The sequence below is a fragment of the Synechococcus sp. MIT2312 genome, from assembly GCF_059772315.1.
This window is the reverse complement of the sequence record NZ_CM186281.1, coordinates 1,308,299-1,759,124: the sequence shown is the minus strand read 5'-3', so window position 1 is coordinate 1,759,124 and position 450,826 is coordinate 1,308,299. Positions and strand designations below refer to the sequence as shown.

The 450,826-nt window shown below is 56.6% G+C and carries 441 protein-coding genes, 10 tRNA genes, 1 other RNA gene, 3 pseudogenes and 1 riboswitch (2 of these 456 cut by a window edge); of the genes and pseudogenes, 181 read left to right on the top strand and 274 right to left on the bottom strand.

Going from position 1 to position 450,826, the window contains the following annotated elements; all coding sequences use genetic code 11:
• On the bottom strand, positions 1-111 hold the 5' end (the start) of the coding sequence (locus AC6EI9_RS09925; protein ID WP_498470009.1) for a GNAT family N-acetyltransferase. The gene continues 345 nt to the left of window position 1, outside the view; only the first 111 of its 456 coding nucleotides appear in the window; it begins with the start codon at positions 109-111; its stop codon lies beyond the left edge, outside the window.
• A gap of 97 nt (positions 112-208) precedes the next feature.
• On the opposite strand from AC6EI9_RS09925, the gene AC6EI9_RS09920 reads away from it, so the two are divergent.
• The 3 genes from AC6EI9_RS09920 to AC6EI9_RS09910 are packed head-to-tail and all read left to right on the top strand — an operon-like array spanning position 209 to position 5,680.
• A complete protein-coding gene (locus AC6EI9_RS09920; RefSeq protein ID WP_498467620.1) occupies positions 209-1,420 on the top strand; it encodes a glycosyltransferase family 4 protein in 1,212 nt (403 codons plus the stop codon).
• An 11-nt stretch (positions 1,421-1,431) separates the two neighbouring features.
• Entirely contained in the window at positions 1,432-4,287 is a 2,856-nt protein-coding gene (gene secA / locus AC6EI9_RS09915) for a preprotein translocase subunit SecA (protein WP_498467619.1), read from the top strand.
• A gap of 43 nt (positions 4,288-4,330) precedes the next feature.
• Positions 4,331-5,680 carry a sugar transferase gene (locus AC6EI9_RS09910; protein ID WP_498467618.1) on the top strand — a complete coding sequence of 450 codons (1,350 nt, stop codon included), beginning with the start codon at positions 4,331-4,333 and terminating at the stop codon, positions 5,678-5,680.
• Here the strand turns inward: AC6EI9_RS09910 and AC6EI9_RS09905 are convergent.
• From AC6EI9_RS09905 to AC6EI9_RS09870, 8 genes are all read right to left on the bottom strand, one after another.
• Positions 5,677-6,345 (bottom strand): hypothetical protein, encoded by a 669-nt coding sequence (locus AC6EI9_RS09905; protein WP_498467617.1) that lies wholly within the window; start codon positions 6,343-6,345, stop codon positions 5,677-5,679. The two genes, AC6EI9_RS09910 and AC6EI9_RS09905, sit on opposite strands and share 4 nt — an antisense overlap.
• A gap of 227 nt (positions 6,346-6,572) precedes the next feature.
• Positions 6,573-7,787, bottom strand: coding sequence for a calcium-binding protein (locus AC6EI9_RS09900; RefSeq protein ID WP_498467616.1), 1,215 nt, complete (start codon positions 7,785-7,787; stop codon positions 6,573-6,575).
• Positions 7,788-7,895: 108 nt separating this feature from the next.
• The gene (locus AC6EI9_RS09895) at positions 7,896-9,131 is read right to left on the bottom strand and encodes an HlyD family secretion protein (protein ID WP_498467615.1); all 1,236 of its coding nucleotides are present in this window, start codon (positions 9,129-9,131) and stop codon (positions 7,896-7,898) included.
• Position 9,132: 1 nt separating this feature from the next.
• Positions 9,133-12,081, bottom strand: a complete 2,949-nt coding sequence (locus tag AC6EI9_RS09890) for a type I secretion system permease/ATPase (protein ID WP_498467614.1) — start codon at positions 12,079-12,081, stop codon at positions 9,133-9,135.
• Positions 12,082-12,104: 23 nt separating this feature from the next.
• A complete protein-coding gene (locus AC6EI9_RS09885; RefSeq protein ID WP_498467613.1) occupies positions 12,105-12,815 on the bottom strand; it encodes a peptidylprolyl isomerase in 711 nt (236 codons plus the stop codon).
• A 19-nt stretch (positions 12,816-12,834) separates the two neighbouring features.
• A complete protein-coding gene (locus tag AC6EI9_RS09880; RefSeq protein WP_498467612.1) occupies positions 12,835-14,199 on the bottom strand; it encodes an ABC transporter ATP-binding protein in 1,365 nt (454 codons plus the stop codon).
• A gap of 3 nt (positions 14,200-14,202) precedes the next feature.
• The gene (locus AC6EI9_RS09875) at positions 14,203-15,024 is read right to left on the bottom strand and encodes an ABC transporter permease (protein WP_498467611.1); all 822 of its coding nucleotides are present in this window, start codon (positions 15,022-15,024) and stop codon (positions 14,203-14,205) included.
• Positions 15,021-15,947 (bottom strand): hypothetical protein, encoded by a 927-nt coding sequence (locus AC6EI9_RS09870; RefSeq protein WP_498467610.1) that lies wholly within the window; start codon positions 15,945-15,947, stop codon positions 15,021-15,023. The genes AC6EI9_RS09875 and AC6EI9_RS09870 overlap by 4 nt, the downstream gene beginning before the upstream one ends.
• Between AC6EI9_RS09870 and rfbA the strand changes: the two genes are divergently transcribed.
• From rfbA to rfbD, 3 genes are read left to right on the top strand one after another with little or no spacing between them, the layout of a single operon-like run.
• On the top strand, positions 15,946-16,944 hold the full coding sequence (gene rfbA, locus AC6EI9_RS09865) for a glucose-1-phosphate thymidylyltransferase RfbA (protein WP_498467609.1): 999 nt from the start codon (positions 15,946-15,948) through the stop codon (positions 16,942-16,944). The genes AC6EI9_RS09870 and rfbA overlap by 2 nt on opposite strands.
• Positions 16,934-17,530 carry a dTDP-4-dehydrorhamnose 3,5-epimerase gene (gene rfbC, locus AC6EI9_RS09860; protein WP_498467608.1) on the top strand — a complete coding sequence of 199 codons (597 nt, stop codon included), beginning with the start codon at positions 16,934-16,936 and terminating at the stop codon, positions 17,528-17,530. The genes rfbA and rfbC overlap by 11 nt, the downstream gene beginning before the upstream one ends.
• The gene (gene rfbD / locus AC6EI9_RS09855; protein WP_498467607.1) at positions 17,518-18,393 is read left to right on the top strand and encodes a dTDP-4-dehydrorhamnose reductase; all 876 of its coding nucleotides are present in this window, start codon (positions 17,518-17,520) and stop codon (positions 18,391-18,393) included. The genes rfbC and rfbD overlap by 13 nt, the downstream gene beginning before the upstream one ends.
• Before the next feature lie 2 nt (positions 18,394-18,395).
• Here rfbD and AC6EI9_RS09850 read toward each other — a convergent pair whose 3' ends face one another.
• Positions 18,396-19,547, bottom strand: a complete 1,152-nt coding sequence (locus AC6EI9_RS09850) for a glycosyltransferase (RefSeq protein ID WP_498467606.1) — start codon at positions 19,545-19,547, stop codon at positions 18,396-18,398.
• A 199-nt stretch (positions 19,548-19,746) separates the two neighbouring features.
• Here AC6EI9_RS09850 and rfbB point away from each other — a divergent pair, with 199 nt between their 5' ends.
• Genes rfbB through AC6EI9_RS09830 form a run of 4 tightly spaced genes read left to right on the top strand, consistent with a single transcriptional unit; the run spans position 19,747 to position 24,526 of the window.
• Positions 19,747-20,862, top strand: a complete 1,116-nt coding sequence (rfbB, locus tag AC6EI9_RS09845) for a dTDP-glucose 4,6-dehydratase (RefSeq protein ID WP_498467605.1) — start codon at positions 19,747-19,749, stop codon at positions 20,860-20,862.
• Positions 20,863-20,883: 21 nt separating this feature from the next.
• Positions 20,884-21,699 carry a galactosyltransferase-related protein gene (locus tag AC6EI9_RS09840; protein WP_498467604.1) on the top strand — a complete coding sequence of 272 codons (816 nt, stop codon included), beginning with the start codon at positions 20,884-20,886 and terminating at the stop codon, positions 21,697-21,699.
• The gene (locus AC6EI9_RS09835) at positions 21,678-22,628 is read left to right on the top strand and encodes a glycosyltransferase family 2 protein (protein ID WP_498467603.1); all 951 of its coding nucleotides are present in this window, start codon (positions 21,678-21,680) and stop codon (positions 22,626-22,628) included. The genes AC6EI9_RS09840 and AC6EI9_RS09835 overlap by 22 nt, the downstream gene beginning before the upstream one ends.
• Positions 22,625-24,526: a glycosyltransferase family 2 protein gene (locus tag AC6EI9_RS09830; RefSeq protein WP_498467602.1), complete on the top strand. Its 1,902-nt coding sequence runs from the start codon at positions 22,625-22,627 to the stop codon at positions 24,524-24,526. The genes AC6EI9_RS09835 and AC6EI9_RS09830 overlap by 4 nt, the downstream gene beginning before the upstream one ends.
• Here AC6EI9_RS09830 and AC6EI9_RS09825 read toward each other — a convergent pair.
• The 9 genes from AC6EI9_RS09825 to miaA all read right to left on the bottom strand — a co-directional run bounded on the left by AC6EI9_RS09825 (position 24,523) and on the right by miaA (position 34,566).
• A complete protein-coding gene (locus AC6EI9_RS09825; protein ID WP_498467601.1) occupies positions 24,523-27,138 on the bottom strand; it encodes a glycosyltransferase in 2,616 nt (871 codons plus the stop codon). The genes AC6EI9_RS09830 and AC6EI9_RS09825 overlap by 4 nt on opposite strands.
• Entirely contained in the window at positions 27,135-28,247 is a 1,113-nt protein-coding gene (locus AC6EI9_RS09820; protein WP_498467600.1) for a hypothetical protein, read from the bottom strand. Before AC6EI9_RS09820 ends, AC6EI9_RS09825 begins: the two co-directional genes overlap by 4 nt.
• 10 nt (positions 28,248-28,257) lie before the next feature.
• Complete coding sequence (locus tag AC6EI9_RS09815; RefSeq protein ID WP_498467599.1) at positions 28,258-28,419, bottom strand: DUF5989 family protein; 162 nt, start codon at positions 28,417-28,419, stop codon at positions 28,258-28,260.
• Positions 28,420-28,436: 17 nt separating this feature from the next.
• The gene (locus tag AC6EI9_RS09810; RefSeq protein ID WP_498467598.1) at positions 28,437-28,838 is read right to left on the bottom strand and encodes an SxtJ family membrane protein; all 402 of its coding nucleotides are present in this window, start codon (positions 28,836-28,838) and stop codon (positions 28,437-28,439) included.
• The gene (locus AC6EI9_RS09805; protein WP_498467597.1) at positions 28,838-30,676 is read right to left on the bottom strand and encodes a carbamoyltransferase family protein; all 1,839 of its coding nucleotides are present in this window, start codon (positions 30,674-30,676) and stop codon (positions 28,838-28,840) included. Before AC6EI9_RS09805 ends, AC6EI9_RS09810 begins: the two co-directional genes overlap by 1 nt.
• Before the next feature lie 48 nt (positions 30,677-30,724).
• On the bottom strand, positions 30,725-31,462 hold the full coding sequence (cysE, locus tag AC6EI9_RS09800; protein WP_498467596.1) for a serine O-acetyltransferase: 738 nt from the start codon (positions 31,460-31,462) through the stop codon (positions 30,725-30,727).
• Between the two features lie 55 nt (positions 31,463-31,517).
• Positions 31,518-32,507 (bottom strand): GntR family transcriptional regulator, encoded by a 990-nt coding sequence (locus tag AC6EI9_RS09795; RefSeq protein WP_498467595.1) that lies wholly within the window; start codon positions 32,505-32,507, stop codon positions 31,518-31,520.
• A gap of 409 nt (positions 32,508-32,916) precedes the next feature.
• Positions 32,917-33,579 carry a translation initiation factor IF-3 gene (infC, locus tag AC6EI9_RS09790; RefSeq protein WP_067093377.1) on the bottom strand — a complete coding sequence of 221 codons (663 nt, stop codon included), beginning with the start codon at positions 33,577-33,579 and terminating at the stop codon, positions 32,917-32,919.
• A 54-nt stretch (positions 33,580-33,633) separates the two neighbouring features.
• Positions 33,634-34,566 carry a tRNA (adenosine(37)-N6)-dimethylallyltransferase MiaA gene (gene miaA, locus AC6EI9_RS09785; protein ID WP_498467594.1) on the bottom strand — a complete coding sequence of 311 codons (933 nt, stop codon included), beginning with the start codon at positions 34,564-34,566 and terminating at the stop codon, positions 33,634-33,636.
• Between the two features lie 116 nt (positions 34,567-34,682).
• Between miaA and gyrB the strand changes: the two genes are divergently transcribed.
• The 4 genes from gyrB to AC6EI9_RS09765 are packed head-to-tail and all read left to right on the top strand — an operon-like array spanning position 34,683 to position 37,765.
• The gene (gyrB, locus tag AC6EI9_RS09780; RefSeq protein WP_498467593.1) at positions 34,683-36,650 is read left to right on the top strand and encodes a DNA topoisomerase (ATP-hydrolyzing) subunit B; all 1,968 of its coding nucleotides are present in this window, start codon (positions 34,683-34,685) and stop codon (positions 36,648-36,650) included.
• Positions 36,651-36,989 (top strand): SH3 domain-containing protein, encoded by a 339-nt coding sequence (locus tag AC6EI9_RS09775; RefSeq protein WP_498467592.1) that lies wholly within the window; start codon positions 36,651-36,653, stop codon positions 36,987-36,989.
• A 22-nt stretch (positions 36,990-37,011) separates the two neighbouring features.
• Positions 37,012-37,383 carry a fluoride efflux transporter FluC gene (locus AC6EI9_RS09770; protein WP_498467591.1) on the top strand — a complete coding sequence of 124 codons (372 nt, stop codon included), beginning with the start codon at positions 37,012-37,014 and terminating at the stop codon, positions 37,381-37,383.
• Entirely contained in the window at positions 37,376-37,765 is a 390-nt protein-coding gene (locus AC6EI9_RS09765) for a fluoride efflux transporter FluC (protein ID WP_498467590.1), read from the top strand. The genes AC6EI9_RS09770 and AC6EI9_RS09765 overlap by 8 nt, the downstream gene beginning before the upstream one ends.
• Here AC6EI9_RS09765 and AC6EI9_RS09760 read toward each other — a convergent pair.
• A complete protein-coding gene (locus AC6EI9_RS09760; RefSeq protein ID WP_498467589.1) occupies positions 37,755-38,234 on the bottom strand; it encodes a glutathione peroxidase in 480 nt (159 codons plus the stop codon). The two genes, AC6EI9_RS09765 and AC6EI9_RS09760, sit on opposite strands and share 11 nt — an antisense overlap.
• A 114-nt stretch (positions 38,235-38,348) precedes the next feature.
• Between AC6EI9_RS09760 and AC6EI9_RS09755 the strand changes: the two genes are divergently transcribed.
• From AC6EI9_RS09755 to AC6EI9_RS09745, 3 genes are all read left to right on the top strand, one after another.
• Positions 38,349-39,422, top strand: a complete 1,074-nt coding sequence (locus AC6EI9_RS09755) for an acyltransferase family protein (protein WP_498467588.1) — start codon at positions 38,349-38,351, stop codon at positions 39,420-39,422.
• Positions 39,423-39,704: 282 nt separating this feature from the next.
• On the top strand, positions 39,705-41,069 hold the full coding sequence (gene mgtE, locus AC6EI9_RS09750) for a magnesium transporter (RefSeq protein WP_498470007.1): 1,365 nt from the start codon (positions 39,705-39,707) through the stop codon (positions 41,067-41,069).
• A gap of 52 nt (positions 41,070-41,121) precedes the next feature.
• Positions 41,122-42,180, top strand: a complete 1,059-nt coding sequence (locus AC6EI9_RS09745) for an RpoD/SigA family RNA polymerase sigma factor (protein ID WP_498467587.1) — start codon at positions 41,122-41,124, stop codon at positions 42,178-42,180.
• A 65-nt stretch (positions 42,181-42,245) separates the two neighbouring features.
• Here AC6EI9_RS09745 and AC6EI9_RS09740 read toward each other — a convergent pair whose 3' ends face one another.
• Genes AC6EI9_RS09740 through AC6EI9_RS09730 form a run of 3 tightly spaced genes read right to left on the bottom strand, consistent with a single transcriptional unit; the run spans position 42,246 to position 47,634 of the window.
• Positions 42,246-43,223 carry an alpha/beta fold hydrolase gene (locus AC6EI9_RS09740; RefSeq protein ID WP_498467586.1) on the bottom strand — a complete coding sequence of 326 codons (978 nt, stop codon included), beginning with the start codon at positions 43,221-43,223 and terminating at the stop codon, positions 42,246-42,248.
• Positions 43,186-46,479 (bottom strand): efflux RND transporter permease subunit, encoded by a 3,294-nt coding sequence (locus tag AC6EI9_RS09735; protein WP_498467585.1) that lies wholly within the window; start codon positions 46,477-46,479, stop codon positions 43,186-43,188. Before AC6EI9_RS09735 ends, AC6EI9_RS09740 begins: the two co-directional genes overlap by 38 nt.
• Before the next feature lie 6 nt (positions 46,480-46,485).
• A complete protein-coding gene (locus AC6EI9_RS09730; RefSeq protein ID WP_498467584.1) occupies positions 46,486-47,634 on the bottom strand; it encodes an efflux RND transporter periplasmic adaptor subunit in 1,149 nt (382 codons plus the stop codon).
• Between the two features lie 484 nt (positions 47,635-48,118).
• Here AC6EI9_RS09730 and AC6EI9_RS09725 point away from each other — a divergent pair, with 484 nt between their 5' ends.
• The 3 genes from AC6EI9_RS09725 (at position 48,119) to AC6EI9_RS09715 (ending at position 50,696) form a co-directional block, all read left to right on the top strand.
• Entirely contained in the window at positions 48,119-48,331 is a 213-nt protein-coding gene (locus AC6EI9_RS09725; RefSeq protein ID WP_498467583.1) for a DUF2811 domain-containing protein, read from the top strand.
• Positions 48,328-49,539, top strand: a complete 1,212-nt coding sequence (gene mutT / locus AC6EI9_RS09720; protein ID WP_498467582.1) for an 8-oxo-dGTP diphosphatase MutT — start codon at positions 48,328-48,330, stop codon at positions 49,537-49,539. The genes AC6EI9_RS09725 and mutT overlap by 4 nt, the downstream gene beginning before the upstream one ends.
• A gap of 122 nt (positions 49,540-49,661) precedes the next feature.
• Positions 49,662-50,696, top strand: a complete 1,035-nt coding sequence (locus AC6EI9_RS09715) for a carbohydrate kinase family protein (RefSeq protein ID WP_498467581.1) — start codon at positions 49,662-49,664, stop codon at positions 50,694-50,696.
• Here the strand turns inward: AC6EI9_RS09715 and tsaE are convergent.
• Positions 50,681-51,196: a tRNA (adenosine(37)-N6)-threonylcarbamoyltransferase complex ATPase subunit type 1 TsaE gene (gene tsaE, locus AC6EI9_RS09710; RefSeq protein WP_498467580.1), complete on the bottom strand. Its 516-nt coding sequence runs from the start codon at positions 51,194-51,196 to the stop codon at positions 50,681-50,683. The two genes, AC6EI9_RS09715 and tsaE, sit on opposite strands and share 16 nt — an antisense overlap.
• Before the next feature lie 30 nt (positions 51,197-51,226).
• Between tsaE and ahcY the strand changes: the two genes are divergently transcribed.
• Positions 51,227-52,657 carry an adenosylhomocysteinase gene (ahcY, locus tag AC6EI9_RS09705; RefSeq protein WP_498467579.1) on the top strand — a complete coding sequence of 477 codons (1,431 nt, stop codon included), beginning with the start codon at positions 51,227-51,229 and terminating at the stop codon, positions 52,655-52,657.
• Between the two features lie 160 nt (positions 52,658-52,817).
• Positions 52,818-53,477 (top strand): DedA family protein, encoded by a 660-nt coding sequence (locus tag AC6EI9_RS09700; protein WP_498467578.1) that lies wholly within the window; start codon positions 52,818-52,820, stop codon positions 53,475-53,477.
• A gap of 26 nt (positions 53,478-53,503) precedes the next feature.
• On the opposite strand, the gene AC6EI9_RS09695 is transcribed toward AC6EI9_RS09700, so the two are convergent.
• Positions 53,504-53,884: a single-stranded DNA-binding protein gene (locus AC6EI9_RS09695; protein ID WP_498467577.1), complete on the bottom strand. Its 381-nt coding sequence runs from the start codon at positions 53,882-53,884 to the stop codon at positions 53,504-53,506.
• Between the two features lie 152 nt (positions 53,885-54,036).
• Between AC6EI9_RS09695 and AC6EI9_RS09690 the strand changes: the two genes are divergently transcribed.
• The 7 genes from AC6EI9_RS09690 (at position 54,037) to AC6EI9_RS09660 (ending at position 60,467) form a co-directional block, all read left to right on the top strand.
• Entirely contained in the window at positions 54,037-55,089 is a 1,053-nt protein-coding gene (locus AC6EI9_RS09690; protein ID WP_498470006.1) for a rod shape-determining protein, read from the top strand.
• A gap of 5 nt (positions 55,090-55,094) precedes the next feature.
• The gene (gene mreC, locus AC6EI9_RS09685; protein WP_498467576.1) at positions 55,095-55,838 is read left to right on the top strand and encodes a rod shape-determining protein MreC; all 744 of its coding nucleotides are present in this window, start codon (positions 55,095-55,097) and stop codon (positions 55,836-55,838) included.
• Between the two features lie 3 nt (positions 55,839-55,841).
• The gene (locus AC6EI9_RS09680) at positions 55,842-56,345 is read left to right on the top strand and encodes a rod shape-determining protein MreD (RefSeq protein ID WP_498467575.1); all 504 of its coding nucleotides are present in this window, start codon (positions 55,842-55,844) and stop codon (positions 56,343-56,345) included.
• Entirely contained in the window at positions 56,342-57,649 is a 1,308-nt protein-coding gene (locus AC6EI9_RS09675) for an ABC transporter substrate-binding protein (RefSeq protein ID WP_498467574.1), read from the top strand. The genes AC6EI9_RS09680 and AC6EI9_RS09675 overlap by 4 nt, the downstream gene beginning before the upstream one ends.
• Before the next feature lie 122 nt (positions 57,650-57,771).
• Positions 57,772-58,581: a response regulator transcription factor RpaB gene (rpaB, locus tag AC6EI9_RS09670; protein ID WP_067093321.1), complete on the top strand. Its 810-nt coding sequence runs from the start codon at positions 57,772-57,774 to the stop codon at positions 58,579-58,581.
• An 85-nt stretch (positions 58,582-58,666) separates the two neighbouring features.
• Positions 58,667-60,136 (top strand): lysine--tRNA ligase, encoded by a 1,470-nt coding sequence (lysS, locus tag AC6EI9_RS09665; protein WP_498467573.1) that lies wholly within the window; start codon positions 58,667-58,669, stop codon positions 60,134-60,136.
• A 67-nt stretch (positions 60,137-60,203) separates the two neighbouring features.
• The gene (locus tag AC6EI9_RS09660) at positions 60,204-60,467 is read left to right on the top strand and encodes a DUF8660 family protein (RefSeq protein ID WP_006042532.1); all 264 of its coding nucleotides are present in this window, start codon (positions 60,204-60,206) and stop codon (positions 60,465-60,467) included.
• Positions 60,468-60,479: 12 nt separating this feature from the next.
• Here AC6EI9_RS09660 and AC6EI9_RS09655 read toward each other — a convergent pair whose 3' ends face one another.
• The 3 genes from AC6EI9_RS09655 to egtB form a co-directional block, all read right to left on the bottom strand.
• On the bottom strand, positions 60,480-60,965 hold the full coding sequence (locus AC6EI9_RS09655) for a hercynine metabolism protein (RefSeq protein ID WP_498467572.1): 486 nt from the start codon (positions 60,963-60,965) through the stop codon (positions 60,480-60,482).
• An 85-nt stretch (positions 60,966-61,050) separates the two neighbouring features.
• Positions 61,051-62,022, bottom strand: a complete 972-nt coding sequence (gene egtD, locus AC6EI9_RS09650) for an L-histidine N(alpha)-methyltransferase (protein ID WP_498467571.1) — start codon at positions 62,020-62,022, stop codon at positions 61,051-61,053.
• Positions 62,019-63,239, bottom strand: coding sequence for an ergothioneine biosynthesis protein EgtB (gene egtB, locus AC6EI9_RS09645; protein ID WP_498467570.1), 1,221 nt, complete (start codon positions 63,237-63,239; stop codon positions 62,019-62,021). The genes egtD and egtB overlap by 4 nt, the downstream gene beginning before the upstream one ends.
• A 105-nt stretch (positions 63,240-63,344) precedes the next feature.
• On the opposite strand from egtB, the gene AC6EI9_RS09640 reads away from it, so the two are divergent.
• Positions 63,345-65,399 (top strand): serine/threonine protein kinase, encoded by a 2,055-nt coding sequence (locus tag AC6EI9_RS09640; RefSeq protein ID WP_498470005.1) that lies wholly within the window; start codon positions 63,345-63,347, stop codon positions 65,397-65,399.
• Here AC6EI9_RS09640 and smpB read toward each other — a convergent pair.
• Positions 65,393-65,887, bottom strand: a complete 495-nt coding sequence (gene smpB / locus AC6EI9_RS09635) for an SsrA-binding protein SmpB (RefSeq protein WP_067093316.1) — start codon at positions 65,885-65,887, stop codon at positions 65,393-65,395. The two genes, AC6EI9_RS09640 and smpB, sit on opposite strands and share 7 nt — an antisense overlap.
• A gap of 64 nt (positions 65,888-65,951) precedes the next feature.
• Here smpB and ruvB point away from each other — a divergent pair, with 64 nt between their 5' ends.
• A complete protein-coding gene (gene ruvB, locus AC6EI9_RS09630) occupies positions 65,952-67,016 on the top strand; it encodes a Holliday junction branch migration DNA helicase RuvB (RefSeq protein ID WP_498467569.1) in 1,065 nt (354 codons plus the stop codon).
• A gap of 54 nt (positions 67,017-67,070) precedes the next feature.
• On the opposite strand, the gene AC6EI9_RS09625 is transcribed toward ruvB, so the two are convergent.
• Genes AC6EI9_RS09625 through AC6EI9_RS09610 form a run of 4 tightly spaced genes read right to left on the bottom strand, consistent with a single transcriptional unit; the run spans position 67,071 to position 74,143 of the window.
• Complete coding sequence (locus AC6EI9_RS09625; RefSeq protein ID WP_498467568.1) at positions 67,071-69,206, bottom strand: ATP-binding cassette domain-containing protein; 2,136 nt, start codon at positions 69,204-69,206, stop codon at positions 67,071-67,073.
• Complete coding sequence (locus tag AC6EI9_RS09620; protein WP_498467567.1) at positions 69,203-71,308, bottom strand: ATP-binding cassette domain-containing protein; 2,106 nt, start codon at positions 71,306-71,308, stop codon at positions 69,203-69,205. Before AC6EI9_RS09620 ends, AC6EI9_RS09625 begins: the two co-directional genes overlap by 4 nt.
• A gap of 10 nt (positions 71,309-71,318) precedes the next feature.
• Positions 71,319-72,677, bottom strand: coding sequence for a hypothetical protein (locus tag AC6EI9_RS09615; RefSeq protein ID WP_498467566.1), 1,359 nt, complete (start codon positions 72,675-72,677; stop codon positions 71,319-71,321).
• Positions 72,674-74,143: a TolC family protein gene (locus AC6EI9_RS09610; RefSeq protein WP_498467565.1), complete on the bottom strand. Its 1,470-nt coding sequence runs from the start codon at positions 74,141-74,143 to the stop codon at positions 72,674-72,676. Before AC6EI9_RS09610 ends, AC6EI9_RS09615 begins: the two co-directional genes overlap by 4 nt.
• A gap of 302 nt (positions 74,144-74,445) precedes the next feature.
• On the opposite strand from AC6EI9_RS09610, the gene AC6EI9_RS09605 reads away from it, so the two are divergent.
• The 5 genes from AC6EI9_RS09605 (at position 74,446) to thiC (ending at position 78,850) form a co-directional block, all read left to right on the top strand.
• Entirely contained in the window at positions 74,446-75,237 is a 792-nt protein-coding gene (locus AC6EI9_RS09605) for a tetratricopeptide repeat protein (RefSeq protein WP_498467564.1), read from the top strand.
• Complete coding sequence (locus AC6EI9_RS09600) at positions 75,234-76,406, top strand: amidohydrolase (protein ID WP_498467563.1); 1,173 nt, start codon at positions 75,234-75,236, stop codon at positions 76,404-76,406. Before AC6EI9_RS09605 ends, AC6EI9_RS09600 begins: the two co-directional genes overlap by 4 nt.
• Positions 76,403-76,633 (top strand): DUF3188 domain-containing protein, encoded by a 231-nt coding sequence (locus tag AC6EI9_RS09595; protein ID WP_115127010.1) that lies wholly within the window; start codon positions 76,403-76,405, stop codon positions 76,631-76,633. Before AC6EI9_RS09600 ends, AC6EI9_RS09595 begins: the two co-directional genes overlap by 4 nt.
• Positions 76,634-76,637: 4 nt before the next feature.
• Entirely contained in the window at positions 76,638-77,264 is a 627-nt protein-coding gene (locus AC6EI9_RS09590) for a HEAT repeat domain-containing protein (RefSeq protein WP_498467562.1), read from the top strand.
• Positions 77,265-77,295: 31 nt separating this feature from the next.
• Positions 77,296-77,404, top strand: a riboswitch (TPP riboswitch).
• 45 nt (positions 77,405-77,449) lie between these two features.
• Positions 77,450-78,850, top strand: a complete 1,401-nt coding sequence (thiC, locus tag AC6EI9_RS09585; RefSeq protein ID WP_115127009.1) for a phosphomethylpyrimidine synthase ThiC — start codon at positions 77,450-77,452, stop codon at positions 78,848-78,850.
• Between the two features lie 72 nt (positions 78,851-78,922).
• On the opposite strand, the gene AC6EI9_RS09580 is transcribed toward thiC, so the two are convergent.
• From AC6EI9_RS09580 to acpP, 4 genes are all read right to left on the bottom strand, one after another.
• A complete protein-coding gene (locus AC6EI9_RS09580) occupies positions 78,923-79,861 on the bottom strand; it encodes a UDP-glucuronic acid decarboxylase family protein (RefSeq protein ID WP_498467561.1) in 939 nt (312 codons plus the stop codon).
• A gap of 79 nt (positions 79,862-79,940) precedes the next feature.
• Positions 79,941-81,950 carry a transketolase gene (gene tkt, locus AC6EI9_RS09575; protein ID WP_498467560.1) on the bottom strand — a complete coding sequence of 670 codons (2,010 nt, stop codon included), beginning with the start codon at positions 81,948-81,950 and terminating at the stop codon, positions 79,941-79,943.
• Between the two features lie 85 nt (positions 81,951-82,035).
• Entirely contained in the window at positions 82,036-83,283 is a 1,248-nt protein-coding gene (gene fabF / locus AC6EI9_RS09570; RefSeq protein WP_498467559.1) for a beta-ketoacyl-ACP synthase II, read from the bottom strand.
• Between the two features lie 11 nt (positions 83,284-83,294).
• On the bottom strand, positions 83,295-83,537 hold the full coding sequence (acpP, locus tag AC6EI9_RS09565) for an acyl carrier protein (RefSeq protein ID WP_066910276.1): 243 nt from the start codon (positions 83,535-83,537) through the stop codon (positions 83,295-83,297).
• Between the two features lie 168 nt (positions 83,538-83,705).
• On the opposite strand from acpP, the gene psaC reads away from it, so the two are divergent.
• Complete coding sequence (gene psaC / locus AC6EI9_RS09560; RefSeq protein WP_006850103.1) at positions 83,706-83,951, top strand: photosystem I iron-sulfur center protein PsaC; 246 nt, start codon at positions 83,706-83,708, stop codon at positions 83,949-83,951.
• A gap of 65 nt (positions 83,952-84,016) precedes the next feature.
• Positions 84,017-85,921 carry a glutamine--fructose-6-phosphate transaminase (isomerizing) gene (gene glmS, locus AC6EI9_RS09555; protein ID WP_498467558.1) on the top strand — a complete coding sequence of 635 codons (1,905 nt, stop codon included), beginning with the start codon at positions 84,017-84,019 and terminating at the stop codon, positions 85,919-85,921.
• Here the strand turns inward: glmS and AC6EI9_RS09550 are convergent.
• Both AC6EI9_RS09550 and rimM read right to left on the bottom strand, forming a co-directional pair.
• Positions 85,908-87,380 carry a mannose-1-phosphate guanylyltransferase/mannose-6-phosphate isomerase gene (locus AC6EI9_RS09550; protein ID WP_498467557.1) on the bottom strand — a complete coding sequence of 491 codons (1,473 nt, stop codon included), beginning with the start codon at positions 87,378-87,380 and terminating at the stop codon, positions 85,908-85,910. The genes glmS and AC6EI9_RS09550 overlap by 14 nt on opposite strands.
• 64 nt (positions 87,381-87,444) lie before the next feature.
• Positions 87,445-87,987, bottom strand: coding sequence for a ribosome maturation factor RimM (rimM, locus tag AC6EI9_RS09545; protein WP_498470004.1), 543 nt, complete (start codon positions 87,985-87,987; stop codon positions 87,445-87,447).
• Between the two features lie 75 nt (positions 87,988-88,062).
• On the opposite strand from rimM, the gene AC6EI9_RS09540 reads away from it, so the two are divergent.
• Entirely contained in the window at positions 88,063-88,245 is a 183-nt protein-coding gene (locus AC6EI9_RS09540) for an NAD(P)H dehydrogenase subunit NdhS (protein ID WP_066910270.1), read from the top strand.
• Positions 88,246-88,250: 5 nt separating this feature from the next.
• Positions 88,251-89,078 (top strand): ion transporter, encoded by an 828-nt coding sequence (locus AC6EI9_RS09535; protein WP_498467556.1) that lies wholly within the window; start codon positions 88,251-88,253, stop codon positions 89,076-89,078.
• On the opposite strand, the gene rnc is transcribed toward AC6EI9_RS09535, so the two are convergent.
• Positions 89,060-89,761 carry a ribonuclease III gene (gene rnc, locus AC6EI9_RS09530; protein ID WP_498467555.1) on the bottom strand — a complete coding sequence of 234 codons (702 nt, stop codon included), beginning with the start codon at positions 89,759-89,761 and terminating at the stop codon, positions 89,060-89,062. The genes AC6EI9_RS09535 and rnc overlap by 19 nt on opposite strands.
• Positions 89,762-89,853: 92 nt before the next feature.
• On the opposite strand from rnc, the gene AC6EI9_RS09525 reads away from it, so the two are divergent.
• Positions 89,854-92,385, top strand: coding sequence for a M10 family metallopeptidase C-terminal domain-containing protein (locus tag AC6EI9_RS09525; protein WP_498467554.1), 2,532 nt, complete (start codon positions 89,854-89,856; stop codon positions 92,383-92,385).
• A 162-nt stretch (positions 92,386-92,547) separates the two neighbouring features.
• On the opposite strand, the gene rnpB is transcribed toward AC6EI9_RS09525, so the two are convergent.
• Positions 92,548-92,933, bottom strand: an RNA gene (gene rnpB, locus AC6EI9_RS09520) — RNase P RNA component class A.
• Between the two features lie 22 nt (positions 92,934-92,955).
• On the opposite strand from rnpB, the gene AC6EI9_RS09515 reads away from it, so the two are divergent.
• The 3 genes from AC6EI9_RS09515 (at position 92,956) to AC6EI9_RS09505 (ending at position 94,088) form a co-directional block, all read left to right on the top strand.
• Positions 92,956-93,029: transfer RNA gene (locus tag AC6EI9_RS09515), tRNA-Arg, on the top strand.
• Positions 93,030-93,238: 209 nt separating this feature from the next.
• Entirely contained in the window at positions 93,239-93,595 is a 357-nt protein-coding gene (locus AC6EI9_RS09510; RefSeq protein ID WP_186990039.1) for a DUF8670 family protein, read from the top strand.
• A 37-nt stretch (positions 93,596-93,632) separates the two neighbouring features.
• A complete protein-coding gene (locus tag AC6EI9_RS09505) occupies positions 93,633-94,088 on the top strand; it encodes a DUF8661 family protein (protein ID WP_498467553.1) in 456 nt (151 codons plus the stop codon).
• 82 nt (positions 94,089-94,170) lie between these two features.
• Here the strand turns inward: AC6EI9_RS09505 and AC6EI9_RS09500 are convergent, their stop codons facing one another.
• On the bottom strand, positions 94,171-96,693 hold the full coding sequence (locus tag AC6EI9_RS09500; protein ID WP_498467552.1) for a glycogen/starch/alpha-glucan phosphorylase: 2,523 nt from the start codon (positions 96,691-96,693) through the stop codon (positions 94,171-94,173).
• A 233-nt stretch (positions 96,694-96,926) separates the two neighbouring features.
• On the opposite strand from AC6EI9_RS09500, the gene AC6EI9_RS09495 reads away from it, so the two are divergent.
• On the top strand, positions 96,927-98,321 hold the full coding sequence (locus tag AC6EI9_RS09495) for a cation:proton antiporter (RefSeq protein WP_498467551.1): 1,395 nt from the start codon (positions 96,927-96,929) through the stop codon (positions 98,319-98,321).
• Positions 98,322-98,324: 3 nt separating this feature from the next.
• On the opposite strand, the gene AC6EI9_RS09490 is transcribed toward AC6EI9_RS09495, so the two are convergent.
• The gene (locus AC6EI9_RS09490; protein WP_498467550.1) at positions 98,325-98,633 is read right to left on the bottom strand and encodes a hypothetical protein; all 309 of its coding nucleotides are present in this window, start codon (positions 98,631-98,633) and stop codon (positions 98,325-98,327) included.
• Between the two features lie 70 nt (positions 98,634-98,703).
• Here AC6EI9_RS09490 and AC6EI9_RS09485 point away from each other — a divergent pair, with 70 nt between their 5' ends.
• The 3 genes from AC6EI9_RS09485 (at position 98,704) to AC6EI9_RS09475 (ending at position 102,062) form a co-directional block, all read left to right on the top strand.
• On the top strand, positions 98,704-99,630 hold the full coding sequence (locus tag AC6EI9_RS09485) for an alpha/beta fold hydrolase (RefSeq protein ID WP_498467549.1): 927 nt from the start codon (positions 98,704-98,706) through the stop codon (positions 99,628-99,630).
• A 36-nt stretch (positions 99,631-99,666) separates the two neighbouring features.
• Entirely contained in the window at positions 99,667-100,524 is an 858-nt protein-coding gene (locus AC6EI9_RS09480) for an aldose epimerase family protein (RefSeq protein WP_498467548.1), read from the top strand.
• Between the two features lie 62 nt (positions 100,525-100,586).
• On the top strand, positions 100,587-102,062 hold the full coding sequence (locus AC6EI9_RS09475) for a four-carbon acid sugar kinase family protein (protein WP_498470003.1): 1,476 nt from the start codon (positions 100,587-100,589) through the stop codon (positions 102,060-102,062).
• A 104-nt stretch (positions 102,063-102,166) separates the two neighbouring features.
• Here the strand turns inward: AC6EI9_RS09475 and AC6EI9_RS09470 are convergent, their stop codons facing one another.
• From AC6EI9_RS09470 to AC6EI9_RS09455, 4 genes are all read right to left on the bottom strand, one after another.
• Positions 102,167-103,342 (bottom strand): alpha-hydroxy acid oxidase, encoded by a 1,176-nt coding sequence (locus tag AC6EI9_RS09470; RefSeq protein ID WP_498467547.1) that lies wholly within the window; start codon positions 103,340-103,342, stop codon positions 102,167-102,169.
• 115 nt (positions 103,343-103,457) lie between these two features.
• A complete protein-coding gene (gene dld / locus AC6EI9_RS09465; protein WP_498467546.1) occupies positions 103,458-105,164 on the bottom strand; it encodes a D-lactate dehydrogenase in 1,707 nt (568 codons plus the stop codon).
• 427 nt (positions 105,165-105,591) lie between these two features.
• On the bottom strand, positions 105,592-107,370 hold the full coding sequence (locus AC6EI9_RS09460; RefSeq protein WP_498467545.1) for a hypothetical protein: 1,779 nt from the start codon (positions 107,368-107,370) through the stop codon (positions 105,592-105,594).
• 129 nt (positions 107,371-107,499) lie between these two features.
• Entirely contained in the window at positions 107,500-108,924 is a 1,425-nt protein-coding gene (locus tag AC6EI9_RS09455; protein WP_498467544.1) for an NADP-dependent isocitrate dehydrogenase, read from the bottom strand.
• 91 nt (positions 108,925-109,015) lie between these two features.
• Here AC6EI9_RS09455 and AC6EI9_RS09450 point away from each other — a divergent pair, with 91 nt between their 5' ends.
• A complete protein-coding gene (locus tag AC6EI9_RS09450) occupies positions 109,016-109,954 on the top strand; it encodes a glycosyltransferase family 2 protein (protein ID WP_498467543.1) in 939 nt (312 codons plus the stop codon).
• Here the strand turns inward: AC6EI9_RS09450 and AC6EI9_RS09445 are convergent.
• Positions 109,942-111,216, bottom strand: coding sequence for a ChbG/HpnK family deacetylase (locus AC6EI9_RS09445; protein WP_498467542.1), 1,275 nt, complete (start codon positions 111,214-111,216; stop codon positions 109,942-109,944). The genes AC6EI9_RS09450 and AC6EI9_RS09445 overlap by 13 nt on opposite strands.
• Before the next feature lie 71 nt (positions 111,217-111,287).
• Between AC6EI9_RS09445 and AC6EI9_RS09440 the strand changes: the two genes are divergently transcribed.
• From AC6EI9_RS09440 to AC6EI9_RS09400, 9 genes are all read left to right on the top strand, one after another.
• Positions 111,288-111,743 carry a Tery_1686 family protein gene (locus tag AC6EI9_RS09440; RefSeq protein WP_498470002.1) on the top strand — a complete coding sequence of 152 codons (456 nt, stop codon included), beginning with the start codon at positions 111,288-111,290 and terminating at the stop codon, positions 111,741-111,743.
• Between the two features lie 73 nt (positions 111,744-111,816).
• Entirely contained in the window at positions 111,817-112,530 is a 714-nt protein-coding gene (locus AC6EI9_RS09435) for a biliverdin-producing heme oxygenase (RefSeq protein WP_498467541.1), read from the top strand.
• Entirely contained in the window at positions 112,530-113,636 is a 1,107-nt protein-coding gene (locus AC6EI9_RS09430) for a glycosyltransferase (RefSeq protein ID WP_498467540.1), read from the top strand. The genes AC6EI9_RS09435 and AC6EI9_RS09430 overlap by 1 nt, the downstream gene beginning before the upstream one ends.
• 67 nt (positions 113,637-113,703) lie before the next feature.
• Positions 113,704-115,536: an ABC transporter ATP-binding protein gene (locus tag AC6EI9_RS09425; protein ID WP_498467539.1), complete on the top strand. Its 1,833-nt coding sequence runs from the start codon at positions 113,704-113,706 to the stop codon at positions 115,534-115,536.
• On the top strand, positions 115,529-117,754 hold the full coding sequence (locus AC6EI9_RS09420) for a glycosyltransferase (RefSeq protein WP_498467538.1): 2,226 nt from the start codon (positions 115,529-115,531) through the stop codon (positions 117,752-117,754). The genes AC6EI9_RS09425 and AC6EI9_RS09420 overlap by 8 nt, the downstream gene beginning before the upstream one ends.
• Positions 117,754-118,902, top strand: coding sequence for a glycosyltransferase (locus tag AC6EI9_RS09415; RefSeq protein WP_498467537.1), 1,149 nt, complete (start codon positions 117,754-117,756; stop codon positions 118,900-118,902). The genes AC6EI9_RS09420 and AC6EI9_RS09415 overlap by 1 nt, the downstream gene beginning before the upstream one ends.
• Positions 118,895-120,178 carry a glycosyltransferase gene (locus tag AC6EI9_RS09410; RefSeq protein ID WP_498467536.1) on the top strand — a complete coding sequence of 428 codons (1,284 nt, stop codon included), beginning with the start codon at positions 118,895-118,897 and terminating at the stop codon, positions 120,176-120,178. The genes AC6EI9_RS09415 and AC6EI9_RS09410 overlap by 8 nt, the downstream gene beginning before the upstream one ends.
• A 26-nt stretch (positions 120,179-120,204) precedes the next feature.
• On the top strand, positions 120,205-121,320 hold the full coding sequence (locus AC6EI9_RS09405; RefSeq protein WP_498470001.1) for a glycosyltransferase: 1,116 nt from the start codon (positions 120,205-120,207) through the stop codon (positions 121,318-121,320).
• On the top strand, positions 121,320-122,180 hold the full coding sequence (locus AC6EI9_RS09400; protein WP_498467535.1) for a sulfotransferase: 861 nt from the start codon (positions 121,320-121,322) through the stop codon (positions 122,178-122,180). Before AC6EI9_RS09405 ends, AC6EI9_RS09400 begins: the two co-directional genes overlap by 1 nt.
• Here AC6EI9_RS09400 and AC6EI9_RS09395 read toward each other — a convergent pair.
• The 3 genes from AC6EI9_RS09395 to kdsA are packed head-to-tail and all read right to left on the bottom strand — an operon-like array spanning position 122,153 to position 126,492.
• Entirely contained in the window at positions 122,153-124,015 is a 1,863-nt protein-coding gene (locus tag AC6EI9_RS09395; protein ID WP_498467534.1) for a hypothetical protein, read from the bottom strand. The two genes, AC6EI9_RS09400 and AC6EI9_RS09395, sit on opposite strands and share 28 nt — an antisense overlap.
• Positions 124,016-124,027: 12 nt before the next feature.
• Entirely contained in the window at positions 124,028-125,644 is a 1,617-nt protein-coding gene (locus AC6EI9_RS09390; RefSeq protein WP_498467533.1) for a hypothetical protein, read from the bottom strand.
• A complete protein-coding gene (kdsA, locus tag AC6EI9_RS09385; RefSeq protein ID WP_498467532.1) occupies positions 125,641-126,492 on the bottom strand; it encodes a 3-deoxy-8-phosphooctulonate synthase in 852 nt (283 codons plus the stop codon). Before kdsA ends, AC6EI9_RS09390 begins: the two co-directional genes overlap by 4 nt.
• A 77-nt stretch (positions 126,493-126,569) precedes the next feature.
• Between kdsA and AC6EI9_RS09380 the strand changes: the two genes are divergently transcribed.
• The 3 genes from AC6EI9_RS09380 to AC6EI9_RS09370 all read left to right on the top strand — a co-directional run bounded on the left by AC6EI9_RS09380 (position 126,570) and on the right by AC6EI9_RS09370 (position 129,591).
• Complete coding sequence (locus AC6EI9_RS09380; protein WP_498467531.1) at positions 126,570-127,286, top strand: hypothetical protein; 717 nt, start codon at positions 126,570-126,572, stop codon at positions 127,284-127,286.
• Entirely contained in the window at positions 127,286-128,104 is an 819-nt protein-coding gene (locus tag AC6EI9_RS09375; protein ID WP_498467530.1) for a 3-deoxy-manno-octulosonate cytidylyltransferase family protein, read from the top strand. Before AC6EI9_RS09380 ends, AC6EI9_RS09375 begins: the two co-directional genes overlap by 1 nt.
• Before the next feature lie 65 nt (positions 128,105-128,169).
• Entirely contained in the window at positions 128,170-129,591 is a 1,422-nt protein-coding gene (locus AC6EI9_RS09370; protein ID WP_498467529.1) for a hypothetical protein, read from the top strand.
• A gap of 2 nt (positions 129,592-129,593) precedes the next feature.
• Here AC6EI9_RS09370 and AC6EI9_RS09365 read toward each other — a convergent pair whose 3' ends face one another.
• The 5 genes from AC6EI9_RS09365 to AC6EI9_RS09345 form a co-directional block, all read right to left on the bottom strand.
• A complete protein-coding gene (locus AC6EI9_RS09365; RefSeq protein WP_498467528.1) occupies positions 129,594-130,475 on the bottom strand; it encodes a glycosyltransferase family 2 protein in 882 nt (293 codons plus the stop codon).
• A gap of 51 nt (positions 130,476-130,526) precedes the next feature.
• Positions 130,527-131,396: a sulfotransferase family protein gene (locus AC6EI9_RS09360; protein ID WP_498467527.1), complete on the bottom strand. Its 870-nt coding sequence runs from the start codon at positions 131,394-131,396 to the stop codon at positions 130,527-130,529.
• Positions 131,389-131,889, bottom strand: coding sequence for a KdsC family phosphatase (locus AC6EI9_RS09355; RefSeq protein ID WP_498467526.1), 501 nt, complete (start codon positions 131,887-131,889; stop codon positions 131,389-131,391). Before AC6EI9_RS09355 ends, AC6EI9_RS09360 begins: the two co-directional genes overlap by 8 nt.
• A gap of 130 nt (positions 131,890-132,019) precedes the next feature.
• A complete protein-coding gene (locus tag AC6EI9_RS09350; protein ID WP_498467525.1) occupies positions 132,020-133,144 on the bottom strand; it encodes a hypothetical protein in 1,125 nt (374 codons plus the stop codon).
• 37 nt (positions 133,145-133,181) lie between these two features.
• Positions 133,182-134,168: a KpsF/GutQ family sugar-phosphate isomerase gene (locus AC6EI9_RS09345; protein ID WP_498467524.1), complete on the bottom strand. Its 987-nt coding sequence runs from the start codon at positions 134,166-134,168 to the stop codon at positions 133,182-133,184.
• A 371-nt stretch (positions 134,169-134,539) separates the two neighbouring features.
• Between AC6EI9_RS09345 and AC6EI9_RS09340 the strand changes: the two genes are divergently transcribed.
• The 5 genes from AC6EI9_RS09340 to AC6EI9_RS09320 all read left to right on the top strand — a co-directional run bounded on the left by AC6EI9_RS09340 (position 134,540) and on the right by AC6EI9_RS09320 (position 142,077).
• The gene (locus AC6EI9_RS09340) at positions 134,540-135,634 is read left to right on the top strand and encodes a glycosyltransferase (RefSeq protein WP_498467523.1); all 1,095 of its coding nucleotides are present in this window, start codon (positions 134,540-134,542) and stop codon (positions 135,632-135,634) included.
• Positions 135,627-136,877 (top strand): tRNA nucleotidyltransferase/poly(A) polymerase family protein, encoded by a 1,251-nt coding sequence (locus AC6EI9_RS09335; RefSeq protein WP_498467522.1) that lies wholly within the window; start codon positions 135,627-135,629, stop codon positions 136,875-136,877. The genes AC6EI9_RS09340 and AC6EI9_RS09335 overlap by 8 nt, the downstream gene beginning before the upstream one ends.
• Positions 136,874-138,370, top strand: coding sequence for a hypothetical protein (locus AC6EI9_RS09330; protein WP_498467521.1), 1,497 nt, complete (start codon positions 136,874-136,876; stop codon positions 138,368-138,370). Before AC6EI9_RS09335 ends, AC6EI9_RS09330 begins: the two co-directional genes overlap by 4 nt.
• A gap of 102 nt (positions 138,371-138,472) precedes the next feature.
• The gene (locus tag AC6EI9_RS09325) at positions 138,473-139,687 is read left to right on the top strand and encodes an O-antigen ligase family protein (protein ID WP_498467520.1); all 1,215 of its coding nucleotides are present in this window, start codon (positions 138,473-138,475) and stop codon (positions 139,685-139,687) included.
• Positions 139,684-142,077, top strand: a complete 2,394-nt coding sequence (locus AC6EI9_RS09320; RefSeq protein WP_498467519.1) for a UvrD-helicase domain-containing protein — start codon at positions 139,684-139,686, stop codon at positions 142,075-142,077. The genes AC6EI9_RS09325 and AC6EI9_RS09320 overlap by 4 nt, the downstream gene beginning before the upstream one ends.
• A gap of 12 nt (positions 142,078-142,089) precedes the next feature.
• On the opposite strand, the gene selD is transcribed toward AC6EI9_RS09320, so the two are convergent.
• A complete protein-coding gene (gene selD, locus AC6EI9_RS09315) occupies positions 142,090-144,228 on the bottom strand; it encodes a selenide, water dikinase SelD (protein ID WP_498467518.1) in 2,139 nt (712 codons plus the stop codon).
• Positions 144,225-145,289 carry a UDP-glucose 4-epimerase GalE gene (gene galE, locus AC6EI9_RS09310; protein WP_498467517.1) on the bottom strand — a complete coding sequence of 355 codons (1,065 nt, stop codon included), beginning with the start codon at positions 145,287-145,289 and terminating at the stop codon, positions 144,225-144,227. The genes selD and galE overlap by 4 nt, the downstream gene beginning before the upstream one ends.
• A 136-nt stretch (positions 145,290-145,425) precedes the next feature.
• Between galE and AC6EI9_RS09305 the strand changes: the two genes are divergently transcribed.
• The 4 genes from AC6EI9_RS09305 (at position 145,426) to AC6EI9_RS09290 (ending at position 155,877) form a co-directional block, all read left to right on the top strand.
• Positions 145,426-146,544, top strand: a complete 1,119-nt coding sequence (locus AC6EI9_RS09305) for an MGDG synthase family glycosyltransferase (RefSeq protein ID WP_498467516.1) — start codon at positions 145,426-145,428, stop codon at positions 146,542-146,544.
• A 51-nt stretch (positions 146,545-146,595) separates the two neighbouring features.
• Positions 146,596-147,915: an MFS transporter gene (locus AC6EI9_RS09300; RefSeq protein WP_498467515.1), complete on the top strand. Its 1,320-nt coding sequence runs from the start codon at positions 146,596-146,598 to the stop codon at positions 147,913-147,915.
• 256 nt (positions 147,916-148,171) lie between these two features.
• A complete protein-coding gene (locus tag AC6EI9_RS09295; RefSeq protein ID WP_498467514.1) occupies positions 148,172-154,699 on the top strand; it encodes a thioester reductase domain-containing protein in 6,528 nt (2,175 codons plus the stop codon).
• The gene (locus AC6EI9_RS09290; protein ID WP_498467513.1) at positions 154,699-155,877 is read left to right on the top strand and encodes a glycosyltransferase family 2 protein; all 1,179 of its coding nucleotides are present in this window, start codon (positions 154,699-154,701) and stop codon (positions 155,875-155,877) included. Before AC6EI9_RS09295 ends, AC6EI9_RS09290 begins: the two co-directional genes overlap by 1 nt.
• Here AC6EI9_RS09290 and AC6EI9_RS09285 read toward each other — a convergent pair.
• The gene (locus AC6EI9_RS09285; RefSeq protein WP_498467512.1) at positions 155,874-156,431 is read right to left on the bottom strand and encodes an SRPBCC family protein; all 558 of its coding nucleotides are present in this window, start codon (positions 156,429-156,431) and stop codon (positions 155,874-155,876) included. The two genes, AC6EI9_RS09290 and AC6EI9_RS09285, sit on opposite strands and share 4 nt — an antisense overlap.
• On the opposite strand from AC6EI9_RS09285, the gene AC6EI9_RS09280 reads away from it, so the two are divergent.
• Together AC6EI9_RS09280 and AC6EI9_RS09275 are read left to right on the top strand one after the other, a co-directional pair.
• Entirely contained in the window at positions 156,430-157,542 is a 1,113-nt protein-coding gene (locus tag AC6EI9_RS09280; protein ID WP_498467511.1) for a hypothetical protein, read from the top strand. The genes AC6EI9_RS09285 and AC6EI9_RS09280 overlap by 2 nt on opposite strands.
• The gene (locus tag AC6EI9_RS09275; protein ID WP_498467510.1) at positions 157,542-158,984 is read left to right on the top strand and encodes a cytochrome P450; all 1,443 of its coding nucleotides are present in this window, start codon (positions 157,542-157,544) and stop codon (positions 158,982-158,984) included. The genes AC6EI9_RS09280 and AC6EI9_RS09275 overlap by 1 nt, the downstream gene beginning before the upstream one ends.
• Here AC6EI9_RS09275 and AC6EI9_RS09270 read toward each other — a convergent pair.
• The 3 genes from AC6EI9_RS09270 to AC6EI9_RS09260 all read right to left on the bottom strand — a co-directional run bounded on the left by AC6EI9_RS09270 (position 158,971) and on the right by AC6EI9_RS09260 (position 163,873).
• Positions 158,971-160,587, bottom strand: a complete 1,617-nt coding sequence (locus tag AC6EI9_RS09270) for a hypothetical protein (protein WP_498467509.1) — start codon at positions 160,585-160,587, stop codon at positions 158,971-158,973. The genes AC6EI9_RS09275 and AC6EI9_RS09270 overlap by 14 nt on opposite strands.
• A gap of 347 nt (positions 160,588-160,934) precedes the next feature.
• Positions 160,935-162,668 carry a GumC family protein gene (locus AC6EI9_RS09265; RefSeq protein WP_498467508.1) on the bottom strand — a complete coding sequence of 578 codons (1,734 nt, stop codon included), beginning with the start codon at positions 162,666-162,668 and terminating at the stop codon, positions 160,935-160,937.
• Positions 162,665-163,873, bottom strand: coding sequence for a polysaccharide biosynthesis/export family protein (locus tag AC6EI9_RS09260; RefSeq protein ID WP_498467507.1), 1,209 nt, complete (start codon positions 163,871-163,873; stop codon positions 162,665-162,667). The genes AC6EI9_RS09265 and AC6EI9_RS09260 overlap by 4 nt, the downstream gene beginning before the upstream one ends.
• 137 nt (positions 163,874-164,010) lie before the next feature.
• Between AC6EI9_RS09260 and hisS the strand changes: the two genes are divergently transcribed.
• Entirely contained in the window at positions 164,011-165,306 is a 1,296-nt protein-coding gene (gene hisS / locus AC6EI9_RS09255; RefSeq protein WP_498467506.1) for a histidine--tRNA ligase, read from the top strand.
• A 369-nt stretch (positions 165,307-165,675) separates the two neighbouring features.
• Here the strand turns inward: hisS and AC6EI9_RS09250 are convergent, their stop codons facing one another.
• The 28 genes from AC6EI9_RS09250 to AC6EI9_RS09115 all read right to left on the bottom strand — a co-directional run bounded on the left by AC6EI9_RS09250 (position 165,676) and on the right by AC6EI9_RS09115 (position 195,758).
• Positions 165,676-167,523, bottom strand: a complete 1,848-nt coding sequence (locus AC6EI9_RS09250; RefSeq protein WP_498469999.1) for a polysaccharide biosynthesis protein — start codon at positions 167,521-167,523, stop codon at positions 165,676-165,678.
• A 742-nt stretch (positions 167,524-168,265) separates the two neighbouring features.
• Positions 168,266-169,357 carry a DegT/DnrJ/EryC1/StrS family aminotransferase gene (locus tag AC6EI9_RS09245; protein WP_498467505.1) on the bottom strand — a complete coding sequence of 364 codons (1,092 nt, stop codon included), beginning with the start codon at positions 169,355-169,357 and terminating at the stop codon, positions 168,266-168,268.
• A 92-nt stretch (positions 169,358-169,449) separates the two neighbouring features.
• On the bottom strand, positions 169,450-170,094 hold the full coding sequence (locus AC6EI9_RS09240) for a NeuD/PglB/VioB family sugar acetyltransferase (protein WP_498467504.1): 645 nt from the start codon (positions 170,092-170,094) through the stop codon (positions 169,450-169,452).
• A complete protein-coding gene (locus tag AC6EI9_RS09235; RefSeq protein ID WP_498467503.1) occupies positions 170,091-170,711 on the bottom strand; it encodes a sugar transferase in 621 nt (206 codons plus the stop codon). Before AC6EI9_RS09235 ends, AC6EI9_RS09240 begins: the two co-directional genes overlap by 4 nt.
• Positions 170,708-171,850, bottom strand: coding sequence for a glycosyltransferase family 4 protein (locus tag AC6EI9_RS09230; protein ID WP_498467502.1), 1,143 nt, complete (start codon positions 171,848-171,850; stop codon positions 170,708-170,710). The genes AC6EI9_RS09235 and AC6EI9_RS09230 overlap by 4 nt, the downstream gene beginning before the upstream one ends.
• Positions 171,851-172,482: 632 nt before the next feature.
• Complete coding sequence (locus tag AC6EI9_RS09225) at positions 172,483-173,610, bottom strand: glycosyltransferase (protein ID WP_498467501.1); 1,128 nt, start codon at positions 173,608-173,610, stop codon at positions 172,483-172,485.
• Between the two features lie 49 nt (positions 173,611-173,659).
• The gene (locus AC6EI9_RS09220; RefSeq protein WP_498467500.1) at positions 173,660-174,496 is read right to left on the bottom strand and encodes an SDR family oxidoreductase; all 837 of its coding nucleotides are present in this window, start codon (positions 174,494-174,496) and stop codon (positions 173,660-173,662) included.
• Positions 174,497-174,498: 2 nt separating this feature from the next.
• Positions 174,499-174,939: a VOC family protein gene (locus tag AC6EI9_RS09215; protein WP_498467499.1), complete on the bottom strand. Its 441-nt coding sequence runs from the start codon at positions 174,937-174,939 to the stop codon at positions 174,499-174,501.
• A gap of 6 nt (positions 174,940-174,945) precedes the next feature.
• Entirely contained in the window at positions 174,946-175,647 is a 702-nt protein-coding gene (locus AC6EI9_RS09210; RefSeq protein WP_498467498.1) for a class I SAM-dependent methyltransferase, read from the bottom strand.
• Positions 175,640-177,028, bottom strand: a complete 1,389-nt coding sequence (locus AC6EI9_RS09205) for an aspartate aminotransferase family protein (RefSeq protein ID WP_498467497.1) — start codon at positions 177,026-177,028, stop codon at positions 175,640-175,642. Before AC6EI9_RS09205 ends, AC6EI9_RS09210 begins: the two co-directional genes overlap by 8 nt.
• A gap of 9 nt (positions 177,029-177,037) precedes the next feature.
• Positions 177,038-177,562 (bottom strand): GNAT family N-acetyltransferase, encoded by a 525-nt coding sequence (locus tag AC6EI9_RS09200; RefSeq protein WP_498467496.1) that lies wholly within the window; start codon positions 177,560-177,562, stop codon positions 177,038-177,040.
• The gene (locus AC6EI9_RS09195; protein WP_498467495.1) at positions 177,559-178,284 is read right to left on the bottom strand and encodes an acylneuraminate cytidylyltransferase family protein; all 726 of its coding nucleotides are present in this window, start codon (positions 178,282-178,284) and stop codon (positions 177,559-177,561) included. The genes AC6EI9_RS09200 and AC6EI9_RS09195 overlap by 4 nt, the downstream gene beginning before the upstream one ends.
• A gap of 2 nt (positions 178,285-178,286) precedes the next feature.
• Entirely contained in the window at positions 178,287-179,141 is an 855-nt protein-coding gene (locus AC6EI9_RS09190; protein WP_498467494.1) for an N-acetylneuraminate synthase family protein, read from the bottom strand.
• Positions 179,138-179,680 carry a KdsC family phosphatase gene (locus AC6EI9_RS09185; protein WP_498467493.1) on the bottom strand — a complete coding sequence of 181 codons (543 nt, stop codon included), beginning with the start codon at positions 179,678-179,680 and terminating at the stop codon, positions 179,138-179,140. The genes AC6EI9_RS09190 and AC6EI9_RS09185 overlap by 4 nt, the downstream gene beginning before the upstream one ends.
• On the bottom strand, positions 179,677-180,267 hold the full coding sequence (locus tag AC6EI9_RS09180; RefSeq protein ID WP_498467492.1) for a D-sedoheptulose-7-phosphate isomerase: 591 nt from the start codon (positions 180,265-180,267) through the stop codon (positions 179,677-179,679). Before AC6EI9_RS09180 ends, AC6EI9_RS09185 begins: the two co-directional genes overlap by 4 nt.
• Before the next feature lie 65 nt (positions 180,268-180,332).
• On the bottom strand, positions 180,333-181,520 hold the full coding sequence (locus AC6EI9_RS09175; protein WP_498467491.1) for an N-acetyl sugar amidotransferase: 1,188 nt from the start codon (positions 181,518-181,520) through the stop codon (positions 180,333-180,335).
• A gap of 26 nt (positions 181,521-181,546) precedes the next feature.
• Positions 181,547-182,182: an imidazole glycerol phosphate synthase subunit HisH gene (gene hisH / locus AC6EI9_RS09170; protein ID WP_498467490.1), complete on the bottom strand. Its 636-nt coding sequence runs from the start codon at positions 182,180-182,182 to the stop codon at positions 181,547-181,549.
• Positions 182,179-182,925, bottom strand: a complete 747-nt coding sequence (hisF, locus tag AC6EI9_RS09165; protein WP_498467489.1) for an imidazole glycerol phosphate synthase subunit HisF — start codon at positions 182,923-182,925, stop codon at positions 182,179-182,181. Before hisF ends, hisH begins: the two co-directional genes overlap by 4 nt.
• The gene (locus AC6EI9_RS09160) at positions 182,918-183,595 is read right to left on the bottom strand and encodes an acylneuraminate cytidylyltransferase family protein (RefSeq protein ID WP_498467488.1); all 678 of its coding nucleotides are present in this window, start codon (positions 183,593-183,595) and stop codon (positions 182,918-182,920) included. The genes hisF and AC6EI9_RS09160 overlap by 8 nt, the downstream gene beginning before the upstream one ends.
• Complete coding sequence (gene neuC / locus AC6EI9_RS09155; protein WP_498467487.1) at positions 183,595-184,734, bottom strand: UDP-N-acetylglucosamine 2-epimerase; 1,140 nt, start codon at positions 184,732-184,734, stop codon at positions 183,595-183,597. Before neuC ends, AC6EI9_RS09160 begins: the two co-directional genes overlap by 1 nt.
• Complete coding sequence (locus AC6EI9_RS09150; RefSeq protein ID WP_498467486.1) at positions 184,731-185,780, bottom strand: N-acetylneuraminate synthase family protein; 1,050 nt, start codon at positions 185,778-185,780, stop codon at positions 184,731-184,733. The genes neuC and AC6EI9_RS09150 overlap by 4 nt, the downstream gene beginning before the upstream one ends.
• Before the next feature lie 1,234 nt (positions 185,781-187,014).
• Complete coding sequence (locus AC6EI9_RS09145; RefSeq protein ID WP_498467485.1) at positions 187,015-187,845, bottom strand: class I SAM-dependent methyltransferase; 831 nt, start codon at positions 187,843-187,845, stop codon at positions 187,015-187,017.
• A gap of 11 nt (positions 187,846-187,856) precedes the next feature.
• Positions 187,857-188,744: a hypothetical protein gene (locus AC6EI9_RS09140; RefSeq protein ID WP_498467484.1), complete on the bottom strand. Its 888-nt coding sequence runs from the start codon at positions 188,742-188,744 to the stop codon at positions 187,857-187,859.
• Entirely contained in the window at positions 188,737-190,071 is a 1,335-nt protein-coding gene (locus AC6EI9_RS09135) for a glycosyltransferase family protein (protein ID WP_498467483.1), read from the bottom strand. The genes AC6EI9_RS09140 and AC6EI9_RS09135 overlap by 8 nt, the downstream gene beginning before the upstream one ends.
• 167 nt (positions 190,072-190,238) lie before the next feature.
• Positions 190,239-191,345, bottom strand: a complete 1,107-nt coding sequence (locus tag AC6EI9_RS09130) for a hypothetical protein (RefSeq protein WP_498467482.1) — start codon at positions 191,343-191,345, stop codon at positions 190,239-190,241.
• Positions 191,346-191,510: 165 nt separating this feature from the next.
• The gene (locus AC6EI9_RS09125) at positions 191,511-193,271 is read right to left on the bottom strand and encodes an ABC transporter ATP-binding protein (protein ID WP_498467481.1); all 1,761 of its coding nucleotides are present in this window, start codon (positions 193,269-193,271) and stop codon (positions 191,511-191,513) included.
• A 73-nt stretch (positions 193,272-193,344) separates the two neighbouring features.
• Positions 193,345-194,682 carry a nucleotide sugar dehydrogenase gene (locus tag AC6EI9_RS09120; protein ID WP_498467480.1) on the bottom strand — a complete coding sequence of 446 codons (1,338 nt, stop codon included), beginning with the start codon at positions 194,680-194,682 and terminating at the stop codon, positions 193,345-193,347.
• A 53-nt stretch (positions 194,683-194,735) separates the two neighbouring features.
• Positions 194,736-195,758 carry an NAD-dependent epimerase gene (locus AC6EI9_RS09115; RefSeq protein ID WP_498467479.1) on the bottom strand — a complete coding sequence of 341 codons (1,023 nt, stop codon included), beginning with the start codon at positions 195,756-195,758 and terminating at the stop codon, positions 194,736-194,738.
• 907 nt (positions 195,759-196,665) lie between these two features.
• Between AC6EI9_RS09115 and AC6EI9_RS09110 the strand changes: the two genes are divergently transcribed.
• Genes AC6EI9_RS09110 through AC6EI9_RS09100 form a run of 3 tightly spaced genes read left to right on the top strand, consistent with a single transcriptional unit; the run spans position 196,666 to position 199,862 of the window.
• Entirely contained in the window at positions 196,666-198,045 is a 1,380-nt protein-coding gene (locus tag AC6EI9_RS09110) for a nucleotide sugar dehydrogenase (protein ID WP_498467478.1), read from the top strand.
• Entirely contained in the window at positions 198,042-199,064 is a 1,023-nt protein-coding gene (locus tag AC6EI9_RS09105; RefSeq protein ID WP_498467477.1) for an NAD-dependent epimerase, read from the top strand. Before AC6EI9_RS09110 ends, AC6EI9_RS09105 begins: the two co-directional genes overlap by 4 nt.
• 54 nt (positions 199,065-199,118) lie before the next feature.
• On the top strand, positions 199,119-199,862 hold the full coding sequence (locus tag AC6EI9_RS09100; RefSeq protein ID WP_498467476.1) for a YdcF family protein: 744 nt from the start codon (positions 199,119-199,121) through the stop codon (positions 199,860-199,862).
• A gap of 272 nt (positions 199,863-200,134) precedes the next feature.
• On the opposite strand, the gene AC6EI9_RS09095 is transcribed toward AC6EI9_RS09100, so the two are convergent.
• The 6 genes from AC6EI9_RS09095 to AC6EI9_RS09070 all read right to left on the bottom strand — a co-directional run bounded on the left by AC6EI9_RS09095 (position 200,135) and on the right by AC6EI9_RS09070 (position 202,551).
• A complete protein-coding gene (locus tag AC6EI9_RS09095) occupies positions 200,135-200,335 on the bottom strand; it encodes a photosystem II reaction center protein J (RefSeq protein WP_498467475.1) in 201 nt (66 codons plus the stop codon).
• Positions 200,336-200,346: 11 nt separating this feature from the next.
• Entirely contained in the window at positions 200,347-200,466 is a 120-nt protein-coding gene (gene psbL / locus AC6EI9_RS09090; RefSeq protein ID WP_498467474.1) for a photosystem II reaction center protein PsbL, read from the bottom strand.
• A gap of 23 nt (positions 200,467-200,489) precedes the next feature.
• Positions 200,490-200,627 carry a cytochrome b559 subunit beta gene (psbF, locus tag AC6EI9_RS09085; protein WP_074160697.1) on the bottom strand — a complete coding sequence of 46 codons (138 nt, stop codon included), beginning with the start codon at positions 200,625-200,627 and terminating at the stop codon, positions 200,490-200,492.
• Between the two features lie 7 nt (positions 200,628-200,634).
• Positions 200,635-200,883: a cytochrome b559 subunit alpha gene (psbE, locus tag AC6EI9_RS09080; protein ID WP_498467473.1), complete on the bottom strand. Its 249-nt coding sequence runs from the start codon at positions 200,881-200,883 to the stop codon at positions 200,635-200,637.
• Between the two features lie 108 nt (positions 200,884-200,991).
• Positions 200,992-202,002, bottom strand: a complete 1,011-nt coding sequence (locus tag AC6EI9_RS09075; RefSeq protein ID WP_498467472.1) for a photosynthesis system II assembly factor Ycf48 — start codon at positions 202,000-202,002, stop codon at positions 200,992-200,994.
• Positions 202,003-202,080: 78 nt separating this feature from the next.
• Entirely contained in the window at positions 202,081-202,551 is a 471-nt protein-coding gene (locus AC6EI9_RS09070; RefSeq protein WP_498467471.1) for a rubredoxin, read from the bottom strand.
• A 99-nt stretch (positions 202,552-202,650) separates the two neighbouring features.
• Here AC6EI9_RS09070 and AC6EI9_RS09065 point away from each other — a divergent pair, with 99 nt between their 5' ends.
• Genes AC6EI9_RS09065 through AC6EI9_RS09055 form a run of 3 tightly spaced genes read left to right on the top strand, consistent with a single transcriptional unit; the run spans position 202,651 to position 204,336 of the window.
• Positions 202,651-203,013 (top strand): NAD(P)H-quinone oxidoreductase subunit 3, encoded by a 363-nt coding sequence (locus tag AC6EI9_RS09065; RefSeq protein WP_498467470.1) that lies wholly within the window; start codon positions 202,651-202,653, stop codon positions 203,011-203,013.
• 4 nt (positions 203,014-203,017) lie between these two features.
• The gene (gene nuoB, locus AC6EI9_RS09060; protein WP_498467469.1) at positions 203,018-203,791 is read left to right on the top strand and encodes an NADH-quinone oxidoreductase subunit NuoB; all 774 of its coding nucleotides are present in this window, start codon (positions 203,018-203,020) and stop codon (positions 203,789-203,791) included.
• Positions 203,788-204,336 (top strand): NAD(P)H-quinone oxidoreductase subunit J, encoded by a 549-nt coding sequence (locus AC6EI9_RS09055; RefSeq protein ID WP_498467468.1) that lies wholly within the window; start codon positions 203,788-203,790, stop codon positions 204,334-204,336. Before nuoB ends, AC6EI9_RS09055 begins: the two co-directional genes overlap by 4 nt.
• 53 nt (positions 204,337-204,389) lie before the next feature.
• Here the strand turns inward: AC6EI9_RS09055 and AC6EI9_RS09050 are convergent, their stop codons facing one another.
• Positions 204,390-205,751, bottom strand: a complete 1,362-nt coding sequence (locus AC6EI9_RS09050; RefSeq protein ID WP_498469998.1) for a gluconeogenesis factor YvcK family protein — start codon at positions 205,749-205,751, stop codon at positions 204,390-204,392.
• A 237-nt stretch (positions 205,752-205,988) separates the two neighbouring features.
• Here AC6EI9_RS09050 and AC6EI9_RS09045 point away from each other — a divergent pair, with 237 nt between their 5' ends.
• On the top strand, positions 205,989-206,732 hold the full coding sequence (locus AC6EI9_RS09045; RefSeq protein WP_498469997.1) for an ABC transporter ATP-binding protein: 744 nt from the start codon (positions 205,989-205,991) through the stop codon (positions 206,730-206,732).
• Between the two features lie 3 nt (positions 206,733-206,735).
• Positions 206,736-207,665: an MlaD family protein gene (locus AC6EI9_RS09040; protein WP_498467467.1), complete on the top strand. Its 930-nt coding sequence runs from the start codon at positions 206,736-206,738 to the stop codon at positions 207,663-207,665.
• Between the two features lie 10 nt (positions 207,666-207,675).
• On the opposite strand, the gene AC6EI9_RS09035 is transcribed toward AC6EI9_RS09040, so the two are convergent.
• Positions 207,676-209,850 carry a magnesium chelatase subunit D family protein gene (locus tag AC6EI9_RS09035; RefSeq protein ID WP_498467466.1) on the bottom strand — a complete coding sequence of 725 codons (2,175 nt, stop codon included), beginning with the start codon at positions 209,848-209,850 and terminating at the stop codon, positions 207,676-207,678.
• Between the two features lie 21 nt (positions 209,851-209,871).
• On the opposite strand from AC6EI9_RS09035, the gene folK reads away from it, so the two are divergent.
• Positions 209,872-210,399, top strand: a complete 528-nt coding sequence (folK, locus tag AC6EI9_RS09030) for a 2-amino-4-hydroxy-6-hydroxymethyldihydropteridine diphosphokinase (protein ID WP_498467465.1) — start codon at positions 209,872-209,874, stop codon at positions 210,397-210,399.
• Here folK and AC6EI9_RS09025 read toward each other — a convergent pair.
• Positions 210,382-212,172 (bottom strand): ATP-binding cassette domain-containing protein, encoded by a 1,791-nt coding sequence (locus tag AC6EI9_RS09025; protein WP_498467464.1) that lies wholly within the window; start codon positions 212,170-212,172, stop codon positions 210,382-210,384. The two genes, folK and AC6EI9_RS09025, sit on opposite strands and share 18 nt — an antisense overlap.
• Before the next feature lie 26 nt (positions 212,173-212,198).
• On the opposite strand from AC6EI9_RS09025, the gene AC6EI9_RS09020 reads away from it, so the two are divergent.
• Both AC6EI9_RS09020 and AC6EI9_RS09015 read left to right on the top strand, forming a co-directional pair.
• Entirely contained in the window at positions 212,199-212,759 is a 561-nt protein-coding gene (locus AC6EI9_RS09020) for an NUDIX hydrolase (RefSeq protein ID WP_498467463.1), read from the top strand.
• A 14-nt stretch (positions 212,760-212,773) separates the two neighbouring features.
• Complete coding sequence (locus AC6EI9_RS09015; RefSeq protein WP_498467462.1) at positions 212,774-214,252, top strand: FAD-binding domain-containing protein; 1,479 nt, start codon at positions 212,774-212,776, stop codon at positions 214,250-214,252.
• Between the two features lie 2 nt (positions 214,253-214,254).
• On the opposite strand, the gene AC6EI9_RS09010 is transcribed toward AC6EI9_RS09015, so the two are convergent.
• Together AC6EI9_RS09010 and AC6EI9_RS09005 are read right to left on the bottom strand one after the other, a co-directional pair.
• A complete protein-coding gene (locus AC6EI9_RS09010) occupies positions 214,255-215,466 on the bottom strand; it encodes a DegT/DnrJ/EryC1/StrS family aminotransferase (RefSeq protein ID WP_498467461.1) in 1,212 nt (403 codons plus the stop codon).
• 10 nt (positions 215,467-215,476) lie between these two features.
• On the bottom strand, positions 215,477-216,094 hold the full coding sequence (locus AC6EI9_RS09005) for a thioredoxin family protein (protein ID WP_498467460.1): 618 nt from the start codon (positions 216,092-216,094) through the stop codon (positions 215,477-215,479).
• A 72-nt stretch (positions 216,095-216,166) separates the two neighbouring features.
• Here AC6EI9_RS09005 and AC6EI9_RS09000 point away from each other — a divergent pair, with 72 nt between their 5' ends.
• Positions 216,167-216,724 carry a hypothetical protein gene (locus AC6EI9_RS09000; protein WP_498467459.1) on the top strand — a complete coding sequence of 186 codons (558 nt, stop codon included), beginning with the start codon at positions 216,167-216,169 and terminating at the stop codon, positions 216,722-216,724.
• Here the strand turns inward: AC6EI9_RS09000 and AC6EI9_RS08995 are convergent.
• Together AC6EI9_RS08995 and AC6EI9_RS08990 are read right to left on the bottom strand one after the other, a co-directional pair.
• Complete coding sequence (locus AC6EI9_RS08995; protein WP_498467458.1) at positions 216,682-217,110, bottom strand: hypothetical protein; 429 nt, start codon at positions 217,108-217,110, stop codon at positions 216,682-216,684. The genes AC6EI9_RS09000 and AC6EI9_RS08995 overlap by 43 nt on opposite strands.
• Before the next feature lie 3 nt (positions 217,111-217,113).
• Positions 217,114-218,055 (bottom strand): FAD-binding domain-containing protein, encoded by a 942-nt coding sequence (locus AC6EI9_RS08990; protein ID WP_498467457.1) that lies wholly within the window; start codon positions 218,053-218,055, stop codon positions 217,114-217,116.
• 118 nt (positions 218,056-218,173) lie between these two features.
• On the opposite strand from AC6EI9_RS08990, the gene fabI reads away from it, so the two are divergent.
• The 5 genes from fabI to AC6EI9_RS08965 all read left to right on the top strand — a co-directional run bounded on the left by fabI (position 218,174) and on the right by AC6EI9_RS08965 (position 223,309).
• Positions 218,174-218,956, top strand: coding sequence for an enoyl-ACP reductase FabI (gene fabI, locus AC6EI9_RS08985; protein WP_498469995.1), 783 nt, complete (start codon positions 218,174-218,176; stop codon positions 218,954-218,956).
• Positions 218,957-219,039: 83 nt separating this feature from the next.
• Positions 219,040-219,645 (top strand): imidazoleglycerol-phosphate dehydratase HisB, encoded by a 606-nt coding sequence (gene hisB, locus AC6EI9_RS08980; protein WP_498469994.1) that lies wholly within the window; start codon positions 219,040-219,042, stop codon positions 219,643-219,645.
• Between the two features lie 59 nt (positions 219,646-219,704).
• Positions 219,705-221,192, top strand: coding sequence for a carotenoid oxygenase family protein (locus AC6EI9_RS08975; RefSeq protein WP_498467456.1), 1,488 nt, complete (start codon positions 219,705-219,707; stop codon positions 221,190-221,192).
• 111 nt (positions 221,193-221,303) lie between these two features.
• Complete coding sequence (locus tag AC6EI9_RS08970) at positions 221,304-222,014, top strand: SIMPL domain-containing protein (RefSeq protein ID WP_498467455.1); 711 nt, start codon at positions 221,304-221,306, stop codon at positions 222,012-222,014.
• A gap of 41 nt (positions 222,015-222,055) precedes the next feature.
• Positions 222,056-223,309: an MFS transporter gene (locus AC6EI9_RS08965; RefSeq protein WP_498467454.1), complete on the top strand. Its 1,254-nt coding sequence runs from the start codon at positions 222,056-222,058 to the stop codon at positions 223,307-223,309.
• Here the strand turns inward: AC6EI9_RS08965 and AC6EI9_RS08960 are convergent.
• The 6 genes from AC6EI9_RS08960 to AC6EI9_RS08935 all read right to left on the bottom strand — a co-directional run bounded on the left by AC6EI9_RS08960 (position 223,224) and on the right by AC6EI9_RS08935 (position 230,231).
• Positions 223,224-224,798, bottom strand: a complete 1,575-nt coding sequence (locus AC6EI9_RS08960) for a BCCT family transporter (protein WP_498467453.1) — start codon at positions 224,796-224,798, stop codon at positions 223,224-223,226. The genes AC6EI9_RS08965 and AC6EI9_RS08960 overlap by 86 nt on opposite strands.
• Positions 224,799-224,823: 25 nt before the next feature.
• Positions 224,824-226,011 (bottom strand): FAD-dependent oxidoreductase, encoded by a 1,188-nt coding sequence (locus AC6EI9_RS08955; protein WP_498467452.1) that lies wholly within the window; start codon positions 226,009-226,011, stop codon positions 224,824-224,826.
• The gene (locus AC6EI9_RS08950) at positions 226,008-227,063 is read right to left on the bottom strand and encodes a Glu/Leu/Phe/Val dehydrogenase dimerization domain-containing protein (protein WP_498467451.1); all 1,056 of its coding nucleotides are present in this window, start codon (positions 227,061-227,063) and stop codon (positions 226,008-226,010) included. The genes AC6EI9_RS08955 and AC6EI9_RS08950 overlap by 4 nt, the downstream gene beginning before the upstream one ends.
• Complete coding sequence (locus tag AC6EI9_RS08945) at positions 227,063-228,100, bottom strand: class I SAM-dependent methyltransferase (RefSeq protein WP_498467450.1); 1,038 nt, start codon at positions 228,098-228,100, stop codon at positions 227,063-227,065. The genes AC6EI9_RS08950 and AC6EI9_RS08945 overlap by 1 nt, the downstream gene beginning before the upstream one ends.
• Positions 228,101-228,177: 77 nt before the next feature.
• Positions 228,178-228,765 carry an RdgB/HAM1 family non-canonical purine NTP pyrophosphatase gene (gene rdgB, locus AC6EI9_RS08940; RefSeq protein ID WP_498467449.1) on the bottom strand — a complete coding sequence of 196 codons (588 nt, stop codon included), beginning with the start codon at positions 228,763-228,765 and terminating at the stop codon, positions 228,178-228,180.
• Positions 228,766-228,767: 2 nt separating this feature from the next.
• Entirely contained in the window at positions 228,768-230,231 is a 1,464-nt protein-coding gene (locus tag AC6EI9_RS08935) for a phosphoglucomutase/phosphomannomutase family protein (protein ID WP_498467448.1), read from the bottom strand.
• Between the two features lie 53 nt (positions 230,232-230,284).
• On the opposite strand from AC6EI9_RS08935, the gene AC6EI9_RS08930 reads away from it, so the two are divergent.
• Entirely contained in the window at positions 230,285-231,850 is a 1,566-nt protein-coding gene (locus AC6EI9_RS08930; protein ID WP_498467447.1) for a TM0106 family RecB-like putative nuclease, read from the top strand.
• Here AC6EI9_RS08930 and ygfZ read toward each other — a convergent pair.
• Positions 231,751-232,605 carry a CAF17-like 4Fe-4S cluster assembly/insertion protein YgfZ gene (gene ygfZ, locus AC6EI9_RS08925; RefSeq protein ID WP_498467446.1) on the bottom strand — a complete coding sequence of 285 codons (855 nt, stop codon included), beginning with the start codon at positions 232,603-232,605 and terminating at the stop codon, positions 231,751-231,753. The genes AC6EI9_RS08930 and ygfZ overlap by 100 nt on opposite strands.
• Positions 232,605-233,186 (bottom strand): orotate phosphoribosyltransferase, encoded by a 582-nt coding sequence (pyrE, locus tag AC6EI9_RS08920; protein WP_498467445.1) that lies wholly within the window; start codon positions 233,184-233,186, stop codon positions 232,605-232,607. The genes ygfZ and pyrE overlap by 1 nt, the downstream gene beginning before the upstream one ends.
• A gap of 44 nt (positions 233,187-233,230) precedes the next feature.
• Here pyrE and AC6EI9_RS08915 point away from each other — a divergent pair, with 44 nt between their 5' ends.
• From AC6EI9_RS08915 to AC6EI9_RS08900, 4 genes are all read left to right on the top strand, one after another.
• A complete protein-coding gene (locus AC6EI9_RS08915; RefSeq protein WP_498467444.1) occupies positions 233,231-233,767 on the top strand; it encodes an occludin/ELL family protein in 537 nt (178 codons plus the stop codon).
• A gap of 14 nt (positions 233,768-233,781) precedes the next feature.
• Positions 233,782-233,854, top strand: a tRNA-Ile gene (locus AC6EI9_RS08910).
• Positions 233,855-233,867: 13 nt separating this feature from the next.
• On the top strand, positions 233,868-235,181 hold the full coding sequence (locus tag AC6EI9_RS08905; protein WP_498467443.1) for a hemolysin family protein: 1,314 nt from the start codon (positions 233,868-233,870) through the stop codon (positions 235,179-235,181).
• Between the two features lie 55 nt (positions 235,182-235,236).
• On the top strand, positions 235,237-236,241 hold the full coding sequence (locus tag AC6EI9_RS08900) for a Gfo/Idh/MocA family oxidoreductase (protein WP_498467442.1): 1,005 nt from the start codon (positions 235,237-235,239) through the stop codon (positions 236,239-236,241).
• Positions 236,242-236,247: 6 nt separating this feature from the next.
• On the opposite strand, the gene AC6EI9_RS08895 is transcribed toward AC6EI9_RS08900, so the two are convergent.
• Positions 236,248-239,436, bottom strand: a complete 3,189-nt coding sequence (locus AC6EI9_RS08895; RefSeq protein ID WP_498467441.1) for a glycoside hydrolase family 15 protein — start codon at positions 239,434-239,436, stop codon at positions 236,248-236,250.
• A 49-nt stretch (positions 239,437-239,485) separates the two neighbouring features.
• Between AC6EI9_RS08895 and AC6EI9_RS08890 the strand changes: the two genes are divergently transcribed.
• Positions 239,486-240,232, top strand: a complete 747-nt coding sequence (locus AC6EI9_RS08890) for a WecB/TagA/CpsF family glycosyltransferase (RefSeq protein WP_498467440.1) — start codon at positions 239,486-239,488, stop codon at positions 240,230-240,232.
• 5 nt (positions 240,233-240,237) lie between these two features.
• Here the strand turns inward: AC6EI9_RS08890 and AC6EI9_RS08885 are convergent, their stop codons facing one another.
• Complete coding sequence (locus tag AC6EI9_RS08885) at positions 240,238-240,381, bottom strand: photosystem II reaction center protein K (protein WP_066904771.1); 144 nt, start codon at positions 240,379-240,381, stop codon at positions 240,238-240,240.
• 29 nt (positions 240,382-240,410) lie between these two features.
• The gene (tgt, locus tag AC6EI9_RS08880; RefSeq protein ID WP_498469993.1) at positions 240,411-241,529 is read right to left on the bottom strand and encodes a tRNA guanosine(34) transglycosylase Tgt; all 1,119 of its coding nucleotides are present in this window, start codon (positions 241,527-241,529) and stop codon (positions 240,411-240,413) included.
• A 34-nt stretch (positions 241,530-241,563) separates the two neighbouring features.
• Between tgt and AC6EI9_RS08875 the strand changes: the two genes are divergently transcribed.
• Positions 241,564-242,379, top strand: a complete 816-nt coding sequence (locus AC6EI9_RS08875) for an adenosylcobinamide-GDP ribazoletransferase (protein ID WP_498467439.1) — start codon at positions 241,564-241,566, stop codon at positions 242,377-242,379.
• Here AC6EI9_RS08875 and AC6EI9_RS08870 read toward each other — a convergent pair.
• Both AC6EI9_RS08870 and AC6EI9_RS08865 read right to left on the bottom strand, forming a co-directional pair.
• Positions 242,327-243,472, bottom strand: a complete 1,146-nt coding sequence (locus AC6EI9_RS08870; RefSeq protein ID WP_498467438.1) for a sensor histidine kinase — start codon at positions 243,470-243,472, stop codon at positions 242,327-242,329. The genes AC6EI9_RS08875 and AC6EI9_RS08870 overlap by 53 nt on opposite strands.
• Positions 243,472-243,798, bottom strand: a complete 327-nt coding sequence (locus AC6EI9_RS08865; protein ID WP_498467437.1) for a hypothetical protein — start codon at positions 243,796-243,798, stop codon at positions 243,472-243,474. Before AC6EI9_RS08865 ends, AC6EI9_RS08870 begins: the two co-directional genes overlap by 1 nt.
• A gap of 66 nt (positions 243,799-243,864) precedes the next feature.
• Here AC6EI9_RS08865 and AC6EI9_RS08860 point away from each other — a divergent pair, with 66 nt between their 5' ends.
• Complete coding sequence (locus AC6EI9_RS08860; RefSeq protein WP_066905043.1) at positions 243,865-244,233, top strand: DUF3155 domain-containing protein; 369 nt, start codon at positions 243,865-243,867, stop codon at positions 244,231-244,233.
• A 25-nt stretch (positions 244,234-244,258) separates the two neighbouring features.
• Here AC6EI9_RS08860 and AC6EI9_RS08855 read toward each other — a convergent pair whose 3' ends face one another.
• On the bottom strand, positions 244,259-244,864 hold the full coding sequence (locus tag AC6EI9_RS08855; protein WP_498467436.1) for an alpha/beta hydrolase: 606 nt from the start codon (positions 244,862-244,864) through the stop codon (positions 244,259-244,261).
• Between the two features lie 59 nt (positions 244,865-244,923).
• Here AC6EI9_RS08855 and purH point away from each other — a divergent pair, with 59 nt between their 5' ends.
• Positions 244,924-246,510 (top strand): bifunctional phosphoribosylaminoimidazolecarboxamide formyltransferase/IMP cyclohydrolase, encoded by a 1,587-nt coding sequence (gene purH / locus AC6EI9_RS08850; RefSeq protein ID WP_498467435.1) that lies wholly within the window; start codon positions 244,924-244,926, stop codon positions 246,508-246,510.
• An 81-nt stretch (positions 246,511-246,591) separates the two neighbouring features.
• Positions 246,592-246,849: pseudogene (locus tag AC6EI9_RS08845) on the top strand (DUF4079 domain-containing protein); the annotation flags it as partial.
• Between the two features lie 1,172 nt (positions 246,850-248,021).
• Here AC6EI9_RS08845 and fldA read toward each other — a convergent pair.
• From fldA to sfsA, 8 genes are all read right to left on the bottom strand, one after another.
• Positions 248,022-248,585: a flavodoxin FldA gene (gene fldA, locus AC6EI9_RS08840; protein WP_498467434.1), complete on the bottom strand. Its 564-nt coding sequence runs from the start codon at positions 248,583-248,585 to the stop codon at positions 248,022-248,024.
• A gap of 59 nt (positions 248,586-248,644) precedes the next feature.
• Complete coding sequence (locus AC6EI9_RS08835) at positions 248,645-249,061, bottom strand: hypothetical protein (RefSeq protein ID WP_498467433.1); 417 nt, start codon at positions 249,059-249,061, stop codon at positions 248,645-248,647.
• A gap of 146 nt (positions 249,062-249,207) precedes the next feature.
• Complete coding sequence (locus AC6EI9_RS08830) at positions 249,208-249,531, bottom strand: hypothetical protein (RefSeq protein WP_498467432.1); 324 nt, start codon at positions 249,529-249,531, stop codon at positions 249,208-249,210.
• Positions 249,532-249,794: 263 nt separating this feature from the next.
• Positions 249,795-250,520 (bottom strand): hypothetical protein, encoded by a 726-nt coding sequence (locus AC6EI9_RS08825; RefSeq protein WP_498467431.1) that lies wholly within the window; start codon positions 250,518-250,520, stop codon positions 249,795-249,797.
• Between the two features lie 320 nt (positions 250,521-250,840).
• Positions 250,841-251,422, bottom strand: a complete 582-nt coding sequence (locus AC6EI9_RS08820) for a DUF1997 domain-containing protein (RefSeq protein ID WP_498467430.1) — start codon at positions 251,420-251,422, stop codon at positions 250,841-250,843.
• Positions 251,423-251,530: 108 nt separating this feature from the next.
• Positions 251,531-252,730, bottom strand: coding sequence for a 4-hydroxy-3-methylbut-2-enyl diphosphate reductase (locus tag AC6EI9_RS08815; RefSeq protein ID WP_498467429.1), 1,200 nt, complete (start codon positions 252,728-252,730; stop codon positions 251,531-251,533).
• Between the two features lie 131 nt (positions 252,731-252,861).
• Positions 252,862-254,379, bottom strand: coding sequence for an ammonium transporter (locus tag AC6EI9_RS08810; protein WP_498467428.1), 1,518 nt, complete (start codon positions 254,377-254,379; stop codon positions 252,862-252,864).
• Between the two features lie 95 nt (positions 254,380-254,474).
• Positions 254,475-255,239, bottom strand: coding sequence for a DNA/RNA nuclease SfsA (gene sfsA / locus AC6EI9_RS08805; protein ID WP_498467427.1), 765 nt, complete (start codon positions 255,237-255,239; stop codon positions 254,475-254,477).
• Between the two features lie 80 nt (positions 255,240-255,319).
• On the opposite strand from sfsA, the gene murJ reads away from it, so the two are divergent.
• A complete protein-coding gene (gene murJ, locus AC6EI9_RS08800; protein WP_498467426.1) occupies positions 255,320-256,927 on the top strand; it encodes a murein biosynthesis integral membrane protein MurJ in 1,608 nt (535 codons plus the stop codon).
• On the opposite strand, the gene AC6EI9_RS08795 is transcribed toward murJ, so the two are convergent.
• From AC6EI9_RS08795 to AC6EI9_RS08785, 3 genes are read right to left on the bottom strand one after another with little or no spacing between them, the layout of a single operon-like run.
• Complete coding sequence (locus tag AC6EI9_RS08795) at positions 256,914-257,177, bottom strand: cytochrome-c oxidase (protein WP_498469992.1); 264 nt, start codon at positions 257,175-257,177, stop codon at positions 256,914-256,916. The genes murJ and AC6EI9_RS08795 overlap by 14 nt on opposite strands.
• A gap of 25 nt (positions 257,178-257,202) precedes the next feature.
• Entirely contained in the window at positions 257,203-257,493 is a 291-nt protein-coding gene (locus AC6EI9_RS08790) for a DUF3181 family protein (RefSeq protein ID WP_498467425.1), read from the bottom strand.
• Positions 257,494-257,523: 30 nt separating this feature from the next.
• Entirely contained in the window at positions 257,524-257,778 is a 255-nt protein-coding gene (locus AC6EI9_RS08785; protein ID WP_498467424.1) for a hypothetical protein, read from the bottom strand.
• 91 nt (positions 257,779-257,869) lie between these two features.
• On the opposite strand from AC6EI9_RS08785, the gene AC6EI9_RS08780 reads away from it, so the two are divergent.
• The 7 genes from AC6EI9_RS08780 to AC6EI9_RS08750 all read left to right on the top strand — a co-directional run bounded on the left by AC6EI9_RS08780 (position 257,870) and on the right by AC6EI9_RS08750 (position 264,516).
• Positions 257,870-257,943, top strand: a tRNA-Arg gene (locus AC6EI9_RS08780).
• A gap of 104 nt (positions 257,944-258,047) precedes the next feature.
• The gene (gene glyA, locus AC6EI9_RS08775) at positions 258,048-259,337 is read left to right on the top strand and encodes a serine hydroxymethyltransferase (protein WP_498467423.1); all 1,290 of its coding nucleotides are present in this window, start codon (positions 258,048-258,050) and stop codon (positions 259,335-259,337) included.
• Between the two features lie 90 nt (positions 259,338-259,427).
• On the top strand, positions 259,428-260,573 hold the full coding sequence (locus AC6EI9_RS08770; protein ID WP_498467422.1) for an MraY family glycosyltransferase: 1,146 nt from the start codon (positions 259,428-259,430) through the stop codon (positions 260,571-260,573).
• Positions 260,566-261,837, top strand: coding sequence for a competence/damage-inducible protein A (locus AC6EI9_RS08765; protein WP_498467421.1), 1,272 nt, complete (start codon positions 260,566-260,568; stop codon positions 261,835-261,837). The genes AC6EI9_RS08770 and AC6EI9_RS08765 overlap by 8 nt, the downstream gene beginning before the upstream one ends.
• A gap of 43 nt (positions 261,838-261,880) precedes the next feature.
• Positions 261,881-263,284, top strand: a complete 1,404-nt coding sequence (leuC, locus tag AC6EI9_RS08760; RefSeq protein ID WP_498467420.1) for a 3-isopropylmalate dehydratase large subunit — start codon at positions 261,881-261,883, stop codon at positions 263,282-263,284.
• Positions 263,285-263,347: 63 nt separating this feature from the next.
• Complete coding sequence (locus tag AC6EI9_RS08755) at positions 263,348-263,962, top strand: 3-isopropylmalate dehydratase small subunit (RefSeq protein WP_498467419.1); 615 nt, start codon at positions 263,348-263,350, stop codon at positions 263,960-263,962.
• 80 nt (positions 263,963-264,042) lie between these two features.
• Positions 264,043-264,516, top strand: coding sequence for a pentapeptide repeat-containing protein (locus AC6EI9_RS08750; protein ID WP_498467418.1), 474 nt, complete (start codon positions 264,043-264,045; stop codon positions 264,514-264,516).
• Between the two features lie 12 nt (positions 264,517-264,528).
• Here AC6EI9_RS08750 and AC6EI9_RS08745 read toward each other — a convergent pair whose 3' ends face one another.
• Together AC6EI9_RS08745 and AC6EI9_RS08740 are read right to left on the bottom strand one after the other, a co-directional pair.
• Positions 264,529-267,714: a DUF3769 domain-containing protein gene (locus tag AC6EI9_RS08745; RefSeq protein WP_498467417.1), complete on the bottom strand. Its 3,186-nt coding sequence runs from the start codon at positions 267,712-267,714 to the stop codon at positions 264,529-264,531.
• Positions 267,715-267,871: 157 nt separating this feature from the next.
• Positions 267,872-267,991, bottom strand: a complete 120-nt coding sequence (locus AC6EI9_RS08740; RefSeq protein ID WP_006172424.1) for a photosystem II reaction center protein I — start codon at positions 267,989-267,991, stop codon at positions 267,872-267,874.
• Positions 267,992-268,052: 61 nt separating this feature from the next.
• Here AC6EI9_RS08740 and AC6EI9_RS08735 point away from each other — a divergent pair, with 61 nt between their 5' ends.
• On the top strand, positions 268,053-271,082 hold the full coding sequence (locus tag AC6EI9_RS08735) for an alpha-mannosidase (RefSeq protein WP_498467416.1): 3,030 nt from the start codon (positions 268,053-268,055) through the stop codon (positions 271,080-271,082).
• On the opposite strand, the gene psbN is transcribed toward AC6EI9_RS08735, so the two are convergent.
• A complete protein-coding gene (gene psbN / locus AC6EI9_RS08730) occupies positions 271,019-271,159 on the bottom strand; it encodes a photosystem II reaction center protein PsbN (RefSeq protein WP_498467415.1) in 141 nt (46 codons plus the stop codon). The genes AC6EI9_RS08735 and psbN overlap by 64 nt on opposite strands.
• 86 nt (positions 271,160-271,245) lie before the next feature.
• On the opposite strand from psbN, the gene psbH reads away from it, so the two are divergent.
• The 4 genes from psbH to AC6EI9_RS08710 are packed head-to-tail and all read left to right on the top strand — an operon-like array spanning position 271,246 to position 272,601.
• Positions 271,246-271,446, top strand: coding sequence for a photosystem II reaction center phosphoprotein PsbH (gene psbH / locus AC6EI9_RS08725; RefSeq protein WP_066904734.1), 201 nt, complete (start codon positions 271,246-271,248; stop codon positions 271,444-271,446).
• A 22-nt stretch (positions 271,447-271,468) separates the two neighbouring features.
• Positions 271,469-271,708 carry a TatA/E family twin arginine-targeting protein translocase gene (locus AC6EI9_RS08720; RefSeq protein WP_498467414.1) on the top strand — a complete coding sequence of 80 codons (240 nt, stop codon included), beginning with the start codon at positions 271,469-271,471 and terminating at the stop codon, positions 271,706-271,708.
• A 6-nt stretch (positions 271,709-271,714) separates the two neighbouring features.
• A complete protein-coding gene (pth, locus tag AC6EI9_RS08715; protein WP_498469991.1) occupies positions 271,715-272,344 on the top strand; it encodes an aminoacyl-tRNA hydrolase in 630 nt (209 codons plus the stop codon).
• Complete coding sequence (locus AC6EI9_RS08710; protein ID WP_114993496.1) at positions 272,344-272,601, top strand: DUF3146 family protein; 258 nt, start codon at positions 272,344-272,346, stop codon at positions 272,599-272,601. Before pth ends, AC6EI9_RS08710 begins: the two co-directional genes overlap by 1 nt.
• Here AC6EI9_RS08710 and AC6EI9_RS08705 read toward each other — a convergent pair.
• The 4 genes from AC6EI9_RS08705 to rph all read right to left on the bottom strand — a co-directional run bounded on the left by AC6EI9_RS08705 (position 272,579) and on the right by rph (position 275,818).
• A complete protein-coding gene (locus tag AC6EI9_RS08705) occupies positions 272,579-273,016 on the bottom strand; it encodes a RuvC family protein (protein WP_498467413.1) in 438 nt (145 codons plus the stop codon). The genes AC6EI9_RS08710 and AC6EI9_RS08705 overlap by 23 nt on opposite strands.
• A complete protein-coding gene (locus AC6EI9_RS08700) occupies positions 273,013-274,224 on the bottom strand; it encodes a DUF3084 family protein (protein WP_498467412.1) in 1,212 nt (403 codons plus the stop codon). The genes AC6EI9_RS08705 and AC6EI9_RS08700 overlap by 4 nt, the downstream gene beginning before the upstream one ends.
• 58 nt (positions 274,225-274,282) lie before the next feature.
• On the bottom strand, positions 274,283-275,017 hold the full coding sequence (gene ntcA / locus AC6EI9_RS08695; protein WP_067098506.1) for a global nitrogen regulator NtcA: 735 nt from the start codon (positions 275,015-275,017) through the stop codon (positions 274,283-274,285).
• Between the two features lie 75 nt (positions 275,018-275,092).
• Positions 275,093-275,818: a ribonuclease PH gene (rph, locus tag AC6EI9_RS08690; RefSeq protein WP_498467410.1), complete on the bottom strand. Its 726-nt coding sequence runs from the start codon at positions 275,816-275,818 to the stop codon at positions 275,093-275,095.
• A gap of 145 nt (positions 275,819-275,963) precedes the next feature.
• Between rph and AC6EI9_RS08685 the strand changes: the two genes are divergently transcribed.
• Both AC6EI9_RS08685 and dcd read left to right on the top strand, forming a co-directional pair.
• Entirely contained in the window at positions 275,964-276,572 is a 609-nt protein-coding gene (locus tag AC6EI9_RS08685; protein WP_498469990.1) for a cob(I)yrinic acid a,c-diamide adenosyltransferase, read from the top strand.
• Entirely contained in the window at positions 276,572-277,165 is a 594-nt protein-coding gene (gene dcd / locus AC6EI9_RS08680) for a dCTP deaminase (protein WP_498467408.1), read from the top strand. The genes AC6EI9_RS08685 and dcd overlap by 1 nt, the downstream gene beginning before the upstream one ends.
• A 72-nt stretch (positions 277,166-277,237) precedes the next feature.
• On the opposite strand, the gene thyX is transcribed toward dcd, so the two are convergent.
• Entirely contained in the window at positions 277,238-277,963 is a 726-nt protein-coding gene (thyX, locus tag AC6EI9_RS08675) for an FAD-dependent thymidylate synthase (protein WP_498467406.1), read from the bottom strand.
• Between the two features lie 68 nt (positions 277,964-278,031).
• Entirely contained in the window at positions 278,032-278,577 is a 546-nt protein-coding gene (locus AC6EI9_RS08670) for a thioredoxin domain-containing protein (protein ID WP_498467404.1), read from the bottom strand.
• Positions 278,578-278,698: 121 nt separating this feature from the next.
• Here AC6EI9_RS08670 and AC6EI9_RS08665 point away from each other — a divergent pair, with 121 nt between their 5' ends.
• Entirely contained in the window at positions 278,699-279,208 is a 510-nt protein-coding gene (locus AC6EI9_RS08665) for a hypothetical protein (RefSeq protein WP_498467402.1), read from the top strand.
• Here AC6EI9_RS08665 and AC6EI9_RS08660 read toward each other — a convergent pair.
• A complete protein-coding gene (locus tag AC6EI9_RS08660) occupies positions 279,170-281,251 on the bottom strand; it encodes a lytic transglycosylase domain-containing protein (protein ID WP_498467400.1) in 2,082 nt (693 codons plus the stop codon). The genes AC6EI9_RS08665 and AC6EI9_RS08660 overlap by 39 nt on opposite strands.
• A 25-nt stretch (positions 281,252-281,276) precedes the next feature.
• Between AC6EI9_RS08660 and AC6EI9_RS08655 the strand changes: the two genes are divergently transcribed.
• Both AC6EI9_RS08655 and glmM read left to right on the top strand, forming a co-directional pair.
• Positions 281,277-281,480: a hypothetical protein gene (locus AC6EI9_RS08655; protein WP_498467398.1), complete on the top strand. Its 204-nt coding sequence runs from the start codon at positions 281,277-281,279 to the stop codon at positions 281,478-281,480.
• 86 nt (positions 281,481-281,566) lie between these two features.
• A complete protein-coding gene (gene glmM / locus AC6EI9_RS08650) occupies positions 281,567-282,955 on the top strand; it encodes a phosphoglucosamine mutase (protein ID WP_498467396.1) in 1,389 nt (462 codons plus the stop codon).
• Here the strand turns inward: glmM and AC6EI9_RS08645 are convergent.
• The 4 genes from AC6EI9_RS08645 to AC6EI9_RS08630 are packed head-to-tail and all read right to left on the bottom strand — an operon-like array spanning position 282,942 to position 287,228.
• Positions 282,942-283,922: a BadF/BadG/BcrA/BcrD ATPase family protein gene (locus AC6EI9_RS08645; RefSeq protein WP_498467394.1), complete on the bottom strand. Its 981-nt coding sequence runs from the start codon at positions 283,920-283,922 to the stop codon at positions 282,942-282,944. The genes glmM and AC6EI9_RS08645 overlap by 14 nt on opposite strands.
• Entirely contained in the window at positions 283,919-285,217 is a 1,299-nt protein-coding gene (locus AC6EI9_RS08640; RefSeq protein ID WP_498467393.1) for an IctB family putative bicarbonate transporter, read from the bottom strand. Before AC6EI9_RS08640 ends, AC6EI9_RS08645 begins: the two co-directional genes overlap by 4 nt.
• Positions 285,217-285,924, bottom strand: a complete 708-nt coding sequence (gene trmB / locus AC6EI9_RS08635; RefSeq protein WP_498467391.1) for a tRNA (guanosine(46)-N7)-methyltransferase TrmB — start codon at positions 285,922-285,924, stop codon at positions 285,217-285,219. The genes AC6EI9_RS08640 and trmB overlap by 1 nt, the downstream gene beginning before the upstream one ends.
• On the bottom strand, positions 285,924-287,228 hold the full coding sequence (locus tag AC6EI9_RS08630; protein WP_498467389.1) for an FIST signal transduction protein: 1,305 nt from the start codon (positions 287,226-287,228) through the stop codon (positions 285,924-285,926). The genes trmB and AC6EI9_RS08630 overlap by 1 nt, the downstream gene beginning before the upstream one ends.
• A gap of 70 nt (positions 287,229-287,298) precedes the next feature.
• Between AC6EI9_RS08630 and AC6EI9_RS08625 the strand changes: the two genes are divergently transcribed.
• Positions 287,299-287,910, top strand: coding sequence for a DUF3177 family protein (locus tag AC6EI9_RS08625; RefSeq protein ID WP_498467387.1), 612 nt, complete (start codon positions 287,299-287,301; stop codon positions 287,908-287,910).
• Between the two features lie 2 nt (positions 287,911-287,912).
• Complete coding sequence (locus AC6EI9_RS08620; RefSeq protein ID WP_498467386.1) at positions 287,913-288,206, top strand: DUF7734 family protein; 294 nt, start codon at positions 287,913-287,915, stop codon at positions 288,204-288,206.
• Here the strand turns inward: AC6EI9_RS08620 and ileS are convergent, their stop codons facing one another.
• Positions 288,207-291,116 (bottom strand): isoleucine--tRNA ligase, encoded by a 2,910-nt coding sequence (gene ileS / locus AC6EI9_RS08615; RefSeq protein WP_498467385.1) that lies wholly within the window; start codon positions 291,114-291,116, stop codon positions 288,207-288,209.
• 22 nt (positions 291,117-291,138) lie between these two features.
• On the bottom strand, positions 291,139-291,675 hold the full coding sequence (locus AC6EI9_RS08610; RefSeq protein WP_498467384.1) for a Ycf66 family protein: 537 nt from the start codon (positions 291,673-291,675) through the stop codon (positions 291,139-291,141).
• 54 nt (positions 291,676-291,729) lie between these two features.
• Here AC6EI9_RS08610 and AC6EI9_RS08605 point away from each other — a divergent pair.
• Both AC6EI9_RS08605 and crtR read left to right on the top strand, forming a co-directional pair.
• Positions 291,730-291,811 (top strand) — tRNA-Leu (locus AC6EI9_RS08605).
• 54 nt (positions 291,812-291,865) lie between these two features.
• Positions 291,866-292,894 carry a beta-carotene hydroxylase gene (gene crtR / locus AC6EI9_RS08600; protein ID WP_498467382.1) on the top strand — a complete coding sequence of 343 codons (1,029 nt, stop codon included), beginning with the start codon at positions 291,866-291,868 and terminating at the stop codon, positions 292,892-292,894.
• A gap of 1 nt (position 292,895) precedes the next feature.
• On the opposite strand, the gene gatC is transcribed toward crtR, so the two are convergent.
• From gatC to AC6EI9_RS08580, 4 genes are read right to left on the bottom strand one after another with little or no spacing between them, the layout of a single operon-like run.
• Positions 292,896-293,189 (bottom strand): Asp-tRNA(Asn)/Glu-tRNA(Gln) amidotransferase subunit GatC, encoded by a 294-nt coding sequence (gatC, locus tag AC6EI9_RS08595; RefSeq protein ID WP_498467381.1) that lies wholly within the window; start codon positions 293,187-293,189, stop codon positions 292,896-292,898.
• Positions 293,186-293,974, bottom strand: coding sequence for a creatininase family protein (locus tag AC6EI9_RS08590; protein ID WP_498467379.1), 789 nt, complete (start codon positions 293,972-293,974; stop codon positions 293,186-293,188). Before AC6EI9_RS08590 ends, gatC begins: the two co-directional genes overlap by 4 nt.
• 44 nt (positions 293,975-294,018) lie before the next feature.
• Positions 294,019-294,162: a DUF8629 family protein gene (locus tag AC6EI9_RS08585; protein ID WP_498467377.1), complete on the bottom strand. Its 144-nt coding sequence runs from the start codon at positions 294,160-294,162 to the stop codon at positions 294,019-294,021.
• A gap of 4 nt (positions 294,163-294,166) precedes the next feature.
• Entirely contained in the window at positions 294,167-294,943 is a 777-nt protein-coding gene (locus AC6EI9_RS08580) for a queuosine precursor transporter (RefSeq protein WP_498467376.1), read from the bottom strand.
• 1,028 nt (positions 294,944-295,971) lie between these two features.
• Here AC6EI9_RS08580 and AC6EI9_RS08575 point away from each other — a divergent pair.
• Positions 295,972-297,165 (top strand): hypothetical protein, encoded by a 1,194-nt coding sequence (locus AC6EI9_RS08575; protein ID WP_498467375.1) that lies wholly within the window; start codon positions 295,972-295,974, stop codon positions 297,163-297,165.
• Positions 297,166-297,358: 193 nt separating this feature from the next.
• Here the strand turns inward: AC6EI9_RS08575 and AC6EI9_RS08570 are convergent, their stop codons facing one another.
• The gene (locus AC6EI9_RS08570; protein WP_498467373.1) at positions 297,359-297,595 is read right to left on the bottom strand and encodes a Nif11-like leader peptide family natural product precursor; all 237 of its coding nucleotides are present in this window, start codon (positions 297,593-297,595) and stop codon (positions 297,359-297,361) included.
• 61 nt (positions 297,596-297,656) lie between these two features.
• Here AC6EI9_RS08570 and AC6EI9_RS08565 point away from each other — a divergent pair, with 61 nt between their 5' ends.
• Together AC6EI9_RS08565 and AC6EI9_RS08560 are read left to right on the top strand one after the other, a co-directional pair.
• Positions 297,657-297,866 (top strand): hypothetical protein, encoded by a 210-nt coding sequence (locus AC6EI9_RS08565; protein WP_498470154.1) that lies wholly within the window; start codon positions 297,657-297,659, stop codon positions 297,864-297,866.
• A pseudogene (locus AC6EI9_RS08560) lies at positions 297,838-298,089 on the top strand (hypothetical protein); the annotation flags it as partial. The gene AC6EI9_RS08565 and the pseudogene AC6EI9_RS08560, both read left to right, overlap by 29 nt.
• 220 nt (positions 298,090-298,309) lie before the next feature.
• On the opposite strand, the gene AC6EI9_RS08555 reads toward AC6EI9_RS08560, so the two are convergent.
• From AC6EI9_RS08555 to AC6EI9_RS08535, 5 genes are all read right to left on the bottom strand, one after another.
• Entirely contained in the window at positions 298,310-298,570 is a 261-nt protein-coding gene (locus tag AC6EI9_RS08555) for a Nif11-like leader peptide family natural product precursor (protein WP_498467372.1), read from the bottom strand.
• 244 nt (positions 298,571-298,814) lie between these two features.
• The gene (locus tag AC6EI9_RS08550; protein ID WP_498467370.1) at positions 298,815-299,093 is read right to left on the bottom strand and encodes a Nif11-like leader peptide family natural product precursor; all 279 of its coding nucleotides are present in this window, start codon (positions 299,091-299,093) and stop codon (positions 298,815-298,817) included.
• 200 nt (positions 299,094-299,293) lie between these two features.
• On the bottom strand, positions 299,294-299,572 hold the full coding sequence (locus AC6EI9_RS08545) for a Nif11-like leader peptide family RiPP precursor (protein WP_498467368.1): 279 nt from the start codon (positions 299,570-299,572) through the stop codon (positions 299,294-299,296).
• 191 nt (positions 299,573-299,763) lie between these two features.
• Positions 299,764-300,033 (bottom strand): Nif11-like leader peptide family natural product precursor, encoded by a 270-nt coding sequence (locus AC6EI9_RS08540; protein ID WP_498467366.1) that lies wholly within the window; start codon positions 300,031-300,033, stop codon positions 299,764-299,766.
• Between the two features lie 182 nt (positions 300,034-300,215).
• Positions 300,216-300,476 (bottom strand): Nif11-like leader peptide family natural product precursor, encoded by a 261-nt coding sequence (locus tag AC6EI9_RS08535; RefSeq protein ID WP_498467364.1) that lies wholly within the window; start codon positions 300,474-300,476, stop codon positions 300,216-300,218.
• A 243-nt stretch (positions 300,477-300,719) separates the two neighbouring features.
• Here AC6EI9_RS08535 and AC6EI9_RS08530 point away from each other — a divergent pair.
• A pseudogene (locus AC6EI9_RS08530) lies at positions 300,720-300,971 on the top strand (hypothetical protein); the annotation flags it as partial.
• A 231-nt stretch (positions 300,972-301,202) separates the two neighbouring features.
• Here the strand turns inward: AC6EI9_RS08530 and AC6EI9_RS08525 are convergent.
• Positions 301,203-301,451: a Nif11-like leader peptide family natural product precursor gene (locus AC6EI9_RS08525; protein ID WP_498467362.1), complete on the bottom strand. Its 249-nt coding sequence runs from the start codon at positions 301,449-301,451 to the stop codon at positions 301,203-301,205.
• 92 nt (positions 301,452-301,543) lie between these two features.
• Between AC6EI9_RS08525 and AC6EI9_RS08520 the strand changes: the two genes are divergently transcribed.
• Both AC6EI9_RS08520 and AC6EI9_RS08515 read left to right on the top strand, forming a co-directional pair.
• Positions 301,544-302,179, top strand: coding sequence for a DNA-3-methyladenine glycosylase (locus tag AC6EI9_RS08520; protein ID WP_498469989.1), 636 nt, complete (start codon positions 301,544-301,546; stop codon positions 302,177-302,179).
• Between the two features lie 42 nt (positions 302,180-302,221).
• Positions 302,222-303,262, top strand: coding sequence for an aspartate carbamoyltransferase catalytic subunit (locus AC6EI9_RS08515; protein ID WP_498467361.1), 1,041 nt, complete (start codon positions 302,222-302,224; stop codon positions 303,260-303,262).
• On the opposite strand, the gene AC6EI9_RS08510 is transcribed toward AC6EI9_RS08515, so the two are convergent.
• The 6 genes from AC6EI9_RS08510 to AC6EI9_RS08485 all read right to left on the bottom strand — a co-directional run bounded on the left by AC6EI9_RS08510 (position 303,211) and on the right by AC6EI9_RS08485 (position 306,040).
• A complete protein-coding gene (locus AC6EI9_RS08510) occupies positions 303,211-304,716 on the bottom strand; it encodes an NAD(P)/FAD-dependent oxidoreductase (RefSeq protein ID WP_498467360.1) in 1,506 nt (501 codons plus the stop codon). The genes AC6EI9_RS08515 and AC6EI9_RS08510 overlap by 52 nt on opposite strands.
• Positions 304,717-304,794: 78 nt before the next feature.
• Entirely contained in the window at positions 304,795-305,136 is a 342-nt protein-coding gene (locus AC6EI9_RS08505; RefSeq protein WP_498467359.1) for a DUF565 domain-containing protein, read from the bottom strand.
• 226 nt (positions 305,137-305,362) lie between these two features.
• Entirely contained in the window at positions 305,363-305,563 is a 201-nt protein-coding gene (locus AC6EI9_RS08500) for a DUF8635 family protein (protein WP_006042295.1), read from the bottom strand.
• Between the two features lie 65 nt (positions 305,564-305,628).
• Positions 305,629-305,781 (bottom strand): hypothetical protein, encoded by a 153-nt coding sequence (locus AC6EI9_RS08495; protein WP_498467358.1) that lies wholly within the window; start codon positions 305,779-305,781, stop codon positions 305,629-305,631.
• Positions 305,782-305,784: 3 nt separating this feature from the next.
• Complete coding sequence (locus AC6EI9_RS08490) at positions 305,785-305,895, bottom strand: hypothetical protein (RefSeq protein ID WP_498469988.1); 111 nt, start codon at positions 305,893-305,895, stop codon at positions 305,785-305,787.
• Positions 305,896-305,967: 72 nt separating this feature from the next.
• Positions 305,968-306,040, bottom strand: a tRNA-Ala gene (locus AC6EI9_RS08485).
• A 71-nt stretch (positions 306,041-306,111) separates the two neighbouring features.
• On the opposite strand from AC6EI9_RS08485, the gene isiD reads away from it, so the two are divergent.
• Together isiD and coaBC are read left to right on the top strand one after the other, a co-directional pair.
• Positions 306,112-306,315, top strand: coding sequence for a protein IsiD (gene isiD, locus AC6EI9_RS08480; RefSeq protein WP_067098620.1), 204 nt, complete (start codon positions 306,112-306,114; stop codon positions 306,313-306,315).
• A gap of 4 nt (positions 306,316-306,319) precedes the next feature.
• Positions 306,320-307,582 carry a bifunctional phosphopantothenoylcysteine decarboxylase/phosphopantothenate--cysteine ligase CoaBC gene (coaBC, locus tag AC6EI9_RS08475; protein ID WP_498467357.1) on the top strand — a complete coding sequence of 421 codons (1,263 nt, stop codon included), beginning with the start codon at positions 306,320-306,322 and terminating at the stop codon, positions 307,580-307,582.
• Positions 307,583-307,616: 34 nt separating this feature from the next.
• Here coaBC and AC6EI9_RS08470 read toward each other — a convergent pair whose 3' ends face one another.
• A complete protein-coding gene (locus AC6EI9_RS08470; protein WP_498469987.1) occupies positions 307,617-307,922 on the bottom strand; it encodes a hypothetical protein in 306 nt (101 codons plus the stop codon).
• A 118-nt stretch (positions 307,923-308,040) separates the two neighbouring features.
• Here AC6EI9_RS08470 and psbO point away from each other — a divergent pair, with 118 nt between their 5' ends.
• From psbO to AC6EI9_RS08445, 5 genes are all read left to right on the top strand, one after another.
• Positions 308,041-308,862 carry a photosystem II manganese-stabilizing polypeptide gene (psbO, locus tag AC6EI9_RS08465; protein ID WP_498469986.1) on the top strand — a complete coding sequence of 274 codons (822 nt, stop codon included), beginning with the start codon at positions 308,041-308,043 and terminating at the stop codon, positions 308,860-308,862.
• A 127-nt stretch (positions 308,863-308,989) separates the two neighbouring features.
• Positions 308,990-310,156, top strand: a complete 1,167-nt coding sequence (gene sat, locus AC6EI9_RS08460) for a sulfate adenylyltransferase (RefSeq protein ID WP_498467355.1) — start codon at positions 308,990-308,992, stop codon at positions 310,154-310,156.
• Between the two features lie 46 nt (positions 310,157-310,202).
• Positions 310,203-312,056 carry an ATP-dependent zinc metalloprotease FtsH gene (gene ftsH / locus AC6EI9_RS08455; protein ID WP_498467353.1) on the top strand — a complete coding sequence of 618 codons (1,854 nt, stop codon included), beginning with the start codon at positions 310,203-310,205 and terminating at the stop codon, positions 312,054-312,056.
• On the top strand, positions 312,031-312,684 hold the full coding sequence (locus AC6EI9_RS08450) for a bifunctional 4-hydroxy-2-oxoglutarate aldolase/2-dehydro-3-deoxy-phosphogluconate aldolase (protein WP_498467352.1): 654 nt from the start codon (positions 312,031-312,033) through the stop codon (positions 312,682-312,684). The genes ftsH and AC6EI9_RS08450 overlap by 26 nt, the downstream gene beginning before the upstream one ends.
• Positions 312,685-312,736: 52 nt before the next feature.
• A complete protein-coding gene (locus AC6EI9_RS08445; protein WP_498467351.1) occupies positions 312,737-313,393 on the top strand; it encodes a hypothetical protein in 657 nt (218 codons plus the stop codon).
• 16 nt (positions 313,394-313,409) lie between these two features.
• Here the strand turns inward: AC6EI9_RS08445 and aroC are convergent, their stop codons facing one another.
• Genes aroC through bsmA form a run of 4 tightly spaced genes read right to left on the bottom strand, consistent with a single transcriptional unit; the run spans position 313,410 to position 316,739 of the window.
• The gene (gene aroC, locus AC6EI9_RS08440; protein ID WP_498467349.1) at positions 313,410-314,498 is read right to left on the bottom strand and encodes a chorismate synthase; all 1,089 of its coding nucleotides are present in this window, start codon (positions 314,496-314,498) and stop codon (positions 313,410-313,412) included.
• Positions 314,499-314,532: 34 nt separating this feature from the next.
• Positions 314,533-315,036, bottom strand: a complete 504-nt coding sequence (locus AC6EI9_RS08435; protein WP_498467347.1) for a cupin domain-containing protein — start codon at positions 315,034-315,036, stop codon at positions 314,533-314,535.
• A complete protein-coding gene (locus tag AC6EI9_RS08430) occupies positions 315,036-315,893 on the bottom strand; it encodes an SAM-dependent methyltransferase (protein ID WP_498467346.1) in 858 nt (285 codons plus the stop codon). Before AC6EI9_RS08430 ends, AC6EI9_RS08435 begins: the two co-directional genes overlap by 1 nt.
• 3 nt (positions 315,894-315,896) lie before the next feature.
• Entirely contained in the window at positions 315,897-316,739 is an 843-nt protein-coding gene (bsmA, locus tag AC6EI9_RS08425) for a glycine/sarcosine N-methyltransferase (protein WP_067098624.1), read from the bottom strand.
• Between the two features lie 226 nt (positions 316,740-316,965).
• Here bsmA and AC6EI9_RS08420 point away from each other — a divergent pair, with 226 nt between their 5' ends.
• The 4 genes from AC6EI9_RS08420 (at position 316,966) to AC6EI9_RS08405 (ending at position 321,020) form a co-directional block, all read left to right on the top strand.
• Positions 316,966-318,117, top strand: coding sequence for a quaternary amine ABC transporter ATP-binding protein (locus AC6EI9_RS08420; RefSeq protein WP_498467345.1), 1,152 nt, complete (start codon positions 316,966-316,968; stop codon positions 318,115-318,117).
• Positions 318,114-319,013 carry an ABC transporter permease gene (locus AC6EI9_RS08415; protein ID WP_498467344.1) on the top strand — a complete coding sequence of 300 codons (900 nt, stop codon included), beginning with the start codon at positions 318,114-318,116 and terminating at the stop codon, positions 319,011-319,013. Before AC6EI9_RS08420 ends, AC6EI9_RS08415 begins: the two co-directional genes overlap by 4 nt.
• On the top strand, positions 318,986-319,990 hold the full coding sequence (locus AC6EI9_RS08410) for a glycine betaine ABC transporter substrate-binding protein (RefSeq protein WP_498467342.1): 1,005 nt from the start codon (positions 318,986-318,988) through the stop codon (positions 319,988-319,990). Before AC6EI9_RS08415 ends, AC6EI9_RS08410 begins: the two co-directional genes overlap by 28 nt.
• A 271-nt stretch (positions 319,991-320,261) precedes the next feature.
• Positions 320,262-321,020, top strand: coding sequence for a Coq4 family protein (locus AC6EI9_RS08405; RefSeq protein ID WP_498467341.1), 759 nt, complete (start codon positions 320,262-320,264; stop codon positions 321,018-321,020).
• 163 nt (positions 321,021-321,183) lie between these two features.
• Here AC6EI9_RS08405 and psbA read toward each other — a convergent pair whose 3' ends face one another.
• Complete coding sequence (psbA, locus tag AC6EI9_RS08400) at positions 321,184-322,263, bottom strand: photosystem II q(b) protein (RefSeq protein WP_186490358.1); 1,080 nt, start codon at positions 322,261-322,263, stop codon at positions 321,184-321,186.
• A 174-nt stretch (positions 322,264-322,437) separates the two neighbouring features.
• Between psbA and AC6EI9_RS08395 the strand changes: the two genes are divergently transcribed.
• Entirely contained in the window at positions 322,438-324,054 is a 1,617-nt protein-coding gene (locus tag AC6EI9_RS08395; protein WP_498467340.1) for a photosystem II high light acclimation radical SAM protein, read from the top strand.
• On the opposite strand, the gene AC6EI9_RS08390 is transcribed toward AC6EI9_RS08395, so the two are convergent.
• From AC6EI9_RS08390 to AC6EI9_RS08380, 3 genes are all read right to left on the bottom strand, one after another.
• On the bottom strand, positions 324,018-324,773 hold the full coding sequence (locus AC6EI9_RS08390; protein WP_498469985.1) for a DUF8676 domain-containing protein: 756 nt from the start codon (positions 324,771-324,773) through the stop codon (positions 324,018-324,020). The two genes, AC6EI9_RS08395 and AC6EI9_RS08390, sit on opposite strands and share 37 nt — an antisense overlap.
• A 104-nt stretch (positions 324,774-324,877) precedes the next feature.
• Positions 324,878-325,198 (bottom strand): ATP-dependent Clp protease adapter ClpS, encoded by a 321-nt coding sequence (gene clpS, locus AC6EI9_RS08385; protein WP_498467339.1) that lies wholly within the window; start codon positions 325,196-325,198, stop codon positions 324,878-324,880.
• Between the two features lie 49 nt (positions 325,199-325,247).
• Positions 325,248-326,474, bottom strand: a complete 1,227-nt coding sequence (locus tag AC6EI9_RS08380) for an LL-diaminopimelate aminotransferase (protein WP_498469984.1) — start codon at positions 326,472-326,474, stop codon at positions 325,248-325,250.
• Positions 326,475-326,620: 146 nt separating this feature from the next.
• On the opposite strand from AC6EI9_RS08380, the gene AC6EI9_RS08375 reads away from it, so the two are divergent.
• The 3 genes from AC6EI9_RS08375 to AC6EI9_RS08365 all read left to right on the top strand — a co-directional run bounded on the left by AC6EI9_RS08375 (position 326,621) and on the right by AC6EI9_RS08365 (position 331,958).
• Positions 326,621-329,200 carry a TIGR03960 family B12-binding radical SAM protein gene (locus tag AC6EI9_RS08375; protein ID WP_498469982.1) on the top strand — a complete coding sequence of 860 codons (2,580 nt, stop codon included), beginning with the start codon at positions 326,621-326,623 and terminating at the stop codon, positions 329,198-329,200.
• Positions 329,201-329,463: 263 nt separating this feature from the next.
• On the top strand, positions 329,464-331,389 hold the full coding sequence (locus AC6EI9_RS08370; RefSeq protein ID WP_498467338.1) for an Rne/Rng family ribonuclease: 1,926 nt from the start codon (positions 329,464-329,466) through the stop codon (positions 331,387-331,389).
• Complete coding sequence (locus AC6EI9_RS08365; RefSeq protein WP_498467337.1) at positions 331,386-331,958, top strand: ribonuclease HII; 573 nt, start codon at positions 331,386-331,388, stop codon at positions 331,956-331,958. Before AC6EI9_RS08370 ends, AC6EI9_RS08365 begins: the two co-directional genes overlap by 4 nt.
• Here the strand turns inward: AC6EI9_RS08365 and AC6EI9_RS08360 are convergent.
• A complete protein-coding gene (locus tag AC6EI9_RS08360) occupies positions 331,899-332,501 on the bottom strand; it encodes a DUF1997 domain-containing protein (RefSeq protein WP_498467336.1) in 603 nt (200 codons plus the stop codon). The genes AC6EI9_RS08365 and AC6EI9_RS08360 overlap by 60 nt on opposite strands.
• Positions 332,502-332,551: 50 nt before the next feature.
• Here AC6EI9_RS08360 and pheA point away from each other — a divergent pair, with 50 nt between their 5' ends.
• Positions 332,552-333,391 (top strand): prephenate dehydratase, encoded by an 840-nt coding sequence (pheA, locus tag AC6EI9_RS08355; RefSeq protein WP_498469981.1) that lies wholly within the window; start codon positions 332,552-332,554, stop codon positions 333,389-333,391.
• Here pheA and AC6EI9_RS08350 read toward each other — a convergent pair.
• The 9 genes from AC6EI9_RS08350 to AC6EI9_RS08310 all read right to left on the bottom strand — a co-directional run bounded on the left by AC6EI9_RS08350 (position 333,388) and on the right by AC6EI9_RS08310 (position 341,986).
• Complete coding sequence (locus AC6EI9_RS08350) at positions 333,388-334,332, bottom strand: methyltransferase domain-containing protein (RefSeq protein ID WP_498467335.1); 945 nt, start codon at positions 334,330-334,332, stop codon at positions 333,388-333,390. The genes pheA and AC6EI9_RS08350 overlap by 4 nt on opposite strands.
• Positions 334,332-334,994 carry an LON peptidase substrate-binding domain-containing protein gene (locus tag AC6EI9_RS08345; protein ID WP_498467334.1) on the bottom strand — a complete coding sequence of 221 codons (663 nt, stop codon included), beginning with the start codon at positions 334,992-334,994 and terminating at the stop codon, positions 334,332-334,334. Before AC6EI9_RS08345 ends, AC6EI9_RS08350 begins: the two co-directional genes overlap by 1 nt.
• Positions 334,995-335,051: 57 nt before the next feature.
• Positions 335,052-335,372, bottom strand: coding sequence for a 30S ribosomal protein S10 (gene rpsJ / locus AC6EI9_RS08340; RefSeq protein ID WP_006042265.1), 321 nt, complete (start codon positions 335,370-335,372; stop codon positions 335,052-335,054).
• A 148-nt stretch (positions 335,373-335,520) separates the two neighbouring features.
• Positions 335,521-336,720 (bottom strand): elongation factor Tu, encoded by a 1,200-nt coding sequence (gene tuf, locus AC6EI9_RS08335; RefSeq protein WP_498467333.1) that lies wholly within the window; start codon positions 336,718-336,720, stop codon positions 335,521-335,523.
• A gap of 42 nt (positions 336,721-336,762) precedes the next feature.
• Complete coding sequence (fusA, locus tag AC6EI9_RS08330; protein ID WP_498467331.1) at positions 336,763-338,838, bottom strand: elongation factor G; 2,076 nt, start codon at positions 338,836-338,838, stop codon at positions 336,763-336,765.
• Between the two features lie 85 nt (positions 338,839-338,923).
• A complete protein-coding gene (gene rpsG, locus AC6EI9_RS08325; protein ID WP_066904590.1) occupies positions 338,924-339,394 on the bottom strand; it encodes a 30S ribosomal protein S7 in 471 nt (156 codons plus the stop codon).
• A 78-nt stretch (positions 339,395-339,472) separates the two neighbouring features.
• Positions 339,473-339,847 (bottom strand): 30S ribosomal protein S12, encoded by a 375-nt coding sequence (gene rpsL, locus AC6EI9_RS08320; protein WP_066904579.1) that lies wholly within the window; start codon positions 339,845-339,847, stop codon positions 339,473-339,475.
• A 76-nt stretch (positions 339,848-339,923) separates the two neighbouring features.
• Entirely contained in the window at positions 339,924-340,250 is a 327-nt protein-coding gene (locus AC6EI9_RS08315) for an AIR synthase (protein WP_498467329.1), read from the bottom strand.
• A gap of 41 nt (positions 340,251-340,291) precedes the next feature.
• A complete protein-coding gene (locus tag AC6EI9_RS08310; RefSeq protein WP_498467327.1) occupies positions 340,292-341,986 on the bottom strand; it encodes a phosphodiester glycosidase family protein in 1,695 nt (564 codons plus the stop codon).
• Positions 341,987-342,084: 98 nt separating this feature from the next.
• On the opposite strand from AC6EI9_RS08310, the gene gltB reads away from it, so the two are divergent.
• Positions 342,085-346,683, top strand: coding sequence for a glutamate synthase large subunit (gene gltB, locus AC6EI9_RS08305; RefSeq protein ID WP_498467326.1), 4,599 nt, complete (start codon positions 342,085-342,087; stop codon positions 346,681-346,683).
• A gap of 15 nt (positions 346,684-346,698) precedes the next feature.
• Complete coding sequence (locus tag AC6EI9_RS08300) at positions 346,699-347,004, top strand: YciI family protein (RefSeq protein ID WP_498467324.1); 306 nt, start codon at positions 346,699-346,701, stop codon at positions 347,002-347,004.
• A gap of 3 nt (positions 347,005-347,007) precedes the next feature.
• On the opposite strand, the gene lipA is transcribed toward AC6EI9_RS08300, so the two are convergent.
• Positions 347,008-347,886 (bottom strand): lipoyl synthase, encoded by an 879-nt coding sequence (gene lipA, locus AC6EI9_RS08295; RefSeq protein ID WP_498467322.1) that lies wholly within the window; start codon positions 347,884-347,886, stop codon positions 347,008-347,010.
• 18 nt (positions 347,887-347,904) lie between these two features.
• Here lipA and AC6EI9_RS08290 point away from each other — a divergent pair.
• Positions 347,905-347,978 (top strand) — tRNA-Pro (locus AC6EI9_RS08290).
• Between the two features lie 16 nt (positions 347,979-347,994).
• Here the strand turns inward: AC6EI9_RS08290 and cobJ are convergent.
• Complete coding sequence (gene cobJ, locus AC6EI9_RS08285) at positions 347,995-349,815, bottom strand: precorrin-3B C(17)-methyltransferase (RefSeq protein WP_498469980.1); 1,821 nt, start codon at positions 349,813-349,815, stop codon at positions 347,995-347,997.
• A 52-nt stretch (positions 349,816-349,867) separates the two neighbouring features.
• Complete coding sequence (locus AC6EI9_RS08280) at positions 349,868-351,295, bottom strand: hypothetical protein (protein WP_498467320.1); 1,428 nt, start codon at positions 351,293-351,295, stop codon at positions 349,868-349,870.
• Between the two features lie 390 nt (positions 351,296-351,685).
• On the opposite strand from AC6EI9_RS08280, the gene psaA reads away from it, so the two are divergent.
• Positions 351,686-353,992 carry a photosystem I core protein PsaA gene (gene psaA / locus AC6EI9_RS08275; RefSeq protein WP_498467318.1) on the top strand — a complete coding sequence of 769 codons (2,307 nt, stop codon included), beginning with the start codon at positions 351,686-351,688 and terminating at the stop codon, positions 353,990-353,992.
• 22 nt (positions 353,993-354,014) lie between these two features.
• The gene (psaB, locus tag AC6EI9_RS08270; RefSeq protein WP_067095224.1) at positions 354,015-356,222 is read left to right on the top strand and encodes a photosystem I core protein PsaB; all 2,208 of its coding nucleotides are present in this window, start codon (positions 354,015-354,017) and stop codon (positions 356,220-356,222) included.
• Between the two features lie 115 nt (positions 356,223-356,337).
• Here the strand turns inward: psaB and AC6EI9_RS08265 are convergent, their stop codons facing one another.
• Entirely contained in the window at positions 356,338-357,264 is a 927-nt protein-coding gene (locus AC6EI9_RS08265) for a cupin (protein WP_498469979.1), read from the bottom strand.
• Positions 357,265-357,418: 154 nt separating this feature from the next.
• On the opposite strand from AC6EI9_RS08265, the gene AC6EI9_RS08260 reads away from it, so the two are divergent.
• The gene (locus AC6EI9_RS08260; protein WP_498467316.1) at positions 357,419-357,709 is read left to right on the top strand and encodes a hypothetical protein; all 291 of its coding nucleotides are present in this window, start codon (positions 357,419-357,421) and stop codon (positions 357,707-357,709) included.
• A gap of 2 nt (positions 357,710-357,711) precedes the next feature.
• On the opposite strand, the gene AC6EI9_RS08255 is transcribed toward AC6EI9_RS08260, so the two are convergent.
• The 3 genes from AC6EI9_RS08255 to AC6EI9_RS08245 all read right to left on the bottom strand — a co-directional run bounded on the left by AC6EI9_RS08255 (position 357,712) and on the right by AC6EI9_RS08245 (position 361,647).
• Positions 357,712-360,849 carry an efflux RND transporter permease subunit gene (locus AC6EI9_RS08255; protein WP_498467314.1) on the bottom strand — a complete coding sequence of 1,046 codons (3,138 nt, stop codon included), beginning with the start codon at positions 360,847-360,849 and terminating at the stop codon, positions 357,712-357,714.
• A 128-nt stretch (positions 360,850-360,977) separates the two neighbouring features.
• Positions 360,978-361,469: a photosystem I reaction center subunit XI gene (locus AC6EI9_RS08250; RefSeq protein ID WP_498467313.1), complete on the bottom strand. Its 492-nt coding sequence runs from the start codon at positions 361,467-361,469 to the stop codon at positions 360,978-360,980.
• Positions 361,470-361,527: 58 nt separating this feature from the next.
• Positions 361,528-361,647: a photosystem I reaction center subunit VIII gene (locus AC6EI9_RS08245; RefSeq protein ID WP_067095236.1), complete on the bottom strand. Its 120-nt coding sequence runs from the start codon at positions 361,645-361,647 to the stop codon at positions 361,528-361,530.
• Between the two features lie 114 nt (positions 361,648-361,761).
• Between AC6EI9_RS08245 and AC6EI9_RS08240 the strand changes: the two genes are divergently transcribed.
• Positions 361,762-362,256, top strand: a complete 495-nt coding sequence (locus tag AC6EI9_RS08240; RefSeq protein ID WP_498467310.1) for a HEAT repeat domain-containing protein — start codon at positions 361,762-361,764, stop codon at positions 362,254-362,256.
• Here the strand turns inward: AC6EI9_RS08240 and AC6EI9_RS08235 are convergent.
• The 3 genes from AC6EI9_RS08235 to AC6EI9_RS08225 form a co-directional block, all read right to left on the bottom strand.
• Positions 362,214-363,176 carry a glycosyltransferase family 2 protein gene (locus AC6EI9_RS08235; RefSeq protein ID WP_498467308.1) on the bottom strand — a complete coding sequence of 321 codons (963 nt, stop codon included), beginning with the start codon at positions 363,174-363,176 and terminating at the stop codon, positions 362,214-362,216. The two genes, AC6EI9_RS08240 and AC6EI9_RS08235, sit on opposite strands and share 43 nt — an antisense overlap.
• Positions 363,177-363,269: 93 nt before the next feature.
• Positions 363,270-363,905: a hypothetical protein gene (locus AC6EI9_RS08230; RefSeq protein WP_498467307.1), complete on the bottom strand. Its 636-nt coding sequence runs from the start codon at positions 363,903-363,905 to the stop codon at positions 363,270-363,272.
• 47 nt (positions 363,906-363,952) lie between these two features.
• Positions 363,953-364,693: a C40 family peptidase gene (locus AC6EI9_RS08225; protein WP_498467305.1), complete on the bottom strand. Its 741-nt coding sequence runs from the start codon at positions 364,691-364,693 to the stop codon at positions 363,953-363,955.
• 17 nt (positions 364,694-364,710) lie between these two features.
• On the opposite strand from AC6EI9_RS08225, the gene AC6EI9_RS08220 reads away from it, so the two are divergent.
• A complete protein-coding gene (locus tag AC6EI9_RS08220; protein ID WP_498467304.1) occupies positions 364,711-365,607 on the top strand; it encodes a serine hydrolase in 897 nt (298 codons plus the stop codon).
• 20 nt (positions 365,608-365,627) lie between these two features.
• On the opposite strand, the gene AC6EI9_RS08215 is transcribed toward AC6EI9_RS08220, so the two are convergent.
• Positions 365,628-365,716 (bottom strand) — tRNA-Ser (locus tag AC6EI9_RS08215).
• 34 nt (positions 365,717-365,750) lie between these two features.
• Complete coding sequence (gene alr / locus AC6EI9_RS08210) at positions 365,751-366,932, bottom strand: alanine racemase (RefSeq protein WP_498467302.1); 1,182 nt, start codon at positions 366,930-366,932, stop codon at positions 365,751-365,753.
• A gap of 73 nt (positions 366,933-367,005) precedes the next feature.
• Between alr and AC6EI9_RS08205 the strand changes: the two genes are divergently transcribed.
• Positions 367,006-367,503: an HNH endonuclease gene (locus tag AC6EI9_RS08205; RefSeq protein WP_498467301.1), complete on the top strand. Its 498-nt coding sequence runs from the start codon at positions 367,006-367,008 to the stop codon at positions 367,501-367,503.
• A 10-nt stretch (positions 367,504-367,513) separates the two neighbouring features.
• Here the strand turns inward: AC6EI9_RS08205 and prfA are convergent, their stop codons facing one another.
• The 30 genes from prfA to rplC form a co-directional block, all read right to left on the bottom strand.
• Positions 367,514-368,611 (bottom strand): peptide chain release factor 1, encoded by a 1,098-nt coding sequence (prfA, locus tag AC6EI9_RS08200; RefSeq protein WP_498467299.1) that lies wholly within the window; start codon positions 368,609-368,611, stop codon positions 367,514-367,516.
• Between the two features lie 135 nt (positions 368,612-368,746).
• A complete protein-coding gene (gene rpmE / locus AC6EI9_RS08195; protein ID WP_498467298.1) occupies positions 368,747-369,016 on the bottom strand; it encodes a 50S ribosomal protein L31 in 270 nt (89 codons plus the stop codon).
• A gap of 8 nt (positions 369,017-369,024) precedes the next feature.
• The gene (gene rpsI, locus AC6EI9_RS08190; protein ID WP_066904513.1) at positions 369,025-369,429 is read right to left on the bottom strand and encodes a 30S ribosomal protein S9; all 405 of its coding nucleotides are present in this window, start codon (positions 369,427-369,429) and stop codon (positions 369,025-369,027) included.
• Positions 369,426-369,878: a 50S ribosomal protein L13 gene (rplM, locus tag AC6EI9_RS08185; protein WP_067095280.1), complete on the bottom strand. Its 453-nt coding sequence runs from the start codon at positions 369,876-369,878 to the stop codon at positions 369,426-369,428. The genes rpsI and rplM overlap by 4 nt, the downstream gene beginning before the upstream one ends.
• Positions 369,879-370,038: 160 nt before the next feature.
• A complete protein-coding gene (gene truA / locus AC6EI9_RS08180; RefSeq protein WP_498469978.1) occupies positions 370,039-370,926 on the bottom strand; it encodes a tRNA pseudouridine(38-40) synthase TruA in 888 nt (295 codons plus the stop codon).
• Between the two features lie 23 nt (positions 370,927-370,949).
• On the bottom strand, positions 370,950-371,300 hold the full coding sequence (gene rplQ / locus AC6EI9_RS08175) for a 50S ribosomal protein L17 (RefSeq protein ID WP_066904502.1): 351 nt from the start codon (positions 371,298-371,300) through the stop codon (positions 370,950-370,952).
• 35 nt (positions 371,301-371,335) lie between these two features.
• On the bottom strand, positions 371,336-372,274 hold the full coding sequence (locus tag AC6EI9_RS08170; protein WP_498467297.1) for a DNA-directed RNA polymerase subunit alpha: 939 nt from the start codon (positions 372,272-372,274) through the stop codon (positions 371,336-371,338).
• 45 nt (positions 372,275-372,319) lie between these two features.
• Positions 372,320-372,712: a 30S ribosomal protein S11 gene (gene rpsK / locus AC6EI9_RS08165; protein ID WP_066904496.1), complete on the bottom strand. Its 393-nt coding sequence runs from the start codon at positions 372,710-372,712 to the stop codon at positions 372,320-372,322.
• 57 nt (positions 372,713-372,769) lie between these two features.
• On the bottom strand, positions 372,770-373,135 hold the full coding sequence (gene rpsM, locus AC6EI9_RS08160; protein WP_498467296.1) for a 30S ribosomal protein S13: 366 nt from the start codon (positions 373,133-373,135) through the stop codon (positions 372,770-372,772).
• 101 nt (positions 373,136-373,236) lie between these two features.
• The gene (gene rpmJ / locus AC6EI9_RS08155; protein ID WP_066904998.1) at positions 373,237-373,353 is read right to left on the bottom strand and encodes a 50S ribosomal protein L36; all 117 of its coding nucleotides are present in this window, start codon (positions 373,351-373,353) and stop codon (positions 373,237-373,239) included.
• A gap of 47 nt (positions 373,354-373,400) precedes the next feature.
• Positions 373,401-373,952, bottom strand: coding sequence for an adenylate kinase (locus tag AC6EI9_RS08150; RefSeq protein WP_498467294.1), 552 nt, complete (start codon positions 373,950-373,952; stop codon positions 373,401-373,403).
• 93 nt (positions 373,953-374,045) lie between these two features.
• Complete coding sequence (secY, locus tag AC6EI9_RS08145) at positions 374,046-375,365, bottom strand: preprotein translocase subunit SecY (protein WP_066904995.1); 1,320 nt, start codon at positions 375,363-375,365, stop codon at positions 374,046-374,048.
• Positions 375,366-375,469: 104 nt separating this feature from the next.
• Positions 375,470-375,922, bottom strand: coding sequence for a 50S ribosomal protein L15 (gene rplO, locus AC6EI9_RS08140; RefSeq protein WP_066904488.1), 453 nt, complete (start codon positions 375,920-375,922; stop codon positions 375,470-375,472).
• Positions 375,923-375,928: 6 nt separating this feature from the next.
• The gene (gene rpsE, locus AC6EI9_RS08135; RefSeq protein WP_186990393.1) at positions 375,929-376,576 is read right to left on the bottom strand and encodes a 30S ribosomal protein S5; all 648 of its coding nucleotides are present in this window, start codon (positions 376,574-376,576) and stop codon (positions 375,929-375,931) included.
• A gap of 13 nt (positions 376,577-376,589) precedes the next feature.
• Positions 376,590-376,958: a 50S ribosomal protein L18 gene (gene rplR, locus AC6EI9_RS08130; protein ID WP_498467293.1), complete on the bottom strand. Its 369-nt coding sequence runs from the start codon at positions 376,956-376,958 to the stop codon at positions 376,590-376,592.
• A gap of 33 nt (positions 376,959-376,991) precedes the next feature.
• On the bottom strand, positions 376,992-377,531 hold the full coding sequence (gene rplF / locus AC6EI9_RS08125; RefSeq protein ID WP_066904479.1) for a 50S ribosomal protein L6: 540 nt from the start codon (positions 377,529-377,531) through the stop codon (positions 376,992-376,994).
• 15 nt (positions 377,532-377,546) lie between these two features.
• Entirely contained in the window at positions 377,547-377,948 is a 402-nt protein-coding gene (gene rpsH, locus AC6EI9_RS08120) for a 30S ribosomal protein S8 (protein WP_066904475.1), read from the bottom strand.
• 19 nt (positions 377,949-377,967) lie between these two features.
• Positions 377,968-378,507, bottom strand: coding sequence for a 50S ribosomal protein L5 (gene rplE / locus AC6EI9_RS08115; RefSeq protein WP_066904473.1), 540 nt, complete (start codon positions 378,505-378,507; stop codon positions 377,968-377,970).
• 49 nt (positions 378,508-378,556) lie between these two features.
• Positions 378,557-378,913, bottom strand: a complete 357-nt coding sequence (gene rplX / locus AC6EI9_RS08110) for a 50S ribosomal protein L24 (RefSeq protein ID WP_067095313.1) — start codon at positions 378,911-378,913, stop codon at positions 378,557-378,559.
• A 1-nt stretch (position 378,914) separates the two neighbouring features.
• Positions 378,915-379,280, bottom strand: coding sequence for a 50S ribosomal protein L14 (gene rplN, locus AC6EI9_RS08105; protein WP_066904467.1), 366 nt, complete (start codon positions 379,278-379,280; stop codon positions 378,915-378,917).
• The gene (rpsQ, locus tag AC6EI9_RS08100; RefSeq protein WP_498467292.1) at positions 379,277-379,543 is read right to left on the bottom strand and encodes a 30S ribosomal protein S17; all 267 of its coding nucleotides are present in this window, start codon (positions 379,541-379,543) and stop codon (positions 379,277-379,279) included. Before rpsQ ends, rplN begins: the two co-directional genes overlap by 4 nt.
• Positions 379,544-379,560: 17 nt before the next feature.
• Positions 379,561-379,770, bottom strand: coding sequence for a 50S ribosomal protein L29 (rpmC, locus tag AC6EI9_RS08095; protein ID WP_114993316.1), 210 nt, complete (start codon positions 379,768-379,770; stop codon positions 379,561-379,563).
• Between the two features lie 2 nt (positions 379,771-379,772).
• Entirely contained in the window at positions 379,773-380,246 is a 474-nt protein-coding gene (rplP, locus tag AC6EI9_RS08090) for a 50S ribosomal protein L16 (RefSeq protein WP_115124895.1), read from the bottom strand.
• A 16-nt stretch (positions 380,247-380,262) separates the two neighbouring features.
• Positions 380,263-380,994, bottom strand: coding sequence for a 30S ribosomal protein S3 (gene rpsC / locus AC6EI9_RS08085; protein ID WP_066904453.1), 732 nt, complete (start codon positions 380,992-380,994; stop codon positions 380,263-380,265).
• A 19-nt stretch (positions 380,995-381,013) separates the two neighbouring features.
• A complete protein-coding gene (gene rplV / locus AC6EI9_RS08080) occupies positions 381,014-381,379 on the bottom strand; it encodes a 50S ribosomal protein L22 (RefSeq protein ID WP_066904449.1) in 366 nt (121 codons plus the stop codon).
• A 4-nt stretch (positions 381,380-381,383) separates the two neighbouring features.
• A complete protein-coding gene (gene rpsS / locus AC6EI9_RS08075) occupies positions 381,384-381,659 on the bottom strand; it encodes a 30S ribosomal protein S19 (protein ID WP_006854824.1) in 276 nt (91 codons plus the stop codon).
• 35 nt (positions 381,660-381,694) lie between these two features.
• A complete protein-coding gene (gene rplB, locus AC6EI9_RS08070; RefSeq protein ID WP_498467290.1) occupies positions 381,695-382,558 on the bottom strand; it encodes a 50S ribosomal protein L2 in 864 nt (287 codons plus the stop codon).
• Between the two features lie 15 nt (positions 382,559-382,573).
• Entirely contained in the window at positions 382,574-382,876 is a 303-nt protein-coding gene (locus AC6EI9_RS08065) for a 50S ribosomal protein L23 (RefSeq protein ID WP_498467289.1), read from the bottom strand.
• Positions 382,869-383,504 (bottom strand): 50S ribosomal protein L4, encoded by a 636-nt coding sequence (gene rplD, locus AC6EI9_RS08060; protein ID WP_498467288.1) that lies wholly within the window; start codon positions 383,502-383,504, stop codon positions 382,869-382,871. The genes AC6EI9_RS08065 and rplD overlap by 8 nt, the downstream gene beginning before the upstream one ends.
• The gene (rplC, locus tag AC6EI9_RS08055) at positions 383,504-384,160 is read right to left on the bottom strand and encodes a 50S ribosomal protein L3 (protein ID WP_498467286.1); all 657 of its coding nucleotides are present in this window, start codon (positions 384,158-384,160) and stop codon (positions 383,504-383,506) included. The genes rplD and rplC overlap by 1 nt, the downstream gene beginning before the upstream one ends.
• 397 nt (positions 384,161-384,557) lie before the next feature.
• On the opposite strand from rplC, the gene AC6EI9_RS08050 reads away from it, so the two are divergent.
• The 6 genes from AC6EI9_RS08050 (at position 384,558) to recA (ending at position 390,022) form a co-directional block, all read left to right on the top strand.
• A complete protein-coding gene (locus tag AC6EI9_RS08050; RefSeq protein ID WP_498467285.1) occupies positions 384,558-385,019 on the top strand; it encodes an NAD(P)H-quinone oxidoreductase subunit N in 462 nt (153 codons plus the stop codon).
• A gap of 11 nt (positions 385,020-385,030) precedes the next feature.
• Positions 385,031-386,065: a Light dependent period protein LdpA domain-containing protein gene (locus AC6EI9_RS08045; protein ID WP_498469977.1), complete on the top strand. Its 1,035-nt coding sequence runs from the start codon at positions 385,031-385,033 to the stop codon at positions 386,063-386,065.
• A 69-nt stretch (positions 386,066-386,134) separates the two neighbouring features.
• Entirely contained in the window at positions 386,135-387,769 is a 1,635-nt protein-coding gene (locus AC6EI9_RS08040) for an AAA ATPase domain-containing protein (protein WP_498467283.1), read from the top strand.
• A 105-nt stretch (positions 387,770-387,874) separates the two neighbouring features.
• Positions 387,875-387,946, top strand: a tRNA-Gln gene (locus tag AC6EI9_RS08035).
• 16 nt (positions 387,947-387,962) lie between these two features.
• Positions 387,963-388,727: an HAD family hydrolase gene (locus AC6EI9_RS08030; protein WP_498467282.1), complete on the top strand. Its 765-nt coding sequence runs from the start codon at positions 387,963-387,965 to the stop codon at positions 388,725-388,727.
• A gap of 152 nt (positions 388,728-388,879) precedes the next feature.
• Positions 388,880-390,022, top strand: coding sequence for a recombinase RecA (recA, locus tag AC6EI9_RS08025; protein WP_498467280.1), 1,143 nt, complete (start codon positions 388,880-388,882; stop codon positions 390,020-390,022).
• On the opposite strand, the gene AC6EI9_RS08020 is transcribed toward recA, so the two are convergent.
• The 3 genes from AC6EI9_RS08020 to AC6EI9_RS08010 all read right to left on the bottom strand — a co-directional run bounded on the left by AC6EI9_RS08020 (position 390,023) and on the right by AC6EI9_RS08010 (position 392,167).
• A complete protein-coding gene (locus tag AC6EI9_RS08020) occupies positions 390,023-390,370 on the bottom strand; it encodes a DUF1815 family protein (RefSeq protein ID WP_498469976.1) in 348 nt (115 codons plus the stop codon).
• A gap of 74 nt (positions 390,371-390,444) precedes the next feature.
• The gene (locus AC6EI9_RS08015; protein WP_498467278.1) at positions 390,445-390,684 is read right to left on the bottom strand and encodes a DUF2839 domain-containing protein; all 240 of its coding nucleotides are present in this window, start codon (positions 390,682-390,684) and stop codon (positions 390,445-390,447) included.
• A gap of 40 nt (positions 390,685-390,724) precedes the next feature.
• Positions 390,725-392,167 (bottom strand): helicase, encoded by a 1,443-nt coding sequence (locus AC6EI9_RS08010; protein ID WP_498467276.1) that lies wholly within the window; start codon positions 392,165-392,167, stop codon positions 390,725-390,727.
• 100 nt (positions 392,168-392,267) lie between these two features.
• On the opposite strand from AC6EI9_RS08010, the gene AC6EI9_RS08005 reads away from it, so the two are divergent.
• Positions 392,268-393,173: a prephenate/arogenate dehydrogenase gene (locus AC6EI9_RS08005; protein WP_498467274.1), complete on the top strand. Its 906-nt coding sequence runs from the start codon at positions 392,268-392,270 to the stop codon at positions 393,171-393,173.
• On the opposite strand, the gene crtD is transcribed toward AC6EI9_RS08005, so the two are convergent.
• Positions 393,157-394,671, bottom strand: coding sequence for a C-3',4' desaturase CrtD (crtD, locus tag AC6EI9_RS08000; RefSeq protein ID WP_498467272.1), 1,515 nt, complete (start codon positions 394,669-394,671; stop codon positions 393,157-393,159). The two genes, AC6EI9_RS08005 and crtD, sit on opposite strands and share 17 nt — an antisense overlap.
• Positions 394,672-394,706: 35 nt before the next feature.
• Between crtD and AC6EI9_RS07995 the strand changes: the two genes are divergently transcribed.
• A complete protein-coding gene (locus AC6EI9_RS07995; protein ID WP_498467271.1) occupies positions 394,707-395,588 on the top strand; it encodes a fructosamine kinase family protein in 882 nt (293 codons plus the stop codon).
• 40 nt (positions 395,589-395,628) lie between these two features.
• Here the strand turns inward: AC6EI9_RS07995 and AC6EI9_RS07990 are convergent, their stop codons facing one another.
• Positions 395,629-395,985 (bottom strand): CAAD domain-containing protein, encoded by a 357-nt coding sequence (locus AC6EI9_RS07990; RefSeq protein WP_498467269.1) that lies wholly within the window; start codon positions 395,983-395,985, stop codon positions 395,629-395,631.
• Between the two features lie 53 nt (positions 395,986-396,038).
• Between AC6EI9_RS07990 and AC6EI9_RS07985 the strand changes: the two genes are divergently transcribed.
• A complete protein-coding gene (locus tag AC6EI9_RS07985) occupies positions 396,039-396,590 on the top strand; it encodes a M67 family metallopeptidase (RefSeq protein WP_498467268.1) in 552 nt (183 codons plus the stop codon).
• Positions 396,587-397,750 (top strand): molybdopterin-synthase adenylyltransferase MoeB, encoded by a 1,164-nt coding sequence (moeB, locus tag AC6EI9_RS07980; RefSeq protein ID WP_498467266.1) that lies wholly within the window; start codon positions 396,587-396,589, stop codon positions 397,748-397,750. The genes AC6EI9_RS07985 and moeB overlap by 4 nt, the downstream gene beginning before the upstream one ends.
• Before the next feature lie 15 nt (positions 397,751-397,765).
• On the opposite strand, the gene AC6EI9_RS07975 is transcribed toward moeB, so the two are convergent.
• Positions 397,766-398,962 (bottom strand): cob(I)yrinic acid a,c-diamide adenosyltransferase, encoded by a 1,197-nt coding sequence (locus AC6EI9_RS07975; RefSeq protein ID WP_066904398.1) that lies wholly within the window; start codon positions 398,960-398,962, stop codon positions 397,766-397,768.
• Positions 398,963-399,022: 60 nt separating this feature from the next.
• Between AC6EI9_RS07975 and larE the strand changes: the two genes are divergently transcribed.
• The gene (larE, locus tag AC6EI9_RS07970) at positions 399,023-399,871 is read left to right on the top strand and encodes an ATP-dependent sacrificial sulfur transferase LarE (protein WP_498467264.1); all 849 of its coding nucleotides are present in this window, start codon (positions 399,023-399,025) and stop codon (positions 399,869-399,871) included.
• 8 nt (positions 399,872-399,879) lie between these two features.
• Here larE and speD read toward each other — a convergent pair whose 3' ends face one another.
• Positions 399,880-400,362 (bottom strand): adenosylmethionine decarboxylase, encoded by a 483-nt coding sequence (gene speD, locus AC6EI9_RS07965; protein WP_498467262.1) that lies wholly within the window; start codon positions 400,360-400,362, stop codon positions 399,880-399,882.
• Positions 400,363-400,391: 29 nt separating this feature from the next.
• Positions 400,392-401,489 (bottom strand): DNA replication/repair protein RecF, encoded by a 1,098-nt coding sequence (gene recF / locus AC6EI9_RS07960; RefSeq protein ID WP_498469975.1) that lies wholly within the window; start codon positions 401,487-401,489, stop codon positions 400,392-400,394.
• Between the two features lie 83 nt (positions 401,490-401,572).
• Here recF and AC6EI9_RS07955 point away from each other — a divergent pair.
• Positions 401,573-401,646: transfer RNA gene (locus AC6EI9_RS07955), tRNA-Arg, on the top strand.
• 20 nt (positions 401,647-401,666) lie between these two features.
• On the opposite strand, the gene AC6EI9_RS07950 is transcribed toward AC6EI9_RS07955, so the two are convergent.
• From AC6EI9_RS07950 to AC6EI9_RS07915, 8 genes are all read right to left on the bottom strand, one after another.
• On the bottom strand, positions 401,667-402,128 hold the full coding sequence (locus AC6EI9_RS07950; RefSeq protein WP_498467260.1) for an N-acetyltransferase: 462 nt from the start codon (positions 402,126-402,128) through the stop codon (positions 401,667-401,669).
• 6 nt (positions 402,129-402,134) lie between these two features.
• Positions 402,135-405,146, bottom strand: a complete 3,012-nt coding sequence (ppc, locus tag AC6EI9_RS07945) for a phosphoenolpyruvate carboxylase (protein ID WP_498467258.1) — start codon at positions 405,144-405,146, stop codon at positions 402,135-402,137.
• Positions 405,143-406,291, bottom strand: coding sequence for a glutamate--cysteine ligase (gene gshA / locus AC6EI9_RS07940; protein WP_498467256.1), 1,149 nt, complete (start codon positions 406,289-406,291; stop codon positions 405,143-405,145). The genes ppc and gshA overlap by 4 nt, the downstream gene beginning before the upstream one ends.
• On the bottom strand, positions 406,288-407,820 hold the full coding sequence (locus tag AC6EI9_RS07935) for an anthranilate synthase component I family protein (protein ID WP_498467254.1): 1,533 nt from the start codon (positions 407,818-407,820) through the stop codon (positions 406,288-406,290). The genes gshA and AC6EI9_RS07935 overlap by 4 nt, the downstream gene beginning before the upstream one ends.
• A gap of 77 nt (positions 407,821-407,897) precedes the next feature.
• The gene (locus AC6EI9_RS07930; protein WP_067095390.1) at positions 407,898-408,329 is read right to left on the bottom strand and encodes a photosystem I reaction center subunit II PsaD; all 432 of its coding nucleotides are present in this window, start codon (positions 408,327-408,329) and stop codon (positions 407,898-407,900) included.
• Positions 408,330-408,422: 93 nt separating this feature from the next.
• Positions 408,423-409,793, bottom strand: coding sequence for a sensor histidine kinase (locus tag AC6EI9_RS07925; RefSeq protein WP_498469974.1), 1,371 nt, complete (start codon positions 409,791-409,793; stop codon positions 408,423-408,425).
• A 38-nt stretch (positions 409,794-409,831) separates the two neighbouring features.
• Positions 409,832-411,106 carry a rod shape-determining protein RodA gene (gene rodA / locus AC6EI9_RS07920; RefSeq protein ID WP_498467252.1) on the bottom strand — a complete coding sequence of 425 codons (1,275 nt, stop codon included), beginning with the start codon at positions 411,104-411,106 and terminating at the stop codon, positions 409,832-409,834.
• Between the two features lie 2 nt (positions 411,107-411,108).
• Positions 411,109-412,185, bottom strand: a complete 1,077-nt coding sequence (locus AC6EI9_RS07915; protein ID WP_498469973.1) for an Mrp/NBP35 family ATP-binding protein — start codon at positions 412,183-412,185, stop codon at positions 411,109-411,111.
• Positions 412,186-412,300: 115 nt separating this feature from the next.
• Here AC6EI9_RS07915 and hemF point away from each other — a divergent pair, with 115 nt between their 5' ends.
• A complete protein-coding gene (gene hemF, locus AC6EI9_RS07910; protein WP_498467250.1) occupies positions 412,301-413,398 on the top strand; it encodes an oxygen-dependent coproporphyrinogen oxidase in 1,098 nt (365 codons plus the stop codon).
• Here hemF and AC6EI9_RS07905 read toward each other — a convergent pair.
• Genes AC6EI9_RS07905 through AC6EI9_RS07895 form a run of 3 tightly spaced genes read right to left on the bottom strand, consistent with a single transcriptional unit; the run spans position 413,325 to position 415,160 of the window.
• Entirely contained in the window at positions 413,325-414,137 is an 813-nt protein-coding gene (locus tag AC6EI9_RS07905) for an N-acetylmuramoyl-L-alanine amidase (RefSeq protein ID WP_498467248.1), read from the bottom strand. The genes hemF and AC6EI9_RS07905 overlap by 74 nt on opposite strands.
• 37 nt (positions 414,138-414,174) lie before the next feature.
• On the bottom strand, positions 414,175-414,729 hold the full coding sequence (locus tag AC6EI9_RS07900) for a cofactor assembly of complex C subunit B (protein ID WP_498467246.1): 555 nt from the start codon (positions 414,727-414,729) through the stop codon (positions 414,175-414,177).
• Positions 414,730-414,776: 47 nt separating this feature from the next.
• Positions 414,777-415,160, bottom strand: a complete 384-nt coding sequence (locus tag AC6EI9_RS07895; protein ID WP_498467245.1) for a Pex protein — start codon at positions 415,158-415,160, stop codon at positions 414,777-414,779.
• A 126-nt stretch (positions 415,161-415,286) separates the two neighbouring features.
• Between AC6EI9_RS07895 and AC6EI9_RS07890 the strand changes: the two genes are divergently transcribed.
• Positions 415,287-415,931, top strand: coding sequence for a ribonuclease D (locus AC6EI9_RS07890; protein WP_498467243.1), 645 nt, complete (start codon positions 415,287-415,289; stop codon positions 415,929-415,931).
• Between the two features lie 6 nt (positions 415,932-415,937).
• Here the strand turns inward: AC6EI9_RS07890 and AC6EI9_RS07885 are convergent, their stop codons facing one another.
• Positions 415,938-416,201, bottom strand: coding sequence for a DUF8658 family protein (locus AC6EI9_RS07885; RefSeq protein WP_498467242.1), 264 nt, complete (start codon positions 416,199-416,201; stop codon positions 415,938-415,940).
• 43 nt (positions 416,202-416,244) lie between these two features.
• Positions 416,245-417,468 (bottom strand): lipid-A-disaccharide synthase-related protein, encoded by a 1,224-nt coding sequence (locus tag AC6EI9_RS07880; RefSeq protein WP_498469972.1) that lies wholly within the window; start codon positions 417,466-417,468, stop codon positions 416,245-416,247.
• 54 nt (positions 417,469-417,522) lie between these two features.
• On the opposite strand from AC6EI9_RS07880, the gene AC6EI9_RS07875 reads away from it, so the two are divergent.
• Positions 417,523-417,593, top strand: a tRNA-Cys gene (locus AC6EI9_RS07875).
• Positions 417,594-417,619: 26 nt separating this feature from the next.
• Here the strand turns inward: AC6EI9_RS07875 and AC6EI9_RS07870 are convergent.
• Both AC6EI9_RS07870 and AC6EI9_RS07865 read right to left on the bottom strand, forming a co-directional pair.
• Complete coding sequence (locus AC6EI9_RS07870; protein WP_498467241.1) at positions 417,620-418,132, bottom strand: hypothetical protein; 513 nt, start codon at positions 418,130-418,132, stop codon at positions 417,620-417,622.
• 4 nt (positions 418,133-418,136) lie between these two features.
• Complete coding sequence (locus AC6EI9_RS07865) at positions 418,137-418,304, bottom strand: DUF8639 family protein (protein ID WP_498467240.1); 168 nt, start codon at positions 418,302-418,304, stop codon at positions 418,137-418,139.
• Between the two features lie 49 nt (positions 418,305-418,353).
• Here AC6EI9_RS07865 and AC6EI9_RS07860 point away from each other — a divergent pair, with 49 nt between their 5' ends.
• Entirely contained in the window at positions 418,354-419,313 is a 960-nt protein-coding gene (locus tag AC6EI9_RS07860) for an aldo/keto reductase (RefSeq protein ID WP_498467239.1), read from the top strand.
• On the opposite strand, the gene AC6EI9_RS07855 is transcribed toward AC6EI9_RS07860, so the two are convergent.
• The gene (locus AC6EI9_RS07855; protein ID WP_498467238.1) at positions 419,301-419,918 is read right to left on the bottom strand and encodes a DUF8655 family protein; all 618 of its coding nucleotides are present in this window, start codon (positions 419,916-419,918) and stop codon (positions 419,301-419,303) included. The genes AC6EI9_RS07860 and AC6EI9_RS07855 overlap by 13 nt on opposite strands.
• Positions 419,919-420,052: 134 nt before the next feature.
• A complete protein-coding gene (gene purM, locus AC6EI9_RS07850; RefSeq protein ID WP_498469971.1) occupies positions 420,053-421,090 on the bottom strand; it encodes a phosphoribosylformylglycinamidine cyclo-ligase in 1,038 nt (345 codons plus the stop codon).
• A gap of 345 nt (positions 421,091-421,435) precedes the next feature.
• Here purM and AC6EI9_RS07845 point away from each other — a divergent pair, with 345 nt between their 5' ends.
• Positions 421,436-422,011, top strand: coding sequence for a septal ring lytic transglycosylase RlpA family protein (locus tag AC6EI9_RS07845; protein WP_498467236.1), 576 nt, complete (start codon positions 421,436-421,438; stop codon positions 422,009-422,011).
• 62 nt (positions 422,012-422,073) lie between these two features.
• On the top strand, positions 422,074-423,564 hold the full coding sequence (locus AC6EI9_RS07840) for a bifunctional pantoate--beta-alanine ligase/(d)CMP kinase (RefSeq protein ID WP_498469970.1): 1,491 nt from the start codon (positions 422,074-422,076) through the stop codon (positions 423,562-423,564).
• A gap of 7 nt (positions 423,565-423,571) precedes the next feature.
• On the opposite strand, the gene AC6EI9_RS07835 is transcribed toward AC6EI9_RS07840, so the two are convergent.
• From AC6EI9_RS07835 to AC6EI9_RS07795, 9 genes are all read right to left on the bottom strand, one after another.
• Complete coding sequence (locus AC6EI9_RS07835; protein ID WP_498467235.1) at positions 423,572-424,066, bottom strand: low molecular weight protein-tyrosine-phosphatase; 495 nt, start codon at positions 424,064-424,066, stop codon at positions 423,572-423,574.
• Positions 424,067-424,146: 80 nt separating this feature from the next.
• Complete coding sequence (locus AC6EI9_RS07830; protein ID WP_498469904.1) at positions 424,147-425,544, bottom strand: HEAT repeat domain-containing protein; 1,398 nt, start codon at positions 425,542-425,544, stop codon at positions 424,147-424,149.
• A gap of 15 nt (positions 425,545-425,559) precedes the next feature.
• Positions 425,560-426,207 carry a chromophore lyase CpcT/CpeT gene (locus AC6EI9_RS07825; protein ID WP_498469903.1) on the bottom strand — a complete coding sequence of 216 codons (648 nt, stop codon included), beginning with the start codon at positions 426,205-426,207 and terminating at the stop codon, positions 425,560-425,562.
• A gap of 65 nt (positions 426,208-426,272) precedes the next feature.
• On the bottom strand, positions 426,273-426,761 hold the full coding sequence (gene cpcA, locus AC6EI9_RS07820; protein WP_498469902.1) for a C-phycocyanin subunit alpha: 489 nt from the start codon (positions 426,759-426,761) through the stop codon (positions 426,273-426,275).
• A 39-nt stretch (positions 426,762-426,800) separates the two neighbouring features.
• Positions 426,801-427,319 carry a C-phycocyanin subunit beta gene (cpcB, locus tag AC6EI9_RS07815; protein WP_067095437.1) on the bottom strand — a complete coding sequence of 173 codons (519 nt, stop codon included), beginning with the start codon at positions 427,317-427,319 and terminating at the stop codon, positions 426,801-426,803.
• 181 nt (positions 427,320-427,500) lie between these two features.
• Positions 427,501-428,274, bottom strand: coding sequence for a phycoerythrobilin:ferredoxin oxidoreductase (locus AC6EI9_RS07810; RefSeq protein ID WP_498469900.1), 774 nt, complete (start codon positions 428,272-428,274; stop codon positions 427,501-427,503).
• Positions 428,271-428,978 (bottom strand): 15,16-dihydrobiliverdin:ferredoxin oxidoreductase, encoded by a 708-nt coding sequence (locus AC6EI9_RS07805; RefSeq protein ID WP_498469899.1) that lies wholly within the window; start codon positions 428,976-428,978, stop codon positions 428,271-428,273. Before AC6EI9_RS07805 ends, AC6EI9_RS07810 begins: the two co-directional genes overlap by 4 nt.
• 3 nt (positions 428,979-428,981) lie before the next feature.
• On the bottom strand, positions 428,982-429,572 hold the full coding sequence (locus AC6EI9_RS07800; protein ID WP_498469898.1) for a phycobiliprotein lyase: 591 nt from the start codon (positions 429,570-429,572) through the stop codon (positions 428,982-428,984).
• Positions 429,573-429,595: 23 nt separating this feature from the next.
• Positions 429,596-429,829, bottom strand: a complete 234-nt coding sequence (locus AC6EI9_RS07795) for a DUF8630 family protein (RefSeq protein WP_186990456.1) — start codon at positions 429,827-429,829, stop codon at positions 429,596-429,598.
• A gap of 374 nt (positions 429,830-430,203) precedes the next feature.
• Between AC6EI9_RS07795 and cpeB (AC6EI9_RS07790) the strand changes: the two genes are divergently transcribed.
• Positions 430,204-430,758: a phycoerythrin subunit beta gene (gene cpeB / locus AC6EI9_RS07790; protein ID WP_067095448.1), complete on the top strand. Its 555-nt coding sequence runs from the start codon at positions 430,204-430,206 to the stop codon at positions 430,756-430,758.
• 51 nt (positions 430,759-430,809) lie between these two features.
• Positions 430,810-431,304 carry a C-phycoerythrin subunit alpha gene (gene cpeA, locus AC6EI9_RS07785; RefSeq protein WP_066904317.1) on the top strand — a complete coding sequence of 165 codons (495 nt, stop codon included), beginning with the start codon at positions 430,810-430,812 and terminating at the stop codon, positions 431,302-431,304.
• 60 nt (positions 431,305-431,364) lie between these two features.
• Here the strand turns inward: cpeA (AC6EI9_RS07785) and AC6EI9_RS07780 are convergent, their stop codons facing one another.
• Positions 431,365-432,246 carry a HEAT repeat domain-containing protein gene (locus AC6EI9_RS07780; RefSeq protein ID WP_498469897.1) on the bottom strand — a complete coding sequence of 294 codons (882 nt, stop codon included), beginning with the start codon at positions 432,244-432,246 and terminating at the stop codon, positions 431,365-431,367.
• Positions 432,247-432,288: 42 nt separating this feature from the next.
• On the opposite strand from AC6EI9_RS07780, the gene AC6EI9_RS07775 reads away from it, so the two are divergent.
• Entirely contained in the window at positions 432,289-432,714 is a 426-nt protein-coding gene (locus AC6EI9_RS07775; RefSeq protein WP_498469896.1) for a DUF2656 family protein, read from the top strand.
• A gap of 21 nt (positions 432,715-432,735) precedes the next feature.
• Here the strand turns inward: AC6EI9_RS07775 and AC6EI9_RS07770 are convergent, their stop codons facing one another.
• Positions 432,736-433,020, bottom strand: a complete 285-nt coding sequence (locus AC6EI9_RS07770; RefSeq protein ID WP_498469895.1) for a hypothetical protein — start codon at positions 433,018-433,020, stop codon at positions 432,736-432,738.
• 204 nt (positions 433,021-433,224) lie between these two features.
• On the opposite strand from AC6EI9_RS07770, the gene AC6EI9_RS07765 reads away from it, so the two are divergent.
• Complete coding sequence (locus AC6EI9_RS07765; RefSeq protein WP_498469894.1) at positions 433,225-434,544, top strand: HEAT repeat domain-containing protein; 1,320 nt, start codon at positions 433,225-433,227, stop codon at positions 434,542-434,544.
• Between the two features lie 64 nt (positions 434,545-434,608).
• On the top strand, positions 434,609-435,238 hold the full coding sequence (locus AC6EI9_RS07760; RefSeq protein WP_498469893.1) for a HEAT repeat domain-containing protein: 630 nt from the start codon (positions 434,609-434,611) through the stop codon (positions 435,236-435,238).
• A gap of 8 nt (positions 435,239-435,246) precedes the next feature.
• Here the strand turns inward: AC6EI9_RS07760 and AC6EI9_RS07755 are convergent, their stop codons facing one another.
• The 4 genes from AC6EI9_RS07755 to cpeB (AC6EI9_RS07740) form a co-directional block, all read right to left on the bottom strand.
• Entirely contained in the window at positions 435,247-436,140 is an 894-nt protein-coding gene (locus AC6EI9_RS07755) for a HEAT repeat domain-containing protein (RefSeq protein ID WP_498469892.1), read from the bottom strand.
• 136 nt (positions 436,141-436,276) lie between these two features.
• Entirely contained in the window at positions 436,277-437,158 is an 882-nt protein-coding gene (locus AC6EI9_RS07750) for a phycobilisome rod-core linker polypeptide (protein WP_498469891.1), read from the bottom strand.
• Between the two features lie 313 nt (positions 437,159-437,471).
• Positions 437,472-437,969, bottom strand: coding sequence for a C-phycoerythrin subunit alpha (gene cpeA, locus AC6EI9_RS07745; protein ID WP_114993262.1), 498 nt, complete (start codon positions 437,967-437,969; stop codon positions 437,472-437,474).
• Positions 437,970-438,012: 43 nt separating this feature from the next.
• Positions 438,013-438,549, bottom strand: coding sequence for a phycoerythrin subunit beta (cpeB, locus tag AC6EI9_RS07740; protein WP_066904285.1), 537 nt, complete (start codon positions 438,547-438,549; stop codon positions 438,013-438,015).
• Positions 438,550-439,732: 1,183 nt separating this feature from the next.
• Here cpeB (AC6EI9_RS07740) and AC6EI9_RS07735 point away from each other — a divergent pair.
• From AC6EI9_RS07735 to AC6EI9_RS07725, 3 genes are read left to right on the top strand one after another with little or no spacing between them, the layout of a single operon-like run.
• Positions 439,733-440,173 carry a Nif11-like leader peptide family natural product precursor gene (locus tag AC6EI9_RS07735; protein WP_498469890.1) on the top strand — a complete coding sequence of 147 codons (441 nt, stop codon included), beginning with the start codon at positions 439,733-439,735 and terminating at the stop codon, positions 440,171-440,173.
• Positions 440,173-440,469 carry a Nif11-like leader peptide family natural product precursor gene (locus AC6EI9_RS07730; protein WP_498469889.1) on the top strand — a complete coding sequence of 99 codons (297 nt, stop codon included), beginning with the start codon at positions 440,173-440,175 and terminating at the stop codon, positions 440,467-440,469. Before AC6EI9_RS07735 ends, AC6EI9_RS07730 begins: the two co-directional genes overlap by 1 nt.
• Before the next feature lie 35 nt (positions 440,470-440,504).
• Positions 440,505-440,726, top strand: coding sequence for a Nif11-like leader peptide family natural product precursor (locus AC6EI9_RS07725; RefSeq protein WP_498469888.1), 222 nt, complete (start codon positions 440,505-440,507; stop codon positions 440,724-440,726).
• Positions 440,727-440,728: 2 nt separating this feature from the next.
• Here AC6EI9_RS07725 and AC6EI9_RS07720 read toward each other — a convergent pair whose 3' ends face one another.
• The 3 genes from AC6EI9_RS07720 to AC6EI9_RS07710 are packed head-to-tail and all read right to left on the bottom strand — an operon-like array spanning position 440,729 to position 442,211.
• Complete coding sequence (locus tag AC6EI9_RS07720) at positions 440,729-441,034, bottom strand: CpeR family transcriptional regulator (RefSeq protein ID WP_498469887.1); 306 nt, start codon at positions 441,032-441,034, stop codon at positions 440,729-440,731.
• On the bottom strand, positions 441,035-441,649 hold the full coding sequence (locus AC6EI9_RS07715; RefSeq protein WP_498469886.1) for a chromophore lyase CpcT/CpeT: 615 nt from the start codon (positions 441,647-441,649) through the stop codon (positions 441,035-441,037).
• 25 nt (positions 441,650-441,674) lie between these two features.
• Positions 441,675-442,211, bottom strand: a complete 537-nt coding sequence (locus tag AC6EI9_RS07710; RefSeq protein WP_498469884.1) for a phycobiliprotein lyase — start codon at positions 442,209-442,211, stop codon at positions 441,675-441,677.
• A 68-nt stretch (positions 442,212-442,279) separates the two neighbouring features.
• Here AC6EI9_RS07710 and AC6EI9_RS07705 point away from each other — a divergent pair, with 68 nt between their 5' ends.
• The gene (locus AC6EI9_RS07705; RefSeq protein WP_498469882.1) at positions 442,280-442,510 is read left to right on the top strand and encodes a hypothetical protein; all 231 of its coding nucleotides are present in this window, start codon (positions 442,280-442,282) and stop codon (positions 442,508-442,510) included.
• 4 nt (positions 442,511-442,514) lie between these two features.
• Here the strand turns inward: AC6EI9_RS07705 and AC6EI9_RS07700 are convergent, their stop codons facing one another.
• The 8 genes from AC6EI9_RS07700 to AC6EI9_RS07665 all read right to left on the bottom strand — a co-directional run bounded on the left by AC6EI9_RS07700 (position 442,515) and on the right by AC6EI9_RS07665 (position 450,090).
• On the bottom strand, positions 442,515-443,249 hold the full coding sequence (locus AC6EI9_RS07700) for a phycobilisome rod-core linker polypeptide (protein ID WP_498469881.1): 735 nt from the start codon (positions 443,247-443,249) through the stop codon (positions 442,515-442,517).
• Between the two features lie 83 nt (positions 443,250-443,332).
• A complete protein-coding gene (locus tag AC6EI9_RS07695) occupies positions 443,333-444,979 on the bottom strand; it encodes a phycobilisome rod-core linker polypeptide (protein WP_498469880.1) in 1,647 nt (548 codons plus the stop codon).
• 56 nt (positions 444,980-445,035) lie between these two features.
• Positions 445,036-445,920, bottom strand: coding sequence for a phycobilisome linker polypeptide (locus tag AC6EI9_RS07690; RefSeq protein WP_498469969.1), 885 nt, complete (start codon positions 445,918-445,920; stop codon positions 445,036-445,038).
• Between the two features lie 143 nt (positions 445,921-446,063).
• Entirely contained in the window at positions 446,064-446,780 is a 717-nt protein-coding gene (locus AC6EI9_RS07685) for a pentapeptide repeat-containing protein (RefSeq protein WP_498469968.1), read from the bottom strand.
• A 276-nt stretch (positions 446,781-447,056) separates the two neighbouring features.
• Positions 447,057-447,959, bottom strand: a complete 903-nt coding sequence (locus AC6EI9_RS07680) for a phycobilisome rod-core linker polypeptide (protein WP_498469879.1) — start codon at positions 447,957-447,959, stop codon at positions 447,057-447,059.
• Between the two features lie 312 nt (positions 447,960-448,271).
• Entirely contained in the window at positions 448,272-448,994 is a 723-nt protein-coding gene (locus AC6EI9_RS07675) for a phycobilisome rod-core linker polypeptide (RefSeq protein WP_498469878.1), read from the bottom strand.
• 26 nt (positions 448,995-449,020) lie between these two features.
• Entirely contained in the window at positions 449,021-449,647 is a 627-nt protein-coding gene (locus tag AC6EI9_RS07670) for a bilin-binding protein (protein WP_498469877.1), read from the bottom strand.
• Complete coding sequence (locus AC6EI9_RS07665; RefSeq protein ID WP_498469875.1) at positions 449,644-450,090, bottom strand: hypothetical protein; 447 nt, start codon at positions 450,088-450,090, stop codon at positions 449,644-449,646. Before AC6EI9_RS07665 ends, AC6EI9_RS07670 begins: the two co-directional genes overlap by 4 nt.
• A gap of 171 nt (positions 450,091-450,261) precedes the next feature.
• Here AC6EI9_RS07665 and AC6EI9_RS07660 point away from each other — a divergent pair, with 171 nt between their 5' ends.
• A complete protein-coding gene (locus AC6EI9_RS07660; protein WP_498469874.1) occupies positions 450,262-450,741 on the top strand; it encodes a hypothetical protein in 480 nt (159 codons plus the stop codon).
• Positions 450,742-450,770: 29 nt separating this feature from the next.
• On the opposite strand, the gene AC6EI9_RS07655 is transcribed toward AC6EI9_RS07660, so the two are convergent.
• Positions 450,771-450,826: the 3' end of a hypothetical protein gene (locus tag AC6EI9_RS07655; protein WP_498469872.1), read on the bottom strand. 121 nt of this gene lie beyond the right edge of the window; only the last 56 of its 177 coding nucleotides appear in the window; its start codon lies off the right edge, out of view — the gene reads right to left on this strand; it ends in the stop codon at positions 450,771-450,773.

Sequence of the window (450,826 nt, the reverse complement as noted above, 5' to 3'; positions counted from 1 at the left end):
CAAGAGCCGAAGTTTGAGCAGACCGCGCGTCGGGCGTAGGTTTGGCCCCAGCCCCATCAGGCGCAGGCCTGGGGCTCCTGGTGCATGTTCAACCAGATGGATGCGGGCCATGGTCATTTGATGCAGGCCTCATCATCCGTCTCCCTGTGTCCTCACTTGTTGTGTGCAACAAAATTCACTTGTTCCAAGGCTTTGATGCGCCGAGGTCATGACGTCAGTGCCTGGTGAACAGCGGCTGATTGAACAGCGGCCCCAACCCATCCAACAGCTGCTGCGCGAGTGGCCACCGGGGTATGGCGGGGTGGAACGGGTGGCTCACGAGTTGGCCATGGTCTGGGGGGGGGCGGTCTGGAGCTTGGATGCGCAGGACCGCAGCCTGAGCGAACAGGACGCAATCGCAGCCCACTACCCGCGCAAACGGCTTGCGCGGACTCCTCCCCTGGGGCGACTGGTTTTGCCGCTGCCGTCGGCGCAATTGTGGTCGTTGTTGCGCTCGCACCAGCCTCTGCATGGCCACCTGCCCTCCATCGGGGTGCTGTTGGTTCTGCTCTTCGCCCGTCTGGTCCGTCCTCGGCGTCGTGTAACGGCCCACTGGCACTTCTTTTTTGAACCTGCTTCAGGATTGAAGGGACGCTTTTTCGGCGTCTACCAATGGCTGGCGCTCAGGATTGTGTCCTGTCTCTCCGGGGTGATCACCACCTCGCCTTTGCTTCAAAAGGAATTGGTGCGTTGCGGTTGCCGGCCTGAACGAGTTGCGGTGCTGCCCTGCTGCCTCAGCCACGACCAGGAAGCTGCGGCACTGGTGGCGACGCATTCATCGGACCAGATGCACGCCAACCCGGTGATGCGGGTGCTGTTCATCGGTCGCCTTGGCAGCTACAAGCGTTTGGATTGGCTGTTGGAAAGCCTGGCGAGTGTTGAGAGCTCCTGGTTGCTGAATGTCGTCGGAGACGGGCCGCGGCGGGCTGACTTTGAAGCACTCAGCGATCAGCTGATGGCATCGTGCACTGCTGGCGTGGTGCGATTTCATGGTCGCTTGCCTGAGGCCGACAAATTGAGCCAGCTGCTGGCAGCTGATCTGCTGGTTCTGCCCTCGGAAAGTTCCAATGAGGCATTCGGCATCGTTCAGCTGGAGGCGATGGCTGCTGGTCTGCCGGCACTGGCTTTTCAGCGTTGGCGCTCTGGCATGGGATGGGTCTGTCAGCTGGCTGATCTCGACTGGTCGCAGACGCCGGAGGATTTGCCGCGCGTGCTGCAGAAGCTGGCTGATGATCCGGTTTTGCGACGCCATCTTGGCGTACAGGCACGGCTTCGTTATCAGCAGCTTTTCTGCCGCAGGATCTGGCTGGATCAGCTCAAAGGCTGGAGTAACCCCATGAATTGTTCCCAGACCCCGGTAGGCTTTCGGGCTCGAGGGTAGTTGTTAACACCATGCTCAAGCTCCTGCTGGGTGACCCCAATGCCCGCAAGCTGAAGCGGTATCAGCCGATTGTTTCCGACATCAATCTGCTCGAAGAGGGGATTGCGCCGCTCAGTGATGACGAGCTACGCGCCAAGACGACTGCGTTTCAGGAACGTCTGGCTGAGGCTGGAAGCCTTGAGAATCAACGCCCAATTCTTGATGAGATCCTGCCCGAGGCCTTCGCTGTGGTGCGAGAAGCCGCCAAGCGGGTGCTGGGCATGCGCCATTTCGATGTGCAGTTGATCGGCGGAATGGTTCTGCACGAGGGCCAGATCGGTGAAATGAAAACCGGTGAAGGCAAAACCCTCGTGGCCACGCTGCCCAGCTATCTGAATGCTTTAACGGGCCGTGGCGTTCACGTCGTGACTGTGAACGACTATCTGGCTCGCCGTGATGCTGAATGGATGGGCCAGGTGCACCGTTTCCTGGGCCTTTCAGTGGGTTTGATTCAGCAGGACATGGCTCCGGCAGAGCGCCGCATTAACTATGGCTGTGATATCACTTACGCCACCAATTCTGAGCTTGGTTTTGATTATCTGCGCGACAACATGGCTGCGGATATCAGTGAAGTGGTTCAACGCCAGTTTCAATATTGCGTGATCGACGAGGTCGATTCGATTCTGATTGATGAAGCTCGAACGCCTTTGATTATTTCCGGTCAGGTGGAGCGTCCGCAGGAAAAATATCAAAAGGCTGCCGAGGTAGCGACCGCCTTGGTGCGTGCTGCGGAGATGGGCAAAGACGGCATCGATCCTGAAGGTGATTACGAAGTGGATGAGAAGCAGCGCAGCTGCACTCTCACCGATGAAGGCTTTGCCAAGGCCGAGCAGATGACGGGAGTGAATGATCTGTATGACCCTCAGGATCCCTGGGCTCACTACATCACCAATGCCCTCAAGGCGAAAGATCTCTTCACGCGCGATGTGAATTACATCGTTCGCGATGGTGAAGCGGTGATTGTCGATGAGTTCACCGGTCGGGTGATGCCTGGTCGCCGTTGGAGTGACGGACAGCACCAGGCGATTGAAGCCAAGGAAGAACTGCAGATCCAGCCCGAAACCCAGACTCTGGCGTCGATCACCTATCAGAACTTCTTCCTGCTTTATCCGCGTTTGGCAGGAATGACCGGCACAGCCAAAACCGAGGAAACCGAGTTCGAGAAGACCTACAAGCTTGAGACCACGATCGTGCCCACCAACCGGGTGCGTGCTCGTCAGGACTGGGTGGATCAGGTGTACAAGACCGAAGAAGCCAAGTGGCGGGCAGTAGCTCAGGAGACGGCTGAGGTGCACCAGCAGGGCAGGCCGGTGTTGGTGGGGACCACCAGCGTGGAGAAGAGCGAGTTGCTCAGCTCCCTGCTGGCGGAACAAAACATTCCCCACAACTTGCTCAACGCCAAGCCGGAAAACGTGGAGCGGGAGGCTGAAATTGTGGCTCAGGCCGGCCGCTCCGGTGCCGTCACCATTGCCACCAACATGGCCGGTCGCGGTACCGACATCATTCTGGGCGGCAACAGCGACTACATGGCCCGTCTGAAGCTGCGGGAAGTGTTGTTGCCACGGCTGGTGCGTCCGGAAGAGGGCCATCGTCCGCCGGTGCCGTTGCAGCGCAGCACGGATGGTGGTGATGGCTTTGCCGCAAAAGCAGCGCCGGCTTCCGGGCCCCATGGCAGTGCCCCCAGCGAAGCCAGAGCCATCGGCAGCCTCTATCCCTGTCAGCTCACGGACAGCACGGACCAGGCTCTTGCTGATCTGGCCAGGGATCTGGTCAAGGCCTGGGGCGATCGTGCTCTCACGGTGATCGAACTGGAAGACCGTATTGCAACGGCGGCTGAGAAGGCTCCCACCGACGATGACCAGATTGCCGCTTTGCGTACCGCCATCGCCATGGTGAAGGGCGAATACGACGAAGTCGTGAAGCAGGAAGAGGGCCGGGTGAGAGAAACCGGAGGCTTGCATGTGATCGGCACCGAGCGCCATGAGTCGCGGCGCGTCGATAACCAGCTACGCGGCCGCGCCGGGCGTCAGGGCGATCCGGGATCCACCCGATTCTTCCTGTCGCTGGGCGACAACCTGCTGCGCATCTTTGGTGGTGAGCGCGTGGCCGGTCTGATGAATGCCTTCCGCGTTGAAGAAGACATGCCGATTGAATCCGGCATGCTCACCCGCTCTTTGGAGGGGGCTCAGAAAAAAGTGGAGACCTACTACTACGACATTCGTAAGCAGGTGTTCGAGTACGACGAGGTGATGAACAATCAGCGCAAGGCGGTCTATTCCGAACGGCGCCGTGTGCTTGATGGCCGCGAGCTCAAGAAGCAGGTGGTGGGTTATGGCGAGCGCACCATGAATGAGATCGTGGAGGCCTATGTGAATCCCGATCTCCCGCCCGAGGAATGGGATGTGGCGGAGCTGGTGAGCAAGGTGCAGGAATTCGTGTACCTGCTTGAGGATCTCAAAGCTGATCAGCTGCAGGGACTGTCGATGGAGGAGCTCAAGGCGTTCCTGCAGGAACAGCTGCGCAATGCCTACGACCTCAAGGAGGGACAGATCGAACAGCAGCGGCCTGGCCTGATGCGCGAAGCCGAGCGCTTCTTCATCCTTCAGCAGATCGACACGCTTTGGCGTGAACATCTGCAGGCCATGGACGCCCTGCGTGAGTCAGTCGGTCTGCGCGGCTACGGCCAGAAAGACCCTCTGATCGAATACAAGAACGAGGGCTATGACATGTTCCTGGACATGATGACCAACATGCGTCGCAACGTGATCTATTCCATGTTCATGTTCCAGCCGGCACCGCCTGAAGCGCAGAGGAGCACAGTCGCTTGAGGCTGAGCTTGATGCAAAGCTTGCGAAAGCCTCGCTGACCTGAATGCCCGATCACCGGTCGCTGCTGTTGCGCGCCCTGATGTTCGACTGTGTCGGGCAACTGCTGATCCTGGCTCTGTTTGTGCTGTTTCCCACCCTGACGGGTCTGCCGACTGGTGATTTCGCTCTGAGCGACCAGGGGGGATGGTTGCTGTTCATGCTGGTGCTGTACCCAGCCCTGGGCTGGTTGTTTGGCAGCTACACGGTGTTGCGTTGGCGCCAGTTGCCGTTGGTTGTGCTGCTGCAGCGCCTTCTGCTCACAGCGGTTGCAACTCTGGTGGTGGTGGCCATTGCTCGCTGGCTGTTCAACCCAGGCGTTGAGGTGTGGTTGGTGCATCGCAGAGTCCAGCTGCTCTGGATGGCAGGGGTCATGGTCTGGGCTCTGTCGGTGCGGCTTGGCTTGCGTCGAGGAGTGTTATCACCAGAATCACCGCGGTTGCTGTTGTTGGCCAAGTCCGACGAAGTGACCTCGATCATGCGGGCCTGGAAACGTGTTCCGGGGCGTCAGCGGTTGAAATCCATCCAGCCTGTGGCCCTGTTGGCACGGATGCAGCACTCTCAGGATTCCTTGCTGGTTGCGATCACTCCGGCATTGCGCCAGGCCCCTGAGCTACGTCCGCTGCTGGATCGTTCTGAGGTCAGTGATCCCCGGCAGCTGCGGGTGTTGTCGTTGATCAGCCTGTTTGACCAGCAACAGGAGCGCCTCCCTCCTGCATTCATTGCAGAGGATGGCCTGGCGTATGACGACCTCCCCTGGGCGGCCACGTTCAGTGTGCAGGCCCAGCTCAAACGTCTTGCTGATTTGCTTGTGGCAGCAGCATTGCTGTTGATCACTGCGCCTTTTGTGTTGGTGTCCGCAGTGTTGATCTGGTTCGATGATCGAGGCCCGATTTTTTATGCACAGCAGCGCAGCGGCTGGTTGGGGAAGCCTTTTCAGGTGCTGAAGTTACGCACGATGAAAGTCCAGCCAAGCGACGCGCCGGCTATTTGGACCACACCTGGCGACCACCGGATCACTCCAGTGGGTGGATTATTGAGGCGGTTTCGCATTGATGAGTTACCGCAGCTGCTCAACGTGCTCAAAGGCGAGATGAGCTTGATTGGCCCAAGGCCTGAGCGTCCGGAACTGGAGCAGAACCTTGAACATCAAATTCCTCATTACCGAAAGCGTCATTGGATGCGACCGGGCTTGAGTGGTTGGGCTCAGGTTTGTGCGCCCTATGCCAGCAGCGTGGAAGATTCTGATCTCAAATTGTCGTACGATTTGTATTACCTAAGGCACTTCAGTACCTGGCTAGATCTAGTGATTTTGTTTCGTACGATAAAAACAGTTCTGAAGGCAAGCGGACGCTAGTTTGAATTCTTTAAGTTATTGATCTTTGCTTTTAATCTCTCTATTTGATTGACACTATTTAGAGAGCCATAGACTTTGTTTTCCCAGTCTGCCCAGGCCGGATTGTTTTGATAAATACGTTCTAGATCTTTACCTCCAAAGAAGCTTTCAATCTTATGACTGTACTCATTGGTGTTGACACGAGGGAATTGCAATGGCTTGGTTCCCTTAGGTAAGAGAGGTAATACAAAGCGATTGCTGTCTTCCTGTAAATGTTCCAATCGCACCACATCAGTGCATGATCTCGCATTGAAATAGTGGATCCAATAATCGGCAGCAATCCAAGTTCCGCCAAGGCGCAAAGAGTAAAAGAGACCGCTTTTTACTGGTTCAAATGGAATATTAAGTCCCATTTTTTTAGTTTTATGGTGCCAATCACTTAATAACCAGCCTGCCAGACGACGTATTGTGATTATTGTTTTTTTGTCATGAGCGTAGTTGACATCACTTAGTCGAGTTTCAATTGATTCGTGCTTGGCATCGATGTCATCGGGATCCACGCTAATGCCAGGGATGTTCAATTCTCTGAAAAGTTTTGCTGTGCTGGTTCCACCAGTTTTAGGTAAGTGCAGCCAGATAAAACGGTTTGAAATAAGCAAAAAGGCCTCCCTCAAGGATGGTTGCATCAAGATCAGTAATTATAATTACATACTGAAAAGCGACGATTTTTAGGCAATAATTGACTTAAGTCAGGCAAAGTATTTCCCCTTATAGAATTGATGCTATTGATTTTAAATGTTCGCCATTTCACTAATTTGCCATTCATTTAAAAAATAAATCATTCTTTCGTGGTATTTGCCAATAAAAAACCCCTCCCAAAGGAGGGGCTAAGATGTTCACTTTGTGAACTAAATCATGCAACGAACGTGTAGTTGGCAGCAGTCAGATCTGCGATCGATCCGTTGTTGGAGATGTCAGCAAAATCCCAAGTATCAATCTTGGTACCAGTAACGGCAGTAGCCTCACCAATTGCGAGTTTTTGGACTCCTGCAGCAGTGTTGTACTGGAATACAAACTGGTCGCCAACTGCTGCAGCACCAGTCAAATTGAACGCAACAGCTGAGACTGCCGTATCCAATGCGGCCGCGTCAGCGGCACCAGCGGTTGCAGTCCAGTTGATGACGTTAACTTTCGCAGTAATCGTAGTGGCCCCAGACACCGCCTGAACCACCGCTGCATCCCCGGCAGCTACAGCATCGCCATTTCCATTAGTGAAAGTACCGCTGGTGGCTGCGTTGAGTGCAGAAATGTCCATCGAAGCGATGTCATCAGCAACTGTGAAATCTTTCACAGTATCGGCTGTTGCGGTCGCGGTGAAGACGACAGTGTCCTTGCCAAGTCCAAGTGTGATGGTGTCTGCACCAGCGCCACCAGTGATGGTGTCTGCGCCACCACCACCGAAAAGCTTGTCGCCAGCGGAACTACCAAGCACTTTGTCAGCACCATCATCTCCGTAGAGAGAAATGCCTGTCGCTGAGTCAGAAGCGTCGATGGTGTCTGCCTGAGAACCACCACGAACTGTGGTGTCTGAGCCGTTTTCAGCAATATCGATTTTGTCTGAACCGACTTGGCCATTGACAAAGTTCAACTGGCCCAGTGTCAGGGTTTTGGTTGCACTGCCAATGACGTCGTTTTCGCTTCCGCCAACGATTGTGGTCAGAAGACCAGTTGTACCTGAGAAAATGTCTGCACCCTGTCCGCCAGCGTAGCGAGACCGAGTTGTGCGGGTCGCTGAAGCTCCGGTGAGAGTGAAGGTGTCAGCGCCGCCTTGGCCGCCAACAGTAATACTGGCATCGTCACCAACTGAAACGAATGTATCGGCAGAATCACCCAAGGTGATGTTGGTCTTTTTAAGTGTGCCGCCAGCATTGACATCCACTTTGTCTTTGCCGCCGCCCATACCAATATTTCCTGAAGAAATAGAAGTAGTTACGTTGACAATGTCAGCTTCTTGAAGCGAGGAAACCTGAATGTCTTTGGTGATACCCGTTGTCGCCGTGAGGGTATCAGCTTTTGCGGTTCCGACCAGAGTCGCGGAACCACCTGATGTTGTAGATGTGTAAGCCAAGGCCTTTGCAAAGATAAGGGCTACCGAGAGAGCATATTAACAAATCCCTTGCGTCGCAACTGATTAAGACACTTTTGCGAGTGGTTTGTGCTGAGTCGCTGACAGGGGTCAAAGCTGTCGTAGCGAATCGACTTTGTCCTGAAATGTGCCTAGCAAAAGTTGTAAATAGCTGACTTTCCTCAACTTGATATTGGAGGTGAGGCTCATACCAACTTGGAGTGGGAGCTGCTTCCCATCTTTGAGTTTTAGCTGTTGGCGATCAAGTTGAATCGTTGCCGGGTAGCGGTATTCAGGCCGATTGTCTTGTTGGCTTGGGGGTAGTGCATCTGAACCCACGCTTTTGACTTGCCCTTCAAGAACCCCGAAATCAGTTGCAGGAAATGAATCGATACTCATGTCTGCCTCCATTCCTGCCTTGACAAAGCCGATCTGGCTGCTTGGAATCTCAACTCTTGCTTCGAGAGTGTCATAGGGCACGATTTTCATTACGGTCTCAGTACCTTGGGCCACGTAGCCTTCACCCCTTGGCTTGAGATCGAAAACGATGCCGTCGACAGGCGACCTCAAGAGCTGGTAGCGCAAATTCACGGATGTCTCAGTAATCCGAGCCTGCAACTCCTGGAGTTCCGACTTGAGTTGTTGAATTTGTTGATCTTGCAAGGCTTTTTCACGGAGGCGATTGACACGGGTTTGTCTCAACCTTCCGTCTGTTTCGGCAACCTTATTGAGTTGCTCGAGGTATTGAAGTTCACCCGTCGCGCCTTCTTGGTTGAGCATTTCGTAGCGACTTAACACTTCTTTGTTGAGTTCAAGATTACGCGTGAGAGTTCTTATTTCTTCGTCGTTCAGTAACAGATATTGTTTAAGTTCTGTTTGCTTCAGGGAGAGCTGTTTAGTTTTTAGCTTTTGGCTTTCTTTCAATGAATCCAGCTGTTGCTGTGTAGTTTCTGCATCCAGTTTCATCACGATTTGTCCTTTTTTCACTTCGTCGCCGTCTTTCACTAGGATCTCCGAAGCAATGCCGCCCACGGGCATTTGGATTTCTTTGACTGAACCCAATGGTTCCAATTTTCCGCTCACCGTGACCACCTCATCGGTTTTGGCGAGGGCTAGCCAGCCCACAGCGAATGCGGCAGTTCCAATTAATCCCCAGGTTGTTGCTCGCATCCAGCGTGGCGATTGCTGAATTGCTTCACCTTCGGTGTCGCGTTCTTTGAAAAACCCCTCCACAGCATCTTGGGCCGATTTCATGGGGTTGAAGACTTGTTTGGGTCTAAAACTTTTTCGGTTGGTTGCAGAATTTTTTTCGATTGATGCCTTGATTGGGTCTGGAGATTTAGCCATCTCAGCCTGCCTCCTGTTGTCGCAGCAGAGCGTAGTAGCGGCCTTGAAGAGCCATCAATTCTTCATGTGTTCCTACTTCAACAATGGCGCCTTGGTGCATCATGACAATTTTGTCTGCATTTCGAATTGTCGAAAGTCGATGGGTCACAAAAAAGACAGTGCATCCTTGTAGTGATTCACGCAGGTTCTGGCAGACACGACGTTCGGTGTCGTAGTCGAGTGCACTGGTGGCTTCATCCATCACCAGCAACTTTGGATTCGCTAGCAAAGTTCGAGCGATGGCCAGTCGTTGGCGTTGCCCTCCGGAGAGGCTTGCGCCCCTTTCGCCTAGTTCAGTGCTGTAGCCGGAAGACAAATCCATGATGAATTCATGGGCGCAAGCAACCTGTGCAGCTTTGGCAATGTCTTCTCCGCTGGCATTGGGATCAGTGAGTGCGATGTTGTCGCTCACGCTTCCCGAAAATAAGAGTGGATCCTGAGGAACGATGCCGATCTGTCGTCGTAAGGAATACAGCTCCACTTTGTCGATGTCATAGTCGTCGATCAGAATTCGCCCTTCTTCCGGTGAATACAGGCGAGGCAGAAGTTTCATCAAGGTGCTTTTACCGCTGCCGCTTTGGCCCACCACCCCTACAAACGTTCCTGCTGGAATCTCGAGGTTGATGTTTTTCAGCACTTGCGGTTTGCCAGCTCCGAATCGGAATTGAAGATCCTCAAAGGTCACCCTTCCACTGATCGGAGGCAGTGGGATCTTGCCTTGATCCAATTCTGTGGATTCTTCAGGAGTGTCGACAATGTCGGCCAGCCGTTCGAAGCTCACTCTCAGCTCCTGGATCCGCTGCCAGATCGTGGACAAACGCAGTAGAGGTTGCGTCACATAACCACTGATGATTCGGAAAGCAATCAGCTGGCCAAGCGTCAATTGACCGTCTAAGACCAGGCTTGCTCCCACCCAGAGCACCATCAACTGAGACAGCTTTTGCAGCACCTGACCGGTTTGGTTGAGAGCGGTTCCGGTGATCGTTTTTTCATAGGTGCGGTCGATGTACTTTGCGTAACGTTCCTGCCACTTCCAGCGGCTCACCATTTCAACGTTCTGTGCCTTCACCGTCTGGATGCCGGTGAGCACTTCCACGAGGTGAGATTGGGTTCGTGCGTTTTCTTCAGCCGATTGGCGGAATTGCCTGCGGAACAGGGGAGCTCCAATCAGGGTGATGGCAACTTGGATCGGCACCACAATCAGCGCGATCAAGGTGAGCACCCAGCTGTAAAGAGCCATCACGGCGATGTAGATCACCGAGAAGGCGGCATCAATCACCGTGGTGAGTGCTTCACCAGTGAGGAAGTTGCGAATTTTCTCCAGTTCTGCAATCCGAGTACCCAATTCACCCACCGGGCGACGATCGAAATAACCAACGGGTAGTCGCAACAGATGGTCGATCACTTCGGCACCGAGGCGCATGTCGATCCGGTTGGTGGTGTCCGCAAACATGAAGGTGCGCAGGCTGCCCAGCAGGCCTTCAAAAATGGTGACGGCAACCAAAGCGATTCCCAGGACTTGCAGGGTGTCGAGGCTGCGCTGAGCAATCACCTTGTCGATGATCACCTGGATCAGTAGTGGATTGGCCAGGGTGAATAACTGCACCACAAAGGATGAACCCAGCACCAGTAACAGGGTGGAGCGGTAGCGCTGAATAGCAGGAAGGAACCAGCCGAAGTTGAACTTCGCGTCTGGCGTGGCGCTGGTGCGATCTACCAAGATCACATCGAATCCTTCAGGGGCAGCTTCTGCCACCATTTCAGGACTGAGTTCCAGCCAGCCAAACCGGGGATGGGCCATCAGCAATCCCTTGGCATCGCTGCGCACCACAACTCCGAAGCCATCACTCCAGCTGATTAGGCAGGGCACATTCATGCGGGTGCAAAGTGCCGCCGGCACTTTTGCACCAGAGGCGTGCAGACCCATGCCGGCCATAAGTTGACCCATCATCGGCAAACTCGGTTGTTTGCCTCGTCTGAGCGATTCGCGGATGGTTTTTTCCAGTGCGTCGCGCCGGAACGGCAGGCCCATGATCTGGGCGAGCATCCGAAAACAGGCCATGCTTTCTCGCAATGGTCCTTCGGCTCTGATCAGTGCGACGGAGTCGCGGGGATCCGAGCCACTGAGATCCAGGCTGGATCGAGACTGCAGTTGAGCGAGCGGGTTTTCTTCGGTTTCCTTGCTGGCAGTGTGCTCTGGTTCGGAATCGTTGGCCTCGCTGCGTCCAGCCAGGATCTGATCCACCATCGACCGAGGCAGCGTCAGGAGTCGCAGGCTGAATTGGCCCTGGCTAACTGGAAGTTTGCTTTGAGAATCAATCCTGCTGTTCAGGCTTGCCGTTGTGTTGGCACTTCCAACGAACACCTGATCATCTGGATCCAGGTTGTTGAGCGCATCGTCTGAGCCGGCCAAGGCTTGAGCTTTCGGTAAAACGTGCCGAAGAACATCAAGCAGTCCGTAGGGCGAGCGCTCACTTTGATTCACCAACGTTTCAACCAGCTTGGCCAGTTCAGCTGGGAAGACAGTGGTGTTGCACCAAGTCCGGAAGCTGACGTCGCTGCTGTAAATCTCAGCAATCAGCCCATCGGGTAATTCCAGTGCTTCCAAAGTTGTTGAAGCGCTGACTTCTTCGCAGCCCTCAGCTCGCAAAAGGGAAGGTAGACCCACAAGGTTTCCGGGTCCAAGCAGCGCAAGCGTGTTGAGCTGGCCGTTGTGCTGACCCAGCAACCGAGCTTTACCGTTCAAAATCAGCAGTACCCGGTCAGGAATGATTCCCGAGCTGCTCAGGGCCTGTCCGATCCCGAACCGAACAACGTTGCCATTTTCAGTAAGACGATCAAATGTCGACTCAGAGCATCCCTGAAACGCAGGAATTTGTTGAAGTGCGTTGGTGATTGCGGAAACGGTCATGCAGCTGCGATTCCGCTAGCCAATCAAAGTCGCGCCAGCATACAGAGAACTTCTTCATTGATCCACTCCTGGAACAGTTCCATCGTCATCTGTTGTGCTGTGTCCTCGTCGAAGCGGGCTGCTTCATAGCGTTCCAGCCGTGCCACCAACCACCACTGCTCAATGTTGAACGGTTCCAGCAGTTGCCCAGGCTGGCTGGTGCGAAGCCGTTCACTGAGAGCTGGGTGAGCCTGCCTCATTGGCACCGGGCCCACGATGCCTTTGGTTTTGGCTTCTGGCCCTTGGCTGTGTTCAGCGGCTAAATCAGCGAAATTGGCCTCTGAACCTGCGATGCGCAGATAGAGCTCCCTTGCTAGAAAACCGTCGTTAACCCGCAAAAGGCTGTACACCACGCGATCGAGCTGTTCTTTACGGGCCAGAAAGCGTGCTTCGGCTTTGTGCTGAAAGTGCTCCTGGCTGTATTGGCGTACGCGTTCCGGTAACTCCAGTTGCCAGCGCAGACCGTCGGCTGACAAGCCCCGCGTCTGCAGGTGCTTGTTCAGTGCAGCGTCATCCTCGATGTTCTGTTTGTTGAGGTAAGCGTTCCAAAGCTGTTCACATTCGTCCTGCGGCACAGCAATTGATTCCACCGCCTTCGCCGTCACGTCGGCGCGGACCAAAGCTCCTAGGAGGTTGTGCCACCGCAAAAGAGCCAACGTTTCCTGGGAGAGATCGTGAAAGGAGGGCTCGCTCATCCGGCTTGAAATCTGTTCATCAATCTATGGCGCGCTTTTGCTCGCTCGATGCTGTGTGGATGAGTTCTGGTGCGGTGCTGGAGAGATCCACCAGTCCGAATCCGAAGCTGGCCTTGCGCGGAAGCAGAATCCGAATGGCGCATCCATCCACGATTCGATGTAAATAAATTTTTTCTGGGCAGTTCCACGCGCCTGCATTAAGGAAATACAGCCCCGGCTGCAGGCAACCATCGAACTTGAAGCGACAGGAAAAGCTCGTACCAGCGCTCAGGGGGGGCAGGCTCTTGCCCAGTTCAGGGAAGCGCTGGCCCGTGATCAACTGTCCAGATTTATCGGTGATGCTGCAGGCTAGCTCTACATTCTCGACAGCCTCATCAGCGTGGTACTCCAAAGCCACGTGAAACTCGTCGCCCTGGTGCAGCACGTTGCTGGGGTTCCCTTTGGCATCGAGGATTTGAATCGTTTCGATTGTTAGACCGCGGCTGGGATAAGCCATCGTGCTTTCTGGTTTCAGGTTCGGGTCGAAACCGCTGCAGTCCGACTCCGGCGAAGATCCAGCCTTTGCTTCACGGGCTGGATCCGGCAGGTCTTCATCGGCTTCGAGTTGATCGAACAAACTCTGGGCCTGAGTTCGCCAGCCCTCTTCACCGCTGTTGTTCAGACGTTGGTAAATCGTGGTGATGCTTTTGGGATGACCGATGAATTCCAGTTGTCCTCGGTGCAACAGCATCGCCTGATCGCAGTGCTGCAGGATCTGTCCGCAGTTGTGCGTAACCAGCAGAATTGATGTTCCTTTGTCCTTGAGTGCTTCCAGGTGTTTGAAGCACTTGCGTTGGAAGAATTCATCGCCAACGGCCAGAGCTTCATCCACCACGAGCACGTCGGGCTTGATGTTGGCCTGCACTGCAAAGGCCAGCCGCAGGGCCATGCCACTTGAGTACGTCTTGACCGGCTGGTGAACGAAGTCGCCGATGTCGGCGAAGGCGAGAATCGAATCCAGATTTGAGTCGGTTTCCTCCTTGGTGAGACCCAGCAGAGCCGCATTCAGGTAGATGTTTTCCAGGCCTGTGAACTCGGGGTTGAAGCCGCTGCCCAGTTCCAGCAGTGCAGCCACGCGCCCTTCGATCGTCATAGTGCCGCTGCTGGGTGTCAGTGTTCCGCAGAGCATTTGAAGCAGGGTGCTCTTGCCGGATCCGTTGCGCCCCACCACACCCATGGTCTGGCCGGCTTCAAGCTGAAAGCTCACATCCCTGAGTGCCCAGAAGGGCTCATAAAACGTGCGGCTTCCAAGCCAAAGCCCCTGGGCGAGGCGGGCTCTTGGTGAGGAAAACACCCGATAGCACTTGCTCAGCTGCTCAACTTGAATCCTGATTGGGTTAGCCATCGTTCACATCACGTCAGCGAACCCACGCCGGGCCTTCTGGAACATCCTGAAGCAAAGTTCACACAGCACAACGCTGAGCGGCAGGCCCAGGCAGAGATAGAGCGTGGATGGCTGCTGTCCGCTGACCAGCACGGCCCGGGTCTGTTCGATCACGATCACCAGCGGATTGAGGTTCAAGACCGGTTGCCAGCGCTCCGGCAGGGCTGAAACCGGATAAAAGATCGCGCTGAGAAACATCAGCGTGGTGAGGCCCACATTCACCAACTGGGGCAAATCTCGTAGATACACCCCCAGTGCTGATAGCAACCAGCACAGCCCAAGAGATCCCAGCAACAGCGGTAACCACACCAGTGGAAGCCAGAGCGCAGTGAGTGGGATTGCCCCTTGGGCGATCAGTTCAAACAGACCCAGCACCACCAGGCTTGTGCAGGCGTGGAAGGCTGCTGCACCCACTGCCACAGCGCTCAATAGCTCAAGTGGAAAGATCACTTTTTTCACGTAGCTCGGCTGACCCAGCACCAGAGTCGGCGCTTTGCTGATGCACTCGGCAAACAGGCTGTACACAATCAGCCCGGCGAACAGGTTGATGGCAAACCCGATCGGACCGGCCTCCTGCAGGTCGGGCCAACGCGCCTTGAACACAGTGGAGAACACAAAGGTGTAAACCGCCAACATCAGCAGCGGGTTGAGCAGGGTCCAGCTCCAACCCAGCAGTGATCCCCGGTAGCGCAATGCAACCTCTCTCTCGGTCAACCGCCAGAGAATGCTGGGGTTGCGGGTCAGAGCGTCGTAGGCCTGTAGCGATCTCTGGATCGAGAAGGTCATGCTTTGTTCAGCGCTTGTTCAGCTGTCTGCTGTTGAGCGATAGGCAGGGATTGATGGGGGAATGACCCCAGATAGCCGCGAAAAGAAGGGTGGCCGTGTTCCAGCTGCAGGAACTGCCAGTTCTCCAAGTTGGGTTTCATCACGGGATAACGATGCAGCACCGTGAGAGTTGCAGCAGTTTCCAGGGGGCCGACGAATCCCTCCCTGGGCAGTTCGTGTTGGCTGAGTTCCTCAGCCTGTTGAGCGCTGATCACAAAACAGCCGGAATGGGGGTTGCTGGTGAGGTCAAAATGCACCTTTTGATGCCCGCCGTAGAGGCCTTGGGCGGCATCGAGCTGGGGTTGCATGAAGCGCCCGATGAACTGGGGTGAGAGGGGGCCATCCACCAGCAACTGGTTGATCGCTCCTTGATGCACCGGTTCGTAGCGATGCGGCATCAGGCAGAAGCGGTGGTCGGTTTTCTCAAGAAACCAGCGCTGCTTATCGAAGAAGGCGGGATCATGGATCACCAGATCATCTTCCAGATACATCATCAGGTCGGCCCCGGAACGGTTGCTGATCAGATGATCTCTGCAGGCCAGTGGCAGCAGGCGGGGATCATCGGGTTGCAGCTCAACTCTCTCAACCTGCGGACTGAACAGATCGAGCACCTCATTCAGCTGGTGCTGGCCGTCGGTGCAGACGCTGATTTTCAACTCAAGCGGTGAATGGTTGGCTGGAAAGTGATCGATGCACTTTTTGTCGATATTCAGCACGGTCATCTCCGCTTGTCGCTGCAGGCCCAACAGGCCGTGCAGGCAGCGACTCAGAGCCAGGGAGCGTTGAAACTGAGAGCCGGCCCGAAGTGATCCGTAGCCATGGGGATTAGCGGCATCATTGGCCTCCTCCCGGGCGTAATGGGGAATACAGATGTGAACGCGCATGGATCGTTCGAGGGCTGAACTGGCGTTCCTGCGGGCCAGATTACCTGTGTTGTCAGGGCTGTTTCATTGCGAGTCGCATGCGAGCATCTGCCCAGTGCCGATCAGACGCGTGCAGCAGCGCAAGGGGATCATTCTCGCCGGTGGTAGCGGAACTCGACTGCACCCGATCACGCTGGCGGTGAGCAAGCAGCTGCTGCCGGTGTTTGACAAGCCGATGATCTATTACCCGCTCAGCACTTTGATGCTGGCGGGTATCCGCGAGGTGCTGATCATCACCACGCCCCATGATCGTGATGCGTTTGAGCGACTTCTGGGAGATGGTCGTTCCTGGGGGATGGAGATCACCTACGCCGTTCAGCCCAGCCCCGACGGCCTTGCTCAGGCTTTTGTGATCGGAGCAGAGTTTCTGGCTAATGCTCCTGCGGCCCTGGTGCTGGGCGACAACCTCTTCCATGGTGGTGAGCTGGTGCCCCAATTACTGCAGAGCAACCAGGCCAGCCAGGGAGCAACGGTGTTTGCATACCCGGTGCGCGATCCCGAGCGTTACGGAGTGGTGGAGTTCGCCTCCGATGGCCAGGTGATCAGCATCGAAGAAAAGCCGGAGCGGCCAAAGTCGCGCTATGCGGTGACGGGTCTCTATTTCTACGACGACTCTGTGGTGGAGCGTGCCCGGCAGGTGAAGCCCTCAGCACGCGGTGAACTGGAGATCACTGATCTCAACCGTCAGTACCTCGATGAAGGCCTGTTGCAGGTGCAATTGATGGGGCGCGGCATGGCCTGGCTGGATACGGGCACTTGTGATTCCCTGCAGGAGGCCGGCAGTTATATCCGTACCCTGGAGCACCGCCAGAGTCTCAAGGTGGGTTGCCCTGAAGAGGTGGCCTGGAGGCAGGGCTGGATCAGCGGCGAACAGTTGAAAAAGCTTGCGGAACCGCTACGCAAGAGTGGCTATGGCGATTACCTGCTCCAACTGATGGAGTATCCCGATGCAAGCTGAACGGCTCACCGCATCCTCGGGCTCGGTCCTTGGCGGACCGTTGTTGATCACTCCAAAGGTGTTCGGTGATGGCCGGGGATTTTTCTTTGAGAGCTGGAATCAGTTGGCGTTTGCTGCAGCCATGGAAGCGGATGGTCAGCCTGTGCCTGACTTTGTTCAGGACAACCATTCCCGCTCCAGTTGTGGTGTCCTGCGTGGTCTTCACTATCAGGTGGCCCCCCATCCCCAGGGCAAACTCGTGCGCTGCGTGCTGGGCGCGATCTTTGATGTGGCAGTGGATCTGCGCCGCAGTTCAGCGACGTTTGGTCAGTGGGTGGGCGCTCGGCTGACGGCTGACAACCATCAGCAGCTGTGGGTGCCGGCCGGTTTCGGCCATGGCTTCCTCACCCTCAGTGATCACGCTGAGGTGCTTTACAAAACCACGGACTTCTGGAGCCGCGAGTGCGAGCAGGCGGTGCGATGGGATGATCCCGATCTCGCCATTGCCTGGCCTGCTCTTGAGGGTGCTGTAGCTGGGAGCTCTCCTTTGCTGTCTGAGAAAGACGCAGACGCTCCCTTGTTGAAGGATCAGCCATGCGTGTTCTGATCACCGGTGCAGCCGGCCAGCTCGGCCAGGAACTGCAGCACACCTGCCCGCCCTCGCTGGAGTTGCTGGCCTTGGGTCGTGAGCAGCTTGATCTTGCGGATCCTGTTGCTTGTCGTGAGGCTGTGGAAAAGCATCAGCCGGATTGGTTGATCAATGCCGGGGCCTACACAGCCGTGGATCGCGCTGAAAGTGAGCCTGAGCTGGCTGATCGGGTGAATGCGCAAGCGCCGGGAGCGTTCGCTGCTGCTTTGCAGCAAACCGGTGGTTCCTTGCTGCAGGTGAGCACTGATTTTGTCTTTAACGGACAGCAGGGACACCCCTATCGGCCTGATCAGCCCTGCGATCCCATCGGCGTCTACGGCCGCACCAAGGCAGCTGGTGAGAAAGCTGCTGCTGAGGTTTTGGCCCCAGAGCGATTGGCGATTCTGCGCACCAGTTGGGTGTACGGCCCAGTTGGGCGAAATTTCCTGCTCACCATGCTGCGGTTGCATGCGATCAAGGCAGAGGCTGGTGATTCCCTCAGGGTCGTGGCGGATCAGGTGGGCTGTCCTACAAGCACCACCACCCTCGCTCAGGCCTGCTGGGCGTTGATCGAACGCGCTGCCAATGGCATGCACCACTGCAGTGACTCTGGAGCTGCCAGTTGGTACGACTTTGCAGTGGCCATCGGTGAACTTGGCGTTGCGGCAGGTCGGTTGAGCTCGGCTGCTTGTGTTGAGCCGATTACGACTGCTGAGTACCCCACACCTGCTCAACGGCCGGGCTACTCACTGCTGGATTGCAATGCCACGCGTTCGTTGCTGGGTTTGCCAGCCCGCTATTGGCGGGATGCACTGGCTGAAGTGATCGGCCGAATTCCCTGAATTCAGTGGCCAATCGCTCTTGATGCCACAAGATCGATCAGATTGAGCTGTCGTGGCAGACAGCGCTCGAGGCTGTAGTGCTCCACAGCATCGCGGTGAGCCTGATGGCCCAGTTGTTTGGCCAGGCTGCGATCTCTCAGCAGCCGGTCCACCTGTTCGGCAATGTCCTTTGGACTAAAAAAGTCCACCAGTAGCCCGTTGTGCTCGTGATCAAGCACCTCCATCACAGGTGCCGTCGCTGAACCCACGATGGCGCAGCCGATGCTCATGGCTTCCAGCATGCTCCAGCTCAGCACAAATGGATAGGTGAGATACACATGGGCTTTGCTCAGTTGCAGCAAAGTGAGAAAGCGTTCGTAGTTGATGCGTCCCACGAAATGAACCCTTGAGGGGTCGTACTGACCTTCGATCTCCGCGAGGAAACGATCGCACCATTCGCCTTCATCACAGACTTTTCCATAGCTAATTCCCTTTCTTTCACCAACCACAACGATCTGGGCCTCAGGTTGTAGTTCCTGAATCTTGGGGATGGCTCGAATGAAGGAGTGACAACCGCGATAGGGCTCGATGTGGCGGTTCACGAATGTGATCAATTTGTCAGCGCTGCTGAGTGTGAGTTCGTCATTAATTTCAAACGACAACTTGTTGGATTTTTTGGCTGGCCTGGCTTCATTGGAAATACCATCGTGGATCACCGAAAAGCGATGGTGAAAGCGCTCTGGATACGAGCTTTTCTGGAACGATGTGGGTGTGATATTCCAGGTGGCGTGATCAAGATTCAGCAGGGTATTGGCATTTTTCATGTGAATTCGACCTGAATTGATCCAGTCGTTGTCGTCAGGCTGTAACTCACGATCAAACGCACAATCAAAACCGTTCACGTTGTAGCAGAACTCCTGATACATCAGGATTGGAATGCCAGGCCAGATGTAGGGAAGGAAAAGCAATTCGCCCCAGCCGGGATGTCCGCAGATGATGTCTGGCGTGAAGCCTTTGCGTTTGAGTTCCGAGCAGAGTTCTGCGCAGGCTTCGGCGCGGATGACCTTGGTTTCTGAGTCGATAATTAAGGGGTGAATGTCTGCACCGTTTCCACGCTTGGGCTGGTAGATGTAATGGTGATAACCCTTCACTTTCGCAATGCTGCTTTCGTTCATGCTGACCGACACCACGGTATTGCCACTTTGACTTAAAAATTGCCGGCAGATATGCACATATTGGCCTGGAAAGTTCTGATGAACGAAGAGAATATTCATGTCTGGTTCAGTGAGATGACGATGGTTTTGTCAGCTGTCTGCTGCGACAAGGGTGCTGGTTCTGACTCTGGATTAATGTCAATCAGATTAATTTTCGACTATGTCCGAGATTCTGTTGCCCCCTGGCACACGCGTGCTGGTAACAGGTGGCGCGGGATTCATCGGCAGCTGCGTGGTGAGGCGTTTGCTCAGCTGGCCTGGCATTGAGGTGACCACGCTCGACAAGATCGGTTACGCGAGTGATCTCACCAGTATCGATCAGGTGCTTGATGGTTTGGCACCTTCGGATCCCCAGCGCCATCAGTTGTTGAAGGTTGATCTGGTTGATGCAGTTGCAACCGATCAGGCCATTCGGCAAGCGGATCCAGACCTCGTGATGCATCTGGCTGCTGAAAGCCACGTCGACCGTTCGATCGATGGCCCTGGCGCCTTCATCGAGAGCAATGTCACGGGCACCTTCAACCTGCTTCAGGCCGCTCGCCGTCATTGGCAGGAGCTGCCCACAGAGCGCCAGGAGCGTTTTCGTTTTCATCACATCAGCACCGATGAGGTGTTCGGTTCCCTGGGCGAGTCAGGCCGTTTTTCAGAAACCACGGCCTATGACCCGCGAAGCCCCTATTCCGCCAGCAAAGCGGCCAGTGATCACCTGGTCAGCGCCTGGCATCACACCTTCGGGTTGCCTGTGGTTCTCACCAACTGCTCGAACAATTACGGACCTTGGCAGTTCCCCGAAAAACTTATCCCAGTGGTGATTCTCAAGGCGGTGGTCGGTGAACCCATTCCTCTCTATGGCGATGGCGCCAATGTGCGCGATTGGTTGTATGTGGAGGATCACGTTGAGGCCTTGCTGCTGGCCGCTACTCGTGGCCGGTTGGGAGATAGCTATTGCGTGGGAGGGGCTGGTGACCATGGCTCGCCCAGTGAGCGCACCAATCGGGATGTTGTGGAAACGATCTGTTCCCTGATGGATCAGCTACGGCCAGACGGTGCGCCCCACGCACGCCTGATTACGCGTGTGGGCGATCGTCCTGGCCATGACAGGCGCTATGCCATCGACGCCGCCAAGATCACCAGGGAATTGGGCTGGACGCCCCGCCACAGTTTTGAGCAAGGCCTTGAGGCCACCGTGCGCTGGTATCTCGATCATCTCTCTTGGTGCACAACGGTGCGTGAGCAGGCCGATTACAGCGGTGAGCGCATTGGCGCCAAGGTATGACTGGGTCGCGGCTCCAATGTCATGGATAGGGATCAACCCGAAACTGTTGGTGCGCCAAAGCGACAGCTTCAACTTCTGTTCGTGGCTTATCACCCCTCGCAAGGGGAAGTCGAGCAGCTTCAGGCTTGCCTGGCTGAGCTGCCTCCGCATTTCGGTTACGCGGTGGTGGTGAACGACCACCGTCCTGGTGAGCCGGTGGAGCAGTTGCAGTCAGAGGCTGATTGTTTCTTGGTCAATCGTGACAACCCTGGTTATGGGCGCGCAGTGAACCGTTTGGTGGAGCGTCTCGGCGTATTAGCCCCTCATATCGGTGTGCTGAACACCGATCTTTCTTGGCAGCAGGGCACTTTCGAGCAGCTTCTTGGTTGGCTGCAGCAGCATCCCAAGGTGAGCCTGGCGGTGCCTCAGATCCTCGATGAAATAGGCGAGCCCCAGCAGCTTTGCAAGCAACACCCCACAGTGCTGGGCCTGTTCAGTCGGCGCTTCTTGCCCAACTGGCTGAAGCCCAGATGGCTCAAGCGTTATGACCGCTGGTATGTGATGGCGGAACAGAACTACCAAGAGGTGTTTGAGGTGCCTTATCTCAGCGGGTGTTGCATGTTGATCCGCAGTGAAGCCTTCCGCCGTGTTGGCGGCTTCGATGAGCGTTATTTCCTCTATCTCGAGGACGCAGATCTCACGCGCAGGCTCGCTCGTGATGGCCAGTGTGTGCACCTGCCGATCACCGCTGTGGTGCATGGCTGGGGCCGTGGCAACTATCGCAACCTGGGCCTGATGGTGGTGAATCTCACCAGTGCCTGGAAGTACTTCTGCAAGTGGGGTTTGGCGCTCTGGTGATCGAGGTTGTGCTTCCCACCTACAACGGCGCTGCCTTTCTCAGGCAGCAGATCATTTCGATCGATCAGCAGACGCTGCGGCCCCAGCGACTGCTGCTACGTGATGACGGTTCCACTGATGGAACTCCGGAGTTGTTGCTTTCTCTCAAGCGTGAATACGGCGACTGGCTGGAGCTGTTGCCTGCCGACGGCAACCTTGGCTGCACTGCCAACGTGAACCGCCTGCTGGAAGCTACCCAGGCTCCTTACGTGGCGCTTGCTGATCAGGACGACGTTTGGCTGCCCCACAAATTGGAAGCCTCTCTGGCCTTGCTGCAGAACATGGAGCACCGCCATGGGGCCGAGATGCCTCTGTTGGTGCACAGCGATCTTGAGTTGGTCGATGGTGAAGCGACGTTGCTGGGATGCACCTATCTGCAGCGTCAGCAACTGGATCCCCTGCGCACGGCTCCAGAGCATCTGGTGCTCACCAACGTCGTGACCGGTTGCACTGTGCTGCTCAATCGCGCGCTCTTGCACAAGGCTCTGCCGATTCCTGCTGAGGCGCTGATGCACGATTGGTGGTTGGCTCTGGTGGCCAGTGGTCTGGGCGAGATTGCTTTCCTTTCCGAGCCAACGGTCCTGTATCGCCAGCACGGGAGCAATGTGCTCGGAGCCCAGGGCCTCGGTTTGAGCTATTGGATGCGCAGGCTGAGGAATCTGTTCTCGGATCCCTCGGCTGGCGGCCACACCAGGGCTGCTTTGCGACAGGCGGAGGTGTTCGAGCACTGCTATGGCCAAGCGCTCTCAGCTTTGCCCGAACTGTTGCAGCTGCCGCGCAGGCGACGTTGGCGAGCGTTGCTGGAGCTTTCTGCCGAAGAGCGACCCAGTAAACATGGTCCTTTGCGTTCATTGGGGTTATACGGTCTGCTGGCTTGGCTGCCGCGATGAAAATCCGCTCCTTGATCCGTCGATTGCGCACCTCCGCGCTGGTGATGCGGACTGATCCTGCGATTTTGCTGCGTACGCCGCGGTTTGTCTGGCAGGCCCTGAAGGATGGGCCACGAGCAAGTCTTGATCGTTTGCGGCGTCTCAGTGATCCGCTGCAATTCGCCCCGGATTACGCGGAGTGGATGTCGGAATTCAGCACGACTGAGTCTGAAAGAAAGGCCATGAAGATCTGGGCCGCGTCAGTGCAGGCACCGGTGCAGATTGCCGTGCTGATGCCGGTGTTCAACCCCAGGCCTGAGTGGTTGCAGGCGGCAATTGACTCTGTGAAGTCGCAGTTGTATCCCCACTGGCAGCTCTGCATCGCAGACGATTGCTCCACGGATCTACGGATTCGTCCGTTGCTGGAAGCCGCAATGGCAGCTGATTCCAGGATCCAGGTGGTGTTCCGAGAGTGCAATGGTCATATCTGCGCCAGTTCAAACAGCGCCTTGGAGTTGGTCAAAGCGCCTTGGCTGGCATTGCTGGATCACGATGATCTTCTTCCGGACGACGCATTGATCTGGGTCGCGCATGCCATTCAGGCCTGCCCGGACGCGCGGCTGTTCTATTCCGATGAAGACAAGATCAGTTCCGACGGCAGGTTCTTTGACCCTTACTTCAAAGGTGACTGGAATCCTCTGTTGATGGAGGCCCAGAACATGTTTTCCCATCTCGGTGTCTACAGCACGGAACTGGTGCGGCGATTGGGCGGGTTCCGACAGGGTCTGGAGGGGTCTCAGGATCATGACCTTGTTCTCAGATGCAGTGAGCAGCTACAGCGCAATCAGATCGTGCACATCCCCCGGGTGCTTTACCACTGGCGAGTTCACCCTGAGAGCACGGCAGGTGGTGCGAAAGCCAAGCCCTACACCGTGAAGGCGGCCGAGCGGGCAATCACGCAGCATCTGCAACGGCGCAACCTGCCCTTACGCCAGTTGAGCTGGAGTCCTGTGGGTTTCCAAGCAGATCTGGCATTACCAGACCCAGCCCCACGAGTGAGTGTGATCATTCCTACCCGGAATGCACTCAAGGTGCTCGAGCCCTGTCTCACCAGCCTGCTTGAGCTCACGCGCTACCCCGATCTGGAGGTGCTGGTGGTGGATAACGGCTCCGACGATCCAGCCACGCTTGAGTTCCTCGCCAAGCTCGAGCAGCGGGAGATGATCGGGGTTCTGCGCGATTCCAGTCCGTTCAATTATTCAGCGCTTAACAACAAGGCTGTCCTGGAGGCTAGTGGGGAGGTCATTTGTCTCCTCAACAACGACATTGAGGTGATTGAACCCAACTGGCTTGAGGCGCTTGTCGTTCAGGTTCTCCGGCCTGGTGTGGGTGCTGCGGGTGCGCGCCTGCTGTATCCCAATCAGACCCTGCAGCATGCGGGAGTGTTGCTGGGTGTGGGTGGGGTCGCCAATCATGCTCACCTCGGCTGGCCCGCTGAACATCCCGGCTATTTCTCAAGAGCCCAACTGACTCAGGAAATGGCCGCAGTCACCGCCGCATGTCTGGTCGTTCGCCGGGATCACTACCAGCAAGTGGGTGGTTTGGATGAAGACAACCTGAAAGTGGCGTTCAACGACGTGGATTTCTGCCTGAAACTGCGGGAAATCGGGCTGCAAAACGTCTACGTGCCCGCTGCAAAGCTCATCCACCATGAGTCGGTCAGCCGTGGCCAAGATCTCAGTCCTGAGAAGGCGGCCCGTTTTGCGTCTGAGGTGGCTTGGATGAAACAGCGCTGGGGCGATCAGCTGGATCGAGATCCTGCCTACAACCCCAATCTGTCTTTAATTGGTGAGTCTTTTCGTCTGGCCAGGCCGCCGCGTCTACAGCGCTGGCCTGTTGGAGACGACGATCAGACCTAGGCCTTGGAGTGGGGCCAGATCGCCTGGTCATGGCACTGCGGCAAATCGAGCCATGAATGGCGCGCCTGTAATAGACGACTGAGGCGACGTTCCTGAATGGTTGTGCTTTTGGCTCGCATCGAGCTGTCATGACTGGTGTAGGTGGCCAGGACCTGGGGGCACAGAACGCCGTGCCAGCCAGCATCAATAAGGCAGCACCAGAAATCGAAATCCTCCCAGCCTCCGGGAATGTGGGTATATCCCCCAATGGCCTTCCAGGCCTCGCGTCTGACCAGAGCCATCGCATCGATGTAGTTGCCGCTGCGGAACAGCTGCTGTTGCCAGGGAGCATCGCTCACCAGCACTCTCGGGTCATCACTTCCCTTTTCAGGCTTCACGCGCACCAGGCTGTGGATCACTGCACAGTGAGCATCTGCCTGCCTAGCGAGATGCCCACAACATGCAAGTGCTTCGCAATCGAGCTGGTTATCGGCATCCAGCACGAAGCACCAGCGACTGGTGGCGGCTCGAAAAGCGGTGTTGCGAGCAGCAGCAAGCCCGCCGTTTTCAGTGTGTTGAAGAAGTAAGCAGCGCCCCAGCTGTCGATGATGATCGCTCATCCATGTCTCCACCACAGCAGGGCTGTTGTCGCTTGAGGCATCGTCAACCACGATCAGCTCGACTGTGCCGGCATCGCTCTGCATCAACACGCTGTTCAGGGCATCGAGAACGCGTGAGCCATAGTTGTAGAGGCTGATGCAAACGCAGATCGTCTCGACCAACTGCGCTTCATCGCTCTCATACAGCACGTTGGAATCTGGCTCAGGGGTGTGACAGGGCGAAGGGGTTGGGCAGCCTTGGCGATACCAGCGCAGCTCCTCAAGCAGTTCTTGGGCGCTGATCGGCTCGTTCAGGATCAGCACTGGTGCTGTCTGTTTGTGAGTGAGTTGCACTAGAGCTTGCCAACCGTGCTTTTGCTCTTCTTCTGGCGTCTGTTGTTGACGCACGATCTCCAGCCCGGAATGCAGGCAGCTCTGCAGCCATTGCGCCATTAGCCGAGCGGTGTCTGGATTGCTGGAGGCAAGGCCGTTGAAACCAGGGATGCCGAGCAGCGGGGATATCATTTCGCGGTTCAAACCAGGGTTGTTGCTGCCCAGGCACAACGTGGATCCCAGCTCTGCCAAATGCCTTGGTTCAGCAAGTCCGAGCGAGGCTGCGCAGGCATCCCATGTTTGGTCGGATGGATTCAAGTAGTCATTCACATCAGCAGTTGGCGCGATCCAGGAGGCATTGATCCCGAATTGACGCAACAGCCTGACCTGTTTGCGATTGGGATCCCAGACCCGCTCCAGCTCAGCCAGCTTCAACAGCTCAATCGCACCATCGTGGCCGCTGGAGACCTCGACCAGGTTGAGAGCGATCGGGCTCGCCTCCAGGCTGCCTAGAGGCCTCGCCTCAAAGCTGCTCATTCCTTTGGTTTCGACCGGACAGTGCTGAATCCAGGCGTGCACAGGCCATTGGTTCAGGTCTGCTCCGCGAACCTGAATTGTGATGTTGCCATGGTCTGAGCTCCAGTGTTCAGCCTCAGGAACAGGTCCAGCCAGATCAGCAATGTGCTCCAGTTCGACATCGGTGAAACCCTCCAGCTGCCAAATTTGCAGCTGAAGCTTCGCGGCCTGTCCCCGTCTGCCATACAGCACAGTCGCCAGGGCGCTCCAGGGGTGTGCGGCCATCGCAGTTTTTGGTAGTTGCCCCCTTCGCAAGATCTTGATGATGCGCTTGAGCTGACTGCGCCGTCGTGCTGGAGCAAAAGCCGGAAGCTCGGGCTGCTGGAGTAACCATCGCTCCAGGCTTTGTCGTTGATTCGGTTGACGCGCCAACGTTTCCAGACGCCTGTAAAACGCTTTCACAGGGACTGCCAAAGCCGCAGGTAGTTCGTTCTGGCGGCTACGACGGTGTTCAGGTTTGATGGCAGCTAAGGCTTGACGTTGTTGTTCCCTGGAACTCCATGGAGCCAGTTTGCGTACTTGTTTCAGGGCTCGGTGCGGATCAAACCAGTGGCTGTAACTCACCACTTGCAGCGGGAGATCAGCTCCGTCACGCAGTACCTGCGCGTTGTGATGCCACCAGAGGCGCTGTGCTCTCCAGCCATCCATTCCAGTGACCGCCTGATCTCGCTTGACCAGCGACACCATCACTTCGGCGGGATCCCGAACTGCCAGCAGCAGCTGCAGGGGGATTTTCAGGTTTCGGCATGCTTGTTTCCAAAGTGGCAACAGCAGACTCGAGCGCGGATCCTTAATGGCCCATGGGCCTTCCTGGCAGGCAGCCTCAGGCCTGAGTAATTCCATCAGATCGTGTAAGGCCCGCTGGCCTCGAGCACTGTCAAGCCATCCTTGAGGCAGTGGTTGCATTCCTCTCGACGAGGGCCACCAGCGCTCCAGATCGATCAGCAGCTCTTCCTGGAGAGCGGTCACGTCGGCGTGCTCGAAGTAGCCCTCGGGGTTGTGATCATCACCGTGCAGCAACGGTCCGGGCATTGCAATGCCACAGGCAGGCAGCAACGACCCCAGCAGTGACGTTCCGCTGCGATGCATGCCCACAACAAGAGTGAGAGGTGCTCGCTGGTTCATTGTGCTCTCAGCTTTGCAGCGACCAATGCGGCCCAATGGCTTGTGCTGAGAGGCCCGGGATGGTTGTCGAACGGTTCGAGATTGTCGCGGGTCCAGAGGCCATTGCCGCCGCGCAGATCCAGAACGGCCACACCCTTCTGCTGGTAGTGGTTGATCACAGCACTGTTGTTGTCACCCTGTAGCCAGAGCACTGTGGGAGTGGCCTTCAGAACTGCGATTTCCTGGAGGATTGCATCAATCAGTGCCGTGGTGACCCTGATCTGTTGCTCGCGTCCTGGATCCTCTCCGCGATGGTCCTTGAACAAGGGGATCTGGCTGACGGTGAGTGAACCGTTAATCAGAGATGCTCTGGGGTGTGTGTAGGCCTCGGCAAGGGCAGGCTGACGTTTCAACTGTTGTTGAAAGGTTCCGCACTTGGGGTTGAAGGTTCTCAGCCGAGACGGTGCTGCCACGTTGCGCTTGAGGTAGTAGTCCGCGTGGCCCAGCAGAACGTGTCCTCCCTGCAGTTGCTTTTGCAGGTCTTTCGGGATCAGCGTTTGGGCGTTGTTGGCATCACGCAGCATCAGCCACTGATGCACCGTGCCGAATCCACCACCGGCGTAGTTGGCGACGGGTTGATCCGGCAAAAGGCTTTGCAGCTGCCAGGCCAGTGAGGCGTTATCCGAGAGGCCAGCTCCCAACACGAAGCTGTCGCCAAGCACCAACACTGCGGGCGCTGTTCTGGCGGGAGAGTTTGCAGGTCTGCTGAGACGTTCACCTTGTCTGCCTGTGCTCAGCGTCCATTGATATCGGTCCACTGTTCCAGTGATGCCCACACGTTGAACTTCTTCGGGCAGCTGAATCGTGGCGGTGCTGATGCTGTTGGTTTTGTACCAGTAGCCGAGTATTGGCTCTGGCACGTAGGGGGATTCCGGATCCCATGAAGTTTTGCGCTCACAGGCGTCGGCTGCGGTAGGCGGCTCGATCGTGCTGCCGCTTTTGAGTTGGCGGGCCAGTCTTACCAGCGCAAGGGGCTCGCCTTGCTGTTGAACGATCAATGCTGCAATCACTTCAGCGATGGCCAGCAGGCTGGCCAGGATCAGCAGGTTGACGACCAGAAGTTTGCGCATCTGAGTCGCGTCAGAACAGGCTGTAAATGAAGGGAGCCACAACTGTGCCCTGGGTGAACACCAGCAGGGCACCCATCAGCACGAGCGTGACAATCAGAGGCACAAGCCAGTACTTTCTGCGCGCTGCCATGAAGGCCCACAGATCTCCGAGCAGATCGAGCAATGCGGCCATGGCCTGTGGAGTCCTGCTCAGAAGGGTTGCCTGAGATTAGTCCGCCTTCCCTGGATCTCTTCGCGATAACTGTCGCTGGATGCATCCCAACGCTTGCGCAGCGGGTCGTGGCCGAGGCATCGCATGATCAGAGCAATCGGTTGCAGCACGAGCACGAACACAACTCCAAGGATCAGGTGACTGTTGATAAAGCCAAGAATGTGTCCAAGAGCCATCCAGCCTCGATAGGCAAGGTTGAGTCGTTGCGGTGCAAGCACACCCAGCAAGATCAGGATCACGCCGATGCCCACTGGCCACAGTGGTGCTGAATGGCTGTGTAATGCAGGCAGCAGCACGCAGAAGAACAGAGGAATCAGGAATCCCAGCAGTAATCCGAATTGGCGCAGTTGCTTTCGGTTCGGGGTTGATGTCGATGCCATCAATCGAGTTCGAACTCCGTCATCCAGCTGTGATCACCCGTTTGTTCGGGTTGGTCTTGTTTCAGCAGCAGCTGATTCTCGAGCACCAGCACATCCATTTCTGTGCGCATGAAGCAGCGATAGGCATCTTCGGGTGTGCAGACGATCGGCTCCCCGCGGACGTTGAAACTGGTGTTCACGAGCGTGGGACATCCCGTGCGGCGATGAAAGGCGGAAAGTAACCCGTGGAAGCGTGGATTGGTTTCGGCATGAACGGTTTGCACACGGGCGGAATAGTCAACATGCGTTACTGCCGGTAATGAAGAGCGCGGCACATTCAGCTTGTCGATGCCGAACAATTGATTTTGTTGTTCAGTCATCGGAATACAGAGTTTGTTGTTCACCGGAGCAACAATCAGCATGTAGGGACTGGCCTGATCCAGTTCGAATTGATCATTTACGTGATCGGCCAGAACCGATGGGGCAAAAGGGCGAAAGCTTTCGCGGTATTTGATTTTCAGATTCATCACGCTTTGCATTGCCTGACTGCGTGGATCTCCAAGAATCGAACGGGCACCAAGCGATCGTGGACCGAATTCCATACGTCCGTTCAGCCAACCCACAACCTTGCCCTGTTCGAGCAGGCCAGCGACGGTTTCGAACAGTGGGCCGTCCTCGTAGGAGTTGAACGGAGCCTTCTGACTGTTCAGATAGCTGCAGATCTCGTCATTGCTGAAGCAAGGACCCAGGTAGGCGCCCTGCATCGCGTCACCTCCTGTGCAATGGCGTGGCTGATGGCAATGCTGATGCCAGGCCACAAGCGCGGCGCCAAGGGCCGATCCCGCATCACCACTGGCGGGTTGTATCCAGATGTTGTCAAAGGGTCCTTCACGCAGCAAGCGGCCGTTGGCGACGCAATTCAGTGCCACTCCACCTGCAAGGCACAGATTCCTGGCCCCGGTTTCCTTGTGAAGGCTGGTTGCCAGAGCCAGCACTATTTCTTCAGTGACCACCTGAATCGAAGCGGCCATGTCCATGTGAAATGGCGTCAACTCACTTTCCGCTTTGCGCGGTGGTTGACCAAACAACGCATGGAACCGGCTGCTTGTCATGCGGAATCCACGGTGAAATTTGAAAAAATCGAGATTCAGCCTGAAGGTTCCGTCGTCTTTGACATCAATCAGGTTGTCGTAAATGACATCGACATATTTCGGAGTTCCATAAGGGGCTAAACCCATCAATTTGTATTCCCCTGAATTCACCTTGAAGCCGCAGTAGGAGGTGAATGCCGAATAGAGCAGGCCCAGAGAGTGTGGGAAGGAAATTTCCCAGAGGGGATTCAATTGGTCGTCTTCTCCCAACCAGGCAGAAGTGGTCGCCCACTCGCCCACTCCGTCCATGCACAGAACAGCTGACGATTCAAATGGGCTGGGGAAAAATGCGGCCGCGGCGTGCGAAAGATGGTGTTCGGAGAAAAGAAGTGGAGGAATCGTTGCGTCCTCCCCTGCAATGGCTTGCAGGTTTTTTTTCATGATCTGCTTCAGGAAGAGCTTTTCATGAAGCCATGTCTGCATGGCTGCCACGAAAGAGCGCCCTCCCCGGGGAGAGGCTCCGATATAGGTCTCAAGCAGCCGCTCAAACGTCAGCAGCGGTTTCTCGTAATACGTCACTGCCTCTAGCTGGCTGATGCTGAGTCCGGCCTGATCCAGGCAGTAGCGAATCGCCTGGTCTGGAAAGCGTGCGTCGTGTTTGCGTCGACTGAAGCGTTCTTCCTGAGCTGCACAGATCACCTGTCCATCGATCAGCAGAGCCGCTGCGCTGTCGTGGAAATAAGCGGAGATCCCCAGGATGGCCTTCATGACGATCGCAGCAGGATCTTGAGACGTTGCGGCACCTTACCGCTCAGATCACTCTCCGAGAAACTCAAGAATTTCCCTGTCTTTCAAGTTCTGTGAAGCCCCGGCGCAGACTTCGCTGATCGGTTGCCCAGCAGCGATGGCTCGCAGACAAGTCTGCAAGGTGCCCACCTGGTTTTCCAGTTGATCAATCCGTTCCATCAGATTGCGGATCACGTTGGCTTCAGCATCAGGCAGAGCTGAGTGGGCCAAGGGATTGATCCGCACACCGCTCTGATGGATCACACGACCAGGGATGCCGACGACGGTGCAGTCGGCACTGACATCACGCACCACGACGGAGCCGGCGCCGATTCGGGTGTTGGTTCCGATTTTCAGAGCACCCAGCACTTTGGCGCCAGCACCCACCACCACGTTGTCGGCCAGGGTTGGATGGCGTTTGCCGCTTTTTTTGCCGGTGCCGCCGAGCGTGACGCCTTGATACAGCAAGCAGTTGTCACCTATTTCCGCCGTTTCACCGATCACCACACCCATGCCATGGTCGATGAAGACGCCTCTGCCGATGCGTGCTCCAGGGTGGATCTCAATGCCTGTGAGTCCACGGCCCAGCTGACTCAGCAATCTGGACGGAAGTTTGAGCGGCAGCCGTGAGAGCCACATGCGGTGGCTGAGACGGTGCAGGGTGAGGGCCTGAAATCCTGGATAGCAGAGCAGGATCTCCAGCGGTCCGCGGGCTGCTGGGTCACGTTCGCGGATGATCGCCAGGTCGGCTCGGATGTGATTGAACATGCCTTAGAGCCGCGCCCTCAGCGCTTGAAGGCGTCATTTTGACAGTTGGCAGTCTTCAGTCGCTTTGCAGGCCAATCTCCTTGCGCAGCAATTCGATTGTGTCTCCACTGAGGTAGCTCTGGGAGCAATGCACCTGGGGCATGCGCATCAACTGGGATCGGTTTTGGCGCAGGCTCTGCTCCACAAGAGGCAGGCTGGGGCGATCGCAGAGAACATGGCTTGAGGCCCTGAGCAGGGCCAGAAGACGACTTCCGATATCGGGCGTGGCTGTCATCAGCAGCAGTTCGTTGCCGCGCATGCTGTGAAGGATCACTTCCGCAGCGCGCAGGATGCCTGGGCTGATGCTCACAAGGCCCACACAACTACCCTGACGCAGCTCCTTGAGCATGGCGAGCTCCTCTCTGAAGTCGTTGAGATCCACGGCCACAGCGCGGACGCCATGGCGCTTCGCCAGCTCTTCCACCGGTTGCAGGAAATAACGACTGGTCACAACGGTGCCGTTGCTGGCGCTTTCCAGAATGCTTTCCAGCTCTTCCATCGGCACCACTTCCACCGGGACATCGAGGCAGGGTTCCAGTTCCTCGGCGATCAGCATCGAAGCTCCGATGTCTTCCCTCGGCGTGCTCACCAGGACCCTGGCACCGCAGCGCAGACGCCAGTCAATCTCCCGGGTCAGCAGATCTCGGGTCTGCTGCAGGGTGCAGCCCGCATTCAGCAGACCATCGACGCACTTGCGAACCTCGCGGTCCACATCCGTGACGCCGCGATTGCGGGGATTGGTCGGGGTGCGCATTTCCCTTGGCTTCTGCTGGTCCCGCACGTAAATGCCAGAACCGGCCATGGCTTCGACCACGCCGTCGGTCTCAAGCTGGCGATACACCTTGCTGATGGTGTTGCGGTGCAGGCCTGTCTGCATCGCCAGTTGACGCGTGCTGGGTAGACGGTGACCCGGTGGGTAGTGCCGAGCAGCGATTGCGAAGCAAATCTGGTTGTAAAGCTGGGTCGACGCCGGGATGTCGCTTTCCTGTTGGATGTGGAATCGCACGCCGGTGGGCCAGATCAAGATGCGGCCACCTTAAGGAGTGAACGGCTCGGTGACAATTCCTTGTTTGGTCTGTGACCTTGTGCCGATTGCTGCGAGTGCTCCGGTTTCAGTTGCAGCCTGCTGAGATCCAGGCCTGAAGATTTGGACGACAAGGTGTGTTTGTGTCGCTGGCTGGTGTTGATTGCGTTAGGTCTTTAGCTCGCCATGAGAACGTTCTCTCTGGATTTTTTGCGTTGCTCAGCTCTCTGTGAGGCCATCGAAGCAGCGAGTGTGCTGACTATGTTTTGTTGAAGCCAATCCATCACAGAGCAACCAGTTCATTTGCGACGAGCTGTAAGTGACGTAATTGATCGTCCACCAATTGCGAAAAGGGTGGATGCCGAATTGCACTGATTGTTGATTGGATCGGTCAGCCGTTCCCAGCAGGCTTGCTGATCTGCCTGGCTGCTGCTGCGCGCGGAGGAGCTGTGATTGTGCGCACAGCTTTGTTGGCAGCTTCTTCTTTTTCGTCTTGCTTGGCCAGGGGGGTTTTGCGCGGTGTGAGGAACATGATCATGTTGCGGCCCTCCCGTTTGGGAGGCTGCTGAATCTCTGCAGGCTCCTCGAGATCCTTAGCCATGCGTCTCAGCAGAACCTCAGCCAGAGCAGTGTGTTGGATCTCGCGGCCGCGGAAAATCACGGTGCATTTGACTTTGTCGCCAGCCTTGAGAAAACGCTGGGCCTGGCCGATCCGAACGTCGTAATCGTGCTGATCAATTTTGTATCGCATCTTGACCTCTTTAACTTCGGTCTGATGCGATTTTTTCTTGGCTTCCTTGGCTTTTTTCTCTTGTTCGAATTTGTATTTGCCGTAATCCATGATCCGGCAAACCGGCGGATCAGCCTTTTCGCTCACCAGAACAAGATCCAATTCCCGTTCTTTGGCCACGGATAACGCTTCTTCCCGATCAATCACTCCAAGTTGAGTGCCGTCTGCATCCACCACACGAAGCTGTGGATAGTTGATGCGATCATTGATGTTGGGGAGCTCCCTGACAGGAGCACGGCGGTCAAAACGGGGACGTGGTGGCATTCAGTGATGAAGAGGCGGCCGGAGAACAATCTGGGCCCGGCTGGGTTTCACGACTCACCCTAGACCGGCTTCGATCTGCTGACTGGCATCGTTCAAGGGATCGGTATCACTGAGCCAGTGGGGCTGATGTTGACGTCTGAACCAGGTGCGTTGGCGCTTGGCGAACTGTTGCGTGCGCTTGGTCGTTTGTGCGATGGCGCTGGTTCGATCGAGATGCCCTCCTAGCACCTGCAATGCTTCGCCGTAGCCAATGGTTTGCAGAAGTGGCAGGTCAGCTCCGTAGCGCTGCTGAAGTTGCTGGGTTTCTTCCATTAGCCCCTGGTCATACAGCTGTTCAGTGCGTTGACTGATCCGCTGGCGCAGGTTGGTTGGATTGAGGCCGAGTTCGAGAACGCGCCAGGGAGGCGGGCTGGCACTGGACTGAGAGCTCATCGGCCTGCCAGTGGCATAAAGCACTTCCAGGGCGCGTTGGGTGCGGACTGCGTCCGCCGAGGCGATTCGTTGGCCTGCCGCAGGGTCTGCATCTTTCAGGAGTTGATGACAGGCTTCCTGGCCCAGTTGCGCAAGTTGCTGACGCAGTGCCTGTTGAGGTGCGACCGAAGGTGGCTTCAGCCCAGCGGTGAGCGCTTTGAGATACAGACCACTTCCCCCCACCAGGAAAGCAGCCCCTCTTTGTTTCAGGCTGTTGTTCACCGCTGCAAGGGCTTCGTCTTGAAATTCGCGCAAGGTGATCGGTTGGTCAGGTCGGCGCAGGTCGAGCAGGTGATGGGTCACCCTTTCTCTTTGCTCGGCGGTGGGTTTGGCGGTGCCCACATTCATCTCTTTGTAAAGCTGGCGCGAATCAATATTCAGAATTTCCAGTTCAAAGAGTTCTGCCAGCTCGAGAGCCAGTGCCGTTTTACCGCTGGCAGTGGGTCCCAGCAGTACCACCACCAGTGGTGTGACTTGCGCTGATCCTGACGCTGCTGGTGGGCTGGGGTCGGACATGACGAGGAACGGGGGTGGAACCCCAGAAAAAATGATGCCTCAGAGGCCTCTGCAAGCGCCTCTGGCACGCCGGTGGTAGATTCAGCCTGACAGGAAGCCTGGCCGACCTAGATCGCATGAGCGAAGCCGCGAAAGTTCAGGCGGCCTACGGCGCCGAACAAATTCAGGTGCTGGAGGGTCTTGAACCCGTCCGTAAGCGCCCCGGGATGTACATCGGCACGACCGGGCCGAGGGGATTGCATCACCTTGTTTATGAGGTGGTAGACAATTCGGTCGATGAAGCCCTGGCCGGCCACTGCACTGAGATTCAGGTGGTGCTGGGCGAGGACGGGTCCGCTTGCATCACCGACAACGGTCGCGGCATCCCCACCGACGTTCACCCTCGCACTGGCAAGAGTGCGCTTGAAACAGTTCTCACCGTTCTGCACGCCGGAGGCAAGTTCGGCGCCGGTGGGTACAAGGTTTCCGGCGGCCTTCACGGTGTTGGCGTGTCGGTTGTCAACGCCCTGAGTGAATGGGTGGAAGTCACTGTTCGTCGACAGGCCAAGGTGCATCGTCAGCGCTTTGAGCGCGGTGCGCCTATCGGCAGCCTGAAGTCTGAAGATCAGCCTTCCTCTGAGAACGGTCTGACTGGCACCAGTGTTCGCTTTAAGCCCGATATTGAGATTTTCACTGTCGGAATCGAGTTTGATTACGCGACACTTTCGGCCCGTTTGCGCGAACTCGCTTACCTCAATGGAGGAGTGCGGATTGTCTTCCGTGATGAGCGAGAGACTGCTCGCGATGCCGAAGGCAACCCCCACGAAGAAATTTATTTCTACGAGGGTGGCATCAAGGAATATGTCGCCTACATGAATGCTGAAAAAGATGCATTGCATCCTGAAATCATTTATGTGAATGCCGAAAAGGATGGTGTTTCGATTGAAGCAGCTCTGCAGTGGTGCGTTGATGCTTATTCCGACAGCATTCTGGGATTTGCAAATAACATCCGCACTGTCGATGGCGGTACCCATATCGAGGGTCTGAAGACCGTTCTTACGCGAACACTCAATACCTTTGCTCGTAAGCGTGGCAAGCGCAAAGAGGCCGACAGCAATCTCGCCGGAGAAAATATTCGTGAGGGTCTAACTGCGGTGTTGTCGGTCAAGGTGCCCGAGCCTGAATTCGAGGGCCAGACCAAAACCAAGCTGGGTAATACGGAAGTACGTGGCATTGTCGATAATCTTGTTGGTGAGGCTCTCAGTCAGTACCTGGAATTCAATCCGGGAGTGATCGATATGATCCTTGAGAAGGCTATTCAGGCCTTTAATGCTGCAGAAGCTGCTCGCCGCGCTCGCGAGTTGGTGCGGCGCAAGAGCGTGTTGGAAAGTTCAACACTGCCAGGCAAGTTGGCAGATTGCAGTTCTCGCGATCCTGCTGAATCCGAGATCTACATTGTTGAGGGAGATTCTGCTGGCGGCTCCGCCAAGCAGGGTCGTGATCGTCGTTTCCAGGCAATCCTGCCTTTGAGAGGCAAAATCCTCAATATTGAGAAGACTGATGATGCCAAGATTTATAAAAACACTGAAATCCAGGCCCTGATTACTGCGCTTGGCTTGGGTATCAAAGGGGAAGATTTTGATGCCAAGAATCTGCGTTATCACCGGGTCGTGATCATGACCGACGCTGATGTGGATGGAGCCCATATTCGTACCTTGATTTTGACATTCTTCTATCGGTATCAGAAGGAGTTAGTGGAAGGTGGATATATTTATATTGCCTGTCCGCCTCTGTACAAGGTTGAGCGCGGCAAAAAGCATTCTTACTGTTACAACGAACAGCAACTGCAAAAGACCTTGGATGGTTTTGGCGAAAAAGCCAACTACAACATTCAGCGGTTCAAGGGTCTTGGTGAAATGATGCCCCAGCAGCTCTGGGAAACAACGATGGACCCCTCGACTCGCACAATGAAGCGCGTTGAAGTTGAAGATGCGTTGGAAGCAGATCGCATCTTCACAATCCTCATGGGAGACAAAGTCGCGCCACGTCGCGAATTCATTGAAACCCACAGTGCTGAGCTCGATATGTCAGCACTCGACATCTGAATGAACCACTCCGCAACGATGATGCTGCGTTGGAGCTGGTTGCTCGGCGTGTCGTTGTTCGGGCCTGTGGCTTTGCCGGCAGGTGGGGCTGAGCGTCGCTTGCCACAGGTTCGTCGTCAGCAGGGCAACGGTCCTCTGCTCAGTGGCAGCGACTGTGTGCTCCAATCCAGTCCGCTTGTGGCAGCTCCTGCTTTGCGGCGACTTGAGATCGGAACACCGTTGCAGTTGTTGCGACGCTGGCGCAGTGAAGACGGCAGTGACTGGATTCAGGTGAAGGTCAGCTCCGGCCCTGCGCTCGCTGATTCCGTCGAGCGGCAGCGAGGTTGGATTCATCACTGAGTTCAGTCCCTATCAGGCGTTGATGGTTGGGTTGGGTGCCATCCCAGGGGCCTGGCTGCGCCTAAGAGTGGTGAACCACTTTGAACCGTTAGTTCCGCGCAAGCACTGGGGAACCTTTGTGGTGAACCTTGTGGCTGCCTTTGCCTTGGGTCTGGTGCTCGGCCTTGAGCGCACCGGTCGTTGCGACCAGCCCGCCGGTGCATCTCCACTGATTTTGCTGGTTGGTACAGGCTTTTTTGGCAGCCTGAGCACCTTTTCTACGTTTTCCGTGGAGGTTCTCGCCACGTTGCGTGAACGCCGCTGGGGCGAAGCCGCTTTGCTCACTGCGGGCTCGGTGATCGCTGGTCTTCTGGTTGCTGCAGCAGGTTTAAGTCTCGGGCTCGCCAATGCCTGAACAGTCGCCTTCTCTGGGAACGGAGCTTCAGGAGCTGCTGTTGGTTGCCGTGGGTGCGGTCCCTGGAGCCTTGTTGCGCTGGCAGTTCGTTGTGGTGTTTCAAGACCGAGATGTGTTGGTCAACGTGCTCGGTTCTCTGATTTTGGGTTTGTTGCTGGGCTTGCCCTATCGGCCCCGGATTCAGTTGCTGGTCGGAATTGGATTCTGTGGTTCATTGACCACATTCAGCAGCTGGATGGTCAACAGCGTGGATCTGCTTGTTTCGGGCCAACAGCTCGCAGCCCTTGGGTTGATTGGCATGACCCTTGGGCTGGGCCTTGGTGGCGCAGCCCTGGGTTTATGGATTGGCCGCAGGTTTGATGCGTTGATGATCAAGCCTTAAGAGCCGCCTCAATAGCGCTGCTGAGCTCAGCATCTTCAGGAGCCACTCCGCTTTTGTAGCGATTGAGAACGGTGCCGTCTTTGCCCACGAGGAATTTTTCAAAATTCCAGGCCACATCTCCAGCAGGTTCTGTCTGGTTGAGCGTGGTGTACGGCTCGGTGGTGCTGCCTGTGGCATGCACCTTGTCGAACAGTTCGAAGTTGGCGCCGTAGGTGGTTGAGCAGAAGCTCTTGATTTCATCGAGGCTGCCAGGCTCCTGGGCTCCAAAGTCGTTACAAGGAAACCCCAGAACGCAAAGGCCCTGTGCGCCGTATTTGTCTTGCAAAGCCTGGAGGCCGGCGTATTGCTTGGTGAAGCCGCAGCGGCTGGCCACGTTCACGATCAACAGCACCTTGCCGGCGTAAGCACTCAGAGACTGCTCAGAGCCTGTGGCGCTTTTCACCACAACCTTGGAAATGTTGACTGACATGCGCGATTCAGAGCTTCGCCAGGACCTTAGCCACGTCGTACTCTCCCTTGAACGAACGTTGAACCCCTGGATCAGTCACCATCCCGTGGCGTTTTCTACGAAGGGATCGATCTGTTGCGTGCAGGTGCAGTTTTTCTTGTGCTTTGGTCGCATGCCGGGCCTTTGCTTCCTGAATCCTGGCGGCATCTTCTCTATGCCAACTGGTTTCGACCTGGTTTCTGGGGGGTGACCATTTTTTTCGCGATCAGTGGCTTTCTGATCATCGGGCAGTTGTTGGATGTGGTGACGGGTCGCCGCCAGGAAACCGTGAAGGTGTTTGTTCTGCGTCGCTGGTTTCGAACAGTTCCAACCTATTGGATTTTATTGCTCGCTCTCTGCGGCACTGGGGTTGTGATTTGGCTTGGTTGGCGCACGTTGATCTTGAATGCTTTTTTTGTACAGGGGCAGTTCATTGGTGTTCCTGCATTGTTGCCAGTTTCGTGGAGCCTGGTCATTGAGGAGTGGAGCTATTTATTCTTTGCAATTTTTGCAGCGCTGCTGCTGTTCTGTCGACGGCGATATCAATTGGCGGCTGGCTTGTTAGAGCGATTGTTTTTTGTTTTGCTATTGATTTTGCCATTGCTAACTGGCGTGTTGCGTTGGATCGCTCTCGATCAGGGTGCGTCTGTGCAGATGCTCAAGCAGGGTCTTTTTCTGCAGCTGGATGCACTTTCTTATGGTGGATTATTGGCGTGGTGGCTGCGTCGATCTCCCGACCATTTTCACCGCTTTGCACGTTCTGGGGCCGTGATCATACCTCTGTTGATTGGTGTGACTTTCCTTGTCTCCGCAACGGTTCCGGATTTGTTTCGCAATGTCATGAATCCTTTGCCGGAGGCATCAAGATTGTGGGTCGCCTTTGGCTTTTATCCGACGGTTGGTTTATTGGCTTCAGCCTCAATAGCAGCAAGCTGGAGGTTCAGGTATTCCCTGCTCCCAATCACGTTTCAAAGAGCTTTTCGGGAGCTTAGCCGTTGCAGTTATTCGGTGTATTTGTTGCATATGCCATTTGTGAGCTTGCTCTTGCGATTCTCGATGCCAATCGTCTTGCGCTTGTTCCTCTATCTGTTTGGCTCGATTGTGATTGGTAGTCTCAGTTGGCGATATCTTGAGCGACCTTTCATGCGAATTCGCTCTAGGGTATGTTGAAGTAACGTTTGGCAGAATTTGCGAATTTAGCTTTCGGCTGTGCGAACAAATTGCAGCATTGTTTCATGCTGACATGGATTGATTCAGTGCATCATATGCATACTTTTTGGTTGGTTTTGAGCCAGATCATTTTACTCGGCATTTGAATTGAGTTCTTGGGTGACCTGATTACACTCGTGAGAGTGCGTTGTTGCGGCATCGATGACGGAAAAGCCCGCAGCGCCTGTTAACACTCGGCTCGATTCGGACGCGTTGCTGCTTGAGCTCCAGGGTTTGTTGGAGATGGGGAACTATGACGCTGTCAAACCCTTGTTGTCTCCTTTGCAAGAAGTGGATATCGCTGAGGTGATTGGTGGTTTGCCTCGGACGCTTCAGGCCCTTGCATTCCGTTTATTGAGCAAAGATGAGGCGATTGAGGTGTATGAGTACCTTGAGCCTCCTATTCAGCAGGGCTTGCTGGAGCTGCTGCGCTCAGGTGAGGTGCTTGAGCTTGTGGAGGAGATGTCGCCCGATGATCGGGTGCGTCTGTTTGATGAACTGCCAGCGAAGGTTGTGCGCCGTCTGCTTTCGCAGCTGAGCCCCGTGGAGCGTCGTGTCACAGCACAGCTGCTTGGTTACGCCAGCGAGACGGCCGGACGTCTGATGACCACTGAGTTCATCGACCTGAAGGAGTTCCACAGTGCCACTCAGGCGCTCACGATTGTGCGCCGTCGTGCTCGGGACACTGAAACGATTTACAGCCTCTATGTCACCGATGCTGAGCGTCATCTCACCGGAATCCTGTCGCTGCGCGATCTCGTCACGGCTGATCCTGAAAATCGCATCGGTGATGTGATGACCAGGGAGGTGGTGAGCGTCAACACCGATACGGATCAGGAGGAGGTGGCTCGGGCGATTCAGCGTTACGACTTTCTGGCTTTGCCGGTCGTCGACCGGGAGCAGCGTCTGGTGGGCATCGTCACCGTGGATGACGTGATTGACGTGATCGAGCAGGAGGCCACGCGCGATCTTTACGCCGCAGGTGCGGTTGAAGCTGGTGATGAGGACGATTACTTCCAGAGCAATCTGTTCACCGTCGCTCGACGCCGGGTGGTGTGGCTGTCGGTGTTGGTTTTGGCCAGTTTCGTTACCTCAGAGGTGATCGCTCTCAATGAAGAGGTGCTCAAAGAAGTGGTTCTACTCGCTGCTTTCATTCCGCTGTTGGCAGGAACCGGCGGCAACGTGGGTGCCCAAAGTTCCACTGTGGTCATCCGTGGTTTAAGCACGCAAAGCATCACCTCCCTTGGCCAGTTCAGGGCTGTCGCTCGTGAAGCGACTGCCGGGCTGCTGCTTGGCCTGTTGATGATGCTGCTGGTGGTTCCTTTTGCCTGGTGGCGTGGTCAAAGCCCGCTGGTTGGTCTGTCGGTGGGCACCAGTCTGTTGGCAATCACCACTTTGGCTGCAACGGCCGGGGCGGCGTTCCCCCTGATGTTCAACCGTCTGGGGTGGGATCCGGCGCTGATGTCCACACCATTCATCACCACCTGCACGGATGTGGTGGGGACTCTTATCTATTTGAAAACGGCGCAGTGGCTGCTGTTGAACATGCCGCAGCTGCTCGCCAGCGCAGGTATTTCTACCCAATTACTCGCTGCCGTCCATTTCTGAGAGGACGTTTACGTTTCTTAGGAGTACGCTTTACACAACTCAATGAAGCGTCATGGCTCTTGCTATCGCCGCTGCGCCCGTAGCGACTCCTCTCAAATCCGTACCCTCGAAAGCAGCCCCTTCCAAGGGTTCTGTCGGTAAGACAGTTGCTGTCCGTTCAACAGGTGCTGACGTTGACCTGGTGCGTTCCTACCTGCGTGACATCGGCCGTGTGCCGCTGCTGAGCCATCAGCAGGAGATCACGCTGGGTCGTCAGGTGCAGGAGCTGATGGAGCTGGAGGCCCAAGAAGCAGAGCTGAGTGATCAGCGTGGCGGCGAGATCGTGCCCCCTGCAGAGCTGGCCAAGGCAGCAGGACTGAGTGCAGCGCAACTGAAGCGCAAGCTGCAGGCGGGTCGCCGCGCCAAGGAGCGGATGGTGGCCGCGAATCTGCGCCTGGTGGTGAGTGTCGCCAAGAAGTACACCAAGCGGAATATGGAACTGCTGGATCTGATCCAGGAGGGAACAATCGGTCTGGTGCGGGGTGTGGAGAAGTTCGACCCGACGCGGGGCTACAAATTCAGCACCTATGCGTACTGGTGGATCCGTCAGGGGATCACGCGCGCGATTGCGGAGAAGAGCCGGACGATCCGGTTGCCGATCCACATCACGGAGATGCTGAACAAGCTGAAGAAAGGTCAGCGTGAACTGAGCCAGGAGCTGGGACGGACACCGTCGGTGACGGAACTGGCGGGCTTTGTGGAGCTGCCGGAAGAGGAGGTGAAGGAACTGATGTGCCGTGCGCGCCAGCCCGTGAGCCTGGAGATGAAGGTGGGCGATGGTGATGACACCGAGCTGCTGGATCTGCTGGCCGGTGATGGTGAACTGCCGAGCGAGCAGGTGGAAGGCGAGTGCTTGAAGGGAGATCTGCGCGATCTGCTGGGTCAGCTGCCTGAATTGCAGGAGCGTGTGCTGCGGATGCGCTACGGGATGGACGGGGAAGATCCGATGAGCCTGACGGGCATCGGCCGAGTGATCGGAATCAGTCGCGATCGTGTTCGTAATCTGGAGCGTGATGGCTTGGCTGGACTGCGTCGCCTCAGTGATCAGGTTCAGGCTTACGTCGCTTGCTGAGCTCTTTCAGTAGCTTACAAGTTCTAATTTAGTTGAGAACAATAGAAGATACTTTTATGCCCAAATTAATATATTTTGAGTATGTTGAGTAATTGAGCATTGACCTCGTTTGGGCTCTCGTCATGAGGGCAGTGACCTGCATTGTCCAATACTTTTAGTGATCGAATGCAGCTAAAACGTTGTTCCCACTCCTGGGCTTCGGCCAGAGGTTCCCAGGGATCTCTCTTGCCCCAAATCAGATCCACGGGCTGTTGAAGATTGTCCAGTAAATCCGGCGCTAGGTGGTCATTAAACAAATTGATGAAGCCGCGAAATGCTTCTGCTGCTCCAGGTCGTTGTGTTGGCTTGTAGAGAAGTTCCACTAGCTGATCATCAATGTTGTTGCCACTGGGGTAAGCCTGTTTCAAAACGCTTTTGATCACCCTTGGTCGTGCGGCATTGCGGAACAAAGCTGTACTCAGCCAGCGCTGGCTGACCAATGTCTTTAAGAGCGGCCTGATCCAGGCCATCCAGGCTGGTTGGGTCTCCAGTTGCTTGTCGTCCATCAGCCGTTGAGCGCAGTCGATCAGCACCACTCCTTTGCAATGGTCTTCAAGCAGCTGCGCGGCGCGTAACGCCACGACTCCGCCGATCGAGTTGCCGACCAGAACCACCGGACCTTGCACCACTGCTTTGCAGAAGTCGGCAACCTGCTGGCCCCAGAGATCGAAGCTATAGACGAGGGATTGACTGCGATCTGCCTGGCCTGAAGCAGGATGCTCGCCTGTCAGCAGTGCCTGAGGCTGGCTGCTGCCGCCAAAGCCGATCAGGTCGAGGGCATACGTCTGGGTTCGTTTCCCCAGAACAGGCAGATTGTGGCGCCAGTGGTTGCCGCTGGCACCGAAGCCATGCACCAGGACGACGGCGGGAACACGGCTGTTTTGGCCTTGCTCCTGAGTGTCTGCATGGCATTGCCAGGCGACCTCAAGATTGCTGCCATCGGCTTGTTTCCAGGTCCAGATTGAGTCAGCTGGCACCAGCGATTGATCCATCGTCTCTGCCATCCTGCTGCTTTTGGTTGAACAACCGCGCCTCTAGACCTTTGATCACGACATAGAAAGGTGGCACAACACCTAAAGAAAGCACTGTGGCAACCAAAAGCCCACCGAAAATCACAGTTCCCAGCGACTGCTGACTGTGAGCCCCGGCTCCGTTGGCTACGACCAGTGGAAGAAAACCGGCGAGGGCCGCGATTGCTGTCATCAGGATCGGACGAAGCCGCGATTCAGCAGATTCGATGACCGCTTCCGCAGCAGACTTGCCTTGTTGTAGGCGTTGCTCGGCGACCTCAACGATCAAAATTCCGTTTTTGGCGGCCAGACCGATCAGGGTCACAAGCCCGACCTGAGCGTAAATATTGAGATCAATCGAGCGCAGACCCAGGAAGGCCAGCGCGCCGAGCATCGCTAAAGGAACCGTCGCCAGGATGATGACAGGTGTCACGTAGCTTTCGTACTGGGCTGACAGCACCAGATAAACGATCAGCAGGCCGAGTCCGAACACCACCAGGCTGGCGTTGCCGGCGGAGAGTTGCAGCGCTGCAAGACCTGTAAAAGCAGAACCGATGTTGGTGAAATTCTCCTTTCTGAAGATCTGCTGCATGGCGTCCAGTGCCTGACCGCTGCTCTTGCCGGCGGCTTCAGCACCCTGGATCAAAATCGATCGGTACAGGTTGTAGTGATTGATCACAGGGGGTGCGCTGCTGAGATCAACGCTTGCGAACTGGGACACCTGGACCAGCTCACCATCTCTATCGCGAACGTAGATATCAAGGATGTCGTCAAAGTTCTCCCGTTGCTCCGGAGTTCCCTGCACATAGATGTTGCGAACCTGGCCGCTTTCGTAGGTGAGCCCCGAGTAGTTGCCACCCGTCACGATTGCGATGGTGTCCATTGCTTCCTGGTAATCGACGTTGAGGGCACCCATCACATCGCGATCAATCGACAGACCGACGGCTGGAGAGCTGGGATTGAACTGGGTGTAGACACTGGAGAAATCACCGCTGGCATTGGCGGTCTTGATCAGCTTTCCGGCCATCTCCGAAAACTCGTTGAAGCCGTAGCTGCCGTTGCTGAGATCGTTGAACTGGAAATAGAACCCACCTGAAGGAGAAAATCCCGGAACTGCCGGTGGACCGATGGCAATGGCAAGCCCACTGCTGAGTTCAATCAGCTGTGCATTCAGCCGTTTAATAATTGCGTCTGCACTGTCTTGGGCACTTCTGCGTTCCGAGAGCGGTTTGAACCCATAGAAAAACAGACCTTGGTCAGGGCTTGAGCCATTGAAGCCAGCGCCGTTGATCACGGAAGCGTTTTCGATGTCATCTTCTTTGCTGAGAATTTCAGCAATCTGAATCCCCACCTTTTGGGTCTCGACCAGGGAGGCACCGTTCTGCAGCTGGAAAATACCCATCCCGTAGCCCTGGTCTTCCTCAGGAATGAACGCCGCTGGGATGGCTGTGAAGGCCAGCAGGGTGAGCACCATGCCGGCCACCAGTCCTGTCATCACCAGCTTTCTTGCTTTGATCAGCCGTTGAAGCAGAGAGGTGTAGGCCTTCTGAAGCCGATCAAAGCCTGCATTGAAGCTTTCGAAAATCTTGGTCAGATTGGCACCGGCGAAGCCACCCACCAACACACCGGCGACGTAGGTCCAGCTCCCGAAGGAGTTGGCGCTGAATTTTCCGAAGGCGAGTCCCACGATCACTCCGGCAACGATCCAGCCCCAGCCCTTGGGTTGTCTCGGCTGCTCCTTGGGCAGGATTAGCCCTGAAAGCATTGGTGAAAAGGTGAGGGCGTTGAACGCAGAGATGGCGATGGAAAAAGCGATCGTTAATGCGAATTGCTTGTAAATAATGCCGATGCTGCCTGGGTAGAAGGCCACAGGCACGAACACGGCCATCAGCACCAGGGCTGTTGCCACCAGAGCACCAAACAGCTCTCCCATGCACTCAAGCGCTGCCTGTCTGGGCCGCATTCCCTTCTCGATGTTGGTGGAGACCGCCTCGATCACAACGATGGCGTCGTCCACAACCAGGCCTGTGGCCAGTACCAGGCCCAGCAGCGTCAATTGATTGATCGAAAAGCCGAAGGCCTTCAGAAAGCCAAAAGCGCCCACCAGCGAGATCGGGATGGCGAGGCTGGGAACGATGGTGGCCCTCCAGTTCTGAAGGAACAGGAACAGGATCACCAGCACCAGGATGATGGCCAGGCCGAGCGCATCGATCACACCTTCAACGGAGGATTCAATGAACTGGCCGACGTCATAGATCTGATCGACCTGCACGCCCGGGGGAGCAGTCGCGGCGAATTGATTCATCTGTGCAACGACCGCCTTGGAGACGTCCAGTGCATTGCTCGTTGGCGTCTGAAAAACAGCGACAGTCAAAGATGGTTGACTCCGTTTGTCGGTGGACTGAACGGTGTAAGTGTTGGTCCCATAGCGCACTTCTCCGACATCACGGAGCTTGAGAAGGTTTCCTGTCTCTGTTCTGCTGATGATCAGATTCTCGAACTGTTCGAGCGTGATCAGATTGCCGTTGTCCTCAACCAGGATTGGATAAGTGAATGTTTGATCGCCTGAGGCTGGCGGTCCTCCGATGAGGCCGCCGATCGCCACGCTGTTTTGTGCTTTAACAGCAGAAATCACATCTTCGGAAGTCAGCCCATTGGCGGCCAATTTGTCTGGATCGACAAACAGCCAGAAGGCTGGAGTGGCTCCGCCATAGACGGTCACTGTGGCGACACCTTCGACCCTCGAAAGTGGGTAATAAAGCTGCTCGTAGATCAGGCCATTGAGATAACTAATGTCGAACTGACCTTCGCTTGAGCCCACCTGGTAGGCCAACAGGATTGAAGGTGTGCTCTGCTTGACTGATACCCCTGTGTCAGACACTTGTCCGGGAAGCTGGGGCATCGCCAGGTTCACCCTGTTCTGCACATTGACCTGATCGATATCGATATCTGTTGTTTCATCGAAATAGACACTGATCGAGCTGTTTCCCTCCATGTCGCTGTTGGAGGTGATGTAACTGACTCCTGGTGTGCCGTTGATCTGTTGCTCCAGGGGATTGGTCACTGCCTGCTCGGTCACCTCCGCATTGGCACCGCTATATCCAGAGGTGACCTGAATCACCGGATTGGCGATGTTTGGAAGATTGGCGATCGGAAGCGTAGGAATGCTGATGACACCCACCAGCACGATCAGAATGCTGCAGACCGTTGTCAGAACCGGCCTTTTAATGAACTTGTCTGAGAAGGACATCGCTGCTTAGTCCTTCGTTGTTTTCTTCGGCAGGGCTCGCTGCGATGAGCTCGCAGGTGCCACTTTCACCGGCATACCGCTGCGCAGTTGACTGGTGTTGCTCACCGCCACTGTGTCTGCTCGGTTGAGCCCTGATTGAACGGGGTAGAAATTGTTTTGCAGTTGTCCCAGCTCCACCTTGGTTTGCACCACAATCGGTGTTGCGGGGGGCAGCTTCTCAAGTGTTTTCTTTGTTGCTTCTGGAACGTTTGCTGAAGCTTTGATCCCAGGCAGGGCTCTGCTCAGAGGAATCAACTTGTAAACGAAAGGTTGTTCGGCCTGCATCATCACGGCCTGCACGGGCACAGCGAGAGTCTGTTTGCGTCCGGTGATGATTGCGCTTTTCACGAATTGTCCGGTTTTCAACTTTCCGGTGAGATTCGGGAATTCCGCTTTCACCAGCACGGTGTTGGGCGCACTGGAATGACTGCTCGTCCCGAAGTAGGGGGAGATGAAGACGACCGAACCCTCTCCCTGCACAGGGGGATTCCCTTGGGATGCAACCTTCACGGTCTGGCCGATTGCTACGTCTCCGGCATGAGTGGCTGGGATCTCCATCAAAGTCCAGAGGGTTGAGTTATTCACGATCCCGGTAATTTCTTGACCGGTTTGGATGTAATCGCCGAGCTTCACTGTGTCGAGGTTGCCGATCACGCCATCGATCGGTGAGCGCACGAATTTGTATCCGAGGTTTGCCGCTGCGGTGCGTGCCTGATCACGGGACGTGATCGCCTGGGTGGCGTACTGGTCACGCAGTTCGGCTGAGGTGGCTCCGTTTTTGAAGAGGAACTCGTACCGCTCGGCATTGAGCTTGTCGGTGAGGGCCTGAGCCTTGGCAGCATCCAATGCAGCGCTTTCCTGCACGTTGTCGAGCACCAGAATCGGCTGATTGGCACTGACCTTCTGGCCATCCTTGACCAGTACCTGCACCACCCGACCATCGGTTTCCGGCATCAGCGACACGGTGGTGGTGGACTCCAGCAGGCTGATGGCCTGGATGTTGGGTTCAAAGGTGGCGTCGGTGATCGTTGCCGCCTGCACTGTCAGCATTGATCGCGCAGCCTGTTTGGGTTTGCCGCAGCCGGTGAGCAGTCCCACGGCGACAAGAGCGCACAACACGGATCGCCGCACTGAATCCCACGCAGATGCGTCGGACGTTACCGGTTTTTTTCAAACCGCACCGCATCAGAGAGCATGCGTGCACATTTCTGTTGGACGGTTATCGAGACTGCAGCAATTGATGATTCTGGTGAGCCGATCTGGATTGATCAGCAGCCGTGAACAACGATTGTTTTCGGGCTGGACCGAGGGGTTTTGCACAGTTTTTCCACAACACTGTTTGGGCAGATCTCAGCTGCGGGAGTGGCTTTTGGTTGCGGCAGGGGAAAAGCCCCTAACCCCTTGACGGAAGGTGCAATGGCCGCTCCTGCCAGTGAAATGTTGCTTTTGAAAGCAGGCAAAAGCCCCTTCACCACTCGCTTCTCGCGATCAGTGGTTTTTTGCTTGCCGAGAATTTGCTGTTTTGACAGCTAGTCGGTTGGCATGGCCTGATGGATGGGTTGACAGCCAACGGCCTGAGTTGCACGAGACCCCGGATGCGATGCCTGCACACGTCAGTGTGGAAAATCAGTTAACGGAGGATCTGCATCGCGCCATGGGGATCTTTATTGAAGAGCATCCCCAGTGGGATCAATATCGATTGGTGCAGGCAGCCATTGCTGGCTTCCTGTTTCAGCAGGGTTGCAAGGACCCTTCGGTGCTGCGTCACTATCTCGGCGGGTTGTTCTGTCGGGAGGAGTCCTGCACGCTGTGAACGATCGATCCACAGCCCTGCTGGAGCGGTGCAGGGAACCATTGTTGTCTCCAGCAAATTCGGAATGGGCAGCGCGGTCTTTGTTGAGTTGGTGGCAGCAGCACGGTCGCTGCGATCCAAAGCAGAAGCCCTGGATGTTCAGGGCAGATGGTCGGTGGCCTGCTGCTGAGGAGGGCCTTGATCCTTACCCGATCTGGATTGCGGAGGTGATGCTGCAGCAAACCCAGTTGCAGGTGGTGCTGCCTTACTGGCAGCGATGGATGCAGGCTTTCCCAAGGCTTGAGGTGCTTGCCGCGGCGTCGGAGCAGCAGGTGTTGTTGCTTTGGCAGGGCCTTGGTTACTACTCACGCGCCCGCCGTTTGCACGCCACATCTCGGTTGCTGCTCACTGAATTGCAGCGCCATCAAGGGGATGTGAACGATCCGGTGACTGGCAGTGATTGGCCTTTCGACCTGGAGACCTGGCTGGCATTGCCCGGTATCGGCCGCAGCACAGCCGGTGGCATCCTGTCGTCGGCCTTCAATAGCCCTCTGGCCATCCTCGACGGCAATGTGCGTCGGGTGCTGGCCAGGTTGCATGCCCATCCAGAGCCTCCAATGCGAGCGCAGGCTCAGTTTTGGGTTTGGAGTGAGGAGTTCATTGATGCCGTTCCCCGTCTGAGCCGTGATCTCAATCAGGCACTGATGGATCTTGGTGCCACGGTCTGTACTCCCCGTCGTCCTTCCTGTGAGCTTTGTCCCTGGGATGCGCACTGTGCTGCTTACGCTTCCGGTTCTCCTCAGCAGTACCCCGTGAAAGAGGCACCACGTGACATCCCTTTCCAGGTGATTGGTGTGGGTGTGGTTCTGAATGACGCAGCTGAGGTTCTGATCGATCAGCGCCTCAATGAGGGACTGTTGGGCGGTCTCTGGGAATTTCCAGGGGGCAAGCAGGAGCCTGATGAAGTCATCACAGACACCGTCCGCCGTGAGTTGCGCGAGGAGTTGGCAATTGAAGTCAGAGTTGACCACAAGCTGATCACGGTGGATCACGCCTACAGCCACAAAAAGCTGCGTTTTGAGGTCTATCTCTGTCGATGGCTTTCAGGAGATCCCCAACCTCTGGCCAGTCAGCAGGTGCGCTGGGTGAAGCCGTCCGACCTCGCTGATTACCCCTTCCCTGCCGCGAATGGGCGCATCATCACCGCATTGCTCGAGCACCTTGCTTGAAGCTGTTGATTGCACGTTCTGTCTTGATGGATCACTGAACGAGCCTTGAAGCTGAACAGCGATTGCGCTGCCTGACGTCTGTGGAATTTCTGGCCACGCTGCTGATAGCCGCAGCAGGTCTGATGTCTGATTCCGCTCCGCAGGTGCTGTGTCTCGGTGAAGCCCTCGTGGATCGACTCGGACCACTGGGTTGTGACCCTGCTTTGGCTGCTCCACTGGATTGTGACGACCGTCTTGGCGGCGCTCCTGCCAATGTTGCTTGTGCGTTGGCCCGGCTTGGGACACCGGTCGCCTTTATCGGTCGGCTGGGTTCCGATGCCATCGGTAACAACTTTCAGGAATTGCTTGGTAATCGAGGTGTTGATCTTCGCGGCCTCCAGATTGATTCTCAACGACCCAGCCGCGTGGTGCTTGTGCGCCGTAATTCTTCTGGAGAGCGTGTCTTTCAGGGATTCTCAGGTGATCGCGGCGAGGGCTTCGCCGATCAGGCTTTGAATCAGACCAGTCTTGATCCGATCTGGTGTGCCCTGGCAGCGGAAGCACGCTGGCTGTTGATCGGCACCATTCCTCTAGCCACAGAGGCTTCTGCAGCAACTTTGCGCTCCGCGGTCAGTCAGGCCGAGCGGGATGGAGTGCGGATTGCCCTCGATGTGAACTGGCGCCCCACGTTCTGGGATCCGTCAGCGGACCCGGTGGCAGGTCCTCCCCCGCAGGCTCTGGCTCTGATGCAACCTTTTCTCGAGAAAGCCGGATTGATCAAACTGGCCAGGGAAGAGGCGGAGTGGCTGTTCAGCTGCAGTGACCCCGCAGAGATCAGTGCCTCGTTGCCTCAGCAGCCCGATGTTCTGGTGACTGACGGCGGTCACCCCGTGAAGTGGTTCATGGCCGGCCACAAGGGTTCGATGACGGTTCTGGCGCCTGCTCAGATCGTTGACACCACTGGTGCTGGAGACGCTTTTACAGCTGGACTGCTGCATCAACTGGTGACACTGACCCCGTCCATTGGCCAGCCACTTCAGCTCAGTGCAGCGGTGGTGGAGCAGGTTGTTCGCTATGCGGCCGCATGCGGGGCGCTGGTCTGTTCCGGTGCCGGGGCAATCGATCCACAACCTTTGCCCAGCATGGTTGTGGAGTTTCTCGATCAACTCGACTCCTGATTGGTCTGGGTTCTGATCTGATCGCTTTTGTACAGAGTTGCCAGCCTGCCTCCCTCGCTTCGGTGAGTCAGCTTCACTCTCCAGGCTTCCGGAAGGGCAAGGCTGAGTCGTTCCGACCATTCCACAACCAGGATGGCTCCCATCCCAATCGCTTCTTCCTCTTCCTGAAGGAACAGGTCATCCGCAGCTGCTGGTAACTCCAGCCGGTAGAGATCCAGATGAACCAGTGGTGGTTGCCCCTGGGGGTAGTGCTGAGCAAGGGCAAAGGTTGGGCTGGTAATCGGTTCGTCGATGCCCACAGCTGAGGCGATGCCTTGCACCAGTGAGGTCTTTCCTGCACCGAGGGTGCCCTCGAGCAGCAGGAGTGATGGACGTTCAGGCTGTTGCACCAGATACCCGCCCAGGGCTCGTGTGGCCTCCAGATCCTTCAGGATCCAGCTCCAATCAGTAGATTGCTTGATCAGCGAGCCCGAAGCCTCGGCGTCTCCGCAGATATTCAACTCCACACTCTTTTAGGGAGCACACAAACCATGGTGGCAGCGCCCACGTCCGCGGCTGAGCTGAAGCTTGGCGTCGATTGCGTCATTGCTGATATCAACCAGGCTGATTTCGGCCGCAAGGAACTCGATATCGCCGAGACCGAGATGCCTGGCCTGATGGCATTGCGCAAAAAATATGGCAGCGAAAAGCCCCTCAAGGGCGCCCGCATCGCCGGGTCATTGCACATGACGATCCAGACCGCTGTTCTGATTGAAACGCTGGTTGAGCTTGGCGCCGACGTGCGTTGGGCCTCCTGCAACATTTTCTCGACTCAGGACCACGCTGCAGCTGCAATCGCAGCCAAGGGAATCCCCGTGTTTGCAGTGAAGGGCGAAACTCTCGAGGAATACTGGGAGTACACCCACCGCATCCTCGAGTGGGGCGATGGTGGCTCACCCAACATGATTCTCGACGACGGTGGCGATGCCACCGGTCTGGTGATGCTGGGAAGCAAGGCCGAGCAGGACATCACAGTTCTCGACAACCCTTCGAATGAGGAAGAGACCTACCTCTTTGCCTCCATCAAGAAGAAACTTGCTCAGGATTCCAGTTTCTACAGCCGCACAAAAGCGCAGATTCAGGGCGTCACTGAGGAAACCACCACGGGTGTGGCTCGTCTCTACAAGATGCAGAAGAGCGGCGAATTGCCCTTCCCTGCAATCAACGTCAACGACTCGGTCACCAAGAGCAAATTCGACAACCTCTACGGTTGCCGCGAGTCACTGGTTGACAGCATCAAGCGTGCCACCGACGTGATGGTTGCCGGCAAGCAGGCGCTGGTGATCGGCTATGGCGATGTGGGCAAGGGTTCCGCTCAGTCCCTGCGTGGACTGGGTGCAACCGTCTGCATTGCTGAGGTGGATCCCATCTGTGCCTTGCAGGCAGCCATGGAGGGCTATCGCGTCGTCCGTCTGGAGGATGTTGTTGAAGACATGGACATCTTCGTGACGGCCACCGGCAACTACCAGGTGATCCGCAATGAGCACCTGGTGAAGATGAAGGATGAGGCGATCGTCTGCAACATCGGTCATTTCGATAATGAAATTGATGTTGCTTCACTCAAAGATTATGAGTGGGAAAACATCAAGCCTCAGGTCGATCACATCACTCTTCCCAGTGGCAACAAGATCATCCTGCTGGCAGAAGGTCGTCTGGTGAATCTGGGCTGCGCCACAGGTCATCCCAGCTTCGTGATGAGTAACTCTTTCACCAACCAGGTGTTGGCTCAGATTGAGATCTTCACCAAGGGCAAAGAGTATGGAAAGGAGGTCTACGTGCTGCCGAAACATCTCGACGAGATGGTGGCTCGATTACACCTTGGCCGTATCGGTGCCCAGCTCACCGAGCTCAGCAAGGATCAGGCCGATTACATCAACGTGCCGGTTTCAGGCCCCTACAAGCCTGACCATTACCGCTACTGATTGTTTGTCGCACAAGCTTTCTCGCTTGTTTTCTTCAGCCAGGTCACTGTTGTGATCTGGCTTTTTTATTGGATCAAGACTTCAACTGAAGTTCTGATGGTCTCAATCTGCGCTTTCAGGGTTGCTTCATGGAAGACTTGCCACGACTTCAGCATGCTCCATGGGGCTCACCGAATTTGTTACCCAATTGCCCGATTGGATCGGCCAGGCCGTGGAGGCCAATCCCTGGGCGGGTTACGCCGCAATTTTCGCGGCCATGTTCCTGGAGAATCTGTTTCCGCCGATTCCTTCCGAGCTGATCATGCCGCTCGGAGGTTTTTATGTGCAGCAGGGTCAGCTGCAGTTGATTCCCGTGGTGATTGCGGGTTTGCTGGGGACTGTCCTTGGCGCTTTGCCCTGGTATGGGATTGGCCGCCTGATCAATGAAGAACGCATTGAGCAGTGGCTCAGTCGTCATGGTCGCTGGATCGGCATCAGTCCGGAGGAGTTGTCTCGAAGTCGCCGCTGGTTCAGCCGCTACGGAACTGCCCTGGTGTTTTGGGGGCGACTGGTGCCAGGCATTCGCACTTTGATTTCAGTGCCAGCTGGGATCGAGTTGATGCCGATCACGCCTTTCCTGATCTGGACGACTGCCGGCAGTTTGATCTGGACCTTGTTGCTGACTGTCGCCGGCATGGTCCTTGGTGAGGGCTACAGCAACGTGGAGGCCTGGATCGATCCGGTTAGCAAGGTGATCAAGGTGTTGCTGGTGGTCGCCGTGCTCGCTGGTGGGATCTGGTTGGGTCTCAGGATTTGGAGGCGTCGCCAGTCCGCCGATTGATGGCGGACTGAGCAATCAGGCCAACATCAGAAGGGCACTTCTTCGTCGCTGGGGCTTCCGCCGCCAAAACTGCCGCCTGCTTCCTGGTTGTCTCGCTTCGAGCCCAGAAGTTCCAGTCGATCAACCCGAACCACGGGTTTGCTGCGCTCTTCACCACTGTTCCGGTCGTTCCAGCGGTCCAGCTTGAAGCTGCCGATGATGCCGAGCAGAGAACCCTTCTTCACGTAGTCGGCTGCCACCTGAGCCTGTTTTCCCCAGATTTCCAGGTTGAACCAGTCGGGCTCGTCATCGCGGCTGCGGCGGTTCACGGCGATGGTGAGGTTCGCCACCATGCTGCCTGATTCGAAATACCTGACTTCTGGATCACGGCCGGCACGGCCGACCAAAGTCACGGAGTTGACACCCATTGAATCTCTCCTGTTTGTGGGTCAATGATGCGCCACGGTTGTCAAAACTGACGGTTGTCGTGGCTGCCTTCTAGAAGTTCCACCTTCGATCGAATCTGTAACAGATAGGGCCTGAGACTGCCCCTATGATTCGCCGAAATGTGTTCTCGCCAGTGCTGTTCCGCCGTTTCCAGCTGTCCCGCGATATCGGCATCGACCTGGGCACTGCCAACACCCTGATTTACGTCTCGGGCAAGGGGATCGTGTTGCAGGAGCCCTCTGTGGTGGCCCTTGATCTCGAACGCGGCGTGACCATGGCCGTTGGAGACGAGGCCAAGCTGATGCTGGGCCGCACGCCCGGAAATATTCGTGCTGTTCGCCCCCTTCGCGATGGTGTAATTGCCGATTTCGACGCGGCTGAGCAGATGCTGAAAACCTTCATTCAGAAAGGCAATGAAGGCCGCGGCATCGTGGCCCCTCGCCTGGTTGTGGGGATTCCTAGTGGTGTCACCGGCGTGGAGCGGCGCGCGGTGCGGGAGGCCGGTCTTGCTGGAGCACGGGAGGTTCATCTCATTGATGAGCCTGTCGCTGCTGCAATCGGCGCCGGTCTGCCGGTCACGGAGCCTGTTGGCACGATGATTGTCGACATCGGCGGCGGCACCACGGAAGTTGCGGTGCTCAGCCTTGGTGGCACCGTGCTCAGTGAATCTGTGCGGGTTGCCGGAGATGAGATCAGTGATTCCATCGGCGTCTACCTGAAGAAAGTGCACAACCTCGTCGTGGGTGAGCGCACTGCAGAAGAGATCAAGATCCGCATCGGTTCCGCATTCCCCGATGACGAGTTCGATCAGACGGTGATGGATGTGCGCGGCCTGCACCTGTTGTCTGGACTGCCGCGCACCATTCAGCTGCAGGCCGGAGATCTGCGTGAGGCCATCGCTGAACCTTTGAACGTGATTGTGGAGGCTGTGAAGCGGACCCTCGAGCGCACTCCGCCCGAGCTTGCTGCCGACATCGTCGATCGCGGAATCATGCTGGCCGGTGGCGGTGCGTTGGTGCGCGGCATCAGTGATCTGATCAGCCATGAAACGGGGATCTTCACCCACATTGCAGAGGAGCCACTTCTCTGTGTTGTCAAGGGTTGTGGTCAGGTTCTTGAGGATTACAAGCGTCTGCAGAGGGTGCTCGATACACCTGAATTTGTGCGCTCCGCTGCCGCTATCTGATCGCCATGGGTTCCTCCCAGAGGCCCCAGGGGGCAAGGCTGCGATCCATTCAGCGGCTATGGCCATGGTTGTTGTTGTTGCTGGCTCTTGGTCTGGTGCGTCTGAGCAAAGGGGCTGGCTTTGCTGATGCCTTCGCCTTGTTGAGCCGACCCTTCTGGCCGGGTGCTGCTCAGAGCGAGTGGATTGAGACTGCCAAACAGCAGGAGCAGCTGTCCCGCCTCGAACTTCTGGAGCAAGACAACGCACGCCTGAGGGGGCTGTTGGCGCTGGATCAGCAGTCGTCGGGAGACTGGCTTCAGGCTGCGGTAATTTCCCGCACAGCATCAGGCTGGTGGCAACAGTTGCTGCTGGGCAAAGGCTCGATTGAAGGTGTGGGGAAAGATGATGCAGTGATCGGTCCTGGAGGCTTGGTCGGCAGGGTTCAGAGCGTCACACCAGCCACCAGCAATGTTCGTCTGCTGACGGCCCCTGGCAGTCGCATCGGCGTCTGGTTGCCGCGCACCCAGCAGCATGGGCTTCTGGTCGGCCTTGGAACAGCCCGGCCACAGTTGCAATTTCTCGATAAGGACATCCAGGTCCGTCCAGGTGATCTGGTCAGTACTTCTCCGGCGAGCACTTTGCTGCCCCCTAATTTGCCTGTGGCAGTGGTGCAGTCGCTCAATGCCAGGTCGGTCCCTGCTCCAACCGCTCTTGTGCAGCTGATCGCCCCGCCTGATGCCATTGATTGGGTCCAGGTCAAGGTGCGCTGACGGATGACGCGTCTGCATCGACAACCCATCTGTGTGGCTTCTGCCCTCTTGGTGCCGGTCCTGCAGATGGCAGCACCGTCCTGGATCAATCTGGATGGTGTTCCGCCCAGCTGGGCGATCCTTTGGTTGCTGCCCTGGTCACTGGTGGATGGTCCGCTGGCCGGTGCGATCGCAGGAGCAGCGATTGGGCTTGTGCTTGATGGTCTGAGCCTCGGGGATGTCAGTCAGGTGCCCGCTCTGGTCTTGATGGGTTGGTGGTGGGGCCGTCTGGGACGCCGCGGCCCGCCGATTCAGCGCAGCCTCAATCTGGGATTGCTTGCCTGGATCGGCTCGCTGGTCTTGGGTTTGTCCCTGTGGCTCCAGTGGCTGGTGCTGGGATTGTCCGATGGTCTGATCCAGTCGTGGGCGCTGCACACCACGCTTGCCCAGGCTCTGATCACTGGACTGCTGGCGCCGTTGGTTGGATCCTGGCAGCTGCTTTTGTGGCGACGGCGAGCACCCGCATGATTGTGTCTTTGCGACGGCGCCGGTTTCTGACCGGCCTGGCTCTCTCCGGTTTGGCAGTGTCCATCTGGGGGTGTCGTCCGGGTTCGCTCCCGGAGGGAACTCTCCAGCTTTGGACGCTGCAGCTGGCCCCAAAGTTCAATCCTTATATGGATGACGTGCTTGGGTCCTGGGACAAGCTCCATCCAGAGGCACAAGTGCGATGGACAGATCTCCCCTGGGGATCGGTGGAGCGCAAGCTGTTAGCGGCTGTGTTTGCACGCACCGCTCCGGATGTGGTGAACCTCAATCCACCTTTCGCTGCCAATCTGGCCAGCAAGGGTGGCCTCACTGATCTCACAGCTCTTTTGCCGCCTGGTGCAGAGCAGAACTACCTGCCATCGGTCTGGGAGGCAGCCAGGGATCCTGAGGCGGGTCAGATCGCCATTCCCTGGTATCTGACTGTCCGTCTGAGCCTGGTGAACGGAGACCTTCTGCGTGAGGCGGGTCTTTCCAGGGCTCCTCGTCGATGGGATGAAGTGCCTGCTTATGCCCGCAGCATCCGCGAGCAAACGGGTCGTTACGGTCTTTTTGTCACTGTGGTTCCCGACGACTCCGCAGAGCTTTTGGAGTCGCTCGTGCAGATGGGCGTGAATCTTCTGGATGCACGTCAGAGAGCCGCATTCAACACGCCGGCAGGTCGCAAGGCCTTCGCGTTCTGGACTGATCTGTATCGCGAAGGTTTGTTGCCCCGCGAAGTGGTGAGTCAGGGACAGCGGCGGGCCATTGAGCTTTACCAGAGTGGTGAGCTTGCATTGCTTGCCAGCGGCGCTGAGTTTCTGCGCAGTATCCAGACCAATGCCCCCGGTGTGGCTGCGGTGACCTCGCCTCAGCCACCTCTGACTGGCTCGGACGGTACGGCCAATGTTGCCTTGATGACGTTGGCCGTGCCCCGGCAGAGTCAGCAGGCTCGCGATGCTGTTGAGCTGGCCCTGTTCCTGACCAACGGAACCAATCAAGCTCGTTTCGCTCGCGAGGCGAGAGTGCTTCCCTCTTCTCTTGAAGCGCTTGCTGCGATTCGTGCAGAGCTTGTTGCTGAGCAGCCATCCAACCCTGCCGAAGCTCAGATCCGTGATGCACGTCTGATGTCGGCCGAGACCTTGAACAGTGCCCGGGTGCTTGTGCCTGCGACTCCGGGTGTGAAGCGCTTGCAGAGCATCATCTACACCCAGTTGCAGCGGGCGATGTTGGGTCAGATCAGCAGTGATCAGGCCGTGCTTGAAGCAGAGCAGCAATGGAACCGTTATGCCAGTGCCCGTTGGCCCTGAAACCCTTGTTCGCTGACTGCTTCAATTCTTAAAAGAAGCCAAAACCTGTTCCCGGTTTGGATCGCGGAGCTCGATCCGTTCGCGTCGAACGGTAGGGTTGCAATTCTTACCCGATGGAGTGTATGCCCGAAGGCCCATCCCACCAACTTGATGGCGATGGGTCTCTCCAGGGAGCTCCAGAGTCTGTCAAGGCCACATTGTTAGTCGTTGACGACGAGCCTGCAGTTCGTCGTGTCCTGGTGATGCGACTTCAGTTAGCTGGCTACCGCGTTGTCTGTGCGGAAGATGGCGAGGAGGCCCTTGAGGTGTTCCATCGCGAATCGCCCGACCTCGTCGTTCTCGACGTGATGCTGCCGAAGTTGGATGGTTTCGCTGTTTGTCGGCGTCTGCGGGCTGAATCCTGCGTGCCGATCATTTTCCTGTCGGCCCTTGAAGCCATTTCTGAACGAGTGGCAGGTCTTGATCTCGGTGCAGATGACTACCTGCCCAAACCGTTCAGTCCCAAAGAACTGGAAGCCAGAATTGCCACGATTCTGCGTCGCGTGGGTCGAGGATCAGCCACAGCTGAGCCTCGTGAGCTGCCGACAGGCCAGGGTGTCGTTCGCGTTGGTGACCTTGTGGTGGACACCAATCGTCGCCAGGTGACACGCGGCAGTGAGCGCATTTCGCTGACCTATACCGAATTCAGCCTGCTGGAGCTCCTGTTCAGGGAACCCGGGCGGGTCGTTCCGCGTGCGGAAATTCTTGAGCAGCTCTGGGGTTACCCGCCTCGCCGTGCAGCGGACCTGCGAGTGGTTGATGTTTACGTCGCGCGATTGCGCGGCAAACTTGAGCCGGATCCGCGAAATCCTGAACTGATTCTCACAGTGCGCGGTATCGGTTATTCCTCCCAGCGCATGGGCGATAACGCTCCCGCCGCAGTGGCCAGTTGAGATTGTCCTGCTGACGCTCTGACGCCGATTTCTCGCTTGTGGGGACCATCGACCGGCAGGATGGCGCCCAAGTGCATTCTTTGTCGTGTCTGAACTGCGAGAGACCCGTTTGGAGAAGGCGAATGCACTCAGGGAGCAGGGTGTAGAGCCGTATGCCCTCCATTTCGATCCAACCGATCGGATGGCTCAGTTGCAGGCTGCCCATACTGATTTACCCAACGGGGAGGAGCGGGATCTCAACGTGGCCGTCGCCGGTCGGGTGATGACGCGACGGGTGATGGGCAAACTTGCTTTCTTCACCCTCTCTGATGAGACGGGCACGATCCAGCTGTTTCTGGAGAAATCGACTCTGGGGGAGTCGTTTGCTCAGATCACGTCGCTTGTGGATGCAGGCGACCTCATAGGTGTGCGCGGCATCCTGCGCCGAACGGATCGCGGTGAGCTCTCGGTGAAAGTGGCGGAGTGGACCATGCTCACCAAGGCCTTGCAGCCGTTGCCTGATAAGTGGCATGGTCTCGCCGATGTGGAAAAACGCTACCGACAGCGCTACCTCGACCTGATCGTGACCCCTCAGTCGCGGGAAACGTTCCGGCGGCGTGCGCTAACAGTGAGCTCAATCCGGCGCTGGTTGGATGATCGCGACTTCCTGGAGATCGAGACACCCGTTCTCCAGAGCCAGCCGGGGGGTGCTGATGCTCGGCCCTTTGAAACGCATCACAACGCTCTGGACCTGCCGCTGACGTTGCGAATCGCCACGGAATTGCACCTCAAGAGACTGGTTGTGGGGGGCTTCGAGCGTGTGTACGAGCTGGGCAGGATCTTCCGCAACGAGGGCATCAGCACTCGACATAACCCTGAATTCACTTCTGTGGAGGTGTACCAGGCCTACTCCGATTACCTGGGGATGATGGAGCTCACTGAGCAGATGATCAGTTCTGTCTGCCAGGAGGTCTGCGGTGGTCAGACCATCACCTATCAAGGCACCGAGATTGATCTGACCCCTCCCTGGAGGCGGGCAACCATGCATGAGCTGGTCCAGGACGCAACCGGCCTGGACTTTCATGCATTCAGCACTCGAGAGGAAGCCGCAGCGGCCATGGCGGCCAAGGGGCTGCACGTTCCTGCATTGGCCGATTCCCTGGGACGGCTTCTGAATGAAGCGTTTGAACAGGCTGTGGAGTCCACTCTGATCCAGCCCACGTTTGTGATGGACTATCCCCTGGACATTTCGCCCCTGGCTCGTCCGCATCGCAGCAAGCCCGGTTTGGTTGAACGGTTTGAACTGTTCATCGTTGGCAGAGAGCACGCCAATGCGTTCAGTGAGCTCACTGATCCTGTCGACCAGCGTCAGCGCCTGGAAACACAGCAGGAGCGCAAAGCCGCTGGCGATCTGGAAGCGCAGGGTTTGGATGAGGATTTCGTCAATGCTCTGGAGGTGGGCATGCCTCCCACAGGTGGCCTCGGCATCGGCATCGATCGATTGGTGATGCTGCTCACGGACAGCCCCTCCATCCGTGACGTGATTGCCTTCCCGTTGCTTCGCCCCGAGGTTTGAGTGTGTTGGGAGGTTGCCTTGTGCCCTCAGGGTGGATAATGGAACACAGTGGCATGGTCCCTTTCCAATGAGTGGTGAGCGCGTAGGTTTCCGCTTCAAGCACGCCGATGCGGTGGTCAAGCGCAATCCCCAGGGGCGCTCCCGCCGCGGCTGGGTGATGGAGCCCGTTGAGCAGACCACCAGCCGAGGCACCAAGATGCCCGCCTATCGGATTCGCTGGCGCGACAGCGAGCGTCCTGAGATTGTGCTTCAGCACATGCTGATTGCCGATCCTGATCCGACCCCACCGCCCGAGAACGTCAGCCTCGAGCCTCCTGCTCCCAAGGCCTGATTACTTCAGGAATCAGCTGAGCCCCTGGCGACGCCTGAGGTCTTCTAGCTCTTGGTGAGCTTCAAACAAGGCCCAGTCCTCATCAAGGCTGCGATGTCCTCGTTGTTGTGAGGCCTTCTGATTGAGACGGGAAATCTGTTGGTCCAGATCTCGGAAATTCCGACCCAGTTCATCCAGTTCATTCCAGAGATCTCTGCCCTGATCCATCAGGCTGTTGACATGCTTTTCAGCACGCAATGCCAGGTCATCGGCTCCGGCATCGCGTGCTTTGTTGGTTCGTTCTCCCCAGGCCTGCACTTGCTCTGCGAGTGACAGCAGCTGCCGACGCAGGTCTCGGGCTTGGATCTGCATCAGATCGCGGCGGCTGCTGAGATCGCGCTGTCGGTCCTGCAGATGCTGCTCCTGCAGCAGGCGGTCTTGATCGGGATTGGAGTGCAGAAAGGCATCCAGCCGCTCTTCCAGGTTCTGTTCCAGCTGATCCAGCCAACTCGGCGACATCACCCAGCCCTGCCAGCGTTGCTCATGCTCATGCTCATGCTCATGCTCATGCTCATGATCAAATCAGGGCTGAATGTGTCTTTGTTTAGTCTGCCGCTTCCAGCCAGTGCAGGGAGAGATCGTCAGCAGGATCATGCCAGCGCTGGCACCAGCGCCAGCCTGCGTCCTTGGCCAGCTCACGGGCCATCTCCACGGAGTATTTGACGCTGTATTCGGTCACAAGCGGTTGCCCAGCGCTGAAGGTCCATGGTTCACCAGCCACCGACACCGTTTGATCGCCTTCGCTGATCAGGGCCATGCGCACCCGGCTCTCTGCTTCCTGCCAGATTGCCTCATAACGGAACTTGTCTGGGATGAAGTTTGCGCCCAGATCCTTGTTCAGTCGTTGCAGCAGGTTATGGGCGAAGGCGGCGGAGATGCCTGCCGCATCGTTGTAGGCGGCCTCCAGTCTCGATTTTGATTTGGGCTGGTCAAGTCCCAGCAACAGCGGACCTCCATCGAGCAGGTCCCGGAATCTGCGCAGCAGCGCAATGGCTTCGTTGCGAGTGAAGTTGCCGAGGGAACTGCCAGGAAAGAACCCAACACGCCTTGTCCCACGGATCAACGGATGGTCTGGAAGCAGATCAAGCTGACTGTGATCGCAGCAGATTCCCAGCATTGGCACCCCTGGATGTTGGGTCTGAAGTGCCGCCGTTGACTGGCGGAGGTGCTCGGCGCTGATGTCGAGGGCCACATAGGCGGCAGGGCGCATCGCCTCCAGAAGCGGCCCCACCTTGCGGGCACTGCCTGCGCCAAATTCAACGATCACCCCTGATCCAATGGCACGGGCCATGTCGGTTGCTGCTGATTCCAACAGGGCGATTTCCGTTCGGGTGAGGCTGTACTCGGGTTGCTGGCAGATCAGATCAAACAGGTGCGACCCCTCGCTGTCGTAGAGGAACCACGCCGGCAGCTGACGCGGCTCGCGTTGCAGACCGTCCTGCACCAGTCGACGCATGTCAGCGCTGGGCGGATGCAGATCGATCAGTTGAGGACGCGCAGGCGTTTGGGTTGTCATCGGGCCAGGCGTAGACCTGCCGCCATCCAGCGGCTGGCCGGGGTGAAAAAGTTCCGGTAAGTGTCGCGGGAATGGCCTCTGGGTGTGAGCTGGCTGCTGCCGCGCAGTACGAACTGGGAGGTCATGAATTTGCCGTTGTATTCGCCCACAGCTCCCGCCGCTGGTTGAAATCCCGGGTAAGGGCGATAGGGACTTGAGGTCCATTGCCACAGCTGGCCATGGCTTTGTTCAAGTGATGAGCCGTGCTCATGGCTGGCTAACTCCCATTCCGCTTCGCTGGGCAGTCGGGCGCCGGCCCAGCGCGCATAGGCATCCGCCTCGAACCAACTGAGGTGACGAACCGGCAGCTGATCGTCCAGCGGGCAGCGGCCAGCGAGGGTGAACTCCCAACGCCAGGGACCTCGGTTATCGGGATCATGTCGCCAGTAGCGGGGTGCTTCCCAGTTGCGCTGACTGCGCTCAGCCCAGCCCTCGCTCATCCAGAGCTCAGGGCGTTGGTAACCGTCATCGTCGATGAAGCACCGGTAATCAGCATTGCTCACCAGGCGAGTCGCAATGCTGAAGGGCTCCAGCCAGGTTCGATGCCGTGGGCCTTCGTTATCGAAGTGGAAGGCATCACCGCTGTGGCCCACTTCCACAAGGCCCCCACGGCAATCGAGCCAGCTTCCGTTCCGTTTGGAACTTGTCGTTTTGCCGGTTGGGCCGGGCTGATCATCAAACGGTTCAGTCCAGTCGCTGCGATAGGCCGGTTCGAGCGGCTGACGGCTGAATCCATCCAGCAGGTCCATCAGCATCAGCTCCTGATGCTGTTGCTCATGGTGAAGGCCCAGTTCCACCAGGCCCAGCCACGGTGCCTCGGGATGGCGCTCCAGAAGCTCTTCCAGAGCAAGATTCACCCGCTTCCGCCAGGCTGAGACTTCCTCCATCGGCGGTCGGCTGAGCAGTCCTCGCTGAGGTCGCGGTTGGCGTGGGCCAACAGCGTCGTAATAGGAGTTGAACAGGTAACTCCAACGGGGGTCCGCGGGGACGTAGTCCGGATGGTTGGGCTTCAGCACAAAGGTTTCGAAGAACCAGGTGGTGTGAGCCAGGTGCCACTTGGGTGGGCTGGCATCGGCCATGCCCTGGAGGTTGAGGTCTTCGCTGTTGAGGGGCTCAATGAGCGCCTCACTGGTACGACGCACCTCCATCAGTCGATTCAGGAGTGAGCCGGAGGCCATGGGGGGAATCATGCTGGCGGTGACGTTAGTGGGATCCCCGCCAGGTGTCAGCGCAAGACTGCCCCTACCATCGGCCCAAATCGCCTCTCCCTTGTGATCGGCACGTTGTTGGCCGACCGGTATCGCCTGGACCGCTGTCTGTCATCTGATCCAGACCATCCCCAGGGGATTCTCTGGCGAGCCGCTGATCAGATGGCGGGCGATGCACCCGTTGCGTTGCGGCAACTCGACAATCAGGCGACTCAGGATCGCTTTCGCAGTCTGTGGCCGTCGATGCAGTCATTGCTGCATCCCCAGATTCCACGCTTCGGAGGCCTGCTTGAGCAACAGGGCAGTCTCTGGCTGGTGCGTGAGTGGCAGGAGGGTTCAATTCTGGGTCAGATCCAGACTCAACGCCTTCAGCGTCAGTTGGTGTTCGGCCCTGGTGAGGTGTTGCTGCTGATGAGGCAGTTGTTGCCACCTCTTGCTGTGCTGCACGGTCAGGAGCTGGTTCATGGCGATCTCAATCCCCGCAATCTGCTGCGGCGCGATCAGGATTGCCTGCCTGTGCTGTTGGATTTCGGGTTGCTGCAGCGCTGCGGTCAGCAGCCTCTCATCGCAGCCTCACCGGCTTTTGCACCTCGCTCTCAGGTCCGGCAGGACCCTGCAGCTGCGTGGATGGATCTGCATGGTCTCGGTGTGTCGGCTCTGACCCTGCTTACCGGTCGTCCCCCTGCGCAGTTGTTGCAGGCTGATGCAGAGGGTTGGTTGCTGCCCGACGATCTCGATTTGGAACCTGCCTACCGGCAGGTGTTGGAACGGTTGCTCTCCGAGCAGCCTGAACGCCGTTTTGAGCTGGCGTCTGATGCCCTTCAGGCTTTGCAGGCTGTGTCGATGCCTGAAACAACAGGTCCTCAGGCGCGGGCTGAGCGCACCCTGGTTCTGGCTCCGGCTGTTTCGGATGACTCACCGCCTGTGGCGAGTGAGTCTCCGGATTTGCCGTCGTTCAATACATCTCGCACTACAGCTCGTGAGCAGGCACGGCGCCGACCTTCCGCGGAAGAGCGACAGCTTGCGGCGGAAGGCCGTCTATGGCCCGTTGTCGGTGCCCTGTTGGTCTCGGCTCTGGTGGGAACAGCCATCGGTTGGTTTCTGCTCACTCGCGGCAATCCCCCCGCTGGTGCCCCCTCCACGGATCGCGATGTGATCGGCCGTTCCCCTTCCGCAAGCCTTCCGCCTGCGGAGGTTGATCAACGTCAGCAGCTGCTCAGTCGTCTGCGAGCTCTGCAGGTTGATCGCAGTTGGTTTCTGCAGTTGGTGGATGCAAGCCTGATGGCCCGTTTCCCTGAGCGTGGCGGTCGTCTGCCCAGCGATTCCCTGGAAGACGCCCCTTTGAGGAGTGTCTGGAACGAACTCGCCGAGGAGTGGTTGGCCAGGGTGGAGCAACTGCCGCCGGCGCTGCGCAGTCGTCTGGGACAGCTCAAGCCTGCCGACTGGCAAAGGCAACGCCAGGCCCTTGTGTCGCAGGGTGTGAACAACAAGGTGGTGGAGCAGCTTGTCAGCGCTTCGGCTCAGGCGTTGCTTCCCGGTGTTCCGGCAGGGGTGAAGCCGCCTGAGCCTTTCCGTCAGCTGTGGATCGCTGCCGCAGTGCGCAGTCTTGAGGATGTGCGGATTGAACAGGTCAAAGCGCGTGCGCAGGCGCCCACGGTTCTGTCCAGCCGGGTCTCCGCTGGTGGTGCCCGCCTGATCTCGATCTCGGTGCCCGCTGGTCGTCGCCTGGTGCTGGGCATCAACGGCACCCCTTTGATGCAGATGACTGTCTATGGCTCCGATGGGGAGGTGGCTGCCGATCGTGGACCGCTGCGTGTTGTGACCCTGCCTGTGGAGGCAGGTTCGCCTGTGCAGGTGCTGGTCACCAACGACGGCGTCTCGTCCGGTTTGTTGACGCTTTCCTGCCGCGCCGATGCGCCAGCACCGAAGCCGTTGCCGGAGATTGATCTCAACCCGATTCCCGATCCGGCCACTGGGGCTGAGGGCCCTGTCGAGGCGCTTCCGGAACCCCCCGGTCCCCGGCCTGCAGGTGCTGAGGATCCTCCTGTTGAAGAGGCCGATGCTCCTAATCGAATCACCACTGAATCCACCACTGATTCCACTGCAGGACCAAATGAGAACAGTCAGTAGCGGGCAATGGCAGCCCGGGTCTCTTTCTTGATCTGTTTGTCCTTTTCGGCAGCGCGCTTGTCATGCAACTTGCGGCCTTTGCCGAGACCGATGGTGAGTTTGATCCAGGATCCCTGCAGATGCATGTTGAGTGGGATCAGCGTCAGCCCTTTCTGATCGAGCTGTCCCCGCAGTTTGTCGATTTCGCGTCGGTGGGCCAGCAACCTGCGCACGCGCAGGGGGTCGTGGTTGTAGTACCCGCTTGCATGGGTGTGGGGTGAGATGTGCACGTTGTGCAGCTGCATTTCACCCTTGCGGATCAGGCAGAAACCATCCCGGAGATTGGCCTGGCCGGCTCGAATGGATTTCACTTCGGTGCCCACCAGTTCAATGCCGGTTTCGAGCGTTTCCAGGATGTCGTATTGATGTCTGGCCAGCCTGTTGTCGGCCAGTAAGCGATTGGCCGCTGCCCGAGCTGCCGCGTTTTTCTTGCCTCCACCTTTGGCCATAGCCTGTTTGGCCTTTCGGCCGCTTGATGCTCCGACCCTATCCAGGTCTCGGTACTCTTCCCACATGGCCATTGTTTCCTCAAGCGCAGGATCCCCACGTCCACGCAAGGAGCGTGAGCCCAATCGGGTGGTCGACGCAGCCCGGCAGCCAGGAGACGATCTCAATCCAGCGGCGCTGGCCTCTCGCGACGACGGCTTAAGGCCCAAGTGTCTGAAGGATTACATCGGTCAGCGTGAGCTCAAGCAGGTGCTTGGCATTGCGGTGCAAGCCGCGCTGGGCCGCGGCGATGCTCTCGATCATGTGTTGCTCTACGGCCCGCCGGGTCTTGGCAAAACGACCATGGCCATGGTGCTGGCTGAGGAGCTGGGAGTGAAATGCCGCATCACCAGTGCCCCGGCGCTTGAGCGCCCCCGCGACATCGTTGGTCTTTTAGTGAATCTGCAGCCACGGGAGCTGCTGTTCATTGATGAGATTCATCGACTCAGTCGGGTGGCCGAGGAGCTGCTCTACCCGGCCATGGAGGATCGTCGACTCGACCTCACCGTGGGCAAGGGAAGCACCGCACGAACCCGTGCACTGGACTTACCGCCGTTCACGTTGGTCGGTGCCACAACCCGTGCAGGTGCATTGAGTTCACCGTTGCGCGACCGCTTCGGCTTGATTCAGCGTCTTGAGTTCTACGGCCTGGAGGACTTGCAGTCGATTGTCGAGCGGGCCGCCGGTTTGCTCGACCTCGATCTCACGGCTGATGCCTGCGCTGAGATTGCACTTCGCTGCAGGGGGACGCCTCGCATCGCCAACCGACTGTTGCGTCGGGTGCGAGATGTCGCGTGTGTCCGTGACTGCTCCGGAGCAATCGACAGAGTGTTGGTCGATGAAGCCCTCACCTTGCATCGGGTGGATGGCCGCGGTCTGGATGCCAGTGATCGCAGGCTGCTGGAGCTGTTGCTCCAATCCCATGGAGGCGGTCCCGCCGGACTGGATACTCTCGCGGCGGCTCTAGGAGAAGATCCCACCACCTTGGAGTCTGTGGTGGAACCGTATCTGCTTCAGCTCGGCTTCCTGCAGCGCACTCCGCGTGGTCGGGTGGTGACGGCTGCGGGCCGCGACCATCTCGCTGCTGCTTGATCGCTTCTGTTCAGTCGCGCAGACCGACCTGAGCCATTCAACAAGCGCTCTTTCTCAATCAAGGTCAAAAACGTTGTGCTCCAGCCCCGGAGATCCGAGCTTGCCCTGACATCGGATCGTTCCGTTCTCAAGCAACACAATCGTGTTGGCGATCTTTAATTCACTCTGATGGCTCGCCACCAGCACAGTCGTGCATTCCTGGCTTTGGATCAGCGCGAGCAGATCAGCATGCGCCTCCTCGGCAACACCGACCAGAAATTCATCCAGCAGCAGAGCTGATGGCTGCCTCAGCAGAGCCCTGGCCAGTGCCAGCAGCTTGCGTTCCGCACCGTTGAGTGGCTCTCCCTCACCCTCGAGTTGGGTATTCAGCTGCTGAGGGAGAGACCGGATGCGCTCGTTCAGTCCCACATCCCCGAGCATCGCCCAGAGTTTGTCATCGCTGTCATCACGATTCTCACGAAGCAGGTCTCGAATGCAGAGGCTCTCCAGAACGACCTCCTGAGGTAGATAGCCAACCTGTCGCCGCAAGCCTCGGATCGCAAGTTTGCTGATCGGAATGGAGTCGATCAGCACTTCGCCGAGGTCGGGAGTTGTCATGCCGATCATGGTTTTCAACAGCAATGATTTTCCGGAGGCTCTTTCCCCTGCGATTGCAAGAATCTTGCCGCTGTCGGCTGTCAGGCTGATTTTGTTGAGCAGTGGTGAGCGCAGCCCTGATGGCTGGAGGCGAATGTCTCTGAGACTGATTTCGCCTTCAAAAACATGGTTAACGGCTTCAACTCGCCAGCCATCTTCAATCGGTTCATCCAGGATCGTTCTGGCTTTTTTCCAGAGAACCGAAACCGTGGCAAAGACCGTGGTGAGGTTGGAAGCGGCTCCTGCGATTGATCCTGTGAATGCGGTGAAGGCGGAATAAAAGGCGATGAAGCTACCCACAAGCCGTGGGTCTCCTGTCGATTGGGGTGAATTGAGGACCTGTAAGACCGCCACCGCGAATAGAACGACGGAACCCAGTGGAGACAGGAAGAGCAAAATGACATCGATGGCCTGCTCCAAGGCATCCAGCTTGAGCGAGGTGTTGGCCATCGTCGTGTAGCGCTGCATCCAGCGCCGCAGCATCGGCACCTCCGATGACATCGACCGAATGGCCAGAGCATTGAAGCTGAGCTCATTGCTCATGGTGTTGAGCTCTGCCTTGAGTTCAAACACCTCCTCATTGAGCTCAATGGACTGCCTGGCGATTTGGAACACCACCACCAGCGCCGCCATGACGACGAGAACCATCCAGACGGCAAGGCCTGGGCTGTATTTGATCATCAGCGCCAGGAAGGCGAAGGAAAACAATGCGGAGAGTGCCGAAGTCAGGGCGCCCGCTCCGATGTAACGACGGATCTTGGAGATGGCGCTGAGCCCGACGTAGATCTCCCCTTTGCTGTGATCAGCTGTAAAGCCAGATGGAAGCTTGAGGAAATGCTCCCAGAGTCCGATCTGCAGGCGTTGGTTGCCGATGGTTTCCAGCCTCAGGATCATCAGCCCTTGCAGGTATTGGCTGGTGATGGAAGCCACAACAACCATGGCGACCACCAGCAGGCTTTCGGCCAGCCACCCGAGATCGCTCTGCGGAAGCACCGAGGAGACCAGTGTGTTGGTGAGGATGGGAATCGAGAGGCTGAATCCCAGCACGATCAGGGAGATCAGTAGTAGTAGGCCAATGGCACCTAAATCCGGCTGGTAAGCGAGACGGGCAATCTCAGTGACTCCGTCAATCCGGTCGCGAAAGCTGCGATGCAGCTCGTGTGCGGTGTCAGCGAAGACGGGCCATGATGTCTGCGGGATCTGAATCGTGCGGCCGTTACGGATGGTGATCAGGCTGTTTTTCTGTCCATCTCTGTAAAGCAAGTAAGGCTTGAGATCGTCAGCTTGATGAATTAGTAAGAGGGGGTATTCACCCTTTTCAAGATCCCCTGGGAGGGAAACAGTTCTGTAGTAAACGTTGTTGAAATCCAGGCAGGTAAGGATGTCGCCTTCGACCCGATCCAGACGTTTGTTAGTCAGATTGAGCAGGCGTAGAGCAGCGCTGATCAACAGCACTGAGTCACCGGCAGTTCGTGATTCTTCTGTCTGTCTGGGACGCAGGGAATAAATCTGCCGATCAAGCCTGTTGAGATAACCTCCGTCGCTTTTGCTCATTTCACGTCTCTCCCTTCAAGCGTCATCACGCGGTCGTAGCTTTTGGCATCCCCCCGTTCAGAAAGACTCACAAGGGTGATGCCTTCTTCACGGCAATGAGCGTGAATCCGTTGCTCATCCTGTTTGCGCAGTTTGCTGGTGTCGACATCCAGAAGAAGCACCCTTGGACGCCCGCAAAGGGCTCTGGCAATCGCAAACTGAATTTTCTGGCTGCTGCAGAGAATCTGATCAGCATTATCAAGATGATGCTCGAAACCTGCTTCGAAGCGTTCGATCCAATCGGTTAATCCAACAACATCGGTGGAGCGTGTTGCATCACTTCGCTTGCAATCTGTTCGCCATGCGGTGATGTTTTCAAGTAAATTTGCTGAAAATAATTTTGGATTGTCATCGACATAACTCACTTTGCTGTGCCACTGCCGGCTGTCCATTGATGTGATGGATCGTCCGTTCATCAGCAACTCTCCTTCGGTGTGTGCAAGCAGTCCGCTAAGGATTCGCAGTAAGACTGTTTTGCCTGATCCACTGTCGCCACGCAGCAAGATCTGCTCACCTTGGCTGATGTGATCGCTGAAATTGTTCAGGACGGGTTCGTCGAATTGGCTGAAACGGCAGCCAAGATCCTTCATGGTGATCTCCAGGCTGTTCATCTCATCGGATGTTTGTTCGCTTGCGCTGCCATGATCAGCACGATCGAGACCGCGATGCCAGGTATCCCGTTCTCCCTGGCAAAGGTCGTCGTAGAGCAGCAGCAAGCCCTGAAGTGACTGCCAGCCATTGCTGATGGCTGGGATGGATTGCATCGAGTCACTGATCTGCCCTTGAATAAAGACGAAGGCAAGCAGACTGCCCAGCGATACGCTGCCCTGAATGATCAGCAGGCCGCCAACTCCGAGCAGCAAGACTTGTGTCGCGAAGATGGTTCCATTGATGGTCACATTGCGGTTGACCTTTTGCTTGCCAATGATCTGATTCTGGTTAACACCTTCTGCAAAAAAACCTTGCCACTTCTGCAGCATGCTGAACTCAGTTCCGCTGCCTTTGAAGGAGTGAAGGTGATTAATCAGTTGAAATGCAATTGCATAGCGTGAGTTGTTGGCTTTTTGGCGGATGGTCAGGTTGTCAGCAGTGTTGCTCGTTACGACGTAGGAAGCCCTCAGAACCACTGCAAAACCCAGCAGGAGCAGCAAAAACAAAGGAAACGAAATAAAAGCTGAAAAGATCACAATCAGCAGGGCAGTCCATAATCCAAGGATTGGAGAGAGGAATGAAAAAATCCCAGTGCCGGGTATGTAATAGGGATACATCAACCGTGAAGCCAGATCCCCAGGATCGCGCAGAGTTAGGAAGCCATAGCTACGGGTGAAAAGAGTCTCGAAGACTTCATCGGCCATCCGTCTTTCAAGCACGAAGGCCATCCTTCTCAGCAGCAAGTTGGAGAGCAGAGCCATGCAGACACTCAACGACAGCGCGATCAGTGCCAGCCAAACAATGGGGATTCCGAACGAAAGACGGTTTTGTTGTAGAAACTGATCGATGAACTGCGAAGAGCAGGCCGCAATCATCAAGGTCGGAACAACCGATCCTGTTGCCAGGAGAAACAACGCCAGCACAGACCGGCGTAGTGGATTCAATGATTTGAGACTGCTTTGCCAGAACGGCGTTCGCTGGCTCCTCTTGAAACTTTCCGTTGTTGTCAACGGCAGAAGCTGGGTCCCTCTGAAGTTCTTGAGACCTTGTTGTTGTCTGCCCTTGGCAGTGTTGTAGATCTCTGCAGAGTCTTGGTGGCTCGAGAGGATGAGGCAATAACAATTGCGGCTGTCAAGGCTGATGGCCGGTTCTTTCAAGCTTTGGATCCGTTTGTCGCTGGTTTCGTCGTTGCTCAGACGTTCCCATTTGCCGCTCAGTCCAAAGGATTCGGCGGCCTTCACCAGCTTTTCTGGTGTGGTGCCATCTCGGGTGATGCAAGAGGCTGAGCTCAGCTCGCGAAGAGTGCAAGTTTTCCCATGGCAAGCCAGAGCAATGCCAAGAGCAACAGCTCCGGATTCGGCCTCCACACTTTGCAGAAGTTGGGGCAATTTGTACCGAGGCTTTTCTGGCATCGTTTCAGCGTTAAGTTGCGCCGCCGCGCTGAGGAGTGAGCATCGGTGCACTGGTTCCGCTGAATTGTCTGAGCCACGGAATCAGCAAACTGATTGGCCGTACTGTTTGCGTGGTGATCTGCAGACTCAGCAGATCACCCTCGCGGACCGGATAGGGGATACGTCCTGCTGAGGACCACTTCAGGCCCTCCTTGTTGGTGTCCTTGTTCGTTGGATCTTCTTCAAGTTGGATCGTGATCAGAATGGGTTGTGGGATCAGGTTGGAGATTTCGTTGGCCTCTCCTTCACTACCAAGGCTCTGCCTGATTTCAGTCAGAGAGGCCGGTAACACTTCCACGTTCTTCACCTTGGCTACCAGCCCTCCGTACTGAGCCTGGCTCATGCCTGTGGGGGTCGCTAGAACCTTCATGCCTGGTCGGACCTGTTGAGCAGCCGCCTGCGACAGAAATCCTGGAATTTGTTCAGGCATTCTGCTGAGAGCTTGTCTTGAGACCCTGAGTACCGCGTCGTTTTGTCGCACCTCACTCAGGTGCGGTGCCAGGACATCGGTGATGAATAAATCGTGTTTGGCAAAGATCAGGCTGACGTCGGCATAGGTTCGAAGTGCTTTGACGAGTTTTGTTTCCGCTGAATCCACCGCGACCCTGGACTGCAGCAATTGCGCCTGGTTCGCAGCCAGGCGCTCCTGATGCGACAACACCTCGCTGCGGATGGCATCCACGCGAGTTTGCTGGCTGAGATACTTCGCCCGGCTTGCATAGCCACGCGTATTCAGTTGACGAATGGTTTCTAAGAATTCAGTCTGAGTTACAACTTCGTTCTTCAGCAGGTTGATTTTTTTCTTCAATGCGAGGTCGATCGCTGTGAGTTCCTGTTCCGTTAAGCGCAGGGTTTTTTCACTGAGTCGATAGGCATCCAGGCTGTCTTTCAAGACAGCCCATTGAGCTGGTGATTCCACCCAGCTGAGTAAGGACCCTCGTGCGATTTTTTCCTTGCTCAAAGTGCCGTTTCGATTGAGCTTCGGGGCGGCAGTCAGTGCCAGGACTTGCTCAGCCAGCTCAGCTGTTTGGGCAGCGGTTTTGTTGATTCCAAGCTCGCTGAACTCAAACAGCTCTCGGTTGCGCTCACGGGCCTGTACGCCACCGGCGTTGAAATTGTGGTGGAGTTCTCCTTCAGTGAGGCTGAGCAACCGGCGGTTATTGCCTCTGAGGATCATCAGGCCAAATCCGTTCACGTAGATCGGAACTTTCGCAAAACAGGCCCAAAGTAGTCCTCCAGTGCTGATCAACAGCGTGATGATGATCGCCGCCCTTAAAGGCGAGGAGATCAGACGGACCGAGGTGTATTCGCTGGTGGCGGGTTTGTTCATGGATCAGTTGTCTTTGACTTCATCAGGGCATTGATCTGTGGTTGAAATGGTTTGGGCCACTGTGCCGAGTAGCGGTAGAGCTCTGCGATTGCATTGCGATAGATCAGACGCAAGGATTTGTTCTGTTCAGCAGCGTGGCCAAGCAGTTCTGTGGCCTGCACCACGGTGGTGATGTCACCAACACCGGCTGCATAACGCGCTGATGCGACATTGACTGCCTGCTTTGCTGTCTCCATAGCCTCCTGCGACTGAGGCAGAGCAAGTTTGGATGTCAGATAAGCGGAATAACTTCGACGAATCTGGTTACCCACCAGGTCGCGATCCTGTTGGGCTCTTTGTCTCTGTGCCTTCGCCAAGCTGCGATTGGCTGCAGCCCGTGCTGTCTGTACGCCACCATCGAAGAAGTTCCAGTTGAAGCCGAGGCCAATCGCCAGATCAGTGTCGGTTGAGTTGCCACTGTCACCGGAGTTGCTGCTCCCAATGGTGCCATCGATGATTCCTTCCGAATAGATCGCGTATCCGTTCGCTGAGAGAGACAGCACTGGCAGGTAGACGTTTAAAAGTCGCCTGGCCTCCCAATCATCAGCTTCAGCTTCAGCCAGAGAGACGCGGATCTCCTCTCGAAGTGCTAAGCCCTCAGCGATTGTTTGTGGCAAAGAGAGTTCCCAGCTGGCGAAATCGTTGCTGCTCAGCTCTGCCGGAATCACGGAACTTCCTGGTGGTCGACCCATAATCCGTGCCAGGTCGGATGCGATCTGCAGCTGCAACCTGTAAAAACCGTCGAGAGTGGTGAGCTGGCTGAGCAGTAGTGTCTTCTGCTGAGAAACATCTCCAATGTGGAGCAGACCACCTCTGAATTGCTCCTCAATAATGTTGAGCTGTCTAAGATTCTGCTGGTAAATATTCTCGTAAATCTTGATTAATCGTTGATTTTCTTGCAATTCATAATAGCTGATCTGGGTGTCAAGAACAATGCTCCTGGCAATTACGTCGAAAGTGAACTGTTCTGCCTCCAGTAAAGAGTTAGAGCGATTGATCGCTGGCTGGCGAGTGGGTTCTAAAAAGTTCCAATCCACTTTCAGGCCAAGTGACCCTAGGGCGTAATTATTGAATTCATAGGAGGAGCTTTCATCGCTATCTTTCGGATAGGAAATGATATCAGTCTCAAAATATTGACCCAGCAGTGGGCTTGAATCGCTGTAGGTGAAGAAGCCTGCTGTGGGCAACCAGCGGCGTTTTTCAGAGGCAAGCAGAGAGCGGCGAGCTCTGATCGTTTCCACAGCTGCCAAGAGTTGTGGGTTGTTGCGCAGAGTTGCCTCGATCGCATCGGCAAGATTGATCTGCTCTGATTGATTCAAGAGCTCCCGTGCAGGCTGTAATTCTGATGGCACTGGCGGTTGCGAATAACCGAGTCCCAGAACCGCCGCACTGACTCCAAGACACAATCTCAAGACTGCTGTTTTCATCAGCGAAGTGAGGATTGTCTTCTGCACAATGACCGGAACTTAATGGTTGCTTTATGCGCTGGCAAGACTCTCTATGAGCCTTGTTTCAGCCTCGTGACTCTCGTCAAGTCGATCGTCATGATCAGTCGACTCGCTTTCAGTCAACTGATCTCGATACGCTGGCTCAGCTTCAGAAGCACCTGTCACCAGTGGTTACTCCTCTGTCGGCCAGCTTGATCGTCTGAAGCGTACTTTTGCAGAGAGGCGGTCTTGATGTCGGCACTTGATTTTCAACACTTTTTGGATGCACAGGAGCCGATGAGATGAGGTGGAAGCGGGGTCTGTTCGGCTGGTTGGCATCACTGCTGGTTCTGCTCATCCCTATCTCGGCGGAAGCGTCTGAGTTGGATTCGCTGCCTCAGTTGTTCGATCGTGCTCTCGCTCTCAGCCGTGCCGGCGACCCCCAGCAGGCACTGCCGGCCTGGAATCAGGTGCTTGATCTTGCTCCTAACGATGCGGCAGCTTGGAGCAATCGCGGCAATGTACGCCTGATGCTGGGTGATCCGGAGGGTGCCATTGCTGATCAAACTCGCTCCATGGAGCTAGCTCCCAACGACGCCGATCCCCATCTCAATCGTGGTACCGCTGAAGAGGCTTTGCAGCGCTGGTCTGCAGCAGCAGCCGATTATGACTGGATCCTGGAACGAGATCCGAGTGATGCTTCAGCTCTCTACAACCTCGGCAATGTGCGTGGATCAGAGGGAGAATGGCAGGAGGCTCAGCGTCTTTATCGCTTAGCTGCTGATTCAAGGCCAGGTTTCGCGATGGCCAGATCCAGTGATGCTCTGGCTCTCTACCAACTCAACGATCTGAAAGAAGCAGAACGAAACCTGCGCAATCTGATCCGGCGCTATCCATTGTTCGCCGATGCGAGAGCGGCTTTGAGTGCTCTGCTCTGGAGTGAAGGTTCGCGTGGTGAAGCGGAAAGTCATTGGGCTGCTGCCTCAGGTCTTGATCCCAGTTATCGCGATGCCGCCTGGCTGGCCGAGGTGCGTCGCTGGCCGCCACGGCCGATTGCCGATCTCGAGCGCTTTCTTGCTCTGGAGGTGTCATGAACCTCACTGCCACCTGGGCTGAGCGTCTGGATGCTCTTTTGCCGGAGCTGATTGAGTTTCGCCGTCATCTGCACGCCCATCCTGAGCTCAGTGGGGAGGAGCACCAAACTGCAGCGCTGATCGCCGGTGACCTGCGGGAGCTCGGTTGGCGGGTTCGTGAAGGTGTTGGTCGCACGGGTGTGGTTGCGGATCTTGGGCCTGAGCAAGGGCCAAAACTTGGTCTGCGGGTGGACATGGATGCCCTACCCATCGAGGAGAAAACAGATTTGCCCTTCGTCTCCCTACGGCAGGGAGTGATGCATGCCTGTGGTCATGACCTGCACAGCACCGTTGGGTTGGGGGTGGCCCGATTGCTGGCAGCTGAGCCTCAGCTACCCGTTGGTATGCGTTTGTTGTTTCAACCTGCTGAAGAGATTGCTCAGGGTGCTCGCTGGATGCGCGAGGCAGGAGCTACAGAGGGGCTTGACGCTCTGTTCGGTCTGCACGTTTTTCCCTCCTTGCCGGTGGGAACTGTGGGTTTGCGCAGCGGCAGCCTGACGGCCGCGGCAGGCGAGCTGGAGATTGAGATCAACGGCCAGGCTGGCCACGGTGCCAGACCCCATCAGTCGGTGGATGCGATCTGGATCGCTTCGAGGGTGGTCACCGGCCTACAGGAAGCCATCAGTCGCAGGCTTGATGCCCTGCAGCCAGTGGTGGTGAGCTTCGGGCGCATCGAAGGAGGCAAGGCGTTCAACGTGATTGCCGATCAGGTCACCCTGCTGGGAACGGTGCGCTGTCTCTCCAATGAGCTTCACGATCATCTGCCCCATTGGATCGAAGAAACCGTGCGAGCTCTTTGTGAGGGTTTCGGTGCAACAGCAACGGTTCGCTATCGCTGTATTGCTCCGCCGGTTGACAACGACATCAGACTCACTGCACTGCTGGAGCGCTGTGCCATCGAGCAGCTTGGCCCGGATCAGGTCTTGCGTTTGGAACAGCCATCCTTAGGCGCTGAAGATTTCGCAGAGTTGATCAGGGATGTGCCGGGCATGATGTTTCGTCTCGGTGTGGCAGGCCCTGAGGGATGTGCGCCGCTTCACAACGGACACTTTCTGCCTGATGAACGCTGCCTAGGGATCGGAATCCGGGTGCTCACAGCAACGATGCTGGCCTGGGAACCGACGACATGAATCGTCCGCCTCGCACTCGTTTGCATGTTTTGTTGTCTTTGGCTGCACCCTTGCTGGTGTGCCTGGGCGTCTTAGCGCTTGTTCAGCGGGAGGGCACCGAGCGTTGGCAGTCTGTTCCTGCCATCCTGGTCGGCTCTGGCTTGGTGATCCATGCAGTAGTGGGTCGTCGCCGACGGCGGCACAAGCTGCTGGTGGCCTTGCGAAGCAGTCGTTTTCAGGAGGATTGAATTGATGGCGTCCACACCGCAGCAGCCTCAGGGCGGTGAACCTGATCTGAAAGCCCTGAAAGAGGCGATCGGTTCTGGTGATCCATTGCGAGCCATGCCGGCTCTCACTCAGTTGCGATTCTGCAGTGATGAAGATGCTGTTCCTCTGTTGGTGCTGGGCAGTGAGCAGGAGGCTTTTCTCGTGCGCTCCTTGAGCTGCAGCGGTTTGGGCTACAAGCGCACCGAGCAGGGTTGGACCGTGTTGGAGCGGCTGCTGCGCAGTGATAGCGATGCGAATGTGCGTGCCGAAGCTGCCAATGCCCTGGCCAGCTATGGCGTTGCTCGAGCCTGGCCCTTACTCAAGGCTGCATTCGATGCCGACAGTGCATGGCTTGTGCGCTGCAGCATTCTTTCGGCTCTGGCGGAACAGCCTGAGATCGATTTCGGTTGGCTGCTCGATCTGGCCAGTGCAGCGATCACCGATGACGACGGAACGGTTCGAGTCAGCGGAGCCGAAATTCTGGGCCGGATTGTTCGTGAAAGGGCTGAGCAACCCATTGGTGAGCAAGCCAGAGCGCTGCTGATACCACTGCAGCAAGACAGTGACCACCGGGTTGTGGCAGCTGCACTGAACGGATTGCAGCTGCGTTGACGGTGTGTTCTCAACGGCGTTGCTAGTAATTGGGCACCACTAGGGGTGCCTTGGATCGTTCGCGATCCACCTGGCTGAGATCACACCCTCTGAACCTGATCCGGGTCATTCCGGCGATAGGGAAGTGACCAATGTGATCTTCGGTTAGCTGGCTGGCCCCTGGCAGTTCCTTCGCTGAATGGATCATGCGTGCTTCCTGGGTTCAGTCCCGTCGCGGACAGTCCAACGTTTCCCAGATGCATTTCGCCCGTCAGGGCGTGGTGACCGAGGAGATGGTCTACGTGGCCAGGAGGGAAAACCTTCCTGAAACCTTGGTGATGGAGGAGGTGGCACGGGGCCGCATGGTCATCCCCGCCAACATCAACCATGAAAATCTTGAGCCAATGGCGATTGGGATCGCCAGCAAGTGCAAGGTGAATGCAAATATCGGCGCATCTCCCAATGCCTCGGACGCCGAGGAAGAGGTCAAGAAGCTGAATCTGGCGGTGAAATACGGTGCCGACACCGTGATGGATCTGTCCACCGGCGGCGTGAATCTTGATGATGTTCGCACCGCGATTATCAAGGCTTCACCCGTGCCAATCGGCACCGTTCCTGTGTATCAGGCGCTGGAAAGTGTGCATGGTTCGATCGAACGTCTCTCGGAGGATGATTTTCTCCACATCATCGAGAAGCACTGTCAGCAAGGAGTCGATTACCAGACGATTCACGCTGGCCTGCTGATCGAACATCTGGTCAAGGTGAAAGGCCGTATCACCGGGATCGTCAGCCGTGGCGGCGGCATCCTCGCCCAGTGGATGCTTTACCACCATCGTCAGAACCCTCTTTACACCCGTTTCGACGACATCTGCGAAATTTTCAAGCGCTACGACTGCACGTTTTCACTGGGTGATTCCTTGCGGCCTGGTTGTCAGCACGATGCTTCGGATGCGGCGCAACTGGCTGAGCTGCACACGCTTGGTGAGCTGACACGTCGAGCCTGGGAGAAAGACATTCAGGTGATGGTTGAGGGTCCAGGCCATGTGCCGATGGATCAGATCGAGTTCAACGTCAAGAAGCAGATGGAGGAGTGCAACGAGGCGCCTTTCTATGTTCTGGGCCCTCTGGTGACGGATATCGCTCCTGGTTATGACCACATCACCTCAGCGATCGGTGCGGCCATGGCTGGCTGGCATGGCACGGCAATGCTTTGCTACGTGACACCAAAAGAGCATCTGGGGCTTCCCAATGCCGACGATGTGCGTGAGGGCTTGATTGCTTACAAGATCGCAGCGCATGCAGCTGATATCGCTCGGCATCGCCCCGGTGCGCGTGATCGAGATGATGAGCTCAGCCGGGCTCGCTATGCCTTTGATTGGAACAAGCAGTTTGCGTTGTCTTTAGATCCTGAGCGAGCCAAGCAGTATCACGATGAAACTCTGCCTGCCGATATCTATAAGCAGGCTGAATTCTGTTCGATGTGTGGCCCCAAGCACTGTCCGATGCAGACCAAGATCACCGATGAGGATCTTGAAGGCTTGGAGAAGGTGCTGGAAGTGAAAGGTGGTGCTGAATTATCCGGGGTGAAGATGGATAAGGCTGAATGATTGAGCTTTGCTCTGAATCACTGCCAAGAGCAAAATTGATTGCTTTTGGTGGTGATTCATTGGGCTGGTGATTTATTCGGCTTTCTTTTCGAGTGCTTTGCGGAACCAGTCAATGGTTGGTTTGAGCCCTTCTGCGAGCGGAATCTTGGGCTCCCAGCCCAATTCCCGCCTGGCCAGATCAATCACGGGTTGACGTTGGAGTGGGTCATCCTGCGGCAGGGGCTTGCTGATCAGTTCCAGGTTGGGATTGATCTGATCGCGTACGAGCTCGGCTAACTGTCGGATCGTGAATTCATTGGGATTGCCAATGTTGACCGGGCCAGTTTTGTCCCCATTCATCAGTCGAATCATGCCTTCAATCAGGTCATCCACGTAGCAAAACGATCGGGTTTGATTGCCATCTCCATACAGCGTCAGCGGTTTTCCCTGCAGAGCTTGAACGATGAAGTTGCTGACAACCCGTCCATCATTCGGAAGCATGCGCGGGCCATAGGTGTTGAAGATGCGCATCACCCGGATCTCTGTAGCGTGCATGCGCTGGTAGTCGAAACAGAGGGTTTCGGCGATGCGTTTTCCTTCGTCGTAACAGCTGCGGATCCCGATTGTATTCACACAGCCTCGATACTCCTCCGGTTGGGGATGAACTTCTGGATCTCCATAAACTTCGCTAGTGCTAGCAAGTAAGAATCGTGCGCCAACGCGTCTTGCAAGCCCAAGCATGTTGTAAGTGCCCAGGAAGCTTGTCTTGGCTGTTTTGATTGGGTTGAATTGATAGTGAATTGGAGAGGCTGGGCAGGCTAAATGCCAGATCCGATCAACTTCTAATTTGATTGGTTCTGTGACATCGTGGCGAATCAATTCAAAGCTGGGATGTCCTATCCAATTGCTGATGTTTGCTTTTCTTCCGGTGAAATAGTTGTCCAGGCAGATCACTTCTTCGCCGGCTTCCATGAGGCGATCAGTTAAGTGGGAGCCAAGGAACCCTGCGCCGCCAGTAATGAGATTGCGCATTTGATCGAAACGTCAATGGTGCTGATCAAAAAAAAGCGGAGGAATGCATCCTCCGCTTTTGCATTTGCCTAAACCGTGCTTAGCCCAGCAACGCTTTGGATTTAGCGACCACATTCTCCACGGTGAAGCCGAACTTCTCCATGCAGGTGCCTCCGGGAGCGGATGCACCAAAGCGGTTCATCGTGACGCTGTCGCCATCGAGGCCGATGAAACGGTGCCAGCCAAAGGATTCTGCGGCTTCCACGACGATGCGTTTGCGAACAGAGCCGGGAAGAACTTCTTCCTTGTAGGAATCACTTTGTTCGTCAAACAGTTCGACGCAGGGCATGGAGACCACGCGCACTTTGTTGCCATCGGCGCTGAGCTGTTTGGCGGCTTGTACGCAGAGGTCAAGTTCGGTGCCGGTACCGATCAGGATCAGATCGGGCGTTCCATCACAGTCTTCGAGGATGTAACCACCCAGGGCCACTTTCTCAATAGAGGAATTGGCTTGATTGACCATGCCTTGCCGGCTGAGGCACAGCGCACTGGGACGGTGACGGTTGCCGATTGCGAGTTTGTAAGCGCCGCTTGTTTCGTTGCCGTCGCCGGGTCGGAACACCAGCAGACCTGGCATGGCCCTCAATGAAGGGATGGTCTCAATCGGTTGGTGGGTAGGTCCGTCTTCGCCAACACCAATTGAATCGTGGGTGAGCACGTAAATCACACCCAGTTCACTCAGAGCCGAGAGGCGCATCGAGCCGCGCATGTAGTCGGCGAACACGAGGAAGGTGCCGCCGTAGGGGATCAAACCACTGTTGTGATAGGCGATCCCGTTGAGCACAGCTGCCATGGCGTGCTCTCTCACGCCAAAATGCAGATACCGCTTCTCGGGGGTCTCTGGCTGGTAGGAACCTGTTTCGCCCTTGATGTCGGTGTAATTGGAGTGGGTGAGGTCGGCAGATCCACCAATCAGCTCCGGCAGATTGGGGCCCAAAGCACCCAGACAGATCTGGGAATGCTTTCGTGTGGCAAGTCCCTTGTCGTCTGGTGTGTAAGTGGGCAGATCCTTGTCCCAACCTTGAGGGAGTTCGCCGCGCAGCATGCGCTCAAATTCGGCTGATTCCGTCGGGTACTTGGAGCGGTAAGTCGCCAGGGTTTGATTCCACTCGGCCTCCAGGCTGGCGCCGCGATCGATGGCCTGACGGAACTGGTCGTAGGCGTCTTGAGGTACTTCAAACGGACCGTAGTTCCAGCCCAGTTGCTTGCGGGTCAGTTCCGTTTCTTCGTCACCGAGGGGAGCACCGTGCACACCCGCTGTGTCGCTCTTGTTGGGTGAGCCGAATCCGATTGTGGTTGTGATCTTGATGATCGAGGGCCTGTCGGTGACGGCTTTGGCTGCTTCGATGGCCTTGGCGATGGCATCGACATCCGTGTTGCCATCAGCCACATGCTGAACATGCCAGCCGTAGGCCTCGTAGCGCTTGAGCACGTCCTCGGTGAAGGACACGTTTGTGCGCCCATCAATGGTGATGTGGTTGTCGTCGTAGAGGGCAATGAGCTTGCCCAGCTTCAGGTGGCCAGCTAAGGAGGCTGCTTCGGAGGACACACCCTCCTGGTTGCAGCCGTCACCCATGATCACGTAGGTGAAATGATCAACAACAGTGGCGTCAGGCTTGTTGAATTTCGCCGCAAGGTGAGATTCGGCGATGGCCAGACCAACTGCGTTGGAAATACCGGCACCAAGGGGGCCTGTGGTCACCTCAATGCCGGGAGTTTCGAATGTTTCAGGGTGTCCAGGAGTTTTGGAGCCCCATTGCCGGAACTGTTTGATGTCATCGATCGACACGGAGTCGTAACCGGTGAGATGCAGCAGTGCGTACTGCAACATGCAGCCGTGACCGGCCGACAGCACAAAGCGATCTCGGTTGAACCACTTGGGGTTCTTCGGGTTGTGGTGCAGGAACTTGTCCCAGAGCGTGTACCCCATCGGGGCACAACCCATGGGCAGACCTGGGTGGCCGCTCTTGGACTTGTTGATCGCATCAACGGCCAGCATGCGAATGCTGTTGATGCAGAGGGTGTCGAGAGATGCGGGCGCGGCGACCATGGCGTGAGATTCGAGAAGCAGTAAGGAGTTGGATCAGTCTGAAACAGCACGGTCAGCGTCACCGAGGTGAACCTGACCTCAGGATTCAGTTCATGCGCTGAAAGGCAAGGCAGACGTTGTGGCCGCCAAAACCGAACGAGTTGGATAACACTGTTCCCAGTGTGTGCTCGCGGGCGGCGTTGGGCACCACATTCAGATCACAGTCGGGATCGGGATTGGTGTAGTTGATGGTGGGAGGGACAACATTGTGCTGCAGAGCAAGCACACAGGCCACGGCTTCGATGCCGCCGGAGCCACCCAGGAGATGTCCGGTCATTGATTTTGTGGAGCTCACAGGAATCTTCTGGGCGCGTTGGCCGAGAGCACTCTTGATCGCTGCGGTTTCGTTGCTGTCGTTTGCCGGGGTGCTGGTGCCGTGGGCATTGACGTAGTCGATGCTGTCAGCACTCAGGTTTCCGTCCTCCAGGGCGAGGCGCATGGCGGCTGCCCCGCCGACACCACCGGGGGTTGGTGAAGTGATGTGGTGCGCATCACAGGTGGTTCCGTAGCCAACGATTTCGGCCAGGATCGTGGCGCCGCGGGCCTGGGCGTGACTGAGGGTTTCAAGCACCAAAATGCCTGATCCTTCACCAATCACAAAGCCGTCGCGTTCTTTGTCAAATGGTCGGCTGGCGGTGGCTGGATCATCGTTGCGGAATGACAGTGCCTTGGCACTGGCGAATCCAGCCACTCCCAGAGGAGTAATGGCCGACTCTGCCCCACCGCAGATCATGGCGTCGGCCTTGCCCATTTGCAGCAGACGGAAGGCATCGCCGATGGCATTGGACCCCGCGGCACAGGCCGTGGCGACAGCTGAGCTTGGCCCCTTGGCTCCGAGCGCGATCGCTGCCAGGCCCGTGGCCATGTTCGGGATCATCATCGGCACCGTGAAGGGGCTGACTCGCCCTGGCCCTTTGCCCTCGAGAACGTGGGCTTGGGTTTCCATCGTGAGCAGTCCGCCCACTCCTGAGCCGATGCTGACACCGATCCGCTCGGCGTTGGCTTCGGTGATCTCCAGCCCTGCATCGGCAAGAGCCTGTTTGGCCGCAACAACTCCGAATTTGCAGTACCGGTCCCAGCGCTTGGCTTCCTTGGGCTCAATGAATCCTGTTGGATCGAAATTTTTCACTTCCGCCGCAAATCGGCAGGCGTGCCGAGAGGCGTCAAACAATGAAATTGATGCCACCCCATTCCTGCCGGAGGTGAGACCGGACCAATAGTCGGAAACGCTGTTGCCGATCGGTGTCACCGCGCCGAGGCCGGTGACCACGACGCGTTGGAGACCCTCCACCATGCTGCCGATCCTCAGGCCTGCTTGTCTTCGATGTACTTAACGGCGTCGCCAACTGTGGCGATGCCTTCAGCGGCTTCGTCGGGGATTTCGATGTCAAAGGCTTCTTCCAGTGCCATCACCAGCTCGACGGTGTCGAGTGAGTCGGCGCCGAGATCATTCTGGAAATTCGATTCGGGCTTGACTTCGCCGGCATCGACGCTGAGCTGCTCAGCCACGATCGAACGGACTTTTTCGAGGATCGCTTCCTGGGACATGGCCGTGAAGACGGGACGCCGCATCTTACGGGCTGGCCTCTGTCTTTCCAATTTTGGGCTCGAAGAACTGCCTGGCGTTAACAACGGTGACGGCCGGGCGCGCGCTCGGCCTCAGTGTCGCCAAGGCCCAGTACGTTATTGCCAAGTCACCTGCTCTCAGAGGGATTCATGTCCCACGCCGTCAAGATTTACGACACCTGCATCGGTTGTACCCAGTGTGTTCGTGCCTGTCCTCTGGACGTGCTCGAAATGGTGCCGTGGGATGGCTGCAAGGCTGGTCAGATCGCGTCCTCTCCCCGCACAGAAGATTGCGTTGGTTGCAAGCGCTGTGAAACCGCATGCCCAACGGATTTCCTCAGCATCCGCGTCTACCTCGGTGATGAGACCACCCGAAGCATGGGCCTGGCCTACTGAACGTCTCGTTCGTTTTCTCGTTCAATTACCCATAAGCTCGGCCCGGCATTGCCGGGCTGTTTTGTATGTGCGGAATCGTTGCGGTGATCGGCTCCAGAGAGGCAGCACCGCTCCTGCTTGAAGGGCTGCGACAACTGGAATATCGCGGTTACGACTCCGCTGGCATCGCCACGATTGAAACGTCGGCAAACGATGCGAATGCCAAGTTGCACTGCATTCGAGCTAAGGGCAAGCTCGTCAATCTCACCGCAAGGGTGGAACAGGAGGGTGCGCCAGGTTTTTGTGGAATCGGCCATACCCGCTGGGCGACGCACGGCAAGCCGGAGGTGCACAACGCCCATCCCCATTGCGATGGTGCTGGTGATGTGGCCGTGGTGCAGAACGGCATCATCGAAAACCATCGGGCCCTGCGTGACGAGCTCACGAACGCTGGGGTCAGCTTCCGCTCAGACACTGATACCGAGGTGATCCCGCATCTGGTCTTCGCGGAGCTGCAGCGTCTGTGTGCTGCTGGCCAGCCTGCTGAGGGCAACACGCTGTTACGGGCCGTGCAGGTCGTGTTGCCAAGGCTTCAAGGCGCCTACGCCCTGGCGGTGTTGTGGGCAGAGGTCCCCGGTGCTGTTGTGGTGGCTCGCAAGGCGGCACCATTGCTGATCGGTTTGGGCGAGGGCGAATTCATCTGTGCCAGCGATACGCCTGCGCTGGCTGGCTTCACCCGCACCGTCCTGCCGATGGAGGACGGTGAGGTGGCGTTGCTCAGTCCGCTTGGCATTGAGCTCTACAACGATGTTGGTGAGCGTCAGCAGCGCAGTCCGTCGCTGCTCAGCGGCCAGGAGCATGTGGCCGACAAGCGCCAGTTCCGCCATTTCATGCTCAAGGAGATTCATGAGCAGCCGGAGACCGCACGCCTGTGGGTCGAGAGGCATCTGCCGTTGAATCTGCAGGCTGCCAATCCCGTGGCCTTGCCTTTCGACGATGCCTTTTATGCCGACATTGAGCGCATCCAGATCCTGGCTTGTGGAACGAGCCGGCACGCGGCGCTTGTGGGAGCCCATCTGCTGGAACAGTTTGCGGGGGTGCCAGCCAGTGTTCATTACGCCAGTGAGTTCCGTTACGCGCCCCCGCCGCTGGCTGCCTACACGCTCACGGTCGGCGTCACCCAATCCGGTGAAACGGCCGACACCCTGGCTGCTCTGGCCATGGATGCTGACCGGCGGCGGGTCCATGACGATCCTGCCTATGCCCCACGTCAGTTAGGTGTGACCAACCGGGTGGAGAGTTCTCTGGCACGTCAGGTGCCCTACATCCTTGACATCGGTGCAGGCATCGAAGTGGGGGTTGCAGCCACCAAGACCTTCCTTGGCCAGCTTTTAGCGTTCTACGCGCTGGCCCTGGCCTTTGCGGCGCGCCGCGGCACCCGAAGCGAAGCCGAGATCGCTGCCCTGGTCAATGAGCTGCGCGGTTTGCCTGATCAGCTCAGTGCGCTGGTGAAGCAGCATGATCAGTGTTCTGAGGCGATGGCCCATCGTTTCGCTGAAACCCAGGATGTGATCTTCCTGGGGCGTGGCATCAACTACCCGATTGCATTGGAAGGCGCTCTCAAGCTCAAAGAAATCAGTTATATCCACGCGGAGGGTTACCCCGCAGGTGAGATGAAACATGGCCCGATCGCCTTGCTCGACACGCATGTGCCGGTGATCTCGATTGCCGTACCAGGCGTGGTGTTCGAAAAAGTGCTCAGTAATGCCCAGGAGGCCAAGGCCCGCGATGCCCAGTTGATCGGTGTTGCCCCCATTTGCGCTGACACGGAATTGTTCGATGAATTGCTGCCGGTGCCTGAGGTGAGCGAATGGATCAGTCCTTTGCTCACGGTGGTGCCGATGCAATTGCTCAGCTATCACATTGCGGCCCATCGAGGCTTGGATGTTGATCAGCCACGCAACTTGGCCAAGAGCGTCACTGTGGAGTGATTGCCGCCCGCGCTGCTGCTTCCACATCGCTGCGGCCGTAGACATCGTCGAAGCGCACGATGTCGTCTTCTCCCAGATAAGCGCCGCTCTGCACCTCGATCAGCTCCATGGGGATGCGCCCAGGATTGGTCAGTCGATGTTTGCAGCCCAGTGGGATGTAGGTGCTCTGGTTCTCACCAACCAGCTCAGTCGTCCCGTCGCGTTCCACCAAGGCCGCTCCACTGACCACGATCCAGTGCTCAGCGCGGTGGTGATGCATCTGTAGGGAGAGGCTGGCTCCTGGCTTCACTGAGATGCGTTTCACCTGCCAGCGGCTGTCTTCCACCACGCCTGTGTAGTGCCCCCAGGGGCGATAGATCTTGCGATGTGCCTTGCCTTCTGGGCTGCCATCAGCCTCCAGCTGCTTCACGATCGTCTTCACATTCTGTGCCTGGTTGCGTTCCGCGATCAGCACGGCGTCGTCGGTTTCAACCACCACAAGATTTTCCACACCGAGGCCCACCACCAGACGGTGTTCGCTGCGCAGGTAGCAGTTGCGGCTTCCCTCACTGATGACTCTGCCGCGCAGCACGTTGCCGTCGTCATCGCGGTCGGCGGTTTCCCAGAGGGCACTCCAGCTGCCCACATCACTCCAGCCTGCGGCTAAGGGCATCACTGACCCGAGCTTGGTCTGTTCCATCACAGCCACATCAATGGCCACGTTGGGACATTTGGCGAAGGCTTCACGCTCCAGTCGCAGGAAGTCGAGGTCTGCCACATCCTGCTCAAGGGCGGCCCTGCAGCAGCTCACCACTTCCGGTGCCAGGCGTTCCAGCTCCGAGAGCATGGCGCTCGCTCTGAACAGAAACATGCCGCTGTTCCAGGTGAAGCGTCCGCTGGCCAGGAACTGTTCGGCAGTCGCCTGGTCTGGCTTTTCCACAAAGCGGGCGATTGGTACCGGTGTGAGGGTGTCTGTCTGCAGCGATTCAGCGGCCTCGATATAGCCATAGCCTGTTTCCGGAGCCGTTGGCACGATTCCGAAGGTCACCAGACGGCCTGCCTCAGCGGTCCTGCGACCGGCTTCGATGGCGCTGCGGAAGTGTTCGGCGTCACGAATGACATGGTCAGCTGATAACACCAGCAGAAGGGGGTCCTCTCCGTCGGCTGTGGCTTGCAGAGCTGCAATCGCCACCGCTGGAGCCGTGTTGCGTCCCATCGGTTCCAGCAGGATGGCACCTGGCTGGATGCCGATCTGGCGCATCTGTTCGGCCACGATGAAACGGTGGTCGTCGTTGCAGATCAGCAGAGGATCGCCCAGCGCTTCGATCCCTTCCAGACGTTGCTGGGTCTGCTGCAGCAGGGTTTCATCACCGTTGCCGCCGAGTGCCCAGTACTGCTTCGGGTAACTGGCTCGGGAGAGGGGCCAGAGGCGCGTTCCTGTGCCACCACAGAGGATCACCGGAATCAGAGGGGTGGTCACGGCACACGCTTGGTGTTTGGCGCCATTGTTGCGCAGCTTTTTCGCTGTTGTCACCCTGCAGGCGTCAGAGGTCCAGCAGTCCCGGCGGCGGGGTGATCAGCAGCCAACCCTCTGTTTGATGCACCTCAGGAACAATCTGCTCCACAAAGGGAATCAACAGCTTGCGCCCATCCGCTCGGGTGATCTCCAGCAGGTCATTGCCTCCGCTGATCAGATCGCTCACGGTGCCGACCACAGCGCTGTCGTTCGCATTGAGACGGGCTTCCAGACCTACAAGGTCGAGCAGGTGGAACTCTCCCTCCTCAAGTTCGGGCCTGTCGTTGGAACTCACCAAGAGCGTCTGACCCACAAGAGCTTCTGCAGCGCTGCGGCTGTCGACCTCCTTGAAGCGCACGATGAACAGACTTCTCCCCGGCAGTTGCCGACCGCTGGTCAGCGTCATTTCCTGTGCAGCGGCGCCTTTGCGCTGAAGCCAACGAGGCCCTGGCTTGGTGAAGCGTTCAGGGAAATCACTGGCCGGGTTCACGCGGAGCTCGCCGTTTAAGCCCTGCGCAGCCACCACCGTGCCAACGGCCAGCCATTCTTCGCCCGCTGATGCTGTCTGGATATCGGAGTCTGAGGCCACGGATGACAGCTCTGGAGGCACTTGTCGATAATGGCTCCACGACCGACCTGCGATTTCATGGCTTCCGCTGCTCCGATCCTGCCCGGTGCCACGGTGACGGTGGTGGATCAGCGCTCCATCTACAACGGATACACCGGTTTCGTGCAGCGCATCAGTGGGGATCGGGCCGCCGTGTTGTTTGAAGGTGGCAACTGGGACAAGCTCGTCACCCTGCGCCTCAAAGATCTCAGCGCCGACTGACGCCGATGGAGGTCGCTCTGCGCCAGAGGCTCCGGCGAGTCGTTCTTGATTCCGATACCCGTCCAGGCAGGATTTACAACCTGGTGATTTTCGGGACGATCCTGCTCAGCGTGGCAGGCCTGCTGGTTGAACCGCACCCGATGCGTGTTGCGACCCCTGGTGAAATTCCGTCTTGGGTGGAGGGGCTGGAGCGCCTCTGCCTTCTGGTGTTCATGGCGGATTATTTGCTGCATCTGTGGGTGTCACCGAAGCCCTTGGCCTATGCGCGCAGCTTCTACGGACTGATTGATCTGTCAGCCGTCCTGTTTTTTTTCGTGCCGCAGATTCGCAGCGGCCTTGTTTTGTGGGTCTTCAAGTTCGCCCGCGTGTTGCGTGTGTTCAAGCTGCTGCGTTTTCTGGATGAGGCGCAGATGTTGGGCCGTGCACTGCGCGCCAGCGCACGCCGCATTGGCGTGTTTCTGTTTTTTGTGGTGATGGCGCAGGTGGTGCTGGGGTATCTGATGGTGTTAATCGAGAGCGGTCATCCCGACACCCAGTTCCAGACCGTTGGTCAGGGCGTGTACTGGGCCATCGTCACGATGACCACGGTGGGCTACGGCGATTTTGTGCCCCAGACCGTGCTCGGCCGAATGCTGGCGGCCGTGGTGATGTTGCTGGGTTTCGGGATCATCGCCATCCCCACAGGCATCGTCACGGTGGAATCGATTCAGCAGGCCCGTCTGGACAGGCGTGCCTGCAGCAGTTGCGGTTATCGCGACCATCGCAGCGAGGCCAGCCATTGCGATCAGTGCGGAGCTGAGCTTGAGGGCGCTGCTCAGCTGCCAGTCAGCTGATCCAGCGCAGCGCGAGCAGCCTGTTGCTCGGCCTCACGCCGTGAGCGGCCCCATCCTTCTGCTGCCAGCTGCTGCGGCAGGGTCACCCTGCAGCAAAAGCGGCGCGGGTCACCATGGCGTTGGCTGATTTCTTCGCTGCTGTAGACGGGCAGGCCCAGGCCCTCTCCCTGACTCCATTCCTGCAGGGCGGATTTGCAGTTGCCGCGGTGCGGGTCGGAGAGAACGGCCTCAGCGCTGCGTTGCCAGTGAGGCGTCAGCCATTGCTGCACGGCGGCCAGCCCGTTGATTCGGTAAAGCGCACCGATCAGCGCTTCGCTGAGTTCTGCGCGGATGGTGGCTGCTGCAGTGGCGTCGCCACTGGCTTTGGGGCCGATCTGCCACCAGCATTCGATCTCGATGTTGGCGCCCAGCTCCGCCAACCAGCGGTCGCTTACCAGTTGGGCCCTGAGGCTGGAGCGTTCGCCCACGGGCATGTGGGGATAGGCGGAGGCGATGAATTCACTAGCGGTGAGACGCAGCACCGCATCGCCGAGAAATTCCAGCTGCTCGTGATGAGGGTTGAGACCACTGGAGGTATGGGTGAGAGCCTCCTGCAACAGGGCAAGGTCGGCCGGTTCAAGGTTTTTGCTGGGCTGGTTGAGCGCGTCCCAGAGCTGCTGCAGTGGCCGTGTTGTTTGGCTCATGTGGCTAGGACATTCCCCTTGCAGCAATACACAAAATCGCCACTGTCAGATTTCAGAACTACCTTGAAAAAGGTTGCTGGTTAAGGAGTCGTTTGGACGGAACCATTGACTCATTAGATGAGCCGATCCGGCTTTTTGGGGATGTCCCTGAAACTTTGGGAGATTCTGCTGCATCGCCTCAAGCAGCTGATCTCGGATTGGACGCTGATGGTGGCAATGACTTTTTCAGTGGTGCGGATTCGGGATTCGATGCAGCCGAACCAACAGCTGCCAGTGAATCATCAGGCCTTGCAACAATTGAAGCCTCTGCAGGTGCAAGCTCTGATCTGAACAAGGCTCCCGTTCATGAGCCTGTGCTGCATGCGGCTGGATGTGCCTGTGCGGCCTGCCGTGGTGGACCTGCAGATTCACAGCTGGGTTCCGGTGCAGGGTCTGGTGATGACCTGTCAGCCGCCTCATTGGGAACACTGGACCAGCTGTCTAACTATCTGGAAACGCAGTTTTGGAGCGACTTCGGGACAAGTAACCGTAATTTCAATCTTTCAGATACTGGTACTTACGCCAAAGATGGAGATCTCACTTACAACACCAGCGGTAATTCTCAGGATTCCGATGGTTTGAGCTCAGGTCGTGCGGACCTAGTGGATGAAGCTTTCAAATTATTCGAAGCCATCCTTGGTGTTGACTTCCAGACAACAACAGCCAGTGGAGCTGATTTTCGTTTCGGTGATAGCGACAGTGGTGCTTATGCATCTGCCACGCGTAGTGGAACTACTACCCAATATGCCAGTATTAATGTTGCTTCCAGTTGGCATTACGGCAGTACTGATCTCGGTGATTACGCATTCCAGACCATCCTGCACGAAATTGGTCATGGACTTGGTTTAGGCCATCAAGGCCTTTACAACGGATCAGGAAGTTATTCGACGGATGCTGACTTCACGAATGATTCGTGGCAGGCATCGATAATGTCGTATTTTTCGCAAACTGAGAATACATCGATTGATGCCAGTTATGCCTTTTTAAGTACACCCATGGTGGTGGACTGGATCGCTCTCGATGATCTTTATAGCGCTGATGGATATGGCATCAGTAATGCTTTTACTGATGACACAACCTACGGTTTTAATACGACAATTTCGGCGAGCACCAGCAAAGTTTTCAATGAACTGAAGGATTGGATTCCCTCCACCGCCTTCACTGTGGTCGATAGTGGTGGTGCTGACACGCTCGATTTCAGTGGTTTCTCTTCCACCCAGCTGATTGATCTTCGGCCGTCGGATGAGTCTGCAACCAATGTGTATGCCTCCAATATTGGTGGCAAGACGGGCAACCTCACATTTGCACCTGGCACTCTGATTGAGACTGCGATCGGTGGTTCAGGTTCAGACACGTTTCGGGGGAATAGTGCCAATAACAGCTTCGATGGTGGCGGCGGCACTGACGCAGTTCTGTATAGCGGTTCGCTCAGTGATTACAGATTGTCGCTGTCAGGCAGCAGCCTGCAGATCACTGATCTGCGTAGCGGTAGTCCGGATGGCACTGACACACTTGCCGATATTGAATCCGTTGATTTCAACGGGGATACGCGCAGCTGGGCAGCTTTGCTTGGTCTTGTTGACACCACGGCTCCTTCGATCAGTGGACCATCGGGGAGTGCTGGAGATTCCACATCATCGGTATCGGTGAATGAAAACACCACATCAGTGACGACATTCAGCGCGAATGAAAGTGTGACTTGGAGTCTGTCTGGAGGAGCTGATCAGGCGCGATTCAGCATCAATAGCTCTAGTGGTGCGCTGGTATTTGCGAGTGCTCCTGATTACGAATCACCGCAAGATTCTGGCAGTGATAACAGCTATGTGGTGATGGTTCGTGCGACGGATGCCTCGAATAATGCGTCGGATCAGACGGTCACGGTGAGTGTGCAGGATGTGAATGAATCTTCCGGCGGCGGTGGCGGCGGTGGCGGCGGCGGTGGCGGCGGCGGAGGCGGTGGCGGCGGCGGTGGCGGTAGTAGTACCCGTAGCGGTGGTGGTACCACCAATGTCGTGCAGTCCATTGAAAACACTGTCATCAACGGACGACGATATTTCACCAATGGAGTCGAAGTTTTGGGTGGTCAGTCAGCGATCAATTACGGCATGTTGGGCGGAAATGATTTTCTTGAAGTCGTCGGTGGTAAGAATAACTTTGCTAATGGAAATAATGGTGACGACCATATCGTTTTGCGAGGCGGAAAGGGCCGGTACTTGGGTGGCGAAGATAATGACAGGATTGAGGTATTCAGCTCAAAGTCTGGATCCTGGGTGAATGGAAATAATGGGGCTGATGTCGTGATTGGTTCTGTCGATGGCATGGTTTACAGGGGAGGAGCCCATAATGATCAACTTTTGGTGAGTGCTGGATTGGTGTGGGGTGATAAAGCCGCGGATACGTTCCACGCTGTAGCGGGCGCAGGAGTAGCGCAAGTTCAGGATTACACGGTTGGAGAAGATGTGATCAAGGGTGTGGCAGGAGGCGTTTTCATTCAGACTGATCAGGGGTTGTCTTATGGCGCTGGGGGTGATCAGATGTTACTGCTTTTGGGGGTCTTCAATCCCTCTCAGGTTACTGTGATTTAATCCAATTCCGATTACAACAGTAGGCTGTTATCTGATGAAATTTAAATTTTGATTCACTGGATGCCAGCCCTCGAGTTAATGAGCTGGGTTTTAAAAAATCAGCTTAAGTCTTGAATAATGAATCCTTCTAATGTGCTTGATCGCATCTTTCTTTATCCAAAAGTGTGAAAGCAGGTCATAAGCCGGGTTCTGTTCTCCTTCCCAAAGAAAGGGGGTGATCATCTATCTGGGACCGTCGTCTCCGGCGGCCTCTAGCGGCTCACTTGTCGGAACGGGACAGATGGCCAGTCGTCGTTCCTTGGCCTTGCTCCCAGCCGGGGTTTACCTAGCCAGCACCTCTCGATGCTGCTGGTGCGCTCTTACCGCACCCTTGCACCCTTGCCTGTGCCGGCGAACCAGCCATCGGCGGTGTGTTTCTGTGGCACTCTCCTCACGGTCACCCGCACTGGGCGTTACCCAGCAAGCCTGGCCATCGGGGAGCCCGGACTTTCCTCAACCGGATCTCAGCACTGGGCTGGAATTCGGTTGCGATCACCTCTCCTGCTTTCAAACCCCATAATGACCCTTGAGGGGGCTGTAGCTCAGCTGGATAGAGCGACGGTTTCCTAAACCGTAGGTCGTGGGTTCGAGTCCCGCCAGCCCCGTGATTCAGTCCTGTTTTGAGGCACTTTCGCAAGATTTCAGCGGCTGTTCTCCAGGCATTGAGTTGTTTGTCGCTCTGGTCTTCGAGCTCTGATGCTTGTCGGGCGCTACACCTGGGTTCGCGTGAACGTGTAGCGGTAGTTAGCACTACATTTAGTGGGGTAGCCAGGCTCGACGCCCTCGCTAGCGTTGTAGTAGTGAATCCGGCTCCATGACCCAGCTTCACGATTTACGGCTTCAGCTTCTGGTGCAACAGGAAAGCGAGCGCATCGCCGACTCGCAGCCCACCGAACTCGATCTGTCTGTGGTCCAGGCGCGTTGCCTCTGTTGGTTGGCTTTGCTGGCTGAAGCGCACGATGATCAAGCCAGTGACGCAGAACGTCGCGGTGATACAGAGCAAGCCATGGGTTGGTTTGCCGATTCCATGCGCTTGAGAGATGTGATCCAAGTGGTGACCTCGATCGAAATCCCTTTGCCAGGTCTTGCTGAAGGAGATGCTGACAACCGTTTTGATGGAGGTGGCGATAGCGACGGTGGGTTTTCGTCTGAGCCTCCTCTTGCAGCCTGATCAGATGTCATGATGGTTCTCGAGCTTCGGGTTCCACGTGCCAGAAGAACCCTGCCAATGCCCCGACTGTCAACGCTTCTACAGAGAGCACGACAGGTTGATCCGCGAGAATCCCACCCTCCGTCAGCAGCAGGAATTGAGCTGGGCAGCTCTTCAAGCCTTCCGCACACTCTCAGGCCGTGTGCTGGAAGACCTTCAGAAGCAGCACGGTCCTCGCTCCAGTGATGGCCAGGTGCATGCCACTCCTGTTGGCAGTGCTGATGAGCCCACGGATGCTCTTCAGCAGGCTATGGCTGATATGGAGAACATCAACGCGCATCTTTTCTCGATTGAGGCGTTAATGGAACGGATCTTTGATGTCCGCGTTCCTGAGGATATTGAGCAGAAATTCCGTGAATTGGCTGGCGAGCTGGCGCCTGATCCACTCAATGCTGATCGGCTGCGGTTAAACCGGCTTCTCCACCAAACCCCAGATTTGCCTGATCACAACTGAGAATCTGAACAAGACGAATCTGAATAAAACACCCTTGAAGGCCCTGGTTGTTGATCAGGGCCTTTTTGTTTTATGAGAGACCTCAGCGGATGTCGCAGGTGATGTCCACAGGCATCGGCTCCACGTTCCAGATTTCACGGCAGTAATCGCGGATGGAGCGATCCGAGGAGAAGAAACCTGTGCGAGCCACGTTCAGCACACTCATCCGGTTCCAGTGCATGCGATCCGTCCAGGCGCGGCTGACCGCATCCTGAGCTCTCAGATAGGCCGCGAAGTCGGCCATCACGAAGAACGGGTCGTTGCCGGTGAGATTGTCCAGCAGTGGTCTGAACAGTTCACCGTCGCCATTACTGAAGTGACCCATCTCAATCAGGCGGATGGCTTCTGCCAGCTCGGGAATCGCTCCGATCACCTCGCGAGGGCGGTAGCCGCTCTTTTTGAGCGCAGCGATCTCTTCCACTGTCTTGCCGAACAGGAAGAAGTTCTCTGAGCCCACACGATCGCGGATCTCCACATTGGCCCCATCGAGGGTGCCGATGGTGAGCGCCCCGTTCATGGCGAATTTCATGTTGCCGGTGCCGGAGGCTTCCTTGCCAGCCGTGGAGATCTGTTCGGAGAGATCAGAGGCTGGATAGACCTGCTCACCCAGCTTGACGTTGTAGTCCGGCAGGAAGACCACACGCAGGCGGCCGTCCATATCGGGATCGGCGTTGATCGTTTCGGCGATGCCGTTGATGAAGCGGATGATCAGCTTGGCCATGTAGTAACCAGGCGCTGCTTTGCCGCCGAAGATCACTGTGCGTGGAGCCAATCCATCGGCCTGGCCGTTCTTGATGCGCAGGTACTGGGTAATGATCTGCAGCGCATTCAGGTGCTGGCGCTTGTATTCGTGGATGCGCTTGACCTGCACATCAAACAGGCTGGAGGGATCCACCAGAACACCGGTGTTGCGGTGGATGTAGCTGGAGAGCTTGCGCTTCACCGAGAGCTTGGTGTCGCCCCATTGCTCGAGAAATCCATGGTCGTGCTGACGTTCTTCGAGGCAGCGCAACCGATCCATGTCGGTGACCCACTCCGGTCCCACGTGTTCATCGAGCAGCGCCGAGAGCTCGGGGTTGGAGAGGGCCACCCAGCGACGAGGCGTGACGCCATTGGTCACGTTTGTGAATTTTTCGGGCCACAGCGCGGCGAATTCCGGCATCAACTGCTGTTTGACCAGGTCGGAGTGCAGAGCTGCAACGCCATTCACATGATGTGCGCCGATGGTGGCCAGGTGGGCCATGCGCACGGCCTTGCCGCCATCCTCATCAATGATCGAAAGTTTGCGTTGAATGGCATCGTTTCCTGGATAGCGGAGGCGCACCTGCTGCAGGAAGCGACGGTTGATCTCGTAGATCAGCTCGAGGTGGCGTGGCAGCAGGCTGCTGAACAGGTCCAAATCCCACTTCTCCAGCGCTTCAGGCAGGAGAGTGTGGTTGGTGTAGGCCACCGAGCGGCTGGTGATGTCCCAGGCTTTGTCCCACTCCAGGTGGCGGTCGTCGATCAACAGACGCATCAGCTCGGCCACAGCGATGGCGGGGTGCGTGTCGTTCAGCTGAACGGTCCAGTGCAGGGGGAAGTCCTCCACGGGCAACCCGCGGCTGTCGAGGCTGCGCAGCATGTCCTGCAGGGAGCAGGACACAAAGAAGTGCTGCTGTTTCAGGCGCAGGCGACGTCCCTCATCGGTGCCGTCGTTGGGGTATAGCACCTTGGAGAGGGTTTCGCTTCCCACCTTTTCCTCCACGGCGCCGTAGTAATCGCCGATGTTGAAGGCATAGAAGTCGAAGCTTTCGGTGGCATCCGCTCGCCAGAGACGCAGGCGATCGCAGGTATTCACGCGATAACCGAGCACCGGCACATCGTGAGGAACGCCGATCGCATGTTCCGAGGGGATCCAGCGCGAGCGGTAGTTGCCCTTGTCGTCGATGTAGCTCTCCGTGCGGCCGCCGAAGCCCACGAAGCAGGCTTCATCGGGTTGGGGCAACTCCCAGGGCCAGCCACCCTTCAGCCACTTGTCGGTGACCTCCACCTGCCAACCGTCGCGGATCAGTTGGTCGAAGATGCCGAACTCGTAGCGAATGCCATAGCCGGTGGCAGGAATTTCAAGGCTGGCCAGCGATTCCATGTAGCAGGCCGCCAGACGGCCGAGCCCGCCGTTGCCAAGGCCGGGTTCCTCTTCGACTTCAAGAATCGGTTGCAGCGATTCGATCCCGAAGCGTTTAAGCGCCTCTTCCGCTTCCTTTTGGATGCCCAGGTTGAGCAAATTGTTGGCCAGCTGTGGACCGATCAGAAACTCAGCCGAGAGATAGGCCACGGTTTTCTGGGGTCTGGCGCGGATCGCTTCCTTGCTGGCCAGAAAGCGCGTCATCAAGCGGTCGCGCACTGCGTAGCTCAGCGCCATGTAGAGGTCATGGGGGCTGGCCGATGGTGCGAGTTTGCCGAGCGTGAAGAACAAGTGCTCGGTCATTCCATCGAACACGGAATCGGCATCGAGCCCAGCTCGTTCCGGATCCACGGAACATCCCGGAGTCGGTAATCGCAGGTCGAGGGGCTCGGAGGTGCTCATCGCTTCTCGGGATATCTCTTGAGGTTGGCTCGGATCGCACCCTTAATGCAGGAAATTCAGGGTTTCCAGTCAGACCATCTATCTCTTTTGGTGCAAGTTTGTAGATCGTTAGCTCTGTGCAGCTGCACTCTCAGGATCAGTTCAGGGCGTGATGCTCTCGCTGAAGCGGCAGCTTGAGCATTGCGGAAACCCGTTTAGGGATAAGGTCCCACCGAGAGGAATCAACATTTCTGATGCTCGCTGCTGCGATGCCGCCCTTACTCACGCCATTGCTGGCTGAGATTTCGCCTCATGATCTGGAGATGGCGGAAACCCTGATCGGGGTGGCCCGATTTGTGCTGATCTTCGTGGCAGCCCGCGTTCTTGCCGAAGTGTTGGTGCGTCTACAGTTGCCCACGATCCTCGGTGAGCTGCTGGCCGGTGTGCTGATCGGTGCTTCCGGACTGCATCTGCTGGTGCCGCCGGAAACCCAGGTGGAGCTCAGTCAAGGGTTGGTGGGGCTGGTCAGCGGACTGGTCAATGTCCCCCCGGAAGTGGTTCCGGAGATCTACAGCGAAAGTTTCCCTTCGCTGGAGTCGGTGGCTGAGCTGGGTCTCTATGCCTTGTTGTTTCTCACCGGTCTGGAGAGTGAGCTGGAGGAACTGATTGCTGTCGGCGCCCAGGCCTTCACCGTGGCTGTCGCTGGTGTGGTGCTGCCCTTCGCCTTTGGCACCTGGGGCCTGATGGCGATTTTTCACGTGGATGCGATTCCGGCAATTTTTGCCGGTGCCTCGATGACGGCCACCAGCATCGGCATTACCGCCAGCGTGTTTGGTGAGCTGGGATATCTCAAAACCCGTGAAGGTCAGATCGTGATCGGCGCTGCCGTTCTCGATGACATCCTCGGCATCGTGATCCTGGCCATCGTGGTGGCCCTGGCTGGCGGGGGCTCCCTGGAGATCGGCCCGATCGTGAAGCTGGTGGCTGCTGCTGCCGTGTTCGTTGTGGCGGCCATTGGCCTCAGCCGTACTGCCGCACCGGCATTTGACTGGTTGATCGACAAGCTCAAGGCCCCTGGCGAGGTGCTGGTGGCCTCCTTTGTGATCCTGGCCATCAGTTGTTTCGCAGCGACGGCGATCGGTCTGGAGGCTGCTCTGGGCGCTTTTGCTGCCGGTCTGATTCTCAGCAGCTCGAAGCACAACCGCGCCATTCAGGAGGCGGTTCTGCCGATCGTGACGCTGTTCGCCACGGTGTTTTTCGTACTGGTCGGCGCGGGGATGGATCTCTCTGTGATCAATCCATCCGATCCCTCCAGCAAGACAGCTCTGATCGTTGCCGGCTTTCTGCTGGTGGTGTCGATCATCGGCAAGATTGCCTCGGGCTGGGCCTTTGTCAGCAAGCAACCCACCCGGCGCCTGGTTGTGGGCCTGGGCATGATGCCCCGAGGTGAAGTCGGCCTGATCTTCCTGGGTCTTGGCACCAGCGCCAAGCTGCTGTCTCCCTCTCTCGAGGCGGCCATCCTGTTGATGGTGATCGGCACAACCTTCCTGGCTCCCGTGCTTCTGCGTCTGGTGATCGGCGACGACAAACCCGACGATGACGACAAGGTTGATGACGAGGTGGCCGCTGATCCTGTGGGTCTCCTCTGAACCTCATTCCTTCCGCGCCAGGGACAGAAACAGACTCCAGCCGATGGTGATCAGCGCCAGGCTTGACGCCCAGCCAGGACCCAGAGCCCAACCCAACAGCAGTTGGATCACCACGCCAACGGTGAGTGCCAGCAGCAAGCTGCTGATCACCAAGGCGACCTGCCGCCATTCTGCGCTGAGCGGACCGCTCTCGAGGCTCGCTTCAAAGCGGCTCAGTGGTGCGCTCAGTGGCAGATAGACGGCAATGGCCCAGAACAGGCCACCGCTGAGTGTGCTGCTCTGCAGAAGCATGCCTGTGGTCTGATCGAGCATCGCGGCGATATCGGCCCGGCAGGTCGATGGCGAAAAAGGATGCTTAGCATCGCCGCCCGAAGCAAAAGTTGTGGTGAGCGAGGCCCAGCAGCCCTGGTGGCAGTTCCAAGGTCATGCCGTGCATGGTCTCTGTGTTGGGCCTGATCCAGAGTCGGACCATCGCGAGCGTCCTGCTGTGTTGCTTGTGCATGGTTTTGGCGCTTCCACCGATCATTGGCGCCACAACATCCCAGTGCTGGCAAGCACGTATGAGGTTCATGCCATCGATCTGCTCGGTTTTGGTCGCAGTGCCAAGCCTGAAGGTCTGGCCTATGGCGGTGCTCTCTGGCGTGATCAGTTGGTGGCCTACGTGCGTGAACGCATTGGCCGCCCCACAGTGATCGCAGGCAATTCACTGGGTGGTTTTGCTGCTCTTGCCGCTGGAGCTGAGTTGGGGGATGAAGCGGCCGGTGTTGTCTTGCTGAACGCGGCTGGCCCTTTCAGCGATGAGCAGTCGGCGAAACCCAAAGGCTGGTGGCCGAGTGCACGGCGCTCGATCAGCTCAGCACTTCTGAAGAATCCTGTCCTGCAGCGGCTGCTGTTTGAGAACCTCAGGCGACCCGCCACGATTCGCCGCACCCTCAATCAGGTGTACATCGATAAGACCAACGTTGATGACTGGTTGGTCGAGGCCATTCGTCGCCCTTCTCTCGATACCGGTGCTTTCGGAGTGTTCCGCACCGTGTTCGATATCCCCCGCGGACAGCCGTTGGATGAGTTGTTCGCTTGTCTGAAGTCTCCCTTGTTGTTGCTGTGGGGTATCCGCGATCCCTGGATCAACGCTGCAGGCCGTCGGGCCAGCTTCCAACGCCATGCTCCTGCCGCCACCACCGAGGTGGTGCTTGAAGCCGGTCATTGTCCGCATGATGAGGTGCCGGATCAGGTGAATGCGGCATTGCTGGAGTGGTTGTCGACCCTTGCCGGGGAAAACAAGCATGATCTGCAGCCTTCCCGGTAGTTTCTGGCCAATCTTGGGTGTCCCGGTCCTGTGGCCATGACCTTTCGCCAACAGTCCGCTCCCTACGCCCACTGGGAGTTTGTGCATCCCAGCAGTGGCGATCGCTTGCGGGTGGTGCCCGAACGTGGTGGCCTGGTCACGGAATGGCTCTGCAACGGCCGCGAGATGCTCTATTTCGACCAGGAGCGCTACGCCGATCCAGCCAAGAGCATCAGGGGTGGCATTCCGGTGCTGTTTCCAATCTGCGGCAATCTGCCGAATGATTGCCTGCCGCTCGCCAGTGGAGACTTCACCCTCAAGCAGCACGGTTTTGCCCGTGACCTGCCCTGGCAGATCGCGTTGTTGGCTGATCAGAGTGGCGTGATGCTTTCCCTCGAGGACTCTGCAGACACCCGCAAGGCCTATCCCTTTGGATTCAGGATCCAGATGGAGATCAGGCCGCTCAATGCTGCTCTCGAGATCTCCATCAGCATCAGCAACAGCTCCGAGGCTGAGACCGAGCCGATGCCCTTCAGCTTTGGACTTCATCCTTATTTCAATGTGAGTGATCTCTCCCGCAGTGCAGTGGAAGGTCTGCCGGGCCGTTGTTTCAATCATCTGGAGATGGCTGAAGCCGAGACTGCCGCTCAGTTGAGACGCCTGGCTGAGGGGGTTGACTTCCTCGCGCACGCCACTGGACCGGTGACGCTGGTGGATGAACAGGCAGGCACCCGGTTGCAGCTCCAGCATCACGAGCCCATGGATCTCACGGTGGTTTGGACCGAGCCTCCTCGATCGATGGTTTGCCTTGAGCCCTGGACAGGCCCGCGGCAGGCGCTGATCAGCGGTGATCGAAGGCTGCAGCTGGGCGTTGGCGAGAGCACCACGCTCTCCTGCCGCTACAGCGTCAGCTGACGCATGCTCATGCACAGGAACAGGCATTGGCGAAGCCCAAGGGCCGCTGGCGGACCGCTGCCGTGAGCAGGGTCGAAACTGCAGCGGCCGAGGCTGCCTGGAAGATTGTGGTGATCGACGACGATCCCACCGGATCCCAAACGGTGCATAGCTGTCCCTTGCTGCTGCGCTGGGATATACAGACCCTGCGCCAGGGACTGCGGCACCCTTCTCCGTTGCTGTTCGTGTTGGCGAACACCCGTGCTCTGGTGCCGGAGGCAGCCGCTGCACGCAATCGTGAGATTGTTGCTTCGCTTGCGCAAGCTCTTGCAGCGGAGGGGATCGCTGACCAGCAATTGCTGCTGGTCAGCAGGGGGGACTCCACCCTGCGTGGTCATGGGGTGCTTGAGCCCGCTGTGCTGGCGGCGGAGCTGGCTGATCGCTTCGGTGCGGTGCAGGCCACGCTGCATGTGCCTGCGTTTCTGCCCGGTGGACGCACCACCGTGAATGGGGTGCACCTGCTCCATGGTCAACCGGTCCATACGACCCCCTTCGCACGCGACCGCAGCTTCGGTTTCAGCACCAGTTGTCTGGATGCATGGCTGGAGGAAAAGAGTGGCGGCGCTATCGCAGCTGCTTCGGTGCTGCGCTTGCAGGGGCAGCAGCTCGACGATGCTGCTGCTCAAAGGAAGGGCGATCCCTGCACTGATCGCTCGAACGGATTCACAGCGCTGGTGAGCTGGCTTGAGGCGCTGGATGGCAATTGTTCAGTGATCGTGGATGCCGAGAGGCAAGAGCAACTGGATGCACTTGGGGCGGCAGTGCACCATTTGCGGGGCAGACGCAGATTCCTGTTTCGTTCAGCGGCCAGCCTGATCAATGGGCTGGTAGACGGGGGCAGACAGCCACTCGGTCCGCAGCCTCTCAAGGTCGATGATCTGGTGAAGCTGCGTCGTTGTGGTTCAGAGGGCACGTTGCTTCCTGGGCTCGTCGTGGTGGGCTCCCATGTGCCTCTGGCAGACCAGCAGCTGGAGGTTTTGCTTGGCGAATCAGGGTGCACTGGCCTTGAGCTGCCGGTGGTCCGGATCGCCAGGGTGCTTGAAGGGGGTACCCCAGATCTGTTGCTGGCTGATCTGGAGCTGGAATGGCTGGACTGGATTCGGGTGGTTCTGGATCGGCAACAAACACCTGTGCTCTACACCAGTCGTGGGGAGTTGCAGTTCGGTGAGGGGCCGGCCGCCGACCGTCGTCGTTTGCGCTTTGGCATGGCTCTTGCTCAGCTCACAGCACGGCTGGTAGCGGCGATCGCTCCACAGCTGGGCTATCTGATCAGCAAGGGAGGGATCACCACAGGCAGCGTGCTCGCTGATGGGCTGGGCCTGGGAACAGTGCTGCTGGAGGGTCAGTTAATGCCGGGGCTTTCGATGGTGCGGCCGATGCCTGAAGACGGCATCGCTGGTGTGAGTGGTCTGCCTGTGATCACATTTCCCGGCAATCTCGGTGATGGTCAAACACTTGTGAAGGCCTGGAGATTGATGGAACAACTTGAAGCTGGCTAATGGCAATCGATTGTTCAGACCAGGTCAAGTTGTCGTATTAATAATTCGGTAGAGCTGAAATCACGAATGGTCGTTGCCAGGATCTTTGGCCTGATGCTGCTTGTTCAGCATCCCCAGGATTGAGGGGTTTGAATGTATGAATGGTCAAGTTTGTGAACTGAATCACAGCCCAGCAATTTCATCGTTCTGACGATGTCTGTTCTCAAGATTTCGATGGCACGTGCAACGCCAGGGCCACCTCCAGCAGCAAGCCCGTAGGCATATGCTCTGCCAATCAGCACGCCTTTGGCTCCCAGGCAATAAGCCTTTACGACGTCACTGCCTCGTCGGATGCCACCATCCATCAAGACATCGATCTCTCCGTTCACGGCCTTAACAATTTCAGGCAGAACACGAATCGTTGGTGCAACGCTGTCCAGTTGTCGAGCACCATGATTGGATACAACCACAGCGTCGACTCCAAGGTCGACGGCTTTGCGAGCATCGTCACCAATATGAACTCCTTTGATGATTAATTTGCCTCCCCAGGCCTCGCGGATCCATTTGAGATCGTCCCAAGTGACAACAGATTGCTCCAGTGCTGGTCCGATTTCGGTGTATCCCATCGGTCCATTCTCAAGGACCACATTGGGGAAATTCATTAACCCTCCATCTCCGAACCACTGACTCAGCCAGCAAGGCTTTGCCAACATCTGCGGCAGAAATGGCAGCATCGTCAGAGGATTCTGAGACAGCAGTTCTTTGGTTCCGTTGCGAACATCGAGCTCACGCAAGCCAGAGACAGGCGTATCGATGGTGAGCACGATCGCTGAAAATCCAGCTGATTTTGCACGTTCAATCGTTTTAAGAGCGACGTCTCGACCTCCAAGCAGGTAAAGCTGATACCAGGCAGGACAATCAGTCGCCTGTTTCACATCTTCCAGTCGGCATCCTGAAAGTGTCGAGAGGGTATATCCAGTGCCTGCTTTACCTGCTTCTCTTGCAGCAATAACTTCTCCTTGAGGATAAAACATTCTGCTGCTGCCAACAGGACCAAGCAGGAACGGAAGTTCAAACTGTTGACCCAGGACTGAAATCTTTAATTCAACATCAGGGGTCGCAACAGCACAACGTGGCCTGAATAGGATTTCATTGTAGGCGCTGCAATTCTGCGAAAGAGTCTGCTCCCTGTCGGCACCACTGTCAATATAGCCAAAAACCATTTTTGGCAAACGTTTCTTGGCAAGATCACGGAGGTCCGAGACATTGACCACGCGTGGGGCGGAAACGTTTTGATTCATCCCAGGCAGTGGATAACATTCAGTCTGATGAGTTTACCCCTTAATGACGAATCAGAGGTTTTCTGATGAAGTTCTGCATATCAGCTCTTTTCTCGAATTATCCTGGAGTCAAGCGTTACTGATAGTCCTTTGACTTTGACATCTTGCCGATTCCGGGGTTGAAGCTGTTGGTTGGATCTATTTTTTTATAAAAATTGGAGAGATCTGTTTCGGCTTTGTACAAGTGACCAACGTTGTGTTCAGCAGGATATTTAGCACCTGATTGATCAAGCAGATCTAAAATTTGCTTTTTTAATTTGGCTGTATCGATCCCTTTCTTTACTACAAAGTCCCAGTGAAAGACCATGCAGAGGAAATGTGCCATCTGGAACGATTCGGCCATCTGCGAGAGAATTTCTTCAGGAAGAATCTCGTGCCATGTTTCGCAGTTGCGGGGCAAGGCAACATCAAGCGGTAGCAGTTCGCCAGAAGCTTCTTGGTTTAAGATCTGATAGCGCGCTGGTGCGTTTCCAGCGACATAGCGATGCAATAATGCAGCTTTGCCTTCTGTTTCACTGCATTCAAAATAGGCACGATTTTCATTATTTTTCCAATTTTTTTCGAGAAATTCTAGAGTTTCTTTGATTGATTGGTCGCTTGCAAGAATAATCATATGGTGTTCATATTGGTTGCGAAATGATCTCATTCTTGCTGGAAGATGATCAGGTGTGAGTCGAGAGATGCATTGCAGCGTTCTGTCGGAAAAATGATCTTGAAACAGTGTTGTTGGCCATTGGGAAACGATTCGATCGACGTTTCGCTTGATTCCGAATAGCTTAGGAATGAATCCAGTGCCAAAATATTTTATTGCTAGATAAGCATCTTTGCAATAAAGATCAGCGCCGTCAAAATAACTGCGATGAAGATATTCACCCATGTCCGGCAGAACTTTGAAGTTGGTAAGGATCTGTTTGCGTAGTTCGGTTAGGTCTTTAGGCTGATTGGTTCCCAGGTAAAAGACTTTTTCTTGTTTGGGTTTGGGAAATGTATCGAGACGGACCGCAAAGACTGCCAGTTTTCCTGCGCAACCGCTGGCTTCACGTAAGCGCCTGCTGTCAGCATTGAATCGTGCAGGAACTGACGATGTGATCTCTCGGACCCGCTTCTGGTACTCATGGTCAGATGCCAGTCGCTCGCAATCTGCTAACTCTTCTGTGTTGAAATCAGCTTGTTGAAGAGTGGTCAGAATTTCTTCGGGGGTTATTCCAAGTTCGATGCCGAGATGATTCACCAACTCGAGATCACCCTTGCGATTGAGTTGGGCGAAGAGTGAGTATTCAGTGTATGCGGGGCCTCGATTTACAAGATTTCCGCCCGAGTTATTGCAGATCCCCCCGACGACGGACGCGCCAATGCACGATGAACCAATGACTGAGTGAGGGCCTCGACCGAGGGGGGAGAGCTCTTCTTCCAGTTGATATAAACTAGAGCCAGCAAATGCAACAACCTGAGTTCCACCTCTGAGTAATATTAATTGATTCAGATTTAATGTGTTGATGATCACGATATCCCTGTCATAGTTATTCCCGTCGGGAGTTGATCCACCGGTTAGGCCAGTGTTCGCAGCCTGAAGAATGATGATCTTGTCGAGCTTCACGCATAGTTCCAGTGTTTGCCACAGCTGCAACAGAGTCTTCGGGATCACCACTGCACAGGCATTCCCCTGGCCAACGCGAATTCCAGTTCGATAGGGTTTGGTTTGTTCGGGGCTGGTGAGAACCTGCTGTCGCCCGACGAGAGCAATCAAGCCATTCTCCAGTTCCTGTAATCGGTCCTGTCTCATCGTGGTGCGGTTCGATCCGCATCTTGAGCCTGTATTGAAGAATCTATTCGATCAGCTCCAGTTTGTTTGGCGTTGCTGTATCGATTAACCACTTTCTTCAGACTTCAGCTGATTCAGTTTTTGAGGCTTGATGCGTCATTGATGTCTGTGGATGTTGTGCGTCTTCACCAGCATCCTGAATTTTTCCGTTGAATCGTTTTTTGTTTGAGCATGCTCTGAGGATGCTGTGAAGCTCTCTTGTCTTTTTGCCTGGGCCCCTGTTCTTCTTCAGCTGATTTCTTCGATGTGTGAATGATTTAGTCCTTGTGGTTTGGATTCAATTGGTGGTCGCTTGGACTTAATCTTATTGATGTATCGATTCAGGCTCTAGAATCTTCTTTGTATTGGATGTTCGGCTTTTGATTGAATAGCTTAAGGGGATTCTGCTTTAAGAATTGATTTCAGTGATTCTGAGAATCAGGCCGCTTCGCTGGGTTGGGTTGTGGCGATAAATTATTTTAGTTTCCATATTTTTCAAGATTGGCTTGAGTACGTCGATGTCTCTATCGAGGTTGGCTATAAGATCTCCTTTTTTTGGTGTGTAGATCTTTCCTTTTCCAGCTCCATCCTTAACGATGAACTCAGCACGTACAGGTTCGTATTCAATCAGTGATTTGTAGGGAATTCGATTCAAGTGGCGCTCAGAAGACAGTCTTGAGTCTTGATGGATGATGATGTTCACATCATCTCCTGTTTCGCGAATTTTTAAGCTGACTTTGTACAGCTTTTCGTAAGTTGTTTGTACAGTGGCTTGTTCAAGCTTTTGCTCCGATAGCTTGTTTGAAAAAGTATTTGCCGTGGTTGTATGGTCAATTCCCAGGATCAGGACTGATGTCAGTGCGGCTCCACTGAGATTGATCATGGGCTTGTTTTTAAGGCGATTGTTCCGTTCGATTGCCTGAATCCAGAGCCATCCAATGTTGATGGTTGCGATGAGTTGAAATGGAAGGGCAAGGTAGCTGGTGGCGTTAAATTTGTAAGTCAATCCGAGTGCTGTGGCATAAGCAAATCCGGCAACATTAATTCCGTCTAAAAGATTGAAACGTGTTTTGTCTTTTTGAATGAGTGCAACGCGCGTTAGCGCAATCATCGCAAAGACGTAAACACGGAAATCAAGGATGATTTTGTGCGTAGTGTCTTCGTTGTATGCGCCTTCTACCGCGTAGCCGCTTGGTATTAATGCCAAATAGATGTAGCTAGTTGTGAATATGAGGATTAGGCTTATAAGCCATTGTTCAAGCTTGTTGTCTTGTGGAACTTCTTTTCGAGAGACTATCGTTTGATCATCTTTATGCTTATAGATTTTATCCGCCAGCCAGAGGGAGCCTGCAGGAATGATAAAGAGCACAATGGCAATATCTTTGATATAGATTCCTAGTAATGCCCATAGAATAGTTAGGAACTTCGACGACGATTTTCTCGTGTTGCGATAGTCAAGATAGGACGTGATGTAGAGCATGAAGATTAGACAAAGCAACCGCTCGCAATAGATCACATGAAAGAATGCGGTTCCTGTGGAAGGGTGAATGAGGAATAGACAGGTGATAAGAAGAATCGCGGACTGTTGAGCTGGTTTCCCGGCTTGTAGGCCATTGAGGAATTTGATGGTTAGCGCAACGATGCCGATTAACTCAGCAGCACTCAATAACATCCAGGTTTTGATGTGGATGGTGAACCAGCTCAGAATATGAAGGTCCTGATGAGCAAGTGGAAAGAAGCGGTAGTCGCTTCTGCGCATGGTTTCATCGACGAAGCTCTGTCGGATGGAGAAGTTTTCTAGAAAATGGCCCTTCACCAAGTCTGGGTACCAACCTGTCATGTCTTTGTACAGGTAGGTTGTGCCTGAAATCATCCCTATGGTGTAAACCATGATCAGGATTGTGGTGATCGGATTTTTTTTGACAAATTGCAGAATATTGCCAACAGTTTGACTGTTTTTATCTCGCTTGCTGAGTTGTTCTTTGTGCTTGTTCTTGTAGATCTGGTAAATCAGGTAACCCATTGCAAGGAGCAGAAGGATTAGCCAGATTTCATGTGTGATTTGTTGGTATTGGCGTAGAAGTGTTCGACCTTGTTTCGAGTCTGGTGGAGGTAGTGCATCTTGGTGTTGCTGAATCCATTGCCAGAGTCCAATTCCGATTGCACTGAGAGCAGTCAGTGCAGCCACAAGCTTGATCAGCATGTGGGTACTGCAACTGTCACTTTTGGCGCAAACTCGTCCACTCATGAAATTGTGATGATTGGTGAGCTTGATCGGTGATTCACGCCGGGATTACTCGTTCAGTTCACGCACTTCTCAGAAGTGTTGAATCACCGCATCAGCAAAACCACTGCAGCTCACAGGTTCGACCGGCGGGTCCATCAGTCGGGCCAGGTCATAGGTGACCTGCTGGTCAGCGATGGCTGCACTGAGGCCTTTGGTGACCAGATCGGCGGCTTTCTGCCATCCGAGAAACTCCAGCATCATTACTCCGCTCAGGATGACTGAGCCAGGGTTGATGCGGTCGAGTCCGGCATGTTTTGGTGCCGTGCCGTGTGTTGCCTCAAAGATTGCTGCTGTTTCACCGATGTTTGCGCCCGGGGCCATCCCCAGGCCACCCACCATTGCGGCGGCTGCATCGGAGATGTAATCACCATTGAGATTGAGGGTGGCCAGGATCGAATATTCCTGAGGTCGTGTCTGGATCTGCTGGAAGATGCTGTCGGCGATGCGGTCATCGACCATCACCATCTTCTTCCATTTGCCGCCTCCATGACTCGCCCCGATTGTGTCGATCACGCTTTGAACTTCTGAGTCGATTTCAGCCTTCTTTTCGGGTGTGAGGCTGTCGTAGCCGGGCTCGATCATGCGCGCGTTGGATTGCGCACTCAAGCCAGGATCTTGATCCAGGTTCCCGAGGATCCAGCTTTCCCGCTCGGTGATGCAAACGTTGCGAAATTCAGTTGTTGCCAGCTCGTAACCCCAGTCGCGGAATGCACCTTCGGTGAACTTCATGATGTTGCCCTTGTGCACCAAGGTGACGTGGCGTTTGTCGCCTTCCAGGCGCAGGGCGTGTTGAATCGCTTTGCGGATGTGACGTTGGCTGCCGTGCTTGCTCACCGGCTTGATGCCGATCCCTGAGCCTTCAGGAATCTGGCGCTTGCCGAGTTTGCCATTGGCAGGAATCACCACTTCATTCAGGTGCTTGCGAAGCTCCTGACCCACAACGTCATTGGCTTCCCACTCCACACCCATGTAGATGTCTTCGGTGTTTTCCCGATAGACGATCACATCAAGATCCTGCGGTCGTTTGTGCGGACTTGGTGTGCCCTCGTAGTAACGACAGGGACGCACGCAGGAGTACAGGTCAAAGATTTGGCGGAGCGCCACATTCAGTGATCGGATGCCTCCGCCAACAGGGGTGGTGAGGGGGCCTTTGATGGCAACGCCGTAGGTGCGGATCGCTTCGAGGGTGTCTTCGGGCAGGTATTGATAGGTGCCGTAGCGATCACAGGCCTCATCACCGGCGTAGACCTTGAACCATTCGATGGTTTTGTTGCCTGAGTAGGCCTTGGCTACGGCAGCATCCAGCACTTTCTGCGTCGCCGGCCAGATGTCAACGCCCGTTCCATCTCCACGGATGAAGGGAATGATCGGGTTGTCGCTCACGACCGGCTGTCCATTCTCGAAGCGAATCGGCGTTCCCTCTGTGGGGGCTGTGAGCTTCTCGAACTGAGCCATGGCTGGGTTGCCGCCGGGCGACATCACGTTGTCGCGAGCCTATGACTTGAAGGGTGATCCCTAAAGTCACTTTCGATCCGACCTTCATCCCATGCCGAAGTCAGAGGGTGTCTGGGTCGTGGCGGCTTGTTTCAACGAACAGACGGTGATCACGCGTTTTGTGGAGCGCGTGTTGGCAGTGCCTGGTGTGGATCAGTTGGTGCTGATTGACGATGGATCGTCCGACGCAACCGTTGAATGCATCCGCGCCTGGATTCAGGATCATGCGGGTTCGCCAGTGACCTTGCTGGAACTCACCCGTAATTTCGGCAAGGAAGCAGCGATGCTCGCAGGCCTTGACCATGTCAATGGCCGCTGCGGCGCAGCCGTGTTGATTGACTCAGACCTTCAGCATCCCCCCGAGCTGATTGAACAGATGGTGCGCGAATGGCGTGCCGGAGCTGAAGTGGTCACGGCGGTGCGTGATGACCAGGATCAGGAATCTCGCCTCAAGGTCGCCAGCGCGCACTGGTTTTATCGAGTGTTCAACAAAGTGGTGGATTCGATTGAGCTCCAGGAGGGAGCCGGTGATTACCGCCTGCTGGATGCAGCTGTTCTTGACGCAGTCACCCAGTTGCGCGAGTCCAGTCGTTTTTCCAAAGGCCTTCTTCCCTGGACGGGCTATTCGAGCGTGGAGCTGCCTTATCAGAGGGTTGGCCGGCAGGGAGGGCAGACCTCCTGGAGTCCGCTCAAGTTGTTTGGCTACGCGTTCGATGGGATCTTTTCGTTCTCTGTTCTGCCTCTGAAAATGTGGACAGGGATCGGCGTTTTGGTCTCCTCCCTCAGTCTGTTCTATGCCTTGGTGATCATCCTGCGTACGGCCCTGTTTGGTGTGGATGTCGAGGGTTATGCATCCTTGATGGTGGCGGTGCTGTTCATCGGGGGGATTCAGCTGATCGGCATCGGGGTGCTTGGTGAATATGTCGGCCGCATCTATGTGGAAGCGAAGTCACGCCCGCACTACTTCATCCGCCGGGTTCACAAGTCCTGAAGAGCCTGCCATTCGCGCTGTCGCCAGATTGAAGCGGCGAATGTCTGGGATACGGAGAATCCTGCTTTCACCAGATCGAGCTTGAGTGGCGCCCCGGGGTGTGCCAGCAGCAGCGGCGGAGTGGCTCCAGGTTGTGGTTCCACACTGCTGAGCTCCCTCCAGGCAGCAAGGATTGGAGCTCCTGCCATCTGGCCGGTGAACAGCACGCCGGCGAAGCTCTGATTGCTGACAAGCCCGCAGCGCCGGATGGCGGGCCGAGCTCTGCGGCTGAGCAGCTGGAGTATGAGCCACTTCAGCAGTCCTGACTGACGGATGGCTTCTCTCCAATAGCGCAAGGGCAGACCAGTGGGCAGTGGCTCCTCCGTCAGGCGCATCCAGGTGATGCCGTTGTCGCCAGCCCTGGCCAGAGCGGCTTTCAGCACGATCGGCACCAAGTGAATGTGTTGATGGCCATCCAGATGAATGGGTGCATCACCGCAGAAGCTGCGGAAGCTTTTGATTTGGGCGTCTAATTCCAGTCCCAGTTGAGCTTCGATCCGACGGCGGGAGGGATGTCGGCGCGGTAGCAGCGACAGCAACAACCATTGTCCGAACGTTCGCTTCAGATGGCCGTGTGAATCCACAAGGTCAGGCAGCAAAGCGGGGTCAGCGCTCGAGGGTCCTTCGGTCAGGCAGAGGTGCAGACAGATCTGCAGCTGAGGATCGGTCTGTGTCAGCTTCTGCCAAGCGTGAAAGCCGTCGGCTGCGACAGGGCCATTGACCAGCAGGCTGCTGCTGTCCAGCCTTCCTTGACTGGCGAGTTCGAGAATGGCCTGGTTGGTGGCAGGACTGAGTCCGAGATCATCGGCATGGCGTCGTGGCGTGACGAGGCAATCCCTCCGCCGCTTGCTGAACCGTGCCGCCCGTGACCAGATCAGGGCATTCAGCGCAGTGGGTGTGAACACCAGGATGGCAACACGCACTGGCTCGCCCAGCGCGTTGGGCAGGGCGAGAGGCAAGACGCCGCTCACCGTGAGGTTGACCACGTATTGAATGATCAGCCAGCGTCGAGCGAAACGCTGGCCACCTGTTTCCGGGCGGAAGGTGAATCGTGCGTGCCCCAGATAGCCGGCCAGCGATGCTGCAAGAAAGGCCAGGGGATTCGCCAGCCACAGGGGCATGAACAGGCCCAGGCCCAACAACACAAGGGCATGCACGGCTGCGGCCACCACGCCCACCAGTCCATAGAGGCTGAGTCGGGAGCTGAGAGTGCGCGGAATCATGGTCGCAACCGTAACGGTCACTGGCGCTTCGGGTCAGCAGCCTTCAACCTGTGGTCATCGACGATGAACTGGTGAACGCAGGAGAAGCGGTCGACAGCGTGCAGCTCGCCCAGGCTTTGGCTTCGGCCGTGACCCTGGTGAGAAATCGTTTCCCAGCCGCGACTGTCAATCTCAATCCCTGGCGGGATGATCCCCAGACGCGCCGCTGGCAGGAGGATCAGACTCTTGACCTGGCCTTTCACTTTCCCGGTTGGAGTCCTCGTCTTGAGTGCCGCAGTCTGCTTCTCCAATTAAGGCTTCAGCAGAAGTCTGATTCGGCTGGATCTCCGGCCGCTCCGGATCTGCTTGGGGTGTTGATGCGTGGCATGACCTACGACGGAGAACGCTGGCGTCTGGTGACGATGGGTGATTGGCAGCCTGAGGGCTCGCACCTGCCTCAGCCCGAGCAGGTTCAGCAGCTGCGTGGAATCTGTCGGGACTTGTTTGATTTGTTCGCCAATCCGGCAGCGACGGGCACAGCGGCGTAACCCTTCGCAACCCTTCGGTCTCTCAGACGAAGATCGAATTTATGGTTGCCTACACCGATCAAGTGTCCATCCCATGTCCGTAGCTCTGGCTGCTCAGCTCCGTGAAGGCACCAAGAAAGCTCACACGATGGCCGAGAACACCGGTTTCGTTAGCTGCTTCCTCAAGGGTGTCGTCGATAAATCCAGCTATCGCAAGCTTGTTGCTGACCTCTACTTCGTTTACTCCGCCATGGAGGAAGAAGTGGGTCAACTCAAAGACCACCCTGTGGTGGGCCCGGTGGGGATGGAACAGCTGAACCGACGTGAGTCCCTTGAGAAGGATCTTGTCTATTACTTCGGTGAAAACTGGAGCGAGGAGATCCAGCCCTCACCTTCCGCAGTGGCTTATGTCGAGCGGATTCGTGCAGTGGCGAAGGAGTCACCGGAACTGCTTGTCGGTCATCACTACACCCGTTACATGGGTGACCTCTCTGGTGGTCAGATCCTGAAAAACATCGCTCAGAAAGCGATGAACATGGATGGAGATGACGGTCTGCGTTTCTACGTGTTCGATGAGATCGCCGACGAGAAGGCCTTCAAAACGACCTATCGCGCCACCATGGACGAGCTGCCGATCGATCAGGACACCGCTGATCGCATCGTTGAGGAAGCGAACAACGCTTTTCACATGAACATGCACATGTTCAAGGAGCTTGAAGGAAATTTGGTGGCGGCCATCGGCAAGGTGCTCTTCGGCTTCCTGACCCGCCGTCAGCGCAGTGGCAGCACTGAAACCGCCGCTGCTTGATGTCATCCACTGAGCCTTCGCCTGGAGGGTTCAACTCCATTCGGGTTCTGGTGCCTGGCACCGGAACCCGTTTTCGTTGTGGCGGATTGAGTGTGGCGTTGCAGACCGCACGTCTGCTTTCCACTCTGCGTCCAACAGAGGTGGTCACCTACAGGGAACGCAGTGACGGCCATCCCTACCTGGATGACGTCTTGCAGGCAGAACCGTCTCCCGGCCGATCTCTTTGGATTGTGAGTTGGGGTTTTGATGTGCCTCGTTCTCTCGCTCGTCTGCAGGGACGACCAGTCGTCTACCAGGCGCACAGCAGTGGATACGGTTTTGGTCTGCCCCCGGGGGTTCCTGTGGTGGCGGTGAGTCGCAATACCCTCGGTTACTGGGGCGACCGTGCTCCACGAAACCCGTTGTTCTGGGTGCCCAACGCACTGGAGCCACAGTGGCTGGAGCGGGGTGCTCGCCCCTCGTTATCCGACAGGGATGAAGTCACCGAGCGGCCGATCGACGTCTTGGTGCAGAAGCGTAAGAGCAGTCCTTATGTGTTGGAACAGTTGGTTCCCGCTCTTCAGGCCAAGGGGCTGAGAGTGGAAGTTCAGAGCGGCTGGGTCGATGATCTGGTTGACCTGTTCAACCGATCCAAAATCTATCTGTACGACTCGGCTGAGTACTGGCGTGGCCGGGGAGTGAGTGAAGGTTTCGGGCTCCCTCCCTTGGAGGCACTGGCGTGTGGTTGTGTGCTGTTCAGCAGTTTCAACCATGCTCTCGCCGATACCCTCACGCCTGGCGTTACCGCCCATCAGATCGGGCAGGGAACCTTGGACAATGATTTGGCGCGGATCGTCGCCGCTGCTCAGTGCCCGCACTCATGGCTCCCAGGGGCAGAATCGCTCGAGTCGCTGCTTGTCGAGTCCAGTGAGGCCCGATGGTGTGAGCGCTGGAATGAAATCCTGGCTCAATTGAACGACCTTGCTCGCCATGGAGCGATGAGCCAGATGTCTGAGCTGGTTTTGCGCTCGCCCTCGACTCGGCGTCTGCGCTGGTCCCAGCGCCAGGATCGACTGCGGGGCAAGGTGGTCAATCGGTTCTCCGGCTGGCCTTGGCGTGCAAGCTGATTGCTGGCTGCGCTCTAACGTTTCAAAATCGTGGATTTCTCCTTGAGCGTTCAAGGTTGACCAGCTGATGGCGTTATTGCCGCTTCAAAGCCAGACCTGGAACAACCTGAGCAAGCTGCTTGCTTATTTGCCTCCCCAGCGCAATCGTCAGCTGGTTGTGGTCATGTTGGCTGCTTTCTTTCAAGGGGTGATGGATATTGCCCTGGTCGCTCTTTTGGCGCGCCTGGTTGGATTGCTGGCAGGGAACAATCTTCAAGACAAGATCCCTGGTATCAAGGTTTTTGGCGGTGTTCTTCTTGATCAGGCGGGCTGGATTATTGGCCTTCTGATCTTGTTCTTTTGGCTTGCCTCTGGTGTGCGGTTTGGTGTTGCGTTGATGCAGAGCCTTCTCAGTGCTGAGATTTGGAATGATCTCGTCAATCGTGTTTATTTGTCGTTAATGCGCCAAAATTACGACTTTTTTGTTGGCGGTAAATCAAGAGAGATAGCACTACAGTTTAATAGAATTTTCAGCAATGTTTCCACTGGTGTCATAGCTCCTTTGATTGCAAGCGCGGGAAGCTTGGTGTCTATTCTTTCTTTGATTACGGGAATTGTTCTTATTCTTGGGGTCAAGGCATTCGTCATATTTTCTTTGATGGTGTTTTGCTATTTATTAGCCTCTAAGTTGATAACTCCTTACTTGAGATTGGCTACAAAACAGCGAATTCGTTATAGGAAAAGAATTTCAATGATTCTCAGCGAATCAATAGGCTCAATGCGGGAGGTTCAGCTGTATGGTGCTGAAAAATATTTTTCATCGAGATTTTCCAGGGATGGTGGAATCGCTAAGCGCTATGACCGTATTAGCAGGCTTCTGCCAGATATTCCTCGATTGGTTATTGAACCAGCAGGGATAACGATTCTTTTTGTCGTTTTCGTTGGTCCGGCATTATTGCGTGGAGATATGAATTCTTTCCAAGAAACGATTCCTGAAATTTCGGCAATTTTAATCGCTTTGCTCAGAGTATCTGGCCCATTGCAATCATTATTCCGCAGCGTCAATCGTCTGCGTGGAGGCCTGCCTCAGATTCAGGAAGCTTTGGAATTATTGGAACTAAATCCTGATCGTCTTCTTCTCGATTCTCCTGGAGTGCCTTCGGCTAGTGGCTTGATTCCTCAGAGATTCATTCAATTGAAATCGGTCAGCTTCCGTTTCCGTCAGCCTGAGGTTGATGTGATTCATGGGATTGATCTCACTATTCCTAGTGGTTCACGGATAGCTTTTGTCGGAAAGACCGGTAGTGGTAAAACCACTCTTGCTCATCTAATTCTTGGTCTTTATCACCCTTCGGCTGGCGCATTGTGTATTGATGGAATACCTGTTACTTCTCAAGAGCTTCCAGCTTGGCAGGCGAATTGTTCGTTTGTGCCTCAGAACGTCAAACTGACGAATGGAAGCGTCCGTGACAATGTTGCCTTCGGCCAGGAGTCTGATTCCATCGACGATGACAGAGTTTGGGCCTCTTTAGAAGCAGCGCAATTTGACGATGTTGTCGCTGGCATGACTTACGGTCTTTACACCTTGGTTGGTGACGATGGGGCCAAGCTTTCCGGCGGACAGAGGCAGCGTTTGGCGCTTGCGAGAGCCTTTTACCGCGATGCCAGAGTGCTTGTTTTAGACGAAGCGACAAGCGCCTTGGATAATAAAACCGAGCATGATGTCATGCAGGCCCTGGATATTATTGGTCGGCGCTGCACGACAATTGTGATTGCTCACCGTCTTTCGACGGTCAAAAAATGTGATCGCATCTATGAAATCGATCGCGGTCGAATCGTTGCGAGTGGCAGCTTTTCCGAGCTTTGTGAGAGGTCTGAAAGTTTCCGGGCGATGACATTGCTAGACATCACGAATGGCTGATGTCGTGCTGTTGTCCACGGCGGACTGGGATCACCCCCTTTGGACCAATAAGCAGCACCAGGCGTTGTCACTAGCAGCTCTGGGCCATCGCGTTTTGTACGTCGATTCATTGGGTGTGCGGGGCCCGAGACCGGATCGTTCAGATTCGCGTCGGATTTGGCGTCGTCTCCGTCGGGGGCTGAGAGGGCCTCGACAGGTTTCCGCAAACCTTTGGGTGGTGTCGCCACTGGTCATTCCTGGCCAGACACGAGGTTTCTGGGGTTCAGTTAATCGCTGGAGTTTGGCTCTTTCACTCCTTGTTTCTGATTGGTTCTTAGATTTTCGACGACCATTGCTGTGGACATTTAATCCGCAGACCAGGTCTTACTTGAGTCTGAAGAAATTTCATTCCACGATTTATCACTGTGTTGATCGCATCCAGGCACAGCCTGGAATGCCAATCACTGCAATTGAAATGGCCGAGGTCGATTTGTGTGGCGCCACCAATGCAGTCTTCACAACCTCGCCGGAGTTGCAGCGTTCCTTATCTCCTCGCAATGCCGGTACTCACTATTTCGGCAACGTTGCTGATGCCGCGCATTTTGCTCAAGCACTCGATCCGAGTCTCGCTACGCCTCCGGACTGTTCAAAGAGATTGTTCAGTGGACCACTGTTGATGTTCATTGGCGCAATTGATGCTTACAAGCTTCACTTACACCTCTTGGAAGTGTTGGCAAAGCGCCATCCTCATTGGACCTTTTGTTTGATTGGTCCTGTTGGGGAGGCAGATCCAACAACTGATGTGTCTGCATTGGCTCGGTTGAGCAATGTGCATTTGTTGGGCCCGAGACCTTATCGAGACTTGCCCGCCTATCTCTCTCAAGCGGATGTGGCTTTGTTGCCGCTTCAACTCAATGACTACACGCGCAATATGTACCCGATGAAATTTTTCGAGTACCTCGCGGCTGGTTGTTCTGTGGTGGCTACAGAGATTCCGTCCCTTCAAGATCAAGCGGATGTGGCCTTGTTATGCCCTCCTGAGATCGAGGCTTTCGAATCGGCCATTGAGCATGTTCTGTCTGGCAATTCCCCACTGCAGTCCAGACGCCTGGAGCGAGCTTCTTGCCACACCTATCACCAGCGCACTCAGGCGATGCTGGAGTTGCTCGGGCAGCACGGACTACTGCCTGATGAGCCGCTCCCCCCTCAGGCTCCCCCATACCACCAGTTGAGAGCGCAGTGTCGATGGTCTTGGTTGTGGGGTCAGTGGACGCTCTTGATCGTGCGCAGCCTCGAACGTCTGGGAGCGACAGGTTGGGCCGAGCATTGGCTGCGACGAGTTTTGCGGGTGCATCCCAGCAACATCGTCCTGCTGGGTGGTTTGACGCAGCGGCGTTTACAGGCGGGTGACTACGGCGAGGGGTGTCGCCTGATCGAACGGATCTGGCTTGAGGATGGAGAGGCGGAACTGTTGCATCAGCTGTTGTTTCGACGCGGTTCGCGGCCTGGCAGCAGGATCGACCAGCTGGCCATGTTCGACGCATTGGCTGCCAGTGCGGTCCTGCCGTTTCGCTACACGGGTTACTGCCGAGTGGTGCGGACTTATCGCGCCATTGATGCGAAGGATGAGGTCGCTTTACGGCAAGGGGTTGAGGGTCTGTCGGACCTCGTGCACCAACTTGAGCAGGACCCTGATACCTATCGCTGTCTCAAGCCCAATCGCGAAAACAGGGCCAAGTTGCTCATTTCTGCGCAACTCACTCGACTGCGGGCCCTCATGGCTCTGAATGACACCCGAGGCCTTGAGCAAGCTTCGCTGGATTTGATCGACAGCGCGCAGCGCTATGACCCCTTTGCCATCGATCGCAAGACGGCTGTGCGAATGACGCGCAACATCTTGCGCAGTCTCACGGTGGCGGCGGTGATGGCTTGGCATGCCAAGGATGCAGAACGCTATGACCGGGTGATCAGTGAGGTGTCTCGTTTGCGGGATGCTTGTTTTCACGAGCGCTTTGAACCGATCATTCACAGCACGCAGGAAGATCACCGGGCTTTCGCCGATTCACTCTTGAGCTTTCTCAGTGACGCGCGCTGGCCAAAGGATGCCCCGGAGCAACGACCGGATCTTGAGCAGCTTGTCGACCCGGTGCTGCTGGTGTATTTCCCCGATTTGCGCCGTCAGCGTGCTGAAAAGGCTCGACGCTTTCTGCAGTCGTTGGATCCAATCCCAGAGAGCTGATGCGTTCGGTGCGGATTGCCTTCAGCATCGATTCCCTCAAGTTGGGTGGGGCCGAGCGCGTGCTGTTGCGTTGGGCCAGCTGGTGTCAGCAGGCCGGTTGGGAGGTGGTCGTGATTACCCGCCAGTCTGCTCAGCGTGATGTTTATCCCTTGCCTCCAGGGATCAGGCGTTGCCAGGAGCCCTCATTGCCGTGGCCTTGGGAAGGACTGGGCTGGTTTGCCTTTCCCATGAGGGTGATGAAATTGCGCCAGCTCCTGCATCAGGAAGGTTTCTGTCTGGCGGTGGGTGTCACCACGCTTCCTGCAGTCAAGTTGTTGCTGGCTTGTCTGGGCTTGCCGCTCCGCTGCGTTGTCTCGGAACGCAATTACCCGCCTGCCAAACCTCCGCTCCTGCCCTGGCGCTGTCTGCGGCGCATCACCTATCCCTGGGCTGATTTGCATCTGGTGCAAACACAGATCACCGGCAATTGGCTGCGTCGCCATTGCGGGGCGCGTCGTCAGCTGCTGTTACCCAATCCGGTGACCTGGCCTTTGATCGATCGTGAGCCCTTTGTGGACCCGAACGACTGGTTACCTGAGGATGTGCCCTTGCTCCTTGGGGCTGGAACCAAAGCACAACAGAAAGGGTTTGACCGTCTGATGCCGGTGTTTTCAGCTCTCGGCTCCAGATATGCCGATTTACATCTGGCCCTTGTTGGTCTGCCTCAGACCCCCTATCAGTGCCTGGATCAGCAGGCTTGGTTGCGAGCCACTCTGGGGAACGACGCTGATCTGCAGCAGCGACTGTTGTTGCCAGGGATGGTGGGTTCCATGGCCTCCTGGTATGCACGGGCAGACGTGTTTGTGCTGCCTTCCCGCTACGAAGGTTTTCCCAATGTGTTGCTGGAGGCGATGGCCGCAGGCTGTGCCTGCGTTGCCAGCGACTGCCTGACCGGTCCTGCCGAGTTAATTGAGGATGATGTCAATGGTGTGCTGATGCCGGAGGATGCTTCCAGCGAAGACTGGGTGCTGGCGATTGAACAGCTTCTGCTCGAGCCTGAGCGCCGTCGTCGCTTGGCCCGTGAGGCGATGGAGGTGCGTCAGCGATTTGCACCTGAGCGGCTCCGCCATGATTTTCTTGAGGCACTGCGACCACTGAGCGATGGATGATCTCTGGGTCGTGCTGCCCCATCTCGGGGCTGGTGGCGCACAAAAAGTCGGTCTGCTTGCCGCTGAGCATTTTGCGTCTCAGGGTTTGCGCGTGAGGGTGCTGTCCCTCAGGCATGGCCACCCGATCAAGCATGCGCTTCCCGCCGAGGTGGACGTGTTCGATTTAGGTCCGGATGAGGCCGCGTTGCACCCTTGGCTGTGTGATGTCGCCAACCGATCGTTGCTGGCCCGTTCCCGTCGCTTCAGCTTGGCTCAATTGATCAAGTTGCAACGTCTGTTGCTGCGAATCGCCATCGCGCTTTGTTGGCCGTTGATCGAGCGGCAGATGCATCCTGAGCAAAGCACCTGGGCGACGCGTTTGTTGCAGCGTGGGATGCCCCGTCTGGCCGGCTTCCGCTATGCGCGTCTTCGCCAGCTGATTGTGGAGCAGCGTCCCAGACGCATCCTGGCTCTGCTGACCAAAACCAACATTCTCTGTTGTGCAGCTGCGTGGGATTTGCCTCTGCATGTGGTGGTGTCGGAACGCAATGATCCTCACCGGCAGCTCCTGGAGCCGCTTTGGAGCCGTTTGCGTTCTGTTTATTACCGCCGGGCTGATGTGGTCACTGCCAACACGCAAGGGGTGATTGATGCCTTGCAGGTCATGGGCTCATGGCCTCGCTTGGAATTGTTGCCCAACCCTCTTCCGGCTGGTCTGGCTCGCGTGGATCAACAATCTCCTGTTGTTCGCGAGCGCGTGGTGCTGGCGGTCGCCCGACTGGTTCCTCAAAAAGGATTGGATGTTCTCCTCCAGGCTTTCGCGGCCCTGCCAATGACCTGCCGTGGTGGCTGGAGGCTGATCCTGGTCGGTGATGGCCCTGAGCGCCAGGCTCTCGAGCAGCAGGCTCAGCAGTTGGAAATCTCTGCTTCCGTCAGCTTCGCGGGCTTCCGATCGGATCCGCTCACCTTTATGCAGAAGGCCGCCATCTTCGCTCTTCCCTCACGCTTTGAAGGCATGCCCAATGCGCTGCTGGAAGCGATGGCTGCCGGATTGCCGTCAGTGGTGAGTGATGCATCTCCCGGTCCACTGGAAATGGTGCACGACGGCGTGCATGGTTGTGTTGTGCCTCGCGAAGACTGGCGTGCCTTCTCAAAAGCCCTAGAAAAGTTGATGCTGGATGAGGGGTTGCGAAAACGCCTTGGGGCGGCAGCTCGCCAAAAGTTGCGTTCCCTTGACTGGGAGATCGTTGAACCACACTGGCGCTCAGTGCTGGCGCTCCCGACGCAAGGATCGTGAGCACTTCACTGGAGAGATTCCGCTTGATGGTGCTCGCACCCAGCCGTCGCGCAGCCAGTGAAACTTTTGTGCGGGCGAATCTTGAAGGTTTGCCCTTCGCCGTGACTGCTTTTTTCGGTGATGAATTTCCCCTGAACGAGCCTTGGCGCCTGGCTTACGGACTGGCCATCCTGCTGAGCAAGGTGCTGACCAGGCTCCGGCTGTTGCGTCTTGCGGCCTGGCCGGCGTCGTGCATCACCTGGGTGCTGATGCGTCGCCATCAACCCGACGTGGTGATGGTGGAGTTTGGTTTTGAAGCGGTCCGGGTGATGGAAGCCTGTGGCTGGAGCCAAGTGCCCCTGGTGGTGCATTTCCGTGGCTCCGACGCCTCAGCCCGTCATCGACTGGAACTGTTGAGGGGGCGCTATCGCCGTCTGATGCGTCTGGCTTCCGGCGTGATTGCCAAATCACAGCCGATGGCCGAAACCCTCCTGGCCCTGGGTGCTCCTGCGGAACGCTTGCTGATCAGTCCATCGGGTGCCAACAGTGCTTTGTTTGGTGGCAGTCGTCCGGCTGAGGTTGGTCCGGTGTTGCTGGCGGTGGGTCGTTTTGTGGAAAAGAAGGGGCCCTTGTTCACCATTCGTGCCTTTGCTCAGCTCAGCCAGCAAGTTGGCGTTGGGCATGATCAGCCGCAGCTGTGGATGGTGGGTGATGGCCCGCTACTCGAGCAGGCCAGGATCCTGATCAACTCGCTTGAGCTCAGCGAACGGGTGCATCTGCTTGGCGTGCGCTCCCAGAACGAGGTGGCTGAATTGATGCGTGCAGCCCGGGTGTTTGTTCAGCATTCCCTGGTCGCCCGCGATGGTGATAGTGAGGGCAGTCCCGTGGCGGTGATGGAGGCACAGCTGAGTGGTTTGCCGGTCGTGGCAACACGTCATGCCGGAATCCCTGAGGTGGTGATTGATGGCGAGAGCGGTTTTCTGGTGGATGAGCAGGATGTGGTCGGCATGGCCGCGGCGATGGCCCAGCTTGTGGCCCAGCCCCAGCTCGCCGCACGTCTGGGAGAGTGCGGACGCCGTCGGGTTCAGGAGAGCTTCACGATCGACCATCATCTCCGCCAAGTTTCGGCGCTCCTGCTTGAGGTGATTGAGGGCTCGCAGTGATGAAGAAGCTTCTGTTGATCCGCGGTCTCGGTCACAGCGGCACCACGATTCTGGATCTGGCGCTTGGTGCGCATCCGCGCATGGTGGGCCTTGGGGAGGCCGCGCGCATTCTTGAACGGCCATCAATCTCTGAGCGGGATCGAGGCCCAGCCCGTTTACGCGGTGATCTGCGCTTCGAACGCCGCTGCACCTGCGGCGAAATCGCCGCTGACTGTCCGGTCTGGGGCCCTGTTCTGGCCTGGCTGCCCGAGCACGATCATTGGCCGCTTGCCGCAAAGATGCAGTTTTTGCTTGAGGCGATCGAGGCTGCCCGTGATGCGCAGCAACCCGCACCGGCCTGGGTGGTGGACTCCTATCAGGGGGATTTTGAGCTTCCGTTTGAGCAGGACCCTGAGCTGGAGATCCGCATCGTGCATCTCACACGGGATGTGCGTTCCTGGGTGCATTCCCGTGCGCGCCACGGCCGTGAACGGGGGCAGTGGATGCCAGGTCTGAAGCCGCTGTTGCGGTGGTGTCGGGTTAATTCCCGCCACGATCGCTTGTTGCAACGCAGTCCCCACCCTGTGTTGCGCCTGGGCTATGAGGAACTGGCTCTCCAGCCTGAAGTCACGCTTCGCCGGATTTGCAGCTGGTTGGACGTGGAGATGTCGGATCAGATGCTTCAGCCGGGCTGCTTCAGTCGCAGCCACCTGCTGGCGGGCAATCGCATGCGTTTTGACGCGAAGCGCAGTGCTGCCATCCGCTACGACGGTTCTTGGATGTCGGTTCCAGCCAGTGTGGCTCAACTGGCTCTGTGCATCCCCTGGGTTGCGGCCCTGAATCGCCGCCTGGTTTACTCCAGCGTTGCGGGGTCTCGGTAGCGGTAGATCTTGCCATTGCGGACGCTCTCGCTGTAGCGGAACACCTGTTGAAAGTTGTTTAGCGCGTCACCGAGAAATCCCAACCCGCCTTTGTCGATGTTGATCAGTAGATCTCCGTTTTGAGGTTTGTAGTCAGCACCTTTGTTGATGCCATCAACGATGCTGTACTCACCACTTTTGGGATCGAGATAGATCAGACGGTCGTAATGGAATCGGTCGAGATGGCGTTTACGGCGAAACCAGGATTTGGTGAAGATCAAGTTGACTTCAGAGCCATTGCGTTTGGTGGTCAAGGTGATCTCATTGATCTTCTCCATGGTCTTCAGCCATGAGATTTGTCTGGTTTTCAGGGTGGACACGCGTTTGAAAAAGTTGTCCTCCCACTGATGTTCGAGAGCGATGGCGCCGGTGCAGCCGATAACGCCCAGCGCTGCCACAGCACTGGCGTTGCCCAGGGATCGAGAAAGTCGAGGGGCGACCCAGTTGGTCCAGGCAAAGGCAAGATCGAGTACGGCGACTACTTGAACGGGTAGGGCCATATAGCTGCCGCCCTCGTATCCCACCAGGGCATAGAGCGCTCCTCCATACAGCAGCGCCGCCGCATTGAGCCCATCGAGCAGTTGCACTCTGTTCTTCTGCAGAAACACGCTGGCTGCACGAATCATCAGGTATGCCAGGGGAATCCAAAGGCGTGGATCGGCGTCCAGTTGGAAGGCGTCGTTGGATCCGTAGGCCTCCTTGCCGTGATAGATGCTCGGCAGATAGCTGAGGTAGACGTAAGCCAAGGCAACCACCACCAGCAAGCTGCTGATCCAGAGTTCAAGCTGATAAGCCTGCAACCAGCGTTGGAGATGGGCGGTTTGTTCGAGTTTTGTCCTTCCTTGAAGTCGCAGGGCTGGCAATCCTTTAAACCGTCCTGCAGCCCCGGCAACCAGTGTCACCAGAGCTGGTGCGACAAACAACAGCACGGCAATTTCCTTGAAGAACAGGCCAAGAAGGGCAAACACCAGGGTGAGTGCCTTTGAGCGACGGTTTCCTGTCTGCAGCGCGTCAAGATAGCTGGTGCTGAAGGCGATGAAGCAGAGCGTCAGCATCCGCTCGGCGTAGATCAACTGGAAGAAGGCGAAGCCTGTTGCTGGGGCTGAAAGCATCAGCAGGCTGATCATCAGCAGTAGTCCCTTGGCCGGGGGAGCAGGGCTCAGCCGCTGGATCAAGCGGTAGGCCAACAGCACGATCGCGATCAACTCGGCCGCGCTGACCAGCATCCAGATTTTCACGTAGGCCGTGAACCAGCTCAGAACATGCAGGTCCTGGTGGGCTAATGGAAAAAAGCGATAGTCGTTGCGCAGCATCGTTTCAGCGATGAATTCGAAGCGAACGCTGAAGTTGTCGAGCAGCTGGTGATCGATGATCCCGTCGTACCAACCCACCAGCTCCGGGTAGAGCCAGTTGGTGCCATTCACCATGCTCACGCTGTAGGCAATGAACAGCAGCAGCACCAGCGGGTGTTCGCGGCCGAAGCTGATCAGCTGCTGGTTCCAGGGTTTGGTTGCACGACGGTTGCTCTCGCCTGAATCGCTTTTGCGCTGATCAGCGCGGCTGAACCAGAGCAACCCCAGAATCGTGAGCCCCAATAAGGCCAGAAACAGATCGTGTGAGCTGCGGTTGTATTGATACAGAAGCAGTTTTCCGCTCTCGCTTCGCGGTGATGGCAGGCTGCTCAGCGACTGTTGCAGCCAAATCCACGCCACCAGTGCTGTGCAGCTCAGGGCAGCGCAAAGCATGAGCATCCAGAGCCAGGGCTGGCGGAACCTTTGAACAAGCCCCTGAAACATGTGTGAGAACGGTCAACGGTGGCGGAAAATTCGTCCGCCGCGTTTGCTGTTGCCGTGGCGGGCGATCTCTTCAAAAGCTTCACCACTCTGCCCGAGGTCTTGGCGCTGGCGCTTATCAATGATCAGCAGGAAGTCACCGCTTTGGGGCTGATAAGCCTTTCCCTTGTGTCGGCCTTCGACCACCTTGAATGTCTCTCGCTGGCGGTGGTATTCGATCAGGCGATCCGCTTTCAGGCTTTGAAGGGTGTGCTGGTTGAAATAGGAGCGCATGAAGATCACATTGACGGCTTCGCCTCGTTCACGCGTTTGCCGAACCAGGTCCGTCATGGTCGTGAAGGTCTGTTCCCAGCGCGATTGGGTCGCTTTGATCCTGCTTACCCGCTCGATGAAGCTGTCGGGAGCGCGATGCTCGAGACCCAGCAGCATCAGACTGCTGGCTGCGCCAACTCCTGTGACCGTTGCAGCGCCCCATCGCTTGCCCAGATGGGGTGCGATTCCACGGCACCAGATGAAGCCGAGATCCATCACCGTGACCAGCTGAACTGGAAGTGTCCAGAAGCTGGCGTAGGGGTAGCCGACGCTGGCCCAAAGGGCCAAGGCGTAAAGGATTGATGCCAGATTCAGCCCATCCAGCAGGGTGGATCGCTGGCGACGGCGAATGATGGCCTCAAGCCTGAAAGCACTGAATCCCACCAAGGTCAGCAGGCGCCAGTCGGCTTCAACGGTCCACTGTCCGTCGCTGCTGAATGGCGTGGCCTCGGCGATCACGCTGGGCACAAAACTGAGGATGCCATAGGCGACTGCCACCAGCGGTAGCAGGGCGATCAGTCCTGTTTCAACGCTGCGCCAGCGTCGGGTCTCAGCCACGGTGATCCATCGGAGCAAGGCCGGGGTCACAATCAGCAGCACAGCGATGTCTTTCACGAACACCGCCACCAGACCGAAGGCGAGGGCGAGGGCCCCGTGGCGTCGCCGGCCAGTCCGCTGATAGCTCAGAAAGAAGTAGGCGTAGCCGGTTAGCAAAAACGTGAGCAGACGCTCGCAATAAATCAACTGAAAAAATCCCCACCCTGTCGCTGGAATGAACAGGAACATCAGCGCCATCAACAGCAGCAGTCCGGGGCGTTCTGGTGGACCCGCCAACGTCTGCACGATTCGTGTGCTGAGCACAACGATCGTGATCAGCTGTGCCGCACTCACCAGCATCCACACCTTCACGTAAGGGGTGAACCAGCTCAGGGCATGCAGATCCTGATGGGCGAGAGGAAAGAACCGGAAGCTGTTGCGCTGCATCGTTTCGGCGATGAAGCGCTCGTGCAGCTGAAAATTATCGATCAAGGGGCTGTTGATGATGCCTTGATACAGGTCTGGGAATTCCGGGTAGAACCAGCTGGTGCCGTGCAGCATCGCCAGCGTGTAGGCGGCGAACAGCGCAGTCACGACAGGGTGCTGACGCATTCCCAGCCAGAGTCGCCGCTGCAGGGGTATGGCGTTGGGGCCTTCGGGGGCAGGATCGCGACAGGCCACCACCATGAGCCAGGCCAACATCAACCCGACCAGAGAGAGCACGGCCGCATGGCTGATCTGGTTGTAGGCCAGAAGCCATTGCTTGCTGGCCGCGCCGGTCATTCGATGCTCAGGGTTGGTAGGGATTTCACGAGGTCATCAATGGCTTTCACTTGCGTCAGAAATGCTTCCAGTTGTTCCAGGGGAAGGGCGCTGGGTCCGTCGCAACGGGCCTGATCCGGATCGGGATGGGATTCCAGAAACAGTCCTGCCAGGCCAACTGCCATGCCTGCCCGTGCAAGATCGACGACCTGGCTGCGACGACCGCCGGAGGCGGCGCCACCGGGATCACGGCACTGCAGTGCGTGGGTCACATCGAAGATCAGCGGCAGCCCATCGCAGCAGCGTTTCATCACCCCGAAGCCAAGGATGTCCACCACGAGGTTGTCGTAGCCGAAGTTGCTGCCCCGCTCGCAGATCAGCAGTTGCTCATTGCCGCATTCCCGGAACTTATCCACCACGTTGGTCATCTGAGATGGGCTCAGAAACTGCGGCTTTTTGATGTTGATCACTGCGCCGGTGCGTGCCATCGCTTCGACAAGGTCCGTTTGCCGCGCAAGAAATGCGGGCAGTTGGATGATGTCGCAGACCGCGGCAGCCGCTGCAGCTTGCTCCGGGCTGTGGACGTCGGTGATCACCGGGATCCCGTAGCCGCTTTTCACGGCGTTGAGGATGGCAAGGCCTTCCTCCAGCCCTGGACCTCGGTAGGAGTGAATCGAGGAACGGTTGGCTTTGTCGAAGGAGGCCTTAAACACCAAAGGGATATCCAACCCGCGGCAAACCTCTGCGTAGTGACCGGCAACCTGCAGGGCGAAGTCCTGCGACTCCAGCACGTTCACTCCACCGATCAGGACGAACGGGGCATCGTTGGCGATGGTGATCGATCCAACACGGACCCGCTGCGCTGCCATGGTTCTGTTCGCTGAATCGAAAGATTAGGCCTCATGCCGAAGCGGGCCGTAATCTGCGCCATAGATCAAGACCGCCGGTGACGACACCCGCTCCGATTCCAATCTTCATTGGGTATGACCCGCGAGAGAGGGCTGCCACGAATGTGTTGATCGACAGCCTTTATCAGTTCAGTTCCACTCCTCTGGCCATCACGCCGTTGGTGACTCCCCAGTTGGAGGCCCAGGGCTTGTTCAGGCGTGAACGCGATCCCAAGCAGAGCACCGCCTTTTCCTTTACCCGCTTTCTGGTACCCCATCTGATGGGATACGAAGGCTGGGCTCTTTTCATGGATTGCGACATGCTCTGCCGTGCCGATATCCGAGCGCTCTGGGACCAGCGTGATGACCGTTATGGGGTGATGTGTGTGCAGCATGAGCACGTCCCAGGGGAGACGGTCAAGTTCCTGGGGGAGGTGCAGAGCGCTTATCCCAAGAAAAACTGGAGCTCTCTGATGCTGCTCAATTGCAGCCGTTGCACCAAGCTCAGTGTTGACTACGTCAATACGGCCAGCGGCCTGGAGTTGCATCGCTTTCATTGGCTTGAGGGCGACCATGAGATCGGAGCTCTTGACTCCGGCTGGAACCATCTGGTGGATGTGCAGGATGCACCCACAGCTGCGGCAGAGGAAGGCGGCCCGCAGCTTTTGCACTGGACCCTGGGTGGTCCCTGGTTCCAGGCTCAGCGAAGCATGGGTGGCGTTCTGGCAGCCGAGTGGTTCGGAGCTCGGGATGACGCCATGAAGCTGTGGGATTGATGGCGATCCAGCGGTCTGTCGTGGCGGTGCCTGCTCGGCTGGCTTCATCTCGACTACCCGACAAGGTGCTTGCAGAGATCGGCGGTCAGCCGATGATTCAGCGGGTGCTTGAGCAATGCGCTAAGGCCAGTGGCCCCGCAGTTGTGATGCTTTGTACTGACAGCCCGCGCCTGCAGCAGCTGTCTGAGGGCTGGGGGTTTCCCGTGCTGATGACATCCCAGGACTGCAGTTCCGGGAGTGAACGGATCGCATCCGTGGCCGATCAGTTGGTGGCCCGCGCCTGGGGTGAGCCTGCGGATGCCTGGGATTCCGGCTTGCGCGCCCAGCGGCTTGCCAGTACGGCGGTGATCAATGTGCAGGGAGATCAGCCTTTTCTCGACCCGGATGTGGTCACCGCGATGGTCGAGGAATTCGGCCGGCGTGAACCTGTTCCAGCGGTGGTGACGCCGGTCTATCGGCTCAAGCCCGACACCGTTCACAACCCTGCGGTGGTGAAGACGCTGCTGGCCCATGACGGAAGGGCGCTGTATTTCTCTCGCTCCGCGATTCCCCACGTGCGCGACGTGGACCCGGCTGAATGGCATCAGCACACGGATTACTGGGGCCATGTGGGCATGTATGGCTTTCGCGGTGATGTGCTGGCGTCCTGGGATCAGCTCCCCACCTCACCTCTGGAGGATCTCGAGCGTCTGGAGCAGTTGCGTTTGATCGAAGCGGGCCACACGATCGCCACGTTCCAGGTGGAAGGGACTTCGCTGTCGGTCGACACGGCTGAGCAGCTCGCGCAGGCCCGCTGGATGGCGAATCAGTCGGCATGAAGGCTCAGCTTTCGAGGTTGAGTTCCATTCAGTTAGCTCACTGGCTTCGAGGTGGATTCATTGTCTTGGTCGTCGCCCTGATCGTTCAGATTCTTACGAAGGACTGGTTGCTGATTGATGGGGAGCGTCTTGGAAGTGACGCAACTCAGAATTTAAATTCTGCGGTTAATTATGTACTTCACGGGATCTACAGTGAGCAGACTGTTTCTGCTGATATAGAGCCCGGATTTCGCAGAGAACCTTTCCCTAATTTGGTTTTGGCATTGATTCTGGGAATCGTCAAAAATCTATTTCCAGAGTATCTCGATTTGGAAGCGCAGCCCTTTCGCTCTGACCTGTTGATCTTTGCCAAGAGCTTGAATCTTTTCTACGCTGGAATTCTCTTCTTTGGCTTGTGGGCCTGTCTTTTGTTGGTTTTGAAGCCCGCATGGCTTGCCTGCGGTGCCTCTCTATTTGTGATTTCGGCATCGAACCACTTTTTTGTGAAGCCTCAGCTCAATAATCTCAATACAGAATTGGTTGCGGGCGTTCTGCTGGTTTGGATCTCAGTGGTTTTACTGAAAGCACAAGAGAGTCGTCTGGGTCGGTGGGCTGTTCTTGGTGGAATTCTCATTGGATTCATCGCACTGGTTAAGGCAATTGGTGCATATTCAGCATTGTTTTTATTGCCAGTGCTGGCATTGTTGCTAACGCGAGTTGGCAAGCGCTTTTGGGCTTCTTTCTTTGCGCTGACGCTTGGTTTTCTGATTGTGGTGATGCCTTGGGTGGCTCGTAATTATTATCAGTTCGGAAGCACTGCTATTGCAGAGGGTGCTGGTGATGTGTTGTTAATACGATCGGTTTATAACGAGATGGATCGCCAGCAGCTTGCTCATTCATTTTTTGCTTTTTCGCCAGTATTTTTCCAGGAAGCTGAAATTTTTTCGGCATTTGGCATCAGCGAAAGCGATCTTAAGTGCGGTGGTTCGCTGCATGTTTTTGCACGATCTCTGGACTGTGATAACGAAGCGATTGCCCAATCGCGGTATGCAGATGTTCGATCATTTTATCAACGTGGGAAACGAGCATTGCCACGATTGCTGGGGTTGACGCGCGAAGAAAAGAAAGACTTTGCGATCCAAAGGATCGTGAATAATCCCCTGCGACATCTGATGGCAACGCCTTCCTTTGGATGGAGGGGTTTATGGCCTTTTGAAATTAATCACTGGGGAGACGCGTTTTTAAATTTTTCAGCTTTTGCCTGTTTGTTTGCTGCTCCTCTGATCGGTTGGTGCGAAAAACGTATCGGTTGGATTCTTGTGAGTGCTGTGCCGTTGAGTTATTTTTGGATGTATGCAATCACAAGCCATTTTATCCCGCGCTATTCAAGACCACTCATTCCGATAGCTCTTGTGTGCATGGTCATGGTTGCTGTCGATTGCTTCTCACGTTTGATTGATCGCGAACAAGCGGGACATCAATCTCTTGTTGGTTTGCGCTGTCGTTGAGATTAATTGCTTCGCTTGTCAATCATGTCTGCGAGCAGAGCAAACATGGAAACATTCAGGCCTGCGAACCCCAGGAGGATTGTTTTGTCGGTCAAGTTGTTCAAAGCTAAAACGTCGTAAAAAGCGCTGATGATGAAAAGAGCGGTAAGAGCAACAATGAGTGGCGAGAGAAGTCGGATTGGCGCGAAATACATCCCTGTGCGCAGGATCAGTTGGCTGAACCTTAATGTGTCTTTAAAAGGCTTGATATGGCTTTTCCCGATCCGCTTCGAATATCGGATTGGTGTGAATTGAACGGAATATTTATTCCTTAGCAGGCAGATGGTGATTGTTGTTGTGAAGCTGAAGCCGTCTGGAAGCAGGCTCATGTAGCGCAGTGCCAAGGGTCGCCTGAAGACTCGAAGCCCTGAATTCATGTCCGGCACGTCGGTTCCGCACAGAAATGAGACCCATGGCACGAGAATTGCCTTGGGGATTGACCGGATTTTTGAGTAGTCCACGTCGGGGCCGACTCTTGCGCCTACGAGCATGTCTAAGTCGTTAGACGTTGCCTCTCGGATCAGTTCCGGAACTCTCTCATTTGGATAGGTGCCATCGGCATCGGTGATGCAAATGTAGTCGGCTTGGCTACGGCGAATTCCTGATTTTAATGCAGCTCCATACCCCTGATTGCGCCTGTGGTGAAGAACAGTCAATCCCTGTGATTTGTACTCATCCTGAAGTGCGTTGAGGACTTGCTGGGAACCATCTGTCGAACCATCATTGACAGTGATGATGTCTACATCTTGAAGATTTGACTCGTGAATGGTGCCAATCAGTTGTTCAATAGTGTCCCTGATTGCCTCTCTTTCGTTGTAGCAAGGGATGACGATTGACGTGCTCATAAATTGCCTTGCTAGTGAGAAGTTGGAGTCGGGCTGCCTGATGGTGATCGCTCAGGACTGAGACCAGCGGCTGGTGGTTGGCCACAGCCGCTGGACGTCCAGGTCGGGTAGTGCCTGCTGTGCCCGTTCGAGGTCCTCGGCGTGTTGGCGGCCCATGTCCGCCAGCAGGTCATCGGGTATCACAGTTGCTGTTGCGCTGACATTGACTTTCTCTCCCCAGGCGGGTTCCAGATAAGGGATCTCCAGAAAGCGGCAGAGCTCGGCATAGGTGGTTTCGGTGAACAGGGTTTCGAACAGGCCGATGAAGCAGTGGTCCAAGCCAAAGGCGTTGTCGAGGGCGTCGAGGGTCTGCCCGTAGTTGCTGCGAAGCCCACGCCCTTTGGCCACCCGTTTGCGCAGAGTTGCCACTTCTGTTGCAGCATCTCGCAGACCTTGCTTGCGCAGTTTCATGCGTTGGCTGGAGATCAGTCGTTCGATCGGATCACGCATCAGAAACACTGGTTTCACTGGGATGTCGCGCTCTTGGAAGTTGGTGTTGATCTCCTTCAGAGTGCCTGCACTCAGCAGGGCATAGGAGGGGGTGATGTCTCCGGTGAGTCTGATCTGCGCCCCCCGCAGTCGAGGCCTCTTGAGCAGCCAGTTGAAATACTCCGCGTAGTGACTCGGGTGATGGATGAACCACTGGCGCAGCCAACTGCGGGGCTGAACCCAGGAGCGCGGTCGCAGAGGTTTGTACTGGAGCTGACGGAATCGCTTCAACTCGGCAATGCTGCGGGCATCGTGAACGTGATATTCCTTCAGGCAGCCGAAATCGGCGTCAGGGCGGCTGTTCAGCTGCTGATGCAGCCAGGATGTGCCTGCTTTCTGGGCACCCACCCCCAGCAGGAACACGCCGGGATTGTCGGAGCTGAGATCAGTCATTGCGGTCTCTCCAGCCGTTGCGACTCAGATCACTCCAAAGGCCTCGGGCTTTAAGGATGTGTTCGGCTAGTTCGCGCACGGCGCCATGACCACCTCGCCGAAGCAGCACCCCGTCGGCCTGCCGTTGTAAGGCAGGGCAAGCATCGGCTGGTGTGATCAGCAGTCCAACCTGATGGCGCACGGCCAGGTCGTTGAGGTCGTCACCGATGAAAGCGGTTGTGGCTTTTGTGACACCTAATTGTTGTTGCAGCTTTTGCAGGGCGGCAGGTTTGTCCTTGATGCCCACGAGGCAGTATTCGATGCCCAGTTGCCGGGCTCTCACCTCGGTGGCGCCACCTTTGCCGCCGCTCAGAAAAGCCAGTTGCAGGCCCGCCTGTTGCAGTAAGCGGATACCAAGGCCATCACGCACATCAAAGCGTTTCTGCAGCAACCCATTGGGGTCGAACCAGAGGCCCCCATCGGTGAGCACTCCATCGACGTCAAGCACCAACAAGTGAGTGCGGCGAAGGGATTTCTTCAGGAAAAACCATTGACATCGTCTTGGGAGGTATCGCGCCAGGTTTGGGTGTATGTCAGCGATGCGCACAGCAGATGAAGTCGGTGAATCGTTGGGGTCGTTGAGTTCAGATTTTCACGAAAAACTTACTCCTGTATAGCCAATACAATAGGCTGAGGGTGGCAATCATGGTGATCAAAATTTCTGGAATTGCGCTGTCAATTTCGAAAATTCTTGATAACTGAGCACCTAAGTCATTCGTGAATTGCTCATAGTCAAAAAAACGGAGTGAAATGTATGCAATAAGCGAATTGGCTCCGATCACTTTGAACATAAAAAATGGCTTTTTAAAGTCTTTGATGTCAGTGATGTAATAAATTAAGAGGTAGAAAAGGATGCTAATGCCGCCTGTCAATGCTGCGAATGGTACGGTCCAGATGTTTTTGACAATGGGGTAGACGTTATCAGCCAAGAGGCTAGCGGCAATGAGTGATATTCCGAGAATTATCGCTTTTAAGACAGGACTTTTAAGGCCCTTTCTCTTTCTATTTTGTGCGGCGAGTTGGCTAGAGGTCCAGGCGCCCAGGAGGCATACAGAAGAAGCGGAAATCCAGTTTAAAGGCCCCTCTGGGTCAAAGCTCTTGTTGAGTAGCCGGCCAGGAATGAATGTCGAATCAATCCAGCTATTGATGTTATTTTTGGGATTAATGTTTTTATCGAGCGATGCTTTTGCTGGCAGCAGTTGAAGCGTGGCGATGAGGAGCCAGATCGCGCCGATTGATGCCAGAAGCCCCTTGCTCCTGCGGTTGGCAATGTAGATGCAGGTGCAAATAAAATAGCTGGCACCAATTTGACCTAAAACACTGCAAAGCCTTGGATTTAAAAATTGGTGTCCGTGCCATTCGTTGTAGATGACGCCAATGATCATGAGAATTATTGTGCGCTTCAGGGCAATTCCAGCAATCTGAAAATTGGGTATTTTCTTGTCTTTGAGTCGGGCGATCGAGAACGGTATTGTCGCGCCTGAGGTGAAGATGAAGAGGGGAAAGATGAGGTCATAAAATCTCAACCCTTGCCATCCGGCGTGTCTCATTTGCACAGCCATGCCTAGGGCTGATGGGTTGTGGACGGCGATTTCTTTGATCAGTGCTGCACCACCGATCAGCCAAAACATGCTGAAGCCACGCATCACGTCGAGCGAGTCGATTCGTGGTTTTTGAGCTGGATTGGGTTTGCTTTGTTGTGGATTCACTGGTTGGTTGGCCCGTGGTGCTCCTCGAGCTGCAGCATCACGTCAGCCCTGCCTGGACCAAGTCATGGAGCCGCAGCAGGCCTTCCAGTTCTCCGGCAGCATTCACCACAGGCAGCACGGAAATGGGTTTGCGCCGGTTGTGTTCCATGCGTTGGATGGCGTCCACAGCCATGAGCTCTGCTGTCACGGTGATGGGATCGGCCGTCATCAGATCGCTGGCTCTCAGCTTCGACCAGGTGTCACTGCTGTGGTCTCGCAGTGCCCGTCGCAGATCACCGTCAGTGATGAGCCCGATCAACTGTCCTGCATGGTTGGGATCTTCCACCCAGCCACTACCGATTGCTCCCTGAGTGAGTCGGCTGATGACCTCAGGCATAGGAGTGCCTGGGTCGAGGGCTGGTAGCTGCTCGGCAGGCACCATCAGATCGGCCACGGTCATGGTGAGTTGTTTGCCCAGTGAGCCGGCTGGGTGATTGATGGCGAAATCGGCAGGAGAGATGCCCCGTCTCTCCATCCACACCGCTGCCAGGGCATCCCCAATGGCCATGGCCACGGCTGTGCTTGCTGTGGGGGCGAGATTGAGTGGGCACGCTTCGCGATCGACTGAGGCTTCCAGCACAACATCGCTGCCTTGGGCCAGGGATGATGCTGCCCGCCCCACCAGGGCAATGCGTGCTGTGCCTCGCCGTCTGAGGTGGGGGAGCACCTGCAAGAGCTCGCTGGTTTCACCGCTGTTGGAGAGCAATAGGCAAACGTCATCGGGGGCCACAACACCGAGATCCCCGTGCAAGGCATCAAGGGGATTGAGGTAAAGGGCCATGAGGCCGATGGAGGAGAAGGTCGCGGCGATCTTGCGGGCCACGATGCCGCTTTTACCCACTCCAGTGATCACGAGCTTGGCCTTGAGGTCTGCGCAGCGTTCCAGCAGAGCTAAGGCCCCTTCCACCTGATCGGCACTGAGACGGTCAGCCGCGGCAGCGATGGCAGCTGCTTCCTCCTGCAGGCAGCGGGTGAGTGCAGACAAATCAGATGGCGTTTGCGTGAATCAATTCTGAGCCCTCGTGCTGCTCTTGGCCTTTTGCTGGTCACCGGCACAGCAGTGCCGTTGTGACTCCAGCGGGATGTTCCTTGTTTCAGGCCCTGCCTGGGCCTCTGAGGGGTGTGATTGCGCAGCGCCTGAATCGGCCAGCCACTGTGATGGCTAAGCGATGGAGCAAATGTGCGCTGAACAGGCTCCGGATCAGGTTTGCCATGACAATGCGCTGCTGCGGCACATGGATAGTTCGATATTTCGCTGGTCGCTGTTCAGTGGTAAGCGTTTGGTTGATGACGCCGGCAACGATCTCGCTTATGAAGCGCTCCAGCACCCATTGGAAGGAGCAGGCCTGCAGCTGAATGGGAGTTCGCGCTTGGTTCCGTTTCGGTCTTGGGCTTCCGGCCCCAAAGCGTTGGCCGCCACCGGTGCGTTGTTCGGCGCAGGGGCCTCACCGTCTGATCGCCTATCTCACCGAGGGTTCCCAGGGCTGGATCCTCGAGTTCCTCTGGCGGGATCTCATCGCGACATCAGTCTGGGGTGTAGACCATGCCCCCGAATTGCATGTGGCGTCCGATCGCGACAGCCTTGCTGAAGCGATGGAGGGGGCCAATGCCTTGGTGGTGGTGATGTTCCAGGGCCATCTGCAGCGTTTGTTGCGCGATGGGATTCCGGCGGAGCGAGTGATCCTTTACCTCAGTCATGTCCGCATCGGAGTGGCGCTGCCTGATCTCAACAGGCTGCATGCCGTACTGGCGCTGAATGGTCAGGAAGAGGCTTTACTGCGCATCGCGGGGGTGGAGCCAAAGCGGTTGCACCGCTTCCCTGCGGGCTACAACCCAGGTCAGTTTTTTCCTGGCCCACCTCTGGACCAGCGTCCATTCGAGGTGTTGTTGGTGGGGCGTTATGTGCCCAAGACCAACACCGGTTATCACGAGCGCAAGCGTTTTGCCCTGCTGTGCGAGTTGGTGGGATTGCTGCATCAGCAGGGTCTTCGGGTGGTGCTTCTGGGTAGCGGTTGGCAGGCCTGTGAGTATCCCCTCCCCTCAGCTGTTGAACTGATGGATCTGCCGCATGGAGCTTCTGGGGCGATCTACCGCCAGGCCCGGCTGGTTTGCTCGGTGTCGGCGCAGGAGGGTGGGCCAGTGTCGTTTCTAGAAGCACTGGCCAGTGGTTGCTTGATGCTGTCGGTTCCCACAGGGTTTGCGGCCGACTTTCAATCTGGTGTGGAGGGCGTCTGGCATCTGCCCTTGTCGGCATCGGCCACTCAGTGGTGCCTGCAGATTCAACACTGCTTACAAATTGCTCAGGCGGATGCTGTGTTGTCGGCAGGTGGCGGTTCCCCACTCCGGCAGGCCTATCTCCAACGCGCTCAGTTCGAGCAGTTGGCCTTGCAATTGCGCCAACTCTGTGATCAACCGGTGGCAGACGGCAGCATGGAGGCATCCCATGGCTGATCAGCTGTCTGTGGACCTGCCTGGTGTTCCTGAGAGTGTGCTGGTGGCGTTGCGGGAGCAGGCGCGTCTGCAGGGTTGTTTGCGGCTGGCTCTGGTCGGTGGTGCAGTGCGCGATGCCCTTCTTCATCACAGCCACCGGGCTGCCTGGCGTGACCTCCCGGATCTGGATTTTGTGGTCGAGGGCAGCACCGAAGCCCTGGCCAACGGGTTACGCCAACGGCTTGGTGCTGAGCGGGTCCCGGAGCTGCGGGTGCATGGCAGTTTCGGCACGGTGGAGATGGTGCTCGATGGTGTGCTGCTGGACCTGGCGCAGTCTCGCCAGGAGCTTTACCCCGCGCCTGGCTTCAATCCTGTGGTGGAGCCAGGTCTGCTCATCAACGATCTGGCGAGGCGCGACTTCACGGTCAATGCCATGGCGCTGGTGCTGGGTGGTGAAGGCACTGAGCAAGAGCTTCTGGATCTTCACGGGGGTCAGAGCGATCTCGCTGCCCGTCAGCTGAACTTCCTGCACGAGGGAAGTGTGCAGGACGATCCCACCCGCGTGGTGCGGGGGGCGCGTTATGCCGCCCGGCTTGGGTTTGGCCTTGGGCTCCAGGCCCTGCGACAGGTCCAAGTCACCGTGGCGGCTTGGCCGTGGCATTGGCGCCCAGGTGATGCGCTGGATGGGGTGCCCCCCGCCCTGGGCACCCGCTTACGAATGGAGCTGGAGTTGTTGTTTGATCAGGAGCCCTGGCAGCAAGCCATCAGTCACTTAAAGGACTGGGGTGCTCTGCCCCTGCTTGACCGAAAGCTCCAGAACGACCGATTGCTTGTGCTTCGTCTGCGGTGGGCCGAGCGGTTGGGCGTGCCCCTGATTTGTGCCCTGGTGGCGGCCTCCGCTGCCCCCTTGGCTCTGGCCCAGCGACTGCAATTGCCATTGCAGCAGCAGCGCTGGATCGATCAACACCTGGCTTTTCAAGCCTGGTTGGCCGAGCAGGTGTTGCCTTCTCCCTGGCATGGCTGGTCTGCAGCCCGTTGGAGCGAGGCCTTGGAAGTCAGGCCCTGGAGTGCCGAGGTGGTGGCGCTGGAGGTGGCCTTGATGAGTCCCTGCTGGAGGCCGTTGTTGCGATGGTGGGGGCGTTGGCGTCATGTGCAACCAGCGCAGACGGCGCGTGAGTTGATCGCTGCAGGACTCCAACCCGGCCCCCAGCTCGGGGAGGCGTTGCGCCGATCTCGGCTGCAACGCCTGGAGACGATGCGATGAGCGGCGAGATGGCGGCCTGGCGAAGCCGTTGGGTCATGGCTGTGGTGGTGTTCGTCTGCAGTGCGTTTGCCCTTCGGGCTTTGGCCCTGATCGATGCCACAGATCTCTGGAGCGATGAGCTCTACACCGTGGGCAAGAGTTTTCAGCCCAGTTACAACGCCCTGCTGGCGATGTTGCGGCTCGATACCCATCCGCCTTTTTATTACTCATTGGTGTGGATCTGGGGCCAGCTGCTGCCCGCCTCTGCGGTCACGCTGCGTCTGCTGTCCTGGCTGGCTTACCTGGCGGGGGGCCTTCTCATCACCGCCCAGGCTCGAGCTCTTGCCAGCCAGCTTGCGTTAGCTAGGCCGCGGCTTGCAGTGGCCGCCGCCGCTCTGATGGCTTTTTGCTCGCCCTACCCCGTGCGCTTTTCGATTGAGGGCAAGGGCTATGCCCTTTTGGTGCTGTTGGTGGCTTTGGCCTGGTGGTGGCGCCGGAGCCATCAGTGGCTGGGTTATGGCCTCAGCGTCATGTTGGCGGCACTCACGCACTACTACGGACTTTTCTTGTTTGCTGCCACCGCTGTCTGGGATGGCTGGCGAGGCCGGCGCGTCTCTTTAATTGCTGCCGCTGGGCTTCTCCCCGCTTTGCTTTGGATGGCGTATGCCTCGGCCTATCTCCTGCGCAGTGGCACAGGTGCCTGGATCGGTCGGCCCGATTTCGCTCTGCTGGAGGACACCCTGGCCCGGGCTCTGGGCCTTTGGCCTCTGCCAAAGCTGGGCGTGTTGCTGCTTGTGGCTGCTGCCATTGCGAGCAGTGGTTTGAACGCAGGCAGGGCTGAGCGCAGGGCCTCTGCACGTTCCCCGCTCGCTTTGACAGACGACAGCGGTCTTGGCCCCAGCTTGCTGATGGTGGTCGGTGTGGTGACGATCTCGTTTTGGAAGCCGCTGGTGTTCAGTCGCTATTTCGTTGTGCTGCTCCCTGCCATGATTCCCTGGTTGTCGGTGCGGCTGGCGCTTTTGCCGTTGACACAGCTGGGTCGTTGGTTGGTGGCCCTCACTGCTGCGGCGCTCGTGATCAGTTGGTGGTGGCACAGCTTCCGCGATTTAGATCCGATGGTGGGTGGCCACAGTGCTCGGGGAGCAGACCAGTTTCAGTTGGTCAGCCGTGCTTTGGCCGCAGAGCCCCTTCGCTTTTCCCGGCGAGAGCGTCTGTTCAACCTCAGTGACCGCATGGAGGTGGCGGCTGGTCGGATGGCCCAGCCAGCGCGCTCCTGGGGTGGGGCTTCAGATCTGGATCAATTGCTGGCCTCTGAGGCTTTACCAGACCATCTCTGGCTGGCAGACAGCGGTTCTGCCGAGGCTGTGTGGCCGCGGTTGGAGGATTTGCGAGCCAGGGCTCACTCGGCTGGCTACGTCTGCGCAGTGGCCGAGATCCAAGAGCTTGATGTCGCCCCCTATGCCCACGTGCAGCAGTGCTTGCTGGAGGCACCCGTCGATTCAGAGGCCCATTGACCATGCCAAGACCGACCCTGCCCCTGCGATGACAGCCTCTTTGTCTTGAAGACTTCTGCTTCCCAGGTCTGGCAATCTGAAGGGCCACAAGACCCGTCTCTCTTGCCAGGACTGACCGACCGTCTGGCCTCTCCCTGGCTGGACCTGTTGCTTCCTCTCTCGCTCTTGGGCCTTGTCTGGGAACGCAGCGGGAATCCTGCCGGAATGATCTGGATCCTGGCGATCTGGTGTGGTCTCAAATTTCTGCGTTGGCTGCCTGCGCAACCGTTGTATGGCGTATTGGTCGGCGTACTCGTTGTCAGCCTCAGTGCTGTTGTTCATCCGATCAGCGGCTCGGCCCCCACCGATCTCATCCTGGTGTTGCTGGCCTTCGCAGCGGGTCTGCAGCAGTCAAAAGAGCAATGGAGAGGAGGCCTTTGGTTGGTTCTGGCCACGGTGGTCGTTGCGTTGTTCTTTGTTGAATTTGATCGATACAACAGCAACCTCGACGCCATCCCCTGGTCTGTTGTGCGTGATGTTCTGCCACAGGAAGCGGTTCGCATTCAGAAGATCACCATTAATCGCTCTGGATATCTCTTCGGGCTTTTCGCCTTGGTTGGGTATGGACTGTCTCGTGCCGAAGTGCGCCCCTGGCTGTCTCGTCTGGCTGCGGTCGTGGGGGTGCTCAGTTTTGTTCTGGCTTTGGGGGCGGCATCGCGCGCAGCAGTTCTGTTTCCCATTGCAGCGTTGATCGTGACCGAACTGTGCTGGCGAAATCGTCAGTGGGTGGCCAGGCGCTCCAAGTCACTGGCAGCAACGGTGTTGATCCTTGCTGTGCTGTTCAACCTGGCTCTGTATTGGCCTGGCAGTCCATTCGTCGCTGAGGAGGTCAGCGACGTTGGCCGCGCACAGGTGGCCCAGTGTTTTGTGAGCCGCTCCCTCCGATCGCTGCCCGAGTTTTTGCTGGGACAGGGCTACGACCGGGTCTCCGACCACTGTGCAAGCAGGGTGTTTCTTCCCGGTCGAACCGAGGGAATTCCGCATGCTCACAATGTGTTCCTGCATGCGCTGGCAGACCAGGGTCTAGCGACCTTGGTCATGATGCTGATCGCCCTGGGATTGGTCTTTCAGCGTCTGTTTTTGGGCCTCGCAGGTGAGGCCGGATCGCTCTGCAGGACTGGCCTGGCCTGTGCTTTGTTCATTTTGGCTTCCTCCTTAGTGGAGTCCACGCTGCTCAAAACTTCGCTGCAGCAGATGATCAGCGGCTACTTGCTTGCCATCGCCTGGGTGACTCCGAACGCCTCGAAGCAGGAGAACTTCCGTACCATCAGCTCATGAGTTTTCTTGCCGGTCTCAACGACGCCCAGCGCCGGGCAGTGGATCATCACGAAGGCCCTCTGTTGGTGGTGGCAGGAGCCGGCAGTGGCAAGACCCGGGCACTAACGCATCGCATTGCCCATCTGATCGGTGAACACGGAGCCGATCCATCCCAGATCCTTGCGGTGACCTTCACCAATAAGGCGGCCCGGGAGATGAAGGAGCGGCTGGAGCTGTTGCTGGCTCAGCGTCTGGCGCAGAGTCAGTTCGGGCAGCCCTGGAGCACTCTGCCGCCGGTGGAGCAGCGTCAGCTGCGTACGTGCATTTACCGCGAGGTCACTAAGGAGCTTTGGATCGGCACCTTCCATGCCTTGTTCGCGCGCATGCTGCGCTACGACATCGACAAGTTCAAAGACAAGGAGGGGCTCACCTGGACCAAGCAGTTCTCGATCTACGACGAGGCTGATGCTCAGAGCCTTGTCAAGGAGATCGTGACCCAGGAGCTGCAGCTTGATCCCAAGCGCTTCGAGCCCAAAAAGGTGCGCTGGGCGATCAGCAATGCCAAAAACCAGGGCTGGCTGCCGGATCAGATGGAGGCCAATTCCGAAGGGCAGCGGGGCAAGCTTGCAGCGGATGTCTACCGCCGCTACCGCAAGGCGCTGGCTGCCAATAACGCTCTCGACTTCGATGACCTGCTGCTGCTTCCTGTTCAGCTGCTGCAGCAGAACGAGCAGGTGCGCAGCTACTGGCATCGCCGCTTTGCACACGTGCTGGTGGATGAATATCAGGACACCAACCGCACCCAGTACGACCTGATCAAGCTGCTGGTGACCGACGGTAAGGATCCCCAGGGTTACGACAACTGGTCGGGGCGGTCGGTGTTTGTGGTGGGAGATGCCGACCAGAGCATCTACAGCTTCCGCGCTGCCGACTTCACGATCCTGATGGGCTTTCAGGACGACTTCGGCGACCAGGCCCCGGACGACGCCACCCGCACGATGGTGAAGCTGGAGGAGAACTACCGCTCCACCGCCACGATTCTGGAGGCGGCGAACGCTTTGATCGCCAATAACAGCGAGCGCATCGACAAGGTGTTGCGTCCCACCCGAGGTGAGGGCGAACTGATCTCGCTCACCCGCTGTGATGACGAGATTGCAGAGGCCGAGGCCGTGGTGCATCGGCTGCGCATGATGGAAGCTGCCAACCCTGAGCTGAGCTGGGGTGACATGGCCTGTCTGTATCGCACCAACGCCCAGTCGCGAGCACTGGAGGAATCGCTGGTGCGCTGGCGGATCCCCTACGTGGTGGTGGGTGGTCTGCGCTTTTACGACAGGCGTGAGATCAAGGATGTGCTGGGCTATCTGCGCCTGATGATCAACCCGGCTGACACCGTCAGCCTGCTGCGGGTGATCAATGTGCCCAAGCGGGGCATTGGTAAAACAACGATTCAGCGGCTCACGGACGCGGCCAACCAACTGGGAATCCCGCTCTGGGATGTGGTGAGTGACCCTGAAGCGGTGCGCTCCTTGGGAGGCCGTTCTGCTAAAGGGCTATTGCAGTTCTGCGAACTGATCAACGGTCTGCGCGAGCGCGTTCACAACACGGCGCCCTCTGAACTGATTCAGCAGGTGATGGAGCAGAGCGGCTATGTGAGCGAGCTGATCACTGAGGCCACCGATGAAGCCGAAGAACGGCGGCGCAACCTGCAGGAGCTGGTCAATGCCGGTTTGCAGTACCAGGAAGAGAACGATGAAGGCGATCTCGAAGGCTTCCTCGCTTCGGCTGCCCTGGCCAGCGATGCCGACAGCAAAGACACGGCAGCTGATCGGGTCACGTTGATGACCCTGCACAGCAGCAAGGGCTTGGAGTTTCCTGTGGTGTGCCTGGTGGGGATGGAGCAGGGACTTTTCCCCAGCTATCGATCGCTGGATGATCCCGCCTCCTTGGAAGAGGAACGACGCCTTTGCTATGTGGGTCTCACTCGAGCCAAGGAACGGCTGTTCCTGTCCCATGCCAGCGAGCGGCGTCTCTGGGGCGGGATGCGTGAACCTGCGGTGCCCAGTGTGTTTCTGTCCGAGCTGCCGGAAACTTTGGTCCAGGGTGAAATTCCTCGGTCTGGCGGAGCTGCAATCCGCCGTGAACAGCGTTTGGATCGGCTCACCCGCGTCGATCGCGACAAGCCCAGCAGCAGCAGTGCCCCGGCCAACGCCGTGCGTCGTCGTCAGGCGGGACCAGCACCCGGCAAAAGCTGGAGTGTGGGCGATTGGGTGATGCACAGCAGCTTCGGGGAAGGCGAAGTCACGCACACCTTCGGGAGTGGCGAGAAGGTCTCGATTGCGGTGAAATTCAAAGGGATGGGGCCCAAGATCCTCGATCCGCGTCTGGCGCCGATTGAAGCTCTCGAGAGCTGATGCCGGTCTGAATCAGCGCTTTTGCACGCTGCCGATGTCTGTCCAGGCGGTGTTGGGTTGAGACGTCAGCTGTTGGGCGATGTCGGCCTGAACGCTGATTAAGAGAGGCCCGCAGGTCTGGGGATCCACCAGCAGTTGAAGCAGGGCTTGATGCTGCTTGCTGGTTGGATCTATGCCGTCCAGGTGCAGATCCACGGATTCGTTGTCCAGCAAGCTCCAGGCGCGTCGGTTGGCGGGGGCCAGGCTGCTTGCGTAGCCCTTGGCCAGTAGTGAGAGAGCTCCTGGGAACGCTGGGATCTTGGGGCCGTTGAGCACTACTTTCAGCGTCGGATTGCGCAGCATTTCGCCTAGATGCCCCAGCAGCCCGAAGCCGGTGATGTCTGTCGCTGCATGGATGGCATTTAGATGCTTGGCTTGCAGATCCAGAAGCTCTTCCAGCAAACAGTGCTGGCTCGTGCCCATTTGTTGGAGGGCTAAATCCAAATCTGGAGCTGGAGTTGCACCTGCCATGGCCGCGGCGAATAGCACTCCTGTCCCCAGCGGCCTGCTCAGCAGCAGTCGGTCTCCATCTTGAAGTCCCGCTTTGGGCCAGACCGTCGATTCGGGTTGTCCGCTGACGCTCAGCACCACCTGCACCGCTCGGCTCAGCGGCGGTTGGGCGAGGCCATCGCGTGCCTCCAAAGTGTGACCACCGATCAGCTGGGCGCCCTGAGGATCAAGGGCGGAGCGAATCCCTGCCAGCGTCTGGGCTAGCAGGGTCTCTTGGATTGGTTCGCTTGTTTGGGGCAGCGTGACCACGGCTTGGGCAGCCAGCACCTGCGCGCCGCAGGCCCAGAGGTCGGAGCAGGCATGTAGGGCCGTGAGTCGTCCATTCAGCCAGGGGTCACTGACCACGGCTGGAAAACCATCCACGCTTTGCAGTACTGGAGCGCTGCCCGCAGCGGGACGTAATGGCAGCACTGCAGCATCTTCAGGATCTGTTCCCAGCGCTGCGATGCCGGCTTGCTGCAGAGCACCCTCCAGGGGGCCAGCAGGAAGCTTGGCGGCGCAGCCCCTGCAGGCCATGGCTTCGGCGCTCTCCATGGATCCGCTGCGCTGAAACATCGCCATGAACCGCGCATCAATCGCTCTTTTCCAGAGCCAGAGCAGGGGATGAGGGCCAACCAGGCTTGATCCTCGGAGTGCCCAGGCTGTGGGGTGCCCATTGTTGAACCCGCCCAGCAGTTGCAGCGCCTGGCGTTGGGGGCGCCAGCGTCGTAAAGGTCGACCTTCGCAAGCTGCTTCCAGGTTGCGGACCAATGGCGCGGCGGCCCGCACGGCCCAGACTCCTGATGGCGCGCGGGGCTGCGCATCGATCACAGCGCAGTCGCCTGCGGCGAAGAGCTTTGGCTGTCCAATCGCCTGGAGGCTGGCTTCGGTGTGGACCCGACCGCTGTTGGGGCAGCAGGGAAGCCCGCTCTCTGCCAGCCATTGGGGTGCTCGGCTGCCGGTGCAAAGCAGCCCTGCAGCGGTTTCAAGCTGATTGGTTTGATCGAGGTTGCGTGTTTCAGTGAGCTGGATGGATGCCTCTTTCAGGGCCCGTTTCAGTGTTGGTTTCAGCTGTGCCGTGTGGATGCGCAGCACGAGAGGTCGCCTGGGCCAGCGCTGCCTAAGTGCAAAGACTGTCTCCACTGCGGCCAGGCCGCTGCCGATCACCTGAAACGGCGAGTTTGCAACAGCCGGTTTGCTCATCTGTTCGTCTTGGTCGGCCAGAAAGGCCAGTGCTGGTTCCAGCGGTTTGATCGGCACTAGTCCTGGAGTTGGCGCTGGGCTGCTTGACGTCACGGCGCCCAGGTTGAGGCTGAGGTGCTCGTAGGGCAGTGCTGGGCGTTGATCCAGTTGCAGTTGCTGGTTTTGAAGGTCCAGACCGGTGATCTCGGCCACCACCAGCGCCACGCCGGCCTGATCGGCCAGGTCGCGCAGGTCAACTGCCGCCTGGTCGCGTTGATAGACCCCTGCAATCAGCCCAGGCACCATGCCTGAATACAAAGCGGTGCTCGTGCGGCTCACCAGCGTGATCAGTTGATTGGGGCGCTTGCTTGGCTTCATGGCCCAGCGTCGCAAGACCAGTGCGTGACTGTGCCCGCCACCAGCCAGCACAAGACCGCTCATTCTTGATCGCTGTAGCCCGATGGATTGGCCGACTGCCAGGCCCAGCCGTCACGGCAGATCTCATCAAGGCCTCGCTTTGTTTGCCAACCAAGCCGTTGAAAAGCCTTTGCGGGATCGGCAACCGTGATGGCTGCATCTCCATCGCGACGGGCCACCACGTCGTAGGGCACTGGGCGACCGCTAGCGCGTTCAAAGGCACGCACCACCTCCAGCACCGAGGCACCCTGGCCACTGCCCAGATTGAGGGTGAGCAGTTGTGCTGGTTCAGCGAGCATGCAGTCGAGAGCAGCTCGGTGGCCTTCCGCCAGATCCATCACGTGGATGTAATCACGAACACCGGTGCCATCGCTGGTGGGCCAGTCGCCTCCGAACACCTGGAGAGATTTGCGCCTGCCCACGGCCACCTGACTCACGAAGGGGAACAGGTTGTTGGGAGTACCCAGCGGATCTTCTCCGATCTTGCCGCTGGGGTGCGCTCCTACGGGATTGAAATAACGCAGGCAGGCAATGCGCCATTGGTTGGGAGCACTGGCGGCCAGATCGTGTAAGAGCTGTTCAACCGCTGCTTTGGAGTGGCCGTAGGGGTTGATCGGCTGAATGGGCGCTGATTCTGGGATCGGGATGTCTTTTGGGTAGCCGTAGAGCGTGGCGCTGCTGCTGAACACCAAGGTGCGGCAGTGATGGACGCTCATGGCAGCCAGCAGACATTGGCTGCCAGTCAGATTCACGTCCCAATAACGCAGCGGTTCACGCACCGATTCACCAACGGCTTTCAGCCCGGCGAAATGAATGACAGCCTCAACGGGAGCGCCCTCTGATTTGGCTTGAGAAAAAAGGGCTTCGAGGCACAGCGGATCGCGAATGTCCCCTTGCCAGACCTTTAAACGCGTCTTGGATGCGTTGTGATCGAGCTGGTCGAGTGCACAAACCCTCTCAAGGGCTATCGGAGAACTGTTGCTGTAGTCATCCAGAACGATCAGGTCATGACCTGACTTCAGCAGAACCAGACAGGTATGGCTGCCGATGAAGCCAGCCCCGCCTGTGACCAGCAGCCGCGCCATGGATCGTGCTTATCAATCGGTCAAATCTATTGGCCAAGGATCGATCGGGCTTTTGCTGCTCCTTGATCGCGGATTTTGGTAGTTTCCGCTCTTGGATTAGGCGTAACAGGCGTGAGAACCTTGCTTGATGCGGGTCTTGATTTTCACGTCCAGTGGCGGCACAGCCCATGACGCCGCCGCCTACGCCCTGCAGGCCTGGATCAAGCGCTGGGATCCAACCGGTGAGGTGTGGGTTGAGCACGTGCTGGAAAATGCCAGCGTTTTTACTCGTGCGGGAGTTGCTCTCTACAACTGGATTCAGCGCCATGGGCCCTGGATGCATCAGATCTATTGGCGGGTTGTGGAGTGGGAAGACGTCACCAAGCCAGGAACGCTGCTCGCCGGACGTTTTTATGTGATCCGTTTACTGCGGCGACTGCAGCCGGATCTGTTGATCTCTACGCACCCCCATATCAACCGCGGCCATTTCGATCTGGCTCGGAGGGTTCTTCCAGGTCTGCGCTGCATCACTTGTTGCACGGAGTTGGAGGGTGGCTTTGGCTTCAGTCGCAACTGGCTAACGCGTCGGGCTGAGGCGTTCTGGACCCTCTCTCAGGAAGTCAGCGATGACGTTCGCCGACGTGGCTACCGCTCCTTGCCTTCTCCGGCGCTTGGTCCGTTGTTCGATCCCGCGTTTGAGGAGGAGCTGGAGCGAGAGATTCCGGAGAGTGACGTCGAGCAGCTGCCACTCCTGGTGCTGGGAGCTGGGGCCAATGGTGCCAACAACCACATTCGTTTGCTGGAGACGTTGCTGCCCTTGGCGGGGAGGATCAGAGTTAGCGCCCTCTGTGGTCGTCGTCAGGCTGCATTTCGGCAGGTGCAGGACTGGGCGGTGCAGCATCCACAGCTGACCGTTGAGCCGTTGGCTTTTCAAGGCCCAGCAGCGATGGCGCGGCTCTATCGAACAGCCTGGGCCATGGTGGCGCGGCCAGGGGCACGAACATCCACTGAAGCTCTGGCCACTGGTTGTGTGCTCATTTTCAATGGCTTTGGAACAACGATGCCTCAGGAATTATTGGCTCGCCGCTATTTTAAGGCTCGCAAGATCGATCGTTGTATCCGTCAGCCCAAAGATCTTGTGGCGCTGTGTGGGGCATGGCTTGAGCAGCCGCACCAGTACCAACAGTTGAAGGCACGCATGCAGCGTTACCGACTCAGCGTTGATCGTTTGGCGATTCGTCAGCTTCTTTTTGATGGTCCGCAGGCACTGGCCTGATGTGGGTTCAGTCTTCTTCGTTGCTTCTCTCATTGTTGCTAGATCTTTCCAGTGGCTAAAAGATCCAGCCGCCTGTTTCGCTACCTCTGGGGCGGCCAGCTGATTTCCAATCTGGGAACTCAGACAAGCCTCTATGGAATCGGGCTTTGGTTGTTTGCCCAGTCGGGCCAACTCCTTGACTTTGGCTTGGTGGCGATGGTGGTGCAGGCGGCACGCTTGCTCGCGTTGCCACTGTTTTTGCGTGTTTTTTCGGCTTGGCGTCCTGGTCGATTGATGGTGCTCTGCCATGCGACGGGTGCTGTGTGCACGGCTTTGTTGGCTTTTTTGTTGCTCCTCTCTTCAGGGGATGCTCCACCCCCTTTGCTCGGAGTTCTAGCGATTCAAGCCTTGGCTGCTGTGGCTGAAGCCCTTCTGGTGGTGCGTCTTTCCAGCCTGATTCCGCTGTTGATTTCCGATCAAGAGCGCTTACAGCGTGCCAATGGATTGTTCGCCACGGTGGATGGTTTGGTGATCACCATGGCTCCTTTCCTTGGCAGCTGGCTTGTGGCCAGTCAGGGCCTGGGTGGAGTCTTGCTGGTCGATGGCATCAGTTTTGTGTTGGCCCTGTTGAGCGTTGTTGTGGCGCCTTGGTCGCGGGACGCCCGGCGCCTTGATCCGGTGACTGCAGCGGCGCCTGATCAGTTCATTGCTGCTGGCACGTTGCACCGATTGTTGGCGCTCTGGCAGCGCTCGTTGCAAGCGCGATCAGCTCTTGTTTTGACGGCGCTGACGGCCTTTGTCTATGCATCCCTCGAAGTGCTTTTTCCTGCCTGGGTGTCACTGGCCTATTCGCCTGAGTGGATGGGTTGGGTTCTCATCACAGGAGCCTTGGGATATTTGACTGGGTTCGCATGCTGGCGATGGCTGCTGGGAATGCGCTGGCGAACCGTCTTGCCTTGGGCCCTCGTGGTTCAGGCATTGATTTTGATGGGCGCTGGCTTGCAAGCCTTTGCGCATCGAACCGCGTTTTGGTTTGGAGCCGTCCTGGTCTTCAGTGCTGCTTTGCCCGTTGTGATGGCAGCTCTTCACCAAGCCTGGGTGACCCTGGCTCCTCGGGAGTCACTGCCTCGCTACTTCTCACTGCGGTATGGGTGCGAGTGGGCCACCCGGTTCTGTGCATTTCTGGCTGTGCCCCTGCTCGTTGACCGTGGCTTGCGGCCAGCACTGGGTTGGCCGGTGTGGCCGTCTTGGTTGCTGGAGACGCTGGGAACGGATCAGGGTCGTGTGATGGCCATCGCCATTGGAGCTCTGGGGTGGGTGATCGTCGGTGGCTTATGCGCCAGACGCCTCGCTTTGGTTACCAGCCCGTCTGTTAGTGCTGCCGGTCCTTGAGTTGATGCAGGTTCGGCTACGGAAAGTGCCTCAAGAGTGGGCTTCCGGGCCGGGGCTGTGTTGGTTTTGAATGGTTTGTGATCCAATCAGGTCCAACAGCTTTGGTTCTTCAGTTCTTGCTGGTTAATTGGATCGCTTGCCGCATTGAAAATGTCGAAGAACCGTCACGGTTCTGGCCTCGCTGGCTCGACCCACTGAATGGTTTCCGTGAGGGTGTTTATCCCATGCGCCTGAACGGACAGCAAGTCCCGGGCGCATGAATCAGCAGATCCGTCCGGTTTCACCAACGCAAGAGCCCATTGCCGTTTTGGGGATGGGTTGCAGACTCCCTGGCGGGGTCGAGAGTCCTGAACAGTTCTGGCAACTGCTGGCGGAAGGTCGTGAGGGGATTGACGAGATTCCCGTAGATCGATGGGATCTCCAGCGTCACCATGATCCCGATCCGCGCACGCCGCTGCACCAGCATGTGCGCCGAGCAGGGTTGGTGGATGGGATTGATCAGTTTGATCCAGCGTTGTTTGGCATCAGTGGCAGGGAAGCCCAATGCATGGATCCTCAGCAGCGCATGTTGCTTGAAGTGTGCTGGAGGGCGATGGAGGCGGGTGCCCAGCCCCTGGAGCAGTTACGTGGACGCTCAGTGGGGGTGTTCATGGGCATTTCCAGCGCTGATTACAGCGCCTTGCTCTGGGCTTCGGAAAATCAATACCTCACACCTGATAACGAACCCTTCATCCTCACCGGCAACACCGGTTGCATCGCGGCCAACCGCATTTCCTATGCGTTTGACCTCAAAGGGCCCAGTTTCACCGTTGATACGGCTTGTTCCTCGTCTTTGGTGGCGTTGCATTTGGCCTGCGAGAGCTTGAGGCGGGGTGAGTCGGAGTTGGCCTTTGCGGGTGGCGTTCAAGCTCTGATTCACCCAGGCATTCAGATGAGTTTCTGCAAAGCCGGTTTGCTGTCGCCCGAGGGGCGTTGCCGCAGCTTTGATGCTGCTGCTGATGGTTATGTGCGTTCCGAAGGCGCGGGGGCTGTGTTGCTCAAGCCCTTAGCGGCGGCGATGCGCGATGGAGATCCGATTGAAGCTGTGATTCGTGGCACAGCTGTGAATTCCGATGGGCGTAGCCAAGGCCTGGCTGCGCCTAGCCAAAAAGCTCAGATCGCTTGTGTGCAAGCCGCCTATGAAGGCTCTGGCTTGTCCCCGGCTTCAGCGCAATTGGTTGAAGCCCATGGCACCGGCACACGCCAAGGGGACCCCATTGAACTCAGGGCCCTTGGAGCGGTGCTGGGTCAGGGGCGGCTAAGCAATGACCCCTGTTTGCTGGGCTCGGTGAAAACCAATGTGGGTCATTCGGAAACCGCTGCAGGCATTACGGGTTTCATCAAAGCTGTGTTGTGTCTCAGGCAGCGCATGGTGCCTGCCAGCCTCCATTATTCGCAACCCAATCCCAGTGTGGATCTGCCTGCTCTGGGCTTAAAGGTTTCGACAACGCTGCAACCTTTCCCAAAACCTGAGCAGGAGCTGGTGGTCAGTGTCAGCTCGTTTGGATTCGGTGGCACCAATGCTCATGCGGTTCTAAGCAGTGCACCTCTTGAGCTTTCTCAACCCACGTCAACGCTGTTATCAGAGCCTTCATGGCATCTGCTCTGGTTAAGCGCGCGTAACGAGGAAGCTCTTGATTTGCTTCGTACACAAACAGCGGATTGGCTTCAGGCTCATGCAGCGGTCAGCTTGCAGGACCTCTGCGCCAGCATTCATCTGCGACGCTCCCCATGTCCCCATGCGCTGGGGGTGATTGCGAGCAGTGTTCAAGACCTGGTCCGCCAGTTGCGCGGGCAAGAGCCTGCGGCGTGGACCGGTGTCGTTGCTGCGCGTGGACCTGGGGGACTGCCAGAGACTTTGAGAGACCTGAAACAGGTGACTCTTTCTGAGGGTGCCGTTGGTTTTGAGCAGCTCCAGAAGCTTGTCCAGGCTTTGGCTCAAGGAGCCTCGATGGATTGGTTGGCATGGCATCAAGGTGCCTCATGGCATCAGCTGCGGCCTCCAGGTCATCCTTTTCTGCGTTCACGTTTTTGGTGGACGCCACGGGATCAGGGTCGGGACCAAGGCAAAGCGAGCCTTTGGTTGGATCACGTCGGCTTTGCCAGCAGTGTCACTGCTGAGCAGTCAGGTCTGGCTTTGCAGAAGTTGGACCTTCCAGGAACGTCAGAGCATTGGCAGACCGTGTTGGATCCGGCTGAGGCTCGCGACCTTCCTGACCATGCGTTGTGCGGCTATCCCCTGTTTGCGGCAGCGGGTTATCTCGCCCTTCTCCTGGATTGGTTGAACGATCAACAACAGCCACTTCAATGTGCTGATCTCAATCTCGATCGTCCGCTGTGGTTCAACCCCGGTTCGGTACAGCTGCAGGCTGTACGCAACGGTGATGCGTTCAGCTTCCATGCCCGCTCCCCGCAGGCCGAAGACGGCGGCAGCTGGCAGCTCCACGGCCAGCTTCGGCTAACAACAGCTGCTGAGCAACCCATTCAGTCCCTGCAGGCTTTGGACTCTGACCCTGATGCTGGCCTTGATGTTGCCAGTTTCTACCGCTCCCTGAAGAGTCTTGGGCTGGATTACGGCAGCTGCTACCGGCCGCTTGTTGCTTTGCACGCGAACGCCACAGTGGCCGAAGCACTGCTGCATCGTCCCGAGGCGGCGCCTGATCGCTGCCTGATCGATGGTTGTTTTCAACTGGTGGCTGCGGTTCTGGCTCAAACGCACGCCGATGGCCAATTGCTACTCCCTGTGGGAGTGGAGCAGATGCAGATGTTGCGATGGCCATTGCCTGACCAGCTGCGGTGTCGCTTACAACTTCGTCAGGATGATCTCAGCCAGGGAGATGACGGAAGTCGTGCGCATGTGACCGCTGACTTGGATGTTCTTGATCTCTCCGGGGACCTGATCGGTGCGATCCGTGGCCTGCAGTTCCGGCGTCTGACGCGAACGTTGCTGGAGTTGATGCTGCCTGAGGACCCTTCCAGACCTGCCGCACAACTGCTGGAGGAGATCTGGCAACCCCTTGCGGCTCATGCACTCAGCGACTGGAGCCCAAGAGCGGCTGAGCCCATCAGCCTGATCGCGATTGGGTCATTGCCAGATGCCGTTAGGGAATGGAGCGAGCAGCAGGCGATCACGCCTTTTGAACTGGAATTACAGGCGGATCCACAATCGGTGACCGCAGAGCTGGTGCAACAACTCCAGGCGCTTCCTCTCACTCAGCCGCGCCAGGTGCTGTTGTGGATTCCTGCTTTGGCTACACCTGCTGCTAAGGCGGTCCAGGCGGCAGTGCGTTCCCTGGCCCAGGACTGTTCCGCATGGCGTTGCAGCACGATCACAGCGTCCCCTTCTGCCCTGGCTGCAGGGCTGTCATCCGCTGAGTGGCACCAGCTTTTGGCTGCTACCGCCGGTGATGCTGAGGTCCGCTGGTGTGGTCCTGATCGCATTGAAACCCGCAGTTTTCAGCCGATTGATCAAGAGCGTTTTCGCATGCTCTCCGATGGAACGGGTCGACTTGAGGGGCTGCTGAAGGCGCCCTTGCCGCTAGCGCGTCTGCAGCCAGGAGAGCTGGAGTTGGCAGTGGAGGCCACGGGGCTGAACTTTCGCGATGTTCTCAACGCTTTGGGGCTTTTGCAAAGTCACAATCAATCCCTCGGGTTGAGAGCCAATGCTCAATTGCCGTTCGGTGGCGAAGCCGTCGGGCGGGTGGTCGCTGTCGGTCCCGGGGTGGATTCCTCGTTGGTGGGCCAGCGGATGCTTGCTGCGCTCACCCTGGGAAGCCTGGCAAGCCACGTAACTTGCAGAGCCGTCCTCTGCGTGCCCTGGCCGGAAGAGTTGGATCCCGTGCTGGGGGCAAGCCTTTCAACGGCCTATCTCACGGCAGAGCATGGGCTCGAGCAGCTGGCCCGGCTTCAAGCTGGGGAAACGGTGTTGATTCATGCGGCTGCCGGTGGCGTTGGGCAGGCAGCTGTGCAGGTGGCCTTGCGCTGCGGTGCTCGCATCCTGGCCACCGCCAGTGAGGCCAAACAGGCTGGATTGTTGGAGCAAGGCGTGGAAGCGGTCTTCGATTCCCGCTCCACGGATTTCGGTGAACAGGTGCTCAGGCACACCGAAGGCCGCGGCGTTGATGTGGTGCTGAACAGCCTGAAAGGTGAGTGGGTGGATGCCAGTTTCCAGGCGCTTGCTTCTGGCGGGCGCTTTGTGGAGCTTGGCAAGCTGGAGATCTGGAGCGACCAGCAGGTGCGCGAGCGAAGGCCTGATGTGGGCTATTTCCGCTTTGACCTGCTGGAAGTGGCCGCTCGCGATCCACAGCCCTTAAGGCAGCGATTGCTACGGTTGCTGAGGGCTGCCCAGGACCAAGCCCTGCCGGCTTTGCCGGTCTCAGCCTTTGCTGTGGAGCAGTGCAAGGACGCCTTCCGGCGTATGGCGCAGGGCAAGCATGTGGGCAAGTTGGTGATCACCCTGCCCAGCCAAGCCCCTCCTCGTTCCATTCGCACCGACGGCACTTATTTGGTGGTGGGCGCGTTTGGAGGGATCGGGCAACGTCTGCAGTCCTGGTTGCTGGATCAGGGTGCGCGCTCGTTGTTGTTGGTGGGTCGACGTCTGCCAGCACCAGGCTCGGACACGGCCGATTGGTTGAACCGCCTCCGTTCTCAGGGTGTGCAGGTTGAGGCGCTCTGCTGGGACGATCTTCCTCAAGCACTCACTGAATTGCCTCAGGACCTGCCACTGCGGGGCGTCTTTCATGCTGCTGGAGCGCTGAAAGATCAGCGCGTTGGTGAAATTGAACTCACCAGTCTCAATGCGGTGTTTGAGGCCAAGTTTGGCCCCCAGCAGCAACTGGACAAGCTTCAAAAGCTGCAGCCAGCAGCTTTTCAACACCTCGACTTCCAGGTGATGTTTTCGTCAATTGCCGCGGCACTGGGTTCACCTGGCCAGTTGGTCTATGGCGCTGCTAATGGGGCTGTTGAATCCAGCTGCCGCAATGCGGACTCTGAAGGTCCTGTTCAGCTGGCGATTCAGTGGGGGCCCTGGGCTGGCTCGGGCATGGCTGAAGGATTGGAGCGCCGCTTTGAATCCGTAGGCCTGCACTTACTGGCTGAAGACGAAGCGTTGTCGGCTCTGGAGTCATTGCTGCAACGAGGTCGCAGCGGAGTGGTGACGGTGATGGCAGCCGATTGGCCGCGGCTCGCTGGTCAGGCCTTGCCGCGTCAGGCGGCTTGGTTCCGGTCCCTGATCCATGACGTTCCGGGCCGATCAGAAGCCCAGGTTCGCGCTCAGTTGCAGGCCTTGGCAGCGGATCAGCGCGGGCCATGGCTGCTGTCGACGCTTCAACAACTTCTGGCCGCAGTGATGGAAGAACCGGAAGCTCAGCTCGATGCACAAGCCAGCCTGTTTGATTTAGGGCTCGATTCGTTGATGGCGGCAGAGTTTGCTGCCGAAGTGCAGCAAGCCTTGGGCTGGCGCCTCGATCTGGCTGCGTTCAGCGACGCCCCCTGCCTGGATGACCTGGCCAGCATGGCTCTCGAGCGCTTGTTGCCAGATGGCTCGGCAGCGGCACCGGAAGGATTGGACCTCAATCAAGAGGCTCAGCTGGAGGAGAGTTGGTCATTGCCGGAGGTCCCCCCCGTGGAGGCTCCTGGAGAACGCGTCCTGCTCACTGGCGCGAGTGGCTTCCTGGGCGCCTATCTCCTGGCGGGGCAACTCCGCCAATGGCCGGATTTGCGGGTGCGCTGTTTGGTGCGGGCAGCCTCTGAGCAGCAAGGCATGGAGCGATTGGAGCAGAACCTGCGCCGTTATGGGCTTTGGCAGCAGGCCTGGCAAGAGCGGTTGGAGGTGGTTCTTGGTGATCTGGCCCAGCTTCGGTTGGGCTTGGATGCCGATCAGTTTGCTGCACTTGGCATGGGCATTGGCGGCATCCTCCACAACGGTGCTCAGTTGAGTCAGATGGCGAGCTATGCCCAATTGGCGGCCACCAATGTGAGCGGAACGCGCGAGCTTCTGCGATTAGCAGCTGCGGATTCACCCAAACGCTTCGCCTTGATTTCCAGCGTGGCGGTGTTTGAAGCGGATGCCTGCCGTGATCAGTTGATTCTGGAAGACGATCCGCTTGAGGATTGGCGAGGCATCCAGCTCGGCTACTCCCAAACCAAATGGGTCACGGACCGGATGGTGCGCCGGGCTTCAGCAGCCGGATTGCCTGTTTCGATCTACCGGCCCCCGTTGATTGCAGGTCCATCCTGTGGAAGTGCCTGGCACCAGGGAGACTTGCTGCAGCGCTTGCTGCAGGGCTGCTTGGCGTTAGCTGCTTCGCCTGATTTGGCCTGGGAATTGGATGTGGTGCCTGTTGATTACGTCGCTGATGCGGTGTCGGCTTTGGCCTGGAGTGATGAAGCACAAGGCCGTGCGTTCCATCTCCAGCATCCTGAACCGCTCCTGCTCACCACTCTGTTAAGGCAACTCACCGATGGCATGGATGGTTGGCGCGTTTTGCCGATGCAGGAATGGATTATTGAGATTGAGCGGAGCCCAGGAAATCCTCTCCAGCCTTTGCTGCCCTTCCTTCAGCAGAGCTGGGGCGACGACGGGTTGACCTATCCCGAGCGCAACTGCGTGGGTCAGCGGGCTCGCCCCAGTTGTGCCCGCACGGCCCAGGTGTTGGAGGCCCATGGTGTGCGCTGCCCCCCCTGGCATCAGTTGATTGGGCCCTGGGCTTCAGTGCTGCTGCTTCAGGAGCAACTGGCTCGCTGATGCCGGCCTCGCTGTTGTTGTTGGCCCTATGGCTTGGGCAAGCCCTGCTTGTCTTTGCGTTCAGCCAACGTTTGCGGGTTTTGCGTCGCTCCTCAGATCCAGCATCTCTTTCTGAAGGTTCTTGGCCTTCCTTGGAAGTGGTGTTGTGTTTGCGGGGTGCTGATGCCTGCCTGCCGCGGTTGCTGGAGGCATTGGCTGATCAGACCTATCCCGCTCCCTGGCGGTTGCAGGTGGTGGTGGACAGTGATCAGGACCCAGCCTGGGCCATGCTGAAGCCCTGGCGAGCCCGTGAAGATGCGGCCTGGGCTGAGTTGCGCTGCTCCACCCTGCTTGAGCGCCCAGGCCAGGGTTCGTTGAAATGTGCGGCACTACTCCAGGCGTTTTCTCAGCTTCACCCCAGCAGCGCTTTGGTTGTGCTTTTGGATGCCGATATTCGTTTCCCAGCCAACGGCTTGGAACGTTGTGCACGCTCTTGCCTGCAACCAGGGGTGGGTGCCATCTCGGGGAATCGCTGGTTTCGGCCCCCTGCCCCCAGTTTGGGCGCTCTTCATTGGAGCAGCTGGACGCGAGCCGTTTGGAATGCAGGGGCCGTGGTGCTGATGACGTTGCTGCAGATTCCCTGGGGCGGCACCCTTTGCGTTCGCCGTGAGCTGGTGGAGGCCGGTGATTGGAGCGAGCTTTTAAGGCGTGGTTTGTGCGAAGACACGGGTTTGCTCGGTCCATTACGGCAGTTGGGGTTGGGCTACCGCTTTGAACCAAGCCTGCTGATGGTCGATCCCGATCCAGCCCAGCCCATGCTGCCGTTGGGCCGCTGGATCACCCGTCAACTGCTCACAGCTCGCCTGCACCACCCCGCTTGGCCACTGGTGGCACTCCATGGTCTTGGCAGCGTGCTGCTGTTGGCGTTTGCTTTGTTTCAAAGAGCCTGGTTGGCAGTGCTGTTTTATGAGCTGGGATGTGTGTCCCTGCTCTGCTGGATCCAAGTTCTGCTGCGCCCACAGGACTCTGTTCGGGTTTGGGGCTGGCTTGTGGGACTTCTCCCTGGGCAATTGGTGGATGGACTGGCCACCTTGTCGGCCTTGTTCACGCGCCATGTCTCATGGCGTGGCATCGACTACGCCGTTCATTTCAGACCATCTCGCGTGTTTTTTTGCAGGGACCGGGGTGTTGAGGTTTAGTTGTTGGCCTGCATCAGCCCACTCAGGCGTTGCATCGATTCACGCAAGCTGTTGCGAGTGAGTTCAGCGAAGACCGGTTGCAGCATGCCTGGCAGCTCTGGAACCAGGGTGATGGTGTGGCGCAGACGAGTTCCCGTTGGTGTTGGCGTGATCGTCCAGCTGCCATTGAGCTTGCGAATGCGATCGCCTTGAAGCATCTGAAAGCTGATCGCTGTTTTTGGGCTTTCTTGTACGGCCAGGGTTGCGCTGATTTTCAAGCCGAAGGTGTACGGCGCTTGATAGGTCTGGCGCATGCGAATCAGGTTGCCTTGACGGCTTAGCAGTTGGACCTTGCTGATGTCAGGCATCGCCTCTCCCGTGGCCACATAGTTCGTGAGCACTGACCAGGCATGCGCTTGTGACACGGGCAGCGTCATCTCAGCTGTACGAGTGTTGCCTGATTGTTGGATCTGGATCGACGTTGCTTGCGCAGCGTCCGCTGGCGTTGCTGGTAGATGTGTCAGCACGATCCCCAGCCCGAGCAATGCAGATCGCAGGTGAAGCTGGATGGACATGGCTGTGAATCGAGCAGACGAGTTGAAGACGACCGGGTCATCGTGCAGGCGACGCACGTACTTCCTCAGCGGGTTTGACCCCCGAGGTGTGGCGCATTATCAGCGCTTATTTGCGCGGCTGCTGAAACAGCGTGGTTGGCGTTTGGGGTCTCGTCAGGAAGGTGAAAGGATCACCCGTTGGCCCTTGTTGGATCCAGAGGTTGATCAACACTATGAGCTTGCTTTTTTGCATTGGGATGACATCGCCCGTGCGAACTGGCCAAAGCACCCCTGGCCGTTGCTGACCCAGTTGCTTGGATTTGCGCGGGCCTATCTGCTGCAGGGGGGAGTTGTGCGCACGGCGCGGTTGTGCCCTGGTGTGGCGCTTTGTGGGCTTTACCCCGTCATGGTTTTGGTGTTGGTCACGCTTACAGCGACTTCCGCCGGAGTCTTGGCTGCCTTGCTTTGGCTTCCGTTGATGCCGTTGGTGGTGGCTGTTGTGCTCTGGCAAGGCTGGCGGCTGGCGGATCGTTTGGGTGTGGTTTGGCTCTGCCGGTCCATCTTGTTCACCCATCGCCTGGGCAGCCTGAGAGACACGATGTTGCGCGAGCGGGTGCAGGAGTTGGTCGAGGCATTGCTGGCCTTGGAAGACAACAATCCCGCTGATGAAATTCTGTTAGTGGGTCATAGTTCCGGATCGTTTGTGTTGGCGATGGTGGCAGCTGAACTGCGACGCCATCCCAATTCGATGGCCATTACGCCCAGGCTGCGTTTGCTGAGCCTGGGGCAGAACCTGGCCAATCTGGGCTTGTATCCAGGTGCGGAGGCTTTTCGAGATGATCTCAAGACGTTGGCGCTTGAGCCCTGTTTGCCCTGGCTGGATGTCACCTCCTTCGATGATTTGTTGTGTTTTGCGGGAGTGAATCCCTACCAAGCCTGTGGTTTGCCTGTGCCAACGAGTGACGGCAGTGACTACCCGCGGATGCAGTTGCTGAATCTTCGACAAGCCAACGGTTTAGCGCGCAAGCGGCAATGGCTGGCCCAGCTGTTTGACCTCCATTTCGACTATTTGACCAACTCAGCCACGGGCCTGGATCTCTGTGGACTGATGACTGGTGAGAGCGCGAGCTGATGGCCATCACACCCCCTTGGCCAAAGCCCTTGCCCTACACCGCCAACGTGCTGCGTCGCTTGATGCGGGGATGGAGCAGTTGGTTTGGTTTGCTCAACGAATGGGACTTCCGCATCGCTTTAGGTGAGCTCAATCTGCTGGGCCTGAGGGTGTTTTTGGTGAATGATCGAACACTGCTGAGGCGCGTTCTTGTGCAGGAGGTGGAGGCCTTTCCAAAGCACCCCTACACGCTGTGGATTCTTGAACCTCTGATTGGCCGAGCCATCTTTTCTGTCAATGGAGACGAATGGGCACGCCAGAGGCGTTTGGTTGATCAGGCGTTTCAGGTGGCCCAGTTGGAGCAGGTGTTTCCTGCGATGGAGGCTGCAAAAGAGGCCATGTTGGAGCGGCTTGCACTACAGCTTTCCGAGCAAGGTGAATCCAGCGAACAAGGCGCTGAAATCGATATCGAGGCTGCGATGACCTGGGTCACCGCTGATGTGATCGTGCGCACGATCCTCAGCAGACCGGTGCAGGAGGGAGAGGCGCGCGAGGTGTTTGAAGCCTTTGGGCGCTATCAACGCAAGGCTGCCCGGGCACTGATCTTGCGCTTTGCGCGTTTGCCACGGCGTTGGGTGCAGCGCTCGCTGACACGCGATGCGCTGGTGATTCGTCAGTGGATCCAAGGCGTGATCGAGGAGCGGCTCGCGCAGCCTGAGTCTGGTGGGAAGGATCTGCTGGGTGCCCTGCTTGCCGCTGAGGATCCACAAACCGGTACTTCTTTCACGGCTGAGGAATTGGTGGATCAGATTTGCTTTCTGTTTCTGGCCGGTCATGAAACCTCAGCCAGTTCCTTGAGCAGTGCCTGTTGGCTGTTGGCTCTGGATCAAGAGGCTCAGGGCCAGTTGCATGCCGAGGTGGCATCTCTGCCTGAGGTGGTGACGCACCAAAGCTTGAGGCAGCTGCGCTATGGGGCTGCGGTGTTTCAGGAAACCTTGCGCCTCTATCCGCCGGTGAGTTTCTTCATCCGTGAACGCGTCAATGAAGACACCGACCTCTCGGTTCCATCGATGGAATGCCCGCAGCAAGCTCCAGCGATCAGCCGATGTCCGGTTGGCTCATTGTTGACGTTTTCGCCTTGGGTGATTCATCGTCATGACGACTACTGGCCGGAACCTCATCAATTCCGCCCGGAGCGATTCCTTGACAGCAGCGCGACGGAGCAGGAGATCCTTTGCCGAAAAGAAGCTTGGCTTCCCTATGGCCTAGGCCCGCGCAAATGCCCCGGAGCTGCGTTTGCCCAGCAGGAGGCGCTATTGGTGCTGGCTGAACTGATCAAGCACTTTCAGCTCTTTCCTGGTGATGACAGCCTTGGCCCTGAATGGACCGGGCGTCTCACGTTGCGCAGTTCTGCGGGTGTTGCGTTGAGGCTCGTCCCGAGATCATCGGTTAGAAACCGATAAGTAATCGTCCGCCCCAGCGCACCTGTTCGGCATTGATCAACTGACCAATGTCCAGAAGTGAGGCGGCAGTACTTCCATAGGCTTCGAGCGCAATGCTGTCCGTGGCGTGCCAACGAAGCCCCAGGGTGCCGTTGCTTTGGGACAGTTGATTGATCACGACATTGCCTTCAGGCACCAGCTCCCAGCCTGGGAAGAGTTGCAGATTGGAGCTGATCCCTAATCCCCAGAGGTTGCCTGCTCCGCTCAAGGCCACTTTGGGGTTGAAGTTGATCGCCAATCCCCTGGTGGCTTCCCAGGTCGCCATGGTTTCTGCGAACACATAGCCCTGGCCACTGCTGCTCTCCTGATTACTTCTTCCCAGGGTGATCCGCCCACCTCCCCAGAAGGGAGCACCACGAAGAGGGCTGAAGGCCACAGCTTTTCCGCCAATACGCCAGTTCCAGGCCCCATCGTTGGCATAGAGCCGTGCCTGGGGAGTGGTTTGGGGCACGTTGTTGTAGAGCCCCCCACTGAAGAGAGTCAGCTGGAAGATGTTGGAGAGGGAATAGCCAACGAAACCGTTGACGTTCCCGCCGCTATCAGCATTGATCCAAGCCTCTGTTTTGGTGTCCGGTGGTACCAGGGCGGTGTTGACTGTGAGCCCCCCTTTGGCGAGTGATTGCTGCCTTGGTGTGAGCGGCGCTTGCGGTGTGTCTGCAGTGCCAGGGGTGAACACGAAGCTGGCTGAGTAGCCAAGCCGGTTGTCCGAGGGCAAAGCGAGCAATGCCGTGGCTGGTGTTGCTCCGAAGCCATTGGTGATCAAGCCTTTGAGCCCGATGCGCGGATTGAGATCCCAGTTGATGCCTGCGGACAGGATGGGAACGCGAGAAAACACCAGATCTGCATCGAAGCTGTTGGTGCCGCTGCCGATTGGTTGGGCGATGCTGGCGGTGAAGCCCAGCTCCGGGAAAGGTTGGAACAGCACTCCGCCGCTGACGTAGGGGTTGATGCCATAGAACGTTCCAGCTCCACCCTGGCCAGCGCCTTGCGTTGCAGGCAGGAAGCTCACACCAGGGGCAAAGCTGAATTGCCACTGTTCACTGGCTTGCCAGGTCGCCGGAAGGCTGAGGGATCCGACGAAGTTACGGGTGAAGACTCGGCTGCCTGAGTCATTGAAAATGTTGGGGCTGGCATTGTCGCCTGAGTCGGAGAAGGAGTCGTCTCCGCCACTGCCTACTTCCCAGGCTTCAAGTGAGCCATTGATGGCCAGCTTCCAGTTGTTTTGGTTGAGAATTTGCCACTGGGCCGCGGCACCGTAGCTCTGCCAAAAATTGCCCGGTTGTACTGCGAAACCGGTGAGCGGGGCATTGAGCGGATCATCGGCCTGACTGATAAAGAATGACAGCATCAGGCTGTCGTTCAAGCCAACATCAAGGTTGATCGAATAATTCTGATTGCCAGTACCGCTTGCACTCTCAAAGGGCGAAATGGTCCCAAACGAGATGCGCCACTGATCAGCGGGCAAGTTTTCTGCTGTGGGGACTGAAGGTGAAAGCCTCAGCAGTGGTAGGTAATCGCTGGGTTTCAGAGGGATGGTGCTGAGCAGCGCTTCAGCTTCTTCCACGCTGGCGGGTGGATTGATCTCAGTTGTCGACGCAGTCTCCGAAGTTGGGAGATTGGTTGCATCATCTGCATCAAGCAATTCCCAAGCCACAACCGTCGATGGTTGATCTTGTTCCTTCGTTCCAGGCACAATTTGCCAAGAAACAGCCGTCAGTGACGGATCTCGCTCGTCTGAGTCAGAGACGGGCTCCCAGACCACAGGTGGGGGGGGTGCCACAGGCGAGTCGATCGGCTCCCAGACCACCTGCGCGTGTGTTGCTTGAGTCCCAAATCCACTGAGCCCGATTGTTAGACAGGAGCTCGAGATCAGAAGTCTTCGCACTCTTTTTGAGAGAGGAGGTTTGTTTGTCACCCCACATCCAGCTCAGGATCAAGTAGCACCCAACCGGCAAGGGGAGCTCCCTGAAGAGCAAGTTTTTGGCTGAATTGCGACAACTGTGTGCGAGTCACAACTCCTGGTGCCGCGAGAAGCAGTTGGGTGGAGCACTCGCTTGTTTTACGCAAATCGATACTCACAAGCAGCTTGCGTCCCTTAAGGGCGCGACGCAGTTCTGTACTGAAGGCTTCGAGCTGATCGCTCGGCATGTTGCCCAAGGGGATCAGTGCGATGTCAGTGTTTCCACCGGTTTCTGCCAAGGGGCCCGAGGCGAGCAGGTCTGCTGCATCGGTCCAAGTGTCTTCGGCCATGGCTGGCAAGTGCTTAAGAAGCGGACATGGCAGCAGGCTTTGCAGTTCATCGGTGCTGAACACAAGGCCCGTACGGCGATCCACCACTAGTGCAGCACCACTTCCAGCGACCAAGCCCGCCAGCAATCCGAGCGCCATGATCCGTGTTTTGCGAGGGGCTACTGGTGTGTCCAGCAGTGTGGGAGTTGAAATCAGCTCCCAGGGTTCTCCTTGACGAGCTTGTTCAAGCTGCATGACCTGAAGCTGACCTTCTAATTCGGCAATGGTTTTTTCGTCCTGGAGAGCCGTGCGTACCAATTCACGGTGCTTCAGGATTACATCATGGGGGCGATTGAGGGAGGCCAGTTGAGCTTGGGCTGTTTGTAGCTCTCCAGTCAACAGGCCTATAGTTTGTTGATTAATCACAGAAGTAAGCGATTGGCGTTGTCGCTTTAGAGCGCGAATGCTCGGATCGTTAGGTAAAAACAGGGATGACTTTTCTTGTAGTTTGGCTTCTATTGATTGGAGTTGTGCATATAGATCCTCATTTGCTGCAAGTTGTGGCGCAACATAAACACGATTTCCGCCGCTGGCTTTCGCTTCATTCAGTTGCTGCTGCAAAGCGTTCACTTTATTTTTAACCTGATTGCGAATGTTCTCGACCGACCCGCTCGGAATAATCCCAGTCGATGCGCTGGATGTTGTTGTGCCTGCTCCGACTCCTAAACCATCTTTCACTCCAAGATCATTGGCCAGGCCGAATTTTTGTGCTGCACGCATTGAAGTATTAGCTTCAACCTTGAGCTTCTGAATTTGTTCTTCGAGATAAGTTACGGCTTGGTTGAGGCCCCGAGTTCGATCACGGTTGGAGTAAACCTGGTAAGCCTTAGAAATGCGTTTAATTACTGGGAGAATCAAGTTTTCTTGGGTATCCCTATAAGCAATCTCAAGGACTGATGTTCCTTTTGCGAGTTCAATTGTTAAATTATTTCCGACCCAATCTGAATAGCTCCATCCGCTGACATCTTCTCCTTCTTTGACTCTGCTGGCCTTCACATAATCGTATACAGGTTTTAGTACCGAAGGGCTTTCGAGGATTTTTACTTCAGTTTCAAGTTGGCTTTCTCCGGCATTTATGCCGACTAAATTTGCGAGTCCTGGATTGCTCTGAATGAGTGCGGCAGCTCTGCTAGTGGGTTGATTGTTGTTTTGAAGCACAATCTGAAAATGACCTTCCCACACAGGCTTTCGAGTGAAGGCGTAAAGTGTAGATATAACAAGAGCTGATCCGGTAATAGCAGCGATTAGGCGCTTGTGGCGAAGCAGAGCCCCGCCAACTTGCCTAAGATCAATTTCATCGTCAGCTTGCGCGCTTGCAACATTCACTGTTTGGTTTGAGGAAGGATTCTTTGTCATTGGCCAACCTCGTTGAAAAGTGAATAAACGGAGTAGAGTCCAACAAATGGTCCGGTCAATTCATTCAAGACACCGACTGCTCCGCTTAAGAGAGAATCTTGGATGCGAATTAAATCACCAGCTGCCAAAACTGGATTGTTGGTTGCGTCAGCAGCTGCACCGGGTTGATAGGCGAATATTCTCCTGTCGATCGTGCCTTCTCGGTTGAAACGCACAAACTCCACCTTGCCCTTAATGATTTTCACTCCTCCTGCCAAGGAGATAGCCTGGTTGAGAGAGCTGCCTTGAGGAACTTGCACGCCACCGGGAATGTTGACGCGTCCGGTGACAAAAACTTCAAGGAACTGGGGGCTGAGATTCGATTGCCCAGCTTTTAAAAGCTGATCTTTCAGCACAACAGAACTCTTGCCGACGCTCAGCACATCACCATCAAAGAGACGGATGTTTTGAGACTCGTTGCCTTCGGTGATCAGAGAAAGGAAGTCGAGATTGGTGCGGATGCGACCGCCACCTAAGCCTTCAGCGCGCCTGCGCGTAACTTGCACTTCGGCGAGTTTTGAATAGGGGGTGATTCCTTGCGCCGCTCGGATTGCATCAAAGACGGTAGGGAACACTGCCCCAAACGTGCTTAAACCATTTGCTCCAGGGCTCGGGGAGGCACCGCCAGGCAACTGGCGCATTACGCTGCGGGCAATTTCGGTTGCATTACCTCTCTTCAGAATGTTGGTTTCTGCTGATTCGGAGATGCGAGTTAGATCGTTCGCCCCACTCAAGGTGTAGTAGCCAGGTCGCCTGACCTCTCCGCCTACGTAAACGCGGATCGGTCGGTATTTGACGGGGCGCACGTACACCTGAGGTTCACGCACATAAGTACGAAATTGTTGAGTGAGGAAATAGCGAAGTTCCTCGACGGTGAGTCCCTCCACATAGAGAGCACGCAGGCGAGGTAAGTAAAGGGTCCCGTCGGGACCAATCGAAAACGTTCCGCTGAGTTCTGGCAGATCAAGCAACTCAATCTGAAGCCCATCACCTGGGCCAAGAATGTAGGCGTCGTAGGAGATCTGAGCTCGCTGTTCTAAAGGGAGGGGTTGTTGCCTCGTCGTTGTCTCCTCTATTTCAATGAGCTGCTGAGCATTCACTGCGACTGGCTGTAGCGCCAGCAAGGCTCCTGAGGCGAACGCTGATAGGAAACGGGCTTTCAGCAATGCTGAACCGATCGGGATTTTGGGAACTTATGGCATTCCGCTCCTAGATGAAAGCGGGCTGTAGCCAGGGTTGGAATTGGGTCTAGTAAGGGCGGCGATGCGGCCGGGCAAAATGGTCTCACCCAAGCAACAACGGTGTGAGTCAGCTGCAGAGCCTTCGTGGCATGGTCGATCTTCTGCCCGATCAGACCCGGCGTTGGCAAGCGGTGGAGGCTGTGGCACGTTCCCATTTCCTGCGCTCAGGAGTCGAGGAGATTCGAACGCCTTTGCTTGAGGTGACTGATCTCTTCGCTCGGGGGATTGGTGAAGCCACTGATGTGGTGGGCAAGGAGATGTACTCCTTTTTGGACCGCGGCGATCGCTCTTGCACGCTTCGACCTGAGGGCACCGCCTCGGTTGTGCGCGCAGCAGTGCAACACGGCCTATTGAGTCAGGGAGCTCAGAAGCTTTGGTATTCCGGGCCCATGTTTCGCTATGAGCGTCCTCAGGCCGGACGCCAACGCCAGTTTCATCAGATCGGCGTTGAATTTCTTGGAGTGAATAGCGCCCGCAGTGATGTTGAGGTGATCGCTTTGGCGTGGGATTTGCTTAGTGACCTGGGTGTATCCGGACTGGAACTACAGATCAACAGCCTTGGCACCCTGGAGGATCGTCAAAACTATCGCCTGCAGTTAGTCAACTGGCTAGAAGCTCGAGTCGATCAGTTGGATGCCGATTCTCAGCAGCGATTGACCACTAACCCTTTGCGCATCCTCGACAGCAAAAATCAATCGACTCAGGCACTGCTCGCAAATGCCCCTACATTGCTGGATGCACTCAACGAAGAAAGTTCACAGCGTTTTGAGGCTGTACAGCGTTTGCTAAGTCAGTTAGCCATTCCGTTTCAGCTCAACCCCCGGCTTGTTCGTGGGCTCGATTACTACTGCCATACAGCTTTTGAAATTACTAGCAATCAGCTTGGCGCTCAGGCCACAGTGTGCGGAGGTGGTCGATATGACGGATTAGTCCAACAGCTGGGCGGCCCTCCCACGCCTGCAGTGGGTTGGGCACTTGGGATAGAGAGACTCATGCTCGTGCTGGAAGCGGCAGCATCAGCAGACGCCGATGGAGCTGCCGCCAGGCTCACATCCGAAAAAGCTCCGGACATTTATCTGGTGAACCGCGGCGAGCAAGCTGAGGCCGTCGCTTTGAGGTTGGCCAGGCAGTTGCGTGCTGCTGGTTTGTTCGTTGAACTCGATGGCTCTGCCGCTGCCTTTGGAAAGCAATTTAAGCGCGCAGATCGCAGTGGTGCTGATTGGGCTTTGGTGATTGGTGATGAGGAAGCAAAAGCCGGCGAACTACTGCTGAAACCATTGCTTGTGAACGGCGAAGAGCGGCGTTTCACGCTGGATGATCCTGATGCATTGGTGGCCCACATGATGACTGCCACTTAAGTGCTTTTTCACTGATTTATCCGAGCGGGTTTTAAATAAACACCCATTTTCTCGAGATTGGTTCAGAGCCTAGGTAAAACTGATTCTCAGCTTGTAAGCATTGCCAATCGTTTTGATGTTCCCGGCGAGTTGGCTTTTGTGTGGACTGGTGTCTCCTGACCCTGACGACTTTTGTGGTGACCAAACCCGTTACCAGCTCTAATCCGAATGCGCGTTAATCACGAGAGTAATTCTTATATCTTGAACTGCTGTAGATTAATGACCGAGAACATCACCAATTCATTGAGAAATTTTTGTGATGGAAATGGTTTAAAGTCATTGTTCATTATGAACAGCAGGTCTTCAAAAACTCTGTTTTCAGCTGCCAAATCACGAAGCAGAAGCCCTCTGCCACTCTGGCACCAATTCAGACAATATTTCTAGAGCAGATTCAACTTCCTGCTGAGCTATTGCCGACTCCAGTTCTTCTAGCTGTGGCCAAAGCTGTTGTGGTGGGATGGCTCGCTCCTTAGCTCGGTAAATCAGCGGGTGGTCCGTGGGAAGAGATTCGGCTTCGATCAGCAGCTCTTCGTATAGCTTCTCACCAGTTCGTAAACCAGTACAAACAATTTCAATATCACCGCTTTTGTTCGTGATGTCCCGCAAAGAGAGACCACTGAGCCGCACCATCTGCTCGGCCAAAGTTTTGATTCGTATAGGTTCACCCATGTCCAGCAAGAACACATCACCACCTTTGGTCATCACTGTTGATTGCAACACAAGTGATGCTGCCTCTGGAATAGTCATGAAGTAGCGGATGATTTCTGGATGAGTGAGGGTGATCGGACCACCTGCTGCAATCTGACGGCGGAACAGGGGCACCACCGAACCGGAAGAGCCGAGGACATTTCCAAAGCGCACCATTGCAAAGCGGGTACCGCTTGTTTCAGATGCATGAGCCTGCACCACCAATTCCGCTAATCGCTTTGATGCCCCCATCACATTGGTGGGGCGGACTGCCTTGTCGGTGGAGATCAACACCACCTGGCTCACTTCAGTAGCTAAGGCAGCACGACAGACCTGATGGGTTGAACCAACGTTGTTGGCTAGACCTGCCAATGGATTGGTTTCCACTAGGGGAACATGTTTATAAGCAGCAGCATGAAACACGACCTCTACAGCCTGTTCGGCAAACAAGTGCTGTAGCAGTTGTGGATCAGTCGCACTGCCCAACACCGCCTGAAGAGAGTTCACATCTGGAGAGAGCGAACGAAGCTCTTGCTCGATGCCATAAAGAGAGGGTTCACTGTGCTCCAGTAAAATCAGTTTTTTGGGTTTTAAGGCAAAGATTTGGCGACATAGTTCGGAGCCGATCGATCCGCCAGCACCGGTGACGCAGACGACAGCATCACGAATGCCGGGTCCTAGCAACTTGGGATCGGCCGGCACCACATCACGGCCGAGCAGATCTTCAATCGCGATCGGTCTTAGGGCATCTATATTTGCTCGGCCAGAGGTCAGGTCATCTACCGAGGGAACCTGTAGGACGTCGATGTTGCGTCGCTGGAGGTCATCGACGATGCGGCGTCGTTCGCAGCGAGGCAAGGAAGGAATCGCCAGCAGTACCTGGTCAATCGATTCATCAAGAGCAGCCAATGCTTGGGGAGGTTGAATTGATACTCCGTTAATCGTTCGAGTCCAGTACGCGGGGTTGTCATCGAGAAAAGTTACGATTTTGTGGTTACCAGCTAGGCGTAAGGCTGCAGCTAACTGGGCGCCGGCTTCTCCAGCGCCATAAATGGCGACGCGAAATTGTTGCTTGTACTGAGTGCAACGCAAGTTGTGCAAAGCATCGCGCAGAGCAAAGCGCACAGCCCCTGTAAAACCAGTGAGCAGCAACCACAGCAGAATCCAACTGCTACGGGGCGGCATTGGCTGCCGCAGCATCACACCGGTGCCTATTAGCAACATCACTAGGAGACCGTTACGACCGGTGAGGCGGTAAAGCGCGGCACTTCCGACATAGCGTGTGAGGCCTTTGTATTGCCCCGTGATGGCGTAAAGGGGAAGACCGATGAAGAGCACGGCTAACACCAACCAACTTCCAGCGGTGGTGAAGCTGGGATGGAAGGGATGCGCTAACCGCAGCCAGTAACTAAGCCACACCGCCAGCGGCAGCAGTAATGCATCGACGGCGATCAGCAGCTGGCGACGTTGCCTTGGAGGTAGCCGCAACATCCGATTGGTGGCAGCGCCGAGGGGGTTCAAAAATGCTTCTGCCAAAACAGCGTTAAAAATTATGCCTGCATCCCAAAGCGTCTGCACCAAGTGGCGCGCAAATTGCCAAAAGCTGTACTGCTACAGAGCGCGAAGCAATCACTTGATATTAATGGAGTTTAGTGAGAGCTTTGAAACATAGTGACTTTTGGAGGTAGTGGCCGCAGCCTGCGAGCCGGTCAACTGAAATTTACAATCATTCATCAGAGAACCACGGTAGACGATAGTCTTTAGAAGCAATATTTTTGCCATGATCTCCGCGTAACCAGCAATTCACTACATTTAGCAATGCACTTTTATTCTAAAGGCGCATGGCTTTGGGCCTAGAGGGTAGAGAGGTTGGACAGTTATTAATCAGGGGAATGGACTGACGTTAGTGGTGCCGGTTCATGAGGAGATTGCTGCCGGTGATGAGCATCGTGGGAGCGTTAATGACTTCGTTCATTCTCATAAGTCTGGCATCGGCCAAGCAAGCAGGTATGTTTCTTTGATGCTGTAATAAAGTCGCGCACGGCCTTGAATTTGTCTTGCATTACTAATGGCAATTACTCCACACCGCCTTCGAGGAATTCCAACGCCACTGTTGGGTTAAAGCATTAGTTAGCTAGCAGAAATTAGGTTTTGGTCACCAAGCGTTCTCTGCTGAGTATGGCTAGCAATGCTTAGAAAGCTACTCCAGATTCTGGGTCGAAACCAAAACGTATTAACGGCAGGCTTGTTTCACCACAAAATGAACAACTTCGGCGTAGGCCGCCATTTGTTCGGGGGTGATTGTGGGGTGCACCAGGAACATCAGACTTGTCTCGCCAAGCTGCCTGGCGACAGGCAGCCTTATAGCCGGAGTAAGCCCAGCGTCTTGAAAGCACTTTTCTAAATATATTTCACTACAGCTTCCAGAAAGAGCTGGATAACCGAGGGCCGCGATCTCTGAAAGGATGCGATCACGGGACCAGCCATCTGCCAAACATTCGGCCCGCACGAACGCGTAGAACTTGTACCAGGCGTGGGTAATGCTCTTTTGGGGCAGGGGTACACGGACCGCAGAGCAACCGGCCAAGGCATCAGAGAGTAAGGTGGCATTACGGGCGCGGGTGGCGGTCCAGTTGGGCAGGCGCTGGAGCTGAATGCGTCCAATTGAGCTCTGGAGCTCGGTGAGGCGAAAGTTGGAGCCGAAGCGTTCGTGCAGCCAGCGAAAACCAGTCGGATGCTCGCGACCGAAGACCGCTTCGTGGGTTTTGCCGTGGTCCTTGAAGGCCCACATGGCATCCCAGATTTCGGGGCATGAGGTGGTCACCATTCCGCCCTCCCCGGCTGTTGTGAGGATCTTGTCCTGGCAGAAGCTCCAGGCGGACACATCCCCGAAGCTGCCCACTGATTGACCGTGAATGCGGGCGCCGTGGGCCTGTGCACAGTCCTCGATGACAGCGATGCCGTGGGCGCGGGCGAGATCACAGATGGGAAGCATGTCTGCTGGCCAACCACCTAGGTGCACCACGGTAATGGCCTTGGTGCTAGGGGTGATCAGGGGGGCGATGGTGTCTGCGGTGATCGCACCGGAATCAGGATCCACATCGGCAAATACTGGCTTAGCTCCGAGCAACACAGCGCTGGAAGCAGTAGCGATGAAGGTCCTCGGTGTAGTGATCAACTCATCGCCTTGGCCCAAGCCAATAGCCAAATATGCAGCTGAAAGGGCCAAGGATCCATTGGCCATAGCGATTGCATGACTATTGCCGCTCCACTCGGCAAAGTCGTGCTCAAATGACTTCGTTTCCTTACCTGTCCAAGTATTCACCTTGCCTGAGGCAAGCACACGGCTGACTGCCTCGATCTGCTGGGCATCAAATTGTGGCCAAGAACTAAGAGTCACTTTCGCAAGTAGTTAATTCAGTGTGAGTACAACGGCCGTGCAGGAACACCTACGGCAGTCACACCATCCGAAAGATCGCTTACCACCGCAGCTCCAGCACCGACTGTGACATCAGAGCCGATGCACACCTGCTGGATGACGGAAGCACCCAAGCCAATGCAACTGCGATTACCGACTTGCACCCCACCGGCCAAGTGAGCACCAGGGCAGATGTGGACACCATCAGCAAGCTTGGCATCATGATCAACACTGCAAGAAGTGTTCAGAATTGCGCCAATGCCGATTTCCGCCTGGGCTTGAACAGCCGCTTGGGCAAACACCACTGATGCAGAGCCGATCCTCGCTGAGTGCGATATGTAAGCAGTGGGATGAATCAAGGATGGGAGGTCGTAAGAGGCTGTTTGAAGCTTCTCTATGCAAAGCAGGCGAGTGACGGCATCGCCAATAGCCACAACAGCCGCGTCAAACTGATTTTTAGTGTCCGTCTGTAGGGAGAAAGCCAGAGGACCTATAACAGGCCAACCAAGAACAGGTGGACAGGAACCAGAATCAGTAAAGGAGTCATCCAGGAAGCTAACCCTGGTGGCAACGCCACTAGCTATTGCGGTCTCAGCGATAACTTTTGCATGACCACCTGCACCGAGTATGAGTAATGGTTTCATCGGTTCACATGATTGCCTGTAAAGGGTGCCGCTGTGGCTTCACCATTTGCGCTTACACCCTCGCGTCGAATCACCTTCCATATCGTGACCAGAAAAATTCGAAGGTCTAACCAAAAACTCTGGTGGTTGACGTACCACACATCCAAACGGAATTTTTCATCCCATGAGATGGCATTGCGACCATTAATCTGAGCCCAACCGCTAAAGCCAGGCTTGACATCGTGGCGGCGAGCCTGCTCAGAGGAATATAAGGGTAAATATTGCATCAGTAGAGGCCGGGGTCCAATGAAACTCATATCGCCGCGTAGAATGTTCACCAGTTCAGGTAGCTCATCAATTGAGGTTGTGCGTAATAATCTGCCTAAGGGAGTGATCCTCTGGGAATCTGTAAGCAAATTACCACTGGAGTCTCGCGAAGTAGTCATTGTGCGGAACTTGATAAGGTAAAAAGGTCTTTTGCGATACCCTGGCCGCTGCTGACGAAACAAAACAGGTGATTTCATTTCAATATAAATGAGTAAACTTACTAACAGAAGTAACGGCGACAAAAGAATGAGTGCTAAGAGCGCGCAAATACGGTCAACAGTCTCCTTAAAAAATGGATAACAGTTTTTCATAATTTAAGTGCTTCAATCATAGTAGTGTTTACCTTACGAACGTCATATCTTTCTCGAACTAGTGCCAGGCTGGCTTGAGCCATCCGTTCAGTTTCATTCTCAGCTTGTTCAATCAATAAAAACATAGCTTCAGCAAGAGCCTCTATGTCACGTGGTGGTATCAAATAACCATTTAAGCCATGAATGACTGTTTCTCGACAACCTGGGGCATCAGTTGTAATTATTGGCCTGGCTGTTGCCATAGCTTCTAATACAGAACGTGGCGTACCTTCTCTATAAAACGATGGAAGAACATAATATCTACATTTTTTAAGAGCTTTGTCAACCTGTTCGAGTTCACCAAGATACTCAATCTGCTTATTAGCAATCCAAGAATCTAATTCTTTCTCGCTAATTCCAGATGGATTTGGATCTCTTGGACCTGCAAGCTGAAATAGAGCCTTAGGATAACGATCTTTGACAATTTCTGCTGCTTGAACGTATTCACGCACACCTTTATCAACTATCAATCTAGCCACCATCAGAAAAACGTGATCTTTTGGAATAGGACAGGGAGGGAACTGATTAAGATCGACCCCTGATCCCCATAACCGCATTGATTTAGCTAATTTTGGTATGAGCCCTGATTTCTGAAAAAGAATTTGATCGTCAGGATTCTGAAAGAAAACAAGCTCTGTTCCCTTCAACCCCTCACGATAAAGAAACTTTAAAATCCGTAGCAATAAAGATCTTTTCCAATGGTTCTTTTCATCTATTTCAACAAACGCATAGCCAAGTCCGGTAATTAAAGCAGCGTTACGAATAAATAAACGATGGAAGGTAAGAAATCGGAATAATCGAATGGCTAAGCCTACATAAATAACGGGCTTGGATGTATAAGAAATGATATAATCAGGCCTGATTATCGTCAAAAGGTAAATTACACGAATTAGAGACCATAAGTCAGAAAAAGGGTTAAGACCAGCCCTTGAAAATGGAACGGTACGATAATGAACACCAATATAATTTAAACGCTTTATAATAGCATCTATGCGTAGACATTTTGGCGCTATAGCAAAAACACAATGATCACGTAAAACCAATGATTTTAGCAATTCACCACGAAAATTAATTAGAGAAGGCGCATAGCCTCCTACCACAAAGACCTTCACCTAACTAAGACCTACATACTCAATCAATCTTAGTGCTTTGAGCAATAAAATGTCAAAGTTAACAAGACTATTTTCTTAGTTCAGGCAGACCGCTTCAAAGGGTACGATTGATGCAAATATCAAAAATATGGCGTAGCTAGCGAATCCCAGAAGGTAATAAAGCATTTATCAACCTTACCAGTTCAAAAGCCCAAGACTAACGAGACTTGCCGAAGAATCGCATCAAAATAAATAGGATTCAATGTGAATTTGAAGCTTAATCATGATTTCTCACGACTCAATTGGTTGTATTGAAAAAAGGCTTTATATAAGCCTAAAAAGACCTAGCGATAGGCAAAGAGCAGATGATTAATGTTGCGCTTGTGTCTTTTAGGAAAGACGTCACTTGTTTGTTTCCGTTTTGAATAGTCTCAAAGGCACCTTCTATGAGTCGCATGGCCGAATTGTCGTCGGATTCATTAAAATATATTTAATGTAAGCACAAATTGATGTACTAAATATTTAGCGGATTCGTAAGATTATATTAAAATATTAGCCGGAAATAATCAAGCCTCTAAGTACTCGAAAGAAAAATATTTGATTAGCTAATTAAACCAATTAATTGTACACCATAAGCTATATCACACAAGATTCGACCAAAGTCTAGAATAAGAAGAAACCATTGTAGATAATGAAAACAAAGAACTAACACGATCTATGCAGTCAGAAGATTTTTCTAAATAATAATGTGAATTGTGAATAGCAAGCGCGGAGTTGATAGCTTTAGCGAGGGAAGAGGGAGAAGAAGGTGGACATAGCCAGCCTGTGTCAGACACGATTGTTCTTGAATCACCTACATCAGTTACTATGCAAGGAGTGCCGCATGCCATTGCTTCGGAAACTACGTTTGGAAATCCCTCAGTAAAACTAGATGAAACTAAAAAGTCTATTGCATTCATAATGAGTGGAATATCGTCAAAAGAATCTATAAGGGTGATATTATCAAGTAATTCATATGAATGCAAAAGTTTCATGAATTTGGTATTGGCAGTTGAAATGCCTGAACCTACTAACAAAAGATGGAAAGGTATTGGAGATTTACGACAAATATTAATCGAAGAAAATAAGTTAGGATGGTCCTTTGAGGGATGAAAACGCCCTACGTGCCCAATTAAAGGCAAAGACGAACTTATATTATATCTCTTTCGAAAGGAATAGTAAAGCGAGCTATCCGGATAAAAGCGGGAAATATCTACACCGTTAGGTATGTAATACATATTATGTTTAGAGTATCCTAGGTTAACATGAAAATCAATTCCAGATAACGAACAGGCGACAACTTTTGCGGGAATAACATAAGAGAATGCTGCTAAGATACGTACTAATAAATACGTGAGCTTAGATACGTCCGAAGCACTTATAGATGAACGCCTTAGATTCCAAACTACAGGTCGAGAAATTGATGAAAGCTTAGAAGCGAGGCCACCAAAAAATGCGGCATGATACATCCAAGTTTGGACAATATCAGGTCTTTGTCTAGTTAAAAAGCGTACAAGAAAAGCAAATTTAAAGAAAAAATTTAAGAGTGTTATGTTTAAGCAGTAAACAGGAAAGCCAGAAGATCGGAGAGGTGAAGCATATTTTCCTTCGCCAGTTAAAGAGATTACAATATGATCAAATTCAGGTGTATCAACACATAGTCTGTAAAGGACAGATTCGGCGCCACCATCATTTAGCCCAATGATTATGTGGATGACTTTTGTTTTCAAATCAAACAATCACAAAAAGAGATAAAAATTCGAATTCAACGGCAAAAAACTACCATATAGATCTACCTCCATCTACAATAAGGTTGTGGCCATTCATATAGGAAGATGCATCACTACATAAAAACTGAATAGCAGAACGGTATTCATCAACATCTGCCATTCGCCCCATAGGAATAAGATTTGACAGATTTGAGACAAATTGTTCGGATTGAGTGGTAAAAACACCTCCAGGTGAAAGAGCATTGCAACGTACGCCATTGTTAGCCCAGTAAGTAGCAATGTATTTTGTTAAGCCAATAAGTCCATGTTTAATAACGGAATAAGTAACCGGTTTGACAGATTGTTGCTCAATAAGTAAATCAGGTGAAGAGTATATACGCTGATCTGGAGCAATAACAGACAAGTCAGAAGCAATATTAAGTATCACCCCTCTCTTATTAGATTGAGCCATGGCTAAACCAAATATTTGCGAGCACAAATAAGCACCTGTAAGTCCAATAGAAATCTGAAAATTCCAATCTTCTAGTGGAAAATATTCTAACCTAGAAGAAGAAATTAATTGACTTGATTGCGTTACCTTTGGGTCAATTGCTGCATTATTTATTAATATTTCAGGCAAAAATGAGTCTGATTTTAGTAAATTAAATACCCTTGAAATTGATTCTTTGGAAGATACGTCCATGACGTAAGAGCGTATGTCAGAATCAGGAAATAATCCATGAAGAAAAGAATATTGTTCTGATAACTTAACTTCAGAAATGTCAGTCAAAATCAAATCGGAACCAACTTCAAGCAATGCTTGAGCATGTTGGTAACCAAGCAACCCACAAGATCCGGTAATTAATGAACGTCTGGAAGAAAGTTGATAACGGTTAGGGAATTCCACGTTTATGAAATCATTTCAACAAATTCAACTCTAACATTATCAGGGTCCAAACAAAAGAAAACTTTGGCAAAACCTTCGGAGGACAAAATGGGCTCACTTAATGGTGTAATACCATGACTAAGAAGATGATTATAGGCCTTAATCGCTGATTCTACATGTATAGCAATATGTAAAATGCCGACATTCAAAATTCCAAGTTCATGCCTAGATGTAGGATGAGTTGGATATTGTAAAAGTTCGAGAGTATATCCGTCATTTGCTCTTAACTTGATAAAATCTACACTTCCATTAGTGATTTGAGTGATTGTATTTATATATTCACTATTATCTGAAAACTTTTGAATTACTTGGAGCCCTAATATTGACTCATAAAAGAAAAGCGATTTAGCCATATCAGAAACAATAATTCCGGTATGACGGAAGCCTAAGACATTAAGAGCCATAATTGTTTAAAAAGGTTTTGTGGCAAATGATAAAAGCATTATTTCTTTTGAAAATCTAACCCATTTGTATTTTTTGGATAAAGATATAGGGGCAAGCATACGAGTTATCTCGGACAAAGGATAGAACAGTAATGAGTATTTTCCCCATAGAATAGGTAATTGTCTGAAAAAATTAACTGAAACATTGCTAAAGCCATGGATGCGGTGAATATCGTTAAGAGATTGCATCATAAAGGGCGTTCTATGTGTATAATCTTCAAAATAGTTGCGGAAACAATACTCCCATGATGGTACCAACGTAATAACAACTCCTCCAGGCTTAAGAATTCGATTTATTTCGGAAAAAAGTTTGTCGGGGGAATAGAAATGTTCTATTACACTCTTTGAAAATACTATATCAAAAGAATTGGGAGGAAATGGAAGCGGATCCGACTCTAAATCGGAACATACAAATGGAATATTTGGGAATGTGGAAGTTATGAGGTCAGAAGCATCTACACCAGTACAATAAAATCCGCGAAGCGAAAATTCATTAACAAAGTCACCTCTCCCGCAACCGACGTCTAGCAAAGATGATGATGGAGAGAGGTTAAATCTATTTATTAAGTGCTTAATAAGCTTGGATGGGTAATAAGTTATTGGTCGTTCAGAAAAACCATAAATTGTTTCTGTATATCGAGATGAAATATTGTTAATTTTATTAGGCATTGGAAATTTGTGAAATTGCTGATTGAATTGAGTCTTCAAATACGTCTAAAGCTTCGTACAGAGCTTCAAATGGAATGGTTAAAGGTGGACCAATTTTAATCGACTCCCTACCTGTATGAGTGACTAACAATCCTTTCTGCATACAAATCTGAGCAACACGACTTGCGAAGGATGGAAATGGAAGGTCTGTTAGTGGTTCTTTAAATAATACAGCAAAAATCATCCCTCTACCTAACACATAAGAAATATATTCTGGAAACTTATCTTGAATGTCTTTAAGTCTTTTCTTGAAGTGAATTCCTTTATTTAAAGACGTGCTTACAAGATCCTTGGTTTCGATTTCATCTAGTACTGCAAGTGCAGCTGAACATGAAAGTGGGTTTGCCGAATGCGTGCTGCTCATATTTCCAACCGAAGGTAAATCCATTAGTTCAGAACGACCAATTACGCCTGAAATAGGGACCCCTCCACCCATAGCCTTGCCACAAGCAACAAGATCAGGGAGAACTTCGTAATGCTCAAAACCAAAATTTTTGCCCGTTCGACCGAAGCCTGCTTGCATTTCATCAAAGGCAAGGAGAATATTATGGTCTTTACAAAATTCTTTAAAGGTCTTTACAAAAGATTTGGGATAAAAGACTGCTCCCCAGCCTTGGAATGTCTCTAGCATAACACCACATAAATCTGTGGATGGATCTAAGGAGTGGGATGTTATTAGTTTAGAAATATGTGTTTGAAAAAAGCTAGAGCCTTCCTCCTCACTAACCAACCATGGATATGGAAACGGTATATAGTAAATATCTGGATCTTGAAAACCTATCCATTCTTTTTGATTTATATTGCTACTCATCATTTGAGCACCCATAGTCCGCCCATGCCAATTCCCCTCAATACATATTATGCCCAATTTACGTTTCTTTGATTTCTGTCCATACATACGCATAAGTTTCAGGACTGCTTCAGTTGACTCCGTACCAGCTGAAAGTAAAAATGCCTTATCTAAACCATTTCCAGCAAACTTGACAAGCCGCTCAAGATATTCCGATCTGACTTGATTAGCATATACATAACAACTATATAAATTAAAATCTAGACATTTCTGCATTGATGAAGTTACCGCAGGGTTAGAATGCCCCACATTGGCAATAAAAATACTTGAAGTAAAGTCAATATATTTGTTGCCTGCTATATCGAATATGTTGAAATCAATGGCTCTATCCCAAACTATTGGAAGCTGGCCATGCATAGATCTTGATTCATTTTTATATAAACTTTCGAGCACTTGAATAGTTCCAGGTGCTGGTATCTGAGTATGGATCTTTCTATGCTTAGAAGAAACCGTTGGGACATCTTGAGGCTCTACAAAAAAATCGAAGGACATGTGTGTTAGTTAATGGGGAGGAAATGGTCGATCAATTCGAAAGAGTTTGACAGTGGTTGAATACTGGGTAGTATAACCATCAAATATGAAGGAGTGCTTTGTCAAAAGCTTTTCAGATGCAATATTATCAGGAAATACGGTTGCTACAACTGAGGTTATATGTGGCAAATTTTTGAGAAATTGAAACCACGAACGCACAATTTCAGAACCCAGACCTTTTCTCCAGTATGATGAATTTAATCGGAATCCTATATCAAGGGAATCAGAGACATTATCAATACAATATAATCCAGCATCTCCTATATACTCACCTGTTTCCTTGTGAATAACAAGCCATTTACTGAAGCCGTGAAAGTCATTGTGTCTGACATATCTGTTAATTCGTTTTTTCAAACTTTCATTATCGTCTACACCGCCAAATGTTTTATTCATCACATTTGGATCAAAAAACCATAGCATTTCTGATAAATTGTCAGTCAATGCGAAAGGTCTCATTGATAAGCGGGAAGATTCTAATGAAACTGGAAGGTTCATTTGAAAATATTAAGGTATTCTGGACGCGATGCTACCAGAAAATCAAGGAACTGAAAGTCTGATTCATTATCAATTTCATGAACATAATTAGTTATAAAGGGTAAAACATTATTGCCATGAAGCGTGCCGGTGCTTATAAGATGCTTTACTGAAATAATATCAATGCAACCATTGGCAACATAGGTTTCGGGAAATGATTGTCTTGCATCATTGCTCTTATCCAAGTCAAAATCATTGTCAAATATTGTTGTAAGCATACCTGAATCAGATAATTCAAAACATTTATAAGCACTTTCCGACATCTTGTGAACTGAACGTGATGATGTATATGAATTAGTGTTAGCAAAAGCATGAATTGCTCGGTCTAAATCAGAAGGAAATCTTAGTGGTGACGTAGGTCTGACATGAGCAATAAAATCTGGAAATATATTGTTTTCGTGGAACCATGAGATAGCGTGTGATATAAACTCGTAGTCTTTAGAAGAATCACCTGAAATAGATGACGGCCTAAGAAAAGGAACTTTAGCTCCAGCTGCAAGGGCTATTTCTGCATAGTGTTGAGAATCAGTTGAAACGTATACATCTGAGATCAGATCACTTTTTCTAGAAACAGTAATTGCCCAATTTAAAAGTGAAAATCCCCCAACTTCTCTGATATTTTTATCTGGAACTGACTTCGAGCCAGACCTTGCTGGTACGATCGCAACAACAAGAGGATTCATCTTTAACTGTTGATATCCCAAGACAAGTGTCCACGGAGTTTTTGTGCTATCGGAATTTCAGCTTCTGTTATAGATTTTGAACCATCACCCATAGCTGCATTAATCTTGCGTACGCCACCTACTAATTGACGAAGTCCAGATGGCTCTAAGGAGGCTGATTGATCAGAACCATACATCGCTCTACTCAGGGTGATATGCCGTTCAAGAGATGTTATGCCCAAAGCTGATGCTGCATAGGATATTGCTAATCCGACCTCATGTCCACTGTAACCAACATTACATTGATATCGTTCACGCAGTGTCGCTATTGCATTTAAATTCGCATCTTCATCATTCATTGGATAGGTAGACACAGCATGCATCAATTCAAAGGGACAATCGTATTCTTTGAATATATCAACGGCACGGTCAATATCCTCAAAAGTAGACATCCCAGTGGAGATGAACGTATGTTTTTGTTCACTGGCTATTTCTCGTAATAGTTCAATATTCACAATCATAGGAGATGCTACTTTGTTATATTTTGAGTTGAATTGACGCAAGAATAGTTGACTCTTTACATCCCAGGCTGATGCGAACCATATGATGCCCTTTGATTCACAATAATGATCAATTTCTAGATAGTCATTTTTATTAAATTCAAGTCCAGCTTTTTGGTCACGTTGGGTTTTTCCCCAAGGACTTTCTCGATGACTTGATAGAAACTCTGAGGTATAGACGCTATCAATATCGCGCTTTTGAAATTTAACGGCATTACATCCTGCATCACAGGCTAGATCAATTAGATCTTTGCATACATCAAGACGTCCATTGTGGTTAATGCCAATTTCGGCTATTATGAAGATTTCAGTAGTCATTTTGAATCAAATTCCAAGAGTTGAAAAAGTTCTGTAGATGACAAATTTTCGATATTACAAAGAAGTTCAATGAATCCTCGTACAAATCCATACCCTCCATTGAACTTTAACACACAACTGGCCTTCGAGAGAACTAAGGGATGTGCATCATACGGTGCGACAAAAAAGCAATTTAATTTAGTGATAGGAAGATCATTTAAATCATTGCCTAAATAAACAACACCAGAAGGATCAAGATTCTTATTTTTTAAATAATTTTGCAAGAAAGAGAGCTTATTTCCAACATTTTGGTGTGACTTGAGTTTGAGCTTTTTAGCACGTGCGCTTACTACATCATTCGATTCGGTTGACAAAATGAATATTTCAGGATCCCATGCATTCTTAAGCATGAATTTGCGTAGTATATCAAGCGCTAAGCCATCAGACCTGTCACACATAACAGACTCTCGACCAAACTGATCAACATAAACTTTATTATCAGTAAATACTCCATCAAAATCGAAGATGATTGTATGTATAATTGACCAGTTTAAGTTCATATAGTAGGAATTTCAGAGAAATCTTGGTCTATTATACCGCATAGCATATGCCCGATCATAATATGCATTTCTTGAATACTGGCAGTATTGGATGATGGAATTATCAATGGTAGGTCAACTACTTTGCCAACTAAACCACCGTCATAGCCGAGTAATCCAATAGTTGAAATATTTTTTTTCTTCATTAACAATGAAGCTTCAAGTATATTTTGGCTATTTCCAGATGTACTGATAAATATAACTACATCATTTTGCTCAGCCAATGCATCTAGTTGACGTGAAAAAATAGACTCAAAAGAAAAATCGTTCGAAATGCACGTTAACACGGAAGTATCTGTGTTTAATGATAATGACTTTAGGGGCTTACGATTATACTTATATCTACCTATCAATTCGGCTGCAAGGTGCTGACCATCTGAGGCACTTCCTCCATTGCCACACCAAAATATAGTTCCGTTATCTGTAATTGATGAATGAATTAATTCATATGCTTTAATGATTTGCCCACTTAAAGCGTAGTCAATACTTGACAGTGCTTCTTTATGTGAGTTTAAATGTTCCTTGATAAAATCGGAAGGATGTTTCATTTACTGCTCTTTAGATGACTATTCAAGGAAGTATGGAATCAATTTTTGATTTAATAATAAGTGGTTTAGTCATATACAGTGTGTTTTAGTCTCCAGTCATTTTTTGCATCTTTAGTCCATATATGCGGTGATCTGAATGAGTCTACTATTCTCCAGAATTCTTCCTCATCAATCTGAATATACTCAAGAAAGTCTTTGAAGTGCTTATCTGGAAATTCATTATCATATTTTCTTACAAGATGAGATGCCTCCTCTCTAGTAATTTTGCCGTTCCTGACTTCTTGCGAAGCATCATACGTAGCACGACCAATTCCAAATTTTATCAGCGTTGTGAAATAATGAAAACTATCTATTTTATCGTCAATACTTGAATATTTTGAATAACTACCTTGTGTTCGTGATGTGTTAGCTTTAAAGCCAGTATTCTCCGTTGCATAGTAATAGCATTCTTGGGGATCCCACGGCAAATAATACCCAAGGTAGTGAACTTTTACATTTGCTTCGTCTAGGCTCTCTGCAGAAGGTGGTATGTATGGCTGAAAGTCATTTAAACTAAAATGCGTAGAATCAATTATTTCACCAATAGACGCACCGCCTAAAACAATAGATAGTGAATTTATATTAGTAAAGAATTTTGGATCCATTGTTGGAACATAATTTTCATTAATGTTGTTTCCATACTCGGCTTGATTTTCGCCATACATAACTAGTTTTATGCCATGCTTCTGTGCGATTGAAGGCCCAATAATTCTTTGACCAATAATAAAAGGCTGAAAAGGATGGAGTAAATTTTGAAATGCTAACTTGGTGAGATGGCGGTGAAGTTTACCATTAGGAGTGAAAAGTATATTATCGTGGCCTCCAACATGTGTCCAGTTTGTAAAATTTTGCCAACCAATTGGAGTATATAAATGTGGAGCCCATGTCACGGTAAGAGGATTCATCCCATATTTATATTTCAGGACGTGAGATGTAAAAGCACTATCTTTACCGCCACTACCTGGGACAACTACGTCGTACGAACCGTCAGTGCTTCGATATTCATCCAGTAATTCTAAGAGTTTTGTTTCTCTATCAGCCCATGAAATCTCGGAAGACTTCATCTCATGGTACTTGCAAGCATCACATATTCCATCTTCATCAAATCCAATCGTTGCTTTTTTTTCTTTTTTTGAATGTTTGAATTCGACTGTTGACTGTGGCCTTTGATTTGATATTACACATTTCTTGCAGAAGTTTACAGTTTCAGGCAATCCGAAATAGGCGTTGTCCGATATACTCATAGTTTGTGAAATTTTGAGAAATTTAAAATCAGCCTGAGCCCTTGAGGACCGCTTTTTTCGGGATGAAATTGAGTACCTATTATACCACCACACCCAATTACAGATGTAAATGAGTTGTTTTCATAAGAAGATATGCCAACAGTATGGCACGCATTAGGTTCGATGCAATATGAGTGAATAAAGTAAAACTTTGCTTCATTTTCAATACCTTCAAATAACCAGTCATATTCAGCGTTGACTCGTTTCACTTTCGTCCATCCAACATGAGGTAATCGCAGATTTTTTTTCCCTGATGAAATAATATTTGCAGTACCATCTAAAAGATTGAGACCTGGTGTTAGCTCAAATTCTGTGCCTTTATTTGATAGCATTTGCATCCCTAAGCAAATACCAAGTATTGGTTTTTTGGATGCTGCATACTTCTTGATGAATTTATCTAGTCCTTGTGACTGCAATAATTTTATACCGTGAGAAAAAGCTCCAACACCGGGCAAAATCAAATGTGATGTTGTCTCTAACACTTTTTCGTCATTTGATAAAATATATTTAATACCTAGCGAAGCTAAAGCATTGGAAATACTGCGAATGTTGCCAATACCATAGTCAACAATACCGATACAAGTTGAATTCATGGCCGTGCAAGATTAATTTCTGAAACAATAGACTTGATACTATTAATCGTATCTTTTTTATAATGCAAGCAGCTTGCTATTGCGATGGCTGATACTTCAACTTTTTCAAGTAGTGATTTTAGGTGGTTTGCCTCACCATACCCACCTGATATTGTTATGGGGCAACTTACAGCATTATTTATTTCTGAGGCTAATTTAATATCAAATCCAGATTGTGTACCTTCCTTGTCGATAGAAGTAACAATTATTTCACCACAGCCCGATTCTGCTAGTTTTTTTGCCCAATCGATAACATCAATTCCAGTATCTTCTCGGCCATTATCAAAATATGCTAACCAACCGCAATCGGTTTCTTTGGCCTCAATAGAACCTACGATGCACTGAGATCCGAAAGTCTCTGATGCTCTTTCGATTATCGTCAAATCATGTACAGCGGCAGTATTAATAGCCACTTTATCAGCTCCGCTATGTAGTGCTTTTGAGATGTCGTTGAGTGTTCTGATTCCACCACCCAAGCATATCGGTATAAATACATCACGCGATGCTTTTTCGATAATATCAAATAAATTATTTCTATCATAAAGGCTTGCTACGGCATCCATAAAAAGCAACTCATCTGCTCCAGCTTCATAATATGAGCTTGCGAGCTCTGCTGGTGAACCAACTTTTCGAAGTCCTTCTAGATGGACACCCTTAATAACAAATTCATTTTTAATATCTAAACGTGCAATTGTTCTAGTCATTATCTGAAATAATTAATGATTGAGATGCTAATATGAAATCATTATAACAGTCAATGTCAATGGAACGTGAACAGGGCATTGTAATTGTACCTATATTAGATGATGGGAATCCATTGTTTCTTAAAAAGGTTTCGCTATTAAATATATAAACCGCACCATTTGGTTTGTAAACTTCAGGCAGTTGTTGTGTGTTGGAAAAACAATACTCAGGAGATGCTATAGGTATAAATTTTTCTTGTTTTAGTATGCCATATTTCAGACATGAATTGTCGACAGTTGAGACTGAGATGACTAATTCGTATGATCTTTTTTTATATAAATTTATTGCTGCATAGATATCCGAGTCTTGTCGTAATGGCGAAGTTGGTTGCAGTAATGCCAAATCCTGTTCTGAAAGTTTTAGTGTTGTTAGCATTTCCATGATCACTTCCGATGAAGTTATAGTGTCTCCCCCAAGGCTTGTAGGTCGTTCGTATAGATATACATTTTTAGGAAGGTTTAATTCAGTGGAGGGAATATCCGTATTTAATATTACATTGCCACATGTTCGTATGCCTTGGTTTACTGCATGTAAGTACAAAGGAAAATTATTAATACATAATTTGTTCTTTCCTGGTAAACGCTTAGATCCATTTCGTGCAAGAACAATTGCAGTATAATCGGTAGGCATTAGGTTAATGTATCGACAAAGTATTTTTGGAATGATTGCCGCCAAAAACTTTCATCTTGAATTATACTAAGAAATAAATCTGAAGACTGACCAATGCCAAAAGCCGAATTACGTGGGAATTTAACGTTCCAATACTCGTCAATAAATTTTGTTATTGATGAATCATCGAAGGCTGTAGCTTGTACCACTGATTCAGATACTGCTCTATTGGTTTGACGTGTGCCAATATTAAGAGATGGAATTCCTAGAAATGGCGCTTCCCTAACTCCAACACTTGAATTTCCAATAATACATGATGAATTACGCAAAAGTTCAGAAAAATACAGAAACCTCATTGACGGTAATACTCTAAATTGAGACTTAGGGAGCCTACTTATTATTTCGATCAATCCTTCAGTTCCAGGATCATTATTAGGTAGTATGACAACAAATGGCTTCTCTGATCGCTCTAGTGCTGAATAAAGTGAATTAGCTTGATCCCTCAAAGTTTCTATTTCTGATGTGACTGGGTGGAAGATACATATACCAAATTTATCAAATGATATGTCATATCTGGTTTTCACCTCAGATAGAGGTAAGCCAGTTGGTAAGCCATGTATATCAAGTTCTGGAGATCCTATGTTATAAATTCGGTCTGGATGTTCACCTAGTCTACAAACACGATTTTTTGCTAAGTCTGAACTTACTAAGTGTGTCCAAGCTAACTTGGTATTACAATGACGAAATATCTCATCTATTGTTCCAGAAACTTCACCGCCCTCAACATGCGCACATTTAATATAGTTTGTTGCGCATACTAGTGAAATAGCCAATGACTCGATACGGTCACCATGTACTACGACCATATCTGGTGTTTCTTGTTGTATATAATCAGAAAAACCTAAAATAGTTTTAGCCAAGATTATGTCTAATGGATCCCCTGGTCTTTGATTAATAAATTCCGTTACCAGAAATTCTTTTCTTGCATGAACCTCACATTTGGTAAGCCCATATTGGTCAAACATGTGCATTCCGGTTACAAAAAATGTTACCGTGAATCCATTTTTGTGAGCAGTTAGAGCTAAGGGTTCAAGTTTTCCATAATCCGCTCGAGTACCCGTAATGAATAGTAGTTTTTTTGGTGAAATAGTATCGGTCATAAATGAAAATCGGACCAATTAAGCTGCTTGTTTCTTTTAATTTCTTTATTAGTTCGTCTACCTACTATATCATAAAAAGATGACACTGATATTTCCCCTGAACCAGGCCGACGTGCCCATATATCATTTTCAGTTATTATATGGTTAGACGGAATATCTCTATCAGCGACAATAGAGGATCGAGCAAATAGGTAAACACTTTCCTCTGGGTTTGTTCGTCGCTTTGGATTGTGAAGTGCAGTATGAATTTCCCTTGAGCGGTTAATTAAGAATGTTAATTCAGCCGGATCCATTGAACAAATAATATCTGGACCCTTCCTGTAACGTGTATCTGTAAAGTGTCTTTCAATAATTGACGCTCCTAACGCAACAGATGCGAGTGCAATTGATGGACCGATACTATGATCAGAAAAACCAACCACAGCATTTGGAAAGTGTTTTTTTAGTTCTGTAATTCCCGAAAGGCTAACAATTTCGGGCGGTGAAGGATATAAATTTGTACATTCAAGAAGTGCATAGGGAATTGAGTTTTCTTCAAGTACTTTAACAGACGGTTTTATATTTTTTATATTTTGCATTCCTGTGCTCATTATAATTGGTTTCCCATATGAACAGATATGTTTTATTAGCGGTAGATGGTTGCATTCTCCTGACCCAATTTTAAATGCAGGAACTTTTATTTCAGCAAGAAAATCTGCAGCTAATCGTGAGAATGGTGTCGATATATAAATCATCCCAAGATCTTCAGTGTATTGCTTGAGAGCAATTTCTTCGTCTTGTGACAATGATGACGATTCCATTACTTCCCATATCGAACAATCAGCGTTTGGAGGGAATATCTCTTTCGCATCAGGTGTCATTTCATCATGGACAAAGTGTGTCTGATGCTTGATCATCTCACAGCCTGCACTGAAGGCTCTTAGAACCATACTCTTTGCTGTTGTCAAGCACCCTCCATGGTTTATACCTATTTCAGCTATCACTAACGGTGGCTCCAAATCACCTATTTCCCTCGATGAGATTGTAATATTATTGGTTGAAGGCACTGGGTTGCTATTTGTTTATTCCATATCATACAAGACTATTGAGTTATAAACATACTTGATATCCGTTTTGTCCTTCCAAGCTTAATCAGTGCACTTTTGAAGTCCTAAAAAATCTTTGTAGACGTTTATGTTTGTTTATCATTCTGTCATGCCTCCTGTCGTACAGAAAGCTTATTTGCTTCTTAAGTCTATACTTCATTCTCTAATTGACCTGATTCGTGTCATTAATATCCCTTCTCATAGTATCTATAATTCATTGAAATGTTTACCTGTGTCTGCTACGAAATGATCTTGATTAGGGTTATTTCATTTCTTTATGAAAGAACAACCCTTAATCATGCTCTTTCGTATACACTACATTATAATGTGCAAGGAGAAATTTCATGAATTAGGTTACAAGTGCTTCTATAAAGCTAAGTTTATGCAACAGTTTTAAGTTGGAGCAAATTCTTAAATATTTTTTGCGAATCATACCAAATTTTTTATGTTCTAGGTCATGTGAAAGCATATACGGTATTGTAATATCTTGTTCCCAGAGACAGTCTTATTACAACATGAATCGGTTTTACTTATAATCGTATCAAACCTTTTTTAAGAAATTACTTTAGCTGTATTAGTGGACTTCATTCATTAGAAGCACTCAGTATCAGCAAACCGCTTGGTTTAAGTAAGTAATCTGCTGTTGATGCAAAATTTTCCCATGCTCTATATGATGATATGCCTATTCTATCCATATTATATCAAATGACTCTTTATACTTTGAAAGACTAGGATCAAAAAATCCAGATTCTTCGAACTCACTCTTTAGATTAGTATCGTGATATGAGCTGATAAATTTCAGTCTTGCATTTGTAACCTTTAATCTTTCTTGTTTAATATCTAATCCTATTACATCACCACCGGGTAAAGAAAAATACAACGATTCAGTTCTGCAACCACAACCTACCTTAAGGATTATGTGTACTGCCCCATCTTGTAGTTTGATATGTTTAATGATTTCATGCGTTTGTCTTGAATAATGTCTTTCAATATATCCCGGAAAATTATTAGCATATGATTAATAATATGCCTTCAAGGTTTTTACTCTCTGCATTCGTTAATATCTCTGAATGCCTTAGCGAAAACTTTAAAATTAGGCTATAGACTGAAATTGATTATTAATAATTTTTTTCAGTGTCGAGTTGAAAATAGTAAATGATTAATTTATCTGACAGTTGCTGTTCATCAATAATACCTATCTCTCATAATAATTTTTTTTAACAAATACCTCTACAATTTTTCTCCTCTCAAACCCTCCTAATTCAAAAGGGATTGCAATTTGCTTTACATTAAAGTCGTTTATGTAATTATTGTTTCGTAAATGGTTTTCAACGAGGATGTACCCGTCCATAGAATCCCATCCAGCGGCATGAAAGGCCCTCAACCAATCCTTATGTCTGTATTCATGTTCACCATTGTCTTTTCTTGAAAAAACAAGGTCAGTTGGCAGACCGTTGGCTTCTAGAAATGTAGTAGGGTAAAAAATATTTTCCATCCTATCTAACTCTTCTTGAGGAGTATCATTATTGTGAGCACGGTCAACCAAAATAAAATAGCCTCCCGGCTTTGTAATCCGATTAGCTTCTGTTAGTGTCTTTACTAATGAGTTTGAATGATGCATTGAGTCCCATGCTATGCAAAAATCGTAGATATTATCTTTTGATCCTGTTTCATCAAAACTCCCCTGCATTAAATTTACTCTTGCTGTTATATTTGATGAAAAATATTTTTCAACTATAGGTTTTGATAGAGTAATGATTTCTTCTACTATTTCTAGAGAATCAATGAAAATATTGGAGTATAAGGATGCTAGTGAATGTGCAATCAGACCAGGTCCTCCACCCAGGTCAATCCCGCGTCCTTTGAAAATATTTATTTTATTAGGAATGAACGACAAACATTCTATTATTTGTTCTGGCAAAATATGTGTGTATTGTTTCGCTAAATACTCAAATGTTCCATTTTTTGCACATTTTTCTGCTATTAACTTATTTAAATTGTATTCACTAAAAGATGCTTTTACCATATTAAATTCAATTATATATATTCTTCGATTTTAGCACATGATTTGTCGAAGCTCCTATGCCGCAAGCCTTTCTGATAAAAAATAGAATTTTCCTTTTTGAAGCGTCTGCGTGTAAGTATCCTCATTGAATCATAGTAATTGTAAGCATCTTCATTCAGACTATAGTTCATTGGCCCAATCTGACCAAATGGATTGAATAACTGATTGCTAAATTCAAATTGCATAATCAACCGGTTCTTATCAGCTTTATTATAAGCACCTCTATGTAAACCATTCGTATCAAAAATATAGTTCATCCCATATGAAACTGTTATTTGCGCTTCTTTTGCGGTATTAATAACGTTATCGCTCATTCTTTTTCCGCCAGAACCAGGAATATTATCATAGCTTTTCCATTTATAATGGTTAGTTCCTTCTAGATAACTGGTAGGAAATGGAATATTTCCAAATGAATTTAAAGGTACGAAAAATTTTAGGCGATGACCTACAGAATCATGATGATACTGTGAGGATGTGTTATGAGTTACGGTTAAATCAGACGATGAATTAAAATAGCCTAAGTAGACTCCATCGAGTTTGGAAAATGGTCCGAGGTATGCGCGAATATCGCATACAATTCTTTCATCAATTGCATAACGGAGACCAGGATAATATGCCAGGACATCAGTGAAATGAATTACGTAGCCGTTTGGTTGCTTTGCAAATAAATCTTTTATTATCCTATTGTTCGCAAGAAAATCTAACAATTTCAATCGATCATTTTCAAATTCATCACAGCTTATGGAATCATAAACTAAATAACCTTTTTTAGATATTGGCCCCTTCTTGGGTGGCAAATAATCCCAGGTTCTAAAATACAAGTCTTTAATAATCTTTTTGATATGCTTTGACTTAATCATTTTTATATACCTCATAAAGAGAGTTATTATAGCTTTTGACTTTTACTTTTAGTGTTTTTGAATAGCCTCCAATAAAGTCACTATCTGTTACCTTTGATTTGTAAAAAGTGTATCTATGCGATTTATTTAGATAGGTATGTGTCGCTACGTTTATTAGAGTGTCTATGAGTACATAAATATATTTAAAGTACTTAATCCACAATATATTTGCAAAATTCTTTGGTAGCGGCTTTATCTCTTCAAAGCAGTTTAGCGCGGTCTCGAAATTATGTTTATTCATGTTTAAATGTTTTGTGACATGTTCTTTGTTGATTTCCCCCATATTGTTTCGGTTATCATCTGTTACATGCTTATACGCGTCCTCTATTGATAATATATTATTAGTCAATTTATAAAGTATATGTTTTCGATAAAATGCTGTAAATGGTGAATCAGAATTTACTAATAAGCAACTCGGCCTTTTCTTCAGAAGTGATGTTTCAAAAATTGATGTAGAGCAGCTACCAATAAATATCTTATCTGCATCCATGATTTCTAATGCCAATGGTCGCTCCCTAGTTATTTCAATGTTGTCAATTCCCGCAAATAATTTTGTGTATAAATCAGAATTTTCTGAAGGATGTGGCCTGATGGTTATTATGTATTTATTTGGATTACATTTTATGATTTTTGATATTACTCCAATAAATGCAAGCAAATCTACATGTGAATCATAAGCCCATTTTTCTATCTTCCGTACGTTTTCCTGATTCATTCCCTCCTTTTCCAGAGACTTGATCATATCTTGATAACTATATAACCAATGGAAATGTATTGAAGTTGCGGATGTTACGTATAAAATCTTTGTCTTTTTACTTTTCGGTTTGCGTTCTTGGCATAATCTTATAAATCGTGGATCTAAATAGTGATACAATCTTAATGGTCCTGAAATTATTGTTTTACAGTTGTTTTTCTCCTTAATTGCTCTTTCTTCGTTTTGAGTTGAACATAAGATCGTATTCATTATTCGTAGCGTCGAACATGATTTCATGAATAAGTCATATTCTCGTTCGTCATCAAAGGTTGCTAGTGCTTCGATATCTTGAAGAAATAGTGTAAACTTTTTTTTGGATAGTTTAAGTGCGAATGGTAATACATATCTTTGAGCACTTTTAAATAACCATCCACCTGGTTTCAACACATTCCAGCGTACTGCAGATCGTAGTGTTCTTGACTTTCCTATATAGACCCTATTAACGATACCCTTATTCACTAAATGCTCGGATATGTGTAATAGGCCTATCAGCTCCCTTGAACTAATTTCATATGGAATATAAAGTATTTTCATTTTATAGTTTTCTTGAATTGGTGAACTGGAAAATCCTTAGATAAAACTGTTTCTTTTTTTAATACCGTGAAGTTTAATAAGTTTTTCATTTGTTTAAAGCAGTGTGGTACTATCGTATGAACCATATATATGTTCTTTTAAGCAAAATATTTTTCATTATTTGATATTCAAATTCCATTCTTGGTTTTCAGCTGTAATTGATATTGTTGCCCATTTTTCTTTAATACTATGGTTGACATATATACCGGCAATAATGATAAGAATAAAGGGTAGCCCAGTCTTGGTCCGTGCACCTTTACACCCCCTCCTATTAACCCCATAACAATAACACAGATTATAATTGTCTTAATCATATCCTTAAGCAAGACGATTTGACTTATCAGATTCCATCTTATCGTAATTAACAGTCCAAGTCCTAGTGATATAAAAAACCTTATAAAAAACCAACTCGGTGCATATGATGCGTCTGAATTAAGCGACCCATTCATTACTTTGCTTATATTCCAAGGGGCTGGTGAAAGAAAGTATCTATACATGGTGTTTAAAACATTATAGTTACTCAAATTAATTGATGACAGGAAGTACCATGTTTCATATCTGAAAAATAAAATCATAGTGGTAATTATCAAAGTTGTAAATATTACACTCTTCCGGTTTAGTTTCCATGATCTATAATTTACTTTTCCAATGATATATGCCATTGTAAACAGTAGTGGCAATTGTGGCCTTGTTGTTATTAATGTAATCAGTGAAATAATTATTGAATAGTTAAGCAATATTGTACTTCTTCTGTAATTTATTGCTGATATGATCGCTACTGTAAAAAGGCAAAATGAATAGCTTATTAAATCGTCTCTTAGCATGTTTTTCGATATACTATATAGAAAGGGATCTATAGTTAATGCGATAGCACAAATCAATGCAATATTTCGACCCATCCGTGTCAATGAGATTACCTTGTAGTACATAATAATTAGTGCACCACTTATTAATTGTTTTAATGCAACATAGACCCCTAGATCTGTTCCCAGCCACCGCGAACTAAAGCTTGAAACTTTAATGAGAATAGAATTTAATATGTATTTGTTTGCTATCAAATTTATTACTGTTTGGGACTGGTTGAAGAATGTTAGTTCGTCACTTCCATATTTATTTGCATATTGTTCAAGTGAAAGCTGGTGTGTTGTTACTTCGAGATAAGCCAGAGCTGCTCTTATGCACAACAAGGTTATCAAAATTAGTTCGTTTCTTCCTAAAGTTGATTTTATTCTCATTTAATAACTTCTATTCTCTTGATACTATTTCTTATCGCGCTGTTTTCGCAATATGTTGTCATATACTTAAATCATTGTCAACGACTATCCCGCTCTGAATTTATTTATTATTTGATATTTTTTTACGCTGCTTTGTGTTTTCAATCCACAATAATCCAATATCCGTCATCTTTCTTGCTCATACAGGTTCTCTTTCAGATTTATACACCCATTTTTTATCTCATATACTCTATCGCAAAACGATAGAGTACTTAGTCTATGAGCGATGATAATAACAGTCAGTTTCTCAGATGCATTAGCTATTGAATTCATCACCATTTTTTCTGTCTGAATATCAAGTGCACTTGTCGCTTCATCAAGTACCAAGATTTTTTTCGAACGGTACATAGCTCTTGCGATGCCTATTCTTTGGCGTTGTCCGCCACTTAGTCTTATACCCCTCTCCCCCACGAATGTTGAATACCCAAGTGGCAATGACTCAATAAATGCCGATATTTGTGCTTGCTTCGCTACTTCACGCACTCTTGTCATATCAATTAATTCTACATTCTCCCCAAAAGCTATGTTTTCGGCTATTGAGTTATCTGTTAAGTATATACTTTGCGGTACATGCGCTATTAAGGATCTCCATGAATATGTTATCGATTGTGTTTTGGAGCCAAATAAATTTACGTTGTCGACATAATATACTCCTAAAGTTGGCTCTAGCAATCCCATTATTAAGTCAACAGCTGTGCTTTTTCCACTACCCGTACTACCTATGATCCCAATTCGCTCTCCAGCTTTAATTTCTAAATTAACGTTTTTTAGAATATATGGGCTGTCTAAGGTATATCGGAAGTATAAATTTTCTAATTTAATTGACTTCTCAAAATTATAGTTCTCAATTATTTCCATGTCTTGCGGGACATCTTGTCCAATGAGTTTGATTACAGCACTCATTGCCCCGTTATAACCTTTTAGCGAAGCCCAACTCCCATATACTTGTTGTAAGGCAGGTAGAAGCCGTTGTGCTCCCAGCGCTAAAGCACCTAATATCGCTATCACGTTTATTTTTTCACCGCTTTGAAGAATTAGATATCCACCTAGCAGCGATATGCACACCATTCCAAGAGCCTCCAATGCAAATCTAGGAAAAGACCTTAAAAAGTTGTTCTTTGCTTGAAGCTTCCTTTGAGGTCGATCAGCTGTTTGGTAAATCTCTAGATATGTTTTTTGTGTATTCTCAAGTAATACATCACGGATTGCGCCTAGCCCCTCCTGTAGAGCTTTAAGTAGTTGATTTGACGCTTCGGTAATCTTTAAACCATTTGTAAATAGTTTTCTGCGAACGTTTACCGCTAGAAGCCAATACGCGCTTCCGAATAATGATATCGCTAAAAATGCTATACTTGCATCTATTAGGAATAGTCCAGTAAATATTCCTGCCGCAACTATTAGAGAGGTTATTAGTTGCAAAAAAGCATTAATTGCTGCCACTGTTAGGTCAATTTGACTTGTTGTAACTGCTATTATTTCGCTTGAATTTCGACTTACATGTACTTTGTACGGTTGATATAGCGTTCTTCTGTACGCCTCGCAGCTTAGGTCCGATCCGATTGAAGCCGCAAGTTGTCCGTTTAGCCATAAATTTGCAAGTCTTACTATTGCTGCGAAGACTGCCGATACCTGAAATAAGATTATAGAAGGTATCAATAATTGCTTGCTTGTAGTGATTCCCGCTCTTATTGAAAATTCCTGTATATATGGTATTTTCCAGATTTGATCGGGGTTGCTGAGGACTGCTAAAAACGGAAGCACTGAGCCAATAGTCACAAGTTCCGCCACACCACTTATCAGCATTACTATTACGAGCAAGCCAATTTGTTTGCGTCGCTTAGTTGTTAAATGCCTCAAGAGGGCCATCAGTAAATTTTTTGTGCTCACTTTTGCTCATCTACAGACAGGAACTGAAGTTTAACAGTCATCATCTTTTTGGGTTTATTGGGTTGTTAGTTTTTCATAGGCGTAGGGGCTCTAAATTGCGAGGTACGATCCCTTTAAGGTCTAGAATTACACCAGATGGAAGTAGTAGTTCCTTCCAATCATTTTCCCTTAATTCGGTAAATTGTCTATGTCCAACAGCCGCCGCAACAGCTCCGTAGCAACTATTTTTGGGTATTTTGTTTAGTACATTTAGGTTGTATTCTTTATTAGCATCTTCTTTGTTTATCCACGGGTCTACAACTACTACTTTTATTCCATAGCGCTCGAGACCTTGTATAAGATCTACTACCTTGGTATTTCTTAAATCCGGGCAATTTTCCTTGAAGGCTAGACCCAGTACAAGTACTTCAGTTCCAACGATATTTGTGCGGCGACGCGCTAGTTCGAGTACCAGTTGTTCTGCCAACCAACGTCCCATACCGTCATTGATTCGTCTTCCGGCTAGAACTACTTGTGGGTGATATCCAAGTTCTTCAGCTTTGTGTGTTAAGTAGTACGGGTCAACTCCAATGCAATGGCCTCCCACAAGTCCTGGTCTAAATGGTAAGAAGTTCCACTTTGTTCCTGCTGCTTCGAGTACATCGAGTGTATCGATTCCCATCTGTCGAAAGATGATTGCCAGTTCGTTTACTAGAGCAATATTTAAATCCCTTTGTGTGTTCTCTATTACCTTTGCTGCTTCTGCCACTCTTATATTTGGAGTCATGTGTGTTCCAGCCTGGATGATTGAGTTGTATAGGTTGTCCACCCAGACAGCTGCTTCATTTGTGCTTCCACTTGTGACTTTTGTTATTGAAGTGAGCTTATGTATGTTGTCGCCAGGGTTGATTCGCTCTGGGCTGTAGCCGCAACAAAACCCATCGTTGAAAATCAGACCAGATTCGTTCTCTAGGATCGGAACGCAAACTTCCTCTGTTGCCCCGGGGTATACCGTACTTTCGTAGATTACTACAGGTTTGTAGTTAGATCTGTTTTCCTTCAGGGCACGTCCTACTAGTGAACTCGCTTTCTCCAGTGGCTTTAAGTCTGGTCTTTTTGCTTTGTCTATCGGTGTGGGTACCGTCACCACGTATACATCTGCTTTTGTTAGATCTGCAGGGTTATTTGTGAATTCCAAAAAACCTGCTTCCAGTTCTTTGGCACTTGTCTCATTCGTGCGGTCTATTCCCAGTCTTAGCTCTCCTAGCCGTTCGGTGTTGATGTCAAAGCCGATTACAGTTCTTTGCAGCAAGGCACCTGTCCGACTACAAATTCGCTCTTTGGCGAATTCCACAGCCAGTGGCAGGCCTACATAGCCAAGGCCTATTACCGCTATGTTGCAGTTATTAAGAGGGGGCAGGTCTGTTGTCATAAAAGAGCTCCCGGTGAATTGAGGAGAGCAGATGTTGTTGCTGGTTGAATTTTTCAGACTTGGTAGTATTTTCTATACCACCTCACAAATCGAGCTACGCCAATATTTACAGGTGTGTTCGGCTTAAAACCTGTCCAGGTTTCTAGCGATGTTGTGTCGGCAGCGGTGGCAGGTACATCGCCGGGCTGCATCGGTAGGAACAATTTTTTGGCTGTGATGCCCAGCGCTTCTTCAATCGCTTCGATGTACTCCATGAGTGGCGTCGGATTAGAATTACCAATATTGAATATTCTGTGTGGAGCCCAGCTTGTTGCGGGATTTGATTGACTTGTGTCAAAGGTCGGATCTGGAGCTGCGGGTTTGTCGAGCAGCCTCATCATGCTCTCGATGATGTCGTCGACATAGGTGAAGTCGCGCACCATTTGGCCGTTGTTGAATACTTGGATCGGCTCCCCGGCAAGCATTGCCTTGGTGAATAAGAACAAAGCCATGTCAGGCCTTCCCCAAGGGCCATATACTGTAAAGAACCTCAAGCCGGTGACTGGCAATTTGAATAAATGGCTGTAGCTATGTGCCATTAGTTCGTTGGCTTTCTTGCTCGCTGCGTAGAGGCTCACCGGGTGATCTACCCCTTGATGTTCTGAAAAGGGCATGTTGGTATTACCCCCATACACCGAACTGCTGGATGCATATATAAGGTTCTCGATGCTGTGTTTTCGGCAACTTTCAAGAATGTGGCCAAAACCTACTAGGTTGCTCTTTATGTAGGCTGCTGGGTTTTCGATTGAGTAGCGCACTCCAGCTTGGGCCGCCAAGTTCACCACCTTCTTGGGTTTGTGGCTCTCGAACGCTGCCTCTACCGCTTGATTGTCTTCTAGATCAGCCTCGATCAGTTTAAAGCTCGTGTTCGTTCGTTGCGCTGTTAACTGCAGTTGAGCAATCCGCGAACGCTTCAAAGCAGGGTCATAGTAGGGATTAACATTGTCGAATCCCACTACCGGCTTTCCAAGCTCAAGCAACCGTGTACTCAGATGGAAGCCAATGAAACCTGCTGCGCCTGTGACTAAAACGGTCATGTAGTCCTTGAGAGATACAAAAGAAAAAAGACTTAGAGTTCACTTGCTACAATTGGCGATCGATCCTTGTGGTGTTGATGCTGTCAGCCTGGCACTTGGTCACAATTACCAATAGCCCTACTCCAGTTTGAATTGACGTGTTTTGTGGCCATTTTGCCGGGTGATTCGCTCTCTTAGGGGGTTTTTTGCGAGGGTGGTAGCGGAAGTGGGCATTGAATTTTGGAGACATTCAGCAAACTCACCAACTCTGTCTTCCGTCACAGAGGACGGGAGCAGGGCTCAGCCGTCTAGGCGGTGACGTGTTGACGAAGAGCTTGCCACAGCGTTCATCCAGATCTGATTCACTTTTTGTTGTAAAACAATCTTCATATTGTTTCTGAAGCCTCCTATGCGTCAATAAATGGGTCAAATGCCATCGTCACTCAGATTTCTTTGTCAAGCCAGATGCACTCTTAAAATTTCACCCCCAATGAAGCATGGCTATGTACCAATACTTTAGTGGCACATTTTTGCGGAATCTCAGTTGGACAAAGCTATTCGGCCCTTCCATCCTCCTGATACATTTGCATTGGAGCCGTTTGTCAAACTCTTTCATTGTGTTAGTCCGCGAGGCTTAATTACCTGCTTTAAGTTCTGTGTTTATTAGGTTTTTCATTTCTTGATAGGATTCTAAGCAATGTTGAGTTGGGAATCGGGTTTTCTAGTACATTAGTAGGCCCCCTGGACGTTAGACCTTGGTTCGGCGGGTGAGAGAAGAAGGCAATCAGCAAATCACCATACAATTTTTATCATTCTAAGCATCAGCGATATCATTAATTAACCCAAGCCTTATCACCACAACTTAATGCTTGATGCCTCAATCCATTCCATCTGCTGCATCGGTGCCGGTTACGTGGGTGGTCCGACCATGGCAGTCATAGCTGATCGCTGTCCTGAGGTTCAGGTCACAGTCGTTGATGTCAATCAGTCCCGCATCGATGCCTGGAATCACAGCGATTTGAGCAAGTTGCCGGTGTATGAACCAGGCCTGGATGCCGTGGTGGGGCGTGCGCGAGGCCGCAACCTGCATTTTTCAACGGCTGTGGATGAGGCGATCGCCGCAGCAGACTTGGTTTTCATCTCCGTGAACACACCCACCAAAACCAAAGGGCTTGGCGCTGGTCAGGCCAGCGATTTGCGCTGGGTGGAAGCCTGTGCTCGTCAGGTGGCTAAATCGGCCACCGGACACACGATTGTTGTGGAGAAGAGCACGCTGCCGGTGCGTACCGCTGAGGCTGTGAAGGCCATTCTTTCTGCTGCAGAGCAATCCTCTGATGGCTCAAAAGCCACCTTTGCAGTGCTTTCCAACCCTGAATTTTTGGCGGAAGGTACTGCGATATCAGATCTTGTCTCGCCTGACAGGGTGCTGATCGGCGGCGAAGACCCTGAGGCCATCGATGCTTTGGCATCGGTGTATGGCCATTGGGTGCCTCAGGAGCGCATTCTGCGCACAAACCTCTGGAGCAGCGAGCTCTCAAAGCTCACGGCAAATGCGTTTCTAGCTCAGAGGATCAGCTCGATCAATTCTGTCGCGGCCCTCTGTGAAGCGACTGGCGCTGATGTGCGTGAGGTGGCCCGGGCGATCGGCAGCGACAGCCGCATTGGTTCGAAATTTCTTCAGGCCGGTCCGGGCTTTGGTGGAAGTTGCTTTCAGAAAGACATCCTTAACCTTGTGTATCTCTGCAGGCATTTCGGGCTGCCCGATGTTGCCGATTACTGGGAATCGGTGGTGCAGCTGAACAGCTGGCAGCAGCACCGCATTGCTCGCACGGTGGTACAGAAACTGTTCGGCACCGTCACAGGCAAACGTTTGGCCATCCTTGGTTTTGCCTTTAAGGCCGACACCAACGATACCCGTGAAGCTCCGGCTATACGCATTGCCAATGATCTGCTGGAAGAGGGTGCTCAGCTCGCCATTCATGATCCCAAGGTTGCTGCCGATCAAATTGCCCGTGATTTGAACTTGCCGGCTAGTACAGCGCCGGATGCCGAGTCCGGACCTACGCGTGCCGCACTCAGCGGCGAGGGCACCTGGTGGCCCAGTCATGACATTGCCTCGGCGTTGAAGGGAGCTGATGCCGTACTCATACTCACCGAATGGAGTCAATACCAAGAGCTCGATTGGTCAGCATTGGCTTCATTGATGCGTCAACCGGCTTGGGTGTTTGATGCTCGATCGGTGGTCACACCTGCTGAGGTTCAGGCAGCTGGGCTGAACCTTTGGCGTGTGGGAGAGGGCCAGCCATGACAGGCCCTGTTCTGGTTACTGGTGCTGCTGGCTTCATTGGAGCAGCCCTCAGCCTGCGTTTGTTGGAACGCGGCGAACGGGTGGTTGGTATCGACAACCTCAACAGCTACTACGATCCCCAGCTCAAACGTGCGCGCCTTGCCAGGATTGAGGGAGCAGCTCCTGCAAATTCCTGGCGTTTTGAGCAGCTGGCGCTGGAGGATGGGGAAGATTTGATGGCTCTGTTCGCGGCAGAGCAACCAAGGGTGGTGGTCAACCTGGCAGCACAAGCTGGTGTTCGTTATTCACTGGAGAATCCAGCGGCCTACATCCAGAGCAATTTGGTGGGTTTTGGGCACATTCTTGAAGGTTGCCGCCATCACGGAGTGGAGAACCTGGTCTACGCCTCCAGTAGTTCGGTGTATGGCGGCAATCGCAACCTGCCGTTTCATGAACAGCAGCCGGTGAATCACCCGGTGAGCCTCTACGCGGCCAGCAAAAAGGCCAACGAGCTGATGGCTCACACCTACAGCCATCTCTATGGCTTGCCTTCCACAGGTTTGCGTTTCTTTACCGTGTATGGCCCCTGGGGCCGGCCGGATATGGCGCCGATGCTCTTTGCTAAAGCCATCCTTGCCGGTGAGCCGATCAAGGTGTTTAACCATGGCAAGATGCAGCGTGATTTCACCTACATCGACGACATTGTTGAAGGGGTGGCGCGCTGCTGCGATAAACCAGCAACCAGCAATCCCGATTTCGATTCGCTGCAGCCTGATCCGGCAACAGCAGCAGCGCCTCATCGGGTGTTCAACATCGGCAACAGCCAGCCCACCGAACTGCTGTGCTTCATCGAGGTCATGGAGCAGGCGCTGGGCAAAGAAGCGATCAAGGATTTCCAGCCAATGCAGCCTGGTGATGTGGTGGCGACTGCTGCGGATACCCAGGCTCTTGAGGAGTGGGCGAGTTTCCGTCCCAGCACCCCGATCGAAGAAGGTGTGGATCGCTTTGCACGTTGGTACCGGGGGTTTTACGGCGTCTGAGTCTCACAGCCACGGGGTTGAACGTTTTCTATGGCTTTTTGGCTGAGCAAAATCATGCCTCTTTTTGTGTTGCCCCTTGGACTCAGTCTGATTCTGCTCTTAGTTGGGTTGATCGGTCGTTGGCGCTGGCCAGTGATCACTGCGGTGGTGTTGCTTTGGCTGTGTTCTCTGGGGCTGGTGAGTCAGACCCTCTGGCGCTGGTTGGAGAACCCTTGGCAACGTCAACCTGCAGCCAAGGCTGCGCTTGCTGATGCGATCGTTGTGCTCAGTGGTGGGCGTCATCCTGCCCCAGGTACTGCCAAGGTCAGCGAGTGGCATGACCCCGATCGATTCCTGGCAGGGCTTGATCTGTATCGGCATGGCAAAGCACCGCGCTTGCTATTTACCGGTGGTGCCAGTCCGTTTCGCCCCGGCCAGTCACCGGAGGGGCAGCGGTACTTCGAGGAAGCTCAGCAGCTGGGCATCCCTGCTGCGGCGATGCAAAGTACGCCGCCCGTGGTCAATACAGCGCAGGAAGCCATCGCAATTCGCAAGCTGTTGCAGGGATCTGTTCGTGAAGTCATCAGCCCACGCATTCTTTTGGTCACCAGCGCGTTCCACATGCGCAGAGCCCAACGCTTGTTCGAACGCCAGGGGCTGAAAGTAGTTCCGTTCCCGGTTGATTTCCAGGCTCGTGGCCAATGGGCAGGGCCGATTTGGTGTGATCCCACCCAGTGGCTTCCGACCGCTGCGGCTCTTGATGGCAGCTCACGGGCCTTGCGTGAGTTGCTTGGGAGACTGGTTTATCGGGCCTGGTAGCTCTTCGCTTCAGCGCCTGGAGTGGATGGCTAATGAGCTGGCTCATGAGCTCTTCGCGGCGAGCGCCCTCAATGGAGACCTAGCCAGTCTCTGAGAGCCAGCTTCAGCTAGTCCATCACGTTTGTCTCCAGGTAGCCAATCGAGCCGCCGATGTCGCCGATTGGAACCGTGAAGAGCTTGTCCACCATCAACTGGGATCAGTGCGCAAGAAAGGCACAAAAAAACCGGGCATGAACCCGGAGAATTTGTTTGTAATTCCAATACCAAGCAAGTCAGGCGGAACCCACACCTGTGTAAGAACCGTAGAAGAAGAGTCCAACCACAAAGATTGCAGCCATCCCTCCTGCTGTGGCAATCAGCCACAGAGGCAATGTTCCTTCAGTCCAGCGTGAGCGCCACTTAACAGCAGGGGTGCCGTCAGGAAGTCGGTCGGGTATGCGACCGTCTGGAAGACCGGATTTCTTACCGCTCATCGTTTAAATCCTCAGTTGAAGAAGTAGCTGGAAAACAGAATGCCTGTGACGAACACAACCAGCAGACCCAGATAAAGGCTGGTCCGGTTTAGTTCAACCGGCAACGAATTGGGATTTTTGTTGCGCTCCATGATGTCTCAGAACGATTGGGGGATCAGCGACGAATGAATTGCATGGCGGCCAAAGCGCCAATGAAGAACACCGCGGGGACTCCCAGGGTGTGCAAAGCAAGCCAGCGCACCGTGAAGATCGGATAAACGCGTGGCTTGGAAGAGGTGGGTGTTTGAGTCATGTGATTTTTATTTCAGCCGTGAGTCGAGGCTCGACTTGCCTTCGAATCGCTGACCAACCACGGGAGCTTTGCTCTCGCTGACTTGGTAATACGAGTCAGGGCGAGGAGTTCCAAAGGCGTCATAGGCAAGGCCTGTGGACACAAACAGGAATCCGGCCAGGAAAATCGAAGGAAGTGTGATCGCGTGTATCACCCAGTAGCGGATGCTGGTGATGATCTCGAAAAACGGGCGTTCCCCCGTTGAGCCGCCGGCCATGACTTCGGGTGTAATTGCCTGAAGATCCTAAAGGCAGGGGTCCGGCGACTGCGCCGGGACCTGCCAGTTGGTAACAGAGCGTTGTTCGCCACTGGGTCTCAGCAGCTGTTAAGTGAGGGCTGACCAGCGAAGCATCAGTCCTCTCTCGCCCAATAGGAATGCATGCTGTTGGCGATCTGTGTCGTCGAACACAAATCGCGTGAAGTTGGTTGGAGCCTGCACACTTTCAGGATCGCGCTCCCAGCTGTTGCCCTCATCTCGGCTCACCAACAAGGTGCCGTTGCCACCGCTGGCCCAGATCGCTCCGTCGTCGGACCAGGCCATGTCCAGATAGCCATAGCCATTGGTGATGGGAATAATCGGCTTGCTCCAGTTTTCGTTGTCGCTGGCGTCTTCGTTGAAGCGAATCTGAGCTCCTCGAGCCACCATCCAGAGCCGGCCATCGGGCTGATAGCCAATGCTTTGAAGTCGTTGGCTGCTCACGCGTTGGTGAACCTGCCAGACCGGTTGTCCGGGATCCCAGGTGGCGTAAAAGTTGCCCAGGCTGCTCACGCTCACGTAAGCGCCATCAGGGCTGCGGCGCAGGTCACGGGTTGCACCCGCTGCATCGCTCACCTCGGCATCCCAGCTGCCACCACCGTCGCTGGTTCGGTACACAGCTCCCACGTTGGTCGCTAGTTCTGCACTGTTCGGTCCCAGTGCCGTGATCAGGTAGGGCTCTCCAGGAAGCTTGGTGTCAAGGAACAGGCGTGTCCAGTTCTGGCCCCCGTCGGTGGTGTGCATCAGCAGGCCGGGCTGACCGGCGATCCAGCCGTCATCACCATCAAAGGCGATACTGATCAGCCGGAAATTCTCTTCCTCTGGCAAATCCAGGCTGCGCTCGTTCCAGCTCGCGCCACCATCATTGGTTTCCAGAATCAGGCGGTTGCTACCAACCAGAAATCCATGTTCGGCGCTGGTAAAGGCGATATCCAGAGGATTGGCCTGAGTGTTGAGATCGATCACCTGCCAGGGGCTGGCAGTGGCGGTTGGCACTTTGGTGGTGACGCACCCGCCAAGACCGAAGCCGATGCAGACCACGAGTGCCAATTGGGCCAGGGATTTGATCAGGGAATTCATGCCGGGTTGAAAATGAAGGCAGGCTTGGAGCAATGCTGATAGTTCAGCGCAATAGGCTTGCGCAAATGTTTTCAGTGGTTAGCGCAGGGAATACAACGAGAGGAAGAAGGCGAAGCCAAGGGCCAAGCTGCCGAAGATCAACACATTCTTCTGCCCTGGGGTTAAACGGTTGACGCCCAAGCCGAAATCAAGATTCTCTTCGAAACCACTGGCCTTTGCACGTGGTCCGATGTCGCGAAAAGCTCCAACCCTGCTGCGACAGACTGGGCAACGGAACGCCAAAGCATCAAGTTGCTGAAACGCAGTACCTGACTCGATGCGCAATTTTTTGACGCCTTCTTCAGGGTCATAAACAAATCCGCAGCTTCTGCACTCGAAACGGTGCGTGAGTGGATCGCTCGCTTGTTCCGCCAGAGTCTTTTCCGGGGCACGAACTTTGACCTCGTCGGAGGCCTCCTCTAAGAGATCAGTCTCGCCAACCGGCTGTGCCTTCATATCAGTTGCGATGTCATTCGCAGGGTCCTGCGGTGGTTGTGTTTCGTCGCTCACCGCTGATTGACCGGGTATGGACACTCTATCGACGTCTCCTGGCCAAACGTCAGCCAGAGGCTGCAAATGCCAGACTGCACCCTATTCCGTTCAGCCCAGATGTTTGTCCTCCCGGGGTATGACGCCTTCCTCGGCTTCCTGTTGATCGCCGGGGCCGTGCCTGTGCTCGCCCTGGTGACGAACAAGCTTGTGTCGCCTCGGAGTCAGTTCGGTGAGCGCGAACTCACCTACGAATCGGGTATGGAGCCGATTGGCGGAGCCTGGATCCAGTTCAACATCCGCTACTACATGTTTGCGCTGGTCTTCGTGATCTTCGATGTGGAGACGGTTTTCCTCTATCCCTGGGCCGTCGCATTCCATCGACTAGGTATTTTGGCTTTCATAGAAGCGCTGGTGTTCATCGCCATCCTCGTGGTGGCTTTGGCGTATGCCTGGCGCAAGGGCGCCCTGGAGTGGAGCTGATCCCATGACCTCATCGATCGAACGAGCTGCAACAACTGGAGAAGCCCCCTCGATTCAGGCGGTCCGTGATCTGAGGGAGTCCAGCTGCGGCCCGGTGGCTGGCGCGGCTGATGGTGTGCCGACCGTCACCCAGGACCTGAGTGAAAACATCATCCTCACCAGTCTGGATGATCTGCACAACTGGGCTCGACTGAGCAGTCTCTGGCCACTTCTCTACGGAACGGCTTGCTGTTTCATTGAATTCGCCGCCTTGCTGGGCTCTCGTTTCGATTTCGACCGATTTGGTCTAGTGCCACGCAGTTCACCGCGCCAGGCAGATCTCTTGCTCGTCGCCGGCACGGTGACCATGAAAATGGCCCCTGCATTGGTGCGTCTGTATGAGCAGATGCCTGAGCCCAAATATGTGATTGCCATGGGTGCCTGCACCATCACCGGGGGCATGTTCAGCTCAGACTCAACTACTGCTGTTCGTGGTGTGGACAAGCTGATTCCCGTTGACCTCTACTTGCCAGGCTGTCCTCCCAGGCCAGAAGCAATTTTTGATGCGGTGATCAAGCTGCGCAAGAAGGTGGCCAATGAATCCGTGGCCGACCGTCGCTTGTTGATCCAGACCCATCGCTACTGCACGGTTGAGCATGCGATGACCCAGGTTGAGCCGATCGTCACCGGTGCTTACCTGCGTGCTGAAACCCAGGTTGCCGCACTGAAGCCTGGTGCCGGTCTGCCGATGCCTGCATTGGAGACATCCGAGCCCGTCACGATCCCTGAGGAGTCATGAGCCAAACCCCTGAGAAAGACACCAAAGCGGATTCTCCAGTTGCGACCGGTCCAGAGCCAGGCCCGGTCAGTCAATGGCTCAGTGAGCAAGGCTTTGACCACGCAGTGCTGGATACCGACCATGTCGGGGTCGAGCAGATCGGTGTTGAGGCGCTGTTTCTCCCCGTGATTGCAGCGGCTCTCAAAAGCCATGGATTTGATCATCTGCAGTGCCAGGGTGGTTACGACGAAGGCCCAGGCCAACAACTTGTTAGTTTCTATCACTTCATCGCGCTGGCAGAAGTTGCTGATGGGCGTGTTGATCAGTTGCGCGAAGTCCGTCTGAAAGTGTTCCTGTCCAGAGAGGGACAGCCCAGTATCCCAAGTCTCTACGGCCTGTTCCGAGGTGCCGACTGGCAGGAACGGGAGACATTCGACATGTTCGGGATCAATTTTGAAGGTCACCCCCATCCCAAGCGGTTGCTGATGCCTGAAGATTGGACTGGTTGGCCCTTGCGGAAGGACTATGTCCAGCCTGATTTCTATGAAATGCAGGATGCTTATTAAGCGTGAATCAAAAAGAATCTTGCGCTTGAATGTAGATATATTTTTGCCGTGAATTAGCTCGCAATCGAAGGTTTCTCTGTTTTGTGCTTTCTGTAAAAGCGCATCACTCCCAGTGCCAGGCTGCGGGGATCGTGACGCAGGGTTGCGGTGGGCCGACTGCCTTGTAGTGGTGCTTCCATCACGTCGTATCCCTCAACCTCCAGTTCGCGGCGGTTGCAGGTCACAGGTTCAGCTCCGCGTGATCGGTAGTGCTTAATCAGTGGTGACTCCCTGATGGGCTCTTGAGCGAGCACAGCGTCAAACAGTCGATTGCTGATGCCGAGAGAGGCCAGTTGCGCTTCGATGGCCCTGAGGTGTCCGCTGACATCCAGCCCATCCGTTTCTCCTGGCTGCGTCATCAAATTGCAGATGTAAAGCCTGGGAGCGCGGCTGCGCTGAATTGCGCTCACCAGTTCAGGGACCAGCAGATTGGGCAGCAAGGAGGTGTAAAGGCTGCCTGGGCCCAGCAGAATCAGATCCGCTTGTGCAATCGCTTCCAAAGCTCTTGGCAGGGCTGGAGGTCGTTCTGGCAGGCAGCCCAGACGAACGATCGGGCTCGGTGCTTGTCCGATCGCCGATTCGCCTTCAATGCGGCGACCGTCCTCCAGTTCCGCCCACAGCCGAACATCCACATTGGTTGCGGGCACCACCTGACCCTGCACCGCCAGTACCCGGCTGGAGGCGGTGATTGCCGTTTCCAGGCTGCCTGTGATGGCGGTGAGCGCCGAAAGAAACAGATTTCCGAAGCTGTGACCCTCAAGGCCTCCTCCGGCAGAGAAGCGGTACTGGAACAAACGGGTCAGCAGTGGTTCTTCGGTGGATAACGCGGCCAGGCAGTTGCGGATGTCGCCGGGTGGCTGGACGCCCAGTTCCCTGCGCAGCACGCCGCTGCTGCCACCGTCGTCAGCCACGGTGACAATGGCCGTGATGTGGCTGCTGTAACGCTTGAGGCCGCTCAGCAGCGTGGACAGCCCGGTGCCGCCGCCGATGGCGACGATGTTCGGCCCACGGTTGAGGCGGCTTTTGGCGCGTAGCGCATCCACCAGAACGGTGTCTTTTTCTGGGGCCAGGGCCTGCTGGATGGAGCCGAAGCTGCGGCTTTGCCCCCAAAGCAGCAGGCCGACGCCGACCAGCAGCACCAAAGGCCCGGTAATACCCCTCGGCAACACGCGAGTGATCCAGCTCAGGGATTCCTGGATGGCCCAGAGCATCCAGTAGATCGGCTGTAAGTCGGCCCAGACGGCAGCGCCCAGCAGCGCCAGCATCAGTCCGATCCCTGAGGTGAGCAGCCAGCGCTTCACCACCAGACCTGGCTGCAGCCAACGCACCGCCCGGCGGGAGCGCAGCATCAGATCGCGCTGCCGTGCTGCCTGCATGGCCCGGATGCGTTGACGGCGTCCGCGGTGGATGGGGCTGGTCAAGTGCAATCCGGGGCCAGGGTCGTCGCTTCCCTTGCGATGAGGGAACTGTACGGAAGTTGTTCCTGATGGCCATCCCCATTGGAGCAAACGAGGCAAGATGGGCGCGTAACGCGCAAAAGCCCCGTGCAGACCAGGCTGGACCCGACATCTCCAGCAACCCAGACTCCAGTGGTGGAGATGCGTGACCTCACGATGCAGTGGGGGTCTAGGCCCGTCCTGGACAAGGTGTCGCTCTGCATGCAGCCGGGAGAGCGCATTGCCGTGGTTGGGCCTTCAGGAGCGGGTAAGTCCACGGTCCTGCGCTTGTTGGCTGGTTTGCAGGTGCCTACAGCCGGTGAACTGCGCCTGTTCGGTGAACCACAGGACTACCTTCGACTTGATCAGCGCCGTCCGCCGGATGTGCGTTTGGTGTTTCAGAACCCTGCATTGCTGGCCTCACTCACGGTTGAGGAAAATGTCGGCTTTCTGTTGATGCGCCTCGGGCGCATGAGCCCTGCCCAGATCCGTGAGCGGGTTCAGCAGTGTCTCGAGGCGGTTGGGCTGAATGATGTGGCCGATAAATATCCCGGCCAGCTCAGTGGCGGCATGCAGAAACGGGTGAGTTTTGCCAGGGCTCTCATTGATGATCCCGATCGCGAAGAAGGTGCAATGCCCTTGCTGCTTTACGACGAGCCGACGGCAGGGCTTGACCCTGTTGCATCAACCCGCATCGAGGATCTGATTGTGAAGACCACCACCGTGGCCCGCGGCTGCTCAGTGGTGGTGAGTCATGTGCACAGCACCATCGAGCGTTCTGCGGAACGGATTGTGATGCTCTACGGAGGCCGTTTTCAGTGGGACGGCTCGGTCGATCAGTATCGCTCCACCGACAACCCATACGTCGTGCAGTTCAGGACGGGTAACCTGCGCGGACCGATGCAGCCCTCCGATCAATGAGCCATGCGCCGTAGTGTCCGTGAAGCCCTGGTCGGGTTTTCGATCGTTGGAGCGATCGCAGGATTTGCCGGCACCATGCTGTGGCTCAGAGGTGTCCGTCTGGGGTCCGAGACCTGGACTGTGACTGCCGACTTCGCCAATGCTGGAGGACTGGCAGCTCGCTCGCCCGTCACCTTCCGGGGAATCATGGTCGGCACGGTTCGATCCATCGACGTCACTCCGATGGCGGTGAAGGCAACGTTGGAGATCCACGCCGATGATCTGCAGCTGCCTTTGCCCGTGAAGGCTTCGGTCTCTTCGGCCTCACTTCTTGGCGGTGATGCACAGGTTGAACTGGTCACAACCGGTTCACCGCTGCCCAAGAATGCTCCAAAGCCGAAAGCAGGCCGTTGTCGCAACAGCGGACTTCTCTGCAACGGAGCAACCATCCAGGGAGAGTCAGCGGCGAGTCTTTCGACCGTGACAGCCACTCTGGAGCAGCTGCTCAATGAAGCTCAGAAGTCGAACCTGATCCCTGAACTTGTGGAGTCCACCAAGCAGTTCGGGATCACCAGTCAGGACGCTTCGAAGTTTCTCAACACGGCTGATGTGGCGGCTGAAAATGTCGACACGCTGGTCCACCAGTTGCGAGCTGAAGTGGCCAGAGCCCAGCCCACTATTGAAAATCTGAACAGGGCCACGGCTGAGGCTGCCGATGCTGCTGCCCATATCAACAACCTGGCAGGAGCGATCGACAACCCAGAAACAGTCAGTGATCTGAAGCAGACAGTGACCAACGCCCGTGAGCTCACGGCACGCATCGATCAGGTTGGTGGTGATATCGAACAGCTCACTGACGACCCACGCTTCATGAAGGGTCTTCGCAGCGTGATGATCGGGCTCGGCACCTTGTTCGAGGAGGTCTATCCCGCACAAACGGGTGGATCGAAGTAGCTCTCCAGAATCAGGTCACTGCATTGATGGCATCCATGGCAATGGCCGCGATGGCCTGATCGCTGGCCTTGGGCAGTTGCACGTATTTGCCTCCCGCGGCTTCGGCGAGGTCTTTGCCCATGCCACTGCCGATGAATTTGCGCTCGGTGTCGATCACCAGCAGCTTGAGGCCCAGCATCCGGTAACGCGTCGCCACATCCAGCACTTCCTGTTTGAGATCTGGCTTTTCTTCGCCCTCCAGTTCCGGTTGGCCCAGGGATGTGCTCAGCGGCACGTTGCCGCGCCCATCGGTGATCGCCACCACCACCACCTGGCCTAGATCCCCTGTGGCTAGTGCATTGGCGCCGACGCGTGCGGCCTGCGTCAGCCCATGGGCCAGCGGTGATCCGCCGCCGCAGGGCATTGATTCAAGCCGCCGGCGCGCTGCGGTGATCGAGCGTGTGGGCGGTAGCAGCACCTCGGCCTGATCGCCTCGAAAGGGAATCAGCGCCACTTCGTCGCGGTTTTCATAAGCCTCGGTGAGCAGTCGGATCACAGCACCTTTGGCGCTCTGCATGCGGTTCAGGGCCATGGAGCCGCTGGCATCCACCAGGAAAATCACCAGAGCTCCGGCCTGGCGCTGCAACAGCTTGGCGCGCAGATCCGCTTCCTCAACAATCACGCTGCGCCCAGGCTGGCGTTCGCGCCTTGCTTTCTGATATGGCGCCGCTGCCCGCAGCGTGGCATCCACGGCGATGCGCCGCACGGGTCCTCTGGGCAGCATCGGTTTCACGTAGCGGCCGCGGCTGTCGCTGAGCACCACCGAACGACTGCCGCTGCTGCCGCTTTTGCTCTTGGCGGCGTTGAACAGCAACAGGTCGGGGTCGATGGAGATTGCCTCCGGATCGAGCATGAACTCCTCGGGGACCGAAGGCGGTGCCTCGTCCTGATCCGACTCGTCATCGTCGCTGTTGTCGTCGTCGCGGTTTTCGTCTTCGTCGTTGTCGTTGAAGTCCTCGTCTGGCGGGTCGTTCTGATCCTGATCTGAGCCTTCGGGCGGTGGTGGTTGATTCTCAGGCTCCTGCTCGCCCGCCTCCGGCGGTGGTGGGGTCTGATCTTGAGGGGGTTCAGGCGGCGGCGGTGGCTCCATCTGCTGATCCGGTGGTGGCAGTTGCGATGCACGCGGCGCGATCACCAGGGCCACAGCCACCTGCAGGTCGTCTGCTTCGACCTGTTCACGGCCACTGAGAGCTGCATGGGCTTTGGCGACGCGCACGGCGTAAAGCTCGGATCGGTGCCCCTCCACGCCGCCGCGAAGTGCTTCGATCACGAGGTACTCGATCTGCTCTCGACTGATGCGCACGTCCGGCAGCCACTGACGTGCCAGCAGAAGCTGGGTAGCCAGAGCATCGGTTTCTTCTTTCCAGCGCTCGGAGAAGCTGCGGCTGCACTGGCCGTGGCTCAGCACTGCATTGGTGATTTCCACGCGTTCCTCGGTGCTCACCAACTGATTGGCTGAGAGAGCGATCGCAAAACGGTCGAGCAGGTGGTCGCGGACGTTGCCCTCTTCGGGGTTGTAGGTGGCGATCAGCAGCGGCCTGCAGGGGTGGCTGAGGCTGAGGCCTTCCCGTTCCACCTGGTTTTCGCCGGCGCCCACCGCGGCCAGCAGAAGATTAATGATCCCGTCATCGAGCAGGTTGAGCTCATCGACGTACAGCACTCCGCGGTGAGCTTCTGCCAGCAACCCCGGTTGAAACACGGGGCTGCCGCTGGCCAGTGATGCGGCCACGTCCACGGCACCCACCAGTCGGTCTTCGGTGATGCCGAGGGGCACCTGCACGAAGGGAGCGGGAATCACCTTGGAGGGTGGTTCGTTGCTCAGCCGCTCTCGCGAGCTCTCATCCCATTCCTCAGGTCGGGTTGGGTCGAGGTTGAGGCCTGGTCCTGCAGGCCCATCTGCGCTGTCTTGATCCAGTACCTCGATCGGTGGCAGCAGGGCGTGCAGACCTCTTGCCAGAACCGACTTGCCGGTGCCTCGGCCGCCGGCGATGATCACGCCCCCCAGGCCAGGGTCCACCGCTGCCAGCATCAGCGACAGTTTCAGCGTTCCATGGCCTGTGATGGCTGCCAGTGGGAAGGCACGGCTCGCCTGTTCCCGAGCAGCTGTGCTGGCCAGTCCGCTAGCGACCCCTCCACCTGAAACCATGAATGTTTGCCAGCCCTGCGCGTGAGCGCCAGTCTCGCTGATCAGGCTCACTCTCTTGCCATCGCTCTCGGGGCGAACCTGCCCAGTGCCGCGGGTGCGCCTCGCCAGACGCTGATCACGGTGCGTCCGCAACTGGAGCGGCTCGTGATCCCCTGGGCCAGGGCTGCATCGGGAGAGATGCGCTGCTCCTGGTCGCCATTGCTCCAGACGGCTCCAGTGGGCGGGCCATCAGGTCAGCCGCTGTACTGCAATGCCGTGGTGCTTTTCGCAGGTGTGCAGCGCTCCGCCTCCGAGGCTGCGGCGCTGGAGCTGCTCATGGAGTTGCATCAGCTTGAGCGACGTTTCGGTCGAGATCGAGACCACGAGCTGCCATGGGGTCCGCGCACTCTCGATCTGGATCTTCTCTTCTGGGGGGAATGGCGTCTGCAGCATCCGCGCCTGGTGTTGCCTCACCCTCGTCTGCATCTGCGCCAATTTGTGCTGGAGCCCTTGCTGGCAGCCATGCAGCGATCAGTCGACTGGTGTCCTGATTCAGACCTTGAGCAATGAAGCGGTCAGTTCGATCACCCCATCAGCCTGTTGGATCAGAGCCGGGTCGTGGCTGCTGATCAGCACCAGTCGCTCTCGTGATCGTTCAGCGATCACGTCTCGCACCAGCTGGCTGGCGCTGGCATCAAGAAATGCTGTGGGCTCATCCAGCACTTCCACCGGTCGGCTGCGCAGCCAGGCTCGCAACAAGCCGAGGCGATGGATCTCACCGCCGGAGAAGGGGGTCTGGGCGAGTGACATGCGGACATCCATTCCTTGCCGTCTGTCAATCAGGTGGCTGAGACCCAGACGATGCAGCCATTCCTCAACGGTCTGGTCGGGAAGATCAGCGCCCAGCAGCAGGTTGTCGCGCAGGCTGGCTTCAAACAGCACGGCATGTTGTGGTGCGCAGGCCATCAGGCGGCGTAGCTGCCGAGCAGCCGACAGCCCCGACAGCTGAAAGGTTGTGTCTTGGCAGTGAATCGTCCAACAGCTGCTCTCTTCATCTCGGAGTCCGCTGATGCGATCCAGAAGATTGGTCTTGCCGCAGCCTGAAGGCCCTGTGATCACGACCAGTCGGTTGGATTGAAGGCTGATTGATGTGGGCGTCGCTGCGCCAGAGTCTGTGCTTTGCCAGTGAAGCTGGATCCAGCGAGCCAAGCCGAGCCTGGGCAGCGAGTGTTCGCTTAAAGCCGTACCACTGGTCTGTGAAGGATTGGACCGCAGTTGTTTGCGTCGCTCAAGCAGAGCCTCGAATCCAGGCAGGCAGCCAAGGCACAGGCGTCGGGCCTGTACCACAGCGCTGAGGGATGTACCGGCTCGGTAGGCCAGCACCAGTGTTGTGGCCAGCACTTCAGCGGTGAGAGTGTCCCCCTGCATCAGCATCCAGAGACCAGCAATGGCGACCACCAGGGTGTCGCGCCAGGCGTTGTAGCCCGCGCGTCTGCGCACTCGTTCCTTCAGCAGCCAGCGGCCTTTGGCGGTCTCCTCTGCAAAGCGGTTCAGCAGCCAGTCCTCAGCAGCAGCGGCACGCAAGGCGGCGAGTCCATGCAGGCCATCCCCCACGGTGCGTTGCAGGGCTGCATTCAGGCGGCTCTGGATCCGGCCCAGCCCCCAGCTGCCGGAACGTTTCAACAGGGCCGCGCCGGCGGTTGCAGCCAGTGCCAGCAGCAGCGGCCAGGTAGCAGTGCGGCCCACCAACAGCACGCTGATGAGATAGATCAGCATGGCCAGCAGCGCCTGAACCATGCGCAAGGCCTGATCCAGGCTCATGGCAGAGCGAGTGATGTCGGCCATCAGCAACGCCAGCAGATCCCCCCGGCCAAGCTGATCCAGTTGCCTCGAGGAGGCTGAGAACACCTCCTGAAGCAACTGCTGCCGAAGCCGGTCGGTGAAGCCGGAGCGCAGCCATTCCCTGCTCACGGCCACTCGGGTCTGAATCAGCCCCCGAGCCAGGATCAGGCTCACCAGCAGAGCGAGGCTGGACGACAGGGGCAGCCCTTTGAGCAGATCCGGCGATGTGGCGGAATGTGTCCCCGAGTTCAGCAAGAGGCTGACGGCCAGCCCAAGTCCAGCAATGTCCAGCAGGCTGCTGAGCACGCTCAGCAAGGTCTGCAAGGCGAGATGTCGCCAGCCCGCTTCCCGCGCCAAGGCCTTCAGAAGCTGCAGCTGCTGCAGCCGTGGAAGCACTTTGGGTGGCGAAGACTGCAATGGTTGATCAGTCAGTGCTTGATCAGTCAGCGCGATGCGGAAGGAAGGGAAGGTCGTCCGTCGATCCTGACGCCCACCCGCCATGCTGGTGCCCGATGTCTTGAAAAGCCATGGCTCCGCTGCCGGCTCCAGAGCCTTATGAGCTGCTGGAGACCATCGATGCCCTGGATGCGCGCAAAGTGCGCTTCGAGCGCAATCGCATCAGGTTGCCCATGGGGGTGGAGGGCAGCTTCGGGATCATTCGGCATCCGGGTGCATCCCTTGCTGTGCCGATCACGAACGAGGGTCAGGTTGTGGTGCTGCGTCAGTATCGCTTTGCTGTTCAGGCCAGGCTTCTGGAGTTCCCGGCAGGCACGCTGGAGGACGGAGAAGATCCGCTGGAGTCGATGAAGCGGGAGCTCGGGGAAGAAGCGGGCTACAGCGCCGCGCGCTGGGATGCCCTCGGTCCCATGCTGCCCTGCCCTGGGTACTCCGATGAGGTGATCCACTGCTTCCTGGCCAGGGATCTCACAGCGCTGGAGAATCCCCCCGCGGGTGACGACGATGAGGATCTGGAGGTCCTGCAGATGAGTCCTGCCGAACTGGATGCTCGTCTGAGCTCAGGTGAAGAGTGGCTCGATGGCAAAAGTGTGACGGCTTGGTATCGGGCCAAGCAGTTGCTCGGTTTCTGAATTCGCGACAAACGATGAGTACCCCTCGCACGCTGTTCTGGCACCGCCGCGATCTGCGCCTGGCGGACAATTCAGGTCTCCAGGCGGCTGTCGCTCTAGGCCCGGCTGTGACCGGTGTTTATGTGCTCGATCCTGCTCTGGTCACGCCGCCACCCCAGCTGCCGCCGATGGCACCAGCCCGGTTGTGGTTTCTGGTGGAGAGCCTGGTCGAACTGCAACAGCGCTGGCGTCAGGCCGGCAGTCGTCTGTTGGTGCTAGCCGGTGATCCGGTTGTGCTGCTGCCGCAGCTGGCGGCCCTTCTGGACGCGCCCACCATGGTCTGGAGTCGCGATGTTGAGCCCTATGCCCGCGAGCGCGACCGTCAGGTCGCCAAGGCCCTGCAAGCCGATGGGCGCAAGCTCCTTGTCGACTGGGACCAGCTGCTGTTGGCGCCGGAGTCACTCAAAACCGGCGGCGGTGACCCTTACCGCGTGTATGGACCGTTTCTGCGCAACTGGCGCGGTCAGGTCGAACGGCTCGCCCCACGCACCACAGCAGCTCCAGAAAGCCTGCAGGATCTGACCCAGTCCCAGCTTCAGCAGATCAGCTCTGCAGAAGGCGATCTTGGTCAGCTCTGCTCCCAGGGACAGTCCGAGCTGGAGCGTCTGCGCAGCAGCCATGGCTTCGCCGGCACCGACATCTGCCCTTGCCGCCCTGGAGAAACCGCTGCAGCCGACCAGTTGGCAACGTTTGCTGACGGGCCTCTGCTTGGCTACGAGCCTGACCGTAATTTCCCTGGGCAGCAGGGGACCTCATCGTTGAGTGCGGCTTTGAGTGTCGGCACGATCAGTCCCAGGCAGGCTTGGTGTGCTGCCCAGAGCGCCAAAGAGATCGTGCGCAGTGATGAACAGCAGCATGCGGTCACGGTGTGGGAGCAGGAGCTGGGCTGGCGTGAGTTTTACCAACAGGCGTTGTTCCATTTCCCCGAATTGGCCGATGGTCCCTACCGCGAGCAGTGGCGACGCTTCCCCTGGGAGAACAACGAAGAGTGGTTTGGCTTCTGGAGAGAGGGCCAAACGGGAATGCCGATCATCGATGCAGCGATGCGTCAGCTCAATCAGAGCGGTTGGATGCACAACCGCTGTCGAATGATCGTCGCTTCTTTTCTGGTGAAAGACCTGATCTGCGACTGGCGCTGGGGCGAGCGGGCGTTCATGGAGCTGGAGGTGGATGGTGATCTTGCGGCCAACAACGGTGGCTGGCAGTGGAGTGCCAGCAGTGGGATGGATCCAAAGCCCTTGCGAATTTTCAATCCGGCGACGCAGGCATCAAAGTTCGATGCCGATGGCGATTACATCCGTCAGTGGTTGCCGGAGCTTCGCCATGTGAACACCAAGGATCTGCTCAGTGGTGACATCGGTGCACTGGAGCGTCGCGGATATCCCGAGCTTCTGATCGATCACAAGAAACAGCAGGCCCACTTCAAGGCGTTGTACGCCACGATCCGCTCCTGAGTTCAGGCCGCCACGCTGCAGGTTTGCGAATCCAGTGGGGCCGTTTGAATGAGCAGCGAGCGAAGCACGGAAATCACCTGTTCCTGCTGTTCGCTGGAGAGCTCAGGGAAGATCGGCAAACTCAGCACTTCGCTACACAGCTGTTCGGTCACCGGTAAACGGGTGCCTTGATGCTGATCGGCGTAAGCCGGTTGGCAATGGATGGGAATGGGGTAATAGATGATCGTGCTCACACCTCTCTCCTGCAGGCTCTGCTTCAACCAGTCGCGGCAATGACTGCTGGGCAGTCCGAACTCACTCGGGCGATGGCTCGCACTGGAGGAGATGTCAGTCGGGCAGACCGTGACACGCACCACAAACTGATTCCAGCCATGGCCGTTGCCTGCGGATGCCTCGGGGAGCAGCAGGCCTGGCACGTCCTGAAGCGCTTCGCGGTAGCGCTGGGCGATCTGCCGGCGACGCTCAATCCACTGGTTGAGCCGCGGCAGTTTCACGTTGAGCACAGCGGCCTGCATGGCATCCAGTCGGCTGTTGTATCCGAGCTCCGTGTGCAGGTAGCGGCGGGGCATGCCGTGCACCGCGAGCTCGCGCATGCGTTGAGCAAGAGCTGCGTCGTGGCAGGTGATGGCTCCGGCATCACCTGCTGCTCCAAGGTTTTTGGTGGGGAAAAAGCTGAAGCAGCCCATGTCGCCCCAGCTGCCGACGGGTCGCCCATTCCAGCTGGCACCGGTGGCCTGAGCACAGTCTTCAATAACAGCAAGCTTGTAATCGTTGGCGATTGCCATCAACCGCGTCATGTCGACAGGCCGCCCAAACAAATGAACCGGGATCAGGGCTTTGGTTGCGGGCGTGATCGCAGCAGCGATCTGATTGAGATCAATCAGGTATGTGCGTGGATCCACATCCACAAACACGGGCGTCGCACCCACAGCGCTGATGGCTTCGGCTGTGGCGAAGAAGCTGAAGGAGGCTGTGATCACCTCATCACCGGTTCCGATGCCAAGGGCTCTCAAGGCCAGGATCAGGGCATCGGTGCCGCTGTTGCAGCCGACGGCGTGGGCAGTGCCGACCACTGCGGCAAAGGCTGTCTCAAACGATTGGATTTCGGTGCCACCGATGTATTGCCCACTGCGCAACACACGCAGCGCGGCTTCATCGAGTTCCGGCCCCAGGTCGGCGAGCTGCTGACTGAGGCTGAAGGGAGGCACCTGCATGGAGGGCACCTTAAGCCGATGCCCCGAACCACGGTGGCTCTTGTCCGGGATGCCACTTGATGTTGCAGCCAACGGATGGTTGCTGGTCTTGGTTGACAGGCTGGCCACTCAGGACCGCATCCAGTGCCCTGCGCAGATCGCGGCCATCCAATGGCACCTCGTTTCCTGGGCGGCTGCCGTCGAGCTGGCCTCGATAGCGCAGGATCTGAAGGCCCGCATCATCGGGGCTGAACAGATAAAACTCCGGCGTGCAGGCACCCTTGAGAGCTTTGGCCAGGTTCTGCTGCTCATCGAGCAGATAGGGAAAACTCCACTGCTGTTGTTCTGCCTGACGACGCAGGCCTTCGGGACCATCCTGTGGATGGGTGGTGAGGCTGTTGCTGGAGAAAGCCAGCAGGGTCACGGCTGAGCCGTACTGCGCGGCGAGCCTGCTCAGCTCGGGCTCCACATGCTTCACAAACGGACAGTGTGCGCAGATCAGCATCAGCAGCAGCGGCTGTGCGGGCAGCTCGCAGTTGCTGAGAGTTGCTACGGCAGTGCCCTCCCTCAAGCTTCCGCTCACTACGGGCAACTGGAAGGCAGGCAGCGCTTCGCCGAGGGGCAGCATGGTCGAGGGAGTGAGAGCCATGGCGAACGAGCAACAAATGGTGCGTCAGCTTTCATCCTGGTTCAGACTCCGGCCCTCCGGTGCAGAGAACGCGTGCTCAGGCGTGCCCAGGCAGGTGGGATTTCAGGCATCACCCTTGTTCTGCTGCTGACGGCCTGTTCGGGACCGCAGAGCACCAGTTGGAAAGTGTTTCCGCTGTCGCGGCGGATGCCCCATGACGGCCTTGCGGTTGTGAGTCAGCCCGACGGCTTCGGTCTCCATTTCTTTCTGGAAACCGACACGGACGATCCTGCGGAATGCTCGCCTCGCTGGTTCCCCGATGCTGCGCGTCTGTTCAACGGCAACGGCACAGCGCCCTTCAGTGCAGGGCTGGCGCCGCGTGAGGAATTCTTCGCTGCTGTGCGTCGCAGCGATGTGCGCCGTGCGTTGCAAACAGAGTTGAAGGCTCTCTGCCAGCAGCGTGCGCCCGAGGCTCGCTGGCAGTGGACGCCCCCACCCACGGATGCCTCAGAGCTCATGCCAGTGCAGCTCCCTGCTTATAGGCGGCGGGATCTGCTGAGGGATCCCGCCGCAGAAAAGCGGCTTGAGGACGACCTGCTGGGTGACAGTCAGAAGCCTTCCCAGACCACAGGTTCGGCCTCACGCCAATAGCGACTGAAGCGTCCAAGCCGCGGGGGTCGCGGCATGGTCACGAACGGTTCTGGTTCCAGCAGGTCCAGTGGATAGTGCGATTCGATCGAGGCGGCGATGCGTTCTAAACGGGGGTCGACGGGCAGGCTGCTCAAGACGCCATCGGCGTCGTGACGCTCGGCGAAGGCGATCACTTCCTTGACCACATCGCCCTTACGCAGGGTGATGGGTAGATCCAGGGCGCTTTCGTACAAAAAGCCAAGCCGCTTGCGGCTGATACGGGCTTCCTGAATCCAGCGGGTATCAAAGACAAAGAGGGCTGGACTGTTCGGCCGTTCCAGCAGTGCTGGGTTGCTGGAACCGAGTGCTTCCTCGTGCACCCAGATGACAGGTCGTTGAAGAGACATGGCTTATCGCTTCGGTCGGGCCATGGCCGCCTGGCCGCTTCCCTTCAGGCCCTGCTGTCGGCCTGAGCGTTGTTGTTGGTTGCGGCTGCGTCTGGGGGCAACGTCTCGAATGGCACCCTGGCTGGCGAACAGCTGACTTTCCAGCTGTTCGTAACTGCCCTCGAATGGACAGCGCTCACTGCTGGAACAACTTCTGCAGAAATGTCCATCGCTGAACCGCTCCAGATTGCCTTTATTGAAAAAGTAGGGCTTGTGGCTGAAGCTGCTGGCGACCCACTGCCAACTCAGATGGTTGCTGGAAGGATCTCCATCGAGAAGATGCTCCAGAAACCAATCTGCGCCTGCCTTCCAGTGCACTTTGCGCCAATGCACCACGTAAGCCGCCATCCACATGCGGGCGTGATTGTGCAGCCAGCCACGGGTGGTGAGTTCGCTTTGAAATCCATCCATGCAGGCCAGGCCTGTTCGTCCTGCGCGGATGTCCTCAGGCAGCTCCCGGGAATAGGAGGCGGGATCATGCCCGGTTTTCAGCTCTTCCTGGCTGTCGTGGATGCCATCGCCGAGGTCGCGCCACATCCGCTGCCAGAAGTCGCGCCAGCCCAGCTCGTTGATCAACTTGCTGCCCTCGTCGCGGCTGCGAATGCGCTGGAACACGGCGTCACGCACTTCCGCCAGGCTGAGCACACCGTGGCGGATGTAGGGGGACAAGCCGGTCACCGCGCCTTTGAGGTGATTGCGGCTTTTGGTGTATCGCCGGGGGTCGATCCGACTGAGTGTTGTCTCCGCGGCGTCTCGACCTCCGCGCAAAGTGCTGAGCCTTCCGCCAGCTTCCGGAAACTGCTCAGCCAACAGGCGATCGAGGGCTCTGCGGTCCGCAAGGTTTCTGGGAAGATCTCCAGGCCGTTCAGACCATGACAGAGAAGTTGGGCTGGGTTGCGGGGGCACCGGACGATCGATTTCTGGGCCTCATCCTGTCGATCCAATGGCTCAAACGCGACCACTCCCGGGAGTTCGGGTCGGGGATGGTGGAGAATCCCCCCACAGTTCAGCCAAGACCGGTCCGATGCTTCTCGATCTCACGGGCAAGAAGATCCTCGTTACCGGCATTGCCAACAATCGATCGATTGCCTGGGGTATTGCTCAGCAGCTCAAAGCTGCGGGTGCCGAGTTGGGCATCACCTATCTCCCCGACGACAAAGGTCGTTTTGAGACCAAGGTTCGTGAGCTCACCGCACCGCTTGAACCCTCCTTGTTCCTGCCGCTGAATGTTCAGGATGCGGTTCAGATGGAGACGGTTTTCGCGGAAATCAAGCAGAAGTGGGGCGTCCTCGATGGATTAGTACATTGCCTTGCTTTCGCGGGCAAGGAAGAGCTGATCGGTGACTACAGCGCCACCAGCTCCGAGGGTTTTGCCCGTGCACTCGAGATCAGTGCCTATTCCCTGGCTCCCCTCTGTCGTCATGCCAAGCCGTTGTTCAGTGAGAAAGCCGGGGTGGTCACCCTGACTTATCTGGGTGCTGAACGCGCCATCCCTAATTACAACGTGATGGGTGTGGCCAAGGCCGCTCTGGAAGCGTCTGTTCGCTATCTCTCCGCAGAACTGGGTCCCGACAAGCAGGTTCGGGTGAACGCCATCAGTGCAGGCCCGATCCGCACCCTGGCCAGCTCTGCCATCGGCGGCATCCTCGACATGATTCACAACGTGGAGGAGAAAGCGCCGCTGCGCCGCACCGTCACACAGACGGAAGTGGGCAACACCGCTGCATTCCTGCTGAGCGAGTTGTCGAGCGGTATTTCCGGCCAAACCATCTATGTGGATGCCGGCTACTGCGTTAACGGCATGTGACTCTGCGCTGAAGGGCCTTGGTCTGCGCCGTCTGTTTCGGCATGATCGGAACAGCGAAGTCGCCGCCTCCGGAGCTGAACAGCATGCGTACGGGTGAGATCCATCGAGTCACCGGTGAAACCGATGTGAATGTGTGCCTGGATCTGGACGGCAGTGGCAAGTGCCAAGCCAGCACCGGCGTGCCCTTCCTGGATCACATGCTGCATCAGATCAGCAGCCATGGCCTGATCGATCTGGAGATCAATGCGGTGGGTGACACCCATATTGATGATCACCACTCCAATGAAGATGTGGGAATTGCTGTCGGACAGGCCCTGGCACAGGCTTTAGGTGATCGCCGCGGCATCGTGCGTTTCGGTCACTTCGTCGCGCCGTTGGATGAAGCACTGGTGCAGGTCGTGCTCGATTGTTCGGGACGACCGCATCTCTCGTACAACCTCACGATTCCGAAAGAGAAGATTGGTCGCTACGACACCGAGCTCGTCAAGGAATTTTTCGTTGCGGTGGTCAACAACAGCGGCCTCACCCTCCACATCCGTCAGCTGGATGGAACCAATTCCCATCACATTGTTGAAGCCTGTTTCAAGGCCTTCGCAAGGGCTTTGCGCATGGCGACGGAGATCGACCCCCGGCGCGCTGGCGCGGTTCCCAGCAGCAAGGGTGTGCTCGAGCAGGCTGGAGCGAGCTGACTCGTCGCCGCGCTTCACAGTCCGTTACGAGAGGATGGTGGCCGCAGCAGTTGTTCTCCGTGACCGTCGCTCCCGCCGCTGAACGCTTCAACCGATCGGAATGGGCCAGCGCCTTCCGCAATGTGGAGCAGGAGCTCACCGAGGTTGCGCTGCAGCCGGCGAGGGGCAAGGTGCCCTCCGAGCTGCTGGGAACCCTCTATCGCAATGGCCCTGGGCTGCTGGAGCGTGACGGTCAGCGCGTTCACCATCCCTTTGATGGTGACGGCATGATCACCGCGATTCAGTTCAATGCGGAGGGGGTTTCGCTCACCAATCGGTTTGTGCGCACTGCCGGTTGGCAGGCCGAGGAAGCGGCCGGCAAGGTGCTGTATCGAGGGGTGTTCGGAAGTCAGAAACCCGGAGGTCCGCTTGCCAATGCCTTTGATCTGAGGCTGAAAAACATTGCCAACACCGGCGTAGTGCAGCTTGGCGACCAACTGCTCGCGCTCTGGGAAGCGGCCGAGCCCCATTCGCTCGACCCGCAAACCCTCGAGACCCACGGCATCAGCCTTTTGGGTGGTGTTCTCAAGAAAGGCGAGGCTTTCAGTGCCCACCCTCGATTCGATCCTGGCCATCACGATCGGCCGCGCATGGTCACCTTCGGCGTCAACACTGGCCCGCGAAGCACCATCCGTTTGATGGAGTTCGCCACCGAAGATGATTCCGCCGCCGGGATCAAAGCCGGAGACCTCCTCAGTGACCGTCGTGACAGCTTCAACGGCTTTGCTTTTCTGCACGATTTCGCCATCACGCCCAACTGGGCGGTGTTCCTTCAGAACGCGATCGACTTCAACCCTCTGCCTTTTGTGCTCGGTAGAAAGGGTGCGGCCCAATGTCTGCAGTCCAAGCCTGATGGTCAGGCCAAGTTCTGGTTGATTCCACGGGACAGTGGCGCCCATGCAGGAGAGGCCCCGCGAATTGTGGATGCACCCGAGGGCTTTGTGTTTCATCACCTCAACGCCTGGGAGCAGGAGGGCGATGTGGTCGTGGAGAGCATCTACTACAGCGATTTCCCCTCGATCGGTCCGGATGTCGACTTTGCGGCTGTTGACTTCGATCTGATCCCTGAGGGGCTGCTTGAGCAGTGCCGCATCAACCTGCGGAACGCCACGGTGCAGACCACGCGTCTGAGTGAACGCTGCTGTGAGTTCGCGATGGTGAACCCCGAGAAGGAAGGTCTGCCCTGTCGCTTTGCCTGGATGGCGGCCGCAGCGCGTGAGCAGGGCAATGATCCGCTTCAGGTGGTCAAGAAGCTTGACCTTGTCAGTGGCGAGCGCCAGATCTGGAGCGCAGTCCCCCACGGTTTTGTCAGTGAGCCCCTGATGGTTCCCAGGCCTGGTGCCAGCGCTGAAGACGATGGCTGGGTGCTGGAACTGGTCTGGAACGGTGATCGGGAAGGTTCCGACCTGGTGATTCTTGACGCTTCTGACCTGCGCGAGCTGGCGGTGTTCGAGCTGCCGTTGGCAATCCCTCACGGCCTGCATGGCAGCTGGGTTGATGCCCGCTGAAGCAGTCGGATTTGGTGGTGCATGAAGCGGCGTCGGTCATGGTTCTGAAAGGCTCTGAGGCGGCGCCTGTCTTAGACAGCGGTTCAAGGTCCTGACTCTGTTGAACCTTTGATGCCATCAGCCCTCCACCCCTCAGTGAAGTCGCTTGTGTCCGTTCTGCTGTTGCTTCCGACAGCGTCGATACAGCCGAGCAGCGCCCAGGCTCAGATTCAGGGCCCTGCTTGCCGGGGAACTCTTTTGCAGCTGACGCTGCGTGAGAGCGGTGAAAGCCGCACGGACCGATTTCGGTTCAACCTGCGCCTCGAAGCGCAAGCCTCGACCAGCGCCGCCGCGCTGGAACAGCTCGGTGGGCGACTGGCCGGGCTGCGCAAGGAGTTGGAGCCTCTGGTCATCGGTCGGCTTGTGATCCCTGCTCCGAGAACGTATGCCACGGCCGGTTCTGCGCAGTTGAAGGGCTATCGGGCTTCAACAAGCATCAGTGGAACGGTGAGCCGCAGCAACTACGACACCCTGATTCAGCGTGCAGGCCGCTTGCCTGGAGTTCGACTTCAGGAGATGACGTCCCTGCCATCCGCTGAAGGGCAGGATCGTCTGCAGGACCAACTGCTTGAGAAAGCTCTGCAGCGCGGTCGCAGTCAGGCAGAGCGAACAGCATCCGCCCTGGGGCTACGTCGCGTTGCGTTGCTGCGCATCGATCAACGCAGTCATGCCAGTGCACGTCCGTCTGCGATGGGGGTCAGTGCCTCGCCTCGGTTCAGACCCGAGGAAGCGCCGCTGCCCAAAGCCAGCATCAGTCTTGCGTTGGATTACTGCCTCAACTGAGCCATTCCCCCACACTGACTTTGAGCTGGCGGCAGTGAGGCATGGAAGCAAGACGAAGCGATCGACTGCTCTGGGTCACGAGCCTGTTGTTCGTGGTCTGGCTGGTCTGGGTGGAAACCAGCTTTCAGTATTTCGAGGGTTCCCTGGGGTCGGATCTGCGTCTGGATGCGGCGGGGGTGGCGCTGGTGGCCGGCAGCTTTCTGTTGCCCTATGGCCTGGTGCAAGTGCCCGTTGGTCGCCTGATTGATCGAGGCAGGGTCGAGCTCTGGCTGCTGCTGGCAGCGTTGGCCGCTGCCTGCTGCAGTCTGGTGTTCGCCAGCAGCAACAGCCTGCAGGGGCTGCTGTTGTCTCGTATCGGCACCGGTATGGCCTGTGCCGTGGCATTCCCGGCATCAGCGTTGCTGGCACGACGCAGCCTGCCCGCAGATCGCTTCGCTTTGGCGATGGGCTTCACCGATGGTCTGTTGGGCGTCGGCGCCGCCCTGGCGGCCGTGGTGCCCCTGCTACTGGGTCGCTCCGGATGGCGTGATCTGGTGTTGCTGCAGGGGCTCTCACTGGCCCTAATGGTGGCTTTGCCGATGCTTCTGCTCGGAGGCAGACGGCGCGCGCAGGCCCAGCTGTCAGCGGCAGAGCAGGACATTCGTGTGCAGCGCTGGACCAGGGCTGGAGTGAATCGCCTGATTCAGTGCTGCTTGCTCTACGCGTGGGGGCTTGGCTTCGTGTTCGGGCTGGCGCAGTACGGCCTCCTCTCCAGCCTGAGGGGCTGGCCCAGTTCGTTGATGGAAGGTCTCACCCTGATCATGTCGATCGGCCTGGTGGTGGGGATGGTGGCCAGCGGGGCTCTCGGCGGACGCCCTCAGCAACGTGGTGGTCTGCTTCTTGCTGGAACCGTGATCACGTTGCTGTCGTTGTTGCTGCTGATCATGCCCTCGCTGCCGCGTGGGGTTCTGATGCTGCCCGCTTTCAGCTTGGGTGTCGGCATCGGTACGTCCGTGCTGGCGTTCCCGATCGCGGAAGCTTCTGCGCCTCCAGGACAGACGGCGATGACCGTTTCGATCGTCAACACCTCAGGCACGGTGATGGGTGGGTTGATGACGATCGTGTCGGGGCTGATTCTTCAGGCCTCTCCGCAGGGAGACCTGTCGCTGGTGCTGCTGATCTATGGCGCGCTAGGTCTGTTTGGTGTTGCGATGGCCAGTTGGATCAGTTTCAGCCCTGAGCCGGTTGCCGTTGGCGCCATTCCTTCCAGGCCAGACGCGGTGCCGTCCAGAGACTCAGCAGAACAAGGGGAGTGACCGGTACGGCAGTGATCACAATGAAGGCCTGCAGAGCGTTGATCGAGGTGTTGTCGCCCAGGCTGGTGCCGATGCGCAGCAACACCAGGGTGAGGCTGCCGATCATCAGAGCCCAGAACAAACGCAGCAGCGTTGGTGGTGTGCTCTTGGCACTCACCACCATGGCTGCGGCGTAACTCATCGAGTCGGCACTGGTGGCCATGAACAGCACCACCAGCACAAGTCCGACCGGAATCAGCAGCCAGGACAGGGGAAGCTGGCCGAGAATCGCCAGCAGTGCGCCCGACTCCCCGCTGGCTGTGAGCGGGCCGCTGATGGAGCCTGGGTTGGCGAGTTCCAGCTGCATGCCGGAGCCGCCCAGCAATGTGAACCAGATGTTGGTCACGATCGGGCAGAGGATGGCCACCGCCAGCACCAGCTCGCGCAGAGTGCGGCCGCGGCTCACCCCTGCAGTGAACAGACCCATCAGCGGTGCATAGCCGAGGAACCAGCCCCAATAGAACACGGTCCAGCTATTCACCCAGTTGCCTGGACTGCTGTTGGTGGCAAGCGCCATGCGCGGCAGGTTGGTGAGATAAAGCCCGAATGCGCTGATAAAGTGCTGAATCAGCCAGAGGCCTGGGCCCAGCAGCAGCAACGCGGCGGCAAGACCAAGGGTCAGCCAGACGTTCAGCTCAGACAGCCACTTGATGCCTCGCTGGATTCCACTCACGGTGGAGGTGGCGAACACCGCAGTGAGCAGGACCACCACCAGAGACTGGAGCCCGGCGCTGTCTGTGAAAGCAGGAAGCATTCCTGCGGCGTTGCTCAATTGAAGAGAAAGGAACCCCAGCGGTCCCACGGTTCCTGCGATGGCCGCCACCACGGAGAGGCCATCCGCGAGGTCTCCCAGGGGACCTTCCACCCAGCGGCTGGGAAGAATGCCCACCAGCAGCGTGCGGGGTCGCAGAGGCTCACCTCGTTGCTCCTGGATCGAGAGCGTGATCGTCACCGTTGTTGCCACCAGAGCCCAGGCCAGGAATCCCCAGTGCAGGAAGCTCACGGCCAGAGATGGATCAACCGCAGCTGCGGTTGATCCATCAACTCCAACGAAATAGGGCGCTGGATCCCGGAAGTGAAACAACGGTTCCGCTGCCGACCAGAACACCCCCCCGCCGGCCAGCAGCGTGCAAATCAGCACGGCACACCAGTCGAAGAATTTCAAGCTTGGTTTGGCGTCAGCTCCTCCCAGACGCAAGCTCCCGATCGGGCTGATGGCCAGCACGATGGCAATCACAAACAGCAGCAGCACCATCCACTGCCAGAGGCCGCCGAGAGCGTTGCTCACAATGGCCTTGCCTGAGCTGGTGAAATGCTGCGCCAGTTTGAGGTCAACGGCTGCGACCACCAGAAAGACCAGCAATGGGCCTGCGCCGATCCATAGGGGCTTGCGTTGCCACCATGTGCTGGTGTCAGTCGCACCGTCCTGGAGGTTTGATGGGTCGGGCAAGGGAGATGTGTGGGCGAGAGGGGCTTTAGGCGCTGACGGCTTCGCGCTGGTGACTCCAGCAGGAAAGATCCACAGCAGGGGTTTCACCGCTGGCCAGTCGTGCCAGCGAGTCGCCGATCAGGGGCGCGAATTTGAAGGCTTGGCCTGAGCCACCGGCAAACAGGCTCAGCTTGGGGCTCAGACGGTCCAGCACGAAATTGACGTCGCTGGCCATCGAGTAAGGACTGATCACTGTTTCGACCCGTTCCTGAACGCCTTCGACTTCGTTGAACAGGAACGTATCGAGAAGTTCGACCAGTCTCGCCGGTGGCTCGGTGGTCATGGCATTGGGTTCTGCGACACGAAGCTCTTTGGGGGCCCAGTCGATTCCCGCCTTGATGCGTGGCCGGCCGTCGCTGGTGTGGCTGAGCACCGGGAAGCCGTAATACAGACCTCCGTCATCGCCGCGTTCTTTCTGGAAGCAGAACCACTGCGGATAACGATCCGCTAACGCAGGGTCCACGGTGTAATGAGCCCAGAGCATGGGCCATACCTCGAGTTTCGGCGCGAGTCCCAGCGGAGCCAGCATCAACTGGCTCCAGATGCCACAGGCCACGACCAGCTGCCCGGCGGCGATGTGATGGCCATTTTCAAGCGTGACACCACCGCCGTCGCCATCCAGGTTCGCCACCGGGCAGTGTTCGACCAGTTGCTGGCCGGCATCACGGGCCGTGCTGATCCAGTGAGCAACCACCTTGTCGCTGCGCACTGCTCCTGCGGTTGGCTCAAACAGTCCGGTGAAATCGCTTTTCGGTTTCAGAGGAAAGCGGGTTGAAATCTGATCGGCATTCAGTGCCTCATACGGGATGCCCTGTTCGTCCATCACCAGACGAGCCCCTGGGATCGACCCTTCGATCGTTTCCTCATCCCAGCTTTCGCCGTAAAACAGCAAGCCATGGGTTTCGCGCAGCTGTTCTCCTGCGTGGATCTCCTCCTCACGCCAGAGCCTGTTGGCCTCCTGAGCCAGACGGCAGAGCACGGGATCGGAGTACATCTCCCGGAACATCCGGGTTTCGCCGTAACTGCTGGCCTTGGCGTGCGCCAGGGTTTTGGCCTCGAGCAGCACCACGTCGGTGATGCCCCGACGAGCCAGGGACGCCGCACAGCTGAGACCAGCCATGCCTCCGCCGACAATCACCACGGCGGCGTTGGAAGGAAGAGTGGCCGAGCTCATGCCACGTCTCCAAAGCTGAGGCCGATCGGATCGGTCTCCCGTTCGGCGGTGACTTCCACGAGAGCTGCTCCAACCGAGAGTCCCTGATCACGCTGGTTGAGATAGTCGGTGGCTCTTTGGCGCACCTCGCTGCGCACGAAGGCGTAGACATCCTCCGCGCCTGCACCTTTCCAGGCGTCAGGCGAGAAGCGCTCGATCGAGTCAGCGATCACGGCACCGGCATTCACCAATGGATCCGGCAGCACACGGATGCCACGGCGTCGCAGGTCGTCGGCGAGCTGAGTGCTCTGGAACGGAGCATTGGCTGCTGGGACCACCGATTTGACCCTCAGGGCCGAGGCGATTTCAGCATTGATCAGGCCTGAGATCGAGCAGGGCAGCAGCAGATCCAGCTTCAGCTCCCACCAGGGACAGTCCTGAGGCAGAGGAGTGGCACCAGGGAAGCCGGCACGTTCTGGACTGAGATCCACGGTGAACACAGTCCAGCCATGCTGAACCAACACGCGAGCCACGGTGCCGCCGACGGCGCCACATCCATGCACCAGAGCGCGTCCGGGTTTCGCGTCGGCAAGGGTCGACTCGAGTACGGCTTCAACGGCTCCAAGGGTGCCATGAGCCGTGGCTGCGCTGGCATCAACAGGACTGCCGACGGCTGCCAGCACGTGGGGAGTGAGCTCCGTCAGGCGCTCCATATCCTCCAGGCTGGTATTGAGATCACAGCCGGTGATCATGGCTCCGTCGAGAGATTCCAGAAGCCCAGCGGTAATGCTGATCAGTTCGTCCTTCACCGCCTCCGGTTCGGCGGCGCGTGCCACGATCTTGCCGCCGGCAAAACCGGTGCCATAGAGGTCGTGCTTGTGGGTCATCAGCCCCGCAAGTCGCTGTCCATCGGCAATGCAGGCCTCATCGCTGGGGTAATTGAGCAGACGCAGGCCGCCGTTGGCAGGGCGGCGCGCATCGGTGTTCTCGGCCACCACGAACACCGACAGATGGTCGGAGACATGTTCAGCTAGCACCGAAACATCCGGCGCGGGTCGGGTTGTTGTTGTCATCAGGCCACTTTCTCCATCATTTGGTGGTGCTCCACGTAATCCAGGCTCCACTCGGAAGGGGCTTCCGCGATGCGTTGCTCAAGGCGGCGGTAGACCTCGTCCGCAGCGGCGTCTCCAGCAGTGCTGGCGAAGCTGTGTCGGCTCCAGCTGCGGATCGTGGCCATCAGTCCAGCCGCGAACGCTGCCGTGTCGCCGTTCTCCTCCCAGCGGCGGCGGTAAGGGCACTTGACATACACCGTGCGCTCATCCACCAGACGCAGCCCATTGCGATAAGGCGCCGAGCTCTGATCCTTCAGCGGCGCCATGAACTCCTCGGGTGACTTGTAGAAGTTCAGCACCGTTCCCTTGCGGTACTGCTCATCAGAGATCACGCCTTCGTCGGCAAGGCTCTTCCAGATCTGATGCAGCTGGTCGTGCACGTTGCGGGTTTCACCGCCGTTGTGGCCGAGGTAACGCCCCTCTCCATCGCGAGACAGGTTCACCGTCAGCAGACGACCACCCACCTTCAGCTCTTTGCTGCGCAATTCCAGTACGTAAGTCCAGTCCCTGAGCGCCTGCGCCGTGAAACGTTGCAGAGCTTCGGCATCACCGGATGCCAGCACGTGGGTATGGGTATTCAGCGGACCTGGCGATTCGCTCAGCCAGTGCATGGCGGTGGCCGAAAAGCCAAAACTCACCGTGTTGGGACCCACAGATGGCTCATAGAAACTGCGGGCGCTCACCAGAACGGTGGGTTTCGGAGTGCGCGGAATCTGCAGTGCCAGGTTTTCAGCCAGGGCAACGTTGTCGTTGCTGGGCAGATCATTGCCGATCAGGGTGAGGTGGGCCTGAGGCTGGTTGGCGTGCAGGCGATCCAGCACCTGATGCCACAGACCCACGGCCGTGCCGCCATCGGCAGCTCCGTAGTCGATCAGCACATGGCTGTCAGCGGCAGCAAGTTGGTCAACACAAGTCAGACCCCAGTCCGAGGCAGCTTCGATGCAAAGCAGAGCGCCTTCAGTCTGTGCGCTGTAACCGGTGGTCATGGCGATGGCCATCGACCTCGTCAGCGACAGATCACACCGTACAAGAACTGTTTGTCAGCACCTCGTCACAATCCGTGCATTCGCGGGTCTCACTGCTGAGAAAGCAGTTGTCGCAGGCGTGGTTCCAGCAAGGTGAATGCACGACCTCGATGACCGTGAGCTTTTTTCTCCTTCAGAGACATTTCCGCGAACGTTCTTTGTGTGCCTTCAACTTCAAAAATCGGGTCATAACCGAAACCCTGATCTCCCCTTGGTGATCGCGTAATCCATCCCTTGCACTGGCCCTCCACTTCGAGCAGCAGCGTGCCGTCCGGTGCCGCCACACAGAGGGCTGCACAGAACTGGGCCGTGCGGTTGTCCTCAGACTCAAGCGCTTGCAGCAATCGTGCGATCCGTTCTGCATCGCTTGGTGCGTAGCGGGCGGAATGAACACCTGGTGCTCCATCCAGAGCATCCACGCTCAGACCGGAGTCGTCTGCGAGAGCCCACTCCCCGGTTTCTGCAGCCACGGCCAGCGCTTTGATGCGGGCGTTGGCGGTGAAGGTGCTGCCGGTTTCCTCAACGTCCAACCCTTCAGGTTGTGCTTTCACAATCAGCGGTAGTCCGCTGAGCAGACCCTCAAATTCCCGCACCTTGCCGGAGTTGCTGCTGGCGATCACCAGGGTTTGCGTCTCCATGCTCAAGCGCTCTCCGCAAAGTTGCGGGCCCAGGTGAGCACGGCCTCCACCCGATCGCTGTCGGGTGCTTCGCAATACAGCCGAAGCAGGGGTTCAGTCCCGGAGAAGCGCAGCATCAGCCAGTGGCTGGGTCCAAGTCTCAGTTTCACACCGTCCGTCGTGATCACCTCCAACACGGTCTGTTCTGCGACTTCCTGCGGAGGCTGGGTTGACAGCAGATGCTCAAGGCGTCGGCGGGACTCCATGTCGGCCAGACGCAGATCAAGCCTGTCGTAATGGCTCGAGCCTCCGCAGCGCAGACGCAGAGCCTGCATTCGGGCTCCCAGTGGCATGCCTCCCTGAACGAGAGCCTCCAGCACGAGCATGGCGGCGAACAGTGCATCGCGTTCTGGCAGGTGCATGCCGAAGCCGACGCCTCCAGACTCCTCCCCGCCGATCAGCACCTCACCCGCCAGCATCTCTGCGGCGATGTACTTGAAGCCCACAGGAAGCTCCAGCACTTCCCGGCCATGGTCCTCCGCCACCAGACGCATCAGGTCGGAGCCACTGACGGTCTTCACCACAGTGCCGGGCAACTGCCTTGCTCCGGCGAGGTGATCGATCAGCAGAGGCATCAGTTGCTGGGTGCTGCAGAAACAACCGTGCTCATCGACTGCCGCGATGCGGTCGCCATCACCGTCAAAGACAAGACCCACTGCTGGCTGCCCGTTGCGACCGGAGGTCTGAACGGCTGCGATCAGATCCTGCAGGTGAGAAGCGAGCGGTTCCGGAGGGCAGCCCCCGAAGAGAGGATCACGCTGGCTGCGGATCTCGCAAACGAGACCCTCGGCATCATTTCCGAGCAAATCAGACACACAACCTGCCGCAGAGCCATGCATCGGGTCCACGATCACCCGCAGGCCCATGGCCTTCAGCCCAGAGCTGATGGCGCCCAGATTCAGCTTGGTTCGCAGCCCCTCAAGGTGTTCGCTGCGGGCGTCAAAGCGTGGCAGCTCCCCCGCAACCGGCACGTTGACACTGCCTGCAGCCAATCGTCGCTCCACCGCGGCAGTGAACGTGCCGTCCACAGATCCGCCGAACGGTCCCTTGATCTTTAAACCTAACCATTCAGGCGGGTTGTGACTGGCCGTGATCACAAGGGCTCCCAGCGCCCGGCGCTGCACCACGGTCCAGCTGCATGCCGGAGTGGGAACGGCAGTGCTTGTGAGTAGGGGTTCCAGGCCAACTCCACGCACGGAGGAAGCGATCGCCTCAGCAAGTTCCGGTGCCAGGAAACGGCGGTCGTAGCCGATCACCACCGTTTTGCTGTTGAGCTGATCAGGTGCTTGATGAGCGAGTTCCTGGGCCGCCGCCGCCGCCACCGGCAGCAACCGCTCCACGGTGATGTCCACCCCGAGGATTCCCCGCCATCCATCGGTGCCGAAACGGATCGGAGCTGCGCACAGAGGGAGGGGAGCCGACGCCATGGCATGCCTGTAGTCCATCTGGATTTAGCAGTTGGCCGCCTTAACCTCGAGCCATGGGTGACACCCCTTCTGCTGACAAGCCACTCACCGACCGACTGCTGCGCAGCTGGTCCCGCTGCCGGCGCCGGGCCTGGCTCGATCGTCATGGTGATCAGGGCAAGAGGGTGTACACCGCCCATCGCACCCTGCAGCTTGATGATCAGCAACGCAGTTTTGTTGCGTTACTACCGCACAAGCCCGGACATGGGCTCGCCGCCTGCGAACGGGGTGAAGTCGGTGTGGTGGGACTGAGGTTGCGTGGACGCACCGCAGACGGATACAGCATTGAGGCGCATCCAGCTCTGCTACAGCGCCAGCCCGGCCGCAGTCGCTGGGGCGATTACATCTATCGACCTGTCTTGGCCAGGCAGGGGCGACGACTCACCAGGGAGCATCGACTTCAGCTGGCGTTGTCAGCCCGTCTGCTCGAACTGTTTCAGGACGCTCCTGTCAAGGACGGGCTGGCTCTGGCGGGAGCAGGCCGCTACCTCGAGAAGGACACGGTTGCTCTTGGTGACTCCCTGCAGCGTCAGCTGGATGAGGCACTGCGCAAATTGGCATCTGATCTGGAGCGGACCGATCCACCTCCGCTCGCCTCAGACCGGCGTAAGTGCTCATTGTGCAGCTGGCGAGGTGTGTGCAACGCCGAGGCCCGTCGGGTTGGACATCTCAGTGAGGTCAGCGGTATTGGCGCCAAGCGCCGGGAGATGCTCCTCGAGCTGGGAATTGATGGCCTGAACGCACTTGCCGATGCTGATCCCCATCGTCTGGCGGAGCAGCTGCAGCGATTTGGAGAGCAGCATGGAGCTGTGGCGGCTCCTCTCGTGGCTCAGGCTCGAGCCCAGCGGGATGGGCAGGCGCAGGCGCTGGTCGAGTCCCTGGCTTTGCCGGAACTGACGAATGCACCTGGGGTGCTGCTCTATGACATCGAATCAGACCCGGATGCCCGTGATGACTTTCTGCATGGATTTGTCTGTCTGCCCCGGGCTCCCGACGGCCGCTGGGCTCTTGAGCGGGCCAGCTATCACCCTCTGCTGATGCTTCAGGAGCATGGTGAGGGGCGTTGCTGGCAACGAATCCAACGATTCCTGAATCGTTATGAGGGCTGGCCCGTCCTCCACTACGGCGAGACGGAGTCACTGGCTTTGTGCAAGATGGCTGAACGTCAGGGCGTCAGTAATTTGGATCGGCAGGCCCTGCGCTGCCGGCTGGTCGATGTGCATGCCCGGTTACGCAGTCACTGGCGACTTCCCCTCAGTGGTTATGGGCTGAAGAAAGTGGCCAATTGGCTTGGATTCAGCTGGAGTCAGGCTGGGGTGGATGGTGCAAGGGCCCTGCTCTGGTGGAGGCAGTGGCGTGGTACCGGACCGCAGGACCGTGGTCATGTCCAGGCCCTGCGCTGGATCTTCACGTACAACCGTGATGACGGTTTGGCTACCTGGGCGGTGGCTGCATGGATGCTCGCTGCCGACAGTCGCTCTCAACCTCGAGCGGGCGGGTCGCAGAATGCACTAGGTCGTGCGATGGAGACCTCGACATCACTGTCTCCCACTTGCAGTGTTTCCGCGTCGAGCGCCTGACGTCTGACCAGGGCGAGGCCAAAACTGCTCCCGGTTGCCTTGTCTGTGGACACGCTGGTGATGATCCCGGCCCGTGAGTCGTTCAGCTTGAGCTGTTCGCCGCTTCCCAAACTCTTTTGAGTTTGAGAGGTGCTGTGCCAGCAACGCAGCTGCTGTTTCACACCACCGCGGGACGCCAGCTTGGCCACGGTTTCCTGTCCGAGATAACAGCCTTTGTTCAGCTCGACCCAATCGGATAAACCCAGTTCAAAGGGATTGGTGTCACCCGTGAGCTCCTGATCTCCCAGCGGCCAGCCCTGTTGGTTCCGCCAGCATTCCAGTTCTGTGGCGTTGCAGGCTGTGAGATCTGCCCAGCAGCTCGGTGTCTCGCCGCCTTCACTCAGCCAGATCACCTGGGTGAAGTCGGGCGCCTTTCCAGCTTCCAGGCGTTGCATCCGGCGCTGCTGGCGCTGCTCCCCCAGCCGCACTTGGTCTGCAGGAAAGATCACCCGATCAAATCCGACAGCGACGCTGTTGCTGTCTCCGTTGAGCACGAGCACGTCGGCGCCAGTGGAATCCAGGCGAATTTCAAGCAGGGCCTGCACGCGGCCTGTGGCATTGAGCCAACAGGCCTGGATCAGATCGCCATGGGGGCAGCCATCCACTTTTGCGCTGGTCTGGCCATGCAGAAAGCTGCTGCATCCTTGGCCCTCCAGACGGATGAGCGGGAATCGCGCATCCCAGATCAATGCTTTGACGTCCTGACCCCTGCTCATCACTGTTCAAGCTCCTTGGCTCTGGCAGCCACCTCGCTCAATCGAAACAGGCTGACCAGTTCCAAGCCCGCTTCATCCATAGCCTCCTGACCACCTTCCTCACGATCCACGATGGTGATCACGCGCCGAACGACATATCCGGCTTCTTTCAGCTGGTTAACAGCCTGGATCGAAGACCCACCGGTGGTGACGACGTCCTCCAGCACCGTCACGAGGGCACCGACCTCAGGCAGTGGGCCTTCCAGCCAGGCACCGGTGCCATGGCCTTTGGCCTGTTTTCGCACAATCAGTGCATTCAGATCACGGCCCTGCTGCGCCGCTGCCATGGCCACACCGCTCACCAGGGGATCGGCTCCAAGAGTGAGACCTCCAACGGCGGCGGCATTGTTATCTACTAGCGCCAACATGGCGGGACTGAGCAGCGCCAGGCCGCTGCCACTGAGGGCCACCGGTTTGCAATTCACATAGTGATTGCTGCTGCGACCGGATGCGAGGGTGAACTGCCCGTGCCGATAAGCCTCCAGGGCCAGTCGGTCCAGCAAGGCCTGGCGATCCATGGATGGGTCGGAAATGACGGGCATGGGGCTGGTGCTTCGCGGATCCTCTGCCTAGTTTGCGCGCAGTGGTGCCTCCTCTCTTGGACAGGCTTCGATTCAGCACTTCGCTTCTGCTTCTGTCACTGAGTTCGTTTCAGGCAGCTGCAGTGGCTCGACCGGTGGTCTGCTCCACCACCTTGGAGGCCCCTTCGACTGCAATCTCTGCAGGAGATGTGACTCCATCACCGGTTGAGGTCACCCGTTGCGGGCCGGTGCAGAGCACTTCAGCCCTGATGGAAGAGCGCTTCTATGGCTGGACAGCTCCCTATGCCAGCGGTGTGGATCTCCTGCATCAGGTCACGGACCTGCTGGGCATTGCCGTTGCCGGTCCTCAGGGCAACCGCTTCATGGGATTCGGTTTCCCTGACCAGACGATCATTTGGGACGGAACTGCTGTCGAGAACACCTACACGATGCTGCTTGAGGATCAGAGTGATCCGATTCCCTGGCGCACAGTTGACATTCCCAATGGCTTCAGTGGCAGTCTTGCCGAGGACATTGGCAGTCCACCCCCTGATGTCATTCAGGACGAGGAAGCCTTTCAGCCGGTGCGTGCCCTGTGGTAAATCCACGGATCAGGGGGGGTCTAGCAATCTGGTGAATGCAGCGAACTCATAATTCGCCTAAGGCGGGTTCGATCCCCGCGACCCCCATTGTTTGGTTCCAATGCGCACCCTGCTGCTGATCGCGCTGCTGGTTCTTCCGGCTCTGTTTTCAGCTGCTGAGGTGGCTCTCCTCCGGCTGAGGCCAAGTCAGGTGCAGGCTTTGAGTGAGGAAGGCCGCCCCGGTGCCCAGTCGGTGCAGCGACTACAGCGGCATCTGCGCATCGCTCTGCTGATGACACAGTTCGGGGCTTGCCTGTCGCTGGTAGCCCTGGGCTGGATCGGTCGTGGATTCGGTCAGCGCTGGTGGCCACTGGAGATGCCCTCTGGACGCTGGTGGGATCTCGCCTGGTTTTTGTTGCTAGTTGTGCTGGCCACCCTGGTCGCCGGTCTGCTCCCACGGGCCTGGGTGCTCAGCCGTCCCGAGTTCGCCGCCTTGCAGCTTGGTCCTGTTCTCGAGGGCGCGATCCGGGTGCTGAGTCCCCTGCTGTCGGCTCTTGACAGCCTGGCTTCACTGTTGCTGCGATTCGTAGGGCTTACCCAGCGCTGGGATGCCCCGGTTCCTGCCCTCACGGCCGGCGAGCTGGAAACTCTGATCGAGAGTGGCGCGGTGACCGGTCTCAAACCGGATGAACGCAACATCCTCGAGGGTGTGTTCGCCCTTCACGACACCCAAGTCCGTGAGGTGATGGTGCCGCGATCCGGCATGGTCACCCTTCCCGTTGAGGTGCGTTTCGCGGAACTGATGGAGGCGGTGCATCGCACCCGCCATGCGCGCTTCCCCGTGATCGGTCAATCGTTGGACGATGTGCGGGGAGTTCTTGATCTGCGGCGTCTCGCCGAGCCGATCGCTCGAGGGGAGCTGCGCGAAGACTCCTGGCTTGAGCCCTACCTGATGCCTGCGCAGACGGTTCCGGAGACCAGCAACCTTGCTGATCTGCTGGCCATCATCCGCTCAGGCAACCCCCTGCTGCTGGTGGTCGATGAACATGGCGGAACAGAGGGCCTTGTGACCGCAGCAGACCTCACCGGAGAAATCGTTGGTGATGAACCTGACGATGAAACCGATGAACCGGACCTGGTGCCCATGGAGGGCCAGCCGGGAACATGGCTTGTGGCCGGAGATCTGGAGATTGTTGAGCTGAATCGCCAGCTGCAGCTGGATCTACCGGAAGCCAGTGACCATCACACCCTGGCCGGTTTTCTGCTGGAACGGCTTCAGCACATCCCTTCACCGGGCGAGGCATTGCGCCATCACAACATCCAGTTCGAGATCGTTGCCATGGCCGGTCCCCGCATTGTGAGGGTGCTTTTGGTCCTGATTGAGGAGCCGGATTCGCCGATCGATCCCGACAATCCGGACCAGGGATTGATGTAATTCACTCCCCATTGCACTGATCACCGATAATCAGCCGGTTCGTGCAGTCCCGCTGATGACCGACGCCATGGTTCCGGTGAAGGTCGGCGTGATCGGGATCGGCAACATGGGTTGGCATCACGCGCGCGTGCTCAGCCTGCTCAAGGACGCGGATCTGGTTGGTGTTGCCGACCCTGACGCTCAACGCGGAGCTCTGGCCACCGAGCAGTTCGGATGTCGCTGGTTCTCTGATTACCGAACCATGCTCGAGGAGGTTGAGGCCGTCTGCATCGCGGTGCCGACCCTCCTGCATCACTCCGTCGGTCTGGCTTGCCTGGAGGCTGGTTCCCATGTGCTGATCGAAAAGCCGATCGCCGCCAGCCAGGAGGAAGCCGCTGCTCTGATTGATGCCGCCAGTCGAGTGGGCCGCTTGCTTCAGGTGGGCCATATCGAACGCTTCAATCCCGCGTTCCGTGAGCTCACCAAGGTGGTGGCCAACGAAGAGGTGGTGGTGCTCGAAGCCCGTCGTCACAGCCCCCATGCCGATCGCGCCAACGATGTGTCCGTGGTGCTTGATTTGATGATTCACGATCTGGATCTGGTGCTTGAGCTGGCCAGTTCCTCTGTGGTGCAACTGGCGGCGGCGGGTGGTCGCAGCTCGGAGGGCCCGATCGATTACGTCAACGCCACGCTGGGGTTTGAAAACGGCGTGGTGGCCAGTCTCACGGCCAGCAAGATGAGTCATCGCAAGATCCGGACGCTCAGCGCGCATTGCCGGGCCAGCCTTGTGGAAACCGACTTCCTCAACCACAACCTGCACATTCACCGCCGGGCCCATGAGTGGTACTCCGCGGATCACGGGGAGCTGCTCTATCGCAATGATGGCTTCATTGAGGAGGTGAGCACCACCTCGATCGAGCCTCTGTATGCCGAGCTCGAACACTTTCTGCAATGTGTTCGCGGACGTGAGACCCCAGCAGTGGACGGTCAGCAGGCTTCAAGAGCCCTGCGTCTGGCTGATCTGATTGAACAGGCTGTGGAGCAGCCCGGGGTTGGTGTTCCGATCGAGACACCGATCTGATCGGAATCAGCGCAGTCCTTGCTGATCCGCGAGTTCCCTCAGGGCTTCGATCTGCCACTGCCTGCATTCGGCCGGAGATGACCGGTAGAACTGATCCCAGGCAGCAGCTTTGTGCTGTGAATAGTCCTCGGTGTTCTGCTCCGGATGGCGATTTCTCCAGCCCACTCTCACGGCATGGCCGATGACCACATCAAGGGCGATGTCGTCGTCGAAACGCATGTCGGGATTCGCGGTTGCAAAGGCCATCAGCGAAAGCAGGCTTTCCGTGCAGAGCTGCCGGTATTCCGGAGCTCCAATGCGACTGAGCAGATGCTCCACCTGGATGGCGAAGTTGCGTTCACCCGGGGTTTTCTCGCGCACCAGGGCGCTGGTGAGACGGTTGCGGCGCTCCAGTTTGTCGCCGATCACCAGCCCACGGCAGTGGTGCAGCAGTGACCAGATCCCCGCATAAAACTCTCTGGGTACCTGCTGCAGTGAGCCCAAACGGATCCGGTGCTGCAGCCAGTCGCTACCGCTGGGGCTCTCATCAAGGGGTTCGGGGATGTTCCACTGCACCTTGCCGCTTAGGTGCAGCAGTTCCCGACGTTGCAGGGCGGCTCTGGCATGGTCAACGTCGGCCAGCACCGTGCGCAGGCGCAGGCTGATGCGGTGAGGAGGTTCATCGCACAGGGCCTCGAAGGCTTCGTCTTGACTGCACTGCTGCTCCGGAGCCAGCTCTGAGGTCAGCAGCAGCAGCAGCTGCCCGAGTTGGAAGGTCAGAGAGCCTCTGATCATGCCCGGTTCGCGTCTGGCGATCCCGTCCAGTGCCAACAACAATTCCTGCTGGAGCATCCGTTCACGTCCGTCACTGCCGCAGGTCCTGTCGATCAGTGCTGCGATCGACTGGCTGGAGACAGGACTGGTCAGTCGGGATTCGCTGCTGTAGTTGCGGCCGATCACGACCTGTTTCTGGCGGCTCAGCAGGTCCGTGAGTGCATCCTCCAGCTGGGGATGAACCAGGCCCATGGCCCCGGCGCAGCGCCGGGCCACGTTCCAGTCCTCCTGGCTGAGGCCGCGGCGGTAGATCTCCTGCAGCAGGGTGGACAGCTCAACCGGAGTTCCCTTGGGTCCGCTGAGGATGGCCTGCTGACCGAGGCGTTGCGTCAACAGCTCCAGGACTTCCGCTTGTTCACGTAGCGAATGGCTGCTCCACAGCCTCTGACGCAGCTCTTCCAGGGGAATGTCGTCCAGTTCCTGCTCCTGGGCAGCGGTGAGGTCACTCAGGTCTGTGGAGGCCTGCAGCAGTTCAGCTGCTTCTTTCGCCTTGTCAGGTTCTTTGGTGTTCTGGCACTGATCCGGGAGAGTTAACCACTGGGCTTTGCTGGCCAGGGTCCGAAGATCAGCGAAATCCACAGCAACGTCTTCGATGCTGCCGCTCTGGAGTCGTTGGGTGAGTTCCAGCAGAAGCGTTTCGTGTCTTTCCAGCAGAGCCGGTTGCACGGGGATCAGCAGCAGGGGTGCTCCCTGGCCCTGCCAATGCCGTTGGAGCAGATGCAGTTCATTAACGATGCTCTCGACCAGCTGTTGCGGGTCATGGCTGAGAAAGAACGTGCCCTCCTCCAGCACTGCCGGCAGAAAAGCCAGCTGTTGTTCGCCTTGGCGATAGAGGCGAGCTGTGACCGCTGTCTCCGGTCGCAGGGGTGGATGGCCGCTGAGACCAAGAGCGTCGTCGGCACCAACGTTGCCTAACCGTTCTCGTAGAGCCTCAGATGGCAGCACCGGTAGGTCAGCGGCTTCAGGATCGCTGACCGGCAACCCGAGCTTCTGCAGTTGTTGCGCGACGGCATCAGTTGCGGGAACCAGCGACACCAACACTGTGTCGGCCCCCAGCGTCGCGGGCAGTCGCCGTCCGCAGGGGTCAAGATCCTCCGCCTTGATCAATCCATCCAGCAGCATCTCTCCAATCCAGGCGAGGCTCTGTGTCCAGAGCAACGGAACGTTCTCGTTGGCGATGCGGCGCTGACTCCCGGGTGCACGCCGTTCCAGCTCCAGCTGTTTGGCGGGCACGAGGTAGAGCTCTGGGAACAGTCGTTCTCCATCACGTTCCACCTGCAGTGCCTGCAGACGTTCACGCCAGAGGTTGGCCTCGTCCCAGCGCTGCTCGAAGCAGGCGGTCACCAATTCGTAGGCGAGGAACAGTGGCCATTCCGATTCGATTCCTTCAAAGGTGGCCAGTTCCTCACGCTCGTAGTGCAGCCGGGTGATGTCTTCCACCACCGTCTGATGACCATCCCTGCGAAAGCGTTTGTAGCCGTAGGGACCTCCCAGCTCGCGCCTGATCCGCCTGTTGGTGCGCTCCACCAGCGCCCGGTCCTCCACCGCCCAGGCGGGGTAGCCGATCACCGAGAGGCAGGCGCTGTCGACTTCTTTGCTGGCTGATTCACGCGGCAGCAGCCCCGTCAGGGCTCGCCTCAGGCGCACCACAGCACCGTGGGGAATCAGCACCTGCATGCTTCCGTCTCCGTGGGACGCGCAGAGGTCAACTCCGTCCAGTGCTTCCAGTGCGGCTTTGGCCATGCCGATCGAACTGGCGTTGCGTTCCGGCAGGCCGTGATTGCCCTTGTCGCCCCGCTCCCAGATGCCGTAATCGGCAACGCGGTAGGCCCTGGCCACGTAGTACACCAGGTTCTGGATAAAGGAGGCTTCGTGGCGGTTATGGATGACAGCCAGACCGCTGGAGCTCAGCTGGGCCAGCTGCAAGAGGAACAGTGATGTGGCATCCAGCTGCAGATGACCCCATCCATCATCAGGAACGACCGGGGATCCGCTGGCACTGTCGTATTTCGCATGCAGAGCATCCAGTGGATCGAGGCTGCTTTTAAAGCGCTCGACTTTTTTGGCCTGACGCATCATGGCGTTCAGCAATCCGCGCATCAGGTCGATGACGCGTTGTTCGAGCTCCCAGCAACGTTGACAGCTGCCGTTTTGGCGCCGGTGGGCGATCGCCAGACCCCAGACGCACTGAATCGAATAAATGCAGTCGCGAACCCAGGCGTCACCGTAATTGCCATGCACGGTGTGGGCCGTGCTGGCAGGCAGCAGCCCACTGATCGGGTTCTGTCGTTGCAGCACCACCCGCTCGATGGAACGGTCGAGCTGTGTCAGTCGTTGCGCCCGCAGCTGATCCTCTTCGCGGGTCGGGTGCGACAGAACCATGGTGGCTAACGCGACCGGATCTAGATTCTCTCGTGCAACGGACACGCGGATGGAAGCACTGACAACGGGTCCGCGCGATCAACGTCGTTGCCACGTTCTCGATATCCCCGTTGATGCCTGCAGGGATGTCACTGCCGCAGCCATCGGCCTGCATGCGGAGGGTGGAGGTCAGATCGTCACGCTGAATGCGGAGATGACGATGCTTGCGCGCCGCACCACCGATCTGGGTGCAGTGATCCGAGCCGCGGATCTTGTGGTTCCTGATGGGGCAGGGGTGGTCTGGGCTCTCGCTCGTCAGGGCGTCAAGGTGAAACGCAGTCCAGGAATCGAGCTGGCCTGGTCGTTGCTCAATTACGCCGAAGCCCATGGTTGGCGCGTTGCACTGGTTGGCGCGTCGCCTGAAGTGATGGACAAACTGTGTGATCGCCTTGCACAGCAGAGTCCAGAACTGCAGCTGGTCTTCGCAGAACACGGATATCAGGACGCCGGAGCCTGGCCGGAGCTTGAAACAAGGTTGCGGCGACTCAGCCCTGATCTAGTGCTTGTGGCTCTTGGGGTGCCCCTGCAGGAGATCTGGATCCAGAGAATGCGAGACAAGCTGCCTGGTCTTTGGATGGGCGTCGGCGGCAGCTTTGATGTCTGGTCAGGTTTGAAACAACGAGCCCCAGGCTGGACCAGCCGTTTGCAACTGGAATGGCTTTACAGGCTGTTGCAGGAGCCAAGCCGCTGGAAGCGCTATCTCGCACTGCCTCAATTCGCCTGGTTGGTGTTATGTCGCGGCAAGCGACAGCGCTGAACGCTTCAGCGGAAACCCACGGAGGCCTGCCAGACGAAGGCCAGCAACAGGAAAAACAGAGGAATGATCGGGAGGATGTCGATCAGCGGACCGAAAGCCTGATAAGCCTCTGGAAGTTGGGCCAGCAGATCAAGTGAGAAAGCAGCCATCCCGGCGGAAAACGGTCAGTGAGCGGACGCTACCACGTGTGATGAGCCGGGGAGTGCTCTTCCCAGGGAGCGAAATCCTCTGAAAAGCAGCTGTCCTTGATCGCCTGGCCCATGGCGGTGGTGAAGCGGATCAGATGCGTGAGGTTGTGCAGGCTGAGCAGGGTTAGCCCCAGAAGCTCATCACTGCGGATCAGATGGTGCAGATAGGAACGGCTGTGCTGACGGCAGGCCTGGCAGGGGCAGCTCGGGTCCAGCGGGGTGTGGTCGTGGCGGAAACGGGCGTTGCGCAGATTCCAGCGTTCTCCACCCACCAGAGCTGTGCCGTGCCGGCCAAGCCGCGTCGGCAAGACGCAGTCGAACAGATCGATCCCGTTGGCGACGGCAACGCTCATTTCCCTCAGAGTTCCGATCCCCATCAGATAACGAGGGCGATCATCCGGTAGCAGAGGAGTGACCTGGCGCACGATCCGATGCATGTCGTCCACCGGCTCGCCCACGCTGACTCCGCCGATGGCAATTCCCGGCAGATCGAAGCCGGCGACCGCCCGGGCGCTGGCGTCACGCAGGTGTGGGAAGCATCCTCCTTGCACGATGCCGAAAAGCGCCTGATCGCTTTTTTGATGGGCGCTTACACAGCGTTCCAGCCAGCCGTGGGTTCGACGACTGGCCTCCTCCACATCATTCTCGGTTGCCGGATAAGGGGGGCATTGATCGAAGGCCATGGCCACGTCCGCCCCGAGTGCCATTTGGATCTCCATCGATCGCTCCGGGGTAAGCAGGATGCGGCTGCCGTTGCGTGGATTGCGAAAATCCACTCCCTGGTCATCGATGCGATTGAGATCGCCAAGGCTGAAGACCTGAAATCCGCCGGAATCCGTGAGCATCGGTCCGTTCCAGCCCATGAACCGATGCAGTCCGCCTGCGGCCTCCACAACCGCCTCGCCCGGTTGCAGATGCAGGTGGTAAGTGTTCGACAGCACCATCTGGGCACCGGTGGTTGCCAACTGGTCCGCGCTGACCCCCTTCACGGTGGCGAGGGTCCCCACCGGCATGAATCGCGGCGTCTCGACGACTCCGTGCGGGGTTGAGAACGTTGCACAGCGCGCATCGGTGCGCGAACAGTGAGCGCTGATCTTGAAGTCGAACACGCGCACCTCCGCCCGACCTCTGACCCTACGGTGAGTGAACTCCGTGATCTGCGCTGCTCTGCGGTCTGCCTCTCCCCCTTGGTTGCTTGATCTGGCCGGTGCCTGGGTGTTTTATTCCGTGCTCCCCGGCTGGCCAGGGCCTGAACCCCGTTTCGAGCGCATTGCCCGTTTTGCGCCCTGGATCGGAGCCGTGATCGGTGGGCTGATGGCAGCCCTCTGGTTGCTGCTCAGTGCTCTGAACTGGTCATCTGTGGCGATCGCTCCTGCGGTATTGGCTCTTGGTCTCTGGCTTACCGGTGGACTCCATCTGGACGGACTGATGGACACGGCCGACGGTTTGGCCGCAGGCAGCAGTCGTTGTCTCGAGGCCATGGATGACAGCCGTGTCGGGGCCAGTGGGGTTCAAGCGGCGTTCATCGTGCTGCTGCTCCAGTTTTCAGCTCTGGTCCAGCTGGGTGGGTTCGCCCCGGCGGCCCTGGTGGTGTCCGCGATCTTCGCGAGGGTCTCGCCGCTGTGGGCCATGGGCCGCTTCTCTTACCTACGCCAGCAGGACACGGGGACTGCGGCATTCCATCGCAGCAACTGGTGTGGATGGCGTGAAGGCAACCCGACCCTGTTGCTGTTGCTGATTTCAGGCCTGTTGGTGTGGGGTCTAGAGCCTCGGCTGCTGATTGCATGGACCGGTGTTGCCTTGCTTGGGGCCTCTGCAGCTCTGCTTCCGGCGGAGTGGCTGGGCCGGCGTCTGGGGGGGCATACCGGCGATAGCTATGGCGCCACGTTGATGATCTGCGAAACGCTCACGCTGATGGGCTTTGCGTTGCTTGTTCCTGCTCTGTTGCCGGCAGCTTGAGCAGAAAGGCATTGCCCTGCGCAGGCAGATCTGCATCCAGCGTCTTGGGTTCGGTGTGGAGGTTCAATGAGCCTCCGCGGTTTTCCGCCAGGCGACGGGCCAGCGCAAGACCCAATCCAGAGCCAGGACGATCGGTGCTGCTGCTGCCACGTTCACCTTGCTGGAAAATGCGCTCGTGCTCAATGGAGGGAATGCTGGGGCCTGCGTCCCAGACGCAGATTGCATGATTCAGAAGCTTGAGGCCCAGTGCGCATCCGGGCGGGCTGTATCGGAAGGCATTTTCCAGCAGGTTGGCCACGATTTCAGCCATCACGGCATCGGCGGCCGGGCGAGCGGCATGGGTCCAGGCAGTCCACTGATCGGGGCCATGCCAGGTCCTGTTTTGCAGGGTTGCTGTGGCAGAAGCCCTCTGGATCAGAGGATTGAGCAGATCAGCCACGGTCAGGTCAGGCGCATCCACGGGAACGGGTGGCAGCAGCAGAGGTGTAGACGCATCCGCCTCCAACCTGAGCTCGCCCCGGCCGATCCGGTCCAGGGACTGGAGATAACGGTCCAGTTGATCCTGTTCCTGAATCAGGCTTTCCACCAATGAGCGCTGCTGATCGTCTGGGCCGATGCGACGCAGCAGAAGCTGGGCGTAAGTGCGCAGAGCCGTTAAGGGGTTGCGCAGCTGATGCACCACCAGGTTCAGTTGCTGGCGTTGCTCGTCCAGCTGGTGATGCAGCTTGCGACGATCTTGTTCCAGCCCGAGAATGCAAGCGAGCGTTTCAGCGCAGATCTGCAGGCGAGGGTCATGGTCGACGGGCCTGCCTGGCAGCGGTTGTTGCTCTGCACGCAGCACGCCCAGAAGCATGTTCTCGTGACGCAAGGGGTACCAGCGACGTTCCTGGGCCACGCTGCGCAGGCTGGGGTCTTCGGCAATGGCTGGTGGCAGTGCTGAGTCGAGAGGCCATTGGGCCACAAGTGTCAGGGTCGGCGTGGAGCCCTGCTCACGGTCGGTGACGTAAAGGGCAAGACGCGCCATGGCCGTTTCGACCGCCAGAGACTGCAGCTGCTGCTGCGCCAGATCTAGGAACCGATCGGACAGTTGCATCAGCCGAACTGCATCACGGAATACAGGCGGTCGTGCGGTACAGCATCTGGACTGCTTGCCAAATTGGGAAAAAGTCTTAAGATCGGAGATGCGACCAACAGCATGGCCCCTGGAAGGCCTTGCTTCTTCGTTGCTCCGATTGAGGTTGCACTTTCCGTGCCACCAAGGTTACAGCAGAGGTTGATGAATCCCCTGTTGACGTCGACATTCGTCGTTGTGAGCAATGGAGTGTGTCTTAATTGCGAGCCGGCCTTCTCCGGATTTCCGCAGTCCGAACGCTGATGACCTGAGTTCTCCGCTTGCGGATCGATCAGGACATTGCTCAACCAACGGCTCAGCCCAACAGCTCCCTTCAGTCCACCTCTCAGCTCCCGTCTGCGGGAGACAACCTTATGTCTAAGAAGCGCAAGCGGATTAGCCGCCGCCGTCTTGCCGGCCAGCGTGTTCTGGCCCACGTGCCCACGTTCCATCTGGAAACCGGTGAACACAAGCCCGTGACAGCGGCCCGCCGCTTTATCGCTGAAGGCTGTCTTGTTCCTCCAGCGTTGTTGAATGTGAGGCGCAACGAGCACACCACCGACCGTTTTTTCTGGGGTGAGAAGGGCTTGTTCAGTGCTCAGTATGCGGAGGAAAATCACTTTCTCTTCCCTTCGCTGCGCACCATCGTCGATCGCGTCGGCGAAGAGGTGATCTTTGAAGGCCTGGAGCTTTCTTCCGACGACTGGGAAGAGATGGAAGAGTACGAATACGCCTTCGTTTGAATCAGACGATCGCGTCCTGGCTGGGTTATTGCAGCCAGGACGCGATCGCGCCAGTCATGGCTTCCTGAGCTTCCAGGGGAATGGTGTGTCCACCGGCGAAGATTTTCAGGCTGCATTCATCGGACCCCGGCTTCAGGAGTTCAAGCAGCTTCTCGGCTGCCGCAACCGGTACAACCTCGTCATTCCGACCGTGTAGCAGCAATACAGGTGGGCGGGTTGATGGAGGTTGCCATCCCGGATGGGGGTAGCCACTGCAACTGATCACTCCTGCCAGTGGCAGGTTGCAGCCCACATGCAGGGCCATGGCACCTCCCTGGGAGAAACCGATCAGAACCGTTTGAGAGAGCGGAATGGTCTTCAGGTCGAGTGCTTCGATGCGATGGCGCAACTGTTGCGTGGCTGACGGCACGGCCTGCCAGTCCGACGGGAACAGTCCATACCACTGGCGCCCCTGACCGCCTGGGTGAGGTTCGGGTGCCTGCAGTCCAATGCATTCCGCAGGAACCGTTGCTGCTGCTGCCAGACCATCGCCGAGGGGCAGTAAATCCTCGGCATCTGCCCCCCAGCCATGCAAAAGCACGAGGCGAATGCGTCCCGGTTCCCGACCGGCATGAATCACTGAATCAGGCATTAGCTGGTTGACCTGCTGCTGCGTAGGTTGGCCCAAGGTCTTATCCCTGTCCTGCTGCCATGGCTCCCACTGCGCTGCTGAGCGTGTCCGATAAGCGCGGACTGGTGCCTCTCGCTGAGGCTTTGCATCACCGCTATGGCTACCAGTTGCTGTCCAGCGGTGGCACAGCAAAGGTTCTCATGGAGGCTGGTCTGCCTGTCACCCCTGTGGCGGACCACACCGGCGCGCCGGAGATTCTCGGCGGACGTGTGAAGACGCTGCATCCCCGCATTCATGGCGGCATCCTTGCCCGGCGTGGCGATCCCAGCCATGAAGCCGATCTGATCGCTCAGGAGATTGCTCCGATCGATGTTGTTGTCGTCAATCTGTATCCGTTCCGGGAGACGGTTGCTGATCCAGCGGTGAGCTGGGACACCGCAATCGAGAACATCGACATTGGTGGTCCGACGATGGTGCGATCCGCTGCCAAGAATCACGCGCATGTCGCTGTGCTCACTGCCCCGGATCAGTACGACCGCTTTTTGGCAGCGCTGGATGCTTCAGGTGGGGCACTCACGGATGCTGTTCGTCGTCAGCTTGCCGTCGAGGCTTTCGCGCATACGGCGGCTTACGACGCTGCAATCACCCGATGGATGCAGGTCAGGCCGGAGTTGAACGGTTCCGGCGATCCAGCTGCGGCAGAGCTCCCCTGGCTGGAGGCTTTGCCATTGCGTCAACGCCTGCGATACGGAGAAAACCCCCATCAACACGCCAGCTGGTACAGCGCTGCCAAGACGGGCTGGGGCGGAGCGATTCAACTGCAAGGCAAAGAACTCAGCACCAACAACCTGCTGGATCTGGAGGCTGCTCTGGCTACGGTCCGAGAGTTCGGCTATGGCACCACTGGTAGCCACCCTGCCACTGGCGCTGCAGCTGTTGTGGTGAAGCACACCAACCCTTGCGGAGTGGCGGTTGGTGACGGCGCTGCAGCCGCACTCAGGCGGGCTTTGGATGCGGATCGGGTCAGCGCCTTTGGAGGCATCGTGGCCTTGAACGGTTGTGTTGATGCAACGGCTGCCCGTGAACTCACGGGCCTTTTCCTGGAATGTGTTGTGGCGCCGGCGTTTGCACCCGAAGCGCGGGAGATCCTCGCTGCCAAAGCCAATCTGCGCCTGCTTGAACTCTCCCCAGACTCGATTGATTCCGCCGGCCACGACCATGTGCGCAGCATTCTGGGTGGAGTCCTTGTGCAGGATCTTGATGATCAGCCTGTGAGTCCGGATGATTGGACCGTGGCAACTGAGCGAGTGCCCACCGCAAGGGAACGCGAAGATCTCTGTTTCGCCTGGCGATTAGTCCGCCACGTTCGCTCCAATGCGATCGTTGTCGCCAGGGAAGGTCAGAGCCTCGGAGTGGGAGCCGGTCAGATGAACAGGGTGGGCTCGGCGCAGATTGCCCTTCAAGCCGCCGGTGAGCGCAGCCGGGGAGCGGTGTTGGCCAGTGATGGTTTTTTCCCCTTCGACGACACGGTCCGTCTGGCTGCTGAACATGGAATTACGGCTGTCATCCATCCAGGTGGCAGTAAGCGTGATGGAGATTCAGTCCAGGCCTGCAATGAACTCGGTTTGTCGATGCTTCTGACAGGGCGTCGTCACTTCCTGCACTGATGACCTGAACTGAAGGGAGATTGAGGCAGTCCAAGACCTGAGCGTTGCAGTTTTAGCCTTCGGTGAGTCCTGTGATTTTTGATGCCTCAGTCGCTGTCTTTTGGTCTCAACCTGGTTCACCCGCTGATGATGTGGCTGTTGCTGGCGGCAGGAGGCTACGCCATGTACCTGGGAATGAAGGCCAAGAAGGTACGCACGGGGACATCCGAGCAGCGCAAGGCTCTAATTAAAGGAAAATTCGCTCAGAGACATTATCTCTGGGGCAGCGTTCTGATGGCCGTGATGGTCTTCGGAACTCTGAGTGGAATGGCGGTGACCTATCTGAACAATGGCAAGCTGTTAGCGGTATGCAAATTATGAACAGAATTTGGATCAACCGATGAGCATATTGATCGATATTGAAGGGATCAACGATAAAAATCTTCTCGGGTGAGAGGAGTTTTTCTGTCGTTATTTCTGACGTAAAAGAAGACGGTTGTAGCAACGGCCAGAAGGGGAACTGCAGTTAATAGAAGAATTGCAATTGCCGTATAATCTTGATACATCGAAGCTTTGCGCTGATTTGTGGATTATACAGTAACTTGGGCGAGTAGCTTATGGAATTAATCTAAGTTATTTGAGTTGCAATGGCTGTTGAGCCTTGGGTTGCGTGATTATCAACTAAAGATGGTTTTGACGTGTGGCTGGTGATCAGAGTTACTTCTGTCGAGCTTGTTGCCGACCTTCTCGAAACGCATCGAGATCACGCTTGGCTGACCAATAAACGCTGAGCTGTTCGCAGGTTTTGGCTTCCATCCAGTTGGCTTCCGCTGCAACAACCCGTGCGTGCAGTGCTCTCTCAGTTTTTGTTTCAAACCGTATGGTCCCATGGTCCAATGGAGCGTTAATGAAATAGTCCCAATTCGGCTCAACCATTGGCAAATTAAAACTAATTTATTTTTGCGGGTTCTTCGCTCCAAAGTCGTCCATTCTTTATGGGTAAAGGAGTAATCTGCTGCTTCAATCTCTGCAAAGTGATTGAGCCAAAAGCTCTTTTGATTGATGGTTGGGTGTCGTTAGGGTTGGTTTGTTAAAGTTAATTTTTGCCTCTGCTGTCGAAGTCGAATTCAGCTGAGCCATGCATCCGGTTCTGGCCATTTGCGATACCGGGTGGGGATTGGAGGCAGCTCGCACTCTTTCTCGGGTGACATAGAATCGAATGCAATTGAAATAATGTTCAGGTGCTGAAGCCTTTTTTAATATCTCTGTTGTATGTGAGCAGCTGCGTACTTGCTCTGCTTCAGGCAACGCGCGAATCAACGCCGCAACCAATCGGACTACTGATCGTGGCCATGGTGATGTCACCTGTCTTGGTCAGCATCATTGCCGGACTTCCTGTGAATTGCATGTCTTTTCAGAGCAAGCAAATCGATTGATTTCTATAGACTTCGTGATGGATTCGTTGTTGTGTCTTGAAGTTTAAGTTTGCTGGTATCAGTGACAATCTTTTGTAAAAATCTATATGTGAAATGTTATTGATTTGATTCTTCTAGAATTGTCTTACACCAAGATTCTAGGCGATCTTGTGTTTTTTCTGATTCATTATCTTCGTCAATCGGAAGCCCGCAGAACATTCCGTTGATCATGCTTTTTGAATCATCAAAAATATAGTCTTCGCCTGACACATGGCCAATCGACTTGCCGCCAGCTTTCTGGAACGCTGTATAAAGCTCTTCCATTGCATCACAGAAAAATTTGCTGAATGCTGCTGAATCTCCAAGGCCAACGATAGCCACAGGTTTCCCAGAGCAATTGAGGGCAGGGATCTGTTCAATATGTTCGTCCCATGCCGTTCCTGATCGTTTGACATCTGAGCCGGTGTTCCAGGTTGGAGTACAGCAAATCAGTGCCTCACAGGCTTCAATATCCTTGATATCCTGAAAATCACTGAGCTCTTTTAGCTCGGAATCTGGGAGGAGCTGGTCGAGCCTCTCAGCGATGTCTTCTGTGTGACCGGTCGCTGATGCAAAGACAATCGTAAATTTCATAGAGAAACCTATCAACACTATTTTTTCTCGCCCTGAGGCATTGATCAAATAGTATTTAACAATCTATTGTTACTTACTATACAGCCAACTTGCTGGCGGCCTCCCGCTCAATCAGCCTCTAGTCCGTTGAATAATTCTTTGTGAACTGCAAATGTATGATAAAGAGACGTTGCATTTTCGGGTTGTAATTTAGTGCCGTCGCATGTATACGCGATTGCACAAACTAAATTTCCTTGCCAGGCGATGTTGTCATCGCTTTGCTCTTCTGACCAAGTCATCATCGTTTTGAATTGATCAGGCAGTTGGTGGCCAATCTTCTCGCATGCTTTGCACAATCGATATAAGGCAGGTGGCTTGGATGGCATCGACAATGCCTTCTTCAGACTGAGTTCATTGAAGACCCCGATATACCGTATGTATTCAATGATTTCGCTTTCGGTTTCGCTGAGATCCGCTTTGCTGATGGCTTGATCGATCTCCTCTGGATTGAGCGTTGGCCTCACGTTTGCTTTTGCGATGTTCATTGATCGACAGGCATCGGTTCATTAGGTTTGATCAGTGTTATCCAAGACCGTAATAAGAACTGATTCCTCTTTTACTATGTTTTTGCTTAATTGAAAGCCACTGTGATCATTGAGTCCTGTTTGCTTAATCAAGCATGAGAATGGGATCAGTTGCTGATCTTTGACAAAAAGCTTGGCTTTAGGCTTGTTTGATAGTTGATGTCTTCGATCATTTTTTGAGGGCTTGTGTGGACGACGACACTGATGTCTTGAGTCGTGTCATGAATTTTCCAGAGGCCAATTCGAATTTCTGATCTTGCGCAGGTCACTTGCCATGCATCGGGCGTCGGCGAGCCGACCTGCTTCACAGTGATCTTTGTCCAGTAATAGTCTCGTCGGTGTCCAGTATTCAACGTATAAGAGGTCGAACCATCTTCCTTTTTTTCTGCTTGGAAATTCAGCTTCAGAAGCTGCTGACTCCAGTCACTCATGATTGTGCATCATTGCACTCCAATCTTAGTCGCCAATGAATTCATTCATGCATCTTTTTTGTCTTTTGCATGATCCAATGATCACGGCTAGACCGCGAACGGTTGAATCGGTGGCGGAGATAAATGAGTGAAAATTGCCGTGAATTAATGGCGATTTAAGCCTCGGTTTCGAAGGATTTGTTTTGAATGTGATCACTTGGTCTAAGCCTGCATCTTTAAACGACGCTGCATTGATAGCCCAAGAAGAATTGCCTGAATGGCCTTTATTCCTCTGTTGAATCAGCTTTTGTGTCAACGGGGGGAGCGGCTTTTGTGTCAGCGGCGGGAGCAGCTTTTTGATCAGCAGCAGGTGCGGCTTTTGTGTCAGCGGCGGGAGCAGCTTTCTTGTCAGCAGCAGGTGGGGCTTTTGTGTCAGTGGCGGGAGCAGCTTTCTTATCAGCAGCAGGTGCGGCTTTCTTATCAGTGGCGGGAGCAGCTTTCTTATCAGCAGCAGGTGCGGCTTTTGTGTCAGCGGCGGGAGCAGCTTTCTTATCAGCAGCAGGTGGGGCTTTTGTGTCAGTGGCGGGAGCAGCTTTCTTATCAGCAGCAGGTGCGGCTTTCTTATCAGTGGCGGGAGCAGCTTTCTTATCAGCAGCAGGTGCGGCTTTCTTATCAGTGGCGGGAGCAGCTTTCTTATCAGCAGCAGGTGCAGCTTTCTTATCAGCAGCAGGTGCGGCTTTCTTATCAGTGGCGGGAGCAGCTTTCTTATCAGCAGCAGGTGCAGCTTTCTTATCAGCGGCGGGAGCAGCTTTCTTCCCAGCAGCAGGTGCGGCTTTCTTGTCAGCGGCGGGAGCAGCTTTCTTGTCGGCAGCTGCTGGTTTCTTGGGTTTTAGCTTGGATGTATCGAGGTTTTTTTCGCCAAAAGCTTTGTATCCAAGGAAAACCAAGCCGCCTAACACTGGAATGGAGGCGATGCCTCCTACGGCAATCTCAAACCCTGACAATGCCATGCTGATTGGTCGAGAAGTAAAAAAGATAACACAGAGGCGTTTTCACATTTTGCAACAAATCAGCTCGTCTTGCCCAGGTTTTTTGGCATCGAGCTGAAGGATTGTTGAGTGCGCTTTTGGGGGCGATTCAAGCCTTCATGCTTGATCAATTCCGCACAGTAGTGAAGACGATTGCTCATTTTTAGAATCAATGATATTCAGTGAAGTCGTGCAGCGGTAAACTTTTGGCTTAGGTTCTGGCGATAATAGGTCAACATTTAATCAACAAAGTTTGTTGTTGAATCGGTTGATAACTGCAGCTGATTCTGATGGATCAACTGTCAGAAAGCAGCTCTTCGTCGTGGAGGGCATGCCAGTGCATGAGTGGCGTGGAAATCCTCCTGAACTTTCCAGGTCAGTCGACGTGAGATCTGGCGCACGATCTGGCGCAGCAGGTGGTCGCCACTGGACTGAACTAGGCCATTGGGAAGCATGGTGATCACTCTGGGAAGTGCAATCCAGACGGTGAGATCAAGAGACCAGTTCACCCATGTTTGATCATGCTCAAAGTCGTTTTCAGACTGGTCAACCAGGTTCAGATTGGCCTGAAAGTCAACGTCGTACAGCTTCGCCAGAGCTGGATCGTGATCGGGAAGAACAACGGTTTCGATCGCGTAGCTTCTTTCTTGGCGCGGCAGCAGTCTTAGGCCGATGGTCGGCTCCACTTCGAAGCCGAAGTTCCCATAACGTCCGAGAGTCAGCGCGTAAGCCTGGGGATCGACAGCTTCGACCTCCATGGGCGATGCACACCTGCGGAACCAACCCTGGTGTTGATCGAGATACGTCGCAATCGTGTCCGGATTCGCCCGCATTTCCATGCGGTCACTGAAGTGACTGCGATAGCAACGGACCTGTGGATCCACGTCTACGTGGTGACGCAGAGCTTCGTCGGATGGTCTTGATAAGAGCAGGACGGACGAGCCCCGATCAGGGCAATTGCTGTGGTGAATCAATGTAAAGCTTCGCTGCAATCAATCTGCGTCGCTGATGGCGATCATGCGTTGAATCACGTGCTCCACCACCCGATCTGGTGTTGAAGCTCCGGACGTGATGCCAACCGTGATCGGTCCACTCGGCAAAAAGTCCGTGTCACGGGTTAAGTCTTCGCCGAGAGGTTTGTGCTCGATGCTGTTGTCCTCACTGATTCGCTCCGGTGTGTCGATGTGGAATGAACGGATGCCACGACTGATGGCAATTTCCTGAAGGTGGGTGGTGTTGGAGGAGTTGTATCCGCCGATCACGACCATGAGATCCAGGGGTTCGTCGACGAGGGAGAACATCGCGTCTTGTCTCTCCTGGGTTGCGTCGCAGATGGTGTTGAAGGCCAGAAAGTGTTCGTTCAGCTGCATGGGACCGAACTTGCTGAGCATCGTGCGTTCGAACAGCCTGCCGATCTCTTCTGTTTCGCTTTTCAGCATGGTGGTCTGGTTTGCGACACCGACACGCTGCAGGTCTCGGTCCGGGTCGAAGCCTGGAGAACAGGCATTGGCAAAACGGGCCATGAAGCTGTTTCGATCATTTTTTCCGAGGATGTAATCAGCGACGAACTGAGCTTCCTCCAGATCCAGAAGCACGAGATACGTCCCTGCAAAGGAGCTGGTGGCGAGCGTTTCTTCGTGTTTGACCTTCCCGTGAATAATCGAGGTGAACACGTGCTTCTTGTGCTTCTCCACAGTGTTCCAAACCTTGGACACCCATGGGCAGGTGGTGTCAACGATGTGGCATCCACGATCATTGAGCAGCTGCATTTCCTGCACGGTGGCCCCGAAAGCAGGAAGAATCACCACGTCGCCATATTCCACACCTGAGAAGTCCTTCACTCCCTGGTCGACCGGGATGAAATGGACATTCATCTTGCGTAGATGATCATTCACCGACGGGTTGTGGATGATCTCATTGGTGATCCATAGCCGCTCACTGGGATAGTGCTTGCGCGTCTCGTAAGCCATGGCAACGGCGCGCTCTACTCCCCAGCAAAAGCCAAAGGCTTCTGCCAGTCGAACGTTCAGTCGTCCATGGCTGAGTTGATAGCCATTTTCACGGATGGATCCGATCAGGCTGCTCTGGTAGGCCTGTTCCAGGCTCCCAGCCACTTCTTCAGCGCGCCCGAAGCCACGACGGTTGTAGCGGTCGGAATTATGAAGAGAGCGCTTGAAGGCGTGGGTATCCATGGCCGCTGCGGCAGTGCGATGACTCTATGGGCTGTGGGCGGGAGCTGTCTTTTGCTGGTGGCCGTACTGAACTAAACCAAGAAAAAACCCCGGTCACTGTGGACCGAGGTTCAATGACCAGGATTGGGCCTTCAGTTGCCCGCAGAGGCGAAATCGGGATACGCCTCCATGCCGTGTTCTCCGATGTCGAGGCCATTGATTTCCTCTTCCTCGGTCACGCGGATGCCGCCGAACAAGGCGCCGATGATGCTCCAGGCGATCCAGCAAGTCACTAGAGCCCAGATGGCGTAAGCACCTGCTCCAAGTGCCTGGATGCCCAGTTGTGAGAAACCGCCGCCATTGAAAAGACCAATCCCCATTTGGAATTCCTCTGGCGACAAGCCTTTGACGCCCCAGAGTCCGACCACAACGGTGCCCCACACGCCACAAACGCCGTGAACTGAGAATGCACCGACCGGATCGTCAATTCCAGCTGCATCAAGAGCTGCAACGGAAAACACCACGATGATGCCGCCGATCAGGCCGGCGATCCAGGAACCGACCATGGTCATGTTGCCGCAACCGGCCGTAATGCTCACCAGGCCGGCGAGGATGCCGTTGATGATCATGGTGAGGTCAGGTTTGCCTGATGTCAGTGTCGAGGTCACGGTTGCCCCGATCGCTCCCCCTGCGGCAGCCAATGTTGTGGTGACTGCCACGTAGGCCACGTATTGATTCATCGCCAACTCAGATCCTGGGTTGAATCCGTACCAGCCGATCCAAAGCACGAGCGCGCCGAGAGTTGCAATGGCCATGTTGTGACCAGGCATGGCTTGCGTTCTGCCATTCACGTATTTGCCAATACGAGGTCCGAGCAACATCGCCCCGACCAGGCCTGCCCAGGCGCCCACGGAATGAACAATGGATGAGCCGGCAAAATCAATGAAACCCAGATTGGCGAGCCAACCATCATCGTTCCACTGCCAGGAGCCGGAGATTGGGTAAATGACGGCAGTGAGCACGAGAGCGAAGAGGACGAACTCGCCGAACTTCACGCGCTCGGCAACAAGGCCGGAAACGATTGTTGCTGCGGTTCCGGCGAACGCTGCCTGAAAGAGAAAGTCAACTGCTGGTACAAGTTGGCTGCAGTCGTTGGCCTTCCCTGAAGCTGCGCATGCGATTGCATCTGCAGCAGATGGGTCAAAGAAAAGACCTTTGAAAAACAGCCAGCCATCAGCAACAGATCCGCCATACATCAGCGAAAAGCCAACGAACCAGTAAGCGGTTACGGCTAGTGCGAAGACAAAAAGGTTTTTGGCGAGGATATTGACTGCATTCTTTTGGCGACACATACCGGCTTCAACCATGGCGAAGCCCGCATTCATGAAGATGACGAGAATCGTCGCCACTAAAAGCCAGAGGTTGTCAGCCAGAAAGCTTGCGAGTTGAAGACCACTCAAGTCCTCAAGCTTTGCACCTTCAGCACGCGCTGCAAGATTGAAAATACCAAGTCCAAATAGGGCTACTGGGACGCAGGCCAGCCAAAGCATTGAGCGGTTGGATTTGAAGCCCCGAATGCTTTGAAGGAGAAGCATTGGACCTTCGATAAGGCTTGCCTCTTGGAGGCGCGCTTTGCGCCGCCGCGATGGCGGATGCAGAGCAGTTGTCATGGAAAAAAAGCGAAACTGCAGTTCAGACAGCCTGGATAGGGACCATCAGACCCGGACAAATTGCTCAAGAGTGCACACTTTCCGAGTCGCCGTTGCTACCGAATCGCTGATTGGCTCGACTGGACTGGACGCTGGCCCTCCCAGAGGATGCGGTCGATCTCGAAGCTGAAAGCACAGGGAACCACTTCCACACCTGCTTGAGACGCCTCACGGAACAGCTCGCCATAGCGTGGATCAGCACGATCTCCCGGCGCAAAGCACGACACATCGGGTCGGCTCAGACAGGGCACCAACACTCCACGTGCATCAGGCAGCACAGCCATCAGCTCCTGCAGGTGTTTCTGTCCCCGTTCGGTGACCGTGTCGGGGAACAGAGCAAGCGGCCCCTCGCACCAGGTGGTGTTTTTCACCTCCAGGTAGATCGGGCGCGGATCAGGGGCCCCCTCTTCGGGAGTGAGCAGCAGATCGATTCGGCTGCGGCGGTTCTCGCCGTAGGGCACTTCAGCGCGGATCCCCGCGATCGGTCCCAGGGCGTCGTGGAGGCAACCGGCCTCAATGGCGGCTCTGATCAGCCGATTGGGAAGAGCCGTGTTGATTCCGACCCAACAAGAGGCTCCATCAGCGCTTGGCACTTCCGCCTGTTCCCAGGTCCAGGCCAGTTTGCGCTTCGGGGAAGGTGCGTATCGCATCCTTACCCGACCTCCAGGGTGGAGCACACCGGTCATCGGTCCGGTGTTGGCACAGTGCGCCGTCACCACTGAGCCATCCCGGAGTTCCACGTCGGCGAGAAAGCGCTTGTAGCGCTTGATCAGCACTCCCTCCGTTAGTGGATTGAATTCAAGGAGAGGGGTGCCGGTCATGGAGGCGGGCTGGCTAGCGCCATGGTGCCTGGCGATGGACCGAAGATCTCATTGATTGACTGATGGTTCAGCGGGCATCGATGGGGAGATCTCTCAAGCGCATCGCTCTGGTGGTCACCTACGGCACCTTGCTCAGCAAAGCCGGAGGCCTGATCCGTCAGCTGGTGATTGCAGCGGCGTTTGGAGTTGGTGCGGCCTACGACGCCTACAACTACGCCTATATCCTCCCCGGTTTTCTGCTGATTCTGCTGGGAGGGATCAACGGTCCCTTTCATAGCGCCATGGTCAGTGTGCTCAGCCGCCGGCCGCGTGAGGAAGGGGCCCATATCCTGGCCACCCTCAACACCAGCGTGAGTGCATTGCTGCTCGTAGTCACTGCGGTGTTGGTGCTCGCCGCCGATCCTCTGATCACGCTTGTGGGGCCTGGATTGCCCCCAGATCTGCATCAGATCGCCGTGGCGCAGTTGCAGGTGATGGCTCCCATGGCACTGCTGGCAGGCCTGATCGGACTTGGCTTCGGATCGCTGAATGCCGCTGATGAGTTCTGGATTCCCGCCATCTCACCGCTGATGTCGAGCGTGGCTCTCGTTCTTGGCGTGGGCGTGTTGTGGTGGCAGCTCGGGGCCGAGATCGCCCTGCCCGTGAATGCTCTCTGGGGAGGCGTGGTCCTGGCGCTCTCCACACTTGTGGGAGCCCTGCTGCAGTGGCTGCTTCAGCTGCCTGCCCTGGCCCGTCAGGGAATGGCGCGCCTGCGCCTGTCCTGGGACTGGAGCCATCCCGGCGTCCGCGAGGTCTGGCGGGTGATGGGCCCCGCCACGTTGTCCTCGGGAATGCTGCAGATCAATGTGTTCACCGACATGTTTTTTGCTTCAGGGATCCTTGGTGCGGCAGCAGGCCTGAGCTACTCGAATCTGTTGGTTCAGACCCCTTTGGGTCTGATCTCCAATGCTCTGTTGGTGCCATTGCTGCCCACGTTCTCCAGACTCACAGCCCCCGAAGATCGGCTGCCGCTGATTGCCAGGATCCGGCAGGGACTGATGCTGTCGACCGCATCAATGCTGCCGCTTGGAGCCTTGTTTCTGGCTCTGTCGACGCCCATCGTCGCCCTTGTCTACGAACGTGGCGCGTTTGATCAGCAGGCAGTGCAGCTGGTGACCGGTCTGCTGATGGCCTACGGAATCGGCATGCCGGCCTACCTCGGCCGGGATGTGCTGGTGCGTGTTTTTTACGCCCTTGGCGATGGAACCACCCCTTTCCGTCTCTCCATGGCGGGGATCGGCCTCAATGTGCTTTTTGACTGGGCGCTCGTGGGCGGCCCTTCCCCCTGGGGGCCTCAGTTCCCGATCAATCTCGGGGCTCCTGGATTGGTTCTGGCCACTGTTCTGATCAATCTGCTCACCTGTCTTGCATTGCTCTTGGCGCTGCAGAAGCGGCTGGGTGGATTGCCACTGCGTGAGTGGGGGCTCGACTCACTCAAGCTCACCCTTGCGGCTGCCGCTGCGGGATTGGCGGCATGGGCGCTCAGCCTTGGCGTTGCCTGGCCCGAGAACGTCGTTGGGCGACTGATCCAGGTGGGTCTTTCCGGTGCCTTGGGGTTGCTGTTGTTTGTGCTGTGCGCTCAGGCGTTGTCTGTTCCGGAGGTGAGCGAGATCAGTCGTGGGATTGCCAGCCGTTTCAGGCGTCGTTGAGACGCACCTCTCGCTCTTCCCGGACCTGAATAGGGAGCTCAATGTGCTGGCGTCCCACCAACTGAGGGCCTTGCACGGACAGAATTCTTGCCTCGATTCCGAACTCCTTGAAAGCGGTGTCGATCTCCTGAATCAGAGCCTTTTCCACCTGTGCTTCGGGATCGACCACTTTGCCGATAAGGCGCTCACCCAAACGACCGAGGCGCTGACGCACCACGTCGCGGGCATTGGTGACCTCGATGATGAGCACGCTCACTCCCTGAAGGTGAGCAACCTTATCGGCAGTGGTCCTCGAGAATCTGCTCCAGTTCGGAAAGTTGAGAGGACGGCAACAAGCGGGCAAGCGGCAGTCGGCTGCTTCCAGCTCCGATGGGAACCTGCACGGCCTCAAGTGCGCGTCGTGCGCAGACGGCTGGACCCTGGTCCAGAAGGGCACTGCATTCAATCGCCAGAGTTTCCGCCAAGCCAGCATCTCCGAGGTAGAGATGCCAGCCAGCAATCTGGAGATAGAGCCGTTCACTCAGGGCTACTGAGAGGTCTTTGAGGTCGGCCGCGTCCAGGGTCATGGCGAGAGGGTGTCTTGAACCATCGTGCCGTCAGGATTCACGACTGTCCGCATCCTCAGAAGGACGTCGCTTGAGCACCACAGCCAGGTGGATCAAGAGGGCGGCAAGCCAGATTTCAGTCAGAAGATCCAGGTGATTCCACGGGTGTCGCATCGACTGGACAAACCACAGACCGCTGCTCACTGCGACGAAAGCCCCCGCATGCAGTGTGAAATTCACAATCCGGCTGTAGTGCCTGTAGAGGGGATCTGTGTTGTCACCGGTGCCGTACCAGCGGATAGGCATGGGAAATGTCGTTGCAGTGCAACGATTCTGGCTCGCTGATGTGCCCCAGTTGACGAACGGTACCTTCGTGGAGTCAGATGGTGTGACGCCAGCGCTTGTAGCTCAGCGGATTAGAGCATCTGACTACGGATCAGAGGGTCGGGAGTTCGAATCTCTCCAGGCGCGTTTGTGAAACTGCCCCAGGGCAGTTTTTTTTTGCTCAGGTCCTGTCATCTCACGTCACCGCAGGGCTCTTTGCTTACGATTCGAGCAAAGCAATATGGCGACGCATGGCGGATTTCGCTTTGGCCCCGATCAATGCATCTCTGGCATCCTCAGATCCGGCCATCGCCGGTCTGATTGATCAGGAGCAGAAGCGTCAGGAGACTCATCTGGAGCTGATTGCCTCCGAGAACTTTGCCTCCAGAGCCGTGATGGAGGCCCAGGGCTCCGTGCTGACCAACAAGTACGCCGAAGGGCTGCCAAGCAAGCGCTATTACGGCGGTTGTGAGCATGTTGATGCGGTTGAAGAGCTCGCGATCGAGCGTGCCAAGCAGTTGTTCGGTGCAGCCTGGGCCAACGTTCAGCCTCACAGTGGTGCTCAGGCGAACTTTGCTGTGTTCCTGGCCCTGCTCCAGCCCGGCGACACGATCATGGGTCTCGACCTCTCCCACGGGGGCCATCTCACCCACGGTTCTCCGGTCAACGTCAGCGGTAAGTGGTTCAACGTTGTCCAGTACGGCGTGGATAAGCAAACCCAGCGCCTCGATATGGAGGCGATCCGCGCCTTGGCTCTTGAGCAGAAGCCGAAACTGATTGTGTGTGGCTATTCCGCTTATCCCCGGATCATCGATTTCGCGGCATTCCGCGCAATCGCCGATGAGGTTGGCGCTTATCTTCTGGCAGACATGGCCCATATCGCCGGGCTTGTGGCAGCGGGTGTGCATCCAAGCCCTGTTCCCCACTGCGATGTCGTGACGACCACCACGCACAAAACACTTCGAGGTCCCCGCGGCGGTCTGATCCTCTGTCGTGATGCGGAGTTCGCCAAGAAATTCGACAAGGCTGTGTTCCCTGGCACCCAGGGCGGTCCCCTGGAGCATGTCATCGCCGCCAAGGCTGTGGCCTTCGGAGAGGCTCTGCAGCCCTCCTTCAAGACTTACAGCCAGCAGGTGGTGGCCAATGCTGCAGCTCTGGCGGAGCGCTTGATCGAGCGTGGCATTGATGTGGTGAGCGGTGGAACCGAGAACCATGTGGTCCTGCTCGACCTCAGGGGGATCGGCATGACCGGCAAGGTGGCTGATCTGCTCGTGAGTGATGTTCACATCACAGCCAACAAGAACACCGTTCCCTTTGACCCTGAATCTCCCTTCGTGACCAGCGGCCTGCGACTCGGTACGGCTGCTCTCACCACGCGTGGGTTTGATGTTGCAGCCTTTCGTGAGGTGGCGGATGTGATCGCTGATCGACTGCTCAATCCTGAGGACGACGCCATTCAGGCGCGTTGCCTCGAGAGGGTTGCCAGTCTTTGCGGTCGTTTTCCTCTCTATGCCACCGCTGCGGAACCGGCGCTTGCCTGACTGGACCACAGAACACTGGAACCTGCCCTGAGGTCTGCCTAGGATCATGACGTCTCGGCCCCATCCGGGTCGCCATCTCCGGAGTTCTGTTTGACTCTCGCGAGTACTCCTCTCGCCGTTGCTGTCGGGATCTTCGTCACGTCGACGTTGATCACCACAGCGATTGCGCCGATGGTGAGGAGGATTGGACTCCGGCACGGTTTCACGGACACACCCGACGCTCGCAAGCAGCACAGCGTTCCGATGGTGCGTCTCGGTGGCATTGCCATGGTGCTGGGATTCTGTCTTGCGCTCGGTCTCACCTGGGGTTTTGGTGGCTTCGGCATGCTGACCCCTGCACGTGATCAGCTCATCTGGACAACCCTGGCTGGATCACTGTGCTTTTTCGTGATCGGCCTTGCCGATGATCTTTTTTCGCTGTCTCCCTGGCCGAGATTGGCCGGTCAGGTGGCTGTGGCTGTGGTGGTCTGGTCGCAGGGGGTTCAGATCGGTGCGATCGATCTTCCCTGGCTCTCCAGCAGTGCCGAAGCCGTGATCCTGCCGGATGTGATCAGTCTTCTGGCCACTGTGATTTGGTTGGTTGGCATCACCAATGCGATCAACTGGCTGGATGGCCTCGATGGACTCGCGGCTGGAGTCGCCGGCATTGCCGCGATCGGTTTGGTGTCCGTCAGCTTTTCTCTGCATCAAGTTGCAGCCGCTTTCCTGGCTGCATCCCTGGCCGGATGCTGTTTCGGATTTCTGCGACACAATTTCAATCCCGCCCGCATCTTCATGGGCGACGGTGGCTCCTATTTCCTGGGATTCAGCCTCGCGGCGATCAGCATCGTGGGCCCCGCCAAGGGACTGACCACGGTCAGCCTGCTTCTGCCTCTGCTGATTCTCTCCCTGCCTTTGGCGGATATGTCTGCGGTGATCATGGGCCGCCTGCGCTCAGGTCGTTCTCCCTTTTATCCCGATCGCCGCCATCTTCACCACCGGTTACTGCGCGCGGGTTTCAGTCACCGCCGCACTGTGCTGTTGATTTATGTGTTCACGCAGTGGTTGGCCTCCATCGCCATGGTGGTGGCGAATGTGGAGATGCGCTTTCTCTGGCTGGCTCTGGCCACCGCGATTCTCGTGGGAACAGTGATGGTGATGCAGCGTCATCGGCATCACGAGATTGTGCCGATGACGCTTGAACAGGACTCACAGGAAGAGTGCGCTGAGTCCTGTTGCTCGGATTCCCGTGGCTGAACCGTCCCCGCCTTCCGGGGTCGAGATTCTCTGCATTGGAACTGAGCTGCTGCTCGGCAATATCGTCAACGGCAATGCACGCTGGCTGGCTGAGCAACTGGCGGCCCTTGGATTGCCGCACTTCCGTCAGACGGTGGTGGGTGACAACCGTGATCGCTTGATCGCTGAAGTGCAGGCCATTTCGCGTCGTTCACGGGTGTTGATCACCACGGGTGGATTGGGCCCAACGCCCGACGATTTGACGACAGAAGCGATTGCAGCAGCGTTTTCCACGCCTTTGGAGGAGCGTCCCGAGGTCTGGGACGACATCACAGCCAAAGCGCGCAGTCGCGGCCGGACCCCTGGAGCCGAGACACGCCGGCAGGCTCTGCTGCCGCGCGGTGCGGATGTGCTGCCCAACATCACTGGAACGGCTCCAGGAATGATCTGGTCCCCGATGGAGGGATTCACTGTGCTCACCTTCCCTGGGGTCCCCAGTGAGATGCGGAGCATGTGGCAGGACACGGCAGTGCCCTGGTTGCATCGCTCCGGACTCTCGAAAGGTGTGTTCAACAGTCGTTTACTGCGTTTCTGGGGCATTGGTGAATCCACCCTGGCTGAACAGCTTCACGATCTGCTGGATCAGAGCAACCCCACGGTGGCGCCCTATGCGGGTCGTGGTGAGGTCAAGCTGCGCGTCACAGCTCACGCCACTTCGGAAGCAGAGTCGCTGCGGTTGCTGGACGCCACAGAAGCTGAGCTGCGTGAGCGCACTGGCACCCTCTGCTTTGGTTGTGATGACCAGTCGCTGGCTTGCGTGGTGCTCGAACAGTTGCGCCAGCGGCAGCAAACTCTCTCGGTTGCGGAATCCTGCACCGGCGGTGGTTTGGGGTCTGAACTCACGGCGATCCCAGGATCCTCTGATGTTCTGCTGGGCGGTGTGATCGCCTACTCGAATGCCGTCAAAGAGCATCTGCTTGGAGTTTCAGCAGAGCTTCTTGAACAGTTCGGCGCGGTCAGTGATCCTGTCGCTCAAGCCATGGCGAATGGTGCTCGACACCTCACAGGTAGTGATTGGTCGATGGCGGTGACGGGTATTGCCGGCCCTGGCGGTGGTTCTGCGGAGAAGCCGGTTGGGTTGGTGTACATCGCCGTTGCCGGCCCCGATGGTTGTTTCAGTCAGCCCATCCGTCTGGGTGAAACGCGCGGACGGGACTGGGTCCGCACCGTGAGCGTTGGTGAGGCTCTCAATCGATTGCGATTGCGTCTGATGAAGGCTGGGTAATGGATGTCGGCGATTAGTGTGAGCTGTTGACGGCTGACATCAGATGAGCAGCGGAACCCTCTACGACAAGGTTTGGGATCTGCATTGCGTCGCGGATCTTCCCGGAGGTGCCACGCAGCTGTTCATCGGTCTCCATCTGATTCATGAGGTCACGAGTCCTCAGGCTTTCGCGGCCCTGGATGACAAGGGCCTTCCCGTGCGCTGCCCTGAACGCACTGTTGCCACTGTCGATCACATCGTTCCCACCATCAGTCAGGAGCGACCGTTTTCTGATCCGCTGGCCGAGGAGATGCTCAGCACGCTTGAGCGCAATTGCGCGCGTCACGGCATCACACTCAATGGGCTGGGGAGCGGTCGTCAGGGAATTGTGCATGTGATTGCACCTGAACTGGGCCTTACCCAGCCAGGGATGACCGTTGCCTGCGGTGATTCGCATACCTCCACGCATGGAGCATTCGGAGCGATTGCCTTCGGCATCGGCACGAGCCAGGTGCGTGATGTGCTCGCCAGTCAGAGTCTGGCCATGAGCAAGTTGAAGGTGCGTCGCATCTGGGTGGAGAACCGACTCACTGATGGTGTCTTCGCCAAGGATCTGATCCTGCATGTGATTCGCAACCTGGGTGTGAAGGCCGGTGTGGGTTACGCCTATGAATTCGCAGGGCCTGCGATTGAGGTTCTGTCGATGGAAGAGCGCATGACCCTCTGCAACATGGCGATTGAAGGAGGTGCACGCTGCGGGTACGTCAATCCTGATCAGATCACCTTTGATTACCTGAAGGGTCGCGCCGAGGCTCCAGCCGCTGACATCTGGGACCGTGCTGTTGCCTGGTGGAGTTCACTCGCGTCGAACACTGATGCGACGTTCGATGATGAAATTCGTTTCGATGCGGCCGCTATCGCGCCCACGGTGACCTGGGGAATCACACCAGGACAGGGCATTGGTGTTGATGAACGCGTTCCGGTTTCAGAGCAGCTTGATCCGGCTGACCGCCCGATTGCCGAAGAGGCCTATCGCTACATGGACCTGGCTCCTGGACAACCCATTGAAGGAGTGCCTGTTGATGTCTGTTTCATCGGCAGTTGCACCAATGGCCGTCTCAGTGATCTTCAGGCCGCGGCTGCTGTGGCTCGTGGTCGGCACGTCGCTGAAGGCATCAAGGCCTTTGTTGTGCCGGGCTCAGAACAGGTGGCTCGTGCCGCGATCAAGGAAGGCCTCGATCAGGTGTTTCGCGAGGCAGGTTTTGAGTGGCGTGAGCCGGGCTGTTCCATGTGTCTGGCCATGAACCCTGACCGGCTTGAAGGCAGCCAGATCAGTGCGAGTTCAAGCAACCGCAACTTCAAGGGTCGTCAGGGCTCCGCCAGCGGCCGGACTCTGTTGATGAGTCCCGCGATGGTGGCCGCTGCTGCCATCGCCGGTCGGGTGAGCGATGTGCGCCAGCTGAGCTGAGCGTGCATCGCATTCAGTTCCATTCCGCCGCTGATCATTTCCCCCCACGCTGATTGTTCTGTGATGACTGAGACCATCGCCTTTCCTCAAGGCCCGATCGGGCGTGTGTCGGGCCGTGGACTTGTGCTGCGGGGTGATGACATCGATACCGACCGGATCATTCCAGCCCGCTTTCTCAAGTGTGTGAGCTTTGAATCTCTTGGGGAACAGGCTTTTGCCGATGACCGCAAGGAACTGGCCGGTGAACACCCGTTTGACCAGGCGGTGCATCAAGGGGCTTCGATTCTGGTTGTTAACGACAATTTCGGCTGTGGTTCAAGTCGTGAACATGCTCCGCAGGCGCTGATGCGCTGGGGGATCCGTGCCGTTCTGGGTGTGAGTTATGCCGAAATTTTTCAAGGTAATTGTCTCGCTTTGGGAATTCCCTGTGCCACGGCCGCTCCTGATCAAATCTGCGCTCTTCAGGATGCGGTAGCAGCGGACCCCACTGCTGAATGGACGCTCGATCTTCAGGCTCTCACTTTCAGTGATGGATCAACGTCTCAGCCCATTTCTGTGGCGTCAGGTTCTCTAGACATGCTTCGCACCGGCCAGTGGGATGCCACGGGGCAGCTCGTGGCAAGAGATGCGGAGCTGACCCGCACGATGGAGGCACTCCCCTATCTGCATGGTTTTTGAGCGCACTGAAATCTGGTGATGAAGGGTCCGCGGCAGAGAGGGACCAGATTGTCTAAGACTGAGACAGAGGCACTGCTGCCATGGACCAGTTCCGACCTGTTCAGCTCACCGCTGCCCTTCTGGTCAGCACGCTGATTCCTGTTGTTGCGACCAGGGCTGAATCTGTTCAGTCATTGATCGTGCAGCCTCATGGATCTGCCAGGGAGCGCTTGCTGGTCAGCGGTGCCTGTTCCGGCTGTGATCTTCGATCGGCTCATTTGCAGGGAGCCCATCTGATCGGCGCTGACCTTCGTGATGCCGATCTCCGAAACGCCGATTTGCGTGAAGCCAACCTGGAAGGGGCAGACCTGAGTGGTGCCCGTCTCGATGGCGCTGACCTGCAAGGCGTGCAACTCAGTAACGCTGATCTCTCCGGAACCGACCTGCGTCGCGCTGATCTGCGTGGAGCTGTGGTGATCAATGCGTATGCGCCAGATGTGCGCACCGATGGAATGCGGTTCGCAGGCGCAGACCTCACCGGCAGCCATCTGATTTATGGGGGTGGCCCGAACTAAAGCGGGCTCTGCTCAGAATGGTCGACTTTCCAGTTCGTTGGGCAGATTGCGTGGTGTGTAGGGGATGAATGGCAGTCCTGTACCTGTGAAGTTGAAGTCATTCAGGCGGAAGCGGAAACCACCGATGCCTTCATAGGGGTTGAAGTAGAAACCAAGGTCATAACTGCGACGCTGCCAGCGCAGCTCGATGTTGGAATTGATCACATCGCCGTAGAAGGGGGAATTGGGATCCACGTTCACGCCAAGGCCGGCATTCAAAAGCAGTGGCCCGGCAATCTGTTGCGTGATGCCGACGCCGAGAGTTGCGAGGTCGACTGCTTGGTCGAATGCAAACGGACTGTCTCCGCCTTTGAGGGTGCCGCCACCGGCAATGGACAGTTGGGTGTAGTCAAGGAAAGGCTTGCTGAACGTGCCCAGCGTGAGTGTTGGTCCGCCGGTGAGGCTGAGCGTGCTCTGATTCTTTCCATCCCCGAAGGCAGCGAGGGATGTGTTGATGTTGGTGCGCAGGGTGAGTCCGGGCACGATGGCTACCGGTGAGTAGCGGTAGGCGGCTTCTGGTGTGAGTGCAGCAGGTTTGCCGCGCCAGAGTGGATAGCTGCTGTTCATCGACCCATAGACATTGGCGCGCGTGGTGTCGATGAGGTTGGTGCTGGTGAAGCTCTCCGCCTGGTAATTGCCGAGGCCAAAGCGCCAGATGTAGTTGTTCGAGAGCTTGCCCCATCGCCAGTCGCCCTTCTGCTCCGCGAAGGCGCCATAGGCGCTGTAGACGTCAGTCTCGCCCAGTGAGCCGTTCCAGGTGCGGTAGCGATAAGCACCGAACAAGCGAGTTTCCACTTCGCCAAGCAAGGGCAGTTTGATGAAGCGGTTGACGTTGCCCCAGAAACGGCTGCCGTTCATGAAATTGCTGGGATTCAACGTGCTGATGTCGGCTTCAGCTTCGACGTTCAGGCCCAGTAACTCGCCACTGAGTTCGGCCTCGAGGCCGAACAGGTCCCCGAGGGCATTGTCTTGTTTGGCCTTGGAACTGTCGATGGATGTCCCCGGTGCCACGTAGCTTTTATTGCTGCCGTTAATCGCGCGCTGAAGCAGAAATTGCGGTTGCAGATCGAGACTGATGTTGTCCGTCAGTTCGATGGACTTAAGCTCGCGGCCAACAAATAAACCACTGCGATCGTCGTTGTCGATGCCCAGCACCCAGCGGTTCACCACCTCTTCTTGTTTCTGAATTCTCTGTGTTCTGGAAACGGGGATGGGCAACCGTTCCTCAACAATCAGGCGGTTGCGTTGGCTCTTGATCAGGATGTCCCCGTTGTCTTGTTCCGTGGCGACAACATCTTCCGCATCAATGCGGGTCTGAGCCGGTGTGTAGGGATCATTGGTGAAGCTCATCCGGCTGGCTGTCCAGCCATCGGGGCTGAAGCGCACCTGGGCCGCCTGGATTCGCCAGCGACTGATTTCGCCAGTGATTAACTTCGACTTTCCGCGAGTCTTGAGCTGCGCCGGTTTCACTCCGCCGTAGCGATTGGCAGACAGCACTTCGCTGTTGCGCAGGTTGTCACTGCCACCCTCGGTGCGTTCGATCACCAACCGCTGCTGCAGCTGAATACTGCTGATCCGTTGGTCGATGGCAGCGATGGCTTCGCTGCGAAGCCTCTCCTGTTCCGCTGGCGAGCGATTCGAGTGTTGAGGCTGTGCCGAAGGTTGTGAGACATCTACAGCGGCAGAGTTGGTCGCTGCATCACGCAAAGGATTCCCCAGGGTGATGTCTTCGAGTTGTGCGCTCAGGCTTTGTGATCCGGTCCGAGCTGCGCGGTCGGAATCCGGGCAACCCAACGGCGGCGGCGCTTCAGGACTGAAAGGCTCAGGTTGATCCTGCCCCCACCGATAGCGGACTCCGATCAAATAAGCGTTGCTCCCTTCCTTCACGCCGCTGTAAGTGCCGAAAGCACCAGAGCGGTGGTGAATGCGCCCCACCATCGACAGCTCAGGAGACACCGCTGCTTCCAGTTCAAAAGCGAGGTAGTTGAGCAGGTTCGCGTAATTCTTGCGGTAAGTGCGCTCGTAATTACTGACCGCTGAGTTGTAGCTGATGCCCTCGACGAAGCCAAGGCTGAGCCATGGTTGAACCCACAGTCGGGCACCAAGACCGAGGATGCCTTCGCCGAACGTCTGGGCTGGGGTGTTCGCGTTAGGAACGGTCTGATTGAACGGACCACCCTGCTGTTCATAGGCCTGGTGGGCAAATAAATCAGCCTCGAGCTCCAGTTGCAGCGGCCCTGCTCGCCAGATGCGTTTCTGCATGCTGACCCCGAGAAGATACTCAGGACGCATCCTTCCGTTGAACAGGAAGGTGTCGCCGAAGTTGGAATCAATCATCTGTCCGCCCCAGGCGGTGATGGCCCAGGGGTGCGGATGCCAGTCGGGAATGGCAGGGATGTCCGGTGGGCAAGCCATGCCCTCATCGGCCTGTTGCTCCGGCTGGCTGGTGTTCGGAACCAGCCATTCTTCGCTGGGCAGCGGCTGCTCAACGGTCCAGAAGCTCTCATCATCTCCCTGAGGGCTGATGCGATTGGCAGTGAATGACTCCAGCTCAATGTCGATGGCTGACGGGAATCCGAGGCCAGTGCTTTCAATGACAGGCAGCAGCCTGTCCTGACTGACATCCTCTTCAGGGGGCTGCCCTGATGAAGCTGAGTTGGGCGTGGTGGCTGCTTGATCGTTGGGCAGGAGGTTGAAATCAACAGCAGCGCTGTCGAGATCGAGAACGCCGTAAACGTCCTCCATCGAGCCGCTTCCCTGGATCAGACTGAACCTCAGGCTGCTCGCCTGGAAATATTGAGCGCCTCTGCGAAAGCGAACACCGCCGCGAGCGAAGACGCTGTTGAAGTTCGTGTCGAACTCGAGCCGGTCCGCCTTCAGCACACCGCCATTGATCACAGCCCTGACGTTTCCTTCGGCAACGAAGAGCTGACGCCTGGCGTCGTAGGTCTGGCGGTCGGCCCTCAGGCGTAATTCGGGTGGAGGCTGTACGACAGCGCCAGATTCTGCAGCCTGCTCTGACTCATCTTCAGTTGTTAAGAGCTCACGAACGTCAGCGTCATCAGCAGATGACTCCACGCGCGTGGGTGGGATCACTCCGAACTCGATCAGGTCTTCAAAACCTTCTGATCGTGCTGGACCTCCAAGGACTGCAGCCACAGCAAGAAGTCCCGTGATCGTGATGGGAGATCGGGAAGCTGGCAAATCCGCTTAGGAGAAGCCGCTGATCCTCACATGAGCATCCTCAGCCTGAGACCGGAAATGACCAGTGTTCGTCGTGACCCCTGAACGTTGTGCGCTCAGATCACGCCTGCACTCAATCTTCCAGGTCCTTGCGACTGGGGGTGCGGCTGGGATCACTCGCCAGAAATCCAAAGACGAAGATCCCGATAAAAAAGAAGACGACCGAGTAAACGGAGATCTTGAGGGCGAGCATGGAGACCGACCGGCGTCTGGGATAGCGCCATCATCTTATGGGTCAAGGTTGTGAGTTCACGATGCAGCCCCCTCTACAGCCCCGACGATTGGCGTGGATTGAAACGTTTCGAAGTCGCAGCCGCCTCGATCTGCTCCCTTTTTGGCATCGATGCGGTGATTTCCGCAGGCATTCCGTCCTTGAAGAGCCTTGGGGAGCTCAGCATCGTCCTGACTGGGCGAAGCGTGGCCTGTTGATCTGGCCAAGAGGTGGTGTCTGGTTGCGAATTGAGCAGACCATCACCTGGCCAAAGCACTGGCAGCACTGCGAAGACAGCCTTGAAAGGCTTGTTCTCAGCTGGTGGGCAGACCAGGTGCGTCTCTGGGTGGACGGGGTTCTCGTGCATGAAGGGGACCTGTTCGACACCCGCTGCCGCTGGAAGCTGCCGGTGCACTGGAGGCGGGGAGCGGGCCTGAGGTTGCTTCTGGAGCTGCGCAGTCCTTGTCATGACGATGGCGCACTGATCACCAGTGATCTGGTTCGAGAGCCCTCTGTGCCTGCTGTTGATCCCCAGGGATGTTTACTGCCTCAGGCCCTTGACCTCTCAGGCATCAAGGCAGAGTCGCTGCCTGAGGCATGGCTTGATTGCGATCCGCTGTCCACTGAGGCGGTGGCTCAGGTTGATCAACACCTCTCAGGGCAGGCTCATGCCACCGGTGGGCTGCACTGGGTGGGTCATGCGCATCTGGATCTGGCCTGGTTGTGGCCTGTTGCTGACACCTGGCAGGCGGCGGAACGCACCTTCCACTCCGCTTTGCACTTGATGGAGCTCCGCCCGGAGCTGCATTTCGCCCACTCGACCCCGGCTCTGTATGAGTGGATGGAGCGCCACCGTCCTGCGCTGTTTGCACGCATTCAGCAGGCCAGTCGTCTGGGGCGTTGGGAGCCCATCAACGGCCCCTGGGTTGAAACCGACTGTGTTCTGGTGAGCACGGCCTCGCTCTGGCGGCAGTTTTCATTGGGTCAGGAGACCAGTCAGAGATTGTTCCCTGAGTGGCGACATGACTTGGCCTGGTTGCCGGACAGTTTCGGATTTGCGTCAGGGCTGCCGGCCGTTGCCCACGCCACCGGCGTTCGCTGGTTCTGCACACACAAGCTGGCGTGGAATGCCACCAACGTCTTCCCGCACCGCCTGTTTCGCTGGCGAGGTCGCTGCGGTGCGGAGCTGCTGGCCTTGATGTTGCCAGGCATCGGTACGGATGCCGATCCAATGGCCATGCAGCAAGAACAGCAGCGCTTCCAGGCCAACACAGGAGTCGACCAGGCACTGTGGTTGCCCGGGGTTGGTGATCACGGCGGTGGGCCGACCAGGGAAATGCTGGAAGAGATGCAGCTCTGGCAAGACCATCCACAGGCCGCCCCACGTCGATCAGGCACGGTGCGTGAGTATCTGAAGCAGCTTGAGCCGCTCAGGTCAGCGTTACCCGTCTGGAAGGATGAGCTGTACCTGGAACTGCACCGGGGCTGTGCCACGTCTCGCCCGGATCAGAAACGACACAACCGCACCCTGGAGCGGTTGCTGCGGGAGGCTGATCTGGTGGAGGCCCTTGGGGCTGAGCCCACGCAGCGGCGGGACTGGCAGGTGCTGCTGTTTCAGCAGTTCCACGACATTCTTCCTGGAACCTCAATCCCTGAAGTGTTTGATCAGGCGGAGCCCCAGTGGCGAGCTGCCCGCCGACGTGCAGCAGTGCTGAAGACTGCCGGTCTCCATCAGTTGCTCAGTCGTGTGCCTCCCGCGGAATCAGCGCCTGCCATGGGTTGTCAACACTGGGCATGGTGCGGGCTGCAGCCACTGCAGCGCTGGTCTCCACTGGTGCGGCTGCCGCGCGGTCGGTGGTCGTGTGAGGGCAACAACCTGCCGTCACAAGTGGCTCCAGGTGGGGATCTGTGGGTGCAGTTGCCGGAGGCCCAGGGGGTAATGGCACTGCCTCTTGAGTGCCATCAAGGTGCATCCAAGGTGACGGCAGCTGCTCCTGTTGTGCGGAATCCGGTTCGGGTTGAGGTCAGCGCCGAGCAGAGCTTGCGCCTCTGCAACGCTCTGCTCACGATTGAGCTGGACCACAGGGGACTGACCCGCCTGCAGGACGAGCAGGGTGTTGATCAGCTCTCGGAACCAGTGCAGTTCAGGCGCTACCGCGACCGGGGTGAGTTCTGGGATGCCTGGGATCTGGCGGCGGATTACCCGCAGCATCCCCTGCCGATGCCTGCTGAGTGGCAGCTGGAGCTGGTGGAGCAGGGCCCGCTGGTGGCCAGGGTCGTGCTGCGCAGCTCGATCGAGAGCAGTGTTTTGCGCATGGATGTGCTGCTGCGAGCCGACAGTCCCTCCGTTGAACTGCAAGTCACCATCGACTGGCGTCAGACCCATGAACTGCTTCGCATGGTCTGCCCCCTTGCCCAACCAGCGGTGCGCTGGGCTGCGGACGCCAGCGGCGGTGTGATCGAACGACCCGCTGTCGCCTTGACGCCCTGTGAGCATGCTCGTTGGGAGGTTCCTGTGATCTCCTGGTTGGCCAGTCAGGAAGCAGCTCCTGGTGGTGGACTTGGCATCTTGCTTGACGGTCCTCAGGGAGTTGATGCCGGCCCGCATCATCTGGGAGTCTCCTTGCTGCGCGGGCCAACCTGGCCTGATCCATCAGCGGATCAGCGACTGCATCGCCATCGCCTGGCCCTGATGCCTGTTTCAAGCGGCTGGTATCGCGACGGCCTTGCGCAGGCGGCGATTCGCTTTCGTGAACCTGGCTGGCTGGGACCGATCGAATTCTCTGATCGCTGGCTTGGGTTCCCTGCTCTGCCGAAGCAACTGGTACCGGTTTCAATCCGATCGGATCAGTCAGCTGATGCTGTCAAACGTGCCGTTCTCGTTCAGCTGCTGAATCCGGGCAGTGCAAGGGTGAGCTGGTCGCCCGGCCACCAGGGCTGGTTGATTGAGAATGGACAACAGTCCACGACAATCAAACCTGGAGCGTTGCAGGAGCTGCGCCTGGCCCCTCAGTCGTCATGGTCATCGAAGGGATCATCCAGCTGTTTCGATGGCGGACCAAAGGCGGTGTAGACACCAAAACCGGTGAGTCCGAACAAGGCGGTCAGCACGGCAATCGACACCGACAGTGCCGGGGAGGAACTTTCCATCACATCTCTCGACAGGATCGACCCTCTTCAGGGTCGGGGCCCTTACAGTATCGGAACTGAACTTCACCCGAGACCTCAGGGCCGCTATGGCACAACGCACTCGATTGGGCGATCTGCTCCGTCCCCTCAACTCCGAGTACGGCAAGGTTGTCCCCGGATGGGGAACCACCCCTGTCATGGGCATCTTCATGGTGCTGTTTCTGGTTTTCCTGCTGGTCATTCTTCAGCTCTACAACCAGTCCTTGATCCTTGAAGGAATCAACGTGAACTGGAACGGCGGCGCCTGATTCGGTCCGCTCATCACCTTCCATGAACATCTTCGGCATCGGACTCCCTGAGATGGCCGTCATCGGAGCCGTCGCGCTTCTGGTGTTCGGACCAAAGCGTCTGCCTGAATTTGGCCGGACGCTTGGCAAAACGCTCAAAGGTTTTCAGACAGCCTCCAAAGAATTCGAGCGCGAAATCAGTAAAGCGATGGCTGATCCGGAGGAACTTCCACCCTCCTCGCCTTCAGATTCAGCGTCATCGCCAAAGGCTTCTGAGGACTGACCGGTGATTGAGAGTGGTGACCTCCGTCTGGTGGTCGGACTGGGCAATCCCGGTGAAAAATATGCATCGACACGGCACAACGTCGGATTCATGGCTCTTGAGTTGCTGACCACTCGTGAGGGTGGACGTTTCAAGCCGATGTCAAAGCTTCAGGGTGATCTCGCTGATGTCGGCTCCGGTAGTGCTCGACTCAGGCTGCTGATGCCGCAGACCTACATGAATGACAGTGGTCGTTCGATCCGCGCAGCACTGGATTGGTTTGATCTCGGGATTCATCAGCTGATCGTGCTCGTTGATGACATGGACTTGCCGCTGGGACGGTTGCGACTGCGTGCGCGCGGTGGTGCCGGTGGACATAACGGCTTGAAAAGCACCATTCAGCATCTCGGCACTCAGGAGTTCGCCCGCCTTCGCATTGGCATCGGTGCTCCTGGTCGCAATCCCGAGGAGCGTCGTGCCCGCACGGTGTCCCATGTTCTCGGTCAGTTCAATCGGGCTGAGGAACCATTGCTCCAAGACGTGCTGAGGGAAGTGTTGTCCGGCCTCGAGCACATTCAGCGACAAGGCCTGGATCGGGCAGGGAACGCCATCAATTCTGTGAATCTGGTGCCTGACCTTGATGGCGATCCGGCCTGATGGCACGCCTGCCTGTCACGACGGCTCATCTTCGGGTGCACCAGCACAGCTTTCGAGACAAGTGTCTGCAGGGAGAGGTCCAGGCGGGTGGATTCACCTGGACCTTTCACTGGTTGTTTGATCGGGGTGAGCTGAGTGTGGAACCCTCCCTGGGTAGAGCCTTGATCCAGGACGCCCTGCTTCGCTTCCTTGTGAAATCCGACTACAGGTTGGAAGCCGGTGGTGACTACAGCTTCACAGTGCGGGCCCGTTTCTGAGAGGCGCGGGTCCAGGCCACAGGATCTTGCGGCCGAGCTCTGATTCAAGAATCACCAGGGCTGCAACGGCATCCAGTTCGCTGGGGGGCAGCAGCAGGCCCTGGGGAATCAATCGCCGCCATCCCCGTGGGGGCCACAGCTGCCAATAGCGCTTGCGTGCCTGCAGTGTGGTGCCGCGCTCGTCCACCACTTTGACTGGAAGATCCTCAGGGAGCTGGTGTCTCAAGCTGTTGCTGGCGGTGCCATTCCCCAGCACCAAGAATTCAATCGGTGCGTCCTGCCTCCAGCACTGCAGGGTGTCCAGCACCGCTTCAGTTGCCACAACGTCCCCTTCGATGACGCAGTCTCTGGTGCAATCGACCAGGACCAGGCCGCACTTGTTGCGCCCTGGGTCAACCGAGACGATCCGGCTCATGGACTGTCGTCCTGGAGCGTTGATGTTGGGCGCAGTGGGCGGCTTGGACGCAGCTTGATGGCAATGGGATCGGCGGTTTCACTGCGCCGCACCGCAACGGCCTCGAGTTCAACCCGTCCACCGCTGCGCTCGGTCAGCTCCCGGGCGAGCGTGTTGACGGCGTTGGCATCAAATTGAAGGCCTTGGCTCAGGGAGCCTCTTCGGCGCACCTCCGCCAGTGTGGATGCCAGCAGCAGGTTGATGCGGTTTCGCACCGCTTCTGGATTGGTGTCCTGCCCGGCAACAGTGGCTTTGGCCAGAACTTCTCCCTCCATGGTGATGGCCACATTGGGACGCACATCCGGGAAGGCGTAAACCACGTTCTCGCCTCGCAGCACATTGGCCGCCGAGCGCAGTAGCACCACCCAGGTGCCAGGCTTTCGGATGGCTTGTTCCAGCCTTTCAATGTCCTGGCGGGGCACGAGGATGATCTGACGATCAGGAGCCTGTCCAGGCAGAACTTTCTGAAAAGCCTGCAGATTGGCTTCCCGAAGCACCTGGTCAATCACTTGTCGGGCTTGATCAGGACGATCGAGCTTGAGCGTGACAGTGGCCAGCGGCTGACCACTGCTGATGGCCACATCTCCCCGCCGCAGCGCTAGCAGGTTCTTTTCCAGTTGCTGGAGCTCCGCTTCACCTGAGCTGATGCGCTGACGCACCGCCCGAAGTTCATCATCCGTGCGTTGGATTTCCGCATCGCGGTTGCGCACGTCCTGGCTGAGTCTCCGCCGTTCTGCCTCCAGTCGGCGCGTCTGCTCCTGAAGGGGTTGAAGTGTGCTGCGCAGCTCAGCTGCCCGTGCCTGCGCGTCAGCCAGGATCTTTCTGGCTTTGATTTCATCGGCCCGAGCTTCTGCGAGTTGCTGCCGGGCCTGTCGCTGAGCCTTGCGGCTTCCCTTCAGATCTGAGCGGCTGCTGCGTAGACGGGCTTCGAGGTCATTGAGTTCAAACAGACCAACGCGCAGCTGACGGCTCACCAGCAGCATCAGCCCGAGCGACAAGGCACTGATCAGGCTCCCCGTGAGCACAGTGATCACCACTGCGGTTTGACGCGGCCGAAGACCGAAAAGGCTCAGCCGGGCTTTGCCGACCCTCGAACCCAGTCGATCACCAAGGGTGGAAAGCACCCCCCCGAGGATCAGCAGGGACAGCAGCAGAAGCCAGCCGGTCACGGAGGGTCAAACATGCGGCAGGCCGCTGAATTGCTGCCCATCTTCACCTGTCGCGGGGTTAACTGAAACGTTTGGCCAGTGCAATCGGGTCCAAAACAGTGATCTTCTTGCGGTCAATTTCGACCAGGCCTGAATTGCGTAGATCGCCAAGCAGTCGCGTGATCGTGACACGCGTCGATCCGATCGCTTCAGCGATCGCCTGATGAGACAAGCGCAGGTCAATGGTGATGCCCTGGGGGCCAGGCATCCCGAAGTCCCTGCAGAGAACAAGCAGAAAACTCACCAAACGGGAGGACATATCCCGGTGCGTGAGGGTCTCAATCATCGTCTCCGTCTGCAGAATCCGGCTGGAGAGACCTTGAAGTAAAAGCAATCCCACGCTGGTGTTCGCTTCGATCGCCTGGCGAACGGAGCTCGCCGGGGCTGTGACCATTTCCACTCTGGTGAATGCCACGGAGTGATAAAACCGATCGGAGCGATGGCCGGTGAGGAGTGAGAGAACGCCAAACAGGCTGTTTTCTCTCAGCAGGGCAACGGTGATCTCTTCCCCGGACTCATACACCCTCGATAAACGGACGGCTCCTCGTCGTATCAGATAAACGCGTTCGGCCGGGTCTCCTGGAAAAAAAATGGTCTTGTTCCGTTCCACCATTTCGGTGCTGGCACCTTCCAGATCACGGATCACTTCCAGCAGGGTGCGGCTGGCGGGGTTGGGCGCATTGGTGAGGCTTGTTTCTGCGGATCGCCCAGGCTGGGGAGCAGTCCGACTAAAGCCGCGCATCACTTCGGCCATGACCAACGCATCAATGCGGGGAAGTTAAGGAGCGATGCGCGGTCACCCTGTAGCAACGAACACGGTTCTCCTGGCTCAGTTCTCATGCAGGGCATCCAGCTGTGCAGCCATGAGCTGCTTCAACCCTGGTTCAGCAAGGTCCAGCAGCCTGTTGAGCTGCTGGCGACTGAATGGTGCACCTTCGGCAGTGCCTTGCAACTCCAATAGATCTCCGGAGTTGTTCATCACCACATTGAGATCGACATCGGCTCGACTGTCTTCGCTGTAGTCCAAGTCCAGCAGAGCATGCCCCTCGATCAATCCAACAGAGACAGCCGCCACCTGGTTGATGACCGGATTGGTGCTGACGCGATCTTGTGCCAGCAGCCGCTCGCAGGCTTTTTGCAGAGCGAGCCATGCCCCTGTAATCGCCGCAGTCCGCGTTCCCGCATCCGCCTGAATCACATCGCAGTCGATCAGCAGGGTGTTTTCACCCAATGCCTTCATATCGATTGCCGCGCGAAGGCTGCGGCCGATCAGGCGCTGGATCTCCTGGGTGCGTCCTGACAGTTTCATCAGTTCCCTGCGCTGGCGATCAGGGGTGGATCCCGGCAGCAGGCGATATTCAGCGCTGAGCCACCCCAGGCCCTGATCCCGTCGCCAGCGCGGGACGCCGTCTTCCTGGCAGACGCTGCAGAGCACGGTGGTGCGTCCGGTGCGCACGATGACGGAGCTCAGAGCGAAGCCCATGGGATCCCAGTCGATTGAGAAGGCCCTGAGGTCGGCGGGTTGACGGCCATCGTTGCGCTGGGTCTCGCTCATGGGGGAACCGGATCGGGATCTTGAGCCTGCCAGTTGGCGTAGAGACACCAGGGATGGTGTCAAAGGGATTGTGATTTGCGCTTTCGCCGCTAGATTCAAGTTCCGCTGGATCGACTCGATTCCAGTCACGATGGACGCGACCGTGATGACCGCCAGCCTGAGCCCAAGCCATCGACCCCGCCAGCAGAGCGGTGCCGATCATCAGGCTCTGAACCGTGCGGGTTTGCATCCCCTGCCCTCGCTCCAGCCCCAGCAGCCCCTGCATCTTGTGTCCCCTGAAGGGCAGTTGCAGGTGCATACCGCCCCTTATCGAGGAAGTTTCGGCACCGTGTTGAGTCAGGCCTTGCGTTCTGCTGGGCTTGGCAGTCGTGTTGCAGTGATGCAGTTCCTCAAAGGTGGCGTTGCTCAGGGGCCTGATGCGGCGATCACGCTCTGCGATCGCATGGTCTGGATGCGGCCTGCGGTGATGGGATGTCTTTCGGATCAGGCCAGTTCGGCCGACCCCGCAACCGTGGATGCTGTCCAAGCCGTCTGGCAGATCTGTCGCCGCCACCTGGCTACCGGTGGTCTTGATCAGTTGGTGCTGGATGAACTTGGCTTGGCCATTGCTCTTGGCTACCTCAACGAAGCTGAGGTGCGTGACAGCCTGGATGCACGTCCTGGTTCCATGGATGTGATCATCACAGGACCGTCGATTCCGGACTCTCTTATGGGTCTGGCCGACCAAGTGACGGAACTGCGCAGGGGTTTCTGATGCTCAAAAATGACCGTTGGATCACGGAACAGGCTGCCGCTGGCATGCTCGAACCCTTCCAGAAAGGGTTGGTTCGGCATCTCGATCCTGAGCAGAAGCTGACACCTGTGCTCAGCTTCGGTTGTTCCTCATACGGCTACGACCTGCGTCTGTCGCCTCAGGAATTTCTGATCTTCAAGCATGTTCCTGGAACCGTGATGAACCCCAAGCGGTTCAACCCTGGAAATCTTGAACCAACCGAACTTCACCATGACGACGATGGTGACTATTTCATCCTTCCGGCTCATTCCTACGGCCTGGGTGTGGCTCTTGAGAAGATGAAAGTCCCACCGAACATCACCGTGATCTGTCTCGGAAAGAGCACCTATGCGCGGCTGGGAATCATTGTGAACACCACACCGGCTGAAGCCAGCTGGGAGGGGCATCTCACCCTTGAATTCAGTAACAGTTCAGGAGCTGACTGTCGCATCTATGCCAATGAAGGCATCTGCCAGTTGTTGTTTTTTGAAGGCGATCCCTGCGACACCACTTACAGCGATCGGCAGGGCAAATACCAGCATCAACCCGAGCGGGTGACACTGGCCAAGGTTTAAATCGCTAAGACTTAAATCGCCAAGGTTGAAGTCGGGCCGGTTGAAGTTGGCAGTTTGCGATCCTGCTCCGATTCAGGGCGCAAGGCGCGCCTTGTGCAGGCGGTTTTTTTCGTACCAGTCAGCAAACTCAGGTGCCCAGCTCTGAAGATGGGGCCACATCAGGTCACAAAGTTCCCTGATTTCCTGTTGCGCGTCGAGTTTGGAACGCAGGTCCAGGAAGTGAAGAAAGGCTCGCAGACTGAAGCTGACAACAAAGTGCTGTCGGTAGTCGAACGGGAGAATTCCACGGGCATGCTCCTCGGAAAAGCCGTCGCGCAATAGATCGCGATAGCGCTCCGCAGCTTGTTGGCAGAGTTTCAGATCGATGAGCCGTTGCTCATTGACGTAGGTGTATTTCTTGCCCAGTCGGTCTCGGTACTCCCCAACCGGACGCAGGTAAAAGACTTCCTCGAGATCGAGTTCCCCTTCAGCAGCTCTGCAGATGCGCTCGCCGGTGTATCGCATCGATTGCACATCAAAGCTCACGCCCACTCGGTGCGTTCGCGCCTGCTGCATCACCGAGTGGGGAAACCAGCCAACGTTCAACACGATCTGAGCATGTTCCAGTGGGCCGTAATGACCCTTCATGCCACCCAGCAACCGCTTGATGCAAATTTCTCCAGCCCTCGTTTCGTCCGGCCACTGGTCGCGTTCCATCACCACGAACCCTTCGCTGTAATCCTGGTGCATGCCTGCGTACACGCTCTGTTGAGGATTGGGCGTGGCGGCGATCAATTCGACCCGGAAGCGGGAATCCATGAGGTTTTGGGGTTTCGGGTACGGGATGTTCGGTCGATCATCGCCTCTCCGGTCAGCATCGACCGGATTTAGGCGTGGCTTCTTGGACCGGTGGAATCCGCCGAGGCGGTCTCAGGCAGAGCACTCGTGCTGCCCACTCCGGCGAGAGCTGGAAGTGGGCTGCCGTCGATCAAGGCATTGGCGATCGAATTCAGCTCGGTTTCACTGCGTGCTCCGAGCGAGCGGCCTCGCATTGTGCCGTCTGCGGAGAACAGGTTCAGCTGCGGGATTCCAGTGACGTCGTAGCGATCGGTCAGGTCGAGCCAGCGCGGATTGTCGATGTTGACCAGAACCACATCCAGGCCAGCACTGTGGCTTTGTTCAACCTCCAGCATTGCTGGAGCCATTTCGCGGCAGACCTCACACCAGTCGGCATAAAACTCGAGGATGGTGGGCCGGCCGTTGCTGAGTGCAACTTCTGGCGACAATGAGCGTCTGGCGAGCTGATCAAGTGGCGATTCAATTGAACCGCCGTTGCGCACCAGGAAAAGGCTGACAGCCAGGACAAGGGCTGAGACCAGCAGTAAAACTTTCTGCAGTGTGCTGAGGCTGGAGCTTGAAGCGCTGTCGGTCATCGCGGACTGACATCAATGCCCCCACTCTGACAGGACAAACCGCTTGCTGTTGCTAGCGTCTGACCGCAGATGATCGCGTCGTTGATCGACGTTTGTCCGCCGCGAATCTGCCTCCAAGCCGATGCCCGTCTTGCGTTTTCTCCTGTTACCGCTTCGGGCTCCGCTGCTGATCGTTCTGTTCGTGGTCTCGCTGTTCCTGGGCCATCACTGGGCGATCCAGGAGGCTTGGCTGGCACAGGCTCATTCGATTTCGGTGGGTACGTTCTGGGCTCTGGAGATGATTCAGGCGGTCGTGGTGGTGGTGATCTGCACCATGCCCGACCTGCTGCTCCGTCAGCTTTCAATGCTGATGGCGTCGAGTCGCGTGCTCAGCCTGGTGGTCACGCTCACCCTGTTGATCACTGTGGGGCTTTACGTTCTCAGTCTGAGCTTGTTGTCGGATGTGTTGATTCTGGGGTCCGCCACACTGCTGGCACGCCTCGACCTCAGTCGCATCAAAGTGGTTCCACCTCCGCAGCTGATGGCGTTCTGGCTTGCAGTGATCGTGATCGGAGGCATCTGGATCGGCCATGATCTGCCCAATCCCCCGAGTTCACTGGGTGCAGCGATCAGTGCTGGCATCGGTCTCTGAACTGTTGTTCAGGTACGCCCAGAAATGACCGAGCACCTTCTTGGTGTAGAGACGGGTTTCAGGGTATGGAATGCGTTCGACCCACAGCTCAGGTTCCTCAACGAGTTCATCACTAATCCAAGATTCCGCCGCCCCAGGCCCAGCGTTGTAACTGGCCACCGTCAGCCAGGGATTGCCCTGCCATTGGTCCAGGAGGCCTCGTAAGTAGCGAGCCCCGAGAACTGCATTGCGCTCTGGCTCGCGCAGCTCAGCGGCACTGAGCTTTTCGCCCGCCACTTCGGCCGCAGTGGTCGGCATCAGCTGCAACAGTCCCACAGCACCGACGGGTGAAGCCACCCCGGGGGAGAACCGAGATTCCTGGCGCGCAACAGCCAGAAGCAGCTCCAATCGCACCTCTTCTCGCTCTGAAGCCGCCAGGAACAAGGGCAGGAGCGGTCGGGGGTGAAGGCTGTTGTGCAGCTGCTGACGTGTCTCGCAGGCTGGGGACACCAGTCTCAGACTGGATCGCCAAAGTCGGCTGAGACCGGTCCAGTGGTCATTCACCCCCAGCCGCAGTCGTCCCTCAAGTAAGAGCTGTTGAGGGGATGGAGTGGCGTTGCTGACTTCGCTGCGCCAGGTTTCCCAGGCTTCTTGATTCATCTCAAGGCGCCAGAGCTGGTCAACCAAGGGACTGCCGCTGTTGAGAGGGCTCCAGCTTTGACCCGAGTTCAGGCGTTCAGCCTCTGTGGCAGTCAGGACCTTGTTGCCTGAGAGAGCCGGCAGATGTCCAGATCCCAGCCTGGCCTGAGCTCGCCAGGTGTAATAACCGGGTGGCTGCTGACGGGTCAGCGACTGCCAGATCTGCTGGCCAGCTTTGCGATCTCCGAGCTTGTCCATGCTCATCCCCAGCCAGAATTGCTGGCGCGCACGCAGGGGGTCAGGCAGTTGTTCCGCTGGGATCGCAGTCAGCCATGACCTTGCCAGTTCCCATTGATCTGTGAGCAGGGCTTCGCGAGCGAGGTCCCACTGCAGTTGCCAGCTGGCTGGATGGCCTGGCCAACGTTGCAGCACCACCAGTCCTCCATCGCCCCCTGCCAGACGGACCCTGGCTGCGGCCACATCGGGCGATCGCTTCTGGAGAGACTCAGGCAAAGCTTTGATCAGGGCCTGTTTCGGAAGCAAAGGCTCACTCAGCAGCGCTGCGGACTTCAGCGCCTCCTGGCTGTCCGGATGATCCTTGGCCAGCTGCAGCAACATCGCTTCACCGCGTTGCTGTTGATCCTTGTTGCCTCGAAGCAGTGCGCGCCCGATCGTCAGCGCCTGAGCCGCTGCCAGGGGTGTTCCCTGCAGGCAAAGTTCAGCGGACTGGCCATCGCCAAGTTCAGCCAGTGCCGCTGCCAGTTGCAGACGCTGCTGCTGCTCAAGTCCTACCCCTGTGATGGCGCCACAGGCCTTGCGAAGCAGCTGCTCCGCTCCAGGCCAGGTGGCTCCCCAGCGGGCCAGATGCAGGGCACTGGATTGCACCAAGGCCTGGTCGGCGGCGTCCGGTAGTTCGGCGGCGGCCGCCAGAGCGGCTGGATGGGCCGGTTGAAGTCTGAGCAGCTCCTGCTTCAGTTGCGGTTGTTGAGCAGCAAGGTGGTAGCGGGCATCGGCACTGGCCGTTGACGTCGGGAAACGTCGGAGCAGATCCCGCCAGTGTTGTTGCTCCTCCTGGTCACGGCCCAGTGACTTTGCCGCCAGAGCTTGTTGCTTGATGGCCACTGCCGCGATTGGAGCTGGCCCCCAGCCCTGGCCGGTCAGGAGGTGCCTGCGCCTTTGCGGAGAATCGCCGCTGCGGCTGCCCAGCATCAGGGCGGCTTCGCGTCGCTGTTCAGGGTTCGCGGACCAGCGGTAGTGCCTCCAGAGCTGCGCATCATTCAGCTCCGGCGTGATCGGTGTGTGCTGATTGCGCAATAGGGCGCGGCCACCCAGGATCGCCAGAACAGTCAGAAGCGTGGTGCCGCCGAGAAGCAGCGGTCCGCGAGTCTCTCGAATGTTCAAGCCGTGGCTGGAAACTGCTGGCATTCTGTGCCCAGCAGGATCGAACCGGATGGTTGCTCAGCGTCGGCAACCGCGACCTGGCCAGAGCCAACGCCTGCGCCTGGTTGTGGCCTCAGGGCTGGCTGTTGTGGTTTGGGGCCTGCGCTGGCTCTGGCCCTTGCAGTGGTTGCCTGGCTGGGTGGTGCTGCTGGTGGGTTTATGGGCTCTGCTGGAACTGGCAGCTCTTCTGCTTGTGCCTCAGCGATGGAACTGATCGGCATCGTGCGGCTGTGGCCCTGTCACTGGTTCAGTGATCGGCTGTCTCAGGGCTCTTATGGTTCAGTCCACAAATGAGACCTCATGGCCTCTTCCGCCGCCCATCCGCTCGGTTCACTTCAGTCCCCCGAGGTCAGTTTCGGGACTGATGGTTTACGGGGTCGTGTCGGTACGGCGATCACACCCGCTCTGGCTTTGCAGGTGGGTTTCTGGTGTGGGCACGTCTTGCCGCCGGATGGTCCCGTTCTGATCGGGATGGATTCCCGATGCAGCGGTTCGATGGTTGTGGCCGCTCTGACTGCAGGTCTGACTGCCGCAGGTCGTGAGGTCTGGACTCTTGGCCTTTGCCCCACACCGGCGGTTCCCGGTCTGATCCGTCGCTTTCAGGCATCAGGCGGGCTGATGGTTTCGGCAAGTCACAACCCGCCTGAAGACAACGGCATCAAGGTGTTTGGGCCAGACGGCAGCAAGCTGGGCTCCGAGTTGCAGCGCCGCATTGAATCCGGTCTGCGCGGAGAGGCTGATGCTGCTGGGCTGATGAGCGGTTGTGGCGCTGCAAGCCACCGCGCTGAACTGCTGCAGCACTATCGCGACAGTCTGCTGAGCAGCGTTCAGCACCAACGTCTGGATGGGGTACGGATCGTGCTCGATCTGTGCTGGGGTTCAGCAACCGCCTGCGGTGCAGAGGTCTTTCGCTCACTTGGGGCCGACCTCACCGTTCTGCATGGCACCGCCGACGGTGAACGCATCAATGTGGGCTGTGGATCCACCCATCTCGGACCGCTGCGCGAGGCGGTGATCGAACGCGGTGCAGCGATGGGCTTCGCCTTCGACGGTGATGCCGATCGGATGCTTGCCGTGGATGGTCGTGGTCGCGTGGTTGATGGTGACCATGTGCTTTACCTCTGGGGGTCTGTGCTCCAGGACAGCGGTGCTCTGCCTGATCAGCGCCTGGTGGCCACGGTGATGTCCAACCTCGGATTTGAGCGGGCCTGGCAGGCCAGAGGTGGTCAGCTGGAGCGGACTCCTGTCGGCGATCAGCATGTGCACGCGGCCATGGTGAGCAGTGGTGCCGCTCTGGGCGGGGAACAGTCCGGCCACATCCTCTCTTCCGCCCATGGACTCGCCGGTGATGGGGTTCTCACAGCGCTTCAGCTCGCCACCCTTTGCCATGGCCAGCAGATGACGCTTGCGGACTGGCTGGATCGCAGCTTCCAGGCCTATCCGCAGAAGTTGGTGAATGTCAGGGTGACAGATCTCGCCCGTCGCAAGGGTTGGGCCGAGTGCGCTCCTCTGCGAGAGCTGGTCGACGAAGCAGAACGCTCGATGGCCGAAGACGGCAGGGTGCTGGTGCGCGCAAGCGGTACCGAGCCTCTTCTGCGGGTGATGGTGGAAGCGGCCGAAGCCGATGTGGTGGACCTCTGGACTGGTCGGCTGGCTGAAGCGGCCGACCGCCACCTCAATGCGGCTTAAGAGCGGAACGATCCATCGCGCAGGCCAGCGCACCATCACAGGAGTCTCCTGGTGATGATTGCCAGTTGCTCCCTGGCAGTAGGGAGAACACTGTTTGATTGACGAGTTGGCGGAACTCCGGCAAGTGCTCCAGTGCTCCGCCGCGTGCTGCCAGTGATGGTGTGTTCAGATCGAGTTCCTTCGCTGTGGCAGCTGCTGCCGCAGCGAGTGCGGAGGCAGACCTCTGCAGGATTGCCCGCGCAGCGTCATCTCCTTCTGCGGCTGCTTCGTCGACCAGTGGGGCCAGCCTCGCTTGGTCGGCGACCCCATGGTCTGGGCTGACCACGAGTGCTTTGAGGTCGGCGGCGCTGCGACAGCTCAGCGCATCCCAGAGCCGATGGCGCAGGGTCCGATCAGGAGCACGGCCATCAGCCATCCTCACGCTGAGTTGAAGCGCTTCGTGGCCGATATCGAAGGCGGAGCCTGCGCCATCCAGACGCCAGCCCCAGCCACCGCAACGATGCTCGCGCCCGTTGGCGTCACGGCCAACCACGATCATTCCGGTGCCGCTGATCAGCACAATGCCCGCCTGATCAGGGAATGCGCCTCGCAAGGCGGTGCGTTCGTCTCCGGTTGCCAGACAGCGTGCTTTGGGCAGTTGAAGTTCCGACGCGAGCAGCGCTCCGCCCCTCTCCTGCAGAGGCCCAGTCTCAATGCCGCTGGCTCCAATGGCCGCAGCCATGATCGGTTCTGCCTCGTCGGCATCGAGACCGAATCGCTGCATCCAGTCGAGTCGGGCTCCGTTGAGGCTCAAGCGGATGGCAGAACGAAAGCGCTCTTCGCCGTCAGCTGTGTCCAGATGGCTGACTCCAGGCCCTGAACCATCGCCGACCGTTCGTAGCTGACCGTCCTCCCAAACACTCAACCGGCAACGGCAGTGAGTTTGTCCGGCATCAAATCCAGCCAGGATGGGAAGTCGCTTGTTCAAGGTTCTCCTCGCATCTGGCTCAGGGTGGCCAGACACAACCAGCCGCTGATCTGCACTTCAGGGCGGAAGAAGATGGTGTCGGCGGCACCCTGGATCAGCAGACCAGCGATGGCCGCCAGGCAGCCCAGGCAGGGAAGCGCAAGTTCTGAGCCTGCAGTTAGGGCCCGCCAGCCGTTGCGAAGGCTTGCAAAGCCAAGCCCCAGGCAGGCGATCAGGCCAGGGATGCCGGTCTCAACCAGGATTTCAAGGGGCACGGAGTAAGCACTGAGGGCATTGAATTTCGGTTGCTGGTAAAGGGGGTAAACGCTGTTAAAAGCTGCATTCCCCGGGCCGATGCCCAACCAAGGACGGTCCTGGATCATGTCGATCGCTGCCAGCCAGACGTTGATCCGGAAATTGTTGGAACTGTCGCCTCGACCGGCCAGCAGGCTGGCGACTCTGGTGCGGATCGGTTCAACCTGTGTGGCGGCAACGGCGAGCACCACGCCAGTGACGACCAGCAGGGCCAGCGGCAGAAATCGTCGCCAGAACGCTGGCCAGTGGCGGATATATCGAAGCAGCAGCAGCAGGAGCAATACTCCGACCGAAGCCACCATCCCGAGCCAGCCTCCGCGGCTGTAGCTGAACAGCGTTGAAGCGCAGCCCAGGACCAGTGCTGTGGCTGCGTAAAGCCTGGACCCCCAGCCACGCCAGCGAATCATCGCCACCATGGCGATGGGCAGAATTGGCACCAGGTACCCCGCCAGGAGATTGGGATTGCCCAGTGGTCCGTAGATGCGGATTGTGCCCTCCGCCACCGAGTTGGGATCGGCCCAGCGAGCCAGCTCCTCCGTTGGGGCATACAGCTGGCGCAATGCCACCAGGCTGCTCAGCAGAGATCCGCCCAGCAACGCCGCCACCAAGCGGTCCCACCACTGAGGACTGACACTCAGTAGCTGGCGCATCAGGGCATAGACCCCGAGGTAGCTGATCAGCTTGAGCAGCCCTTTGGTGGCTGCGCTCGGTACCGGTGAAACACCTGTGGCCAGCACCGCCACAGCCAGGAACAGCAGTAGCCAGCCACTGATCGCGCCGATGCGAGCGGGAGTCTTGGTGAGTGACCAGAGCACCCAGAGGGCTCCGCAGGCCAGCACGATCAGGCCCAGACCTGCGCGCGTGAGAACTGGAAGTCCGGCCATCAGAAGGATCAGCACGATCCCCGCCAGATCGCTCAGGCGCTTTTGCTGTGCCGCTGAACCTGGGAGCAGTCCTTGCCAGCGCAGCAGCCAAGGGGTCGGGGCCGCGGCCTCAGCCATCAGTGATTGAGAGGAACGTCAGCGGGATTATCGACCCGTTGCCAAGCGATCTCCAGTTCTTCTAGCTCTGGCATTGGCTGTTCGTTGCGCTGGTAAAGCACCCTGTAGGCCGGAAGGCCCTGCTCCTGCACGTAGCGTTCACGTTCGGTCGGCACCGGTAGAGGGTTGTTGGTGCGCCAGGGACGAGCGTCCTCGTCGGGACGCTCAAAGCAACCGCTCAGTTCGACCAGTGTGACCATCGGTTCCACCACCTCCAGCACATCGCTTTGCAGAAACAGCTCGCGACTGGGACTGAGAGCCGCCGCGATGGCCAGCAGCAGCGAGGGCTGCAGTACCCGGCGTTTGCGGTGTCGCCGCTTGAACCAGGGATCCGGGAACTGGATGCTCACCAGCTGTAATTGATCCCTCGTCAGCTCTGTAAGCCAGCCCTCCAGGCTGATGTTGGCGTTGCAGAACAGGTAGTGGAGATTGTGACGCTGGAGTTTGTCGCGGTCACGCTGGGCTGCCAGCACGAGTGGACGCCTGATTTCCACACCCAGATGATTCCAGTCTGGTTTCAGTTCAGACAGCTCCAGCAGACACACGCCCCGGGCGCAGCCGATATCCAAATGAATGGGTCGATTGGCTGTGTCAAACAGCTGCTCGGGGCCGGGCAGTTCCAGAGGCAGCTGAAAAAAGCGGCTGAGGGGATTGACGTGTTGCCGCATCAGGACCGGATTGCACCCTCGGGAGGATCGCAGCGCAACAGACCCCAGCAGGCGGTGTAGCCATGCAGATGGGTGGCGCCTCCGAGTGGGCCGATTTCGCCGTTGCAGAAGCTGCCGGCAACCGGAAGTTGCGGAAAGACATCGCGAGCGATGCTCACATCGCCATCGGGGCTGCCGAACAAGCCGTTGCCCCGGCCCAGACAGGCGAAGAGGAGTCCCATCAACGGTGTGGCGTCGCCGCCTTGATCGCGTCTGGTCTGCAACAGCTGGCGGGCTTCCTGTCGTGAAGCTTGCGCTTCACGCAGCTGGAACTGCACGTTTTGACCGGCACGGACGCGATCGGCAACGGCAACCGCGCCGTTGCGGGGATCCACGCCGATCAGATTGCGCACCAGAAAAGCTCTTTCGGGTTGATCCGCTGAGCCGCCGCCCTGATTCAGTCCAGCCAGCATGGCGTCAGCAATTAATTCCTCCCGTTCCACGCCCAGGAACAGGGAGTGCTGCACCAGTTCCCTGTCCTCGGCGCTGAGATCGGCAAGGACACGCTGCAGGCAGGCCACAGGACTGGCTCGGCGGTCGCCGTCACTCAGTTCGAGCAGAACGTTGCGTTGAGCCTGTTCGATGGCGAACACCGGTCCGATCGGACGACACCCCTGGGCGACCACTGGATCCAGGCTCCACGTTCCACCAATGCTGAGTCCTACCGCTCCCTCAACAACCTGATCTCCGTAGAGCAGAGAACCATGATCGGCATTGTGAGCGACGGCAATGCCTCCGACTTTGGCGATGCCGGGGTAGGCGTAGTCCAGTCCGCTCACTAAATCGTTGATGGCATGACAACCGGGATCGAGCAGCAGCAGCATTGAACGGCTGTGGGCAGCGTTCACGCCCACCCAGTCCTGCCAGTTCTGGGCTGCTCCATCAAGATCGGGCAGCTGGGTGCTGTCGAGACTGAAGCTGTTCAGTTCAGCTCCAGGAAGGTTGAGGAGACTGATGCTGAGCGCTGGTGTGCGCTCCACTTCATGAGCTTCGCCTGCGGTTGTGGTGCCAACGACACCACCGCCAAGACCCCCCAGCCAGTGTTTGGCATTGAGGCGTTTTTGCAGCAGCGGCAGCAGGCGGGTTAGATCGCTCGCGAAATGACTCGAGATGAACACGAGGGCCAGATCGGCCTCATTCGAGCCCAGAGCACTGGTGACTTCCCTTGCAGCATCTTCAAGAGAAGGCTTGCTGGAAAGGGCATGTCGGCATTGAGCCTGCAGCCCGCGGCTCCGGAACCAGTCGAGAGGATTGAACGGAACCATGGTTTGGACCTTACCAATCCTGTCGACCTGATGGATGACCGTGATAATGGCCCTCTGATGACCCTGACCGGTGTCCGATTTCACAACACGCACCCTGGTGTGGCTGACCTATCGCCTGGGGGCGACGATTGCTCTGGGCATTCCGCTTGTGCTTCTGATCTGGTCGGGGCTTCGTCGCGACCCTGCCTTGGTGAGGTTGCTCGGGATCTACTGGAAAGTGGCAAGCCTGCTGGCGATCAGCGTGCTGTTGCTCACTGATCAGCGGCCGATCGGCTATTTCACGGCATTTCTCGCGCCTCTGCTGATGGCTGCGTCTCTCTGGTTCTGGGTTGACCTCAATGAGGAGCTGGCCGACAGCCCTCCGGGGCGCGCGCTGCCATTCACGGTGCGGGTCTGGCGATGGGCCCTCACAATCTTCGCCTTGTTCGCCGCCGTGATGTCCGGTTCGGCACTGGGATGCACCCGTCAGCTCGAGACCGATGCCTGCCGGCTGTGGCTGGAGGCGCCCCAGGGGCTGCATCGAGTCGCCGAGCGCGTGTTCGACTTCGTCTTCGGTGGCGAGTGGACGATGGCCGTGGCGGCCTTTATCGGTTATGTGGCTCTGGTGGCTTACGTCGTCGGTCTGCTGCAGTGGGCTCTGGTACGACTTCCCAAGCAGGGACGAGTCGCTGGGGATTTCTGATCATGGAATCCACTGTCCTCGTTCAGGAGCTGGAAGAGCGAACGCGTCTGAGCCCTGACCGGGTGGTGAGGTTGCACGGGTTTGTTCTGGATGAGCCGTTTGAACTGTTGATCTTTCGTGGCTTCAGCAGCAGCACGACGCATCCAACAGCCTTCGATCCAGATGCCTCGGTTCTCCCCGATGGCACGCGTTTGGATTGGGCGGAATTACTGCAGGGCCCGCTCGATCCCGCCGGCGAAACCAGGCTTGTCGGCCCTGTGAATCCTGAAGACCTGCTGGCTCAGGCCGGCTGGTGATCAGCGACGATTCAGAACATTGCAACAGCGCCCACACAGGGTTGGATGCTGGCTGTGCTGACCGACATCGCTCTCGTAGTGCCAACAGCGTTCGCATTTGATCCCACGGGCTCTGCTCACCTCGATGATCGCGCTGTCGTCTGTCTGGTCGGCCAGGAGTTCGGCCCAGGGCTCTCCTCCTAATTGCAGCTGAGAGACCAGCAGCCAGTCGCGCAGACCATCAGCCTCCGCATCGCCGTTCTCGTTCAACCAGTTGAGGGCTGACTGCAGCTCTGGGTTGCGCGTTTCGATTCGGACGGCTGCCTCCAACGATGCCCCCAGTTCCTGTCGGCTTCGGCAGTCCTCCAGAACTCTGTTCACCGCAGCACGCAGCTCGCGCAACCGCTGAATCGGTTCACTGAGGCTGGGATCGCGCCAGTCGGCTGGAACCGACGGCCAACCACGGTGGAAAATCGATGTCTCCTCCACCTCATAGGGCAGGTTCTGCCAGATGTCCTCGGCCATGTGGCACAGCACCGGAGCGATCAGACCAGCCAGGCGTTCGATGATCAGCGACATCACGGTCTGACAGCTGCGTCGTCGTTGGTCGGTGGCTGCGCTCACATAGAGCCTGTCCTTGGCGATGTCGAGATAAAAGTTCGAAAGGTCGGTCACGCAGAAGTTCTGCAGGAGTTGGAAGAAGCGGAAGAATTCATAGCTCTCGAAGGCTTCCGAGATCTCATCCATCACCTCCGCAGTGCGTTGCAGCATCCAGCGGTCCAGCAATGGCAGCTCCGCCACAGGGACGGCGTCTTCGGCTGGATTGAAGTCGTGGAGGTTGCCCAGCAAGTAGCGGCTGGTGTTACGCACTTTGCGGTAGACGTCAGCGAGCTGGCGAAGGATGCCGGTACCGATCGGCACATCAGCGGAGTAGTCAACCGAGCTCACCCACAGGCGAAGCACATCAGCGCCGTAGGCAGGTTCCTGCTTCTGGTTCTTGCCGCCCTCGATGATCACCATCGGGTCGACAACGTTGCCCAGCGATTTACTCATCTTGCGACCTTTTTCGTCCAAGGCGAAACCGTGGGTGAGCACTCGCTGGTAGGGGGCATGACCATTGACGGCCACCGATGTCAGCAATGAGCTCTGGAACCAGCCGCGATGTTGGTCGGAGCCCTCCAGGTACAGATCGGCGGGATAGCAAAGGCTCTCTTTCTGGCTGGAGACTGCGGCCCAGCTGGAGCCGGAGTCGAACCACACATCCATGGTGTCGGTGCCTTTGCGCCATTGCTCAGCCTGATCGGCATAGGCGGGCGGCAGCAGATCAGCTTCGTCTTTTTCCCACCACACGTCGGCACCGTGTTCGGCGATCAGCGCTTCGATGTGAGCAAGGGTCTCGGCGTTGAGCAGAACGTTGCCTCCACTGCGGCTGTAGAAGACGGGGATCGGCACACCCCAGGTGCGCTGACGTGAGATGCACCAGTCGCCCCGTTCCTTGACCATCGCTTCGATGCGGTTGCGACCTGAAGCCGGTGTCCATTCGACTTGATCGATGGCATCGAGGGCCTGCTGACGGAAGCCGTCAACGGAGGCGAACCACTGTTCGGTGGCACGGAAGATCGTGGGCTTTTTCGTGCGCCAGTCATAGGGGTAGCGGTGTCCGTAGGCCTCCTGCTTCAGCAGTGCCCCTGCCTTCTCGAGTGCCTCGATGATCACTGGGTTGGCGTCCTTCAGGACGTTGAGACCTGCGAAGGGTCCAGCCTCGTCCGTGAGCGTGCCTGCTTCGTCGACAGGACACAGAACAGGCAGGCCATTTTTCTGGCCTGTGTGAAAGTCATCGACTCCATGGCCCGGGGCCGTGTGCACGAGGCCTGTGCCCGATTCCGTCGTGATGTATTCACCGCCGATCACAACGGGGCTGGTGCGATCCAGCAAGGGATGGCGGTAGGTCAGACCGGAAAGCAGCGCTCCCTTCACCGTTGCTTTGCGGACGAGTGGTCGCTCCAGGGTTTTGGCGAGGGAGTCGATCAGGTCGGCGGCAACCACAAGCAGCCGCCCTTCGCCATCGTCGACGAGTGCATAGTCCAGGCGTTCATTAACGGAGACCGCCAGGTTGGCCGGAAGCGTCCAGGGGGTTGTGGTCCAGATCGCCACCTGAAGTCTCTTCCCGAGTGCGTCGGCATCACCTGGTAATGCGATGCCATCCGTGCTGAGGGCGTCGCGCAGCACGGATGGCAGTTCAACCGCTGGGAAGGCGACGTAAACGCTGGGGCTGGTGTGGCCATCGGGGTACTCGAGCTCTGCCTCCGCCAGCGCTGTCTGCGAGCTGGGGCTCCAATGCACCGGCTTGAGCCCCCTGTAGATGTGCCCTTTGAGCACCATCTCGCCGAAGACCCTGATCTGGGCGGCTTCGTAGGTCTTTTGCAAGGTGAGGTAAGGCTCTTGCCAGTCGGCCCAGATCCCCCAGCGCTGAAATCCTTTCATCTGGCCGTCCACCTGCTTGCGGGCGTAGGCGGCGGCTTTTTTGCGCAGTTTGATCGGGGTGAGCGCCTGTCGCTGATCCGGATCCATCGACTGCAGCACCTTCAGTTCGATCGGCAGGCCATGGCAGTCCCAACCAGGGATGTAACGAACCCTGCGTCCTCGCAGGATCTGGTATTTATTGATCACATCCTTGAGAACCTTGTTCAAGGCATGGCCCATATGCAGGGGGCCATTGGCGTAAGGCGGTCCGTCGTGCAGCGTGAAGATCGGTCCTGAGTTCTGCAGGCCCAGCTTCAGATCGATCCCGTTGTCAGCCCAGAACGACTGCAGTTCTGGTTCCCGCTTCACGGCATTGGCGCGCATGCCGAAGCTGGTCTGCAGCAGGTTGAGCGTGTCCTTGTAGGAGGGACGTCCTTCACTGTTGGCGTCGCGCGTCTCCTTACTCACGGTTGGGCAGCTGCAGACGGAATTATCCGTCCTCGCTGGCCAAGTTGGGTGCCGTTGCCTCCTTGGGCTTCTCCAGGGTTGCTGAAAGAGCTTCCTGCGAGGTGTCTGGCTGATTGGAGTCCTCCGGACGAACCCAGCGTTTGCCGCTGCGGCTACTGCCCTCTTCACGGTCGGCAGCCGGTGGCTCGGATTTCAGGCTGCCGATTGCAGCCTGCAGATTGCTCAGCAGTGTGGTGACCGAAGTGCTGAGTTGTTGCACGCTTGTCGTCCAACGTTCTTTCGACCGCAGGCGCTGTTGCTCCTCTTGGCTGAGTCGTTGCCAGCGTGATTGGGCGACCTCTGCGCCGAGTCGACTGATCAGCAACGCGCTGCAGATGACGGCGAGCATCGGTGCACCGCGCAGGCGATCACTGCTGGTGACCAACACCAGGCCGAGCAGCAGCACAACGCCTCCCCAGATCCCGTCTCTGGGCCGACTCAGTTCCGTGGCGAGCAATGGCAGCAGCAGCACCGCCAGGCCCAACAGCAGACAAAGGTCTCCAGCGATTGTGGCCAGCATCAAGGAAGCAGCATGTCTGGGTGCATTCTGGTTGTCTGCCTAGAGTTGCAACCTGCCCATCTGGCGGAATTGGTAGACGCGCTGGTTTTAGGTACCAGTGGCTTCGGTCGTGGGGGTTCAAGTCCCCCGGTGGGCATTCGTTTCCCTAATTTGGTTCCACTTACAGCGGTCAGCCAATCTCCCCTCGCTGATGACACAGGCCCTCGTACAACCTGCAAAGCAAGGCCCTGAGACTCGCCTGCGCTCTGTGCCGAGGGAGTTCTTGGCACCACCTGCAGCGTTGAACCTCACAGTGGTGTTGTTCATTGGTGGTTATGTGCTGGCCGCACTGACCATCTGGGGTTGGTTTGCAGCGGGATGGCCCCTGCCAGTGCTCTTGAGCACAGGTTTTCTAGCTCTGCACCTGGAAGGCACCGTCATCCATGACGCCTGCCATAAATCGGCGCATCCGGTTCCCTGGATCAATCAGGCGATGGGACATGGTTCAGCACTGTTGCTCGGCTTCAGTTTCCCTGTTTTCACCAGGGTGCATCTCGAGCATCACGCCCATGTGAACGATCCCCACAATGATCCCGATCACATCGTGAGCACCTTTGGACCTCTGTGGTTGATTGCTCCTCGATTTTTCTATCACGAGTGGTTTTTCTTTCAGCGCAAGTTATGGAAGCGCTGGGAATTGATGCAGTGGGGTCTCGAGCGCAGTGTGTTTCTGGTGATTGTTCTTGCTGCGGCCAAATTTCAGTTTCTTCCCTTCATCTTCAATTGCTGGTTTGCTCCAGCTCTGATGGTGGGAGTGACCCTGGGGCTGTTTTTTGATTACCTGCCCCACAGACCTTTCACGTCTCGTAATCGCTGGAAAAATTCCAGGATCTATCCAGGTCGGATGATGAACTGGTTGATCATGGGTCAGAACTATCACTTGATCCATCACCTCTGGCCTTCCATTCCCTGGTTTGATTACAAACCTGCTTACGAAGCCACAAAGCCTTTGCTCGACTCCAAAGGCTCCCCACAGCGGCTGGGAATTTTTGAAACGCGCCGCGATGGATATAACTTCCTCTACGACATTCTTGTTGGCGTCCGCAGTCACAAACGCCGTCGAGGAAAAATGCGTCGCGTTGCCAGATTCATGCCTCTGCGACGATTGCAGCGATCCTGGCTCGGATTTGTCAATCAGATTGCGATCAAAACCGAGTCGAGACGTTCGACTTCTCGCTGAATTATTCAGCCAAAATTTTGGGTACCCGAAAGAAGTCTCCTTCTCTCAAAGGTGCCTGTTCTAGAAGCTCTTCCCGAACCTGTGTTGGCTCCACCTTGTCGTCTCTTGTGGCATTGACCACTTCCACTGCACGGGTGGTGGGAGGAATTCCTTCGGTGTTAACGCCCTGGAGCTGATCCACATAATCGAGAATGCGCTCGAGCTGCCCTGTGTAGGTCGTGATTTTCTCCTCAGGCAGATCGAGGCGGGCCAGATGGGCCACCTTGCGCACGTCGTCGGCGGTGATCTTGCTCATGCAGCGGCGAGAAAAGTTTCCAGATCCTCGCGCAACGCCTTCGCTGCCGTGTTCAAAAGCTCCTGACCGTGTTCTGGTCTGGCCAGAAAGGGGTCTGACCCCATGCGTCCATCTGGGTAACGGCGGCGGAAGTCCGCAGGCCCATGAATCGATCCGCAGGGTGCTGGATCCGGCAGCGATCTCTGCTTGCTGATCAGACTGTCGTGGAGATGCAGGGTGACGGCAATTTCGCTGGGGGTGGCGTGCTGTCCTTCGCGGTCGCCGTAGAGCTCACGGGCTCGCCTCATCACCGGACCGGCCATGAACCAGTTCGCCAGCCTGCAGCGCAAGCGCGGGGCAACCTCCAGGCCGCGGCTTGCGGCGGTGCCATAGGCCTGAGCGAAGGCTGCCTTGCTTGTGGCGATGTTGCCGCCATGACCATTGACCACCAGGATCCGCTCGAAGCCGTGGGTGGCCAGTGAGATCACAAGGTCATGGATCACAGCCAGCAAGGTTGCGGGCTGAAGGCTCATGGTGCCTGCAAATCCGAGATGGTGTTCGGCCATGCCGAAAGCCTGCACCGGAGTGACCAGGACGCCGCTCAGTCGTCCGAGCTCAAGCGCTACGGCCTCGGCGGTCAGGGCGTCGGTGCCGATGGCTCCTGTCGGGCCATGTTGCTCAGTGGATCCAAGGGGAACAATGATTCCTTTGCAGCTTTGCAGGTACTGATCCACGTCGGGCCAGCTCTGCAGGGCCAGGCGAATGGCGTCGTTGCTAGCGGCCGGGCCGGGGAGGATGGAAGGCATGCCGAGCGTGGCGTTGGCTTGAGAGTCGATCGTGAGAGCTGGCTTCAGTGAGCTGTGCCGTTGCCGTCGTACTGATCGGTGTTGTAGTAGCCGCCCATGGTGCCGAACAAGAACGTGGCCACCACGAAGAAGCCGCTGCTGAACAGCAACACCGAGCCCAGGTTGAAACCGGAGAGTGCAGCATCCATGGCGTCAGATCGGTTTCTCCAAGCCTGACAGCGGATTGGTGCTTGTCATCATTTGCATGCAGGGATCGTCATCGCCCCCGATCTCACTGCCGCTCTGGGGGACCTCAAGCCACTGTCTCAGTCGACCAGTGATCCAGATGAACGGCAGGGTGTCCGCCAGTGCAGCGGCCGACTTGAACAGATAGCCGCTGGCGATGAACGAGATCAGTTGCGGGGCCACTGGTTCACCCGGACGCACGGGGAGAACGCCCGAGGCGTAATGGCTGATCAGCACCACAGCGCTGGTGTCCACCAACTGGCTCACCAGCGTGGAACCGTTGTTGCGCAGCCACAGGGCCTTGCCATTGCTCACCCTTTTCCAGAAATGGAACATGCGCACATCCACAAACTGAGCTGTCAGATAGGCAGCCATGGAGGCGATGACTGATCCGAAGGCCAGGCGTTGGATTTCGAAGAATGTGGCATCAGGCGCTCCTTCCACTCCTGGTAAAACACCTCCCAGCCAGAGGATCAGCACGACCCAGCCGTTGAGCAGCAGGCCAACCCAAACCACCTGGGCGGCCCTCTTCTCTCCCCAGAGTTCACTGATCAGATCCGTACAGAGAAAGGTGATCGGGTAGGGCAGGGCACCCACAGCCACCACAACCGGCCAGGAACCAATGTGTCCCAGTTCGAGGAAACGGGTCAGGCCAAGAATGTTCAGCATGCCCAGGGTCCCCAGAAACAACCCGGCCAGTACCAGAAAGCAGAATTCTCGGCGTTGCTGTAGCGCTGGATTCATCGGTGACGCTTCTCGATGGTTTCAGGCTGGCGGTTATTCATCTCGCTCACTATTTTTTTTTAGATGTTGAAAAGCCCGCCTTCTCGTAGAACGGCTTTTGCCTGCTTCAAAAGATCTTTATGATTTTTTCAACCCCCGACAGATTTTGGTGCTGATGAGTTGGTGGTTTTGTATATCACTTTCAGTTTAGACAATTCTCTTGCATTGCTCTGGATTTAGATAGCTTTCATTCCATTGCAGGCCGATCTATTCAACTAATGTTGCAGCCCAGCTTTCCGAAAAAAATTATGAATTTGTTGGCATCAAAAGTGAAAATTTGAGCACCACGATTTTCCTTCTGTGGGGAGAGTGTTTCTTGTTGATGGTTTATAAATGTTACCGTATTGAACGGATTTGCGGTGTCGTTATTTCCTGAGCTCAGGTTGCTTCTGAGTGTCGAGCATCGGTACGAGCTTGAGGAAAGTGCATTGCTGCTGAAATAATAAGCTGTTAGCTATTTCCGTGGTGAAATCGGTTGCCGAAGGAAATATCTGGCGCTCGGCTCAGGAGAGTCCTGCCATGACAATTACAAGGGTTTTCGGACCATCATTTTGCAACCTGCTGCGGAGAAGACTGTTCAGTATCTGTTGCTGAGGCGTGTTGAGATGGCATAGTGGTCAGCAAAAACGGTTTAAATTAGAAATTCAAATTGTGTTGGTTAAACGATCTGATTTTGAATTCTTGTCAAACCATAAGAGGACTTTGATCTCTTGCGTGAACCAAGTATGGTGTCCTTTCCTGGTTTTGAGCTTCGGACTGATCTTGGCGAGGTTGAAGCGGCTTTTGAGTTTGAGAAGTGTTAGTGATGTACGCGTTGAGCTCGAAATAATGATGATTCTGTTTGTTTGGATTTAAAGCTTCTGAACAGACTATAAATTCTTTTTGGGTTGCAAAAACTTGGTTGCTATATGATAGTGCTACGGAATCTCCCGGGTGAGTCTTTGGAAACAGTGGAAATAGAATTAAAGAAGGTTCTGGCGGTTTGATTCGTGGAAGTTGTTCCCTCTGATAACCCAGGCGCTGATCCCTCGAAAGCACAGATTTCACATGTTCTGCGCGTCGTAGCAAGTTTTGCTTATCCAGAGCTGTTTCAGCTGATCAAAGCGCAATGCTTACCCATCAGCGATTGTCTGGCATTCGTTGATCAATATGCAAAAGTAGATGAAATTATTGTAGGACTTGAGTTCCATCACGACAAGTCAGAAATTATTGACATATCTTTCTTTGGCCATGAATGGAGCAAAAAAATTCAGAAAATCATCATGCCTGAATGGTGGTCTGAGATTGAAGAAATTTGCTTAGAACCATCTGGCCATAGTGGTGATTTTGGTGGCAGTCTGTTTTCTAGCAATGATTCAAGCTCTGGCCGGCTAACCACTCATGCCACTTCTGCTTTGCAACTGCAAGGTGATCACATTATTGAGTGTGAGGCGCGCAATGGACAAATCTCTGTGGCTGGTATTTTTATTCCATTAAGTCATGAAATTCAGGAGGATGCTAAGCCTGTATTTTCGTCAGTCTTTGATGTTATAGGTGAGATCCAGCGGGCCAAAAGTCAACCGTCTGTTAAGCATCAAAATGGCTTCAAAAGTCTAATCAGTAGTCTCGTTCAAGTATTAGGAGAGCCCATTAATCTGGGTGTGATGGTGGGTCGTCCGCAAGATCTTAAGCTTATATTTGGTTGCTTGAAAAGCCCCATTGATATTCGTAAAGCCTTGCGCGCGGAACATTGTATCGATGTACCAGCAGAGTTTTTGAATCAAGTCAATTCTGCTGTTGTATCTCTGCTTAAAGTGAGCGAAATAACCTTTAGATTGTGTCTCGACATAAATATGAAACGAGCTGCAATTTCTCCTCGTTTTTGCCTTGAAATTTTTCCGTTGCAGGTGATATCCGAAACTAGAAACTGGTTCGTCTTGGATCAGCTTGCCGATATTTTCGGTCTAACGACGTCGGCTACTATGCATGTTCGTTCCGTGCATCAACATCTGCCTATTGGTCAAAAATTAGATGCAAGATTGGTTGACATGATGCAGGGGCGTTTTGATTTTTCGCAGAAGATGGTGAGTAAGCATGAATATCAGCAAGCAGCGGTGCTTAGTCATTACAAGATCGGTCTTGAGCCGGGTAAACGCATCACCATTAAGTCATATGCTTATGTCAAGCAGTGCCTCTCCGGTTGATTGTAAATGTCTGGCTAGTGCAGCAGTGGTTGCATGTTGATGAATGGAAGCATGAGGGTGATTGAAGCAATAAAAAGCCCCGGCCGTTGCAGGGGCCTTGGTGAAATGTAACGAGCTACTCCCCAGCCTTTTCAACTCTTTGTCGTATACAACCTTTATTCCAACTCACGTGCCGCATTGTCGACCACGCACTCTATGGCGAGTAACTAACACACGTAAAACCTCCGCACCCTGAGTACTTGCCTCCAGCCAAACTTTCCAGCTCCTCGTCTGAAATCTCGGTCTGAATGTCATCGGCTGAAATTTTATATCCCATGTCTTTAGCAATTGCAACGATTTCATCGGAATCAGCAGCAGCTTTGAGCTTCTCCTGAAGGCTGGTGTCGCTTTTGACCTTTTCCAAGAAAGCTTTGAGCTGTTCTTCTGACATCTGAAAGAATGGGCTTTGTTCATTTCATTGTCTCTTCTTCAAGCAGCGTTGTCAGACTTCGGTGAAGAAGGTTGTCGCTCCAGCCACGCCCATAGCCACCCAGCGCATCGCCAAGAATTTCCCCGCTCTGCCTCAATCCTTCTTCTGGCGTCCTGCAGAGCTGGTGGGACCTGAGCTTGTGGGTTGCCGGCTGGTGAAATGCCAGAGCGATGGAAGTTTGCTGTGGGGCGTTACCTCGGACGTATCGCCATCACGCCAAGGGTGGAGCTAAGTGCCATTGGGGCTCAAGGATGCTGAAGCGATTGGTTGAGGCAAGAAGTGGTCGTAGAAGCAAGAGAAAGCGTGTCTCGCCAGGGCAACAGCAACTGCCGTTTGTATTTGATGTGCGTCTCAATCAAATTCCAGAGGAGTGGCATCAAGTAGCAGTGAGATTTAGACGGGCTAATGGCATCCGAGATGGCGACAGGGAGCGAAGTATTTGGCAGTTGTGTTGAGGGGATAAGGGTAGAAGTAGGGCAACAGAATGCGTAGGCTTTATTCGCTGTGCCTTGTATTTTTTATGGATGGATTAGGCGGTTGGGCGTGTGAAAGCTTTGACTGTTTTGTTGTCAGTGGTGCCAGGTATCGGATGCTATTTGGGTCTGATTGATGGTGGGTATGGGGTGATTGAAGAAATAAAAACCCCTGCCGTTGCAGGGGCTTTGATGAGTAGGCTCAGTCAGGCACGCACACAGAACACCAGTACGTCCAAGCAGCAGTCCAGCCAGGCCTGCAATCACCTCCAGCCACGCCTTCCAGCTCCTCTTCAGAAATTTCTGATGGAGCCTTCTTCAAATCGTCAGCAGAAATACTAAACCCAGCTTCTTTTGCAATCGCAACTACTGCATCAGCATCCGAAGCAGCTTTGAGCTTTTCCTGAAGAATGGTGTCTGCTTTGACTTTTTCGAGGAATGCCTTGAGCTGTTCTTCTGACATAGGTGTCAAGTCTGTTAAGTAATTATAGCAATGGTCTGCTGAAGTGTCTTTGACTAATAATTACTACGCTCAATAGTGCCAGGTATTGAATGCTGATTTATGGGGTCAGTCAGAACATTGAAGCAATAAAAAATCCCTGTCAATGCAGGGGCTTTCGCGGGTGTGTAGGCTTGTTTAAACAAGTACAAGGTCCACTTAATTAAGGTCCACTTCTTGTGTATTTGTTTTCAAACTATAAGGTCCACTAACAACATAAGCCTTGATAGTAGTAGCTGGAGGTCCACTGCTGGCAACGGGTGTCCCAGGTGCCAGCTCCACCAGCTGCGCCCTCCAGCTCCTCGTCTGCCAATTCTCGTGAGCGGATTGAATATCTAGATTGAATATCTTCTGCGGTAATTGAAAAGCCTGCGTCCTTGGCAATCTCCACAACAGCATCTGCATCTGCAGCTCCATTGAGTTTCTCCTGCAGGCTGGTGTCTGATTTGACCTTCTCTAGGAATGCCTTGAGTTGTTCTTCTGACATGGGTATCAGGTCTGTTCTGCTGTCATAGCAACGGTCTTCTCTACAGGCTTTGGTTAACAATTACTGTGCTAAATCGTGCCAGATATTGAAGGCTGATTTATGAGCTTATTGGCGAGGTTGAAGAAATAAAAACTCCTGCGGCGGCAGGGGCTTTGCAATGAGTAGGCTTTCTTTAGTGTACAAGGTTTTGATCAGATTCATCACCAGGAGTAATGACCAACTCCGCAGGTACCCGCCCCGAAGCTACAGTAGGTTCCGCAGTCATTCCCTCCAGCCACGCCTTCCAGTTCCTTGTCGTTCAGCTCTTCGTCTGAAAGTTCGGATTGAGCCTTAGTTAGGTCATCAGCAAAAATACTAAACCCTGCTTCTTTTGCAATAGAAACCACGGCATCAGGATTAGCAGCTGCTTTGAGCTTCTCCTGAAGGCTGGTGTCTGCTTTGACCTTCTCCAGGAAGGCTTTGAGTTGCTCTTCTGACATGGGTTTCAGGAGTCCTTAGTGGTTATAGCAACAATAACTTGAAGTGTCTTTGGCTAACAATTACTGCGGTCAATCGTGCCAGGTATTGAAGGCTGATTGATGGTCTTTTTGGGGTGATTGAAGAAATAAAAGCCCCTGTCAATGCAGGGGCTCTAGCGGGTGTTTAGGCTATCCGCAGATGCCCCCACCTATTACCCTGGGCAGCCCCAGCTACAGGCGCCACATCTCCCAGTGTCGCAGCCTGCATAAGACAGGAAATCCCCTCCAGAATCCCCCCCAGCCACGTTTTCCAGTTCCTCTTCAGAAAGCTCTGAGCGAAAGTCATCAGCAGAGATGCTAAAGCCAGCCTGTTTCGCAATAGCAATAACAGCATCGTAATCATCAGCTGCTTTCAGCTTTTCCTGAAGGCTGGTGTCTGCTTTGAGCTTCTCCAGGAATGCCTTGAGTTGCTCTTCTGACATGGGTATCTGAAGTCTTTAACTGTTATAGCAACCATATCTCGCACTGTCTTTGGCTAACACATACTGCGCTCAATTGTGCCAGGTATTGAAGGCTAATTTATGGGGTCAGTCAGACCATTGAAGCAATAAAAAACCCCTGTCAATGCAGGGGCTTTCGCGGGTGTGTAGGCTTCCAACCACCCTCAGTTCCAGGTGTTCAGACAGGCAGTTGGCACCGGGTCCAGTTGGCACCAACCATCCATTCCTCCAGCTGCGCCCTCCAATTCCTCATCTGAAAGCTCTGTGACTTGAGCGTTCTTCAAGTCTTCAGCAGAGATAATAAATCCTGCATCTTTCGCAATCGCAAGAACTGCGTCTGAATCAGCAGCTGCTTTGAGCTTCTCCTGAAGACTGGTGTCTGCTTTGACCTTCTCCAGGAAGGCTTTGAGTTGCTCTTCTGACATCTGAAAGAAAGGGCTTCGTTCATTTCATTGTCCCTTCTGCAGGCTGCATTGTCAGACTTCAGTGAAGAAGGTTTGTCGCTCCAGCCACGCCCAAAGCCACTCAGCACATCGCCAAGGATTTCCCCGCTCTGCCTCAATCCTTCTTCTGGCGTCCTGCAGAGCTGGTGGGACCTGAGCTTGTGGGTTGCCGGCTGGTGAAATGCCAGAGCGATGGAAGTTTGCTTTGGGGCGTTACCTCGGACGTATCGCCATCACGCCAAGGGAGGAGCGAAGTGCCATTGGGGCTCACGGATGCTGAAGCGATTGGTTGAGGCAAGAAGTGGTCGTAGAAGCAAGAGAAAGCGTGTCTCACCAGGGCAACAGCAACTCCCTTTTGCTTTTGATGTTCGGCTCAATCAAATCCCAGAGGAGTGGTATCAAGTTGCGGTGAGATTTAGACGAGCCAATGGCATCCGTGATGGCGATAGGGAGCGAAGGTTTTGGCAGTTGCGTTGAGGGAATAAGGGTAGATGTAGGACTAAAGAAAGCTGAGGCTTTATTTGCTCTGCCTTGTATTTTTTGTGGATGGATTAGGCATCTGGTCCGGTGAAAGTCTTGAGTGTTTAGTTGGTGATGGTGCCAGGTATTGAAGGCTGATTTATGGGGTCAGTCAGACCATTGAAGCAATAAAAAACCCCTGTCAATGCAGGGGCTTTCGCGGGTGTGTAAGTCTGGGCTTGCGAACGTCTAGTGACTTGTAAGTGACCCAAAGCATCTCCATGGACAACACCAGTCACCCCCAGCTGCGCCCTCCAATTCCTCATCTGAAAGCTCTGTGACTTGAGCGTTCTTCAAGTCTTCAGCAGAGATAATAAATCCTGCATCTTTCGCAATCGCAAGAACTGCGTCTGAATCAGCAGCTGCTTTGAGCTTCTCCTGAAGACTGGTGTCTGCTTTGACCTTCTCCAGGAAGGCTTTGAGTTGCTCTTCTGACATCTGAGAGACAGGTCTTTGTTCATTTCATTGTCTCTTCTGCATGCAGCCTTGTCAGACTTGGGTGAAGAAGGTTTGTCGCTCCAGCCACGCACATAGCCACTCAGCACATCGCCAAGGATTTCCCCGCTCTGCCTCAATCCTTCTTCTGTCGCCCTGCAGAAGTTGTTGGACCTGAGTTGGTGGGCTGCAGGTTGGTGAAACGCCAAGCGGATGGAAGTTTGCTCTGGGGCGTGATTGTGGAAACAGAGGCGTATTCACAGGATGAGCCTGCCTGCCACGGCTACCGGCGTCGGTCACCGCAAAACGAGACGCTGTTTGGTGAGCCAGGGCGGTTTTATGTGTATGTGAGCTATGGCATCCACCACTGCGTGAATGTGGTGACGGAGCGCCCTGAATGGGCCAATGGCGTGTTGCTGCGTGCTGTGGCATTGCCTGATGAGCCTGAGCGGATCGCGGCCGGGCCGGGCCTGTTGGCCCGCCGATTTGGGATCGATCGCCGTTGTGATGGCCTGGCGGTCTGCGGTGACAGTGATCTCTGGCTTGCACCCCGCCCGGTTGCGCTGAGCGAACCTGTTTTGCTCACCACCACCCGGATCGGGATCAATCAGGGCCAAGAGCTTCCCCTGCGCTGGTACTTACAGGCCAGTCGCAGCGTGAGTAAACGGGCTCGAGGCGATCGTTCCCCGAAGCCCGCACAAGCTTTCTGCGCTGGTTCGCTGTGCAGTTGAACACTGCGGATCTACGATCAAACCAGGTGAGCTGACGTTCAGTTGAGCACCTGGACACACCGACACATCCTTGATCTCGCGGCCTTTTCCAGGGAAGACTTCGCGACTGTTCTGGAGTTGGCCCATCGGTTCCGGTCGATGCCGGTCACAGGTGCCCGTCGGCTGCCGGCTTTGCAGGGCCGCTTGGTGGCCACCCTCTTCTTCGAGCCCAGCACCCGCACGCGCAGCAGTTTCGAGCTGGCGGCCAAGCGTCTCTCGGCAGATGTCTCCAGTTTTTCGCCTTCCAGCAGTTCGCTCAGCAAGGGGGAGTCACTGCTCGATACCGCACGCACCTACGTGGCGATGGGAGCCGACATGTTGGTGGTGCGCCATCGCTGCACCGGTGTGCCTCGCCAATTGGCTGAAGCTCTAGAGCGCACGGGTGATCGCACGGTAATCCTCAATGCCGGTGATGGTCTGCACAGCCATCCCAGTCAGGGGCTGCTCGATCTCTACACACTGGCCCATTATTTCGATGCTGCTAATCCTCTGCCGGAGGCTTTGCAGGGGCGGCGGGTCGTGATTGTGGGAGACATCCTGCATTCACGTGTCGCCCGCTCCAATCTCTGGGCCTTGAGTGCCTGCGGCGCTGATGTCGTGCTGTGTGGTCCGCCGAGTCTGGTGCCGGATGCCTTCGGCGACTTTTTGGCTGAGCCTCCGCCTGGCCAGGCCGCGGATCCCGTTGCGCAGCGCGGTTCATTGACCATTTGTCGCGACCTTGATGCTGCCCTCGAGGGGGCTGATGCCGTCATGACCCTTCGCTTGCAGAAGGAACGCATGCGTCAGCACATGCTCAGCGCGCTGGACCGTTACCACCGTGATTACGGCCTCAGCCATGAGCGATTGGCTCGATGCGGAGCCTCCATTCCAGTGCTGCACCCCGGTCCGGTGAACCGGGGGATTGAGATGAGTGGCGCCCTGCTTGATGACCTGAGCGCCAATCTGGTTGAAAGTCAGGTGAGCAATGGCATCCCGATCAGGATGGCCCTGCTTTATTTGATGGCAGCGGCGGAATCCTCCGTGGACTCATCTGCCTTGGGTTGAGGCGAAAGACCGGAAACCTGATTGGAGTAGTAATCCATCGCTGCCCGTAGAGCTGCTCCGGGTTCAGAGATCGATGGGCCTGCTCCTGGTGCCATTGGGAATGCGGCATCCGGTGCGTCCAAGCCCATGTGCTGACTTGGCATGCCCGTCAGCAACATCGATGCTCTGGCCTGAGAGACCACCGCAAAGATCCATTTCAATAGCAACGAGAAGCGATTCTCCTCATTGGGCATGAAGGCGAGGTGAGCAGCGGCCCAAAGCAGCCAGCCAAGACCGCCCTTGAATTTGAATCCACGCAGGTCTGCGACCGCGTCGACGCGATCCAGTACGGCCATGCTGCCGAAATCAAACCAGCTGAAATTTGGCCGTGATCCGCCGGCCACGATGGCGGCGATATCTTTGCCCACAAACCCTCCGGCCTGGGTTGCAGGCCCGGCCATCCCAGGCAGCTGATTTCCATCTCGGGTGTGCTTGTAGCAGCAGAGATCCCCCACCACTCGGATCTCGGGATGCCCCTTCATGGAGAAGTCTGGCTCCACAATCACGCGGCCAGCACGGTCCGTCTCGCAGCCCACGGAATCCGCCAACTTGCGCCCGAGATGTGAGGGCCGCACGCCGGCGGTCCAGATCACTGTGGCTGCCTGCAGCTTTCGCTCACCATCCGGCGTTCCCACAATCACTTCACCGGGTTGCATGCTCTGCACACGCCCTTTGAACAAAAACTCCACACCGAGGGCCGACAGAGATTTCTGCGCAGCCTTCGACAGCTCCTCCGGCATCGCTCTCAGTACGCGGTCGCCTGGGTCGACCAGAACGATCCTGGTGTCTTCCAGATTCAGCTGGCGGAATTCCTTGCGCATGGCATTGCGCATCAGTTCGGAAGCGGCTCCAGCCATTTCGCAACCGGAGGGCCCTCCTCCAACGATCACGACGGTCTGTAGGAAACGTCGTGCCTCAGGGTCAGGCGTCTGTTCGGCCTGCTCCATGGCCATCAGCAACCGCCGCCGAATCTCTTCGGCGTGCTCAAGGATTTTCATCGGTGGGGCAAAGGTCCGCCACTCTTCATGACCGAAGAAGGTGCTTCCCGATCCTGTCGCCAGCACAAGGTGGTCATAGCTGTAAGCCTTGCCGCTGAAGATGATCTGCTTGTCTGCAGCCTTGATCTCAGTCACTTCTCCAAGCAGGACCTGCACATTGCTTTGGCGTCCCACCAGCTGTCGCAGCGGGGTCGCTACATCACCGCTGGGGACAAGGCCTGTCGCAACCTGATAAAGCAGAGGCTGGAACAGATTGAAGTTGCGTTTGTCGATCAGGGTGATGCGGACGTCTGCCTTGGCCAGCGCTTTGCAGGCACGAACACCAGCAAATCCTCCACCCACAATCACCACGTGGGGCGCGTCTCTCAGGCGCTCTTCGGGTGGATCCAGCTCGAGGAAGTAATGCGCTCCAGCCATGGATGCAAGGTTGACAATCTGAATTCAGCGTATGGATGCCGAACAGTTTTGTCTGCGCTTTCAATCATCTGAAGTGGATCAAAGCAACTTGAATCCCTCCAGCAGGAGCCCATAAAGCAGCCCGATTCGCGTCATGTCGAGCAATTGTCGACCTAAGTGACTGTCGCGATCTTTGGCCCAGTGCCTTCTCGCCCGCACCATGAGTTCCATCAGCCCCACGGTGAGCATCGCTGCCACAGGGTCCATCAGATTGAGAGCACCAGAGACGGAAGCAACGCCGTTTCCGATCATGAAGCTTCCAGTGAGGGCGATGAGCAGGAGTGACGTTCGTCTCCATGGATTGGTGGCCCACAGGTCCAGCCTGCTCCCCGCTTCTCCGAGCGTTCTCTGCAGGCGTGTTGCTTGAAGACGCGCTGTCAACTTTGCAACCTCTTGAAAGAGAGGCAGGGACAACAACCGATGATCCCCATCACCCGGCCCGAACCCTGCCAGACAATGTATACACCATTTATGGGGTGATTGCCTCTATCAACCGCTACATATTGAGGCTTTTGATGCAAAAAGCCCAAAAATGTCTGGTTGATGACGTTGTTATTTCCGAAGAAAAGCCTGAACCGCGCTGCTTGGCAAGTGCAGACTTCAAGATTCAGTCGGATTCGGCTTTTGCTTTTCGAGAGCTTTTGCCTTCGAGCAGTTCAAGTAGCGCTTCCATTTGGGCCATGACACCTCGCACCTCGCCGGCTTCAGGCAGGAGGCCGTCTTCCATCACGCCCTGATGCATTTCACGGAGTTCCTGGCGGATGTAGCGCAGATGGCTCACTACCTGTTCTCTTTTCGACTGAGACATCAATCGTGGCTTTCTCAGCCTCTCTTTTACCGCATGGCCTGAATGAACGCTCTCAAGAGCGTTAATCAGCGGCGGGACAGGCCACCTGCCAGAAGAATCAGTCCGTAGGTCAAAAGAGCGGAAGGTCTGACGAGCACTGAAAGACAGGCCGTGATGCTGAGCACCATCAGCAGTGAAGGCCTGATCGCCTGCCGGTAGTCAAGCGTCGGCCTGATCATGATTCAGCGCTTCGCAAATTTCGCCCTGGCTTCGGCGTAAAACGCTGAATCGATGCAGTCGCGCTTGCAGTCTTGTGCCAATGATTCAATTCTGCGGCGAACGGCTGGTCGCACAAAAAAAGGGACTTCCCTGAGCGACTGTTCTGCATCAGCACTCCAATCCACCTTGATCTCATAAGACCTCGATGGAGAATAGGGGATTCGAACCCCTGACCTCTGCGGTGCGATCGCAGCGCTCTACCAGCTGAGCTAATTCCCCGGGCAGGGCAACCTAGCGCCGGTTTTCAAACGCATCCGAAGGCAAAATGATCATCAGTGGTTCGTGCCTGCATGCTGATCACTCCGGAGCGACTGGCTTCATTTGATGAGGCATCCGTTGCGACACTGGCGCGCCGTTTGGAGTACGACGACTACCCGACTCCCTTTGAAGGCCTGAATGACTGGCATCTGTTGAGAGCCCTCGCCATTCATCGACCGGAGCTCACCGCTCCATACGCCCATTTGATCGATCAGGAACCCTTCGACGAGGACTGAGCCAATGCCGGGGCTACTGAAGGGACGACGGGTGCTGGTCGCGGCCTCTGGGAGTATTGCGGCTGTCAAGACTCCGCTGCTGGTCAGTGCACTGGTGCAGGCAGGGGCCCAGGTCCGCTGTGTGCTCACCGCAAGCGCTGCCCGATTGGTGAGTCCAGTGGCTCTGGCAACGCTCAGTCGTCAACCCTGCCTGCAGGACGCCGACCAGTGGGACCCTTCGTGCCCGCGACCACTGCATATCGAACTGGCCGAATGGGCGGATCTCGTGGTGGTGGCTCCGCTCACTGCAACATCACTCTCTCGTTGGGTTCAGGGTGATGGCGAGGGACTGCTGGCCAGTCTTTTGCTGGCTTGTGAGTGCCCAGTTCTGGCGGCGCCAGCGATGAACACAGCCATGTGGACACACCCAGCCGTGCAGCGCAACTGGGGTCTTCTGCTGGACGATCCTCGAGTGCTGCCACTGACGCCTGAGGGCGGTCTGCTCGCCTGTGACCGTCTCGGCACGGGCCGCATGGCAGACCCCGTCAGGATTGAACTGGCTGCCGCCAGCGCCCTTTTGCAAGCCGATGCTGAGGGCCACCTCAAATCCGACTGGCGCGGCAGGCATGTGCTGGTGACCGCCGGTCCGACTCTGGAAGCTTTGGACTGTGTCCGTGTTCTCTCCAACCGCAGCAGTGGCCGCATGGGTGTTCTGTTGGCTCAGGCTGCACATCTGCGCGGTGCCTCCGTTGATTTGGTGCATGGCCAACTACAGGTTCCGCCGTCCTGGCTGGAGGGGCTGCGGTGTCATGCAGTGGAGGGAAGTGATGCCATGAACGACAGGATCCAACAGCTGCAGCCGAAAGCGGATGCGGTGTTGATGTGCGCTGCGGTCGCCGATTTGCGCAGAACGCGTCCCACTGATGTTGAGAAGCTGCCGAAAGACCAGCTGATTGGGGCGCTGGAGGGTGGTTGGGAGCCGGCGCCTGATCTGCTGCAGTCACTGGTGAGCAGACGCCCTGCAGGTCAGTCTGTGCTTGGTTTTGCCGCCCTGACAGGAACCGATGAGCAACTGCTTGAGCTCGGCCGCAACAAGTTTCAGGCCAAGGGCTGTGATCTGTTGATGATCAATCCTGTCGACCGCCTCGGTCAGGGGCTCGATAGTGATCAGAACGCCGGCTGGCTTCTGGGTCCAGGGGATCGCTGTCAGATCTGTCCTCTCGAAGACAAGCTCGTGTTGTCCCACCGCTTGCTGGATCGACTGTCAGAGATCAAGCAGCCCTCTTGATCAAGCAGCCCTCTTGATCAAGCAGGACTGTTGATCATGCAGCCATATCGGCGGGATCCTGCTCCAGAAGGTCGATGAACGTGCGCAGTTGCAGGCGGGGGATGTAGGGCCAGCCGCCACTGCGTTCCATCGTTTTGAGCAGGGCGAACAGCTTTTGGCGGTCTCCCGGAAGGCTTTCCCGAAACGCGTCGTCCTGGATGTCTCTGTGGAGGGCTTCCAGATCACGCAGGAGCAGGAGCAAAGACTCGGGATCGTCTCGATGCTGTTCCGACAGTTCTCGGAGTGTTTTCAGCGCCGGCTGCAGCTTCTCCTGGATGGTTTCACTGCCGTCGTGCTGCATGGAGAACACTTCACGTTGTTGAGACGTGCAAAAGGCTAGCCGGTGCGGCCGTTTGACACCTGTAGGATCCGCCTGTCCGGTGGACATCGTCAACAGCCGGAGTTTCGGCTTCTCCTCCATGCGCATCCGTCCTCTGCTGGCCCTTGTGCTGGCTTTCTGTCTGACCTTCGTCACTGCCTGTAGCGGAGATGCTCAGGCTGTTGATCGCTCGAACATCACGTACGACGACATCCGTAACACCGGCAGGGCGAATGATTGCCCCACGCTGCCTGAATCCGCACGTGGTTCCATTCCGCTGACTCCCGGCAATGACTATCAGCTGAGTGCCATCTGCATGCATCCCAGCCAGGTCTTCGTGAAAGGTGAGCCTGCCAACAAGCGTCAGGAAGCCCAGTTCGTTGAGGGCAAGATCCTCACTCGTTACACCTCCAGCCTTGACCAGGTCTACGGAGACCTCGTTGTCAGTGAGAAAGGTCTGTCCTTCACCGAGGAAGGTGGCATCGACTTCCAGGCCATCACCGTTCTGGTTCCTGGCGGAGAGGAGTTTCCGTTCACGTTTTCAAGTAAAAATTTGAAAGTCGATGCGGAAGGTGCAGCCATCACCACCAGCACCGACTTTGAAGGCGAATACCGCACACCCAGCTACCGCACCAGCAACTTCCTTGACCCCAAAGGCCGTTCACTCACAACTGGTGTGGACTACCCCCAGGGTCTGATTGGTCTCGGTGGTGATTACCAGCAGCTCGATCAAGAGAACAAGAAGCAGTACATCGACGGACAGGGAGTGATGAGCCTGTCCATCACCAAAGTTGATCCTGAAACCGGCGAATTCGCGGGCGTGTTCTCCGCCATCCAGCCTTCCGACTCTGATATGGGCAGCAGAGAGACTGTGGACGTCAAGATCACAGGAGAGCTTTACGGCCAGCTCGAAGAGGCCTGAAGCTTCAAGCCAGTTCGATCTGCATCAAGGGGCTCCGGCCCCTTTTTTGTTGTGACCCCTGTTCGCTGAAGTCGCAGGCTGTTGTCTGGGAGAATCGCGCCGTCTTTCCAATCCACTCCGGCCTGTCATGACTGCCAGCACCCCTTCCTCTCAGTCCGGTGTGATCGCTCCCTACGGGGGCACCCTGGTGGATTTGATGGTTCCTGAAGGTGACAAAGCTGCAGTCAAGGCTTCAGCCAGCAGCAGCATCGAATGCTCCGATCGCAATGCCTGTGACGTTGAGCTGCTGGTGGTCGGTGGCTTTTCCCCTGAAAGGGGTTTCATGCACCAGGCTGATTACGACGCAGTGGTGGCCGGGAATCGCACCACCTCGGGGTATCTGTTCGGACTGCCGATCGTGATGGACACCGATCGTGAGGACATCACGGTCGGGCAGAAGATCCTGCTCACCTACAAGGGCCAGGACCTTGCCGTGCTCACCGTTGAGGACAAGTGGGAGCCAGACAAGGTCATCGAGGCCAAGGGTTGCTACGGCACCACATCACTGGAACATCCTGCTGTGCGCATGATCGCCACAGAGCGTCGCCGTTTCTACCTCGGTGGTCTGATTCAGGGCCTTGAGCTGCCGTCGCGTGTGTTCCCCTGCAAAACCCCAGCTGAGGTTCGCGCAGGCCTGCCGGAAGGTGAGGACGTTGTGGCCTTCCAGTGCCGCAATCCCATCCACAGAGCCCATTACGAGCTGTTCACTCGAGCCCTGCATGCCAGCAATGTCAGTGAGAACGCAGTGGTTCTCGTTCATCCAACCTGCGGTCCCACCCAGCAGGATGACATTCCTGGAGCTGTTCGATTCCAGACCTACGAGCGACTTGCTGCCGAGGTGGATAACGCTCGGATCCGCTGGGCCTATCTTCCCTACGCCATGCATATGGCAGGTCCCCGTGAGGCCTTGCAGCACATGATCATCCGCCGCAATTACGGCTGCACCCACTTCATCATTGGGCGCGACATGGCCGGCTGCAAGTCCTCCCTGAGCGGTGACGACTTCTACGGTCCCTACGACGCTCAGAACTTTGCCAAGGAGTGCGCGCCTGAGCTCACCATGGAAACCGTGCCTTCTCTCAACCTCGTTTACACGGAGGAAGAGGGTTATGTCACCGCGGAACACGCTGAGGCAAGAGGGCTGCACGTGAAGAAGCTCAGCGGCACTCAGTTCCGCAAGATGCTGCGCAGCGGTGAAGAAATCCCCGAGTGGTTTGCCTTCAAGAGCGTCGTGGATGTACTTCGGTCCACCTGAGCTCTCAACTACCTATTAACATTCCTTCATCAGAGGCGGAAGACCCTTGAACAAACGTTGGCGGAACATCGGCCTTGGTGCCCTCCTCGTGCTCGCGATTGTTGTCATCGCACCGGCTTTCTTTGGTGGCGCCGGCAGCCCTCAACCCGAGGCACGTTCACTGCGCTACAGCGATTTTGTGGAGAGGGTTCAGGAAGACCAGGTCAGCAGAGTTCTGCTGTCTCCCGATCGCGGTACTGCTCAGGTCGTTGAGACCGATGGTCGCCGCGCTGAGGTGAATCTCGCGCCAGACAAGGATCTTCTCAAGCTGCTCACCGATCACAACGTTGATATCGCTGTTCAGCCCTCCCGCCAGCCCGGCGCCTGGCAGCAGGCCGCTTCAAGCCTGATCTTCCCCTTGCTGCTGCTCGGTGGGTTGTTTTTCCTCTTCCGTCGTGCGCAGTCCGGTGGCGGCGGCGGTAACCAGGCCATGAATTTTGGCAAAAGCAAGGCTCGGGTCCAGATGGAGCCTTCCACGCAAACCACGTTTGGTGACGTTGCGGGTGTGGAAGGAGCCAAGCTCGAGCTCACTGAAGTCGTTGACTTCCTCAAGAACCCTGACCGCTTCACCGCTGTCGGAGCCACGATCCCCAAGGGTGTTCTTCTGGTGGGCCCTCCAGGTACCGGTAAAACTCTGCTTGCCAAAGCTGTGGCTGGTGAGGCCAGCGTTCCTTTCTTCTCGATCTCCGGTTCGGAATTCGTCGAGATGTTTGTCGGCGTTGGTGCGAGCCGTGTTCGAGATCTTTTCGAACAGGCGAAGAAAAATGCGCCCTGCATCATCTTCATTGATGAAATTGATGCGGTCGGTCGCCAGCGTGGAGCTGGCATGGGTGGCGGCAATGACGAGCGTGAACAGACACTGAATCAGTTGCTCACCGAGATGGATGGTTTCGAGGGCAACACCGGAATCATCATTGTTGCCGCTACAAACCGTCCTGATGTGCTCGACTCAGCTCTGATGCGTCCGGGACGTTTCGACCGTCAGGTCACGGTGGACCGACCCGACTACGCAGGTCGTCTACAGATCCTCGGAGTTCATGCCCGTGGCAAGACTCTCTCCAAGGATGTCGACCTCGACAAGGTGGCCCGCCGAACTCCTGGCTATACAGGCGCCGACCTGTCCAACCTCCTGAACGAAGCAGCAATCCTGGCTGCCAGGCGTGATCTGAGCGAAGTCAGCAATGACGAGATCAGTGATGCCATTGAGCGGGTCATGGCTGGTCCTGAGAAAAAGGACAGCGTGATGAGTGATCGCCGTAAGCGTCTCGTTGCCTATCACGAGGCTGGCCATGCTCTGGTCGGTGCCCTCATGCCTGATTACGACCCGGTTCAGAAGATTTCGATCATTCCGCGTGGCAATGCCGGCGGTCTGACCTTCTTCACTCCCAGTGAGGAGCGGATGGAGTCGGGTCTGTACTCCCGCACCTATTTGCAGAATCAGATGGCCGTTGCGCTCGGTGGTCGTGTTGCCGAAGAAATCGTCTACGGAGAAGACGAAGTCACCACAGGTGCTTCCAACGACCTCCAGCAGGTTGCCTCCACTGCAAGACAGATGATCACCCGCTTCGGGATGAGCGACAAACTGGGTCCGGTGGCCCTTGGTCGTTCCCAAGGAGGCATGTTCCTCGGACGCGACATTGCGGCTGAGCGCGACTTCTCGGAAGACACTGCCGCAACAATTGATGAGGAAGTGTCTGATCTTGTTGCCCTGGCCTACAGGCGTGCCACCAAGGTTCTCGTTGACAACCGCTCTGTGCTCGAAGAGCTCGCTGACATGCTCGTGGACCAGGAAACCGTGGATGCCGAAGAGTTCCAGGAACTGCTGATCCGCAGTGATGTCCGTATTGCCGAATACGTCTGAAACCGATGCGGGGTTGATTCGCTCGTTGCGGATTCAACCTCTCCTGGTTGTCTTGCGTCCAGAACGCATTGATCTGGAGTCAGTGTTTTCCACCACCCGTCTCTGCCATCAGCTCGATCAGCTGGTAGAGGCGGGTGTTCAGCATGTTGAGATCGCCTGGGTTGAGCATCCCCGCTGGTGTGATCTTGTGATCGCAGCGAGGTCTCGTTATCCACGTCTGTCCCTTGGAGCGGCATCGATCACTCAGCAATCGGCTCTGCAGCAGGTCGCTGAGCTTGGATTCAGCTACGCCATGTCGCCGCTGTTGGATCGGGGGTTACAGCACAGAGCTGAGCAGCTTGGTTTTTTGTTGGTCCCAGGTGTGATGACTCCCTCCGAGATCAGGCAGGCCTGTGATCTGGGTTGCCGTTTGGTGAAGTTGTTTCCGGCAAGCGTGCTGGGTCGCAGTTTTCATCGTCAGATCGCAGCACCGATGGGCGATCTCCCTTTCATGATTGCCGCTGGAGGCTTGCGTGCCGGTGACCTCTACTCCTGGCTGGACGCCGGATATGACGCCATCGCACTTGGTCGAACGGTGTTCGAAAACGACGATTTTGATCCCTCCCTTGCTGCCTGGATTGGCGCATGAGTGGTAGTAATGAGACCCATCTGCTACAGATAAGAGAGATGTTTCGGGGACGATGTCTCAGCTATCCATCAAGTTGAGCGACAAAGCTGATGCTTTGATCGCTCAGTTGCAGAAGGAAATTTTCAATCGACGTCGCAAGAAGGTCACCGCCTCCGGCGTCGTCGAGACCCTGGTCGAAAGCGGGGCTCGCTCGCAGTCCGACAAGCGTTTCTCAACCTCCTGGGTCAATCTCATCCAGGACATTGAAAAGGCCGCCAAACTGGCCAATGCCCATGGCAGCAAACCCTCTTCACTCAGCGATGAGGAGTGGGTGATGGTGTTGAGCCATCGCAACCGCCAGTCCAGCGTCAAGCCTGCACGCCAGTCGACTGCCAAAAAGCCTGCCGCTAAGAAGCCTGCGGCCAAAAAGCCCGCTGCTAAAAAGCGTGCTGCCGTCAAGGCTTCCAAGGCCAAGGCTCCCACAGCGAAAGCTGCAGTCGCCAAGACTTCCGTGAAGAAACCCGCTTCACGCAAGCCGACCACGACGAGAGCAGCCAAGAAGACGACGACAACGTCGACAACCGTGAGCACTGCGAGCAAGCCCCGCGCGGCTCGTCGTGCCCGTAAGGCCACCAAGTCATCGGCATCCGGATCGGTGGCCGGACGCATGGCCAAGGCCGCAGCTCAGCTGGGGAGCGGCAGCGGCATTACGTCTCCGGCTCGCAGCTGAATCACCAAGTGCAGCCTCACCAGAGGCTGCACTGACCCTGCTGTCTGAGCAGGTGGTCGGCCAGAACCAGATTCACCATGGCCTCCACCATTGGCACGGCTCTGGGCAGCACACAAGGGTCATGTCGACCTTTGGCGGCGAGGGTGGTGGCCTGTCCGCGGTCGTTGATTGTTTGCTGCTCTTTGCGGATCGTTGCGGTTGGCTTGAAGGCCACCCGGATCACAATCGGCTCGCCGTTGCTGATGCCTCCCTGTATTCCGCCGGAATTGTTGGTGGCTGTCCGCAGACGCCCTTCGTCGCTGGGCAGAAAGGCATCGTTGTGCTCGCTCCCTTTCAGCCGTGTGCCGGCGAAACCTGAGCCGATTTCGAACCCTTTGGTCGCGGGTAGTGACATCACCGCCTTGGCCAGATCCGCTTCCAGCTTGTCGAACACAGGCATTCCGAGGCCGACGGGAGGCCTGCGTACTACGCATTCGATCAGACCTCCACAGGAGTCGCCTTCGCGGCCGATCGTCTCAATCCGTTCGATCATCCGATCAGCCATCGCAGCATCCGGACATCGCACGATGTTGGCTTCTACGGCTTCGCGGCTCACAGCATTGATGTCCACCGTGGCTTCAAGGTCATGAATGCGCCGGACCCAGGCCACGACCTCCGTGCCATGGACCTTGTCCAGCAACTGCCTGGCAATGGCACCAGCAGCCACGCGGCCGATCGTTTCGCGCGCTGATGCCCTGCCTCCGCCGCTGCGCGCCTGAATGCCGTACTTCGCTTGATAGGTGGCATCGGCGTGGGAGGGTCGAAAGGCAACCTCCATCTCCTGGTAATCCTGGGGCCGCTGATCTTTGTTGCGCACCACCATGGCAATCGGTGTGCCCAGGGTCATGCCATCCATGACACCGCTCAGGATCTCCACCTGATCGGCTTCCTTGCGTGGTGTGGTGATTTTGCTCTGGCCTGGCTTGCGCCGGTCCAGTTCGGCCTGAATCGCTGGCAAGTCGAGTTCCAGTCGTGGCGGGCAACCCTCCAGGATCACTCCGACTCCGCCGCCATGGGACTCGCCGAAGCTGCTGATGCGGAACAGGGTGCCGAAACTGCTGCCCAATGGAATGCCTTCTCTCGTTCGAGCGTAAGAGAGCTCAGATCAGCTCGCTCAGGGCCCCTGAAGGCTGTTCAGAAGCCGGCCGGTCGCGAAGCAACTCGAAGTCGTTGAAGTCAAAACCTGGTCCGACACAGCAGCTCACCAGGGAGTACTGCCCCTCCGAGCGGGCCGCCATCCAATGGCCTGCGGGCACCACGTGAACAGGATGGTGCATGGACAACACATGCTGCACGGCTTGGCCTCCCTCCGGTTCAAGAGTCCAGAGACTCAGTGGTGTTCCCTGGAGATGAGTCCAGACCTCATCGGCCCGATGCACTGCATGCCAACGGCTTCTGGACCCTGCATCCAGCAGGTAGAGGATGCTGGTGATGGCAGTTCGTTGCTGGCCATCAGCACGGGTGACCTGTGATGAGCTCCGATACAGCTCACGGAACCAGCCACCCTCTGGATGTGGCTCGAGGCTCCAGTCCTGGATCAGTTGATTCACGACCTCCATCGGTGAGTGGTTCGACGATGGGGTCTCCTCTGAGATTGGCTCCATCAGTTCAGGGGTTTGCTGAAACGCATCAAGCCCCAGCTGAGTTTCCCTGACTGGCCACCATCAACCCAATGGCCCAGACCGGCATCCATCCGCTCCAGATACCCCGGTGTGATGCTGCGCTCCAAATCCTCACGGCGGCGTCGCAACTCCAGGCGCACCCTGCTGTAGTGCTCGATCAGCATCGCTGTGCGGTCATGCCATGCCGTACGCGTGAGCCCTGCCTCGGTGCCCCAGCGGTGATACCGCTCTGGCGATCCGAGATCCGCAAGGTGAATGCGACCGAGAATCGCCGTGAGTGAATCAGCATTGACACCATCGGCTGCCATGGGGTCGGTCATCACCATCACGCCGCCAGGTTTCAGCAAACGTGCTGCTTCCTGCATCACCGTCCGGCGGTCACCGGAGTGGAGAATCGCGTCCTGACTCCAAATCACATCGGCGCAGCCATCGGGGAGGGGGACAGCCTCGAAGGATGCATCGTGAACAGTGATGCGCTCAGAGAGGCCGGCCTCTTGATTGAGCAGCCGATGTCGGTTGTTCTCAACCGCGGAGATGTTGATGGCATCCACCTGGATCCCGGGGCAGTTGCAGAGTCGCCTGGCTGCTCCCCCGTAGCCAGACCCGAAGTCCACCACCCTCAGGGTGGTCGCTTCGTTCGGGGGAAGAGGCTGACCGATCAAGGCGATCAGCGCGTCGACAGTCCGACGGCTTGCGGTTGCGATCGGCTCTTCCTCACTCTCATAGAGGCCGATGTGAATGTCTTCGCCGCCCCAGATGCCTGCGTAAAACCGATCGGCATCATCACTGTCGTAGTAGTTGGCTGCGGTGCTGGCTGCTTCGGAGTAGGTGCTCGTCATCGCTCAGATCGCTGTGATGTCGGTGTCGAACAGATATTCCTTTTCAGCGACATGCACGTAGAAGTCGGGATCATCGTGACCGCGTTGATAGTCGCCATAGCTGGTGATTCTCTGGAAGCCCACCTCTCGCATCAGACGCCGCACATAGCCGTGCCGCAGCGGGAACATATTCAGGTGATAGGTGCTGCCATCACTGAAGGCATAACGGAAACGTGCCAGTCCATCGTCGACGTGTTCCGGTCCCACTTCGACGTCTTTTCCGCAGTAGACATTGCTCTTGCCGCTTGTGGAGGTTCCCTCCAGCAGGCGGTCATAGTTGCGGTGATCAAGAATCAGGATGCCGTTGTGCTTGAGCACCGCGTAGTACTCGGCCAAGGCCTTGCGACGGTCTCGTTCGCGGAACAGGTGGGTGAATGAGTTGCCCAGGCAGATCACGGCGTCGTACTCGCCGTGAATATCGCGGTTCAGGAAGCGCCAGTCCGCATGAACCGTGCGCATCAGCAGATCGCGTTCCCGTGCGTTTTTGAAGGCACGGGCAAGCATGTTGGGGCTGCCATCCACGCTCACCACATCGAAGCCCTCGCGTAGAAGACGGACGGAATGGAAGCCGGTGCCTGTCGCCACATCCAGGACCGAGCGGGCGCCGTGCTCGTGCAGTAAGCGCACAAAGAAGTTGCCTTCAGCTTCTTCCCTGGCATCCCAATCAATCAGGCGATCCCAGCGGTCTGCGAATTGTTCAATGTATTCCTGCTGATAATGATCCGTTTCCCGGACGCGTTCGGGTCGCTGCCCGAAGCGTTGTGCATCACCGGATTCCGCTGAAGGGTGGCTTCTGAGTGTGGTCATGCCGGTCGGCTCCTCTACTGCGCGGGGCGGTGCGAAGGACAGCAGCGGCGCTGTCTGACAGCTCGTTACCGACCCTCTGAGCTGTATCGACGTTGCGAAACGGGCTCAATTCGCAACCTAATCACGTCGTTTGAAGCTGTCAGCTACTCAGACGAAGGCTCCTGGAAAACGGATGGTGACTGACCGCTGATCAGCAGGTCAGGCCACTGCTATAAGCAGCTCAGGCTTGGGCGGAGGCTCTGAAGTGCAGTCAGAGATCTCCATCGAGTCGGTCTGGAAGCTGTTCGGCAGATCCTCTGAAGAGTTGATTGAGCAGCTGAGCTCAGGTGCGGATCCTGAGGATCTTCATGCCAGTCGTGGCGTGAGGGCTGCTGTCCAGGATGTCTCGATGGAGGTTCGAGCCGGCGAGATCTTTGTGGTGATGGGTCTTTCCGGCTCAGGTAAATCCACCTTGCTGAGAATGCTGAATGGTCTGATCTCTCCCTGCAAGGGGGAGGTGACTGTCAAGGGCCGTTCGCTGAACTCGATGACGGCCCTGCAGCTCGCGGAGCTGCGTCGTCATCAGATGGCCATGGTTTTTCAGTCGTTCGCTCTCTTCCCCCATCGCAGCGTGCTTGAAAATGCTGCTTTTGGTCTTGAGGTTGCGGGCATGGCTCGCAAGGCGAGGACTGACCGTGCCATGCAGGCTCTTGAGCGAGTGGGACTGGCCGCAGAGGCCCGCAAAAAACCACGTGAGCTGTCCGGTGGTATGCAGCAAAGGGTCGGTTTAGCCAGGGCCCTGGCCCTTGACCCGCCGATTTTGCTGATGGATGAGGCCTTCTCTGCCTTGGACCCCTTGATCCGTAAGGACATGCAGGATCTGTTGCTGGACCTGCAGGCGGAGCACCGTCGCACGGTGGTGTTCATTTCCCATGATCTTGATGAGGCGATCAGGATCGGTGACCGGATTGCTTTGATGCAGGCCGGGCGGCTACTGCAGTGCGACACCGCTCAGCGGTTGCTGCAGCATCCAGTCAATAACGAGGTCAAACGCTTTTTCCGCGACGTCGATGTGGCGTCCGTTCTGACAGTGGAGGCGATTGTTCAGCCTCCTTCCCATCTGAATGTTTGCGATGTGGGGGAACCGCTGACGGATGGCGGGGACGTCACAACGTATGTGACGGATCGGCTGCAGCATTTCCGCGGTCTGACCCGACCGGGTCTCGGCTGGGTCGATGTGGCTGCCATCAAGACGTTGTCGACCGGCACATCGGTGAAGGCAGCTATTGATTTGGTGGCAACCAGTTCTGAGCCTGTACCCGTGCTGGATGATGAGCAACGGCTGCTCGGCGTGATCAGCCCACGTCAGTTGCTGCTCGCAATGGAGGCAGGCGGTTGACGCTGATCCTTGCTGCTGCACATCAAGCCGGTTGGCTTGGGCAGGCCATCGATCTGTTTGTCGAGTGGTTGTTGGCCAACGCCCAGGGATTGTTTGATCTGATCAAGGTGTCGGTGCTGGCCCTGGTCTCTGTCACTGAGATGCTGTTGGAGTGGCCACCGGCCTGGCTGTTCGCTCTGATCACCGCGGCGCTGGGGTTCTGGAGAGTCAATGGTGGGTTCGCCCTATTTGTTCTGCTCGGCTTCAATCTGGTGCTCTCCATGGCGCTTTGGAGCGAGATGATCGCCACCCTTTCACTGGTGCTCACAGCCTCCGGCCTGGCCCTGTTGATCGGCCTTCCGCTGGGCATTCTCTCGGCACGTTCACGACTGGTCTGGCGGCTGGTGCGTCCCTGTTTGGATCTGATGCAGACGATGCCTGCGTTTGTTTATCTGATCCCAGCAGTGATGTTGTTCAGCACCGGTGCAGTCCCTTCGACTCTGGCCACTCTGATCTTCGCCATGCCGCCGGTGGTCCGGCTCACGCATCTGGGAATCGTTCAGGTTCCGGATGACCTCATCGAAGCCGGTCGCTCCTTCGGCTGCAGCGATCGCCAGTTGCTCTGGAAGGTGCAGATGCCCAGTGCCATTCCCACCGTGATGACCGGGGTCAATCAGACGATCATGCTGTCACTTTCGATGGTCGTGATCGCTTCGATGATCGGTGGTGGCGGTCTCGGTGATGTGGTGTTGCGTGGGATTCAGCAGCTTGATGTGGGAATGGGGTTTGAAGGGGGGATCGCCGTGGTGATTTTGGCGGTGATCCTCGACCGTCTCAGTCAGAGCTTCGCAGGGCGACGCGGATCATCACTTCAACAACGCCTGCGCGCATGGATGGCTCTTTGGAGATCGTCATGAGCGGTCGACGGATCCGGCGACGAGCTGTCCTGCTCGGAGGCCTGGGGGTCGCGGGGATCTCCGCAGCCAGCCTTTTCAGGCTCAGTGCACCATCCTCCTCGGTGAGCTCTTCAGCCCCCGCCGGCCAGGGAGGTGTGGAGGGCTCACGCAGTTCGCTTCCCAGTTCCGCATCCGCAAGACCCACACTGCGCCTGGGTTGGTCACCCTGGGCTGACGCTGAGGTGGTGAGCCTCATTGCTCAGAGGGTGATCCAACAGGCTTACGACGTGAACGTTGAGCGTGTTCTGGCCGACATCGGTATCCAGTACGCCTCCATCGCTCGCGGTGATCTGGATCTGATGCTGATGGCATGGTTGCCGTTGACGCACCGTGACTATTACCGGCGGGTGCGCGATCGGGTGGTCGACTTCGGTTCGATGTATTCAGGCCGTCTTGGCTGGGTGGTACCGGATTACGTACCCTCCGCGGAGCTCTCTGCCATTTCTGATTTACGTGATCCTGCCCTGGCTTCACGGTTCGACAACCGCGTGCAGGGGATTGATCCTGGATCGGGTCTGAATCAGGCCTCGGTGGAAGCACTCAAGAGCTATCGCCTCAACGATCTGGAGCTTGTGGCGTCAAGCAGTGCTGCAATGACGGCGGTGCTTGATCAGGCCATCCGCCAGCAACGGTGGGTGGTGGTCACCAGCTGGACACCGCACTGGATGTTCGCCCGTTACGGGTTGCGTTTCCTACAGGATCCACAACGGGTGTTTGGAGGGATTGAGTGGATTCACGCGCTCGGTCGTCCTCAGCTGGATTTGGACATGCAGGATGTGGCCGGCTTCCTGACGCGCTTCCATCTGCCCGATCAGGAGATGTCGGATTTGCTTTTGCAGGCCAATGACCAGACGGCTGAGGCTGCAGTGGATGACTACATCGCCTCGCATCCATCACGGGTTCGTTACTGGGTCACTGGTGAGATTTTGGCAAAGTGATCAGTTGCTATTGAGCCAACCCAAAGCCTGGCGCAATGCGTGAGCATCCCAATGCTGTCCAATCGGATCTGTTTGGAGATTTCTGTCTCCTTTGATGGCCCGATGAAGGACATCAGGCAAGGCAATCAAGGACTGGTCAAAAATTGCTTATGTCTGAGTGTCGATTTACTGCTTAATTGTTGTTGATTATTGATTTTCATTGGCCCTCGCTTAGGTTGGCCTATTGAGATTGAGCCCGTAAGTATTTGCTTGTTGATAAGTATCATTCGGGTTGGAAGCTGTTCTTTCCTTAAATCAGCATGGAGATCGAGCCTCTTCGATTTGTCGATGGTTATGGTTTTGGAAAGTCTATAAACTCATGGAACTGACTGATCTTTTGGATGGCAATGCGCATAAGATTCTTGAGTCTTTGGCTGGTTATGTCGACAATGTCAATGATGTTGAGGCGGCTCTCACTCTCTATGAGCTTCTGAAGACAAGCAAGGGTTTGCCGAAGGAACTGGCTTATGTGTCATCGTTGCCAAGAATGAAGGGCTTGATTGATGAAGGTTGGAGGCCTCGTGATATGAGTTTGGAGGGGTTATTGGCGCTCCCATCTGATTCTCTTGGTTATGCTTATGGAAGTCATATGAAGCGTGCGGGTCTCACGCTCAATAAGCTCAATGATTCATCTGAGATTACTACTCCGCTTGAATATGTGAGTCATCGAATGCGTGAAATTCACGATATACTTCATGTCTTGACGGGGTTTGATACATCTTTGCTCGGAGAATTGGGCGTGCTTGGTTTCGGATTGTCCCAATTTCGCAGTCCTATCTCGATTATGCTTATTCCTGCATTCCTTTATAAGGCGCTCCTTAATGATGGGCCTTATGATATTTTGCTTGACAGCGCAATGAAAGGAATCCAGATCGGTCAGAAATGTGTGGAATGTGTTCCTGGATTCAAGTTTGAAGATAGGTGGGATATGCCTCTCGCTGAATGGCGGAATGAGCTTGAAATTATTCCTGTTCTGGATCTCAAGCCTTGACTGGTATCCCGTTTTAGGTGAACAGGGATCACTGATTTCGGATGACTGAATGCCGATCACTGATCCAACAGCTCACTGATCCGACAGCCAGCCATCAAAAAGCCCCCTCGTGAGAGGGGGCTTTCCGATTCAGCTAAAGCTGAATCTCTTGGAGACTTCAGCCTCAGCCGATGGCGGGAGCTTGCAGAGCCACAGGAGTGGACTCAGCAGCAGCCAGGTCGAGGGGGAAGTTGTGAGCGTTGCGCTCGTGCATGACTTCCATGCCGAGGTTGGCGCGGTTCAGCACATCAGCCCAGGTGTTCAGGACGCGGCCCTGACCATCAAGGATGGACTGGTTGAAGTTGAAACCGTTCAGGTTGAAGGCCATGGTTGACACGCCGAGGGCGGTGAACCAGATGCCGACAACGGGCCAGGCAGCCAGGAAGAAGTGCAGGCTACGGCTGTTGTTGAACGACGCGTATTGGAAGATCAGGCGACCGAAGTAACCGTGGGCAGCCACGATGTTGTAGGTCTCTTCCTCTTGGCCGAACTTGTAGCCATAGTTCTGGGACTCGCTCTCGGTTGTTTCACGAACCAAGGAGGAGGTCACCAGTGAACCGTGCATGGCGGAGAACAGTGAACCACCGAAGACGCCAGCCACACCAAGCATGTGGAAGGGGTGCATCAGGATGTTGTGCTCGGCCTGGAACACCAACATGAAGTTGAAGGTGCCGGAGATGCCCAGGGGCATGCCGTCAGAGAAGGAACCCTGACCGAAGGGGTAAACCAGGAACACGGCGGAGGCAGCAGCCACAGGTGCGCTGTAAGCAACGCAGATCCAGGGGCGCATGCCGAGGCGGTAGGAGAGTTCCCACTCGCGACCCATGTAGCAGAAGATGCCGATCAGGAAGTGGAAGACAACCAGCTGGTAAGGGCCGCCGTTGTACAGCCACTCATCGAGAGAAGCAGCTTCCCAGATGGGATAAAAGTGAAGGCCGATGGCATTCGAGGAGGGCACAACAGCACCGGAGATGATGTTGTTGCCGTAGATCAGGGAGCCAGCAACGGGCTCACGGATGCCGTCGATGTCGACGGGGGGTGCTGCGATGAACGCAACGATGAAGCAGGTGGTGGCAGCCAGCAGGGTGGGGATCATCAGCACACCGAACCAGCCCACATAGAGGCGGTTGTTGGTGGAGGTGACCCACTCGCAGAACTGCTGCCAGCCATTAGCGCCGGAGCGCTGCTGAATGGTGGTGGTCATGAGAACGGGAAAGAATGTCTCCGAGGAGACGGTTACGGAAGGGCAGGAAGCCCTGCCAACGCTGATTGTAAAGCAACATTGCGCAAGATGTCGCTTGCTTTATGAAGCCGACGTGAAGAACCATTGAGACCTCGCTCAGGCGTTCTCAGGGACGTGGTTGTTAGCGTCCAAGCCATGCAAGGCCTTCTGCAACCGCCTGAGCTCCTGACTCAGCCCAAGCGTTCCGGCGAAAGGGTGCTGCTGGTCAGGCTGCCTTGCAATCCCATTTTTCCGATTGGTCCGATTTATCTGGCTGATCACCTGCACAAGTGTTTCCCAGGAATCCCGCAGCGGATTCTTGACCTGGCGGCGTTGCCGGTTCTGGATGTGCATCGGGTTCTGCGCATCACGATTGACCAATTCCGCCCCACTCTTTTGGTGTTTTCCTGGCGGGACATTCAGATCTATGCCCCTGTTGATGGTCGGGGTGGCAACCCACTGCAGAACTCATTTGAAGTCTTCTATGCCCGCAATCCCCTGAAGCGTTTGCACGGTGCATTGGGTGGACTCCGCCTGATGACCAGTCATTACGGAGAGCTCTCCCGTAACCAGGCTCTGGTGCGCAGAGGGCTTCGTCGAGCAAGGCGTCATCGTCCTGAAGCCAGGGCCGTGCTAGGCGGAGGCGCTGTCAGTGTGTTCTACGAGCAGCTCGGACGCTCTCTGCCCAAGGGAACGATTATCTCCGTGGGCGAGGGCGAACCTCTGCTGGAGAAACTGCTTCTCGGTCAATCACTGGATGGCGAGCGGTGCTTCCTGGTTGGTGAGCCCCCTCGGCCTGGGCTGATCCATGAGCAACCCGAGAGTCGACCGAAAACGGCATGTGATTACGACTACATCGCCTCGATCTGGCCCCAACTCGACTGGTACCTCGAGGGCGGTGATTTTTACGTCGGAGTGCAGACCAAACGCGGCTGTCCCCATAACTGCTGTTATTGCGTCTACACGGCTGTGGAGGGCAAGCAGGTGCGTCTGAACCCTGTTGAGTCAGTGGTCTCGGAGATGCGTCAGCTCTACGACAGAGGCGTTCGAGGCTTTTGGTTCACGGACGCTCAATTCATTCCAGCCAAGCGCTACATCGAGGACGCCAAGGAGCTGTTGCGGGCCATCAAGTCTGAGGGGCTGACTGATATCCGATGGGCGGCCTACATCAGGGCCGACAATCTCGATCCAGAACTGGCTCAGCTGATGGTGGAGACCGGGATGAGCTATTTCGAGATCGGCATCACATCGGGGTCGCAGGAGCTGGTGCGCAAAATGCGCATGGGCTACAACCTGCGCACTGTGCTGGAAAGCTGCAGGATGCTGGCTGACGCCGGCTTCCGCGACCATGTCTCGGTGAACTATTCGTTCAACGTGATCGACGAGCGTCCGGAGACGATTCGTCAGACCGTTGCTTATCACCGCGAGCTGGAGCGCATCTTTGGCGCCGATCTTGTTGAGCCCGCGATTTTCTTCATCGGGCTGCAACCCCACACTCACCTTGAGCAGTACGGATTCGACCAGGGTCTGATCAAACCGGGTTACAACCCCATGAGCATGATGCCCTGGACGGCGCGGAAGCTGCTCTGGAATCCGGAGCCGATGGGAAGCACATTTGGCAGGATCTGTTTGGAGGCTTTTGATCTTGACCCTTCCGATTTCGGCCGAACCGTGATGTCACTGCTCGAGAGGGATTACGGCGTGGCTCCTCTGCAGGAAGCACTCCGAGCACCGCTTCAGGGTCGAGCTGCCTTGGCTAAAGCCGTGAGCTGACGCCAGAGCAGAACGCTCAGGGCAATGATTCCAACCAGCCCGCCCAAGGGGTTGGCATGCGCGCCACCTGGCCCGATCAGCCATGTGGGAGCACTCGGGGAAACCTGCAGCAATCCTGAACGCAGTGCGAACCAGCCGCCGACCAGACCGCCATGCAATCCGACGCAACCCCACAGACAACCGCTGTCCAGGCGCCGTTGCACAGCAAGAATCAGACCAAGCAGCAATAAACCCGTCAGCAGACCGACCATCGGCAGAAAACCCTGATCAAATCGGGTGTGCGCGAGGCTGAAGATCGCGGCCTGACCGATGACGGCTGTGCGAGGGCCTGTCAGTGCGTTGAGCTCTCCCCACAGCCAGCCCCTGAAGAGCAGTTCCTCGGCTAATCCCAGTCCGAGGCAAAGCAACAAGGCGTTGATGACATCACCCGTGCTGAGTTCCCCGAGCCAGCGCCCCCAGGATCCCAGCAGCAAGGGCAGGCAGATCAGGGCCAGCAGGCCAGCGGAGCGAAGCAGGCCTCGGATCAAGCAGGATCCTGCTGATGACTCACCTCGGCGGCTGCGAACTCCGAGGGTTAGCCAGGGCTGACGGCTGTTCCAGCGTTGGCGCACCCAGCTGGGCAACACCAGGATGAACAGCACGAAGGTGATGACGGTTCCGATCAGCGACAGCCGTGGAGGTGAGGACCCCGGGATCAGGTAGGCGATGGGTTGTGCCATCAACCATCCCACTCCATACAGCGCGGGAATCAGGATGATCGCCGTGACCCAGCGGGGTTGGCGGCTGAGCAGACCACCCCAGGCTTCGGCAATGGGTTTAACGATTACTCCTCCGGCTCGATTGAGCTGGTGAGCCCTTTGCCCTTGAGCGTCTCGCAATAGAACTCGGCTGGCTCCAGGTCGCAGACGATCACAAGACCCACACCTGTGTTGTGTGCTTCAAGCATCACGGCCATGCAGTCCTGCTCACTGAGTTGGGGCACCACCTGTCTCAAGGTGGTGACCACGTACTCCATGGAGTTCACAGGGTCGTTGTGAAGCAGCACTTTGTACCGGGGAGAGCGCTTGCGCACCTTTTCCGGAGCCTTGTCCAGGACGGCTGCTCCACCTGGACTGCGGCTGGGGGTATCCACCGCCATGACCATGGTTCTCAGAGACGAAGAATCTAAAGGGACTGGAAGCACAGCTGGCGAGTCAAAGGGCCTTGATTCGCGCCATGGCGCTGTCGACATTGTCTCGGCTGTTGAAGGCCGAGAGGCGGAAGTAACCCTCTCCGGCTGCGCCGAAGCCACTCCCCGGGGTGCCGACCACATTCGCCTGATTGAGCAGATGGTCAAAGAAGCCCCAGGAGTCCATGCCATCGGGAGTCTTGATCCAGACGTAGGGAGCGTGCTCCCCGCCATAAACGGTGAGGCCAGCGGACTTGAGTTCGCGACGGATGATCGCGGCATTCTCCATATAAAAAGCCACCAGGCCTTTGACCTCTCGCTGACCGGCATCGGAGTAAACGGCCTCTGCCCCACGCTGAATGATGTAACTCACACCGTTGAATTTGGTGCTTTGTCTGCGGTTCCAAAGGCCCCAGAGTTCAACCGCCTCACCAGCGGAGGTTTTGCCTTTGAGTCCTTTGGGTACAACGGTGAGCGCACAGCGGGTGCCGGTGAAGCCTGCGTTCTTGGAGAACGAGCGGAATTCAATGGCGCAGTCACGGGCTCCGTCGATCTCGAAGATTGAGTGGGGAAGACTCGGGTCCTGGATGAAGGCCTCATAGGCGGCATCGAACAGGATCAGAGAGCCGTTGGCGCGGGCGTAGTCCACCCATGCTTTCAGTTGCTCCTTCGTTGCGACAGCCCCTGTGGGGTTGTTGGGAAAACACAGGTAGATGAGATCCACAGGTTCGCTGGGAATCTCGGCAGTGAAGCTGTTGTCCGCACTGATGGGCAGATAGGTCAGACCGGCATAGCGACCTTCGTCGCCGGCATCGCCGGTGCGACCGGCCATCACATTGCTGTCCACGTACACGGGGTAGACAGGATCCGTGACGGCGATCTTGTTCCCGGCTCCAAGGATGTCCAGGATGTTGCTGCTGTCGCACTTGGAGCCATCGGACACGAAGATCTCATCGGCGCTGATGTCACATCCGCGTGCCTGGAAGTCGTGCTTGGCGATGGCCTCCCGCAGCCAGCCGTAACCCTGTTCAGGGCCGTAGCCGTGAAAACCTTCAGCGGTGCCCATCTCGTCGATGGCTGATTTCATCGCTTCGCGACAGGCCTGGGGGAGCGGTTCGGTGACATCGCCAATGCCCAGGCGAATCAGCGCTGCATCGGGGTTGGCGGCAGCAAAGGCCTTCACCCGACGTCCGATTTCAGGGAAGAGATAGCCCGCCTTGAGTTTGAGGTAATTGCCGTTGACCTGGACCACAGAAAGACCGATTTCTGCGGGCATCCTGCTACATACGATGAAAGAAGTCGGGTCGGAAGACCGTGACCGTCGCGTTGAATACATCCACCGCACCCGTGGCGTTTGACGAGCTGGTGGATGCGGGCATCAACAGGCCCGCTCGCTACATGGGCCATGAGCTCGGTGTGGAGCCAAGGGACTGGGATGCCGCCCGGGTTCGCTGGGCTCTCACCTATCCCGAGCTTTATGAGGTGGGCTCCAGCAATCTGGGGCACATCATTCTCTATTCGATCCTCAATGCCTTGCCTGGGCAGGTGTGTGATCGCTCCTATCTGCCGGCCGCCGATCTCGCCGAACGCCTCAAACAGCGTGAGCAGGCGCTGTTCGGTGTAGAGAGCCGCTGGCCCCTCACCGCCTTCGACATCCTTGGCTTCAGCCTGAGTTATGAGCTGGGCGCCACCAACATCCTGGAGATGTTGGATCTCTGCAGGGTTCCGATCCGAGCGGCAGACCGCGGTGACTTGCCGCTCAGCGACCCCCAGGCTCCGCCGCTGATCTTTGCTGGAGGGCCAACGGCCACCAGCAATCCAGAGCCTTATGCCGCCTTCTTCGATTTCATCGCTCTTGGTGATGGTGAGGAGCTGTTGCCGGAGATCGGACTGGTGCTGGCCGAAGGCAAGCAGGCAGGGCTGACGCGCTCGGCTCTGTTGCTGGATCTGGCCATGGTGCCAGGGGTTTATGTGCCGTCTCTCTATGCCCCGGGTGCGGATGGAGTGAGTCTTGAACCGCTCAAGCCCGAACTACCCAAACGGGTGCTGAGACGGGTCGCCACGCCGATGCCCCATTACGCCATGGGTCTGGTTCCCCACGTGGAAACAGTCCATGACCGACTGACGGTGGAAATCCGACGGGGCTGCACGCGTGGCTGTCGTTTCTGCCAGCCGGGAATGCTCACGCGGCCTGCGAGAGATGTGGAGCCCGAAGCCGTGATCGAGGCCGTTGAAACGGGGATGCGGCAGACGGGCTACAGCGATTTCTCACTGCTGTCGCTCAGCTGTAGTGATTACCTTGCGCTCCCGGCGGTGGGAGTAGAGCTTCGCAATCGGCTGGCGGATCGCAATGTCACCCTTCAGCTTCCCAGCCAACGGGTGGATCGTTTCGACCAGAACATCGCCCACATTCTCGGAGGTGCACGCAAGGCCGGACTCACCTTCGCTCCGGAAGCCGGCACGCAACGTCTGCGCGACATCGTCAACAAGGGCTTGACCGATGATGACCTCCTGCATGGCATCCGTACGGCGATGCAGAACGGATACCGCAAGGTCAAGCTCTATTTCATGATCGGGCTTCCGGGGGAGACCGATGCCGATGTGCTCGGCATCGCCGAAACCTGTCGGATGCTTCAGGAGTGTTGCCGCGATCTGGGCCGCCTCAGCCTCAACACCACCATCAGCAACTTCACACCGAAGCCACACACACCCTTTCAGTGGCACAGCGTTTCCACAACCGAGTTTCTCCGTCGTCAGCAACTGCTGCGTGATGCAGGTCGACGGCTTCGAGGTGTGCGCTTCAACTTCACGGATGTGCGCCTATCGGCGATGGAAGATTTTGTGGGTCGAGGAGACCGGCGGCTGGCTCCTGTGATTGAAGCGGCCTGGCGTGCCGGCGCGGGAATGGATGCCTGGTTCGAGGCCCTGGATCGCACTCACAACGCCTGGACCAGTGCCATTGCCCAGGCTGGGCTTGAGGGGAGTTACCGGCAGATGGAGCTTGGTGGCTGGAGTGCAGTATCGGCGCTGGATCGTGATGATCTTGAGGAGTTCTGCCGACAACCCCTGACCTGGGATCACATCGACAGCGGCATCGACAAGGGCTGGCTCGCCCAGGATCTGCAGAATGCGCTCGCCTCATGCGTTGTGCCCGACTGCTCTTTTGAGACGTGCAGCAGCTGTGGCGTCTGCGGCCCTGATCTGGGCCATAACGTTGTGGTGGCTCCACCGGCAATTCCAGTCGCCAGGCCTCAGCAGGCGCCACCGAGTGACCGTGTCTGTCGCATTCGCTTTCGCTTCAGCAAAACCGGAGCGATGGCGCTGCTCAGCCATCTGGATCTGGTGCGTCTTCTCGAACGGGCACTGCGCAGGACCGAGTTGCCCGTGAGCTTCACAGGTGGATTTCATCCATTGCCTCGGCTACAGCTCGCATTGGCGCTCCCGCTGGGAGTGGAAGGGGGAGGCGAATGGATGGATCTGGAATTTGTGGAGCCAGTGGACGCGTTGATGGTGAAGGATCGTTGGCAGCAGACGTTGCCGCCTGGATTGCGCCTGATCACGGCTGAGGAGGTGGCCGTGTCATCTCCCAGCCTGGCTCAGCAGGTGCGAACCAGCCGCTGGCGTTTTGTTCTGAGCGGCTCTGAGCTGCTGTCTCAGAGTGAATCCGTCGACTGGTCGCAGGCCATCGCGGCCCTGCTTGCGCAGAACGAGCTGATCTGGGAGGACACCGACAAGAAGGGGCGTCCGCGTCGTCGTGATCTGCGTGACCTGCTCCAGGATCTGCGCCTGATGGAGCCGCTTGAGCCCTGCTCTGAGGAAATCGGCTTCAGGGCGGAGCTGGAGCTGGTTGCTGCCGTTGATTCCCAGGGCCGCAGTCTCAAACCTGCTCAGTTGCAGTTCTGGCTCTCGCAACAGCTGGGGTTTGACTTGTCCCTCTCCCGTGTTCGACGGGTGGAGCTGACTCTGCTGCAGTGCTAAATTCAAGACAGGACTTCAATCCAGAGGCTTGAGCCACGGATCCGTCCCGGCCTTCTTGTCCCAATCATTGTTTGGAACGAGAGGCCTAGGCCTCCGCTCCTGCCAGCGCCCTCGCGCTGATGTGGACCGGCCATAGGAGTGATTCACTCCGTGCCATTTCGACCCCAGGGTCTTTTCAAAGCAATTCCAATTCACCCCCGATCGATGAGCCAGGCGGCTCAATGATCGGTCTCTGCCCTGACGGGCGACGTCAGTTCCTGTTTATGCCCCAGCAAATCGTCATCGCCGAGCAGCTGCGCATCGCGGCGGTTCTGTCCGATGACCGTGTTGATGAGCTGATCGTGGCGCAAGGCCGCTATCAGATCGGCGACGTGTACCTCGGAACGGTGGAGAACGTGCTCCCGGGGATTGACGCCGCCTTTGTGAACATCGGTGAGAGTGAGAAAAACGGTTTCATCCATGTGAGCGACCTGGGCCCGCTGCGCCTTAAAAAAGGTGCCGCAGGGATCACTGAGCTGCTTGAACCGCGCCAGAAGGTGCTTGTTCAGGTGATGAAAGAGCCCACCGGCACAAAGGGCCCTCGTCTCACCGGCAATCTGGCTCTTCCAGGCCGTTATCTGGTGTTGCAGCCCAGTGGCCAGGGTGTGAATATCTCCCGTCGCATCGGCGCCGAAGGGGAACGCAATCGTCTCCGAGCGCTCGGGGTGCTGGTGAAACCGCCGGGTGCGGGTCTGCTCGTCCGCACGGAAGCGGAGGGAGTGAGTGAAGACCTGCTCATCGATGATCTCGAATCCTTGCTGCGTCAGTGGGAAGCGATTCAGAAAGCAGCCGAAACCGCTGCGCCGCCCGTTCTGCTCAACCGGGATGAGGATTTCATTCATCGGATTCTCCGAGACCACACCGGCCCTGATCTGGCCCGCGTGGTGCTGGATGACGCCGCTGCCGTTGATCGGGTGACCAGTTTCCTGGGCCAGGAAGGGGCAAACGTTTCAGTGGAGGCACACACCGAATCCGACGAGCTGCTGGAGCACTTCAAGGTGAATGCGGCCATCCGTGATGCTCTGAAACCGCGGGTCGATCTTCCCTCCGGCGGTTACGTGATCATCGAGCCCACCGAGGCCCTCACTGTGATCGATGTGAATTCGGGCTCGTTCACCCGTTCCGCCAATGCCCGTGAGACGGTCCTCTGGACCAATTGCGAAGCTGCTGTCGAGATTGGACGGCAGTTGAAGCTCCGCAACATCGGAGGCGTGATCGTCGTCGACTTCATCGACATGGATTCCCGTCGTGATCAGCTGCAGCTGCTGGAGCATTTCATGACGGCGATGCGCGATGACACGGCGCGCCCTCAGATCGCCCAACTCACCGAGCTTGGCTTGGTTGAGATGACGCGCAAGCGTCAGGGCCAGAACATTTACGAGTTGTTCGGTCGAGTCTCCCCTGGTTACGAGGCAGTCCTGCCTGGCAAGGATCTTCCTCAGCCTCAAGCTGCCGCTACAGGTCTGGTGAGATCGGCGACATCGGCGCGTGCGGAAGTCGCTGCTCCTGCTGACTCAGGAGGCGGCCGCCGCCGACGTGGTGGCCGCGGCCGGGTCAATGGATCCACGGAGAACAAGGTGGTGGATCCGACCCTTGAGGCGACGGTGGCCGGTGAATCCACATCGGATGCCACGGAGCCCGCAGGCGCCAACCGCCGTCAGGATCCTGAACTGGTCGCTGTCCCGATGGATGATGACCAGGAAAGGGTCTTTGGCTGGTTGGGACTCAATCCCGTGCTTCTGCTGGATCCACCGCCTGAAACTGACAACCTGCTCGTGCGCGTGGTGCGACCGGGCGAAGATGCCGACGCGGTTCTGGAGGACGCACGCCAGCAGCTGGCGGCGAGTTCAGGCCGTCGCCGTCGCCGCGGCTCCCGTGGCGGTCGAGGTGGGGCACGCAATGGCTCAACCGCTCCTGCGGCTTCGCCTGTGTCGGCCACGGGAACTGCTGAAGAGGCACCACTGCTGGTTGAGATCACCCCATTGGAGGTGACTCCTGCCAACGACGCCCCGACAGCGTCGCAAACGGTTGCTGCTCCTCATTCACAGCCTCTTGAACCCGTTGCAGCAGAAGTTGCAGAGCCTGAAAAGCCCGCTGAAGAGGCCCGCCCTGGCCGACGTCGTCGTCGGTCTTCCGCCACCGCCGAGTGATTGCTGGAGTTGATGAGGTTGGCCGTGGCTGCTGGTTCGGGCCTGTCTTCGCTGCCGCGGTCTGCCTCACGGATTCTGCCGCGAATGAACTCTGCGATCTCGGCCTGACTGACAGCAAAGCCCTGTCCCAGAAGCGCAGAGCTGCGCTGGTTCCCGAGATTGAATCTCGAGCCACCAACTGGGCCCTTGGCCAAGCAGCTGCGCGTGATGTGGATGCGAAGGGGATCAGGGTGGCGACGGAACTCGCCATGCTCCGCGCGCTTGAAAAACTCCCCCAGGTTCCAGAGTTGGTTCTGGTGGATGGGGTACTGCCCCTACGCCCCTGGACAGGTCCGCAGCGCACCATTGTGCGTGGTGACAGCAGTGAAGCCTCGATCGCTGCCGCCAGCGTGCTGGCCAAGGAAGCGCGTGATGCCCTGATCCGTCGCCTAGCTCGACGTTTCCCTGGCTATGCCCTGGAACGTCATGCCGGATACGGCACCGCTCAACACCGAGCGGCCCTGCTGGCTTCAGGTGCGACTCCGATGCATCGTCATACCTTCCTCACCAAGGTGTTCGCCAGGGTCTGAGCGTCGTTCTGAACCTGTTGTCTCCTCAGCCGGTGACTGCAGCGCCCAGTCCTGAAAATCACGCACCAGCTGTCGCCCGACCCGACCTTTGATCGTGATCAGGATGCCGTTCAGGATCGACTCGCCGGTGCTTTCCAGCACCCTTTTGGGAATCAGCTTCAGCAGTGGTGGCTGACTGACATTCACCCCCAATTTGGCTTCGCCCTGCAAGCCGTGATCCGTCACTTCCAGTCGTGCTTCCAGGCTCAGCTGGAAATCATCCACAAGCCCAAGCCCTTCCAGTGTGGCGTCGGTCGCCTGGATGGAGATCGTTCCATCACCCGGCACGATCTTCAGGGACACGACAGGACAGACCTGCAGTTGAAACACCTGAAGTGTGGTGACCGTGTACCGGTAACGACCTGGACCGATCCTGTCGAGCTGACGCGCGTCCAGAAGAGCTTTGATGACTCGGTCTTCCTGTTGCAGGTAGCTGCGCAGGTGCGTGGTCTGGTTGGCGACCGGCAGATCGAGGTGCTGACTGGCGCGGAAGGCAAGGGTCATGCCCCTTGTGCTGACGCGGCATGATCCTATCGATGCAAGTGCTTGGATCCATGCCGATTCGGATGGCGTTTCTAGGGCCAAAAGGCACCTATGGCGAGCGAGCAGCCAAAGAGATGATCCGGCTGGAACAGATCGATGATGCTGAGCTGGTGGCATGCACTGGGCTGCGTTCAGTGGTCGACCACGTGGCGGATGGTCGCTGTGAGGCGGCTGTGGTGCCCGTTGAGAACTCTGTGGAGGGCGGTGTCACGGCCAGTCTTGATGCTCTCTGGTCTCACCCCGATCTGTGCATTCGACGCGCTTTGGTTCTCCCGATCCGCCACGCCCTGCTCAGTAGTGGTTCGATTGAGAGCGTGACGGAGGTTCTGTCTCACCCCCAGGCGCTGGCGCAATGCAGCGGCTGGCTGGCAACCCATCTGCCGCAGGCGCTGCAATTGCCGACCACATCCACTGCGGAAGCCGCACGGATGGTGAAGGGCAGCCGTTTCAGAGCAGCGATTGCGGATCGGTCCGTCGGCGAACTGCAGGGTCTCGGGGAACTGGCGTTCCCGGTGAATGATGTTGTGGGCAACAGAACGCGCTTCCTGCTGCTCCATCGCGGCGAGCGTCTGCGCGGAGGTCAGCTCGCCAGCCTGGCGTTCTCTCTGCATCGCAATGCTCCTGGGGCCTTGATCGAAGCTCTGCAGGCGATTGCTGGCCTGGGCCTGAATATGAGCAGGATCGAGTCGAGACCGTCGAAACGTGAATTAGGTGAGTACGTGTTCTTTGTGGATGTGGAGTTGCCAGCCTCTGGCGCGGATGCCGTCCTGACAAGACTTCAGACGTCTCTGAGCCCTCTGTGTGAGCATCTGGCTGATTTCGGCGCTTATCCCAGTTCCGAATTCAACTAATCAGCGGCGAGTCGGAAGACACCGAACTGCATCATCCCCCGAGCGAAGGCCCAGCGCATCAACATCATCGTGGGCGTTTCCCGCAGGCCCTGGAGCAAGGCGGGCGGGCCGAGTCTGAGCACCGCTGAGGGGCGGCGAAATCCTTCCAGGATCGATTCGTTCCAAGACGGAAGAGTCGCCCTGGTCCAGTCGTCTGTGTCAATCAGGCCCCTGCGCTGACTGCTGCATTCCAGGTTGTTCTGGAACCCTGGGATGCTGGCGAATTCGGGATGAGCCCACTGAGTCAGCAGCTGGTGCATCACCCAGCGCTCGCGTGCATCCAGAGCGCCGTCGCGAGGATCGCGCCGGTTCCAATCGGCGACAGCCAGAGCTCCACCTGGTTTCAGAACCCTGAGCAGTTCGTCCGCGAACCGTTGCTTGTCCGGCATGTGCGGGCCTGCCTCCACACTCCAAACGCCGTCGAATGCAGCGTCCGCAAGATTCAGGTTCAGTGCGTCCATCACTTCAAAGCGGCAGGACAGATTGTCCGGCGTTAGATCTGTGGCCCGTTGGATCTGTGCGGGACTGATGCTGATCCCGAGGACGTCAAATCCGTACTCCCTGGCAAGAATCCTGGCGCTGCCGCCGATTCCGCAGCCCACATCCAGCACTCGTGAGCCGGGAGGCAGACGATCCAATCCACTCCAATGCACCAATTCGTGCACGAAATCGGCTTTGGCACGGCGGAAATCCCTCCGCTGCGGAGGATCACCGTAATGTCCGAGATGCACGTGCTCACCCCAGAGGGTCTCGAGCAGACGATCTTCAGTCCAGGCGTCATACGCAGAGGCGACGCTTGCACTGGAGTGGTAAGTCCGACTACGTCGAGTCCAGAGTGCGTAGGCGCCCGCAGCGGCTGCAAGCCCGATGACGGCCGGAGTGAGGACAGTGAAGAGAGACATCAACCGTTGCCGGAATCAGCGGAAGAAAGGGTGTCGCGCAGCACGGTGCGTGCTGCCAGCTGGCGACGGGTTTCATCAAGCATTTCGTACTCCTGTTCAAGCCGTGTCCGGGTACTTGTGAGCTCCAGAAGTTCCTGCTGTTGATCGGCGACCGGACCACCGAGGTGAGCGCCGATCCAGAACGACAGTTCCCTGGGAAGATCGGGCAGATCGTCAGGCAGTGCGGTGGGCGAGTCGGTGAGCTTTCCTGTCAGCTCGACCACATCTCTGAGTGCTTTGGTGACGGACTCACTGAGGGTATGGAGCTGATCGAGATCGCCTTCCGGTTCATCCTCAATCCAGCTGACCATCGCGGTGCGGAAGGGGGTCTCGCGGGTCACATTCAGCACCCTGAAACGCTGTTGCCCAAGCGTCACGATGTTGCTGCGACCGTCTTCGCCTGTCTGATGCTGGATCACTTCGGCACAACAGCCGATGGAGGCCATGCTTTGACTGCGGGGATCCCAACGAACGACGCCAAAACGTTGATCGGTTTCAAGGACGCTTTGCAGCATCATCCGATAACGCGATTCAAAAATGTGCAGCGGCAGGACATCGCTGGGGAACAGGACGACATCCGGCAGAGGAAATAGGGGGAGTTCTCTGACGGACAGGTCAGCCACGCATGAAATTGCTGAGGAATCGAATCTTAGGCAGCTGACCGAATGAGCGTGCTCAGCTCAGAGCTTCACCTCGATATCAACGCCACTGGGAAGATCGAGTTTCATCAAAGCATCGATGGTCTTCGCGGAAGGGCTGTAGATATCAATGATGCGGCGATGAGTGCGGGTCTCGAAATGTTCCCGTGAATCCTTGTCCACGTGAGGAGAGCGGAGCACGCAGTAGATCTTGCGCTTGGTTGGAAGAGGAATGGGGCCGATGGCAGTTGCTGCTGTGTTATCGGCGGTTTCAATGATTTTGTCGCAGGACAGATCCAGCATGCGGCGGTCAAACGCCTTCAAACGGATGCGGATCTTCTGCTGGGCAATTGCAGTGGACATGAAGCGCGAAGAAATCTCCTAGGGAGATCACGAGAGGTGGATTGTCGAGGTGCTGATTGAACGTGTCTTGGCAGCGTTCAGATCGTTCGTCAATGCTAGGGGATGGCCTGACAGCGGTCAGACCATCCCTGCAATCATCGCGGTGAGATCACTCGATGATCTTGGAGACAACGCCTGCACCGATGGTGCGACCACCCTCACGGATGGCAAAGCGCATGCCCATTTCCATGGCGACTGGGCAGATCAGTTCGCCAGTCATCTGGATGTTGTCTCCGGGCATCACCATTTCCACGTTGCTGCCATCTTCCGCGGTGAAGGCGGTGATCTGACCGGTCACGTCCGTGGTGCGGATGTAGAACTGCGGGCGGTAGCCAGCGAAGAACGGTGTATGGCGACCGCCCTCTTCTTTTTTGAGAACGTAAACCTGACCCTCAAACTTGGTGTGAGGTGTGATTGAGCCGGGCTTCACGAGCACCATGCCGCGCTCGATGTCTTCCTTCTGAATGCCGCGGAGCAGCAGACCCACGTTGTCTCCGGCCATGCCCTCATCGAGCAGCTTGCGGAACATTTCCACACCGGTAACGGTGGTTTTCCGAGGCTCTCTGATGCCGACGATTTCAACTTCTTCGCCAACTTTGACAATGCCGCGCTCGATACGGCCTGTCGCGACGGTGCCACGGCCGGTGATGGAGAAGACATCCTCAACAGCCATCAAGAAGGGCTTGTCGACTTCGCGCTCAGGCTCAGGAATGTTGGAGTCAACAGCCGCCATCAGCTCTTCGATCTTGGCTTCCCATTCGGCCTCACCTTCGATGGCCTTCAGTCCGGAGACCTGAACCACGGGGATATCGTCGCCGGGGAAGTCGTAGCTGGAGAGCAGTTCGCGGATCTCCATCTCCACCAGTTCGATGATCTCTTCGTCATCGACCATGTCGCACTTGTTCAGCGCAACCACCAGGGCGGGCACGCCCACCTGCTTGGCCAGCAGGATGTGCTCCTTGGTCTGGGCCATGGGGCCGTCGGTCGCGGCACAAACGAGGATGGCGCCGTCCATCTGAGCGGCACCGGTGATCATGTTCTTCACATAGTCCGCGTGGCCAGGGCAGTCCACGTGGGCGTAGTGACGAGAGTCCGTCTCGTATTCAACGTGAGCGGTGTTGATGGTGATGCCGCGCTCGCGCTCCTCAGGAGCTCCGTCGATATCGGCATAGTCCTGGACCTCTGCCTGTCCCTTTTTGGCGAGCACGTTGGTGATCGCGGCGGTGAGGGTTGTCTTGCCGTGGTCAACGTGGCCGATGGTGCCGATGTTGACGTGGGGCTTGTTCCTTTCGAACTTCTCGCGTGCCATTTTGGTTAAAGAATCGGGGGTGGAATTAAGGGGGGGTAGAGATCAGGAATTGCCCTGATTCTTGGAAATGATGGCCTCGGCCACATTGCGAGGAACATCCTCATAGTGGCTGAATTCCATCGAGAAAATACCCCGACCCTGGGTCATGGATCGGAGCTCGGTGGCGTAGCCGAACATCTCGGCCAGGGGCACCTTGGACGAGACCTTTGACGTGCCATCGTCAATTGCCTGACCTTCGACCTGGCCCCTGCGTGAGGACAGGTCGCCAATGATCGAGCCGAGGAAATCCTCGGGGACCTCGACCTCGACCTTCATCATCGGCTCAAGAAGCACTGGGTTGCACTTCTTGACCGCATCCTTGAAGGCCATCGAACCGGCAATCTTGAATGCCATTTCCGACGAGTCCACATCGTGATATGAACCGTCGACCATGGTGACTTTGACGTCGATCATCGGGAATCCGGCGATCACGCCGGACTCACAGGTCTCCTTCATGCCCATTTCGGAGGGCTTGATGAATTCCTTGGGAACGACACCGCCAACAATCTTGTTGACGAATTCAAAGCCGGATTCGGGTTCGCCCGGCTCCATTTCGATCACGACGTGGCCGTACTGACCCTTACCACCGGTCTGACGAGAGAACTTGCCCTCGCCTCGTGATGAGGCGCGAATGGTTTCGCGATAGGAAACCTGAGGAGCGCCGATGTTGGCTTCCACCTTGAATTCGCGAAGCATCCGGTCGACCAGGATCTCCAGATGGAGCTCTCCCATGCCGGCAATCACGGTCTGGCCAGTTTCTGAATCAGTTCTGACCCGGAAGGTGGGATCTTCTTCAGCCAGTGAGACAAGAGCTTTGGAGAGTTTCTCCATGTCGCCCTTCGTCTTGGGCTCCACTGCCACCGAGATGACCGGTTCCGGAACAAACAGTGTCTCAAGAACAATCGGGTCTTCCACGGAACACAGGGTGTCACCTGTCGTTGTGTTCTTCAGACCCAGAACAGCACCCAGATCGCCGGCGCGCAGTGCATCGACTTCTTCGCGGTCGTCGGCCTTCAGCACCACCAATCTGGAGATGCGCTCTTTGCTGTCTTTGGTGGAGTTGAGCACGTAACTGCCCTTCTCGAGCACACCGGAGTACATCCGAACGAAGGTGAGCTTGCCGTAGGGATCAGCCATGACCTTGAAGGCCAGAGCACTGAAGGGGGCTTTGTCGTCGGACGGACGAACGGCCTCCTTGCCGTTGGGCAGCACTCCCTGAATGGGGGGCACGTCAACAGGGGCGGGCAGGTAGTCGACAACTGCGTCGAGAACAAGCTGCACACCTTTGTTCTTGAAGGCGGAGCCACAAAGCACAGGCACGAGACCATGCTTCAGCACGCCTTCACGAATGCCGTTCTTCAGTTCATCAATGGAGAGCTCACCGGTTTCGAGGAATTTCTCGATCAGGTTTTCGTCGTTCTCGGCAACGGTTTCCATCAGGACGTTGCGCCACTCATCCACCTGATCCTTCATGTCAGCAGGAACATCGGTGACTTCGATGTTCTGGCCGAGGTCATCTTTGTAGATGTGTGCCTGGTTGGCCACAAGATCAATGATGCCGCTCAGCTCGCCTTCGGCGCCGATGGGCAGCTGAATCGGAACGGCATTGGCTTTGAGGCGATCCTTGATCTGACCGTGGACCTTGAGGAAGTCGGCACCGGTGCGGTCCATCTTGTTGACGAACACCATCCGGGGCACGGAATAGCGGTCGGCCTGTCGCCAGACGGTTTCTGACTGAGGCTGGACGCCTCCAACGGCGCAGAACACAGCGATCACGCCATCGAGAACGCGCATGGAGCGCTCCACCTCGATGGTGAAGTCCACGTGACCAGGGGTATCAATGATGTTGATCCGGTGGTCTTTCCAGCTGGTGGAGATCGCCGCGGCGGTGATGGTGATGCCCCGCTCGCGCTCCTGGGCCATCCAGTCGGTCACTGCTGCACCATCGTGCACCTCACCGATCTTGTGAACCACGCCTGAATAGAACAGAATCCGTTCTGTCGTGGTGGTTTTGCCCGCATCAATGTGGGCAGCGATACCAATATTTCTGACGCGTTCCAGGGGAAAGGCGCGAGCCACAGGAAACTCCGGGGTGGGGCGTAAAAAGGCGGGTGAGATCCTACAGGTCCGCCCTGAGCAATCGAGGCTTCAGGGCGGGGTTGGATCAGTAGCGGTAGTGGGCGAAAGCCTTGTTGGCTTCTGCCATCTTGTGGGTTTCTTCGCGCTTGCGAACGGCACTGCCGGCTTCATTGGCAGCATCCATCAGTTCACCAGCAAGTTTCTGAGCCATGCTGCGGCCGTTGCGAGCACGGGAGAAGCTCACAAGCCAGCGCAGAGCCATGGCTGTGCCGCGCTCCTGGCGGACTTCCATCGGCACCTGATAAGTGGCACCCCCGACGCGTCGGGCACGAACTTCCACAAGAGGAGTCGCGTTTTTCACTGCCGTCTCGAAGAGCTCGATGGGGTCGCCACCGGTGCGGTCGCCGATCAGACTGAAGGCATCGGACAGAATTCTCTGTGCGGTGGACTTCTTTCCATGCTTCATCAACCGAGCCACAAGCATGGTGGCGAGTCGGTTGTTGAACTGGGGATCGGGGAGGACCGGGCGCTTGACGGCGGCGTTACGGCGTGACATGGACTGTCAAATGAAAAAGGAACGGAGAAGGGTGAAGGTGATGGGCAGATCACGATCCGGAAGGCGGATCGTTGGCGATCATTCCTTCGGAGACTTGGCGCCGTACTTCGAACGGGACTGACGACGGTCCTTGACGCCTGCGGTGTCAAGAGTTCCGCGAATGATGTGGTAACGCACTCCAGGAAGATCCTTGACGCGGCCGCCACGGATCAGCACAACCGAGTGCTCCTGCAGGTTGTGGCCGATTCCACCGATGTAGGCGGTGACCTCGAATCCGGAGGTGAGGCGCACACGGGCCACTTTGCGTAAAGCCGAATTGGGCTTTTTGGGAGTGGACGTGTACACACGGGTGCAAACACCGCGGCGTTCGGGGCAGGCTTTCAAAGCTGGCGATTTGGTTTTCGCCTTTGAGCTCTGGCGCTCGGTCCTGATCAGTTGCTGAATGGTTGGCATCGACGGTCGCGTAGCGGCCGGAGATCCGACCTGTTCGACAATCCATCACAATACCGGTTCGACCTGCCCGATCTGATCAAACACGGCTGAAAGCGCTTCCGCAGGCGCAGCAACGCACTGCACCGCTGCTCAGGATCAGAAAGCCTCCACCACTGATATCGCTTCGATAATCCAGTGTCAGACCCTCCAGCAACGCGTGCTGGGCATCGGGAACATGCAGGGTGACTCCCTCGGCTCGGGCGGCGGGTGTTCCACTGAGACTGCCTGGCTGCAGGCGGATGACATTGTTCTCACAGTGCCCTGTCGTGAGATCCAGATGCATCACTCCGGGGGTGCCTGCAACAGAGGCCTGTCGCCCCAGTTCGGCGGCTGCAGTTGCGGTGATTTGCAGCGTGGCGCCCATGGCCCGATGCTCAGAAGGGAGTCCACTGTGCCAGCCGTTGTTCAGCGGCGAACAAGCCCAAGACCGTTCTGAACCCTTGGCGTCACGCCGCGTCCGGTCATCAGGGTTCGATTGGCGGCTAGCAGCGTCGTGGAGCTCCCACCGTCAAGGTTGAGGGCATCGAGCATGCCCAGCTGCTGAAGAGCCAGCGTCGTTTCCAGCAGCGTGGGATCACTGCCTGAAGTGCCCTCGAGTGTCATCAGCCACACACGACTGCGGTCCTGGGCGACGACCGTTCGCGGAGCGGCAAGTGACAGGAATCCGGCACTGAAACCTTCCTGACGACCGCGCAGCACAACCTGACCATTTTTCAGCAGCAGTGGTCCTCCAGCCAGCACTTGCGGTTGCTCACCGACTGGACTGGACGGCCGCAGGCTGATGCTGACGCGATCACCGGGTTGAGCGGGAAGCGGTGCTCCAGCCCGCGACACGATCAGGGAGGCTCCGGGTGTCAGAGGGACTCCCCGGCTCAATTCGGCGCGATTGTGGACATCGATGGTGACGCCATCCTTCACGGTGATGGCCTTCTCCTCGCCGCTCAGGGCCTTGTAAAGCGGCCCCCATGCCCGGGTGTAGCGACTCAAGCCTCGCTGCACATAGCCACTGTTGAGAAACCCCAGGCCCCAGCGACGGCCTCCATTGACCTGCATGGATTGGTCGAGGCGCAGTCGGTTGAACAGAAGCTTGTGACCTGTTGTCCAGCCGATTGCCCCCCTGTTGAGAATCGGTCCCGAAAGCCAGGTCCCATCGACACGCAGGGCGCCCAGGGGGAGCTGACGAACCCGGTTGAAGAACCCCCCATTCACGGCCAACAAGGCCTGTTCAGGCTGGGCCAGTTGGCTGAGAAATCGAATCCCGGTTTGTGCCCCGCGAGCCGCAAGTGGCCTCAGTTCGAGCGATTTGCTGTTGAAGGGGACACCTGCCCTGTAAATCTTCACCGGCTTCACCCCCACTCGAAACGTGCGGGCGTCCAGCACAAGTCCCTCGCGGCGCGCCGCCTGGATCTCTGGATTGAGCAGAGCCGACTGCAATGCATTCCCCGAGGAACGAACTCGGCTGGTGCGGGAGCTGCTCACTCCATCAATCACAATCCGCCAGGGTGTCGCCAGGGTGAGCGTCGGACGATCGGCACTTCCCTCGAGTCGCAAGCCCTGCCTTTCGCGTTTGGTCTTCAGGCCGATGGCGCGCAACTTGGCGTCCTGAGCGGCAGAGATCGAAACCCCGAGCAACAGGTCGTCGTTCTGCCGTTGCACCAGCGCAGGTCCACTGAGATCGAGGACCAGCCGCCCCGCAGTGCTGCCGCGGCCCTGACGCAGCTTCTGAACCCTCGGTGCTTTCAGTGAGATCGACAGAACACCCTGTCGATGGCTGGTGACGACATTCAATCGCTTGAACCAAGGCGCTGCGTCAATGGCCACCTCATCGTCCAGAGAGCGCTTGGTCAGCGTTTGTAAAGGGACGCGTTGGCCAAACCACTCCAGTGCTTCCCCTCCTTCACCGTTAACCCGCTGGAAGCCGAGTCGACCGATCAGCACATCCAGGGGAATCCAGAGCTGGATTGGTGAGTGTTGGTCGTTTCCTACCCACTGCCAAGACCCCTTGGAGGCAAGTCCTCCGATCTTCACTTCGCTGCCGATCACCCGGTCAGCTGTGCGCACTTCGGCAACCGGGACTGGCGGAGGAGGCGACAGGAACATGCGCTGACGCTAGCCGGGGTGGCCAATCCTTAGGATCGAAATTGCACCGTGATGGATGTTGCATCCAGAACGGGTTCAGCCCGACTCCTATCCAGGTCATGACTCACCTCACCGGCTCCTCCTGGCCTTACAGCGACAGCGCTGCGCCCCAGGCGGTGGCCGGTGAGAAGGACGCCTGTGGAGTGGGATTTCTTGCGCAAATGCAGGGGCATCCCAGCCATTGGGTGCTGAAGCAGGCCCTGCGTGGCCTCGGTTGCATGGAACACCGTGGTGGTTGTGGGGGTGACTCGGACTCCGGAGATGGTGCGGGAATTTTGTGTGAAATTCCATGGTCATACCTCCGGGCGATTTGGCCGGAAGCCGCTGATGCCAAAGGGCTGGGAATGATGTTCCTGCCCACAGACGCTGAACGTCGCCAGCAGGCTCGCCAGTTTTTTGAAGCGGAAGCCGTTGCGCTTGGTCTGCAGTTCGCCGGTTGGCGCGAGGTGCCTGTCGATGCAGCAGTGCTTGGGCCTCTTGCCCGTGAAACCGCTCCAGTGATTGAGCAGTGGTTGGTCACGGGGGATGCTGAAGGTGATGCCTTTGATGCACTTCTCCTGCGTCTTCGGCGCCGTGTTGGCGCTAGGGCCAGGGAAGCGTGGGGTGTTGAGGGCTCCCGTGATTTCTATGTGGCTTCTCTGAGCAGCCGAACCGTCGTCTACAAGGGCATGGTGCGATCGGAAGTGCTTGCTCAGTACTACGCCGATCTGCGGGATTCCCGCTTTGAAGTGAGCTTTGCGGTGTATCACCGGCGCTTCAGCACGAACACCCTCCCCCGCTGGCCCCTGGCCCAGCCGATGCGGTTGTTGGGGCACAACGGTGAGATCAACACGCTGCTGGGCAATCTCAACTGGGCGAAGGCCTCTGAAGCCAGCCTCGCCGGTGTCTGGGGAGAAGCCGCGGACGATCTCAACCCTGTTGTGAATCCAGCTTTCAGCGATTCAGCCAACCTCGACGCCACCCTTGAGCTGATGGTGCGCAGTGGTCGTTCCGTCACCGACAGCCTGATCACCCTGGTCCCTGAAGCATTCCGTAACCAGCCGGACCTCGACAGTCGTCCTGATGTGACGGCCATGTACGAATTCAACGCTGGCATCCAGGAGCCCTGGGACGGCCCGGCACTGCTGGTGTTCGCTGACGGCAAGCGTGTTGGAGCCACCCTGGACCGCAATGGCCTGCGCCCGGCTCGCTGGTGCTCCACGGAGGATGGCTTCGTGATCATGGGATCGGAGACCGGTGTGGTCGATCTCAGCAGCAAGACCGTGGTTCAGAAGGGCAGGCTCGGCCCAGGCCAGATGCTGGCGGTGGATCTGCAGACCGGTCAGCTCCTCGATAACTGGTTGGTCAAGGAAGATGCCGCTGCACGTTTCCCCTATGGCGATTGGCTGCAGCAACACCGCCGCAATGTGCGTCCGCAACCGTGGACTCAGTCTCAGCAGGTCGGAGAACTCGATCTGCTGAGACTGCAGACCGCCATGGGCTTCACCGCAGAGGATTTCGATCTGATCATCGGCGATATGGCCTCCTTAGGGAAGGAGCCCACCTTCTGCATGGGGGATGACATCCCACTGGCGGTGCTCTCGGACAAGCCCCATTTGCTCTACGACTATTTCAAGCAGCGTTTCGCGCAGGTCACAAATCCACCGATCGATCCTCTGCGGGAGCAACTGGTGATGAGCCTGGAGATGCATCTCGGTGAGCGTCGTCCGGCCCTGAAACCTCAGGCGGAAGCCGCTTCGGTGATTCACCTCGACACTCCGGTTCTCAACGAGGCCGAGCTGGAAGAGATTCGCCAGCAGGGTCTTCCGGTTCAGTTCTTGTCGACCCAGGTGGCGGTTGAATCCTGCACCGGTGGATTTCAAGCTGTTCTTGATGCCCTGTGCCAGGCCGCTGAGCAAGCCGTGCACGATGGGGCTCAGGTTCTGGTGCTCTCCGACCGCGTTGATGCCAACGCTGAGCCCACACCACTGACTGCCACCACGGTGGCGATGCCGGCACTTCTCGCCGTTGGCTCCGTCCACCATCATCTGCTTCGCCGCAAGTTGAGACTGCGCTGCTCCCTTGTGGTGGACACGGCTCAGTGCTGGAGCACCCATCACATGGCCTGCCTGATCGGCTACGGCGCCAGTGCCGTTTGTCCATGGCTGACCTGGGAGACCACCCGCCACTGGCTGCAACACCCCAAAACCAGAAAACGGATTGAGCAGGGAAAGCTTCCCGATCTCAGTGCTGATCAGGTTCAGGCCAATGTGCGCCTCTCTCTGGAAAACGGCCTCAGAAAAATTCTGTCCAAGATCGGCATTTCGCTTCTGGCCAGTTACCACGGTGCTCAGATCTTCGAGGCGATCGGGCTGGGTGCTGATGTGATCGAGACCGCTTTCAGCGGAACGACCAGCCGGGTTGCCGGCATGACCCTTGGGGAACTGGCGAACGAAACACTTTCGATGCACGCCAAGGCCTTCCCCGAGCTGAACCGCAGCAAGCTCGAGTTCATGGGTTTCGTGCAATACCGCAACGGTGCGGAGTATCACCGCAACAACCCTGAACTCTCCAAGGCCTTGCACAAGGCTCTGGCACAGGGTCCCGGCTATGACCATTTCTCCACATACAAGACCTTGCTGGAGAACCGTCCGGTGATGGCGCTGCGGGACCTGCTGGAGTTCAAGGTCGCGTCCACGCCGCTGCCCCTGGATCAGGTGGAGAGCGCGGAAAGCATCTGCACCCGTTTCTGTACCGGCGGTATGAGCCTCGGAGCTCTTTCCCGTGAAGCGCACGAGGTGCTGGCGGTGGCCATGAACCGCATCGGCGGCAAGAGCAACAGCGGTGAAGGTGGTGAAGATCCTGCCCGCTTCCAGGTGTTGAGCGATGTGGATGACGATGGCCGGTCCGTCGCTTTCCCCAGCATCGGCGGGCTTCAGAACGGCGATACCGCCTGCTCTGCGATCAAGCAGATCGCCTCAGGACGCTTCGGTGTGACGGCTGAATATCTCAGGAGCGGGAAACAGCTGGAAATCAAGGTGGCTCAGGGTGCCAAGCCTGGCGAAGGAGGCCAGCTCCCCGGTCCGAAAGTGGACAAGTACATCGCCTGGCTTCGCAACAGCAAGCCTGGTGTCGCTTTGATTTCACCGCCACCTCATCACGACATCTATTCGATCGAAGATCTGGCTCAGCTGATCCATGACCTGCATCAGGTGCATCCTGCGGCGCCGGTCAGCGTCAAATTGGTCGCCGAGATCGGCATCGGCACCATCGCTGCCGGCGTGGCCAAGGCCAACGCGGACGTGATCCAAATCTCCGGCCACGACGGAGGCACAGGTGCTTCCCCGCTGAGTTCGATCAAGCACGCGGGTGGGCCCTGGGAACTGGGCCTTACAGAAGTGCATCGCGCCCTGCTTGAGAACGGTCTTCGCGACAGAGTTCTGCTGAGAGCCGATGGCGGTCTCAAGACCGGCTGGGATGTGGTGATCGCTGCTCTGCTCGGCGCTGAGGAATATGGCTTTGGTTCGATCGCCATGATCGCCGAAGGCTGCGTGATGGCTCGTGTTTGTCACCTCAACAGCTGCCCGGTTGGTGTGGCGACACAGAAGGAGAACCTGCGTCAGCGCTTCACGGGAGTGCCTGAGCACGTCGTGAATTTTTTCTGGTACGTCGCTGAAGAGGTGCGTCAGCTGATGAGTCTGCTGGGGGTGGCCCGACTGGAGGATCTCATCGGTCGCAGCGACCTCCTCAATCCCAGAGGGGTTTCGCTGGCCAAAACCAGGTGCGTGGATCTTTCCAGCCTGCTGGCACCGATCAGTGGTTCTGAAGATCGTTCATGGCTGACCCACAGTGCTGAAGCCCACGGCAATGGGCTGATTCTCGAAGACCAGATGTTGGCCGACCCCGAGCTGATGGGGGCCATTGAACATCAGCGATCCATCCGCCGCACTGTTGAGATCATCAACACCGATCGGAGCGTCTGCGCCCGTCTGGCCGGTGAGATTGCCCAGCGGTACGGCAATCGTGGCTTCTTGGGCAAGCTCGATCTCACCTTTCGTGGAGCTGCTGGTCAAAGCTTCGGGGCCTTTCTCGTTCAGGGCATGAATGTGCGCCTTGAAGGGGAAGCCAACGACTACGTCGGCAAGGGTATGAACAGCGGTCGCATCACGCTTGTGCCATCGGATTCCACTGCGAATCCCGGTGAGCAGGTGATTCTCGGGAACACCTGCCTGTATGGAGCAACCGGAGGTGAGCTGTTCGCCCATGGGCGTGCCGGTGAGCGTTTCGGTGTGCGTAACAGCGGTGCCCGCACGGTGGTTGAAGGTGCAGGTGACCATTGCTGTGAATACATGACTGGTGGTGTGGTGGTGGTGCTTGGCAGCACTGGCCGCAATGTTGGCGCTGGGATGACCGGCGGCGTCACGTTCCTTCTGGATGAGGGTGACCGGGTCACTCCACGCGTGAACCCGGAGATCGTGGATGTGTGCTCCATCACCACATCTGAGCAGGAGTCCACGCTCAAGGGTCTGCTTGAGCTTCACGTCGCGGCCACCGGCAGTGAGAAAGCCTCGGATCTTCTCTCTGACTGGTCTGCGGCAAGGAGTCGTTTCAAGGTTCTGGTTCCACCCAGCGAAAGGGCTGCCATGGGGCTTGCGGACAAACAGGCGGTTGCTGCCTGATCGATTTCTCACACCGTGCCCTGGTTCATCAAGACCGAAACCTTCACCCCGGAGACAGCCGCCCTGCCCATTGAGCAGAAGCGGCTTCACCTTGAGGCTCATCGCCAATGGGTGATGTTCCATTGCAACAGTGGACGTCGCATCCACAGCGGTTATCTGGTGGATGGTGAGCAGCGGCCCGGCGGTGGTGGACTTTTGATCTTTGAAGCCAGCAGCTTTGAAGACGCCCACCGCTGGGTTCAAGCCGATCCCATGATTCAGTCCGGGCTGGTGAACTGGCAGTTGCAGCAATGGATCCAGATCGGCGGCGAGGAGCTCTGATCGTCAGCGGGGGTGGCTGATCATCAGCCGCTGCACTTCGCCGGCGTGATAGCTGCTGCGTGTCAGTGGACTGCTCACCACCTGCAGGCAGCCCAGCTCTTCTTCTCCGATGCGCCGATAACGGTCGAACTGTTCCGGAGTCACAAAGCGGTTCACAGGCAAGTGTCTCGGGCCGGGAGAGAGGTACTGGCCGATGGTCACAATGTCGACGCGGTGGGCGCGCAAGTCGCGCAACACTCCGATCACCTCCTCATCGTTTTCTCCGAGACCCACCATCAGACCGGATTTGCTGTACGACCTGGGCCATCCGTCCCTCACCCGTTTCAGCAGTTCCAGAGAGCGTTCATATTTGCCCTGAGGTCTGGCTCGTCTGTAAAGGCGTGGAACGGTTTCGATGTTGTGGTTGAGCACGTGCGGTGCGGCGTTCATCACCGTTTCCAGTGCACCCCAGTTGCCGCAAAGGTCGGGGATCAGCAATTCGATTGTGGTGAAGGGAGAGCGTTGTTTCACCTGCTCAATGCAGGCAACGAACTGGCTCGCTCCTCCATCGCTTAGATCGTCGCGGTTCACCGAGGTGATCACCACATGCTTCAGTTTCAGTCGCGATACCGCCTCGCCAAGACGCTCCGGTTCGGTGGGGTCCAGCGCTCGAACGCTCTTGTCGAAGTCGATGTCGCAGTAGGGACAAGCACGCGTGCAGCCCGGCCCCATGATCAGAAATGTGGCGGTTCCCCCGGCGAAGCATTCACCGATATTCGGACAACTGGCTTCCTGGCAGACCGTGTTGAGCTTGAGGTCAAGGAGCAGGTCGGCAACAGCTCCGATGCGTTCCCGCTGAGGGGCTTTGACGCGCAACCAGTCAGGTTTCAGAACTGAGGTCATCTTCTACAGTCGGGCCATCGGGATGTGGCGCAGCTTGGTAGCGCACTTCGTTCGGGACGAAGGGGCCGCAGGTTCGAATCCTGTCATCCCGACTGCACTAGGTCGTGTTCAGTTCAGGGCGGCACCCGGGTAACCCCTGGGGGTCACCATGCGGCCGTCCTGAACGCGGCTGCTGCTGTTTCCAATAACCAACACCGTAAGCATGTCCACGTCTTCAGGCCGCAGGTTGCCCAGGCTGTGAAGGCTGACCTGCTCGTCGCTGCGTCCAAGCTGGCGTGCCATCACCACAGGAGTTGTCTCAGGACGCGCGCCGAGCAGAATCTCCTGGGCCCTTGTCAGCTGCCAGTCGCGTTCTTTGGAGCGAGGGTTGTAGATCGCAACCACAAAGTCGCCGGAGGCAGCTGCCTCGATGCGTCGTTCGATCACCTCCCAGGGTGTGAGCCGGTCGCTGAGAGAGATCGTGCAGAAGTCGTGCATCAGTGGTGCCCCTGCCCTGGCGGCAGCCAGCTGCAGTGCGGAGAGTCCAGGATGCACCTGGAAAAGAGGACGTTCTGTCTCAGGCAGGTCCATCCAAAGCTCCAGCGCCAGCCCAGCCATGCCGTAGATGCCGCTGTCTCCTGAGGAGATCAGCGCCACACGGGCGCCCTGACGGGCCAGATCCAGTGCTTGCCAGCAGCGATCCCGTTCACGGGTGAGTTGTCCGTCCAATCGGACCTGATCGCAGTGACGTAGCGGTTCAAGCAGATCCAGGTAAAGGCCATATCCCACCCAGAGGACGCAGCGGCTGAGCGCTGTGCGGGCGTCGGCAGTGAGCAGCTGCAGTGAGCCCGGCCCACTGCCGACCAGATGCAGCTCTCCTTTGCCGGGTGCGAAGGGATTGGCAGCCTCTGCGATCGCCACCGTCACAGCACCCTGTTCGCCGCTCTCGGCATGGAAGATCCGCTTGGACTGCAACAGCTGTGCGCGTTCCCCGGAGGCCAGAAGTGCCGAGGCTTCCGCAACGGATGCTGTGCCCATCTCCGTCTTCACCACTTCAGAGGGCGTGGGCACGGCGACATCGGCGAGGGCAGGGGCACCGAACAGTCGCAATGGCCAACCTCGATGCTCACAGAACTGCAGCAGGGCCGGCTCGTCACCTTTGGCTTCAATGCTGCTGATCCCTGCCACGGCCGCCTGGGCCAGCCCTGCGGACTGAAGAGAGCGATCCACGGCTCGTTGAATCAGTGCAAGGCTGCTCAGGCGTTCGCAGCCGATGCCGATCCAGAGCGTGGCTGGGTGCCAGCGACAGGGAGCCCCGTCGGAGCGCGGCCCGATGGCGAGCGCAGGCCCGTGTTCGGAGTCGGCGGCCTCACCGAAGTGTTGACCGGCCGCACTGCTGCGCCACAGGTCCGTTCCTGTTTGCTGAACAACATTGATACGTTGTCCAGAGGCCTGGGAGAGCATGAGGTCATGCCAGGCCTCCGGCGTGCCGCCACGCACCCATCCCCAGGCTTCTCCGAAGGTGTCGAGAGCCAGCCGCTCCTGGCTCGCTGCATCACCGGTCAGCACCACCTGCCCGCCTAGTGCGCAAGCCAGTGCATGGGCCAGCTGTTCCGCTCCTGCCGCATGCCCACCAATCAGGGGCACGATGTTTTGAGCGTTTGCATCCATCACCAGCACGGCAGGATCGTGCTGCTTGTCGCTCAGCAACGGTGCGATCAGACGTGTGACGGCACCCATGGCTCCGATCACGATCGTGGGCCCACCCCTCAGCCACTGCTCGCTCAGGAGTTGCGAAGCCGGTGCGACCAACAAGTCGCTGGGAGTGGTTTGCAGTGCTGCCGCCGCCAGAGGTGTTAACCCCACCCGATCCGCCAGGCCTGCCTGTTGCAGCTGCTGAAGCAGGGGCCATGCACTCCTGGACAGGCCCAGTGCAAGTGACGCTCCCATCGGCTGGATGGAGGTGGTGTTGACAGCGTTCAGGGCTAGCGGCCTCAGTGAATCAGCGCTGGGTGCCATCCTCGTTCAACAGCTCCCTGGCTGATCCTCCCAGGCTGCTGGTGATCCGCAGCTTCTCAGGCTCGGCTGACGGTTCTGCCGTCCTGATGTTCTGTTCGGGAGCAGCCTGTTCGGCTTTGTTGGTCTCCAGCGGTTCGTCCGTGTCGGCAGCTGACTGATCAGGCAGCACTGACAGCTCATCGTCAGCGGTGATCGCCGCAGGCGAGGAGTCGATCTGCTGAGGGCTTGGATCCATGGATTGTTCTTCCCTGTCTGGCTCCTCAGTCGTTGGCTCCTCCTCAATGGCTGAATCCTCAACCGTTGGTGCTTCCGATGTGTTGATCGGTGCTGAAGGGTTTTGGATCGACCTCTCAGTCGCAGTCTCTATTTCGGTTTCGGTTTCAGAGACAGGGTTGAGCGCAGTCTGCGGCGGTGTTGCGTCTCGCTCAGGCGACTGGTCTGTTTCAGGACCGGCGACGCCGAGCAGACGCGCCATCTGTTCATCGCTCAGCTTCGACTGCATCCAGATGGGACGGTTGTCTGGACGCGCTGAGGTGGCTCGTAATTGATTGTTGAAGACCGGAGTGATCGGATCACCAAGACCATCCAGCAGTTCCATCTGAACACTGCCGGCACCGATGCCTGAAGCCCTCAGCCAAAGGGCCTCCTGGCGGTCGACCAGAAAGCTGTCGCCATTCACGCTGATCCTCAGCCTCCAGCGGCCATCACCCTCCCGCAGGTTCTGCAGCGGGGCGTTCCAGATCAGCCAGTCGATCAACAAAGGATCACCGTTGCTGAGGTCCGAGGGGCTGACCACGGCAAGCCAGGGAGCATCCTGAGCCGGCTGAGTTCCTGAGAGCTTCTGCAGGAGATCCAGTCTCCACTGGAGGCTGGCGCCCTGAGATTTCACGGCTTCACCCCAAGGCATGGCGGCATAGGCCGTAAACCGATGACTTCCCGGGCTGAGATCGGGAAGCGTGATCTGCAGTCGATCGTGATCGGCGTGCCCGAAACGCAGTGGCGGATCGTCGTCGATCTGCAGGGCCACATGGGCTCCAAGGCCCAGTTGTGGATCCTCGGCCAACGGCCAATCCTGGATCCGCAACGTGAGATCCACCTCACCGGTTTTCAGCAGAGTGCCATCCGAGGGCCTGATCAGTTCGAGGTGGGGAGAATGGCTGCTGAGAGCTGCTTGCAGTTGCTGAACAGCGCCCGGGGGACTGACTTCCTGAAGTCGCCCGGAAGGGGAAGTAACACTGATGATCTCTGCAGAGCGTTCTCCATTGACTGAGCCGTCTGCTCCCCAGGGCCAGGCCTGCGCGGCTGCGGCGGGGAGCACCATGATCCAAAGGGCAAGCAGAGCCTGAAGCCAGTGATGAAAGTGGTACGTCCTGCCTGATGCCGCCATGGGGCAAAGCTTGAGTCGACCCATTCTGGGCACCGATGGAAGCGATGCACTATTGGGAATGATTTGCATTAAATAGGTTGATATGTGTCGCCTGTTTGTGTTGCTTTACGTGCCTAATCGGGGCCTCCTCGCTGATGCTCGAGCTGATGCAGATTCCAGGTCTGGACAGGCCCGCGGCCGGATTGAATCTTTGTAACTCCCTGTCGTGTGATGCCCGCTTCCCCTCCTATGCTTTCGCCAGCGGTCCCCTCATTGGGGCCCTAGCTCCAGTGAGAGACAGGGTTCATTACTCTGAATACCACTGGCGCCCGGCCACGGAAAAGCTTGCTGATCCGCGCCCGGGGCCCCGGTAATCCTTCGGATTTCCGGAGGGGTGTCCCACCACCTCGATCCCGTCCCTCGAGGAACGACTCGATGACCATCAGCCCACCAGAGCGTGGGAGCACCGCGAAGACTCAAGTCGAGAAGGTCGACAATCCAGCGACCTTCGAATTGTTCGGAAAGCCCGGACATTTCGACAGAGCTCTCGCGAAAGGTCCCAAAACCACCACCTGGGTTTGGAATCTCCACGCCAACGCTCACGATTTCGACAGCCACACGAGTGACCTTGAGGAGGTCTCTCGGAAGATCTTTAGTGCTCACTTCGGCCATCTGGCCGTGATCTTCATCTGGCTGAGTGGTGCCTTTTTCCATGGCGCCCACTTCTCCAATTTCTCCGGCTGGCTCGCCGATCCCACCCATGTAAAGCCAAGCGCTCAGGTGGTTTGGTCGGTTTTCGGCCAGGAAATCCTCAACGGCGACATGGGTGCCGGTTTCCAGGGCATCCAGATCACCTCCGGTCTCTTCCATGTCTGGAGAGCCTGGGGCATCACCAATGAGACTCAATTGATGTCTCTGGCCATCGGTGCTCTGGTGATGGCCGGCCTGATGCTGAATGCAGGCGTTTTCCACTACCACAAGGCAGCTCCGAAGCTTGAGTGGTTCCAGAACGTTGAGTCGATGCTCAACCACCACCTGGCTGGTCTGCTTGGCCTGGGCTCACTGTCCTGGACCGGTCACCTGCTGCATGTCTCCCTGCCCACCACCAAGTTGATGGATGCCATCGACGCCGGCCAGCCGCTGGTGTTGAACGGCAAGACCATCGCTTCCGTGGCAGATATTCCTCTCCCCCACGAATTCCTCAATCAGGATCTGCTCGCTCAGCTCTACCCGGGATTCAGTGCCGGCATCGGTGCTTTCTTCAACGGCAACTGGGCTGCATACAGCGATTTCCTCACCTTCAAGGGTGGAATCAATCCTGTGACCGGAAGCATGTGGATGACCGATATCGCTCATCACCATCTGGCCATCGCGGTGCTGTTCATCGTGGCCGGACACATGTACCGGACCAACTGGGGTATCGGGCACTCCATCAAGGAGATCCTCGAGGGTCAGAAAGGTGATCCCCTGCTTTTCCCTGCAACGAAGGGCCATGACGGCCTGTTCGAGTTCATGATCAACAGCTGGCATGCTCAGCTGGCTCTGAACCTTGCAATGCTCGGCTCACTGAGCATCATCGTTGCTCAGCACATGTACGCGATGCCTCCTTATCCGTACATGTCGATTGACTATCCGACTCAAATCGGCTTGTTCACCCATCACATGTGGATCGGTGGCTTCCTGATCGTCGGTGCCTCAGCTCACGCCGCCATCGCGATGATTCGTGATTACGACCCCGCCAAGCACGTGGACAACGTGCTGGACAGGGTGCTCAAGGCCCGTGACGCTCTGATCAGCCACCTCAACTGGGTGTGCATCTGGCTTGGCTTCCACAGCTTCGGCCTGTACATCCACAACGACACGATGCGTGCTCTGGGTCGCCCTCAGGACATGTTCAGTGATTCCGCGATTCAACTGAAGCCTGTCTTCGCTCAGTGGATCCAGGGTCTGCATGCCGCAGCAGCCGGCAGCACCGCTCCCAACGCGCTTGCTGGCGTCAGTGAAGTGTTCAACGGTTCCGTTGTTGCCGTTGGCGGCAAGGTCGCGGCGGCTCCGATTCCGCTGGGCACGGCGGACTTCATGGTCCACCACATTCACGCCTTCACGATTCACGTGACGGTGCTGATCCTGCTCAAGGGTGTTCTTTACGCCCGTAACTCCCGTCTGATTCCAGACAAAGCCAACCTTGGCTTCCGCTTCTCCTGCGATGGCCCCGGTCGCGGCGGCACCTGCCAGGTGTCTGCTTGGGACCATGTCTTCCTGGGTCTGTTCTGGATGTACAACTCCCTGTCGATCGTCATTTTCCACTTCTCCTGGAAAATGCAGAGCGACGTATGGGGTGCGGTGAGGCCTGACGGCTCAGTCCAGTACCTCACCAACGGCAACTTCGCCAACAGCGCCATCACCATCAACGGCTGGTTGCGTGATTTCCTGTGGGCTCAGGCCGTACAGGTGATCAACAGCTACGGCTCCAACACAGCCGGTTACGGGATCATGTTCCTGGGTGGCCACTTCATCTGGGCTTTCAGCCTGATGTTCCTCTTCAGTGGCCGCGGCTACTGGCAGGAGCTGATTGAGTCCATCGTCTGGGCTCATAACAAGCTGAAGGTGGCCCCTGGCATCCAGCCTCGTGCGCTGTCCATCATCCAGGGCCGTGCTGTCGGTGTTGCTCACTATCTTCTGGGCGGCATCACAGTCACCTGGTCCTTCTTCCACGCCCACATCCTTGTGGTGGGCGGCTGACCTTTCCTGAACTTTCCCTCTAATGGCAACGAAATTTCCTTCGTTCAGCCAGGGTCTGGCACAGGACCCGACAACCCGCCGCATCTGGTACGGGATCGCCACGGCTCACGACTTCGAGAGCCATGACGGAATGACGGAGGAGAGGCTTTACCAAAAGCTCTTCTCCACCCATTTCGGGCATCTCGCCATCATTGGTCTTTGGGTTTCGGGAAACCTGTTCCATATCGCCTGGCAGGGCAACTTTGAACAGTGGGTCGCCGACCCTCTGCACGTGAAGCCCATCGCTCACGCAATCTGGGATCCCCATTTCGGTCAGGGCGCCATCACAGCCTTCACCCAAGCGGGAGCCACATCGCCGGTGAACATCGCCTATTCAGGCCTGTACCACTGGTTCTACACAATCGGCATGACGAAAAATGCCGAGCTGTATCAGGGTTCCATCTTCATGATGATCCTGTCGGCCTGGGCACTCTTCGCCGGTTGGCTGCACCTGCAGCCCAAGTTCCGCCCGTCACTCGCATGGTTCAAGAATGCTGAGTCACGTCTGAACCACCACCTGGCTGTCCTTTTCGGTTTCAGCTCCATCGCCTGGACCGGACACCTCGTGCACGTGGCGATTCCTGAATCCAGGGGTCAGCACGTTGGCTGGGACAACTTCCTGAGCGTGATGCCTCACCCCGCCGGTCTGGGACCTTTCTTCACCGGCAACTGGGGTGTTTATGCACAGAATCCGGATTCCGCGGGTCAAATCTTCGGTACAGCCGAAGGTTCCGGCACTGCGATTCTCACCTTCCTCGGTGGCTTCCATCCACAGACTGAAGCTCTCTGGCTCACTGACATCGCCCATCACCACCTGGCGATCGGTTGCCTGTTTGTGATCGCTGGTCACATGTACAGGACCAACTTCGGCATCGGACATTCCATCAAGGAAATCCTCGAAGCTCACAATCCTCCCAAGGGCACTCCCGGCGATCTGGGTGCTGGCCACAAGGGTCTTTACGACACCTTGAACAACAGCCTTCACATGCAGCTCGGTCTGGCTCTTGCCTCGCTGGGTGTGGTCACCTCGTTGGTGGCGCAACATATGTATGCCATGCCGTCGTATGCCTTCATCGCGAAGGCCTACACGACACAGGCTGCTCTGTACACGCACCACCAGTACATCGCCATCTTCCTGATGTGCGGTGCCTTCGCCCACGGAGCGATCTTCTTCATCCGTGACTATGACCCCGAAGCCAATAAGGACAACGTCCTGGCACGGATGCTTGAGCACAAGGAGGCGATCATCAGTCACCTGAGCTGGATCACACTCTTCCTTGGCTTCCATACGCTCGGTCTTTACGTTCACAACGACGTTGTTGTGGCGTTCGGAACACCTGAGAAGCAGATCCTGGTTGAGCCGGTCTTTGCCCAGTTCGTTCAAGCCGCTTCCGGTAAGGCGATCTACGGTTTCGACGTGCTGCTTTCCAATTCAGCTGGTGCTGCCGCCAATGCCAACGCTGCCTATATGGGTGGGTGGATGGATGCCATCAACGGCAACACCGATGTGTTTCTGCCGATCGGCCCTGGTGACTTCATGGTTCACCACGCCATCGCACTGGGACTGCACACCACCACTCTGATCCTGGTCAAAGGCGCTCTGGATGCCCGTGGCTCCAAGCTGATGCCAGACAAGAAGGACTTCGGTTACTCCTTCCCCTGCGACGGTCCTGGCCGTGGCGGCACTTGTGACATCTCTGCCTGGGACGCCTTCTATCTGGCCGTCTTCTGGGCCCTGAACACAATCGGTTGGGTCACCTTCTACTGGCATTGGAAGCATCTGGCCATCTGGCAGGGCAACGTGGCTCAGTTCAATGAGTCCAGCACCTACCTGATGGGTTGGTTCCGCGACTACCTCTGGCTGAACTCCTCCCAGCTGATCAACGGTTACAACCCGTTCGGCAGCAACAACCTCGCCGTCTGGGCCTGGATGTTCCTGTTCGGCCACCTCGTCTGGGCGACTGGATTCATGTTCCTGATCTCCTGGCGCGGTTACTGGCAGGAGCTGATCGAGACCATCGTTTGGGCTCATCAGCGCACACCGCTTGCCAACCTTGTTGGCTGGCGTGACAAGCCAGTGGCTCTGTCCATCGTTCAGGCTCGTGTTGTCGGTCTCGCCCACTTCACGATTGGCTACATCCTCACGTACGCCGCCTTCCTGATCGCATCGACATCCGGCAAGTTCGGCTGATCAATCCGGACAAGCCCTGACCAGAGGGCAACCTTCATTTCACCCCTGTCCAGCTTCTCTGGCAGGGGTTTTTTGTTGACTGAACCTGAATGGTGCAGATCAATTCAGCCGTTGATCAGCCGCTGAAAAGAATGTCGAGCGTTCGCAGATAGGTATGCAGTCCTGCGTCCTGAATCGGCAGCACATAGGCATCCGCACCTGACTCGTTGTGGTGGGAATGCCAGTACCCCGGTGGAGTCACAAAAGCGGCACCAGCTGCCCAATCCTCCCTGTGCGGGTTACGGATTTTTCCCTGATCGTCGAGCTCAGTGCCAATCAGGGTGTAGCAACCGGGCTTGCAGTCCACAGCAAAATCCAGGGCGATCGATTGGTGGCGATGGGGCTTCTGCTCCTGCCCCGCAGGAAGAATGCCAAGCATGGCCCAAAGGGTGTGGCTGACCGTTCTTGTTTGGGGAAACGCTGAGTTGCCCAGCAGCACGCTCACCCGGTTGGCACGGGCGCCGCTGGGGCTTGCCGCGATCTCAGCCAGTCGCCCCTGACTGTCGCAATGGCTGTAAAACGTCGGCTCAAAACGGGCTTCATTGGGAGTCACACCCAGAAAACGCAGCAGTGGTGCGTCGTGCACCCAGTAGAGAGCGGCTTTGCCAGAGCAGCTGTGAATAGCGTCTCCTCCGGCGGGCAGAACGAGCATGTCGCCTTTGCACCACTGGAAGTGTTTGCCGCAAGCTTCAGTGTCCCCCTGGCCATCGGCCACGAAGAACAACTGGCTTGTTGCCTCAGCGGCAGTGCGCAGAGCGTCGCCATCCAGTCGGATGAAGTTGGCGCATAACGAGGGGCCGGTGGCAGGGCCACTGCACTGCAGTTCTGCGCTCAGATCAAGAGGCATCACGGCACTGCCGTTTTGGGAAAAGAAAGCCGGGGAGAAGGAGCGATAAGGAACGGCGCCCGTCAATCCGCTGCGAATCGGATTGGCCGCTTCGCCGTAGGAGAAATACTGAGCCTGGGCAGATGACGATTGGCGATTCGTTGCGCTGCTCAGCATGCCGTGACGTCTCAGCGCTTCAGGGAGCACACACCTTACAAATCTGTGCATCGCGTCTTCGTATGCAAAGCGTCATGACTTCGATCCATCTCAGTCACGTTTTGATCCCGTTGTTCACGTCTACTGAACCTTCCTCGGATTGGTTGAGTTCTGGATGTCGTTGCCTTCGCTCCCCCCAAGACTGGAGCTCGTTGTTCTGCTGGTTGGCGTTGCGGCCGGCTACAACCTCACCTTGCAGATCCTGCCAAGAGAGCGAATCAATCTGGCTCAGCTTGAGGCGGATGAGCAAATCGCTGAGCGTGTTACACCTCTGCCGGCGTTCGCTCCTCCGACGTTCGCTTCGATCGCGACTAGGGAGTCAGCAGCTGATTCGTCGTCGGGCGGCACGTGCCTGATCCCTCCAGGGGGTGGCCCTGCCGTGAACGATCGCTTTGAGCCCTGTTGAAATCAGCCGTCTAGCTCCGGACTGGCCGGGGCGACTCCTCGCCAGCGCTTGAACAGCAGATAGGTTGCGGGCACGATGAACAGTGAGAGCAGCGTGGACACCAGCAGCCCGCTGAACACAACAGTGCCGATGCTGATGCGACTGGCGGAGCCTGTGCCTGTGGCGAGCAGCAATGGCAGAAATCCGGCCAGCGACGTCACCGCGGTCAGCAGGATCGGTCGCATCCTGTTGATCGCTGCTTCCTCGACCGCATCCATCAGTACGACCCCTTGCCTGAGACGTTGATTCGCGAATTCAACGATCAGGATCCCATTTTTCGCGGCCAGGCTCACCAGCACCAGCAGGCCCATCTGGGCGAAAACGTCGAGCGTGAGACCGCGCAGCTTCAGGCCGATCAGTGCTCCCAGCAGTGCCATCGGCACTGTGAGCAAAATGATCAGCGGGTCCACGAAGCTTTCATAGAGGCCCGCCAGCAACAGATACACCACCGTGACGCCAAGGCCGAACAGCACCCAGGACACGGATTCCGCCCGGGTCTCCTCTCTGGCAAGACCGGTGAAGGCGAGACCAAGGTTGTTGCCTCCGGTCTGATCACTGATCGTCTGCAGGAGATCGATGGCCTGGCCGCTGCTGATCCCATCCGCTGTGACGGCAGTGATGCTGATCGATCGGTTCTGGTTGTAGTGGGTGATTCGATTCGCTCCTGAATCACGCACAAGCCGTGCAACGTTTGCCACCGAGACCAGATCGCCGCTGCGGTTGCGCACCATCAGGCTGGTGAGATCTCCAGGCGTGCTGCGATCTGTTCCCTCCAGTTGGAGATAGATGCTGCGGATTTCCCCTCCCGCGAAGGTGTCATCAATGAAACGGCCTCCGATGGCGGTTCCGATGTCCCTGAGAGTGGGACCCACCGGTACGTCCAGAGCAGCCATCTGGCTACGGTCCAGCTCTAGTCGCCATCGTGGTGAGCTTGCATCGAAGCGCGTGCTGACACGCTGGAACTGTCCGGAATTCTGGGCAGCAAGGATGAACTGTTGGGCCTGGGTCTCGAAATCCTGCAGGCTGAGCTGGCCGCTACTGCGATCCAGCAATTCCATCTGCAGGCCCGATTCGCTGCTGAAACCGCGCACTGTGGGCGGCGTGGTCACTATCACCTGAGCATCGGTGATGCGTCGTCTCAGTTCGCTGTTCAGGCGCTGCTTCACAGCCTCACTGCTGTTCTGCCGTCCTGAGCGTTCTTTCAGGGGTGTGAGGCGCAGATAGAACGATCCTGTGTCCTCGCCGCTCTGTCCGAACGAGCTTCCGGCATAGAAATTGCCGCTGCGGATCAGAGGCTCTTCGGCAATCACCTCGCGGATGCGTTCCATCACAGCCTCGGTTCGTTCCAGGCTTGCCCCCTCCGGAAGCGTGAAATAACCGCGTACCTGGCCCTGATCTTCGTTGGGGATGAAGGAGGTGGGGATCGTCGTCAGACCAATGCCGGTGAGCATCAGGCCTGCCAGCACCAGAGCGATCACGGTTCTGCCACGCGTTAGCCAAACCGCCAGCATTTGTGCGTAAAGACGTTGCAACCAGGCCATGCCCGATCGCAGTCTGCGACTGATCAACCTGAGCGGTCCTGGCAAGCGTCCGTCGCCCTGTCCGAGCACGCGGGCGCAGGCCATCGGAGTGAAGGTGAGGGCATTGAACGTTGAGAACAGAATTGCGCCGCTGATGGCCAGTGCAATCGGTTGATACAGGCGGCCTATGGAGCCAGGGATCAGCAGAACAGGCAGGAAGACTGCAGCCAGAACCAGCGATGTGGCCAACACGGCGCCCGCCAGTTCTGCCATCGCATCTTCCGCAGCACCCTTTGGCTCCTCGCCCCGCTCGATCCGACCTGCGATGTCTTCGCTGACGACAATGGCGTCGTCGACCACGATGCCTGTGGCCAGAACGAGGCCAAACAGAATCAGGCTGTTGAGATTGGACCCGCTGAGGCGCACCACCACAAGACTGCCGATCAATGCCACAGGCACCGCCAGACCAGGAATCAAGGCCAGGCGCCAGCGTCCCAGAAACAGCACCAGCATCAGCAAGACCAGCAGCACCGCGTCCCTGAGGGTGTCTCTGGTGCGATCGAGATTGGCCTGGACGGTTTCGGCCACATCCACGATCACCTGAACATCCAATCCAGGAGGAAAGCTGCTTTCCAGGCTTTTCAGCCTGTCCCGCACCGCACGGCTGACCTCCAGTGCATTCGATCCATCCCGCTGGAAGATGCCGACAGCCACGGAGCTTTCACCCTGAAGGTTGAGGGCGCTGCTGCCGTAGTTGCGTTGGCCCAGTTCAACACGACCCACATCCTTCAGCCGAACCAGGCCTCCGTTGTCGGTGCGTTTCACCACCATGGCTTCAAAGTCGCCCTGGCTGCGCAGACGCCCTTCGGCATCCACCGGCAGGCTGAACAACTGCCCTGCCGGTGCCGGTGCCTCTCCCAGATTGCCCACGGCGGCCAGAACGTTCTGCTCTGCCAGAGCATTGGTGATGTCGTTGGTGGAGAGACTGAATTGCATCAGCCGACTGGGATCCAGCCAGAGCCGATAGGCGAGCTCGCTGCTGCCGAACACACGGATATCGCCAACTCCAGGCGTTGTTCGCAGGCCTTCACTCAGCCGCTGGTCGAGCCAGCCACCGATGAAGATCGGCTCATACATCCCGGGAGGAGCGCTGAAGCCGAGGATCAGCAGGAGATCATTCGTGGAGCGGTTCACATTCAGCCCCTGCCGCGTCACCGCCTGGGGAAGTCGGCGGCTGGCCAGGTTGACTTCGTTCTGAACCTTGATCGCGTTGAGTTCTGGGTCGCCAGCCTCGAAGCGCAGGCTGAGGCTGGCACCGCCCTGCCTGCTGCTGGAGGTCATGCTCTCCAGGCCATCGAGTCCACTGAGCTGGTTTTCCAGCACTGCCGTGACGCTTTGCTCCACGACTTCCGGACCGGCGGCAGGAAAACTGGCGCTCACTCTCACGCGGGTGGGTGCCAGTTGAGGCAGGTCTTCAAGCCCGAGGCCCACCAGAGACACCACACCCGCCAGCAGCACCAGCAAGCTGCAGACGATGGTGAAGACGGGCCTTCTCAGAAATGGCTGGGAGATGGACCGCAAGTCGGCGACCGCTCAGCAAGGGCCCAGATCCTGGCAGCAGAAAGCCCCGAATGAGTCATTGATGACGTCACCCGGGGCATCCCAAACAGTGATTTCAAGCTTCCATTTTGAAGTTTGAAAAGAGTGAATCAGCCGACCGGTGCGACACCACCAGCGATCTTCGCCAAGTAGAGCAACGGAGTTGCACTGACAAGGAACCAAGCAAATGCTGCTCCCCCGCAACCACCAAGCCAGAAGCCACTGGCAAATTCCGACCAGCCTTCCTTCGTGAAGAGGTCGGACGGTGGATTGTCGATGGTGGCGTCAGCGGGTTGGACCTTGGGTCCGTTGCCAGCGGTGCCATAGATGGACAGGCATACAGTCAGGATCGACACCAATCCGATCGAAGCAAGGAGTCCTGCTGTGGATGCGTAATCGCTGTTTCTGAGAGGACCGCAGACCGCGAAGGGCCCATACAACAGATACCCATGGGTCATGCCGATTTCCAGGCCGCGTCTGTTCGGCGAGAGCGATGGTCGATAGATCGGCAACGCATTGAGGAACGCCTTGACGAAATAGCTGCTGTTCACCGGGGTGGCGAGATTGCCAACCGTTGGATCGGTGACGGGGGAAACAGACATGGATGGGAAAGCGGTGGGTGGGCAGTTCGCTTGATCGTTGGCTGGGGCCTGTTAGCGATCAGTCAGCGGTGGTTTCGATCAGGTTGAACATCAGAACCATCACGACAGCTGGACCCAAAACCCCAGCCAGTGGGATGAAAACCGAGGGCATCCAGGCAGCGGCGAATTCTCCAGTCATGGCAGCGACCCAAATGTCTGCGGTTACTGTAAAGACTGCCTTTCTGGTGGTCTTCGACCGATCGGGTCGGTGACATAAAAGTTCAATCCATTCGGCCTCCGCTGCTTTGAACCCATGAATCAGCTGCTTGCAGGTGGTGCCGCCCTTGTGCTGGTGGTCGTGCTCTGGGGTCTTGGCCGACGGCCTGGAAAAACGCTGTTGCGCAGCACGGATGCGACCTCCGTGGCAGCGATCAACAGAGCCCAGCTGGGTCTGGTGGAGGTTTCATCCCCGCAGAAGGATCTTGAGATTCAGCCAGCTTCTGCCAGGGGAGCCTGCAATTCCGCCCCGTTCCAGCCCCCGGTCAGCAGCGCTGAGCGGATCTCGCTTGAGCGTCGTTTACGCGAGGCAATGGATCAAGGCAACCCAGCCCAGAGGCTTGAGGCCGTGAGGGTGGCCGGTCAGTGGGGGCATGCCTGCGTTCTGCCGCTGCTGAGGCGCGGTCTGCGTGATGCCGACAGTCTTGTTGTCGAAGCCGCTGCAACAGCCATTGAGCGTCACCGTGGCGCGACCCGACCTTCTCCGGCTCAGGTGGCCCGGCCCCCTCGCAATGTTGCCCGGATGCGATAGATCGGGCGCCCCTGGCTTTCGTGGTACGTCCGGATCAGCAGTTCTCCCAAGAGTCCGAAACAGAACAGTTGAATCCCGGCCAGACCAAGCACGACCGCCATCGTGAGCAGTGGTCTGTTGCCGATGTCTTCACCCGTCAGTTTGATCGCCAGCAAATAGGCGCTTGCCACCAGGCTTGTTGCGATGGCGATGAGGCCCCCAAACCCGAAGACGTACATCGGCCGGGTGAGGAAGCGCTTCATGAACCACACCGTCAGCAGGTCCATCAGGACACGAAAGGTGCGATCAATTCCGTATTTGCTCGTTCCGTACTGACGCGCTCGGTGATTCACCTTCACTTCGGTGATGCGGGCTCCTTCGATGAAAGCCAGCGCCGGCAAAAAGCGATGCAGCTCGCCGTACAAGCGCATGTCGGAAAGCACGTCGCGGTCATAGGCCTTGAGCGAGCAGCCGTAGTCATGCAGACGAACGCCGGTGACCCGCCCGATCAGACGATTGGCCAGCCTGGAGGGAAGTTTTCTCTGGAGCTCGGCATCCTGACGATCAAAACGCCAGCCGCTCACCAGGTCATAGCCCTCGCGCAGCTTGTTGAGGAGCAGGGGGATGTCGGCGGGATCGTTTTGTAGATCACCATCGAGGCTCACGATCACCTGCCCTTGGGCGACATCAAAACCTGCTGCCATGGCAGCTGTCTGACCGTAGTTCTTGCGCAGCAGAACACCTACCAGCTCCGGCACTTGCTCGCTGGCGCTCTCCAGCACTGATGCTGTGTTGTCTGTTGAACCGTCATTGACCAGCACCAGTTCAAAGCGCTCTCCAATCGGTCGCAGCGCGTTAAGCAGCTGGTCCACCAGCTCAGGCAGGCTTTCTTCTTCGTTGTAGAGCGGTACCACAACCGAAAGGTCCAGCCCAGCCGTCATCAGGATCCGATCGATGCCAGTGCAACCTAATCGGCGCCAGTTGGCCCAACTCTGAGCGGTAACGGCAGACCGGCACTCAGCTCATCAACAGGATCAATAGCGCCGATAGACGGTCTGCGTGCCCAGATCGATCTTGCTGCCATCGGGACAGACGCCCTGGCGTTTGACCTTGAAGTAGCCGTTACTGCACCGCCCGAGGGGAGTGCGTGAGTAGGTGTATTCCTCGCCAGGGCAAAAGGCGTCTTCATCAATGGAGCGAAAATTTCGATAGCGCTCTCTGTCTTCGGAGTTCACCATCAGCCTTGCGTTGCCTTTGGTCGGTCCATCTGCATTGCGGGCTTTGGTCACCGACCAGCGGAACTTGTTTTCGCCAGGAGTCACGGAGAGAAAACTGCCGTGGTGCCGATCACCAAGACTGATCGAAAAACTCTCCGAACGTCGTCTGCCGCTGCCGTATTCACGGTTGGTGTAGCCACCGGTGCGTCGGTTCCTGATCACGATTCGCTGATTGCCTGCCGGGGGCAGCGAGGCCAGAAAGCTCATGCCACTGATCGGTCTCACACTCTCGCCAGGACAATCGCCCCGATAGATCGTGCGTATCAGGGTCAGCTGCTGGATGGGCTGACTGCGCTGAAGAAATTCACCCTCAGCTCCCATGGAGCTGGTTGCGCTCACCCCTGGAGCTCCGAGATTCATCTGTGCGATGAGCGGCCCGGCGAGCAGTGTCATCGGATCCATGAGTCCGTCTCGCGGAGATCTTGTGCATTGTCTCTCCTTCAGGGCAGGGTGCTGCCGTCATGGCAACGCATCACCCTGCCGGCACCCCGCAGTTCAGCCCTGTAGTGACTGGCCACGGGGTGTAGATCCTGGGGATTCAGGCTGTCGATGCCGATGCCATTGCGGCCATGTTCAATCCCTGAGCTGTGCATGTAGCGGCCGTTTTCGAGATGGATGCCGACGTGCGTGCAGCGCTCAGGTGTGCCGAAGAAGATCAGATCACCGGAGCGCAAGGCGTTCACATCATTCGGTTGCACCGCCAGCGGCTGGCAGAACCGTTCTTGCTGATAAGCATCTCTGGGCAGCCAGATCCCAGTGCTGGCAAAGGCTGTCTGCACAAGGCCGGAGCAGTCCAGATCAGGCCCGATGGTGCCTCCCCAGAGGTAGGTGTTGGTGATTGCGGCCGCGGCTTCCAGCCACTTCACAACCGCATTCAGCCGGCTGGTGATGTCAGAGCTTGTGAGCAGGCGTGGCTGCCACGCTTCACAGGCCACAGCCTGATCGGCCAGTTCATCCATGGACAGCCAGCAGGGGTAGCCGTCCTCGAGAAGAACAACCTGCAAACGCCCGCGATCTTCGGTTCGCAATGGTGCAGCGACCTTGAAGCCTCGGCCCGCTGCGGCCTGGGTGGCCAGTCCGCTCTCTGTTGGCGTGGCGTAGCCGTTCTGCCCACACAGCAGTTTCCAGCAGCTTCCTGGGCTGATCAGGTCGGGAGTGATCGGGGTGCCTAGGGTCGGCATTGCCTGTAGCCATTGCCATGGCGTTCTACCGTCCCGAGCCGGCAATGCAGCAGCACCTCGTTGCTCTGATCGACAGGCTGGCAGCCGATGGCCGTCCCGGCCTGCATGATCAGTTGGCTGTGACCTGGGTCCGTTACGACGCCACGTTTCCGACCAATGGCAGCGGCAGCGGTGCGGCCTGGGCTGACCAGAAGCTGCTCTATCCGGCGAGTGTGGTGAAGCTGTTGTACGCCGTGGCGGCGGAGCACTGGCTGCAACGTGATCTGATTCCAGACAGCGATGAACTGCGTCGTGCGCTGCTCGACATGCTGGCCGACTCCAGCAATGACGCCACTGGGTTGATCGTGGATCTGCTGACCGGCACAACGAGTGGTCCGTCGTTGCGCTCCCCTGCCTGGGAGCAGTGGCAGCAGCAACGTCGCCGAGTGAACGACTGGTTTCATGGTTTCGGCTGGCCTGAGTTGGAGCGCGTCAACTGTTGCCAGAAAACCTGGGGTGATGGTCCCTATGGACGCGAGCGAGTGTTCTACGGGGAAGACAACAACAATCGCAATGCCCTCTGCACGGCCGCTGTCGCCAGGATCCTCGAAGCGGTCATGACCGATGGCGTGCTCTCACCTCCGGCCTGTCAGAGACTGCGAGCCCGATTGGCTCGTTCACTCTGCAAAGCAGACAGGCTGGAAGATCCCGAGAATCAAGTGGATGGCTTCCTTGGGGAGGGTTTGCCGCAAGGCAGTCAGCTCTGGAGTAAAGCCGGCTGGATGAGTCAGGCCCGTCACGACGCGGCCTGGTGGTGCCTCGACGGGCAGGCACCTTCTCTGCTGGTGGTCTTCAGCGAAGGTCAGGAGCGCGCCGGCGACGAACAACTGCTTCCTCTGATCGCGACACAACTCGCGCAATACGGAGCCGATTGACGACGCGTGATTCAGTTCAACGGAGAGGGAGGGATTCGAACCCTCGACAGAAGTTGCCTCCTGTAACTCCTTAGCAGGGAGCCGCTTTCAACCACTCAGCCACCTCTCCAGCGGCTCGCCCACCCTATCAAGAGGGTGCTTGTTCAGACCACCAGTCGCGGCAGGCGGTGCTTGAAACCGCACAACACTTCCCAGGGGATGGAACCCGACAGTTCCGCCCAGTCCTGAGGGCGGATCACCTGCTGATCATCCTGTCCCAGAAGCGTCACCACATCACCGCTCTCCAGATCGGGATGGTCGGTGACATCCAGCATCAGTTGATCCATGGTGATCGCACCGACCTGAGGAAGGGGCTGGCCACGATGCAGGGCATGGATTTGCCCCGACAGGCAGCGGCTCACGCCATCGGCGTAGCCGATTCCGATCACAGCCAGTCGACTGGGCCGACTGGTGACGAAGCGGTGCCCGTAGCTCACCCCCACACCTGCTGCGACCTCACGGATCAGGCTGACCCGAGCTTTGACGGTCATCGCCGGTTGAAGATCCAGGCTCTGCTCGAGATGGGCACCAGGGGCATGCCCATAGAGAGCCAATCCCACGCGTACCTGATCGTGATGCAGTGATGAATCCCGCAGGGTGCCTGCCGAATTGGCCAGATGTCGCTGTAAACCCTCTTGTCGGTGCTTGCGCGTCACGGCCTCGAACCGCTCCTGCTGCAGGCGGGTGATCCGATCGGCATGCCCTTCGAGTTCGCCATCGGCCAGAGCGAGATGGCTGTAAACACCACCCAGATTCAATTGATCGAGTTGCAGGATCGCTTCAGTCAGACGTTCCCCGTCTTCCCAGTCGCAGCCAAGTCGTGTCATGCCGGTGTCGAGCTTGAGCTGCACCGTGAACTCACGGCCGCTGCCACTGGCAAGGTTTTGGCAGAGCAGTGCCTCGCGCATGCTGCTCAGCGTGGGCATCAGTTGCCAGTGCAGACAGGCACGCAGCTCTTCAGGTTGGGTGAGATTGCCCAGCACGAGCACCGGCAGCTCCAGGCCGGCGCGTCGCAATTCGATTCCCTCCTGCAGGGTGGCGACTCCCAGACTGGTCGCCCCCCCGCAGATGGCTGCCCGGGCAACTGTTTCGGCGCCATGTCCGTAGCCGTCAGCCTTGACGACCGCCATCAGGGAGCAGTCGGATGCCAGCAACCGCCTCAACGCTCTGGCGTTGTGTTCAACGGCTGAAGCCGATACCTCCATCCAGGCTCGCTGTCGCGGGTCAGCGCCAGCAGCCGTTTCAGGGCTGGTGGGGCTTGTGCGATCGGCGGACAGGTCTGGCATCGGGACTGGGTAGTGAAGGTCACAAAGCTGCCCTTGTGACCCCGATAGCATGCCGTGTAATCAGGGAGCTGGCATGGGCCAGGTTCTCGTTCTCAATGCGTCCTACGAGCCGTTGAACATCACCACCTGGCGTCGAGCCGTCGTGATGATGATCAAGGGGAAAGCCGAAGGTCTGGAGCACGATTCCAAACACCTTGTCCGCAGTGATATGCCCCTGCCAACGGTGATCCGTCTGCGTCAGTTCGTGCGAGTGCCCTTTCGCCAGGTCCCACTGACACGCCGCAATCTGTTTCAGCGTGACAATCACACCTGTCAGTACTGCGGCAGCCGCGAACTCCTGTCCATCGACCATGTGATCCCCCGCAGCCGCGGTGGAACGGATGCCTGGGACAACGTGACCACGGCCTGCACCAGCTGCAATGTGCGTAAAGCCAGTCGTACCCCATCCGAAGCCGGCATGCCTCTCAAGCGTGTTCCGCGCCGTCCCCTCAGCAGTCTGAGTTTCGAGGCTGTTCGTCAGATTGATTCAGGTCGCCACAGTGAATGGGCCAAATACGTGATCGGGGTCTGACCCGTTCTGATTAATCGTCGGTCTGCTGGCTGAGTTGCTCCAGTTTGCTGCGCTGTTCCTCGGCGACACAGGCGCCGATCACATCCTCCATCTGTCCTTGTAAAACGGACTCAAGACTGAAGTTTCTGCCGAGTCGATGGTCGGTGACTCTGTTGTCCTTGGCGTTGTAGGTGCGGATCTTCTCGCTGCGGTCGCCCGTACCCACCTGGGAGCGACGGGCTGAACTCTCCCGTTCATTGGCTTCGGCGAGCTGCCGCTCATAGAGCTTGGCTCGCAGAATCTCCATGGCCCGTTCCCGGTTCTGGAGCTGGGAGCGTTGCTGGGTGCAGAACACACGGATGCCGCTCGGTTTGTGCAGCAGGTCCACGGCTGTCTCCACTTTGTTCACGTTCTGTCCGCCGGCTCCTCCTGATCGAGCCGTGCTGATCTCTAGATCTCCGGGTTCTATCTGAACCTCCACGGGATCTGCCTCGGGCATCACAGCCACCGTCGCTGTGGATGTGTGCACTCGGCCCTGTGATTCGGTAGCAGGGACACGCTGTACGCGATGCACACCGGCTTCAAACTTCAGTTCACTGAAGACGGCATCGCCTTTCACGGAAAGAATCAGCTCCTTGTAGCCGCCAAGGTCGGCTTCGCTTGCGCTCACGGGCTGGACCGTCCAACCGCGTCGGCTGCTGAATCGCTCATACATGCGGGCAAGATCTCCAGCCCAGAGCGAGGCTTCATCGCCCCCGGCACCGGCTCTGATTTCCAGCATCACACTGCGTTGATCGCGCGGATCCTGGGGCAGCAATGCGAGCGTCAGCCGCTGGATCAGTTCGTCATGGCGTTGCTCCAGAGACTGCAGTTCCAGTTGAGCGAGTTCTTCCATCTCGGCATCGCCGCGGCTTTCACGCAGCAGCATCCGCGCCTGTTCCCTTTCCTGCAGAACGTTCTGCAGGCTGGTGTAATCGACGACCAGAGGTTCAAGGCGCGAACGCTCCTTGGCCACAGATTGCAGGCGCTCCGGATCCGAAGCCACATCGGGGTCAGCGAGCTGGCGTTCCAGATTGTGGAAACTGCTGGTCGCGGCCTCAAGACGGCTGATCAGAGTTGAGGAGTCCATGGCCTCAGAAGCATGGTCGGCAAAGGACCTGGCTGTGGTGTCCTTTCAGAAAAAAGCCCCGAAGGCAGAGCGCTGTCTGCATTCGGGGGCAAAAATCGTGGCGATCGATCGCTTGTGCGTCGATTGCAGAGCGCATCAGGATTCCGACTTCGCCTCGTCCTTGGCGGGAGCTTGTTTCTCTTCGTTGACACTGGCGGTGCTGCCCATGCCGTATTTGCGCATGAAGCGGTCCACGCGTCCCTCGGTGTCGAGGATCTTCTGGGTGCCTGTGAAGAACGGATGGTTTCCGCTCCAGACGTCCACGTGAATTTCGGGCTGTGTGGAGCCAGTGGTCATCACCACTTCTCCATTGCAGATCACCTTGGCGTCGGGGTACCAGGTGGGATGAATGTCGGGCTTGGGCATGACAGGGATCAGCGCTTGGAGAACTGGGGAGCTTTGCGGGCTTTCTTGAGGCCGTACTTGCGACGCTCCTTGGCCCGTGGGTCACGGCTGAGGTGGCCTTCCGTTTTCAGGGGCTTGCGGTTGTCGGAGGAAAGCTCGCACAGGGCCCTGGCGGCGCCCTGCTTGATGGCATCAGCCTGTCCGGTGAGACCACCACCGCGCACGTTGACGAGCACGTCGTACTCAGTGGTCAGACCCAGCGTCTGCAACGGAGCCTTGACGGCAGCGATGTATGCGGGGTTGTAGTTGAGATAATTATCGCCAGGACGGCCATTGATGGTGATCGTGCCGTTCCCGGGGATCAGGCGAACGCGGGCGACTGAGGTCTTACGGCGACCGGTGCCCCAGTAAACGACGGAGTTAGACGTGCTCATTTGGCGGAAGCGGCGGGATCGAGCTGCAGGGGCTGAGGCTGCTGGGCGGAATGCGGATGGTCGGCACCCTTGTACACCTTCAGTTTGCGGAACATCTGGCGACCCAAAGCGTTGTGGGGAAGCATGCCCTTGATGGCTTTTTCCACGATTCGCTCGGGAAGACGCTCCTGGAGATGAGCGAAGGTCTCCACCTTCATCCCACCGGGGCGTCCGGAATGTCTGCGATACAGCTTCTGTTGCGGCTTGCTGCCACTCACCTTCACCTTGTCGGCATTCACGACAACGACGAAATCGCCGGTGTCGAGATGCGGGGTGTAGCTGGCTTTGTTCTTGCCGCGGAGCACGGAAGCCACTTCGGTCGCCAAGCGGCCGAGCGTTTGATTCTCAGCGTCCACCAGATACCACTGGCGGTCGATTGAATCGATGGAGGGGACGGAGGTCTTGTTCATCGCGCCGGCATGCCGGTTCGGTTATGCCCCGTCGCGAGCGACGAAGCTGGGCAGGGAGCTTCAGTCACGCCGTGGCGTGCTGAACAGAGCTCAAAGAACGACTTTACCTGTCGGTGGTTCCCTCACTCACTGATCGAGTCAGGTGAGTGGAATCGACCGCTCAGGTACTGATCGGCCATAGGGGAGGATCCGGAGGCGGGTCCTCTGAGGCCAGAAAAAAAGTCGGTTGACAATCGTACCAGCCGCCCTTGCTGAAGATGGTTTCCGGATAACCAGCGCGCAGCAGGCAGAGTCCCTGCGCCGGGGCTCCATCTTTCACTTCACTGCGTCGGCGTTCTCTCCAGCGGCGTTCAAAGTGCTCCGGAGTCAGTCGGTGCTCTCCCACCGCCACGAGCTGCCCCGTCAGCAGACGCACCATCCCATAGAGAAAACCGCTGGCCTGAATCTCAAAGTGAATCAGGTCTCCTCGCCGCTGGATGGACACGTCCTGGATCGTTGTGCGTGAGTGCGATCGTCGGCTTCCCGCGCGTTGGAACGCTGCGAAGTCGTGACTACCGAGCAGACCACGAAGCGCCTGTTCCATCGCCCCTTCATCCAGCCGTGTCTGGTAGCGATGCCAGCTCCAGGGTGCAAGAAACAGGTTCGGCCTTCGTCCGTTGTAGAGGGTGTAGCGATAGCGCCTGTAGCTGGCGGAGTAGCAGGCGTGCCATCCGAGTGGACGTTCCACCGCTTCTCGCACCCGGATTGAGGACGGCAAACGGCCATTGAGAGCTGGGGCCCAGCGCCTGGCTGGAATCGGACCGCAGCTGTCGAAATGCACAACCTGGCCCGATGCATGCACGCCAGCATCGGTTCGCCCTGCTGCCACGGTCTGGATCGGCCGATGGGGGTCGAGGGCTGAGATGGCCTCGTCGAGCACCGATTGCACACTGGTGCCGTTGGGTTGACGTTGCCATCCACAAAACGAAGAACCCTCGTACTGGAGACTGAGAGCAATCCGTCTAAGACGGATGCCGACAGAATCAGCCGAGGGTTTCGGGATAGTGATTTCCGTGATGCTGACGCCGGACTTCAGACCAGTTCGATGATGGCCATCTCGGCATTGTCCCCACGACGACGCACAGTGCGGGTGATGCGGGTGTAGCCACCTTTGCGATCGCTGTAGCGATCGGGAGCTTTCTCGAACAGAGCATGCACAAGCTGCTTGTCGTACACGTAACCCAGAACCCTGCGCCGGGAAGCAAGACTGCCCTCCTTGGCCAGTGTGATCATCCGTTCGGTTTCGTCACGCAGTGCTTTGGCACGGGCTTTGGTGGTGGTGACGCGACCTTCGCGGATCAGCTGAGTTGTGAGGCCGCGAAGCATGGCTTTGCGTTGGTCAGCGGGACGTCCCAGCTGTGGGACTCGACATTGGTGACGCATGGTTCTGAAGGGGCTGGATAATGGGCGGGTAAGAGTCAGACGCTGGTGCGGCTTTGGGGGATCTGGATGCCGATCCTTTCAAGCGCTTCAATCACCTCATCAGCCGACTTGGAACCGAAGTTCTTGATCTCTAGTAGATCCTCGTAGCTGAAGCCCATCAGATCAGAAACGGAATTGACCTGAGCGCGCTTCAGACAGTTGTAGGCACGCACAGAAAGATTCAATTCCTCAAGAGGAATCTGTGCTTCGGCAGTGGGTTCAGGTTCCACCTGAACTTCTTCCACCATGGTGACGGTGGCGAGTGGTTGGAACAGCTCGATCAGCTGGTTCGCGGACTGAGCAATGGCGTCGTCAGGTGTGATCGAACCATCGGTCACCACTTCCATGCGCAGGCGCTCGCGAGCGGAACCGCCCTCAGCTACCGCTGTTTCATCAATGGTGAAATTCACCCGGTGCACGGGCATGAACACGGAGTCGATCTGCAGAAGATCGATGGCACTGGTGTCTTCGTTGTGACGATCCACGGGGCGATAGCCCACGCCGCGTTCCACATGAACCTCGAGCTCGAGGCTGTAGCCATCGCTCACCGTGGCGATCACGCGTTCTCCATCGACCACCTGGACCTGAGAGGAGAACTGCAGATCGCGGGCTTTCACTGTTGCAGGGCCAGCAACCACCAGACGGCCGATCTCCAGCTCGTTAGTTCGGCTGTTGACTGTGATCTGTTTGCAGTTCAGCAGAATGTCGAGCACGTCCTCCCGAACTCCGGGGATGGTTGCGTACTCGTGATTGACTCCGGCAATTCGGACTGCCGTAACGGCGGTGCCTTCAAGGTTGCCCATGAGCACACGCCGCAGGGAATTGCCCAGGGTTGTGGCCTGGCCCCGCTCAAGGGGGCCGATGAGAAATACACCGGTTTGGGAGCGATCGTCAGCGATCTGATGCTCGATGCGGTCGATCTGGTATTGCAACACGGTCTGAGTCGGGGGAGAGAGGGACCTGAACGGGGACGCGTTGGCTCAGACGCGCCGACGCTTGGCACGGCGACAGCCGTTGTGCGGCAGGGGGGTGACGTCGCGGATCAACGTGATTTCCAGACCTGCGACCTGTAGAGCACGGATCGCAGTTTCACGGCCTGAGCCGGGGCCACGCACAAGCACTTCGATCTGACGCATGCCCTGCTCGAGAGCTCTGCGGGCGGCTGCTTCGGCTGCGGTCTGAGCAGCAAACGGGGTGCCTTTGCGTGCACCTTTGAAACCGCTGGCACCTGCCGAGGACCAGGAGATGACTTCCCCAGTGGTGTCGGTGATCGAAACAATCGTGTTGTTGAAGGTGCTTTGGATGTGGGCAACGCCGTTGGGAACGTTGCGCTTGGCCTTTTTGGGGCCTGATTTTTTGACTGTTTTGGCCATGGGCCTTGAGATGGAGGGGGCTTGAGGAACTGAAGGGTCCGAATGGACCGAAGCGGCTTACTTCTTCTTGCCGGCCACGGTCTTGCGAGCTCCGCGACGGGTTCGCGCATTCGTGCGAGTTCGCTGTCCGCGCACCGGGAGGCTCATGCGATGGCGACGACCGCGCACGCAGCCGATGTCCTGGAGGCGCTTAAGCGCCATCCCCTCCTGCCTGCGCAGGTCACCCTCGATCGTGAAGGCTTCGGTGGCACCGCGCAATTTCTGCACATCACCGTCCTCAAGATCCTTCACCCTGATGTCTGGGTTGACACCGGTCTTGGAAAGGATGGTTCTGGCCCGCGTTGGGCCAATTCCGTAGATGTAGGTGAGGGCGACTTCAATTCGCTTTTCGCGGGGAATGTCGACACCAGCTATCCGTGCCACTGAGCAATTAATCGAGGTGGACAATGACTTCCTTTGCCTGGGAAGTCTTCAATTCAGGGTGGCAGGGACAGGATCCTGCCTTGAGACGGTGCACCGAGGCTTTAGCCCTGGCGTTGCTTGTTGCGAGGACGCTTCTTGTTGATCACGTAGATGCGACCTCGGCGCTTGACGATTTGATCGTCAGGGCTGATTTTTTTAACTGAGGAACGCACCTTCATGGGGCGAAGCTCTCCATTGTTGCAAACAGCTACCGTACCACAGTGGGTCAAGCAATAATGCTTTCAATTCGCTCAGCGATCGCGTCAACACTGCCGTTGGCCTGCACTCTGACCAGCAGGTTCTGACTGCTGTAGTGATCAATCAGAGGAGCTGTCTGCTGCTTGTAGACCTCAAGACGGTTGCGGATCACCTGCTCGTTGTCGTCAGCACGGCCGCGGCCGAGCAGTCGCTCGATCAGAACCGCATCATCCAGCTCGAGCAACACGACGCTCTCAATCGCTTGATCGAGCTCCTGAAGCAGTGGCGCCAGTGCCTCGGCCTGCGCCACGTTGCGTGGAAAGCCATCCATCAGCCAGCCCTGACCATTGAGCGAAGACAGCTGTGCCTTGACGATGGCCAGCACCAGGCTGTCTGTGACCAGTTCGCCCCTGTTCATCACGGCTTCCGCTTCCTTGCCCAGGTCGCTGCCTGCGGCCACCTCAGCTCTGAGCAGATCGCCGGTGGACAGGTGCCGAAGACCGTGCTTTTCGCAGAGGCGGGCAGCTTGCGTGCCTTTGCCGGCACCGGGAGGGCCCACAAACAGAAGACGTTGTTTCATAGCGATTCTGGGTGGTTGGGGTAGACGAGATCAGCAGGTTTGGAAGATCCACCGCTGTTGTGTTGGGTCGGGGCGACTGATCGAACCTGCCTGTTACTGGCGCACCATTCCCTCGTAGCGCTGGGAGATCACGTAGGTCTGCACTTGCTTGGCAGTGTCAATGGCAACACCCACCAGGATCAGCAGCGAGGTGGCTCCAAGCCCCTGGAATGTCTGCACATTGGTTGCTCGTTCCACGGCGGAAGGAATGATGGCCACAGCGCCGAGGAAAAGTCCACCCAGCAGGGTGAGTCTGTTTTTCACACCTTCGAGGTAATTCGCCGTTGCTGTTCCAGGCCTGACTCCTGGGATCGCGACCCCTCCGCGCTTGAGATTGCTGGCGACATCCACGGGGTTAAAGGTCAGAGACGCATAGAAATAGGAGAAGCCGAGAATCAGAGAGAAGAACACCAGGGCATAAGGCCATGGATTCGAGCTGCCTGGATTCAGCGCAGTGGCTGCTCTGATCAGAAAAGGGTTCTGGCTGAAGTTGGCGATCGTGATCGGCAGAAAAATCAGGGCCGAGGCAAAGATGATCGGCATCACGCCGCCGGCATTGAGCTTCAAAGGCAGGTAGCTCTGGCGATTGGGCAAGACGGCTCCGCCGCCCACCTGACGCTTCGCACTGACGATCGGAAGCCGGCGTTGTCCCTCCTGCACAAAGATGATTCCCACGATCGTGACCAGAAACACCAGAACCAGGATCACGATTCCGAACACATCGTTGCGATCGCCGGTCTGGGCTTTCTCAATGGTGGAGCCGAGAGCCTGAGGCAGAGTGGCCACGATATTCAGGAAGATCACGAGTGAGGCTCCCTGGCCGATGCCTCGTTCCGTGATCACTTCGCTCAGCCACATCACAATCATCGATCCGGTGACCAGCGCGAGTGCCGTCTGCACTACGAACACACCAACCGGAAGTCCCTCCACTGCGTAGGGGCGCAGGATCATGGCGAAAACAACGCTCTGAATCAGACCCCAGCCGAGTGCGACATAGCGCGTGATCTGAGCGAGTTTGCGGCGACCCGCTTCTCCCTCATTTTTCTGCAGATCCTCGAGTTGCGGAAGCGATGCTGTGAGCAGCTGAAGAATGATCGAAGCATTGATGAACGGCAGGATTCCGAGAGCGAAGATGCCCAGGGTGGAGATGCCGCCACCCGTGAAGATGTCCAGGAAACCAATCAACTGTCCACCCTGTTGGATGAACTGTTCGAAAGCGACACGGTCAATGCCTGGCATCGGGATGTAGATGCCGAGACGCACCAGCATCAACAGTCCCAGAGTGGTGAGAACCCTGCCTCTCAGCTCAGGGTTCTGAACCAGCTGGGTGATGACTTCAGTGGCGCTGGGATTTCGTCCCCGACTGACGAGCATGGAACAGAGATTGGGTGATTGAGCTTGATGCAGCAAAGCCGTCCGCGGATGATGATCCGGCGGACGGCTCAGACGTTAGATCTGTGGAGGTCGATCAACGGATCTCAGTCCAACAGTTCGCAGGTGCCACCGGCTGCTTCGATTTTGGTTCGTGCTGATGCCGTGAAAGCGGCGGCCTGAACTGTGAGCTTGGCTTTGAGTTCCCCGTTGCCGAGGATTTTCAGCGGATGCTTGGGGCTGGTGACAACGCCATCCTTGACCAGTGAGTCGAGGTTGACGGTACTGCCGGCCTTGAGCTCATTCAGCGCGGACACATTCACAACGGTGAAGTGTTTGGGATTCACCAAAGTGAAGTGCTTCAGCTTCGGCACACGCCTGTAGAGGGGCATCTGGCCGCCCTCAAAACCGGGGCGAGTGGGCCGGCCAGAACGAGACTTCTGGCCGCGCATGCCGAAACCGCAGCTCGCGCCCTGGCCAGCGGCAATGCCGCGACCCTTGCGCAGTTTGCGGCGTCGGGCGCCTTTGTTGGGCTTTAGGGAATCAAGTCGGAGAGTCATGGGGAATCAGGAGTAGATCTGCTCGAGGGAGATCCCCCGTTCCTTGGCGGTCTCCTTGTGAGTGCGGAGACTATCGAGAGCCACCATGGCGGCCCGGGCGTTGTTCAGAGGAGTCTTGCTGCCAAGTCGTTTGGCCAGCACGTTTTTAATGCCGGCAAGCTCGAGAACTGTGCGAATCGAGCCGCCAGCAATCACCCCGGTACCGGGAGCTGCGGGGCGAATCAACACGCTGGCTGCACCATCACGACCGTTGGACAGGGTCGGAATGGAGTTGTGACGTGTCAGAGGCACCTTGACGAGATGCTTCTTGCCGTCAGCAACACCTTTGCGGACTGCACCGATCACGTCGCCGGCCTTGCCGACGCCGACGCCGACCTGACCGCGCTCGTTTCCGACAACAACAATGGCCCGGAAGCTCATCTTCTTGCCGCCTTTCACGGTCTTGGACACGCGGCGGATCTGGACAACCCGCTCCTGCCACTCGGAGTCACGCTCCTGGTTGCGTCGGTCACCACGGCGACCGCCACGGCGATCACCACGGTCGCGACCTCCTCCACGGCGTTGCTCCTGCTGCTGCTGGCCTTCAGCTGCCGCAGGAACATCGGCCGCCGAGGGCACGTCGTTGGGATTGGTCTGGGGGTTGGAATCGGTCATGTTGAGAGCAGGATCAGAACTGAAGGCCCGCTTCCCGGGCGGCGTCGGCAAGGGCTTTCACTCGGCCGTGATAAAGGTTGCCGCCGCGATCGAAGACCACCTGTTGGATGCCCTTGGCAAGGGCGCGTTTGGCCACCAGTTCACCGACAGCTACCGAAGCATTGCAGTCGTTGCCGTTGGACTTGAGGCTAGTGCGCAGGTCCTTGTCAACGGTCGACGCTGAGCAGAGCGTGCTCTGGGCGTCATCGTCAATGACCTGCGCATAGATGTGGCTGTTGGAGCGGAACACGGCCAGGCGGGGTTTGCCGGCGGTGCCGCTGAGGTGACGACGCAGGCGTCGATGACGCTTCTGGGTCTGTTGTTTACGGGAGAGGGTCGACATGGTGGGTAAAGAAGAACGGCGTCTAGTAGTGGCTTACTTTTTGCCCGACTTGCCTGCCTTGCGGAGGATCCATTCGCCCTCGTACCGGATTCCTTTGCCCTTGTAGGGCTCAGGCGGACGGATGGAGCGAATTTTGGCGGCTTCATTGCCCACCAATTCCTTGTCGATCCCGGAGACAGTCACCTTGGTGTTGTTCTCAACTTTGAAGGTGATGCCGTCAGGAGCTGCAACCTCGACGGGGTGGCTGTAACCAGCGGAGACGACCAAGGTGGTGCCTTTCACCTGTGCCCTGGAGCCAACTCCGATGATTTCCAGGCTTTTGCTGAAACCGCTCTCGACGCCAACAATCATGTTGTTAACGAGAGCGCGGCACAGGCCATGGCGCTCACGGGAGGTGCGCTTGCTGCTGGTGGGAGACAGCACGATGGTGTTCTCCACCTGATCGATGCTCACGCCCTCAGGCAGTGTGCGTTTGAGTTCTCCCTTCGGTCCCTTGACCGTGACAGCGAGGCCGTTGAGGCTCACGGTCACCTTCTCAGGAATGGGGATGGGGGCTTTACCGATACGTGACATGGTTGTGGCTCCAGATCAAAGGACGTAGCAGAGCACTTCACCGCCCACGCCCTGCTTTCGGGCATCGCGGTCGCTCATGACACCCTTGGAGGTGGAGATGATCGCCACCCCCAGTCCGCCGAGGACCTTGGGAAGGCCGCGGGTGTTCTTGTAGATGCGCAGACCAGGCTTGCTCACCCGCTGCATGGAGCGGATGGTGGGCTGGCGGTTCTTGCCGCTGTACTTCAGTTCAAGCACCAAGTTGGTGTGGACTCCCTCGCCTTCCTCGCTGATCTCAGCGATGAAACCTTCCTGCTGCAGCACTTTGGCGATGCTGCGTGACATGCGGGAGGCAGGTACTTTCGTGCTCTGGTGACGTTTCTCACTCGCATTGCGAATGCGGGTGAGCATGTCGGAAATAGGGTCGTGATTGGCCATAGTGGTTTCCGAGGAGGGCTCAGTTGCTGCGGAACGGCATTCCCATCTCGCGGAGGAGGGACCGGCCCTCTTCATCCGAACGGGCAGTGGTCACGATGGTGATGTCCATGCCCCTGATGGCGTCGATCTTGTCGAAGGAGATCTCAGGGAAGATGATCTGCTCTCTAACCCCCAGGGTGTAGTTGCCACGTCCGTCGAAGCTTTTGGGGCTGACGCCGCGAAAGTCACGGATCCGGGGCAGTGCCAGGTTGATCAGTCGCTCGAGAAAGGCGTACATGCGATCGCCGCGCAGAGTCACGGCACAGCCGATCGGCATGCCCTCGCGGATCTTGAAGCTCGCGATGGCTTTCTTGGCTCGGGTCACCACCACTTTCTGGCCGGTGATCTGAGCAAGTTCGTTCACCGAGGCCTCTAGGGCCTTGGCATTCGCGGCAGCTTCGCCAAGTCCCCGGTTCACGGTGACTTTGACCACCTTGGGGACTTCATGGACGTTGGAGAGACTTAGATCTTTCAGCAATTTGGGCTGAATGGTCTCCCTGTAGCGCTGTTTCAGTGACATGGCTGGGGAATGGGACTTCTGGGCTTGGTCAGAAGGCGGATCGGGGTGATCAGTCGATCACCTCGCCGGTTTTCTTGAGGCGGCGCTTTTTGCTGCCGTCCTTCTCAGTGATCAGCTCGACTCGGCTGGTCACCTTCTTGTCTGTGGAGTAGATCATCACGTTGGAGGCATGCAGTGAAGCCTCTTCAGTGACGATCCGACCGCTTTCACCCTCCTGAGTGGGTTTGACGTGGCGGGTGCGCATGTTGACGCCCTCCACGATCACGCGGTTTTCATTGGGCAGGGTGCGCAGGACCTCTCCGGTCTTGCCCTTGTCCTTGCCGGTGATCACCTGAACGGTGTCGCCTTTGCGGAGACGCATCTTGATGCGCTTCGCTGCGGCGGATTTCGGAGTTGCAGTTGCCATCTCAGATCACCTCCGGAGCGAGGGAGACGATTTTGGTGAAGTTCCGGTCGCGCAGTTCGCGGGCCACAGGTCCAAAGACGCGAGTGCCCTTGGGGTTTTTGTCGTCGTTGATGATGACGGCGGCGTTGTCGTCAAACCGGATGGAGTTGCCGGTGTCACGACGCAGTGTGGCTTTGGTGCGGACGACCACGGCCTTGATCACATCGGACTTTTTCACGCCCATGTTGGGCATGGCGTCCTTCACAGTGGCCACGATCACATCGCCCACATGGGCGTAGCGACGATTGCTTCCCAGCACGCGGATGCACTGGATGCGCTTGGCGCCGCTGTTGTCAGCAACGGTGAGAAAGGATTCCTGCTGAATCATTTGCTGACCTCCTCAGCCTTCGGGCTGTGGCTGAGCACCTCGGCGATGGCCCAGCGCTTGTGACGGCTGAGCGGGCGGGTCTCGGTGATGCGAACACGGTCACCAACGCGAACCGTGTTGTTCTCGTCGTGAGCTTTGTAACGGGTGGTACGGCTGACCGTCTTCTTGTAGATGGGATGGGGAAAGCGGTTTTCCACCGCAACCACCACCGTTTTGTCCATCTTGTCGCTGACGACGGTGCCGACCCTTTCCTTGAGTGCCATGGGTATGAAGAGAAGGATCAGGAGGCGGTGGAGCTCTGGCGCTCCTTCTGCACCGTCAGCAGTTGGGCCAGCTTTGTGCGGCTCTGCTTGAAGCGGTGGGTGTTGGCCAGCTGCCTGGTGGCTTGCTGGAAGCGCAGATCGAACAGCTCTCGACGGAGACCGACGATTTGCTCTGTGAGGTCTGCGTCGGAAAGCTGACGCAGTTCGGAGGCATTGGGACGGGCCATGGTCAGGACTCCACGGTGGCGGCAGCAGCGCCCGGCGCTTGCGCACCGGATGTCTGCTCCTGTTCATCGAGAGTGATGAACTTGGTCTTCACAGGAAGCTTGTACTGCGCGAGGCGCATAGCTTCCTTGGCGATTTCGGGGGTGATTTCGTCACCACCCATCTCGAACAGGATCCTGCCCGGCTTGATCACCGCCACCCAGAATTCCGGGTTGCCCTTACCCGAACCCATTCGGGTTTCGGCAGCGCGCATGGTGACCGGCTTGTCAGGAAAAATCCTGATCCAGATTTTTCCGCCACGCTTGACGTAGCGGGTCATGGCACGACGGCTGGCCTCGATCTGGCGCGAGGTGATCCAGCCGCACTCCTGTGCCTGCAGTGCGAACTGACCGAAGGCGATGGTGTTGCCACGAGTGGCGACACCGCGCATGCGGCCGCGTTGCTGCTTACGGAATTTGACGCGTTTTGGACTCAGCATGGTTCAGGCCTCCTGTTCAACCCTCGTTGGAGCGGTCTTCGAACTGTTGGGGCCTGCGACCGGCCCGACGCCGCGGGGTTGCCCCCACAGGCAGCTGTTGCTGGGCTTCATCACCCAGCACTTCGCCCTTAAACACCCAGACCTTGATGCCGAGCACCCCGTAGGTGGTGCTGGCGACCTTGGTGGCGTAGTCGATGTCTGCGCGAAGGGTGTGCAGAGGCACCCGACCTTCGCGTGTCCATTCGGTACGAGCGATCTCAGCACCATTCAGGCGGCCTGAAACCTGGATCTTCAGGCCCAGAACGCCGGCTCGCTGTGCTCGCTGCACGGCCATGCGGATCGTGCGACGGAACGCCACACGTTTCTCAAGCTGCTGAGCGATGTATTCGGCAAGCAGAAAAGCATCGGCATCGACACGCTCGACCTCGACCACATTGATCCGAACCTGACGGTTCAGATCACCGACGGTTTTCTGGATGCCGGAGCGCAGCTCTTCGATGCCACTGCCCTGGCGTCCAACCAACACGCCGGGGCGTGCGGTTTTGAGCTCAACTTCGAGCTGATCGGCCTTGCGGGCAATCAGCACGTCACTGATACCGGCGGAGCCGTATTTCTTGTGGATGAACTTGCGAATCCGATCGTCCTCCTGGAGGAGGCTCGGATAACTCTTGCTGGGGGCGTACCAGCGTGACCGGTGCTCCTGGGTGATCCCCAGGCGTAAGCCGGTTGGATGGATTTTGTGTCCCATCAGTCGGGGTGCTAGGGGGTCAGGAGTCGGTCTGGGCTGCCACAGCAATGCTGATGTGGCAGGTCTGCTTTTTGATCGCGAAAGCGCGACCTTGGGCACGGGGCCGGTAGCGCTTCATGGAGGGACCCATGTCTGCGCTGGCCTGGGAGATCACCAGGGTTGAAGGGTCAAGTCCGAGGTTGTGCTCGGCATTGGCCACTGCAGAACGCAGAACCTTGGTGATGGGACCCGTGGAGCGGTACGGCATGAACTCGAGCATGATCAGCGCATCGCGATAACTGCGACCGCGGATCTGATCGAGCACCCGCCGGACCTTGGACACGGAGCCGCGGATGAAGCGGCCGTGGGCCTGGGCGGTAGTTGCCGTTGGGGATGACGTTGTCATGGTCTCAGCGGCCTCCTTTCTTGTCTTTGATGTGGCCTTTGAAAGTGCGGGTGGGGGCGAATTCGCCGAGCTTGTGGCCCACCATTTGTTCGGTCACGAAGACCGGCACGTGGGTGCGGCCGTTGTGAACCGCGATTGTGTGGCCGATCATCATCGGCAGGATCGTGGAAGCCCTTGACCACGTTTTGATCACCGATTTGTCATCGGCGGCGTTTTGCTTTTCAACCTTGCGAAGCAGGCTGTCAGCAATGAAGGGGCCTTTTTTAAGTGAACGTCCCATGGCGGATTAAGCGAACGACAGAATGGTGAGCAGCATCATGAGTCGCGTCCGCCACGGCTCCGCTTGGACGTCTTGCGACGTTTGCGGAGGACGAACTTGTTACTCGGCTTGTTGCGCTTGCGGGTCTTGAGGCCCAGCGCAGGCTTGCCCCAGGGGGTTACGGGACCGGAACGGCCGATCGGAGCTCGGCCTTCACCACCACCATGGGGGTGGTCGCAGGGGTTCATCACACTGCCTCGCACCTGAGGTCGGCGTCCGAGCCAGCGCCGGCGCCCTGCTTTGCCCAGGCTGGTGTTGCGGATCTCCGAGTTGCCGACTTCGCCGATGGTGGCGTAGCACTCACGGCGCACCAGGCGAACCTCAGTGGACGGCAGCTTGAGGGCGACGTAATCCCCCTCCTTCGCCATCACCTGAGCGCTGGCTCCGGCAGTTCGGACCATTTGTCCACCGCGACCGGCGTAAAGCTCCACGCAGTGAACGCTGGAACCGAGGGGAATGTCAGAGAGCGGCATGGCGTTGCCGATCTCGATGGGAGATTCAGGCCCTGACACCACGGTCTGACCGATGGTGACTCCGGCTGGCGCCAGGATGTATCGCTTCTCACCATCGGTGTAGAAGAGAAGGGCCAGCCGCGCATTGCGGTGCGGGTCGTAGTGAATGGCGGCCACCTTGGCGGGGACGCCGTGCTTGTTGCGTCGGAAATCGACGATGCGGTACTGACGCTTGTGGCCACCGCCACGATGGCGACAGGTGATCACACCGCGATTGTTGCGTCCCTTGCGGCGGTGCTTGGACACCACAAGCGAACGCTCCGGCTTGCGGCCGGTGACTTCACTGAAGTCGGTGACGACCCGGGTGCGGGTGCCGGGTGTGTAGGGGCGGAAGCTACGAATTGCCATGACGTTTCAGACCCCTCAGGACTCAGGGAAGAGTTGGATGGAGTTGCCCTCAGCGAGGCGCACCACAGCCTTCTTCACCTGAGAGCGCTTGCCGGCAAATTTGCCGACCCGACGACTGCGGCGGGGAGGATTCATGGTGCTCACGCCGGTGACCTTGACATCAAACAGCTGCTCAACAGCGGCTTTGATGTCGGGCTTGGCAGCTCGATGGTCCACCTCGAAGGTGTACTGGTTCATTTCCAGTGCTCGGGTGGCTTTTTCGGTGATCAGGGGCCTGCGGATCACGTCCGCCAGGCGTCCTGTGAAACGCTCAGTCATCTCCGTAGACCTCCTGGATGGTTGCGAGTGCCTCTTCGCCCAACACCAGAGAATTGGCGTGGAGCAGATCGAAGACGTTGAGCTGGTCAGCTGTGATCAGCTTCACCTTCTCGAGATTGCGAACGGACCGTCGCACAACCTCGCTGGGTGCGGTGAGCACAATCAAGACCTTTGCGTCGGCAGCTACTCCGAGGCGCCCGAGTGCGTCAACGACTTCACGGGTTTTTGGCGCTTCGAGAGCTGCTCCGAAGTCCTTCACCACAATCACGTCGTCGATGCGAGCCATCAGCGCGGTGCGCAGGGCCAGACGACGCTCCTTGCGATTCATCGCAAGGTTGTAGGTGCGGGGCTTGGGACCAAACACGATGCCGCCGCCTGGACGCAGAGGTGTACGGATCGATCCCTGACGGGCACGACCGGTTCCTTTCTGCTTGTAGGGCTTGCGTCCGCCACCTCGTACTTCCGCACGGGTGAGAGTGCTTGCAGTTCCCTGACGGCTGTGAGCCTGCTGGCGCAGCACCGCGCGGTGCATCAGGTCAACGGCAGTGGTTTCCTTGGCCACCTTCAGGTCAATGGAAGCCTTTCCGGTTTCCTTGCCCTGCCAGTCACGAACAACACAATTGGCCATCACTTACCTCCTTTGGCGGGCTTGGCACCCACACGATTGGCTGGCCGGATGTTCAGTAGAGATCCAGGCTTGCCAGGAACAGAGCCCTTGACCACGAGCAGGTTTCGGTCACTGTCCACCTTGAGGATCGTGAGGGCCCTCGTGGTGATCTTCTTGCCGCCGTAGCGACCCGCCATCCGCTTGCCGGGATAGATCCGACCAGGCGTGGTGCCGGCACCGGTTGAACCCGGCTCGCGATGATTCTTCGAGCCATGGGTCATCGGGCCTCGGCTGAAGCCGTGGCGCTTCTGATAACCGGCGAAGCCACGGCCCATGGTGTCGCCGCTGACGTCAACCTTCTGGCCTGCCTCGAAATCACCCACGGTGATTGCGCCACCCAGCTCGAGACCCTGAAGGTCGTCGACGCGATATTCACGCAGGTGGCGGAGGATTCCTTCGCCGGATTTGGCGAGGTGACCCTTGGCGGGCTTGTTCATCAGCTTTTCGCGTGTTTCGCCAAAGCCGATCTGAACGGCTTCATAGCCGTCAGTTTCAGTGGTCTTGAGTTGGGTGATCCGGCAAGGCCCCGCCTCGATCAAAGTGACCGGGACGGCTTTGCCTTGCTCGTCGAAGAACTGGGACATACCCAGTTTCTTCCCAAGGATGCCGATGGACATGGGAGGTAATGACGCCAGCGTGGACAACCTCAGCTGTTGCAGCTTGACGCTGCTAAGGCTGTGGCCTGAAGGGCGCTGATTGAGATGACGCAGTCATGGCCGAACGCTTGAGCGGAAACCGCTGGTGCAATTCGGATTGGGGCTAGCGAGCGAATCAGCTGGCTGGGACTTAATCAACCGGTGAGGGTCGGTAGTTTCCCGGCAATGCAACGAATGAAATCGCTGAATTGCACTGGCCTGAAGATCCGGCGCACTCGCCGGACCTGCTCTTGGAACTGGAGGCCCGGCTAGCGGACGGGCACAGATCGGCAGAGCAAACAAAAACCCTACACCACTGCCTTCCGGCTTCCATTCATCCCTGATCAGCTGCCAGACTCACTTCATCTGGACTGATTCCATGCCGTTGCTGCTTTCAGGTCGGGGTTTCCGCCGTGAACTGGAGTCCGCCGGTGTCATGGCAGTTCATGCTCCCCTTGAGGGTGGTGCAGAGACGCGTCTGCTGAGGCGACTGCGCGGCGCCGGCTACCGCACACAGATCTCTTCAGCCCGTGGACTCGGAGATCCGGAGGTGTTTCTGCTGCAGAAACACGGCGTGCGACCTCCACACCTTGGACATCAAAGCGTTGGACGTGGTGCGGCGGTTGGAGAGGTCCAGGAAGTCATGCCTCAACTCGGAGAGATTTTTCTGGGAGACAAACCGGTTGTTCTCTGGTTGATCGAGGGTCAGGTGCTGTCTCGATCGGAACTGCTGTCTCTCTGTGACCTTTGCCGGCGTGAGCCGCGCTTGAAGATTGTGGTGGAAATGGGTGGTGCGCGCAGCCTGCGCTGGCAGCCGATGACACGGCTGCTGGGAGCCTGACCACCTGTCTTCTGCCGGTCACCGGTTCACAGGCCGCCGGTGATGAAGCCCTCGACGAGGGTCGTTGGGTCAAATTGATCTGTGGGGCCAGTAATCAGGATTTGGCGGCGGTTGCAGACCTCTGTGCCCTCTATGCCGTTGCCGGTGTTCAGTGTGTCGATGTGGCCGCTGACGCCGCTGTCGTCAATGCCGCTCGCACCGGTCTCAGCTGGGCCCGGGAACGCACTGGTCACTCCCCCTGGTTGATGGTCAGCGTCAGTGATGGACGCGATGCCCATTTTCGGAAGGCTGTCTTTGACCCGTCCCGTTGCCCGCCTGATTGTGCGCGGCCCTGCGAGAGGGTCTGCCCGGCTGATGCCATTCATCCCGGTCCTGGTGTCGACCCCAACCGTTGCTACGGCTGTGGGCGCTGTTTACCGGCCTGCCCCCTTGGCCTGATTGAAACCTCCGATCATCGAGTGGGGCTCGACAACCTCGCCCCTTTACTGGCCGAGCTGCAACCTGATGCGATTGAGGTTCATACCGCACCTGGGCGAAAGCAGGACTTTGATCGCACGCTTGAGCAGGTAGCCGCTGCCTCGATTCCTCTGCGCAGGCTGGCGGTGAGCTGCGGTCTTGAAGGGCATGGTCTTCGCTCCGAAGATCTGGTCACGGAGCTGTGGGGGCGCCATGAAGCCCTGCGCAAATATGGATTTCGTCCTCTCTGGCAGCTGGATGGACGTCCGATGAGCGGCGATGTCGGTGCAGGCACGGCCCGTGCGGCTCTGCGGCTCTGGCAACAGGTTCGGACCAGTGCACCTCCGGGGCCGTTGCAGCTGGCGGGAGGAACCAACGGCGCGACCATTGGCCTGCTGGATGGTCTTGGGCTGCCGCGTTGCAGAGGTCCGGCAGGTGTTGCCTTCGGTGGCAAGGCCCGCTCGATCGTGCAACCTCTTCTGCAGGAGGCGGAATGCCGCCGGACCACCCTGCGTGACTGGCCCTTCGGCTGGGAGCAGGCTCTCTCGCTTGCGCGGGATCTTGTGATTCCTTGGCTTTCACGCCCCTGAGCGTCCCGGTTGGGGACTCAGTCCTGCTAGAAGGCGTTCAGGTCCTGATGAGCACTGGGAGCCTGGGCCATGAGTACCGAGCGCATCACCGATGATCTGCAGCGCCTGCTCGCGCTGTTGCCCACTGCAGTTCAGGAAGCTCTTGCGCCCGCTGAACGTCGTGATCAGCTGCTTGAGGTCGTGCTCGATCTCGGTCGGGTCCCGGAAGCGCGCTATCCAGGTCGCTCGGTGGAACTTGGCGGCCGCTGCCTGGAGCGCCACGATCTCGTGGAGATGGTGAGCAGGATCGGCCAGTTCGGTGCAGATAATCGTGCCGGCATCGAGCGAACACTGCATCGCATCAGTGCCGTCCGTAATCGCAGCGGTGACGTGGTCGGCCTCACCTGTCGTGTTGGACGTGCCGTTTTCGGAACAGTCGCCATCGTCCGTGATCTGCTCGACAGCGGAGAGTCACTGCTGCTGATGGGACGCCCCGGTGTGGGCAAGACCACAGCTCTCAGGGAAATTGCCCGTGTCCTGGCCGATGATCTGCACAAGCGGGTCGTTGTGATCGACACCAGTAATGAAATCGCTGGTGACGGAGACATCCCACATCCAGCGATCGGTCGTGCCAGGCGCATGCAGGTGGCCAGGCCCGAACTTCAGCATCAGGTGATGATCGAGGCGGTTGAAAATCACATGCCTGAAGTCATCGTGATCGATGAGATCGGCACTGAGCTGGAAGCTCAGGCGGCACGCACGATTGCCGAGAGGGGAGTGATGCTTGTGGCCACGGCCCACGGCAATGCCCTCGCCAATCTGATCAAGAATCCGACACTGTGCGATCTGGTGGGGGGAATTGAGTCCGTCACCCTTGGCGACGACGAGGCTCGCCGTCGCCGAACCCAGAAAACGGTGCTGGAGCGTGCCGCTGAACCCACCTTCCCGCTCGCTGTGGAGATGCACAGTCGTCATCGCTGGGCAGTTCATGACGATGTTGGGCGCACGGTGGATCTGTTGCTGCGTGGACAAAGCCCCAGGCCTCAGGAGCGCGAACTGATGGCGGATGGCGGCGTCAGGCTTGTCGACCCAGAACCTTCAACACCCCAGCCTCCTCAGCGGCGGCCTGCTCTGGCCGTTGTGCCTTTGCCCGATCCCAGGCGTTCGGTTCCCAGGGATGATGCTCCCGCAAAAACCGCTGTTGTTGAAGCCCCGCCTGAGCTGAAGCTGCAGGTGCTCTGCTGTGGACTCAGTCAGCAGCGACTGGAAGAAGCTGTCCGCTGCCATGGTTGGCCTGTCAATGCTGTTGACGATCTGGCCTGTGCTGATGTGCTGCTGAGCGTGCGTCGGGGGTTGGGACGCCAGCCGGAGCTGCGCCGACAAGCAAGGGAGGCTGGGGTGCCGATTCTTGTGATCAAGTCGGACTCCCTGGCTCAGGTCGAGCGAGCTCTGGAGCGACTGCTCAACCGCCAGCCACTGCCCAGAAAGGATCAGGAGCCTGAGAGGTCATTCGCTCATCCGGATCGAGGCGATGCCTTGGCTGCTCTTGAGGAATGCCGTCTTGCAGTGGAGCAGATTGTGATGCCACAGGGGCGTCCGGTTGAACTTCTGCCGCGCAATGAGAACGTTCTTCAGATGCAGGCGGATCTCGTGGCGCGTTACAGCCTCCAGAGCGATGTTTATGGATCCAGTGATCAACGCCGGCTCAGGGTTTTCCCGCCATGATCCAGCCGCTGAAAGTTCGGATGGATTGACGAAGGTCACTCCGTTGTGAGTAACTATTTGAACCCCAGAGTTGACCTCCGTAGGGAGTCTCATCGCTGGAGTCGATGGGCCGTCGCCAAGCGGTAAGGCAGCGGGTTTTGGTCTCGCCATTCCTAGGTTCGAATCCTAGCGGCCCAGTTTTTCTTGATCCTCAGTGCGGTCATCCAGTCTGCTGGTCTTCGATTTTGACGGCGTGATTGTGGATGGGATGAACGAGTACTGGTGGAGTGCTCGTCGTGCCTGTCTGCAGCTCAATCCCGCTGTCGACCTTCCTGAGTTCACACCTCCACAGTTCCGGCAGCTCAGGCCCTGGATTCATCACGGTTGGGAGATGGTGCTGAGTGCGGCACTGATCTCCGAGCAACGCGGTCCTCTCGAGCAGCTCGGGGTCCAGGCATTTGTGCACGACTACACGGCGCACTGCACAGCTGCCCTGGGGCGTTTCGGCTGGACTCCTGCCTTGCTGCAGCAGACCCTGGAGGCGGTGCGGGCTGATGCTGTGCGGACCGATCGGGACGCCTGGCTGGCTCTGCATCAGCCCTATCCGGGCGTGCCTGAGCGTTTGAATGCCTTTTCGGAAGAGAACATGGCCTGGGCGGTGCTCACCACCAAGGCACGGGATTTCACCGCCGAGCTGCTCGCCTCGATGGGGCTCAAGCCAGAACGGCTGGATGGTCATGAGTCGGGATCCAAGCCGGAGGTGCTGCGCCGCCTGGCCTGTGACTGGACACTGCAGGGTTTTGTGGAGGACCGTCGCCCCACCTTGGAAACCGTTCGAACCACCCCAGGCCTCGAAACGCTGCCCTGCTGGCTGGTCAGCTGGGGCTACCTGAGACCCTCGGATGTGAAGGGTCTCTCCGGTGGAATTCGCTTGCTGAGACCAGAGCAGTTCGCAGCCCCCTTGGCGGACTGGCCCTGATTCGATAACGTACATCTGTACTACGTGAGACGGATGGCCTGGGTCGGGGCACTGGATGGTCTGTCCGGTCTCTGATTCCACGGAGGCGTCGGTTTATCCGCCGTCCCGATCAGCTGCCTGCGGCGTTCTTCTGCTCCTTAACTGTTTCAGCCATGCCAGCCGATGTGAAAGCCTCCCAGTCCTCCGGTGGAGATATCCGCCCCGGTGAGCGCGACAAAGCGCTCAATCTTGTGCTCGGTCAGATCGAGCGCAACTTTGGCAAGGGTTCGATCATGCGTCTCGGGGACGCATCCAGGATGAGGGTGGAAACCATTTCCACCGGTGCTCTCACCCTTGATCTCGCTCTGGGTGGTGGGTATCCCAAGGGACGTGTCGTTGAGGTCTACGGGCCCGAAAGTTCCGGTAAGACCACATTGACCTTGCATGCCATCGCCGAGGTTCAGCGCAATGGAGGCGTCGCGGCTTTTGTTGATGCCGAGCATGCTCTCGACCCGGTCTACGCCGCGTCGCTGGGAGTGGATGTGGAAAACCTGCTGGTTTCTCAGCCGGACACCGGCGAGATGGCGCTGGAAATCGTGGACCAGTTGGTCCGTTCCGCGGCTGTCGACATCGTTGTGGTTGACTCTGTCGCCGCTCTCACGCCCCGTGCCGAGATCGAAGGTGAGATGGGCGACCTTGCCGTGGGCAGCCAGGCCCGTCTGATGAGCCAGGCGATGCGCAAGATCACGGGCAATATCGGCAAGTCCGGTTGCACGGTGATTTTCCTCAACCAACTGCGTCTCAAGATTGGCGTCACCTACGGCAACCCTGAAACCACCACCGGTGGTAACGCTCTCAAGTTTTATGCCTCGGTGCGTCTTGATATCCGCCGTATTCAGACGCTCAAGCGTGGTACTGAGGAATACGGCATCCGCGCCAAGGTGAAGGTGGCCAAAAACAAAGTGGCTCCTCCCTTCCGCATCGCGGAATTCGACATTCTCTTCGGTCGTGGGATCAGCACGCTGGGTTGTCTGCTCGATCTGGCGGAGGAGACAGGTGTGGTCACTCGCAAGGGTGCCTGGTACAGCTATGAGGGCGACAACATCGGTCAGGGTCGTGACAACACCATTGGTTGGCTGGAGCAAAATCCGGAGGCCAAGGATGCCATTGAGGTTTTGGTGCGTCAGAAGCTGACGGAGGGTTCGGAGGTCACGTCCAACTCCATGCGTCCTCTTGCTGCTGCGGCACGCTCGGCTGCTGCCAAGCCTCTTGCCAAGTCCGCTGAGGTTGCTGCGCCGTCGAAGGACGCAGCCTGATCAGCTCCGCTTGAGCTGTTGTGAGGAGCTGCATTCGCTGCGGCTTCTCTGCAGGTTCCCTGTGATGCGCTGCAGTTCCTGAATGGCTTCAGCGCCTTCGAATTTCACCAATTCGCGTCCGTTGCGGGATTCGACCCAGCTGATGCCGAAGTCAGAGACCAGAAAGCGCACCATGTGTTGATCGCCCAGCTCGGCCATAAATGAGGCTCCGCTTCCGTCCTGGCCGTCATCGCAGACGTAGCAGGTTGCTGTGATGCCCTGTTTCCTGAGATTTGCCGCCAGAGCTTGAAGGCTCATGATCAGATCTTTGACGACCGAGCGGTACTGCTCGGAAAGTCGGAGGAACACGCGGACCACCTCAAGGTTCATATGAGCCTAAAGGTTTTCTTCCAGATTCAGGGTTTGGGTGAGCTTTCGCGGTTTTATGGGCTGTCGGCAAGGGTCCAGAATCCGGCGGCAGGGCCGATGAAGCGCACCACCACCCAGAACAGCACCAGGGCTGCGATGCCGATCCATGCGCCTCGTGTGGTGATGGAAACGAATTGCGTGGCCTGGGCTCGAGTCAGCGGCAACCAGGCGATAAAACGCTCAGCGTCCTTGGGGTCGGGTTTGATCTGGCGAGGTGGCAGTCCTTGACTGGCACGGCGACGTGCTTCTCCCATCTCAGGCCTCACAAGCTGTTGGTCAGCCTAGAAGTGATTGTCAGTCTGGCCGGAGTCTCTGCAACGAGTCCCAGGGTTCAAGCGCGCGCAGCACCTGTTCTCCCCAACTGCGTCCTCGGACCCGTCCGTCGAGGATGGCCAGCCGACCACCGCTGCGTCTGAGCGAGGCAATGGAAGGGATCAGAATGGCGAGTGCTTCCGGGAGCAGAAGCGTGCGAAACCAATCACGTCCCTGGCGCTTCAACGACTCCACACGGGCTGCGGTCAGAGGGTCCTCCAGGCTGGCGATCGGCAGCATGGCCGCAATCAGCTGTTCCGGTTCCGGAAGCAGATGCTGATGGTTCAACCACCAGCTCCAGCCGCAGCAGACCACTCCGTTTGACTCCGGTGCTGTGCTTTCCAGCGTGACCCTGCTGCCGAATTCCGCTGCAAGCTCGCTGCAGAGGCGCTGACGCATGCAGGGCGCGTCCACCAGGACTGTGGTTAATCCCGTTCGGCCAAGGATCAGGCGTCGGCTCTGCTCCAGAAGATGGCCGGCGAAAATCTCCGTGTTCGGCAGGGGCTGACGCCTCGGTAGATAGATCGGCAGTGGCTCTCCACGCGGGGCATCGCGCAGATCGATTCGCAGCTCATCGCCGTCGATGTTTGGCTCTTCGCCATGACGTCGACAGCCGCCATCTCCGTGGATCAGTGTCCAGGGATGCTTCAGGAAGAGTGATTCCAGCGTGATCAGTGGTTCAAGCGGTTGCAACTGCCAGCTCCACTGCAGGGTGTTCGAATCCACGCGAGCCCAGCTGGCCCAGGACGACCGGTCCATGGGCATCAGCTGGCACCAGGGCTCTGGTGTTGACCCCAGCAGCTGCAGTAGATCGCGAACCAGCGTCAGAGCGCTCTCGGGCATGGCAAGGTCGCGGTTCGTTCCGCCGCCAAGGGCGACAAGCTGGCGGCTCAGGCGTTCATGCAGATCCAGCAACCCCTCGCCTGCAGAGGGAAATGCTGCTCGCAACTCCTCCCAGTGACAGGAGTCGATCTTCACCGTCATGGCCCGTCGCAGTCGGTCTTGCAGCCACTCCGCCTCGGGAACAACCAGATGATCGTCAGGACGGAGCTGTCCGCGGCGATGGACATCCAGAAGCTGTTGAGGTGTCAACAGCCAGATCTGATCTCCAGGCGGGGGATCAAAGCCTGTCCAGCATCCCAGCTTTAAACCGCTCTCCAGCAGCCGCGGTCGTTCAACCTGCAGTAACCGCTGGTGTTGCGTCGGGTCCAGAACCAGCACGGTGTGATGGCTGCGCAGGCTCAGCGGCACCAGCAGGGCGAGCCACCAACGGTCGCTGCTGCCCGCAGACAGTTGGATTCTGGTTCGATCCTGGCGTCGCAGGCTTCGTCCCACCAGGCGGCTCAGGGTGAGTTGGTGCTCCCATTGGCCCGCTTCTCCCCTGAGCAGGTGCTTGAGCTGCTGATGGGCCTGGACTTCCAGCATTCGAGAAGCCTAAGAACAGCCGGGCCGCTGATCGGTTCAGGCTGAGCTGTTCCGATCCCTGCACGGGTCGAGCAACATGGGCTGGATGTGAACAGCAGTGATGGATCAGGAGCGGATCGCAGAACTCGCTGGCGTCAGCAGGGTTGGGGTTGTGGGTCTTGGCCTGATCGGTGGCTCGATCGGGCTGGATCTGCGAGCTCTTGGGGTCAGCGTTCAGGGCCTCGTGCATCGAGACAGCACAGCGGAGCGTGCCCTCCAGCGCGGGCTTGTCGATGCTGTCAGCTGCGACCCTACCTGCCTCGAGGGTTGTGATCTTGTCGTGTTGGCGTTGCCGCTCGAGGCCCTGCTGCAGCCGCAAGATGCGCTGCTCAAAGCCCTGCCTTCTGAGGCTGTGATCACGGATGTGGGGTCGGTGAAGGGAGCCGTTCTCGATGTCTGGAGAGATCTCCATCCCCGCTTCGTGGCGTCTCACCCCATGGCAGGGACGGCTGAGTCCGGGGTGGACTCCGGTTGCCGCGGTCTGTTCAGAGGACGCGCCTGGGTTGGAACGCCTGAGGCTGAGACAGATCCCGAAGCTCTGATGCAGGTGAGAGCTCTGGCCTGCTCGCTCGGTGCGCACTGGTTGAGTGCGGATCCGCTCATTCACGACCAGGCCGTTGCCCTGATCTCACATCTGCCCGTGATGGTGAGCGCAGCACTTCTGCGCGTGCTCGGGGAGGAGCGAGACCCACGCGTCCGTGATCTTGCGCGTCAGTTGGCGTCCAGCGGTTTCGCAGATACAACCCGGGTTGGTGGCGGCAACCCAGCGCTGGGAACTGCGATGGCCTGCCGCAATACCTCTGCATTGCTGAAGTCTCTTGCCGCCTATCGATGGAGCCTCGAACAGCTTGAAGAGGCAATCATCAACGGCCATTGGGCCCAGTTGGAGCAGGAGTTGGAAAAGACCCGCGCCTTGCGTCCAGTTTTTCTTGAGACCCCTTCTGATCGAGCTAGGCCGCAAGTCTGAGAGTCAGACCTCGCGCAGCCATCAATTGCCTGCATGCCATCAGGGCGGAGAGGCTGACGCCGGCGGTGCCCTCACCAGGATGAATCGAATCACCGCACAGCCACAGCTGGGGAATGGGCGGGCGGCTGGCCAGTCCAAAGGGCCCGAAGCGATCTGGGCTCTGCCCAAGACCACCAACCACGCCATCCGGACGACCGGTCCAGTGGGCGAATCCTCTCGGAGTTGCCAGTTCCTGATGCAGCCAGGCGTCATCCGGCAGATTCAGGGCGGCATTCACGTCATGTCGAATGGAATCCCGAAGCTCCCGTTTGCGTTGCTGGTAAGCCTTCTCATCCATGTCATGCCAGCCCTCCGGGGAGGTGAAGACGCTGGCGATCACGGTGGCCTGGCCCTCCGGGGCTCGACCGTCACCCTCGTGGCTGATCGACAGGAAGAGTGAGCCGGGGGAGCTGCCGTCGCGCTGCAGGTGTCCTGGGCATTCGTCCGGCAAATGATGCCGTTCCACAGCGCCATAGAACACAATCGCTCCGCTTGGTGCTTTGAGGCTGTTCAGGTGCTTGCGGTATGCCTCTGGCATCTGTTCCTGATCCGGAATCAGGCCTGGCAGGCACTGCGGCGGCAGGCTGCAGATGATCTCGTTGGCCTGCAGGCATCGTTGCGTTGTCCTAGGCGCTTCAACCATGACCGACCATCCAGATTGATCGCCTTCGCGCTCCAGTTTCAGGGCACGATGGCGCAGAAACACACGCCCACCATCCCGTTCCAGTGCTGTCGCCAGCTGGTCGCTAAGTCTCTGCATCGATCCGTGCAGATGCCACAGACCGAGTGGGGCCTGGCACATCTGCAAGACCGTGGCGCCATAGAGAGCTGCAGTGCGGTCACTCGGTTGCTGTGAATACAGCCGTAGCTGGAGGTCGAGGAAGCGTCGCAGTCGCGGGTCTCCGGCGCATCCGCTGAGGGTCAGTAGATCAGAGACCGTGAGCAGACTGAGGGGGGCACAAGCCAGGTTTCCGGGGGTCAGAGCAGCCAGGGTGCGTCCGAGATCCCAGCCGGTGCGAATCGGCAGGACTGGATCAGCCGCAGCAAACTGCCAGTTCTGACGATGAATCCAGCTGCACAGTTGCCAGAAGCGTTCGCTGCCAGGGAACTGCTGGCTGCGCTCCTGGCGCCAGCGCTGAGGATCGTGCCAGAGATGCACCGGAGCTGACCCGTCATTGAGGTCCACCACACATCCGGGGTCCAGCCTTACGGCTTCAGGAGGTTTGATGTCCAGATGCTGGAAGAGCCGTGCATGACTCCCTCCGGATTCCAGTCCCGCAACCTGTGTTGCGCCCACATCAAAGGTGAACGGACCCCGTCGGAACGTTCCAGCACAGCCGCCCAGCTGGTGGTGTGCCTCCAGCAGGGTGACGCTCAATCCCTCATGAGCCAGCAGGGCTGCGGCGGTGAGACCGGCAATGCCGCCACCGATCACGATCACGTCCTGGGCTGGTTCCATCGCGGCATGCTGGCAGCAGAGTTGGATCAGCGTGGATGCGTGATCAGCTGCAACAGGCTCTGGCGGCTGCCACTGAGTTGCTTGAGGGACGACAGGTGGTTGATGTGCTCAGTGTGGGCGGCAGCAGTGTGGGTTCCACGTGGCGCCTGAGCCTGAATGATGGTGAGCAACTCTTCGCCAAGGTGGCCCAAACGGCCAACTTGCTGGCGGAACAGTCCGGTCTGCAGGCGCTACGTCACTGGGCTGATCCAGCTTTGATCGAAGTGCCCCAGGTGCTCGGCTGCCTGCCACTGCCTCACCAGTCAGCCTTGGTGATGGCCTGGTGGGATGCCAGCAGCGGCGATCAGTTCTGTCTCGGCCGGGGACTGGCGCAGCTTCATCGTGCGTCGGCTGAGGCTGGACCAGGTTGTTTCGGCTGGGATCGCGATGGCTTCATTGGGCTTGGCCCTCAGCCCTGCGGATGGCGTGACAGCTGGGGCGATGCGTTCACTCAACTCAGACTTCAGCCCCAGCTGTGCCTGGCCTCTGCGTGGGGGCTGGCTGTGCAGGACTGGGAGCCATTGCTTGAACCGATCGCTGCATGGCTGAATCGTCATGCCCCTGAACCCTGCCTCGTCCACGGCGATCTCTGGGCTGGCAATGCAGCGGTGCTGGCAGATGGTCGTGGTCTCTTGATGGATCCCGCCAGTTGGTGGGCTGATCGCGAGGTGGATCTGGCCATGACCCATCTATTCGGTGGATTCTCTCGTCGCTTTTGGCAGGGATACAGCCGTGAATGGCCACTGCCTGCGGGCGCAGAACAGAGAATTGAAGCTCTCAATCTTTATCACCTGTTGAATCACGCCAACCTTTTTGGTGGTGGATACCAACAGCAAAGCCGCAGGATCCTCAAGGATCTGCGGCTCGCCTTGCTCTGAAACGATCGTGAATGGACCTGATGGCTCATTCCAAGTGGCTTCAGCCGAGGTACTCCTTGCGAAGCGTCTGAATTCGGGCGACCAGAGCATTGCGCTTGTCGCTTGTGGTGAGGTTTTTCCAGCTCCATTGCCCGACAACCACAACGCCGAGCAGCTCCAGCAGACCCGGGACAACCGGGAGCAGATTGATCGTGTCGAGAATCCCTTTGATCAGGATCTGGGCAACGATCACAGCGGCGAAAATGCCAACAACCTTGCCGATGCGCCCTGCCTGGCTCCAGTCGACCTTGTCGAGAGTTTCATTCACCTTGCCGAGGACGTCTTTGTAGCGCTCGGCGAATGCGATGTTGTCGCCTGTGGCGCTTTCAGTCGACTGCGTAGTGGTTTCGTCGCTCATGACGCCTAAGCTGGCTACTAATACTCCGCGACGATATCGGCAAGATCACTGGAATGCCATGCCGGCTCCGTATCGATCTCGATTGTCTGATGATTCTTAGGGCTTCACTTGGAGCCGTTTCACCGGAAGAGGGTTGCGCATTGCTGCTTGGGGAGTCAGCACCTGATCTCAATGTGCGCTTCGTGTGGCCCTGTTGCAATGTCTGGCGCCCTGGTTTCGGCGGATTCAGCGATGCGATCTCAGTAGATCGTGATCAAGCGCCGGTCTCTGCTTCGCGCAGATCACGCTTTGCACTCGATCCTCGTGAGCAGATCGCTGCCCAGCGATGGTCTCGTCAGCGAGGTTGGCGGGTTCTCGGCAGTGCGCATTCCCATCCAGAGGGCCAGCCGGTGCCCAGTGCAGTGGACAGGCAATGGGCTGCCGGCGAGGGGGTCATGGTCATTGATGCCGGTGTGGCCGGCATCCGCGCCTGGTGGTTGCCGGGGGCCGGCCCGGAAGGACCGGACAAGCCTGTCAGCGCTCTTTCGCTGGTTGTCCACGGTCAGGCACCGGTGGGAGACACTGTGAAGTCGTGTCCCGATGGCGTTTCCCTGCCTCTGCAATGACGGAACACCTTCCAGATCCCGATCTGAGTGCGCAGGAGCGTGGACGTTATGCCCGTCACCTCACACTTCCGGAGTTTGGGATTGTCGGCCAGCAGCGGTTGAAAACAGCATCGGTGTTGTGTGTTGGTGCCGGTGGGCTCGGCTCGCCTGTATTGATGTACCTGGCGGCGGCTGGTGTTGGTCGCATCGGCATCGTTGACGATGACCGTGTGGAGGTGTCCAACCTCCAGCGGCAGGTCATTCATGCGGAAGGTGGCCTTGGCCAGCTCAAGACGGATTCCGCTTGTCAGAGGATCTTGGGCCTGAATTCCCATTGCCGGGTTGAGCAGCATGCCTGCCGGCTCACGACCACCAATGCCCTCGAGCTGATCGAGGGCCATGACCTGGTGGTGGACGGGTCCGATAACTTTCCGACGCGCTACCTGATCAACGACGTCTGTGCCTTGCTCAACAAGCCGTGGGTGTACGGCTCTGTTCAGCGTTTCGAAGGGCAGGTCAGTGTCTTCAACAAAGGCCCTCAGTCACCGGATTACCGCGATCTGGTTCCGGAGCCACCGCCCCCAGGCCTTGTCCCCTCCTGCGCTGATGGAGGTGTTGTGGGCGTGATGCCAGGGTTGATCGGGCTGCTTCAAGCCACCGAAACGATCAAGCTGCTGGCAGGCATTGGTGAATCTCTGGATGGGAGGCTGCTGCTTGTGGACGGCCTGACCATGCGTTTCCGAGAGCTCCGTCTGCAGCGACGACCCCAGCGCCCTCCCGTCACAGCTCTGATCGATTACGACGCGTTTTGTAGCGTCGACACTTCTGGCCGTCCTAAGGGAGCGTCAAGCGTGAGAAGCATTTCCGTCAAGGAGCTCAGCGCATTGTTGGGCGACGGCGATGAGCTGGTGCTGATTGATGTGCGCAATCCCTCGGAAGCAGATGTGGCCGTGATTCCCCGATCGCAACTGATCCCGCTTGCACAAATCGAGAACGGAGAGAGGATCGACGAGATTCGCCGTCTTGCTGGTCCACGTCCGATCTACGTGCATTGCAAGCTGGGAGGACGTTCTGCGCGGGCGGTCGAACTGCTGTCCCAGCATGGAATCGACGCCATCAATGTGTCAGGAGGGATCGATGCCTGGTCTCAGCAGGTTGATCCTGGAGTTCCTCGTTACTGAGGCTGTTTCAGGTCGTCAGTAGTCAACCCCACGCTTGAGGTCGACTCCCTGTTCGGCGTAGTGCTTGTGGCACACCATTTCAGAATGAACACTCGCCAGATCGAAGTAGGCCGGTGGGTGTTTGCAGCGGCCCGTGATAATCACCTCAGTCTCGGAGGGCTTGCGCACCAGGGCCTGCACGATGGGCTCGACCGGTAGCAGTTCCAGATCAACGGTGGGATTGAGTTCGTCCAGGATCACGGTCTTGTAGAGGCCGCTGGCGATGGCCGCTCGCGCAATTTCCCAGGCGCGTTCAGCCTCCACGTAGTCGATCGGCTCCTGTTGACCACGCCAGACGATCGCGTCGCGTCCGGAACGCAGGTGGTCGACCAGGTGCGGATAGCTCTCACGCAGAGCTGCAATCGCTGCATCCTCGGTGTAGCCGTTGCCTCCCTTGAGCCATTGCAGGATCAGCACGCGATGGCTCTTGTCCTGACTGATGCCTCGACCGATGGCCTGGAGACCCTTGCCCAGGGCGCTGGTGGACTTCCCCTTGCCTTCGCCGGTGTAGATCTCGATTCCACCCGGTGACGGGAATGGAAGCAGCGAGTCGTCTTTGGGCTCGATCCGCCTGTGGGCGCGCATTTCAGAGTGCAGATCGGCGATGTGAATCAACGGTTGGGGAGCAGCGCGTCCGGTCACGATGATTTCCATGCCCTCCGGTCGAGCCGAGAGGGTCTTCACCACGTCGTTGATATCGAGCAGGCCGAGATCCAGCACCGGGTTCAGTTCGTCCAGAACCACAACGGAATACAGAGCGCTGGCAATCGCACCTCGCGCGATGTCCCAGCCTCTCTGGGCTTCCTGTTGGTCGAATTTTGTGGCTTCGTCAGCATTGAAATAGTCAGCGCGTCCTGTGCGGACCTGATCGATGAGGTGGGGAAAGCCCTGTTGCAATGCTTCGATCGCGGCATCCTCGTCGTAGGCCCGTCCAGGTCCTTTGAGGAATCGCAGCAGCAGAACCCGGGTTCGCCGTTGTTCGCAGATGCCAAGACCAATCGTGCGCAGCACAACACCCAGCGCGGCCTGGCTTTTGCCCTTGCCCTCTCCGTCGTAGACGTGCAGCTGGCCGAGGCTGCGTTCACGGCTGTCGGCAGCTGTGACGATGCCGATGCCTGGCTTGCTGTTGCGTCGGGTCCCGCTCGAGCTATCGGATGACTGGACTGCGTCCATCGTCGATTCCTAGATGGCGCTTCTTACGATCGGAGCATAACGATATTTCTATTTTCAGCAGTGGCTTTCGAGACCTTGCGCCTGCTGGAATCTTTGTCGGTGGAGGATGAGCTTCGCCTGCAGCGCCTTCGCGAATGGATCTTTGGCTGTGATCGCGTGTTTGTGGCCTACTCCGGTGGCGTGGACAGCACCTTGGTGGCTGCCATCGCCCAGGAACAGCTTGGCGACTGCGCATGTGCCATCACCGGCGTGTCGCCCTCGCTGGCTCCTCATCTGTTGGCTGAGGCGCGTCAGCAGGCGCACTGGCTGGGGATCCTGCACCGTGAAGTGGAAACCAGGGAGCTTGAAGACCCTGCTTACAGCAGCAATCCCACGGACCGTTGTTATGCCTGCAAACGCGAGCTCCACAGTCATCTCGCTCCTATCGCTGAGGCTGCTGAAGGCGCGAGAGTGCTGGATGGTGTGAATGTTGATGACCTCGGCGACTATCGGCCTGGTCTTCAGGCAGCCAGTGAAGCAGGCGTGGGCTCGCCGCTGGCGGATCTGCAGATCGACAAGTCCTGCGTGCGACGTCTGTCCAAGGCACTGGGATTTCCCTGGTGGGACAAGCCAGCTCAGCCTTGCCTGGCTTCCCGCTTCCCTTATGGAGAAGCCATCAGCCATGACCGCCTCAGACAGGTTGGTCATGCGGAAGCCTGGCTGATCGAAAGGGGCTTCCCGCGCGTGAGGGTTCGATCCCAGGGCCTCTCGGCCCGGATCGAGGTCCCTGAGGACCGACTTGCGGAACTGCTTGCCCCTGAGCTCAGAGACTCGTTGGTTCGCGCCATGCTCAAACTCGGCTTCACCAGTGTGAGCCTTGATCTGGAAGGGTTGGTGAGTGGAAAACTCAACCGGGTCATCCCCGGTTGAGGGCCGCTTCAGCCGGCCTGGATGCTCGGTGTCCGTTCCGCTTCTGCCACGGCCGAGGGTGTTTCACGCAGAAAGCTGCGCATGGCATGGTGACCTGCGCCCAGTTCCTGCCTGAGGTGTTCACAGGCTGATTCGGGCATGGTGTGGTCTCCGCAGGTGAACACATCCACTGCTGCATAACCGTTTTCAGGCCAGGTGTGAATGGAGATGTGGGACTCGGCAAGCAGTGCGAGTCCGGTCACACCCTGAGGTTCGAATCGATGGGTGATGAGGTTGAGAAGGGTGGCACCAGCACGTTTCGCTGCCATCGTGATGGTGGTTCTCAGGAAGGCTTCGTCGTTGAGCTTGCGCTGATCGCAGCCGTAGAGCTCAAGGATGCAATGTTTTCCCACCATGTCAGTCGCACTCGTCTGACTGGGGCTGGGGGCTGAGATGGTCAAAGCGTCGTCCCATCCCGGATTGGGATGCAGGCAGGACAGGGTCTGCTCCATCAGGGCATCGAGGAAAAGGGCTTCAGACCCTAGCTTTTTCTCATCCCGTTTCTCAAGTGATCGGCGTTGAGAATCTGTGAACGCTGCCGCCACTGGCCTTCGAAAGCGTCCAGGTGCGTTGCGCTCACCAGGCATTGATGGGAATCACCCACGGCTTCCAGCAGGGTGAGCTGGCGACGTGGATCCAGTTCCGCCAACACATCATCCAGCAGGAGCAGAGGGGGGTGACCACACAGTTCACCCACCAATTCCAGTTCAGCCAGCTTCAGTGCCAGCACCACGGTGCGCTGCTGCCCGGCAGACCCGAAGCGGCGAGCTGCAGTGCCGTTGAGCATCAGATCGATTTCGTCGCGATGGGGTCCCACCCTGCAGCTGCCCAGCCTCTCCTCTTCTGGGCGCTGCCGCTGCAATTGCTCTTCGATGGACAGCCGCCAGGTTTCCTCGGCCTCTTCTCCTTCCAGCACGCTCCCCGGTGAGTAGCGCAGTTCCAGTTGTTCATCGCCCTGGCTCAGACGTTGTTGCCAGGCTGAGGCGAGGGGCTCAAGTCGTGCCAAGGCACGGCGGCGGCGGCGGTGAATGCGTGTGCACACCAGCGCCATCTGGGTGTCGAAGCTGTCGAGCAGCACGTTCCGTTCCAATGAGGTGCCGAGGCCACCTCGTCTCCAGAACTGACTGCGTTGTCGCAGCAGGCGGTTGTAGCGACCAATCAGGTCGCTGTAAATCGGTTCCAGCTGCAACACGACCCGATCGAGCCACTGACGTCTCAGTGCCGGTTCTCCACGCACCAGATGGAGATCCAGTGCACTGAACCCGACACAGCGCAGGGGGCCGATCAGATCCATTTGACGCTGCAGCACCTTGCCGTTGCGTCGTGCCTGTCGTCCTCCCCGTCGCCGCAGTTCGAGCTCGATCACATCCTCGTCAAGGCAGGTGGCCCTGAGCAGAGCGCGGGAGGCATCCCAGTGGATCAGATCCGCATCCTGGCTGGATCGATGCGAGCGCAGGCTGCCCAGCAGCTCCACTGATTCGAGCAGGTTGGATTTTCCAACGCCGTTGCTGCCGATCACCAGCAGACGCGGCGCATCAATCTCCAGCTGCAGATTGCAGTGGTTGCGGAACTCCTGCAGTTCGAGCCGGAGAAGCCGAATCGGTCCGGGTGCGGTGTGTGGCTAAGGTAACTGGAGCGTGGTTGTTCTCCCAGCCGCCGCGTGGGCATGTAGCTCAGTTGGATAGAGCATCAGATTCCGGTTCTGAGGGTCGGGGGTTCGAGTCCCTCCATGCTCGTGTTCAGAAAGACCGACCGGTCATCGGAGCCGCAGGCCCATGGCCCTGATTCCGCCTGGATCAAGAATGAAGCCGCGCGATTTCAGTGCTTCGAGCGCCTGGACAGGGGCCGCAATTGAAATGCTGCATCCAGGCAGATCTCTGCGCAGACAGGCCAGTGAACGGTGAACCAGCACCGCCAGCAATCTGGATTGATCAGGTCCTGAAGCGGCTGCCAGGTTCCAGAGATTGGCATTCAGCGCCTGATCACTGGTGGCTCTGACGAAGCCCACAAGCCGCTTCTCTTCACTGTCGAGAATGCTCAGGTGCCAGATGCTGCGTTGCAGTGCAAGTGGCCACCGTTCCACTGGGTGGGGTTGATCGCCGCAGTCTTCCAGCAGGGCATTGATGCTGTTCCCATCGGGAACGAACTCCATGCTCACGCTGTAGCGCTCCGGAAGCCTTGGAACGGCGGCCTGTTGACGAAAGGGAAGCAGTGCCACCGTGACTCAACCAGTGTTGCGCATGCCAGCGGCAATGCCGTTGATGGTGAGCAGGGCACCGCGTAGAAGCTCGCTGCGGCTGTAGGTCCGACCGTCACCGTCACTTGGAAATTCACTCATCGGTGGCTGACGATTCTGGTCACGCAGGCGTTTGAGCAGGGCCACCTGCAAGAACCCCAGCGGCACAATCGTGCGGTTGCGCAGGTTCACCGACAGCTGCAGTGCAGGGTCGGCATCCAGCAGCCTTTCCTGTCTGGTGATGTCCAGAACCAGGCGTCGAGTGAGTGTGTATTCATCAGCGATCGTCGAGTAGATCCGTTCAAACGCATCGTGGTGGCTTGCACTGCCCAGGCTGGTCACGTAATGACGGGCCAGATCGAGATCGACTTTCGAGAGAGTCATCTCCACTTTGGAAATCAGCATCCGGAAGAAGGGCCAGCGCTGGTGCAGGGTGCGCAGCAAGGTCATCTGCTCTGGATCAGCTTCGAGCTCTTCACTGAGAGCTGTGCCCACACCGAACCAGCTGGGCAGCAGGAATCGGCTCTGGGTCCAGCCAAACACCCAGGGAATCGCACGGAGGCTGGACAGATCCCTGGCGCCGGATTTGCGCCGTGCCGGACGACTGGAGATCTGCAGTTTGCTGATCTCTTCAATCGGAGTCACCTGCTCGAAAAAGGCCACCAGGTCAGGATTGTCATGCACGAGGGCCCGGTAGTGGCGGCGTGAGCATTTCGCCAGTCGAGCCATCAGCTCGTTCCAGCTCGGGGTGGCATCCAGCTGATTGGTCACCAGGCTGTTCTGCACCACTGCTGTGGTGACCGTCTCAAGGTTGTAGAGAGCAAGCTCAGGCAGGCTGTATTTGGACGCCAGCACTTCACCCTGCTCGGTGATCTTGATGCGTCCCTGCAGCGTGCCGCTCGGTTGGGCCAGGATTGCCTGATAGGCGGGGCCACCGCCTCTGCCGACGGAGCCTCCACGGCCATGGAACAAACGCAGGGCCACGCCATTGCGTGCTGCCAGATCCTGCAATGCAATCTGTGCCTTGTGAATTTCCCAGTTGCTGGAGAGGAATCCAGAGTCCTTGTTGCTGTCGGAATAACCGAGCATCAGTTCCTGGAGCGGCAGCCCTTGGCTGCCCACGCGAGGCAAGAGGTTTCGGTAAAGCGTTGTCTGGAACAGCTCTTCCATCACGTCGGGAGCTCGCTGAAGATCCTCCACCGTTTCGAACAGAGGAACCACCAGCAGATCGGCATGGCCAGCGGAGGGATCCACGAGGCCGGCCTCCTTGGCCAGCAGCAGCACCTCCAGCAAGTCGGAAACGCTGTGACTCATGGAAATCACGTAAGTGCGACAGATGCGGCTGCCGAACTCGTCCTGCAGACGATGCAGCATTCGGAACACATCCACCGTTTCCGCCGTGGTGGCTGACCAATCCACTGCAGGAGGAATCAGCGGTCGGCGCGTCTGCAGCTCCTGGAGCAACCAGTTCACGCGCTCCTGCTCGTTCAGGTCTCCATAGGCCTGATCTGGATTGAGGTATCGGCTGAGTTCATCCAGGGCGTCACTGTGCCGCGTGCTCTCCTGACGGATATCGAGCCCCGCAAGCGAGAATCCGTAGATGTGAACCTGCGTGAGCAGTGTGTCGAGAGGCTCACAGGTGAGATCGGTGCTGACCAGGCTTGTTCGGATCAGCTCAAGATCACTGCGGAATTCGGCAACTGAGCCGTAGTGCAGAGCTTCGCTCGGCTGACTCTCGGGCGCAAACGGCTGGGGACTTTCCGCAGGAGCTCGCCATCCTGCATCCGCCAGCTGATCGTTTCTCAGCTTGGTGAGACGCAACCGTTCGAGCATGAAGCTCATCTTCAAGCGGTAGGGCTCGAGGCGATAGCGGGTGGCTCTCTCCTCGTAGACCTCCGGGAAGCGAAACCGATCCATTTCCAGTGATTCGAGCAGCGAAGCACTCACCTGACTCCACTGCATCGAGATGCTGAGCTGGTCGCGCAGGCTCTGGACGGCACTGATGTAGCGGTCCAGCATCAGCTGGCGCTGATAACAGGCTGTCCGCCAGGTGATGTCTGTGGTGACGGAAGGGTTGCCGTCGCGATCGGACCCGACCCAGGACCCGAAGGTGCAGAAGGACGACGGGGGCAGCTGGACATCGGGGTAACTGCCGGAGAGTGCGGTGGTCAGGCGGCGACGCAGCTGCGGCATGGCGTCGAACAGAACCTGCTGGAAATAGTGCAGGGCGTAATCGACCTCATCGAGCACGGATGGCTTGAACTGGTGCAGTTCATCCGTACGCCACCAGAGCCTGATTTCCTCTTCCAGCTGAAGACGGATGCCGTCGGCTTCGCGTGGACTCGTTTCGAAGGCGGTCTCCAGCTGTTGCAGGAGGCTGGCAACACGTCGCTGTTTGTGCCTCACCGTGTGACGCACGATTTCCGTGGGATGGGCTGTGAAAACCAGCCGGATGTCGAGTTCCTGAAGCAAGGTCTCCAGCTGTGCGGGGGGCACGTTCAGTCGCCGCAGGCGTTCAAACAATTCACTGAACGTGGCGGGCTCTGTCTGAGTTGCCAGTGGTGGAGTGAAGGGATCGATCTGCTCGGCCAGTTCCTGAGAGCGGACGATGCTTTCGAGGTAGCTGTCCTCCTCGATGCGCTGCTCGAGGATGTTCACCAGCTGGAAATAGAGCGAGAAGGCTCTGGCCGCTGCAATGGCTTCCGACAGATCCATGTCTCGAATCAGCGAGACCACGGAATCCGAGCTAACGGCACTGGGTTCGGGCAAGGCCGGATCACTGAGCTGCTTCATGCGCAGCAGGCGTTCAGCCTGTTCAGCGGGGCATTCGCTGCGCAGCACGGTCTGCCATAGATCCTCGACCAGAGCGAGGCGCTGCTGCAGCAGATGGCCATTGCCGGATGTCTCCTGCACCGCAGCCCTGGGCTGATCGCTCGCAGGAATCATTGCGGGGGAGGAGGACATCGAAAGCGGGTCGGGATCTGGAGTCGTCATGATCATCCCAAAGTGCGTTCGGCCGGTGTGCAAACCCCACGCATCTCCTCCTCTCGCATGGTCGTGATGCTCTCGCGCAGCACCGATTCGATACTTTCTCCGGAGTGAATGCAGTTCAGCCATCGCATGGCCTGATTGCCTTCTTGTAAAACAGCTGCCAGTGGACGGAGTTGTTGCTTCAATCCAAGCTCTTCAGCCAGCGGCGTCACGCTGTCGATCAGCTGCTCCAGCCAGTCCCTGCAGGAGCGTTCCCGTCCGTCGCGCCAGTTGTGCAGTTTGGCCTCAAGACTGGAACGGGCCGCGGCGCGATCGTTGCTCATGCTGAGCTCTTCCAGTTGCTGAAGATTGAGCGCACTGCATTGCAGGGGGTCGTGCTGTTCGGGCTCTCGCAGCACCTGCTGCACCCGTAGTTCCAGAAGAACGGTCACTGCAATCAACACCTCTGGGTCGGTGATCAGATCGCAGATGCGCAGCTCGAGACGATTGAGTTGGTGCGGACGGTCCGGTCCGTTCGGTCGCACGGAGGTCCAGAGGTGCCGGACGTTGTGCATGGAACCGGCCTCAATCTGCTGATTGGTCCAGGAGATGAAGTGCTGGTGGTCAAGGAAGAGTGGAACGCGGGCCGGAGTGAGCGGGAACTGGAGCCAACGCTGGGAATGCGCTCCGGTGATCCGGCCGTTGAGGAAGGGTGAACTGGCACTCAGAGACAACAACAGAGCCGCTTCACAGCGCACAAGACGCAGCGCAGCGAACAATTCAGCTGGATTGTCGATCCCCAGGTTGATATGGATGCTTGCTGTCACCACTGCCGTGCCGTAGGTGGCTTCGATCAGTGAGTGATAAGGGTTGTCCGGGTCTGATCGCTCAAAACGATCGGTGTCGCCAAGGCTCAGGGTGCTGCCTGGCAACAGGGTGAGACCTTGCTCCATCAGCCAGCAACGCAGCTTGCGGCGAGGAGAGAGCAAGGCCTCTGCAATGCCGTCGTAATCGGCCTGCGGATCGGTCACATATTCGAGATTGCGGTGATCCGGTTCCGTGACAAAGCCCTCGAGTTCCCGTTGGGCGCGGGCTGCGATGCCGACATTGCGGCCATCGGATCGGCCGGTGAACAGCTCGACTTCAAAACCTTTGAGCAACCTGTTCCGGCTCATGCTCCGACGTCCTCGAGACAGGCCAGTGCTGTGAGCATCCCCCGCGCCTTGTTGAGTGTCTCCTGGAACTCCGCTTCTGGCTGGGAATCGGCCACGATCCCCGCTCCGGCCTGTACCTGCAGGGTCCATCCGCCGTCGGATCTTGGTTTCACCACCATGGTGCGGATGGTGATGGCGGTATTGAGTGCTCCGGCCAGGTCCACCGAGCCGTAAACCCCGGAGTAGGGACCACGGGCGTCGGGTTCAAGGTCGTGGATCAGCTGCATCGCCCTGATCTTTGGAGCTCCGCTCACAGTTCCTGCCGGGAAGGAGGCCATCAACAGATCCCAGATGTCCTTGCCAGGGGCAAGACGCCCCTCCACTTCGCTCACGATGTGCATGACATGGGAATAACGCTCGATCACCATCAGTTCACGCACGGAGACCGAACCGGGCGCACAGACCCGGCCCAGGTCATTGCGGCCTAGGTCAACGAGCATCACATGCTCTGCGCGCTCCTTGGGATCGGCCAGCAGGTCGGCTTCGAAGTTCCGGTCTTCCACAGGATTACTGCCTCGGGGCCTGGTACCGGCAATCGGTCGCAGCACCGTGCGGATCCCACCCTGATCCGGTTCCGCTTTCACCATCACCTCGGGACTGGAGCCGATCAGCTGCCAGTCACCGAAGTCGAAAAAGGCCATGTATGGAGAGGGGTTGATCATCCGCAGACTGCGGTACAGATCCAGCGGTGGATGATCGACGTCAGCGCTTAGCCGCTGACTCACCACCAGCTGGAAGGCATCACCAGCAGCGATGTGGTCACGTGCCTGGTCCACCGCCTGGTGGAAATCCTCCCGGGTGCGATTGCTTCGGGTCTCTGGGGTCGCACCTCTGTCGGGCCTCCAGTTGAGAGGTCGCACGGGCGGCAAGGGGGCTGCCATGCGTTCGCGCAGTGAGTTGATGCGCGTCATCGCTCCGTCCCAGGCATCCTCAGGGCTTGTGGCTGCATTGCGCTGTCCGCTGAGATCTCCGTAGGCAACAGCGGTAATCAGGCGTTTCACCTGGTCGAAGATCAGGATGCTGTCCATCAGCATCCACAATCCATCGGGTGGACCATCGGCGATCGCGGGATGGACAGGAACGCTGGGCTCGATCCAGCGGATCAGCTCGTATCCCCACATTCCATAGAGCTGGCCCAGGGGAGGCAGCCCCGGCAGCGTTGCAGGCCGGTAGGGCTCCAGACAGCCTCTCAAACAATCGAAGGGGTTGCCGCTGAAGGTCTCGCGGTGATTGTCACGCCAAATCCGCTCCAGCCCATCACGAGCTGCTGACAACGTCCACACAGGGTCACAGGCCACCACGCTCCAGCGGCCGAGAGTCTCGCCACCTTCTACAGATTCGAGCAGGACTCCAGGTGGTCGTTGATCTCCGACTTTTAACCAGGTGGTCAGCGGGGTCTCGAGATCTGCAGGCCAGCTGCAGGCCACGGGGATCATGGTGGCCCCTGATTGAGCGGCTTCCAGAAAGGCTTTGCGGTCGGGACTGAGCATGAAGAAGTCGTCGAAACCGACCGCCGACCATCATGCCGCTCAACAGAACGACCAGATGGATCTAAGCGAGGAGGGGATCAGGTGTCGAACGTGTCGCGGCCACTGAACTTGATCTTGGCAGGATTGGTGTTCTGGCCGATGCGGCGTGGGTTATGCCCCACCATTGCGCGACCCTCATTGACTTTCTCGGGGAAGACACCGTCCTTGGGATGCAGGAATTCAGTGTCACCACCGGGGTAGATCCGGTAAATCTTGTAGTCCTCGATCCGGGGCTTGAATTTGGTGCGCAGCTGCGTGCCCAGTGCCAGGCACTGTTCCTTGCGTGCGAAATACATGATGTTTTCGCCGGTGTTCATCACAGCAGCACCGCCGGTTGGCAGCTCGAAGACCTGATCGGTTTTGCTGCTCCAGGTGATTGCGTATTTCTCTTCAGTTAAAGCGGAATTGAGCAGGCCACCGGTGCTTCCGATGTACTGGGGAAGCTGTCCTGTCAAAGGAGTTGATGTCATGGCTGTCCTGAGGAAATCCGCATGCCGATCTGTTTGGAAAGTAGCAAATGATTCGACTCTGATTTGGTGGTCAGACCCGGACCTTCACACCCGTCAACAATGATCGGCGATCGGAAAGAACACCGTGAGCCCGCGGTCCCTGCGCTGGGTGAGGCGCCCGCCAAGGCGTTCAAGCAGTCGACGGGTTGCCGTCTGGCTCAGCTGCAGCCCACCCGTGCTGGTGTTCCAGCTGAGAACGGGCCCAAGGCTCTCCTGCGACAAGTCGTCGATGTTGGCTGCCGTGGTGGAGAGCTGATCAGGTGTTCTGGTGAGAATCTGCAGCTTCAGCCGGGCACCTGCAGGTTGAAGGGTCAACTCAAGGCTGCTTCCTGCCGGCAAGCTGCGGCTGCAGCGGTCAATCAGTCCGCCAAGCATGGGTTCCAGTCGACCTGGATCGCTCAGGACGGGGGGAAGTCCACTCTCCAGGCTCAGCTCGAGATGTAATCCCCGGCGTTGCAGCTGTTGTTCCCATCCCGGCGCCAGAAGATTCAGCATCGCTCCAAGGTCGGTGCGAGCCAGCGCGGATGAGCTATGGGGCTGCCGCTGCAGTTCGGCCGCCTGAAAAATCAGCCCGAACCGATCGATCTGCTCGCTGCATTCGGTGTCGATCTGCCGCAGGCGACCGAGCACCTGCTCTGAAAGGTCACGGCGGCGCAGCAGGGAGCGGATCAAGGTGCGGATGGTGGCCAAGGGTGTGCGCACTTCATGTGTGATGGCCTCCAGCAGCGACAGCTCCGCATCCTCATCTCCGTCACCATTCGCAGACTGCGCAGGAGGTGGCGAGGATTTGGGCCCCTGCGCTGTCTGCAACATGACCGTGGGCGCCATGCCAGCGAGCCGCTCCGCCAGGCGGGGCCAGAAGCGTGTGGCCAGATCGCTGCTGCTCTGCAAAGGGCCGAGTTGCCGAACCGCCTGTTGCAGTCCGTCGGCCTGCTCAGGTGCATCCAGGCGCAGACGCTGTTCAACCAGCGTCAGGGCCTGGCCAAGAATGTCGGGCTCGCTGCGCATCAGCAGCTGCCGCTGCCCCTCCTCGCCATGGAGGGCCAGTGCCACCTGGAGCCGGCTTGTGATCACGATCAGCAGCGGATCGTGACTGTCGGACTCTCTCAAGGGCAAGCGCTGGAAGTGCTCGTTGGATGTGGCCGATGGGACAGGGCTCTGTCTGGCATTGAGGCGATCCGGTGGAAGCAGGGTTGATCGCTCGGCGGCACTCAGCACATCCAGGGCCTCAGGTGCCCAGACCCAGCCCTGAAAACGCTGAAGCAGATCGGGGGCATAAAGGGCTGGTAGCGGTGCCGCCAGCCAGATGCCTGCGGCAGTGTTGTCTTGGATCTCCAGCAGATCCTGCAGCACTTCCAAGCCACCCCACCACAGCCGTCGGGCATTGGTGTCGCTGGCCTGGCCGGGAGGGACGCCCGTCGCCATACAGGCCTGAATTGACTGCAGCAGCGGTGTGGAGTCCTTCAACGGATCAGAGCTCGCCTTGCACGTCTCGCCACGGACAGGCACAAGCCAAGAGCGATGAAATTCACCACCATGGCGCTGCGTCCGTAGCTCATGAAGGGCAGTGGAATGCCGGTCACGGGCCCAAGGCCGATGGTCATGAAGATGTTCACCACAACCTGGAACATCAGCATCGTGGCGACGCCGATCACCACCAATGATTCGAAGTCGGTCCGAGCTTTTCCTGCCACCTGAAGCATGCGCCCCATCAGTAGTGCGAAGCCAACCACCACCAGAATTGTGCCCACGAATCCCAGCTCCTCACCCAGCGCACTGAAGATGAAATCGGTGTGCTGCTCGGGGATGAAGCGCAGCTTGGTGAGTTGTCCCTGCAGCAGGCCAGTGCCGAACAGTCCTCCGGAACCAATTCCCACAGTGCTCTGCAGGAGGTGATAGCCACCACCCAAGGGGTCCTTGGTGGGGTCGAGAAACAGCACCAGTCGGTCGCGCTGATAATCCTGCAGGCCGTTGGCCCAGAGCCAGGGAGTCACCAGTGCAGCTGCGCTCTGAACGGCCAGGACTAAAGCCAGCGCGACTTTTTTCCATGGCAGAGATCGGTAGGCGATGCCCAGTGTGAATGGGATCCAGGCGGCCAGTCCCCAGGGGAACAGTCCAGCGAGCAGCGCCGTGATCAGTGGGGAGAGCAGCAGAACCAGCCACTCAAAAGGCATTCCCGACCAGTAGAGCATCGTTAACAACAGCGCCCCGAACACCAGCGATGTGCCTAGATCGGGCTGGATGAACACCAGCACCCAGGGGAGTGAGATCACGCCCAGTGGCCTGAGCAGATCCACCGGACGTTCAACAGGGTGTCGGTCCAACACCGCTGCCAGCAGCAGGATTGCAGCCAGCTTCGCAAATTCGGAGGGTTGCACATGAACGCCCCCGATGCTGATCCAGCGTTGTGCGCCCAGTGCTGTGGTACCGATCATGCGTACAGCGACCAGGCTGATCACGGTGAGTCCGTAAATGGGGACTAGCAGGGGGCGGAGTCGCAGCAGCGACAGCCTCGCCAGCAACAGTGCGATCCCCACGCCGACAGCGGCAGTGATCCAGTGGTGATACCAGTCCGCGTAATCGGCCTGACGTTGCGTGCTCGCGATCAGAAGTCCAGCCACGGCCACCATGGCCAGCGGCACTCCCCACAGAATCCAGTCCCGCTCGCCTCTGCGACCCCGCCGTTTGTCGGGCCTTCTGAACAGAGGTTGTCCACTGAGGCCGACTCCGGACACCATGATCAGGCTTCGTTGGTCACCATCGGTGAGAGACGATCTGCCAGCGCCAGAAATGTCTTGGCGCTCACTGAGTCGGGCTTAGACAAGGTGATCGGCCTGCCCTGATCGCCGCCTTCCTGGACAGGCATCTCCATGGGGATTTGGGCCAGCAGGGGGACGTCGAAGGCATCGGCCAGGGTCTGGCCACCGCCTGAGCCGAACAGGGCATATCTGCGATCGGGCTGGTCTGGCGGAATGAACGCGCTCATGTTTTCGACCACACCCAGCACTGGGATGCTCATCTGACGGAACATCGCCAATCCACGACGAGCATCCTGAAGGGCCACTTGCTGGGGGGTGGTCACGATCACCACACCGGCCATCGGCACAGCCTGGGCTAATGACAATTGGGCATCGCCGGTGCCAGGCGGCAGGTCAACCACCAACACATCGCGCTCTCCCCACTGCACTTGATAGAGAAACTGGCGAATGATCCCGTTGAGCATGGGTCCGCGCCAGATCACGGGCTGGTTCTCTTCAATCAGCAGACCCATCGACACCATGGCCACGCCGCAGGTCTCGATCGGCTGCATGCACTGGTTATCTCCACTGCCGCTCACCTCAGGCGTACGGTCAGCCACCCCGAGCATGGTTGGGGCATTCGGACCATAGATGTCGGCATCCAGAAGCCCCACCTTCAGCCCGCGCACGGCTAAGGAACAGGCCAGATTCACCGCCACCGTGCTCTTGCCAACCCCACCCTTGCCGCTGCTGACCGCGATCACGTGGCGGACACCGGGAATCGACTGTCGTTCGGCGACCTGGCCGTGGCCTGCCTGTCCGATCCCTCCCTGGGAGGGTGGTTGCCCCAGTTCGATCTGGACATCGTCGATGCCCTCCAGTTGCAGGAGTCGCTGCCTCGCACCGCTCACGATCTGATCACGCTGGTTCTGGGCGAATCCCGGCAGGTTCAATCGGATCACTGCCCGTGGAGGTGCCACCCGCACCTGGTCGAGCCAGCCGAGGTCCAGTAGGGAACGGTCACTTCCCGCATCGCGGAGGTCGCTGAGCGCCTGAGTGGCCTGTTCCGCAGTGGTCATGCGTCCCATTCGATGGCTGGATCCTAGGGGCGCTTTTCCATGACAGTCCTTCACACGGACTTGTCGGAGACGGTGCTGGGCTGAAATGGTCAGGAGTTCACCGACACTGTCGACCATGGTCCGTTCCCTGATTAAGCGTCTGAAGGGCCGGATGCTCGGGGCCATGCCCTCGTCTGCGGCTGTTTCGGGAGAGCGTCCCCCCGCCGACTCCCGCGATCGTGCCCGTGCGCTGGTGATGGGCCTTCAGGATGAGATCTGCTCAGGCCTCGAAGAGATCGATGGTGTTGGCAAGTTTCAGGAAGAGAGCTGGGATCGGCCAGAAGGAGGAGGTGGGCGTTCCCGCGTGATGCGTGAAGGTCGCATCTTCGAACAGGGAGGCGTGAATTTCTCTGAAGTGCACGGCAAGGAACTGCCTCCTTCAATCCTCAAACAGCGTCCCGAGGCCAAAGGGCATCCATGGTTTGCCACCGGCACCTCCATGGTTCTGCATCCCAGAAATCCATTCGTTCCGACCGTGCATCTCAACTACCGCTATTTCGAGGCTGGACCGGTCTGGTGGTTCGGAGGTGGCGCTGATCTCACGCCTTACTACCCCTTTCTGGAGGATGCACGCCATTTTCATCGCACCCATCAGCAGGCTTGTGATTCAGTCGATGAGCGTCTCTACCAGGTGTTCAAGCCCTGGTGTGACGAGTACTTCTACCTGAAGCATCGCCAGGAGACCAGGGGGATCGGCGGCATCTTCTACGACTACCAGGACGGGTCTGGGCGTCTTTACCGCGGCCAGGACCCTGAGGGCCCAGCTGCTCGCAAAGCGGCGGAGATCGGTTCAGTCAATCTTTCCTGGGAGCAGCTGCATGATCTGGCGAGGGCCAACGGAACAGCATTCCTCCCTGCCTACACGCCGATTATCGACAAGCGCAATGGCCTCGCTTACGGAGACCGTGAGCGTCACTTCCAGTTGTATCGACGGGGCAGGTATGTGGAATTCAACCTGGTCTGGGATCGCGGAACAATCTTCGGGTTGCAGACCAATGGCCGCACGGAATCGATCCTGATGTCTCTGCCGCCTCTGGCTCGCTGGGAATATGGCTATCAGGCCGAGGAGGGGTCTCGTGAGGCCCTTCTCACGGATCTGTTCACCCGTCCACAACATTGGTTCGACGATCCATCGCTTGAGGAACGCTGTCGTCCGCATCAGGCGGTGAACTGAGCTGCTGGGTTGCCGGGTCAGGGGCCTCCCCGATGCCCAGCTCGATGGCTTCAACGATGCGAAGGGCCAGAGCGGCAATCACCGCATCGCGACTCTGTGGATCCCGCAGCGTCCGCTCCAGCTGTCCCTCCAGTTTGCCGATCTCGAGAATGCTGATGCCTCGTCTGGGTGCGCCCAGACCACCGCGAAAGTTGATGGGATAGCGCCCGAAATTGAGGGCCAGGCTTTCGTCAATTCTTGTCGCCGGACTTCGCAGTTTGGGGATCAGGCCTGATCCGACGCCGTGGCGGCCGTAGGCATCGAAATGGATCTCCAGGGCATAACCGCCTGCGTCGTGGTGACGTCGCCCCACTGACCAGTTGGTGCGTGGATCCTCTTCATTCGTAATCGTGAGTTGATCCGGTTCATAGGACCGGATCTTGAGTCCGCGTGCCTGGCCTGTTTTCACCACGGCATCACGAACCAGCCGATTCCAGAACAGTTCATCGCGCATGCGTGCATCCATGGGGCGGGCTCCTCCCCGGTCAACAGCTGCTCCCGAAGTCCCGGCTCCCTCGATTCCCTGAGAGTCGGCATGGCCTGCCAGAACCAGAATCTCCATGGATTCAGAGGTTGTTGCTCGGCCCGTCCAGGCGGCGGGCACGCCAACCCTGACTCCCGTGAGTGGGTCGTCATCCTGAAGGTGTGGTGTCTTGGCGGCGTTTGCCATCACGACTGACAGGATGAGCCCAGCGGCCATCAATGCCGCGGGCAGGACCAGCCGTTGCGGAGTCACCTCAGATCGGTGATGTCAGCAACGCGCCATCGCTGGCTAGTTCCAGCGGATCGGCAAGGGCGAGTTCAAGGGCGATGAGCTCGTCGCGATGGGCGCGCAGGCGAAGTGTGCTGCCTTCGCCTGTCTCAGGCTCGATCAGGCGGATCTGAATCGCCTCCACTCGTTTTGCGCGACGGGTGTAGATCAATCCGGCCAAGGGTCCAAGAGTGGCCATCAGCAGAGGCCACCAGTTCAAGGATGGGTTGATCTGTCGGACGACCAGTCCAAGGCTGCCCGCGCCGACGGTTCCAAGCAGTGAAAGCAGGATTGCCAGAGCGGCACTGCTGTCAACCTGGCCTCTGTACTCCAGCAGGCAGCGATCGGCGTCCCCGCCCTGCTGGCTCCAGCCTCGTTCTTTCAACCAGGCGTCAAGGCCGTTCAGGACTTCCACCGGAGGCCGCGGTGATCGAACCTCCACAACGGTGGTTCGATCCTTGCTGGCAGCACGCAGGAAGAAGACCAGTCCAATCCCCAGCAGCGCTGTGAGCAGCAGAGTGGACGTCTGGGGGGATGGCATCCGACTAACTGCTGCCCGAACAGAGGTCTGTTCTACGTGGTCAGTGGCTAGGTGGTCAGTGGATCGTGTTCGTGAAGCCAGCGGCTCCAGGGTTCCATCAGGCGTTCAGCCTGTCCTCTGGCGTCCTGATGCAGATGCAGCATGCGGCGGGGGCGCCCCCTGCTTGGACAACGCTTGGTGTAGGAATCAAGCATTTCCTGCTGCTCGAGAAAATCGACCGCCTGATGCAGCACCGTTTCGGAGAGCCGCAGCTTGGGATGATCACTCTGCAGGCGCTGGAGCAGTCCTGAGGGGTAGCTGTCGTTCTGCAGCAGGCAGTCCAAAACCCAGCAGACCGCCAGCTCGAGATCCAGGAAGAGCGGCGGGGGCTGTTGGAAATAGTGTTCGATGTCCGACAGACAGGAGCGCGTTGGTTTGCGTTGGGTGAGCATGAAAACAAGCTGTCTCGATTTTGTCTAACTCGGTCTCGTTCTGATTTTCAAGCGCTCAGTTAAAACTCGATCGATCGCCCGCTGAGGCCAGAGTGGTTGTTGGTTGTCGTCCCTTGCTTTCCCTCCATGGCTGAGATCCCCAATGAGCCCTGCGCATTCGCAGTCTTTGACGGAGACCTGGATCAGGACTGGTATGACCGCTTCGTCCAAGCGAAGGCCCTTGCGGTCGACACCGAAGCCATGGGGCTGATTCATGGACGTGACCGACTCTGTTTGGTGCAGATCTGCGACGACAGAGACCAGGTTGCCTGTATTCGCGTTGGTCTTGGCCAGACGGAGGCCCCGCGGTTGAAGTCACTGATGGAGGCTCAGGCCATTGAGAAGGTGTTCCATTTCGCCCGGTTTGACGTGGCGGCGCTGGCCACGGGTCTGTCGATCCGAGTCAATCCTGTGTTCTGCACCAAGGTTGGCAGTCGCCTGGCACGCACCTACACCCCGCGTCATGGCCTCAAGGATCTGGTCATGGAACTGGTCGGAGTTGAGCTGGATAAACAGGCCCAGAGCAGTGATTGGGGAAGGGTTGATGAGTTGAGCGACGCCCAGCTGGCCTATGCCGCCAACGATGCCCGTTATCTGCTCCCCGCGCGCCGCCAATTGGAGGTGATGTTGCGGCGAGAGGGTCGCTGGGAGCTGGCGCAGCGTTGTTTCGCATGCGTTCCAGTGATGTCTGATCTGGATCGTTTCCGCTTCGTCAACACCTTTGAGCACTGAGCGGATTCAGTCTTCGAGCATGAAGTGTTGATCCATGGGCTCAGCCTCCAGCAGGGTGTCCAAGTTGCTGCCTGCTGAGCCCCCGGCCTGTTCAGCCCTCGCTGCGTCAAGCAGGCTTGCTGCCGCCGCCATTCGGGTTTCCGCATCCCGTGCGCCATTCTGAGCCGCCTTTTGCTCGACCCGGCGGCGAGCGGAGGCCTGGCTGATGCTGAGCAGGCTGGCCAGTTCCGCGCAAAGCCTCAGATAGTCGCGGTCCTGAATGGCGGCCATGGCGTTGGGAAGGAGATCCTTCGTTCTGAAGAGAAACCCAGTATCAGCGGTCGGGTGCGAGCTGGCCGATCACCTCCCGTGCAATGGCTTCGCTGCCGCCGGCCGGGCCCATCCTCTGGCGCCCGATGCGTCCCATCTCCTGCCGCAGCAGAGGGTCATTGAGAAGCTGGGCAAGCCGGCGGCCCAGCTCCTGTTCCGATTCACAGGTGCGGACGGCGCCACCGAGAAGTCGGCTCTGCCTCTCGGCAAACCCACGGGTGAACTGTGGCCCACGACCTGGCAAGGACAGGGCTGGGATTCCCAGTCCCACCATTTGTTCTGTGGCTGTGCCGGCGGTGGCAACACCTGCTTCCGCCCAAGCCGCCCACTGCTGGAATCGCCCTGGTCCAATCAGGAGAAGCACCGGACCATGCACCCAGCATTCGGCGGCTTCGAGGGCGCTGCTTGGAGGAGGGCAGCTGCGGAATCCCAGACTTTGCAGCAGTTCAGCCAGCTCGCTCTGGTGGGGGCTGGAGCCAAGGGCTGCCAGAACGGCCAGAGGCACGGGGCTTGGCATCTGCAGCAGTCCGCTGATCAGGCGGCGGAAGTTGTTCAGTGCCTCAGGCATCCGGCTGCCGCAAAGCAGCAGGATGCGTCGGCATCGCTCCAGGCTGGCGGGGGGGTCTGATGGAGCAAGCCCATCCATCATTGGGTTCCCGGGGCTGGTTGCGTTGACGCCGTGGCGGCGAAGTCCCCTTGCGGTGAGACGGTCGCGCATGGCCACCAGGCGGCAGCCACGCTGTTTCATCACATGCCATTCCCAGGGATCCCACTCGCTGCCTTTCAGTGCGTGATAGCGATCACTCAGTGCTTGCCCTGGTCCGCTGCTCCAGGTGTAGTCGCTCTTGGGAGTGCCGATGAATCCGAACGGCCGACGGGTGCTCCAGGCCATCAGCAGCGGCAGCAGGTCTCCCACGGCCAGGATTGCAGCAGTGGTCTTGCGCTCCTTCCGCAGGCAGATCCACTGCTTCCAGGTGAGCAGCGGCAGACCGGCCATGAGATCCGAGAGGAGAGCGCCCAGGCTCTGATTGCTGAATCCTCCGCTGGGAAGTCGTGCTCCCGGACCGATTTTCTGCACCCAGCCTTGTTCAATCGCGGCCTGAAAACAGTTGCCCTGGCCAACGAGAGGAAGCACCTTCACGGCCCAGGCCGGTTGCCGTCGGTGCAGCGCTTCGATGATTTTCAGTGCGATCAGATCCTCGCCGTGTCCGTTGCTGATCACCAGCAGAGCAGGGGCGGTCTCGCTGATACGATCCGCCAGTGGAGCGGATTTGCTCCGAGTGGCGGCATGGCCAAGTGGTAAGGCAGAGGATTGCAAATCCTTTATCCCCAGTTCGAATCTGGGTGCCGCCTTCGTTCTCATCACACGGTCTGGATGATCAGAGTTGTGCTTCGGCACTGACCTGTCCCCCTGCTGGTATGTCGGCACGACAGAGAATGCGTCCTGCACGGACGCTGCAGTTCCCCTGGCTCACAGCCCAGGCCTTCGGCAATCCTCCAGCTAGCCCATCGGCGTCATAGTTCGCTTCGGAAACACTGTTGATCCTGCCTTGCCAGTTGGCTGTTATGAGCCGGCAGTTGCCACGGCTGCAGTTCAAAACGGGCGATGTTGACAACTCAGACACCACGAATGTGAGCCTCTGGCTGGTTCCTGGCTGATCGCCAGCTCCAACAAAGCGGATGCTGATGATCGCCGCCGTTCTGCCATCGATCTGAATCAAACGGCAGCCACGCTTTTGCCCATTCGTTGTGAGGAAGCGGCAGTTGCTGCTTTTGGTCTGATAACGACCTGAAAAGGATTCGCGTTGACTCTGAGCAGCGAGGGGGGAGCTCAGGCCAAGCACCAGAGCGCACCCGATGGCCGCATGTTGGTGGATCAGCAGCAAGCGCATCACTTCAGTAGTCGCTGTCGGCCACGCACATGCCGATGCAGCTGATCCCGTTGCTGGCGGTGCGACCACAGTGGCAGCAGAGCACACGTTCTTCTGCAGCAGCGCTGGCTGAGTCCTGCGCGGAGACCTCATCCCGCCGATTGCGAGCTGTTTCGGCAGCAGAGAGTGACATCGCATGGACCGTACTGAAGCGATCATGGCGTGCAGCGATCCATGGCGTTGTGACAGGAATCGGATTCGGGACTTGGGCCTGGGGCAACCAACTGCTCTGGGGCTATCGCTCCGAAACAGACGATCCGGAACTGAAAGCAACGTTTGCAGCGGCTGTTGCTGCTGGACTGCAGCTCGTGGACACGGCGGACTCCTATGGCACAGGTCGATTGAATGGTCGAAGTGAAGAGCTTCTGGGTCAGTGTCTGGAGGGGCTTGAGCTTTCGTCCCGCGCCAACCTCATCGTCGCCACCAAGCTGGCTCCGTTCCCCTGGCGCCTCGGTCGTCGCGGCCTGGTGAAGGCATTTCGGGCCAGCCGGCAACGTCTTCGGGGTCAGCTCGATCGGGTTCAGCTGCACTGGAGCACAGCCCGATATGCACCATGGCAGGAACGACCGCTGCTGGACGGTCTTGCCGATCTGGTGGATCAGGGTGAAGTGCGTGAACTTGGTGTCTCCAATGTCGGCCCCCAGCGTCTGAGGCTGCTCCATGATCATCTGGCGCGGCGGGGTGTACGGCTGGCCAGTGTGCAGGTGCAGCTGTCACTGCTTGCACCAGAACCGATCAGGCCTGGCGGCATCCTCGATGTGTGCCGCAACCTTGGTGTGGAGGTCCTGGCCTACAGCCCTCTTGCTCTCGGCGTTCTGGCGCGCCGCCCTGGCTGGACACCCAGTGATGCAACGCTGTTGCGTTCAGGTCTGTTTCGGCGCCTGTTGCCGGGTTCTCTGCCTCTGCGTCAGGCGATGGCTGACATGGCGCAGGCAAGGGGGGTGAATCAGGTGCAGGTGGCACTGAACTGGTGCCGGGCTCACGGAACTTGCCCGATTCCTGGATTTCGCAGACCCGCTCAGGTGGAGGATGCCAAACAGGCGCTCCGTTGGACCCTCACACAGCAGGAGCGCAGTCGGCTCGATCAGCTCAGTCTTGAGTGTCCGGTTCGCATGCCGGACAATCCATTTCAGAGCGCTTGATCGGTTGGTTCCGGATCAGGACTGACGACCACAGGCAGGGATGATGCCTGGGGTTGCAGAGAAACAACCTTGAGTGGTGCCTTGATGGCGGGTGAAGGTTCTTCCGCCGACTGTTCGCAGGCTGAGAGTGCTTCCTGCAGCAAAGAATCGAACGTCGCGCCAGGAAGTCGGTGGCGTGCGATCTCCAGGAATGTTCGGGGCAGAGACTCTCCTGCCGCCCGGCGAACGGCGGGATTGTCCCGGCGCTGTTGTTGCTCTTCCTCGATTGCTCTCAGAAAACGATGGGTGACATCGCGCTTCGTGCAGGCCTTGATCAACGTGTCACGGTCACCCTGAACCTGCTCCAACTCGCTGATGCGACGCTCAAGGCTGAGGAGCACTTCCGAAGCTTCTTTGGTGATGTTGGCCAGTTGCCCGTCAGAGAGAAAAGGCATGTCGGCAACGAAGACCTTGCCATGGTCCTTCAGTGCAAGAAAGGTCGGTCTTGGTCCGCCTTGACGGTGAGCACCGTTTTTGTCGTATCCAGAACTGACTGGGCGTCTGGGAGGGGTTGGACCTGCCGACGAACGTCGTCGGGTCGTGCGCTGAGGTCTATCAAATGGCATGGATTACTAGGGCGTATGTCACGACGCATTGATCGATGCAAGATCGATCTGTCTATCTGGAGACTAACGGGGCTGAAAGGGCTCAGTGCGCTTTGTTTCTCCAGCTGTTGGAGATTGTTGGATCCAGGTCTGGTTCAGGCGGGTAAGCCGAGCACTGGGGAGTCGTCCTGTCCAGCGAAGGTCATGACCTCGCCGATGTCCCAAGCCTCGAAACCCTCTTGCTCACAGTGTTCCAGTGCAGCCTCGACCGCCGCTTCAGGAAGCACCAGGCAGTAACCAATTCCCAGATTGAAGGTATGCCAGAGATCGCGCTCCTTGATCTCTCCGTGAGACTGCAGCCAGCTGAACAGTTCCGAGCGCGGCCAGCATTCGGGGTCAACCCTGGCGATCAAGCCGTCCGGAAGGCAGCGGGGCAGATTTTCGGGAATGCCTCCGCCTGTGATGTGGGCCATGGCATGCAGCGCAGTGCCTGATTCGATCAACCGCTTGACCAGTGCCCCGTACAGATGAGTTGGTTTCAAGAGTGCCTGAATCAGAGGTTGATCGTCCGAGCCAAAGCGGGTTTCGGCCGATACGCCATTGGTCTCGAGAATTTTGCGCACCAGGCTGAAGCCATTGCTGTGCACTCCGCTGCTGCTGACACCAACGATGTGATCGCCGGCTTGAACCTGGCTGCCGTCAATCACCGCATCTTCGTCAACAACGGCGACGCAGAAGCCCGCCAGGTCGTAGCGGCCGGGAGGATAAAAGCCCGGCATCTCTGCTGTTTCGCCGCCGAGCAGCGCGCAGCCGCTCTGGCGGCAGCCATCGGCGATGCCCTCGACCACTGTGGCCATGGCATCAGGGCTCAGGGCTCCTGTTGCCATGTAATCGAGGAAAAAGAGGGGCTCGGCGCCGCTGGTGATGACGTCGTTCACGCACATGGCGACCAAGTCGATGCCCACCTCATGGTGGTTGTGATGCTCCTGCGCGAGTTCAAGCTTGGTGCCAACGCCGTCGGTTCCCGACACCAGCAGTGGACGTTTCAGACCTTGCGGCAGGCGAATCATGCCTCCAAAGCCGCCCAGCCCGCCGACCACCTCAGGACGATGAGTCGCTTCGACACCGGTTTTGATCCGCTGCACGAAAGCTCGCCCAGCTTCAACATCCACACCGGCGGCTCGGTAGTCCATCAGCAGCAGTAGTTCTGCCCTGATCCTCTCCCCTCGTGAGCGGAGTGTCGTGTCCTGCTTCTGTGCCGCTGCGATCGCCGGTCCTCTGATCATTAGCGGGGCTTGTTGCTTTGATTGCCTGAGCTGATCAATGGTTCCTTGCGGCACTGTGCTCGCAGCCCAGTTGCCGCGTCCTCTCCAGGCTGCTGATCAGCGTGTTGTCGTGACCGGCGTGAGCCTTTCCCTGCCTGCAGGAGCGTTCAGACATTTTTACGTTCAAGCCACTTTCATGCGCTTTGGTCGCGGTTTTCGGCCCTCAACGGCCGAAGCAATGGTCTCCCACAGGCCGTCGTGTGACCCACTGTTATGGCTCGTATTTTTCCCGCCATTGCTGCATTTGCCGGAGTTTCGCTAGCAGGTCTCGCCCTCTATCCGGTGCTGGCACGGGACCTTGATGGCTATGAGATCACTGACCCGCTCGACCTGGTTCTGCCTTCCGAGCCTGTCTCCGCTCTCGAAGTTGCTGAACCATCGAGAGAAGCACCAGTGGATCCTGTGATCACTGATCCAGTGACAGCCATTGCCGAGCCTGAACCAGCGGTGATGCCGACTCCCCCACAGCCACCCAAGCCTGTTGTTCCGCTTGTGATCTCCACACATTCGGGCGAAGCCAGCTGGTACGGCCCTGGTTTTTATGGGAACCGCACCGCCAATGGAGAGGTGTTTCGCCCGGGAACAATGACTGCCGCTCATCGCACCTTGCCGTTCGGCACGCGTGTGCGTGTGACCAACCTCTGGAACGGTCGCAAAGCAGTGGTGCGCATCAATGACCGTGGCCCATTCGCTGGAGACAGGGTGATTGATCTGGCGCATGGTGCTGCAAGCGAGCTGGGCTTGACAAGCAGTGGCATCGCCCAGGTTCGTCTTGAGGTGCTTCGCTGAGCCTTCGCGTCCTCCGAACACGCTCCGAACTCGGAGCCTGGCGTGCATCACGGCCTGGCCCGATTGATTTCGTTCCCACAATGGGGGGGCTGCATCAAGGTCACGCCCGGCTGATCCAGCGTGCGGTTGCTGACTGCCCTGAGCCGGGATCCGTTTTGGTGAGCGTGTTCATCAATCCTCTGCAGTTCGGAGAGGGGGAGGACCTTGAACGCTATCCCCGCTCTTTCGAAGCTGACTGCCTTCTCGCGGAGCAGGCCGGTGCATCAGCAATCTGGTGTCCGGATGAGGGTCAGATCTATCCGCAAGGCGTCGCGTCGGGCTGGAGGCTTCAAGCGCCGTCAGCTCTGCAGTCGGGTTTGTGTGGTTCGCGGCGACCAGGACATTTTGATGGAGTTGCCACCGTCGTCAGCCGCCTGCTGGCACTGGTCCAGCCAAGGCAACTCTGGCTGGGTGAGAAGGATTGGCAGCAACTCACAATTGTCCGCCGGATGGTGAGCGACCTGGGTTTGTCGGTTCGGGTCAGGGGATGTGCCACCGTCCGGGAGCCTGATGGTCTGGCAGCCAGTTCGCGCAATCTGTACCTGCTCCCGGTGGAGCGACGCAGCGCGGTATCGATCGGAGCAGCCCTCCATCGTGCTGCGACGCAACTTCAGAACAGGCTGGCTGGCCAGAGGGATGTTCTGATCCAGCTCAGACGGCAGCTCGAAACCGCAGGCCTCGAGGTGGAGTATGTAGAGGTCGTGGATCCATCCACCTTGCAGCCTGCTGAGGAAACGCAGTCATTGCGCCTCTTGGCCGCGGCCGTCTGCTCTGGCTCCACACGCCTGATCGATCACATTTTTGTCATGACCCGTTCTCCCATCGTTGCCATCGACGGACCCGCCGGTGCTGGAAAGAGCACGGTCACCCGGGCCTTCGCTGAACGCATGGGTCTGCTTTATCTCGATACAGGCGCCATGTACCGGGCCGTGACCTTATGGGTCCAGGAGCATGGGGCTGACCCGGCCGATGCAGGCGCCGTCGAGCGGCTTCTGGAAGGATTGGAGGTGGATCTTTCGCCATTGCGGAGCGGAGTCCAGACCGTTTGTGTGAACGGCAGGGATGTCACAGATGCAATCCGTGATCCCAAGGTCACGGGGGCGGTGTCCTTGGTGGCTGCTCATGCTTGTGTTCGAGCACTGCTGACGCGGCAGCAGCAGCGACTCGGCGAGAAGGGTGGCCTGGTGGCTGAAGGTCGCGACATCGGAACAGCTGTGTTTCCGGATGCCGAGCTCAAGGTGTTCCTCACGGCGACTCCCGAAGAACGGGCCCGTCGCCGCGCCAGGGATCTGGAGACGCGAGGTCATTCCGTGCCTTCGCTCAGTGAACTCGAAGCGCAGATTGTTGAGCGAGACCGGCTGGACAGCACCAGGACGATTGCGCCGTTGGTGCAGGCGAACGACGCCATGGAGCTGATCACTGACGGGATGGCGATCGAAGCCGTGATTGATGCACTCGAGGACCTGTTCCGTGGGCGGGTTGCTGAAGAGGTCTGGCCCAGCCCTGAGCGCTGATCGCTTCTCAGGGCTGGATGGTCGCTGCTGAATCGTGTTCGCTCAGTTCATCGAGCATTGCCGCGCAGGCTTCCTCCAGTAGATCCAGCACATGATCGAAGCCGGCATCCCCTCCGTAATAAGGGTCTGGAACTTCGCGTTCGCTGTAGCGCTCGCCGTAGCTGAGCATCGGCCGGATCTGGGCGCTGGCCCTTGTCCCCGCTTCTCGAGCTAGGCCGCTGACAGTCACGAAATTGTCGTCGTCCATGGTGAGGACCAGGTCGAACTCTTCCAGGTCATTGAGTGTGATCTGACGGGCCCGGCTTGGCAGATGAATGCCACGCCGCTTGGCCGCGGCCTGCATCCGACGGTCCGCGGGATTTCCCACGTGCCAGCTGCCGGTGCCGGCTGAGTCCACCACGAAGCGGTCATTGAATCCTCGTTCGTTCAGAAGATGCAGGAACACCCCCTCCGCAGCGGGTGATCGGCAGATGTTGCCGAGACAGACGAAAAGTATTTTCACGGGTTTTCAAGTAGTCGTTTGAAGGTCCTTTGATGCACCTTGATTGAGGCGCCAATCAGTGGCTTCGCAGATTTGAAAATTTAAACAACATTGGTTGGTTTTATTTCAGATAATGCAATGTCGATGCGTTTTGAAATCACCGGGTCACTTTCTTGTGCCCTTGATTCAAGTAGAAGATCTCTTGCGCTGCTGTTGCCGATGCCTTCCAAAGCGATGCATGCGCTGTAGCGCAATCCCCAGTCGTCAGGGTATTGCAATGTCCAGCTCAGTTTGTCCATTGTGATGGTGAGTGATTGGCAATCGAGTTGCTGAATCCAGTCAATGTCTCCAAGTGCGCATGCCGCCACACGTCGGATGTTTCCCTGGCAGTGATTGCCGATGTCGACACCAACAGCATCGATCAATGCCGGTACATAGTCGATTTCTTTTAACTTTGCCATGGCTTTGACAAGACCCATTTTGATGTCTTGATCTGATTCTGAAAAGTACAGATTGTGTAGATTTCCTTTGATGCTTTCCGGGCTTTCGGCGAGCAGCCTGATGCCTTCCTCGCGTTCCATCAATGACGGCGAACCGAGCTTCCCAAAGGCAACGGAAAGGATGTCTGCTGTTGATTGGAGTGGTTGCTCGGGGTCAGTGGATTTTTGGAGCTCTTGATTGATGAGCAAGCTGCCCGCAAAATTTTCTCTGGTCAATTCATCAAGTGTTTTGAAGAGAGAATCATGAGCCTCTTGATTCTTCTTCCCTTGGTCGTTTTCTGCCTTGGCTGATCTGAGCAGCGAATCATTCAGGATTGCCCTGACGACATACATTTTGACGTTGTTGGGGATCGGGGCTGCCAGGATGGCGTTTGTTGCAGAGATCGTTCCGATTCGGGCAAGATCAAAAGCTGCAGACTGCCTCACAAAACGATTCTCGTGATTCAGGAGTGCAATCACTTGATCGAGATAGCTTTTGTCGCCAGTGCATTCATAGAAGAATGCTGCTGCTGAGCTCACCACTCGTTTGGAGTCTGATTGAAGGAAGGGTTTGATTTGCTCGGCAACCTGCCAAACCTGATGTGAAGCCAGTGCTTCAATGAGAGCTTCTATTGGCTTGTTATCAATATCTTTGTCCAGGTAGCTGATGAGTGAATCAGAGCATTGATCATTTTTGATTTCGATCAAGGCTCTCAGGGTTGCTTCATGGAGTTGAACATCACTGGTATTCAGTGTTTCAAGAAGTGAGTGAATGCAACTTGCATCTTTGATCATCCCGAGCGAGCGTGCTGCTTGTCTTCGCAGTGGGTAGCCACCGGTCGAGGTCACCTCTCGTTCATCCTTCAGGCAGGTGACAAGCTTGGGGATTGCTTCAATCACTCGGTGTTTGCCCAGCCACCAGGCGCCGTGATAACGAACACCGGCATCTTCATGATCCAGGGCTTCAAGGGCTGACTTTGTTGAGTTGATTGGGATCAAATCTGTATTTTGCAGCGGCATCTCTTGGGCATCAGTTTAAAAGGCGGTGTCCCTGTTCTGTTTCTCTGAGAAGCCCTCATCATGCCTGAGATCTTTTTCGGAGGGATAACACCACTTCGCTTCCCATGATGCGGTTTTTTTGAAGCGAAATTCACCTGCGATTGAGCCCCAGCATCGCTCTTTGGTCACTGGGTCCTGCCCACGATCAAGTGTTGACAGAGTCTCTTGATCCAGGTGGAATGAACTAACAAGGATGGTGTCTTTGCCATCTCGTTTGACAATGCAGCAAGAGCCTGGCTCAATTTCCCCATGATATCCGTCTTCTTTTTCGGTAACTTGGTAGTGGCAATTGTCCAATGCTATGAGATCTGATTCTTTGATTTTCTTTCGTAGATTGATGTCTGTTGTTGCTTTTGAGAAGTGATCGGGGTCTCTGAAAATATGGTTCCAAAGTTTGATGATTCCATCCTCAACTTCTTCTGCTCTTATCATCCTTAATCGGTAAGGATTTTTCGGGTCAACGGCATACGTTTGTTCCAGAAGAATGGATCCTTGCTGAAGATGCTCTATCGGTCGATATTTCAGAAAGATATGAGCAAATAATGGAGGGTTGTCCAGGGCTTGCTGTTGATTGCTGTACTCTCCGCATAGAAGGTCTAGGAATCGTTGCAGAGATGGTTTCATCAGTGAGTGACTGAAAAAAAAGCCCCCAGATGGGGGCTTTTGGAAAGTCTGAACAAGGATGTTGTTCAGATCAGGGCGTTGATTGCGTAGTCGAGATAGCTGTTGGCTTCTGTCGCCGCATCACCAGAAAGGCCGTGGTTGCCCTTGATGTGCTTCAGAGCTTCGACGTACCAGGTCGGTGAGAGCTCAAAGGTCCGGTTGATTTCGGCAAGGCCCGCAATCAGGTAGTCATCCATGGGGCCTGTGCCACCAGCAACGAGGCAGTAGGTGACCATGCGCAGGTAATAGCCGATGTCCCTGGAACACTTGGCTTTGCCTTCAGTGGTTGAGGCATAGTTCGAGCCTTCCATCTGAGTGGTGAAAGGGAACTTGGTGTAAACAGCTTGGGCAGCTCCGTTGACCAGGGCATCACCCTTGGCAGTGAGAGCCTTGGCAGCCTCCAGGCTCGCTTTGGCGCGGGTGAAACGACCGGAAGCAGCTTGCACTTCAGCGTTGGTGAGGAAGCGACCCTGAGAATCTGCTGCCGCGACGGCTTCGGTGAGGGGAGTTTTCATGATGAAGAAGGATTTAAGCGAAAAAAGGGGCTATCGGTATCAAGCGACAGAGGCTGCGGCGCGATCGAAATAGGTTCCGATCTCGCTGTTGAGAGATGCGCAATCACCTGAAGTGATTCCGTCTTTGTCGTTGACGATTGCCAGAGCGGCTTCTTTCATGAGGTTCACGCCAGCGGCTACAGAAGCGCCGGGTGTGCCCAGTGCCAGGTAGGTCTCACGCAGGCCGTTGAGGCAGCGATCTTCCATCACGGATGCGTCACCGGTGAAGACCGAGTAGGTGACGTAGCGAAGGATGATCTCCATGTCGCGCAGGCAGGCAGCCATACGACGGGAGGTGTAGGCGTTGCCGCCGGGGGCAATCAGTGCAGGCTGCTGAGCAAACAGAGCGCGTGCAGCATTCGCAACGATTGTTGAGGCGTTGCTGGAAATGCGGTTCACGGCGTCCAGACGCTTATTGCTGTCAGAGACGACGGCGGCGAGAGCATCAATCTCGCTGGTGTTGATGAACTGTCCCCGGGCGTCGGCCTGGGCGACAACCTTGGTGAAGGCGTCGAACATTTGGAACTCCTCTTGGCAGCGTCTTAATGGGTGTCACAGACACCGGAGGGACATCGGAAAAGTCCCGTCGGGGTCGAAAGCAATTCTCGCTAAGTGGTCGAAGCGCATCCGATTGCTGTTCATAATGCTTAACCCCCAGCCCAGGCAGGGTTTTGCCCAGGTCAGAGCAGGACAGCGCCAATCAGAGGTCAAACAGCACATCGTGGATGTACGCCTCGGTCCATTCACTGCCATGGAATCGCGTCAGCATTCCTCTTGCAGGATCCTTCTCTGCTCTGTAATCGGTGTAACGCCGTTGCCCCGCCAGGAGATGCTCCATGCGTTGATCGGAGACAGGCTCGGCTGCAGCAGCGAGTTCCAGATAAAGATTGAGGTAGTCATTGAAGGCTGGTCGTACCACGCTTTCGATGAGTTGATTGCCTTCTTCTCCCAAGGGCAGTCGTGTCCAGAGGAACCCGGGCGAGAAGAACGGCTGTGCTTCGTCAGGAATTGGACCTCCGTCTGGTAACTGAGACCGCCAGCGATCAAAGATCGGCATCAGCCGATCCCAAACGCCTTGGGTGTGTTCGCTGTCCTGCTTGTCAGCCGGTTGAAGATCGAGCGCCAGCAAATGGCCCGACGGCAGGGTGACAAGGTCTCCGCCGAAGAAGGGCAGGTCATATCGCGGCAGCGGATTGATCACAAAGTTCAGAACCGATGCGGATGAACCCGCACTGACGCAAGCTGCCCTCACCTGACGGAATTTCTTGCACTTGCAGGCCCAGGTGGCCGTGGTCACGCTGACAGGTTTCGCTTTCGATCCTGTTTGATCCTGTTTGAACAGAAACGCATCTTCGACCGGATAGGGCTCGATCCCAAGTGGCTTGAGAGAGGTGACAGCGTCCTCAAGGAACGGCTGCCAGCTCCAGCCTTCAATGGCAACAGGATCAAGGCTGTTGCGTCGGGTTGAACTCATTGCTTGGCGGATGCTGGGAACAGAAATTCGCTCAGGAATCGGTCGGACCACTCCTTGCCGAAATGACTGGTGAAAAGTCCGTGAGCCGGGTCTCGTTCAGCGCTGTAAACGTCGTAGTTGTCCTGCAGACGTTTCACCTCTTCCGACCGAATGAGGGCGTCGGTTTTCAGAGCGGTGTCGTGAAGCTCCCAGTAGGCGTTCAGGAATGCGCTGAATGCCGGCGGCAACGACGTCTCCGCTTGATCAGCACCGCCACGACAAAACAGCAACCAGGATGAGAAGTATTGATTCGGGTCGAACGAGCGCATCGTCTCTTCGCCGTTGAGATCAGGAAAGTCCTGATTCAGTTGTTTGAGCCCCGAGAAGTAACGATCGAGATAAGTGGAATCCTGGACCAGAGGTTGGAAATCGAGAACGGCAACGAGCTTTTGCCGAGCACCAAACCAGAGCAGGTCAACACCCATCAGAGGATGGTCAAGGTTGTAATCGGGGTAGGCCACCGAATTCAGAACCTGCAGCTTGTCACCAGCATCAAGCCTGGTGACACGCCAGCGACGGAAATTCGGGACATCCCAAAGCCAGCTGCGGATCACGCTGGTGCCTTTTTTGGATTGGCATTCCTCCAGCCCAGAGGGCACGTCAATGGGCTTGCCGCCCCGTTGCCGGATGCCGTGGTGAAGTTCCTTCAGAAATGGGTCGAACACGTTTCAGCTCTCCTGGATTGGAGGATTGTTGTCAGCTCTCTCTCTGGCGGCTGACGACAGTGCAGCAATGTCAGCGTTACTGGGGCAGCGAAATTCAGTGCAGTACGTGGTCATGGCAACACCGTTGAGAAACTGCACCGAGCTCACCCGCATTCTGATCTGATCATTCACAAACCAGCATCGTTCGATGCCTGTGTTGGTGTCATATCGGGTTTTGATGGTCAATACGCCATCGTCAGCAAAGGAATAGGTGCTGACAACTGATTTTTTTTCCACATAACCAACATCTCTCAACAGAAATCCCTGGCGGGGATCTTCGGGGTTAGGTGCATCGACAACCACTGCTGCGTAATCGTTGTTGCGAGTGTCTTCCATCAAGTTGCTCTCCCACCAAAATCTCGCTCCACCGCTGGTATCGCTGATCTTCACGTTCAGCGCTGAACAAACTTGTTCAACGGCGGGGTCATTGGTATCGAACGGTTCGATGATCAGATTTGAATCGGCAGCTTCATCGTCTTGGCAATCGAGGTGATGGACGACTCGGCGATTCAGCCAAGTACCACGACTCGCTTCAAAAAAGCTTGCCATCGTCATCGGAGTGATCCCCTCTGCTCTCATCATTGGCCGCTCTGAGCATTTCTTTGCGCCTTAAGTTGATCCAACACCTCATCGATTCGTGTGAGCTCAGGGTGTTCGCTGAGCGTGGCGTCAATTTTCTTTTGGGATAAACGAAGTTTTTTACCCAGCCCTAGAACATCGTTATAAAGTCGTTCTCGATAGGTGGAAAGTTCATCAATCGATTCCTGCAATTCTTCAATGCTGGGTGCTTGCTGAGGAGGTTGATCCGCCATGCTGAGCAAATGAACAGAAAAGCGATTGTGAGCCTACCCGCCCACTGAAGCTCAAGTGCTGCCTGCGTTGCGATTGGTGATCTAGTCGTTTCGCGGACAGATTTTCCCTTGGCAAGTGCCTTTTGTTCTGTTCGATGCTCGGGCGATCGGGACCTTGAAGCCTGTTGAAGGCCTAGTTGCGTTCACAAGGTGACGAACTCTTGCGTGATCAGGTGATCCCGAACCACTGCTTGGTTGACCCGGCTTAGTTTGTTAAAGCGCTTCCAACCCCTTGGGTTTTTCAGCCATCGGCTCAAGACACCTTCAAAGGACTTGATTCAGTGGTTGCCTCTCGGCATTAGAAGCCTCTCCCCCACAAAACTGTCTGGCCCCAAATGCTCGACGCATTCTCCCGCTCGGTCGTCAGCGCTGACGCCAAAACCGCACCTGTAGGTGGTAGCGACCTCGCTGTCCTTCGCAGCTATGTCAGCCAAGGCAATAAGCGCCTGGACGCTGTCAACGCCATCACCTCCAACGCCTCCTGCATCGTTTCCGATGCTGTGACCGGCATGATCTGCGAGAACACCGGCCTGATTCAGGCTGGTGGTAACTGTTATCCCAATCGCCGCATGGCCGCATGCCTGCGCGATGGTGAGATCGTGCTCCGCTACATCAGCTATGCGCTGCTTGCAGGCGACGCTTCCGTGCTGGATGACCGTTGCCTGAATGGTCTGAAAGAGACCTACATCGCTCTGGGAGTTCCGACCCAGTCAGCAGCACGTGCCGTGGCCATCATGAAGGCTTCAGCAACTGCTCTCATCGGCGAAACCAACTCTCCTGCCTCTGGCGGCAAGCGTTTCCGCAAGATGGAGACCACACAAGGCGACTGCTCAGCTCTCGTTGCTGAAGCCGGTTCCTACTTCGATCGCGTGATCGGCGCCGTCTCCTGAACGGCTTCTCGCTTTCTTTTCAGACACTCTCCCTCTTAAAGGAACCCATCAATGAAGTCCGTCGTTACCACAGTTGTGACTGCTGCAGACGCAGCAGGTCGCTTCCCTTCCCAGAACGATCTTGAAGCCGTTCAGGGCAATATCCAACGTGCCGCTGCTCGCCTCGAAGCTGCTGAGAAGCTGGCTGCCGGTTTGGATGCAGTGACTCGTGAAGCCGGTGATGCCTGCTTCAACAAGTACGCTTACCTGAAGCAGCCCGGTGAGGCTGGTGATAGCCAGGTCAAGGTTGACAAGTGCTACCGCGATCTTGGCCACTATCTCCGCCTGATCAACTACTGCCTCGTTGTTGGCGGTACTGGTCCTCTGGATGAGTGGGGAATCGCTGGCGCCCGTGAGGTGTATCGCTCACTGAGCCTGCCGACCGGCCCCTATGTTGAAGCACTCACCTACACCCGTGATCGTGCTTGCGCACCTCGCGACATGAGCCCTCAGGCTCTTAATGAGTTCAAGTCCTATCTGGATTATGTGATCAACGCTCTTTCCTGAGTTTGGTTTCCAGCAACCAGCAGAATCGGGGGGGTGCTCAGGCATCCCCCTTTTTCATGGTTAGTTATCTCTGGACTTTTGAAGTCGATCAATCGCAAGCTTTAAAACGTTGCGGACTACTGGGTCAGATTCGCTCTCGAGTTGTTTCTGAAGATTAGGAATGCTTGAACTGCAGCCGACCTTCATCAGGGACAATGCAGTGTTTTTTCTGACCAAGCTCTCTTGATCACAGAGAGCAGGGGAGAGTAAAGGTAGTGTCCATTCTGAATCCTCAAGATTGCCTAGCAGGATGACTATTTCAGATCGAATTTCAGCACATGAATCCAGAAGAGACTTTTGAAGCAGGTCTCGATCCTCTTGGGAGTTTAGTGATTGAATCTGACTAGCAAGAGCCGATATTGCTGCTTTTCGGACTCTGGCGTTGTCTGATGTCAATGCACCTTTGAGTGTTTCTGGGGCTTTGTCACCAATGATTGTGAGTGCCCAATTCGCCAGGCCTATTTGCATTTCTGTGCTGTCGACATTTTCAACAATGCTCAGAATTGCTCCGATCGATTCTTTGCCCATGGACGCCATCGCTCCCATGGTCGAACCTTGCACGACTGAATCTGTATCGGTCAGAAAAGTCGTCAGTAGATCTGGCAGGCTATTGCGGTCAGCAATCAAGGTCAGCGTTTTTGCAGCTGCTCTTCTCACTGTGACCTGGTCACTTCGTCGCATGGCCTGGCACAAAGCAGGAACAGCTGCTTTCCCTATCGATCCCAAACCTTCGGAAATTTGACGGCGAAGCAGCCCTCGAGGATCCCCTAGCCCAGCTACCATGACCGCGATGGAATCCGGATCGGCATCAATCGGCAATCCTGCGCTCAATTTTTCTTTGAGATGATTGGCTAGATCAAGGGCTTCTTCTTGACTCAACTGTGTTTCAGCGAAGTCATTCATTGAGCCCCTTCCTCACACTTGACTTCGACCATAGCTCAAACCATGACCGTTTTTATTGTCTCTCATAATCTCCAGATCACATCAGATAGTGTTCCTGCAATATCTGCACAAGCTTTAGCTGATGGATTGAAGGCCCAATCAAATGCTTTTGATCATGCAGAAGCCTTAAATCATCCGCATTGGTTGATTCGTTTAGAGTCATCTTTGTCATCCGACGATATGGCCAAAGAGCTAGTCCAGGCATGGAAAAAATTTCGAATTTCTTCTTCTCACAGCTCTGAACATCATTGGCTTGCTCTTGGTGGCCGCAAAGATTCTCCGGGATCATCTGGTTCACCATTACAAGAAGGATCTTGGGGTGTTGATGTCGTTGAATGTTCAGATCCCGACCAATTCCTGCTCAGCATCAACTGGGAAGCCCTAAAAAGCGGACGTCCCAACGATGCTGTCTTTGAAATTAAAGTTTAAAGCCAGTCTGTCAGGTTGGATTTATTTGCGTCGTTGGCGCCGATTCTTAGGAGTCGATTTTTTATCTGCTTTCGTGCTTTCAGCTTTATGTTCTGATTTCAGTTCCGCTCTCTCAAGGCTGGATGTTTTTGTGGGCGATATTTTCACACTTTTCTTTTCCAAGTTCTTCTTGTTGATCGTTGCTTGATCCTGGGGCTCACCTTTTGCATAATCTGTGTTCAATGCAGTAATGCTAAAGCCAGCTCGATGCATCACTTGCATTCCCTGGCATAGACCATTGAATGGAATGTTGAAATGTACGGACATCGACGGCCTTGAACGATTCATGGTCGTGGTTTGTACGATGAATCGCTTTCCAGAAAAAGGTCCCACAATGTTTAAGTAACTCATGCAAGTCTATGCTGTTTTCACTTCACAATGCATCGAGTTAGTTTTTTTTGACCAGTTTGAGTTTAGTGAAGACACCTTGCTTGATTTTAAGGTACAATTTATACGCTATTTGATTCCTTGATGACAGGTCGTTTTGACAATATTCATCCCGAGCTGACATGTGAGCATGCTCGGCAGATTCTTCTTCAGCCTATTCATGAGTTGGAGTCGCAAAGCGATTACTATATGGCCGCTTCTCATTTGATCAATTGTCCGGGACCAGAGACTGAACAAGCCTTGGTGGATTTGTTGGATAATCTTTCCAATGATCAAGCTGTTAAAATTGCCAAAAGAAAGGCCGTAGAAGTTCTTGGAAGGTTGGGCACTTCATCTTCGATCTCAAAGATTGGGCAATGCCTCTGGTCTGAAGATAACTATTTGGTTGAGAATGCTGTATTTGCTCTCAAGCAATTGAAATGCAATGATCCCCAGCTTATTGCGAAGATCATAGATCTGTTGAAAGATAATAAATATAATCAGCGTGTTTTGATTCAATGCTTGTCGAGTCTGTCTGTAAAAGAATGTCTTGCCACAGTACAGGTTTTAAAGAAATCTGAATCTCCGGGAATCAGAGGAGCCGCAATTTCAGCAGATGTTCAGCTCTCCGGTCGTCGAGAGCAGCTTTCTGTTGTAGCCGACCATCTTTTGCTGCCAAATCAGATGGATCGTCAATGTGCAATCCAGGATTTAATTGATGCGCAAGCCGTTGAGTATCTGCCTTCAATTGTAGCCTCTCCAGTTTCACCAGCTTTTCGAATGCGTGCTTGCAGACTTCTGCTTAACTCGCAAGATCATCAATCAGTTTTGATGAAGTCGATTCACCTTGTTGACACCATTCTAATTGATGAACCTGATGATATTACGATTGTCCATGAGTATGACACTACCCCCAATCTCGATTTTTTAGTGCGAGACCTTTTTAATACCGATTTCAGTCGCTGTTACCTTGCTTTGAAGACGATGAAGTCCATCTCTGCGGATGCACTCTGGCCAGTCATCTCAAAACAATGGGATGAGGAGGCTCATAATGACTATGGCGCCCATTATTTTTTTATGCGCCTGTTTGGTTCACGGGTCGATTGGCCGCATCAGGCTTTGAGTTGTATCAACGAAATTCTGAACTCATCTGCAATTAATATGCGCCCTCAGTTTCAAAAAAGCCGCTCTGCAGCAATTTATTCGATAGCTCAATTGAATCCATCTCGCTTCCTTGAGCTGACCCCCATGTTTTTGGCCGATCAATATTTGCCTCCTTGGGATTGTCGTTATGTGGTGATCTTGGCATTGGAATCAATCTCTAATCGTATCAATCAAATTGATGTTGATGATGTATTGAAAGAACTTGCCGATGATGTTGATTGTTTTGTTCAAGCCAAGCTGACATCGATGCAATTGCCTTGATTGAATGCTCCTCAATGTGCTCTTGTCGGTAGTGTAGGATTACTTTAAGTTTGCAGGTATTGATATGGACGTCTCCAGCAACTCAATTGACTCTTTATTTGCTGATTTGCTTCATCCGAATCCTAATATTCGCTTTACTGCTTGTTCACTTTTGGCGGAGCAATTTCCGGAAGAGGCAATGCCTCGACTCTTTGAGTTGATGCACGATCCTGATCCAGGTGTTTATCGCACTGCTGTCAAAGCGTTAGGGATGATTGGCCACAAGAGTGTCCCCGAACTGATTCAATTATTCGACGCATCTGATAATGGAACAATCAGGGCCTGTTGTATCAAGGCAATTATCCAAGTGTCAGTGTGCTTCCCTGACCAGGTTTTTTCTCTCGACACGTTAGTGATGCTGGAAAAAGCTTTAGAGGATGCCAGTCCAGTGGTCGCTCAGTCCGCTCTGATGACTCTTGGTCACCTTTCCAAACAAGCTTCAGAAGAATCTCGTGTTATTCCTCTGTTGATTAAAGCTTGCGACAGCAGCAATATTGCGCACGTTCAAGGTGCGGCGATGTCGCTAGCTGAATTAGATTCTCCTTTGGTGAACCAATGTTTGCAAGAGCTGGCTCAAGATGAGAGCAAAGACGACTTGATTCGTGAGGTTGCTCAAGCAAGTCTTGAGAGGCGCCAAAGCTTGGGTTTTGACTGATAGATTTCCTAGCTTTTCTTAAGTACATTAACGGCCACTTTCATTACAGACTTAACCTGCTCGTCTTTCTCAGTTTTTATTGCATCTTGAATCTTCTCAATTGCATCTGTCGCTTCCATTTTCATTAAAGCGAGTGATGTGTTTTTTCTAACCTGATCCGATTCGTCTTTGAGCATCTTGCATAAATGATTGCAGGCCTCTTCGGGTTCTAGTGTTTTCCCGGCCATTGTGGCTGCTTCAGATCTAACCTCGCTTGCCTGATCAGACAATGCTTTGATCAGTGTGCTTTTTGCTGACTTGTTCGTTTGTGACTGAATCTGTTCCGCAAGCACAGTGAGGGCCGCGATTCGGATCTCCACATTGTCTGATTGGGTCGCTTGATCAAATGCGTCGGGTGCTTTTGATCCAATAAAGCTGAGTGCAAGATTGATGAGTCCAACTTGAAAAGCTGTACAACTTGGTTCCACTAAGATCTGAAGCAGATTATCGATTGCAGGTTCGCCAATCGTTGCCATCGCTCCTGCTGATGATCCTTGAACTACTGGATCAGAATCTGTTCTGAATGCTTCAACTAGATTTGGCAGTGCTTTCTTGCTGCCAATCAGATTGAGTGTTTTGGCCGATGCGCGTCGAATGATCACATTTGGGTTGTTCTTCATTGCGTCGCACAAATATGGAATTGCTGCTTCACCCACATTCCCAAGACTTTGTGCGAATGTCAGTCGTAAAGCACCACGCTGATCTCCCAATCCAGCAACCATTTGCTCGATCGAAGTCTGATCAGAGCTTGGTGTCTCTTGATCGGCCAGTTTTTGCTTCAGGACCTCAGCCAACTCGAATGCTTCCTGCTCGGTAAGACTTTCAAGTTCGTTGATTTGCTGATGAGATGTTGCCTCACTCATGGTCGATCACATTGCTTGAGTGGAATCTAATTGACGATCTTCAATTCTTGTGTTGTGGAGTCAGCCTGTCGATCGATAGTCAAAAAAAGCCCCATCTTTTGATGGGGCTTTGTATTCGATCAACAATTTAAATTGATCAGAAGTGAACGCCGAAAGGACGGAATGCCACGTAATCGGTCATTTTGGGAGTCTGATGTCCGCTGTACTGCTGTTGGGGCAGTTTGACAGGAGTCCTCTGAACTGAGGTGTATGTGAAGGCCTGGGGCTTTGCCTCTTCTCTTGATGCAATCGCCAGTGGATTGATCGTACGGCTGTTGCGACCTTGAGCATTGTCGCTGACAGCAACCTTCATGCCGCCCAGTTCACGCATCAGGTTGAAGGAACGTGTGAACATCCCTGCGTATGAATCGTGGCTTCTTTCGTAAGGAACGATGTCCGAACCAAACACCTCGGTGTACTCAGCTGAGTCAGTCAGCTTGTCGATTAGAGCATCAAAGCCAGCTTCAGCCTGCAGTTTGATGTGATTCTGGACTTCCTCCTGGTTCAGAGGAGCTCTTCCAAGCAGGTGCTTGAAGTTCAGCTCGATACCACGCTGAGCGCCAACAGCGTGAAAGAAGTTCGCTTTGTAGAAATCTGATTTGGCTAAGCCGTTGACGAAATCACGAACGTTGATTTCACCGTTCATCAACCTGACTTCCAGGGAAGTTTCTCGCTGGTTTTCTGTTGGAGGCAGGTTGCCGTACACCTGACGGTATGCCGTTCTGATGACTCGCTCAAGAGCAGCAATATCGTCGGGGCTGTATTGATCAAATACAGATCCAAAAGGACATTCAGCGTGCAGTCGGGGACCGATCCCAATCCCCATGGAGGCACAGTGCTGCCTCTTATACTCGGCGCGAACACCTGCAACCGTGCGGTGAATGGTGCTTTTGCCTGCTTTGCTGGGTGTGGAATACGCAGCAGGCCCGGTTCGGGTCGCTGAAGTGAGTGATTTCAGACTGGTTTCTGGGCCGAGCATGATGTGAATTGGGGATAGGTTTGACTATTTGTCCCGGATTACCCCTGATAGTTGCTTTAGATGCTGAAGCTCAAGAGCAATCGGTTTCAAACTTTGAGGTAACAAGAAAATCCTTAACGGCCTCTTGTTGCTGTCGAGATTGGCGTAAGTCTGTGTTATCGGCCAAATGTGTGGCCGAACAAAATGTCCCATGATTCAGCAATGCCACAATTTTGGGGTGGTATTACTTTCGAGCTGAATGTAATAAAAAAGGGTGGGCAGAAATGCCCACCCCAATCACATTGCTGAATTATTCAACAGTTGAGCCGATAAATCAGCCCAGGGAGTTGATGACGTAATCGAGCAGGGTGTTGTAGGCGGTCAGAGCCTGGGGGCTCATGTCGCGGGGTGAACAACCGTCGTTACGCATCTGGGAGAAACCAGCAACGTAGGTGCCGGCGTCGATGCTGAGGGCCTTGTAGACCTCTTTCTGACCGTTGATGGCCAGCTCGTCCAGGGGGCCGGTGCCGCCGGTAACCAGGCAGTAGTTGATCAGACGCAGGTAGTGAACGAAGTCACGCTTGCACTTCTCTTTGCCTTCAGTGGCACATGCACGGGGCTGACGGCCAGTGGCACCATTGGGGTACTGGGCGTAAACAGCGTCAACGGCACGCTGAGCGATGGCGTCGTAACCGGAAGCCAGCTTTTCAGCAGCTTCCAGACGTGCAGCGGCACGCTGGATAGAACCCTGGACGGATTCCATGTCGGAAGCAGAGGGGAAGCGGGAAGCGCTATCGGCTGCACCGACAACAGTGGTGATGACGGACTTCATGATGAAGGATGTGTGTTGTTTTGAACGATCAAGCAGATAGGGCTCAGCTGATGGCGCTGATCACCATGTCGAAGTAGCTGCCAGCTTCAGCAGACAGGCTTGCGCAGTCACCCTGGGTGACAGGCATTTTCTTGGCCTGGCTGTTGGTGTTGGTGATCAGAGCACCAGCAGCAGCCTTCATGATGGCCACAGCGCGGGAAGCGGAACCTGTAGGAACGCCCAGAGCGGCGTAGGTTTCGCGCAGACCGTTCAGGCAGCGGTCCTGCAGCACGGAAGCATCGCCGGCCAGAAGGGCGTAGCTCACATAACGAAGAACGATTTCACCGTCGCGCAGGCAAGCAGCCATTTTGCGGTTGGTGTACACGCCACCGTTAGGAGCGGTTAGGCCGGTGTTTTCGCAGCAGATACCTGCAACTGCATCAGAAACGATGCAAGCAGCGTTTGAAGTAATCGCGTTGACAGCGTCGAGACGCTTGTTGCCATCGGAGATGAAGGACTTGAGGGAGGCCAGCTCGCCTCCGCCGATGAAAGCGCCGCTGGAATCGGCCGAGACGGCCTTCCGGGAGAATGCGTCGAGCATGGGTGCTTCGGAAAGTTTTAGAGGGGGATGCAATTCCGCATCACGAATGACGTTAACCCTGCTTTCTGTCCCCCCACCAAAAGCAGATTGTCAGGACACACAAGTTTGCAAACTCAATTCCAAGGAAAAACTAAAACTTGCGAATCCGTTGTCTCTATGGCGCAAAATGCCCTGCGCTGCAACGGATCTTCGCGTTTATGACGTCTGTTTAAGGACCTAACCCTGGAGCTCTATCAATGCTAAAAACCCAAATTCGTCGAGTATCTCGGCAACGCTTTGTTAAGCCATTCAGCGAAAGGATGCGTCAAGCCCAAGTAGCTGTTACCACAATGTCCTCGATGGGTGGCTTGAGCTGTTTGTCGCTATCTCGTCAAGCACCTTGGTGGTGATGCAGTTGTTCCATGACGAACCGATTGCCGTCCGGTGAGTGGCGTCTGCGATGGAGCAACGTTCAATGATTCAGCCAATGATTCAGCTTCGCCTCCTGCACTGGTGGCCACGCCGTGGCCAGGCAGCTTCCTGCTTCTTGGCGCAGCTTTTGTGTGACCTGGTTGAAGTCTGTTGTGATCACTGCCTGCCAGCTCCTGAATCATCCGCTGTCTTGTACTGAGTCAAGAACGGTCGTTCCGAAGCAGAACAGTCCTCGTCCGTTGGTCTTCCGTAATTCGCTGTTTCCCAGCTATCTGCCTTGTCTGGATCGGTGCATGAGCATTTCTACTCTGAACTCATCAATGCCTGGTTTGCTCTTCTCTGTCGGTTTACGGAATCTCCTTCATTCGGTACTTGTTCGATCAAGGATCTGTTCTTTCTTGGTGGATCCACGGATTGCTCGGTTTGGGCAAGCCGCTTCTGCTTCCTGCTGGATTCATAGGGTTGATCGGGTTGATTCAGGCTTGTCAGTGTTGTCTGGTGGTCTTTTTCAACAGGCTTGCTGCTTCAGCGTTCTGAATCAATAAGCTCAAAAGGCTTTGATCGATATTCTCAGTCGCAGAGCTTTTCAGACGTTTTCAACAGATGAATAAATCTGAGCATCGACAGTTGCTTCATCTCACAATCTCAATAGCTTCAATCCACACTTTGAATCAATCGATGTTTCGTGTGGTCATCTGGCATTGATCCAATCTTTTTGTCTCATTTCTTGCAGGCGTGACGCCTGTTTGATGTCTTCAACAAGTCCATCTGCTTGAATCAAACTTGTTCAAAGTATCTTGATCGCAAATATCAACAGATTTTTCTTTTGGGAATGAACCTGTTCAGGGGATTCATTCCTTCTGTTATCATCACAAGACTTTCTGATAGTCGAATGCCAGTCTCTGCTGAAGCGGAAAAAGCTCTGCCACAATTTGTGGAATCACTGAAAAATGATCAGAATTTTCAGAATCAATTGCATCAGGTCGCTGATATTGAATCTCTTCGCCAGGTCGTTCAATCCGTCGACCCTTCTCTCACAGGTGCCGCTTTGATTCCACTTGATCAAGCCACGCGTCCTCCGAAGATCCTTGTGGATTCCGGAGTGATCGATCCGTCTCTTCCCTGGAGACTTCTTCGTTGCACTGGAGGACCACTTGTTTTGCAACTGATCTGTAGCAAAGCTAATTTCGCAATCTGGATCGAGAGTTGCTGATGAATTCTCCAGAACTGCTCCGTTTTGTCAATGAGGTGATTCGCTCTCATGAGCTTGCTACGGGGTTGAAAACTCTCGTCTCTCACGAGCAGATTGTTGCTTATGCTCAAAGTCAAGGATTTGACTTTAATCAGAATGAGTGGAATTCCTACTTCGAAACTGACTTCGCAAAGTTGTCTGAGTCCACACAGCAAAAAGTGTTAGCTGCCCAGAGCAGTCATTGGTCGTGGGCTTTTCGTCAGATTACTGCGTGGAGAGCTATGCTGATGGAGGGAGCGGATACGAGTCATTCCTGATCCATCCTCAAATTTCGATATTGTGAGCTGTAATGATGTCTGATGCCGAACAGGATCAGGTTCTTGAACAATTTATTGCCTTGGCAAAGGCTGATCAAGGCCTCCAAGATGAAATCAAGTCGGCACTCAATCAAGATCAAGTGATCGCTATCGCTGCACAACGCGGTTTTGTTATCGACCCATTAGCTATTTTGAGGAAGTGGAGTCAGCACACAGACTTCTCAAAACCAACTTGGATGGGTTGGTTCTCGGAGTGATTTCAAGTATTGATATCTGAATATCGCGTTTGCTTGCCTCCTCGTTTCGCCCAATATGTGACAAGGCTTTCTCCTCCTGGCCTGGGAACACTAGCAATTGCGCGTAAAATTTTAAATGATCGATTTGGTCCCATAGGCCAATTTCCTACTGCTTTGATTTGTCTTACTTTCCCACCAATGTCATCCATGCACTGTTCAAATTTCTCGAGCTGCGTTTGATCAACAGTTTCGAATATGAAATCTGTGCCTTCGCAGATTAAATGTTGTGAGCGGATCCAGCCTTTAAGTTGTTTTTCGCTGCTTTGCATTCACTGTTTTTCTTCTTCAATCCAAGATGATGTAACTATATCAGAGATATCTTCAATTCTTTTGAATCTGAGTGGTCCATGTTCGGACCCCCATTTCACTTCATCGGTTTCCGGGTCAAATCCTCTGTCTCGACTCACCCAAGTGTCTTGGTTTACCTCAACTTCGCTCACTAAATAGGTCAACTTTCCGTCTCGGGGTACAAGACATTCTTTTCCGGGTTCTACATTGCCAACGTAATGATTTGCAGTTGTTTCTTTGAAATGCATTGAGCAGCCGCAACGTTTTTTGAGACTGTCAACGTCGAGTGAATCAAGTAATTCTGGATTTCTGCCTGATCCTGCAAGACGCTCCTTGCGATTGAAATCAAAGTTTTCAATCACAAAAAAGTTGTCTTTGCAGATCAGGCGATGAACGCCTTGCCTGTAAGGATCCCACGGGGAGTAGTCGTAGTACTGTTCTGAGTAAAAGCCAGGGCCTTTAAATACAGTCCAGGGCAATGGACGGAAGACAATATTGATCCGTGCAAAATCCTTGGGTCGTTCTTGTGATTGAGCGAAATTATCGTAGATGCCTGAAAGTATTTTTGCGAATCTGATCTTATCCTTTTTGTCCATGGCAGGGGTTTCTTGACTGGAGTGTTTAGGTTGAAATTTTCCGGACTTCAGAGGCAAACGAAGCTTGAAGGATGCCCGATCCAGCCGATGTCTTTAAGACTGAAGATCGACAACGAACATGTTCTGATATGAACCAGATACGTTCTTCAGCGATTGATTGATCATAGTGAGTTTTAAGAATAAACGTGCCGTCGTCAAGAAACCGGTAGTCTGATTCTGCTGCTACAGCTTCGGCGTACCCCACGCTGCGCAAAAGTCTTCCTGATGTCTCATCCTTTGGGATGGGTACAATCAGGCAAGATCCACTTGAGACTTCACTTGGATCGTCAGGTTCCCAGTCACTCTCTGCATTCCATTCCATATAAAACGCAGATCGATACTGACTATCAGATGGCCGAGATGATGATTTAATCAGCTCCGAAATTTTATTATGATCATCGTTGAATGCTTTGATTGATATTTCACTCAGTACATCTTCAAATTGTTGAAATGCAAGAGAATGTCCGCTTCTCATTGAGCGCCATTCTCCGATGCTTTGAGCAACAAACTGCTCAATATCCATCATTAACTTGACCTTGACTGTCGAAACTTTCGGTTTTTTTAGGTAAATTAGCCTGCATCATGTTGACCATGGAGTCAACCATCATTGACATGGCCATGGGAACCGATGACACAGACTTATTGAAAGCTTCGGTTTGGTTGGGGTCAGACCTGGTGGTGTCTCTAAGAATTGGCATTTCAGGGAGTGTCGACGGAGAAACTAAGCTGTCTGTCCTGCTGATTGATGGAATTGAATTGGCGTTCGCTGACGCCAATTCAATTATCTCTGATCTCAGGAAGAATCAGAGCGCAACTCCTTGAAGGGTTAAGCCTTCGAAATAGAAACGATCCGACCTCCTTGGGCTTGAATGCTCCGAAGAGTTGCAGACATGGAGCTCTGGCTCACAACTGATTTCTGCATTACACGACGGTTGGCGCTGACTTGACGACTTGTTGTCCAGAAGATTGAGATTCCATTGGCGTTGCCAACGCTCTTGCGCTTGACAATCGCAGGCGCATTTCCAGTTGAGAGGCTGCTCAGTAGTTTTGATCCATTGCTGGCTGCGTCGTAACCGGCGAAGCCCGCATCAACAGCAATCCCACGTGTGTAATTAATGGTTCGTCCGCCACTGATTGATTCGCTTGAGCGATTGTGTGGGACTCGATCGATTCCAAAGGCAGCTAGATACTCTTCGCTATAGGTGTAGCTTGCAATCTCTGCCTCGTACCCCTCAGTGTTCATGCGGGTGACATGCTCCATCAGTTCTTGCTGATCATGAGGAGGTCTCCCCAGTAAATGTTTGAAATTGAGCTCTACAAATTGATAGGGACTCTTGTCGTCAAGAAATAATTTTTTATAGGTGTCTGACTGTGCAAGGGCTGTCACGAATCCCTGAACCGAAAGATCGCCATTCATAAACAAGGCTTCGAGAGACTTGTTGACGTCAAGCTCCATGAGATGACGGTTGCCGAAAACCTGCTTGTAAATGCTTTGAATGACTTCATCAGCATGGCCCAGATCAGCGTTTGCCTGGGTCGCCAGTGTGGTGGTTTCCGTCATGTCTCAGGTGATTTGGTGATGGGAATTATGAGGCCCTTTGATCATCAAAAGGCCTATTCAGTTAGTCGTTGATGCAAATTTGGCTACATCACTTCGGTGATGGAGACGATTTTTCCACCTCTTGCATGGATGTACTTCATCTGGCTGGACATGTCTTTGCCAGATACCAGATAGGTGTTTCCTGCAGTGCGTTGCCTGGTGCGAGCAGCCTGAGCTGCAACCACAATCCGGAAGCGTTTTTTGGTGGGATCTGGTGCACCAGATTGAGTGCCAGTTCTGTTGATTCTCGTTGTGGTGGAACTCCACCCGCCTGGAACCATTCCTGTTGCCACTGAAGTGACCAACGAAGAACTGGTCAGAACAGTGTCGCTAGCAGCGAACCCTTCGGCCAGCTTGAGATGACGATTGAAGGCAACTTGTGAGCGGCCGTCTTCGGAGAGAATTCGTGCGAATGGCACGGTGTCTTCACCGAATGTGCTCTGGTACTCCTCGCAGTCAACGTAACTGCAAATTTCTGCGTCATAACCTCCCTCAGCAAGAATTCGTGTGTGCTCACTGATTTCTGCTTGGGATTTTGGTGCACGTCCAAGGAAATGCTTGAAGTTCAGTTCGATGAAGCGGTAGGGGGCATTGGTTTCGAAGAAACGCTTTTTGTATTCGGCGGAAAGACCAATCGCTCGCACAAATTCGCGAGTGCTCAGGTAGCCGTCGATGAATTTGCTTTCTGCTGAAACGGATCTTTCGAATTCCATGAGATGAGGGTTGCCCATCACCTGCTTGTATGAGGCGCGAATCAGTGCATTCAGTTGATCTGCACTATCGCCGGGGCAACGTTGGAACGTTTCCTGTTCCCTTTGCCCCAAACCAAAGAACACGTAGGAGTCACCGCGCATCGGCGCGCTGTCGCTGCCGCTGGTGATCCCAGGAGCTTTGCTGGCGATCTGACCACGCGAGAATGCAGTGGAGGGGCGGACTCCAATGGTTTCCGATGGACTGCTGATCCGAGGTGCAATGCCTGACGCCATGCTGCTTGTCAGTGCGCTGCTGCCACCGCGTGCGCTGTCACTTCCAGCAAAGCTCTTTTGCAGCGCTGCCAGCATTGAGAATGCTGATGTGGCTAGATCTGCAGGTGAGCTCCAAGCACGGGCATAAGGAACAATGTCACTGCCGAACACTTCGAGGTATTCCGCAGAGTCGATGATGCTGTCAATCAGAGCAGCGTGGCCGCTTGCGGCCTGCAAGCAGATTTTTTGAGACACCTCAGCCTGAGAATGTGGAGCACGACCCAGCAGATGCTTGAAGTTCAACTCGATTCCACGTTGGGGAGCAACTGCAGAGAAGAAGCGAGACTTGTAAAAGCTTGATTGCGCCAGACCTCGGATGAAGTTCCTGACATCGAGATCGCCGTTGCGCAGTTGAGCTTCCAGTTCAGTGCAGCGCTCAAAATCCATGACGTGCGCGTTGCCGAACACCTGTCGGTAACTGGCAGCAATCACTTCATCCAGTGATGACTGGTCGTCGGGGCTGTAGCACTCCGCTGTAACGCGGTGGGGACAATCCTCATGGCTTCGAGGCCCCACACCGATCCCCATCTGATCGCATGACTGTTTGAGGAATTCGCCAATGGTCAGTGCAGGCTTCTGAGCGTTTTGTCCTTTTCTCTGGAAGCTGACAGGGCTATTCCACTTGGTTTCAGCGCCGAATCCGTTTGAGGTTTGGTTGGTTGCCATGGTTCAGATCTAATGAATGGTTGTTGGGTTGTGGTCGAATCCTTGTTCTGATGTGATCAGGTCACCGGAGTGATGCTTGCGATCTTTCCGCCTTCTCGGTGAATCCTTTTGAATTGCTCTGAAAGCTTGTCGAACGGAACGTAGAAGACGCGATTGCTGCGGGTATAGCGAGAGATGCGCCGGAGATTGTTGGCGCTGTAGCCCGTGACTTCCACGCGGTAGGTCACTCCCTCCTCGCCAGCACCAGCCCCCAGCCGGGTGGGTGCATCCTGCAAATTGGTGGAAGGACGGAAACTCCAGCCAGTGGCCTGGGTGGATGACGGCGGAACCACGGGAAGTGGCAGGTTCTGATAAGCGGCACCGCCAAGTTTGCTGCGGTTGCCAGCCAGATCACCCTTCAGACTGCTGCTGCTGTTCCCACGCAACAACTGGAAGCTCCATGTGAATTCTTGGAGTGTGGTGCAACATTCGGTTTTCCAACCGCGTTGATAGGGGACGGTCCACTCACCGAATGCATTCTGGTAATCAGCTGAATCCAGAAAACTGTCGATATCTGCTTCATATCCATTGCTGTCGAGGCGCTCAGCATGGGTGCGCATTTCCTGGAAGTCTTCAGGAGCTCTCCCGAGAAAGTGGCGGAAGGCAAGCTCGATGTAGCGATAGCGCGCGCAGGTGTCGAAGAAGCGTGTGCGATAGAGCTCGCTTTTGGCGATGCGTCGCACCAGCTCTCGCACGCTGATCTCACCGAGCTTGAATTGCGATTCAGCAATGATTTGGCGCTCGCTTTCCATGACGTAAGCGTTGCCAAGCACCTGCTGATACACCTTGCGGATGATCTGCTCCTTCTTGGCATTGTCGTCGCCAGGGAGCAATTCGAGGGGTGCTTCACTCTCGTCCGAGAAGCGCTCGACCCCCAAAAGCGAGGCAGGACCGAAGGGCATGTAGGTTCTCGCGATATTCGCAGGCCCCATCGTCAGTCAGAACAGCCGAGGGCGAGCGCCTTCTTTATAAAGCTCAATCAAGTGTGTCTAAATATTGCGTGACGTGACAATTCAGTGCTCCTGGAAGGGATCTGAAGCATGCGTCAGTTTTGTTTTGCTGAATCATTTTTGGCTTTCAGCGATTCCAGGCTTGTCCTCGTCGAGCTGCGTGTTAGCGGGTTCCATTGATCCAGTTCAAGAGCTTCCCGGCTCAGCAATGTCTCCAGCTGCTGGTCGAGACCCCGGCAAAGACTGAAGTCAGCTCCTCGAATGGATTCGACGCAGTCAAGCGCTGCAGCTTCCAGGTCTGCACCTCGGAAATCGGCCATATCCAGCTGGCTGGTTCCAAAGCGTGTGCCTCTGCACATCGCACCGCGCAAGTTTGCGTGCCGAAGATCTGCTCCAGCCATGGCCGTTCCATCGAGAATTGCCCCGCTGAGATCGGTTCCACTGAGATAAGCACCCATCAAGACCGCTTTGCGCAGGTCAACGCCTCTTAAATCTGCGTTATTCAGAAAGGCACCATTCAGCTTTGCTCCGGGTCCAACGGCTCCGCTGTTTTGATAATCGAAATTCTCGGGAAACTTGGTATTTGAGTCATATACCGCCAGACGTAGATCCGCCCCTTCCAGGTTGCATTGACTTAAGTCACTGCCACGCAGGTTGCAACGGCAGAGCAAGGCGCCGCTCAGATCACGTTGACCTAAAGCCTGTTGGCTCCAGTCGGAACCACGAGCATCCACACCTGAGCCTTGTGCGTCTTGAGGCGTTTGCGTTTCGGGGGGCGTCCAGTTGCGAAGGTCGATGAATTGAGATGTCAGAGCTCGAGCCTCCTGGATTGCGCTGTAAGGAGGTTACCTCTCCCCCTCCCCGTAATGATATGAATCAAGGCGCACTCAAGGGTGATTGTCATTGAGGTTGAGTTGCTTCTTGCTCGGCTTTTGAGGCTTCTCCAGAACGAAACAAACCATGATTCTTTGCTGAATTGCGCTCTTTTATGGCTTGATGAAGTCATCAAAAAGCACCGACTGGAACAGCCGGTGCTTTTGTACCCAACTCTCCGTTGGGATGGATTTTTGAGGCCTGGAACTCTTTGCTTAAGCCCAGGTTTTAGCATTTTTAGACTGATACATCCGTTGGAATGCACCGCTGTAAGGGTCTTTAACGGCCTTGGAGTAAACGAATCCACTCACGTCGTATCCGGAAACTGATTGAGAAATCCGTCGCGCGTTGCTGAATTCCATCACCAGTTGGCTGCGCGCTTCGATCGTTGTATCCGAGGCGGCGTTGGCTGGAGTGACTCTGGCGAGATTGGTGAACGTGGAGCAATAAGCACCAGCCGCTGAAGTCCAGGCGCGTGGATAGGGAACAGTGTCTGTTCCAAACACTTCCAGATACTCTCCAGAGTGAGTGATTTTGTAGATCAATGCATCAAATCCGCTTTCGGCGATGAGTGTGATCGCTGCACTCACTTCCGCTTGGTTGATGGGAGGTCGTCCAAGCAAATGCTTGTAGTTCAATTCGATGCCGCGAATCGGCGAAACACGACGGAAATATGTCTCTTTGTAGAGGTCTGACTTGGCGAGTCCCGCAACAAAATCCCTCACATTGATTTCGCCGTTGCTGAGTTGCGACTCCAGTTCGGTGCAACGCTGGCTGCCCATGGGGCCAAGGTTGCCGAAAACCTGCTTGTAGCTTGCTGCGATGGCTGTCTCTAGGGCCTCGCTTCCGTTGGCTGCGTAAACGTCGTTGACACTGCTGAAAGGACATTCGCTGTGAAGCCTTGGCCCGATGCCAATGCCCATGGAGGAACACAGGTTTGCTTTGTAGTCCTCAGGTGTTGACGCTGCGCGGCCCTTGCGCGGAATCAAGTTGCCCGTCTCGCATTCCTGGCGATAGAGATTGGTCGCCGTGTTTTGTTGTGTTCTGGAGGAATTCCCTGCGGCGTAAGAGACGCGATTCAGGTTCGTGAAATCACGTGTCGGCTTGATGGCGACCATTACTGATCTCAAAGGAGTACTTGTGACCAGACAGTAATCGCGATTTCAGATGAACTCCCCAGAGCCAGGAGGCTTGCAACAAAATGTTTTCTCGGGCTTTGCGGGTTTCTTGATAATCAGCGATTGGAGGCTTAATAGTTTGTAATCCATGGCGTTTTGTGGCGCATTGATTCTCATCAAATGACGCAGTTTCTCGGTTCGAGTAGCTCTTTGCGCTCAAACTCGTGACATTTCATGAATCCATCATGAGGATGACACGTTCTGGGTGGCCATTTGTGGCTGAAATCGATTCCTGGATCGAGCGCACTTCAATTAGCGAGTGCCATACATTTCTCCGGCCACAATGAGGAGAACTCTGATGATTTCAAAGGCTCCAATGGCGGCCAGGCCAAGCCAGACCTTTTTAGCCCACTCAGGCGTTTTGATATAGGCAGGGACAAGGGTCTCAATCTCAATTCTGGCCTGGAGTTTCTGATCCCATTGTCGATCTCTCCAGTCGCTTCCGTAGCGAGGATATTGCTGGTAGATCGGCATGACTCCGGTTGAGGCTCCTGGAATCACCCGCGAGCGCTGACTCGGAACATCGTCATAGCCAAACGAATCCAGATATTCGCTGCTGTCGAGCACAGCATCAACGAAGCTGCTGAAGCCCTTCTCTGCAATCAGGATTGACCAACTGATTCGCTCGCTTTGTCCATGCACTTCGCGACCGAGAACGCGGCCAACGACCTGGTCGACAAGCCTGTAGTTCGTGCTGCAGGCCACATAGCCTTCTTGGAAGCGCCTTGACAGCAGTAAGCCGCGAATGAAGTCTCTGGTTGTGATGCTTCCATCACGAAACTGGGATTCAAGGTTCACGTCACGATCGCATTTCATGGCGTGAAAGAAGATCTGCCGATACGCCTGCTCGATCTGGAAGCCCCGGTCTTCACGGCTTGGATATGTGGCGCGATTCAGCTCAGACTTCAGGCCACCCTGGTCGCCGACACGGTTGTTCTGGCTTGTCAGCGGGTAGTCGAGCAGCTGAAGCGCCATCCGTAGAAATGCTCAGTCGATGCTGCTTATTTTATGTCTGCTCCACTGTCTTCCCGCTGAGACCCGTCGTGTCTCTTCATCTCCTTGCGAATCATGTTGCCGAGGTGAGATAACGCGTCACCCAGTGTTTCGGTATTGGCTCCAGCTCCGAGTGAGCTGTAAGTGGCCACTGAATGCAGGCGTAGGCGATCAAGAGCCAGCAATAAGCCAGGCACTGGAACGTCGAGCAGTGCGTAAAGCTCCGCCAGGCATTGCATGCCGTCACTGTCCGTGACGTCGCTTCTGCGTAAGGCGGTGCCGTAAATGCTGACTCGTAGAAAATGAAAGCAGTCGCGCCAGCAGGCGTCGGCTCGATCCTGGGGGAACAACTTGCCGCCTGGTTGCACCAGCTGCGGCTGCTCACTCAGAAGATCCGCACGCGCCTGATCAACAAGATCCGGAACCAGTCGTTGAAGCGCAGTCAGTGGAGCGGCTTCAAGGCCTGACCAGCCACAACACACTTGAATCTCTGCGTCGCTGAGTAAGCGTTTGCCTTGATCGGCTTCCTGAATCAGCTCACGCAGGTTCTTCGGAAGGCTGAGATCTCCACTGAGTCCACACACCTTCGAATCCTGTGCAAGTTGTTTGATGCGTTCTGCTGACGCGGAGCTCACGGATGAACAGCCTTGTTTCTGGAAGTGATGGGAAGGATCGGGCATGCGGTCAGCCAGCCATGGCGTTCCAGATAGAACGCCCACGCAATCTCCTGCCCCACTCCTGGGCAGTGATCGGGGATGGCATCGGCAATCGGATCACTCACTCCCAGACTTTTCAGCAGTGTTCCAACATCGGAAGCAGACCTCACTGCCGTGCTGCGGATGGCGGCACCAACAACCCAGGTGAGTTTGGTCGCATCCAACGGGCAGGCGTCGCTTTCGCAGGCGAGCAGCACATTCCCTGGATGCGTCATGGCAGCGAAGGTGTCCTGCCAGAGCTGCAGGTCATCGGGCTTGAGATTCAGCCGCAGGATCTGATCCCCGACCGAATGGAGCTGTTCGTTTTCAGCTCCAACCCCCTCAAGCAACGACATGAGGTTGGCCTGTTGTGATCCATCCATCGCTCAAATCCGGCCACGGGAACTGTATCCGTACTGTCCGGAATCTCAGCTGCCGTTCCTCAGGGATGTCACCAGACGTCGAAGGGGGTGAGGTCGGGTTTCGCTTGCGCCAGGCACTCCTGGACAACCCACGCACGATCGATACGATCGGGCCGCCAACGCTCGTGTCCCATGGCTGCAGCTGAATCCAATGCGCTGATGGTCCAGCAGCTCAGTCGTCAGCTGCATGCAGTCAGTGAGATCGCTGAGTCACTCACGCTGCGGCTGCTGGCCATGGAGGAGCGTTTTGAGCAGTTGCATCTGCATGCTTTGTCTGATGGATCAGATCCTGTGCCAGATGAAGCCAGTCAACAGCTGCTTGATGACAGCGGTGACCGTCTCAGGCATCTTCAAGGATTGCTCGATGAAGAGGCTCCCGGCCAGGTGATCGAACTCGTGACTCCGGTCACCGACGAGATGGCTGCTGTCTGCGTTGATGAAGCCATTTCTGATCGTGAGGACCTCAATGACATTGAAGATGAGCTTGAGCCCTCGCTGAACGAGACGGTTTACGTGGATGACCCGCAGATCGATCCTGCTCATGACGAGGTCAATGATCAGGACGACAATGATCAGGACGATGATGATCAGATTGATCTCCTGAGTGCCTGATCGTTGTGGTTTTAGGTTGCTGCAGCTGCTCACAGCTCCAGTAGGCGGACCCTGAACTGAGCAACCTGGCGCGCTTGTTTTGGTT

Excerpts from the sequence above, each read along its gene's own strand:
- AC6EI9_RS09920 (WP_498467620.1), top strand. The coding sequence starts at position 209 with ATGACGTCAGTGCCTGGTGAACAGCGGCTGATTGAACAGCGGCCCCAA.
- secA (WP_498467619.1), top strand. The coding sequence starts at position 1,432 with ATGCTCAAGCTCCTGCTGGGTGACCCCAATGCCCGCAAGCTGAAGCGG.
- AC6EI9_RS09910 (WP_498467618.1), top strand. The coding sequence starts at position 4,331 with ATGCCCGATCACCGGTCGCTGCTGTTGCGCGCCCTGATGTTCGACTGT.
- AC6EI9_RS09905 (WP_498467617.1), bottom strand. The coding sequence starts at position 6,345 with ATGCAACCATCCTTGAGGGAGGCCTTTTTGCTTATTTCAAACCGTTTT.
- AC6EI9_RS09895 (WP_498467615.1), bottom strand. The coding sequence starts at position 9,131 with ATGGCTAAATCTCCAGACCCAATCAAGGCATCAATCGAAAAAAATTCT.
- AC6EI9_RS09890 (WP_498467614.1), bottom strand. The coding sequence starts at position 12,081 with ATGACCGTTTCCGCAATCACCAACGCACTTCAACAAATTCCTGCGTTT.
- AC6EI9_RS09885 (WP_498467613.1), bottom strand. The coding sequence starts at position 12,815 with ATGAGCGAGCCCTCCTTTCACGATCTCTCCCAGGAAACGTTGGCTCTT.
- AC6EI9_RS09880 (WP_498467612.1), bottom strand. The coding sequence starts at position 14,199 with ATGGCTAACCCAATCAGGATTCAAGTTGAGCAGCTGAGCAAGTGCTAT.
- AC6EI9_RS09875 (WP_498467611.1), bottom strand. The coding sequence starts at position 15,024 with ATGACCTTCTCGATCCAGAGATCGCTACAGGCCTACGACGCTCTGACC.
- rfbA (WP_498467609.1), top strand. The coding sequence starts at position 15,946 with ATGGATCGTTCGAGGGCTGAACTGGCGTTCCTGCGGGCCAGATTACCT.
- AC6EI9_RS09870 (WP_498467610.1), bottom strand. The coding sequence starts at position 15,947 with ATGCGCGTTCACATCTGTATTCCCCATTACGCCCGGGAGGAGGCCAAT.
- rfbC (WP_498467608.1), top strand. The coding sequence starts at position 16,934 with ATGCAAGCTGAACGGCTCACCGCATCCTCGGGCTCGGTCCTTGGCGGA.
- rfbD (WP_498467607.1), top strand. The coding sequence starts at position 17,518 with ATGCGTGTTCTGATCACCGGTGCAGCCGGCCAGCTCGGCCAGGAACTG.
- AC6EI9_RS09850 (WP_498467606.1), bottom strand. The coding sequence starts at position 19,547 with ATGAACGAAAGCAGCATTGCGAAAGTGAAGGGTTATCACCATTACATC.
- rfbB (WP_498467605.1), top strand. The coding sequence starts at position 19,747 with ATGTCCGAGATTCTGTTGCCCCCTGGCACACGCGTGCTGGTAACAGGT.
- AC6EI9_RS09840 (WP_498467604.1), top strand. The coding sequence starts at position 20,884 with ATGGATAGGGATCAACCCGAAACTGTTGGTGCGCCAAAGCGACAGCTT.
- AC6EI9_RS09830 (WP_498467602.1), top strand. The coding sequence starts at position 22,625 with ATGAAAATCCGCTCCTTGATCCGTCGATTGCGCACCTCCGCGCTGGTG.
- AC6EI9_RS09825 (WP_498467601.1), bottom strand. The coding sequence starts at position 27,138 with ATGAACCAGCGAGCACCTCTCACTCTTGTTGTGGGCATGCATCGCAGC.
- AC6EI9_RS09820 (WP_498467600.1), bottom strand. The coding sequence starts at position 28,247 with ATGCGCAAACTTCTGGTCGTCAACCTGCTGATCCTGGCCAGCCTGCTG.
- AC6EI9_RS09815 (WP_498467599.1), bottom strand. The coding sequence starts at position 28,419 with ATGGCCGCATTGCTCGATCTGCTCGGAGATCTGTGGGCCTTCATGGCA.
- AC6EI9_RS09810 (WP_498467598.1), bottom strand. The coding sequence starts at position 28,838 with ATGGCATCGACATCAACCCCGAACCGAAAGCAACTGCGCCAATTCGGA.
- AC6EI9_RS09805 (WP_498467597.1), bottom strand. The coding sequence starts at position 30,676 with ATGAAGGCCATCCTGGGGATCTCCGCTTATTTCCACGACAGCGCAGCG.
- cysE (WP_498467596.1), bottom strand. The coding sequence starts at position 31,462 with ATGTTCAATCACATCCGAGCCGACCTGGCGATCATCCGCGAACGTGAC.
- infC (WP_067093377.1), bottom strand. The coding sequence starts at position 33,579 with ATGCCACCACGTCCCCGTTTTGACCGCCGTGCTCCTGTCAGGGAGCTC.
- miaA (WP_498467594.1), bottom strand. The coding sequence starts at position 34,566 with ATGTCCGACCCCAGCCCACCAGCAGCGTCAGGATCAGCGCAAGTCACA.
- gyrB (WP_498467593.1), top strand. The coding sequence starts at position 34,683 with ATGAGCGAAGCCGCGAAAGTTCAGGCGGCCTACGGCGCCGAACAAATT.
- AC6EI9_RS09775 (WP_498467592.1), top strand. The coding sequence starts at position 36,651 with ATGAACCACTCCGCAACGATGATGCTGCGTTGGAGCTGGTTGCTCGGC.
- AC6EI9_RS09770 (WP_498467591.1), top strand. The coding sequence starts at position 37,012 with ATGGTTGGGTTGGGTGCCATCCCAGGGGCCTGGCTGCGCCTAAGAGTG.
- AC6EI9_RS09765 (WP_498467590.1), top strand. The coding sequence starts at position 37,376 with ATGCCTGAACAGTCGCCTTCTCTGGGAACGGAGCTTCAGGAGCTGCTG.
- AC6EI9_RS09760 (WP_498467589.1), bottom strand. The coding sequence starts at position 38,234 with ATGTCAGTCAACATTTCCAAGGTTGTGGTGAAAAGCGCCACAGGCTCT.
- mgtE (WP_498470007.1), top strand. The coding sequence starts at position 39,705 with ATGGGGAACTATGACGCTGTCAAACCCTTGTTGTCTCCTTTGCAAGAA.
- AC6EI9_RS09745 (WP_498467587.1), top strand. The coding sequence starts at position 41,122 with ATGGCTCTTGCTATCGCCGCTGCGCCCGTAGCGACTCCTCTCAAATCC.
- AC6EI9_RS09740 (WP_498467586.1), bottom strand. The coding sequence starts at position 43,223 with ATGGCAGAGACGATGGATCAATCGCTGGTGCCAGCTGACTCAATCTGG.
- AC6EI9_RS09735 (WP_498467585.1), bottom strand. The coding sequence starts at position 46,479 with ATGTCCTTCTCAGACAAGTTCATTAAAAGGCCGGTTCTGACAACGGTC.
- AC6EI9_RS09725 (WP_498467583.1), top strand. The coding sequence starts at position 48,119 with ATGCCTGCACACGTCAGTGTGGAAAATCAGTTAACGGAGGATCTGCAT.
- AC6EI9_RS09715 (WP_498467581.1), top strand. The coding sequence starts at position 49,662 with ATGTCTGATTCCGCTCCGCAGGTGCTGTGTCTCGGTGAAGCCCTCGTG.
- ahcY (WP_498467579.1), top strand. The coding sequence starts at position 51,227 with ATGGTGGCAGCGCCCACGTCCGCGGCTGAGCTGAAGCTTGGCGTCGAT.
- AC6EI9_RS09700 (WP_498467578.1), top strand. The coding sequence starts at position 52,818 with ATGGGGCTCACCGAATTTGTTACCCAATTGCCCGATTGGATCGGCCAG.
- AC6EI9_RS09695 (WP_498467577.1), bottom strand. The coding sequence starts at position 53,884 with ATGGGTGTCAACTCCGTGACTTTGGTCGGCCGTGCCGGCCGTGATCCA.
- mreC (WP_498467576.1), top strand. The coding sequence starts at position 55,095 with ATGGGTTCCTCCCAGAGGCCCCAGGGGGCAAGGCTGCGATCCATTCAG.
- AC6EI9_RS09680 (WP_498467575.1), top strand. The coding sequence starts at position 55,842 with ATGACGCGTCTGCATCGACAACCCATCTGTGTGGCTTCTGCCCTCTTG.
- AC6EI9_RS09675 (WP_498467574.1), top strand. The coding sequence starts at position 56,342 with ATGATTGTGTCTTTGCGACGGCGCCGGTTTCTGACCGGCCTGGCTCTC.
- rpaB (WP_067093321.1), top strand. The coding sequence starts at position 57,772 with ATGCCCGAAGGCCCATCCCACCAACTTGATGGCGATGGGTCTCTCCAG.
- AC6EI9_RS09660 (WP_006042532.1), top strand. The coding sequence starts at position 60,204 with ATGAGTGGTGAGCGCGTAGGTTTCCGCTTCAAGCACGCCGATGCGGTG.
- AC6EI9_RS09655 (WP_498467572.1), bottom strand. The coding sequence starts at position 60,965 with ATGTCGCCGAGTTGGCTGGATCAGCTGGAACAGAACCTGGAAGAGCGG.
- egtD (WP_498467571.1), bottom strand. The coding sequence starts at position 62,022 with ATGACAACCCAAACGCCTGCGCGTCCTCAACTGATCGATCTGCATCCG.
- egtB (WP_498467570.1), bottom strand. The coding sequence starts at position 63,239 with ATGGCCTCCGGCTCACTCCTGAATCGACTGATGGAGGTGCGTCGTACC.
- smpB (WP_067093316.1), bottom strand. The coding sequence starts at position 65,887 with ATGGCCAAAGGTGGAGGCAAGAAAAACGCGGCAGCTCGGGCAGCGGCC.
- ruvB (WP_498467569.1), top strand. The coding sequence starts at position 65,952 with ATGGCCATTGTTTCCTCAAGCGCAGGATCCCCACGTCCACGCAAGGAG.
- AC6EI9_RS09625 (WP_498467568.1), bottom strand. The coding sequence starts at position 69,206 with ATGAGCAAAAGCGACGGAGGTTATCTCAACAGGCTTGATCGGCAGATT.
- AC6EI9_RS09620 (WP_498467567.1), bottom strand. The coding sequence starts at position 71,308 with ATGCCAGAAAAGCCTCGGTACAAATTGCCCCAACTTCTGCAAAGTGTG.
- AC6EI9_RS09615 (WP_498467566.1), bottom strand. The coding sequence starts at position 72,677 with ATGAACAAACCCGCCACCAGCGAATACACCTCGGTCCGTCTGATCTCC.
- AC6EI9_RS09610 (WP_498467565.1), bottom strand. The coding sequence starts at position 74,143 with ATGAAAACAGCAGTCTTGAGATTGTGTCTTGGAGTCAGTGCGGCGGTT.
- AC6EI9_RS09605 (WP_498467564.1), top strand. The coding sequence starts at position 74,446 with ATGAGGTGGAAGCGGGGTCTGTTCGGCTGGTTGGCATCACTGCTGGTT.
- AC6EI9_RS09600 (WP_498467563.1), top strand. The coding sequence starts at position 75,234 with ATGAACCTCACTGCCACCTGGGCTGAGCGTCTGGATGCTCTTTTGCCG.
- AC6EI9_RS09595 (WP_115127010.1), top strand. The coding sequence starts at position 76,403 with ATGAATCGTCCGCCTCGCACTCGTTTGCATGTTTTGTTGTCTTTGGCT.
- AC6EI9_RS09590 (WP_498467562.1), top strand. The coding sequence starts at position 76,638 with ATGGCGTCCACACCGCAGCAGCCTCAGGGCGGTGAACCTGATCTGAAA.
- thiC (WP_115127009.1), top strand. The coding sequence starts at position 77,450 with ATGCGTGCTTCCTGGGTTCAGTCCCGTCGCGGACAGTCCAACGTTTCC.
- AC6EI9_RS09580 (WP_498467561.1), bottom strand. The coding sequence starts at position 79,861 with ATGCGCAATCTCATTACTGGCGGCGCAGGGTTCCTTGGCTCCCACTTA.
- tkt (WP_498467560.1), bottom strand. The coding sequence starts at position 81,950 with ATGGTCGCCGCGCCCGCATCTCTCGACACCCTCTGCATCAACAGCATT.
- fabF (WP_498467559.1), bottom strand. The coding sequence starts at position 83,283 with ATGGTGGAGGGTCTCCAACGCGTCGTGGTCACCGGCCTCGGCGCGGTG.
- acpP (WP_066910276.1), bottom strand. The coding sequence starts at position 83,537 with ATGTCCCAGGAAGCGATCCTCGAAAAAGTCCGTTCGATCGTGGCTGAG.
- psaC (WP_006850103.1), top strand. The coding sequence starts at position 83,706 with ATGTCCCACGCCGTCAAGATTTACGACACCTGCATCGGTTGTACCCAG.
- glmS (WP_498467558.1), top strand. The coding sequence starts at position 84,017 with ATGTGCGGAATCGTTGCGGTGATCGGCTCCAGAGAGGCAGCACCGCTC.
- AC6EI9_RS09540 (WP_066910270.1), top strand. The coding sequence starts at position 88,063 with ATGGCTTCCGCTGCTCCGATCCTGCCCGGTGCCACGGTGACGGTGGTG.
- AC6EI9_RS09535 (WP_498467556.1), top strand. The coding sequence starts at position 88,251 with ATGGAGGTCGCTCTGCGCCAGAGGCTCCGGCGAGTCGTTCTTGATTCC.
- rnc (WP_498467555.1), bottom strand. The coding sequence starts at position 89,761 with ATGAGCCAAACAACACGGCCACTGCAGCAGCTCTGGGACGCGCTCAAC.
- AC6EI9_RS09510 (WP_186990039.1), top strand. The coding sequence starts at position 93,239 with ATGACCCAGCTTCACGATTTACGGCTTCAGCTTCTGGTGCAACAGGAA.
- AC6EI9_RS09500 (WP_498467552.1), bottom strand. The coding sequence starts at position 96,693 with ATGAGCACCTCCGAGCCCCTCGACCTGCGATTACCGACTCCGGGATGT.
- AC6EI9_RS09495 (WP_498467551.1), top strand. The coding sequence starts at position 96,927 with ATGCTCGCTGCTGCGATGCCGCCCTTACTCACGCCATTGCTGGCTGAG.
- AC6EI9_RS09490 (WP_498467550.1), bottom strand. The coding sequence starts at position 98,633 with ATGCTCGATCAGACCACAGGCATGCTTCTGCAGAGCAGCACACTCAGC.
- AC6EI9_RS09480 (WP_498467548.1), top strand. The coding sequence starts at position 99,667 with ATGACCTTTCGCCAACAGTCCGCTCCCTACGCCCACTGGGAGTTTGTG.
- AC6EI9_RS09470 (WP_498467547.1), bottom strand. The coding sequence starts at position 103,342 with ATGAATCAAAACGTTTCCGCCCCACGCGTGGTCAATGTCTCGGACCTC.
- dld (WP_498467546.1), bottom strand. The coding sequence starts at position 105,164 with ATGAGACAGGACCGATTACAGGAACTGGAGAATGGCTTGATTGCTCTC.
- AC6EI9_RS09455 (WP_498467544.1), bottom strand. The coding sequence starts at position 108,924 with ATGGCTCAGTTCGAGAAGCTCACAGCCCCCACAGAGGGAACGCCGATT.
- AC6EI9_RS09450 (WP_498467543.1), top strand. The coding sequence starts at position 109,016 with ATGCCGAAGTCAGAGGGTGTCTGGGTCGTGGCGGCTTGTTTCAACGAA.
- AC6EI9_RS09445 (WP_498467542.1), bottom strand. The coding sequence starts at position 111,216 with ATGATTCCGCGCACTCTCAGCTCCCGACTCAGCCTCTATGGACTGGTG.
- AC6EI9_RS09435 (WP_498467541.1), top strand. The coding sequence starts at position 111,817 with ATGTCCGTAGCTCTGGCTGCTCAGCTCCGTGAAGGCACCAAGAAAGCT.
- AC6EI9_RS09430 (WP_498467540.1), top strand. The coding sequence starts at position 112,530 with ATGTCATCCACTGAGCCTTCGCCTGGAGGGTTCAACTCCATTCGGGTT.
- AC6EI9_RS09425 (WP_498467539.1), top strand. The coding sequence starts at position 113,704 with ATGGCGTTATTGCCGCTTCAAAGCCAGACCTGGAACAACCTGAGCAAG.
- AC6EI9_RS09420 (WP_498467538.1), top strand. The coding sequence starts at position 115,529 with ATGGCTGATGTCGTGCTGTTGTCCACGGCGGACTGGGATCACCCCCTT.
- AC6EI9_RS09415 (WP_498467537.1), top strand. The coding sequence starts at position 117,754 with ATGCGTTCGGTGCGGATTGCCTTCAGCATCGATTCCCTCAAGTTGGGT.
- AC6EI9_RS09410 (WP_498467536.1), top strand. The coding sequence starts at position 118,895 with ATGGATGATCTCTGGGTCGTGCTGCCCCATCTCGGGGCTGGTGGCGCA.
- AC6EI9_RS09405 (WP_498470001.1), top strand. The coding sequence starts at position 120,205 with ATGGTGCTCGCACCCAGCCGTCGCGCAGCCAGTGAAACTTTTGTGCGG.
- AC6EI9_RS09400 (WP_498467535.1), top strand. The coding sequence starts at position 121,320 with ATGAAGAAGCTTCTGTTGATCCGCGGTCTCGGTCACAGCGGCACCACG.
- AC6EI9_RS09395 (WP_498467534.1), bottom strand. The coding sequence starts at position 124,015 with ATGTTTCAGGGGCTTGTTCAAAGGTTCCGCCAGCCCTGGCTCTGGATG.
- AC6EI9_RS09390 (WP_498467533.1), bottom strand. The coding sequence starts at position 125,644 with ATGACCGGCGCGGCCAGCAAGCAATGGCTTCTGGCCTACAACCAGATC.
- kdsA (WP_498467532.1), bottom strand. The coding sequence starts at position 126,492 with ATGGCAGCGCAGCGGGTCCGTGTTGGATCGATCACCATCGCCAACGAT.
- AC6EI9_RS09375 (WP_498467530.1), top strand. The coding sequence starts at position 127,286 with ATGGCGATCCAGCGGTCTGTCGTGGCGGTGCCTGCTCGGCTGGCTTCA.
- AC6EI9_RS09365 (WP_498467528.1), bottom strand. The coding sequence starts at position 130,475 with ATGAGCACGTCAATCGTCATCCCTTGCTACAACGAAAGAGAGGCAATC.
- AC6EI9_RS09360 (WP_498467527.1), bottom strand. The coding sequence starts at position 131,396 with ATGACTGATCTCAGCTCCGACAATCCCGGCGTGTTCCTGCTGGGGGTG.
- AC6EI9_RS09340 (WP_498467523.1), top strand. The coding sequence starts at position 134,540 with ATGGGAGTTCGCGCTTGGTTCCGTTTCGGTCTTGGGCTTCCGGCCCCA.
- AC6EI9_RS09335 (WP_498467522.1), top strand. The coding sequence starts at position 135,627 with ATGGCTGATCAGCTGTCTGTGGACCTGCCTGGTGTTCCTGAGAGTGTG.
- AC6EI9_RS09330 (WP_498467521.1), top strand. The coding sequence starts at position 136,874 with ATGAGCGGCGAGATGGCGGCCTGGCGAAGCCGTTGGGTCATGGCTGTG.
- AC6EI9_RS09320 (WP_498467519.1), top strand. The coding sequence starts at position 139,684 with ATGAGTTTTCTTGCCGGTCTCAACGACGCCCAGCGCCGGGCAGTGGAT.
- selD (WP_498467518.1), bottom strand. The coding sequence starts at position 144,228 with ATGAGCGGTCTTGTGCTGGCTGGTGGCGGGCACAGTCACGCACTGGTC.
- galE (WP_498467517.1), bottom strand. The coding sequence starts at position 145,289 with ATGGCGCGGCTGCTGGTCACAGGCGGGGCTGGCTTCATCGGCAGCCAT.
- AC6EI9_RS09295 (WP_498467514.1), top strand. The coding sequence starts at position 148,172 with ATGAATCAGCAGATCCGTCCGGTTTCACCAACGCAAGAGCCCATTGCC.
- AC6EI9_RS09290 (WP_498467513.1), top strand. The coding sequence starts at position 154,699 with ATGCCGGCCTCGCTGTTGTTGTTGGCCCTATGGCTTGGGCAAGCCCTG.
- AC6EI9_RS09280 (WP_498467511.1), top strand. The coding sequence starts at position 156,430 with ATGGCTGTGAATCGAGCAGACGAGTTGAAGACGACCGGGTCATCGTGC.
- AC6EI9_RS09285 (WP_498467512.1), bottom strand. The coding sequence starts at position 156,431 with ATGTCCATCCAGCTTCACCTGCGATCTGCATTGCTCGGGCTGGGGATC.
- AC6EI9_RS09275 (WP_498467510.1), top strand. The coding sequence starts at position 157,542 with ATGGCCATCACACCCCCTTGGCCAAAGCCCTTGCCCTACACCGCCAAC.
- AC6EI9_RS09265 (WP_498467508.1), bottom strand. The coding sequence starts at position 162,668 with ATGACAAAGAATCCTTCCTCAAACCAAACAGTGAATGTTGCAAGCGCG.
- AC6EI9_RS09250 (WP_498469999.1), bottom strand. The coding sequence starts at position 167,523 with ATGTTGCGGCTACCTCCAAGGCAACGTCGCCAGCTGCTGATCGCCGTC.
- AC6EI9_RS09240 (WP_498467504.1), bottom strand. The coding sequence starts at position 170,094 with ATGAAACCATTACTCATACTCGGTGCAGGTGGTCATGCAAAAGTTATC.
- AC6EI9_RS09235 (WP_498467503.1), bottom strand. The coding sequence starts at position 170,711 with ATGAAAAACTGTTATCCATTTTTTAAGGAGACTGTTGACCGTATTTGC.
- AC6EI9_RS09215 (WP_498467499.1), bottom strand. The coding sequence starts at position 174,939 with ATGGCTCTTAATGTCTTAGGCTTCCGTCATACCGGAATTATTGTTTCT.
- AC6EI9_RS09210 (WP_498467498.1), bottom strand. The coding sequence starts at position 175,647 with ATGCCTAATAAAATTAACAATATTTCATCTCGATATACAGAAACAATT.
- AC6EI9_RS09205 (WP_498467497.1), bottom strand. The coding sequence starts at position 177,028 with ATGTCCTTCGATTTTTTTGTAGAGCCTCAAGATGTCCCAACGGTTTCT.
- AC6EI9_RS09200 (WP_498467496.1), bottom strand. The coding sequence starts at position 177,562 with ATGAACCTTCCAGTTTCATTAGAATCTTCCCGCTTATCAATGAGACCT.
- AC6EI9_RS09195 (WP_498467495.1), bottom strand. The coding sequence starts at position 178,284 with ATGAATCCTCTTGTTGTTGCGATCGTACCAGCAAGGTCTGGCTCGAAG.
- AC6EI9_RS09190 (WP_498467494.1), bottom strand. The coding sequence starts at position 179,141 with ATGACTACTGAAATCTTCATAATAGCCGAAATTGGCATTAACCACAAT.
- AC6EI9_RS09185 (WP_498467493.1), bottom strand. The coding sequence starts at position 179,680 with ATGAACTTAAACTGGTCAATTATACATACAATCATCTTCGATTTTGAT.
- AC6EI9_RS09180 (WP_498467492.1), bottom strand. The coding sequence starts at position 180,267 with ATGAAACATCCTTCCGATTTTATCAAGGAACATTTAAACTCACATAAA.
- hisH (WP_498467490.1), bottom strand. The coding sequence starts at position 182,182 with ATGAATTCAACTTGTATCGGTATTGTTGACTATGGTATTGGCAACATT.
- hisF (WP_498467489.1), bottom strand. The coding sequence starts at position 182,925 with ATGACTAGAACAATTGCACGTTTAGATATTAAAAATGAATTTGTTATT.
- AC6EI9_RS09160 (WP_498467488.1), bottom strand. The coding sequence starts at position 183,595 with ATGCCTACCGATTATACTGCAATTGTTCTTGCACGAAATGGATCTAAG.
- neuC (WP_498467487.1), bottom strand. The coding sequence starts at position 184,734 with ATGACCGATACTATTTCACCAAAAAAACTACTATTCATTACGGGTACT.
- AC6EI9_RS09145 (WP_498467485.1), bottom strand. The coding sequence starts at position 187,845 with ATGGTAAAAGCATCTTTTAGTGAATACAATTTAAATAAGTTAATAGCA.
- AC6EI9_RS09140 (WP_498467484.1), bottom strand. The coding sequence starts at position 188,744 with ATGATTAAGTCAAAGCATATCAAAAAGATTATTAAAGACTTGTATTTT.
- AC6EI9_RS09135 (WP_498467483.1), bottom strand. The coding sequence starts at position 190,071 with ATGAAAATACTTTATATTCCATATGAAATTAGTTCAAGGGAGCTGATA.
- AC6EI9_RS09130 (WP_498467482.1), bottom strand. The coding sequence starts at position 191,345 with ATGAGAATAAAATCAACTTTAGGAAGAAACGAACTAATTTTGATAACC.
- AC6EI9_RS09120 (WP_498467480.1), bottom strand. The coding sequence starts at position 194,682 with ATGACAACAGACCTGCCCCCTCTTAATAACTGCAACATAGCGGTAATA.
- AC6EI9_RS09115 (WP_498467479.1), bottom strand. The coding sequence starts at position 195,758 with ATGACCGTTTTAGTCACAGGCGCAGCAGGTTTCATTGGCTTCCATCTG.
- AC6EI9_RS09110 (WP_498467478.1), top strand. The coding sequence starts at position 196,666 with ATGGCAGTCATAGCTGATCGCTGTCCTGAGGTTCAGGTCACAGTCGTT.
- AC6EI9_RS09105 (WP_498467477.1), top strand. The coding sequence starts at position 198,042 with ATGACAGGCCCTGTTCTGGTTACTGGTGCTGCTGGCTTCATTGGAGCA.
- AC6EI9_RS09100 (WP_498467476.1), top strand. The coding sequence starts at position 199,119 with ATGCCTCTTTTTGTGTTGCCCCTTGGACTCAGTCTGATTCTGCTCTTA.
- AC6EI9_RS09095 (WP_498467475.1), bottom strand. The coding sequence starts at position 200,335 with ATGAGCGGTAAGAAATCCGGTCTTCCAGACGGTCGCATACCCGACCGA.
- psbL (WP_498467474.1), bottom strand. The coding sequence starts at position 200,466 with ATGGAGCGCAACAAAAATCCCAATTCGTTGCCGGTTGAACTAAACCGG.
- psbF (WP_074160697.1), bottom strand. The coding sequence starts at position 200,627 with ATGACTCAAACACCCACCTCTTCCAAGCCACGCGTTTATCCGATCTTC.
- psbE (WP_498467473.1), bottom strand. The coding sequence starts at position 200,883 with ATGGCCGGCGGCTCAACGGGGGAACGCCCGTTTTTCGAGATCATCACC.
- AC6EI9_RS09075 (WP_498467472.1), bottom strand. The coding sequence starts at position 202,002 with ATGAATTCCCTGATCAAATCCCTGGCCCAATTGGCACTCGTGGTCTGC.
- AC6EI9_RS09065 (WP_498467470.1), top strand. The coding sequence starts at position 202,651 with ATGTTTGTCCTCCCGGGGTATGACGCCTTCCTCGGCTTCCTGTTGATC.
- nuoB (WP_498467469.1), top strand. The coding sequence starts at position 203,018 with ATGACCTCATCGATCGAACGAGCTGCAACAACTGGAGAAGCCCCCTCG.
- AC6EI9_RS09055 (WP_498467468.1), top strand. The coding sequence starts at position 203,788 with ATGAGCCAAACCCCTGAGAAAGACACCAAAGCGGATTCTCCAGTTGCG.
- AC6EI9_RS09050 (WP_498469998.1), bottom strand. The coding sequence starts at position 205,751 with ATGCAGGCAGCACGGCAGCGCGATCTGATGCTGCGCTCCCGCCGGGCG.
- AC6EI9_RS09045 (WP_498469997.1), top strand. The coding sequence starts at position 205,989 with ATGCAGTGGGGGTCTAGGCCCGTCCTGGACAAGGTGTCGCTCTGCATG.
- AC6EI9_RS09040 (WP_498467467.1), top strand. The coding sequence starts at position 206,736 with ATGCGCCGTAGTGTCCGTGAAGCCCTGGTCGGGTTTTCGATCGTTGGA.
- AC6EI9_RS09035 (WP_498467466.1), bottom strand. The coding sequence starts at position 209,850 with ATGGTTTCAGGTGGAGGGGTCGCTAGCGGACTGGCCAGCACAGCTGCT.
- AC6EI9_RS09025 (WP_498467464.1), bottom strand. The coding sequence starts at position 212,172 with ATGGCGGGTGGGCGTCAGGATCGACGGACGACCTTCCCTTCCTTCCGC.
- AC6EI9_RS09020 (WP_498467463.1), top strand. The coding sequence starts at position 212,199 with ATGGCTCCGCTGCCGGCTCCAGAGCCTTATGAGCTGCTGGAGACCATC.
- AC6EI9_RS09015 (WP_498467462.1), top strand. The coding sequence starts at position 212,774 with ATGAGTACCCCTCGCACGCTGTTCTGGCACCGCCGCGATCTGCGCCTG.
- AC6EI9_RS09010 (WP_498467461.1), bottom strand. The coding sequence starts at position 215,466 with ATGCAGGTGCCTCCCTTCAGCCTCAGTCAGCAGCTCGCCGACCTGGGG.
- AC6EI9_RS09005 (WP_498467460.1), bottom strand. The coding sequence starts at position 216,094 with ATGGCTCTCACTCCCTCGACCATGCTGCCCCTCGGCGAAGCGCTGCCT.
- AC6EI9_RS08995 (WP_498467458.1), bottom strand. The coding sequence starts at position 217,110 with ATGTCTCTTCAACGACCTGTCATCTGGGTGCACGAGGAAGCACTCGGT.
- fabI (WP_498469995.1), top strand. The coding sequence starts at position 218,174 with ATGCTTCTCGATCTCACGGGCAAGAAGATCCTCGTTACCGGCATTGCC.
- hisB (WP_498469994.1), top strand. The coding sequence starts at position 219,040 with ATGCGTACGGGTGAGATCCATCGAGTCACCGGTGAAACCGATGTGAAT.
- AC6EI9_RS08970 (WP_498467455.1), top strand. The coding sequence starts at position 221,304 with ATGCCATCAGCCCTCCACCCCTCAGTGAAGTCGCTTGTGTCCGTTCTG.
- AC6EI9_RS08965 (WP_498467454.1), top strand. The coding sequence starts at position 222,056 with ATGGAAGCAAGACGAAGCGATCGACTGCTCTGGGTCACGAGCCTGTTG.
- AC6EI9_RS08955 (WP_498467452.1), bottom strand. The coding sequence starts at position 226,011 with ATGAGCTCGGCCACTCTTCCTTCCAACGCCGCCGTGGTGATTGTCGGC.
- AC6EI9_RS08950 (WP_498467451.1), bottom strand. The coding sequence starts at position 227,063 with ATGACAACAACAACCCGACCCGCGCCGGATGTTTCGGTGCTAGCTGAA.
- AC6EI9_RS08945 (WP_498467450.1), bottom strand. The coding sequence starts at position 228,100 with ATGGCCATCGCCATGACCACCGGTTACAGCGCACAGACTGAAGGCGCT.
- rdgB (WP_498467449.1), bottom strand. The coding sequence starts at position 228,765 with ATGGAGACGCAAACCCTGGTGATCGCCAGCAGCAACTCCGGCAAGGTG.
- AC6EI9_RS08935 (WP_498467448.1), bottom strand. The coding sequence starts at position 230,231 with ATGGCGTCGGCTCCCCTCCCTCTGTGCGCAGCTCCGATCCGTTTCGGC.
- AC6EI9_RS08930 (WP_498467447.1), top strand. The coding sequence starts at position 230,285 with ATGGGTGACACCCCTTCTGCTGACAAGCCACTCACCGACCGACTGCTG.
- ygfZ (WP_498467446.1), bottom strand. The coding sequence starts at position 232,605 with ATGAGCAGGGGTCAGGACGTCAAAGCATTGATCTGGGATGCGCGATTC.
- pyrE (WP_498467445.1), bottom strand. The coding sequence starts at position 233,186 with ATGCCCGTCATTTCCGACCCATCCATGGATCGCCAGGCCTTGCTGGAC.
- AC6EI9_RS08905 (WP_498467443.1), top strand. The coding sequence starts at position 233,868 with ATGCGCACCCTGCTGCTGATCGCGCTGCTGGTTCTTCCGGCTCTGTTT.
- AC6EI9_RS08900 (WP_498467442.1), top strand. The coding sequence starts at position 235,237 with ATGACCGACGCCATGGTTCCGGTGAAGGTCGGCGTGATCGGGATCGGC.
- AC6EI9_RS08895 (WP_498467441.1), bottom strand. The coding sequence starts at position 239,436 with ATGGTTCTGTCGCACCCGACCCGCGAAGAGGATCAGCTGCGGGCGCAA.
- AC6EI9_RS08890 (WP_498467440.1), top strand. The coding sequence starts at position 239,486 with ATGGAAGCACTGACAACGGGTCCGCGCGATCAACGTCGTTGCCACGTT.
- AC6EI9_RS08885 (WP_066904771.1), bottom strand. The coding sequence starts at position 240,381 with ATGGCTGCTTTCTCACTTGATCTGCTGGCCCAACTTCCAGAGGCTTAT.
- AC6EI9_RS08870 (WP_498467438.1), bottom strand. The coding sequence starts at position 243,472 with ATGCAACTGTCCGATCGGTTCCTAGATCTGGCGCAGCAGCAGCTGCAG.
- AC6EI9_RS08860 (WP_066905043.1), top strand. The coding sequence starts at position 243,865 with ATGTCTAAGAAGCGCAAGCGGATTAGCCGCCGCCGTCTTGCCGGCCAG.
- AC6EI9_RS08855 (WP_498467436.1), bottom strand. The coding sequence starts at position 244,864 with ATGCCTGATTCAGTGATTCATGCCGGTCGGGAACCGGGACGCATTCGC.
- purH (WP_498467435.1), top strand. The coding sequence starts at position 244,924 with ATGGCTCCCACTGCGCTGCTGAGCGTGTCCGATAAGCGCGGACTGGTG.
- AC6EI9_RS08835 (WP_498467433.1), bottom strand. The coding sequence starts at position 249,061 with ATGAACATCGCAAAAGCAAACGTGAGGCCAACGCTCAATCCAGAGGAG.
- AC6EI9_RS08830 (WP_498467432.1), bottom strand. The coding sequence starts at position 249,531 with ATGAGTGACTGGAGTCAGCAGCTTCTGAAGCTGAATTTCCAAGCAGAA.
- AC6EI9_RS08825 (WP_498467431.1), bottom strand. The coding sequence starts at position 250,520 with ATGGCATTGTCAGGGTTTGAGATTGCCGTAGGAGGCATCGCCTCCATT.
- AC6EI9_RS08815 (WP_498467429.1), bottom strand. The coding sequence starts at position 252,730 with ATGGATACCCACGCCTTCAAGCGCTCTCTTCATAATTCCGACCGCTAC.
- AC6EI9_RS08810 (WP_498467428.1), bottom strand. The coding sequence starts at position 254,379 with ATGACAACTGCTCTGCATCCGCCATCGCGGCGGCGCAAAGCGCGCCTC.
- sfsA (WP_498467427.1), bottom strand. The coding sequence starts at position 255,239 with ATGACCGGCACCCCTCTCCTTGAATTCAATCCACTAACGGAGGGAGTG.
- murJ (WP_498467426.1), top strand. The coding sequence starts at position 255,320 with ATGGGGAGATCTCTCAAGCGCATCGCTCTGGTGGTCACCTACGGCACC.
- AC6EI9_RS08790 (WP_498467425.1), bottom strand. The coding sequence starts at position 257,493 with ATGACCCTGGACGCGGCCGACCTCAAAGACCTCTCAGTAGCCCTGAGT.
- AC6EI9_RS08785 (WP_498467424.1), bottom strand. The coding sequence starts at position 257,778 with ATGCCTATCCGCTGGTACGGCACCGGTGACAACACAGATCCCCTCTAC.
- glyA (WP_498467423.1), top strand. The coding sequence starts at position 258,048 with ATGGCGGATTTCGCTTTGGCCCCGATCAATGCATCTCTGGCATCCTCA.
- leuC (WP_498467420.1), top strand. The coding sequence starts at position 261,881 with ATGAGCAGCGGAACCCTCTACGACAAGGTTTGGGATCTGCATTGCGTC.
- AC6EI9_RS08755 (WP_498467419.1), top strand. The coding sequence starts at position 263,348 with ATGACTGAGACCATCGCCTTTCCTCAAGGCCCGATCGGGCGTGTGTCG.
- AC6EI9_RS08750 (WP_498467418.1), top strand. The coding sequence starts at position 264,043 with ATGGACCAGTTCCGACCTGTTCAGCTCACCGCTGCCCTTCTGGTCAGC.
- AC6EI9_RS08740 (WP_006172424.1), bottom strand. The coding sequence starts at position 267,991 with ATGCTCGCCCTCAAGATCTCCGTTTACTCGGTCGTCTTCTTTTTTATC.
- AC6EI9_RS08735 (WP_498467416.1), top strand. The coding sequence starts at position 268,053 with ATGCAGCCCCCTCTACAGCCCCGACGATTGGCGTGGATTGAAACGTTT.
- psbN (WP_498467415.1), bottom strand. The coding sequence starts at position 271,159 with ATGGAAAGTTCCTCCCCGGCACTGTCGGTGTCGATTGCCGTGCTGACC.
- psbH (WP_066904734.1), top strand. The coding sequence starts at position 271,246 with ATGGCACAACGCACTCGATTGGGCGATCTGCTCCGTCCCCTCAACTCC.
- AC6EI9_RS08720 (WP_498467414.1), top strand. The coding sequence starts at position 271,469 with ATGAACATCTTCGGCATCGGACTCCCTGAGATGGCCGTCATCGGAGCC.
- AC6EI9_RS08710 (WP_114993496.1), top strand. The coding sequence starts at position 272,344 with ATGGCACGCCTGCCTGTCACGACGGCTCATCTTCGGGTGCACCAGCAC.
- AC6EI9_RS08705 (WP_498467413.1), bottom strand. The coding sequence starts at position 273,016 with ATGAGCCGGATCGTCTCGGTTGACCCAGGGCGCAACAAGTGCGGCCTG.
- ntcA (WP_067098506.1), bottom strand. The coding sequence starts at position 275,017 with ATGGCCGAAGTGATGCGCGGCTTTAGTCGGACTGCTCCCCAGCCTGGG.
- rph (WP_498467410.1), bottom strand. The coding sequence starts at position 275,818 with ATGAGCGAGACCCAGCGCAACGATGGCCGTCAACCCGCCGACCTCAGG.
- AC6EI9_RS08685 (WP_498469990.1), top strand. The coding sequence starts at position 275,964 with ATGACCGCCAGCCTGAGCCCAAGCCATCGACCCCGCCAGCAGAGCGGT.
- dcd (WP_498467408.1), top strand. The coding sequence starts at position 276,572 with ATGCTCAAAAATGACCGTTGGATCACGGAACAGGCTGCCGCTGGCATG.
- thyX (WP_498467406.1), bottom strand. The coding sequence starts at position 277,963 with ATGGATTCCCGCTTCCGGGTCGAATTGATCGCCGCCACGCCCAATCCT.
- AC6EI9_RS08670 (WP_498467404.1), bottom strand. The coding sequence starts at position 278,577 with ATGACCGACAGCGCTTCAAGCTCCAGCCTCAGCACACTGCAGAAAGTT.
- AC6EI9_RS08665 (WP_498467402.1), top strand. The coding sequence starts at position 278,699 with ATGCCCGTCTTGCGTTTTCTCCTGTTACCGCTTCGGGCTCCGCTGCTG.
- AC6EI9_RS08660 (WP_498467400.1), bottom strand. The coding sequence starts at position 281,251 with ATGCCAGCAGTTTCCAGCCACGGCTTGAACATTCGAGAGACTCGCGGA.
- AC6EI9_RS08655 (WP_498467398.1), top strand. The coding sequence starts at position 281,277 with ATGGTTGCTCAGCGTCGGCAACCGCGACCTGGCCAGAGCCAACGCCTG.
- glmM (WP_498467396.1), top strand. The coding sequence starts at position 281,567 with ATGGCCTCTTCCGCCGCCCATCCGCTCGGTTCACTTCAGTCCCCCGAG.
- AC6EI9_RS08640 (WP_498467393.1), bottom strand. The coding sequence starts at position 285,217 with ATGGCTGAGGCCGCGGCCCCGACCCCTTGGCTGCTGCGCTGGCAAGGA.
- trmB (WP_498467391.1), bottom strand. The coding sequence starts at position 285,924 with ATGCGGCAACACGTCAATCCCCTCAGCCGCTTTTTTCAGCTGCCTCTG.
- AC6EI9_RS08630 (WP_498467389.1), bottom strand. The coding sequence starts at position 287,228 with ATGGTTCCGTTCAATCCTCTCGACTGGTTCCGGAGCCGCGGGCTGCAG.
- AC6EI9_RS08620 (WP_498467386.1), top strand. The coding sequence starts at position 287,913 with ATGGAATCCACTGTCCTCGTTCAGGAGCTGGAAGAGCGAACGCGTCTG.
- AC6EI9_RS08610 (WP_498467384.1), bottom strand. The coding sequence starts at position 291,675 with ATGCTGGCCACAATCGCTGGAGACCTTTGTCTGCTGTTGGGCCTGGCG.
- crtR (WP_498467382.1), top strand. The coding sequence starts at position 291,866 with ATGACACAGGCCCTCGTACAACCTGCAAAGCAAGGCCCTGAGACTCGC.
- gatC (WP_498467381.1), bottom strand. The coding sequence starts at position 293,189 with ATGAGCAAGATCACCGCCGACGACGTGCGCAAGGTGGCCCATCTGGCC.
- AC6EI9_RS08590 (WP_498467379.1), bottom strand. The coding sequence starts at position 293,974 with ATGCCTTCCATCCTCCCCGGCCCGGCCGCTAGCAACGACGCCATTCGC.
- AC6EI9_RS08585 (WP_498467377.1), bottom strand. The coding sequence starts at position 294,162 with ATGGATGCTGCACTCTCCGGTTTCAACCTGGGCTCGGTGTTGCTGTTC.
- AC6EI9_RS08580 (WP_498467376.1), bottom strand. The coding sequence starts at position 294,943 with ATGAATCCAGCGCTACAGCAACGCCGAGAATTCTGCTTTCTGGTACTG.
- AC6EI9_RS08570 (WP_498467373.1), bottom strand. The coding sequence starts at position 297,595 with ATGTCAGAAGAACAGCTCAAAGCTTTCTTGGAAAAGGTCAAAAGCGAC.
- AC6EI9_RS08555 (WP_498467372.1), bottom strand. The coding sequence starts at position 298,570 with ATGTCAGAAGAACAGCTCAAGGCATTCCTCGAAAAAGTCAAAGCAGAC.
- AC6EI9_RS08550 (WP_498467370.1), bottom strand. The coding sequence starts at position 299,093 with ATGTCAGAAGAACAACTCAAGGCATTCCTAGAGAAGGTCAAATCAGAC.
- AC6EI9_RS08545 (WP_498467368.1), bottom strand. The coding sequence starts at position 299,572 with ATGTCAGAAGAGCAACTCAAAGCCTTCCTGGAGAAGGTCAAAGCAGAC.
- AC6EI9_RS08540 (WP_498467366.1), bottom strand. The coding sequence starts at position 300,033 with ATGTCAGAAGAGCAACTCAAGGCATTCCTGGAGAAGCTCAAAGCAGAC.
- AC6EI9_RS08535 (WP_498467364.1), bottom strand. The coding sequence starts at position 300,476 with ATGTCAGAAGAGCAACTCAAAGCCTTCCTGGAGAAGGTCAAAGCAGAC.
- AC6EI9_RS08525 (WP_498467362.1), bottom strand. The coding sequence starts at position 301,451 with ATGTCAGAAGAGCAACTCAAAGCCTTCCTGGAGAAGGTCAAAGCAGAC.
- AC6EI9_RS08510 (WP_498467360.1), bottom strand. The coding sequence starts at position 304,716 with ATGGCTGGAGCGCATTACTTCCTCGAGCTGGATCCACCCGAAGAGCGC.
- AC6EI9_RS08500 (WP_006042295.1), bottom strand. The coding sequence starts at position 305,563 with ATGTCTCAGTCGAAAAGAGAACAGGTAGTGAGCCATCTGCGCTACATC.
- AC6EI9_RS08495 (WP_498467358.1), bottom strand. The coding sequence starts at position 305,781 with ATGATCAGGCCGACGCTTGACTACCGGCAGGCGATCAGGCCTTCACTG.
- isiD (WP_067098620.1), top strand. The coding sequence starts at position 306,112 with ATGCTGATCACTCCGGAGCGACTGGCTTCATTTGATGAGGCATCCGTT.
- coaBC (WP_498467357.1), top strand. The coding sequence starts at position 306,320 with ATGCCGGGGCTACTGAAGGGACGACGGGTGCTGGTCGCGGCCTCTGGG.
- AC6EI9_RS08470 (WP_498469987.1), bottom strand. The coding sequence starts at position 307,922 with ATGCAGCACGACGGCAGTGAAACCATCCAGGAGAAGCTGCAGCCGGCG.
- psbO (WP_498469986.1), top strand. The coding sequence starts at position 308,041 with ATGCGCATCCGTCCTCTGCTGGCCCTTGTGCTGGCTTTCTGTCTGACC.
- sat (WP_498467355.1), top strand. The coding sequence starts at position 308,990 with ATGACTGCCAGCACCCCTTCCTCTCAGTCCGGTGTGATCGCTCCCTAC.
- AC6EI9_RS08450 (WP_498467352.1), top strand. The coding sequence starts at position 312,031 with ATGTCCGTATTGCCGAATACGTCTGAAACCGATGCGGGGTTGATTCGC.
- AC6EI9_RS08445 (WP_498467351.1), top strand. The coding sequence starts at position 312,737 with ATGTCTCAGCTATCCATCAAGTTGAGCGACAAAGCTGATGCTTTGATC.
- AC6EI9_RS08435 (WP_498467347.1), bottom strand. The coding sequence starts at position 315,036 with ATGGAGCCAATCTCAGAGGAGACCCCATCGTCGAACCACTCACCGATG.
- AC6EI9_RS08430 (WP_498467346.1), bottom strand. The coding sequence starts at position 315,893 with ATGACGAGCACCTACTCCGAAGCAGCCAGCACCGCAGCCAACTACTAC.
- bsmA (WP_067098624.1), bottom strand. The coding sequence starts at position 316,739 with ATGACCACACTCAGAAGCCACCCTTCAGCGGAATCCGGTGATGCACAA.
- AC6EI9_RS08410 (WP_498467342.1), top strand. The coding sequence starts at position 318,986 with ATGGATGGCTCTTTGGAGATCGTCATGAGCGGTCGACGGATCCGGCGA.
- psbA (WP_186490358.1), bottom strand. The coding sequence starts at position 322,263 with ATGACCACCACCATTCAGCAGCGCTCCGGCGCTAATGGCTGGCAGCAG.
- AC6EI9_RS08395 (WP_498467340.1), top strand. The coding sequence starts at position 322,438 with ATGCAAGGCCTTCTGCAACCGCCTGAGCTCCTGACTCAGCCCAAGCGT.
- AC6EI9_RS08390 (WP_498469985.1), bottom strand. The coding sequence starts at position 324,773 with ATGGCACAACCCATCGCCTACCTGATCCCGGGGTCCTCACCTCCACGG.
- clpS (WP_498467339.1), bottom strand. The coding sequence starts at position 325,198 with ATGGTCATGGCGGTGGATACCCCCAGCCGCAGTCCAGGTGGAGCAGCC.
- AC6EI9_RS08375 (WP_498469982.1), top strand. The coding sequence starts at position 326,621 with ATGGGCCATGAGCTCGGTGTGGAGCCAAGGGACTGGGATGCCGCCCGG.
- AC6EI9_RS08370 (WP_498467338.1), top strand. The coding sequence starts at position 329,464 with ATGCCCCAGCAAATCGTCATCGCCGAGCAGCTGCGCATCGCGGCGGTT.
- AC6EI9_RS08360 (WP_498467336.1), bottom strand. The coding sequence starts at position 332,501 with ATGACCCTTGCCTTCCGCGCCAGTCAGCACCTCGATCTGCCGGTCGCC.
- pheA (WP_498469981.1), top strand. The coding sequence starts at position 332,552 with ATGCCGATTCGGATGGCGTTTCTAGGGCCAAAAGGCACCTATGGCGAG.
- AC6EI9_RS08350 (WP_498467335.1), bottom strand. The coding sequence starts at position 334,332 with ATGTCTCTCTTCACTGTCCTCACTCCGGCCGTCATCGGGCTTGCAGCC.
- rpsJ (WP_006042265.1), bottom strand. The coding sequence starts at position 335,372 with ATGTCCACTGCAATTGCCCAGCAGAAGATCCGCATCCGTTTGAAGGCG.
- tuf (WP_498467333.1), bottom strand. The coding sequence starts at position 336,720 with ATGGCACGCGAGAAGTTCGAAAGGAACAAGCCCCACGTCAACATCGGC.
- rpsG (WP_066904590.1), bottom strand. The coding sequence starts at position 339,394 with ATGTCACGCCGTAACGCCGCCGTCAAGCGCCCGGTCCTCCCCGATCCC.
- rpsL (WP_066904579.1), bottom strand. The coding sequence starts at position 339,847 with ATGCCAACCATTCAGCAACTGATCAGGACCGAGCGCCAGAGCTCAAAG.
- AC6EI9_RS08315 (WP_498467329.1), bottom strand. The coding sequence starts at position 340,250 with ATGGGCGCCACGCTGCAAATCACCGCAACTGCAGCCGCCGAACTGGGG.
- AC6EI9_RS08310 (WP_498467327.1), bottom strand. The coding sequence starts at position 341,986 with ATGTTCCTGTCGCCTCCTCCGCCAGTCCCGGTTGCCGAAGTGCGCACA.
- gltB (WP_498467326.1), top strand. The coding sequence starts at position 342,085 with ATGACTCACCTCACCGGCTCCTCCTGGCCTTACAGCGACAGCGCTGCG.
- lipA (WP_498467322.1), bottom strand. The coding sequence starts at position 347,886 with ATGACCTCAGTTCTGAAACCTGACTGGTTGCGCGTCAAAGCCCCTCAG.
- cobJ (WP_498469980.1), bottom strand. The coding sequence starts at position 349,815 with ATGGGAGCGTCACTTGCACTGGGCCTGTCCAGGAGTGCATGGCCCCTG.
- AC6EI9_RS08280 (WP_498467320.1), bottom strand. The coding sequence starts at position 351,295 with ATGGGTCGACTCAAGCTTTGCCCCATGGCGGCATCAGGCAGGACGTAC.
- psaA (WP_498467318.1), top strand. The coding sequence starts at position 351,686 with ATGACCATCAGCCCACCAGAGCGTGGGAGCACCGCGAAGACTCAAGTC.
- psaB (WP_067095224.1), top strand. The coding sequence starts at position 354,015 with ATGGCAACGAAATTTCCTTCGTTCAGCCAGGGTCTGGCACAGGACCCG.
- AC6EI9_RS08265 (WP_498469979.1), bottom strand. The coding sequence starts at position 357,264 with ATGCTGAGCAGCGCAACGAATCGCCAATCGTCATCTGCCCAGGCTCAG.
- AC6EI9_RS08260 (WP_498467316.1), top strand. The coding sequence starts at position 357,419 with ATGTCGTTGCCTTCGCTCCCCCCAAGACTGGAGCTCGTTGTTCTGCTG.
- AC6EI9_RS08250 (WP_498467313.1), bottom strand. The coding sequence starts at position 361,469 with ATGTCTGTTTCCCCCGTCACCGATCCAACGGTTGGCAATCTCGCCACC.
- AC6EI9_RS08245 (WP_067095236.1), bottom strand. The coding sequence starts at position 361,647 with ATGACTGGAGAATTCGCCGCTGCCTGGATGCCCTCGGTTTTCATCCCA.
- AC6EI9_RS08240 (WP_498467310.1), top strand. The coding sequence starts at position 361,762 with ATGAATCAGCTGCTTGCAGGTGGTGCCGCCCTTGTGCTGGTGGTCGTG.
- AC6EI9_RS08235 (WP_498467308.1), bottom strand. The coding sequence starts at position 363,176 with ATGACGGCTGGGCTGGACCTTTCGGTTGTGGTACCGCTCTACAACGAA.
- AC6EI9_RS08230 (WP_498467307.1), bottom strand. The coding sequence starts at position 363,905 with ATGACACTGCTCGCCGGGCCGCTCATCGCACAGATGAATCTCGGAGCT.
- AC6EI9_RS08225 (WP_498467305.1), bottom strand. The coding sequence starts at position 364,693 with ATGCCGACCCTAGGCACCCCGATCACTCCCGACCTGATCAGCCCAGGA.
- AC6EI9_RS08220 (WP_498467304.1), top strand. The coding sequence starts at position 364,711 with ATGGCGTTCTACCGTCCCGAGCCGGCAATGCAGCAGCACCTCGTTGCT.
- alr (WP_498467302.1), bottom strand. The coding sequence starts at position 366,932 with ATGCCAGACCTGTCCGCCGATCGCACAAGCCCCACCAGCCCTGAAACG.
- AC6EI9_RS08205 (WP_498467301.1), top strand. The coding sequence starts at position 367,006 with ATGGGCCAGGTTCTCGTTCTCAATGCGTCCTACGAGCCGTTGAACATC.
- prfA (WP_498467299.1), bottom strand. The coding sequence starts at position 368,611 with ATGGACTCCTCAACTCTGATCAGCCGTCTTGAGGCCGCGACCAGCAGT.
- rpmE (WP_498467298.1), bottom strand. The coding sequence starts at position 369,016 with ATGCCCAAGCCCGACATTCATCCCACCTGGTACCCCGACGCCAAGGTG.
- rpsI (WP_066904513.1), bottom strand. The coding sequence starts at position 369,429 with ATGAGCACGTCTAACTCCGTCGTTTACTGGGGCACCGGTCGCCGTAAG.
- rplM (WP_067095280.1), bottom strand. The coding sequence starts at position 369,878 with ATGAACAAGACCTCCGTCCCCTCCATCGATTCAATCGACCGCCAGTGG.
- rplQ (WP_066904502.1), bottom strand. The coding sequence starts at position 371,300 with ATGCGTCACCAATGTCGAGTCCCACAGCTGGGACGTCCCGCTGACCAA.
- rpsK (WP_066904496.1), bottom strand. The coding sequence starts at position 372,712 with ATGGCCAAAACAGTCAAAAAATCAGGCCCCAAAAAGGCCAAGCGCAAC.
- rpmJ (WP_066904998.1), bottom strand. The coding sequence starts at position 373,353 with ATGAAGGTGCGTTCCTCAGTTAAAAAAATCAGCCCTGACGATCAAATC.
- AC6EI9_RS08150 (WP_498467294.1), bottom strand. The coding sequence starts at position 373,952 with ATGAAACAACGTCTTCTGTTTGTGGGCCCTCCCGGTGCCGGCAAAGGC.
- secY (WP_066904995.1), bottom strand. The coding sequence starts at position 375,365 with ATGCTCGTCAGTCGGGGACGAAATCCCAGCGCCACTGAAGTCATCACC.
- rplO (WP_066904488.1), bottom strand. The coding sequence starts at position 375,922 with ATGACTCTCCGACTTGATTCCCTAAAGCCCAACAAAGGCGCCCGACGC.
- rpsE (WP_186990393.1), bottom strand. The coding sequence starts at position 376,576 with ATGACCGATTCCAACCCCCAGACCAATCCCAACGACGTGCCCTCGGCG.
- rplR (WP_498467293.1), bottom strand. The coding sequence starts at position 376,958 with ATGTCGACCCTCTCCCGTAAACAACAGACCCAGAAGCGTCATCGACGC.
- rplF (WP_066904479.1), bottom strand. The coding sequence starts at position 377,531 with ATGTCACGTATCGGTAAAGCCCCCATCCCCATTCCTGAGAAGGTGACC.
- rpsH (WP_066904475.1), bottom strand. The coding sequence starts at position 377,948 with ATGGCCAATCACGACCCTATTTCCGACATGCTCACCCGCATTCGCAAT.
- rplE (WP_066904473.1), bottom strand. The coding sequence starts at position 378,507 with ATGTCACTGAAACAGCGCTACAGGGAGACCATTCAGCCCAAATTGCTG.
- rplX (WP_067095313.1), bottom strand. The coding sequence starts at position 378,913 with ATGGCAACTGCAACTCCGAAATCCGCCGCAGCGAAGCGCATCAAGATG.
- rplN (WP_066904467.1), bottom strand. The coding sequence starts at position 379,280 with ATGATTCAGCAGGAATCCTTTCTCACCGTTGCTGACAACAGCGGCGCC.
- rpsQ (WP_498467292.1), bottom strand. The coding sequence starts at position 379,543 with ATGGCACTCAAGGAAAGGGTCGGCACCGTCGTCAGCGACAAGATGGAC.
- rpmC (WP_114993316.1), bottom strand. The coding sequence starts at position 379,770 with ATGGCCCGTCCCAATGCCTCCGAACTGCGTCAGCTTTCCGACGCAGAC.
- rplP (WP_115124895.1), bottom strand. The coding sequence starts at position 380,246 with ATGCTGAGTCCAAAACGCGTCAAATTCCGTAAGCAGCAACGCGGCCGC.
- rpsC (WP_066904453.1), bottom strand. The coding sequence starts at position 380,994 with ATGGGACACAAAATCCATCCAACCGGCTTACGCCTGGGGATCACCCAG.
- rplV (WP_066904449.1), bottom strand. The coding sequence starts at position 381,379 with ATGACAACGTCATCCCCAACGGCAACTACCGCCCAGGCCCACGGCCGC.
- rpsS (WP_006854824.1), bottom strand. The coding sequence starts at position 381,659 with ATGGGACGTTCACTTAAAAAAGGCCCCTTCATTGCTGACAGCCTGCTT.
- rplB (WP_498467290.1), bottom strand. The coding sequence starts at position 382,558 with ATGGCAATTCGTAGCTTCCGCCCCTACACACCCGGCACCCGCACCCGG.
- AC6EI9_RS08065 (WP_498467289.1), bottom strand. The coding sequence starts at position 382,876 with ATGACTGAGCGTTTCACAGGACGCCTGGCGGACGTGATCCGCAGGCCC.
- rplD (WP_498467288.1), bottom strand. The coding sequence starts at position 383,504 with ATGGCCAATTGTGTTGTTCGTGACTGGCAGGGCAAGGAAACCGGAAAG.
- rplC (WP_498467286.1), bottom strand. The coding sequence starts at position 384,160 with ATGTCCATCGGCATCCTTGGGAAGAAACTGGGTATGTCCCAGTTCTTC.
- AC6EI9_RS08050 (WP_498467285.1), top strand. The coding sequence starts at position 384,558 with ATGCCGTTGCTGCTTTCAGGTCGGGGTTTCCGCCGTGAACTGGAGTCC.
- AC6EI9_RS08040 (WP_498467283.1), top strand. The coding sequence starts at position 386,135 with ATGAGTACCGAGCGCATCACCGATGATCTGCAGCGCCTGCTCGCGCTG.
- recA (WP_498467280.1), top strand. The coding sequence starts at position 388,880 with ATGCCAGCCGATGTGAAAGCCTCCCAGTCCTCCGGTGGAGATATCCGC.
- AC6EI9_RS08015 (WP_498467278.1), bottom strand. The coding sequence starts at position 390,684 with ATGGGAGAAGCACGTCGCCGTGCCAGTCAAGGACTGCCACCTCGCCAG.
- AC6EI9_RS08010 (WP_498467276.1), bottom strand. The coding sequence starts at position 392,167 with ATGCTGGAAGTCCAGGCCCATCAGCAGCTCAAGCACCTGCTCAGGGGA.
- AC6EI9_RS08005 (WP_498467274.1), top strand. The coding sequence starts at position 392,268 with ATGGATCAGGAGCGGATCGCAGAACTCGCTGGCGTCAGCAGGGTTGGG.
- crtD (WP_498467272.1), bottom strand. The coding sequence starts at position 394,671 with ATGGAACCAGCCCAGGACGTGATCGTGATCGGTGGCGGCATTGCCGGT.
- AC6EI9_RS07995 (WP_498467271.1), top strand. The coding sequence starts at position 394,707 with ATGCGTGATCAGCTGCAACAGGCTCTGGCGGCTGCCACTGAGTTGCTT.
- AC6EI9_RS07990 (WP_498467269.1), bottom strand. The coding sequence starts at position 395,985 with ATGAGCGACGAAACCACTACGCAGTCGACTGAAAGCGCCACAGGCGAC.
- AC6EI9_RS07985 (WP_498467268.1), top strand. The coding sequence starts at position 396,039 with ATGCCATGCCGGCTCCGTATCGATCTCGATTGTCTGATGATTCTTAGG.
- moeB (WP_498467266.1), top strand. The coding sequence starts at position 396,587 with ATGACGGAACACCTTCCAGATCCCGATCTGAGTGCGCAGGAGCGTGGA.
- AC6EI9_RS07975 (WP_066904398.1), bottom strand. The coding sequence starts at position 398,962 with ATGGACGCAGTCCAGTCATCCGATAGCTCGAGCGGGACCCGACGCAAC.
- speD (WP_498467262.1), bottom strand. The coding sequence starts at position 400,362 with ATGGAGCAGACCCTGTCCTGCCTGCATCCCAATCCGGGATGGGACGAC.
- ppc (WP_498467258.1), bottom strand. The coding sequence starts at position 405,146 with ATGATCATGACGACTCCAGATCCCGACCCGCTTTCGATGTCCTCCTCC.
- gshA (WP_498467256.1), bottom strand. The coding sequence starts at position 406,291 with ATGAGCCGGAACAGGTTGCTCAAAGGTTTTGAAGTCGAGCTGTTCACC.
- AC6EI9_RS07935 (WP_498467254.1), bottom strand. The coding sequence starts at position 407,820 with ATGCTCAGTCCCGACCGCAAAGCCTTTCTGGAAGCCGCTCAATCAGGG.
- AC6EI9_RS07930 (WP_067095390.1), bottom strand. The coding sequence starts at position 408,329 with ATGACATCAACTCCTTTGACAGGACAGCTTCCCCAGTACATCGGAAGC.
- AC6EI9_RS07925 (WP_498469974.1), bottom strand. The coding sequence starts at position 409,793 with ATGGCGACGGGCGTCCCTCCCGGCCAGGCCAGCGACACCAATGCCCGA.
- rodA (WP_498467252.1), bottom strand. The coding sequence starts at position 411,106 with ATGGTGTCCGGAGTCGGCCTCAGTGGACAACCTCTGTTCAGAAGGCCC.
- AC6EI9_RS07915 (WP_498469973.1), bottom strand. The coding sequence starts at position 412,185 with ATGACCACTGCGGAACAGGCCACTCAGGCGCTCAGCGACCTCCGCGAT.
- hemF (WP_498467250.1), top strand. The coding sequence starts at position 412,301 with ATGGTCCGTTCCCTGATTAAGCGTCTGAAGGGCCGGATGCTCGGGGCC.
- AC6EI9_RS07905 (WP_498467248.1), bottom strand. The coding sequence starts at position 414,137 with ATGGCCGCTGGGCTCATCCTGTCAGTCGTGATGGCAAACGCCGCCAAG.
- AC6EI9_RS07900 (WP_498467246.1), bottom strand. The coding sequence starts at position 414,729 with ATGCCATCCCCCCAGACGTCCACTCTGCTGCTCACAGCGCTGCTGGGG.
- AC6EI9_RS07895 (WP_498467245.1), bottom strand. The coding sequence starts at position 415,160 with ATGCTCACCCAACGCAAACCAACGCGCTCCTGTCTGTCGGACATCGAA.
- AC6EI9_RS07890 (WP_498467243.1), top strand. The coding sequence starts at position 415,287 with ATGGCTGAGATCCCCAATGAGCCCTGCGCATTCGCAGTCTTTGACGGA.
- AC6EI9_RS07885 (WP_498467242.1), bottom strand. The coding sequence starts at position 416,201 with ATGGCCGCCATTCAGGACCGCGACTATCTGAGGCTTTGCGCGGAACTG.
- AC6EI9_RS07870 (WP_498467241.1), bottom strand. The coding sequence starts at position 418,132 with ATGCGCTTGCTGCTGATCCACCAACATGCGGCCATCGGGTGCGCTCTG.
- AC6EI9_RS07865 (WP_498467240.1), bottom strand. The coding sequence starts at position 418,304 with ATGTCACTCTCTGCTGCCGAAACAGCTCGCAATCGGCGGGATGAGGTC.
- AC6EI9_RS07855 (WP_498467238.1), bottom strand. The coding sequence starts at position 419,918 with ATGCCATTTGATAGACCTCAGCGCACGACCCGACGACGTTCGTCGGCA.
- purM (WP_498469971.1), bottom strand. The coding sequence starts at position 421,090 with ATGGACTACCGAGCCGCCGGTGTGGATGTTGAAGCTGGGCGAGCTTTC.
- AC6EI9_RS07845 (WP_498467236.1), top strand. The coding sequence starts at position 421,436 with ATGGCTCGTATTTTTCCCGCCATTGCTGCATTTGCCGGAGTTTCGCTA.
- AC6EI9_RS07830 (WP_498469904.1), bottom strand. The coding sequence starts at position 425,544 with ATGCCGCTGCAAAATACAGATTTGATCCCAATCAACTCAACAAAGTCA.
- AC6EI9_RS07825 (WP_498469903.1), bottom strand. The coding sequence starts at position 426,207 with ATGAAACCATCTCTGCAACGATTCCTAGACCTTCTATGCGGAGAGTAC.
- cpcA (WP_498469902.1), bottom strand. The coding sequence starts at position 426,761 with ATGAAAACTCCCCTCACCGAAGCCGTCGCGGCAGCAGATTCTCAGGGT.
- cpcB (WP_067095437.1), bottom strand. The coding sequence starts at position 427,319 with ATGTTCGACGCCTTCACCAAGGTTGTCGCCCAGGCCGACGCCCGGGGA.
- AC6EI9_RS07810 (WP_498469900.1), bottom strand. The coding sequence starts at position 428,274 with ATGAGTTCAACCCGACGCAACAGCCTTGATCCTGTTGCCATTGAAGGC.
- AC6EI9_RS07800 (WP_498469898.1), bottom strand. The coding sequence starts at position 429,572 with ATGACGATGGCAAGCTTTTTTGAAGCGAGTCGTGGTACTTGGCTGAAT.
- AC6EI9_RS07795 (WP_186990456.1), bottom strand. The coding sequence starts at position 429,829 with ATGGCGGATCAACCTCCTCAGCAAGCACCCAGCATTGAAGAATTGCAG.
- cpeB (WP_067095448.1), top strand. The coding sequence starts at position 430,204 with ATGCTCGACGCATTCTCCCGCTCGGTCGTCAGCGCTGACGCCAAAACC.
- cpeA (WP_066904317.1), top strand. The coding sequence starts at position 430,810 with ATGAAGTCCGTCGTTACCACAGTTGTGACTGCTGCAGACGCAGCAGGT.
- AC6EI9_RS07780 (WP_498469897.1), bottom strand. The coding sequence starts at position 432,246 with ATGAATGACTTCGCTGAAACACAGTTGAGTCAAGAAGAAGCCCTTGAT.
- AC6EI9_RS07775 (WP_498469896.1), top strand. The coding sequence starts at position 432,289 with ATGACCGTTTTTATTGTCTCTCATAATCTCCAGATCACATCAGATAGT.
- AC6EI9_RS07770 (WP_498469895.1), bottom strand. The coding sequence starts at position 433,020 with ATGTCCGTACATTTCAACATTCCATTCAATGGTCTATGCCAGGGAATG.
- AC6EI9_RS07765 (WP_498469894.1), top strand. The coding sequence starts at position 433,225 with ATGACAGGTCGTTTTGACAATATTCATCCCGAGCTGACATGTGAGCAT.
- AC6EI9_RS07760 (WP_498469893.1), top strand. The coding sequence starts at position 434,609 with ATGGACGTCTCCAGCAACTCAATTGACTCTTTATTTGCTGATTTGCTT.
- AC6EI9_RS07755 (WP_498469892.1), bottom strand. The coding sequence starts at position 436,140 with ATGAGTGAGGCAACATCTCATCAGCAAATCAACGAACTTGAAAGTCTT.
- AC6EI9_RS07750 (WP_498469891.1), bottom strand. The coding sequence starts at position 437,158 with ATGCTCGGCCCAGAAACCAGTCTGAAATCACTCACTTCAGCGACCCGA.
- cpeA (WP_114993262.1), bottom strand. The coding sequence starts at position 437,969 with ATGAAGTCCGTCATCACCACTGTTGTCGGTGCAGCCGATAGCGCTTCC.
- cpeB (WP_066904285.1), bottom strand. The coding sequence starts at position 438,549 with ATGCTCGACGCATTCTCCCGGAAGGCCGTCTCGGCCGATTCCAGCGGC.
- AC6EI9_RS07730 (WP_498469889.1), top strand. The coding sequence starts at position 440,173 with ATGAATTCTCCAGAACTGCTCCGTTTTGTCAATGAGGTGATTCGCTCT.
- AC6EI9_RS07725 (WP_498469888.1), top strand. The coding sequence starts at position 440,505 with ATGTCTGATGCCGAACAGGATCAGGTTCTTGAACAATTTATTGCCTTG.
- AC6EI9_RS07720 (WP_498469887.1), bottom strand. The coding sequence starts at position 441,034 with ATGCAAAGCAGCGAAAAACAACTTAAAGGCTGGATCCGCTCACAACAT.
- AC6EI9_RS07715 (WP_498469886.1), bottom strand. The coding sequence starts at position 441,649 with ATGGACAAAAAGGATAAGATCAGATTCGCAAAAATACTTTCAGGCATC.
- AC6EI9_RS07710 (WP_498469884.1), bottom strand. The coding sequence starts at position 442,211 with ATGGATATTGAGCAGTTTGTTGCTCAAAGCATCGGAGAATGGCGCTCA.
- AC6EI9_RS07705 (WP_498469882.1), top strand. The coding sequence starts at position 442,280 with ATGGAGTCAACCATCATTGACATGGCCATGGGAACCGATGACACAGAC.
- AC6EI9_RS07700 (WP_498469881.1), bottom strand. The coding sequence starts at position 443,249 with ATGACGGAAACCACCACACTGGCGACCCAGGCAAACGCTGATCTGGGC.
- AC6EI9_RS07695 (WP_498469880.1), bottom strand. The coding sequence starts at position 444,979 with ATGGCAACCAACCAAACCTCAAACGGATTCGGCGCTGAAACCAAGTGG.
- AC6EI9_RS07690 (WP_498469969.1), bottom strand. The coding sequence starts at position 445,920 with ATGCCCTTCGGTCCTGCCTCGCTTTTGGGGGTCGAGCGCTTCTCGGAC.
- AC6EI9_RS07680 (WP_498469879.1), bottom strand. The coding sequence starts at position 447,959 with ATGGTCGCCATCAAGCCGACACGTGATTTCACGAACCTGAATCGCGTC.
- AC6EI9_RS07675 (WP_498469878.1), bottom strand. The coding sequence starts at position 448,994 with ATGGCGCTTCAGCTGCTCGACTACCCGCTGACAAGCCAGAACAACCGT.
- AC6EI9_RS07665 (WP_498469875.1), bottom strand. The coding sequence starts at position 450,090 with ATGGATGGATCACAACAGGCCAACCTCATGTCGTTGCTTGAGGGGGTT.
- AC6EI9_RS07660 (WP_498469874.1), top strand. The coding sequence starts at position 450,262 with ATGGCTGCAGCTGAATCCAATGCGCTGATGGTCCAGCAGCTCAGTCGT.